This window comes from Streptomyces sp. NPDC079141 (genome assembly GCF_040686775.1).
Lineage (GTDB): Bacteria > Actinomycetota > Actinomycetes > Streptomycetales > Streptomycetaceae > Streptomyces.
Genome location: NZ_JBFBLP010000008.1, coordinates 56,103 through 386,341, shown reverse-complemented (window position 1 = coordinate 386,341; position 330,239 = coordinate 56,103). Strand labels below are relative to the sequence as shown.

Genomic DNA, 330,239 nt, shown 5'->3' with positions numbered 1-330,239 from the left:
CGATCTGGCCGGCGTAAAGACACACCACCCCCCAAACCCACAGCACCGCCGGTCCGAGGACGGACACCCCCCGGCGCGGCCCCGACCCACCCACCCACCGCACCCGAGGCGCAACGCGCACCCCACCAAACCCGCGCAGGCCGCCGCAGGCACTGGCACGCCCTCCCCCCGACACGCCCGCGCACGAGCCCCCCGACCAACACCGGCCACGCTCCTTAACATCGGCGCATGCCCGGCACCCCCACCCTCCGCTCCCTCCGCACCTGGTGGTCGCAACGCCCCCCAGCAGCCGGCGCCGCCGTCATGGCAACCGGCATCATCTCGGTCGGCCTGCACATGACGGGCCACGAGACCGTCTCCCGCGTAGCCCTGGCGCTGGCCTGCGCCGCCTGGGTGGCACTGGCCGCGGACTTCGCCGTACGACTGCTGCGCCAGCACGCGAGGTGGGTAACGGAGGCCGAAACCCCCGGAGCGCTCACAGCGATCGCCGCGACAACCGTGCTGGGCACCCGCTTCTCGGCCTTGGGCCGGCAGAGCCTCGCCTGGGCACTCCTCGCCCTGGCCGCACTGCTCTGGCCGGTACTGATCGTGCTGGTCATGCGCCACTGGAAGCACCGCATGCCGGGCGCGGTGTTCCTGAGCTGCGTCGCCACCCAGGGCCTGGCCGTACTCGGCGCCACACTCGCCGCAGCCGAGTCCACGGCATGGCCGGCCCACACGGCGCTCGTCCTGTTCTGGCTCGGCCTCGCCCTCTACGGCCTCGCCCTGGCCCGCTTCGACCTGCGCCAGGTCACCGCGGGCGCCGGGGACCACTGGGTCGCCGGCGGAGGGCTCGCCATCTCCGCGCTCGCCGGCTCGAAGCTGATCGCCGCCGACAGCGCGCGCCTGTACCTGTGGAACAACGATGCCCACGACGTCCTGCGCGCCGTGACCGTCGCCCTGCTCGTGCTCGACCTGGCCTGGTACGCCGTCCTGCTGGCCGCCGAGTTCAGCCGGCCGCGGCTGCGCTACGACGTACGCCGCTGGGCGACCGTGTTCCCGATGGGCATGACGGCCGCGGCAACGCTCTCCGTGGCCGCCGCCCTCGACGTGTCCTGGCTGGAGACACCCGGCGAGGTGCTGCTGTGGATCGCGGTGGCGGCGTGGCTGGCCGTCGCGGCGGGAGCCGTAACGACCGCGCGCGCAGATATCGAGTCGATCAGGTCCACATCACCGCGATGAAGACGTTCGCCGTGGTGAGCAGCCCCACCAGCCCGAACACCCCCTTGTCCACCTTCTCCTCGTCCCGCTTCACATAGACGAGCCCGAGGATCACGATCAGCAGGGCCAGCTTCACGCCGATCTTGACGTTGTTGACGGTCTGGTCGTCCGCCTGATTGAGGCCGACCAGGACCACACCGGTGACCAGCATGGTCAGCGCGCCGTGCAGCATCGCCGGCACAAAGCGGGCGGTGCCCTGCCCCATCGCCTTCATCTGGGTGAGAAAACCCCCGAGAAGAGACGCGATACCAACGATGTGCAGGCCAACGAACAGATGGATGAGTACGTCCATGAAGCCGGAGCCTAATCACAGGCTCCGCCCCCACCCGACACCACCCCACACCCAACCGGATCTTGCATATATGCGCCCCATAGCACCCCGCCCCCCACACCCGCCCCGAAATCCCCTCTTCGGTCATCGCACAGCGTGAAGTCGACCGCCCCGATCCGGGATCACGGTCACATCCGGTCCCCCAACGATCCGCTCCCGACAGTTCCACACAAGGCGTTACCAAGCCGACACACCCAGGTTTAGCGTCCTCCACCAGGTGACCGGCTCCCCACCGCCGCCCGGGCCAGGGGCGGCAGTCGGACACCACCGCCGAGAAGGTCCGGCGGCGGCCTGCTCCCCCTGTGCTAGCCGTCGCCGGACGCGCGGACAAGGCGGTCGTACGAGTTGTGCGAAAGGACGTGCAGTCCACGTGGCAGCGCACCGCAAGCCCAGACAGCGCTCGGTCGGCGGCAATACGGTCCGTACGGCCGCAACGGTCGCCCTAGCGGGCGCGGCCACCGCAACGGGCTTCGACGGAACCGGACACGCCGAGCCCGACCTGACACCGGCGCAGGTCAAGGCGAAGGTGGACAAGCTGTACCAGGAGGCGGAGGTCGCCACCGAGAAGTACAACGGCGCGAAGGAGAAGGCGGAAGCCGCCGAGCAACGGATCAAAACCCTGCGCGACGAAGCGGCACGCAAAACAGACAAACTCAACTCGGCCCGAGACGCGCTCGGTTCCATGGCCGCCGCCCAGTACCGCGACGGCGGCCTCGACCCCGCCCTCCAACTGGCCCTCTCCGAGGACCCCGACACATACCTCGACGGCGCCGAGTTCGTGGAACGCGCGGGCACCCGACAGGCGGCGTCCGTCGCCCGCGTACGCAAGCAGCTACGGGAGATCGAACAACTACGCGGAGCCGCACACATCGAGCTCGCCTCGCTCAAGTCACGCCAGGCGGAGCTGAAACGGCACAAGAAGACGATCACCGGCAAGCTGGACACGGCCCGCCAGTTGCTGTCCCGGCTCTCGGAGGAGGAACGCGCACAGTACGCCGAGGGCACAGCCGGCGAAGCGGCCCGCGCCTCACGCGATGGCACCACGGCCCGCGAAGGCCTCACAGCCCCCGGCTCCGCCACGGCCGCCGCGCCCAACTCCCGCGCGGAGGCCGCCATCGCGTACGCCTACCAGAAGATCGGCAGCCCCTACGTCTGGGGCGCGACCGGCCCGGACGCCTTCGACTGCTCGGGCCTGACCCAGGCCGCGTACCGCGCCGCGGGCATCTCCCTGCCCCGCACGACCTACGCCCAGATCGACGCCGGCCGCCGTGTCTCCCGCTCCGAACTCCTCCCCGGCGACCTGGTGTTCTTCTACTCCGGCATCAGCCACGTGGGCCTCTACGTCGGCAACGGCCAGATGATCCACGCCCCGAACCCCACGGCTCCGGTCCGACTGGCGCCGATCGACGAGATGCCGTTCGCGGGGGCGACGCGGGTGGTGTGAGACGACGGCGGCTCACACCAGCCGTCGCGCCGTCGCCCACCGCGTCAGCTCGTGCCGGTTCGACAGCTGCAACTTCCTCAGCACCGCAGAGACATGGGACTCGACCGTCTTCACGGAGATGAAGAGCTGCTTGGCGATCTCCTTGTAGGCGTACCCCCGGGCAATGAGCCGCAGCACCTCCCGCTCCCGCTGGGTGAGACGGTCAAGATCCTCATCGACCGGCGGCGCGTCCGTGGACGCAAACGCATCCAGCACAAACCCCGCGAGCCGCGGCGAGAACACGGCGTCCCCGTCCTGCACCCGGAAGATGGAGTCGACCAGATCCGAACCCGTGATCGTCTTCGTCACATAGCCTCGCGCACCGCCCCGGATCACACCGATCACGTCCTCCGCCGCGTCCGACACGGACAGCGCGAGAAAGCGCACCGGCTGCTCCGCATCAGCCATCAACGGGGCGCAACGGCGCAGCACTTCGACGCCGCCGCCGCCCGGCAGGTGCACATCGAGAAGGACGACCTCGGGCCGGGTCGCGGTGATGACCGTGACCGCCTGGTCGACGTCCGCGGCCTCGCCGACGACCTCGACGCCGGTCTGCTCGGTCTGGCCGATCTCGGCCTGCACCCCCGTGCGGAACATGCGGTGGTCGTCGACGAGGACCACGCGCACCCGGCGCTCGCCTGCGCTGCCGGTGGCCTCCGCCGTACCGCTCGCCTCGTCGCTCATGACGTCTTCTCCGCCCTCTCCATCTCCAGCTCGACCTCCGTGCCGCCGCCCGGTACCGCGCGCAGCCGCGCCGTACCGCCGTTGCGCTCCATGCGGCCGATGATCGATTCTCTAACGCCCATGCGGTCGGCGGGTATCGAGTCGAGGTCGAAGCCGGGGCCACGGTCCCGGACGGACACGAAGACCGTCTTCCCCTCGACTTCGGCGTAGACCTGAACGGCGCCGCCCTCGCCACCGTACTTCGCCGCGTTCACCATCGCTTCGCGTGCGGCCTGCATCTGTGCGCCGATCTTCTCGTCGAGCGGGCAGTCGCCGACCACGACGACCTCTATGGGAACACCGTGCTTGTCCTCGATCTCCGCGGCATTGCGCCGGACCGCGTCGGCGAGCGTGGCGGGCTCGTCCTCTTCGTCCTTGCCGGTGCCCTCGGGTTTGTAGAGCCACGTGCGCAGGTCGCGCTCCTGAGCGCGGGCCAGCCGGCGCACCTCGCTCGCGTTCTCCGCGTTGCGCTGGATCAGCGTCAGGGTGTGCAGCACCGAGTCGTGGACATGGGCGGCGACTTCCGCACGCTCCTGGGCGCGGATGCGCATCAGGCGCTCCTCGGAGAGGTCCTGGGTCATGCGCACCAGGTACGGGCCCGCCAGGAGCGTTATGCCGACGAGGACCGCGAGGGCCGCCTGGAGAACGGAGCCGAGGTGGGCTGCGGAGCCCTGGAGGACGAAGATGCCGGAGACACCGGCCGTGACCAGCAGCACGCCGCCCGCGGCGCGCAGCAGGGTCAGGGTGCGCCGGCGGCGGCCGACCTCCATCCAGCGGGCCCGGCGGGCGTTGTCCGCCTGCCGCCAGACCAGGGCGACGCCCGCGCCGACCAGCACGGCGGGCCACAGGTAGGCCTGGGCTCCGCTGCCGAGGTCGACACTGCCCACGAAGACCATGGCCACCACGACCATGAGGAGCAGGGCGACGATCTGCCCCTTGTCCGGCTTGCGGGCGACGACTCTGCGACGGCCGTCCGCCGAGGTCTCGGTGGTGACGAACGAGGGCGACTTCTGGCCGGCGACCCCGCCGACGCCGAGCGGCACGAAGAACCAGAACGCCGCGTACAGCAGCGCGCCGAGACCGTCGGCCATGAACAGGCCGACGAAGACGAGCCGCACCCAGATCACGGGCAGCCCGAGGTGCCCGGCGAGCCCCCGCGCCACGCCACCGAGCCAGCGACCGTCACTGCTGCGGTAAAGCTTGCGCGGCGGCCGCGGTTCGACGACTGGCGCTGCTGCGGCTTCCGACATGCCATCGATGGTCACACGGCCGGCAGGGCCGGGCATCAGGGTTGACCCCCGAGACTCCCCCGATCTTCGAACCGGTGCCCGGTCGAACATCTCCCGGTCGCCGGCTCAGGGGCGATTTCAGGGTCGGGCCAGGGTCGTTCCGACTGCCGCCGAGGCTCCGCGGCCGTCACCATGGAGTCATGACAGATCACCAGCACGCCGCGACGGGTCCGGGACCCGGCTCCGGCCCGCGCCCCGCTCCGGGCGCCGGGCCGCAGGATGCCGCGCCCGCCGCGGATGCCGCACCCGCCGCGGGCGACGCCGGCGCGGCCTCGCGTGTGCGCGGGCGGGCGGGCGCGCAGGAAGAGGGAGGGGTTGCCGAGCCGCCTCACCGGTTCCGGCGCGACCGGCGGCACAAGATGCTCGCCGGGGTGTGCGCCGGGCTCGGACGGCAGTGCGACATGGATCCGGTGATCTTCCGGATCACGCTCACGGTGCTCTCCGCGACCGGCGGCCTCGGCCTCATCTTCTACGGCTTCGCCTGGCTCTTCGTCCCGTACGAGGACGACGAGCAGAACGAGGTGCGCAGGCTGCTCACCGGCCGCGTCGACGGCCAGGCGCTGACGGCCGTGCTGTTCGCGCTGGTCGGCTGCGGTGTCTTCCTGACGATGCTGAGCAACGGCGGGGTGCTGAGCTTCGCCGTCATACTCTCCCTGCTCCTTGCCGGCGCCGGGTACTGGTCGCGGCAGCGCGGCGGCACCGATCCCGACCCGCTCGCCGCACAGGCCGTCGCCGACGCCCCGCCGGAGGCCCAGGCGCCCCCGGCCCCCGCCGCCTTCCCCTCCTGGTGGCGCGACCCCATCGTCAAGGACGGCACCCACGTCGGCGGCACCGGTTATCTCTGGGGCCCCCGGGACTCCCGCGACCTGGACATCGCGGCGGCCGTCAACATCAGCCTCGGCGCCTACGGCGACGACTACGAGGCCCTGCGCGCCCGGGGCCCCCAGCCGCCGAAGCCCCGCGGGCCCCGCTGGATCGGCGGCTGGCTCTTCCTGCTCGCCGTGTGCGCGGGAGGTCTCGGCACCAGCCTCACCTGGGAGGAACATCCGCTCGGCACCAGCCTCCAGACCGGACTGGCCTGTGCGCTGATGGTCTTCGGCATAGGCATCGCGGTCAGCGCGTTCCTGGGGCGCACCGGGGCCGGGTCGGTCTTCCTGGCCGTCGTCACCGCGGGCCTGCTGGCCGCCTCGGCCGCCCTCCCCAAGGACATCGGCACCGAGTGGATGCGCACGACGTGGGAGCCGGCCTCCGCGGCGGCCGTCCAGCCGCAGTACGACCTCGGCACCGGCGTCGGCACCCTTGACCTGAGCCGTCTCGACGTCGCCGAGGGGCAGACGGTGCGGACGAGCGCCGACGTGGGCCTTGGACAGCTGAAGGTGATCGTTCCCCAGGACGTCACGGTGAAGGTGAGCATCGACGTGGGCATCGGAGACATCCAGCTGCCGGGCGACGACAAGGAGGACGTGGATGTGGCACCCGACAAGCACAAGGAGGTGACCCTGTCGCCGGCGAAGGGCATCGAGCCCGGGGGCACGATCCATCTCAATCTCGACGTCGGTGTGGGACAGGCGGAGGTGAGCCGTGCTGCGGCATGAGTTCCAGCCCGGGCGGCTGGTCGTCGGCGCCTTCCTCTTCCTCGCCGGTGTCATCTACGCAGGTGACGCGGGCGGCCTCTGGGAGACGCCGTGGTTCGTGGTCATCCCGGTCGTCATGGCGGGCCTGGGCCTGGCAGGGACGGCGGCACTGCTGACGCGGGGCATACGCCGGCGTCGGCGGCTGGGCGGCACAGCGGCCGACGGGGAGACGACGGGGGCGGAGAGACCGGCGGCGCACTGACACCGGCGGGGCGTGGAGCCCGGATCGGTGCGTTCCGTCCGCCGTCGGCGGCGACCCGCCCGCGCAGTGCTCCCGCCGACCGGAGCTACCGGTAGCCCCCCGCTCCCTGTCGTCGGCGGGCGCGGAGCATGGCGTCCAGGGACAGATAGGGGGCTCCCGCGAGGACCAGGGGCAGCCAGGCCATCAGGTAGGCGAGGTCGTTGCCGTAGTAGTACGGCTCGGCGGCCCAGCTCACGGTCAGCCACAGGCTGAGCGAGATCAGGGCGCCGCCGAGGGCCGCCAGGCGGGCGAACAGGCCGAGGAGGGTGCCGATGCCGACGGCCAACTCACCGAAGGCGATGGCGTAGCCGAAGGCGACGGGGTTGTCGAGGGCCATGTCGACCATGCTCGGGAAGGCGGAGGAGTCACGGACGGCGCGCATCATGTCGCCGATCGAGCCGGAGCCGGAGTCCTTCATGAAGGCGCTGTCGGTGAGTTTGTCCAGGGCGGCGTAGATGAAGGTGACGCCGAGGAAGACGCGCAGAGGGAGGAGGGCGTAGTGGGTGGCGAGGTCGCGCCAGTCCCGGCCGCCGTCGAGATAGGGGGAGTGCGTGTCCGTACGAAAGCCGTGAGTCATCGTTGCTAGCCGCCTCTCGCGCGTGCCGGGACGTGACCCCTCAGAAAACGATACGTACACCGCCGAGGGTCAGCTCAATCCTGACCCGACCAGTTTCTCCGCCTTGACGGTTTTTCGCCCCCGCCGCACCGACCCGTCCACTCCCATCCCATCCCATCCCCGCCCATCCCATCCCGTCCCGGAGGGCTGCGCAGCCGCCGCTACTCCGTCACATCGATCGCGTACCGCCCCGTCTCCACCCCCGCCGCCGTGACCACCTGCACCTCCACCCGGCCCGGCTCCACGTCAGCCGGGACCGGGACCGTCAGGACCGTGTCCGTAGGGTTGCTGAAGCCTCCGGTGACGGGGACGAGGGGGACGTGGACGTTGACCGGGCCGATGCGGACGACCATGCGGGAGAGGCGGGCGGCGTTGTCCGCGCCCGGGGGCACGAATCCGGCGCCGCGGATCTCGATGTCGTCGCCGGTGCGGATCGGTCCGTCCAGGTCGCCGGCCTCGCGGGCGCGGACGACGGAGAGAATCACCGGGCGCCCGCCCTCGGCGTACTTCCCGGCGAGGTAGGTGGCCGAGGAGATCAGTACGACGACCGCCAGGCCCCAGGGCAGGTCGGGCAGTTGGTCGGGGCGCCGGGTCAGCCGTACCGCCGCGAACAGCAGGGCGACGCCGCTGATCACGACGTACTGGATGTCGGCGAAGGTGCCGCGACCGGCGTCGTCCGTGAGCAGGTCGGCGGCGCGGGGGCGGTCCGCCCGTACCTTCTGGAGCCGCTGCCCCAGGACGCGGAGTCCGACCACCCGTCGGACCAGGACCGCGATCGCGCACACCACGGCGAGGACCGTCACCGCACCGGCGCCGCGGGCGAGTTCGAAACCGGAGATCAGTCGATCCCGTTCCGCGTGGTTCGAGGCCGCGGCCAGGCGGCCCACCAGGACCAGCACCGCGTACGCGACGAACAGCACCCAGGCTGCCGCCACCGCGCGCGAGGTGGACAGCCGGTTGTCCTCGCCGATGACCGGGGCCAGTGATCCGCCGCGGGCACGGTGGAACCACGAGGCGGCGGTCAGGGCGCCGGCCGTGACCAGGGCCGCGAGCAGTCCGGCCGTGCGGGCGCTGGTCCAGCCCGCGCCGATCGCCGTGAGCGACTGCACCAGGAGGAGCAGCAGTACCAGGGCCCACACCGTGTACGCGGTTCGGCGCCACAGGCGGGCCAGCCAGGCCTCGCCCTCGGCGCGGCCGCGTTCGGCGACCAGTTCGGCGGACTGGGTGAGCTCCTCCGAGACCCACTGGCGGGATGCCGACGCCGAGTGGGCCACCGCCGCGGGCAGGCCCTGCCCGGCCGCGAACTCGTCCCGCTTCAGCAGGAATTCGGCGACCGCCCGCCGGTGTCCCGCACGTGCCCCGTGCGGACAGTCCCCGCAGGTGCAGCCGCCTTTGTGCGCACCCGCGTCCGTGCTCTGTCGCGCCTCCTGCACCGCCACGTCCGACGCCCGCCTTCCCCGCGCTCAGTACCGAGACAACCCCCGTGCAATGACAGCGAATTGTGCCCTACGCCACCCGGGGCGCGTCCGGCAGGTCCGGCCGTTGGAAGGCCCGGGAGGGTGATGCAGGGATCGCCGTGTTGACCCGGCTGCGAGAATTTTCCTATGGCCGAGATCATCCAGCGCGACGGGACCTGGGCCTTCGACGGCACCACGGTCAGGATCACGCCGGGCCTGCACCGCTCCGTGCCGCTGTTCCGGCAGACGTACGGGGAGATCGCGGTGCCGCTGGAGGCCGTGGCCGGCATCGCCTTCGAGCCCGAACGCAAGCGCGGACGGCTCCGGATGCGGCTGCGCGAGGGCGCCGACCCGCTCCTCCAGGCGACCGGCGGCCGGTTGCCGGACACGGCCGATCCGTACCGGCTGACGGTGGACATCGACCGTTCCGGAGTTGCGGAGTACGTCGCCGAGGAGATCCGCCACGCCCTGCTCCTGGACCAGATCCCCAAGGAGGCCACCAAGGCCTACCTCCTGCCGGGCCCGCCCGTCCCGGTCTCCGTCCGCTCCTCCGACGGCACGGTCTCCTTCGACGGGATCCAGGTGCGGATCGACTGGGCGGACACCTCCGACCGGGTCAAACGGGCCACCGGGCCGCGCATCGTCAACCTCGGCGACGTCGTCCAGGTCGAGTGGCTGCCCAACTCCGGTTACGAGGACGGCTTTCTGCGCTTCGTGACCCGTGAGACGACGTTCGCCAAACTGCCGCCGGAGAAGGACCCGTACGCCCTCGACCTGTGGGGCAGCGCCCGCCGTGATCTGCTCACCGCGCTCGTCGCCACCGCGGTCACCGCCCGTCTGCCGCACCCCTCCACCCGCACCGGCGACGAGTACGCGGACCGCCCGCCCCAGCTGATGACCACCGTGCCGCCACCGGCCGACCATCACGACGTACTCCTGCGCAGGCTGCGGGAGTTGGGCGAGCTGCACCGCGACGGGGTGCTCACGGACGAGGAGTTCGCGATGACGAAAGCCGCGGTCCTCAGAGGGTTCTAGGACAGCAGGTCCGGCTCGCTCCGGCTGATGTCCTGCCACAGGGGCTGGTAGTTGATCCACGCCACCAGGTCCCCGCCCAGCTGCTCCCGCGTCGACACCGCCGCCCGGTGGTCGATCAGGACGGGCCGCCCCGCCGCCTTCGCCGTCAGCTGCACCTGGCAGGAGCGCTCCAGCGACAGGAACCACCACGCCGCCGCGTCCACCGAGTCCCCCACGGTCAGCAGCCCGTGGTTGCGCAGGACGAGGGCCTTGCAGGAGCCGAGCGCGGCGGCGATACGGCGGCCCTCCTCGGCGTCGACGGCGACGCCGCTGTAGGCGTCGTAGAGGGCGATGTCCTCGTAGAAGGCGCAGCTCTCCTGGGTGATCGGGTCCAGCAGCTCACCCAGGGCGGAGAGGGCCCGGCCGTGCACCGAGTGGCAGTGGGCGACGGCGACGACGTCGGGGCGGGCGGCGTGGACCTGGGCGTGCACGGTGAAGGCCGCCTGGTTGACGTGGTAGCGGCCGTCGACGACCTGCCCGTCGGAGTTGGCAAGCACCAGGTCGCTCACGGTGACGTGCTTGAAGGGCATTCCGAACGGGTTGACCCAGAAGCAGTCGGAGAACTCCGGGTCGCGGGCGGTGATGTGCCCGGAGACCCCGTCCTCGAATCCGAGCCGCCCGAAGATCCGCAGCGCGCCCGCGAGCCGTTCCTTGCGGTGCCGGCGCTCGTCCTCGACCGATTCGTGCATCGGTGGCATGGCGAACCGGAGCCGGTCGGTGGGCAGCGGGTGGGGCGGCGTGGGCCCGTGCATGTGTCCTCCTGCACTGGGTTCCTTTACAGGGCGGAAGTTACCGTCGGTCAGGGCAAAAGGGCAGAGCCGAGTTGTAAAGATGACGAGTGCAACCCTCGCGGGGCCTCATGGGTCTACTGTACGGAATCGGACATTCAGCGTCCGGTTCCGGCCAGCACGACCCAGTACCGGAGCCCCCTTTGAGCATCGACCGCCACCTCAAGCCCCTCATGCGGCAGATCGCGACCCAGGACACGATCGAGATCGTCCACCCCGACGACCCGGAGACGGCCGGCGCACTCATCTACGTCGCCGAGTGCTACGGCTTCCGGTACGCCGGCGTGTGGCTGTCGGACCGGGCCAGCGTCATGCGTGTCCAGCTGACCCGTGATGCAAGCCCGGCGGCCCGGCAGCGGGCGGCGGCCAACCTGGCCGCGTTCCCGGACCCGGGCAAGGGCCGACCGGTGCCCGGCATGTATCTGGGCTCGCTGAAGCCCGTGCCGGAGACACAGCCGGAGGTCGACGTGCTCACCACGGTCGTCCGCTACGACCTGACCCTCGCCACCGAGAACCGCAGGAAGCTGCTCGCCATGGCCTGGGGCTCCGCGGCCCTGTTCCTGCTGCTGGCCCTGGTGACCGGGAAGTTCCTCGTCCTGCTCCCGCTCGCCGTGCTGACGCCGGCGTTCCTGCTGGGTTCGCTGCGGATCAACGCGGCCAAGCGCGCGAAGCTGGCCGAGAAGCTGACCGCGGCCGGCTGGACGCCGGTCCGGGACGGGGACGGTACGGAGAGGTTCGTACGCCCGGCCTGATATCCGGACAGAAGATGTCGGGTATCCGCGTCACACTCGTCGTATGACGCACAACTGGGGAACCTTCACCACCGCCGAACCCGATCTCGCGAAGACGGTCGAAGAGCGCTTCGGCGCGTTCACGCACCACATCCTCGCCACCCTCCGCAAGGACGGCTCCCCGCGCACCACCGGCCTGGAGGTGCGTTTCCTCAACGGTGAGCTGTGGCTCGGCATGATGCCGAACTCGCTGAAGGCACTCGACCTGCTCCGCGACCCGCGTTTCGCGCTGCAGGCGAACCCGGGCGGCGGCACCGCAATGGGCGGGGGTGACGTCCGGATCGCCGGGCGGGCGATCGAGGTCACCGATCCGCTGGTCAAGGCCGGATACAGCGAAGAGGTGGAACCGCCGGAGCCGTTCCACCTCTTCCGCACCGAGCTGACGGAGGTCGTCAGGACCTACGTCGAGGACGACAAGTACCTGGTCGTCCAGGTCTGGAAGCCCGGTGAGCCGGTGCGCACGATCAAGCGCACCTGAGTCTCAGCAAAGACTCACTCCCACTCGATGGTGCCCGGCGGCTTCGACGTCACGTCGAGGACGACCCGGTTGACGTCACGGACCTCGTTCGTGATCCGCGTCGAGATCTTGGCGAGGACGTCGTACGGCAGGCGGGACCAGTCGGCCGTCATGGCGTCCTCGGAGGAGACCGGGCGCAGGACGATCGGGTGGCCGTAGGTGCGGCCGTCGCCCTGGACGCCGACGCTGCGGACGTCCGCGAGCAGGACCACCGGGCACTGCCAGATGTCCCGGTCGAGACCGGCCGCGGTCAGCTCCTCGCGGGCGATGGCGTCGGCGTCACGGAGCAGGTCGAGCCGCTCCTTGGTGACCTCGCCGACGATCCGGATGCCCAGGCCCGGGCCGGGGAACGGCTGGCGCTGGACGATCTCCTCGGGCAGGCCGAGCTCCTGGCCGACCATGCGGACCTCGTCCTTGAACAGCTTGCGCAGCGGCTCGATGAGCTTGAACTCAAGGTCCTCGGGGAGGCCGCCCACGTTGTGGTGGGACTTGATGTTGGCGGTGCCGGTGCCGCCACCGGACTCGACCACGTCCGGGTACAGGGTGCCCTGCACCAGGAACTCCACCGCCGGACCCTCGTCCGCGATGATCTCGGCCTGCGCCTGCTCGAAGACCCGGATGAACTCCCGGCCGATGATCTTCCGCTTCTCCTCGGGGTCCGAGACACCCTTCAGGGCGGTCAGGAAGCGCTCCTCCGCGTCGACGACGACGAGCTTGACGCCGGTCGCGGCCACGAAGTCCTTCTCGACCTGCTCGGTCTCGCCCTTGCGCATCAGACCGTGGTCGACGTACACGCAGGTCAGCTGGTCACCGATGGCACGGGCGACCAGGGCCGCGGCCACGGCCGAGTCCACGCCGCCGGACAGACCGCAGATGGCGCGCTTGTCGCCGACCTGCTCGCGAATCAGCGCGACCTGCTCGTCGATCACGTTGCCGGTGGTCCAGGACGGGGTGAGCCCGGCGCCCCGGTACAGGAAGTGCTCCAGCACCTGCTGGCCGTGCGTGGAGTGCATGACCTCGGGGTGGTACTGGACGCCGTAGAGCTTCTTGTCGTCGTTCTCGAAGGCGGCGACCGGGACGACGTCCGTGGAGGCCGTCACCGAGAAGCCCTCGGGGGCGGCGGAGCAGGCGTCGCCGTGCGACATCCACACGTGCTGCTCGGCCGGGGTGCCCTCGAAGAGGGTGGAGGACGACCTGGAGACGTGCAGGTCGGTACGGCCGTACTCGCGGGCGCCGGTGTTGTCGACGGTGCCGCCGAGGGACTGCGCCATCAGCTGGAAGCCGTAGCACATGCCGAAGACGGGGACGCCGGCCTCGAAGAGCGCGCGGTCCAGGCGCGGGGCGCCCGGTTCGTACACGGACGAGGGGCCGCCGGAGAGGATGATCGCCGCCGGGTTCTTGGCGAGCATCTCCTCGACCGGCATGGTGCTCGGCACGATCTCGCTGTAGACCCGGGCCTCGCGGACGCGTCGGGCGATGAGCTGGGCGTACTGCGCGCCGAAGTCGACGACCAGGACGGTGTCGGGGGCGGCTGGGGTCGCTGGTGACACGGGTTGCCTTCCGGCGGCTTGAAAAGGGCTGTGCCACCGATTCTAACGGGGCCGCGGCAGGTGACCCCCGTCTCAGGATGCGAACCGGCTTGGAGGCCTCCGCGGGGCGCGGCATACTGACCCCATGCTCACGCACCCGACCTTCCTCTTTACCTATGGCATCCGGCCCGCCGGCTGCCATGGTCGTGCTGCTTGAGCTACTGACAAGCGACTTCCCAGGCGCCCCGGGCCGACAAGGCCCGGGGCGCCTGCCGTTTCCGGACCGTGTCGATCCGGGGCCTCTTCCCCAAAGGAGCCCCCTATGACCGCCCTCGACGTGACCGGCGCCCGTACCTCCGAGGCCGCCGACGTGATCACCGGCGCCCGTGAGCGCATCGACGCGCTGGACGACCGGATCATCGGCCTGATCCAGGAACGGATGGCCGTCTCCGCCGTCATCCAGGAGGCGCGGATCACCTCCGGCGGACGCCGGGTGAACCTCTCGCGGGAGATGGAGGTCCTCGGCCACTACAGGGAGGCGCTGGGCAAGCCGGGCACCGCGCTGGCGATGACGCTGCTGGAGCTGTGCCGCGGAAAGATCTGAAACGGCGTTCCGTGGACGTACGTACGCATGTCCTCTCACCCGTACGGCGCGTGACCGCCCGCGGAAGGCTTCGTTGGTCCCGATGTCCGTGCCAGCCAGGGGCGGGCCCGACAGAACCACGCGTGGCTCGCTGGAGCGATGAGGCGTACGGATCGTGCCGTGCGCCGTGGGACCTCGCTCCAGACAAGTGACCGGACGGCAGGGGACAGCAGCCCGGTCGCTGCAAGAGAACGGTCGGCTCCGGGGACGCCCGGGGCCGGCCGGCGGAAACACACAGGACAGGTACAAGACCGGGCCAAACGGTTGCGCAGGCCCCGGCAATCCAGCACGATGCCCCTAAAAGCCCCCAAGTCCCACCGCAGACAACTGCATTGCCTCGTTCTTCGCCGCCGAACCGCCAGAGGTCGATACCTTCCGCGCGCCCCGCGTACGCCGGGGCGCCGACCGGGCGCACCAGGCGGCGACCACCAGGCAAGCGGCGCAACCCCCCGGCGCCGCTCCCAGGCACCGGCGCTGCCCTGACGTCGGTGCTGACGAAAGAAGGGCCCCGCGGCCGAAGTCCCGCGGGGCCCTTCGACGTGCCCGGGGGCTTTCGGACGCACGGAACCCAAGGGGCGCATGGAACCCAAGGGACGCATGGAACCCGCGGTGAGCCAGGTCACATAAAAATTGTGTGAATGCCGGGACAACCTTTCGCGGGGCTCGCGGATCAAACCAGGCGTACCAAGGGCCACTCCCGCGCCCCCACGCGGAGGCCTCATCGACATCGCGCGCTGTGACGCAGCAGCGCGCCGGACTTTCCGAGGTCTTCATGAAGCTTCGCCGTGCTCTGGCCGCCGCGGCCGCGACGGCCGCCATAGCGCCGATCGCGCTGATGTCCGCGCCGGCCGCGTTCGCGACGGACGAGACATCGCCGTCGCCGAGCGTCTCGGAGAGCACCCCGGCCGCCGAGGAGAGCACGCCCGCGGCCGACCCGAGCACCCCGGCCGCCGAGCCCAGCACCCCGGCCGAGGACGACACGAACACGCCCGACCCGACCAACTCCGCCCCGGAGACCGGTGCGAGCAGCCCGGCCCCGTCGACGAGCGAGTCCTCCCCGGCGCCGTCCGCCAGCGAGTCCTCTCCGGCCCCGTCCGCGAGCCCGTCGGGCGACGACGAGATCGTCGAGGAGTGCCCGGTCGACGAGTACGGCGACCCGATCTACGACATCAGCGAGGTGCTGCACAGCTCGCTGACCGGCCTGCCCGACACCGTGGTCGCGGGCAGCGGCTGGACGAACTTCAAGTTCAACGTCAACAACTCCAGCGACGAGACGATCGAGGACATCATGCCCGTCGTCGGCGTCGCCGCGATGGACTGGGAGCTGGAGGACGACTACTCCGACCTGGTCACCGTGCAGGTCCGGAACGGCGGCAGCTGGGTCGACATCGCCACCCAGTTCGGCGAGGGCGGCGCGCTCAACACCTTCACCCTCGAAGGCGGCCAGTCGATCAGCTACGACCTGCGGGTGAACATCAGCCGCGACGTCCCGAGCGCGGTCGGCATCGCCATCGGTCTGGCCGAGTACTCGACCGACGAGGCCTGCTGGATGTCCGAGGACGAGAACTACGGCATCTACTTCTTCGAGGTGCTGCCGGCCGGTTCCAACCCCGGCAAGCCGGGCGACTCCAAGCCGCAGACCGGCGGCAAGGACGAGATCACCGACGTCAACGAGGTCGACGTCGACGGTGAGCTCGCGGAGACCGGTTCGGACTCCAACCTGCCGGTCATCGCCACCATCGGTGGTGTCGCCGTCCTCGCCGGTGCCGGCGTGATGTTCGCGATGAAGCGCCGCAAGGCCGGTGCCGAGGCCTAAGCCTCACCAAGCTTCACGCGAGAAGGAAGGACCTGCGCTCGGAGGGGGGCGCAGGTCCTTCTCATATCTCACTTCTTCGGCGGCACCGCCGGCATTCCCAGGAACGGCAGCCGCAGCGCGCCGAACGCCTCTGCCGGGACCGCCGGCGTCTTCGGCTCGACCGGCTGAAGCCGCTCATACGGCCGGTCCTGCGCCGGACGCGGGTCGTCCTCGCCCTTGTTGGGCCAGTACGACATCGCCCGCTCGGCCTGCGCGGTGATGGTCAGCGAGGGGTTCACACCCAGGTTGGCCGAGACCGCGGCGCCGTCGACCACCGAGATGCCCGGGTGGCCGTAGAGCCGGTGGTACGGGTCGATCACGCCGGTCTCGTGCGTGGCGCCGATCGGGCAGCCGCCGAGGAAGTGGGCGGTGAGCGGGGTGCCCATCAGTTCGCCCACGTTGGAACCCGCGAAGCCGTTGATGGACTCAGCGAGCGCGGACGCGCCCTCGGTGGCCGCCTTGATCTGCATCGGGTTGGGCGAGCCGTGCCCCTGGCGGGCGGTCAGCATGCCCTTGCCGACGCCGTCCGGTTTCAGGTACGTCGTCAGGGAGTTGTCCAGGGACTGCATCACCAGGCCGATGATGGTCTTCTCCGACCAGCGCCGGTTGGACAGCGAGCGCAGGATCAGCAGCGGATGCCGGGCGGCGTTGCCGAGCCAGGCCGCGACGCGGGAGGCGCCCTCGGCGTAGGGGACCTGAAGGATCGTCAGGCTGCCCATGGAGTTGGAGCCCTTGCCGTAACGGACCGGCTCGATATGGGTGTTGGCATCGGGGTGGATCGAGGACGTGATGGCGACCCCGCGGGTGAAGTCGACCTTCTTCTCGCCGGTGACCTTGCGGTAGCGGCGGTCGTCGGTCTGCGCGCCCACCAGCGCCTCGGAGTTGGTGCGGGTCAGCTCGCCCAGCTTCGGGGAGAGGTAGGGCAGTTGCCCGCTCGCCTTCATCCGGTGCAGCAGGGTCTGGGTGCCGTAGGTGCCGGCGGCGAGGACGACCCGGCGCGCCTTGAAGGTACGGCCCTTCCCCTTGCGGCGGTTGTCGGTGGGGAGGGTGGCCACGGCGTAGCCGCCCTGCGAGTCGTCGGTGACGGACACCACCGTCGTCATGGGGTGGACGACCGCTCCGGCCTTCTCGGCGAGGTAGAGGTAGTTCTCGTTGAGGGTGTTCTTCGCGCCGTGGCGGCAGCCCGTCATGCACTCGCCGCACTCGGTACAGGCCTTGCGGGCCGGGCCCGCGCCGCCGAAGTAGGGGTCGGCGACCTGCTCGCCCGCGCGCGCCCGCGCCGAACCGTCCGCGTCCTCGCCGTCGCCGAAGAAGACACCGACCGGGGCCATGTGGAAGGTGTCCCCGACTCCCATCCGCTGGGCCGCGGCCTTCAGATGAACGTCGGAGGGGGTCATGGTGGGGTTGAGCCGTACGCCGAGCATCCGCTGGGCCTGGTCGTAGTACGGCTTCAACTCCTCCTGCCAGTCGGTGATGTCACGCCACTGCGGGTCGTCGAAGAACGGCTTCGGCGGTACGTAGAGCGTGTTGGCGTAGTTCAGCGAACCGCCGCCCACTCCCGCGCCCGCGAGCACCATGACGTTGCCCAGCAGATGGATGCGCTGGATGCCGAACATCCCGAGCTTCGGGGCCCAGAGGAAGTTCCTCAGGTCCCAGGAGTTCTTGGGGAGGCTCTCGCGGGTGAAGCGGCGGCCCGCTTCCAGGACACCTACCGTGTAGCCCTTCTCCGTGAGGCGGAGGGCGGTCACCGAGCCGCCGAAACCTGATCCGACGACGATGACGTCGTAGTCGTAAGCGTCGTTGCTCACGCGCACTCCCTTTTCAGCGGAACCGGAATGCCTTCATCAGCCGCAGACTCCGGCTCATGAACTGGGCGTACTTCTCGTCGTCCATGCCCAGCGAGGGCGCCATCGGCAGCAGCCGCTGCTGGGCCACCGTCTGGGCCTCCGTGTACTTGAGGATGCCCTCGGAGCCGTGGCGGCGGCCGAGGCCGGAGTCCTTCATGCCGCCCATCGGGGACTGGACGCTGCCGTAGGCGGGCGCGTAGCCCTCGTTGACGTTCACCGTGCCGGTGCGCAGCCGGGCCGCGACCGCGCGGCCCCGGCCGCCGTCCTTCGTCCAGACCGACGAATTGAGGCCGTACGGCGTGGAGTTGGCGTGGTCGACCGCCTCGTCCTCGGTCTTGAACCGGTAGACGGAGACGACCGGGCCGAAGGTCTCCTCGGTGCACACGGCCATGGGCGCCTCGACGCCGTCGAGGATGGTCGGCTCGAAGAAGTAGGGGCCGATGTCCGGGCGGGCGACCCCGCCGGCGACGACCTTGGCGCCCTTGGCGACGGCCTCCTCCACATGCCGCTTGACGGTCTCCAGCTGGCGCTCGCCGACCAGGGAGCCCATGTCGGCGCCGTAGGCGAGGGACCGGCCGAGCCGCATGGCCTTGGTGCGGGCGGCGAAGCGCTCCAGGAAGGCGTCCGCGACCGACTCGTGGACGTACAACCGCTCGATGGAGATGCACAGTTGGCCGGCCGAGGAGAAGCAGGCGCGTACGGCGCCGGCGGCGGCCTTCTCTATGTCCGCGTCCTCCAGGACCAGCATGGCGTTCTTGCCGCCGAGTTCGAGGGAGACGCCGACCAGCCGTGCGGCGGCCCCCTGGGCGACCTCGCGGCCGGTGCGGGTGGAGCCGGTGAAGGAGACGTAGTCGGCGTGGCGGACGACCTCGGGGCCGACGACCGGGCCCTCGCCGAGCACGACCTGGAAGACGTCGGCGGGCAGACCGGCCTCGATGAGCAGGTCGCGGGCCCACAGCGCGGTCAGGCAGGTCTCCGTGTCCGGCTTCATCACCACCGCGTTGCCCGCGACGAACGCCGGCAGCGCGTCGCCGACCGACAGCTCCAGCGGGTAGTTCCAGGGGGCGATCTGGCCGACGACCCCGCGCGGGTGGCGCAGTTCGGTGACCTTGGTGAGTGTGGGCATGGCGCCCGCGTGCCGCTTCGGCTTCAGGTAGGCGGCGGCCCTACGGCCGTAATGACGGGCGGCGACGGCGACGGCCTGCACCTCCTCGTGGGCGTGCAGGCGGGCCTTGCCGGTCTCCAGCTGGATCAGGTCCAGCACCTCGGCCTGGCGCTCCAGCACCAGGTCGTGGAAGCGCAGCAGGACGGCGGCACGCTGCCGTACCGGGGTCTGCGCCCAGACCGGCTGGGCCGCGCGGGCCGCCGCGAACGCCTTCTCCACGTCCTCGGGCGTGGACTCCGGCAGATCGGCCAGCTTCTCGCCGGTGAACGGCGTGTGGTTGGCGGTGCGGCCCGAACCGACCACGCCCTTGGTCAGCTGGGCGACCAGCTCGGGGGTCACCACGTCGGCGGCGGTGCGGGCGCCCTCCGGGGCGGGGGCGAGGGGGTTCGTGCCGGTCTGTACCGGGGCCTGCGAGTCCGTCATGACGCGCAGGGTATGCCGCGGCGGGGGCTTTGTGTACCCGGCGGTAACGAGGATTCACGGAGCGCTCACATGACGCCAGTGACCGCTGGCAACAAACGCGCTGATCAGGGCGTTGTGGCAATCCTCAGCCGGTCGCGGGCGCCCTTGAAAACGTCCGTGCCCTTCTTCTCCTCCGCCGCGCCCTTGGGCATCTCGACGCGTATTTCGTACAGCCGGCCGTCGTCGGTGCGGACGAACAGCTCCATGACCCGGCGCCGTAGCTCGGGGTCGCCGTAGGTGCTGTCGGCCTGCACGGCGTCCCAGCCCTGGAAGCTGGTGTCGGTGTACTGCGTGCTGGGGTCCTCGAAGAACTCAAAGGTCCTCGCATGAGCTTTCGCCTGACTCATGGGGGTTCCCGGTGCTCTGTCCCATTGAGTGAGCCGGACCTGAACAGAGCCGGCCGCGTACTCCACCTGGCGGGGCTGGAAGGTGTCGCTGCCCGAGCGGGCGAACTCCTCGTAGGCGGCGGGGAGGGCGAGGGTGGCGCTCATGTCCTTCTCGGGGTGCGCGGTCCAGCCGTCGTCCGGAGTGGCGCTGGGCGTCGGCTTCGGTGCCGCCGAGCGGCCGGTCGCCGTGTTCTTCGTGCTGGCGCCGCTGTCGGGGCCAGTGAGGGCGGAGGTGCCGAGCCAGGCGGCGCCGACCACGAGAGCGCCGAGGAGGGCGAGGGGGGCGGGGCGGCGGTGGAGGGGGCGGCGGCGTACGTCGGGTATCGGGTCGGGCTCCGTGGCCGGGGTGCGCGCGGCCGTCAGGGTGTCCGCTTCGGGGTCGACCCCGGCCTGGCCCTGACTCAGCCGCACGGTCCGTATGTCGTCCCCGAACTCCTCCAGGGCGGATGGGTCCTGAGCCTCGGGGTTCTCCTCCCGGACCTCGCCCGCCGCAGCCTCCAGCGCCGCCTCGACGTCGTCGGCGTCCGGGCGCAGGGCGGGGTCCTTCTCCAACAGCCGGAGCAGGAGCGGGCCGAGAGCACCTGCCTGCTTCGGCGCGGGCAGGTCCGCGGTCAGGATCGCGGCGAGCGTCGACTCCAGCGTCGTACGGCGGAAGGGCGACCAGCCCTCGACGGCGGCGTAGAGGAGGACGCCGAGGGACCACAGGTCGGAGGCGGGTCCGGCCCCCCGGCCGGACATGCGCTCGGGGGCGATGAACTCCAGCGAGCCGACGAACTCGCCGGTGGCGGTGAGGGGTTCCTCGCCCTGGACATGGGCGATGCCGAAGTCGGTGAGGACGACGCGGTGGTGCGAGCCGAGCAGGACGTTGGCGGGCTTCACGTCACGGTGCACGATCCCGACCGCGTGCGCGGCACGCAGGGCGCCGCATACAGCCAGGCCGATACGGGCGGCCTCGGCGGGCTCCAGAGGCCCCCGCTTGAGCAGCTCGTGCAGGGACTCGCCGCGGACCAACTCCATGACGATCCACGGCAGTCCGTCCTCCTCCACGACGTCGTGGATGGCGACTGCGGAGGGGTGGTCGACGCGGGCGGCGGCGCGGGCCTCGCGGTAGAGGCGGTGGGCGGCCCGCTGGTGGACCTCGTCCTCCGGATCGCCGGGCAGGCGGGGCTGTTTGACGGCGACCTCGCGGCCCACGAGCTCGTCGTGGGCGCGCCAGACGGTGCCCATGCCGCCCGAGCCGATCCGCTCGACCAGCCGGTAGCGCCCACCGACCACACGTCCGCCGCGCTGGTGTTCGCCGCCGTCACTCATGCCCCATGCCTACCGTGCGGCAAGGCGGTTCACAAATTGGTGATGTCCAGGTTGTCGATGACCTTCTGGGCAACCTCGCGGCCGCGGTCGTCGAAGTCGCCCTTGCCCGGGTAGGCGACCGTCACCTTGTACATGTCGCCGTCGGACGACTTGTAGTAGAAGATCTTCAGCTCGCGCGGGCGCGGGTTCTGGGTGTCGGTGGTGATGTAGGTGACCGTGTTCTCGGCCGACTTCTTGCCCTTGTACTGGGTCTGCTCGGGCTTGGTCGTGGGGTTCTCCGGCATGGCGAGGTCGTAGTCGCCGCTGCCCCTGAACTCCTCGTTGTCGGCGTACATCTGGGCCTCGGCGGAGCCCTTGATGTCGCCCGAGGTGTCGTCCTTCTTCCGGGCCACGTTCACGCCGACCCAGATGGCGCCGCTCAGGTCGGAGTAGGTGACCCAGTTCTTGTCGGTGTCGTCCGCGTCCGGCTTGCCCACCTTGTAGTCCTTGGGCACGCTCAGGGTCACACCCAGGTTCGTGTGGGCGTGCGCCTCCCAGGGATCGGCCGGCTGCTCCTCCCCGAACGGGTCGGCGACCACCACGCCCGCCGCGGCCACGACCACGGCGACGAACGCCGCGCCGATCCCGACGAGCGTCTTGCGGCCGACCCGGACCCCGTCGCCGGCGGCCACCGTCTGGACGACCTGCGTGGGCGCCGGTGCCTGCACCGGCGGGTTGGCGGCCCGCTCCAGCAGCGCGCGCGTCTGGGCGGCGTCGGGGCGGCGGGCCGGGTCCTTCTGGAGCAGGCCGGTGATGACCTCGGCGAGCGGGCCCTGCGCGGAGGCGGGCGCGGCCGGGGTCGCGTTGAGGACGGACTGGAGGGTGGCCGGGGTGTTGCTGCGGCGGAACGGCGAGACGCCCTCCGTCGCCGCGTACAGCACCACGCCCAGGGACCACAGGTCGCTCGGCGGGCCGGGGCGCTGGCCCAGCACCCGCTCGGGGGCGATGTACTCGGGCGAGCCGACGAAGCCGCCGGTGTCGGTGAGGTTGGTCTCGCCCTCGATCTGGGCGATGCCGAAGTCGGTGAGAACCACGCGGTCGTGGCGGCCGAGGAGGACGTTGTCGGGCTTGACGTCGCGGTGCAGCACACCGGCCGCGTGCGCGGCCTCCAGGGCGCCGAGCACCTCCAGGCCGATTCTGGCCGCTTCCCGGACCCCGAGGGTGCCCTCCTGAAGCACATCGCCCATGGAACGGCCCTGCACCAGCTCCATCACGATCCACGGCTGGCCGTCCACGACCGCGACGTCGTGCACGTTCACGACAGCCGGGTGGTCGAGGCGGGCGGCGGCCCGGGCCTCGCGGCGCATCCGCTCGAAGGCGTTGGCACGTTCGCGCTCGGGAAGATGGTCGGGTACGCGGGGCTCCTTGACGGCGACCTCGCGGTCCACCGTCTCGTCCTTGGCCCGCCACACCGTGCCCATGCCGCCATGGCCGAGCTTGGCCAGCAGCCGGTAACGGCCCGCGATCAGGCGCCCGGTGCCGGGATCCTGGGCAGGCTGCGCCTGCTGCTGCGGAACGACCTGGGTGGGCGTCGCATACGGGTTGCCCGGGTGCGGCACCGGCGCCTGCGGCGGTTGCAGACCGAAACTCGTTGGCTCGTCGGACCCGTAAGGGGCTCCCCCGTTGCTGTTCATGGCTCCATCCATATCGCGCCAAGGGCCCCTCAATCCACTTCGAACGCTGTGCGGTCACAGACCCGTGACGCCCGGTGGGGCTTATCTCCCGTTTATGCGGATGCTCGGGGTGGGCGGCGATGTCGAGGGACTTACGGAGCTGCTCGCCGAGGGGCTTGCCGAAGTACTCGGCGACGGTGGCGGAACGTTTCCGTTGCCGTCCCCGTTCATGAGCAGCGCCACCGCCGACACCCCGGCCCCCGCCATCGCGGCCACCAGCAGCACGCTCACCAGCACGCTCCGCGGAGAACGCCAGGAGTGCGTGGTCGCCGGTGTGCGCCCGTACGCCAGGAAGTCCCGCAGCATCCGCTCCGCCCGCGCCGCGTCCAGGCGCCGCTGCGGATCGCGCTGCAACAGCCCCCGTACGACGGGCAGGAGCGGCGCGGCCTGTGCGGGCGGCCGTATCTCGTCGAAGACGACCGCGTGCAGGATGCCGCCCAACGAGTCCCGCCCGAACGGCGATTCACCGCTCACGGCCGCACACAGCAGCGCACCCACCGACCACAGGTCGGACGCCGGACCCGTACCGGCGCCGGACATCCGCTCCGGCGCGGTGTACTCGGGCGAGCCGACGAAGGTCCCGGTCTCGGTGAGGGTGGTGGCGCCCGCGATCCGGGCGATGCCGAAGTCGGTGAGGACGACACGGCCGGTGCCGGCGTCGATGAGGACGTTCGCGGGCTTGATGTCCCGGTGCAGAACACCGGCGTTGTGGGCCGCGCGCAGGGCGCTGAGCAGGTCGGCGCCGATCCGCGCGGCCTCCACGGCGTCGACGGGGCCGTGGGCGGCGATGCGGTCCGCCAGGGAGCCTCCGTCGATCAACTCCATGACGATATAGGGGCGTTCGTCGTGCTCGACGACGTCGTGGACGACGATGATGTGCGGGTGCCTGAGCTGCGCGACCGCACGGGCCTCGCGCAGCGTGCGCTCCCTGCGCTGCCGGGCGTCCTGCGCGGAGCGGGCCTCGGAGAGGGTGTCGGGGGCCGTGGCGTCGAGGTCGACGTCGAGTTCCTTGACCGCGACGCGTCGGCCGAGCAACTGGTCGGTGGCCCGCCATACGACGCCCATGCCGCCCCGCCCGAGCCTCGCCTCAAGGCGGTAACGCCCCGCGATCACACGGAAGTTGGCCCCCTCGGTGCCCATGCGCCCCATCATGCCCCAACGGACGGACGCCTTCCGGGGCGGCGACCGGCCAAGTAGCGGACCCTGCCGGACCGGGCGGCCAGGTCGATGCCTTTCAGCCACAGCCGGTGCTGAAGCGGCCGCAAAGGGCGGCAAATCACCAGGTGATACGCACCCTTGGGGACAAGCGTGTGGCTGGGATCATGCTGCCTCATGGATCATGGGAGCCTTACTCTTTCTTTATGGGAAACATATTGAAGCGCCTTTCCGTCACGGGCGTCGCGGCGCTGGCCATCTTCGCCACGACCACAGTGACCAATGCCGCCGCGGCGAGCGGCGGTGCCGCGTGCTCGGTGACCGGCGCCTCGGGGAGCATGACGTTCACCAACTGGTCGTCCAACTATGTGGACATCAGCGGCTGGGTCAAGGACACCGCTGCCGATGGTCACCATGTGGCCATTCGATTCAGGTCCATTGACCACGCCACGGGATGGGTGACGGACTGGCCCTGGCGGACCGAGTTCGACGGAAAGGACGCGACCACCACCTTCACCACGTACGCGGCACCCAGCGGCGACGACCTCGACTCCATCGGCGCACAGATAGCGGTCCGGGAAGGGTCCACGATCGTCCGTTCTTGCACGGACTGGGCCTGAGCCTCCGCGGTGCAACCACCGTCACCACGATGACGTATCGGCCCACGGCACCGTCCGGTTGGGCCGATACGCATTCTCGGTCAACCCTCCTGGAAGCCCCGCAGGATCCAGTCGAACTGCTTACTGGTGGTGGCCCAGTCGCCGGCCGGTGAAGCCGCGTAGATGGCGTACTCGGTGCCGTCACTGTCCATGTACCCGACGTCGATCGCACGGTAGGGCCCCGCGAAGTAGTGCGGCCCGTCCTTGGCCAGCGCGTTCCACGTGTACTCCCAGCGGGCGCCCGGCTCGTCGCGGAACAGCTCCTCCTTGAGGCTCAGCTGCTGGTAGTCCCGCAGCCGTGAGATCCGCTCTTCCAGGTTGCTCATGTGCTCGTACGAGGTGCTGAAGTCCGGCGCGGTGTCGACGGCGACCCGCACGATGTGCTTGCCCTTGTCGGGCGAGTAGTCGATCTGCCGGAGGCCGTCCTGATCGATGGAGACGGACCGCTTCCACCCCTTGGGCAGGGAGATGCTGAAGCCCACCGGGTCCTTGCGCCGCTCCCAGCCGGCGGGAACCACCCCCTGACCGCCTTCGTCGCTCGGCGTGGGCTTGGCGCTCGGAGGCGGCGACACAGAGGTGGATTCGCCGGGGTTGCCCGTGCCGAACTGCTGCAGCGCGACCGCGACTCCCGCACCGATGACCGCGGCAAGGGCGACGACGAGGACGGCCGTACGCAGACGGTGCCGCCGTTTCGGAGGCGCGGCGGACGGGCCGACCTGGGTGACGGCGGCCTGGTGCGGCCTGGTGAGACCGGTCCGCGGCTGCTCGTGGAGCTCCTGATGTCCGTACGACCCGTGCCGCGTCGGCACGTACGCCTGCGCCGTGTCCGGCCGCCGTCCCTCGGCCGCCTCCGCGAGCATCTGCTCGGCGGCGAGCGCGTCGGGGCGTCCGGCGGGATCCTTGTGCAGGAGTGCGGCGATGACGGGGCCGAGCGGACCGGCGTACGCGGGCTGGGCCGCCTCCTCCTCCACGACCGCCTGCATCGTCGACAGCGGGGAGGTGCGGCGGAACGGCGACCTGCCCTCCACCGCCGTGTACAGCGTGGCGCCGAGCGCCCACAGGTCGGAGGCCGGGCCCGGGTCGTGGCCGCGGATCCGCTCGGGGGCGAGGTAGTCGACGGAACCGACGACCTCGCCGGTGCGCGTGATGGTGGTGTCGCCCTCGATCTGCGCGATGCCGAAGTCGGTGAGCAGGACACGGCCGTCGTTGCCGAGGAGGACGTTGCCGGGCTTCACGTCGCGGTGCAGGACACCGGCGGTGTGCGCGGCCCGCAGCGCGCGCAGCACCCACAGGCCGATCCGGGCGGCCTCGCGCGGTTCGACGCGGCCCCGCTCCTTGACCTCGTCCGCCAGCGAATGGCCCTCGACCAGCTCCATCACGATCCACGGGCGGGCGTCGTGGTCGAGGACGTCGTGCACGGTGACGACGGCGGAGTGGTTGATCCGCGCGGCGGCGCGCGCCTCGGCCCGGGTGCGGGCGAGCAGCAGTTCCTGCTCGCTCTCGGACACATAGAGCGCGGCGGTCAACTCCTTGATCGCGACGGCCCGATGCAGCACTTCGTCGTGGGCACGCCAAACGCGGCCCATACCGCCGCTCCCGATGGCGTCGGCGAGCCGATAGCGCCCCGCGACGAGCCGGCCCTGCATCTGATTCACGTTGCCCCGCAATGTTCTTGACAGGGTCAGGTTAAGGACCGGATCACGTGCAGGGAACTGGCAGGGCGGCACAGAGACAGCACTGTGACGGTTGTCGCTTCCGCGCCGGTCAGGGAACCGTTGCCGCCCCGTCACGTGCAGTTGGGGAGCCGACTCAGCCGGTCACCTGATAGGTGGCCGACGCCTGCTCGAACAGCCGGGTCACCTCGTCCCGTTCCGCCTCCGGGCCGCGTACCTGCACCACGTGGTACCGCCCGTCGACGAGCATCGCGAGATTGCGCACGAAACGCTCCCGCCCCTCGTCGTCGGTCCAGGTGAACTGCCCCTCGGCCATGGTCCGCCCGCCGACCTGGATCGTCTTGAGGCCGGTGGAGGTGGCCCAGCTGGAGTCGCGGTACGGCTGGAGCTCGGGCTCGTCCTCGCGCTGGTACGCCATCGGGTCGCTGCCGTACTCGTCGGCGGTGTCCCGGCCCGGTACGACGATCAGCTCGAAGTCGCCGTGCGAGTAGACCACTTGACCGCGGCCGTTCTCGGGGGTGCGGTCCCAGCCGCTGGCGACGGCGACCCGGAAACCCTCGTCGTCCGTGCGCAGGGTGAAGCCGTCGGCGACGTCAGGGCCGGTGGTCCGAGTCTCGGTCGAGGCCGCTGACGCGGACTCGGTCGGCTTGTCCTGCCCGGCCGGTGACGTCTGGTCGGGCCGGGGCTCGCTGCTGGCCTGCGGGGGCCGGCCGACCTCACCCGTGGCGCCGGTGCGGTCGGTGTCGTCCCTCCCGCCGGACTCGGCCTTGGGCATGAAGAGCATGGCGTAGGCAATTGCCGTGGCCATCAGCAGCAGGACCAGCAGAAGCAGCGTGCGGCCCAGTCGGCGTGGCGAACGCGCCTCCTGCCGGGCCCGCTTGTGCCGGCCGTGGTGCGCGGGCAGCCCGGCGCGCCGCCTGCGCACCAGCTCGCCGCGGCGGCGTACGACGGGCAGCCGGCTGGTGTCGGCGGGCGGCGCGGCGACGACGTGCGCGCCCGCCTCCGGCTCGGGCGCGGAACGCACCAACGAGCGCAGCCAGCCCCGCAGTTCCTCGAAGTCGAGGCGCTCGGTGGGGTCCTGCCGCAACAGCGACTCGACGACCGGCCTGAGCGGCCCGCACTCCTCCGCGAACGCGGGCGGCTCCGCGCACACCAGCTGCACCAGCTCGGCGGTCGACTCCTCTGGGTACGGCGCATGCCCCTGAACGGCGCGGAACAGCAGGGCCCCGAGCGCCCACAGGTCGGTGGCGGGGCCGATGGGCGCGGCCAACTGCCAGTTCTCGTGCACGGGTCCGGCCTGCTCCGGCGCCCACCGCTCGGTCACCGGCCCGACTACGGCCATCCGCGCCTGCCGCGCCCGCTCGGCGGCCAGCGCGGTGGCGGGCCCCCGACGCGCCGGCACACCGGCGTCCTGACCGTCCCAGCCACTGGGACCCGGGGCGCCGTTCCCACCGGAGGGAAGGGGCGCACGACCATGCCCGTCCTGAGCGCCGACGTCTCCGGCCGGGGCGAGCAGGGGGGATGACGGCGCGGGACCGGCACCGATGGCAGGGGCGGGGGCTGCGCCGCCCTGGCCGGAGCCCGTGCCGCGAGGGGCCGCTCCGTGCCAGGAGGTGGTGCGAACCCCGTAGGGGTCGGCTATCTGGCCCGGCGGCACGGTGGTGGCGCCCGGCGGATGCTGCACGCCGTTGCCGGTGGTGTACGGCGGCTGAGGCGCCCCCGGTGCCTGGGGCTCGGAGGCGGGACGGGCTCCGGGCAGGGCCGGCCGGCCGCCCTGCTGCGCCTCCTGTACGCGGGCCGCTGCACGCGCGCCCGCCCGGTACGCGGCGATCGCACCCGCCCGCGCGGCCCGGATGTCCCCGCCGCTCTCCACGGCCCTGGGCGCGGGCGCGGCGGCTCCTCCGGTGACCGGGGGCAGTCCTCCGGCCTCCCGCGCCTCGATCGCGGCGCGCCGGGCGGCCTCGGGATCGGCGTCGATGGAGACGGACCCGCTCGGCCCGCCCCCGGACCCGCTCGCCCCTCCGCCGGGCCCGCCGAGGCCCGCGTCCCCGTCGTCCTCGGGCGCAGGCACCGGGTCGTACCCGCACAGCGCCTCTTCCGCCGCCCCGACCGCGAGGCCGGTCAGCATCACCCGTCCGTCGTCGCAGACGAGCACGGTGCGGGCGGTGATGTTCCGGTGCACCCACCCGTGGGCGTGCAGCACCCGCAGCGCCATCAGCACGTCGGAGGCGACCTCGGCCGCCCGGTACGGCGTCAGCGGCTTCTCCGCGAGGAGTGCCGCCAGCGGGCGCGCGGCCACCAACTCGCTGACGATCCACAGCGAACCGCCGTCGGCGAACACGTCGAAGACCTGGTCGAGCCGGGGATGGTCGGGTACCCGGGCCGCCGCCTGCGCGGCCTCGACCGCGCGCCGCACGGCCGGGTCGCTGGGCCGCCGGGTGCTGCCGCGCGGTGCGGGCCGCCGCGCCGCGCCGCGGTCACGCGCGGTGAAACCGTCGGGCAGCCCCTCCGCGTCGAGCACCTCCGCCTCGACGACCTCCGGCAACGGCACCTGCCGGACCAGGACTTCCTGTCCGCTGTAGGTGTCGAAGGCGCGGGTCTCGGTGAGTTCGTACTCGTCGGACGGCGGCAGCGGCAGGCGGTAGCGGTCGGCGAGCACCCGACCCGCATAGTCGTCCACGATGCCTCCCCCGGCCGCCCGGTTGGTCAAATCCGCTCGCTTTGCGTCCCGTTGTAGATGCTCATCCGGCTGCGTACGGTCCGCAAGCACTCACGATACGTGCCGGAGGCAACGTGCAAAGAGGGGATGCCAGATCTCGGGCCCCAAACCGTGACCCTCGCTCCCGGCCGCGGTTCACTACTTCGACTTGAAGGACTTCGTCAGTGTCCGCCATGTGTCCTTGCGCAGCTCGGTGCCCCAATTGGCGGCTTTCGCCGTGTACATGAGCCCGTACCCGAGATGCTCGTTCACCACGGCCCCTCGGTCGATGCTGCGGTACTTGGTGCCGCTCTCCACGTAGGTGAACTCCCAGTCGGCCGTGTTCCAGCCGCGGTAGTCCACCGCCTCTATTCGGATCCTCTGGTACTGGGAACGCTCCATGTAGCGCTCCTGGTTCTCCCAGTCCGCGACGGGGTCGTCCTGGGGCGTGGTCGTCCAGCCGATGAGCAGCTTCTGCCCGTTCGGCCCGGTGAACCGGTCGCCCGCGGCACTCGTGGACTGGTACTTCCAGCCCTTGGGCAGACCGATGGAGTAGCCCTGGTTGCCCTGGTGCGTCGACGCCACCGGGGCCTTGTTCCCGGCGGAGCCGTCCGAACCCGCGCCGCTGCCCTGGGACTCGCCGGAGCTTGCACTCGGCGTCGACCCGGCCGTGGCGTCGCCGGACGCGGAGGCCGAGGCGGACGCCTCACCGTCCGTGTGCGCGCCACCGCTCTCGTCCTGCTTGGTGTCGGCACTCGCGCCGGCCGAGGCCTTGGTGCCGGTACCGCTCGCGGATCCCTTGGACCCGTCTCCGTCCCCGCTGAGCGCGACCGCCAGCACCACGCCGATCACGGCGAGCGCCACGACCACCGCGATGATCAGCAGCGTCCGCCGCGGCACGACATCGGTGAGCGGCGCCCGCGGCACGGACCGCGGCGGCAGGTCCGGCGGCGGCACCACGGGCCACCCCGAACTGCGCCCACCGCCCTGCGCGTTGCCGCGCTGCCCGGCGTCACCGGCGGAACCGGTCGAAGCCGCCGGCTCGGCGGCCGAGGCAGTCCCGGCACCCGAGTCCGACCCCGAAACGGCCGTCTCACTCCCGGACTTGGCGCGAGCCGCGGCCGAGGCCCCGGCCGCCACGGCGGCCTTCCGCACCGAACGCAACGCTCCCCGCAGCCGCTCGCCGGCGGGCTCGTCGGGCTGCGCGGGCAACGGCACGACCCTCGTCGCGTCCAGCGCCGGCTCCCGCTCGGCCGCCTTGGGCTCGGGCGCGTGGATGACGCCGGTCAGCATCGAACGCGCACCGGCGTCGTCGAGCCGCTTGGCCGGGTCCTTGGTGAGCAGCCCGTAGATCACGTCCTTGAGCGGACCGGCGTTCTTCGGCTCCTCCAGCGGCTCGGTCATCACCGCGGTGAGCGTCGCGATGGCGGAGCCCTTGTCGTACGGCGGCACACCCTCGACCGACGCGTACAGCAGTCCGCCGAGCGACCACAGGTCGGCCGCCGGGCCCGGCTTGTGCCCGCGGGCCCGCTCCGGGGAGATGTAGGAGGGCGCGCCGACGAGCATGCCGGTCGAGGTGATGGACGGATCGCCCTCGACCTGGGCGATGCCGAAGTCGGTGAGCACGACCCGGCCGTCCTCGGAGATCAGCACGTTGGACGGCTTCACGTCACGGTGCAGAATGCCCTCGCGGTGGGCCGACCGCAGCACGTCGAGGACCGCGAGCCCGACCTCCGCCGCACGCTTCGGCTCCAGCAGGCCGTCCTCCCGGATGACCTCGGCGAGCGACTTGCCCTCGACGAGCTCCATCACGATCCACGGCCGGTCGTCCTCGTCGACCACGTCGAAGACGGTCACCGCGCTGTTGTTGCGGATCCGCGCGATGGCCTTGGCCTCGCGCAGCGTCCGCGTGATCAGCCGGCGCTTCTCCTCGTCGTCGATGTTCCCCGGGAACCGGAGTTCCTTGACGGCGACCGTCCGGCCCAGGGTCTCGTCCTCGGCGCGCCACACCGTGCCCATGCCGCCGCGGCCCAGTACGTCTCCCAGCCGGTACCGCCCGGCGAGGAGACGTGCGCTGTTGTCCTGACGGGATGCCCCCGCCCGCTCCGCCTCCGACATGCGTCCCCTCATGCAACCCGCCCTGACAGAGCCTCCATTGTCTCTCACCCGACAAGTGCCCGACGCCCAGGGTGCCCCTCGGGACATACCGGCCATCGGACCCTCGGAAGTCCGGATTCCGGACACACGCGGTGGGGCTGAGGTGCGGGTCCTCGGAGCCGCCCGCCTCCGTCCGACCCCAGGTGAACCACGCGTTCCACCACCCTGCATGATGAGCCGCGACAAGGGAGGGAGGACCCGCGATGCCGCCGCTTCGGAGCCTACTGGCCGTTCCTGTGGCCCTGGCCCTTCTCGGCCTCACCCCGGCCGCCTCCTCGGCCCCGACCGCCCCCGCAACGGACGCCGTCCTCCCGCTGCTGGTCACCCGGGGCGGCGCGCCCGCCGCGGCGCTGCTCGCCGACGAGGAGACCGGCACCCGCTACCAGCAGGCCGGCCAGGGCATCGCCCGCACCGACCACTTCCGCGCCGGCAGCATCACCAAGACCTTCATCGCGACGGTCGTCCTCCAACTGGCCGCCGAACACCGGCTGAAACTGTCCGACACCGTGGAGCAGCACCTGCCCGGCCTGGTGCGCGGAGCGGGAAACGACGGGCGCGCGCTGACCCTGCGTGCCCTGCTCACCCACACCAGCGGACTGCACGACTACACCGCGGACACCGGCGGCACGGTTCCCGTCACCCCTCGTCAGGCCCTGCGCATCGCACTCACCCACCCCCCGTACCGCCGTAGCGGCTTCGCCTACTCCAACACCAACTACGTCCTGCTCGGTCTGGTCGTCGAGCAGGTCACCGGCCGCTCGTACGCCACCGAGGCCGAGCGGCGCATCATCACTCCCCTGCGGCTGACCGGCACCTCCTTCCCCGGTTCGCGCACCTCTCTCCCCTCTCCGCACGGCCGCGCCCACGCCTCCGACGGAACCGACGTCACCGAGCTCGACCCGCGGGTGGCCGGCGCCGCGGGTGAGCTGGTGTCCACGCTCGCCGACCTGGACCGCTTCTACGCGGCCCTGCTCGGCGGTGAGCTGCTGCCCCCGCACTGGCTGCACGAGATGCTCGACACCCGGGCCGCACACGGCACGTACGGCATGGGGCTGTTTCCGGTGAAGCTGCCGTGCGGCACCACGGTGTGGGGGCACAACGGCCGTATCTCCGGCAGCTACGTGCGCACCGCGGCCACCGTCGACGGACGCCGTGTCCTCACCTTCCGGGTGAACACGGACGCGCTGGCCGACCCCGGCCTCGAACGGGACCTGCTCTCCGCCGAGTTCTGCCCTCGCACTTCTTAGAACGACCCGGCATCGAACGAAGATCCCGGCTCACTACACCCGTTCGAGTGACAAACCGCAGCGCGGGGCTAGAGCGGAACGATGTCCGGCGCCCCCAGCCGCGCCGCATCCGCCGTCAGATCGTCCGGCTGCCGCTGCGACTCCCGCTCGGCCTCCACCCGCTTGTCGTAGTGCTCGACCTCGCGCTCGATCTGGTCCTTGTCCCAGCCCAGCACGGGCGCCATCAGCTCGGCCGCCTCGCGGGCGCTGAGCGTGCCGCGGTCGAAGGTCTCGATGGAGATACGAGTGCGCCGGGTCAGCACGTCGTCCAGGTGCCGTGCGCCCTCGTGCGAGGCGGCGTACACCACCTCGGCGCGCAGATAGTCCTCGGCGGCCCGCAGCGGCTCGCCCAGCGACGGGTCGGCGGCGACCAGGTCGAGGACCTCCTCGGCCAGCGAGCCGTACCGGTTCAACAGGTGCTCCACCCGCACCACATGGAGGCCGGTGCGGGCCGCGATCCGCGCCCGCGCGTTCCACAGCGCCCGGTAGCCCTCGGCACCCAGCAGCGGAACGTCCTCGGTCACGCACTCGGCCACCCGCACGTCGAGCCCGTGCACCGCCTCGTCCACCGCGTCCTTGGCCATGACCCGGTACGTCGTGTACTTGCCGCCCGCCACCACGACGAGTCCGGGCACCGGATGGGCCACGGTGTGCTCGCGCGACAGCTTGCTGGTGGCGTCCGACTCGCCGGCCAGCAGCGGCCGCAGCCCGGCGTACACGCCCTGGACGTCGTCGCGGGTGAGCGGCACCGCGAGCACGGAGTTCACATGCTCCAGCAGGTAGTCGATGTCCGCGCTGGACGCGGCCGGGTGGGCCTTGTCGAGGTCCCAGTCGGTGTCGGTGGTGCCGATGATCCAGTGCCGCCCCCAGGGGATGACGAACAGCACGGACTTCTCGGTGCGCAGGATCAGCCCGGTCAGGGAGTGGATCCGGTCCTTGGGTACGACCAGATGGATGCCCTTGGACGCCCGTACGTGGAACTGCCCCCGCTCGCCCACCATGGCCTGGGTGTCGTCGGTCCACACCCCGGTCGCGTTGACGACCTGCTTGGCGCGGACCTCGTACTCCCCACCGCCCTCGACGTCCTGCACGCGCGCGCCGACCACCCGCTCGCCCTCGCGCAGGAATCCGGTCACCCGCGCGCGGTTGGCGACCTTGGCGCCGTAGGCGGCGGCGGTGCGGACGAGGGTGGCGACGTACCGGGCGTCGTCCATCTGGGCGTCGTAGTACTGGAGCGCGCCGACCAGCGCTTCCTTCTTCAAGGCGGGGGCGACACGCAGGGCGTGACGGCGGCTCAGGTGGCGGTGGACGGGCAGGCCTCGTCCGTGGCCGCGGGCCATCGACATGGCGTCGTAGAGCGCGACGCCCGAACCGGCGTACAGGCGCTCCCAGCCCTTGTGCTGGAGCGGGTACAGGAAGGGCACCGGCTTCACCAGATGGGGCGCGAGCCGCTCCAGCAGCAGTCCGCGTTCCTTGAGCGCCTCCCGGACGAGCGCGAAGTCGAGCATCTCCAGATAGCGCAGGCCGCCGTGGATCAGCTTGCTGGACCTGCTCGACGTGCCCGACGCCCAGTCACGTGCCTCGACCAGGCCGGTGGACAGGCCGCGGGTCGCCGCGTCGAGGGCGGTGCCCGCACCGACCACGCCGGCGCCCACGACCAGTACGTCCAGCTCGCGCTCGGCCATTGATGCCAGAGACTCGGCGCGCTGCGCCGGCCCGAGTGTCGCTGTCCTCACCGCTGCCTCCCGCTGTAGGTCGTCCCGGCCGCACCCGAGGGGCGAAGCCCGGTCGTATCCCCCATGCCCAAATTCTGACCGGCTTGCCCGACTTCAGCCACCACTCGCCCCCAGCCTGTGGACAACCACCACAGATCCACAGGACAGCGCCCGGCTAACTCCCAAGGAAGACACAAGGAATCAATCCCGTATTTCGGTCATATTTACTCCTAGTCTGACATTGCGCTCGCCCATCCTGTCCACAGGGCTTGCGCACCTGTCCCGCTTCGGTTACTGGGAAGGACGGCCCACGCCATGCCCGCAGATCTCGCCGTCATCGGACTCGGCCCGTACGGCCTGCCCCTGGCCCAGGCAGCCGTGGCCGCCGGCATCCCCACGCTCGGCTACCGCACCGGCCCCGAACCCGGCTCCCTCAGCCCCGCCGAACTGCGCCGCATGCTCGCCGCGGGCTTCCGGCACGCCACCAGCCCGACGGAACTCGGCCGCGTACGCACCGCGGTCATCTGCGCGCCCACCCCACGCAGCGCGGACGGCGGCCTCGACCTCACCCAGGTGGAGTCGGCGGCCCGCACCCTGGCCGGCCGCATGCGCCCGCACACCACGGTCATCCTGGAGTCACCGGTCCCCCCGGGCACCACCGAGGACTTCCTGCGCCCCCTGCTCGAAGAGGTCTCGGGCCTGCGCGCGGGCCGCGACTTCCACCTCGCCTACTCCCCCAGCCGGGTCGACCCCGGCAACCGCGACTTCACCCCCGCCAACACCCCCAAGGTGATCGGCGGCCTCACCCCCGCGTGCACCGAGTCGGCCGCCGCGTTCTACTCACGGCTCACCGACAAGGTCGTACGCGCGCGTGGACCGCGAGAAGCGGAAACAGTGCAGCTCCTGGAGACGAACTTCCGGCACGTCAACATCGCCCTCGTCAACGAAATGGCCGTCCTGTGCCATGAGTTGGGCGTCGACTTCTGGGACGTCGTCCGCTGCGCGGAGACAAAGCCCTTCGGCTTCCAGGCCTTCCGCCCCGGCCCCGGCGTCGGCGGCCACGCCGCCCCCCAGGACCTGACCGGCCGCACCGGCCGCTCCCTGCGCATGGTCGAACTGGCCCAGCAGGTCAACAGCCAGATGCCCCGCTACGTCGTCCAGCGCGCCGCGACCCTCCTCAACGAGCACGGCAAGTCCGCGCGCGGGGCCCGCGTCCTCCTCCTCGGCGTCACCTACAAGCCCGACCTCGCCGACCAGCAGTCCACCCCGGCCGAGGAGATCGCCGTCCGCCTGATGAGCCTCGGCGCCTCCGTCAGCTACCACGACCCGCACATCCCGTCCTGGAACATCCTGGACCGCCCGGTCCCGCGCGCGGACTCCCTGTACGAGGCGGCCGCCGACGCGGACCTGACGATCCTGCTCCAGCAGCACCGGGTGTACGACCTCCAGGGGCTGTCGGTGAAGGCGCAGCTGTTGCTGGACACGCGGGGGGCTACGCCTACGGGGGTGGCGCATCGGTTGTGAAGGGGGGCGCGTGAGATACGCGAGCCTCCGGGGTTGGTGGCGTGGGGCATTCCACGCCGGTACTTTGGAGACAGGTGGAGCCCACCGCAGCGGGTAATGCAGTACCGCAGAGGCTCCTGGCTGGTGAACGGGTGTCCGCCCCTAGTCCACTTGGGGGCGGCCGCTCACCATCCAAAAATCCGCAAGATCCACCTCCTCCGGCACTTCACCATCCACAGACGGATCCGGTCCCAGCGGGTGGGCTTGCGGTGACGTCCCATGGGCGCCCCCTTCCACGACGCCGCCCATTGACCCGGTAGGCGGTCCGTTGGAAATCGGGCCGGGCCCCGAGGAGCGGGGTCCGGAACCAAATCCTTGGAAGGGGGCGCTCCAGAAGACTGGGGCGCCAACACGGACGTTATCCCCTACGCCCCAGCCGACCAGCCCACATCCACCCCAAACGCAACCACGCCCCCCCACCCCGCTCCCCCGCGCCCAGGCACACAAAAGGGGCCGGTCACCCACCAGGCAACCGACCCCTCAACCGCCGTAAGACCTACCGCTTGTGCTGCGAGTCGGCCACCGTGACCTCGACCCGCTGGAACTCCTTCAGCTCGCTGTAGCCGGTCGTGGCCATCGCCCGCCGCAGCGCGCCGAAGAGGTTCATGGAGCCGTCGGGGGTGTGCGACGGGCCCGTCAGGACCTCCTCGATCGTGCCGACCGTGCCGAGGTCGACCTTCTTGCCGCGCGGCAGCTCCTCGTTGACGGCCTCCATGCCCCAGTGGTGGCCCTTGCCCGGCGCGTCGGTCGCGCGGGCGAGCGGGGAGCCCATCATCACGGCGTCGGCGCCGCAGGCGATCGCCTTCGGGAGGTCGCCGGACCAGCCGACGCCACCGTCGGCGATGACGTGCACGTACCGGCCGCCGGACTCGTCCATGTAGTCGCGGCGGGCCGCGGCCACGTCCGCCACCGCGGTGGCCATGGGGACCTGGATGCCGAGCACGTTGCGCGTGGTGTGCGCCGCGCCGCCGCCGAAGCCGACCAGCACACCCGCGGCGCCCGTGCGCATCAGGTGCAGCGCCGCCGTGTACGTGGCGCAGCCGCCGACGATGACCGGGACGTCGAGCTCGTAGATGAACTGCTTCAGGTTCAGCGGCTCGTGCGCGCCGGAGACGTGCTCCGCCGAGACCGTCGTACCGCGGATGACGAAGATGTCCACGCCCGCGTCCACGACGGCCTTGGAGAACTGGGCCGTGCGCTGCGGGGAGAGCGCGGCGGCGGTGACCACGCCGGAGTCGCGCACCTCCTTGATGCGCGCGCCGATCAGCTCCTCCTTGATGGGGGCGGAGTAGATCTCCTGGAGGCGCCGGGTCGCCGCGTCGGCGTCCAGCTCGGTGATCTCGTCGAGCAGCGGCTGCGGGTCCTCGTAGCGCGTCCACAGGCCTTCGAGGTTCAGCACGCCGAGGCCGCCGAGCTCGCCGATGCGGATCGCGGTGGCCGGCGAGACGACGGAGTCCATGGGGGCGGCCAGGAAGGGCAGCTCGAAGCGGTAGGCGTCGATCTGCCAGGCGATCGAGACCTCCTTCGGGTCCCGCGTACGACGGCTCGGGACGACGGCGATGTCGTCGAAGGCGTACGCCCGGCGGCCGCGCTTGCCGCGCCCGATCTCGATCTCAGTCACGTCTGTGGCCTTTCCCTGATGCGTTTCAGCGTCTTCCAGTATCGCCGACGGGCACGACAAGGGCGGCCCCGGAGCATCCCGAGGCCGCCCTGACCGAAGACCCGTGACTACTTACGGCTGTAGTTCGGCGCCTCGACCGTCATCTGGATGTCGTGCGGGTGGCTCTCCTTCAGGCCCGCCGAGGTGATCCGCACGAAGCGGCCCTTGGACTCCATCTCCTCGATGGTGGCCGCGCCCACATAGCCCATGGTCTGGCGCAGGCCGCCGACGAGCTGGTGCAGGACGTTGGCCAGCGGCCCGCGGTAGGGCACCTGGCCCTCGACGCCCTCGGGCACGAGCTTGTCGTCGGAGGCGACCTCCGCCTGGAAGTAGCGGTCCTTCGAGTACGACCTGCCCTGGCCGCGGGACTGCATGGCACCCAGCGAGCCCATGCCGCGGTAGGACTTGAACTGCTTGCCGTTGATGAAGAGCAGCTCGCCCGGCGACTCCTCGCAGCCCGCGAGCAGGCTGCCCAGCATGACGGTGTCGGCGCCGGCGGCGAGCGCCTTGCCGATGTCGCCGGAGTACTGCAGGCCACCGTCGCCGATCAGCGGGACGCCCGCCGGGCGGGCGGCGAGGGAGGCTTCGTAGATGGCGGTGACCTGCGGGACGCCGATGCCGGCGACCACGCGGGTCGTGCAGATGGAACCGGGGCCCACACCGACCTTGATTCCGTCGACACCGGCGTCGATGAGCGCCTGCGCGCCGTCGCGCGTGGCGACGTTGCCGCCGATCACGTCGACCGACACGCTCGACTTGATCTTCGACATCCAGCTCAGGGCGTTGCTGTTGTGACCGTGCGAGGTGTCCACGACCAGGAAGTCCACACCCGCCTCGGCGAGTGCCTGGGCGCGCTCCAGGGCCTCGGGGCTGGCGCCCACGGCGGCACCGACGAGCAGGCGGCCCTCGGAGTCCTTGGCGGCGTTCGGGTACTTCTCCGCCTTGACGAAGTCCTTGACGGTGATGAGGCCCTTGAGGAGGCCCGCCTCGTCGACCAGCGGAAGCTTCTCGATCTTGTGCTTGCGCAGCAGCTCCATGGCCTCGACGCCGGAGATGCCCACCTTGCCGGTGACCAGCGGCATCGGGGTCATGACCTCGCGCACCTGACGGCTGCGGTCGCTCTCGAAGGCCATGTCACGGTTGGTGACGATGCCGAGCAGCTTGCCGGCCGGGTCGGTGACCGGAACGCCGCTGATGCGGAACTTGGCGCACAGCGCGTCCGCCTCGGCGAGCGTGGCCTCGGGGTGCACCGTGATCGGGTCGGTGACCATCCCGGACTCGGACCGCTTCACCAGGTCGACCTGGTTGACCTGGTCCTCGACGGAGAGGTTGCGGTGCAGTACACCGACTCCGCCCAGGCGGGCCATCGCGATCGCCATGCGCGACTCGGTGACCTTGTCCATGGCGGCGGACAGGAGGGGGATGTTCACCCGGACGTTGCGGGAAATGCGGGACGAGGTGTCGACCGCATTGGGGAGCACCTCGGATGCACCCGGCAGCAGCAGCACGTCGTCGTAGGTCAGCCCGAGTGTCGCGAATTTACCGGGCACTCCGTCGACGTTGGCAGTCATGACACCTTCCCCAAATGGCCTTGATCGGTGCGGATGTCCATGCTAACGGGAAGCCGGGGTGGCAAATTCCACGGTTCCGCATGACTTCAGGCTTCGTATGTTCGTACGGAGTCTGCGCGCCACCTGTTCAACCAAGGCGGGGTTACTGCTCGGCCAGTGCCCGCAGCCTGCTCAGCGCCCGGTGCTGGGCCACCCTGACCGCTCCGGGTGACATTCCCAACATCTGGCCGGTCTCCTCCGCCGTCAGCCCGACCGCGATCCGCAGCAGAAGCAGCTCCCGCTGGTTCTCGGGCAGGTTGGCCAGCAGTTTCTTGGCCCATTCGGCGTCACTGCTGAGCAGGGCACGCTCTTCGGGGCCCAGGGAGTCGTCCGGCCGCTCGGGCATCTCGTCCGACGGGACGGCCGTGGAACCGGGGCCGCGCATCGCCGCGCGCTGCAGGTCGGCGACCTTGTGGGCGGCGATGGCGACGACGAACGCCTCGAAGGGGCGCCCGGTGTCCTTGTAGCGCGGCAGGGCCAGCAGGACGGCGACACAGACCTCCTGGGCGAGGTCCTCGACGAAGTGCCGGGCGTCGCCGGGCAGCCGGGACAGACGCGTGCGGCAGTAGCGCAGCGCCAGGGGGTGGACATGGGCGAGCAGGTCGTGCGTGGCCTGCTCGTCCCCGTCGACGGCGCGATGGACGAGTGCACCGATCGCCCCTGCGGCAGGTGCCGCCTCGTCGTCGCGCATCGGTCCATGGTGCCTTGCGGCCGTCTGGTCCGTGGCACCGCGTCCGATGTTGTGCACCGAAGCGTTATGAGCAGGTGCGCCGGAACTCATCCCCTGCGCCCTCCCCTTCCGCTCGACCGACTCGTCCCCGAGAGACTCCACATCTCAAGGATGCGGCATCCGCGGCGAAACGAGCATCGGGCACCCGGCGGACCCCGTTGTCACCCCCGCCCGCCGTGCGGCAGGCGGGGATCCTCGTGCCCCCGCTGAGGCCCACCTACCGGACCAGGCCCCACCGGAACCCGAGCGCCACCGCGTGCGCCCGGTCCGAGGCGCCGAGCTTCTTGAACAGCCGCCGGGCGTGCGTCTTGACGGTGTCCTCGGAGAGGAAGAGCTCGCGGCCGATCTCGGCGTTGGACCGACCGTGGCTCATGCCCTCCAGGACCTGGATCTCACGCGCTGTGAGCGTCGGCGCGGCGCCCATCTCGGCGGAGCGCAGCCGGCGCGGCGCGAGCCGCCACGTCGGGTCGGCCAGCGCCTGCGTCACCGTGGCGCGCAGCTCCGCGCGCGAGGCGTCCTTGTGCAGATAGCCGCGGGCGCCGGCGGCCACCGCGAGGGCCACGCCGTCCAGGTCCTCGGCGACGGTGAGCATGATGATGCGCGCACCGGGGTCGGCGGACAGCAGCCGCCGCACGGTCTCGACGCCGCCCAGGCCGGGCATGCGCACGTCCATCAGGATCAGGTCCGAGCGGTCGGCGCCCCAGCGGCGGAGGACTTCCTCGCCGTTGGCCGCCGTCGTTACGCGCTCGACGCCGGGCACGGTCGCGACCGCGCGGCGGAGCGCCTCTCGGGCAAGCGGGGAGTCGTCGCAGACGAGGACGGATGTCATGGCCGCCCTCCGCAGCTGATGCACGTCACCTTGAGCCTCCAGGCTGGTACGAAATCGTCACCTGTGCGGTCGACCGTCTCGGACGCGTGCCCGAGCGCTTGTTCCTTCAACCGCCTCCGCACTCTCAACGACGGTCACTCGAAAGAGTTACGGGGCCGTGCGCCGTCTTCGGCACTCTACGTGAGGGTGCGGACACGGTGCAGACATGCACGGCAGACCCTCAAGCTTTCATCACAACCGTGCCCCATTCGGTCCCTTTTCTTCCCATTTCCTGGTGTCTGAGGCTAGATTCGCAATGAGTCATATTTTCATCTCCTTAGATCGTAGATGTACGGTCGTGGACACCGTATCCGCCCAGAACGGCTACAAGGGGTCACGCAATGGCAGATTTCTCCCGCCTTCCCGGACCGAACGCGGACCTGTGGGACTGGCAGCTCCTGGCTGCCTGTCGCGGGGTGGACAGCTCGCTCTTCTTTCATCCGGAGGGCGAGCGCGGTGCGGCTAGGAGCGCTCGCGAGAACTCGGCCAAGGAGGTCTGCATGAGATGCCCGGTCCGCGCGGAGTGCGCGGCGCACGCGCTGGCGGTGCGCGAACCGTACGGCGTGTGGGGCGGCTTGACCGAGGACGAGCGTGAAGAGCTCATGGGGCGGGCGCGCACGCGGCTGGTGTCGATGTCGGGCACCGGCGGGCATGCGGCCCGGAACAGCTGAGTACAGCTGAAGTAACGTTTCTTCAAAGGGCACGCGTACGCGTGCCCTTGACTCTGCCGCGGCCCGCTAGCGCCGCGCTGCTCGTGCCAACTCGTCCAGCGTGGCCGCCACCGCGGGCACCTGGGCGAGGTCGGGCAGGGTGAGCGCGACGATCTCGCGCCGCACCGCCGGTTCCAGCGTCACCATGCGCGCCCCACGCGGTCGTACGGACTCGACGGCGAGTTGGGGCAGGACGGCGACGCCGAGGCCCGCGCCGACCAGGCCCACGACCGCCGGATAGTCGTCGGTCGCGAAGTCGATGCGGGGCGTGAAGCCCGCGCCCTCGCACACCTCGACCAACTGACCGCGGCAGCGCGGGCATCCGGCGATCCAGGGTTCCGCGGCGAGGTCGCCGATCGCGAGCGACTCCACGCGCGCGAGGCGGTGCCGTTCGGGAACGAGGGCGACGAGGCGGTCCCTCAACAGCGGGCGGACGACGAGGTCGTCCCACTCCCCTTCCTGCGCCGCGCCCTCGTACCGGAAGGCAAGCGCCAGGTCGCAGTCGCCCTCGCGCAGCAGCTCCACGGAGTTCGGCGGCTCGGCCTCCTCCAGGGAGACCCGGGTGCCGGGGTGCGCGGCGCGCAGCGCGGCGAGCGCGGTGGGCACGAGCGTGGAGCTGCCACTGGGGAAGGAGACGAGCCGGACGCGCCCCGCGCGCAGGCCCGCGATGGCGGCGACCTCCTCCTCGGCGGCCGTGAGCCCGGCGATGATCCCGGCGGCGTGCCGGACGAGCGCCTCCCCGGCCTGGGTCAGGCGCATCTCGCGGCCGCTGCGGATGAGCAGGGGCGTGCCGACGGACGCCTCCAGCGCCTTCATCTGCTGACTGACGGCGGGCTGGGTGCAGCCCAGTTCGCGCCCCGCCGCGGAGAAGGAGCCGGTGGCGGCGACAGCGCGCAGCACACGGAGATGACGAGCCTCGATCACCCCTTGAGGATAAGCGAAGCTTTGATACGGCGCCCAATAATGCGTCGACGCTTTGAGCTTCCTTCGCCTACCGTGGCGCCATGAAGCTTCTGTCTGTGAACCTGGGCCGCCGGACGGCGGTCGCCTACACGGATCACCCGCAGGGCGTGACCGGGATCGACAAGCGGCCGACCGACGCCCCCGTACGGGTGACCGCCCCCGGCCCCAAGGGAACCGGCGCGAGCGGGCTCGCCGGGGACGACGTGTGCGACACACGCCATCACGGCGGGGACGACCAGGCCGTGTACGCGATGGCGCGCGAGGACCTGGACGACTGGGAGCGCGAACTGGGCCGCCCGCTGGCGAACGGCGGATTCGGCGAGAACCTCACGACGCTCGGCGTGGACGTCTCCGGCGCGCTGATCGGCGAGCGCTGGCGGGTCGGTCCCGAACTGGTGCTGGAGGTGACCTGCGGGCGGATTCCGTGCCGGACCTTCCAGGCGCACGTCGGCGAGGAGCGGTGGGTGAAGCGCTTCACGGAAAAGGGGGCGCCGGGCGCGTATCTGCGGGTCATCGAGCCCGGCGAGGTGCGGGCGGGCGACGCGATCGAGGTGCTGCACCGGCCGGACCACGAGGTGACGGTGGCGGTGCAGTTCCGGGCGGTCACCACCCAGCGGGAGCTGCTGCCGCGGCTGCTCGCTGCGGGCGAGGCCCTGCACCCGGAGTCGCTGGCGGCGGCGCGGAAGTACGTGGCACAACACGGGATCTGACCGGCTGTTCGCCTCGCCTTCACCAACTGGGAGGCGGTGTGCAGCAATCGGACGTACGCGGTCCGGGTCACTAATCTTTTGCCATGACAACGGCATTGATTACGGGATCGACCGCGGGCATCGGTGCCGCGTTCGCGCGGCGGCTCGCCGCTGACGGCCACAACCTCGTCCTCGTGGCCCGTGACACCAAGCGGCTGCGCGAACAGGCGACCGAGCTGCACGACCGGCACGGCATCGAGGCGGAGGTGCTCACGGCCGACCTGGCGACGGACGACGGCATCGAGGCGGTGGCCGCCCGGCTCTCCGACCGCCGCAACCCCGTCGACCTGCTGGTCAACAACGCCGGCTTCGGCAACAAGGGCCGCTACCTCGACGTCTCCATGGCCGACGAGCTGAAGATGCTCAAGGTGCACTGCGAGGCGGTGCTGCGGCTGACGTCCGCGGCGACGGAAGGCATGCGGGAGCGGGGGCGCGGAGGCGTCGTCAACGTCGCCTCGGTCGCCGCCTTCGTACCGCGCGGCACGTACGGCGCCTCCAAGGCGTGGGTCGTGCAGTTCACGCAGGGCGCGGCCCGGGACCTGGCGGGCAGCGGGGTACGGCTGATGGCGCTGTGCCCCGGCTTCGTGCGGACCGAGTTCCACGAGCGGGCCGGGATGGGGACGGACAACATCCCCGGCTGGATGTGGCTCGACGCGGACAAGGTGGCGGCGACGGCACTGGGGGATCTGGCGCGGGGCAGGACGCTGTCCATCCCGGACCCGCGGTACAAGGTGCTGATGGGGGCGGCGAAGCTGGTGCCCCGCGGGATGCTCGGGGGGATCAGCTCGAAGACGGGGCGGAAGTACGGGCCGCAGTAGGGGTGCCCGGGTTGTTCCGGAAGGCCTCGACGACAACTTGTGCGGTGCGCGGGTCCATACGGAGGAGGGCGGGGAGGGCGTCGAGCCACCCGCCCTGCTCCAGCACCCGGACGACCAGGGCGTGTCCGGTGGCCGGATCGGCGTGCGGGGCAAGGGCGACGGCCGCGCGCGGGCTGAGCCGAGTGGAGTCCTCGTCGAGGCCGGCGAGGGCTGCCGCTCTGGCGTGTGCGCCGGTCGCGACCAGTTGCTCGACCAGATGGTCGTGGGGGTCGCCCCACTGACCGCTGCCGTGGCCCTCGTCGGCGTACCGCTCGGCCTGCTCGTACCAGCCTGCCGCGACCAGCGCCGTCAGCACGCTCCGGTGCTCCAATGGGTGGCTGTTCCCCAGCTGCACGGCGCGCTCGCCGGCCCTGCGTGCTGCGGCTTGTTCACCCAGCGCTTGCCACGCGCGGAAGAGGTGGATGGCCGTCGGCATCATGGCTGCGTCGATGACGGCCTCGGCCCCGTTCACTCCGTACCACTCGTCCAGTGCGGCGCGGGCCTGAGCGTCCCGGCCCGACAGCGCCAGTGCTTCAGCTACGGCCGCCGGAGCGGAATCCCTCTCCTGCGGCTCGTGGATGCGGTGCACCAGGGTCATGGCCCGACGCACCTCGCCGGCCGCGGCAAGGTCTGGAGCCATCTCGCCGTACAAGAACTCCCGCAGGGGCTGGTTCTGGCGGTGGGCCAGGGCCTCGGCCCTGTCGTATGCCCCTTTCGCGATCAGGGCCTGGACGACCGCGCTCCACGCTCTTTGCGCGCGAAACGGCTCGACCGCCGTGTCGACCAGTGCCTGCGCTCTGGCCACCTCCCCGCTGCGGGCGAGCTCCCCGGCCGCCAGGTCGACGGCGTGGTCGTGCACGATGGCCTCGGCGAGAGCGGCGTCCGATGCCGGTCGTGGGGGAATGAGGGATTCGACGCCCTCCAGCACCGACAGGGCGGCCTCCGCATGTCCTGCGGCCCGCAGTTGCTCCGTCACCCTCGCACGTGTCCAGGCCTTCTGGTGGTCCGGTTCCCGATCCCGTACCGCCGCCTCAAGTCGCGCGAGGACCACGGCGGCCTCACCCGGGTGGCCGGCCGCCGCCCAGGAGACGGCGCCACCAGCCAGGGAGTCGGCTCCCAGACCCGGGACTCCCAGCCTCACCGCGAGGGCCTCGGCCCGGTCGAAGCGGCCGGAGGCGGCCAGCGCCTCCACGATCTCGCACAGTGCGTAGTCGTATACGCCCTCATCGTGGATCTCCGCCAGGACGCGCTCGGCCTCTGCGAACCGCCCGGCCCAGGCCAGCGCCCCTGCCAGCTCCGCGGCCGCGGCAGGCCGGTCCACCTCGCCGGCGATGCCGTCGAGCCACTCCTCGGCACGCTCGAACTCACCCATCCGCGCGAGGAGTCCGACCACCGGCGCGCGTGGCACGGCGTCGGCCACCCTGTCCATCAAGGCACGCGCGCGTGCGGACTCACCGGCTCCGCGCAGCTCGTCCACGGTCCGTACGAGGCCGCGCGACCGGGCCAGGCGCTCGGCCTCGGCAAAGAGGGCGCCCGCACGGTCCGGCTCCCGCGCGAGCGCCGCGGCGAGGCGGACCAGGGCCGCCGGTCCGAGCGAGGGTCCCAGCGACCGGGCCAGGCTCTCGGCCCGGTCGTACCGCCCGGCTCCCGCCCACACGCCGACCAGGTCGAGGACGAGCCGTTCCCGGTCGATCTCGATGGGCATCCGGGTGATGCGGGCGTCGAGCTGCTCCGCCTCCTCGTACCGGCCCAGCGTCGCGAAGACCCCCGTGATCCGTACCGCGCACGGGCCCGTGAAGTCGTTCACGGGCCTGCCCGTCAGCTGCGCCGCGGCGTACCGGGCGAGGTCCAGGGCGCGCGCGTGCTCGCCCTGCGCGCAGAGCACCTCCGCGACCCGGGTCAGGGCGTCCATCCGGTCCTGGGCCCTCGGCATCGCCCGGGCCATCGCCTCCGCACGCCCGCCCTGGCCCAGCTTCGCCCAGGCCCAGCACATCAGCGGGCTGATACCGAGGTTGCGGTTCTCCAGTTCGCTCCGGCACATGGCCAGCCGCAGCAGACCGCACAGATCGGCATCCCCCGCCGCGACCAGGTGGCCCCAGGCCACGCGCCCCTCCGCCAGCGCCGCCGCGTCCGCCCCGGTCAGCTCCGCCAGCCGCTCGTGCCGCCGCGGGTCCAGGGCGAGGGCGAGCATCCGGTCCCGGTCGTCAACCGCGGCCAGCAGCCGGAAATACCCCCGCAGCAGATACTCGGGCGTACCCTCCGGCCACCCCCGCCCCCGCCAGTCGTCCGCCCAGGCGTGCAACTGCCCTTGGTATCGGGCGAGTTCCGCCACCCCCAGCATCTCCTGCGCCTGCACCTGAAGTTCCTCGTGGCCCAGCAGATACACGTCCAGCCGCACCCCGAACGTCCGCCCCGCCCGCGTCCGCAGCACATCCGCCACCCGGTACGGCACCGCCCCGGTCAGCTGCGCCAGGTCGTCCGCGGTCAGGCCGCCGCCCGCCGCAGTCACCAGGCCCAGCAGCTCGCGCTCCAGGCCTCCCGCGGCGAGGAGGTGCTTCAGCTCGCGTTCCGCCTCGGTGCGGATCGCCAGGGCATACGGCGACGGGGCCAGCGTCCGTACGGTCTTGGGGTACTTGAGCGGATGCCGCGCCGGTACGTCACCCGGCAGCGGCGGGTTCAGGCGTCCCGCGACCAGCACCCGCATCCCCGCCTCCGGGTGCTCCGGCAGCAGGCTCGCGATGCTGTGGGCGTCGGGGCCGGTCGTGACGCCCCGGTCCTCGTCGAGGCCGTCGACCAGCAGGACCAGGCGTTCGCCGCGCTCGGCGCAGGCCCGGGCGGCGGCGCCGTAGAGGTGCAGCAGGTGCGCCTCGCGGGTGGCCGCGGTGAGGTGGGCGGGGAGAGCCTCGCCGGTCAGCTCCGCGAGCTGTTCGAGGACTACGTCGACGTATGCCGTCACGTCGTTCTGCGCGCCCAGGCGGGCCGTGACGAAGAAGGGGACGATCCGTACGCCCCGCGGCGGGTGCAGTGCGAACCACGACATGAGGGCCGTCTTGCCGGTCCAGGCCGCCGCCCGCCACCAGGCGTAGGACGGGCCGGAGTCGGTCGTGCAGAAGGCGGTGAGGGCCGACAACTCCGGCTCGCGTCCGCACAGTTCGGGTGGGGCGATGCGGCGTACCTGCTCCCAGTACGCCGAGCGCACCTCAGGGGCAAGGGTGATCCGGTTGGCGTCACCGGTGACGGCCACGCCGATGTCGCCGCCAGCCGTCACCGAGCCCTCGCCCGACGCCCGGCCGGTCACCGGGCCCCTCCCCCACCAGCGCATGGCCACATGATGCCAAAGGGCCGAGAATGGGGGGTGAGCAACCGGACCCAGGGGGTCGGAGGCGGCACCATGACGTTCGTACAGATCATCGACTGCAGGACCAGCCGGTTCGACGAGATGAACCGGTTGATGGACAGGTGGGTCGAACAGACCAAAGGGAAGCGGACCGCGACGCACGACATCATCGGCAAGGACCGGTCGGACGCGTCGCACTTCGTCGAGATCGTGGAGTTCCCGTCCTACGAGGAGGCGATGCAGAATTCGAAGCTGCCCGAGACGGACCGGATCTTCCAGGAGATGGTGGCGCTCTGTGACGAGACGCCGACCTTCATGGACCTGGACGTCGTCCGGGACGAACCGCTGAACTCCGCCACCGCGCGGAAGTTCTTCGAGGTGCTCGGCGGCAATGGAGAGCTGTCGACGCTCGGCGAGCTGGTCGCCGAGCACTACCACGACCACGATCCCGCCAACGCGGAGGACACCGTCGGACTGGACGGCATCCGGGCCGAGGTGGAGATGTGGCGGGGCGCGTTCGACTTCGGGTTCACGATCGCGGACCAGATCGCGCAGGGCGACCGCGTGTGCACGCGGTGGCAGTGGAACGGCACCCACCACGGCGACTTCTTCGGCATGCCGGCCAGCGGGACACGCTGTTCCATGACCGGTACGACGATCTTCCGGTTCGGGGAGCAGGGGAAGATCGTCGAGGGCTGGTGGGAGTACGACCGGCTCGGGCTGATGGACGAGCTGGGGGCGCTGGAGGATCTGGAGCACTAGCTCCCGGCACGGGAGAAGTACGGGAGAAGCCCCCGTCCGCCGCAGCGGAACGGGGGCTTCTTCGTGGGGCGGTGTGCCTCAGTGGGCGTGGCCGTGGCCGTGACCCGCGGCGGCCGGCTCCTCCTCTTCCTTCTTCTCGACGACCAGGGTCTCGGTCGTGAGAAGGAGGGAGGCGATGGAGGCGGCGTTCTCCAGGGCGGAACGGGTGACCTTCACCGGGTCGATGACGCCGGCCTTGACCAGGTCGCCGTACTCGCCGGTGGCGGCGTTGTAGCCGTTGCCCTTCTCCAGCTCCGCCACCTTGGAGACGATGACGTAGCCCTCAAGGCCGGCGTTCTCGGCGATCCAGCGCAGCGGCTCGACGGCGGCCTTGCGGACCACGGAGACGCCGGTGGCCTCGTCGCCGGTCTTGTCGAGGTTGCCCTCCAGGACCTTGACGGCGTGGACGAGCGCGGAGCCACCACCGGAGACGATGCCCTCCTCGACCGCGGCGCGGGTCGCGGAGATGGCGTCCTCCAGACGGTGCTTCTTCTCCTTCAGCTCCACCTCGGTGGCGGCGCCGACCTTGATCACGCACACGCCGCCGGCCAGCTTCGCGAGGCGCTCCTGGAGCTTCTCGCGGTCCCAGTCGGAGTCCGTGTTCTCGATCTCGGCCTTGATCTGGGCGACGCGGCCGGTGACGTCGGCGGAGTCGCCGGCGCCGTCGACGATGGTCGTGTCGTCCTTGGTGACCGTGATGCGGCGGGCGGAGCCCAGCACGTCCAGACCGGCCTGGTCGAGCTTGAGGCCGACCTCCTCGGAGATGACCGTGGCGCCGGTGAGGACGGCCATGTCCTGCAGCATCGCCTTGCGGCGGTCACCGAAGCCGGGGGCCTTGACCGCGACCGCGTTGAAGGTGCCGCGGATCTTGTTCACGACCAGGGTCGACAGGGCCTCGCCCTCGACGTCCTCGGCGATGATCAGCAGCGGCTTGGAGGCGCCGGCCTGGATGACCTTCTCCAGCAGCGGCAGCAGGTCCTGGATGGAGGAGATCTTGCCCTGGTTGATGAGGATGTAGGGGTCCTCCAGGACGGCCTCCATGCGCTCCTGGTCCGTCACGAAGTACGGCGACAGGTAGCCCTTGTCGAAGGCCATGCCCTCGGTGAAGTCCAGCTCCAGACCGAAGGTGTTGGACTCCTCGACGGTGATGACACCGTCCTTGCCGACCTTGTCCATCGCCTCGGCGATGAGCTCGCCGACCTGCTGGTCCTGGGCGGACAGCGCGGCGACGGCGGCGATGTCGGACTTCTCCTCGATCGGGCGGGCCGAGGCGAGCAGGTCCTCCGACACGGCGGCTACGGCCGCGTCGATGCCCTTCTTCAGCAGCGCCGGGGAGGCACCCGCGGCGACGTTCTTCAGGCCCTCGCGGACGAGCGCCTGGGCCAGCACGGTGGCGGTGGTGGTGCCGTCACCCGCGATGTCGTTGGTCTTGGTCGCCACCTCCTTCACCAGCTGGGCGCCGAGGTTCTCGTACGGGTCCTCGACCTCGACCTCGCGGGCGATGGTGACACCGTCGTTGGTGATGGTCGGCGCGCCGAACTTCTTGTCGATGACGACGTTGCGACCCTTCGGGCCGATCGTCACCTTGACCGTGTCGGCCAGCTTGTTGACGCCGCGCTCAAGGGCGCGACGGGCGTCCTCGTCGAACTTCAGGATCTTCGCCATGACAGCGGGAGCCCTCTCGGAAATCTGTGGGTGAAAAAAGGCACTGCGCCCCGGGCGCCCGGCTTCTCAAGTGGTCGCGGGGGCCAGGGGCGCAGCGTCAAGCAATGTGCTTGAAGTGAATTACTTCTCGATGATCGCGAGCACGTCGCGAGCCGAGAGGACGAGGTACTCCTCGCCGTTGTACTTCACCTCGGTGCCGCCGTACTTGCTGTACAGCACGATGTCGCCGGTCTTGACGTCGAGCGGCAGGCGCTCGCCGTTCTCGAAGCGGCCCGGGCCCACGGCCAGGACGACGCCCTCCTGGGGCTTCTCCTTGGCGGTGTCCGGAATGACCAGGCCCGAGGCCGTGGTCTGCTCGGCGTCCAGCGGCTGGACCACAATGCGGTCCTCAAGCGGCTTGATGGCAACCTTGGAGCTGGCGGTCGTCACGATCCGACCTCCCCCTTCGGAGATCTCACGGGGTTAACTGTCTGAGGTGGCGACCAGGTCGATCCGTCGTCGCGGGTGCCGGACCTGCCCGTCGCTGTGTTGGCACTCTCCAGGGGGGAGTGCCAGAGCCGAGACTATGACCGGCATTAGCACTCGGTCAAGCGGACTGCTAATGCGCGCCGTGCCGCCCGGCAGTTCCGGACGGCTTCACAGGTAGTCCTCCAGCCGTCCCACCCGCAGCCCCCGCCCCTCGATCTCCCGCAGCACCCGCGTCGTCCGCTCCACCAGCGTCAGCCCCGTCGGGTCGTCCGACGGGAGGGAGACGATGTCGCCGGGGCGCAGACGGGACGCACCCCCGGTGTAGGCGAGGCGGCCGTCGGCCCCCATCGTCGCCCGCCACAGGACGACCGAGCCGATGCCGCAGTCGGCCGCCGCGCGGAGGGTGGTGGCGTCGTAGCGGCCGTGGGGCGGGCGGAAGAGGCGGGGGCGGACGCCGAAGCGGGCGCGGAGCTTGTTCTGCTGGCCGCAGATCTCGGCGCGCTGGCCGGCGTACGGCAGGCCGCGCAGGGCGGTGTGGTCGAGGGTGTGGTTCTGGATCGACGCGCCCACCGACTGCAGGCGCGCGAAGTGGCCGTAGCCCGGGCCGGCCACGCTGTCCGTGAGGAACATGCTGACGGGCAGGCGCAGTTCGCGGACCAGGTCGACGAAGCGGGGGTCCCGCTCGGCGCCGTCGTCGTAGGTGAGGAAGACGACGGCGTCCCGGGTGGGGACCTGTTGCACGACCGGCGGGCGGGACGGCTGCGCCGGCAGGGGCAGGGGCGGCCGGTCCGAGGGCGCGGCGGGGCCCGCGAACCGGCCGCAGCCGGTCAGCAGCGCGGCCGCCACCACCCCGGCGAGCAGGCCCCGCAGCCTCACAGGTAGTCCTCCAGCCGGGCCACGGCGTACCCCTCGGCCGTGACCCGGTCGAGGAACCGCCGGATCATGTCGGTCATCGTGCCCTTCCAGTGCTCCTTGCCGCGGAAGTGGCTGAGGACGATGTCGCCGGGGTGGATGTCCCGGTCCCACTCGCGGTACTCCCAGCGGTCGACGAAGACCTCCTCGTTCCACAGGGGGGCGTGGGTGATGCCGCAGGACTTGGCGGCGCGCAGGGTGGTGCCGTTGTAGCTGCCGAAGGGCGGGCGGAAGAGGCGGGGGCGCTTGCCGTAGCGCTTCTCGATCACGTCCTGCATGCCGCAGATCTCGTGCCTCTGGCGGGCGTAGGAGAGGGCGGGCAGGAAGGGGTGGTGGAGGGTGTGGTTGTTGAGGCCGACCCCGCTGTCCCCCATCCGCTCGAAGTAGCCGTAATCCTCCTTCACCAGGTAGTCGCTGAGGAAGGCGGTGTACGGGACCTTCAGTTCGCTCATCATCCGCAGGAAGGCCGGGTCCTTCTCGGCGCCGTCGTCGATGGTGAGGAAGACGATCTTCTGCTCGGTGGGGATCGTGGTGAAGACGGGCGGCAGGCCGCGTTCCTCGTGGCCGTCGACCTCGAAGCCCTTGCGGGTCGTGATCCTCGGCTTCTTCGCCGGGGGCGCCGGGGGCGTCAGCGGAACCCGCTTCAGGCCCCAGCGTTCGGCCACGGCCGCGGAGGCGCGCAGCTTGGTGGCGTAGGCGTCCAGGGCGCGGGCCCAGGGCGCCTGGAGGGGCTGCTGGCCGGGTGCCGGGCGCACCTTCGTGCCGGGGCCGGAGCCGCCGCCCTGCGCGCAGCCGGAGGCGATGGCGGCGACGGCGAGCACGGCGAGTCCGCCGCGGATCCGCATCCCCGGAGCAGACCGGTTTTTGTCATTTTGTCCTACTACTCGCATGGTGCCGGATCCTCGCAGGGCCCCGCCGGGAACCCGCGCCGACACCGCCGCCGGAGGCGCACGGTCCACCGAGTGGCCCACAAGAAGCCGGTCTGGCCCACAATGACCCGGTGAACGACCTCGCTCCCCTCCTCACCCCCGAGGGCCGCGCCCTCCTCGACGAAGTGCGCGGCACCGCCCCCGCCGACGAGCTCGCCGTCGCCACCCGGCTGCGCCGCGACCATCCCGCCGAGCTGGTGTCGGCGGCGCTCGGCCAGGCCCGGCTGCGGCAGCGGGCGGCGGCGAAGTTCGGGGCCGAGGACGCCGGGCGAATGTTCTTCACCCCGAACGGGGTCGAGCAGTCGACGCGGGCGAGCGTGGCCGCGTACCGGGCACGGCGTCTGCGGGAGCTGGAAGTGACCTCCGTGGCCGACCTGTGCTGCGGGATCGGCGGTGACGCGATCGCGCTGGCCCGGGCCGGGATCCGGGTGCTGGCGGTGGACCGGGACCCGCTGACGGCGGCGGTGGCCCGGGCGAACGCCGAGGCGCTGGATCTCGCCGGCCTGATCGAGGTCCGGGAGGCGGATGTGACGGAGGTGGACACGGCCGGGTACGACGCCGTGTTCGTCGACCCGGCCCGACGCGGCGGCCGGGGCCGCATCTTCGACCCCGAGGCCTACTCGCCACCGCTCTCCTGGGCCGTCCAGGCCGCCTCGAAGGCCCCGCACGCCGCCCTGAAGGTGGCCCCCGGCATCCCCCACGAAGCGGTGCCCGCCGAGGCCGAGGCCGAGTGGATCTCGGACGGCGGGGACGTGAAGGAGGCGGTGCTGTGGTTCGGGACCGCGCCCGGGGCGGTCCGGGCGACCCTGCTGCCCGGCCCCCGGACACTGCTCGGCCGCGGCCTCCCCGACCCCGAAGTCCGGCCCGTCGGACGGTACTTGTACGAGCCCGACGGCGCCGTCATCCGAGCCCATCTGGTCGCCGAGGTCGCCGAGGACCTGACCGGCGGACTGATCGACCCCACCATCGCGTACATCACCGCGGACGAGCTGCGCCCGACCCCGTACGCCACCGCCTACGAGATCACCGACCGACTCCCCTTCAACGTCAAGAAGTTGAAGGCCCTGCTCCGGGAGCGCGAGGTCGGCATCCTCACCGTCAAGAAGCGCGGCTCCGCCGTCGAGCCGGAGGAGCTGCGCAAGAAGGTCAAGCCGCAGGGGCCGAACTCGGCGACCGTGTTCCTGACCCGGGTCGCGGGGGCGCCGACGATGCTGGTCGGGGCCCCCGCGTGAGCGGCCGAGCGGGTCGGGCGAAGTCGGCTGCGGTTCGGTAGCGCCCCGAAGGGGCGCGGGGCTGCATCGATATGCGGCTCCGCCGCGCGCGACCAGCCACGACGGCGCCGCGGCCGACCGACGGCACAGCGCCGCGCTTCGAGCGGAACGCCTAGCGCGTGGCCGTCGTGCGCAGCGCGGTGAGGTCCGGGCTCGCCTTGGGCGTCGCCGCCAGGGCGCTCGGACTCGCGGCCGGTTCAAGGCCGTTGTAGTACGCCGTGTAGTCCCACAGGCTGCTGCTCGCGCTGATCGCCGAGCCCGCGGTGTTCACCGCCGCCGTCGACACCGAGCCGGTACCACCGAAGACGGCCACGAAGCGGACGTTCGCGGCACCCTTGACCAGGTACGACCGGGTCTCGGTGGAGAGCGCGTCGGACTGCGTCCACAACAGCGGACCGTAGACGTTCATCGCCGCGCCGGCCGTGGCGCCGCCGCGCCAGCTGTCGGTGTCGGCGAGGGCGGCGTTGCGCGGGCCGCCCCACCAGAAGCGGGCGAGCGCGGCCGCGGTGCCCTCGTGGGTGCTCGCGACGACCGGGTAGTAGGAGTACGTCGACGGCCAGTTGGAGAACGACGTGTGCGTCAGCGCGTACTTCGCCGAGCCGCCGACGGGGATGATGTGCGTGGTCCGCGGGTCGAGGCCGTTGAGGTACGACTTCACGGACGCCGTCAGGCTGTTGCCGTCGTTGAGGACGACGACGGACTTGCCGCTCCGGCCCGTCCCGCCGGCGGCGGAGGCCGCGGCCAGCGCCGCGTGGTAGTCGTTGCCGGTCGCGAGGAAGACGTCCGTCGGAGCGCCGGTCATCGCCTTGGCGACGGCGACCGAGGTCGAGTAACGGGACGTGCCCGCAAGGCGCTTGGGGGTGAAGCCGAGCGCGGAGACCTTCGAGGCGACGGTGCCGCTCAGGATCGACGTGCCGCCGACGAGGTAGACCGTCGCGCCGGGCTTGAGGATGCGCTTGAGCTCGGTCTGCACGGTCGAGGACAGCGCGCTGCCAGAGGTCAGCAGGACCGGGCCGCCCTTCTTGCCCGCGAGCGCGGGGGCCGTCAGCGCGTACGCCTGGCTGTCCTTGGAGACCAGCACGGCGGACGAGGCGTCCTTCAGGCCGGGCTCGCTCTGGCCGACGGTGTTCCAGGTCCAGCGGGACCCGGCGATGTTGGTGCCGTAAATGTCGGCGCCCCAGACCCGGCCGACGTCGTTCTTGCGCAGGGGCTGCCAGGCGAGGTCCCACTTCGCGGTGGAGGGGGTGTCGTAGATGACCTTGGTGGTGCCGGTGGCGAGGTCGAGGATCTCGTTGCGCAGCTCGTTCGAGGTGTTCACCACCTCGTACGCCAGCCGGGCGCCGTCGGGCGACCAGGTGGGGCGCCGGACGCTGCCGGTCTCCTCGGGCAGCAGGCGGGTCGCTCCGGTGCCGTCCGTGTTGATCACGTACAGCGCCTGGTCGAGGGTGTACGCGACCTTGGTGCCGTCCGGGGAGATGGACGGGGCGCTCGCCCTGCCGTCCATCAGCTTCTTGAAGGTGCCGGTCGGGCCGTCGTAGACCCACAGGGCGCCGTAGCGGCTGTCGCCGCCGCAGGTGCTGCCCGAGCGGATGAACGCCAGCTTGCCGCCGATCGCGCCGCTCGGCTGGGAGTCACAGCCTTCCTGCGCGGTGCCGAACAGGTGCTGCTGGTAGCGGCTGCCGTCGGACGGGGCGACACGCAGCCGGCCGTTGAGCTCGAAGACGACCTGGCTGCCGCTGCCCCAGAAGGTGGGGTCTCCGGCGAGGATCGTGTTGGTCGTCCTGACCGGGAGTTCCACGGGGCCGGTGAAGTTGTACCGGACGACGTTGACGCGTCCGGTGACCTGGTTGACGTAGGCCATGCGGCTGCCGTCGGGTGACCAGGAGGGCTTCATGGCGTCCGAGAGCCGCTTCACCGGCGCCGCCGATCCGTCCTCGGCCAGCTGCGAGATCTGACCGTCCATGTCGGCGGTGAGGATGCCGGTGGTGGCGGGCCAGTCGGCGGTCTCGGCCGAGGCCCCCGGCGCCGCCCCGACCGCCAGGCCCGCGGCCAGTGCCGTCGCCGCCGTGAGCGCGACGAGTCCGCGGCGCGTGCCGGCGCCGCTCGATCCGGAAGATCGCATGCGTAAGTACCCCCCACGGGTGTCGGAGCGCTGCCGGACCGCGGAAGGACGTCACGCCGGCTGCGGCAGCCGCGCAACTGTAAACCGCCGCTGACCAGGAAGGGAATGGGTCACCGGGCGCCGAGCGAACGGATTTTCGCCCGGAGCAGCTCCCGCTCCCGTTCGTTGCGGGTCAGCGCGGCCGCCCGCTCGAACTCCGCCGCCGCCTCCGCCGGACGCCCGAGGCGGGCCAGCAGATCTCCGCGCACGCTCGGCAGCAGGTGGTAGTCGCGCAGCGCCGGTTCGGCGGCGAGGGCGTCGACGATGTCCAGGGCGGGGGCCGGGCCGTCGGCCATCGACACGGCGACCGCGCGGTTCAGCTCCACCACCGGGGAGGGGGCGCGGGCGGCGAGCAGGCCGTAGAGCGTGGCGATGGACCTCCAGTCGGTCTCCTCGTAGGTGTACGCGTGCGCGTGGCAGGCGGCGATGGCGGCCTGGAGGGCGTACGGGCCCGGGGCGCCGGTGGCGTTGGCCCGGCCGAGGGCGGCGACTCCGCGGGCGATGAGCATGCGGTTCCAGCGGCGGCGGTTCTGGTCCTTCAGCAGGACCGGTTCGCCGTCCGGGCCAGTGCGGGCCGTCACGCGGGCGGCCTGGAACTCCAACAGGGCGGTGAGGCCGTGGACTTCCGGCTCCTTCGGCATCAGCCCGGACAGCACCCGGGCCAGCCGCAGCGCGTCCTCGCACAGGGCCGGGCGCAGCCAGTCGTCGCCCGCGGTGGCGGCGTAACCCTCGTTGAAGATCAGGTAGATGACGTCGAGGACGGAGCCGAGACGGGCCTCGCGGTCGGCGCCGTAGGGCACTTCGATGGCGATGTTCTTCGTCGCCAGGGTGCGCTTGGCGCGGACGATGCGCTGGGCGACCGTGGGCTCGGGCACCAGGAACGCGCGGGCGATCTCAGCCGTGGTCAGACCGCCGAGCAGACGCAGGGTGAGGGCGATCCGGGCCTCGGTGGACAGCACCGGGTGGCAGGCGGTGAAGACGAGCCTGAGCAGGTCGTCGTCGATGTCGTCGGGGTCGGCGGGCTCCTCCGGGGGCGCCACGTCCGACAGGTCCCGGCCGATCTCGGCGAGCTTGCGGGCGTAGTTCTCGCGCCGGCGGATCAGATCGACGGCGCGGTGTCTGGCGGCGGCCGTCAGCCAGGCGCCGGGGTTGTCGGGCACGCCGTCCCTCGGCCACTGCTCCAGGGCGGCGACGAGGGCGTCCTGCGCGAGCTCCTCGGCGATGCCGACGTCCCGCACGATCCGGGCGACGGCGGCGATCACGCGGGGGGCCTCCATACGGAAGACCGTTTCGATGGCGCCGCGCGGGTCGGCGGTGGGCTGTGCTGTCACAGCCCACCATCAGACACCCGTACGCACGCGCAGCCAAGGTCAGCCCTCGGCGATCTCCCGCACCTCGCAGGTCACGGTCCAGTGCGCCTCGTGGATCTTCAGGAACCGCTTGGTCCACTCGATCGCCTCGGCCTTGTCCTTGGCCTGCATCAGCGCATAGCCGCCGACGACCTCCTTGGACTCGGTGAACGGCCCGTCGGTGACGGACAGTTCGCCGCCCGCGTAGTGCACGCGGGTGCCCTGGGCGGTGGGGGTGAGGCCTGCGGTGTCGAGCAGGACGCCGGCCTTCGTCATCTCCTCGATCAGCTCGCCCATGCGCTGCATCAGCTCGGCGCTGGGGCCCTCGGCGGGGGCGTTGGTCTCGTCGATGCGAACGAGCGACAGGTAGCGGGGCATGGTGACTCCTCGGAACTCGTGGTCGGGCCGGTCCTTCCCGGCCTCTCACCCATGCGTCGATCGCGGGACACCCGGATCGACATCCCCGCCAAAATAATTCCAAGATCTTTTACGCGCAGGTGTTTCCGCAGTTCAGGCAGGTGTTTTCACGGTTCGGAGGGTCTGCCTCAGCGCAGCGACTCCCACAGTTCGCTCGCCTCCGGCTCGTCCGCCACCACCCGGTTGGGGTCCGAGGGGGCCCGCACCACCGGCATCGTCACCGTCCGGACGCTGTCCTCCGACAGACCGCTCAGGCTCCTGCCGAGGCCCGTCAGCTCGGTCAGGGAGTCCAGGCCGGTGTCGGTGGTGAGGCTGCCGGTGACCGCGTCGGCCACCTGGTAGAGCTCGGTGGGGTCGGTGAGCAGGCTCGTCGAGGAGATCTGCGCCAGCAGCGCCTTCACCAGCGTCTGCTGCAGGCCTATGCGGCCCAGGTCGCTGCCGTCGCCTATGCCGTGCCGGGTGCGGGCCAGGGCGAGGGCCTGCTCGCCGTCGAGATGATGGGTGCCGGCCTCCAGGGTGAGGTGGCTGTCCTCGTCGTCGATGTCCTCCTCCGTGGTGACGGTGACGCCGCCGAGCGCGTCCACCAGGTTCGCGAAGCCGGAGAAGTCGATCTCGATGTAGTGGTCCATGCGGACGTTCGTGAGCGACTCGACGGTCTTGACCGCGCAGACCGGACCGCCCACCGCGTAGGCGCTGTTGAACATCGCGTTGTAGGCAACCGCTGTGGACCCGCCGTCCTCCAGCGGGCAGGACGGCCGGGTGACGAGCGTGTCCCGCGGGATGCTCACCACCGTCGCCCCGGTCCGCCCCGCGTCGATGTGCACCACCATCGCCGTGTCGGAGCGGGCGCCTTCGCTGTCACCGCCGCCGAGCGCCTGGTTCTGCGCGCCGCTGCGCGAGTCGGAGCCCAGGACCAGGATGTTCAGGGCCTCGCTGGGCAGTTCCTCGGTGACGGCCGAAGGAGACGGCGTCACCTTGGGCGGCCGGTCGTCGCCGAGCGCGCTGTTGATGTCGACACTCTGGATGTTGTCGTTCAGCTGCCAGTACGCCCAGCCCGCCGCGGCGGCGGCCAGCACCAGTACGCCCGCCAGTGCGAGGCCGGCGGCCTTGAGCACTCTCGACCGCCGGCCCACTCTTCTGCCCTCGTCCCCGTTCGCGTCGTCTCCGGTCACGGACAGGAACGTAAGTCCGAATTATTACAAGGAGCGCGTCGCGGACGGTTTTCTTGAGAAATTCTCAGATTTCTCAGCCCAGTGTCACGGTCGGCACCGGATTGCTCCCGCTCCAGGTCGCGTTGAACCCGAAGGTCACCGAACCGCCGTCCGGCACCGTCCCGTTGTAGGAGGCGTTGGTGCAGCTGACCGCCGCGCCCGTCTGGGTGCAGTTCGCGTTCCAGGCCTGGCTGATCTGCTGGCCCGCGCCGTACGTCCAGTTCACCTTCCACGACGACAGCGAGGCCCCGTCGCACGCGATCCGTACCTGCCCCGTGAACCCGGTGTTCCACTGGTTGGCGACGCTGTACGTCGCCGTGCACGCATCCGTCGGCGGCGGTGTGGTCGTGCCCCCGAGGGCCTCCGCGATGGCGTAGTACGCCGGTTTCGGCACGTAGTTCTCGTCGTACGGGGTCGCCGCGCCCTCGCCCGGGAAGGTGGACGGGATCCAGGAGTCGGAGTCGGTGAAGCCCCACACGGTGACGCCGTGGCACCGGGTCACGGCGACGCAGGCGTTCACCACCTGCTTGTACTCGGTGGCCTGCTGGGCGAGCCTGGCGCTGTCCGAGGGCGTGGTCATCCGGATGTCCAGCTCGGTGATCACCACGTCGACGCCGAGGTCGGCGAAGCGCTGGATGTTCTGCTGGAGCGTGGACGGCACCTGACCGAGGATGAGGTGGGCCTGCAACCCCACCCCGTCAATCGGCACTCCGCGCTCCTTCAGCGACTTGACCAGGTTGTACAGGGCGGTGCTCTTCGCGTTGACGCCCTCGACGTTGTAGTCGTTGATGTACAGCTTGGCGCTCGGGTCGGCGGCCCGGGCGGCGGTCAGCGCCTGGGCGATGTAGTCGGCGCCGAGGCCGTTGTACCAGAGCGTCTGGCGGTAGGTGCCGTCCTCGTTGAACGGCTCGTTGACCACGTCCCAGGTGGCAAGCCGCCCCTTGTAGCGGCCGACCTCGGTGGCGATGTGGTCGGTCATCAGCTGGCCGAGCTGGGCCGGGGTCCAGCTGCCGTTCGTCAGCCAGCTGGGGTTCTGGCTGTGCCAGACCAGGGTGTGGCCGCGAACCTGCTGGCCGTGCGCCTCGGCGAAGTCCACGATCTGGTCGGCCTCGGCCCAGTTGAAGTTGGACCGGGTCGGCTCGACCGAGCCCCACTTCATGGCGTTGCCGGGGGTGAGCGCGTTGAACTGCGTCCCCGCGATGTCGCCGTAGGTGCCGGTGAGCTTGGACCCGGTGACCGCCGTGCCGATGACCTTGCCCTTGGCGTCGGCGAGGTCGCGCAGCGGAGTGTCGGCGGCGTGGGCGCCGGTCGTCCCGGCGACGAGCAGGCCACCGACGGCGGCCGCCCCGGCGATCAGCGCGGCCAACCGCGTCCGTAGAGACGATCTGGAGGTTCTCATTGCGGGTGCCTCCGAAAGTTTCGGTCGTACAACCGATTCACTTCGGAGGAGTGTGGAGGCGCCCACCCCACCCGTCAATACGTCACCTTCCGGCCACAGGCGCCGCAGTACTGCTCCGCACCACCAGGCTGGTCGCCAGCTCCACCCGCGTGGCCGCCGGATCGCCGTCCTCCCGCGCCAGGTCCAGGACCAGCTTGGCGGCGGCCTCGGCCATCTCGGTCAGCGGCTGCCGTACGGTCGTCAGCGGCGGCCCGACCCAGCGCGCGACCGGAAGGTCGTCGAAGCCGACGACGCTGAGGTCCTCCGGGATGCGCAGGCCCAGCTCGCGCGCCGCCTCGTACAGGCCGAGCGCCTGGAGGTCGTTGCCGGCGAAGACCGCGGTGGGCCGGTCCGGGCCGCGCAGCAGCTCAAGACCCTGGCGGTAGCCGGTCTCGTGGTGGAAGTCGCCGGGCCGGATCAGCGCCGGGTCGACCGGCAGCCCGGCCGTCTCCAGCGCGGCCCGGTAGCCGTCGATGCGGGCGCGGCTGCACATCATCCGCGAGGGCCCGCTGATCGCGCCGATCCGGCGGTGCCCGAGCTCCACCAGGTGCCGGGTCGCGGCCAGCCCGCCCTGCCAGTTGGTGGCGCCGATGGACGGCACGTCCGCGCCGGGGTCACCGGCCGGGTCCATCACCACGAACGGGATGGACCGGCTGGTCAGCAGCGCGCGCTGGGACTCGTCGAGCCCGGACAGCACAAGGATCACGCCGTGCGGACGCCGGGCGGCGACCTGGTCGGCCCAGGTGCGCCCGGGCGTGAGCCGGCCGGCGCTCTCACTGAGCACCACGCTCAGCCCGGCGTCCCGGGCGACGTTCTCCACGCCCCGGATGACCTCCATCGCCCACGCGCTCTCCAGCTCGTGGAAGACCAGGTCGATCAGGGGCGAACGGCTCGCCTCGGCCCGTCGTCGACGGTAGCCGTGGGCGCGCAGCAACTCCTCGACGCGGCTGCGCGTCGCGGGGGCGACGTCGGCGCGGCCGTTGAGGACCTTCGAAACAGTCGGCGCCGAGACGCCGGCCTCTCGGGCGATCTCGGCGAGTGTCGCGGTCTGTGTGGACCGACCGGTCGCATGGCTTGTCGTCCGGGTTTCAGCGGGCTCCGGGGGTGTCATGGCGGCGATCGTATCCCTGCGCCCCCTCTTGACGAACCCTTCTCACCGCCCCTAGGTTCCCGGAACATTCGAGGTGAACAACGAAACATTCGCGAGAGGTCATACGTTTCATTCGCGAGAGGCCACCCGCCCCGACAGGAGTTTCATGACCACCGCCCCCTGGCGCGACCCCGCGCTGCCCGCCTCCGCCCGCGTCGACGACCTGCTCTCCCGGATGACCCTGGAAGAGAAGACCGCCCAGCTCTACGGCGTGTGGGTGGGCGCCAGCACCGACGGGGACGGAGTCGCCCCGCTGCAACGCGAGATGACCGCGGACTACGACTGGAACGAGCTGATCACCCAGGGCCTCGGCCAGCTCACCCGCCCCTTCGGCACCGCCCCCGTGGACCCGGCGCTGGGCGCGCAGGCACTGGCCCGCGCCCAGCGCCGTATCGCGGCGGCGGGCCGCTTCGGCATTCCCGCGGTCGCCCACGAGGAGTGCCTGGCGGGCTTCACCGCCTGGCGGGCGACGGCGTATCCGGTGCCGCTGGCCTGGGGCGCGAGCTTCGACCCGCCGCTCGTCGAGGAGATGGCCCGGCGCATCGGCGGCGACCTGCGCGCCGTCGGCGTCCATCAGGGCCTCGCCCCCGTCCTGGACGTCGTCCGCGACCCGCGCTGGGGACGGGTCGAGGAGACGATCGGCGAGGACCCGTACCTGGTCGGCACGGTCGGCGCCGCCTACGTCCGGGGCCTGGAATCGGCCGGGATCGTCGCCACGCTCAAGCACTTCGCCGGGTACGCGTCCTCGGCGGGCGCCCGCAACCTGGCGCCCGTACGGGCAGGGGTCCGGGAGTTCGCCGACATCACCCTGCTGCCCTTCGAGTTCGCGCTGCGCGAGGGCGGGGCCCGCTCGGTGATGGCCGCGTACACCGACACCGACGGCGTCCCGGCCTCGGCCGACCCCTGGCTGCTGACCCAACTCCTGCGCGAGGAGTGGGGGTTCACCGGCACCGTGGTCGCCGACTACTTCGGCGTCGGCTTCCTGCAGAGCCAGCACCGGATCGCCGGCGACGAGGCGGGCGCGGCCCACGCGGCGCTCACCGCGGGCCTCGACGTCGAACTTCCCACCCTGAAGTGCTACGGCACCCCGCTGATCGAGGCCGTCCGCGCGGGCGAGATCCCCGAGTCCCTGATCGACCGCGCGGCGCGCCGGGTCCTGCTCCAGAAGTGCGAACTGGGCCTCCTCGACGAGGACTGGGACCCGACCCCGGCCGAGCGGATCGACCTGGACTCGACGGAGAACCGCGCCGTGGCCCGCCGCCTGGCCGAGGAGTCGGTCGTCCTGCTGGACAACCCCGACGGCCTCCTGCCCCTCCCCCCGGACACCCGGATCGCGGTGGTGGGCCCGCGAGCGGCCGACGCGCTGGCGATGCTCGGCTGCTACTCGTTCCCCTCCCACGTCCTGCCCCACCACCCCGACATCCCGGCGGGGATCGAGATCCCCACCGTCCTGGAGGCGCTGCGCGGCGAACTCCCGGACGCGAAGGTGACGTTCGCGCAGGGCTGCGACACCTCCGACCCCGACACCTCCGGCTTCGAGGAGGCCGTCGCCCGCACCTCCGAGGCGGATGTGTGCGTGGCCGTGCTCGGCGACCGGGCGGGCCTGTTCGGACGCGGCACGTCCGGCGAGGGCTGTGACGTAACCGACCTTCAACTACCCGGTGTACAAGGCGAGTTGCTCGACACACTGGTGGCCACCGGCGTCCCGGTCGTACTCGTACTGCTCACCGGCCGCCCCTACGCGCTCGGCCGCTGGCACGGCCGGCTCGCCGCCGTCGTCCAGGGCTTCTTCCCCGGGGAGGAGGGCGGCCCGGCGGTGGCGGGAGTGCTGTCGGGCCGGGTGAACCCGTCCGGGCGCCTCCCGGTGAGCGTGCCGCAGGTGCCCGGCGGCCAGCCGTGGACGTACCTCCAGCCGCCGCTGGGCCTGGCGGGCGAGGTCAGCAACCTGGACCCGACCCCGCTCTACGCCTTCGGCCACGGACGCTCGTACACGACCTTCGCCTGGGAGTCCGACGCGGCGGACGCGGAGATCGGCACGGACGGCTCGTACGACCTGACCGTGACCGTCCGCAACACCGGCGACCGCGAGGGCGCGGAGGTCGTCCAGCTGTACCTGCACGACCCGGTGGCCTCCGTGACCCGCCCCGACGTCCGCCTGATCGGCTACCAGCGCCTGGAGTTGGCCCCCGGCGAGGCCCGCCGAGTGACCTTCCACTTCCACGCGGACCTGTCGGCCTTCACCAATCGTTCAAATCTCAAGGTGGTCGAACCCGGGGCGCTGGAACTACGGTTGGGAGCATCCAGCGCGGAGGTGCGTCACACGGCACGCCTGACTCTCACCGGCCCGGTACGGGCGCTCGGCCCGGACCGACGCCTCAGGTGCGAGACGGAGGTGTCACAACCCTCCTGACGCGCCCGGGGGAGGGGTTACGAATGGACAGGCACGTCCACCATGAACTGCGGTCGGCCATCACGGCGTTGACCGTGGCCGCCATCTGCGCGCCGCTGACGGTCAACGTCCACGGCACGCTGTTCGGCCCCGGCGGACTCCACCTGTTCCTGGCCGGCCTGATCGGCTTCCCCGTACTGCTCACCCTCCTGCAGGCAACCCGCATCAAGTGGATAGGCGAGATAGGGGACTTCGAGACGGCGGTTGCCCTGCCGGAACCGCCCGCCGAGAAGTCCCTGCTCCGCCACCCGCTGAACCCCTGGCTGTTCGCCATGATGACGCCGGTGACACTGGGCCTGGCCTTCGCCTGGGAACCCGCGACGGCCCTGCTCCCGCTCTGGCCGGCACTGGCCTGGCTGGGGCGGGCCTGGCTGGCCGCCGAGTGGGAGCGCCGTCACCACAAGACGCTGTGGCGGGGCCACAACCCGGAGAAGCCCTGGCGCCTCTCCCTCACCCCGAGGCCACTGACTCGAACCGCCACCGATGCACTGCCCGAGTGACCAACGCACCATCGGGCTCGGGCAGTTCAGGCAGTACGGAGTCGTAGTCGCCGTCCCACCAGGTAATGACCAGCACCCGGTCCTGCGGTGCGGTGAACGTCTCCCGACGCAGCGGCTCCTCGGCGAGCCGCTGCCCGCGGACCCAGTCCAGCAGCTCCTCGCCCCGGCCCTCCGCGGCCCGCGCCTCCCACATCAACGCGACCGTCACGAGTACAGGTTGTCCTTGCTGACCTCGTGCACATGATCGTGACCGGGCACATGCGGGTCGGTCACCGGCAGCGAGGAGTCGGCGGACAGGTCCCAGCCGGAGGCGGCCCGGTTCCGGGCGACCATCTCCGCGCCCAGCGCCGCGACCATCGCACCGTTGTCCGTGCACAGCTTGGGCCGCGGCACCCGCAGCCGGATCCCGGCCGCCTCGCAGCGCTCCTGCGCCAGCACCCGCAGCCGGGAGTTGGCGGCAACACCGCCACCGATCATCAAGTGATCGACACCCTCGTCCTTGCAGGCCCGCACAGCCTTACGGGTCAGCACATCCACCACAGCCTCCTGGAAGGAAGCCGCCACATCCCGCACCGGCACCTCCTCCCCCGCAGCCCGCTTGGCCTCGATCCACCGGGCCACGGCCGTCTTCAGCCCCGAGAAGGAGAAGTCGTACGCGGGATCGCGAGGCCCGGTGAGCCCGCGAGGAAAGGCGATGGCCCGCGGATCCCCTTCCTTCGCATACCGGTCGATAACAGGACCACCGGGGAACCCCAGATTCAGCACCCGAGCAATCTTGTCGAAGGCCTCACCCGCAGCGTCATCGATCGTCGCGCCCATCGGCCGCACGTCGGAGGTGATGTCGCTCGACAGCAACAGCGAGGAGTGCCCACCGGACACCAACAGCGCCATGGTCGGCTCCGGCAGCGCCCCGTGCTCCAGCTGGTCCACACAAATATGGGAAGCCAGATGGTTGACGCCGTACAACGGCTTGCCGAGCGCATAGGCGTACGCCTTGGCAGCCGAGACCCCGACCAACAGCGCACCCGCGAGTCCCGGACCGGCAGTCACCGCGATGCCGTCCAGATCCCTCGCCGTGACCCCCGCCTCCTTCAGCGCACGGTCGATGGTCGGCACCATCGCCTCCAGATGCGCCCGGGAGGCAACCTCCGGCACGACCCCGCCGAAGCGGGCGTGCTCGTCGACGCTGGACGCGACGGCGTCCGCCAGCAGGGTGGTACCGCGGACGATGCCGACGCCGGTCTCGTCGCAGGAGGTCTCGATGCCGAGGACGAGCGGTTCGTCAGCCATGGATCTCGGTTCCTTGTACGGAGGTTGCAGGGTCGGTCAGTCGCATCACCAGGGCGTCCACATTGCCCGGCTGGTAGTAGCCGCGTCTGAAACCGATGGGTTCAAAGCCGAAGCGCTCGTAGAGCTTCTGGGCGCGGATGTTGTCGACCCGGCACTCCAGCATCACCTCGGCGCAGTCGAAGGCGGTAGCCGCCCGGAGCAGCTCCGTCAGCAGCACGCTGCCGAGGCCGGTGCCCCACTGATCGCGGGCGACGGCAATCGTCTGAACGTCACCCAGGTCGCCGGAGGCAGCGAGCCCGGCGTACCCGACAATCCGGTCCCCCTCCTCCGCGACGACGTACCGCCGGGTCGCCGCCGACCCGCGCGCATGGGCCAGCTCGGACCAGAACATGCCCCGGGACCAGGCGTCCTCGGGGAAGAGGGCCTTCTCCAGCTCCAGCACGGGGTCGATGTCCCACCAGCGCATCTCGCGCAGCGATGCCGTCACTTGGGGGTGACCACCTTGTAGTTCTTGGGAACCTGGGCATCGGGCCGGCGCAGATACAGCGGCCGGGGAGCCGGCAGCTCCTCCCCCGCGGCCAGCCGCTCGGCAGCCAGACTCGCCAGCGCCGCCGCGGACACATGCTCGGGCTCGTGCGCCTTGGGAAAGGTGTCGGGATACAACAGCGCACCGGCACCCACAGCAGGCAGCCCCGCAACCCGCTCGGCAATATCAGCAGGCCGGTCAACAGCAGGCCCGGTCAGCCGGGTACGTGAGTCGGCGTACGTCGCCCAGTACACCTCCTTGCGCCGGGCATCGGTAGCCACAACGAAGGGCCCCTTGTCGATGTCGGCCGCATACGCGAGCCCGTCCAGCGTGCACACGCCGTACACGGGAACACCGAGCGCGAGCCCAAAGGTATCGGCGGTCATCAGCCCCACACGAAGCCCGGTGTACGGGCCGGGACCGACCCCGACAACAACCCCGGTCACGGCGTCGAGCTTCAGCCCGGCCTCGGCAAGCACACGGTCAACGGCAGGCAGCAGCAACTCACCGTGCCGACGCGCGTCCACCTGACCGGACGAGGCAACGACGTGCGCCCCATCATGCAGCGCGACGGTGACAGCAGGGGTGGCGGTATCCAGAGCGAGCAAGAGCACGCAAACAGCCTACGGCTCCCCGCACCCGACGACGGACGTCCGCCCGGACTACAGGGGGCGCGCGGAGGCAGCAGGACCCGAGACAGACCGGCCCAGCACCCACGTACGGCGAGAAGGGACGCGCCCGGAGAGCAGCCCAGCACCCGCGTACGGCGAGAAGGGGCCGTGTCGGGGGGTGTCCGCCCGCAGAGGCCGGCGTAAAGCCACAGCACCCCACACCCCCACAGCACCGCCGGTCCGAGGACGGACACCCCCCGGCGCGGCCCCGACCCACCCACCGCACCCGAGGCGCAACGCGCACCCCACCGCCCCGCAACAGGCCGCCGCAGGCACCCCGACTGCTACGGTCGGCCACAACCACACCGCACAAAACACGACAGAGGTGGACGACGGTGGCAACCAGCAGCTCCGGATTCGTCACCGGACTCACCGCGGCAGCCCTCATGACCGTCGGATTCCTCGCCTACCAGGCCTCGGCAAGCGTCCCGCCCGGCCTCAACACCCCACACGCGAGCACCTCACCGGCGGCAGCCGCCTCGAAGGCCCCGCGGGACAAGAAGAACCCCGCCGCCCTGCCCACCGCCTCCGGCAAGGGTCAACGGGTCGTGTACTCGGTGGACGACGACCGCGTATGGCTGGTCAACACAAACAACGAGGTAAGGCGCACCTTCAAGGTCACCCCCGGCACAGTGGACCCCACCCCGGGCACCTACACGGTCACGTCCCGCTCGAACGCGGTCACCGGCACCGACGGCACCCCCATCGAGCACGTAGTCCGCTTCACCAGCATCGACGGCGTCACCATCGGCTTCAGCGCGGCAGTGGACGGCTCGGCCCCCGCACCCGCCCCGACCACCCGCACGGGCGGCATCCGCGAGTCCCGCAAGGACGGCAACGCGATGTGGGGCTTCGCAACGATCGGCCAGAAGATCATCGTGATCCGTTAGACCGACCCACGCCCCGCGGCTCAGGCCGCCTCGCGCTCCCCACCCCTACGCGGAGCCACAGGCTCCGGCGCCCGCGGCGGCCTCGACACCGCATCCGCGGCAGCGCTCGCCGCCAACAGATCACGCATGGACACTCCGTACAGCGGACGGCGCGGCTGCGTCTCGTCCCGTTCCGTCCGTTCCGTGGCCGGCATGGACGCCTCCTGGGAGCCGGGGGCGGACGTAGTTAGGTACACCTAACTACGGGCTGGATACCATGTGACCACGCCCGGGACACCAAACGCAATATCTTGCCGACGCGTTGTCGGAATATTCATGAGCGCTGATACGCCGCTCACCCAACGCCCACCCACCACTCAGGCGGACAGCACTCCCAGCGACACGGCCCCCCACCGCTCCCCAACCCCCGTCAGCGTCACATGCCGCACCTCGTCCGTGGTGTCCCCCACGGCCCGATGGATGACGACCTGCAGCCGATCGTCGGTCAGCTCCTCGACCTTGCCCTCGCCCCACTCCACAACAACCACGGACTCGGGCAGCGAGACATCAAGATCCAGGTCCTCCATCTCGTCGAGCCCCCCGCCCAGCCGGTACGCGTCGACATGAACCAGCGGCGGCCCGCCCCCCAGCGAAGGGTGCACCCGCGCGATCACAAAGGTCGGCGAGGTGACGGCACCCCGCACCCCGAGCCCCTCCCCCAGCCCACGGGTCAGCGTCGTCTTCCCCGCGCCGAGCTCCCCGCTGAGCATCACGAGGTCACCGGCGCGCAGCAGCTTGGCGAGACGGCGCCCCAACTCCCGCATCTGCTCGGGAGAGGTGACGGTCAGCTCGGTCTCAGCCTGGTTGTGCGGTGCTTCCATAGCCACCCACGGTAGCCCCTGCCGGCACGGCCCCCGCGCGGGTGAGGAGGTCGGCGAGGCGGTCGGTGACCACTTCCGGGTGTTCCAGCATCACCAGATGCCCGGCGTCCGGCACGAGCACCAGCTCCGCGTCGGGCAGCAGATCGGCGATGGCCTCGCTGTGCTCACTGGGCGTCACCAGATCACCCACCCCCGCCAGCACGAGCACCGGCAGATCGGCGAAGTGGGCGAGCGCCTCGGTCTTGTCGTGGTCGGCGAACGCCGGGTAGTACTCGGCGACCACGTCGATCGGCGTGCCCTCGATCATCCGCTCGGCGAACCGCGCCACGGCCGGATCGACATCCCGCGAAGCGAACGAATACCGCTTGATGATCCCGGCGAAGAGATCGGCGGTGGCCCGCCGCCCCTTCTCCACCAGCTCGGCCCGCTGCCCGAGCGCCTTCAGCACTCCGGGGAGGACCCGCCGCACGGCGTTGACACCGGCGACCGGCAGCCCGAAGTTGACCTCACCGAGCCGCCCCGACGACGTCCCCACCAAAGCGACCGCGACCACCCGCTCCCGGATCAGCTCGGGAAACTGGTCGGCCAGCGCCATGACCGTCATCCCGCCCATGGAGTGCCCGACGAGCACGATCGGCCCCTCCGGCACGGCGGCGTCGATGACGGCTTTCAGATCCCGCCCGAGCTGCTCGATGTCGACGGGCACCCCGCCCTCCACCTGGGCGACACCACGCCCGGACCGCCCGTGCGAACGCTGGTCCCAGTACACGGTCCGCACGACGCCCCGGAGCGCCGCCCGCTGGAAGTGCCAGGAGTCCTGGCTGAGGCAGTAACCGTGGCTGAAGACCACGGTGACGGGCGCGGGCGCCTTGCGGCCGAACAGACGCCGCCGGCGAGGCGCCGAGCCGCCCTCGGGCTCGATGTCGTCGACCTCGTAGTACAGCTCGGTGCCGTCGTCGGCCTGCGCCTTGCCCGGCATGCCGCGCAGCGAGCCGTACGGGCCCGCCGAGTCGAGCGCGAGCCGGGCCTTCTGGCGCATTCCGCGTCCGACGGTGAGCCGCTCTATGGCGACACCGGCCGCCGCGCCCGCGGCGACGACGCCTATCGCGGCGCCCGCGATGCCGGTCGCGCGGCGCCAGCTGCCGGACGCCCCCGTGGCGGAGGCGACGGCAGCGACGGCCTCCGCACTGCTCTCGCTCACGTCCTGCTCCTCTTCGCCGGCCCGCTCTTCCGCTCTTCCGCCGCTCTGCGCGGGTGACCCGCATCTTTCGCCGCTCCGCGCGGGCTACCCCACTGCTTTCGCCGCTCTCTGCGAGCTACCCCGCTCGTTCCTCATTCACATAGACGCGAGGAACGCGCGTTCCGATCCGTGTGACGATTTCGTACGCGATGGTTCCCGCGGCCTGCGCCCAGTCCTCCGCGGTGGGCTCGCCGCGGTCGCCGGGCCCGAAGAGGACGGCCTCGGCGCCCGCCTCCGGCTCGTCCCCGCCCAGGTCGACCACGAACTGGTCCATGGCGACCCGCCCGGCCACGGTCCGCCACTTGCCGTCGACCAGCACCGGTCCGGTCCCGGAGGCATGCCGCGGAATGCCGTCCGCGTACCCGACGGGCACGAGCCCGAGGGTCGTCTCGCCGGGGGTGCTGTAGTGATGCCCGTAACTGACGCCGTGACCCCCCGGAACGCGCTTCACCAGCGCCAGTGAGGCCGACAGCGTCATGACCGGCCGCAGCCCGAAGTCGGCCGCGGAGCCGAGCTCGGGGCTGGGCGAGATGCCGTAGACGGCGATCCCCGACCGTACGAGATCGAAGTGGCTCTCGGGAATCGTGAGCGTGGCGGGCGAGTTGGCGATGTGCCGTACCTCGGGCCGTACGCCCTGGTCCTCGGCGTGGGCCACCATCTCCCGGAACAGGTCGAGCTGGCGGGCGATGGAGGGGTGCCCGGGTTCGTCGGCGCAGGCGAAGTGGGACCAGAGGCCGGTGATCCGGATCAGCCCCGCGGCCTCGGCGGCGAGGGCTTCGCGGACGAGTTCCGCCCAGTCCTCCCCCGGCTGGCAGCCGTTGCGCCCGAGGCCGGTGTCGGCCTTGAGCTGCACGCGCGCGGGGGCGCCGGCCTGCCGGGCGGCCTCGGTGACCTCCCGCAGCGCCCACATACCGCTGACCGACACGTCGAGGCGGGCCTCGATGGCCTCCCGCCAGGGCCCGCCCGGCGTCCACAGCCAGCACATGATCCGCACGTCGTCCGGCAGGCTGCCGTCCGCGCGCAGCGCGAGGGCCTCCGCGGGCGTCGCCGTACCCAGCCAGGTCGCGCCCGCCTCGACGGCCGCGCGGGCGCACGGCAGGGCGCCATGGCCGTACGCGTCGGACTTCACGACGGCCATCAGTGCCGCGCCCGGCGCGAGGGCGCGCAGCACCCGCACGTTGGCCCGCAGGGCGGCCAAATCGATCTCGGCGCGGGCCCGCAGAGGCGCGGTCCGCAGGGCTGTTGTCTCAGTCATGGCGCCCCCAGTCTCTCAGAGGCCTCCGACAGCCCGGCCGCGCCGGGGCCTAGGTACCGGGCCTGCGTCCCCACACGTACACGCGGTCGCCCGTCTTCAGTACGCCCCACAGTTTCCGCGCGTCCCCGAGCCGCAGATTGACGCACCCCATCGACCCGACGGTCGTGAAGATGGTGCCGTAGACGGCGTGGAAGGCCTGGCCGCCGCTGAAGAACTGCGAGTAGGGCATCGGCTGGTGGTAGAGCGTCGAGACGTGGTTCTTGTGCTTCCAGAAGATCTTGTGCCACCCGGTGCGGGTCCGGTACCCGGCCCGCCCGCTGCGCATCGGCACCGGCCCGTAGACGACCTTCTTGCCCTTCTGCACCCAGGTCAGCTGCCGGCTGAGGTCGACGCAGGCGACCCGGTACGAGCGCACCGGGCACTTCTTCGCGGCGTTGGGGTTCTTGCGCGCGCCGACGAGCTGCATGGTGGCCCAGGTGACGGGCCCGGCGAAGCCGATCGCGGGCTTGATCCTGTGCTTGACCTGGAAGGCGCGGATGGCCCGGCAGTCGGCGGCGGACTGCTTCCCGTCCACCTTCAGCTTCAGCCACCGCTCGACCTGCCGCTGATACGGCCCGGTCTGCTTGCTGCACGTCACGCGCGCGACGGCATCGCCGAGCGGCACGTGCTCGACCAGGTCGTACGCCCCCGCCACGGCGTCCCGCGGCTCCACGGCGTCCTCGGCGGCACTGGGCGTGTACACGGTCGGCGGCAGCACCTGGTCGGGCGTGTCGACCACCCAGGGCGCCCCCGGCCTGGGCGCGACGCCCGGCACCAGCTCGGCCTCCGGCCCGGGAGCGGGCGGCGGCAGGGGCTCGGCGGCGGCGGTTCCCACCGGCAGCACGAACGCCGCGGCCATGACGACCGCGACACCCCGACATGCGATACGTGTGCAGATCATGCGATCAGCCAAACGCGCCGACCCGCGGCGCCGAACCTGCCGCGCGGCGGGGTCACCCGGACGGCCCGAACCTCCCCCGGCCATAGGGTGCTCCGCATGAGCATCATCGGGGTCGGTATCGACGTGGCGGAGATCGACCGTTTCGAGGCATCCCTGGAGCGCACGCCCGGACTCGCCCAACGCATCTTCCTGGACAGCGAGTTGCTGCTGCCGAGCGGCGAGCGCCGCGGCGTGGCCTCGCTCGCGGCACGCTTCGCGGCGAAGGAGGCGCTGGCCAAGGCGCTGGGCGCGCCGGCCGGTCTGCACTGGACGGACGCGGAGGTCTACGTCGAGGACAGCGGGCAGCCGCGGCTGCGGGTGAAGGGAACGGTCGCCGCGCGCGCGGCCGAACTCGGCGTCGTCTCCTGGCACGTGTCCCTCAGTCATGACGCCGGTGTCGCCTCGGCGGTGGTGATCGCGGAGGCGTGACGGCAGACTCGTCCTCATGCGTACTGCGTACAGCGTGGGGACGGTCAGGACGGCCGAGCGGGAGCTGATGGCGCGGCTGCCGGAGGGCGCGCTGATGCAGCGGGCCGCGGCGGGCCTCGCCGCGGCCTGCGCGGATCTGCTCGGCCGGGTGTACGGCAGCAGGGTCGTCCTGCTGGTCGGCAGCGGCGACAACGGCGGCGACGCCCTGTACGCCGGCGCCCGGCTGGCCCGTCGCGGCGCGGGCGTCACCGCGGTCCTGCTGAACCCCGAACGGGCGCACGCCACCGGGCTGGCCGCGCTGCGCAGGGCCGGCGGCACCGTCACGGGCACCACCGGCGCCGAGGCGCTGATCGACCGGGCGGACCTGGTGGTCGACGGCATCGTGGGGATCGGCGGCAAGGGCGGGCTGCGGGCCGAGGCGGTGCCGCTCGCGGAGGCCGCCGACCGGTCCCGGGCCGCCGTCGTCGCCGTGGACCTGCCGAGCGGGGTCGACGTCGACACCGGCCAGGTGCACGGCGCCGCGGTCCGCGCCGACCTCACGGTCACCTTCGGGACGCACAAGCCGGGGCTGCTGATCGATCCGGCGCGGGAGTACGCCGGTACGGTCCGGCTGGTCGACATCGGTCTGGAGCTGCCCGCGGCGCCCGCTCTGGAGGCCCTCCAGCACGCGGACGTGGCCCGGCTGCTGCCGGTCCCGGCAACCGAGTCCGACAAGTACCGGCGCGGCGTCGTCGGCATCGCCGCCGGTTCCGCGCGCTACCCGGGCGCCGCCGTCCTCGCCGTGGCGGGAGCGCTGCGCGGCGGGGCGGGCGCCGTGCGCTACGTCGGACCGGCCGGCGACGCGGTCATCGCCCGCTTCCCCGAAACGCTGGTGTCGGACCGCGGCCCGAAGAAGGCCGGCCGGGTGCAGGCCTGGGTCGTGGGACCGGGCGCCGGGGACGACGCGGCGACCGTGGCGGAGGTGCTGGCGGCGGACGTACCGGTGCTGGTGGACGCGGACGGACTGCGCCTGGCCGACCGGGACGCCGTACGCGGACGTACCGCGCCGACCCTGATGACCCCGCACGCCGGGGAGGCGGCGGCGCTGCTCGGGGTGGCGCGGGAGGAGGTCGAGGGCGCGCGGCTGACGGCGGTCCGCGAACTCGCGGCGCGGTACGGGGCGACGGTGCTGCTCAAGGGCTCGACCACGCTGGTGGCGGCCGCGACGGGCCCGGTACGGGTGAACGCCACGGGCACGTCATGGCTGGCCACGGCAGGCAGCGGCGACGTCCTCTCGGGCCTGGCGGGCTCCCTGCTGGCGGCGGGCCTGCCGACGCGGGACGCGGCGAGCGCGGCGGCGTACCTGCACGGCCTGGCCGGGCGGTACGCCGCCGACGGGGCGCCGGTGAGCGCACAGAACGTGGCGGAGGCAGTGGCGGAGGCGTGGCGGGACGTACGCAGCTGAAGCAGAACCGCGCGACCAGCCCCCACGCCCCCGCAGCCGAAAAACCCGCTACTCCACCGTCACCGACTTCGCCAGGTTCCGCGGCTGGTCCACCTCGTTCCCCCGAGCCGTCGCCAACTCGCACGCGAACACCTGCAACGGCACCGTCGCCACCAAGGGCTGAAGCAACGTCGGGGTCGCCGGAATCCGGATCAGATGGTCGGCGTACGGCACGACCGCCTCGTCCCCCTCCTCCGCGATCACGATCGTCCGGGCACCCCGCGCCCGGATCTCCTGGATGTTGGACACGATCTTGTCGTGCAGCACCGACCGCCCCCGGGGCGAGGGCACGACCACGACGACCGGCAGGTCCTCCTCGATCAGCGCGATCGGCCCGTGCTTCAGCTCGCCGGCCGCGAAGCCCTCGGCGTGCATGTAGGCGAGTTCCTTGAGCTTGAGCGCGCCCTCCAGCGCCACCGGATAGCCGACGTGCCGCCCCAGGAACAGCACCGTGTTCTTGTCGGCGAGGGAGCGCGCCAGCTCGCGCACCGGCTCCATGGTCTCCAGGACCCGGTCGACCTCGCCGGAGATCTCCGCCAGGTCGCGGACGACCGCCCGGATCTCGTCGCCCCACTTGGTGCCCCGGACCTGGCCCAGGTACAGCGCGACCAGGTAGCAGGCCACGAGCTGCGTCAGGAAGGCCTTGGTCGACGCCACGGCCACCTCGGGCCCGGCGTGCGTGTACAGCACGGCGTCCGACTCGCGCGGGATCGTCGAGCCGTTGGTGTTGCAGATCGCCAGCACCCGGGAGCCCTGCTCACGCGCATGCCGGAGCGCCATGAGCGTGTCCATGGTCTCGCCGGACTGGGAGATCGCGATGACCAGTGTCCGCGGGTCCAGGATCGGATCCCGGTAGCGGAACTCGCTCGCCAGTTCCACCTCGCACGGGATCCGCGTCCAGTGCTCGATGGCGTACTTGGCGATCAGCCCGGCGTGGAAGGCCGTACCGCACGCGACGACGACGACCTTGTCGACCTCCCGCAGCACCCCCGCAGGGATCCGCACCTCGTCGAGGGTCAGCGAACCGGACGCGTCGATGCGGCCCAGCAGCGTATCGGCGACCGCCTTGGGCTGCTCGGCGATCTCCTTGAGCATGAAGTAGTCATAGCCCCCCTTTTCGGCGGCCGACGCGTCCCAGTCGACGTGGTACGACCGCACGTCCGCCGGACGCCCGTCGAAACCGGTGACGGTCACCCCGTCCCGCCGCAGCTCCACCACCTGGTCCTGACCCAGCTCGATCGCCGACCGCGTGTGCGCGATGAACGCCGCGACGTCCGAGGCGAGAAAGGCCTCGCCCTCTCCAACGCCCACCACGAGCGGCGAGTTCCGCCGCGCCCCCACGACCACCTCGGGCTCGTCGGCATGCACCGCGACCAGCGTGAAGGCGCCCTCCAGCCGCCGGCACACCAGCCGCATCGCCTCCGCGAGGTCGGCGGTCACGGAGAACTCCTCCGCCAGCAGGTGCGCGACCACCTCGGTGTCGGTCTCGGAGGCCAGCGCGTGCCCCCGCTCCTCCAGTTCGGCCCGCAGCAGGGCGAAGTTCTCGATGATGCCGTTGTGCACGACGGCGACCCGCCCGGCGTTGTCGAGATGCGGATGGGCATTGGCGTCGGTCGGCCCGCCGTGCGTCGCCCACCGTGTGTGCCCGATGCCCGTCGAGCCGGTCGGCAGCGGCCGGTCGACCAGTTCCTTCTCCAGGTTGACGAGCTTGCCGGCCTTCTTCGCGGCGGCCAGACCGCCGTCCGCGAGGACGGCGACGCCCGCCGAGTCGTATCCCCGGTACTCCAGTCGCTTCAGCCCGGCCATCACGACATCGAGCGCCGACTGCGACCCCACGTATCCCACGATTCCGCACATGGGCGGCAGCCTACGGTCGTTGACGCCGCCGAACAGGCCGTTGCGTGCCCGAATTCGGAAATTCCCACGGGGGTACGCACCCTCCACGCGCCCTTGTGGCGAGCCGCTCAGGTCTTCGCCCGGTACGCCCTCATGGCCAGCGGATAGAACACGAGCGCTATCCCGGCCGCCCACAACAGCGACCACAGCACCGGCTCGGCCACCGGCCCGCCGAGCAGCAGCCCGCGGAAGGCGTCGGACAGATGCGTGACCGGGTTGACGTCGCTCCACGCCTGGAGCCAGCCCGGCATGGTCTCCACCTGGACGAACGCGCTGCTGGTGAAGGTGATCGGGAAGATGAGGGTGAAGGCGAACGCCTGCACCTTCTCCGCGTCGCCGGCCAGCATCCCGATCAGCACCGCGCTCCACGACACGGCCGCGGCGAACACGATCACCAGCAGGGTGCCGAGCAGGAAGCCGTCGAAGCCGCCGGTGACCCGGAAGCCGAGCAGCAGCCCGAGCCCGATCATCAGCAGCAGCGCCCACAGGTGCTTGGCGAGGTCCGCGGCGATCCGCCCGATCAGCGGCGCCGAGCGGGCTATCGGCAGGCTGCGCAGCCGGTCGAAGACGCCCTTGGTGAGGTCGGTGTTGAGCGCCATCGCCGTGTACATCGTCATGAACAGGGTGTTCTGCACGATGATCCCGGGCAGCGCGTACTTCAGATACGCCTCGGGCGATCCGGCCATCTGTCCGCCCAGCACATACGTGAAGAGGAACACGAACATGATCGGCGTGATGCTGTAGTCGACCAGCTCCAGCGGGTTGTGCTTGACCGCGACCAGGCTCCGCCAGGCCATGGTGAAGGTCTGCTGGAGTCCGGCGAGCGGCCGTACCCGGCCCGACCTGGTGATCGGGGCCGTGACAGTGGTGGCGGTCATGATCCCGTCACCGCCTTCTGGAGTGCGCCGTCGTCCTCCCGGACGGCCGCTCCGCCGTTGCCCTCGGGCGTGCCGGGCTCGGCGCGGTGGCCGGTCAGGGCGAGGAAGACCTCGTCGAGGGAGGAGCGGCGCAGGGCCAGCTCGCCCACGGCGATGCCCTCGCGGTCGAGCGCGCGCACGACGGCGGGCATCAGCTCGGGGTCCTTCACGGGCGCGGTGATCGTCTCGCCCTCGATCTGAGCCTGCGGGCCGGCCTCCCGGGCGACGAGGCCGTGCGCCCGGTCGAGGTCCTGCGCCAGCACCGGCCGCAGTTGCAGCACCTGGCCGCCGACCTGGGACTTCAGCTCGTCCGGGGTGCCCTCGGCGATCACCCGGCCCTTGTCGATCACCACGATGTCGTCGGCGAGCACATCGGCCTCGTTCAGATACTGCGTGGTCAGCAGGGCCGTCGCACCGTCCGCGACCAGCCCCCGCAGCAGGTCCCACAGCTCACCTCGGCTGTGCGGGTCCAGGCCGGTCGTGGGCTCGTCGAGGAAGAGGATGCTGGGCCGGCCCACCAGGCTCGCGGCGAGGTCGAGCCGCCGTCGCATGCCGCCCGAGTAGGTCTTCACGGCCCGCCCGGCCGCGTCCGTCAGCTGGAACCGCTCCAGCAGCTCGCCCGCCCTGGCCTTGGCCTCCCTCCGCGGCAGTCCGAGCAGCCGCCCTATGAGCAGCAGGTTCTCCGTACCGGTGAGGTTCTCGTCCACCGCGGCGTACTGCCCGGTCAGCCCGACGAGGGAGCGGACGATCCCGGCGTCCCGGACCACGTCGTGCCCCGCCACCTGAGCGCGTCCCCCGTCCGGCCGGAGCAGCGTGGCGAAGATCCGCACGGCGGTCGTCTTCCCCGCGCCGTTGGGACCCAGCAGTCCGAGCACCGTGCCCTTGCGGGCCCCCAGGTCGACACCGGCCAGCGCCTCGGTCTCCTTGAACCGCTTGACCAGGCCTTCCGCCTCAATCGCATACGTCATGAGTCACCCCTCGGGGGTTGGTGGACCCCGGCCTGGGCCCACCTCTCCCACAACTGTGACGCACGCCACTGACATTCCCCGTCTTGTCCCTGTTCGCCCGGAAACGGAAGGCGCGTGACGGATCCCACCCCACCGTCCGTTCGTCCGCCCGTAACAATGGACTGTGATCTCTCCGGTCTCCTCGATGCCCCGGAGCGCCCACCGGCACAAGCCGGAGGCGACTCCCTACGTCGACCTCACCCGCTCAGAGTGGAGCGCGCTGCGTGAGAAGACGCCGCTGCCGCTGACCGCCGAGGAGGTCGAGAAGCTGCGCGGTCTGGGCGATGTCATCGACCTGGACGAGGTGCGGGACATCTATCTCCCGCTCTCCCGCCTCCTCAACCTCTACGTCGGCGCCACCGACGGCCTGCGCGGCGCCCTGAACACCTTCCTCGGCGAGCAGGGCTCCCAGGCCGGCACCCCCTTCGTCATAGGGGTCGCCGGTTCGGTCGCCGTAGGCAAGTCCACGGTCGCCCGCCTCCTGCAGGCCCTGCTCTCCCGCTGGCCCGAGCACCCGCGCGTCGAACTGGTCACCACAGACGGCTTCCTGCTGCCCACCAAGGAGCTCCAGGCCCGCGGCCTGATGTCGCGGAAAGGTTTCCCCGAGTCCTACGACCGGCGCGCCCTGACCCGCTTCGTCGCCGACATCAAGGCCGGCAAGTCCGAGGTGACGGCCCCCGTCTACTCCCACCTCATCTACGACATCGTCCCCGGCGAGAAGCTCGTGGTCCGCCGCCCGGACATCCTGATCGTGGAGGGCCTCAACGTCCTCCAGCCCGCCCTGCCCGGCAAGGACGGCCGCACCCGCGTCGGCCTCGCCGACTACTTCGACTTCAGCGTGTACGTCGACGCCCGCACCGAGGACATCGAGCGCTGGTACCTCAACCGCTTCACCAAGCTGCGCGCGACGGCCTTCCAGAACCCGTCCTCGTACTTCCGCAGGTACACCCAGGTCTCCGAGGAGGAGGCCCTCGACTACGCCCGCACGACCTGGCGCACCATCAACAAGCCCAATCTCGTGGAGAACGTCGCTCCCACCCGGGGCCGTGCCACCCTCGTCCTGCGCAAGGGCCCCGACCACAAGGTCCAGCGCCTGAGCCTGCGCAAGCTGTGACGGCTACTCTGCACGCATGCTGCACCTGCGCCTGATCACACCGTCCGAGAAGACGGACGACGTGGTCCGACTGATCGAGAAGACGGTCGGCACCACGCATCTCGTCGTGCTGCCGGGCGCGGCCCGCAACCCCGCCGGGGACGTCGTGCTGTGCGACGTGGCACGCGAGGCGGGCGACGAACTCCTCAGCGGGCTCCAGGACTTGAACATCGAGGACTGCGGATCCATCGCCGTCGAGAACATCGACCTGTCCCTGTCCAAGCGCGCGGACCAGGCCGAGGCGGACGCCCCCGGCGAAGGCGTGGACGCGGTCCTGTGGGAGCACCTGGCGGACGCGACGCACGAGGAGTCGGCGCTCTCCTTCACCTACCTCGCGTTCATCACCCTCGCCACGATGATCGCGGCCTGCGGTGTGGTGCTCGACAACGCGATCCTGATCGTGGGCGCAATGGCCGTCGGCCCGGAGTTCGGCCCGCTGGCGGGGTTCTGCACGGCGCTGGTGCAGCGCAGGCCGCAGCTCGCCCTGCGTTCGCTGACCGCCCTGCTGGTCGGCTTCGCCGTGGCCATGGCCGTCACGGTCGGCTTCAGCCTCTTCATGGACTCGATCGACCTGTTCAGCCAGGAGCAACTGGACGCCGACCGTCCGCAGACGGGCTTCGTCTACGCCCCGGACTGGTTCTCGTTCATCGTCGCGGTGCTGGCGGGCGCCGCCGGCACTCTCTCCCTGACCTCTTCGAAGTCGGGCGCCCTGGTCGGCGTGGCCATCTCGGTCACGACGGTCCCCGCGGCCGCCAACGCGGCGGTCGCCCTCAGCTACGGCGACACCAAGCAGACGTGGGGCTCGACGGAGCAGCTCCTGCTGAACCTCCTGGGAATCGTCCTGGCAGGCACGCTGACGCTGCTCGCCCAGAAGTACTTCTGGGCCTGGCAGCGGCAGCGCGCCTGAACAGACCTAACCCAGCGCCGACTTCACCACATCGGCGAGCCGGCCGGCCACGGACCGGGCCTGGTCGATGTCAGCGGCCTCGACCATGACCCGCACCAGCGGCTCGGTCCCGGAGGACCGCAGCAGCACCCGCCCGGTCGTGCCCAGCTCCCGCTCCGCCTCGGCGACGGCCGACGCCAGCTCCGCGGACGTGGAGACCCGCGACTTGTCGACATCGGGCACGTTGATCAGCACCTGCGGCAGCCGCTCCATCACCGAGGCCAGCTCGCGCAGTGACCGCCCGGTCTCCGCGACCCGGGCGGCCAGCATCAGCCCGGTCAGCGTGCCGTCACCGGTCGTCGCGTGATCGAGGATGATCACATGCCCGGACTGCTCACCGCCCAGGGCGTACCCGTGCTCCTTCATCTCCTCCAGCACATACCGGTCCCCGACCGCCGTCTGGACGAGATTCAGCCCCTCCCGCTCCATCGCCAGCTTGAAGCCGAGGTTGGACATCACGGTCGCCACCACGGTCCCGGCCCGCAGCGCGGAGCGTTCCCGCATGGCGATCGCGAGGACGGCCATGATCTGGTCGCCGTCCACCTCCTCGCCGGTGTGGTCGACGGCCAGGCAGCGGTCGGCGTCACCGTCGTGGGCGATGCCGAAGTGCGCGCCGTGCTCGACGACGGCGGCCTTCAGGAGGTCCAGGTGCGTGGAGCCGCACCCGTCGTTGATGTTGAGCCCGTCCGGCGAGGCCCCGATCGTGACGACTTCGGCCCCGGCCCGCGAGAACGCCTCCGGCGAGACCCACGCGGCAGCGCCGTGCGCCTCGTCGAGGACGATCTTCAGCCCGTCGAGCCGGTTGGGCAGTACGGCCACGAGGTGGGCGATGTACTTGTCGAAGCCCTCGTCGTACTCACGGACCCGGCCGACGCCCGCGCCGGTGGGCCGCTCCCAGGGCTCACCGCGCCGGTGCTCCTCGTAGACGGCCTCGATGCGCTCCTCCAGCGCGTCGTCGAGCTTGTGCCCGCCGCGCGCGAGGAACTTGATGCCGTTGTCCGGCATGGCGTTGTGGCTGGCGGACAGCATGACGCCCAGGTCGGCGCCGAGCGCGCCGGTGAGGTAGGCCACGGCGGGCGTGGGCAGCACTCCGACCCGCAGCACGTCGACGCCGGCGCTCGCCAGACCGGCGACCACGGCGGCCTCCAGGAACTCCCCGGACGCACGCGGATCCCGTCCGACCACCGCGGTCGGCCGGTGCCCCTCGAAGGAGCCCGCCTCGGCCAGCACGTGGGCCGCCGCGACCGACAGTCCGAGCGCCATCTCGGCCGTCAGATCCGCGTTGGCGACACCGCGCACGCCGTCCGTGCCGAAGAGTCGTCCCACTTGTCCTCCTGATGAAGCGTCACTTTCGAGATGGTTCTCGGAGATCACCCAGGATCACCCGATCACACAAGCCTTTGAACGTCTTGTGCCGTTATACGCCCGTGGCTGTGATAAACGAACGCCCCGGCGGCACTGTGGCGTGCCGCCGGGGCGTTCGGACGTACTGCTGAAGTGCGAGTACGAGCAGGCAGCGAAGCTTAGCGCTTGCTGTACTGCGGGGCCTTGCGGGCCTTCTTCAGACCGGCCTTCTTGCGCTCGACCGCACGGTCGTCGCGCTTGAGGAAGCCGGCCTTCTTGAGCGGGCCGCGGTTGTTGTCGACGTCGGCCTCGTTCAGCGCACGGGCGACACCGAGACGGAGGGCACCGGCCTGGCCGGAGACACCGCCACCCGCGATGCGGGCGATGACGTCGTAGCGACCCTCAAGCTCAAGCACCTTGAAGGGCTCGTTGACTTCCTGCTGGTGCACCTTGTTGGGGAAGTAGTCCTCAAGGGTGCGACCGTTGATCTTCCACTTGCCGGTGCCCGGAACGATCCGGACGCGGGCAATGGCGTTCTTGCGACGGCCCAGGCCGGCGGCCGGCTGGGGCTCACCGAAGCGCGAGGCGAGGGACTCGGAGGTGTACTCACCCTCCACCGGAACCTCGGACTCGGTGGTGTAGCTGTCGATGTCAAGCTCTTCGAGCGGCTGCTCGGCAGTGGTCTCGGCCACGATTCTCCTCAGATTCTGTTCAGTCTTAGGGGGTGGCCGGACTTACTGCGCGACCTGGGTGATCTCGTACGGCTGCGGCTGCTGCGCGCCGTGCGGGTGCTGGTCACCCTTGTAGACCTTCAGCTTCGAGAGCATCTGACGGCCCAGGGAGTTCTTGGGGAGCATGCCCTTGACGGCCTTCTCGATGGCCTTCTCGGGGTTCTTGTCGAGGAGCTCGTCGTAACGGACGGAGCGCAGACCACCCGGGTAGCCGGAGTGGCGGTACGCCATCTTCTGGGTCCGCTTGTTGCCGGACAGGTGCACCTTGTCGGCGTTGATGATGATGACGAAGTCACCGGTGTCGACGTGGGGGGCGTAGATCGGCTTGTGCTTGCCCCGCAGGAGGGACGCGGCGGTGGTGGCGAGGCGACCCAGGACGACGTCCTGAGCGTCAATGACGTGCCACTGGCGAGTCACATCGCCGGGCTTAGGGCTGTACGTACGCACTTCGCAGCCTTCTTCTTCAGGGATGGGTGCTGACACATGGCATCACTGAAGCGATCGTGCAGCTGGGGACGACAGAAGCCGGGGACGCTGCCCGTATGCCGCCCACTGGTAACTGCTCCAGGGAACCTACGTAAGGGCTTCTCGCGTGAGAACGACCAAGCCAATACGCATAACAAACCGCAAGAGTACCCGCGCTGCCCCGGACGGGTCAAAACGAGGTCACTGCCGTCACAGGAGCCGATTTTACGGGCACACGACGCTCCCCCGCCCAGCCCTGCCGCATCACCGTGAACGCCAGCGCACACAGCGTGAGCGCGTCCTTGAAGGCCCGCCGCTGCACCGGCTCCAGACAGGGCCACGTCACTCCGGGGAGCTGCGGCACCAGCGCGAGCCAGAACCAGGGCGACCGGGCCACCGAGCCCGCGCACGGGAGCGAGGCGAGCAGCAGCGGCACGACGATCACCAGGTAGTGGTCGTACGACGGTCTGGACACCAGGAACGCCGAGAGCATCAGGGCCGCCGCCGTCTCCGTGAGCCGCGGCGGGCCGGGGTCGGCGCGCTGCCAGCGCCGGTACGCGCACACCACCCCGGCGCCCGCCACCAGCAGGGCGAGCGTCCCGGCCACCCCCTGCGGCACCCCGAGCCGGGGCAGCACCGCCGCCGGGGATGCCTCGTAGAGCCGTACGAAATCGTCGTCGCCCTTCAGCAGGAAGGGGAGGGTGCGGGTGACGAAGCCCATGGGGTCGGGGAGGAACAGGGCCGAGGCCGCCGACGCCGCGGCGGGGACGGTGATCATCAGGGCCAGGGCCCGCCACCGTCCGGCGAAGGCGAAGAGCAGCGCCATCGGGACCAGCACCGGCTTCAGCGCGATCGCCAGGCCGAGCACCGCACCCGCCGTCGCCCACCGGCCCCGGCTCACCAGCAGCAGGCCCAGCGGGAGCGCGAGCGCCGCCGTCGCCGTCCAGTTCGCCAGGAGGACGAGGTGGGCGAAGGGGGCGAAGCCTGCGGCGAGGCCGGTCAGGCCGAGGGCGGCGAAGCGGCTGCGCAGCGGGACGCCGTGCAGCCGCAGGGCGCAGGCCCAGCCGGCGGCCAGGCAGGCGGTCACGGTGAGCGGCACCAGGACGCGGAGCGCGGCCGGGGAGAGCAGGGCCTGGGGAGCGGCGGCGAGGACCGCGCCCGGAAGATAGAGGAAGTGCGGATCGTCGTAGGGGGAGCCGCCGGCCAGCCAGGTGCGCGCGGCCCGCACCACGATGGCGTTGTCCATGCCGCCGTCCGAGGTCGCCCGCGCCGTGCGTGCCGCCGTGGCTCCCAGTACGGCGACGAGGGCCGCCCACAGATGCCAGGACGCGGGTCGCACCAACCACCCGGAGATGTCGCTTTTGCGCTCACTCATCGTCCGAACGCTAGGGGCAGCAGAGCCCGTTGGGGCGGACCGGCACACCCCGCGCCCCGTCTAAGATGCGGCCCATGAGCTTCGGGCAGCAGGGGGGATCCCAGTCCCAGTGGGATCCCTGGAAACCGCATTCCCAGCAGCCGTGGAACAGCGGCGGCGACAGCCAGACCCCGGACTGGGCCGCGCTCGCCGAGGCGTCCGAGTCCCGTAACAAGCGGCGACGGCTGCTGTTCGTCGGCGGTGGCGCACTGGCCACCGTCGCGGTCGCGGCCGCCGTGGCCGTGGCCGTGGTGTCCGCGAACGGCGGTGACGAGGCCTCGAACAAGCCGACGGCCCAACTGCCCGCGACCGCCGACATCCCGAGCGAGTCCACCACCGCGGAGCCGTCCTTCGAGCCGACGAGCGCGCCGCCCCCGCTGGACCCGATGGACTTCATCTCCAGCAAGGAAAAGGACACCGCACCGCTCGGCGCGGACACTCTCTTCCCGGGCACGCAGCTCACCATGGGCGCGACGCTCTACAAGAAGGGCCCGACGGCCGAGACGAAGGACTGCGCCTCGGCCGCCCTGAAGACCCTGCCGAAGATCCTCGACGAGGGCGGCTGCACCCGTCTGATACGCGTCACCTACGTCAAGGACGGCGTCGCGGTCACGGTCGGCGTGGCCGTCTTCGACACCGCGGCGCAGGCGACGAAGGCGCAGGCCGAGACGGACGACAAGAGCATCGTGAAGTCGCTGTCCGGCAAGGGCGTGAAGGACTTCTGCAACGCCGCCGTCTGCCGCTCCACGCGCAACGCGTACGGCCGCTACGCCTACTTCACGGTCGCCGGTTTCACCAGCGGCAAGGACGTGACGGAGAAGGACACGAAGGTCTTCTCGGCCGGCGACGACATCCGTGAGTTCGCCCGCCGCCAGATCCACCGCCGGGGCGAGGCCCAGGCGTCGGCCGCCGCGAACGAGTAGCAGCGCACCGGAGTCCGCGCCACCGGGTGACAATCGCCCTACGACAGACCGTCGGAGGGGGTGGGCGTCGTGCGGATGCGACACCGGGTCAGGCTGCTGGGCGCCGCGGCGGGCGCCGTCGTACTGGCGCCGCTGGGCCTGTGGGCCTGGCCGGAGGACGAGTACGGACCGGACGAGCCCGTGCTCGTCCCCACCGATCTGCGCACCCGCGACCCGAAGGCCACCGCCGAGGCCCGCACGGTGTACGCGATGCTCGCGCGCTTGGAGAACAAAGCCCGGCGCGGCCGCCCGAGCCGGACGGTGATCGGGCAGCACGTGGAGCTGCAGAACGAGCGGTACAACGCGCGTTACGGCGACCGCGAGGGCACCAAGCAGCCGGGCTACTACTACCGCAAGGCCAAGGACATCACCGGCCGGCTGCCCGGCTTCGTCGAGCTGGACCTGGGCCCCGGATACGGCCAACAGGCCTGGGGCGTGGGCGAGTCCCGCTCCTACTCGCGGGCCTGGCCGAGTTGCAGCCGGCGCTGGGGCTACACGGACGATGCCGTGGACCTCGCGGTCGGCGTATGGGCAGGCCTGCCCCGGGCGGCGGACGGCTCGTACCGCCCCTCCGGCACGCACACCGAGTGCTCCTCCGGCACCGAGGTCCGGCTGCCGCACAACGGCGGCCGCCCGTCGGGCCTGGTCGGCTTCTCCTTCCACCAGCCCTACCCCGGCAGCCCCGTCAAGAGCTTCGAGCGGACCCTGCACCGCAACTCGCCGGCGGCCGGGGACGAGGGCTGGTTCGCCCGCGTGGTCACCCCCGGCAGCACCGAGCACCAGCATCTGCTGCACGACCTCGCGTTCCTCGCGGACCATCTGGGCTACCTCGCCGGCCGCGGGGTGCCGGTGCTGCTGCGCCCGTACCACGAGATGAACACCGCACCCGGCGGCGGCTTCTGGTGGTCGGGCAAGGACCCGGCGCTGTTCCGGAGGCTGTGGCGCCTGACGTACGACTACCTCGTGCACCGTCGCGGCCTGCACAACCTGATCTTCGTCTGGGCCCCCAACTCCTGGGACGGCCGCTACGGCCGCGAGCCCTGGGCGTACTACCCCGGCGGCCGCTACGTCGACGTCGTGGGCGTCGACGACTACAGCGACTCCCCCGCCCACCCCTTCCACGGCAAGCCCTGGACCGAGGTCTGGTACCGCGGCCTGGAGCGCTTCCACCGGCCCCGGATCGTCTCCGAGTCCTTCCATGTGCCGCTCAACACAGCCCAGCCGCGCACGCTGTCCCGGACGCCATGGGTGCTGTGGACGGTGTGGGGGCAGGCGCTGACGTACGAAAACCTCTCCGAACCCCGCCACAAGAACACCGCGAACGACGTGAAACGGACGTACTACTCGCCCCGCGTGATCACGGCGCAAGACTTCACTTGATTAACTTTTGAGCACATCTCCCTCACACCAGTTCCATGAATAGCCCACGCATGCGAGTATCGTGCTCCTGTTCGGCCAGTGGTTTGGGCGCCTGGGGGGGCTTCTGACTGGTGAGTGGCCGATAACGCCGATGAAGGCGTTGGGGGGCACAGGAATCCCAGAGTGAAAGTGCCATGGCGCGCGCCGTCGTGCCATGGCCGAGATCTGCGCTGCCTCAACGCACAACCGATCTCACGGGAGTACCGCAGTCGTCATGGCTACGACAATGGTCGACGGGGGTGCGCCGCACTCGCGGCACAACACCAAGCTGGCTAAACGAACCGCCGAGTGGAAGCCGGGCATCCTTGCCTTCCTCATTCCACTGGTGGTCCTGCTCTTCTTCAGTCTCTGGTCCTACACGCCCAGTGACTCACCGATCGCCTGGCTGATCACGATCGCCTGGGCGCTGCCCGTCCCGGGTGTGCTCGTGTCCATCCAGGGCTTCCTGCTGATCCGCCGCCGTCAGCGCAAGGCGCACCTGATGACGCCGCCGGCCCTGGTCGAGCAGGACTTCCTGATCACCCTCGTGCCCACCATCGGCCGCCACGACACCTACCCGGCGCTGGAGCGGTCCGTCCTGTCCTACGTGGAACACCTCCCCGAGTGGTTCCCGTACATGCGGGTCGACGTCCTCACCGAGGAGGGCTGCGAGGCCGCCGAGCGGATCGACGCCCTGGCCGCGACCCACCCGTGGATCCGCGTGGTCACCGTCCCCAAGGCCTACCAGACCAAGAACGGCACCCGTTTCAAGGCCCGCGCCAACAACTACGCCCATGAGCTGCGCATCGCGGAGGGCGAGGCCCTGGACAACGTCTGGGTGCTGCACATGGACGACGACACCGGCGTCGGCCCCGACACCGCCGCGTCCCTCGCCCAGTTCATCAACCGCCAGCGCCGTGCCACGCCCGACGAGGTCAAGCACATGGCGCAGGGCATCCTGACGTACCCCCGCGAGAACGCGGTCAGCATGTTCACGTGGTTCGCCGACGCCATCCGCCCGGCGGACGACATCGCCCGGTTCCGCGCGTTCACCGGCCTCGGCACCCCCGCCGCCGGCGTGCACGGCGAACTCCTCGTCATCCGCGCCAACATCGAGGCGGAGATCGGCTGGGACTTCGGCCCCAAGGAGATCGTCGAGGACGCCCGCCTGGCCCTGACCTTCTGCCGCCTCTACCCCGGCCGCAGCGACTGGTTCAACGGCCGCTGCTACGGCGCCTCGCCGGCCAACATGAAGGACTTCGTCAAGCAGCGCGAGCGCTGGGCCTGGGGCCTGGTCGCCCTCTGCTTCAACCGCAAGGTGCCCTTCCGCTACCGCTGGTTCATGACCGTGTGTGTCACCAGCTGGATCCTCGGCCCGCTCCAGCACGTCGGCGCGATCCTGCTCGCGGCCTGGATCATCAACGACATGAACACCTCGCCGGTGACCCAGTCCGTCGTGGTGCTGTGGTCGATCAGCTTCGCCTATGTCATCTGGGCGTACTGGGAAGGTCTGCGACTCAACGCGATCGCCTCGGCGAACGGCAGGCGCAAGTGGTGGGAGCCCTTCGCGGTGCTCCTCCTGTTGCCCCTGTTCTCCCTCCTCGAAGGGCTCGGCGGCTTCAAGGGACTCATGAAGTTCATCCGCCGCGAGGAGAACAAGTTCGTCGTCATCGCCAAGCCCGCCTGACCCCGGAAGAGACAGACCCCTCATGAAGCGCGCCCGCTTGCCTTTGCTTGCCGTGCTGCCCACCGTCGTCATCGCCGCGGTGGTCGCGGTCCCCTTCGTCCTCGGCGACCACCCCGTGCGCTGGGAGTCCGGCTCCCTGATGCCACACCTCGTCCTCAACGACGAGGACAACTCCACCTCCGACCAGGCCCCGGGCACCGGCGGCACGGGCGGCGGCGACTCGTCCGCCCCCGTGGAACTGGCCAAGGTGGACAAGGAGTGGAAGGAGGGCATGCCGCAGTGGGGCGTTCAGCTCTACTGGGAGGACAACCCCGAGCACTCCCTCGAATACGTCGAGAAGCAGGCTCGGCTGCACGCCAACTACCTGGTCGGCCTGCACGCCAACTCCGTCAGCGTGAGCTTCCCCTTCTTCACCGGCCACATCGAGTCCACGAAGATCAGCCGGGGCGACAAGACCCCCACTCCCGACCGGCTCGCCCGGATCCTGGAGATCTTCCACGAGGCCGGCCTGCGCACGACCGTACGGCCGCTCATGGACGAGAAGTCCCTCGACACGGACAACGGCGGCTGGCGCGGCAACATCGAACCCGCCGACCTCGACGCCTGGTTCTCCTCGTACGAGAAGTTCCTGACGCCCTATCTCAAGGCGGCGCAGAAAGAGCAGGCGACGACCTTCGTCATCGGCACCGAGCTGAACTCCATGGAGGGCGACGCCCACTGGGACACGCTCGTGGACAACGCCGAGAAGCTGTTCTCCGGTGAGGTCGCCTACGACGCGAACTGGGACGCCTATGTCCGCGGCCCGGTGACCATGCCCGTCAACCACCTCGGCATCGACGCCTACTTCCCCGTCAAGGTCGACGACGACGCGTCGATCGACACGCTCGTCGAGGGCTGGAACAAGTGGCTGGACCGGAAGGCCACCGGAACCCTGCCGAAGATCACCATCGCCGAGGCCGGCATCGGCGCGATGAACGGCGCCTACCACGCCCCCGGCGACTTCTACACCAAGCGCGCCGTCAACCAGCAGGTTCAGGCGAACTGGTACACGGCCGTCTGCCAGGTCGTCCAGGAACGGCAGATGAGCGGCGTCTATTGGTGGTCGATCTACTTCGACGACAACCCCAACGACAAGCCCGACGACAAGAAGCAGTCCCGGCTGGACTTCGCCGGACGCCCTCTCAGCGAGAAGGCCGTCAAGACCTGCTTCACCTCCGACTACGCAGGCCCCGGCGTCGACACCGCCGGCTGACCGAGCGAGGCAATCATGCAAGAAGCCATCATCCTGGTGGGCGGCAAGGGAACTCGCCTGCGCCCCCTGACGAACCACACCCCGAAGCCGCTGCTCGGCGTCGCGGGCTCCTCCTTCATCCGGCACCAGATAGCCAAGCTGATGGACGCCGGAGTCGAGCACGTCGTGTTCGCCACCTCGTATCTCGCCAGCCTCTTCGAGGAGGAGTTCAAGGACTTCTCCCAGGACCTGGAGATCTCCTACGCCGTCGAGGAGGTGCCGCTCGGCACGGGCGGGGCGATCCGCAACGCCGCGCGACTGCTGCGCGGCGGTTCGGCGGACGCGCCCGTCCTCATCCTCAACGGCGACATCCTCTCCGGCCTCGACCTGCGGGACGTACTGGAGCAGCACCGGACGCGGGACGCGGACGTGACGCTGCACCTGACGCGCGTAGCGGACCCCCGCGCCTTCGGTCTCGTGCCGACGGACGAGTCCGGTCGCGTCCTCTCCTTCCTGGAGAAGCCCAAGACCGCCGAGGAGTGCGTCACCGACCAGATCAACGCCGGCTGCTACGTGTTCCGCCGCTCGGTGCTCGACGCCATCCCGGCGGACCGCGAAGTCTCCGTCGAGCAGGAGACGTTCCCCCAGCTCGTCGCCGAGGGCAGCCGAGTGTTCGGCCACACCACGAGCGACTACTGGCGTGACCTCGGCACCCCGCTGGCCTTCGTCCACGGCTCCGCCGACCTGGTCACGGGCCGGGCGACCTCGCCCCTCGTGGCTGGACCGGCCGAGGCCCTGATCGACCCCACCGCCACCATCGACCCGACCGCCCGCGTCACGGGCGGCTCGACGATCGGACCGCGCGCCGTGATCGGCCCGCACGTGATCGTCGACCGCTCCATCGTCGGCGCGGGCGTCACGGTCGCGGAGGGCGCGCAGATCCACGACTCGGTGGTGGACCACGACTCCACCATCGGCAGCGGATCCGTCCTCCGCGAGACGGTCGTCGGCTGCCACGCGCACATCGGTGCCGAGAACGAACTGCCCGCCCAGCTACGGCTGTCGTGCGGAATCCGCATCCCCGCCCAAGGAGTACGCGTCAGCGGTACGGCTGCCGCCTGCGCGACGGTCCACTGACCTCGCCCACCCGCCACACGGTCCGACCGGTCAGTCAGTTACTGGAGAATCATGTCCCGCCATCGCACAGGGGCCGTGAAGACGGAACGTCTTCGCAAGTATCGGCCTGATATTCAGGGCCTGCGTGCCGTCGCCATCATGATGGTGGTCGCCATGCACTGCGGCATTCTCGACATCCACGGTGGCGTGGACGTGAGCTTCGTGCTGAGTGGCTTCCTCATCGGCAGCCAGCTCCTGGCCGAGATCGACAAGACCGGCAAGGTGTCCCTGAGCAAGTTCTGGGCGCGCCGCTTCCGGCGGCTCGCCCCGGGCACCGCCATCACCGTCATCGCCACGGCCGGCCTGTGCTGGATCTTCGTCAGCCCGTTCCGCTTCCGTGAGTACATGTCCGACGGACTGGCCGCCTCGCTGAGCATCATCAACTGGCGCCTCGCCGAGAACGGCACCGACTACTTCGCCAACGACGGCAGCCAGTCCCCGTACCAGCACTTCTGGTCCCTGGGCATCGAGGAGCAGTTCTACGTCGTCGCCCCGATCGTGCTGGTCGTCATGGTCTGGATCAGCCGCAAGATCTTCCGCAACCGCGTTCTGCTCGCGTTGTTCCTGATGGCCGTGATTGCCGGCTCGTTCTACATCGGCTACACGACGACCACCACGAACCAGCCGCTCGCCTACTTCAGCACCCACACCCGCATCTGGGAGCTCGCGTTCGGCGTACTGCTCGCCCTCAACGCGCCGCTGCTCTCCCGGATGAACACCGCGGTGGCGACCTTCCTCACCTGGGCGGGACTCGCGACCACCCTGGTCACCGCGATGCTCATCACCGAGCACACCCCGCTGCCCGGTTACGCGGTGGCCGGCCCCCTGCTGGGCGCGGCCGCGGTCATCGCCGGCGGCTGTGCCGCTCCCCGCCTCGGCGCGGAGAAGCTCCTCGACAACCCCGTCTTCAACTTCGTCGGCAACGTCAGCTACGGCTGGTACCTCTGGCACTGGCCGCTGCTGATCCTCTGGCCCAGCATCATCGAGCGGGAATTCACGTACCAGGACCGGCTGCGGGTCGCGGTGGTCTCCTTCCTCCTCGCCATCGCCATGCACTACATGGTCGAGAAGCGCTTCCGGGACAACGTGAAGCTCACCCTCAGCCCGTGGCGCGGCATCTTCACCGGCGGCGCACTGACCAGCTCCGCCGCCGCCTGCACGGCGCTGGCCCTGTACGTGGTGCCGCTCAACCTGCCGCTGTCGACATCGGGAAGCAACGCCGCCGCCCTCGGCTTCGAGGGCACCGAGTCGGTGAAGCAGGCGGTCAGCCAGCGGACCAGCCCCAAGATCAGCGAGTCCGCGCTGCTGAAGGCGCCCGACGACCGAGGCGACTTCGGCTGTATCGACCAGCTGCTCGAAAAGAGCTTCGTCATGCGGGACGAATGCGTGATCGGCGACAAGGAAGCCGACAAGACCATGGTCCTGCTGGGCGACTCGCACGCCTTCCAGTGGGGCAATGCCTTCAACGAGCTCGGCCGTGAGCTGAACGTCAAGGTCATCACGGTGATCAAGAGCGGTTGCAGCCCCGAGGTCTACAAGATCACCCGTGAGGACCTCGGGCGCGAATACACCGAGTGCACCAGCTGGCGGAAGACCGCTCTCGCGCAGATCGCCGAGCTGAAGCCGGACGTCGTCGTCGTCACCAACCGCGCCCAGAACACCACCACCCGCGAAGGTGCCCAGGACACCTTCGGCAAGCTCAAGGACACCGGCGCGGACCTGGTCTATCTGACGGACACGCCGTTCCCGAACCGCAACATCCCGGACTGCCTGGCGAAGGGCTCCGAAGAGATCGCGACCTGCAGCCCGAAGGCCGAGGAGGTCATCGACCGTGCGGAGTTCCGCACGATGGAGCGCGAGGTGGCCGAGGAGCACGGGGCCAAGGTCGTCGACACGATCCCCGCGTTCTGTGCTGACGGGTACTGCCCCGCCGTGATCGGCGGGAAGGTCGTCTACTGGGACTACAGCCACATGTCCGGCAGTTACTCGACGTCCCTGGCGCCCTATCTCCAGCCCTCCTTCGAAGAGGTGCTGGGCAAGAGCAAGGCATAGCGCCGCCCTCTTCTCCTCCGTACCTGTCACCAGGTACGGAGGAGAAGGCCCCCGAAGCCCGCTCAGCCCCGCTTCCGCCGAGCCTGCCGCTGCCGCTCCGCCAGCAACTCGTCCGCCGGATAAGCGACTTCCTCCAGCGTCAGCCCATGCGGCCGCACCACATGCACGGCACTGTCCCGCACCCGGGCGTCGAGCACCTTCCGCGGCCACTCCACCCCACGGTGCCCGTCGCCCACGAACAGCAACGCGCCCACCATGGACCGCACTTGGTTGTGGCAGAAGGCATCGGCGCGGACCTCGATCTCCACGACACCACCCTCGCTCCGCCGCACCCCGAAGTCGAAGATCTCGCGGATCGTCGTCGCCCCCTCACGCTTCTTCGCGTAAGCGGCGAAGTCGTGCTCCCCGACCAGGGACTTGGCGGCGGCGTCCATGACATCGACATCCAACTCCCAGTCGTGCCACAGCACATGGTTGCGGAGCAGCGGATCCACTCCCCCGGGCCGATCACACACCCGGTAGACATAGCGCCGCCACAGCGCCGCGAACCGTGCGTTGAACCCCGCCGGCGCCTCGGTGAGGGACCACACCCGCACATCCCTGGGCAACCGCCCGGCGAGCCGCTTCAGCAGCTTCTCCTGGTGCTCGGCCCAGAGCTCCTCGGGCAGATCCACATGCGCCACCTGCCCCCGCGCATGCACCCCGGCGTCCGTGCGCCCGGCCACGGTCAGCTCGTACGTCGTCTCCCCGGACCGCGTGACGGTCCGCAGCGCGTCCTCGATCTCCCCCTGTACGGTCCGCCGTCCCCCGGCCTGCTTGGCCCACCCGGAGAACTCGGTCCCGTCGTAGGACAGGTCAAGGCGCACCCGTACGTACCCGGGCTGTACTTCGTCACTCACTCCTGGATCCTCTCAACAAACGCGGAACGGGCCCGCCCCCCAAGGGGCGGACCCGTTCACTGCAAGGCGAGCCTCAGGCGTCCTTGGACTCCTCGGCCGGAGCCTCGGCGACCTCGGTCTCCTCGACCTTGGTCTCCTCGGCCTTGGCCAGCTCGGTCTCCTTGACCGCACGCTTGGTGGCAGCCTCGGCCTCACCCGTGGCCTGCTGCGCAACCGTCAGCGCCTCGACCAGCTCGATGACAGCCATGGGCGCGTTGTCGCCACGGCGGTTACCGATCTTGGTGATACGGGTGTAGCCACCCGGACGGTTCTCGTAGCGCGGGCCGATCTCGGTGAAGAGCGTGTGGACGACGCTCTTGTCCGTGATGACCTGGAGCACCTGACGGCGGTTGTGAAGGTCGCCCTTCTTCGCCTTGGTGACCAGACGCTCGGCGTACGGGCGCAGGCGGCGGGCCTTCGCCTCGGTGGTGGTGATACGGCCGTGCTCGAACAGCGACTTCGCGAGGTTCGCGAGGAGCAGCTTCTCGTGCGCGGCGCTGCCGCCCAGACGGGCACCCTTGGTGGGCTTCGGCATGGTGTTTCTCCTAGGTGTCTGCCCCGGCCGTATCAGGTACCGGGGTCAGGAACCCGATGAGCGGATGCTCACCGGCAACGACCGATCAAGTACTGATCAGTACTGCTCGGTCTCCACGAAACCCGCGTCCGCGTCGTCGTCGGCGCCGAAGGCGTCGGCGGCGGCGGTCGGGTCGAATCCGGGCGGGCTGTCCTTGAGGGCCAGGCCCATGCCGGCCAGCTTCGCCTTGACCTCGTCGATCGACTTCGCACCGAAGTTGCGGATGTCGAGGAGGTCGGCCTCGGAGCGAGCGACGAGCTCACCCACGGAGTGGATGCCCTCACGCTTGAGGCAGTTGTACGACCGAACGGTGAGCTCCAGCTCCTCGATCGGCAGCGCCAGATCGGCGGCCAGGGCGGCGTCCGTCGGGGACGGCCCCATGTCGATGCCCTCGGCGTCGATGTTCAGCTCGCGGGCGAGACCGAACAGCTCGACCAGCGTCTTACCGGCGGAGGCCATGGCGTCACGCGGACGCATCGCCTGCTTGGTCTCGACGTCGACGATCAGCTTGTCGAAGTCGGTGCGCTGCTCGACACGCGTGGCCTCGACCTTGTACGTGACCTTCAGAACCGGCGAGTAGATGGAGTCGACCGGGATACGACCGATCTCCTGGCCCACCTGCTTGTTCTGCACGGCGGAGACGTAACCACGGCCACGCTCGACCGTGAGCTCCATCTCCAGCTTGCCCTTGCCGTTGAGCGTGGCGAGGACGAGGTCGGGGTTGTGCACCTCGACACCGGCCGGGGGCGCGATGTCGGCGGCGGTGACCAGACCCGGGCCCTGCTTGCGCAGGTACATCACGACCGGCTCGTCGTGCTCCGAGGAGACGACCAGCTGCTTGATGTTGAGGATCAGGTCGGTGACGTCCTCCTTGACGCCCGGCACGGTGGTGAACTCGTGCAGCACGCCGTCGATCCGGATCGAGGTGACAGCGGCACCCGGGATCGAGGAAAGGAGGGTACGGCGGAGGGAGTTGCCGAGGGTGTAACCGAAGCCCGGCTCCAGCGGCTCGATCACGAACCGGGAGCGGAACTCGTCGACGACCTCTTCGGTCAACGAGGGACGCTGAGCGATCAGCATGTGTGGATCAGATCCTTCTTTCGTGGACGCCCGCTATTTGACGCCCGACGGAACCGCGCCAGTAAAGACGCGGGTACTACAAGGGTACGGGCGATACGACCCCGCTATGGAGCCGTACCGCCCGAAAAGCCTTGCGGAAGCGCGTCAGACGCGACGACGCTTCGGCGGACGGCAGCCGTTGTGCGGGGTCGGGGTGACGTCCTGGATGGAGCCGACCTCAAGACCCGTGGCCTGCAGGGAGCGGATCGCGGTCTCGCGACCGGAACCCGGGCCCTTCACGAACACGTCGACCTTGCGCATGCCGTGCTCCTGGGCGCGGCGGGCAGCCGACTCGGCGGCCATCTGCGCGGCGAACGGCGTGGACTTCCGGGAGCCCTTGAAGCCGACGTGGCCGGCGGAGGCCCAGGAGATCACGTTGCCGGACGGGTCCGTGATCGAGACGATCGTGTTGTTGAACGTGCTCTTGATGTGCGCGTGGCCGTGAGCGACGTTCTTCTTTTCCTTGCGGCGCACCTTCTTGGCAGCGCCCTGACGACCCTTGGGGGGCATCTACAAACTCCTACGGGGAGGTGGTCGGTCCTACAGCGAAGACCGCTGATGAAGCGTTGTCCGCTGAGGACTACTTCTTGCCCGGCTTCTTCTTGCCGGCGATGGCGCGACGCGGGCCCTTGCGGGTACGGGCGTTCGTGCTGGTGCGCTGACCGCGGACGGGCAGACCACGACGGTGACGGAGACCCTGGTAGCAGCCGATCTCGACCTTGCGGCGGATGTCGGCCTGGATCTCGCGACGGAGGTCACCCTCGGTCTTGATGTTGGCGTCCACGTACTCGCGGATCGCGACGAGCTGCTCCTCGGAGAGGTCGCGAACGCGGGTGTTGGGGTCGACGCCGGTCGCAGCCAGCGTCTCCTGGGAGAGGGTCCGGCCGATGCCGAACACGTAGGTGAGGGCGACCTCCACACGCTTTTCGCGCGGGATGTCAACACCGGAAACGCGTGCCATTCAATGGCTCCTGGTGATCTTCGGAGGTCTTCCGCAGAACCGACTCCCAGCCGCCGGCCTCTTCACGCTGTTCAAGAGATGCAGCCAAAGATTAGGTACGACCTGGGTCCCCGGCCTCCGAGCCGGGGGTGTCAGACGATCTCTCGCCTGGGCTCTGCGTATGAACATATTCAGCTCGCGTCGCGCGAATCTCTGCGATATCGATGCAGAGGGAATTGGCCTGCGATCAGCCCTGGCGCTGCTTGTGGCGCGGGTTCTCGCAGATGACCATGACCCGGCCGTGACGGCGGATCACCCTGCACTTGTCGCAGATCTTCTTGACGCTCGGCTTGACCTTCATTGGGTGAGGTTCTCCGGGTCAGTGCCATCGCCACGGGAGGTCCCGGGGCGCGGGCAAGATCTACTTGTACCGGTAGACGATCCGGCCACGCGTCAGGTCGTACGGAGACAGCTCCACCACGACCCGGTCGTCAGGGAGGATGCGGATGTAGTGCATACGCATCTTGCCGCTGATGTGTGCCAGGACCTGGTGGCCGTTCTGGAGCTCGACCTTGAACATGGCGTTCGGCAGAGACTCGACGACAGTGCCCTCGATCTCGATGGCACCTTGCTTCTTGGCCACGCTTCGCCCTTCGAATCGACTACCTTGATCGACTCAGTGTGAGCGCATGCAGACATGCGGGTACACAAGAGCCGACGAGTCAGTCTACGTCAGCGCACCCGGAAAGACGAATCGAGGAAGTCTGCCCCACGCCCGAGATCATTAAGCCAGCGGGTCCGGAGCGGCCGTAACGCCGTACTCCGCGAGCTTGGCCCGACCCCCGTCAGGAGCCGACCCATTCCCGGCGCCGCCCTCGCGGGCGCTCGGCGCCGGGGCGCCTCCCTGGCTTCGAGCGGCTGCGCCGGCCTCCGACCGGCGGTCACGGCCCGGCGCCGTCAGGCGAGCGGATCCGGTGCCGCGGTCACACCGTACTCCGCGAGCTTCGCCCGACCCCCGTCAGGAGCGGTCAGCACCAGCGGCCCCTGTTCCGTCAGGGCGATGGAGTGCTCCCAGTGGGAGGACCAGGTGCCGTCGGTCGTGATGACCGTCCAGTCGTCCGCCAGGACCTCGGTCTTCGGGGTGCCGAGGGAGACCATCGGCTCGATGGCGAGGCAGAAGCCGGGGACCAGCTTGGGGCCCTTGCCGCGGCGGCGCTCGACGTAGTTCAGCAGGTGCGGGTCCATGTGCATCTCGGTGCCGATGCCGTGGCCGCCGTAGTCCTCGATGATCCCGTACCGGCCGCCGCCGACCTTGGGCTGGCGGCGGATGTACGTCTCGATGGCGCGGGAGATGTCGACGAGCCGGTTGCCCAGCTTCATGGCCGCGATACCGGCCCACATCGACTCCTCGGTCACCCGGGAGAGCTCGACCAGCTCCGGAGCGTGACCGGAACCCACGAAGGCCGTGTAGGCGGCGTCGCCGTGCCAGCCGTCGACGATGGCGCCGGCGTCGATGGAGATGATGTCGCCGTCCTTCAGGACGACCTCGTCGGAGGGGATGCCGTGGACGACGACCTCGTTCACGGAGGTGCAGATCGTCGCCGGGAACCCGCCGTACCCGAGGAAGTTCGACTTCGCCCCGTGCTCCGCGATCACCTTCCGCGCGACCTCGTCCAGGTCCTTGGTGGTCGACCCCGGAACCGCCGCCTCGCGCGTGGCCGCATGAATGGCGGCAACGACCAGCCCCGCCTCGCGCATCTTGGCGATCTGCTCGGGGTTCTTGATCTGCACCATGGGGGCGAGGGCCTTTCTTGGACCGGCGAAGGGGACTGCATCAACCATACGGGCGTACCCGGGGGCGCGCGTCGCATCCAGGCCTACCTGCGCCCACCCACGCAGCAGCCGCGGCCCCCAGAAGGAACCGCGGCTACGGCAGCGTACGAAGAACTACTTCTCGGCGCCCTCGCGCTTCAGCGCGGCAAGCGCCCGGCCCGTGATCTCGTCCACCGGACCCATGGCCTCGATCGTGACGACCAGACCCTGCGTCTTGTAGTAGTCGATGATCGGCTCGGTCTGCGTGTGGTAGACCTCCAGCCGCGTGCGGACGGTCTCCTCGGAGTCGTCGTCGCGCTGGTACAGCTCGCCGCCGCACACGTCGCACACGCCGTCCTGCGCCGGCTTCTTGTACGTCACGTGGAAGACGTGCGCGGAGTCGTTACGGCAGATGCGCCGACCGGCGATCCGCTTCACGACCTCCTCCTCGGGGGCCTCCAGGTCCAGCACCGCGTCCAGCTTCATGGACTCGGTCGTGAGCAGCTCGTCCAGCGCCTCCGCCTGGGAGACATTGCGCGGGAAGCCGTCCAGCAGGAAGCCGCCCTCGGCGTCGGGCTGCTGCATGCGGTCCTTGGCCATCGCGATGGTGACCTCGTCGGGAACGAGGTTGCCGGCGTCCATGTAGGACTTCGCGAGCTTGCCGAGGTCCGTCTGCTGGCTGATGTTGGCGCGGAACAGGTCGCCCGTGGAGATGTGCGGGATGTTCAGCTTCTCGGCAAGGCGCGTGGCTTGCGTTCCCTTACCGGCGCCCGGCGGCCCGACGAGGACGATTCGCATCAGCGGAGGAACCCTTCGTAATTGCGCTGCTGGAGCTGACTCTCGATCTGCTTCACGGTCTCAAGACCCACACCCACGATGATGAGGATGCTGGTGCCACCGAACGGGAAGTTCTGGTTGGCGCCGAAACCGGCCAACGCAATCGTCGGGACGAGAGCGATCAGACCCAGATACAGCGAACCCGGCCAGGTGATCCGATTGAGCACGTAGCTCAGGTACTCAGCGGTCGGTCGGCCAGCCCGGATGCCCGGGATGAAGCCACCATACTTCTTCATGTTGTCGGCGACTTCCTCGGGGTTGAAGGAGATCGCCACGTAGAAGAACGCGAAGAACACGATGAGCAAGAAGTACACAGTGATGTAAATCGGGTGGTCACCTGTGACGAGATTCGCTTCGATCCAGGTTTTCCAGCTCGAAGTACCGCTTGAGAACTGCGCGATCAGAGCCGGGATGTAGAGCAGCGACGACGCGAAGATGACAGGAATCACACCTGCCTGGTTCACCTTCAGCGGGATGTACGTGGATGTACCGCCGTAGGAACGGCGGCCGATCATGCGCTTCGCGTACTGAACCGGGATGCGGCGCTGGGCCTGCTCGACGAAGACCACCAGGCCGACCATGACGAACCCGACGAGCATGACGGTGCCGAACTCGATCCAGCCGTCGGCCAGCGTGCCCTCCGTCTTGATGGCCCACAGCGCGGACGGGAAGGTGGCGGCGATCGAGATGAACATCAGGATCGACATGCCGTTGCCGATGCCGCGGTCGGTGATCAGCTCACCGAGCCACATGACCATGGCCGTACCGGCGGTCATGGTGATGACCATGGTGACGGTCACGAAGATCGAACGGTCCGGGACGATCTGGCCGGCGACCGTGCAGCCGGAGAAGAGAGCGCCGCTGCGGGCGGTGGCGACGAGGCCGGTGCCCTGCAGGATGGCGAGCGCCACCGTCAGATAACGGGTGTACTGCGTGATCTTCGCCGTACCGGCCGAGCCCTCCTTCTTGAGGGCCTCCAGACGCGGGATCACCACGGTCAGCAGCTGAAGGATGATGCTCGCCGTGATGTACGGCATGATGCCCAGCGCGAAGACCGTGATCTGCAGCAGTGCCCCACCGCTGAACATGTTGATCAAACCGAGGGGGCCCTGGTTCGCGGACGCCTCGTCCACGCACTGCTGGACGGACGTGTAGTCGACGCCGGGGATCGGGATGTGGGTACCCACCCGGTAGATCACGATGATGCCGAGCGTGAAGAGCAGCTTCTTGCGCAGGTCGGGCGTCTTGAACGCCCGGGCGAACGCGGTGAGCACGGTGCCTCCTGCGACCCCCGCGCTACTGCGTCAAGGGTGACGGTCTTGAGGTTCGACGATTAGGTAACGGCCAACTGCCGCTCAGAGTGCCGCATGTGAGGCACTCAGTAAAAGTTGGCAGTGCAGGCCACCTTACCCGCGAGACTGCCACCCTTGGAACGACCAACCGGGGATACCCCATTTGTGGGGTATCCCCGGTCGGGATCGCTCAAGTCATCGAGACGCCTGATGTGTTCAGACGAGCTCGGTGACGGTACCGCCGGCGGCGGTGATCTTCTCCTTGGCGGAGCCGGAGACGGCGTCGACCGTCACCTGCAGCGCCACGGAGATCTCGCCCTGGCCGAGGACCTTGACGAGGCTGTTCTTGCGAACGGCACCCTTGGCCACCAGACCCTCGACGGTGACCTCGCCACCCTCGGGGTAGAGCGCGGCCAGCTTGTCGAGGTTCACGACCTGGTACTCGGTCTTGAACGGGTTCTTGAAGCCCTTCAGCTTCGGAAGGCGCATGTGGAGGGGCATCTGGCCACCCTCGAAGCGCTCCGGAACCTGGTAACGAGCCTTCGTACCCTTGGTACCACGACCGGCCGTCTTACCCTTCGACGCCTCACCACGACCGACACGGGTCTTGGCGGTCTTGGCGCCGGGGGCGGGACGGAGGTTGTGGATCTTGAGCGGGTTCTGCTCCGCCATGATCAGTCGACCTCCTCGACCGTCACGAGGTGGCGGACGGTGTGCACCATGCCGCGGAACTCGGGGCGGTCCTCCTTGACGACCTGCGTGTTGATGCCCTTGAGACCAAGGGAACGCAGGGTGTCACGGTGGTTCTGCTTGCTGCCGATGTAGGACTTGACCTGCGTGATCTTGAGCTGCGCCATGATTACGCACCCGCCCCGGCACGCGCACGCAGCAGGGCCGCGGGAGCGACGTCCTCAAGCGGCAGACCACGGCGGGCCGCGATCTCCTCGGGACGCTGCAGACCCTTCAGGGCCTCCACGGTGGCGTGCACGATGTTGATCGCGTTGTCGGAGCCGAGCGACTTCGACAGCACGTCGTGGATACCGGCGCACTCAAGCACGGCACGCACCGGACCACCGGCGATAACACCGGTACCCGGGGACGCGGGCTTGAGCAGCACGACGCCGGCAGCCTTCTCACCCTGGATCGGGTGCGGGATGGTGCCCTGGATACGGGGGACCTTGAAGAAGTGCTTCTTGGCCTCCTCAACGCCCTTGGCGATGGCGGCCGGCACCTCCTTGGCCTTGCCGTAACCGACACCCACGGTGCCGTCACCGTCGCCCACCACGACCAGCGCGGTGAAGCTGAAGCGACGACCACCCTTCACAACCTTGGCGACACGGTTGATCGCGACAACGCGCTCAACGTAAGCGGTCTTCTCGGCGGCAGCTGCGCCGCCGTCACGGCCCTTCCGGTCCCGCCGCTCGCCGCCACCGGCACCGCCACCGCGGCGCTGGGGTCCAGCCATTGGAATTACCTCTCTCTTTTTCCGCTAGCTACGAACGGCTCAGAACTTCAAGCCGGCTTCGCGGGCGGCGTCCGCCAGGGCGGCGATGCGCCCGGCGTACTGGTTGCCACCACGGTCGAATACGACAGCCTCGACACCGGCGGCCTTGGCACGCTCGGCGACCAGGGCGCCGACCTGCTTGGCCTGCGCGGACTTGTCGCCCTCGCCACCGCGGACCGACGTGTCCAGGGTGGACGCCGACGCCAGGGTGTGACCCTGGATGTCGTCGATCACCTGGGCCACGATGTGGCGGTTCGAGCGGGTAACGACCAGACGGGGACGCTCCGCCGTACCGGAGATCCGCTTGCGGATCCGGATGTGACGGCGCTTGATCGCGGCGCGCTTGTAGGCGTCGCCCTTCAGGATCTTCTGTCCGTATGCCATGGCTTACTTACCCGCCTTTCCGACCTTGCGGCGGATGACTTCGCCCTCGTACTTGACGCCCTTGGCCTTGTACGGGTCGGGCTTGCGCAGCTTGCGGATGTTGGCCGCAACCTCGCCGACCTTCTGCTTGTCGATGCCCTCGACCTGGAAGCGGGTCGGGGACTCCACCTTGAAGGTGATGCCCTCGGGGGCCTCGACCGTGATCGGGTGGCTGTAGCCGAGTGCGAACTCAAGGTTCGAACCCTTGGCGGTCACTCGGTAACCGACACCGCTGATTTCGAGCTTCTTCACGTAACCCTGGGTCACGCCGGTGATCATGTTCGCCACCAGCGTGCGGGACAGGCCGTGCAGGGCCTTGTTCTGACGCTCGTCGTTGGGGCGGGTGACGTTCAGGACGCCGTCCTCACCCTTGGCGATGTCGATCGGCGAGGCGACGGTGTGGGTCAGCGAGCCCTTGGGGCCCTTGACCGAAACCGTGCGGCCGTCGATGGTGACGTCCACGCCGGCGGGAACCGTGATGGGGAGCTTGCCAATACGCGACATAGCTGTTTCCTCCGTTCCCTTCCGCTACCAGACGTAGGCGAGGACTTCCCCACCCACGCCCTTCTTGCCGGCCTGCTTGTCGGTCAGAAGACCGTGCGACGTGGAGATGATCGCCACGCCGAGGCCACCGAGGACCTTGGGCAGGTTGGTGGACTTCGCGTAAACCCGGAGACCGGGCTTGGAGATCCGCTTGATGCCCGCGATGGAGCGCTCACGGTTGGGGCCGAACTTCAGCTCCAGGACGAGGTTCTTGCCGACCTCGGCGTCCTCGACCTTCCAGCCCGTGATGAAGCCCTCCTGCTGGAGGATCTCCGCGATGTGAGACTTGATCTTCGAGTGCGGCATCGCCACGGTGTCGTGGTACGCCGAGTTCGCGTTCCGCAGACGCGTAAGCATGTCTGCGATCGGATCAGTCATGGTCATGAATTGGCCTTCGGCCTCTCTCGCCGGGGTTTCCTGGTGCGCCATCCCTCTCCCCGATCCGAGACGGGACGGGTGCGGCGCGGTGGACCTACGGCGTAGTAAGTCGTACGGGCGACCGTCAGGCGCCCAACCCTCCAAGCCTAAGCCATGAAGGGGAGGGCGCCTGACACGCCCATTGCTTACCGAGAGACTCCGGAATCCCTAAAAAGCGGGGATTACCAGGAGCTCTTGGTCACGCCCGGCAGCTCGCCACGGTGAGCCATCTCACGAAGGCACACGCGGCACAGGCCGAACTTGCGGTACACGGAGTGCGGACGGCCGCAGCGCTGGCAGCGCGTGTAGCCACGCACACCGAACTTGGGCTTGCGAGCAGCCTTGGCAATCAGAGCCTTCTTCGCCATCTCGCTCACGCCTCCTTGAACGGGAAGCCGAGGTGACGAAGGAGCGCGCGGCCCTCAGCGTCGTTGGTCGCCGTGGTGACCACGGTGATGTCCATACCCCGGGTACGGTCGATCTTGTCCTGGTCGATCTCGTGGAACATGACCTGCTCCGTGAGACCGAAGGTGTAGTTGCCACGGCCGTCGAACTGCTTGGGGGACAGGCCACGGAAGTCGCGGATGCGCGGCAGCGCGAGCGACAGGGTGCGGTCCAGGAACTCCCACATGCGGTCGCCACGGAGCGTGACGTGGGCACCGATCGGCTGACCCTCACGCAGCTTGAACTGCGCGATGGACTTGCGGGCCTTGGTGACGGCCGGCTTCTGACCGGTGATCGTGGTGAGGTCGCGAATGGCGCCCTCGATCAGCTTGGAGTCGCGGGCGGCGTCGCCCACACCCATGTTGACCACGATCTTCACGAGGCCGGGAACCTGCATGACGTTCTCGTACTTGAACTCTTCACGCAGCTTGCCCGCGATCTCCTCGCGGTACTTCGTCTTGAGACGCGGAGTGGTGGTGGTAGCCATCAGATGTCCTCACCCGTCCGCTTGGCAACGCGGATCTTGTTGCCCTCGTCGTCGAAGCGGTAACCGACACGCGTGACGACCTTGTTGCCGTCCTTCTCCACGACCAGCTGGACGTTGGAGACGTGGATCGGGGCCTCGGTCGTGACGATGCCGCCGGCCTGGGAACCGCGAGCGGTCGGGCCGGCCTTGGTGTGCTTCTTGACCCGGTTGACACCCTCGACCAGGACACGGTCCTCGCGGGGGAAGGCCGCGATGACCTTGCCCTGCTTGCCCTTGTCCTTACCGGTGATGACCTGGACCAGGTCGCCCTTCTTGATCTTCATGCTTACAGCACCTCCGGCGCGAGCGAGATGATCTTCATGAACTTCTTCTCGCGCAGCTCACGGCCGACCGGGCCGAAGATACGGGTGCCGCGAGGGTCGCCGTCGTTCTTCAGAATGACGGCGGCGTTCTCGTCGAAGCGGATGTACGAGCCGTCCGGACGGCGGCGCTCCTTGACGGTGCGAACGATGACCGCCTTGACGACGTCACCCTTCTTCACGTTGCCACCGGGGATCGCGTCCTTGACGGTGGCGACGATGACGTCACCGATGCCCGCGTAGCGGCGACCGGAGCCACCGAGCACACGGATGCAAAGGATTTCCTTCGCACCAGTGTTGTCGGCGACGCGCAGTCGCGACTCCTGCTGGATCACGTCTATCTCCTGTTTGTCTGCCGGTTCCCCGGGAGCCGCTCAGCGAGCGGCTCCCGGAGCCTGGCGGAACTGACCTGCGGGGGGTGCCCCGCAGGAAATTACTTGGCCTTTTCGAGGATCTCGACGACGCGCCAGCGCTTCGTCGCGGACAGCGGCCGGGTCTCCATGAGGAGGACGCGGTCGCCGACACCCGCAGCGTTCTGCTCGTCGTGCGCCTTGAGCTTGTTCGTACGGCGGATGACCTTGCCGTACAGCGCGTGCTTGACGCGGTCCTCGACAGCGACGACGACGGTCTTGTCCATCTTGTCGCTGACGACGAGACCCTCACGGGTCTTGCGGAAGCCGCGGGCCTCTGCGTTCTCAGTCACGTTCTTCTCGCTCATCAGGCGTTCTCCACCGTTTCGATGCCCAGCTCACGCTCGCGCATCAGGGTGTAGATCCGCGCGATGTCCTTGCGGACCGCCTTCAGACGGCCATGGTTCTCAAGCTGTCCCGTCGCCGCCTGGAAGCGGAGGTTGAACAGCTCTTCCTTGGCCTCGCGGAGCTTCGCCAGAAGCTCCTCGTTGCCCAGCTCGCGCAGCTCGGACGCCTTGGTACCGGCCGACATCACGCTTCACCTGCCTCGCGCTTGACGATCCGGCACTTCATCGGCAGCTTGTGGGCGGCGCGAGTCAGGGCCTCACGGGCGATCTTCTCGTTGGGGTAGGACAGCTCGAACATGACCCGGCCCGGGTGCACGTTCGCGATCCACCACTCGGGAGAACCCTTACCGGAACCCATGCGGGTCTCGGCAGGCTTCTTCGTGAGCGGGCGGTCCGGGTAGATGTTGATCCAGACCTTGCCGCCACGCTTGATGTGGCGGGTCATCGCGATACGGGCCGCCTCGATCTGGCGGTTGGTCACGTACGCCGGCGTGAGGGCCTGAATGCCGTACTCGCCGAACGCGACCGTCGTACCGCCCTTGGCCTGACCACGGCGCTTCGGGTGGTGCTGCTTGCGGTGCTTGACCCTACGGGGGATCAGCATGACGGTCAGGCCTCCGTTCCGGTGCTCTCAGCCGGAGCGGCGGCGGGAGCCTCGGCCTTGGGGGCCTCGGCGCCGGCAGCCTGCTGCGGCTTACGACCGCGCCGCTCGCCACCGCGGCCACCACGGGCCGGGCGGTCGGCACCGCCACGGGCCGGGCGGTTACCCGCACGGGCCGCAGCGTTCTCGGCGCGGACCTCGGCGATGTTCTTGACGTCGCCCTTGTAGATCCAGACCTTCACACCGATACGGCCGAAGGTCGTCTTGGCCTCGAAGAAGCCGTAGTCCACGTTCGCGCGGAGCGTGTGCAGGGGCACACGGCCCTCGCGGTAGAACTCCGAGCGGGACATCTCGGCGCCACCGAGGCGGCCGCCGCACTGGATCTTGATGCCCTTGGCGCCCGCCTTCATCGCCGACTGCATGCTCTTACGCATGGCGCGACGGAAGGAGACGCGGGAGGAGAGCTGCTCGGCAACGGCCTGAGCAACCAGCTGAGCGTCCGTCTCGGGGTTCTTGACCTCAAGAATGTTCAGCTGGACCTGCTTGCCCGTGAGCTTTTCGAGGTCGCCGCGGATGCGGTCGGCCTCGGCGCCACGGCGGCCGATGACGATGCCCGGACGCGCGGTGTGGATGTCCACGCGGACACGGTCACGGGTGCGCTCGATCTCAACCTTCGAGATGCCGGCGCGCTCCATGCCGGACGTCATCATCCGACGGATGGCGACGTCTTCCTTGACGTAGTCCTTGTACAGCTTGTCGGCGTACCAACGCGACTTGAAGTCGGTCGTGACACCGAGCCGGAACCCGTGCGGGTTTACCTTCTGGCCCATTACCGGGTTCCTTCCTTGCTGCTGACGACCACGGTGATGTGGCTGGTCCGCTTGCGGATCCGGTAGGCACGGCCCTGGGCGCGCGGACGGAACCGCTTCAGGGTCGGGCCCTCGTCGACGTACGCCTCGGAGATGAAGAGGCTGTCGGCGTCGGTGTGGTCGTAGTTGTGCGCGGCGTTGGCAATGGCGCTGTCGAGCACCTTGCCGACCGGCACGGAGGCTGCCTGCGGAGCGAATCGCAGAACAGCCTGAGCCTCCGTGGCATCCATGCCACGGATCAGGTCCACCACGCGGCGGGCCTTCATGGGCGTAACGCGGATGTACCGCGCCTGGGCCCTGGCTTCCATGGTTGTCCCTCTCAGTTACTTACGTGTCTGAATGCGATCCGCTACTAGCGGCGCTTCGACTTCCGGTCGTCCTTGACGTGACCCCGGAAGGTGCGCGTCGGCGAGAACTCGCCGAGCTTGTGGCCGACCATCGACTCGGTGACGAACACCGGGATGTGGGTCTTGCCGTTGTGCACCGCGAGCGTGTGGCCGAGCATGGCCGGCACGATCATGGAGCGACGGGACCAGGTCTTGATGACGTTCTTGGTGCCGGCTTCGTTCTGGGCGTCCACCTTCTTGATCAGGTGGTCGTCGACGAAGGGCCCCTTCTTGAGACTGCGCGGCATCTAAACCCGCTCCTAGCGCTTCTTGTTCGTCTTGCGGCGGCGGACGATGTACTTGTTCGAAGCCTTCTTCGGCGAACGAGTACGACCCTCCTTCTGACCCCACGGGGAGACCGGGTGGCGACCACCGGAGGTCTTGCCCTCACCACCACCGTGCGGGTGGTCAACCGGGTTCATCGCCACACCGCGAACGGTCGGGCGGACGCCCAGCCAGCGCTTGCGGCCGGCCTTACCCCAGTTGATGTTGCTCTGCTCGGCGTTGCCGACCTCGCCGACGGTGGCGCGGCAGCGCACGTCGACCAGGCGGATCTCACCGGAAGGCATGCGGAGGTGAGCCATCTGGCCCTCCTTCGCGAGCAGCTGCACGGAGGCACCGGCGGAGCGGGCGAACTTGGCGCCGCCACCGGGACGGAGCTCGATCGCGTGGATCGTGGTACCGACCGGGATGTTGCGGAGCGCCAGGTTGTTGCCCGGCTTGATGTCGGCCCCGGGACCGTTCTCGACGCGGTCACCCTGCTGCAGGTTGCGCGGGGCGAGGATGTAGCGCTTCTCGCCGTCGGCGTAGTGCAGCAGCGCGATGCGCGCGGTGCGGTTGGGGTCGTACTCGATGTGCGCGACCTTCGCCGGCACGCCGTCCTTGTCGTGACGACGGAAGTCGATCACTCGGTAGGCGCGCTTGTGTCCGCCACCCTGGTGGCGAACGGTCACACGACCGGCGTTGTTACGGCCGCCCTTGCTGTGCAGGGGGCGGACCAGCGACTTCTCCGGCGTGGACCGCGTGACCTCGACGAAGTCGGCAACGCTGGAGCCACGACGGCCCGGCGTAGTCGGCTTGTACTTGCGGATTCCCATTTCTCAGTCCTCGTCCGATATCGGACGATCCGACCCGCTTACGCGGTCGGACCGCCGAAGATGTCGATACGGTCGCCCTCGGCAAGGGTCACGATCGCGCGCTTGCTGTCGGCACGCTTGCCGAAGCCGGTGCGGGTCCGCTTGCGCTTGCCCTGGCGGTTGATCGTGTTGACCCCGGTGACCTTGACCTGGAAGACCGCCTGGACGGCCTGCTTGATCTGGGTCTTGTTGGCGCTCGGGTCCACGATGAACGTGTACTTGCCCTCGTCGAGAAGCGCGTAGCTCTTCTCCGAGACGACCGGCTTCAGCAGGATGTCACGGGGGTCCGTGAACGCCTTGCTGGCGGGCGTGACGACGGTGTTCTTGCCCTCGGCCTCGTGGCGACGCGCCTTGGCGACGCGCGCGGCCTTGGCGGCCTTGGCGGCCTTCGAGGCAATGCTCGGGTGACGCGTAGCCATCAGGCTTCGCTCCCTTCGGTGTCAGCGGCCTGGGGGCCAGACACGAAGGACTCGAAAGCGGCCTGGGTGAAGACCACGTCGTCCGAGACGAGAACGTCGTACGTGTTCAGCTGGCCCGGCTCCAGGATGTGGACCTGGGGCAGGTTGCGGGCGGACAGCCACGCGGCCTCGTCGGCACGCTCGATGACGAGCAGCAGGTTCTTGCGCTCGCTGATCTTGCCGAAGAGCGTCTTCGCGGCCTTCGTCGACGGGCTCTCACCCTCGATGACGCCGGAGACGACGTGGATGCGGTTGTTGCGGGCCCGGTCGGTGAGGGCGTGGCGCAGGGCCGCGGCCTTCATCTTCTTCGGGGTCCGCTGCGAGTAGTCACGCGGCACGGGACCGTGCACGACGCCACCACCGGCGAACTGCGGCGCGCGGGTCGAACCCTGACGGGCGCGACCGGTGCCCTTCTGGCGGTAAGGCTTCTTGCCACCACCACGGACCTCGCCACGACGCTTGGTCTTGTGCGTGCCCTGGCGGGCAGCGGCCAGCTGCGCGACGACGACCTGGTGAAGCAGCGGGACGCTGATCTTCTCTACGTCGAAGATCTCCGCGGGGAGCTCGACGGAACCGGCCTTGTCGCCCGCCGGCGAAAGGATGTCAACAGTGCTCATCGGTTACCTCAGGCCCCCTTGGCCGCGGTGCGGACCAGGACGAGGCCGCCGTTCGGACCGGGAACCGCGCCCTTGATGAGCAGCAGACCCTTCTCCGCGTCAACGGCGTGGACGGTCAGGTTCTGGGTGGTGACCCGCTCGTTGCCCATACGACCCGCCATGCGGAGGCCCTTGAACACACGGCCCGGGGTGGCGCAGCCACCGATGGAACCGGGAGAGCGGTGCTTGCGCTGGGTGCCGTGACCGGCGCCGAGGCCCTTGAAGTTGTGACGCTTCATGACACCGGCGAAGCCCTTGCCCTTGCTCTTGCCGGTGACGTCGACCTTCACGCCGGCCTCGAAGACCTCGGCCGTGACTTCCTGGCCGAGCGTGTACTCGGAGGCGTCAGCGGTGCGGATCTCGACGAGGTGGCGACGGGGGGTGACGTCGGCCTTGGCGAAGTGGCCCTTGAGGGGCTTGTTCACCTTGCGCGGGTCGATCTCGCCGAAGGCGATCTGGACCGACTCGTAGCCGTCGACGTCGTTCGTACGAACCTGGGTCACGACGTTGGGGCCGGCCTTGACGACGGTGACCGGAACAACACGGTTGTTCTCGTCCCACACCTGCGTCATGCCGAGCTTCTCGCCCAGGATGCCCTTGATCTGCTTAGCCATTCTCAGATCACCAGCCCTTAGAGCTTGATCTCGATGTCGACACCGGCCGGGAGGTCGAGTCGCATCAGAGAGTCAACGGTCTTGGGCGTCGGGTCGAGGATGTCGATCAGGCGCTTGTGCGTGCGCATCTCGAAGTGCTCGCGCGAGTCCTTGTACTTGTGCGGCGACTTGATGACGCAGTACACGTTCTTCTCAGTGGGCAGCGGCACCGGGCCCGCGACCGACGCACCAGTGCGGGTCACCGTCTCGACGATCTTCTTCGCCGAGGAGTCGATGACCTCGTGGTCGTAGGCCTTGAGCCGGATGCGGATCTTCTGTCCCGCCATGGCTACTCAGTAGTCCTTCGTCTCATAACGCTCTGGAACCCGGTGTTCCTCGCCCCGCCTCTCCGACCCACGCGGTCGGGCGTGTCGCGCTCCCGCTGACACAGATGCCCCTTGTCCGAGCATCCCTTGTCTGGGAACACGGCCCTTCCGGAACCGCAAGCCGAGGGCGGAAGGCCCACCGGGTGCCTGGTCGGCGCCGCACTGACACTTCCCGGAAGATTCCCGTACGTCCGCCCCAGCGCTGCCTTACGGCAGTTAGGGCGACGAGTACTGTGGGACTCGCTTCCGGTCCTCCCGGCGGGAGGCGCGCAGCATCAACACTCGACCGAGCAACTCCGACAGTCTGCCATATGGGGCAGGGGCCTGGCCAATCGAGCCGGAGAGAATACCCCGAGAGTGACGCAGGTCAAACACGAGGCCACCGCGCTCCGGGATTGCCCGCCCGATCAGGACCGGGTGAGCCGCCCGCACTCCTCGGGCTTCTGCTCCGCGAGGGACTCGCTGCGGTCGTAGGGGTCCCTGGCGGCGCCCGTCGTCGGTGACCTCGTCGGGTCGTTGCCGGGGAAGACGGGGTGGAGGTACCCGTCGTAGACCTCGCACTCGTTGTTGAAGGTGTCGACCGCGTACCTCTCGATCGCCAGCTTCCCTTCCGTGGAGATCCACTTGGCGGGGTCGGCCAGTGTCGTCGTCAGGTCGCGGCGGACGATGGTGCGTGCGACCCGGTCGTCCTCGCCCGAGGCCCTCACCAGCGGGTAGACGAAGGTGTAGTCGGCGTGCACCCGGACCTGCCCGCCCTTGCCGGCCTCGAAGGCCATGGAGCCCCGCACCTTCACCACGTCCCCGGCCGGCCGTACCTCGTCCGGGTCGAAGCGGCTGACGAGGCCGATGGGGTCGTTCTCCTCGGTCGGGGAGCGGAGTGAGCTTCTCAGGCCCGAGAGCAGGTCCGGCTGCTCCGGATCCAGCAGGGCCATCGCCTCCGTGGGCTGCCCGCCCCGCAGGACCTCCGGGTCCAGGTTCGTCCCGACCAGGAACTCCTTCGTGCGGCGCAGGGCCAGTGCCACCTCGTCCTTGCTCATTCCGCCCGCCGCCTTCGCGGGCGGCAGTTCGATGGCGTCCGCGCCCTCGGCCCAGGTCTGCGCCGGTGATCCGCGGAACGGCTCGTCGAGCGTGGGCAGTTCGGCGTCGGCGGAGGTGGACGGGGCGGCGGGCTCCGACGACGAGTCGTCGCCCAGCACCAGCGACGGCCGCACCGCGATCACCGCCACCGCCACGCACGCCAGCACGGCGAGCGCAGGCCAGAGCCTGCGCCGGCGCTTCATGTCCAGCGACGAGGGCCCCGTACGCCAGCCGGGCGGCTCCGCGGGCGCCGGCTTCCGTCCCCAGCCGCGCTTACGGTCCCGTTCCGCCGCCTCGTCCTGTTCCCGCAGCCGCTGGGTCACCATCCGCGCCCGGGCCGACGGCTCCTTCGGTGCGGAGACCGAACCGCCCTCCGTGACCTCGCGCAGGAAGGACTCCAGCTGCTCGTCGGAGAGGGAGGGCTGCTCCCCCGGCTGATCGGTAGTCACGGGCTCACTCTCGTCGGGCGGTTGACACGCGTGACCATTCAAAGCGGCGACCCGGCCGCTCACTCAGCTGTCACGGACATGTACCGAACCCGTGATCGAACCGGAACCACCTCACCGCCCCGCCCGCAGCCGCTCGAACGACGAGTCCAGCCCCCTCTTCACCACCCGCGCCACCGGCCGCTCCACCAGTCGGTGCACCAGCCAGCTCAGCACCAGGAACCCCGCGATCAGCACCCCCACCAGCAGACGCGCGTCCATCGTCCCGTGCAGCCGGCTGATGACCGCCGTACCGGCCATGTAGTGCGTCAGATACAGCGGATACGTCAGACAGCCCGCCGTCACCAGCCACTTCCCGCGGATCCGGTCGGCGTACCCCAGCGCCACCGCCACCATCACCAGCAGAAACACCGTGAAGATCAGCACCGCACCCCGCCAGCCGGACACACCCTCGTACGCGACCCGCTCCCCCAGCTCCAGCTGGCCCATCAGCCAGGCCATCGCGAGGATCCCCCACAGCAGCAGGTCCTGGCCGAACCGGTGCATGAGGTAGAGCGCCAGGCCCGCGATGAAGTACCAGGCGCCGTCCGGGTTGGCGACCAGCACCAGCAACGGAAAGTCCGAGACCGGCGCGAGCATCGCCGCCGCGCCCCACACACAGCAGAAGACGACGACCCTGCGGTACGTCAGCCCCATCGCGACGACGACCAGGAAGAGCAGGTAGAAACGCAGCTCCGACCACAGCGTCCAGTAGACGAAGTCGACGTTCGGCACATCCGAGCCCGCTTGCAGCATCGTCAGGTTGAGCAGCACCTCCCGCACCGGCAGGCGCTCCCACACCCCCGGCACGGCCACCAGCACACCCGTCGTGAACAGCACCGCGAACCAGTACGCCGGATACAGCCGGATCACCCGCGACACGAAGAACTGCCTCGGCGTACGCCCCCAGCACGACATACAGATCACAAAGCCGCTGATCACAAAGAAGATCTCGACGCCGATCCAGCCGTAGGAGGCGACCCGGAACACCGACGGCATGATCTCCGACACCGGCCGGCCCCAGATCGCGTTACCGGGCTCGTCGACACGCCGGGTGCCGGCGAAGTGGTGCAGTACGACCATCAGGGCGGCGACCAGCCGGATGCCGTCGACGGCGTACAGCCGCCGAGTGCGCAGCGGCCGCAGCGGGTGCCGTATGTCGCTCACCGCCCGCCTGGGGATCGTCGTCGTCCCACCGCCCGCTTCGCGCATCCGCACTGACCGACCCGTCCTTCCGAGAGCTCTCGGCGACCAGACAAGGGCGTTCCTCGCACGGACGGGGTGAAATTGCCACAAGCAGCACAAAGACGTCGCACAGTGTTGTCCGGCGCTTCATCCGTCGGCTGCCGTGCGCGCCCGGCAGCCGGCGGGGGTCAGCGCTTCCGCGCCGTCAGCAGCGGCTTCAGGGCGATCGCCGCCCCGACGACGAACACGGCCGTGGCCAGGTAGATCAGGCCGAGGTGGCCGAGGGTGTCGAGGTCGTAGGGGTAGTGGGCGGGCAGGGCGACCGCCAGCCCGAGGACGGGGACCGCCACCGCCGTCACATAGGCCCACATCAGGCCCTGCCGGACGCCGAACCAGGCGAGCGCCACGACCGCGAGCCCGGCCGCGGCGATGAATCCGGACACGGCGATGTGCAGGTGGGAGATGTACTCGTACAGATCGGGGCTGAATGCCTTGATGCCCTCCTTGCTGGTACCGGCCTCGGCCGAGCCGACGCCCAGCTCCAGGAACGATCCGGTGAAGTTGCGGACGAAGAAGATCACCGCGTAGCCGATGAACCCGATCCCGGCGAGCGCCATGAGCGCGGAGCCGAGCCGCAGGGCCGCGGGGCTGTCCAGGGCGGCGGCCCTGGCGTGGGGGCGGTGATGGGCGAAGGTCGTCATGATGTGCCTCCCGGGAGACGCGCGAGCAGGGAGATGCTCTTGACGCCGTAGCGGACGCTCGCGCTGCGGGCCCGCTCGGTGAGGAAGCCGTACTGGTTCGGGCGGGTGCGTACGACGCGCAGGCCCGCCGTCTCGATCAGATGCCGGTAGGTGTCCTCCAGGGCGGCGCCGGCGATGCACGAGGCCCACAGTTCGGCCTGCGCGGTGATGGCGTCGCCGAGCGGCCGGTCCGTGACGAGGTCGGCGAGGGCGAGCCGGCCGCCGGGGCGCAGGACTCGGGCCGCCTCGGTGAAGACCCGGTCCTTGCGGGGCGACAGGTTGATCACGCCGTTGGAGATCACGCAGTCGACGCTGTCGTCGGCGACGGGCAGCTCCTCGATGTGTCCCTCCCGGAACTCCACCTGTCCGAACGCGTGGGCCTCGGCGAGGCGCCGTGCCTTGTCCAGTTGTTCCGGGGTGAAGTCGACGCCGATGACGCGCCCCGACGGGCCGACGGCCAGTGCGGCGCAGAAGACGTCCGTGCCCGAGCCGCTGCCCAGGTCCAGCACCGTCTCGCCGGGCCGGAGGGCGGCCAGGTCGAGTGCGTGGCCGACGCCGGCGAAGGACTCGACGGCACCGGCCGGGACGCGGTCGAGCACGTCGGCGGGGTAGCCCAGCCGTTCGGCCAGGGCCCGGCCCAGTTCGAAGTGGAAGGGACCGTACGGGGCGAGGGCCACCTGCTGGTAGACGTCCTTGACCTTGGTTTCCAGTTCCCTGACGTCCAGGGTGTCCATTGATGCGCTCATACGTCTTGGACGCCCCGGATGGCTCAAATCACTGCATTCCGAAAAAATGCAATAAGGCAGTACGCCGAACCGTCCTGAGTATGTGGTGTCGATGCCGGTCGCCCAGTCATCCCGGCAGCTGGAGGAGTTCCGCACCCTGGTGCGTGAACAGCTCCCGCGCCTGTACGCGGCCGCCCGGGCGCTCGTGGGCGACGAGGCCGAGGACGCCGTCCAGGACTGCATGGTCAAGGCGTTCGAGCGGTACGGGCAGCTGCACGAACAGGCGGCCGCGGCGGCCTGGCTGCGCAGCATCCTCGTCAACTGCTGCCGCGACCGTCTCCGGGCCAGGGCCCGGCAGCCGGAGCCGGTGGACTTCGGGGAGGCCGAGGACTTCTCCCTCTTCAGGAAGATCGCCTACGAGGACCCGTTCCCGTACTCGGACTCGCTCCATCTCGACTTCCTCCAGGGTTTCGGCCCGGAGGACGTACGGGCCGTTCTGCTGGGCCTGCCGGACATCTACCGGGTCCCGCTCGTCCTGGTCCATATGCAGGGCTACCTGGCCAAGGAGACCGCGACGATCCTCCAGGTGCCCCTGGGCACGGTGCTGGCGCGGCTGCACCGGGGCCGCAAGCTCTTCGAGAAGCGCATGTGGGACTACGCGCAGACGAACGGACTGCTGAAGGAGGTCAGGCGGTGATCACCTGCTCCGAGGCGGTGGAACGGCTCTGGGACTACCTGGACGCCACCGTCGGACCGGCCGACCGCGCGGCGGTGGAGGAACACCTGGCCGTCTGTCTGCGCTGCTGCGGCGAGCTGGAGTTCGCCGTGGAGCTGCGGCGCTTCCTGGCCGCCTCGGGGCACACGGACGTCCCCTCCGACGTCCTGGCACGACTGCACGCCACTCTGGAGGACCTGGGGCGATGAACCGCGACCTGATGCACAGCGCCGAGATCAAGGAACTGGTCCGGGACGCCTACCGGCATGTGCCGCCGACGACCGAGGCGGTGGCCCGCGCGCTCTACTCCCCCGAGGAGCTGTCGACGGTGCCCGCCTGCGCGGCCGAACGCTCCCTCGGCGTCGCCAACCACCTGAGGTACGCCGACATCAGCCCCGGCGACACGGTCCTGGACCTCGGCTGCGGCGGCGGCATCGACTCCGTCCTCGCGGCCCGCCGCACCGGTCCCGTCGGCCGGGTCTTCGCCCTCGACTTCCTGCCCGAGATGCTGGCCCGCACGGCGCACGCCGCGTCCGAGGCGGGCCTGACGAACATCGAGCCCCTGGAGGGCGAGCTGGAGGCGATCCCCCTCCCGGACGCCTCGGTGGACGTGGTGATCTCCAACGGCGTGATCAACCTGTCCCCGCGCAAGGCGCGCGTCCTGGCCGAGTGCGCCCGCGTACTGCGTCCCGACGGAGTCTTCTGCGTCGCCGACCTCACCGTGAACCGGGACGACCTGCCCCCAGAGGTGCTGTCCAGCCCCGCCGCCTGGGCGGGCTGTGTCGCGGGCGCCCTGGCCGAGGCCGACCTCGTGCACAAGCTGGAACGCGTCGGCTTCCAGGACGTCGACATCCCCTACCGCCGGCCCCTGAGCATCGACGACTGTGCGCTCTACCCGCTGTTCGGCGACGACCTGATCGCGCTCATGCGCCGCCTCGTACCACCGGACCGCCAGGACGCGGTGGCCGTGGCGGCGGTCTTCCGGGCGCGCAACGGCTCCTGATCCAGGGATGCGGAAAGGGCCCGCACGACCGAAGTCGTACGGGCCCCTTCAGAGACCTAGAGGTCTACCGGGTCGGCCAAAATCACTTGGTGATCTTGGTGACCTGGCCGGCGCCCACGGTCCGGCCACCCTCACGGATGGCGAACTTCAGGCCCTCTTCCATGGCGACGGGCTGGATGAGCTCAACCTTCATCTCAGTGTTGTCGCCCGGCATGACCATCTCCGTGCCCTCGGGGAGGGTCACAACACCGGTCACGTCAGTCGTACGGAAGTAGAACTGCGGACGGTAGTTGTTGAAGAACGGCGTGTGGCGGCCACCCTCGTCCTTGGACAGGATGTAGGCCTGCGCCTCGAACTCGGTGTGCGGGGTGACCGAGCCCGGCTTGATGATGACCTGGCCGCGCTCGACGTCCTCGCGCTTGATGCCGCGGAGCAGCAGACCGACGTTCTCACCGGCCTGGCCCTCGTCGAGCAGCTTGCGGAACATCTCGATGCCGGTGACCGTGGTGGTGGTCTTCTCCTGCTTGATGCCCACGATGTCAACGGTCTCGTTGACCTTGAGGACACCACGCTCGATACGGCCGGTGACGACCGTACCGCGACCGGTGATCGTGAAGACGTCCTCGATCGGCATCAGGAACGGCTTGTCGACGTCACGCTCGGGCTGCGGGATGTTCTCGTCGACGGCCTTCATCAGGTCGAGGACGGACTGGCCCCACTCCTTGTCGCCCTCAAGGGCCTTGAGCGCCGAGACCTTGACGACCGGCAGGTCGTCGCCCGGGAACTCGTACTCGGAGAGCAGCTCGCGGACCTCAAGCTCGACGAGCTCCAGGATCTCCTCGTCGTCCACCATGTCGGCCTTGTTCAGGGCGACGACGATGTACGGAACGCCGACCTGGCGGGCCAGGAGCACGTGCTCCTTGGTCTGCGGCATCGGGCCGTCGGTGGCGGCGACCACGAGGATGGCGCCGTCCATCTGGGCAGCACCGGTGATCATGTTCTTGATGTAGTCCGCGTGACCGGGGCAGTCGACGTGGGCGTAGTGACGCGTCTCGGTCTGGTACTCGACGTGCGCGATGGAGATGGTGATACCGCGCTGGCGCTCCTCAGGAGCCTTGTCGATCTGGTCGAACGCCGAGGCCTCGTTCAGGTCCGGGTACGCGTCGTGCAGCACCTTGGTAATGGCGGCCGTGAGGGTCGTCTTACCGTGGTCGATGTGACCGATGGTGCCGATGTTGACGTGCGGCTTAGTCCGCTCGAACTTCGCCTTCGCCACTGGGGTCCTCCTGTGGAGTGGTTCTGTACGCCTTACTTCATCGGCGCCAGGTGATCTTTGCTGGAAAGCCCGGGCCCGGGGGGGCACTCCGCCACGATTGTGTCGGAATGCCCCGTGAGGCTCCGGAGTCAAGCCTAAAGCGTGTGAACGCGGAGCGTTACTCGCCCTTGGCCTTCGCGATGATCTCCTCGGCGACGTTCCGCGGAACCTCGGCGTAGGAGTCGAACTGCATCGAGTAGCTTGCGCGACCCGACGTCTTGCTGCGGAGGTCTCCGACGTAGCCGAACATCTCCGAGAGGGGCACGAGGCCCTTCACGACGCGGGCACCGGCCCGCTCCTCCATGGCCTGGATCTGACCACGGCGGGAGTTGATGTCGCCGATGACCTCACCCATGTAGTCCTCGGGCGTGGTGACCTCGACGGCCATCATCGGCTCAAGGAGCACGGGGGACGCCTTGCGCGCGGCCTCCTTGAAGGCCTGCGAACCGGCGATCTTGAACGCGAGCTCGGAGGAGTCGACCTCGTGGTAGGCACCGTCGAGAAGCGTGACGCGGACGCCCGTCATCTCGTAGCCGGCGAGGATGCCGAACTGCATGGCCTCCTGCGCACCGGCGTCGACCGAAGGGATGTACTCCTTCGGGATACGACCACCGGTCACCTTGTTCACGAACTCGTACGAGGCGTCGCCGCCCTCGATGGGCTCGATCGCGATCTGCACCTTGGCGAACTGACCGGTACCACCGGTCTGCTTCTTGTGGGTGTAGTCCACGCGCTCGACGGCCTTGCGGATCGTCTCACGGTACGCGACCTGCGGCTTGCCGACGTTGGCCTCGACCTTGAACTCACGGCGCATACGGTCGACCAGCACCTCAAGGTGCAGCTCGCCCATACCACCGATGATGGTCTGGCCCGTCTCCTCGTCCGAGTGGACCTGGAACGACGGGTCCTCCTCGGCCAGGCGCTGGATCGCGACGCCCAGCTTCTCCTGGTCGCCCTTCGACTTGGGCTCGATGGCGACCTGGATGACCGGCGCCGGGAAGTCCATGGACTCCAGGATCACCGGCTGCTTGTCGTCGGACAGCGTCTCACCGGTGGTGGTCTGCTTCAGGCCCATGACGGCGACGATGTCACCGGCGCCCACCGACTCGATCTCCTCACGCTTGTTCGCGTGCATGCGGTAGATCTTGCCGATGCGCTCCTTCTTGCCCTTGACGGAGTTCAGCACAGCGGTGCCGGACTCCAGGCGACCGGAGTAGATCCGGACGAAGGTGAGCTTGCCGAGGTGCGGGTCGCTCATGATCTTGAACGCCAGCGCGGACAGCGGCTCGTCGTCGGACGGCTTGCGCTTGACGACGACCTCGGGGTCCTTCACGTCGTGGCCCTCGATGGCCTCGACGTCAAGCGGGGTCGGCAGGTAGCGCACGACCGCGTCGAGCAGGGGCTGAACGCCCTTGTTCTTGAACGCGGTGCCACAGAACACCGGGGTGACCGTGGTGTCGCTGGACTTGCCGGACGCGATGGTGATGCGACGGATCGCGGCGTACAGCTGCTCCTCGGTGGGCTCCTGGCCCTCCAGGTACAGCTCCATGATCTCTTCGTCGTTCTCGGCGACGCCCTCGATCAGCTTGCCGCGGTACTCCTCGGCAGCCTCGGTGTGCGTGGCCGGGATGTCGACGACGTCGTACATCTCGCCCTTGGCGGCCTCGGCGGACCACACGAGCGCCTTCATGCGGACCAGGTCCACAACGCCCTTGAAGTCGGCCTCGGCACCGATCGGAAGCTGCATGACCAGCGGCTGCGCACCAAGGCGGTCCGAGATCATGTCGACGCAGCGGTGGAACTCGGCACCGGTGCGGTCCAGCTTGTTCACGAAGCAGATGCGCGGCACACCGTAACGGTCGGCCTGACGCCACACCGTCTCGGACTGCGGCTCGACACCGGCGACACCGTCGAACACCGTGACGGCACCGTCGAGGACGCGCAGCGAGCGCTCCACCTCGACCGTGAAGTCGACGTGACCCGGGGTGTCGATGATGTTGATCGTGTAGTCGTTGTCCTCAAGCGGCCAGTGACAGGTGGTGGCAGCAGAGGTGATCGTGATGCCACGCTCCTGCTCCTGCTCCATCCAGTCCATGGTGGCAGCGCCGTCGTGGACTTCACCGATCTTGTAGCTGACGCCGGTGTAGAAGAGGATCCGCTCAGTGGTGGTCGTCTTGCCCGCGTCGATGTGGGCCATGATCCCGATATTGCGGACCTTGGCCAGGTCAAGTGAAGTGGTAGCCATAAGGCTTCAGTCTTCTCTCGGTCTCGATGGGGTCTGCGACTACCAGCGGTAGTGCGCGAAGGCCTTGTTGGACTCGGCCATCTTGTGGGTGTCCTCGCGCTTCTTGACGGCCGCACCGAGGCCGTTCGAAGCGTCGAGAAGCTCGTTGAGGAGACGCTCGGTCATGGTCTTCTCGCGACGGGCGCGGGAGTAACCGACCAGCCAGCGCAGCGCGAGCGTGTTGGCACGACCGGGCTTGACCTCGATCGGAACCTGGTACGTCGCACCACCGACACGGCGGGACTTGACCTCAAGGGTCGGCTTGATGTTCTCAAGCGCGCGCTTCAGCGTGATGATCGGGTCGTTGCCCGTCTTCTCACGCAGACCCTCCATGGCGCCGTAGACGATGCGCTCGGCGGTGGAGCGCTTGCCGTTCAGCAGCACCTTGTTGATGAGCGACGTGACCAGAGGAGAACCGTAGACCGGGTCGATGATGACCGGGCGCTTCGGGGCGGGGCCCTTACGAGGCATTCTTACTTCTCCTTCTTGGCGCCGTAGCGGCTGCGGGCCTGCTTGCGGTTCTTGACACCCTGGGTGTCAAGGGAACCGCGGATGATCTTGTAGCGAACACCAGGCAGGTCCTTCACACGGCCACCACGCACGAGCACGATGGAGTGCTCCTGCAGGTTGTGTCCCTCACCCGGAATGTAAGCGGTGACCTCGATCCCGCTGGTCAGACGCACACGCGCGACCTTACGCAGGGCCGAGTTCGGCTTCTTCGGGGTGGTCGTGAACACACGCGTGCAGACGCCACGACGCTGAGGAGAACCCTCAAGTGCGGGCGTCTTGTTCTTCTCGACCTTGTCCTGCCGGCCCTTACGGACCAGCTGCTGGATCGTAGGCACTACTTCTCCGGTTTCTGTGTGCCGAATGGTGAAGCTAACCTGGAACGTCGCCGACCCACGCGGTCGGGTGTGTCGAATCCCGCAGACTCCCGCCGCAAGGCGAAAAGGGCGCAGATTACGGTGGCCAGTGACGGCTCGCTATGCGGTTGAAGGCACGCACGAGAGCCAGGGCACACCCCAGGCACAAGGTCTGAGCGTACCTACCTCATACGCTGCGGTCAAAACAAATGAGCCTCGCCCGCACCGCGACCCGGAGCATGTCAAGCCCCTACGCCGTGGATGATCTTCGATTTCACCTACCGCACACGTCACCGCGGCACTTCCCCCCGGTCATCCGGACGCGATGCCCGCCACGATCGCCAGCGTCAGCATCACCGCCCAGCCCGCGGTGGACAGCCAGCCGAGGACGAGACCGGTGAGCGCGAATCCGTCCCCGCCCTCCCCGGTGCGCCGTATCTCGGAGCGGGCCGCGTGGCCCAGGACGACCGCCGGAATACCGGTGAGCCCGAAGGAGACCAGGCACAGCACTCCGCACACCGCGGAACCGACCGCCTTGCCGTTGGTCTGCGGCCGACGCACCGTCAAAAACGTCTGCGCCACGGGGGTGAGGGGCGCCTGCTGCGGTACGGGCCCCTGGGGCAGGTCGGCGACCAGCAGGGCCAGCTCGCCCACCGTGCGCGCCGCGTAGGCCCGCGAGACCCGCTTCTCGAACTCCGGCTGCTCCAGCCGCCCCTCCGCGTATCCCGCCCTGAGCACGTCCACGGCGCGCTCCCGGTCGGCGTGCGAGGCGAGCATCGAGGGGCCGGCCGGGGCCTGCCACTGCTGCGGAACGCCCTGTCCTGACTGCCACGGCAACGGATTCGACACGGAGCACCTCCCCGGCCCGCCCAAGTCACTCCATGATGCGCCGAACCGGGACTTTCCGGCATCAGGGTGCACCCGCAGATAACCCTGATGCGCCCCGGGGCCGCCTGAGGGCCCGCTCCGGCCGCCTTGCCACCCCCCGGCAACTTCACCCCGCCCAAGACAGCCGAACCCGCCCCCTGTCCGTCCACCCCCGTCGTCCCGCACTCTCGACTTACAGGACGCAGAGCGGCCGCACGGCCGAACGGGGGGTGGCTCCATGAACCGCAACGCAGGCAACGACATCCCGCCCGCCCGCCGCTGGCCGAAGGCCCTCCTGCGCGGATGGGTCAGCGGCTCCCTGGGGCTCCTGCTGATGATCGTCGTCGCCGGCAGCCTTCCGCTCGGCAACGGCGCCCTGTTCCTGGTGCTCTACGTCGCGGCGGTCCTCCCGCCGGCAGTCGTCTCGTACCGGCTCCAGCCCCGCCCCGCCAAGGCCCTCGGCCCCCTGCCCGCCGAGGAGACCGAGCGGGCCATCACCGAGTACGGCGAGCTGCTGCGCGCCCACCCCTACTCCCCCGGCGACACGGCCGACGCGATGGAACTCGCGGACTACCGCACCGCGCTCGACGCGTACGAGCAGGCCAAGCAGTCCGACCCCGGGCAGGTCCCGGCGATTCTGGCGCGCGGCCGGGCGGCCCTGGACCGGCTGGGTGGTGCCGGCGACCCGGACGTCACCGAAGTGGCCTGGAGCCAGGGCCTCGGCACGATGAAGCTGCGCCTGCCCTGGCCCGCGCCGGGCGCGCCCGCGCTGCTGGTCCTGGAGACCGACGTCGAGCAGCACCTGACCGTGCACTCCCGCTCGGGTCGCGGCGGCCGTCGGCAGCTGCTGCTGGACGGGCTGCTGGGGCACCACGGCGCCCAGGTCGGCGTACCGGCGCAGGACGGCGACTCGCTCTACGTGGAGATCAAGGCCGACGGGCCCTGGCGGCTCGCGCTGCGGCCGCTGGACGCGGTCCGCAAGCTGGTCGACGGCGGGGTGCTACGCGGCCGCGGCGCGGAGACCGTGCTCAGGCGGGGCGCGTCCCGCGTGGTGGAGTTCGAGCACAGCGGCGACACGGCGTTCGCCGTCCGCCAGCTCACGGGGTCGTTCCGCCCGACCCGGGTGCTCGCCGAGGGGCAGGGCGGGGCACGGCTGTCCGTCCCCGTCCAGCGGCGCTGCGTCCTGTACGTGGAGACCACCGGGAGCTGGCGGCTGCGCGACCCCGGCGGCCGAACCGCGGTGGGTACGCCGAAGGGCGGCCACCCCGAGGGGTGACCGCCCTTCAACTCAAGCGACTCGCTTACTGGTTGTACGGACCGTAGTCGTAGTCCTCCAGCGGAACGGCCTGGCCGGAGCCGGTGCCGAACGGCGAGTAGTCGATGTCGTCGTAGCCGACGGCCGAGTACATCGCGGCCTTGGCCTCCTCGGTCGGCTCGACCCGGATGTTGCGGTAGCGGGACAGACCCGTACCGGCCGGGATGAGCTTACCGATGATGACGTTCTCCTTGAGGCCGATCAGGGAGTCGGACTTGGCGTTGATCGCCGCGTCCGTGAGGACCCTGGTCGTCTCCTGGAAGGACGCCGCCGACAGCCAGGACTCCGTGGCCAGCGAGGCCTTGGTGATACCCATGAGCTGCGGACGACCGGAGGCCGGGTGACCGCCCTCCTGCACCACACGACGGTTCTCGGTCTCGAACTTCGAGCGCTCGACCAGCTCGCCGGGCAGCAGCTCGGCGTCGCCGGACTCGATGATCGTCACGCGGCGCAGCATCTGCCGGATGATGATCTCGATGTGCTTGTCGTGGATCGACACACCCTGCGAGTTGTAGACCTTCTGGACCTCGCCGACCAGGTGGACCTGGACGGCACGCTGACCGAGAATGCGCAGCACGTCGTGCGGGTTGGTGGCACCCACGGTGAGCTGCTGGCCCACCTCGACGTGGTCGCCCTCGCGGACCAGGACCTTGGCACGCTTCGAGATCGGGAACGCCGTCTCGTCGCTGCCGTCGTCCGGGGTGACAACGAGCTTCTTGGTCTTCTCGGTCTCCTCGATCCGCACGCGGCCGGAGGCCTCGGAGATCGGGGCGACACCCTTCGGGGTACGGGCCTCGAAGAGCTCGACGACACGGGGCAGACCCTGGGTGATGTCGTCACCGGCCACACCACCGGTGTGGAAGGTACGCATCGTCAGCTGGGTACCGGGCTCACCGATGGACTGGGCGGCGATGATGCCGACCGCCTCACCGATGTCGACCAGCTTGCCGGTGGCCAGCGAGCGGCCGTAGCACATGGCGCAGGTGCCGACGGCGGACTCACAGGTCAGGACCGAGCGGGTCTTGACCGTCTCGACGCCCGCGGCGACCAGCTGGTCGATGAGGACGTCACCGAGGTCGACGCCCGCCGGGGCGAGCACCTTGCCCTCGACGACGATGTCCTCGGCGAGGCAGCGCGCGTACACGCTGGTCTCGGCGTTGTCCGCCTTGCGCAGGACGCCGTCGGCGCCACGCTCGGCGATGGCCAGCTTGAGGCCGCGCTCGGTGCCGCAGTCCTCCTCGCGGATGATGACGTCCTGCGAGACGTCCACCAGACGACGGGTCAGGTAACCCGAGTCGGCGGTACGCAGGGCGGTGTCCGCCAGACCCTTACGGGCACCGTGCGTGGAGATGAAGTACTCCAGCACGGAGAGGCCCTCACGGAAGGAGGCCTTGATCGGACGCGGGATGGTCTCGTTCTTCGCGTTCGACACCAGACCACGCATACCGGCGATCTGCCGCATCTGCATCATGTTTCCTCGGGCACCCGAGTCAACCATCATGAAGATGGGGTTGGTCTTGGGGAAGTTCGCGTTCATCGCCTCGGCAACCTCGTTGGTCGCCTTGGTCCAGATCGCGATGAGCTCCTGCGTGCGCTCTTCCTTGGTGATCAGACCGCGCTCGTACTGCTTCTGAACCTTCTCGTCCTGCTCCTCGTAGCCCGCAACGATGGCCTTCTTGGCCTCGGGCACGACGACGTCGGAGATGGCCACGGTGACACCGGAACGGGTGCCCCAGTAGAAGCCGGCCGCCTTCAGGTTGTCGAGCGTCGCCGCCACGATGACCTTGGGGTAGCGCTCGGCCAGGTCGTTGACGATCTCGCCGAGCTGCTTCTTGCCCACCGAGTAGTCGACGAACGGGTAGTCCTCGGGCAGCAGCTCGTTGAAGAGCGCGCGGCCCAGGGTGGTGCGCAGCCGGAAGGTGTCACCCTGCTGCCACTCGGGCTCGCCCTCCTCCTGCGCCGGCGGGGTCCAGCCGCGCGGCGGGATGGTGCCCACCGGGAAGCGGATGTCGATCGGCGACTGCAGCGCGAGCTCGCCGGCGTCGAACGCCATGATCGCCTCGGCCGTGGAGCCGAACGCGCGGCCCTCGCCCTTGGTGTCACGCAGTTCGCCGTCGGTGGTGAGGAAGAACAGACCGAGGACCATGTCCTGGGTCGGCATCGTCACCGGACGGCCGTCGGCGGGCTTGAGGATGTTGTTCGAGGACAGCATCAGGATGCGGGCCTCGGCCTGCGCCTCCGCGGACAGCGGCAGGTGCACGGCCATCTGGTCACCGTCGAAGTCCGCGTTGAACGCGGTGCAGACGAGCGGGTGGATCTGGATGGCCTTGCCCTCGACCAGCTGCGGCTCGAAGGCCTGGATGCCGAGGCGGTGCAGGGTGGGCGCACGGTTCAGCAGAACCGGGTGCTCCGCGATGACCTCTTCGAGGACGTCGTACACGACCGTGCGGCCGCGCTCGACCATCCGCTTGGCGCTCTTGATGTTCTGCGCGTGGTTCAGGTCGACCAGACGCTTCATCACGAACGGCTTGAAGAGCTCCAGCGCCATGGCCTTGGGCAGACCGCACTGGTGCAGCTTCAGCTGCGGGCCGACGACGATGACGGAACGCGCCGAGTAGTCGACTCGCTTACCGAGCAGGTTCTGACGGAAACGACCCTGCTTACCCTTCAGCATGTCGCTGAGGGACTTCAGCGGGCGGTTACCGGGACCGGTGACCGGGCGACCACGACGGCCGTTGTCGAACAGCGCGTCGACGGCCTCCTGGAGCATGCGCTTCTCGTTGTTCACGATGATCTCGGGCGCACCGAGGTCGAGAAGGCGCTTCAGGCGGTTGTTGCGGTTGATCACACGGCGGTACAGGTCGTTCAGGTCGGAGGTCGCGAAGCGGCCACCGTCCAGCTGCACCATCGGGCGAAGGTCCGGCGGGATGACCGGGACGCAGTCCAGGACCATGCCCTTGGGGCTGTTGGAGGTCTGCAGGAAGGCAGACACGACCTTCAGCCGCTTCAGCGCACGGGTCTTCTTCTGGCCCTTGCCGGTACGGATGATCTCGCGGAGCTTCTCGGCCTCCTCGTCGAGGTCGAAGGACTCCAGGCGCTTCTGCAGCGCCGCGGCACCCATCGAGCCGTCGAAGTACGTGCCGAAGCGGTCACGCAGCTCGCGGTAGAGGAGCTCGTCGCCCTCAAGGTCCTGGACCTTGAGGTTCTTGAAGCGGGTCCACACCTCGTCGAGACGGTCGATCTCGCGCTGCGCACGGTCGCGCAGCTGCTTCATCTCACGCTCGGCACCCTCGCGCACCTTGCGGCGCACGTCGGCCTTGGCGCCCTCGGCCTCCAGCTCGGCCAGGTCGGCCTCAAGCTTCTTGGCGCGGGCCTCAAGGTCGGCGTCGCGACGGTTCTCGACCTGCTGACGCTCCACGGAGACGTGCGCCTCCAGGGAGGGCAGGTCGCGGGTGCGGCGCTCCTCGTCGACGTACGTGATCATGTACGCCGCGAAGTAGATGACCTTCTCCAGGTCCTTCGGGGCCAGGTCGAGCAGGTAGCCCAGACGCGACGGGACGCCCTTGAAGTACCAAATGTGCGTGACGGGGGCGGCCAGCTCGATGTGGCCCATCCGCTCACGACGCACCTTGGCGCGAGTGACCTCGACGCCGCAGCGCTCACAGATGATGCCCTTGAACCGGACACGCTTGTACTTGCCGCAGTAGCACTCCCAGTCCCGGGTCGGACCGAAGATCTTCTCGCAGAAGAGTCCGTCCTTTTCGGGCTTGAGGGTGCGGTAGTTGATGGTCTCGGGCTTCTTGACCTCGCCGTGGCTCCACTGACGGATGTCGTCAGCGGTGGCCAGGCCGATCCGGAGCTCGTCGAAGAAGTTGACGTCGAGCACTATGCGTCAATCCCTCTCAGGGTCGTAAGTCTTTGGGTCTGATACGGGGGTCCAGGGGCCGGAGGCCTTCGTGGTGAAGGCCTCCGGACTCCCGTCAGACCTCTTCGACGCTGCTCGGCTCGCGCCGGGACAGGTCGATGCCGAGCTCCTCCGCAGCGCGGAAGACATCCTCGTCGGTGTCACGCATCTCGATGGACATACCGTCGCTGGACAGCACCTCCACGTTCAGGCACAGGGACTGCATCTCCTTGATGAGGACCTTGAAGGACTCGGGGATGCCGGGCTCGGGGATGTTCTCGCCCTTGACGATGGCCTCGTAGACCTTCACGCGGCCGGTGACGTCGTCGGACTTGATGGTCAGCAGCTCCTGGAGGGCGTACGCGGCGCCGTAGGCCTCAAGGGCCCACACCTCCATCTCACCGAACCGCTGGCCACCGAACTGAGCCTTACCACCCAGCGGCTGCTGGGTGATCATGGAGTACGGACCGGTCGAACGGGCGTGCAGCTTGTCGTCGACCAGGTGGTGCAGCTTCAGGATGTACATGTAGCCGACCGAGATCGGGTCCGGGAACGGCTCACCGCTACGGCCGTCGAACAGCCGCGCCTTACCGGTCGGGAGCACCATGCGCTCGCCGTCGCGGTTCGGGATGGTGTGGTTCAGCAGACCCGCGAGCTCGTCCTCACGCGCACCGTCGAAGACCGGGGTGGCGACGTTGGTGCCCGGGGCGACCTGGTCGGCGCCGATCACCTGGAGGCGCTGCGCCCACTCCTCCGCGAGGCCGGAGACGTCCCAGCCGCGGCTGGCGAGCCAGCCGAGGTGGATCTCCAGAACCTGTCCCGGGTTCATTCGGGACGGCACACCCAGCGGGTTGAGGATGATGTCGACCGGGGTGCCGTCCTCCAGGAACGGCATGTCCTCGATCGGCAGGATCTTCGAGATGACGCCCTTGTTGCCGTGACGGCCGGCGAGCTTGTCACCGTCGGTGATCTTGCGCTTCTGCGCCACGTAGACACGAACCAGCTGGTTCACGCCCGGCGGCAGCTCGTCGCCCTCTTCACGGTCGAAGACGCGGACGCCGATGACCTTGCCGATCTCGCCGTGCGGGACCTTCAGCGAGGTGTCACGGACCTCACGGGCCTTCTCACCGAAGATCGCGCGGAGCAGGCGCTCCTCCGGCGTCAGCTCGGTCTCGCCCTTGGGCGTGACCTTGCCGACGAGGATGTCACCGGCGACGACCTCGGCACCGATCCGGATGATGCCGCGCTCGTCGAGGTCGGCGAGGACCTCCTCGGAGACGTTCGGGATGTCCCGGGTGATCTCCTCGGGGCCGAGCTTGGTGTCACGGGCGTCGACCTCGTGCTCCTCGATGTGGATCGAGGAGAGGACGTCGTCCTGCACGAGGCGCTGCGACAAGATGATCGCGTCCTCGTAGTTGTGACCCTCCCACGGCATGAACGCCACGAGCAGGTTCTTGCCCAGCGCCATCTCGCCGTTCTCGGTGGCCGGACCGTCGGCCAGGACCTGGCCCTCGATGATCCGGTCGCCCTCGTTGACGATGACCTTCTGGTTGACCGAGGTGCCCTGGTTGGAGCGGGCGAACTTGGCCAGGCGGTACGTGATGTACGTGCCGTCGTCGTTGGCGGTGGTGATGTAGTCCGCGGAGACCTCCTGGACCACACCCGCCTTCTCGGCCTTGACCACGTCACCGGCGTCGACGGCGGAGCGGTACTCCATGCCGGTGCCGACGAGCGGGGCCTCGGACTTAATCAGCGGCACGGCCTGACGCATCATGTTCGCGCCCATGAGGGCACGGTTGGCGTCGTCGTGCTCCAGGAAGGGGATCATGGCGGTCGCGACCGACACCATCTGGCGCGGCGAGACGTCCATGTAGTCCACGTCGTCACCGGCGACGTAGTCGACCTCGCCGCCACGCCGGCGGACCAGGACGCGGTTCTCGGCGAAACGCAGCTCGTCCGTCAGGCCGGCGTTGGCCTGCGCGATGACGAACCGGTCCTCCTCGTCGGCGGTCAGGTAGTCGACCTCGTCGGTGACCTGGCCGTCGACGACCTTGCGGTACGGGGTCTCGACGAAACCGAACGCGTTGACCCGGCCGTAGGAGGCCAGCGAACCGATCAGACCGATGTTCGGGCCTTCGGGCGTCTCGATCGGGCACATACGGCCGTAGTGAGACGGGTGCACGTCACGGACCTCGAAGCCGGCCCGCTCACGGGAGAGACCACCCGGGCCAAGGGCCGACAGACGGCGCTTGTGGGTGAGACCCGACAGCGGGTTGTTCTGGTCCATGAACTGCGACAGCTGGCTGGTGCCGAAGAACTCCTTGATGGAGGCGACGACCGGCCGGATGTTGATCAGGGTCTGCGGCGTGATGGCCTCGACGTCCTGAGTCGTCATGCGCTCGCGGACGACACGCTCCATACGCGCCAGACCCGTACGGACCTGGTTCTGGATGAGCTCACCGACGCTGCGCAGACGACGGTTGCCGAAGTGGTCGATGTCGTCGGTCTCGACGACGATCGTCTGGCCGCTGTCGGCGACCGTCTCGGTCTCGCCCGCGTGCAGCTTCACCAGGTACTTGATCGTCGAGATGACGTCCTCGACGGTCAGGATGCCCGCGTCCAGCGGAGCCTCCGCACCCAGCTTCTTGTTGACCTTGTAGCGGCCGACCTTGGCGAGGTCGTAGCGCTTGGGGTTGAAGTACAGGTTCTCAAGAAGCGTCTGCGCGGCCTCACGCGTGGGGGGCTCGCCCGGACGCAGCTTGCGGTAGATGTCGAGCAGCGCGTCGTCCTGGCCCTGGGTGTGGTCCTTCTCCAGGGTGGCGCGCATGGACTCGTACTCGCCGAACTCCTCCAGGATCTGCTCGGTGGTCCAACCGAGGGCCTTGAGGAGGACGGTCACGGACTGCTTGCGCTTGCGGTCGATACGCACACCGACCATGTCGCGCTTGTCGATCTCCATCTCCAGCCAGGCACCCCGGGACGGGATGATCTTGGCCGAGAAGACGTCCTTGTCGGACGTCTTGTCGATGGAGGAGTCGAAGTAGACACCGGGCGAACGGACGAGCTGCGACACCACGACACGCTCGGTGCCGTTGATGACGAAGGTGCCCTTGTGGGTCATGAGCGGGAAGTCGCCCATGAAGACCGTCTGGGACTTGATCTCGCCGGTCTCGTTGTTCGTGAACTCAGCCGTGACGAACAGCGGAGCCGCGTACGTGAAGTCGCGGTCCTTGCACTCGTCGATGCTGTTCTTCGGGGGCTCGAAACGGTGGTCGCGGAACGTCAGCGACATCGACCCTGAGAAGTCCTCGATCGGAGAGATCTCCTCGAAGATCTCCTCCAGACCGGACTTGGTGGGGACGTCCTGACCGGACTCCAGAGCCGCCTCGACCCGACTCTGCCACGCCGTGTTGCCGAGCAGCCAGTCGAAGCTCTCGGTCTGCAGCGCGAGCAGGTTCGGAACCTCAAGGGGCTCCTTGATCTTTGCAAAGGAGATGCGCAGCGGGGCGGTGCTGGCGCCGTTGTTCATATTCGCGGTCGAGGCATTGCGCGAGGCGGCCAAGAGGGGGTCCTTCCGAGGGCTCGGACTCACTACGCGCGTACCGGCCCCTCACCGTGCACGGAGACAGAAATCCCTGGTCAGGGATAGTCCGGCCATCAGTGCTGAAGTGAGGGCATGCCCCTGGTGACGGGCAGGGGACAGCTAACAGGCAGCGCAAAGGGTCAGTGTAGCCACTTGGCACACTGATGTCCAGCCCCGATTTTCTGTGACCCTCGTTGTCCTCAACGCCTTCGGCACGCCTGCCCTCAACGCACGTTGATACTGCCCTCTTCGTCGCCGATCCATGCCTCGGATTCGGATCCTTGTGACGACGCGTCCTGAGAATTGCGCGCTGCGTGCGGTTCGTCAAGGCCCCCCTGCCCGAACCAGGGGCTTTCCGGGGACACGACGAAGATCACCATACCCCTCGCGAACGAGGCTGCAAGGCAACCGTGGCCACGCCCCCAGGAACGCCGAAGAGCGACCACCCGGATGGATGATCGCTCTTCAGCGCTTAGGCGTTACAGGCCGCGTGGACCTGTGTGCAGACCCAGGGGGTCCGAGAGGTCTTACTTGACCTCGACGGACGCGCCGGCGCCCTTGAGGGACTCGGCGGCCTTCTCAGCGGCCTCCTTGTTGACCTTCTCCAGGACCGGCTTCGGGGTGCCGTCGACCAGGTCCTTGGCCTCCTTCAGGCCGAGGGAGGTCAGCTCACGCACGACCTTGATGACCTGGATCTTCTTGTCACCGGCGCCGGTGAGGATGACGTCGAACTCGTCCTTCTCCTCAGCGACCTCGGCCGGGGCGCCCGGGGCACCGGCGGCGGCAACGGCGACCGGAGCGGCAGCGGTGACGTCGAACTTCTCCTCGAACGCCGACACGAACTCGGCGAGCTGGATGAGGGTCATGTTCTCGAACTCGGCGAGCAGTTCTTCCTGGGTGAGAGCCATGATGGCTTTCCTTCCACTAATTCGGCTGGTGCCGGATGTACATGACTGGCGGGCGTACGTTCGGCCCGCTACGACCGCTGCCTCAGGCGGCGGTCATGATGCGAGCCGAATTACTCGGCACCGCCCTGCTCGGCCTGCTTGGCGCGAAGCGCGTCCACGGTGCGGACGAGCTTCGACGGGAGCGCCTGGAAGAGCGCGGCAGCCTGGGACTGCTTGCCCTTCATGGCGCCCGCCAGCTTGGCGAGCAGAACCTCGCGGGACTCAAGGTCCGCAAGCTTCTTGATCTCATCGGCGGACAGCGCCTTACCGTCAAGGACACCGCCCTTGATGATGAGGTTCGGGTTGTCCTTGGCGAAGTCACGAAGACCCTTCGCCGACACCACCGGGTCACCGGTGACGAAGGCGACGGCAGTCGGACCAGCGAAGAGCTGGTCGTCCAGCGTGATCCCGGCCTCGTTGGCCGCAATCTTGGTCAGCGTGTTCTTCACCACGGCGTACTGGGCGTTCTCACCGAGCGAACGACGCAGCGTCTTGAGCTGCGCCACGGTGAGACCGCGGTACTCGGTCAGCACGGCGGCGTTGGAGCTACGGAACTTGTCCGTCAGCTCGGCAACCGCGGCAGCCTTGTCGGGCCTCGCCATAGAGCCTCGGCCTCCTTCCGGGTGATTCGGACCGCGCGGACCCGAAGGAGGACTGGGGAAAACGAAACGCCCCGGCGCAGGCGCTCGGGGCGTAGCTCGACCAGATGGATTCCGTGAGAACGGAATCGGTCCGGGAGCACTTCCACAGTCACCTGCGCGGGTCGTCCGCAGTTCAGCGGATCCTTCGGCCACCGCACCCTCATGACGAGCGCGCGGCAACGACCAGCGGTCTTTGGCTTCTGGAAGAGAGTACGTGACCGGATCGCCGTCAAGCAAATCCGGTCATGCGGCGCTCAGCTCTCGCCGAGTTCCTGCATCATCTCGGCGAGGTCGACGGTGTCCTTGGCGGGCGGGGCCTTGACCGTCACCGGCTGGTTGATGTCGAGGAAGGTGATGGTCATGTCGAGCGGACCCTTGTCTGCCTCGCCCTGCATCCGGAACTGCTTGGTGTGGTCGTCGCCGTCGATCCACATGTCCATCGTGAGCTCGTCGATGCCCATCTCCTCGTACTGCTCGACGCTCTTCTCCCGCTTCTCCCGGGTGGCCTTGTCCTCGTTCTTGAAGGAGTCGCGGAGTTCGTCGAGGGTGAGGGTGCCCTTGTAGTGGGTCGTCTCCACGCCGTCGACCGTCTCGGTGCCGACCTTCTTCACGTCCTCGGCTCCGGTGAGGAACGTGGACTCGGCCGCCGGGTTCTGCTCGGCCTGGCCGGCGCCGGCCGTGCTCCCGCCGAGGGCCTCGTCGCCCAGCACGGACATGTCGAACTTCATCCAGCTCTTGCCGTCCATCTCCTTGGCCATCTCGGCGTTCCCGCCGAGGTACATGGCCTTGTCGACGAGCCGGATCTCCACGGAGCCGTCGGCCCCCTGGTCGAGCGCCGTCATCTTCATGCCCATGGCGATCTCGGGCTTCAGCCGCATGGAGGCCTCGCCCTTGATCCGCCCCTGCTCCGGAATCTCACCCGTCATGCGGTACCGCAGGGACGTGATGTCGTCCGAGTTCTTCGCCGCCTTGGCCACGGCCGCGGCGGGCGTCATCTTCGGCGACTCCTCGGCCTCCCCCTTGGAGCAGCTCACCGCCCCGGCGGCGAGGGCCACGGCCGCGAGCCCGGCGCCGATCGTCCGGCAGCGCGCGAAACGTCGTACAGAATTCCCCATTGATTCCCCCCAAGGAACACATGGTCGATGCACATTCGAGCGGTGAGCCTAACCGATCGGGCGGAAGCGGTCGCGTGAATTCCGGGCGGCTCAGGAGGCGTTGCCGCTCTGCTTGCGCAGCAGTTCCTTGAAGTCCTGGGTGTCCTGCGCCGGGGGCTCCCGGACCGACACCGGCACCCCGTAGTCGCGGTAGTGGGCGGTCTGGGTCAGCTCCCCGGTCTCCATCTGGCCCCGCTCGACCTTCTTGACCAGCAGATCCCGGTCGTCGACCCATATGTCGACGCTCTGCTCGGTGACACCGGCCTGCTGGAGCTGGCGCCTGAGGGCCGCGTCGGTGACGTCCCCTACGGCGACCGTGCCGGAGTAGTGGGTGGTGCGCCGGCCGTCCACGGTCTCCCGGCCGACCTCCCGCACGTCCTCGGAGTGCAGCAGCAGCTTCACCGACTGGCTGGGCGTGCTGCCGCGCATCTGCTCGGCGAAGGTGGCGCCCCGGCCGTCGCCGAGGTCGGCGAGATCGTCGTAGGCGTATCTGATCCAGTGTCTGCCGCCCGTCCGCGCGGCGAACTTCTCGCCCATGCGCGCGTAGTAGGCGTCGGGCAGATAGCGGGCCTGCATCGTGGTGACGCCGAGGCGGTGCATGGCCTCGGCCGTCGTGCCGCCGGTGTAGGTGATCGTCAGGGCGCCGACGAGGTCGTCCTGCCAGCCGAGGCGGCCGTCGGCCTCGATGGACAGCTCGGCGCCCATGACCGTGGTGGACGCCACGCCGACCGAGTGGGCCGCGTCGGTGGCGCGCTCCGCCGCGCGCAGGGCCGCGAGGGGCCGGCGGGCGGTCGCCCGGTCATTCTCGGTGCAGGCGGTCAGTACGGCCATCAGCGCCATCAGGAGAGCAGCCGTACGACGTCCTGCCGTGCCGTTCACCGGCCCCACCCCCGTCCATGTCCCGTGCCCGCACGCTAACCCAGGGCACTGACATCCGTCCGGGAAAGGGAACGGGCCCCGCACCTGGGAAGGTGCGGGGCCCGTAGCCGACTTCAGTGAGCCTTGGGGGCTCAGACCGCGGCCGGGTCCTCCTCGACGAGGAGGTTGCGGGTGCGGTTCGGGTCGAGCTGAATGCCGGGGCCCATCGTGGTGCTGATGGCGGCCTTCTTGATGTAGCGACCCTTGGCGGCGGACGGCTTCAGACGGAGGATCTCCTCCAGGGCCGCGCCGTAGTTCTCCACCAGCTTGGTGTCGTCGAACGACGTCTTGCCGATGATGAAGTGCAGGTTCGAGTGCTTGTCGACGCGGAACTCGATCTTGCCGCCCTTGATCTCGTTGACCGCCTTGGCGACGTCGGGCGTCACGGTGCCGGTCTTCGGGTTGGGCATGAGACCACGCGGGCCGAGGACGCGGCCGAGGCGGCCGACCTTGCCCATGAGGTCCGGGGTGGCGACGACGGCGTCGAACTCGTTGAGGCGGTTGCCCGCCGCGATCTCGGCGATCAGTTCGTCGGAGCCGACGATGTCGGCGCCCGCGGCCTCCGCGGCCGCAGCACGGTCACCGGTCGCGAAGACCAGGACCCGGGCAGTCTTGCCGGTGCCGTGCGGCAGGTTCACGGTGCCACGGACCATCTGGTCGGCCTTGCGCGGGTCGACACCCAGACGGAAGGCGACCTCGACGGTGCCGTCGAACTTGGTCGTGGAGGTCTCCTTGGCGAGACGGACGGCTTCGAGCGGGGCGTAGAGCTTCTCCCGGTCGATCTTGGCGTCCGCAGCGCGGAGAGACTTGCTGCGCTTGCTCACTACTGCTCCTGGGGTTTCTTAGGAGTCGTGGTCCGGGCCGAGCCGGCCCTGCCACTTCTGCTGCTGGAGGTTGGGGTTCAGCCCTCGACCGTGATGCCCATGGAACGGGCGGTGCCGGCGATGATCTTCGCGGCGGCGTCCAGGTCGTTGGCGTTGAGGTCGGGCATCTTGGTGGTGGCGATCTCGCGGACCTGCGCCTGGGTGATCTTGGCGACCTTGGTCTTGTGCGGCTCGCCGGAGCCCTTCTCCACGCCCGCGGCCTTGAGGATCATCTTGGCGGCCGGCGGAGTCTTGGTCACGAAGGTGAAGGAACGGTCCTCGTAGACCGTGATCTCCACCGGGATGACCCAACCGCGCTGCGACTCGGTCGCGGCGTTGTAGGCCTTGCAGAACTCCATGATGTTGACGCCGTGCTGACCCAGCGCGGGGCCGACCGGCGGAGCCGGGTTGGCGGCACCGGCCTGGATCTGGAGCTTGATGAGCCCCGTGACCTTCTTCTTCTTGGGAGGCATAGCTCTCCGGGTCCTTTCGATTCGGGTCCTGCCTGCATACGGGGACCACCCGAACGCAGGCATACCGCACAACGATAACGGGTATGGATGCGCGGTCAAAAACCGAGCAGGTCAGGCGGACGCTCGCACGTTCGCCTGACCTGCGCGGAAGCGGTGGGTCCAGAGAGAACTAGTTCTTCTGGATCTGGTCGAAGGAGAGCTCGACCGGAGTCTCGCGGCCGAAGATCTCGACGAGACCCTTGACCTTCTTCGAGTCGGCGTTGATCTCGTTGATCGTGGCCTGGAGGGTGGCGAAGGGACCGTCGGTGACGGTGACCGAGTCGCCGACCTCGAAGTCCAGCACCTGGACCTCGACCTTGCGCTGCGGCGCCGGCTTGCCCTCGGCCTCGGCGGCCTCGCGGGCGGCCTTCTCCTCGGCCTCCGGGGCGAGCATCTTGACGATCTCGTCCAGGGTCAGCGGGTACGGGTCGTAGGCGTTGCCCACGAAGCCGGTGACGCCGGGCGTGTTGCGGACGACACCCCAGGACTCGTTCGTCAGGTCCATGCGCACCAGGACGTAGCCGGGGAGCTTGTTCTGGCGGATGGTCTTGCGGTCGCCGTTCTTGATCTGGACGACCTCTTCCTGCGGCACCTCGGCCTGGAAGATGTAGTCCTCGACGTTCAGCGAGACGGCGCGCTGCTCCAGGTTGGTCTTCACGCGGTTCTCGTAGCCGGCGTACGTGTGGATGACGTACCACTCACCGGGGAGGGTCCGAAGCTCCTCGCGCAGGGCGACGACGGGGTCGACCGGCTCGGCCGGCTCCTCCTCGGCCTCGGCCTCGGCTTCTTCAGCCTCTTCCTCGGCTTCTTCGGCCTCGTCCTCGACGTGCAGGGCGGCTTCCTCGGCGGGCTCGCCGGCCTCTTCGTCGGCAGCCTCGACCTCGTCCAGGTCCTCGTCCGCGCCCTCGACGATGTCGAGCTCGTCTTCGACAGTCTCGTCGGGCTCGATGGCGTCGTTCAGGTTCTGGTCAGACACGGTGGCTGCTTCTTCCTGGATACTAGGGGTGGAACATGCGAAAAGGGGCGCCGGTAACCGCGGCGCCCTTCGCTTCTGGCTCAGCCGAAGACGTACTTGGCGGCGTGGTCGAGCCCATAGTCAATCACGGTCACCAGACCGATCATGATGACGACGAAGACGATCACTACGGTCGTGTACGTCGTCAGCTGGCTGCGCGTGGGCCAGACGACCTTGCGCAGCTCGGCAACGATCTGACGGTAGAAGAGGGCAAGGCGCTTCAGCGGGCCCTTCTTGGCACGCTTCCCGCCCTTGCGGGTCTTCTTCTGGGAATCCGGCGCCTCGTCCTGGGCATCAGGCATGTCGATGGAGCCCACGGCGTCCGTCACTCGTCCTCACCTGATTCCGGGTCGTGGCCGTGCCGCGCCCGGTCTGAGCCGCACGGCGATGCATTGCTGTACGTACATGCGCACACATCCTGGCGAAGGTGTGTGTAGCAGGGCCGGAGGGACTTGAACCCCCAACCGCTGGTTTTGGAGACCAGTGCTCTACCAATTGAGCTACGACCCTTTGTGTGTCCCCCAACGTACCGCATCCGGACGGGTGCTCGGTGTGCACCGTACGAGTGCGGCCTGGTGGAGGCCAACGAGGTGAGAGTGTACGTGGTCCGCGGCGCCCCGTCGAACAGAAAGTGCCCGTAGGGGCGTTGATTACGGAAGATCGCCCAGCGTGGCGGGCGAATCCGGACGGTTGTTCAGCCCTTGTTCAGTCTGTGAAACCCGCGTGCCGGGCGGGTTTCCGGTCTGAAACGATGGGCCCATGAGCGCTGCAACCCCTCCCACCGAGCGCCGGGTCTCCGCCCGAGTCGGCGCGATCTCCGAGTCCGCCACCCTCGCCGTGGACGCCAAGGCCAAGGCCCTGAAGGCCGCCGGGCGTCCGGTGATCGGCTTCGGCGCCGGCGAGCCCGACTTCCCGACCCCTGACTACATCGTCCAGGCGGCCATCGAGGCCTGCTCGAACCCGAAGTACCACCGCTACACGCCGGCCGGCGGCCTGCCCGAGCTCAAGGCCGCGATTGCCGCGAAGACGCTGCGCGACTCCGGCTACGAGGTCGACGCGTCGCAGGTCCTGGTGACCAACGGCGGCAAGCAGGCCATCTACGAGGCGTTCGCCGCGATCCTCGACCCGGGCGACGAGGTCATCGTCCCGGCCCCGTACTGGACGACGTACCCGGAGTCGATCCGGCTGGCCGGCGGTGTCCCGGTGGAGGTCGTCGCGGACGAGACGACCGGCTACCGCGTCTCCGTGGAGCAGCTGGAGGCGGCCCGCACGGAGAAGACGAAGGTCGTCCTCTTCGTGTCGCCGTCGAACCCGACCGGCGCCGTCTACAGCGAGGCCGAGACCGAGGCGATCGGCCGCTGGGCGGTCGAGCACGGCCTGTGGGTGATGACGGACGAGATCTACGAGCACCTGGTCTACGGCGGCGCGACCTCTGTGTCGCTGCCCGCCGTCCTGCCGGAGCTGCGCGACAAGTGCATCGTGGTCAACGGCGTCGCCAAGACGTACGCGATGACGGGCTGGCGGGTCGGCTGGATCATCGGCCCGAAGGACGTGGTGAAGGCGGCGACGAACCTTCAGTCGCACGCGACGTCGAACGTGTCCAACGTCGCCCAGGTGGCGGCACTGGCCGCGGTGTCGGGCAACCTCGACGCGGTGGCGACGATGCGCGAGGCCTTCGATCGCCGCCGCAAGACCATCGTCCGGATGCTCAACGAGATCGACGGCGTGCTCTGCCCGGAGCCCGAGGGCGCGTTCTACGCGTACCCGTCGGTGAAGGCGCTGCTCGGCAAGGAGATCCGCGGCAAGCGCCCGCAGGACAGCGTCGAGCTGGCCGCGCTGATCCTGGAGGAGGCCGAGGTCGCGGTGGTCCCCGGCGAGGCCTTCGGCACGCCCGGCTACCTGCGGCTGTCGTACGCGCTGGGTGACGAGGACCTCGTCGAGGGCGTCTCGCGGGTCCAGAAGCTGCTGGCGGAGGCGCGGGACTGAGTTCCCTCTCCCGCCCAGGGGGTCACCTACCGATATCGGTAGGTGACCCCCTTTCTTTGTGCGAGCAAGACCACGAACGGGGAAAGCGCTACCGGGACGGCAGGGGCGTACGGCAGGATCCTGGAATGGAGCGTGTACGTGATGTCTCTGAGCTGCCGAAGGCCCATCTGCACCTGCACTTCACCGGTTCGATGCGGCCCGGCACCGTCCTGGAACTGGCCGACAAGTACGGCGTGCGCCTGCCCGAGGCGCTGACGGAAGCCCTGACGAGCGGGGAGCCGCCGCGGCTGCGGGCGACGGACGAGCGGGGCTGGTTCCGTTTCCAGCGGTTGTACGACGCGGCGCGGTCGTGTCTGCGGGAGCCGGAGGACATCCGGCGGCTGGTGCGGGAGGCCGCGCAGGAGGACCTGAAGGACGGCTCGGGCTGGCTGGAGATCCAGGTGGACCCGACGTCGTACGCGCCCCGCCTGGGCGGCCTCATTCCCGCCCTGGAGATCATCCTGGACGCGGTGGAGACGACCAGCCGGGACACCGGGCTCGGGATGCGTGTCCTGGTGGCGGCGAACCGTATGAAGCACCCGCTGGACGCGCGCACGCTGGCGCGGCTGGCGGTGCGGTACGCGGACCGGGGTGTGGTCGGCTTCGGGCTGTCCAACGACGAGCGCCGGGGTATGGCGAGGGACTTCGACCGAGCCTTTGCCATCGCCCGTGAGGGCGGTCTGCTGTCGGCCCCGCACGGCGGCGAGCTGACCGGCCCGGCCTCGGTACGCGACTGCCTGGACGACCTGCACGCCGGCCGGGTGGGGCACGGCGTCCGCGCGGCGGAGGATCCGCGTCTGCTCAAGCGCCTCGCCGACCGGGGCGTGACCTGTGAGGTGTGCCCCGCGTCGAACGTCGCCCTCGGCGTCTACGAGAAGCCGGAGGACGTTCCGTTGCGGACGTTGTTCGAGGCGGGCGTCCCCATGGCGCTGGGCGCCGACGACCCGCTCCTGTTCGGCTCTCGCCTGGCCGCCCAGTACGAGATCGCCCGCCGGCACCACGCCTTCACGGACGAGGAGCTGGCGGAGCTGGCCCGCCAGTCGGTACGGGCGTCGGCGGCGCCGGAGGAGGAGAAGGCGAAGCTGCTGGCGGGGGTGGACGACTGGCTGACTCGCCCGGCGGCCTGAAGTGGGCGTACGGCGGATAGGGCTTGAAGCAGATCAGGACTTCGAAGGGGTGTCCTCCGCCGGGCGGCTGGACCAGCGGCAGTCCCGCCATCATCGCCAACTGCCCTTCGCGGACTCGTTTCCGGCGTGGCCCGAAGCCTGCCGCACGGGCGAAGTCGGTGGCGGTCTCGGCGAACACGTCCCGGCTGCCGAACAGGAAGAACGTACGGGCGTGGGTGGTATGGCGCAGCTCGTCCCGGTCCCGCCGCGCCTCCCAGGTCTGCGCGTCCCGCGCGGTGCGCGCCTCGTCGGTGCGGGCGGTCAGCGGGGTGCCCCCGCGCAGCTTCCGGCGCAGTTCGGGCCACTGGCTGGGGCGCAGTCCGAGGGTGTGGTGGGCCAGGACGAGGTCGACGCGCTCGCCCCAGCCCTCGTCGGGCGGGACGCCGTCGCGCAGGGGGACGTGGACGATCGTGTGCCGGGAGTAGGCGGCGAAGGAGAACAGGCCCGCCAGCCGGCTGAGGCCGTCGTGGTCACCGAGCAGCAGGCCGATGGGGTCGGGGGCCGTCAGTGACGTGTGGCGCAGGGGGGTGCGGGGCTGGACCACTCGGTGTTCGTGCGGCCCGGTCCGGGGCTTGAACTCGGTCAGCCTCAGCCGCATCTGCGATGCCTCATGGCCTCAGGGTCGGGGGTGCCCGCTGTCCCGCGCAACGGAGATTCCGCCCAGCAGGGTGCGGGCGAGCCGGGCGGCGAAGTCGTCCGCGGGCGGGCGGGCGCCGCTCGCGGTGGCGTCGTAGGCGAAGGCGCGGTGGGCGCAGGCGCCGAGGAGGAGGGAGGCGGCGGCGAAGGTGTCGGCGTCGGGGCGGACCCGGCCGGCGCTCTGCTCGGCGCGCAGGTAGGCGTCCAGGGCCTCGATCGGCAGGTGCGGACCGGCGCCGATCTTGCGCAGCGCGTCGTCGTGCCGCCGCTTGAGCTGTGCCTCGGCGTACAGGGAGGCGGCGATCGGGAAGCTCTGCTCGAAGAAGAGGGCCGCCTCGTGGGCGATCCGGGTCAGGTTGTCCTCCAGGGTCCCCACCCCCGGCTCGGCGGTGAGGCTGCTGAGCAGCGGGGTGAGACGGGGCAGCCGCTCGGCGAGGACCCGGACGAACAGCTCTTCCTTGCTGTCGAAGTACTTGTAGAGCGCGGCTTCGGAGCAGCCCGCCGCCCTGGCGATCTCCTTGGTGGTGGTCCGGGCCAGGCCGACGGTGAGCATCAGCTCATGGGCGGCGTCGAGGATGCGGACGCGGGCGGGCTTCTGCGCGGATTCCACAGGGGCGGACCTTACCGGGCTTGACGGGTGAGTGAGTACTTACCCACTCTAGAGTCAGGCAGTGGGTGAGTGAATACTCACCCACCCCGACCAGACACGGGAGAAGCCATGAACCTCACGGTTTTCGGTGCCACCGGAGGCATCGGCCAGGAGATCGTCCGCCAGGCGCTGGACGCGGGCCACCGGGTCACCGCGGTCGTACGCGACCCCGCGCGGCTGAGCGTGACGGGCACCGGCCTGGAGGTGTTCCGGGCGGACCTGACCGACCCGGAGGCGATCCGCCCCGCCGTGGCCGGCCGAGACGCGGTGTTCTCGGGCCTCGGCGCCCGCGGCCGCAAGGACGCCGGAGTGGCCGCCCGCCTCACCCGCACGGTGGTGCGGGCCATGGAGGCGGAGGGGACCCGCCGGCTGCTCGTGGTGAGCGCGGCCCCGGTCGGCCCCGTCCCGGCGGAGGAGGGCCCCCTGGACCGTGCGATGCGCGGCCTGGTCTCCGCGGTCCTCAGGGACATCTATGACGACCTGGGGCGGATGGAGGCCGAGCTCGCCCGCAGCGCCACGGACTGGACGGCCGTACGACCGCCCCGGCTCCAGGACAAGCCGCTCACCGGCACCTACCGCACGGTCGTCGGCGGCAACCCGGCCAGGTCCCGGTTCATCGGGCGCGCCGACGTGGCCCACGCGATGCTGGCGATGACGGACGACCTGAGCACCGTCAAGCAGGGCGTGGGGGTCGCGTACTGAGCCCTACAGGCTGACGCCGACCGTCACCGGTTCGTTGACCAGCGTGATCCCGAAGGCCTCGCGGACGCCGGTGACGACCTCGCGGGCCAGGGCGAGCAGGTCCTCGGTGGTCGCCGCGCCGCGGTTGGTGAGGGCGAGGGTGTGCTTGGTGGAGATGCGGGCGGGTCCGGTGCCGTAGCCCTTGGTGAAGCCCGCCTTGTCGATCAGCCAGGCGGCGGAGGTCTTGGTGTGTCCCTCGCCCGCCGGGTAGGCGGGCGGCTCCACGCCGTCGCCGAGCCGCTCGCACGCGCGCGCGTGGAACGCGGCGAACTGCTCGTCGGTGAGGATCGGGTTGGTGAAGAACGATCCGGCCGACCAGGTGTCGTGGTCTTCGGGGTCGAGGACCATGCCCTTGCCCGCACGCAGCTTCAGGACGGTCTCGCGGGCGGCGGCCAGCGGCACGCGGTCGCCGGGCTCCACACCGAGGGCGCGGGCTGTCTCGGCGTACTTGATCGGCCCGGACAGCCCGTCCGCGTCCTCCAGTTCGAAGCGGACGCGCAGGACGACGTACCGCTCGGGGTGGGCCTTGAAGCGGCTGTGGCGGTAGGTGAACGCGCACTCGTCGTTCGTCAGCGTCACGGTCCGGCCGGACTGCCGGTCGTAGGCGATGACCTCGGTGATCGTCGAGGAGACCTCCTGGCCGTACGCCCCGACGTTCTGGATCGGGGTCGCGCCGGCCGAGCCGGGGATGCCGGCCAGGCATTCGACGCCGGCGAGTCCGGCCTCGACGGTGCGCGCGACGGCGTCGGTCCACACCTCGCCGGCGGCCAGCTCCAGCCGGGTGCCGGTGAGCTCGACGCCCTTGGTGGCGATGACGAGCGCGGTCCCGGCGAAGCCCTTGTCGCCGATGACCAGGTTGGATCCGCCGCCGATGAGCAGCAGGGGCGTGCCGGCGGCGTCGGCCTCGCGGACGGCGGCGATCACCTCGGCGTCGGTGGTGGCGGTGACCAGCCGGGTGGCGGGGCCGCCCAGCCGGAAGGTGGTCAGCGGGGCGAGGGGGGCGTCGTGGAGTTCCTGCACGCGCTCAAGGGTACGAGAACGGCCCCGCCGTTCCGGGCGGGGCCGTTCTCACGGATCAGGAGAGGCGGCGGACGGCCTCTGTCCAGTCGAGCGGGAGTTCGTCGCTCTTCGCCGTCCAGGTGACGAACTTCGCGTCCCGCATCTGCGGGGCGAGGCCGCGGGAGGTCGGTGCGTGGGTGCCGGAGCGGGCGAACGCTCTGAGTGCCTCCGGCGACTCCCAGGCGGACAGGGTCCAGAAGGTCCGCCGCAGCGGCTGCGCCTTGAGGGTGGCCCCGTAGGCGCCAGGTGCCCGGCTCACCTGCCGCCAGATGCCGGGGGTGCCGAGGAGGAACCTCAGTGCGCCGCCGAGGGTGCGGGTCTCGAAGCGGGAGGCGAAGACATGCACCTCGGTGCCGGACGGCGGGGTGTTCGGGACGGTCCAGGGAAGGGTGGGCATGGCGTCCTCCTCAGCGGCCTGCGGTCTCCAGCACGCGCGCGTGCGGTTCGGGGTGTTCCGTGCCGCTCTCGTTCTTGCGCCGGCCCGGGATGCACAGGGCCGCGACTCCGGCCAGGGCGACCAGCGCGGCGCCGGTCACCAGGGCGGGCCGCAGTCCGTCGACGAAGGTCTGGCCGGTCTCGTAGCCGCCCTGGGCGGAGAAGATCGACGACATGATCGCGATGCCGAGTGCGCCGCCGACCTCGCGCAGGGCGTTGTTGGCGCCGGAGGCGATGCCCTGTTCCTTGGGCCGGACGCTGGACATCACCAGGGCCGAGGCGGGGGCGAAGAACAGGGCCATGCCGATGCCGCTGAGGATGAGACCGGGCAGCTGGCTGGCGTAGGAGGCGTCCGCGGTGATCACGTAGGCCAGCTGGCCGAGGCCGGCCGCCTGGAGGAAGAGGCCCGCGGCGACGACCGGGCGGCCGCCGATGCGGTCGGAGAGGATGCCGGCGATCGGCGCGACGAGCATCGGCATGCCCGTCCACGGCAGCATGCGCAGGCCCGCCTCGGTGGGCGAGTAGCCGAGCACGCCCTGCATGTACTGGCTGAGCAGGAAGATCGAGCCGAACATGCCGAGGAACATCAGCATGCTGGCGGCGTTGATCCCGGAGAAGGCCCGGGAGCGGAACAGCCGCATCGGGAGCATGGGGTTCTTGGCGTGGACACCGTGGTGGACGAACCCGGCCAGCAGCGCGGCCCCGGCGAACAGGCCGGTCAGGACGAGGGGTGCGGTCCAGCCGTCGGCGGGCCCGCGGACGAGGCCGTAGACGATGCCGAAGAGGCCGCCGCTGGCGAGCAGGGTGCCGGGGATGTCGAGCGGGGTGCCGGTGCCGTGGGACTCGGCGAGGCGGAGGCGGGCGAGCGGGAGCAGGGCGAGGCCGAGCGGAACGTTCAGCCAGAAGATCCACTGCCAGGAGATGTGCTCGGTGAGGCTGCCGCCGATGAGCGGCCCGGAGGCCACGGCGAGCCCGTTGACAGCGCCCCAGATCCCGTACGCCATCCCGCGCTTGGCGGCGGGCACGGCGGCCGTCAGGAGGGTCAGCGTCAGCGGCATCATGATCGCCGCGCCGACGCCCTGGACCGCGCGGGCGGCGATCAGGGAGTCGATGCCGGGGGCGAGGGCCGCCGCGGCCGACGCGCCGGTGAAGATCGTGATCCCGACGAGGAAGAGCCGGCGGCGTCCGAAGCGGTCACCGAGCGCCGCGCCGAACATCAGCAGGACGGCGAAGGTGAGTGTGTACGCGCTCACCGTCCATTCCAGGTCGTGCAGCGCCCCGCCGAGGTCCTCGCGGATGGAGGGCAGTGCGGTGGTGACGACGAGGTTGTCGAGGGCCGCCATGAATCCGGCGACGCTGGTGATGACCAGGGCCCAGACGGCCCCTCCGCGTTGTGCGGTCTGCTGTGACATCTCTCCCCCAGAGGGTGTTCACTAGCTTCGGTTAGTTATTGATGACTAACTTTCACGATCATGAAAAGCGCCGGAAACGCCTTTCCTCGGTTCAGTGTTCGAGCCGCCCCTTGGTGCGGGCGGACGGGTAGAGCCCTTCCCACACCCGGTGCTCGGGCGGGAACCCCATGGCGACCAGGCAGTTGACGAGCATGCCGTACGCCAGGAAGGTCGTCGTCTCGTCGATGTCGGCACCCAGCGGCAGGTGAACGGTGTCCCACAGCCGCATCCAGCCGTCGCGCACCGCCGCACCGAACTCGCTGTCGCCCTCCGCCTCGGCGGCCCCCACGGCAACGTACGTCTGCATCTGCATGAGCATCAGCTCGGGACGCTCCGCGATGACCTTGGTGTACGCGTTCGCCATGGAGTGCAGGGCCTCCTCGCCCTCCAGCCCCCTGGAGGCCTCCTCGAAGGTACGGATGGTGTCCTCGACGCACCGCGCCGCCGCCGCCAGGAAGATCGCCTTCTTGCCCGGGAAGAGCCGGAAGAGATACGGCTGCGAGACGCCGACCCGCTTGGCGATCGCCTCGGTCGACGTGCCGTGATAGCCACCGCGGGCGAACTCGCTCATCGCCGCACGGACGACACTCTCGCGCCGCTCCTCTGCGCTCATCCTGACCATGAGAAGTAAGTTAGTACTCAATCACTAACTACGTCAAGGGGCTGGCGCCACTTCAGCCAAACGGCGCCGCCCCTCCCGGAACCCGTCCCCTCCCCCACCCGTTGGGGCCGGTAGGGGTCCTCAACGCCGTAAGGGGCGCCCCACCATGGAGAACGCCCCTTACAACCCCGACACCTCAGGCCAGTCGCACAACCGCCCGCGACATCCCCAGCACCTTCTGCCCGGCGCTGGTCGCGGTGAGGTCGACGCGGACGGTGTTGTCGTCGAGCTTGGCCGCGACCTTGCCGCTGACCTCGATCGTGGCGCCCTGGTCGTCGTTCGGGACGACGACGGGCTTGGTGAAGCGGACGCCGTACTCGACGACCGCGCCCGGGTCCCCGGTCCAGTCGGTGACCACACGGATCGCCTCGGCCATGGTGAACATGCCGTGCGCGATGACGTCCGGCAGGCCGACCTCCTTGGCGAACTTCTCGTTCCAGTGGATCGGGTTGAAGTCGCCCGAGGCGCCCGCGTACTGGACGAGCGTGGCACGGGTCACCGGGAAGGTCTGGGCGGGCAGCTCGGTGCCGACCTCGACGTCGGCGTACGAAATCTTCGCCGTCATGGTGTTGCTCACGCCTCCTCGGCCGCGCGGGCGACCAGCTTCGTCCAGGCGGTCACGACGTGCTCCCCCGCCTCGTCGTGGACCTCGCCGCGGATGTCCAGGATGTCGTTGCCGGCCATGGACTTGATCGCCTCGATGGTCGAGGTGACGGTCAGCCGGTCGCCGGCCCGGACGGGGCGGGTGTAGGCGAACTTCTGGTCGCCGTGCACGACCCGGCTGTAGTCGAGGCCGAGCTGCGGGTCGGCGACGACCTGACCGGCGGCCTTGAAGCTGATCGCGAAGACGAAGGTCGGCGGAGCGATCACATCGGGGTGGCCGAGGTTCTTGGCGGCCTCCGGGTCGGTGTACGCCGGGTTGGCGTCCCCTACTGCCTCGGCGAACTCACGGATCTTCTCCCGGCCGACCTCGTAGGGCTCGGTGGGCGGATAGCTCCGCCCGACGAAGGACTGGTCGAGCGCCATGGCTCGGCACCTCCTGATAACTCGGGTTCGGCGATGGCCGGCCCACGGGGTTACCACCCGGTTCCGGCCGACGGAACGACGCGAGGCCGCCCCCTGTTATGGGGACGGCCTCGTCGTACGAGCCTGATTTATCGCGTCTCGCGGTGCGCGGTGTGCGCGTTGCAACGCGGGCAGTGCTTCTTCATCTCAAGTCGGTCCGGGTTGTTACGCCGGTTCTTCTTGGTGATGTAGTTCCGCTCCTTGCACTCCACGCAGGCCAGCGTGATCTTCGGGCGGACGTCGGTGGCAGCCACAGGAGTGCTCCTTGACGAACGGATAGGACTGATTTAACGCAAAGAAGAGTAGCCGATCGAAGGACCGACCCCACAATCGGCTACTGTCAGTAGCGGTGACCGGACTTGAACCGGTGACACAGCGATTATGAGCCGCTTGCTCTACCGACTGAGCTACACCGCTTTGATGCGATCGATTCCCGCCTTGCGGCGGGAACCTGTCACACCAGAGCCCCAAAACGGAATCGAACCGTTGACCTTCTCCTTACCATGGAGACGCTCTGCCGACTGAGCTATTGGGGCGAGCGATGAAGACATTACACGGTCCGCCGCCGTTCACCCAAATCCGTTTCGCCGCCCCCGCCCGGCCCTGATCCGGCGGTCATCCCAGGCGCCTCAGCAGCCTCCACCGCGGGCCCTCCGGACGGTGGACCACACCGGTACGACTATTGCGTTCCTCCCGGCTGCGGGCGGATCGCCACCCTAGGCTCGACTCACTCTGCGTGATCTTGTGTCCTCCGCGCAGCCCGAGCACCGAGCACCTGGAGCGCGATGCCCGACAGCCAGCCCCAGCCGCCCCATTCCTCGTCCTCGTCGTCCTCCTCGGGGCCGTCCGATCCGGCCGCTCTGCTGCTGTGCGGGGCACGTCTCACCGACGGCCGGACCGTGGACGTCCGGCTGGGCGGCGGACGCATCGAGGCGGTGGGCACGGCCGGGAGCCTGGCGGCCGGCGGCACGCGCGCGTGCGGCGCGCGTGTGGACCTCAGCGGCTATCTGCTCCTGCCGGCCCCGGCCGAGCCGCACGCCCACGGCGACACCGCGCTGTCCGCCGATACCGACGGTCCCGTCTCCTACGACCCTCAGGACGTCCAGCGCCGGGCGACCGAGGCGGCTCTGCTCCAGCTCGGGCACGGGGCCACCGCGGTACGGGCACACGTGCGCGTGGGCGACGTCCAAGGGCTCGGCGCGCTGGCGGCCGTACTCCAGGCGCGGCGTTCGCTGCGCGGGCTCACGGAGTTGACCGCGGTGGCGATGCCGCGGCTGCTGACCGGTGTGGCCGGGGCGGACGGGCTGGCGATGCTGCGGGACGCGGTGAAGATGGGCGCGTCCGTGGTGGGCGGCTGTCCGGATCTGGACCCCGATCCGACGGGCTATGCGGAGGCGGTCCTGGAACTGGCCTCCGAGCACGGCTGCCCCGTCGACCTGCACACGGACGCCGCCGACCCGGCCCGCCTGTCCCGCCTCGCGGCGATGGCCGGCGGACTGCGGCCCGGGGTGACCCTGGGCCCGTGCGGCGGTCTGGGGCGGCTGCCCGCCGACGTGGCGTCCCGCAGCGCGGACCAGCTCGCGGCGGCCGGGGTGACGGTGGTGTGTCTGCCGCAGGGCAGTTGCGGCGGCGTGGAGAAGCGCGGCACGGCGCCCGTACGGCTGTTGCGCGCGGCCGGCGTGCGGGTGGCCGCGGGGAGCGGCGCACTGCGGGACGTGTCCAACCCGGTGGGGCGCGGCGACCCGTTGGAGGCGGCGTATCTGCTGGCGTCCCGTTACGGGCTGCGCCCCGAGGAGGCCTACGACACGGTGAGTTCGGCGGCGCGGACGGTGCTGGGCCTTCCCGAGGTTCGCGTGGAGGCGGGCTTCCCGGCCGATCTGCTGGCGGTGCGCGGGGATCGGCTGGCGGGGGCGTTGTCGCTGGCGTACAGCCGGATCGTGGTGCATCGGGGGCGGGTGGTGGCGCGGACGAGTGCGGTGCGGGAGTACTGCAACTCGGCTGCTGCGGTGGAGTTGGGGCTGCCTCGGCAGGGGCGGGGGGAGGTGTCTTGAGGTGGGCGTTGTCTTGAGGCGCCTGGTCGTGCGGCGGATGCGGCTGTGCGGGCGTACGGTCGAAAGCATGCGCATTGTCATCGCTGGTGGTCATGGTCAGATCGCGCTGCGGCTGGAGCGGCTGCTCGCCGCGCGCGGGGACGAGGTCGCGGGCATCATCCGCCACGCCGGGCAGGGCGACGACCTGCGGGAGGCGGGCGCCGAACCGGTCCTGCTGGACCTGGAGTCGGCGTCGGTCGAGGAGGTCGCGGCGCATCTGCAGGGCGCGGATGCGGCGGTCTTCGCGGCGGGCGCGGGCCCGGGCAGCGGGGCGGCCCGCAAGGAGACGGTGGACAAGGACGCGGCGATCCTGTTCGCGGACGCGGCGGTCCGGGCGGGCGTACGCCGGCACGTGGTCGTCTCGTCGATGGGCGCGAATCCGAAGCACGAGGGTCGCGAGGTCTTCGACGTGTATCTGCGCGCGAAGGGCGAGGCGGACGAGTACGTGCGCGGCCTGGACGCCCTCGACTGGACGATCCTGCGCCCCGGCATGCTCACGAACGACGCCGGCACCGGCCTGGTCCGCCTGGAGGCGCACACGGGCCGCGGCCCGGTCCCCCGCGACGACGTGGCGGCCGTACTGGCGGAGCTCGTCGACACCTCCGCGACGGCCGGGCTGACGCTGGAGTTGGTCAGCGGGTCGGCGCCGGTTGCGGTGGCGGTGAAGTCGGTGGCGGGGAACTGAGGGTGACCGCGGAGGGGGCGCGACCGTGCTGAACGGGGCGGGGCGGCCGTATGTACGACCGACCGTTCACCCGTTGGTTCGTCCGTCCGTCCGGGTCAGAACAGCGGCATCTGGCCGGGGAATTCGGGTACGACGTAGCCGTCCAACGACGGTTGGGGTGCGCCGATCCGGGCGGGCCGACGGGATCCGGGGCACGAGACGAGTTCCCCGTTGGCCCGCGCACCGGGCGGGTCGTGCCGCGCGTACCGCCCGGCGACCACGGCGATCTCGCGACGGCACTCGGGGCAGCTTCTGCGACGACTGGACATGAGGTCAGTGTGCCTCGGGTGGGCCGGAGTTGTGGGATGGGGCGGACGGGGAGTCCGGCAGGGAGTCAATGCCGCTCCGGTCGGGCCGGGTCCACGCGCCGCGCGCCGCGCCCCTAGTCCAGAATCCCCAACTCGCTGTCCGGGCGGCAGAATCCGCACGGTTCGATGTTCGGGTCGGTGAGGGCCACGCGGGCTTCGTGGGCCTTGATCGGGTGAGGGGTGCCCTCGATCATCGTGCAGTCGTCGACGTGGATCGTGGCCGGTTCTGATCCATGAGGCGTGCGCTTCTGCTCGACGACGTAGCCGGTCGACGAACGCTCCCTGCGGTTCAGTGCGAAGGACGGGGCAACCGCGGGTCTCCGCGGGGGCTGTTCCGGCTTGGGCGGGCGCGTCGGGTGGTCCTCGGCGCGTACGAGGGCCGCGCGCACGGCATCTCGTTGGAGGCGCAGGTAGATGCTGACGGTCTCGTTCTCGGCGATCCGTGCGTCGAGGAACGCGAGGATCGCCCGGAGACGCGAGGCGTCAGGCGGCAGCGCGGGCATGGCCGGCCCCGCCCTGGCGCGCGATGCGGCCGGTCACCGCCCGTCGCCCCCTGTTGCTGCTCCATGCCTGCCGCGCCTGGACGAGGTGGTCGGGGAACGGTCGCATGGCGCGATTCAATCATGTGTTCGATTTATTGGGCCATCGGGCGGACCGCTTGCGCATCGCGCTCACGCCCTCAAAGGTGGCCGCCGCCCGCCGGACGCAGGCCGTCGAGTGCGACCCGCAGGATCGGCTCTACGTAGTCGGCCTCGCCGTTGATCGCGGCGATGGCGATGACCATGTCGCAGATCTGCTCCAGGGTGAGATCGTCGCGCACCTCGTGCGCCTCCTGCGCGGCGACGAGGAGCGGTCGGCCCGCGGCCAGGACGCGCGAACGGTTCTCGCTGAACACCGGGTTGTCGCTGCCGGAGTCCGCGAGCAGTTCGCCGGCGATGTCGCGCTTGCTCGCGAAGTAGGCATAGAACCGGTGCAGCCAGGCCGTGAGCACCGCTCCCGGCGTCTCGCCGTCGACGGTCTCCGCGGCCTCGCAAATGGCGCTGACCTCATCGACGTAGAGGGCTTCCAGGAGCTCTCGGCGGCCGGGGAAGTTGCGGTAGAGGGTCGCCATGCCGACTCCGGCGCGGCGCGAGATCTCGGCCATCGACACCTGGGCACCGGGCTCGGCGAACGCGGCGCGAGCGGCGGCGAGGATCTTGTCCCTGTTGCGCTCGGCGTCGGCGCGTCTGGCCGGGGCGGGCTTCTGGTCCGAGGTCATCTCAATCCCCGATTCTTAAGTGGATAGGCTATCCAGTTATCCGTTAGGCTGAACGGACAGGCTATCCGTTTCCATGCGGAGCCCGATTCTATCCACCTGCCGCGACGCGGTCGCGGTGGCTTGAGGAGCCTCCATGGACTACCGACCTCTCGGACGCACAGGCGTCTCCGTCAGCCGGCTGTGCCTCGGCGCGATGATGTTCGGCGCCTTCGGAAACACCGACCACGACGACTCCATCAAGATCATCCAGCGCGCCCTCGACGCCGGAATCAACTTCATCGACACCGCCGACTTCTACTCCGGCGGAGAGTCGGAACAGATCGTGGGCAAGGCGCTCACCGGCGGGCGGCGCGAGAACGTCGTACTCGCCACGAAGGTCGGCCTGCCGTTCGGCGAGGACCCCAACGAGCGCGGCACGTCACGCCGTTGGATCACCAAGGCGGTCGACGGCTCACTGCGCCGACTGGGGACCGACTGGATCGACCTCTACCAGGTCCACCGCCTCGACCCGACCGTGGACCTCGACGAGACCCTGGGCGCGCTGTCCGACCTGGTCCACGCCGGCAAGATCCGCATGTTCGGCGCGTCGACGGTCGCCGGTTCCGAGATCGTCGAGGCCCAGTGGACCGCGGAGCGCCGCGGCCGCGAACGGTTCCGCACCGAACAGCCCCCGTACTCCCTGCTGAACCGCGCCATCGAGTACGACGTCCTGCCGACCTGCCTGCGCCACGGCATGGGCGTCCTGACCTACAGCCCCCTCGCCGGCGGCTGGTTGACCGGTCGTTATCGCAAGGGGCAGGAGATCGCCGGGCCGGGCTCGGTGGTCCGCAAGAGCCGTTTCCCCGCGACCTACGACGCCGGCTCCCCGGCGAACGCGGCAAAGCTGGACGCCGCCGACGCCCTCGGAGCACTCGCCGACGAAGCCGGAATCACACTCATCCAGATGGCGATCGCCTTCGCCACCCACCACCCCGCGGTCACCTCCGCGATCGTCGGCCCGCGCACCATGGAGCACCTGGAGTCCTACCTGACGGCCGACGGCATCGAACTGTCCACCGACGTGCTCGACCGCATCGACAAGATCGTGCCGCCCGGACACACCATCAACGTCGCCGACAACATGTGGAACACGAGCACCGCTGCGCTGGGCGCGGCGTTCCGTCGGCGGTAGCGGGACGAGAAACCCGACAAACGAAGAGACCCCCTCCGCTCTGCGTTTCCGCAGTTCGGAGGGGGTCTTCCCCAGTGTGGCGGCGCCAGGATTCGAACCTGGGAAGGCTGAGCCGGCAGATTTACAGCGGGCCGATGGTCTAGCCCGTGAGCAGGCCTTTCCTCAGCTCACGGCATCGCTGGGGAACGCCTGGGGGAAGTCACCCTTGAAACCACTTGCCGCACACGAGCAATTGGACATGCACCGGGCGGCGCACGCCGCTGCCTGACGTCTGCCCCTTGAGCGGCACGCGCACCGGTTCAGGACACCCCGATTGTCAGACCCTGCCGGTAGGGTGCCTGGCTCATATTCGGAACCGGTGATTCCGAACGTCCTTCACCTGACGAACCCTCGGCAAATCACCCCATACGACGCCGCTCGGGTGTGCAGTACCTCACTCCATCCGGTATGTGAAGTGCGTCACTCTATCCCTGGAAAACCACTTCCAAGCTGGACCGTTACCGGAATTTAAGACTCGAACTACGCAGATCAACATGGGCTACCTGTCGCACAACCCATGCAACACAAGGCAAGATGGGGGCGTCGTCCACCCCGAGTGTGACACGGGTCACAAGTATCCGTATTCACTTGCGTACGCGACGGTAACCAGCATGCGGACATACGGAAGACCTCACCCGAGCCGGCCAAAGCATCAAGGTGAGGCCTCCCTCAGCACGCCGTTTGCAGCGCGGCCCCGACCGCTAGGTCGGGGCTTTTCGCGTTACTGGGGCCAGTTCTGCACGATCTCGTAGATCGTGCGGATCATCAGCTCCAGCCACAGGGAGGCCTGGTTCGCCCCATCCCGCCTGCTGCAACACGGGCAGTGCCCCTCCGACTCGAACTGCTCAGCCATCGGGATCTATCACCTCATTCCGTGGGGCCTACGGGTTTCGCAGGTCCCGTGGAGGGCCCACAACCTTTCGTGAGCTCCCCGGGGAGGCACGACTGCGCGCGAACCCCTGAGGTGATGAGATGGCGGCACACTACCCGAGCACGGCGGGAAGCGACGTTTCGTCAAGCTCCGACCCATACAAGCTCGTCGGGCACTGCGTGCCATTGGAGGCAATGCCTCATGACACTCAGATGCAACTCAAGCGGGCTTCAAGCCCCTTAGCTGGCCAGTCTTCTGACGGTACGTCTGATACCGGGTGCCAGTTCCCGTAGGGGCCGTGCCGAACGTCACACAGGGAGCGCGCGTACGGGGTGAACGTGCGCCCCCCTTAACCCCGTGCAGCGCAGCCGCACCCGGCGTCGTACGACTCCCCCGCGTGTAGCCCGTCGCGTACGGTCGCTGTGTGCTGGCGCTCTTCGATCTGGACAACACCTTGATTGACCGCCGCGGGGGCATGGAGGACTGGGCTCGATGTTTCGTGCGACGCAGAGGACTGGAGCCGCAAGCCGTGGCAGTGGTCTCGAACCGACTCAATGAGCGGGCCTACCCCACGGACTTCGTCCACCTCCGGGAAGTACTCGGCCTCAGAGATGAGCCGGGTGACCTGTGGCGAGAGTACGTCGACGGCGTGGCCCGGTTGGTGCGCCCCTTCCCTGGGGTTCGGGAGGGGCTCGAAGCGCTGCGCCGCGAGGGGTGGACCCTCGGTATCGCGACGAACGGCGCGGGGGACATCCAGCGGGCCAAGCTCGACATGACTCGGCTCGCCTCGCTCTTCGACGGCATCTGTGTCTCGGAGGAGGTGGGGGCCCGGAAGCCGGAGCGCCGGCACTTCGAGGCTGCGGCGGCGGAGTGCGGCGCGCTGCTGAGCGACGGAGCGTGGATGGTGGGCGACAACCCCGACACGGACATGGTCGGGGCGAGAGCGGCGGGGCTGCGGACGATATGGGTGGCCAACGGCCGTGAATGGGCCGATGGCCTCCGCAAGCCTGACGCTCTGGTGCAGCGCGCTGCGGAGGCCATCGAGATGCTGCAAGAGGTGAAGGGCTAGGTCACGGGCGGGCCCGTGTGCAACGTCTCTACGACGAGTGCGAGATCAGGAGACGTGTCCTTGAGACCTGACCATCGCTCCATCACGGTGGCTGCGGCGTGAGCCAGATCAGATGGAAGTCCCGACTCTTCGAGGGCGTGAGCCGCTTCCCTCATCTCCGGGCCCCAGCGCCATGACCGAGCGGCGACCTTCGGGAAGTACGCCGTCTCTGCTAGGTAGCTGGTCGTACGACCTTGGGCGATATCGAGTAGTTCAGCCTCCACGCCGTGGTCGCTGGCGAGGGCGTAGGCGACGGCTGCTAGGGCGCGGCTTGCCTTCTGGTAGCTGCTGTACGACAGCTTGAGAGCGGATGCCTGCCCGATCCCGCCAGTGAGGGCGATTGCCTGAACAGCGGTTCCGGTGAAGAGCCGGGTGACCGGGGGCAGGGCGTCGGCCGGCCCGGAGAGGTAGAGGCGAGGGCTCTTCGAGTCCGACGGAGGGGACCCGATCACGGAGCCGTCCACCACGACCGCCCCGGAGCGCTGCACGATGGCGCTGATGTTGGCCATGGTCGCGGGGGAGACAGCGTTTCCGTCGACGTAGATGCGGGCGTACGAGCATGCCGCGACGGCCCGCGCCACGTCTTCGGCGACGGCCGGCGGACACAGGCTCAGGATGATGTCGGCCCGCTCGGTCATCTCACTCAGCGCTCGCACTGGCGTGAGTCCGTACCGCTCGGCACGCTCCTTGCTGCTCGCGCTGCGTCCGGCCGGACACCACAGAACCTCAGCACCCGAGCGCCGCGCCTGAGCGGCCACGGCGGCCCCCATGCTGCCCGGGTGCAGAATGCCGACCGTCGTCATCCGACAAGCTCCCGGATGTTCCGTCGCTCGGCTGACGCGGCGGCCGAAAGAGCTTCGATGATGGCGTTGGCCGACTCGGTCGGGCTGAGCTGGTCGGTGCGGAGGGTGAGAGTCCACGGTTCGGTTTCGTGGGCCAACAGATCCTCTCGGGTCTCGTGCCAGACCTTCACCCGGGTCTCTACGTCCCTGTCCCCGCGGCCGACTGAACGCGACTCCGTGACGTTCAGGGGGCACCACAGGAGCACCCGAATCCAGTGCAGGGGGAAGGTGGCCACCGCACCGGCACCCGCGACCTGCCCCATGTGAACAACGGGGATGCGGTCGGCGTCGGCCAAGGCCGCGACGCCCTGCCGGTCGATGGCGTAATCAGCGTCGTAACGGGTGTTGCGGTAGAGGAGTTCTCCCGCGCGCGCAAGTTCCTCGATCTGCTCGCTGGTCGCGAGCCGGTATCCCGTCGTGCGCCCCGGACCGGCCTTGAGCCGCTCAAAGAGCGCGAACTCTGGACGGAGCCGTGTCAGCTCCCTCGTGATGGTGTCCTTGCCGGAACCAGGGGGGCCGTAGAGGATCACACCGGATGCCGTCATAGGTCACCGCCACTCAGCACATCGCGCGCTTCGTCGACAAGCGCGACGGCCGCGCCAAGGCGGTTGTCAACGACGAAGTGCGGGCCCTGCGGACGCAACTCCAGGTTGAGCGACGACAGGTACTCGTCCCACGCCTCCATCTTCCACGCGTCGCGGGCGGCGCCGCGGAACTCGATGTACTCCCGCATGGATTCAGGGTCGCATTCAACCCAGATCGTTGCGACGGAAACACGCTTCGAACGGCATCGATTCTGGAACCGCTGCATCCAGTCGGCTTGCGAAAACTCCGAGATGAACGGCGCGTCAAGAATGGTGGAAATTCCACAGTCCACGTTGTCCCAAGCCGCTTCCATGAGGCAGCGGTATTCCAAGGGGCGGACCTTTTCGCGATAGAGAGCGGAACTCCGATCGTGCGGTTCCCCACCGAGCGCAACCAACAGTTGGTCGACGAGTGGACGCGTCAGGGAGTCCTTGTCGAGGATCGGCCACCCGGTCAACCCGCCGAGGAATTTTGCGAACTCGGACTTCCCGGAACCGGCGAAACCGCCGACCAGTACGACCGTGGGGCCATCGGTGACACCGCCACTCGTTCGGCGCCGCCATGCGTCGACTACTCGGTTTCGGAGTGCCTCGCTGTCGACGTCGTCCGTTCCCCCTCGAATGCTGCTGAGCGCCTGCCGCACGGCGTGCGGCTGTTCGTCGTGGGTTTGTGCTCGTGGCGTAGGGAGTTGTACGGCGGCGGATTCCACGGGGGCATCCTCTCCGGGCAGGGCTCGACGGAAGCCAAGTTGCGCCTCATTGCGTCGATAGAGTCGGCAATAGGCCCGCCGGTAATGCGGACCCGGGTATACCGACCCTTTCTCGTGACCCCAGATGGTTTGGAAGTTTGCGGCAATATTGAAGCCGTGACGCTCCGCAATATCGCGGAGCTTTTCCCCCGTGTCTTCCAGGGTGAGCCCGATCTGTTCGCGGTGCTTGCGAAGAAGTTCAGGATTCCAATCCGGGTGCTGCCGAGCCATCTGCCCCTCCTAGATAGCTACTCGGAGCCGCGAGTGTAGCGGTCCAAGTAGCTCCATGGAACGTCGTGATAGTGCATGTATAAGCGGATGTGTAAAAGCTCCGGAACTTTCTCAGGTAGTGGTACGTGATACCGGTTTTCACGCCGCGGCTGTGAAGTAGTGCACACACCGAACGAGGAGGTGCACATGCCCCACGCCACGACTGTTCAGGCCTCATCCCGGCTTGCTGGAAGCTCAGCTTCCTTCGAGCGTCGCGACGCGCCGGCGCAGCTCCCCGACCTCCGTGCGCAGCTTCTCGACTTCCTTGCGCAGCTCCGTAACGGTCCCGACCGGATCAGCGAGTTGCGCGGCGCGGTCGGCGTCGGGCGTCAGGAAAGCGCCCTTGCCCTGGTGGCTGACCGCAAGACCGTCCGTCGTCAGTTGACGGATGGCGGCGCGGGCAACAGTCACTGTGACCTCGTAGCGCTTCTGGATCTGCGCGAGCGAGGGAAGCTGTCCGGTCTTGGTGAACTCGCCATCCGCGATGCGTTGCCGCAGGTCATCGGCCACCTGCTGATAGGCGAACTTGCCGGTCCACTCGACCATCTGCACCCCAAGTCTTGTCGCGTTCTCTGCCTCATAGTGCCCGTGCCTCAGAGGTAGAACCAGCGCCCCACGCTGCTTGTTCCGCGAGGGGACTTGACGGACTCTGCCTCACAGTGCACTCTGAGGCAGAGTTGAGAAAGCGGCTCACCCCGGAAGGGGTGGAGAGCTTGAACAACCTGTTTGACCTGCAAGAACACGCCCGACGGGTCCCGTCCCGCAAGGACGGGAGCCCCTGTGACCAGGGGTTACCACGCTCGCCGGAAGCGACTGCGCCTTGAGAACTCAACAGCGTGCCGAGGGAGCCCGTCCCCCCTTCGCAAGCAAGAGGGCGGGCGTGCACGGGTTCTGTCCTGTGCGCGGTACAGCGCCACATCAACCCTCTCCGCCGCAGTTCGCGGCGGCCGGTTGCCTCCCCCGCCCGTCCGGCCGTTTCGGCCGTACGAGCGGGGCGTGGGGAGCCGGAACACCCCTTTCAACTCCCTGGAGTTCTCATGGCTGTTGTTGAGATCGTTTCGTTCGGCTACCTGCACGATGCGCCGCCCGCCGCGCACCTGACGATCGACCTGCGCCAGCACTTCCGCGACCCGCACGTAGCCCCCGAGCTGCGGTACATGACGGCCGATGACGAGCCGGTCCGTACCGCGGTGCTGAACACGCCGGGCATCACGGCCCTGGTGGAGGCCACCGCCACGGCCGTGGCCGCGTTCGCCTCCGGCCCCAGCGCCGGGACCGTGACGGTTGCCGACGGATGCGCCGGCGGACGCCACCGCGCCCCGACCTTCGCCCGCGCCCTTGCCGACCGGCTGACCGCCGCCGGGCACCGCGTGAGCGTGCGCCACCGGGACCTGGACAAGGACGTCGTCCAGCGCTGACCGCTGCCCGCGTCGCAGGTCCCGCACCTGCGGCAAGGGGAGCCGTCAGACGGCCGGCCCCATCCAGCGATCCAAGGAGCGTTCGTTCATGGGCAAGCACACCGACATCACGGTCACCACCACCGACTCCGGCGAGACCGTCATCCAGTCCAGCACCACGACCACCGACGCCGACGGCCACACCCACACGGCCACGCACACGGCCGTCCTCGGCCCCGGCACCACGGTGATCAACGGCGACAACCACACCGGCATCAGCCAGAACTTCTGAGCGCCACCAGCCCCGGCATCCAGCCGTGAGGGCGCCGTATCGAATGCGGCCCGGGGCACTGCACCACCACCATCGACCGCCTGTGAGAGGAACCCACAGTGGCTTTCAACCTCGACCCCAATGACGAGAACGTCCGCCACGCCGAATGCCGAGCCATGGACGACCGGGCACATGCCGCGGCGAACGCCTGCGGCTATGACAGCTTCGACGCCGAAATGTACCGCGGATTCGCGGCGGCCAAATGGCAGGAGTTCCAGGAGGACTTCGGTAAGTGATCCATGTATTACCGCCCCGGCTACCTGCCGCGAGGGCGCGGGATCGAATCCCGCCCGGGGCACTCCGGCCACGGCTCAGTGGCCGTGCCGCGCGCGGTGCGCGCGGCTCTTTCTCCTTCAACGGCGCGCGGCTCCCGGGGTGCCTCCCGGGAGCCGCTGTTGGGCCGTTCCACCTTCGAGAGGAACCACGACCCATGAATCCCATCGTCACTGTTCAGGACGCTGTTACCGCGTTCGCCGACTTCATCGAGCCAACGGATGCGGAACTGGACGCGATCCAGCAGGAGATGCCCGCGATCCTCGCGGACATCGACCTGCTGGATGCGTACATCACCACCTTGGACCGCACGCCGACCGAGCTGGACAACCGGCGCATCCGTCGGGCCCGGCACCGGATGCTGAGCGTGAGGCTGGCCCTCGCCAACGCCACGGCCGCAACGCTGCTGCCCGGCGGTGCGGCGTGAGTGCCCGCCGCGAGAGGTGGTGGCGGCTGGCCGCCGCCGTGCTGTCGGCCGCGGGTGTGGCCCCCGTCGTGGTGACCGCGTTCGTCCACACCCTCCCGTTGCCCGCTGTCGCGGTCGGTGCGGGCTGTCTGCTGCTCTCCTGCTTCCTGTGGGCCCTGTCCGCGCCGCCTTTGCCGGACACGGTCGGGCCGGACGCCGGCGATGCCGAGGAATGGATGGGTGAGCGGTTCCTGTGGGAGCCGGGCGACCTCGACGACAACGGCGAGGGGGCCCGGCGATGAACCGCACGCCGCTGACCAGGACGCAGAAGACCGTGCTGACGGCCGCGTTCGTGCCCATGCTGGCCACCGGCATCGCTGGCGGTATCGGTACGTTCAGCAACATCGGCCACGTCTACGGCACCGGTACCGCGCTGGGCGCGGTGGCGGCCGGTGAGGGCGCCACGGCCGTTCTCGGGCTGGTGCTGCTGGGGCTGACCATGCTGGGGCAGTCCTCGCCGTGGCCGGTCCGCGTCGGGCTGTGGGCGCTGCCCGCCGCCGCGTCGGTGATGGCCGCGATGGCGGGCCCGGACGCCGGGCGGACCGTGATCTACGCCGTGACCCCGATGGGCATGTGCGTGGCCGCGGAGGGCATGGCCTTCCTCGCCCGCCGGATCGTGGTCCACACCGACGGCCGTGACGCGGAAGCCGAACGCAGGGCCGCCGCCGTCGTGCAGGCGCTCGCCTACCACCGGGCCCGCGCGGCCAACCACCCCGACGCCAAGGTGCGCGAGCGGTCGGACCGTAAGTCGTGGCGGCTGGCGCGCAGGGTCGGCGTCGGGGATGTGGCGCTCGGATCGAGGCTGCTCACCGTGCAGCGCGATCGGGTCACCGACGGGGCGGACGCGGCCCTGTCCGCCATGTTCGCGGGCATCACGAATGCGGAGGAATCCACCGAGAGCGTGAGGATTCGGTCTACGGCTGACCTGCCGGAATCGACCCCCCAGCCGATCACGGCAACCGTCGTGCGGGTGCCCGACCCGGTCCCGGTCGACCTGGGCAAGTCGTCCCTGCCGCTCAAGCCGGTCAGGGCGATCGAGTCGGCCCCGACCCGTCCGGGCGTGCAGCGCACGGTGCCCGCGGAGTCGACCCGTCCCCGCCGGGCGACCGGTCGGGTACCGGAGGCCGCGAGGTCGCCCCGGCCCAAGCGCACGGCGGCGCAGTTGCTCGATGAGGCCCGCAGGGCGACGGCCGATTGGCCGGACGCCCGGCTGACCGCGGAGGGCATCCGCCGGGCCGTGCACACCTCGCCCGCGAACGCCCGCATGCTGCGCGAGACGCTGCGTGCGGAGCGCGGTTTGGCGGTGGCGTGATGCGCCGGCCGCGGGTGCTGGATCTGTTCTGCTGCGCGGGCGGGGCCTCGATGGGCTACTGGCGTGCCGGGTTCGACGTGGTCGGCGTGGACATCGTCCGACGCCCCGCCTACCCGTTCGAGTTCGTCCAGGCTGACGCGCTTCAGGCGGCGCGGGAGATGTGCCAGGACTTCCACCTGGTCCACTACTCCCCGCCCTGCCAGGCATCGTGTGCCCTGACCCGGGGCACCAACCGGGGCCGCCGCTCGCACACCGACCTCATCCCCGCCGTGCGCCAGGTGTGCGAGTGGTACGGCGTCCCGTACGTCATCGAGAACGTCCAGGGCGCGAACCTGCGCAAAGACCTGCTGCTGTGCGGGGAGATGTTCGGCCTTTCGGTGCTGCGTCACCGCTACTTCGAGCTCGGCCTGTACTGGCGCCCCGCTCCGGCCGTGCACAGGCCCCATCGGGGTCCGGTGCGCGGCTGGCGGCACGGGGTCTGGCGGGACGGCCCGTACATCGCCGCGTACGGCAAGGGCGGCGGCAAGGGCACCGTCGCGGAGATGCAGCAGGCCATGGGCATCACCTGGACGAACGTCCACGAGGAACTCACCGAAGCGATCCCGCCCGCCTACACCGAACACATCGGCCGCGACTTCATCGCCGACGGCTGGAACGCCCGGCGGGTGCCGTGTCCCGCCACGCGGCTGCGCCTGCTGGCCCGCCCCGTCCCGCATCCGTGTGAGCTGGGGGTGGCGGCCTGATGGCCGCCTACGGCAAGTGCTTTGACCCCTCCGGCGCCCGGTTCGGGGTCCCCACGTTCCCGTGGCACTTCGCCCCGGACGGCTACGCCACCCGCCGCCAGCTGCGCGAGCGCGGGTTACGGCCCGGCGGCCAAGCGGTCGCCGCTCAGGTGATGCGCCAGCACCGGGGCCGCAAGGCGGGGGTGCAGGTCGCCTACCTCTACCGCGAGGACCTGGCCAAGCCGGTCCGGCCGATGACGTCGCGGAAGTGGGGCGCGCTCGCGTTGGCGATGCTGGCCCGCCGCACCTGCCCCAAGTGCCAGATCACGTACGGCTACTGCCTGCCGACCTCGCTCGGCATGTGTCTGCTGTGCGCCTACCCCAATCCCCCGGCTACTGGTTCTGACCTGGGAGGTCAGCCGTGAAGTCTTCCGTCTGCGAGTCGCCGGGCGACGACCACGCCCGCACCGAGCGGCTGCTGGATGCCGCCGACATCGCCTTCGCGTACGACCCCGCCACCGGCCTTGCCGCGGACTTCGAGGCGGTCGTCATGGAAGGCCTGTTGGCCGACCAGGGCGTGTCCGTCTATCCGCCCGCCGGCCACACCTACCCCAGGAGGGACTGACCATGGCCAAGGCCAACACGCGCCGCCTGGACAAGGAGATCGACAAGACGCGGCGCAAGATCGAGGCGGTTCACAACGAGGAGATGTGGCCGCTGACCGGTGCCGAGCGCCGCCAGGTGACACGCGCCCTGGTGGGCGGCTCGTACAAGGTGATGCGGGGCAAGGACGCCGGACGGGCCGAACGCAAGCTGGAGTCGGTGTGGCAGATGGTCGTCACCCGGCTGACCGCCGAACTGGCCGCGTTGCAGGCCGAGCGCCAGCGCCTCATCAACGAGCACGCGAGGGCCAAGGCCGCGACGAAGTCCTCGGGCTGGTGGTGAGCATGGACGCCCGCTGTCCCGCCGCCCATCCCGAAGACCCCACGCCCTGCGTCGGCCCGGTGGTGGTGACCGTGCTGGATGCGGTCAATGCCGGCGCCGACGGGTGCGAACACCACGGCGTCCGCCTGCTGGCGTCCCTGGAGGGCGGACGCGTCCACGCGCTGCCCGACGCCCCCGCGGGGGCTGCACTCCGGGTCTTCAAGGCCGCCGACGGCACCCGCCCGTTCTGCTGGATCGACGGCCCGCGCACCCTGCCGTCTCAGCTCAGCCGCGCGGAGTTGCGTGCCCGTCAGGGCCGCTGACCCGCGCCGCCTGTTTCGCTCTTGCCGCTCCGGGGTGGCCCTCGTCTGCCAGGACCCGGCCACCCCGGCGCATCTCTTCAACTCCCGCCCCGATCGGGGCAGTCAGGAGACACCCCAGCATGACCGAGAACGTCGTCCACCTCCACAAGAACCCCGAACCCCCGGCCCCGGACGCGTCCGTGACCACCTTGACCGTGGTCGCGGATGCCCCGGCCGCGCCGGTTGTGCCGCTGTGGGTGCGCTCCGGCCGCGCCGCCCGCCGCATCGCCACCGATGAGCGCACCACGACCGCCGCCCGCGTCATCGCCCGGCACGGCCTGTACACCCTCAACGGGGGCCGGATCGTGGCCCGCCGCACCTGGGACGGACGGACCGGTGCCCGCTACGAACGCATGCTCCGCGCCGCCGAAGCGACCGGCAACTACGAGGTCGCGGAGGAGTGGGAGGAGCGCCTCCAGCGCTTTCGCGAGGCCCGCCACCGCCGCCGCATGGACCTGCTCCACTCGCCCGTGGACGTCGCCAAGGGCGCCGCCGTCGGCACCGGCATGGGCATCGGCGTGCTGGTCGCCCTCGGAATCGTGATGGCCTTCAACACCAAGGACGCGTCCGACGTCATCACCCCGCTGTCGGCCACCGTCGACTTCATCGGCGCGCTGATCCGGATCGTGCAGGTGGTGTGGGGCCCGGCCGTCACAATCGGCCCGCTGCTGGCCCTGCTCGCCCTGTGGGCGGTCGGCCGGCACCAGCAGGCCGCCCCGCAGTGGGCGCTGCCCGCCAACCTCCGGACCGGCGAGGGCGAGCCGATCACCCCGTCCATCGTCGTCAAGGCCCTGCGCGACCTCGGGGTGCCCGCCCTGCGCAACGCGATCAAGGAGATGGGCGACGCCGGAGCGTCCATGCTCGGCCCGATCACCATCGCGGGTTGCGGGGTGGAGGTCGACGTCACCCTTCCGTCCGGCGTCTCCACGATCGAAGTGCAGAACCGGCGGCGCAAGCTCGCGGAGAACCTGACCCGGCACGAGCACGAGGTGTTCATCACCATCCCGACCGCCGCCCGCACGGTCCGGCTGTGGGTCGCCGACTCTGGCGCCCTCGATGAGCCGATCGGCCCGTCCCCGCTGGTCACCGACGAGACGATGACCGCCGACTACGCCAAGGGCAAGGCTCCGTGGGGTCAGGACCTGCGCGGGGACGCCGCCGCGCTGAGCCTGTATCAACGCCACCTGCTCATCACCGGCCTGTCCAACCAGGGCAAGACTGTTGCCCTGCGTTCCCTCGCCCTGTGGCTGTCGCTGGATCGGTCAGTGCAGTTCCTCATGGGCGACCTCAAGGGCGTGGGCGACTGGGCCATGTTCGACGGCCTCGCCACCACCCTGATCCAGGGTCCGACGGACGAGCACGTCATCCAGGTGACCGAAATGGTCGAGGGCGCGGTGGAGCAGATGAACCGTCGCATCCAAGCGCCGCCCGGCACCACCTTCCCGCCGCTGATCGTGCTGGTGGACGAGGCGCAGGTGGCGTTCATGTGCCCGGCCAAGGACGACGCCAAGCGCCCCTACGGCGGCGCGAAGGCCAACTCCCGCTACTTCATGGCCGTCCGGAAGATCCACAACCAGGGCCGTGCGGTCAACGTCCTAATGTGGCAGGGCACCCAGGACCCCACCAACGAGAACCTGCCCAAGCTGGTCCGCGAGGGTGCCCACACCCGCGCCTCCCTCGCGCTGGGCACGGAGTCACAGGCCCGCATGGCGCTGGGGGACAAGGCGGTCGACGGCGGCGCCGCGCCGAACCTGCTGCGTCCGGGCCTGGATCGGGGAACCCTGGTCGTCGCCTCCGACGGCATCGCCATTCCGGCCGGCCAGTCGTCCATCACCGTGCGCACGCACTACATCGACGACGACGCGGCCACCGTCATCACCGACCGTGCCAAGGCGCTACGCGACGGGGTCACCACCCTGCACGCCATCGAGCGCGGCGAGGAGCGTGACTCGCTCGCCGATATCGCAGCCGTCATCGGCGACGTGCCCCGGCTGTTCACGGCCGACGTCCTCAAGCGGCTGGCGATGCTGAACGAGGACGCCTACGGCGGCTGGACGAACGGCGACCTCAAGCGGGTGCTGGAGGCGGAGGGCGAGGAGCCGAAGAAGTCGCACGGGCGCATGGTCGTCCACCGCGATCACGTCCTCCGGGCGCTCGCCAACCGCGACGAGAAGGGTTCCGCTTCCGGCGTCGAGTAGCGGGGAGGCAGACCCGTCCGCGCCGGGGAGGCGGGGAGAACTCCCCAACCACCTCCCCGCCCCGCCTCCCCCACGCCGATCAGCGGAAACATCGTTTCGGGGAGGCGGGGAGGCACGCAGGTCAGCACCCGGGAAACCCCCTCCAGGAGTCTCCCGCAAGGGGGTGCCTCCGCCTCCCCGACCCCCCTCCGGAACGGATTCCGCTTCCCGCCCGAACATCCCCGTTTTCACTCACCTGTCTAGGAGCGTCCCATGGCCGTGACCATCTCCCTTGCCGCGATATTCGGGCTGATCCTGTTCGGCCTGCTGCGCAGCCGCGACCTCGGTTACGGCGCCGCGTTCGTCGCCGTGATGTTCGGCTTCTTCCTCGCCTCCACCGGCGCCGCCAGTCCCATCAACGACGTCACCGGCTCCGTCGTCCGCACCGTCGAAGACATCGACTTCTAGGAGAGCGCAGGCCATGACCAGCCCCACCCCCTACCGCCCGTACGAGCCCACGGCGGTGGAAGTCCACCACCCCACGCCCCTCACGCCCGCCGCCGTGACGCCGGCGCACCTCGTGCCCGTGCAGCCGGGCACGGTTCCGTCGGTGGCGAGCATCGTGCTGCCGGACGGCCGTGTCGTGACCGGCTACGCCCTGGAGCCCGCCAAGCCCGAACCGGCGGTCGCCAAGCCCCCCGTCTCCCGCGCGGCGGTCAACGTCGCCCTCGGCGGCGTCGGGTTCCTCGCCGTGTGCGGCGGCCTGCTGCTGCTCACCACCTTCATCACCGCCCTGACCGCGCTCATCAGCCAGCTCATCACGTTGGCCGCGATCTGCTTCGGCGGATTCATCGCCGTGCAGATCTTCAAGCCGCACGGCCACCAGGGCGGCAACACCTTCCACATCCGCAAAGCGATCTTCAGGCGCAACCACTTCCACGGCTAGCTACGCCAAGGGCGGCCCCCGCATCTCGCCAAAGAACCGGGGCCGCCCTTGTCAGCCAGAACCCTTCAAGGAACTGGAGACATCCAGCATGACCCATGACCCCCGCCCAGCGCTGCTCCGCGCTGCGCTGGACGCAGCCGAACGCGGCTGGCACGTCTTCCCCCTCCGGCCCGGCACCAAGCGGCCCGCCCTGCACGGCGAGACCTCCTGCCCCCGCACCGGCCCGTGCACGAACGGCCACCTGAAGTGGGAGCAACGCGCCACCACCGACCCCGACCGCCTCCAAGCCGCCTGGACGCGCGGCCCGTTCAACGTCGGCATCGCCACCGGACCCTCCGGCCTGCTCGTCGTCGACCTGGACGTGCCCAAGGACAAAGGCAGTTCGGACGCGCCTTGCGGCGCGGCGACCTTCGCAGCGCTCTGCGAGCGCGCCGGGCATGCCGTCCCCGACACCTACCAGGTGCGGACCGCGAGCGGCGGTGAGCACCTGTACTTCACCGCCCCGGAGGGCGTGCGGCTGACCAACACCGCAGGAACCATCGGCGAGTTGGTCGACACCCGTGCCCGCGGTGGCTACGTCGTCGCGGCGGGCAGCACCACCCCCGTCGGAGCCTACGAGGCGCTGTGCGGCCCCGTGGCGGCCCCGCTGCCCCCGTGGCTGCTGAGCATGCTGCAACCCGCCCCCAGGCCCGTACAGGCCCCCTCAGGGGCCGTAGCGGGGCAATCACGCCGATATGCGGATGTAGCGCTCGCTAGCGAGACCCGAAACGTGGCCACCGCCGCCGACGGCACCCGCAACGCCACACTGCTGCGGGCCGCACGCGCCCTGGGACGGCTGATCTCGTCCGGCGACCTCACCCGCACCGTGGTTGAGCAGGCTCTTAGGGAGGCGGCGGGGGCCAACGCCACACAGCCCCAGCGCTACTACGACGACGTGATCAGGCGCGGACTGGACTGGTCCATCGCCCACAACCCCGGGCGCCGGAGGTCGGCATGACCACCCTCCCCCCTGCCTCTAAGAGCCTCACCACCGCCACGGACGGCCCGCGCGCCGCCGAACCGGCTGTAGAGCAACCGGCCGTGGGCGAGCCGACAGGCGTCGCCCGTGAGGGCGTCCTTTCTGCAGCCCTTCGTTCTGACCCGGACACGGTCATCATCACCGGCATCTGGCCCGGTCTCCAGGTGCAGTTCACGCAGCCTCCGGTCGCGGACTGGCTGTGTTCCTGCGGCCACCACGAACGCGCTCGCGGTCGCCCGGCCGTCATCGAACTGACCACCCGCGTCGGCCACTGCCCCCACTTCACCAGTGCCGAGGGGAGGGCCGCCGCATGAGCGAGGACCTGGAAGAACTGCCCGCGCCCTCCAACCCGTTGGCCGTCGCCCGCCGTCTCCTGCCGGACTGGCAGACCGAGGACGGACACCTGGTGTGCCGACGCTGGCGCGGCTCGTGGATGCGCTGGACCGGCACCTGCTGGCGGGAGCTGGACGAAGACCAGATGCGCGCGAGCATGTACACCCGGCTCGAACACTCCATCTACCAGGCTCCCGGCAAGGACGGACAGACCGAGGAACGCGCCTGGGCACCCACGAAACAGAAGATCAGCAACCTGCTCGACGCGCTGGGCGCCATCACCCTGCTGCCTACCGACACCGACGCCCCCACCTGGATCGACGGCAGGGGTGAGCCGGACGACGGGACGATCGTGGCCTGCCGGAACGGGCTGTTGCGCATCCGGGACCGTGAGCTGTTGCCGCACGGGCCCGGGTTCTTCAACCTCGTCTCCGTCCCCTTCGCCTACGACCCCGCCGCGACCGCGCCGACCTGGGAACGCTTCCTGGCGCAGATCTGGCCCGACGACCCGGACGCCATCGCCGGACTCCAGGAGTGGTTCGGCTACGTGCTGTCCGGCCGCACCGACCAGCAGAAGATCCTGCTCATCGTCGGCCCGTCCCGCTCCGGCAAGGGCACCATCGCCCGTGTCCTCAAAGAGCTGGTCGGCAAGGAGAATCTCGCCGGGCCGACACTGGCCGGACTGGGCACAAACTTCGGCCTGTCCACCCTGGTCGGCAAGCCCCTCGCGGTCATCTCCGACGCCCGGCTGTCCGGCAACGACAACAGCCAAGTCGTCGAACGCCTGCTGACCATCTCCGGCGAGGACACCATCGACATCGACCGCAAATACCGCGCCGTGTGGACCGGCAAGCTCCCCACCCGGCTGGTGATCCTCTCCAACGAACTGCCGCACTTCGGCGACTCCTCCGGCGTCATCGCCCGCCGCTTCGTCCTGCTCAACATGCGCGTGTCCTGGCTGGGCAAGGAAGACCCCACCCTCTTCGACCGGCTCACCGCGGAAATGCCCGGCATCCTCAACTGGGCACTGGAGGGCCTCGCCCGCCTCCAGCGCACCCGGCGGATCACAGAACCCGCCTCCAGCCGCGAAGCGGTCACCACCATGCAGGACACCGCCTCACCCACCAGCGCGTTCATCCGCGAACGCTGCACCACCGGACCCACATGCAGCGTCCCCGTGGACGCCCTGTGGACGGTCTGGCGGGAGTGGGCCGAGGACAACGGCGTCCGCCCCGGCACGAAACAGGTCTTCGGCCGCAACCTCCTCTCCGTCGTCCCCCAGCTCAGCCGCTCACGCCCCCGCGACGCGTACGGCCGGCAGGTGGTCACCTACACCGGGATCACGCTGAACGCGTCCGAACCACATTTGCCTGAGTCGCGACTCATCGCGTCTCAAGCCTCCTCTGAGTGCCGCTGAGTGCCGATGAGTCGCGACTCAGAGGAATGTGAATCCAACTTCTCCGTCCTTCCCGACACTTCCCCGAGGAGCCAAGGAATGGCCCGCCCCGAGATGCTCAAGCTCCCCGAAGTTCTCACTGAGATCAAGATGAGCCGCGCCGCGTTCTACCGCATGCGCGCTCGCGGCCACGCCCCCCGCATCCGCAAGCTCCCCAACGGACAGGTCCGAGTCAGCCGCACCGACCTCGACGCTTGGTGGGAGCGCTGCGAAGAGCGCGTTGCCTGACGACTCCCCCTCAAGCCCGCCCGTCCGGGGCGGGCTTCTTACTGCTCGGAGAACCATGCCCCTGACCTACGACGTCCGGATCTACAGCATCGAAACCCGCCGGGACCGCCCGAAGCCCTACCGCGTGCGGTGGCTTGTGGGCCCTCAGAAGCATTCCAAGAGCTACACCGTCAAAGCACAGGCCGACGGCCGTCGTTCGGAGCTGATGACCGCCTTACGCAAGGGCGAACAGTTCGACGTGGAGACGGGCCTCCCTGCCTCCGAACTCCGCGCGGTGAATGGCTCCGTGACCTGGTACGAGCACACACGCGCTTACATCGCCCGCAGGTGGGACAAGCTCCCCGCCAAGTCGCGCCGCAACGACGCCGACGCCCTCGCCACCATCACCCCTGCACTCGTGAAGACAACCGTGGGGCAACCCTCTCCCCGCGTACTCCGCACCGCCTTGTACGGCTGGGCGTACAACAAGAGCCGCTGGCCCCAGGAACACCCCAGCGACGTCACGAACGCGCTCAACTGGCTGGAGAAGAACTCGCTGCCCGTTGCTGCTCTCGAAGACCCTGCCACGCTCCGTCTGGCTCTGGACGCTCTGTCGACGCTACTGAACGGCTCCCCCGCCGGCGCGCGCACGGCGCGGCGCAAGAGGGCATGCCTCAGCGACGTCTTGGGGCTCGCGGTCGAACGGCGCTACTTCAGCGTTCCGGTCAACCCGCTGTCCACCGTGAAGTGGTCGGCGCCCAAGTCGACCGAAGAGGTTGACCCGGCGAGCGTCGCCAACCCTCGTCAGGTGCGGGCCCTGCTTGAGGGCGTACGGGGGCAGGGGGAGCGGGGTGCGCACCTTGAGGCGTTCTTCGGGTGCCTGTACTACGCCGCGATGCGCCCCGCCGAGGCGGTTGGACTGACCGCGTCCCAGTGCCACTTGCCAAAGCGGGGGTGGGGCAAGCTCACTCTTCGCGGCGGGATCGTCCATGCCGGCCGCGACTGGACGGACGACGGTCGGGCCCACCAGGACCGCCACCTCAAGGCACGAGCACAGCGAGACTCGCGCGTGGTGCCCATCCCTCCCGACTTCGTCGCGATGCTCCGCTGGCACATCGAGCGCTACGGCACGGCTCCGGACGGCCGTCTGTTCCGCACGAACCGTGGCGGTGTGATTCAGGACACGGGATACGGCGAGGTGTGGGCAAGCGCCCGAGGCGACTCACTGACGCCGGAGCAGGAGGCATCGCCGCTTGCCCGGCGACCGTACGACCTCCGGTGCGCCGGGGTCTCGTTCTGGCTCTACAGCGGAGTCGACCCCATGGAGGTCGCCCGCCGCGCTGGACACTCGGTAGCTGTGCTGCTGCGTGTCTACGCGAAGGTACTGGCGCAAGCCCAGGAGCGAGCGAATCACCAGATTGAGGCTGGCCTGCGGGAATGGGACGGGACTGGCCCGTCCCCCGGGGGACGCCTGGGGGACACGCGCTGATCAGAGCTGGGACTCACCCGAGACCAGGTGAGACAAGCCACGCATTTCGACCCTTATTCGAATAGTGCTGTTCGAATACGAAGAGACCCCCTCCGCTCTGCGTTTCCGCAGATCGGGGGGGGTCTTCCCCAGTGTGGCGGCGCCAGGATTCGAACCTGGGAAGGCTGAGCCGGCAGATTTACAGTCTGCTCCCTTTGGCCGCTCGGGCACACCGCCGGGGTTTGCTGCACTTCGAACCGCCTTGCGGCTGCGCTCTCTGGCAACGACGTAAACAATACCCGATGCGGAGGGGTGCTTCGCCACCCGATTGATCTCCGCTCGGAGGACCGGGGATGGCTAGGCTTATCCGGATGCGGCCCGGGATCTACGCCGGGCTCGGCGCTCACCCCCACGTACGCCGATACGCACCCGACACGCACCCGATACAAGGAGCCACAGGACATGGCCGACTCCAGTTTCGACATCGTCTCGAAGGTCGAGCGGCAGGAGGTCGACAACGCCCTCAACCAGGCCGCCAAGGAGATCTCGCAGCGCTACGACTTCAAGGGCGTGGGCGCCTCGATCTCGTGGTCCGGGGACAAGATCCTGATGGAGGCGAACTCCGAGGACCGGGTGAACGCTGTCCTCGACGTCTTCCAGTCCAAGCTGATCAAGCGCGGGATCTCGCTGAAGGCGCTCGACGCGGGCGAGCCCCAGCTCTCGGGCAAGGAGTACAAGATCTTCGCCTCCATCGAGGAGGGCATCTCCCAGGAGAACGCCAAGAAGGTGGCGAAGATCATCCGCGACGAGGGCCCCAAGGGCGTGAAGGCCCAGGTGCAGGGCGACGAGCTCCGGGTCAGCTCCAAGAGCCGCGACGACCTGCAGGCCGTCATCGCCCTGCTGAAGGGCCGGGACTTCGACTTCGCGCTGCAGTTCGTGAACTACCGCTGAACCACTACGCCACGAGGAAGGGTGGGCACCTGGCGGGTGCCCACCCTTCTCGCCTGCTGGCTGCGGTCCGGGGGATGTGCTCAGTTGCGCGAGTGGCCGAACAGGATGCGGTAGGCCACCAGAAGGACCAGGGAGCCGCCGATAGCGGCCGCCCAGGTGGCGCCGTCGTAGAAGTCCTTGCTGATGGGGTGGTCCAGCCAGCGGGCCGATATCCAGCCGCCGATGAACGCGCCCGTGATGCCGATGACGGTCGTGCCGATGAAGCCGCCCGGGTCGCGGCCCGGCAGCAGGAACTTGGCGATGGCTCCGGCCAACAGCCCCAGGATGATCCAGCTGATGATGCCCATGCCGTGAACCTGCCCCTCCGGCCGAACACGCTGTGCTCGTGCGCTCCGTGCGACGTATGCCATGCGACGTGCGGCGGCTGTTGCTCGTTCTGGTTCGTGCTTGTGTTCGCTGCCTGTTGGTGACGAAGACGTCGCCGCTGCACTCCGCGGTTGCAGCGATCAGTAGGGTGCGGCGCATGACGTCTTCCGGTTCCGAACTGCGCCGCACCCTGGGTGTCGGTGACGCCGTCGTCATCGGGCTCGGCTCGATGGTCGGGGCCGGGATCTTCGCCGCGCTGGCACCCGCGGCGCACGCGGCCGGCACCGGGCTGCTGCTCGGCCTGGCCGTCGCCGCCGTGGTGGCCTACTGCAACGCCACGTCGTCGGCGCGGCTGGCCGCGTTGTATCCGGCCTCCGGTGGCACGTACGTGTACGGACGCGAGCGGCTCGGGGAGTTCTGGGGCTATCTCGCGGGCTGGGCGTTCGTGGTCGGGAAGACGGCCTCCTGTGCGGCGATGGCGCTCACTGTGGGCGCGTACGTCTGGCCGGATCAGGCGCACGCGGTGGCGGTCGCGGCCGTGGTGGCGCTGACCGCGGTGAACTACGGCGGCGTCCAGAAGTCCGCCTGGCTGACGCGGATGATCGTGGCGGTGGTTCTGGCGGTCCTCGCTTGCGTGGTCGTCGTGTGTCTGGGGTCCGGGGAGGCCGACGCCGGGCGGCTGGACATCGGGACCTCCGGCGGTCTTGGCGGGGTGCTGCAGGCGGCAGGTCTGCTGTTCTTCGCGTTCGCGGGGTACGCGCGGATCGCGACCCTCGGCGAGGAGGTGCGGGATCCGGCGCGCACCATCCCCCGCGCCATCCCGCTGGCGTTGGGAATCGCGCTGGCGGTGTACGTGTGTGTGGCGGTGGCTGTCCTTTCCGTGCTGGGGGCCGACGCTCTCGGTGACGCGGACGCACCGCTGGCCGATGCGGTGCGGGCGGCCGGCATGTCGGGGCTGGCTCCGGTGGTGCGGGTCGGTGCCGCCGTGGCCGCGCTGGGCTCACTGCTCGCCCTGATCCTGGGCGTCTCGCGAACGACGCTGGCCATGGCCCGGGACCGGCATCTGCCCGGCGCGCTGGCAGCCGTGCACCCGCGTTTCCAGGTGCCGCACCGTGCGGAGCTCGCCGTGGGCGCGGTGGTCGCGGTCCTGGCCGCCACGGTGGACGTCCGGGGCGCGATCGGCTTCTCCTCCTTCGGTGTGCTGGCGTACTACGCCATCGCCAACGCGTCTGCGTGGACACTCGATTCGCCTCCGGCCGCGCGGGCGGTGCCCGTGGTGGGGCTCCTCGGATGCGTGGTGCTGGCGTTCGCGCTGCCGGGGGTTTCGGTGCTGGTGGGCGCGGGTGTGCTGGTGGTAGGGGTAGTGGCCTACGGCGTGCGGCGGTGGGGGCGCGCTGCTCGGTAGCGGTGCGGCGGGGGCGGGCTGCTGGATATCGGTGCGGCGGGGGCGGTTTGGGCCGACGTTGCCACCGGACGTGCTACGGGCAGTGCTTCCTTGTCCGTCGCCCGCGTCAGCAACTGCTCGTTCTCGGTCATGCGTTCATGATGCAAGCCGACACTGACAATCGGGCGGGCCTGTGGACAACCCCGGAGCTGTGGAAAAGCGGGCCTACCAGCGCGACGAGAAGGGCTGGTCCGTCCGTACGATCTCGCGTCCCAACGGCAGCAACGACACCGGGATCAGCTTGAAGTTGGCGATGCCGAGCGGGATGCCGATGATCGTGAGGCAGAGGACGACGCCGGTGACGATGTGGCCGATGGCCAGCCACCAGCCCGCGAGGATCAGCCACAGGACGTTGCCGATGCAGGACGGCGCCCCGGCGTCGCGGCGCTCGACCGTCGTGTACCCGAAGGGCCACAGGGCGTAGACGCCGATACGGAAGGCGGCAATGCCGAAGGGAATGCCGATGATCGTGATGCACAGCACCACGCCGGCGACCAGGTAGGCGAGGAACAGCCAGAAGCCGCTCAGGACGAGCCAGATGACGTTCAGAATTGTCTTCACTGGTGGCGACCTGCCATCTTTTCGAGCCGGGCGATGCGCTCGGCCATCGGCGGGTGTGTGGAGAACATCTTGGACAGTCCCTGTCCCGGGCGTAACGGGTTCGCGATCATCATGTGACTCGCGGTCTCGATCCGGGGTTCCGGGGGCAGCGGGAGCTGCTTGGTGCCGGTTTCGAGCTTGCGCAGGGCGCTGGCGAGGGCGAGTGGGTCGCCGGTGAGGTGGGCACCGGACGCGTCGGCCTCGTACTCCCTGGAGCGGCTGATGGCCAGTTGGATGACCGAGGCGGCGAGCGGGCCCAGGATCATGATCAGCAGCATGCCGAAGAGGCCGGGGCCGTCATCATCGTCGGAGCGGCCGATCGGGATCAGCCAGGCGAAGTTGACCAGGAACATGATCACGGAGGCGAGGGCGCCGGCGACCGACGAGATCAGGATGTCGCGGTTGTAGACGTGGCTGAGCTCGTGGCCGATGACGCCGCGCAGTTCGCGCTCGTCGAGGAGGCGCAGGATGCCTTCGGTGCAGCACACGGCGGCGTTGCGCGGGTTGCGGCCCGTCGCGAAGGCGTTCGGCGCCTCCGTCGGGGAGATGTACAGCCGCGGCATGGGTTGGCGGGCCTGCGTGGAGAGTTCGCGGACCATGCGGTACAGCCCCGGGGCCTCGAACTCGCTCACCGGGCGGGCACGCATCGCGCGTAGCGCGAGCTTGTCGCTGTTCCAGTACGCGTAGGCGTTGGTGCCCAGGGCGACGAAGACAGCGACGACGAGCCCCATGCGGCCGAAGAAGCTGCCGATGACGATGATGAGTGCGGACAGTCCCCCGAGGAGTACTGCGGTCCTGAGCCCGTTGTGCCGGCGGTGCACGGTACGCCCTCCAAGTGGTGCGGCAGGGGAACCCTTTGCTGGTCGATCTCCGATGCCACTGGTGCCGTGGTGTCACGTCCAGTGGACCCTCCCGTACTGGTCAACGCCAGGCGAGGGCCTCGGGTTCCCTTGGGCGCGCGGCCGTGCACGTGGGCCGTACGGGTGACGGCGGCGGCCCGACTCGCGGCGTGCGCCGTCGCCGTGCTTCTCTTCCTCGCCGTCCGCCTCTTCGCAGAGAGCGGGACCGGCGTGCGTCAGAAGAGCCCTGTGTCGGTGAAGCGCAGGATGAGCTGCGGGGCTCCGGACAGGCCGATGCCCAGGACGGCGGTCAGGGCGATGGTCGCCGTGACGGGGGCCGGGACGAGGTGCCTCTCGGGTGCGCCCTCGGGTGCGCGGAACAGCAGGCCCGTCCACTGGAGGTAGTAGAACAGCGCGATCACGACGTTGACGGCCATGACCACGGCCAGCCAGCCCAGGCCCGCGTCCACGGCCGCGGAGAAGACGGTGACCTTCGCGAAGAGGCCGATGATGCCCGGCGGCAGCCCGGCGAGGCACAGCAGGAAGAAGGCCAGGACAAGGGCGGAGAGGGGGTTCCTGGCGTACAGGCCGCGGTAGTCGGTGAGGCGGTTGAGGGACTTCGTACGGCCCACCAGGGCGGCGACCGCGAAGGCGCCGAGGTTCACGGCGGCGTACATGAGGGCGTAGGCGACCGTGGAGCCGATGGCGCCCTCGGGGTCGTCTGAGTACGCGGCGGCGGCGATCGGTACGAGGAGGTAGCCGGCCTGTCCGACGGACGACCAGGCGAGCAGCCGTACCGCGCTGTACGCGCGCGTGGCCTGCTGGCGCAGGGCGCCCACGTTGCCGACGGTCATGGTGAGGGCGGCCAGTGCGGCGAGCGCCGGGCCCCAGACGTCGGCGTACGACGGGAGGGCGATGACCGTGATGAGGATCAGGCCGGAGAAGCCGACCGCCTTGCCGACGACCGACAGATAGGCGGCGACCGGAAGGGGCGCTCCCACGTAGGTGTCCGGGACCCAGAAGTGGAACGGGACGGCGGCCGTCTTGAAGGCGAAGCCGATCAGGGTGAGGACGACGCCGGTCTGGGTGAGGGTCTGGAACTGTCCGTCGACGTTCTGGATCCGGTCGGCGATCTGGGTGAGGTAGAGCGTGCCGGTGGAGGCGTAGACGAAGCTGATGCCCATGAGACTGACCGCGGTCGCGGTGACCGAGGACAGGAAGAACTTCAGTGCCGCCTCGGACGATTTGCGGTCGCCGTGCCGGAGGCCGACGAGGGCGAACGCGGGCAGGGAGGCGACCTCCAGGGCGACGATCAGCGTCGCGAGGTCGCGGGAGGCGGGCAGGAGGGCGGCGCCCGCGACGGAGGAGAGCAGCAGGAACCAGAACTCCCCTTCGGGGAGTCGCTTGTCGGCGTCCTTCAGCGCGGTGACCGACAGCAGGGCGGCGAGGAGGGCGCCGCCGAGGACCAGGAGCTGGAGGACGAGGGTGAAGCGGTCGGCCGTGTAGCTGCACACGTCGGGGGCGCCGGTGAGGCAGAAGGTGGCGCGGTCGCCGTCCAGGAGGGGCAGCAGCATCAGCGTCGCGGCGGCGAGGCCCGCGACCGACGTCCAGCCGAGCAGCGCCTTCCGGTTCTCGCCGACGAACAGGTCGGCGACGAGGACGGCGAGGCCGACGACCGCCGCGATGGTGGGCGGCGCGATGGCGAGCCAGTCGACCGACTGGACGAGGTTCACGGCCAGCGGCTGGGCCAGGGAGCTCATCGGGTGCCTCCTGCGAGGAGCTGCTGCACGGCCGGGTCGGTCAGGCCGAGGAGAGTCTTGGGCCACAGGCCGGCGACGACGGTGAGGGCGACGAGCGGGGTCCAGGCCGCGAACTCGTAGCTCTGTACGTCGGTGAGCCGCGGTGCTTCCTGCGGTACGGCGCCCATGCAGACCCGGCGGACCACGATCAGCAGGTAGGCGGCCGTGAGGAGGGTGCCGAACGCGCCGATCGTCATGAAGGTGAGGAAGGCGGGGCGGCTGAGGCCGGCGGCCGGTTCGAACGCGCCGAACAGGGCCAGCATCTCGCCCCAGAATCCGGCGAGGCCCGGCAGGCCGAGCGAGGCGACCGCGGCGAAGGCAAGCAGGCCGCCGAGGCGCGGGGCCTTGCCGTAGAGGGCGGCCCCGGTCTCCTCGGCGAGGGTGTCGAGGTCGGTGCTGCCGGTACGGTCCTTCAACGCGCCGACCAGGAAGAAGAGCAGGCCGGTGATGAGGCCGTGGGCGATGTTGGCGAACAGGGCGCCGTTCACGCCGGTCGGGGTCATGGTCGCGATGCCGAGCAGTACGAAGCCCATGTGGCCGACGGAGGAGTAGGCGATGAGGCGCTTGAGGTCGCCCTTCGCGCCCTGCTTGGCGAGGGCCAGGCAGGCCAGGGATCCGTAGATGATCCCGACAACGGCGAAGGCCGCGAGGTAGGGCGCGAAGTCGGCGAAGCCGTCGGGCGCAATCGGCAGCAGAATGCGGACGAAACCGTACGTACCCATCTTCAGCAGGACGCCGGCCAGCAGGACCGAGCCGACCGTCGGAGCGGCGGTGTGGGCGTCGGGCAGCCAGCTGTGCAGGGGCCACATCGGGGTCTTGACCGCGAGCCCGAGACCGATCGCCAGAACGGCGATGACCTGCACGGATGCGGTCAGCGACCGGCCGTTGTCAGTGGCGAGTGCCACCATGTCGAATGTGCCCGCCTTGATCCCGATCAGGAGCAGGCCGAGCAGCATGACGACCGAACCGAGCAGCGTGTAGAGGATGAACTTCCAGGCGGCCTGGGTCCGCCCCTCACCGCCCCAGCGGGCGATGAGGAAGTACATCGGGATCAGGACCATCTCGAAGGCGAGGAAGAACAGCAGCAGGTCGAGGACGGCGAAGGTGGCGAGGGTGCCGGACTCCAGGACGAGCAGCAGTGCGACGAAGGCCTTCGGGGACGGGCCCGCGGGCATCTTGAAGTACGAGTACAGCGCGCACAGGAAGGTCAGCAGCGCGGTCAGGACCAGAAGGGGGAGGGAGATGCCGTCGATGCCGAGGTGGATGCGCACGTCGAGTGCGGGGATCCAGCTGATGTCCGTGCTGGCCTGCATCTTCGACGGCTGGTCGTGGTCGAAGCCGAGCGCGAGGACGATCGCGGCGACGAGGATCGCGCCGGTGACGGTCACACCGTGGCGGAGCACGGCCTGCTCGGGGGACTTCCCCTTCAGTCCGGGCGGGGCCGGCAGGAGAGCGGCGGCGGCGCCGAGAAGCGGGCCGACGACGACGAACGCCAGAAGGAACTGCATCACGGACTCGTTGATATCGATCACGCCTGCTCACGCTCCCGTGGCGACGAGGACGGCGGCGACCGCCAGGACGACGGTGCCGGCGAGCAGCGCGCTCACATAGGTCTGCACATTGCCGGTCTGGGCGCGCCGTACGGCGATGCCGAGCCAGCGAGGTAGGGCGCCCGCGCCGCGTACGTAGGTGTCGACGACCTCGCGGTCGAGGAACCTGACGAGACTCGCTCCGGCCTGGACCGGGCGGACGAAGAGGGCCGTGTACACGGCGTCCAGGTGGAAGCCGACGGCCGCGTGGCGGTGCAGCGGGCCGAGCAGGAGGCGGCCCGGGTCGGCCGGATCGTGCGCCGAGGCCACGTCTCCGTACGCGGGCGCGTGGCTGGCGATGGCCTCGGCCTCGACCAGTCCGGCGTCGCCCTCCGGGTGGGCCGCGACCGCACCCAGAGGGACGCGGGCCGCGAGCGTGGTGGTGTGCCGCCAGGCCGCGTAGGTGACGATGCCGCCGACCAGGGCGACGCCCGTGCCCAGGACCGAGGTGGTGAGCGTCGGGGCGAGGTCCTGTCCGTCGAACCAGTCGGGCAGCGTCCCGTAGGCGAAGGCGCCGAAGGCGAGGGACGGCACGGCCAGCACCCACAGCACGACGGTCATGGTGAGCGGCTGCCTGCCGTGGTCCGGGGCCTCGGCGCCGTGGCCGCGGAAGGCCAGCAGCCACAGGCGCATCGCGTAGGCGGCGGTGAGCAGGGCCGTGAGCAGGGCGGCGACGAGGACGATCCAGCCCGCGGCGCCGGGGGCGTGCTCGGTGTGGCCGGTGGAGACGTGCTCGGCGGCGCCGAGGACGGACTCCTTGGAGAAGAAGCCGCTGAACGGCGGGATCGCGGCGAGCGCGAGGAGCGCCACGGTCATCGTCCAGTAGGCGTCCGGGACGCGGCTGCGCAGGTTCCGCATGCGGGACATGGCGGCCAGTGAATTAGTGCCGGCGGCATGGATGATCACGCCGGCCGCGAGGAACAGCAGCGCCTTGAAGGCGCCGTGGGACAGGAGGTGGAAGACGGCGGCTCCGCGGTCGCCGACGGCGAGGGCGCCGGTCATGTAGCCGAGCTGGCCGATCGTCGAGTAGGCGAGCACGCGCTTGATGTCGTCCTGGGCGAGCGCGGCGAGCGCCGAGCCGGCCATCGTCACGGCGGCCATGACGGCGAGGACGACCATCGCGGCCTGGGAGGCCTCGAAGACCGGGAGGAGACGTGCGACGAAGTAGACACCGGCGGCGACCATCGTCGCGGCGTGGATCAGCGCGGAGACGGGTGTGGGGCCCGCCATCGCGTCGGGGAGCCAGGTGTGCAGCGGGAACTGCGCCGACTTGCCGGCCACGCCCGCGAGGAGCAGCAGCGCGACGAGCGTCGGGTGGTCGAGGCCGCCGCTCGCGACGGTGCCGAGGATCTGCGTGATGCGGAACGAGCCGGCGTCGGTGGCCAGCGCGAACAGACCGATCAGGAAGGGGACGTCACCGAGCTTGGTCACCAGGAAGGCCTTGAGGGAGGCGGCGCGGGCCTCCGGGGTCTCCCAGTAGTGGCCGACCAGGAAGTACGAGCAGATGCCCATGATCTCCCAGCCGACCAGCAGCACCATCAGGTCGCCGGAGTAGACGACGAGCAGCATCGCGGAGGTGAACAGGGAGACGAGCGCGGCGTACGACGGGTAGCGCGGGTCGTCGCGGAGGTAGCCGGTCGAGTAGATCTGCACGCAGGTGGCGACGAGGCCGACCAGGACGGCGACGAGGGCCGCGAAACCGTCGATGTGCAGGGCGAGCTCGATCGGGACCGAGCCGGTGGGGGTGAGCTCGGTGGCGGCGTTCACGGCGCGTTCGCCGCCCTGGTCCACGGCGACCAGCACCGCGAGCACGAGGGAGGTGAGCGTCGGCAGGACGGCGAGCGGGCGGACGAAGCCGGGGGCCGTGCGGCCCAGCAGCAGGCCGGCGGCGGCGCCCAGGAACGGAAGGAGGGGGACGAGGACGGCGAGGGTGGTCGTGGTCACGCGGTGGCCTCAGCCTTCTCGGCGCCCGTCTCGGTCGCGGGGGTGTCGGACCCGTGGCCCTCGGCGGGCTCGTGGCCTTCGGCGGTGTCGCGGAGCTTGTCGATGTCCGAGGTGCCGCGGTTGCGGTAGACGGCGAGGACGATCGCCAGGCCGATGCCGATCTCGGCGGCGGCGATGGCGATGGTGAACAGGGTCAGGGCCTGGCCGGAGTGCAGGGTCTCCTCGGCGGTCCGGCTGAGCCAGACGTCGAAGGCGACCAGGTTGAGGTTGACGGCGTTGAGCATCAGCTCGACCGACATCAGGACCAGGATCGCGTTGCGGCGGGCGAGGACGCCGTACAGGCCCGTGCAGAAGAGGAGGGCGGAGAGGACGGCGGGATAGGCGAGATGCATCAGCGGGCGCCTTCCTTGTCGGCCTTGGCGGCTCCCCCGCCGTTCGTTCCGCGGGCGGGCGTGGCGTCGGCCTTCGCCTTGCGGGACAGGACGATCGCGCCGACCAGGGCGGCGAGGAGGAGGACGGACAGGGCCTCGAAGGGGAGGACCCAGTTCTGGAAGAGGGCCTTGCCGGTGACCTCGGTGGAGCCGGCGGGGGCGCCGTCGAGGTCGATCCAGGTCGTGCGGAAGGCATCGACGACGACCCAGATCAGTGCCCCGGCCGCGACGACGGCCACGGCGAGGGCGACCCAGCGGTTGCCGGAGTCGGCGTCCGGGGAGCGGCCGATGGGGGCCCGCGTGAGCATCAGACCGAAGAGAAGGAGGACGACCACGGAGCCCACGTAGATCAGCACCTGTACCCAGGCGATGAACTCGGCGGTGAGCAGGAGGTACTCGACGGCGATGCCGCCGAGGGCCACCACCAGCCACAGGGCGGCGTGCACCAGCTGCCGGGTGGTGACGGTGATCAGGGCCGCGCCGAAGGTGACCAGACCGACGAGGAGAAAGGCGATCTCGACGCCGGTCGGGGAGAGGAAGCCGTGCGTTTCGGCTGCCGTCGTGGTCAGCGCGGTGGAGGCGGGGCTCACGACTCGCCCTCCCCCGGTTCGGCCTGCGTGGCGGCGAGCTTCTCGGCGGTCTTGCGGGCCGCGGCGAGTTCCTTGGGTTCCTCCGCGGCGGGGTCGAGGGCCGGCGGGGCCGGGACCGTCCACATCCACTCGCGCAGCTTGTCGCGCTCGTGGGTGAGTTCGCGGATGTCGGTCTCGGCGTACTCGAACTCCGGGGACCAGAACAGGGCGTCGAAAGGACAGGCCTCGATGCAGATACCGCAGTACATGCACAGGGAGAAGTCGATGGCGAAGCGGTCGAGGACGTTGCGGCTGCGCTCGCGTCCGCCGGGGGTCGTCGCCGGGACCGTCTCCTTGTGGGAGTCGATGTAGATGCACCAGTCCGGGCACTCACGGGCGCAGAGCATGCAGACCGTGCAGTTCTCCTCGAACAGGCCGATCACGCCACGGGTGCGGGGCGGGAGGTCGGGCTGGACGTCCGGGTACTGCTCGGTGACCGACTTGCGCGTCATCGTGCGGAGGGTGACGGCCAGGCCCTTGGCGAGGCCGCTGCCAGGTACGGGGGCCATGGTTAGTTGATCACCACCTTGACGACGCCGGTGAGGGCGATCTGAGCGAGGGAGAGGGGGACGAGGAGGGTCCAGGACAGCTTCTGGAGCTGGTCCTCGCGCAGGCGGGGGTAGGTCACGCGCAGCCAGATCACGACGAAGGCGAGCACGGCCGTCTTCAGCAGGGTCCAGACCCAGCCGAGGCCGTCGGCGCCCCAGGGACCGTGCCACCCGCCCAGGAAGAGGACGGTGGTCAGGCCGCACAGGACGACGATTCCGGCGTACTCGGCGAGGAGGAAAAGGGCGAAGCGCAGGCCGGTGTACTCGGTGTACGCGCCGAAGATGATCTCCGAGTCGGCGACCGGCATGTCGAAGGGGGGCCGCTGGAGCTCAGCCAGTCCGGCGACGAAGAAGACGATCGCGCCGACGATCTGCCACGGCAGCCACCACCACTCGAACGCGTCGAGGATGCCGGGCAGGGAGACCGTGCCGGCCGCCATGGCGACGGAGGCGGCGGCGAGCAGCATCGGGAGTTCGTAGGCGAGGAGCTGGGCGGCGGTGCGCAGGCCGCCGAGGAGGGAGAACTTGTTGGCGGAGGCCCAGCCGGCCATGAGGGAGCCGAGGACTCCGACGCCCATGACGGCCAGGACGAAGAAGATGCCCGCGTCGATGACCTCGCCGACGGCGCCCTCGCTGGGGCCGATCGGGATGGCGAGCAGGACGAGGAGGTACGGCAGGAGGGCGACGGCGGGGGCGAGCTGGAAGATACGGCGGTCCGCGCCCGCGGGGACGACGTCTTCCTTCTGCGCGAACTTCACGCCGTCGGCGACGAGCTGGGCCCAGCCGTGGAAGCCGCCGGCGTACATCGGGCCGAGGCGGCCCTGCATGTGGGCCATCACCTTGTGCTCGGTCTGGCCGATCAGGAGGGGGAAGGTGAGGAAGACGACGAAGACGACGAGGAGTCGCAGGGTGACGTCGAGCGCGTCGTTCACTGCGGGCCTCCTGCGGGGTCCTCGGGGGGCGTCTCGGGGTCTGGGGTGGGTTCGGGAGTGGGGTTGGGCTTGGCTTCGGGGGCCTTGCCGGACACGGGCGCCTCGGCCTCCGGCGCCGCTTCCTTCGGCTCCTCCGGCGTCGGCTCCTTCGGCTGCTCCGAGCCCTCCGAGCCCTCCGAAGCAGGCTCGTCGAAGGCCGGCCGGGCGTGGTGCCAAGGCGCGTCCGCGCTGCGCGGGGCCTTGGCCTGCTCCGGCGCCGTTTCCTCCGGTGCCGGGGGCTGCGTCTCCGTGCGCTGCGACGCGGAACCCTCACTCACGCTGCGGGAGCGACGCGTGGGGGACGCCGGGGGCGCACCCTCCGCCGCCGGTGCCGCGCCCGCCTGCTGGCTCGCCGACCCTTCCGACGCCGTACGGGTCCGCCGCACAGGACGATCCCCAGCAGCACCCGCACCCGCACGCGCACCGGCCCCAGCAGCAGCACCGGCACCCGCACCCGCACCACGAACCGGCCGCTCCCCCGCCGCGCGCCCCGCCCCCCGTGCCGGTCGGGCAGGTGCGGGCGGAAGCTGGCCCTTCATCGGGCCCCACTCGTTCGGATCCGGGACACCCGGCGGCAGCATCTGGCGGCGCTTGGGCCCGCCGTGTTCGGACTCGCCCGGTTCCTTCGCGCCGGGCCAGGCCTTGGCGACGCGGGCAGCCAGGACGAAGTCCTTGCGCAGAGGGTGGCCCTCGAAGGTCTCCGGGAGGAGGAGGTGGTCCAGGGCGGGGTGGCCCTCGAAGGTGACGCCGAACATTTCGTGGGTCTCGCGCTCGTGCCAGGCGGCGCCCGCGTAGACCGTGACGGCGGATGCCAGTACCGGCGCGTCGTGCGGCACCGTCGTGCGCACCAGGAGCCGCCGCACGGGTGCCAGCGCGACCACGTGCGCGGCGACGCGGAAACCGGTGCCGGGCTCGTCCACGGCGCTCAGCCAGTCGAAGTAGGTGCAGCCCAGCCGGTCGCGTGCCGTCTCCAGCGCCGCGATCCAGGACGCCGGCGGTACGTCGACGGTGAGGAGCTCGTAGGACTCCTCCGCCGTGGCCTCCGTACCGAACAGCTCCGCAGCGTCCGCGGGCAGCCAGCCGACCGCGGTCATCGGGCGCCCCCTTCGGACTCGGCGGCCGGCGGCTTGACCAGGCCGCTCTGCAGGGCGGCGGCCGACGGACGCACCGTCCCGTACCGCTCCCCGAGCGACTCCCGGGCGATCTTCTCCTGGAGCTTGAGGATGCCCTGGAGCAGCGCCTCGGGGCGGGGCGGGCAACCGGGCACGTACACGTCGACCGGGATGATCTGGTCGACGCCCTTGGTGACGGAGTAGGAGTCCCAGTACGGGCCGCCGCAGTTGGAGCAGGCGCCGAAGGAGATGACGTACTTCGGCTCGGGCATCTGCTCGTACAGGCGCTTCACGGCGGGCGCCATCTTGTCGGTGACCGTGCCGGAGACGACCATCAGGTCGGCCTGGCGGGGGCCCGGCGCGAACGGGATCACGCCGAGGCGGATGAAGTCGTGGCGGGCCATCGACGCGGCGATGAACTCGATCGCGCAGCAGGCGAGGCCGAAGTTGAAGACCCAGAGCGAGTAGCGGCGACCCCAGTTCAGGATCACCTTCATCGGTTCGGGCGCGAGGCGGGCGAGCGCGCCCAGCCGCTTCGGCTCGGGCAGCGGGACGGGCTCGGCGGGGGTCACGTCCATGCCAGGACGCCCTTCTTGTATGCGTACAGCAGACCGACTGCCAGGAAGCCCAGGAAGATGAACATCTCGACGAGCGTGGTGGCGCCGTAGCCGGGGGCGGCGAAGACCGTCGCCCAGGGGAACAGGAAGATCGAGTCGACGGCGAAGATGACGTAGAGGAAGGCGTAGACGTAGTAGCGGACCTGGGTGTGGGCCCAGCCCTCGCCGACGGGGTCGACTCCGCACTCGTACGTCAGGAGCTTCTCGGGTGTGGGGACCACGGGGCGCAGCAGGCGCCCGGCTCCGAAGGCGACGGCGACGAACAGCACGCCGACAGCGGCGAGCAGTCCGACGACCGAGTAGGACTCGAAGTAATCCGCCGCGACGACGGTCGGTTCCGGCACGGTCCGCCCCTCGCTCCCTGACCTCTGTGACCTCTGTGAACACTGCCGTTCGACGATCTGTACGCACGGGAGTCTAGGCCCTGCTAAAGCGAGCGTAAGCAGCCTGTCACTGCTTGGGATGCCGAGGTGGGGTTTTCCCCAGCAGATCCTGGCGGTCCGCCTCATGGCGCGAGCGCGCGTCGAACGGCACGCTAGCCCATATGACCGAACGTCTCCCGTCCTCGAACCGCGCCGAGCAGGCCCGCGCGGCAGCAGACGGCGACCGGCTCCCGCCGGCCCGTTTCGCCTACGACCGGCACACCTGGAAGGAGATCGCGCATCTTCTGGCGAACCTGCCGACGGCGTTGTTCGGCTTCGTCTACGTCGTGACGGTGCTGTTCGCCGGGGCCGGGCTGACGGTGACGGTGATCGGTTTCCCGTTGCTGGCGGTCGGGCTGGTGGGCGCCCGGCAGCTGGGAAAGCTGGAGCGGGCGCGGGCGCGCGGGCTGCTCGGGGTGCAGGTGGACGAGCCGAGCCCGCTGAGGCTGCGCGGCAGCCGCAACGGCTTCTTCGCGCAGCTGTGGCTGATGCTGAAGGACCCGGTGGGCTGGCGCACGGTCCTGTACGACTTCATCAGGCTGCCCTGGGGCATCCTCACCTTCACGATAACGCTGACCTCGCTGTTCGTGCTGTGGCCGGTGCTGCCGTTCATCGCACGGGGTCTGGCCAACGCGGACCGGGCGATGGTGCGCGGGCTGCTGTCGCCCTCGGACGAGCTGGAGCAACGTATCGCCGAGCTGGAGTCCGACCGGGGGGTCGTGGTCGACACGGCCGCGGCCGACCTGCGGCGCATCGAGCGCGATCTGCACGACGGCGCGCAGGCCCGGCTGGTGGCGCTGGCCATGGGCCTGGGCCTGGCCAAGGAGAAGCTCCTTGAGGACCCGGAGTACGCCGCCGCGATGGTCGAGGAGGCGCACGGCGAGGTCAAGCTCGCGCTCCAGGAGCTGCGGGATCTCGCCCGGGGCATCCACCCGGCCGTGCTGACCGACCGCGGCCTGGACGCCGCCCTCTCCTCGGTCGCCTCGCGCTGCACGGTGCCGGTGAAGGTGACGGTCGACCTGGTGGCGCGGCCGGCCGCGGCCATCGAGGGCATCGCCTACTTCACCGTCTCGGAGCTGCTGCAGAACATCAGCAAGCACAGTGCGGCGCGTTCGGCGTCGGTGGAGGTGTGGCGGTCGAAGGACCGGCTGCTCATCCAGGTGTGGGACGACGGCCGCGGCGGCGCGCGCCTGGACGGCGGTACGGGGATGCGCGGCCTCGCCGACCGGCTGGGCGCCGTCGACGGCCTGTTCGTCATCGACTCCCCGCAGGGCGGCCCGACGACGGTCACCGCGGAACTGCCCTGGCGCGACCGGGCCGCCTCGGAGGGGTAGGGAAAACCCCCCTTCCAAGACGCCGACGGACTCCATGGCTCGCGGACCTGCGACGCAGGAGTCTTGGGGTGACTCAGAAAACCGCGAGCAGAAACGGACGACGCCGATGGCCACGGAGTACGGGCAGGGGTACGGGCTCGGTTTCCCCGAGAGTGAGCGACGGCACCGGCTGCCCGCCGGACTGCGGGCACCGTTCGAGGCCCGGCACTGGCGGGAGTTGGGCTACGTCCTGCTGAGCCTGCCGATCAGCATCCTGCTCTTCACGTACGCGGTCACCATGGTGTCGCTGGGGGCGGGCCTGCTGGTGACGTTCCTCGGCATTCCGGTGCTGGCGGCGGGTTTGGCGGGCTGTCGCGGCTTCGGGGCGCTGGAGCGGGCCCGCGCGCGCGGGATGCTGGATCTGGATGTCGCCGACCCGGAGCCGCTGCGGATGCGCAGGCAGGGCTTCATGGCCTGGATGGGCGCCGTACTGAAGAGCGGCGTCTCTTGGCGGTCCCTGCTGTACGCGGTGCTGCACCTGCCGTGGGCGACGTTCTCGTTCGTCGTCGCCGTGAACTTCTGGGCCCTGGGCTGGACGCTGCTGACGTACCCCCTGTGGTTCTGGCTCTTCCCCCTCTACGGCGGCCAGGACGGCCTCCAGCTCTACGGCGACGAGACGCACCGCATCTATCTCGACAACCCGTTCGAGATCACCGTGACCGCGCTGGTGGGGCTGCTGTTCACGCTGGCCACGCCCTGGATCGTGCGGGCGCTGACGATGGTGGACCGGCTGATGGTGCACGGGCTGCTCGGGCCGTCGCGGCTGGCGACGCGGGTGGTGGAGCTGGAGTCGGACCGCGGGGTCGTGGTCGACACGGCCGCGGCCGACCTGCGGCGCATCGAGCGGGATCTGCACGACGGGGCGCAGGCCCGGCTGGTGGCGTTGGCCATGGATCTGGGGCTGGCGAAGGAGAAGCTGGCGGAGGATCCGCAGGCGGCGGCTCGCATGGTGGACGAGGCCCACGGCGAGGTGAAGACGGCGCTTCAGGAGCTGCGCGACCTGGCCCGCGGGATCCATCCGGCGGTGCTGACCGACCGCGGTCTCGACGCGGCGCTGTCGGCGGTGGCCTCGCGGTGCACGGTGCCGGTCGAGGTGCAGGTGGACCTGACCGAGCGGCCGGTGCCGGCGATCGAGGGGATCGCGTACTTCACGGTCTCGGAGCTGCTGCAGAACATCAGCAAGCACGCCCGGGCCACCTGGGCGGGCGTGGACGTCTGGCGGGTGGAGAACCGGCTGATGCTCCAGGTCGTGGACAACGGCGTCGGCGGCGCGGACGCCTCCGCCGGTTCGGGCCTGGCGGGTCTGGCCGAACGGCTGGACGCGGTGGACGGGATCCTGGTGGTGGACTCGCCGGTGGGCGGGCCGACGCGGATCACGGCCGAGCTCCCTTGGCGGGCCGTGTAGCCGCCCGCATCGCAGCGTCCGTCTTCGAGGCCCCGGGGCCCGAAGGCGGACGCACACGCGTGTGCACGCATCCGCGGCCGGAATCGGCCCCTCCCCCGCCGCATGACCGGAACACGGCAGGCCGGGTTGTCCACAGGCCCGGTGCGCGGGCGCGGATCGCGGAATACTGAGGAGCCGTGGGACGCGGCCGGGGAACGTCCGGCCGGACGCAACAGGCTCGGGGGGCCGAAGGTCGTGGAGGACAGGGTGCGGGTGGTCATCGCCGAGGATTCAGTGCTGCTCAGGGAGGGCCTGACCCGGCTGCTGACCGACCGCGGGCACGAGGTCGTCGCCGGCGTCGGCGACGGCGAGGCGCTGATAAAGACCATCACGGAGCTGGACGCACAGGGCACGCTGCCGGACGTCGTGGTCGCCGACGTACGCATGCCCCCGACGCACACCGACGAAGGGGTCCGCGCCGCCGTACAGCTGCGCAAGGCGCATCCGGGACTCGGCGTGCTCGTGTTGTCACAGTACGTGGAGGAGCGCTACGCCACCGAACTGCTGGCCGGTTCCAGCCACGGCGTCGGCTATCTGCTCAAGGACCGGGTAGCCGAGGTGCGTGAGTTCGTGGACGCGGTGGTGCGGGTGGCCCAGGGGGGTACGGCCCTGGATCCGGAGGTGGTCGCGCAGCTGCTCGGGCGCAGCCGCAAGCAGGACGTGCTCGCGGGACTCACCCCGCGGGAGCGCGAGGTCCTGGGGCTCATGGCCGAGGGGCGGACCAACTCCGCGATCGCCCGACAGCTGGTGGTGAGCGACGGAGCCGTGGAGAAGCACGTCAGCAATATCTTCCTGAAGCTGGGGCTGTCCCCGAGTGACGGGGATCACCGAAGGGTTCTCGCGGTCCTCACCTATCTGAACTCCTGATCACCTGACACCGTGTCAGCCAGGCGCGATGTCCGACACCGGGCCCGGAAACGCCCGAGAACCACACAACGAGCGGGGAGCGTCTTCAAAAGAAGCGCCGGGGGGCGTGTAAATCATGACAAGTCAGGGTGGCGAACCGTCTCAAAACCGTGTCCGTGATGTGAATGGCCCGGGGATGGCGACCTTTACGGACGTAGGGTTGATTTCGGGAGGGCCTGCGGGAAGGCCTGTACCCGACAGCCGCCTCGAAGGAGGTCCAGTTCAGTGACCAGCCAGGTCAGTAGCCCAGCGGAGCAGGCCGACGAAGCAGTACTGGGAGAGCAGCGCAAACCGGCGGCGGCGAAGGATGTGCGCCGACTGGACCGGGTGATCATTCGGTTCGCGGGGGACTCCGGTGACGGTATGCAGCTCACCGGTGACCGGTTCACCTCGGAAACGGCGTCCTTCGGCAACGACCTCTCGACGCTGCCGAACTTCCCCGCCGAGATCCGTGCGCCCGCCGGCACCCTGCCGGGCGTGTCCTCCTTCCAGCTGCACTTCGCCGACCACGACATCCTGACCCCGGGCGACGCGCCGAACGTGCTGGTCGCGATGAACCCGGCCGCCCTGAAGGCCAACGTCGGGGACCTGCCGCGCGGCGCGGAGATCATCGTCAACACCGACGAGTTCACCAAGCGGGCGATGCAGAAGGTCGGCTACGAGAGCTCTCCGCTGGAGGACGGCTCGCTGGACGGCTACCACCTCCACCCGGTGCCGCTGACGACGCTGACGGTGGAGGCGCTCAAGGAGTTCGACCTGTCCCGCAAGGAGGCCGAGCGCAGCAAGAACATGTTCGCGCTGGGCCTGCTGTCGTGGATGTACCACCGGCCCACCGAGGGCACGGAGAAGTTCCTGAGGTCGAAGTTCGCCAAGAAGCCGCAGATCGCGGAGGCGAACATCACGGCGTTCCGGGCGGGCTGGAACTTCGGCGAGACGACGGAGGACTTCGCGGTCTCCTACGAGATCGCCCCGGCGGCGACGGCCTTCCCGGTCGGCACCTACCGGAACATCTCCGGCAACCTCGCCCTGTCCTACGGACTGGTCGCCGCGTCCCGGCAGGCGGACCTGCCGCTGTATCTGGGCTCGTACCCGATCACTCCGGCGTCCGACATCCTGCACGAGCTCAGCAAGCACAAGAACTTCGGCGTGCGGACCTTCCAGGCCGAGGACGAGATCGCGGGCATCGGCGCGGCGCTGGGCGCGGCGTTCGGCGGGTCGCTGGCGGTGACCACGACGAGCGGTCCCGGTGTGGCGCTGAAGTCGGAGACGATCGGTCTGGCCGTCTCCCTGGAGCTGCCGCTGCTGATCGTCGACATCCAGCGCGGCGGCCCGTCCACGGGCCTGCCCACCAAGACCGAGCAGGCGGATCTGCTGCAGGCGATGTTCGGCCGCAACGGCGAGGCCCCGGTGCCGATCGTGGCCCCGTGCACGCCCGCCGACTGCTTCACCGCGGCGCTGGAAGCGGCCCGGATCGCCCTTACCTACCGCACCCCGGTGATGCTGCTCTCGGACGGCTACCTGGCCAACGGCAGCGAGCCGTGGCGCATCCCGGAGGTGGACGAACTCCCCGACCTGCGTGTGCAGTTCGCGCAGGGCCCGAACCACACCCTGGAGGACGGTACCGAGGTCTTCTGGCCGTACAAACGCGATCCGCAGACCCTGGCCCGCCCCTGGGCGATCCCCGGCACACCGGGCCTGGAGCACCGGATCGGCGGCATCGAGAAGGAGGACGGCTCGGGCAACATCTCCTACGCCCCCGCCAACCACGACTTCATGGTCCGCACCCGCCAGGCGAAGATCGACGGCATCGAGGTGCCCGACCTGGAGGTCGACGACCCGCACGGCGCACAGACGCTGGTGCTGGGCTGGGGCTCGACGTACGGCCCGATCACGGCGGCGGTGCGGCGGCTGCGCAGGGCCGGGCAGGAGATCGCGCAGGCGCATCTGCGGCACCTGAACCCCTTCCCGCGCAATCTGGGAGAGGTGCTGCGGCGTTACGACAAGGTGGTGATCCCCGAGATGAACCTCGGCCAGCTCGCCACGCTGATCCGGGCGAAGTACCTGGTAGACGCCCACTCGTACAACCAGGTCAATGGCATGCCGTTCAAGGCTGAGCAGCTCGCCACGGCTCTCAAGGAGGCCATCGATGGCTGAGACGTCCAGGGAAGGCACGGGCACGATCGAGGCGCTCTCGCTCGTCCCCAAGGCCGAGGCCCGCCAGTCCATGAAGGACTTCAAGTCCGATCAGGAAGTGCGCTGGTGCCCCGGTTGCGGCGACTACGCGATCCTCGCGGCGGTCCAGGGCTTCATGCCCGAACTCGGCCTGGCCAGGGAGAACATCGTCTTCGTCTCCGGCATCGGCTGCTCGTCCCGGTTCCCGTACTACATGAACACCTACGGGATGCACTCCATCCACGGCCGGGCACCGGCCATCGCGACCGGCCTCGCCACCAGCAGGCGGGACCTGAGCGTCTGGGTGGTGACGGGCGACGGCGACGCGCTCTCCATCGGCGGCAACCACCTGATCCACGCCCTGCGCCGCAACGTCAACCTCAAGATCCTGCTGTTCAACAACCGGATCTACGGCCTCACGAAGGGCCAGTACAGCCCTACCTCCGAGGTCGGCAAGATCACCAAGTCGACCCCGATGGGCTCGCTGGACGCGCCCTTCAACCCGGTGTCTCTGGCGATCGGCGCGGAGGCGTCCTTCGTGGCCCGCACCGTGGACTCCGACCGCAAGCACCTCACCGAGGTCCTGCGCCAGGCCTCCGCCCACCAGGGCACGGCACTGATCGAGATCTACCAGAACTGCAACATCTTCAACGACGGCGCCTTCGAGGTTCTCAAGGACAGGCAGCAGGCCGAGGAGGCGGTGATCCGCCTGGAGCACGGGCAGCCGATCCGCTTCGGCGCGGACGGCGCGCGCGGCGTCGTACGGGACGCCCGGACGGGCGACCTGAAGGTGGTCACCGTGACCCCGGACAACGAGGCGGACGTCCTGGTCCACGACGCCCACTCCGCGTCCCCGACCACGGCCTTCGCCCTGTCCCGCCTGGCTGACCCGGACACCCTGCACCACACCCCGATCGGCGTGTTCCGCAGCACCGAACGTCCGGTCTACGACACCCAGATGGCCGACCAGCTGGACACGGCGATCGAGCAGAACGGGAAGGGTGACCTGGGGGCGCTGCTGGCGGGTGGGGACACCTGGACAGTGGTCGGCTGAAACCCCGACCGGCACGCAGTGGGCCCGGGTGCGATTCCACGCACCCGGGCCCTCGTCCTTCTCGTCACCACACCTCGGGGATGGTCAGGAGTCTCTCTTCCGCGCGTCGTACGCCTCCCGCGCCCCCACGACGTCCTCCATCCGCTTCTCCGACCACAGCGCCAGCCCCCGCACCTGCTCCGCCGCCTCCTGGCCCAGCTCTGTCAGGGAGTAGTCGACCCGGGGCGGGATCACCGGCTTGGCGTCTCTGTGCACCAAGCCGTCCCGCTCCAGGGTCTGCAGGGTCTGGGTCAGCATCTTCTCGCTGACGCCCCGGCCGCCGAGCGCTCCGATCGCGCGGCGCAGTTCGCTGAAGCGGTGGGAGCGGTCCAGTAGCTGGATGAGGACCAGGACGCCCCAGCGGCTGGTGACGTGCTCCAGGACCATGCGGTGCGGGCACATCGCCTCGGCGTCGGAGCCTCCGTTACTTACTGCCATGCCAGTACCTTACTTCAAAGTGGGTACTTTCGAACAGTTAGCGCACCTCCTAGGGTTAGTGACATCCGCACCCCACAAGGAGATCGCAGATCATGAGCATCGTCGTCACCGGCGCCACCGGACACCTCGGCCGCCACGTCATCGAGCAGCTGCTGGCCAAGGTTCCCGCCGAGCAGATCACCGCCGTCGTCCGCACCCCGGAGAAGGCCGCCGACTTCGCGGCCAAGGGCGTCAAGCTCGCCGTCGCCGACTACAACAGCCCGGAGACCTTCGACACCCTCTTCTCCGAGGGCGACAAGGTGCTGCTGATCTCCGGCAACGAGTTCCACAAGGGCCGCGCCGGCCAGCACCAGGTCGTCATCGACGCCGCCAAGGCCGCCGGCGTTGCGCTCCTCGCCTACACCAGCGCCCCCGGCACCCTCACCGCCGCGCTCGCCGACGACCACCGCGCCACCGAGGAGGCGCTCACCGCCTCCGGTGTGCCCTACGTCCTGCTGCGCAACGGCTGGTACAACGAGAACTACACCGAGAACCTCGCCGTCGCCCTGGAGCACGGCGCCGTCGTCCAGGCCTCCGGCGACGGCCGGATCTCCTCCGCCTCGCGCGCCGACTTCGCGGCCGCCGCCGTAGCCGTACTGACCGGCGAGGGCCACGAGAACCGGACGTACGAGCTGGGCGGCGACGAGCCCTGGGGCTTCGCCGAGTACGCGGCCGAGATCAGCAGGCAGACCGGCAAGGAGATCGTCTACAACTCCGTGTCCGTCGAGGCCTTCACCGAGATCCTGGCCGGCGCGGGGCTGCCCGCCCCGGTCGCCGCGGTCATCGCCGGTGTCGAGGCCTCCGTGGAGAAGGGCGAGCTGCTCCTCACCTCCGGCGACCTGTCCCGGCTGATCGGCCGCCCGGCCACCCCGATCTCCGAGTCGATCGCGGCGGCGCTCAAGGGCTGAGCAGGCCGCACTCAAGGGCTGAGCAGGCCGCGCTCAAGGGCTGAGCATCCCGGTGCAGCCCGGCTGTCATGACCGTATTCCGATACGCACATGACAGCCGGGCCGATGGGCGCTACCTTCGTGCAGGCACGCACGACGAGAGGGAGGGCCCGTGAGCGGGAAGCCGAAGGGTGAGCGGCGCATAGGACTGCTGAACGGCTTCGCGGCTTACGGGATGTGGGGACTGTTCCCCCTCTATTTCCCGCTGCTGAAGCCCGCCGAGCCGTTCGAGGTCCTCGCCCACCGGATGGCGTGGACCCTCGTCGTCGTCGCCGTGGCGCTGCTCGCCCTGCGCCGCTGGAAGTGGGCCGGTGAACTGCTGCGCCAGCCCCGCCGTCTCGCGCTCGTCGCGGTCGCCGCGGCCTTCATCGCCGTCAACTGGGGCGTCTACATCTGGTCCGTGAACAACGACCGGGTCGTGGAGGCCTCGCTCGGCTACTTCATCAACCCGCTGGTCACCATCGCCATGGGCGTACTGCTCCTGAAGGAGCGGCTGCGGCCCGTGCAGTGGGCGGCGGTCGGGGTCGGTTTCGCGGCGGTCGTGGTCCTCACCGTCGGCTACGGCCGCCCCCCGTGGATCTCCCTCGTCCTCGCCTTCTCCTTCGCCACCTACGGCCTGGTGAAGAAGAAGCTCAACCTCGGCGGCATCGAGTCGCTGGCCGCCGAGACCGCCATCCAGTTCCTGCCCGCGGTCGGCTATCTGGTGTGGCTGACCGCCCAGGGCGACTCCACCTTCACGACCGAGGGCCCCGGGCACACCGTGCTTCTCGCGGCCACCGGCGTCGTCACCGCGCTCCCGCTGGTCTGCTTCGGCGCGGCGGCGATCCGCGTGCCGCTGTCCACGCTGGGGCTGCTGCAGTACCTGGCGCCCGTCTTCCAGTTCCTGATCGGTGTCGTCTACTTCCGTGAGGCCATGCCCGCCGAGCGCTGGGCCGGGTTCGCGCTGGTCTGGCTGGCGTTGTCGCTGCTGACCGCCGACGCCTGGCGCTCCGCGCGCAGGGCCGCCCGCGCGCTCAGGGACGAGACCAGCACGCCCAGCGCCACCATGACGACGGGCACCACCAGCGCCGTACGGAACGCGGACAGCGTGTCCTCGGGGTCCGACCCGGTGGACGCCAGGCCGTAGACGGCCGTCACCGCCGAGATCCCGATCGCCGAGCCGAACTGCGACGAGGTGTGCAGCAGCCCGCTCGCCAGCCCCTGCTCCTCCTCGGCGACCCCGTCCGTGGCCGCGATGGTCAGCGGCCCGTACGCCAGCGCGAACGCCGTGCCCGCGACGACCAGCGTCGGCAGCATGGCCAGGTACGGCCAGTCCATGCCCACCGGCAGGAACAGCCCGTAGGCGACGACCGCCAGCAGGAAGCCGCCGACGATCACGCGCGCGTTGCCGTAGCGGGTGACCAGTCTCGGGGTGAGCGTCGGGGCCAGGATCGCGTCGCAGCCCATGATGATCAGGGCGATCGAGGTCTGCAGGGACGACCAGCCGCGCAGTTCCTGGAGGTAGAGCGTCACCACGAACTGGAAGCCGAAGAAGGCGCCGACGAACAGCAGGGCGCCGAGGTCGGCACGGACGACCGAGCCCGTGCGCAGGATGCCGAGCCGGACCAGCGGGTCGGCGGTGCGGCGCTCCACAATCACGAAGGCGGCGCCGAGCAGCAGCGCCGCGAGGGCCGCCGCCACGGTGAGCGGCCAGTCGTCCAGGCCGTGTTCGAGGCGTACGACGGTGTAGGCGGCCAGCAGCATCGCGCCGGCGGCGGTGATCGCGCCGGGCAGGTCGAAGCCGCGCCCGCGTGCACGCGGACCGTCCTGTCGCGGGACCAGACGCACGGCGGCCACCAGCAGGGCGGCGGCCAGCAGTACCGGCGCGAAGAACACCCACCGCCAGCCGAGTTGGGTGAGCAGTCCGCCGGCCACCAGGCCGAAGGAGAAGCCTCCGGCCGCCGTACCGGCGAAGACCAGCAGGGCCTTGTTGCGCTGCGGACCCTCCTCGTACGACGTCGTGATCAGGGAGAGCGCGGCCGGGGTCATGAAGGCCGCCGCGACGCCGGTGACGAAGCGGGCGAGGATCAGCATCCAGCCGTTCGTGGCGAAGCCGCCGAGTCCGGAGAAGCCCAGGAAGACCGTCAGCCAGAGCAGGAACATCCGGCGCCGGCCCAGCAGGTCGGCCGCGCGGCCGCCGAGCAGGGTGAAGCCGGCGTAACCGAGGACGTAGGCGCTCATCACCCACGACGCGCTGCCGGTGGACAGGTCCAGGTCGGCCCGGACGGTCGGGATGGCGACGGCCATCATGGCGATGTCGATGCCCTCCAGGAAGATCGTTCCGCTGAGGACTAAGAGCAGCGCCCAGGCGCGGGTGCCCATGACCACACTCCAGAAATAGGTGGGTTGGTTACGCGACTGAGGGTCAGTTCCCTCTTGTAACCACCCCCACCCTGCGGCAGCATCGACAGACATGGAAGAAGGCACTTCAAAGTCACCGAGTACCTGCGCGAGCACCGTGGACTACGGCGACGCCGACCCCTTCCAGTGGGACACCCGGGAAGACTGCCAGGTTCGGCAGATCCTGGACAGGGTGGCCGACAAGTGGTCGCTGCTCGTCATCGCCCTGCTGGAGAACCGGCGCCTGCGCTTCACCGAGCTGCGCCGGGAGATCGACGGCGTCAGCCAGCGCATGCTGACCGTGACCCTGCGTCAGCTGGAGCGCGACGGGCTGGTGAAGCGGACCGTCCATCCGGTGGTGCCACCGCGCGTGGAGTACGAACTCACGGCGCTCGGCGGCACGTTGCACGCCACGATCCAGTCACTGGTGACCTGGACCGAGAAGCACCAGCAGGAGATCGCGGCGGCGCGGGAGGCGTACGACGCGCGGGAGACTAGCCCTGCTGCCGCTTCCGGTGCGCCCTGACCTTCTCCCGGTTTCCGCAGTGCTCCATCGCGCACCAGCGTCTGCGCCCCGGGCGTGAGGTGTCGACGAACAGCAGATAGCAGTCGTGGGCGCCGCACTCGCGGATGCGGTCGGCGTACGGGCCGCTGAACAGGGCGATCGCGTCGCGGGCGACGGTCGACAGCAGCTGGGTGCCGGTGGCGCCCGGCGCCCAGGCGCGCGCGCCCTCGGGGGTGAGGCGGGAGACGAGCGAGGGCTCGGCCGCGGGCGCGTTGACCGCGTCCACGAGCTCCGCCCGCGCCGGCCGCCCGTGCGCCCGGTCGGCGGCGAGCCGGAAGAAGGCGTCGCGGAAGGTGCGGACCCGCGCCAGCTCCGCTTCGGATACGGCAAGTTCGAGGCCGCCCGGCAGACGGCTGCGGTCGGCCCACACCACCAGGTCCGCGGGCGTGTGCAGCACCTCGTAGCGCGCGAAGGCGCCCGGGCCGCCCGTCGTCAGCAGCTCAAGACACAGGGCGCCCGGGTCGAAGCGGTACGGCTTGCCCTCGTACGAGATCAGCGTCAGACCGGGGAGGCGTCCCGGCGTTTCCGTTGCACGCTCGGTCATGTAACCACTATAAGTGGTTACATGACCGAGACACCCGCTCCACTGCACTGGAAACTCGTCATCGACGCCGCCGACCCGCACCGGCAGGCCGACTTCTGGGCCGCCGCCCTGCACTATCTGGCCGAGGACAACAGCGCGCTCGTCGAGCGGCTGCTGAAGCTCGGCGCACTGCCCGCCGAGGCCACCGTCGACTTCCACGGCCGCCCGGCCTTCCGGGACCTGATCGCCGTACGGCATCCGCAGGACCCGTACGAGGAGGAGACCGGAACCGGGCTCGGGAGGCGGCTGCTGTTCCAGCGTGTTCCCGAGCCGAAGACCGTCAAGAACCGGGTTCATGTGGATCTGCACGCGCCCGAAGGGCAGCGTGACGCCGAGGTCGAGCGGCTGGAGGGGCTCGGGGCGAGCGTGGTGCGGCGGGTGTCGGAGCCGAGCGGGGCATGGGTGGTGATGGCGGATCCGGAGGGGAACGAGTTCTGCGTGCAGTAACCCGCTCCGGCATGTGAACTCCGTGTCCCATTATCACTCTTGACGGAGAATCAGCCTCAGCTTCACCATCCAGGCACCCCATTCACGGTGGAATCCCTGTGATTCCCAAGGGAATTCGGAGCCCCCCACATGAAGCTCACGAAGCTCTCCGTCTCCGGGCGGGCGACGGCCGCCGCTGTCGTCGCGGCCGTCTCCCTCCTGGCCGGCGGTTCCATAGCCGGGGCGGCACCCGCGCCCGCGGTGGCCGCCGCCCCCGACATCCCCGTGGCAAGCGTCAAGGCCCATCTGACCCAGCTCCAGTCCATCGCCACCGCCAACGGCGGCAACCGGGCGCACGGCCGGGCCGGTTACCGGGCCTCGCTCGACTATGTGAAGGCCAAGCTCGACGCCGCCGGATTCACCACCACGATCCAGCAGTTCACCGCTTCCGGCCGCACCGGCTACAACCTGATCGCCGACTGGCCCGGCGGCGACACCAACCAAGTGCTCATGGCGGGCTCGCACCTCGACAGCGTGAGCTCCGGCGCCGGCATCAACGACAACGGCTCCGGCTCGGCGGCCGTACTGGAGACCGCGCTCGCCGTCTCCCGGTCCGGCCTCCAGCCCGCCAAGCACCTGCGGTTCGCCTGGTGGGGCGCCGAGGAGCTGGGGCTCGTCGGCTCCCGGTACTACGTCAACAGCCTCTCCTCCGCCAACCGCGCCCGGATCAGCGGCTACCTGAACTTCGACATGATCGGCTCACCGAACCCCGGCTACTTCGTCTACGACGACGACCCGGCGATCGAGAAGACCTTCCAGACCTACTTCACCGGCCTCGGCGTCCCGACGGAGATCGAGACCGAGGGCGACGGCCGCTCCGACCACGCGCCCTTCAAGAGCGCGGGCATCCCGGTCGGCGGCCTGTTCACCGGCGCGAGCCGCACGAAGAGCGCCGCGCAGGCGGCGAAGTGGGGCGGTACGGCGGGCGTGGCGTTCGACCGCTGCTACCACTCGTCGTGCGACACGACGGCCAACATCAACGACACGGCGCTGGACCGGAACAGTGACGCCGTCGCCTACGCGGTCTGGGAGTTGTCGGACTAGTTCCCCGACTCCCGTACGCGCCCCGCGAGTCGGCGCATGCGTGCGTGCGCCGACTCCAGCCGCTCCCTCTCCTCCGCCGCCGGGCCGCCGTCCGTCGTGAGGGCGGTCCACAGGTCGATCAGTTCGCGGCCCAGGCGCAGCCCCTGCTCGGGGTCGCGTACGGCGCGCCAGGCGGTCGCCGCGCTCAGGACGTTGCCGTAGGCGGCCTCGCCGTCCCGGGCGCGGCGGTGGATGCGGGCCAGGTCGAGGGAGAGCGCGAGGGCGTGCACCGGGTCGCCCGCCAAGTAGGCGATGTAGGCGGTGAGTTCGCGCAGCCGCAGGACCTCGGGGTGCTCCGGGCCCAGCGTCCGCGAGGCCTGCGCCACGGTCTGTTCGGCCAGCTGCGCCGCCTGCTGGGTCAGCCCCTCGCGCACGGCCTCGTTGATCCGGGCCATCGGTTCGGCGAGGAGGGCGGCGCCGCCGGCGGGCGGCTCGTCGCCGAGCACGGCCTCGGCCACGGCGTCGAAGCCGCGGGGCGGGGTCGGCTTGGGGTCCGGGTCGAGGGCCGGGTCGAGCACCGGGTCGAGGATCGGCTTGGGGGCCGGGGCGAGGATCGGCTTGGGGTCCACGCCGAACACCGGGTCGAGGACCGGCTCCGGGTGCGGTCGGGCGGCCATCGGGGGCGGCGGGCCGAACTCCCCGGCGGGCGGGCCGAACTCCCCGGTGGGCGGCGCGACCGTACCGGGGGCGGCCTTCCGTACCGGCCGCAGCAGATGGGTGGGCGTGTCCGGTATGGCGCCTTCCTGTGTCGGCTCCCCCGTCAGCTCGCTGGAACCGTCCGGGTTCACCTGGAGCGGGACGGCGTACCCGACGCGCTCGTCGTGGACGGTGGCCAGGACGGGCCGGCCGGTGGCGAGGGCGAGGCGGTGGAGGTGGTTGAGAACGGCCTGCTGGACCTCCTGGCCCGGCGCCGGCACGACCGGTTCGCCGTCGACCGAGGCGCTGCCCGCGCCGGGACCCGTCGCGGGGACGCGGACGTCGATCGGCGCCCCGGCCTGCTGCTGTTCCCGCTTCTTGGCTCGGCTGAGTCGGGTCATCGGTTCCTCACTCGCTGACAACACCTACCCCCGAGTCTCTCCGGGCGTGCCCGCTGCACACGTCACCGGGGCGTCACAGCCTCGTTCCAGGAACTCACGCCGGCGGCCCCATGAACAGGGCCCCTTGGCGAATTACTTGCGGACGCATATAATGCACATGCGAGTTATTGTCGTACGCCGACCATCTGGGGGATTTCCATGACCCGCCGCTTCCTGTTCGTGCTGGGCAGCAGCCGCGCCGACGGCAACACCGAGCTGTTGGCCCGCCGGGCCGCCGAGCAGCTGCCCGACGACGTCGAGCAGCAGTGGATCGACCTCGCGGCACACCCGCTGCCGGACTTCGAGGACCTGCGGCACGACAGCGACCTCGTCCGGCCGACGGACGGGAACCTCGGACTGCTGTTCGACGCCACGATCGCGGCGACGGACATCGTGATCGCGTCCCCGCTGTACTGGTACTCGGTGTCCGCCCACACCAAGCGCTACCTCGACTACTGGTCCGGCTGGCTGCGCACCCCGGGCATCGACTTCAAGGCGACGATGGCCGGGCGGACGATCTGGGGCGTCACCGCGCTCGCCGACCGCGAGCCCGTGGTCGCCGACCCGCTGATCGGCACGCTCAACAACTCGGCCGCGTACATGAAGATGCGGTTCGGCGGAGTGCTGCTCGGCAACGGCAGCAAGCCCGGTGACGTACTGAACGACACCGAGGCCCTGACCCGCGCGAAGACGTTCTTCGAGCAGGAGGCGCCGCTCGCGCGGTTCGCGTTCGAGGCCTCGTAGACCGTTTCGAGGCCTCGTAGACCGTTTCACAGCTCTACGCCGTGATGTCCTTCGTCGTGAAGCGCGCCCAGGCCGCGCTGCCGAACACGGCCGCGTAGAGGCCCTGCAGACCGAGGTTCTTGACCAGGTCGTCCCAGTACACCGGGTCGCGCATCAGGTCGGCGAAGGACAGCCAGTAGTGGGAGAAGAAGTACGGCTGGAGGGCGTCGAGCTGGGGGATCTGGTCGAGGATCTGGACGGTGATCAGCAGGCCCACGGTCGTCGCCATCGCCGCGATGCCGCTGTTGGTCAGCGTGGAGATGAACAGGCCCAGGGCCGCGACACCGGTCAGGGACGCGGCAACGACCAGTGCGATCAGCAGGGCGCGGCCGAGTCCCTCGGCGAAGCTGATCCGGGTGCCGGAGATCGTCGTCAGTTCGCCCAGCGGGAAGAGCAGCGCGCCGACCGCCAGCGCCGAGACCGCGACCACGAGGGTGGCCAGCAGGCAGAACGCCATCGTGGTCGCGTACTTGGTGAGCAGCAGCCGGGTGCGGCCGGCCGGGGCCACCAGCAGATAGCGCAGGGTGCCCGCGTTCGCCTCGCCCGCGATGGCGTCGCCCGCGACGACGCCGATCGCCATCGGCAGGAAGAACGGCAGGGTCGCGGCCAGCGCGGTGAACACCAGGAACAGGCCGTTGTTGGTGATCTGCGAGATGAACGCGGGGCCCTCACCGCCGCCGCCGTCGACCGAGCCGCCGTCGCCGGTCTCGATCTTCACGGCGATCCCGACCAGGACCGGCACGGCGGCCAGTACGGCCAGCAGCGCGAGGGTCCGCCAGCGCCGGAAGGTCGTGACCAGCTCGCTGCGCAGCAGCCCGAAGGTCCACAACGGGCTCACCGCGCGGGCGGGTTCGGGCTGCGCCGCCGTGCGGGTGAGTTCAGCCTGCGACATCGAAGCCCTCTCCGGTCAGTGCCACGAACGCGTCCTCCAGGGAAGCCCGTTCGACGCCGAAGCCGCGCACGCGGACGCCCGCCGTCACGAGCGCGGCGTTCACCTCGGCGAGATCGCGCTCGGGCGGCTCCGCGGTCACCCGGTCCTCCGTGACGACGATGTCGGCCGCCCCCTGCTCCTTCAGCACCCGGGCCGCGTCCGCCGTGTCCGGCGTCGTCACGACCAGCCGGCCCCGCGCGCCCGCCGCCAGGTCCGTCACCGCGCCCTGGGTGATGAGCCGGCCCTGGGCCATCACGGCCGCGTGCGTGCACACCTGCTCGATCTCGTCGAGGAGGTGCGAGGAGAGGAAGACGGTCGTGCCGTCGGAGGCCAGCTCCCGGATCAGCGTGCGTATCTCGCGCATGCCCTGCGGGTCGAGGCCGTTGGTCGGCTCGTCGAGGACGAGGAGCCGGCGCGGCTGGAGGAGCGCCGCGGCGAGCCCCAGCCGCTGCTTCATGCCCAGCGAGTACGCCCTGGCCTTCTTGGCCGCGGCCGCCGTCAGGCCCACCCGGTCCAGCGCCGCCGCGACGCGGGTGTGCCGGGTGCGGGGATCGGCGGTCGGGTCGGCGGCGTCGTAGCGCAGCAGGTTGTCGCGGCCGGAGAGGAAGCCGTAGAGCGCGGGGCCCTCGATGAGGGCCCCGACGTGCGGCAGGACGGCGCGGGTGGCGCGGGGCATGGGCTGCCCGAGCACCCGCGCCGTGCCGGAGGTGGGCTCGATGAGCCCCATCAGCATGCGGATGGTGGTGGTCTTGCCGGAGCCGTTGGGGCCGAGGAAGCCGAAGACACTGCCCGTCGGGACGGTCAGGTCCAGGCCGTCGACGGCGAGTTGCCCGCCGCGGTAGCGCTTGGTGAGCGCGCGGGTGACGATGACGCCGTCACCCGCGGGGTGCTGCTCCGGCTCCGGCTCCGTGGCGGACGTGTCGCTCATGTGTGCCTTATTACCCGGCGTTGGCGGCCTTGACGAGCGCGTCCTTGGTGACCGCGCCGACGTAGACCGTTCCGTCGTCGGTGATCAGGGCGTTGACCAGGCGGGTCTTGAAGACCGTGCCCTCGCCGAACTTGCCCGTCACCTTGTCGCCGAGCGAGTCCAGGAAGCCACCGATGTCGCCGCCGACCTCGGAGCCGGAGGGCATGCCCTCGCCGCCGGTGTCGAGGACGGCGATGGAGTTCCAGCCCTCGCCGATGACCTTCGGTTCACCCTCGGGGGCCTGGGGTGCCCCGGAGTGCTCCTCCTGGGCGACCTCGCCCTCTTCGGTGACCTTCGCGCCCTTCGGCGGGGTGAAGTCGAAGGTCGACGCGGCCGGCTCGGCGAAGCTGATCCTGGTGAAGCCCGCGTCGACCACGGCGGCGCCGCCGCTCGCCGGGGTCAGCGTGAACTTCAGCGGCAGCCCGGTCTTGGCGTCCACGGCCACGGTGATGGCGCCGACCGTGGTGTCGTCCTGCTTCGGCTTGATGAGCAGCCGGTAGGCGTCCCGGCCGGCGACCTGTGCGGTGCCGTCGACCGTGACGGAGGTGGTGTCGTCGACCGACTTCAGAGCCTCCTCGGTGAGGTCCTTCGGCGTGGCCGGGACCTCCTTCTCCTTGTGCTCACTCTCGGCGGCGGTGCCGTGGAAGACCTCGTTCGACTTGCTGTCGTAGCCCCAGACGTCCTTGCCGTTGTGGATGAGGCTGTACTCGGCGGCGTTCTCCATCAGAGAGAGCTTCTGCCGGTCCGGGCCGTCCACGGCGACGCGCAGGGTGTGCGTGCCGGTCGCCAGTTCGGTGAGCTTCGTGGACGGGTCGGCGGACGAGCCCTCACCGGACTCCATGGCCCCCGAGGCCAGCGAGCTCTCCAGCCCGCCGAGGTCGGGCAGGCCCAGATCGGTGCTGATCTTCACCGTGCCGGACAGCTGCTGTACGTCGGACTCGGCGATCTTCTCGATGAGTTGCTGCGCGCTGATCTCGGGCAGGTCGGGGTCGCCGGAGTCGGCGAGCGCGGGAACGAGCCCGATGGTCGCCGCCGCCACCCCCACCACCGCGACCGGAACGACGTACCGCGCGGCCTTGCGCCGCCCGGCGCGCAGGTCGTCGGCCTCGCCGGTCGTGCTGTCGTCGGATTCGTACGGTGCCATGTGTGCCCTACCTCCGTGTCGGCGGCGGCTTTCAACTCCCGTGCGTCCACCCGTAGCCGCCATTCTCACCCGAATCGGTGAGGAGTGGTGTTTTCCGTGGTTTCCATCTGACCAAATCGACCGGAGGGAAGCGTCAGACCGCGGGCTCAACTCCGTGTACACCTGGGGTATGACGTGAGAGGGCGGCGCCTCCCCCGACCCGTAGGGGTCGTACGGGAAACGCCGCCCTGACTGCGGACTCTCAGCCCTGCAGGAACACATAGTCCGCCCGGTACGGCACGCCGACGATCGCACCCGGTTCGCAGGATCCGGCCGGGGCGACACCGCCGACGGTGTTCAGCCGGAGGATCTCGGTCGTACCGGCGAGCAGACCGTGGTGCTTGCCGGACTGCGTGGCCTTCAGGTCCAGTTCGGGGATGTTCCCGTCCCCGTTGGGCGTCCTGCTGATCACCGATCCGGTGACCGCGCTGCCGTCGGGCGCGATCCACTGCGGCGTACCGGAGTTGGGCGCGACGAAGGAGTGCGCGATACGGCCGGCGAGCAGGGCACTGACGTCCCGCTGGGCGAAGGCGGTGCCGCCGTCCGCGGTCGGCTTGCACTCGTAGATCTGCTTGCCCTTGATGACGGACGCCTGGAAGTTGTCGAGTGCGTCGTGGAAGTCGAAGGCGGCGACGGTGACCTTGTGGAGCTGGCCCCGGAGGGCTCCGCCCGGGAACTCGGCGGTGTGCAGGTTGGCGTAGAACGAACCGGGGTCGGTCTTCAGCGAGTTGAGCAGCTCGGGGTCGCTCACCTCGACCGTGCCGGTGACGCTCCTGCTCTTGCCGTCCTTGCTGTCCGTGAGCAGTTTCGTGAAGTCGACCTTGACGCCGCCGTTGGTGCCCTTGGCGCCCTGGTGGAGGTGGAGCGCGGTGGGCCGGTCGGTGCCGCGCCACTTGACGGCGACGGACACCTGGTCGCCGTGGACCTTCACGAACTGGAGCGCGGCACCGTCCTGGTCTCCGACGACGCCCACCTCGTTGGCGCCGCGCAGGCTTGCCGCAAGAACGACGGCGCCGTCCTCGGTGGCCGAGGCCGAGGTGGGAACGACGGCGGCGGCCACGGCGACGGCGGCGACGATCAGACTCTTGCGCATGAAGTTTTCTCCCCGTTTGCCGGCCGACGCCCCCTGCGTCGGCTTCTGGGCATGAATACGGGGTTGATCTGAGATTGAACTCAGTCCAGCAATGTGATGCGGGTCACGGCGATGCGGTCAGGGGCAGGGGGAACTGCACACAAACCGCAGAGGGCTAACCCGCCCGATGCACCACCGCGTCGCACAGCTCCATCAGCGACGCCTTGGCATCGCACTCCGGCAGCGGCGCAAGCGCCGCCCGCGCGTCCTCCGCATACCGCACGGTGTCCCGCCGGGCCTGCTCCAGCGCGGGATGCACCCGCAGCGCGGCCAGCGCCTCCGCGTGCCGCACATCGTCGGTCAGATCGGAGTCCAGCAGCTCGCACAGGGCGATGTCCTCGGCAAGGCCCAGCCGCTCCGCCCGCTCCCGCAGCCGCAGCACCGGCAGCGTGGGAATCCCCTCGCGCAGATCCGTACCGGGCGTCTTCCCGGACTCGCGCGAGTCGGACGCGATGTCCAGCACGTCGTCCGCGAGCTGGAACGCGACCCCGAGCCGCTCGCCGTACTGCGTGAGCACGTCCACGACCGTCTCGTCGGCGCCCGACATCATCGCGCCGAACCGGCACGACACCGCCACCAGTGAGCCCGTCTTGCCGGCCAGCACATCGAGGTAGTGCTCGACCGGGTCCCGGCCGTCCTGCGGACCCGCCGTCTCCAGGATCTGCCCGGTGACCAGGCGCTCGAACGCCTCGGCCTGCACCCGGACCGCCTCGGGACCGAGGTCGGCGAGGATGTGCGAGGCGCGCGCGAACAGGAAGTCGCCGGTGAGGACCGCGACCGAGTTGCCCCAGCGGGTGTTGGCGCTGGCCACGCCGCGCCGCACCTCGGCCTCGTCCATGACGTCGTCGTGGTACAGCGTCGCCAGATGGGTCAGCTCCACCACCACCGCCGAGGGGACGACCCCCGGCGCGTACGGGTCACCAAACTGTGCGGTGAGCATCACGAGCAGCGGACGGAACCGCTTCCCGCCCGCGCGCACGAGATGCTGGGCAGCCTCGGTGATGAAGGGGACCTCGCTCTTGGTGGCTTCGAGCAAACCCTCCTCGACGGCCGCCAATCCGGCCTGGACATCGGCTTCCAGAGCCTGGTCCCGCACGCTCAGCCCGAACGGCCCGACGACGGTCACGAGGGGTCTCCTGTCTGCTGGTGTCTACCGGCGGTTACGCGGTTTGTCGATAGGTCGCTGCCATCACTCAAGTCAGCGTATCCGGTCACGTTTCGATCACCGCTGCCGCCCACCCGTCCACCGCGGGCGGTATCGGATCACGCCGGTTATGTTTTTGATCACCTGATAAGAACGGACATCTATCGACTTACGTGGAGATAGTGGAGCGTGTCTCAAACCGCAGTCGATGTGAAGACGGGATCACACCGATGCGCATCCGTACGTCCTTCCCCTTCGAGACCACTCACGACGACCTCTGGATCCCGCTCGCCGACGGCACCCTGCTGTACGCGCGCGTGTGGCGCCCGCTGACGGACGAGCCCGTACCGGCGCTCCTGGAATACCTCCCGCACCGCCTGACCGACTCGACCGCTCCGCGCGACTTCCAGCGCCACCCCTGGTACGCCGGCCACGGCTACGCCTCCGTCCGGGTGGACGTCCGGGGGCACGGCAACAGCGAGGGCATCCCGACGGACGAGCACTCGGCGACGGAGCTGTCCGACGGGGTCGAGGTGGTGAACTGGCTGGCCGCGCAGCCGTGGTGCGACGGCGGCGTCGGCATGTTCGGCATCTCCTGGGGCGGCTTCACCTCCCTCCGGATCGCGGCTCTGGCGCCCGAGCCCCTCAAGGCGATCGTCACGGTCTGCTCCGGCGACGATCGCTATGACAACGACGCGCACTACCTGGGAGGTTCCGTCCTAGGGGTGGACATGCACGCGTGGGCCGCCACCCTGCTGGCCTTCGCCTCCCGGCCGCCCGACCCGAGGTACGTCGGCGGGAGCTGGCGCGACATGTGGCTCAAGCGCCTGGAGACGCTCGAACCGTTCCTGCACACCTGGCTCGGCCACCAGACCCGGGACGACTACTGGCGGCACGGCAGCGTCCGCGAGGACTACGGCGCGATCGACGCGGCCGTCCTGGCGGTGGGCGGCTGGCACGACCCGTACCGCGACACGGTGCTCCGGCTCGTCGAACACCTGCCCGCCGACCGGGTGCGCGGCCTGATCGGGCCCTGGTCGCACCAGTACCCCGACCGCGGCCTGCCGCCCGGCCCGGCGATCGGCTTCCTCCAGGAGACCCTGCGCTGGTGGGACCACTGGCTGAAGGGCACCGACACCGGGGCGATGCGGGAACCCCTCCTGCGCTCCTACGTCAGCGACTCCCACCCGCCGGCCACGGTCTACGACACCCTGCCGGGCCGCTGGGTCGGCGAGCCCGCCTGGCCCTCCCCGAACGTGCGGACCGTGACGTACGCCCTCCAGGGCGCCCCCGCGCTCGTCCGCTCGCCGATGCAGACCGGCCTCGACGCCGGTCGCTTCCTGCCGTCCGGGAACGACGCCGATCTGCCGCCCGACCAGCGGGAGGAGGACGCGCGCTCGGCCTGCTTCGAGTTCGCGGTGGGCCAGGAGACCTGGGCGCTGGGCAGACCGCGGGTGCGGCTGCGGCTGACCTCGGAGGTGCCGCGCGGGCAGGTGATCGCCCGGGTGTGCGACGTGGCCCCCGACGGCTCCTCGACGCTGGTCACGCGCGGGGTGCTGAACCTCTCCGCCCGCCTCGGCCGCGACCGGGCGGTGCCGTGGGAGCCGGGCGCCACTCAGGACGTCTCCTTCGAGCTGAACGGCATCGGCCATGCCTTCCCGGCCGGCCACCGCATCCGGCTCGCGGTGTCCTCGGCGTACTGGCCGTGGATCTGGCCGCAGCCGGAGTCGGCGGCGGGCTTCACCCTGGACCCCGCGGGCAGCTTCCTGGAACTGCCGGTACGCGCGCGTGAGGCCTCTTCGAGCGTGGCATTCGAGGAGCCGGAACAGGCCGAGCCCATCGGCGTGAACTACCCGATCACCCTGGACGAACCGCGCCCCGAGCGGCTGGTCGTGCGTGACGTGGCCAAGGACGAGTGGCGGCTGGAGGTCGACCCGCGCAACGGCGGCACGCGCGTGTACCCGGACGGTCTTGAGTTCACCGAGGACGCGCTGGAGACGTACACGATCCGCGGCTCCGATCCCCTGTCCGCCCGGGCCCGCTCGGAGTGGTCGATCCGGCTGCACCGCCCGGAACTCGCGTGGGACACGACCGTCCGGACCCGTTCGGAGCTCACCTGCGAGGCGACGGACTTCGTCACCTCCAGCGAGGTGATCTGCACGGAGGGCGGAGAGGTGGTCTTCCACCGGACGTGGGAGAAGCGGATTCCACGGACGGCGGGCTGACTGCCACTTAGGGGACGAATAGCCTTTTTGCCCGATTCGGGATGCTTCCGCATGCGCGTGAGTTGACTCACGCCCGCACCCGCACAGGCGTCACACAGGCTTCGCCGTACGACCCTTTGCGGGCCGTCAGTTGAGGCTTGGCGACCGCAAAGGTTCAACCACCACGCATCCGTTGCGCAAAGATCAAACCGCTCGATATGTGAATCCGGTACTTGTTCCGGACATGTGCTCTCGCATACGTTCCCGGCCTGTCGGGCGGACGCCGAATCCTGCCGCCGCCCGGCTCCACCGAGATCTTCGTACGGCAGGAGCGGGGGACCCAGGTAAGTCGCCGGACCGGGCGTCTTCGGACACACCGGTACGGCTTGGGGTGAAGTCGCGCCCTTCATGTGCGCGGCCGGGCAGCTCCCGCCCGAACCCGACAGCTCACCTCGCAGGCGACGGAGAGGAACTTCGCCATGCCTGCTGCCGCTCAGCACCGTCGCACCAGCCGCGTCGCCCGTAAGCTCGCCGTCCTCGGCACCGGAGCCGCCGTGCTCGCGCTGCCCTTCATCGGCGCGACCAGCGCCTCCGCGGCCACCCCGACCGTCACCACCGCCGCCTCGCTGGGGTACGCCAACAACCTCGACGGCTGGATCCGGGCATCCCTCCAGGTCATGGCCCAGAACGGGATCCCCGGCACGTACGACGGCATCTACCGCAACGTCATGCGGGAGTCCTCCGGCAACCAGTACGCGATCAACAACTGGGACTCCAACGCCGCCGCGGGCACCCCGTCCAAGGGCCTGCTCCAGGTCATCGACCCGACCTTCCAGGCGTACCACGTGTCCGGCACGTCCTACGACCCCTACGACCCGGTCGCGAACATCACCGCCGCCTGCAACTACGCCGCCCAGCGGTACGGCTCGATCGACAACGTGTGGGGCGCCTACTAAGGCCTGTCCCAGGCCTGGGGAAAGAGTCTTTCGAGGACGACGGCGATGCCGTCGTCCTCGTTCGACAGCGTGACCTCGTCGGCGACCGCCTTGAGTTCGGGGTGGGCGTTGGCCATGGCGACGCCGTGGGCCGCCCAGTCGAACATCGGGATGTCGTTGGGCATGTCGCCGAAGGCGATCGTCCGGTCCGGGCCGAGCCCCAGATACTCGGCGGCCAGCGCGAGCCCCGTCGCCTTGGTGATGCCGCATGGCTGAAGTTCGACGGTCCCGGGGCCGGACATGGTGACGGTCGCGAGGGAACCGACCACCGAACGCGCCGTCGCCGCCAACTGGTCGTCGGACAGGTCGGGATGGCGCAGCAGCACCTTGCTGATCGGCTCGCACCACAGGTCGTCACGGCGCCCCACCCGTACCGCGGGCAGCGTGGGGTGCGGCATCAGATAGCCGGGCTCGATGAGCGTGAGCCCGTCGACTCCGTCCTGGTCGACCGCCGCGTACACCTGCCCGACCTCGGCCTCGATCTTGCCGAGCGCGGTTTCGGCCAGCTCCCGGTCCAGGGTGACGGACCACAGCAGCCGGTCCGCGCCGGCGTCGTACACCTGCGCGCCCTGCCCGCACACCGCGAGCCCCGTGCTGCCGAGGTCGTCCAGCAACGGCCGTACTCTCGGCGCCGGCCGACCCGTCACCACCAAATGCCGGGCACCGGCCGCCGCCACCCGCGCGAGCGCGCCGAGCGACCGGTCGGAGAGCGTGTCGTCGCCTCGGAGCAGCGTTCCGTCCAGATCGGTGGCGATGAGTGAATATGCGATGGGTGCGGCCATGATCAGAGAATACGGACAGGACGCCCCTGCGACTCAGCGCGAACCGGACGACCACGGCGTCCTCCGCCGCCCCTCCCGCCGCTCCCAACTCCCCTGTCACGATCAGCTTTTCCCTCCCATCGGTGGTGAGATGGGAGCACTGTGCTGACGGAAGAGGGGCAAGTGGCATGACGGAACAGGGCAGGACCTTCTCGACGCATCTCCGGGATGCCGCCGTCGGCATTCTGGAGCGCTTCCCGGAGGAGCTGAAGCCCGAGATATACGCGCTGTCCTTCCGCATCTGGCGCGTCGACGACGACGACCGCCGCCCGTACGTCGCCATCGGCTACAACACGGAGACCCAGTACGAGTTGGAACGGCACCCGGAGGACCCGGGCGAGGCCCGCTGGAACTACGCCTGCTGGCTCCTGGACGGCTTCGAGACGCTCGGCAACGTGCCCGAGGACCCGGTCGGCGCGTCTCTGTACGAGGACGAGGTCAGGCACCTCGGCCTGTGGTTCGAGGAGGACGAAGAGGAGGAGGCGGAGGAAGGGGAGGCGGAGGACGAGGACGCGACCGACGCCAAGCGCGAACTGCTCCAGGTCCACTTCGCCGACGCCTGCATCGACCTCGCCCGCCATCTGCATGCCGACGGCCCGATCCAGCGCGTCTTCGGCCGCCCGCTGCCCGTCGTGGTCTTCGACATGTACTGCCCCGGCTGGGAGGTCGAAGCCACGGAGGCCGCCAACCCGCCCGAACTGATCGAGGACTTCCTGACCTGGCAGCGGGAGGCGGGCCACTTCGACGACTGACGCGGGCGGCGGCGGGCGGCCGTATCGATGACTGGCCCCGGCCAGCAGCAGGCGGGGCGCTTCGGCGCCTGGCCCCGGCCCCCCTCCTTCGGCACTGCCCAAGACGGCCGCCCCACCCGTAACGTGTGCGGCGACGACACGGACCCGTGGCACGCACGAGAGTGAGGCAGCACCCATGCCCCCCTTTGATGTCCCCGAGGGCGACCCCTTCGGCCCGCACAACCTTCCGTACGGTGTCTTCTCCGTCCCCGGTTCCGACGCCGCGCCCCGGGTCGGCGTACGGCTCGGCGACCACGTCCTCGACGCGGGCGCGGCGGCGCTGGCGCTCGACTCCCCGTACGCCTCCCTGCTCGCCCGGCCGACCCTCAACCCGCTGCTGGCCGCGGGCCGCACGGCCTGGTCCGACGTGCGCCGCGCGCTGACCGCGTGGGTGACGGTGCCGTCCCACCAGGAGGCCGTCGCGCACCTCCTCCACCCTCTGTCCTCGGTGACCCTGCACCTCCCCTTCGAGGTCGCGGACTACGTCGACTTCTACGCCTCCGAGAACCACGCAAGGAACGTCGGCCAGATGTTCCGCCCCGACGCCGCGGACTCCCTCACCCCGAACTGGAAGCACCTGCCGATCGGCTACCACGGCCGCTCCGGCACGGTCGTCGTGTCGGGAACGGACGTCGTACGGCCCTCGGGCCAGCACAAGGCCCCTGCCGACGCGGCACCCGTCTTCGGCCCGTCCGCCCGCCTGGACATCGAGGCCGAGGTCGGTTTCGTCGTGGGGGTGCCTTCGCAGATGGGCCGGCCGGTGGAGCTCGCCTCCTTCCGGGAGCACGTCTTCGGCCTGTGCCTCCTCAACGACTGGTCCGCCCGCGACATCCAGGCCTGGGAGTACGTCCCCCTCGGCCCGTTCCTCGGCAAGTCCTTCGCCACGTCGGTCTCGGCATGGATCACCCCGCTGGACGCCCTCGACGAGGCCCGCGTGGCACCGCCGCAGCGCACGCACGAGCTGCTGCCCTATCTGAACGACGCGGCCGAGGAGCCCGGCGGCTACGACCTGCGTATCTCCGTGGCGGTCAACGGCCATGTGATCTCCGAGCCTCCCTTCTCCACCATGTACTGGACGGCCGCCCAGCAGCTGGCCCACATGACGGTCAACGGCGCCTCGCTGCGCACCGGCGACCTCTACGGATCCGGCACGGTCAGCGGCCCGACGGAACGCGAACGCGGCTCCCTGCTGGAGCTGACCTGGAACGGCCGTGACCCTCTGGAGCTCCCCGACGCCAAGCGGACCTTCCTGGAGGACGGCGACGTGGTGACGCTGTCCGCCTGGGCACCCGGCGCGGGCGGGGTCCGGGTCGGTCTCGGCGAGGTCAGCGGGCGGGTGGTGACCGGGTGACAGGGACCCTGACCGGGTGACAGGCACGTAACCGGGCGACAGGCACGTAACCGGGTGACACGCACCGTGCCCCGCTGAACGACCCACGCCCACAGGTGAGTTGACGCTCGTGGCCGACTCACGCGGGTGAACCGGTCTCCTCTCGCCGGAGAGCGGCGTGCGTACCGATGGCGACCATGTGCCGGACGCCCCTTGCCGGTCGCCGACGTCTGCCGCGCGCCGCCCGCCGCCGTCATACTTGGCGGCGGGCACCTGCGCGCGGCCCACACCCCGCACCGGCCGCGCACAGCCCGCCCCGAAGCCGACCCCTCTCCGACCAGGATCCGGAGCCCGTGGCATGACCGTCTGCCTGCTCCTGCTGAGCGTCGTCGCCCTGACGGCCGCCGTGCCGGCGCCGCGTTCCCTCACGCGGGCCGCATGGCCCGAGCGGGAGCCCGTGGTGGCACTGTGGGTGTGGCAGTGCCTGGTCGCCACCGTCATGCTGTGCTGCCTGACCGCGCTCGTCCTGGGCGCGGCCGCCGTCTTCCACACGGTCCGCAACCACGTCTTCGCGCCCGCACCGCCCGCCGTGACCGCGGCGTACGACCTCTCCACCGCACCGGCCTGGGCCGCCGCCTTCACCCTGCTGCTGGCCTGCGGTGCCGCCTGGACGACCGCGATGCTGGCCCGCGAGCTGGTCGAGGCGCGCCGCAGCCGCGGCCAGGCCAGGGCCCACCTGCGCGAACGCGCACCCGATCTACCGGCCGGCCTGCCCGCCGCGCGCGGCCCGCTGCTGGTGCTGGAGGACGAGTACCCCGACGCCTGGTGGATGCCCGGCAACCCGCCCCAGCTGATCGTCACCACGGGCGCCCTGCACCGCCTGACCGACCACCAGCTCGACGCCGTCCTCACCCACGAGCGCGGCCACGCGCGGGCCCGCCACGACTGGCTGCTGCACCTCTCCACTGCCCTGGCCACCGGCTTCCCCCGCATTCCGCTGTTCGCCCACTTCTGCGACCAGACCCACCGCCTGGTCGAACTGGCCGCCGATGACACGGCGTCCCGCCGGTGCGGCCATCTGACCACCGCGTTGGCGCTGATCGAGCTCAATCAGCACCGGGGGGTTCTGTCCTGCGCGTCCAGCCACCGACTGCTGGGCGAGCGGGTGGACCGCCTGCTGGAACCCCAGCCACGACTGGACCGCCGACACCGGGCACTGGCTACGGCGACGGCGGCATTGGTGCCGCTGCTGCCCCTACTGATCGTTTTCGGGCCGGGGTTGACGGCGTTGGCGTAGGCGGGGGGTAGGCCGGGGCGCCCCTGTCGGGGCGCTGGCGTAGGCCGCGCAGACTGCGCCCACGCCCACCCCGCGCCCGTCCCCGGCTCCGGGCCCCCTCAGATCCAGTCGTCCGGCTCCGGCTCCTCGTTCATCTCCGGCCAGTCCTCCCCCGCGGGCTCACGCTCCCCCGCCTCGGACACCGTCGCCCCCAGTGAGGCGAGCACCCCGATCACGCCCTCCCCGTACGTCACCAGCTTCTTCTCTCCGACCCCGCTCACCCCGGCAAGCTGCTCCACCGACGTCGGCCGCACCGTCGCAATTTCCCGAAGCGTCGCGTCGTGGAAGATCACATATGCCGGAACTCCCTGCTCCCGCGCCTGCTCCGCCCGCCAGGCCCGCAGCGCCTCGAAGACAGGCACCAGCTCCGCCGGCAGCTCGGCCGCCGCGGCCTTCGCCTTGCGCTCGCCCTTGGCAGAGGACCCCGACGCCGACCGCGAGGACGCCGGCTTCTTCGGCTCCTTGCGCAGCGGCACCTCCCGCTCCCGCCGCAGCACCGTCCCGCTCGCCTCGGTGAGCACCAGCGTGCCGTACTCCCCCTCCACCGCGAGGAGCCCCTGCGCCAGCAACTGCCGGACGACGCCCCGCCATTCGCCCTCGCTCAGTTCCTCGCCGATGCCGAAGACGGACAGCTGGTCGTGGTCGAACTGGATCACCTTGCCGGTGCGCTTGCCCAGCAGGATGTCCACGATCTGCACCGCGCCGAACTTCTGCCCCCGCTCCCGCTGCAGCCGTACCACCGTCGACAGCACCTTCTGCGCCGCGATGGTGCCGTCCCAGGTCTCGGGCGGGGTGAGGCAGGTGTCGCAGTTGCCGCAGCCCGTGGGTTCGGGCTCCTGGCCGAAGTAGGCGAGCAGCTGGCCGCGCCGGCACTGTGCCGTCTCGCACAGGGCGAGCATCGAGTCCAGGTGGGAGGCCGCCCGGCGCTGGAACGCCTCGTCGCCCTCCCCCGACTGGATCAGCTTGCGCTGCTGTATGACGTCATTGAGGCCGTACGCCATCCACGCCGTCGACGGCAGTCCGTCACGTCCCGCCCGGCCCGTCTCCTGGTAGTAGCCCTCCACCGACTTGGGCAGGTCCAGGTGGGCGACGAACCGTACGTCCGGCTTGTCGATGCCCATACCGAAGGCAATGGTCGCCACCACGACCAGCCCGTCCTCGCGCAGGAAGCGGGACTGGTGCGCCGCGCGTGTGCCCGAGTCCAGGCCGGCGTGGTACGGCACCGCCTCGACGCCGTTGCGGCTCAGGAACTCCGCTGTCTTCTCCACGGAGTTGCGCGAGAGGCAGTACACGATGCCCGCGTCCCCGGCGTGCTCCTCGCGCAGGAAGCTCAGCAGCTGCTTCTTGGGGTCGGCCTTCGGCACGATCCGATACTGAATGTTGGGCCGGTCGAAGCTGGCCACGAAGTGCCGGGCCGTCGGCATGTTCAGCCGCTGGGTGATCTCCTGGTGCGTCGCGTGGGTGGCCGTCGCCGTGAGCGCGATCCGCGGTACGTCCGGCCAGCGCTCGCCGAGCAGCGAGAGGGACAGATAGTCGGGCCGGAAGTCGTGGCCCCACTGGGACACACAGTGCGCCTCGTCGATCGCGAACACCGCGATCTTGCCCCGGGAGAGCAGATCCAGCGTGGCCTCGACGCGCAGCCGCTCCGGAGCGAGGTACAGCAGGTCCAGCTCCCCCGCCAGGAACTCGGCCTCCACCACCCGGCGCTCGTCGAAGTCCTGCGTGGAGTTGATGAACCCGGCACGCACGCCGAGCGCCCGCAGCGCGTCCACCTGGTCCTGCATCAGCGCGATGAGCGGCGAGACGACGATGCCCGTACCGGGTCTGACCAGGGACGGAATCTGGTAGCAGAGCGACTTGCCGCCGCCGGTCGGCATGAGGACGACGGCGTCGCCGCCGGCCACCACATGCTCGATGACCGCCGCCTGCTCACCGCGGAAGGCCTCGTATCCGAAGACCCTGTGGAGCGTGGCCAACGCCTCGCTGTCGGCTACCGCTGTCATTGCACCGATCCCGCCCGTCCCGCCCATCGCCGTGCCCCCGTCCGTCGCTCCTCGACCACTGCGTCCACGATAGGCGTCCGCACCGACAGCGCCGGAGTTATCCACAGGCTGCTCGATGACGTTCGGTAGTCATTCGAATGGCTGTAGTCATCTGGCAGGGGCCCCACCGGCCGGGACATGCTCTTTCGGACGGGACAGGGGGAGGCCCGACCCTCTTCGACCTCGAAGGACGGCGCGCCGTACAAGCCGCGCCTCCCCGCTGCAAGGAGTCACACCATGTCCCGTCGGTCCCTCAAGGCCGCCTTCGCCGCCGCGATAACCGCGTCGCTCGCGCTGACCGCCGTCCCCGCGCATGCCGCCCCGGACCCCGACCCCCTCGTCTGGGCCGACCTCACCGGCACCTATGCGGCGACCGGTGTCTACCAGTACGAACCCTTCGCCGTCGCGGACGGATTCAAGCCCACGCCCTGCGCCGAAATGCCCCCGGACGGCGGCATGGGCTACCACTACTTCAACTTGGAGAACATCGACAAACTGACCCCCTCGACGCCGGCGGCCCTCCTGTACGAGGACACCCCCGACCAGGGGCGCAGGCTCGTCGGCGTGGAGTGGATCGCGAGCGCCGACACGCACTCCAGCGCGCCGACGATGTTCGGTCAGACCTTCCGGGGCCCACGGGCCTACACGGAGCCGCTCAACGGCAGCTTCTACACACTGCACGCGTGGATCTACAAGGAGAACCCCAACGGGTTGTTCGGCCTGTGGAACCCCACGGTCAAGTGCTCCTGAGCTCGCACGAAAGGCCCCGGATCCCACCTCGGGATCCGGGGCCCTCCGCACGAACACCGCAGGTCAGCGCACGAACACCCCGGCATCGCTCGCCAGGTCCAGGAAGTACTGCGGCGCCACACCGAGCACCAGCGTGACCGCTACACCCACGCCGATCGCCGTCATCGTCAGCGGCGACGGAACGGCGACCGTCGGCCCCTCGGGCCGCGGCTCGCTGAAGAACATCAGCACGATGACGCGGATGTAGAAGAACGCCGCGATCGCCGACGAGATCACACCGACCACGACCAGCGGGGTCGCGCCGCCCTCCGCCGCGGCCTTGAACACGGCGAACTTTCCGGCGAAGCCGGAGGTCAGCGGAATGCCCGCGAAGGCCAGCAGGAACACCGCGAACACGGCTGCCACCAGCGGCGAACGGCGGCCGAGACCGGCCCACTTGGACAGATGCGTCGCCTCACCGCCGGCGTCGCGCACCAACGTCACCACCGCGAACGCCCCGATCGTCACGAACGAGTACGCGCCCAGATAGAAGAGGACGGAGGAGACGCCGTCCGGCGTGGTCGCGATGACACCCGCGAGGATGAAGCCCGCGTGCGCGATCGACGAGTACGCCAGCAGCCGCTTGATGTCGGTCTGGGTGATCGCGACGATCGCACCGCCGAGCATGGTGACGATCGCGACGCCCCACATGACCGGCCGCCAGTCCCAGCGCAGGCCGGGCAGCACGACGTAGAGAATGCGGAGCAGCGCCCCGAACGCGGCCACCTTCGTCGCCGCCGCCATGAAGCCGGTCACCGGGGTCGGCGCGCCCTGGTAGACGTCGGGCGTCCACATGTGGAACGGCACCGCGCCCACTTTGAACAGCAGGCCCATGACGATCATCGCGGCGCCGATGAGCAGCAGCGCGTCGTTGCCCATGGTGTCCGCGAGGGCCGGGTCGACGGTGGTGATCGTGCCGTCGACGACCTGCGCGATCGTCGCGTACGAAACGGAGCCCGCGTAGCCGTACAGCAGCGCGATGCCGAACAGGGTGAACGCGGAGGCGAACGCCCCGAGCAGGAAGTACTTCACGGCCGCTTCCTGCGACATCAGCCGCTTGCGGCGGGCGAGGGCGCACATCAGGTACAGCGGCAGGGAGAAGACCTCCAGCGCGATGAACAGCGTCAGCAGGTCGTTGGCCGCCGGGAAGATCAGCATGCCCGCGACGGCGAAGAGCAGCAGCGGGAAGACCTCTGTGGTGGTGAACCCGGCCTTGACGGCGGCCTTCTCACTGTCGCTGCCCGGCACGGACGCGGCCTGCGCGGCGAAGGAGTCGACGCGGTTGCCGTGCGCCTCCGGATCCAGCCGCCGCTCGGCGAACGTGAACAGGCCGACCAGTCCGGACAGCAGGATCGTGCCCTGAAGGAAGAGGGCCGGCCCGTCGACGGCGATGGCGCCCATCGCCGCGATGCCCGCCTTCGTGGTGCCGTACCCGTCCGCCGCGAGCGCCACGACCGCTGCGAAGGCGGCGATGAGCGCGACGGCGGAGACGAACACCTGGGCGTAGTAACGCGACTTGCGCGGGACGATCGCCTCGATCAGCACTCCGACGACCGCCGCGCCGACGACGATCAGAGTGGGCGACAATTGTCCGTATTCGATCTTCGGCGCGTCGATCTTCGAGATCGGGTCGGCCGCGGTTGTCCACAGGCTGTGGACGGCTGTTGCGCTCACTTGGCCGCCTCCACCTCGGGCTGGGGGTCCTTCTGGTCCACGACGGACATGGTCTTCTCGACCGCCGGGTTGACGATGTCGGTGACGGGCTTCGGATAGACGCCCAGGAAGATCAGCATCGCGATCAGCGGGGTGACGACCAGGAGTTCACGCGCGCGCAGGTCCGGCATCTTCGTGACCTCCGCCTTCACCGGGCCCGTCATCGTCCGCTGGTACAGGACGAGGGTGTAGAGCGCGGCGAGCACGATTCCGAAGGTGGCGATGATTCCGACCGCCGGGTAGCGCGCGTACGTGCCGACCAGAACCAGGAACTCACTGACGAACGGCGCCAGTCCCGGCAGCGACAGCGTCGCCAGTCCGCCGATCAGGAAGGTTCCGGCGAGAACCGGGGCGACCTTCTGGACACCGCCGTAGTCGGCGATGAGCCGCGAGCCGCGCCGCGAGATCAGGAAGCCGGCCACCAGCATCAGGGCGGCCGTCGAGATCCCGTGGTTGACCATGTAGAGGGTCGCGCCGGACTGGCCCTGGCTGGTCATCGCGAAGATGCCCATGATGATGAAGCCGAAGTGCGAGATCGACGCGTAGGCGATCAGGCGCTTGATGTCCCGCTGGCCGACGGCGAGCAGTGCCCCGTAGACGATGCTGATCAGGGCGAGGGTGAGGATCGCGGGCGTCGCCCATTCGCTCGCCTCCGGGAACAGCTGGAGGCAGAAGCGGAGCATCGCGAAGGTGCCCACCTTGTCGACGACCGCCGTGATGAGGACGGCGACCGGCGCGGTGGATTCCTGCATCGCGTTGGGCAGCCAGGTGTGCAGCGGCCACAGCGGCGCCTTCACCGCGAAGGCGAAGAAGAAGCCGAGGAACAGCCAGCGTTCGGTGCTGGTCGCCATCTCCGGCATGCCGTGCTGCGGATCGAACAGCGTCTGGAGCGAGAAGGTCCCGGCCTGTACGTAGAAGCCGATCACCGCGGCCAGCATGATCAGGCCACCGGCGAGGTTGTAGAGGAGGAACTTCACCGCGGCGTACGACCGTTGCGTCGAGGCCGCCTCCTCACCGTGCTCGTGGGCACGGTCCCCGAAGCCGCCGATGAGGAAGTACATCGGGATGAGCATGGCTTCGAAGAAGATGTAGAAGAGGAAGACGTCGGTGGCCTCGAAGGAGATGATCACCATCGCCTCGACGGCCAGGATCAGGGCGAAGAAGCCCTGCGTCGGCCGCCAGCGCCTGCTGCCGGTCTCCAGCGGGTCGGCGTCGTGCCAGCCGGCCAGGATGATGAACGGCATCAGTACGGCGGTCAGCGCGATGAGCGCCACCGCGATGCCGTCCACGCCCAGCTCGTACGTGACGCCGAAGTCCGGGATCCAGGAGTGGGATTCGGTGAGTTGGTAGGGGTTGTTGGGGTTGTCCGGGTCGACGTGGTTCGGATCGAAGCGCACCGACACGGCGATGGCCAGCCCGAGCGTGGCGAGCGAGAAGAGCAGCGCCAGCCATTTGGCGGCGGTGCGCTGCGCGGCCGGCACGGCGGCCGTGACGACCGCCCCGACCGCCGGGACCGCCGCCGTCGCTGTCAGCAGAAAGGACATCGGTATCAGACCGCCCTCATCAACAGGGTGGCGGCGACGAGGACCGCCGCACCGCCGAACATCGAGACCGCGTACGACCGCGCGAAGCCGTTCTGCAGTCGGCGCAGCCGTCCGGAGAGGCCGCCGACCGAGGCCGCCGTGCCGTTGACGACACCGTCGACCAGGGTGTGGTCGACGTACACCAGGGACCGCGTGAGGTGCTCGCCGCCGCGGACGAGGACGACGTGGTTGAAGTCGTCCTGGAGCAGGTCGCGCCGGGCGGCCCGGGTGAGCAGCGAGCCGCGCGGGGCGACGACCGGGACGGGACGACGGCCGTACTGGAGGTACGCGGCCGTCACACCGATGACCATCACGGCCACCGTGGACGCCGTGACCGTGGCCGCGCTGATCGGCGCGTCGCCGTGGTCGTGTCCGGTGATGGGCTCCAGCCAGTGCAGGAAGCGGTCGCCGACGCTGAACAGGCCGCCCGCGAAGACCGATCCGAAGGCCAGCACGATCATCGGGACCGTCATGGAGCTGGGCGACTCGTGCGGGTGCGGTTCGTTGCCGTTCTCATCGGGCTGCCAGCGCTTGTCCCCGAAGAACGTCAGCAGCATCACGCGCGTCATGTAGTACGCCGTGATGGCCGCGCCGAGCAGGGCACAGCCGCCGAGGATCCAGCCCTCGGTGCCGCCCTTGGCGAACGCCGCCTCGATGATCTTGTCCTTGGAGAAGAAGCCGGACAGACCCGGGAAGCCGATGATGGCGAGGTAGCCGAGGCCGAAGGTGATGAAGGTGACCGGCATGTACTTGCGCAGGCCGCCGTACTTCCGCATGTCGACCTCGTCGTTCATGCCGTGCATGACCGAACCGGCGCCGAGGAACAGCCCGGCCTTGAAGAAGCCGTGCGTCACCAGGTGCATGATCGCGAAGACGTAGCCGATCGGGCCGAGGCCGGCGGCGAGCACCATGTAGCCGATCTGCGACATGGTCGAGCCGGCCAGCGCCTTCTTGATGTCGTCCTTCGCGCAACCGACGATCGCACCGAACAGGAGCGTGACGGCACCGACGATGGTGACGACCAACTGTGCGTCGGGAGCGGCGTTGAAGATCGCTCCGGAGCGGACGATCAGGTACACACCCGCGGTCACCATCGTGGCGGCGTGGATGAGGGCCGAGACCGGGGTCGGGCCCTCCATCGCGTCCCCGAGCCAGGACTGCAGCGGCACCTGGGCCGACTTGCCGCAGGCGGCGAGCAGCAGCATCAGGGCGATGGCGGTCAGCCTGCCCTCGGACGTGTCACCGACGAGCCCGGGCTCCTCATGAGTGCCGAGCACCGGACCGAAGGCGAACGTCCCGAAGGTGGTGAACATGATCATGATCGCGATCGACAGACCCATGTCGCCGACGCGGTTGACCAGGAACGCCTTCTTCGCGGCCGTCGCGGCGCTGGGCTTGTGCTGCCAGAAGCCGATCAGCAGGTAGGAGGCGAGACCGACGCCCTCCCAGCCGACGTACAGCAGCAGGTAGTTGTCCGCGAGGACGAGCAGCAGCATCGCCGCGAGGAACAGGTTCAGATAGCCGAAGAAGCGGCGGCGCCGCTCGTCGTGCTCCATGTACCCGACCGAGTACAGGTGGATCAGCGAGCCGACGCCGGTGATCAGCAGGACGAACGTCATCGACAGCTGGTCGAGGTGGAAGGCGACGTCCGCCTGGAAGCCCTCCACCGGGATCCAGCTGAACAGGTGCTGCGTCATCGTCCGGTGTTCGGCGTCCTTGCCGAGGAGGTCGGTGAAGAGGATGACGCCGAACACGAAGGACAGGGCCGCAAGCAGCGTGCCGATCCAGTGGCCGACGGCGTCCAGGCGCCGGCCACCGCACAGCAGGACCGCCGCTCCGAGCAGGGGCGCCGCGATGAGCAGCGCAATCAGGTTCTCCACGATTCAGCGACCCCTTACAGCTTCATCAGGCTGGCGTCGTCGACCGAGGCCGAGTGGCGGGAACGGAACAGCGACACGATGATCGCGAGCCCGACCACGACCTCCGCGGCGGCGACGACCATCGTGAAGAAGGCGATGATCTGGCCGTCGAGATTGCCGTGCATGCGGGAGAAGGCGACGAGCGAGAGGTTGCAGGCGTTGAGCATCAGCTCGATGCACATGAACACCACGATCGCGTTGCGCCGGATCAGCACGCCGGTGGCGCCGATCGTGAACAACAGGGCCGCGAGATAGAGGTAGTTGACCGGGTTCACTTGGCCGCCTCCCCACTGTTCGTGCGCTCCAGGCGCTCCCCGGCGCGCTGTTCGAGGGCCTTGAGGTCGTTGAGCGCCTCGGTGGACACATCGCGGATCTGGCCGCGCTCACGCAGCGTCTTGCTGACGGTGAGCTCCGACGGGGTGCCGTCGGGCAGCAGTCCGGCGATGTCCACGGCGTTGTGCCGGGCGTACACACCGGGCGCCGGCAGCGGCGGGAGGTGCTTGCCCTCGCGCACCCGCTGTTCGGCCAGCTCGCGCTGGGTCTTGGCGCGCTCGGTGCGCTCCCGGTGCGTCAGCACCATGGCGCCGATTGCGGCCGTGATGAGCAGGGCGCCGGTGATCTCGAAGGCGAAGACGTACTTGGTGAAGAGAAGGGCCGCGAGGCCCTCCACGTTGCCGCCCGCGTTGGCCTGCGCGAGGCCGTTGAACTCCGTCAGGGAGGCGTTGCCGATGCCTGCGGTCAGCAGGATGCCGAAGCCGAGACCGCACAGAAGGGCCAGCCAGCGCTGGCCCTTGATGGTCTCCTTCAGCGAGTCCGCCGCGGTGACGCCGACGAGCATCACCACGAAGAGGAACAGCATCATGATCGCGCCCGTGTAGACGACGATCTGCACGACGCCCAGGAAGTAGGCGCCGTTGGCGAGGTAGAACACCGCCAGGATGATCATGGTGCCGGCCAGGCACAGGGCGCTGTGCACGGCCTTCTTCATGAAGACGGTGCACAGGGCGCCGATCACCGCGACCGTGCCGAGGACCCAGAACTGGAAGGCCTCGCCGGTGGAGGTGGAGTAGGCGGCGAGCTGCGCGCTCATGCGTCCACCCCCTGATCCTCGGGCCTCTCACCCTTGGACACGGCGACCTGGCGCTCCGTACCGGGAGCGGCCTCCGTCACCAGACCCCGGTAGTAGTCCTGCTCGTCCGTCCCGGGGTAGATCGCGTGCGGCGTGTCCACCATGCCGTCCTCAAGACCGGCGAGCAGCTGCTCCTTGGTGTAGATGAGGTTGGCGCGGCTGGAGTCGGCGAGCTCGAACTCGTTCGTCATGGTCAACGCGCGCGTGGGGCACGCCTCGATGCACAGGCCGCACAGGATGCAGCGGGCGTAGTTGATCTGGTACACGCGCCCGTACCGCTCGCCCGGCGAGTAGCGCTCCTCGTCGGTGTTGTCCGCACCCTCGACGTAGATCGCGTCGGCGGGGCAGGCCCAGGCGCACAGCTCGCAGCCGATGCACTTCTCCAGGCCGTCCGGATGGCGGTTGAGCTGGTGCCGTCCGTGGAAGCGCGGAGCGGTGGTCTTCTGCTGCTCCGGGTACTGCTCGGTCAGCCGCTTCTTGAACATGGCCTTGAAGGTCACGCCGAAGCCGGCCACGGGGTTCTGGAAACCGGGCTTGGTCTCCTTGGGCTCCTCAGCCATCGGACGCCTCCTTTCCATCCAGAGATCCGTCGTCACTCTGAGTATTCACCCCGCCACTGACAATCAGCTCCCGCTCGCGGCGCGAACGGCGCCGCGGCACCGGCGGCAACTCCTGTCCCGGCAGCGGCGGTACGGGGAATCCACCGCCCGTCGGATCGAATCCGGCGCTCGGGGCGGGCTCCCCCTCCTTCGGCTTTCCGCGGAACATGTCCGCGACGAAGGAGAGCAGCAGGAGCACAAGGACGCCGCCGCCGACATAGAGAGCGATGTCGGCGAAGTCGTAGTTCTCGTTCCGCAGCGTCCGCACGGTCGCGACGAGCATCAGCCAGACCACGGAGACCGGGATGAGGACCTTCCAGCCGAGCTTCATGAGCTGGTCGTAGCGGACCCGTGGGAGAGTGCCGCGCAGCCAGATGAAGAAGAACAGCAGCAGTTGGACCTTGACGGTGAACCAGAGCAGCGGCCACCAGCCGTGGTTCGCGCCCTCCCAGAAGGTGGAGACCGGCCAGGGGGCCCGCCAGCCGCCGAGGAAGAGCGTCACGGACACGGCCGAGACCGTCACCATGTTCACGTACTCGGCGAGCATGAACAGCGCGAACTTGATCGACGAGTACTCGGTGTTGAAGCCGCCGACCAGGTCGCCCTCGGACTCCGGCATGTCGAAGGGGGCGCGGTTGGTCTCACCGACCATCGTGATGATGTAGATGATGAAGGAGACCGGCAGCAGGATGATGTACCAGCGGTCCTGCTGCGCCTCGACGATCGCCGACGTCGACATCGACCCCGAGTAGAGGAAGACGGAGGCGAAGGCGGCGCCCATCGCGATCTCGTACGAGATCATCTGCGCGCAGGAACGCAGTCCACCGAGCAGCGGATAGGTCGATCCGGAACTCCAACCCGCCAGCACGATGCCGTAGATGCCGACCGAGGCGACCGCGAGGATGTACAGCATCGCGATCGGCAGGTCGGTGAGCTGCATCGTGGTGCGCTCACCGAAGATCGAGATCTCGTTGCCGGCCGGGCCGAAGGGGATCACCGCGATCGCCATGAAGGCCGGGATGGCCGCGACGATCGGCGCGAGGACGTAGACCACCTTGTCCGCGCGTTTGACGATGACGTCTTCCTTGAGCATCAGCTTCACGCCGTCGGCGAGCGACTGGAGCATGCCCCACGGGCCGTGCCGGTTGGGGCCGATGCGCAGCTGCATCCAGGCGACGACCTTGCGCTCCCAGACGATCGAGAACAGCACGGTCACCATCAGGAAGGCGAAGCAGAACACCGCCTTGATGACGACCAGCCACCAGGGGTCGGTGCCGAACATCGAGAGGTCTTCAGCGGCGAGGTACGGGCTCATGCCTCCACCTCCTTGGGGGCCTCGGTCACGGGGGTCGCCGGGCCGATGCGGACGAGGGAGCCGGGCCGCGCCCCGGTGTCGGAGGCGACGCCGCGGCCGGTGGAGTTCAGCGGGAGCCAGACCACCCGGTCGGGCATCTCGGTGACCTTGAGCGGGAGTTCGACCGTTCCGGCGGTGCCGGTCACCGCGAGGACGTCGCCGTCCTTCACACCCGCCTCGGCGGCCGTGGCGGCCGACACGCGCGCGTGTGCCGCGTGCCGCGTTCCGGCGAGCGCCTCGTCGCCCTCCTGGAGCCGACCCTGGTCGAGCAGCAGCCGATGCCCGGCCAGCACAGCCTCCCCGGCGGCCGGTCGCGGCAACTGGGCGGCCGTTTCGAGGGGCTCGGTGGCCCGCGGCCCGTCCCAGGGACCGAGCCGGTCCAGCTCCGCGCGCGTGGTCCGCAGATCCGGCAGGCCCAGGTGTACGTCCATGGCGTCGGCCAGCATCTGCAGGGCGCGCGCGTCGGTCGGGGCCAGGCGGCGCGTCATCTGGTCGGGCTTGAGCGCGGCCTCGAAGAAGCGCACCCTGCCCTCCCAGTTGAGGAAAGTGCCTGCCTTCTCGGCGACGGCGGCGACGGGAAGGACCACGTCGGCGCGCTCGGTGACCTCGCTGGGCCGCAGCTCCAGCGAGACCAGGAAGCCGACCTCGGCGAGCGCCTCACGTGCGCGTGCCGGGTCGGGCAGGTCGGCGACCTCGACGCCGGCGACCACCAGGGCCTGGAGTTCGCCGGTGGCGGCGGCCTCCACGATCTGGCTGGTGTCACGGCCGTAGCGGTGCGGCAGGTCGGCCAGGCCCCAGGCCGCGGCGACCTCCTCACGCGCGCGCGGGTCGGTGGCCGGACGGCCGCCCGGCAGCAGCGAAGGCAGCGCACCGGCCTCGACGGCTCCGCGCTCCCCCGCCCGGCGCGGAATCCACGCCAGGTGGGCGCCGGTCGCGGACGCGGCGCGGCCGGCGGCGGTCAGCCCGCCCCCCACACCGGCCAACCGCTCACCCACGACGATCACGGCGCCCTCGGCGCGCAGCGCCTCGGCAGCCTGCGCGCCGTCGCCCTCCAGGCCGACCCCGCTCGCGAGCGCGTCCAGCCACTCGGTCTCGGTGCCGGGAGCGGCGGGCAGCAGCGTTCCGCCCGCCTTCTCCAGGCCGCGAGTGGCGTGCGTGGCGAGGGAGAAGACCTTCTGGCCGTGCTTGCGCCAGGCCTTGCGCAGCCTCAGGAAGATCCCGGGCGCCTCCTCCTCGGCCTCGAACCCGACCAGCAGCACCGCGGGCGCCTTCTCCAGCGCGGTGTACGTGACGCCCGTACCGTCGAGGTCGCGGCCGCGTCCGGCGATCTGGGCGGCGAGGAAGTCGGCCTCCTCGCTGCTGTGCGCACGCGCGCGGAAGTCGATGTCGTTGGTGTCGAGCGCCACGCGCGCGAACTTGCTGTAGGCGTAGGCGTCCTCGATGGTGAGGCGGCCGCCGGCCAGGACGCCGGTGCGGCCTCGCGAGGCGAGCAGTCCCTGAGCGGCGATCTGCAGCGCCTCCGGCCAGGACGCCGGTTCCAGGTCGCCCTCCGCGTTGCGCACCAGAGGCGTCTCGATCCGGTCCCGCTGCTGCGCGTACCGGAACGCGAACCGCCCCTTGTCGCAGATCCAGTCCTCGTTGACCTCGGGGTCGGGTGCGGCCAGGCGCCGCATGACCTTGCCGCGCCGGTGGTCGGTGCGCGTGGCGCAGCCACCCGAGCAGTGCTCGCACACGGAGTGCGAGGAGACCAGGTCGAAGGGGCGGGAACGGAAGCGGTACGCCGCCGAGGTGAGCGCGCCGACCGGGCAGATCTGGATGGTGTTGCCGGAGAAGTACGACTCGAAGGGATCGCCCTCGCCGGTGCCGACCTGCTGGAGAGCGCCCCGCTCGATCAGCTCGATCATCGGGTCGCCCGCGACCTGGTTGGAGAAGCGGGTGCAGCGGGCGCACAGCACGCACCGCTCACGGTCGAGCAGCACCTGCGTGGAGATCGGCACCGGCTTCTCGTAGGTCCGCTTCTTGCCCTCGAAGCGGGACTCGGCGTTGCCGTGCGACACGGCCTGGTTCTGCAACGGGCACTCGCCGCCCTTGTCGCAGACCGGGCAGTCCAGCGGGTGGTTGATGAGCAGGAGCTCCATCACACCCTTCTGGGCCTTCTCCGCGACCGGCGAGGTGAGCTGGGTCTTCACCACCATGCCGTCGGTGCACGTGATGGTGCAGGAGGCCATCGGCTTGCGCTGGCCCTCCACCTCGACGATGCACTGACGGCAGGCGCCGGCCGGGTCGAGCGCCGGATGGTCGCAGAACCGGGGGATCTCGATGCCGAGCTGTTCGGCGGCCCGGATGACCAGAGTGCCCTTCGGCACGCTGATCTCGATGCCGTCGATCGTCAGCGCCACGAGATCTTCCGGCGGGACCGCCGCCTCCCCGCCTCCGGAGGGAGCGCTGGTGGTCACTGTCATGCGTTCACCTCCGTGTGCTTGTCCGCCCAGGCCGTCGACTTGGCCGGGTCGAAGGGGCAGCCGCGGCCCGTGATGTGCTGCTCGTACTCCTCACGGAAGTACTTGAGCGAGGAGAAGATCGGCGAGGCGGCGCCGTCGCCGAGGGCGCAGAACGACTTGCCGTTGATGTTGTCGGCGATGTCGTTCAGCTTGTCGAGGTCGCTCATCACGCCCTTGCCGGCCTCGATGTCACGCAGCAACTGCACGAGCCAGTACGTGCCTTCGCGGCAGGGCGTGCACTTGCCGCAGGACTCGTGGGCGTAGAACTCGGTCCAGCGGGTGACGGCACGGACCACACAGGTCGTCTCGTCGAAGCACTGCAGCGCCTTGGTGCCGAGCATGGAGCCGGCGGCGCCCACGCCCTCGTAGTCGAGCGGGACGTCCAGGTGCTCCTCGGTGAACATCGGCGTCGAGGAGCCGCCCGGCGTCCAGAACTTCAGCCGGTGGCCGGGCCGCATGCCGCCGCTCATCTCCAGCAGCTGGCGCAGGGTGATGCCGAGCGGGGCCTCGTACTGGCCGGGGCTGGCGACGTGGCCGCTGAGCGAGTAGAGCGTGAAGCCCGGGGACTTCTCGCTGCCCATCGACCTGAACCAGTCTTTGCCTTTGTGGAGGATCGCGGGAACCGACGCGATCGACTCGACGTTATTCACCACAGTCGGGCAGGCATAGAGGCCCGCGACGGCAGGGAAAGGGGGACGGAGCCGCGGTTGACCACGGCGGCCTTCGAGCGAGTCGAGCAGTGCGGTCTCCTCACCGCAGATGTACGCGCCGGCGCCCGCGTGCACGGTGATATCGAGATCGAGGCCGCTGCCCAGGATGTTCTGTCCGAGGTAGCCGGCCGCATAGGCCTCGCTCACGGCCGAGTGCAACCGCCGCAGCACAGGGACGACTTCACCGCGCAGATAGATGAAGGCATGCGACGACCTGATGGCATAACACGCAATGATCATGCCCTCGATGAGGCTATGCGGGTTCGCGAAGAGGAGCGGAATGTCCTTGCAGGTTCCGGGCTCCGATTCGTCGGCGTTGACAACTAGATAGTGCGGTTTTCCATCTCCCTGGGGAATGAACTGCCATTTCATTCCAGTGGGGAATCCCGCGCCGCCACGGCCGCGCAGACCGGAGTCCTTGACGTACGCGATCAGGTCGTCCGGCGACATCGCCAGCGCCTTGCGCAGGCCCTCGTATCCCTCGTGCCTTCGGTAGACGTCCAGCGTCCAGGACTTGTCCTCGTCCCAGAAGGCCGACAGCACGGGTGCGAGCAGCTTCTCGGGGCTGGTGTCTTTCAGCTCGGGTGCCAAGGTCATCACTCCCCCTCCTCGGCGATGGGCCCGGCCGGGTGGGCTGGGTCGGAGGCCGATGTCTCCTGCGGCGCGTCGTGCGAGCTCAAGTGCTCCGTCGGTGACGGCTCGTGCACTGCCCTGTCCTGCGGCTCCTCATGAGGTCCGCCGTCCCGCGGGTGAACCACCCGCGCGGGTGCGGCCTCCCCCTTGGCCAGCTTGAGGCCGACCAGCGAAGCGGGTCCCGCGCTTCCGCCGGCCTCGACCGACCCGTCCCGCTCGTCGGGAAAGCCCGCCAGGATCCGGGCCGTCTCCTTGAAGGTGCACAGCGGCGCCCCGCGCGTGGGCGACACCTGGCGCCCGGTGCGCAGGTCGTCCACCATGCGCTTCGCGCTCTCGACGGTCTGGTTGTCGAAGAACTCCCAGTTGACCATCACGACCGGCGCGAAGTCGCAGGCCGCGTTGCACTCGATGTGCTCCAGGGTGACCTTGCCGTCGTCGGTGGTCTCGCCGTTGCCGACGCCCAGGTGCTCCTGGAGCGCCTCGAAGATCGCGTCGCCGCCCATCACCGCGCACAGAGTGTTGGTGCACACGCCGACCTGGTAGTCACCGCTCGGCCGGCGCCGGTACATCGTGTAGAAGGTCGCGACCGCGGTCACCTCGGCCGTGGTCAGGTTCAGCACGTCCGCGCAGAACTGCATCCCGGTGCGCGTGACATGGCCCTCCTCCGACTGCACGAGGTGCAGCAACGGCAGGAGCGCGGACCGGGAGTCGGGGTAGCGGGCGATGACCTCGCGCGCGTCCCGTTCCAGTCGGGCTCGAACGTCGTCCGGGTAGCCGGGCGCGGGCAGTTGGGGCATGCCCAGGCTGACGCCCTGCTCCGAAGAACTGGTGGTCACCGGTCGACGCCTCCCATCACGGGGTCGATGGACGCGACGGCGACGATGACGTCGGCGACCTGGCCGCCCTCACACATCGCCGCCATGGCCTGCAGGTTGGTGAAGGACGGGTCGCGGAAGTGGACCCGGTAGGGGCGGGTGCCGCCGTCGGAGACGGCATGTACGCCGAGTTCGCCCTTGGGCGACTCGACGGCCGTGTACGCCTGTCCCGGCGGGACGCGGAAGCCCTCGGTGACCAGCTTGAAGTGGTGGATCAGGGCCTCCATGGAGGTGCCCATGATCTTCTTGATGTGGTCGAGGGAGTTGCCGAGGCCGTCCGGGCCCAGGGCGAGCTGGGCGGGCCAGGCGATCTTCTTGTCGGCGACCATGACCGGGCCGGGCTGGAGCCGGTCCAGGCACTGCTCGACGATCCTGAGCGACTGGCGCATCTCCTCCAGGCGGATCAGGAAGCGGCCGTAGGCGTCGCAGGTGTCGGCGGTCGGGATGTCGAAGTCGAAGGTCTCGTAGCCGCAGTAGGGCTGCGCCTTGCGCAGGTCGTGCGGCAGGCCGGTGGCCCGCAGGATCGGACCGGTGGCACCGAGGGCCATGCAGCCGGCCAGGTCGAGATAGCCGATGTCCTGCATACGCGCCTTGAAGATGGGGTTCCCGGTGGCGAGCTTGTCGTACTCCGGGAGGTTCTTCTTCATCTTCTTCACGAACTCGCGGATCTGGTCCACCGCGCCGGGCGGCAGGTCCTGGGCGAGTCCGCCGGGGCGGATGTACGCGTGGTTCATCCGCAGGCCCGTGATGAGCTCGTAGATGTCGAGAATCATTTCACGATCACGGAATCCGTAGATCATGATCGTGGTGGCGCCGAGCTCCATGCCGCCGGTGGCGATGCACACCAGGTGCGAGGAGAGGCGGTTGAGCTCCATCAGGAGCACGCGGATGAGGGTGGCGCGGTCGGGGATCTGCTCCTCGATGCCGAGGAGCTTCTCGACGGCGAGGCAGTAGCCGGTCTCGTTGAAGAAGGACGTCAGGTAGTCCATGCGCGTCACGAACGTGGTGCCCTGCGTCCACGTGCGGAACTCAAGATTCTTCTCGATGCCGGTGTGCAGGTAGCCGATGCCGCAGCGGGCCTCGGTGACCGTTTCGCCCTCGATCTCCAGGATCAGGCGGAGCACCCCGTGGGTGGAGGGGTGCTGGGGGCCCATGTTGACGACGATGCGCTCGTCGTCGGCGCGGGCCGCGGACTGGACGACCTCGTCCCAGTCGCCACCGGTGACCGTATATACGGTGCCTTCCGTGGTCTCCCGAGGGGAGGCGTGCGAAGTGCTCACGAGTACGACCTCCGCTGGTCCGGAGCCGGAATCTGGGCGCCCTTGTACTCGACGGGGATGCCGCCGAGGGGGTAGTCCTTGCGCTGGGGGTGGCCCTGCCAGTCGTCCGGCATCATGATCCGCGTCAGGGCCGGGTGGCCGTCGAAGACGATCCCGAAGAAGTCGTAGGTCTCGCGCTCGTGCCAGTCGTTCGTGGGATAGACGGAGACCAGTGACGGGATGCGGCGGTCACTGTCGGGGGCGCTGACCTCCAGCCGGATCAACCGGTTGTGGGTGATCGAGCGCAGGTGGTAGACGGCGTGCAGCTCGCGGCCCTTGTCGTTCGGGTAGTGGACGCCGCTGACGCCCGTGCAGAGCTCGAAGCGCAGGGCCGGGTCGTCGCGCAGGGTGCGGGCGACGCGGAGCAGGTGCTCGCGTTCGATGTGGAACGTGAGCTCGCCGCGGTCGACGACCGTCTTCTCGATGGCGTTGTCGGGCAGCAGGCCCTGCTCCTCCAGTGCGCCCTCCAGCTCGTCGGCGACCTCGTCGAACCAGCCGCCGTAGGGGCGACTCGCCGGTCCCGGGAGGCGGACCGAGCGGACGAGGCCGCCGTAACCGGAGGTGTCGCCGCCGTTGTTGGCGCCGAACATGCCGCGCTGGACGCGGATCTCCTCGCCGCCCTGGCCGCGCTGGCCGGGGAGGTTGGAGGCGCTGAGGTCCTTCTCGGGATTGACCCCGTTGCCGTTGGTGTCGCTCACCGCAGCAGCCCCTTCATCTCGATCGTGGGCAGGGCCTTGAGCGCCGCTTCCTCCGCCTCGCGGGCCGCCTCCTCGGCGTTCACGCCGAGCTTGGAGGTCTGGATCTTCTGGTGGAGCTTGAGGATGGCGTCCATGAGCATCTCCGGCCGTGGCGGGCAGCCGGGGAGGTAGATGTCGACCGGGACGATGTGGTCGACGCCCTGCACGATCGCGTAGTTGTTGAACATGCCGCCCGAGGAGGCGCAGACCCCCATGGAGATCACCCATTTCGGGTTCGGCATCTGGTCGTAGACCTGCCGGAGCACCGGCGCCATCTTCTGGCTCACCCGTCCGGCGACGATCATCAGGTCCGCCTGCCGCGGGGAGCCGCGGAAGACCTCCATGCCGAAGCGCGCCAGGTCGTAGCGGCCGGCGCCGGTGGTCATCATCTCGATGGCGCAGCACGCGAGGCCGAAGGTGGCGGGGAAGACAGACGCCTTGCGCACCCAGCCCGCGGCCTGCTCGACGGTGGTCAGCAGGAAGCCGCTCGGCAGCTTTTCTTCGAGTCCCATGTCGTTAAAGGCCCCTCAGTCCCATTCCAGGCCGCCGCGCCGCCATACGTACGCGTACGCGACGAAGACGGTGAGCACGAAGAGCAGCATCTCCACGAGCCCGAAGATCCCCAGGGCGTCGAAGGTGACGGCCCAGGGGTAGAGGAAGACGATCTCGATATCGAAGATGATGAAGAGCATCGCCGTCAGGTAGTACTTGATCGGGAAGCGCCCGCCGCCGGCCGGCGTGGGTGTCGGTTCGATACCGCACTCGTAGGCTTCGAGCTTGGCGCGGTTGTACCGCTTCGGACCGATCAGCGTGGCCATGACCACGGAGAAGATCGCAAAGCCTGCCCCGAGGGCTCCCAGTACGAGGATGGGCGCATACGCGTTCACCGCTCCTCGCTCCTCTCAGTCGGCACTGACTGCTGGCGGTTGCGTCGGGCTCATCACATGCGTCCCACCCGTTCCTCGAACCTCGCTCGTCCCGGCGAAGATCGAGAACATGTGAAGCAGGTCACAAGCCCAACTGCCTCGCATCTTATGCCCGCCGCTCTGTGATCTGCGACACGGGGTATTACACAAGCTTTGTGATCTCCACCACCTGACGAAGGATCATGAAGTCGGATGAGTGGTGATCTTCGTACGCGAGGCTTCCAAGTGATCACCTGAGGTGACATTTCCGCTCGTCGGCGCAGCTCGGGCGGGGCGTCTCAATATCAAGAGGCTTCCCTTGCATGCAAATTGGTGCTGGACGGTGCGCCTTGGTAGAGGGCCGCGTTCACACATCAGGGGGAGGTCCGCAGTGCGATGTGGACGCGTGCACGCGTTCACGAGCGACGGAGGGCGGGCCGTGCGCGCGGGACGCGCCCGTCGCCGTAACCGTTGCGTGACCTCGGCCACACTCATGAGAGGGGCATGAGAACCGGGCTTGGCCACCTGCCTCAACCAGTGGTAGGCGGAGGGCAATTCGGACGAACCGACGAAAGGCCGTGATCACAGGCGGGTTGGGCATGGTCCGCTATGTCCGTTACGGCGTCAATAAAGGGCGACACACCCGGGATTCACGCGGTCGATTGAACAACTGTGGCGCAGCACACGTTTCTTGAAGGTATGGAGGAGCCCCTGATACCGGTTGTTCTCATGTCCCACACCGCTCACATACGCAGCCACCGGAAACCCCGCCGCAGCGCGTCGACCATCGCGATGCGGGCCGGAGTTGCCGGTGGCGTCCTCAGCACCCTGGCAGTGGCCGGTGCGTCGGGTTCGGCGAACGCTGCCGAGCCGGTGACGCAGACCCTCGAACTGCCCACCCTGACGGCGGACCTGGCTGCCCAGGTCGCCGAGTCCGCGGACGCCACTCAGCAGGCCGCGGCCACCTACGAGCTGCAGGCCGAGCGTGACGCGGCCGCCGCAAAGGCCGCGAAGCAGGCCAAGGCGGACCTCGCTGAGGCCAAGGAGAAGGCGGAGGCCAAGAAGAAGGCCGCCGAAGCCGCCCGCAAGGCCGCCGCGGAGCGCGCCGCGCGCGACGCCGAGCGCGCCACTCTCTCCACCGCCACCACGGCCACCGCCTCCGCTCCCGCCAGCGGCAGCGTCGCGACGGTCATCTCCTTCCTCAAGGCCCAGCTGGGCGACGCCTACGTCATGGGCGCGACCGGCCCCAACGCGTGGGACTGCTCCTCCCTGGTCCAGGCCGCGTTCAAGCAGGTCGGCGTCGACCTGCCGCGCGTCTCGCAGGACCAGTCGATGGCCGGCACGGACGTCTCCCTGTCCAACCTCCAGGTCGGCGACATCCTGTACTGGGGCGGCAAGGGCTCGGCGTACCACGTGGGCGTGTACATCGGCGACGGCCAGTACCTGGACGCCGCCAACCCGTCCAAGGGTGTGGTCATTCAGGACCTTTCCGGCTACCCCGCCTCGGGTGCGGTGCGCGTACTCTGACGCACAGCGCCCATGGGCACAGTCGCACGGACGGGGCCGCAGCCGCTCGGGGGCAGCGGCCCCGTCCGGCGCTTCCCGTCCGAGAACACCTGCGGATGCGGCCGATCCGCCCCTGAGACTCCTGCTTGTTCTGTTGTCATGAGAACCGACAGCAACCGGCAACAGACCCAGGAGTTCAGAGATGCCGAGTGTCTTCGTGCAAGGCAGGCCCGTCGACTCGTATCCGCCGCTCGCGCCCGAGGCCCGGCGCGGGTCCGTGCGCAGGATCACCGAGGCGGGGGAAGAGGTCCTGCACAAGCCGTGCCGGGACGTGACCGAGTTCGGGCCCGATCTCGCGGCGCTCATCGACGACATGTTCCTGACGATGTACATCGCCGACGGCTGCGGGCTCGCGGCGAACCAAGTCGGCGTCGATCTGCGGCTGTTCGTGTACGACTGCCCGGACGACGACGGAGTCCGGCATGTCGGGCATGTCGTGAACCCGGTGCTGGAGCAGCTCGACGCGACCGACCGTCGGCTGCTCGACGAGGGCGAGGGGTGCCTGTCGGTACCGGGCGCCGTGATGGACGTACCGCGTCCGGACCGGGCCGTGGTGCGGGGGTTCGACAGGGACGGCGAGCCGATCGTCATCGAGGGCGCCGGGTACTTCGCCCGTTGCCTCGCGCACGAGACCGACCACTGCAACGGGCAGGTCTATCTGGACCGGCTCTCCAAGCGGGAGCGGAAGGACGCGCTGCGGCAGGCGGCGGACCGCCGGGATGAGGTCTTCGCGCGGCAGGCGGCCAGAACGGCGGCCCTGAGCGGCTAGCTCTTCATCATCGTCATCACCACGCCGAGGGCGGTGAGAGCCGTTCCGGCGATGGTGGCGATCTGAGCGGCCTTGCCGAGGGTCAGTCTCCGCGGCTTCACCGGCTGTGCCTGAGCCGACCGGTTTGCCTTCCGGCAGCGGATGACGGCCAGCCCCGCCGCTCCCAGCAGAGCGGCGGGCACAAAGAGCATCAGGAGCGGCACGGCGATCAACCCCCTGGGTGTCCCGGATGCGACGACTATGGCACCCGGGGGGAGATCGCTTCTCCTGGCGGTCGATGCGCGCGGGGGGCGCTCGTCACGCCTTCGGCGCCACCTTGCTCAGGCCGTTGATGATGCGGTCCATGGCGTCGCCGCCCGTCGGGTCCGTCAGGTTCGCCAGGAGCTTCAGGGTGAACTTCATCAGGAGCGGGTGGGTCAGGCCGCGCTGGGTCGCGATCTTCATGACCTTCGGGTTGCCGATGAGCTTCACGAAGGCGCGGCCCATCGTGTAGTAGCCGCCGTAGGTGTCCTTGAGGACGCGCGGGTAGCGCTGGAGGGCCATCTCGCGGCCCGCGGGGGTCGGGCGGGCGTGGGCCTGGACGATGACGTCGGCGGCGATCTGGCCGGACTCCATGGCGTAGGCGATGCCCTCGCCGTTGAAGGGGTTCACCAGGCCGCCGGCGTCGCCGACGAGCAGCAGCCCGCGCGTGTAGTGCGGCTGGCGGTTGAAGGCCATGGGGAGGGCGGCGCCGCGGATGGGGCCGGTCATGTTCTCCGGCGTGTAGCCCCAGTCCTCCGGCATGGAGGCGCACCAGGCCTTCAGGACCTCGCGCCAGTCGAGCTCCTTGAAGGAGTCGGAGGTGTTCAGGACGCCCAGGCCGACGTTCGAGGTGCCGTCGCCCATGCCGAAGATCCAGCCGTAGCCCGGCAGCAGACGGTCCTCGCCGGGGCCGCGGCGGTCCCACAGCTCCAGCCAGGACTCCAGGTAGTCGTCCTCGTGGCGCGGGGACTCGAAGTAGGTCCGTACGGCCACGCCCATCGGCCGGTCCTCGCGGCGGTGCAGGCCCATCGCCAGGGACAGGCGCGTGGAGTTGCCGTCGGCGGCCACCACCAGGGGCGCGTGGAAGGTGACTTCGCGCTTCTCCTCGCCGAGCTTGGCGTGCACGCCGGTGATACGGCCGGTGCGGTCGTCGATGATCGGGGCGCCGACGTTGCAGCGTTCGTACAGTCGCGCGCCCGCCTTCTGGGCCTGGTGGGCGAGCTGCTCGTCGAAGTCGTCGCGCTTGCGGACGAGTCCGTAGTCGGGGAAGGAGGCGAGGTCCGGCCAGTCGAGCTGGAGCCGGACACCGCCGCCGATGATCCGCAGGCCCTTGTTGCGCAGCCAGCCGGCCTCTTCGGAGATGTCGATGCCCATCGCCACCAGCTGCTTGACCGCGCGCGGGGTGAGGCCGTCGCCGCAGACCTTCTCCCGCGGGAACTCGGTCTTCTCCAGCAGCAGTACGTCGAGTCCGGCCTTGGCCAGGTGGTACGCCGTCGTGGAGCCGGCTGGCCCCGCGCCCACGACGATCACATCGGCGGTGTTGTCGGAGAGGAGGGGCTCGGTCACGGCGGGATCTCCCCAAGTTCGAAATCTGCGTGCCGACCGGCACTGGACATGGGCAGTCTATGCAGCAGCAGTGATCACCCGGCTGAAGGGTTGCCCCCGTGAACCGAGCTCTCCCTGTAGTACGGCTGCGTGTCCCCACCGACGAGGACGCGGTCGTCTGGCACCGGCTCTTCGACGACCCGGAGGTCATGGAGTTCCACGGCGGCTCGTCCGCCGGCCTGTCGGTCTACGAGGAGCTCACCGCCCGGCAGCGGCGCCACGACGCCGAACGCGGGTTCTGTCTGTGGAGCGTGCTCGACGAGTCCGGCGAGGTCATCGGCTTCACCGGCGCCCAGCCGTGGGAGCGGGACTGGGGTCCCACGGGCGAGATCGAGATCGGCTGGCGGCTCGCGCGGGCGCACTGGGGCAAGGGGTACGTCACCGCGGCCGCGCGGGAGACGCTGGAGCGGGTGCGGGCGGCGGGAGTGTCGAATGTGGTGGCGATGGTCGACGCCCGCAACGAGCGGTCGATCGCGGTGACCCGGCGGCTGGGCATGCGGCTGGCCGAGGTGTTCACCACCCCGGCGAGCAAGCGGCAGGGGCACTGCTACCGACTGAACCTGGAAAGCGGAACGGCTTAGCCCTGTTTCGATCACGAGCGGTAACGAACTGTCACAGATAGACACTTAGCGCTTCCGAGCGGTACCCGGCGGGGGTTACTCTGCCGGTATCGCTGGGGGTGACATCTGTGCATATACCGCCCAAGACACCCGAAGTGCGCGTACCGCGCCTCGTCGGTCTGATGGCTGTGGACGCATGCAAGTCGGCAGAGGCACGCGGCGTGCTGCTGGCCTCGCCCGACCGGCCCGACGTCCGTCTCGCCGTCGTCGACTACGTCGTACGGCAGTACCCGCCACCCGGTGTCGAGGTGCCGCGCGGGGCCGTGGTCACCGTGTGGTTCGACTTCGGGGAGGGTGAGGGCGGCGGAGGCGCGGGGGTGCGGGAGCCGCGTTCGCCGCGACCGCCGCGCGGCGGGATGCAACGGGAACTCGACGAGCCGGGCGGCCACTCCTACGCGGCGTGCGCGGGCTTCGTCCCGCCCTGAAACCGGGTCACGCGAAAACGGCCGTACGCGGAAACCGCCGCCCGTCGGCCTCAGCTCTCCTTGAACCCCCGGTGCAGCGCCACGACGCCGCCCGTCAGATTCCGCCAGGCGACCTTCGACCAGCCGGCCTTGCGCAGGCGTTCGGCGAGGGCGGGCTGGTCGGGCCAGGCGCGGATGGACTCGGCGAGGTAGACGTAGGCGTCGGGGTTGGAGGAGACCGCGCGGGCGACCGGCGGCAGGGCGCGCATCAGGTACTCGGTGTAGACGGTCCGGAAGGGCGCCCACGTCGGGTGCGAGAACTCGCAGATGACGACCCGGCCGCCGGGCCTGGTCACCCGGTACATCTCGCGCAGCGCGGCGTCGGTGTCCTGCACGTTGCGCAGGCCGAAGGAGATCGTGACGGCGTCGAAGGTGTCGTCCTTGAACGGCAGCCTCGTCGCGTCGCCCGCCGTGAGCGGCAGCCAGGGGTGCTTCCGCTTGCCGACCTGGAGCATCCCGAGGGAGAAGTCGCAGGGCACGACGTACGCGCCGGTGCGGGCGAAGGGCAGGGAGGAGGTCGCCGTACCGGCGGCGAGGTCCAGGACCTTCTGCGCGGGCCGGGCGTCGACCGCCTTGGCGACCTCCTTGCGCCACACCCGGTCCTGGCCGAGCGACAGCACGTCGTTCGTCAGGTCGTACCGTTCCGCGACGTCGTCGAACATCGAGGCGACTTCGTGCGGCTGCTTGTTCAGGGAAGCGCGGGTCACGGGCCCATTCTTGCAGCCGCCCTCGCACGACCGGCCGACGCCCTCACGGAAGGAGCCGTGGCTTCTTCCTCGCGGCCACGTCCTCCACCCATCCGCACAGCAGGACGAACCCGGCGATCAGCACCCAGCCGATGCCGAACATGAACCACTGGCTCTCCAGCGGCAGGTACCGCTCGAAGGCGGGCACCTTCCAGAACTGGTCGATCAGCGGCACGGCCAGGATCAGGGCGATCTCGTGCCAGAGGTAGATCGTCACCGCGCGCGCGTTGAAGACGGCGACGAGCCGGTCCAGCCGCCGGAACCGGGTCAGCCCGGCGAGGTCGATCCGCAGACGCGCCTTGGCCCACATCAGGAGCAGCACGAAACCGGCCGACCAGAAGGCCTGCGCGAGCGGGATCTCGTCCAGGTCGTAGGTGCCGTACTCGGCCCGGTGGGTCAGCGCGTACCAGCCGCCGTAGCCGAGTGCGGCGAGCGACAGCAGGAGCACGGCCGCCGGTTTCATCCTCTCCAGCACGCCGTCGCGGTGTGCGAAGCCGAGGATCCAGCAGAAGAGGTACGTCGACAGGTCCCACAGGGCGCTGCCGAAGCGGTTGTCCGGTCCCGCCCAGACGAACTGGAGGACGACGATCGGCGCGAGGGACGCCAGCAGGACGGGTACCGGCGCGAGGCGGAACACCTTCAGCAGGAGCGGGGAGAGGAGCACGAACCACAGGTACGTGCGCAGATACCAGAGGATCTCGTACGCCTGTGCGCCCCAGGCGTTGCCCGGCGGGTCGCCGAGCGGCACGATCCAGTAGACGATCTGCCGGCCCGGCATCCAGCCGTGGATCAGCATCGCGACGACCACGAAGAAGCCCCAGAACCAGAAGGGGGGCAGGAGCCGGCGCAACCGGCTCCGCACCACCGTGAGCGCGGGCCGCTCCAGGGACTTCGCCATCAGGGTGCCCGCCAGGCCGAACATGATCCCCATGGAGGGGAAGACCAGACCGGCCCAAGCCCAGCCGAAGGTGTGGTACGTGACGACACGGATGAGGGCGACGGCTCTCAGGGTGTCGAAGTAGCGGTCGCGGGCGGGGCCGTGGGGAGCCCGTACGAGCACCGCGGCAGGCCGGCTGTGGGCGCCCACCTCAGCTCACCCCCGCCGGTGTCCCCACCTCGCCCGTCCGCTTCAGCTTCTGCCAGCGCAGACGGCCGCCGGTGAGGGCGGTGATGCAGGAGTGGATGAGGACGAGGTACATCATCTGGCGGTAGGCCAGTTGCTGCAGCGGCATCATCAGCAGATACCGGTACTTCTCCCGGTCCAGCCGGAAGGCGTACGCCGCGCAGACCAGTTGCACGGCCAGCACCGCGAGCCAGGCCAGCAGCGCCGCCCTGAAGTCGATGAAGATCAGCGAGTACGCGGTGAACACGTCGATGAGCGGGGCGAAGACCGGCGTGACGATCTGGAAGATCACCACCAGCGGCATGCCGACCCGGCCGAAGCGCCCTGAAGGACCCTTGTCCGTCAGGGACTTGCGATGCTTCCACAGCGCCTGCATGGTGCCGTACGACCAGCGGTAGCGCTGGGACCAGAGCTGCTTCAGCGACCCGGGCGCCTCCGTCCAGGCCCTGGCGTGCTCCTGGTAGACAACGCGCCGGCCCGCGCGGTGCATGGCGATCGTGATGTCGGTGTCCTCGGCGAGGGTGTCCTCGCTCATGCCGCCGACCTCCAGCACCGCCTCGCGGCGGAACGCGCCGATCGCGCCGGGGATGGTCGGCATGCAGCGCAGCAGGTCGTACATGCGGCGGTCGAGGTTGAAGCCCATCACGTACTCGATGTGCTGCCAGGCGCCGATGACCGTGTTCCGGTTGCCGACCTTGGCGTTGCCGGCGACCGCGCCGACCTCGGGGTCGGCGAAGGGCTGCACCAGCTGCCGTACGGTGTCCGGTTCGAAGACGGTGTCGCCGTCCATCATCACGACGATGTCGTGACTGGCGTGCCGGACACCGTTGTTGAGGGCGGCCGGTTTGCCCGCGTTCTGCTGCCGGACCACGCGGACGTTCGGCATGCCGAGGGACTCGGCGATGCCGGCCGTGCCGTCGGTGGAACCGTCGTCCACGACGATGATCTCGATCGGATGGGTGCTCTGCGCCAGCGAGTTGAGGGTGCTGGCGATGCACTCCTTCTCGTTGTACGCCGGGACGATCACGCTCACCGGCCGGGTGACCGGCGGACCCCAGCTGAAGCGGCGCCTGTTGCGCTGTCTGTAGTGGCGGCGGGCCAGGACGAGCATCATCCCGAACCGCCCCATGACCGCCACGCCCACGACCATCAGTCCGACCGAGAGCGCGGGCACCGTCCACTCGGCGACGGCGACGGCCGCGATGAGGGCCTTGCCCTCGTACAGGGTCGCGCCGGTGGCCTCGCGGTGGGCGGCCTGGAGGAGGGAACCACCGTCGTCGGTGGCGCCCTGGACGGCCGAAGGCGCGCCACCCGCCTGCTGGTCCTGCTGTATGACACCGCTGATGGTGGTGAAGGTGTAGCCCTTCGCCCGCATCTTCTCGATGTACTGGGGCAGCGCCTTGATGGTCTGCGAGCGTTCGCCGCCGGCGTCGTGGAAGAGCACGGACGCGCCCTTGTTCCTGGCGGGCGTCGCCCACTTCACGATCTTCGAGACGCCCGGCTTCTTCCAGTCGTCGCTGTCGGTGTCGATGAAGACGCTGGTGTAGCCCTCCTCGCCGAGCTTGCGGTAGACGGGCCAGCTGTAGTTGTCGATGGCGTCCGTCTCCGAGGAGTACGGCGCCCGGAACAGCGTGGTGGTGATGCCGGCCGCGCCCGCCAGCGCGAGCTGCGTCTGCTGCACCTCACGGTTGACGCGGGCGTCGCTCTGATAGGAGAGGTCGACATGGGTGAAGGTGTGGATGCCCACCTCGTTGCCCTGTTCGACCATGTCCGCGACGAGGTCCGGGTAGCGGGAGACCATCGAGCCGACCACGAAGAACGTCGCCGGAACGTCGTACTCCGCAAGGATCTCCAGGACCTGGGGCGTCCAGGTGGGGTTGGGGCCGTCGTCGAAGGTGAGGGCGATGGTCCTGTCCGGGACGGAGACCGTGGTGGCCTGTCCGCCGCGGAAGGTGAGGATCGGGCCGCCGTCGAGGATCTCGTCCGGCACATCGCTGGAACTGGCCCCGCTGCGCACCCGCTGGTCGCCGCCGACCTCGGCGCGCAGATAGCCGTCGAGCAGCATGATGCTGGTCAGTGCGAGCAGGAGCAGCAGGGCGAGGATGACACGCGGTTTCTGCAGTGCCGCGGCCTTGCCCGCCACCCGCCCGATACGGGTGGGGGCGCGTCGGCGGCCGCGTGAGGGCGTCGTCGAAGTCATGAAAGGTGGCTGCGTTCCGGTCAGTTGGCGGTGTCCGCGGCGGCGGACACGGAAGCGGTGGGGGCGGGGCTGCCCGAGGGCGTCGGGGCGGACGAGGTGCCGCCGATCCGGTCGCCGAAGCCGCCCTGCGGCTGCCGGCCGGGGCCGGTGCCCGGGCCGCCGCCCTGCGCGGTGTTGCCGAACGGCAGCAGCTGGGAGGGGGTGAGCGAGGTGCCGATGCCCATGAAGGCCATCCCCAGGACGACGGCGTAGCCGACGCAGACGACGCCGACAAGGACGCCGATCCGGCGCAGCACCTTCGACCGGCGACCGGAGTTGTCAACGAAGACAGGCCCCTCGGCGGACCCGTTGCCACGTTTGCGGCGGCGACCGCGCACGTCGGCGCGGGTTTCGATGGCAGGCTCGGAATGCATTCCCCGGATATTAGGGAGCCTCTATGTGACGACGACTCGGGGATTCATATGAGGCGCCCATGAGAAGCGCCTTAACCTGTCGCTTCACTGAGAGATTCCTGCGCATACGGCGCCTGCCCGACGAGAGCCAGGGTTGATGTGAGACATTTCCAGCCCCCGGACGGGAGTTTCGTTTCCGTTCTGCGACAGAAATCATGAGAGCTGGTGCGTACGAGATGCGGAGTTTCCTGAAACCGACAGCCGGGCTCGTGTGCCTGTTCGCGCTGGCAACGGCGGGCTGCTCGGCGGAATCCGCCGCCACAACCGATGACACCTCGGCCAGCACCCCGGCCAGCACCCCGGCCAGCACCTCCTACGCCCCCTACGTCAGCGCCACCGCGGCCTCCGACAACGACTCGGCCGGCTCTCCGTCGACGTACAACCTGGCCTTCGTGATCGCGGACGGCAGTGACTGCACGCCGAGTTGGAACGGCGCCTACGACATCGACGACTCGACGGTGGAGTCCCGGATCGCGCGGCTGAAGGAGGCGGACGGGGCGAGTGTGCGCGTCTCCTTCGGCGGGGCGTCGGGCAAGGAGCTGGCGGAGAGCTGTGACAGCGCGCGGGAGTTGGCCGAGGCGTACGGCGAGGCGCTGGACGCGGCCGGTTCCACACAGGCCGACTTCGACATCGAGGGGGACGCGCTGGCCGACTCCGAGTCGGTGGAGCTGCGTTCGGAGGCGATAGCCCTGCTCCAGCAGGAGCGCGACGACCTCTCGGTCTCCTTCACACTCCCGGTGATGCCGTCCGGGCTCGACGACGACGGCATCGCGCTGCTGGAGTCCGCCAACAACAGCGCCGTACAGGTCTCCACGGTGAATCTCATGACGATGAACTACGGGGAGTCGTACGACGGCGACATGGGCGAGTACGCGATCACCGCGGCGAAGGCCTCACACGAGCAGCTCCAGGACGTCTTCGGAACGTCCACCGCGACCGCCTGGCGGGGCATGGCGCTCACCTCGATGATCGGCGTGAACGACGTCGACGGCGAGACCTTCACGCTCGAAGACGCCGCGGAGGTACGGGCGTTCGCCGAGGAGAAGGAGATCGCCTGGGTGTCGATGTGGTCGACGTTCCGGGACCAGCAGTGCGCGGACGAGGGCGACGCGCTCACCGAGTGCAGTGGGGTGGAGCAGAGTTCGGGGGCGTTCGGGGAGGCGTTCGCTGGCTGAGGCGGAACTACCGACGCCGGAACACCAACCGCCCGCCCAGCACGGTGGCCACGCAGGTCCCGGCCCCCTTGGCGGTGAGTGCCGCCTCGTCCGGCACGTCGAAGACGGCGAGGTCGGCCCGGCCTCCGACGGTGAGCGGGCCGTGGGCGGTGCCGGGCAGGTCGTAACCCTCGACGAAGGGGTCCAGGTGCGGCCCGTCCCACACCGGCGGGGCCGAGCGCCACGGCTGGGGCACCTCACGCAGCCCCGACCGCACCACGGACTGCTGTACGGCGTCCGGGAAAGGGCCGCCCACGTGGGTCGTGCCGTGCGCGAGCATCCGTTGCAGCCCGCGCCGGACGCTGCCCGCCATCCGGTTGCTGTCCGGGGCGAGCGCGTCGAAGGCGGCGCCCGCGATGGGCTCGGTGCCGAGCTCGTCCGCCTCGCGGGGATCGGGGTGGTAGCAGCGGGTCAGCAGCCACCGTCCGTGCCACTGCCGCAGCCCCGGTGTCAGCACCCCCGGCCACCGGCGCGTGCGCGCACCCTCGTAGGCGGCCGCCACCTCGTCGTACGGCCCGATCGCCGCGATGCGGTCGCCGTCGACGACGACCGCCCCGTCCGGTACCGGATCCGTGCCGAGCGGCAGCACCAGCGGTGCCGCGTGGATCGTGAGCATCTAGTTGGAGGCGAGGATCTTCAGTTCGGGGTGGGCCGTCCCGCCCTCGATCGCCGTGGACGAGATGTGGGACATCACGCGCGCGTCGACGGGGTCGTTCGCCGGGTCGTCGTGGACGACAAGGTGCTCGTACGTCGTGGCGCGCTGGGCCGGGACCCGCCCCGCCGTACGGATCATGTCGATCATTTCCTGGAGGTTGGAGCGGTGCTTGGCACCGGCCGCCGAGACGACGTTCTCCTCCAGCATGACCGAGCCGAGGTCGTCCGCGCCGTAGTGCAGGGTCAGCTGGCCCGCGTCCTGGCCGGTGGTCAGCCAGGAGCCCTGGATGTGGGCGATGTTGTCCATGAAGAGCCGGGAGATCGCGATCATCCGCAGGTACTCAAAGATCGTGGCCTGGGTGCGGCCCTTCAGATGGTTGTTCATCGGCTGGTAGAGGTACGGGATGAAGGCCCGGAAGCCGCCCGTCCGGTCCTGTACGTCACGGATCATCCGCAGGTGCTCGATGCGCTCGGCGTTGGTCTCGCCGGTGCCCATCAGCATGGTGGAGGTGGACTCCACGCCCAGCCGGTGGGCCGTCTCCATGATCTCCAGCCAGCGCTCGCCGGACTCCTTGAGCGGGGCGATCGCCTTGCGGGGGCGCTCGGGGAGCAGTTCCGCGCCGGCGCCGGCGAAGGAGTCGAGCCCGGCGGCGTTGATGCGCTGGATCGCCTCCTCCACGCTCACCTTCGAGATCCGCGCCATGTGCTCGACCTCGCTCGCCCCGAGGCTGTGGATGACGAGCTGCGGGAACTCCTTCTTGATGGCGGCGAAGTGCTTCTCGTAGTACTCGACGCCGTAGTCCGGGTGGTGGCCGCCCTGGAACATGATCTGGGTGCCGCCGAGTTCGACGGTCTCGGCGCACCGGCGCAGGATGTCGTCCAGGTCGCGGGTCCAGCCCTTGTCCTTGGCCGTGGGCGGCGCGTAGAAGGCGCAGAACTTGCACGCCGTGACGCACACGTTCGTGTAGTTGATGTTGCGCTCGATGATGTACGTCGCGATGTGCTCGGTGCCCGCGTACCTGCGGCGCCGTACGGCGTCGGCGGCGGCGCCGAGCGCGTGCAGCGGGGCGTCGCGGTAGAGGTCGAGCGCCTCCTCCGGGGTGATCCGCCCACCGGCGGCGGCGCGGTCGAGGACGGACTTGAGGTCGGCCTTCTCGGTCACCGGAGCGTCCCTTTCGTCAAGGGTTGTGGACGGACTGATCCAGCGTACGCCAGGCGGTTCACGGCCCGGACGTCAGGCCGCGTACGCACCGATCAGCAGGCCGAGGAGCGCGCCCGCCAGCAGGAACGGCCCGAAGGCGATCGCCGTCTTGCGGTCGGCCTTGCGTACGACGACCAGGGCGCCGGCGTAGAACGCCCCCAGGAGGAACCCGGCGAAGGTGCCGAGCATGACCGCGGACCAGCCGTACCACCCGAGCATCGCGCCCGTCCCGAGCGCCAGCTTCACGTCGCCGAAGGCCATGCCGGAGGGGTTGATGAGGAAGAGCACGAAGTAACCGCCGCCGAGGGCGAGGCTGCCGTAGAGGGCGGTGAGCCACTCCCCCGCGTGCTCGGGCACCAGCGCGACGACCCCGAGCAGCGCGAGCGCGGCGCCCGCGAGCGGGAGGGTCAGGACGTCCGGCAGTCGCTGCACCCGGAAGTCCACGACCGCCAGCAGCACGCCGACGGGCGCGAGCAGCAGCCAGACGCCCAGTTCGGGCCGGGTGCCGGTGGCGGCGGCGAGGGCGGCGCAGACGAGGGCGGTGGAGAGGGGGAGCAGGGCGCCGCCATGGCCGTAGACCTCACGGCAGGTCGTGCAGCGCGCCCGGCCGAGCCAGCCGGGCACCGGATGTCCGGCCGGGCAGGTGTCCCGCCAGGTCTCCTCGGGCTGGACGGAGAAGCGGTAGGCGGCCCTGGGCAGGAGCGCGCCCGCCGCCGCACCCCACAGCGCGGCGGCGAGTACGAGCATCAGGTCGGTCATCCCGCGGCGACGGCGCCGTTGCGCCAGGTCGGCAGCAGCTCGTCGAGCAGCGCCTCCGTGCGCGGCGGCAGGCCGCGCGCCCCGCTGCGGGAGATCAGGTCGGCGGTCAGGGCCTGGAGCCGGGCGGTGTCGCCGGTGGCGTGGGTGGCGCGCAGCAGCTCGTGCCACAGACGCTCGTCCGCGGGCGCGGAGCCCAGGGCCGCGGTGAGCGCCTCGATGGCCTTCTCCGCGCGGTCCTTCTCCAGGTGGAACGCGGACAGCGCGAGCCCGATGTCGGCGACCAGCAGCGGCAGTTGGGCGTCGATGATCTCGTGGGTGAGCCAGCGGTAGCGGCCCTCGGGCCGATCGGCGAGCAGCGGTCCGCGCACCAGGACGAGTGCGTCGGTCAGAAGCCGCCCACGAACCGCCCGGCTGCCGACGCCCCGGCCCTGCGTGGCCTCGTGGTAGAGGGAACGCAGCACGTCCAGGTCCGATACGACGGACTTGGCGAGCGTGAGCCGGCCGGTGGAGTCGGTGCGCAGCCGCGGGCTGCCGTCCGGGTCGGCGCCGAGCCAGGCGCGCAGCCGTTCCAGGAGCGCGTCGCGCACGTCCTCGGTGACCCCGCGCGGCCACAGCGCGGAGGACAGCACACGCGGATGCACGCCCTCGCGGTGCAGGAGCAGCAGCGCGAGCGCCTCGTGGAGCAGGGCGCTGCGGTCGCCGTCCGGGGTGTCGAGGCCGATGATCTCGTACGGGCCGACGAGCCGGGCGTAGACCGCGGGCCGCCCCTGCTCGCTGATGTCGACGAGGAACGGCGGGGTGGTGGCCGGGCCGCCGTCGGGGCCGTTTTCGGGGTCGGCCTGGACGAACAGCTCGACGACGGCCTGCTGTTGGGCGGCCGGCAGGAGCTGGGCGTCGAGTTCGAGGCCGAGGAGCGGGGCGAGCAGCTTGCCCTCGCCGGTGATCTCCATCTCCCAGGCGGCGCCGGGCAGATCGCCGGTCTCGGTGCCGACGAGGTAGCCGATGCCGAGCCGGCTTGCGTCGGCGGCGAGTTCGGCGAGCTTGACGGCGTCCTCGGCGGAGGGCTGGGCGGCGAGGAGGACCAGGTGCGGGGCCCAACGGGTGTGCTGGGCAGGTCCGGTGCGGCCGGTCAGCACGGAGTCGTGACCGGCGGCGCCCAGGGCTCCCCGCCGCTGGCGCGTCTCGGCCTCCATCGTCTCGATCAGATCCTCGACGCCGTCGAGGTGCCGCAGCCGGTTGGGGGCGAGCGGAGTCAGGTCCTGACCGAACCCGACGAGGGTGATCGTCATCCGGTCCGACCAGCCGTTCGTGGCGAGTTCGGCGGCGACCGACGCGAACACGGCGGCCCGGTCGGCCTCACGGCCGGAGAGGGAGACGATGCCGGGCACCGACTCCAGGTTCAGCAGCAGCCGCGAGTCGTCCATCGTGCCGAGGCTGACGAGGCCCGGGTACGGAGCGGCGGTGTCGACGTCCTCGTACCGCTCGGCGTCGGTCCGGGACAGCATCCAGAACGTCTGGTCCTGGCCGAGCTGCCAGGGCGCGGGCGGCTTCCCGGCGGGCTGGGCGAGCTGGAGGTGGAGGTCGCCGTTACTGAGCCAGGCGGCGTAGACGGTCGGCAGGGGGCGCGACTCCTCGGCGAGGGAGGCGGCGAGCCCGCGCAGCGACCGGTCGAGAAGGCGTACGCCCTCGGGGTCGGCGCCGACGAGGAGGGCGTCCTGGGCGTCCGCGGCGGAACCGGTCGGCGTGGGCGGCTCCATGCCGCGCCGTCCGCCGACGGTGCCGAGCGCCGACTGCCACAGGGCCTGGCGGCGCCGGCGGCCGAGGGCGCCGAGGAGGCCGGCGGCGAGGAGGGGGGCGGTGAGGAGGGCCTCGGGGAGACCGAAGGAGCTGCCGGACTCCGTGGCCGGGGTGGCCTGCGGGGTCTGCTGCTGGTGACCGGCGTGCTGATCGGAGTGCTGCCGGTCGGGGGCGGGGCGCTGCTCGGGGAGGTCGACGCTTGCGGCGCCGCCTCCGCCCTGGGCGTGATCGCCGCCCGTCCTGGCGTAGTCGTGGATCTGCTGCTGGACCTCGGGCGAGACGTTCGGCGTCTCGTCGGGCATCTCCACGAGGTCGCCGCCGCGGGCGTCGCCCGGCATCTCCATGATCCAGCCGGGCCGGATGAGGCTGGCCTCGGACAGCCGGGAGCCGTCGGGCTGCACCCGGTCCTTGTTGAGCTGGTAGATCTCCTTGTACCGGCGGCCGTCGCCGAGGTGCCGCTCGGCGATCTCCCACAGGGAGTCGTGGTGGCGGCCCTCGGGCGGCTGGATCCGGTAGTACTTCGTGTCGCCGTCCTTGGCGGTGGCGGCACCGGCACTCGCCTCGGCATGGGACGCCTGCTCGGCGAGGGCGGCGGCGGTGTTCGCGGCCTGCTCCTGCTGCTGGGCGAACAGTCCGCCGGGGGTCTGCTGAGCGGCGGCGACCGTTCCCCGCTGGTTCCCCTCCAGGCTCTGCCCGAGCTGCGAAAGACCCGGCGTGAGGCTGGCGGCCGTGGCGCCGACGAGCAGCAGCGCGGCGACGAGCTGCCGGGCGAGCAGCTGACTGGGACCGGCGCCGGGCACCCGGCCCGGAACGCCCACGCCCGACACCGCGGCCTTCATCTCGACGATCACACACGCGGTGAACTGGGCCCAGGCCAGCCAGACGAAGAAGGTGAGGATGTGCAGGAAGGTGCCGACGTTGAGCTCGTTGGTGAGCCACTCCTGCGGCTCCCACGTACTGGGGACCGGCCACCCGAGCTGCATGGCCAGCGCACCCGGCACCCCGACGACCAGCACGATCAGCGCGACGAACGCGAGGAACGCCTTGACGAAGTCCCCGAAGGAACGCCGGTGCACGCGCACGGGCTGCGGGGTCCGGTTCCGCGGGGTGGTCGGGCTTCCCGTCGAGCTTGAGCGTCGCGGCATGGGCGAAGTCCTGGGGTTGGGGTGGGAGGGATGTACTGAGACTACAGAGATCTTATGGACTGTCCTCGGGCCCGTCGAAGGCCGGAGAGCAAGAGGAACCGTCCACAGCCCTCGAAGCCCCACCAGCAGCCCGAAAAGCCCGAGTTGCCCGATGCGAGGCCGAGATCCTCACATTCCCCACACAATCCCCTGCTGCTGACGTGCAGGAGATTCAGGCGATCAATCGCTGAGTTCCGTCAGGATCTCCTCGAACTCGGCCAGCGACTTCTCATGGTCTTCCCGTCCGGCGTCGTCGAGTGGCAGGTGGCGAAGGGTTGTCCGTGCGAACTCCTCGGCGGCAGTGTGGACGGCCGTGGCGAGGTCCTTCGCCGGTGAGCGGTCCACGAGCACTCCCTCGTGGGCCGTCTCGATCCAACCGCCGTCGCCCTTCCCACGCGTGAACTTCAGGGAGAAGGACGAGTCGACCGCAGCGGATTCGTAGCTCGTGCGGCCCTCGTCCGTGAGAAAGCCCCTCATTGTGGTCTCTCCTCAGTGCGCGAGGACAGGAAGGCATCCGCCAGCCGTTGCAGCTCAGGTGAGAGTCCGACCAGCATCGACACCGTCTCCTCGAACGTCCGTGCCGCATCCGGGGCGTCCGCCCAAGCCTCGGGCCTCCTGGTCAGGACAGCATGCAGCAGATCGTCGTCGTACCAGCCGCCGGCCGCCTGGCGGGGCGCCGTGTCCCTGAGATGCGCCACGGCCGCCGGCAGCAGGTGGGGCAGGCCGACGTCCTGGGCGATCAGGCGGGCGAGTTCGTGCGGCTCCAGCGTGCCAATCGGGCGGCGGCGCAGTGCGTGCACGTTCTTGACCATGTGGGTCGTGTCGTCCGGCGGGTCCGGCCACCGCTGCCCCTCAAGCTGTTCGAGGGACCGACTGTCAACGTCCGGGCGTTCACGTCTCACTGCCACACCTCCGGGGGCAGGTCAAAGTAGCCAGTGCCAAGTGTTCGGCGAAGCAGCCGGGGAATTGCAGAGCCTCGGCGAACGCGGCGTAGAGCTCGACAGCTGGCGCCGGACCTCGGCAGCTCCCTGGGGCACGAAGACGACCCAGGGATCCGAAGTCCCCGTGATGCCGAAACCGGTCATTCCCATTGTCCCCTTGTCCCCCATGCGGCCGCTCAAGCCACAGGCCTCACGCGCGACGCAAGGCGGCAGTTCAGGAGCGGCGTCCGCGCAAGGCCTTCCAGGCGTCCTCGGCCGCGTACATGGCGCTCAGCCGCCAGGCGTCCAGCTTGTCCACCACGGTTGACTGCACCTTCTGCCACTTGAACCACGGCGGCAGGTCCCGGAACGGTACGAACGTCAGGGTGTCCCCGATGGCGTGGTCGGCGAAGCCGCCCGTGCCCTCCGCGCGCAGGGCGGCGTACAGCTCCGGGGTCAGTCGGCCGTTGAGGCGGGCCACATGGGCCGCCGCGGTGAACGGGAAGTCCCGTCGGGAGCGGTCCAGTACCTCGATGGCCCGGATGATCCGCGGCGACGCCACCTCCGGCGAGCAGTTGAGGGCCAGCCCGATCACCGCCGCACCGAGACACTCGTCACCGCGGTCGAGCGCGGCGTCCACCTCGGCGGGGTCGTCCATGCCCAGCAGGCCCTTGCCCGTATTCCAGTCCCACTTCGAAGCCATCGTGCATCGGCCCTTATCGGATGCCCTCGACCAGCTTCTCCAGGGCCTCGTCGGCCGATTCCGCCAGCAGCGTGACGCTGTCCATGCCGACGTAGATCGCACCGTTCGGAGCGATGCCCAAGTACAGGTTGCGGCGGTCTGCTTCCCCGACCGGGTAGAGGTCGGTACCGGCCTCTTCGCTCAGCACGTCAAAGATCTCGTCGTCCCACTCGGCCACGGTCGGGTCGAGCGTGAATCCCATGCGGGCCATCGTCTTCCCAGGGCCTCGCTCGGTACTCGTCAAACCACCGAACTCGGCCAGGAAGCGTCGGGCCGCCTCATGGATCTCGAAGCCTCCGTGGTCACGGAGCGTGTTCTCCCAGTCCTCCGTGGACACTGAGCGCCCCGGGTGCCAGCCGGCCACGCGCAGGACGCGGTCGGTCTCCGCGGACCAACGCTGCTCGCGCTCTTCACTCATCATCGAGTCACACCGCCCTGATTCCGAATTGATCGAGCACATGTTGGCACGAGGAGCATGGTGGCTTGGGCGTGCCATGTCTCGGATTGCCGGGCGCACGAACCTCCACCGCGGCACTGACGGCGCCCCGTGGATCGACTCCCGCGTTCATGGCCCTCGACAACGCTTCGGGCTCCGCACAACGCCCGTGCTGGTTGCCCGCGGGGCGCACTGCCATCGGCACCCGATCGTAGGCGGCCTGCACATCGGGGTGCAGGTTGTGGCTGCCGCCACCCTTGATACTCGCCCCGGTGAACGTCCCGTGTCCGGGCACGGTAAGCCCGCAGGCGACCGTCGGCCTGGTCTGTTTGCTCGCCCCGGGCCGTGACTGCTCCAGGTCCGCCCGCCACTGCGCGGCATCACTGGCCTCCTGGTCGCAGGCCGGCGCGAGGCCGAACGGATCGACCGCGGTGAACGGATTCCCGACGTACATGCGAGGGTTCGGCCCCGGGGTGAGACCGAGGGGGTCCAGCGACGCGTACTGGCCGGTTTCCGGGTCGTAGTGGCGCTGATAGTTGTAATTGAGCGAGGTCTCGGGATCGTGGTACTGGCCCGGGAAACGCAGCGGGCAGTGCACGTCGGCCGGTCCTGACGCGGCGAGTGGTGCACCCCACACGGTGGTCAGCGCTCTCCAGGCGAGTTCTCCATGCTCGGTGACCATCTCGGTCGGTGTGCCGACCAAGTCGGTGACGATGGAGTAGAACTCTTCGTCGACCCATTCCTGGGGGCGATCCCGGGCGGGCATCCGCTCGATCTGGGTGACCGGGCTGAAGCGGTCCCGCTCCCAGTCCCAGACCGTGCACGTGGGCGCCGCGTCCCCCTTCTGCGTGATCTGCTCGGCCGGGACGAAGCCGTCCCAGACGAACGTCACTTCCTCGGCCACGGTCACGCCGTCCGGCGCCAACCGCCGCTTGGCAATACGGCGGCCGAACGGGTCGTACTGATAGGTCCATCGAGTGCCATCGGGCGTCGTGACGCCGACCAGTCGGTCCTGGCTGTCCCAGCTGTAGCGCCACACATCGGGCTTGCGGGACAGACGCTTCTTCCGCCTGACCACCACACGGCCTCGGGCATCGTGTTCGTAGCTGATGTGGCCGACGGCGCCGACGGGCCCGGCTGCGGAGGCCGCCTCGGCGTGAGCGGGGATGCCGGTCCGCCACTCGCCTCCCGTGAGGTTGCCCGCCGCGTCGTAGGCATAGCCCTCGGTCCAGGTCTCGGCCCGTACCCCGGTGACCCGCCCGGTGCTGTCGTTGTCCACGGCACGGTCGCCATGGAGCATGTCGCTGATCGCGGCGACGGTGCCGTCCTGCCGGTAGCGGTAAGCGCGGTGCTGGATCTGCCGTGCCGCGAGTCCCGCTCCCGAATCGCCGTCCGCCGACCCTACGGTCACGGACTGCGAGTTGAGCCTGCCGTCCGCGTCCCACGTCTGGTTCAGCAGGACGGTGCCGGCCCGGCGCTCGATCTCCCGCCCGGAACCGTCGTACGCGAAGCTGACCGTACGTCCGGCCGTCCGCAGCAGCACAGGCCTGTCGCGGCCGTCGTACTCCCATATGCTCTCGGCGTTCGACGGGGTGATGCGACGAATGCGTCTGCCGAGCAGGTCGTAGACGGAGCGCACGGTACGTCCGTTGCAGGTCTCCGCGACGATCCGTCCGAGGGCGTCCCGCTCGTAGGCCAGCTCGACCCCGTCGGCAACCGCGTGGCGGAGGTGCCCGACAGCGTCGTAGACGTACGTCGTCGCCCCTTCCGGCGTGTGCTGCTCGGTGACATTCCCGAGGTCGTCGCGGACGTAGTCGATGAACTCGCCCGCGTTGTCGCTCTGCCCGACGAGACGACCCGCGGGGTCGAACCGATAGCGCTGTACGCGGCCGCCGAAGTCCTGCTCGTGAACGAGGCGTCCCGCGGCGTCGTAGGTGTAACTCCACGTGACCCCGCGCTGGTTGGTGACCGAAGTGAGGCGGAGCTGGTCGTCGTACGTGAACTCCAGTCGCGAGCCGTCAGGATCAGTACGGGCTACGAGCAGGTCGAAGCCGCCGTACTCGAAGCGCACCGCCTGCCCGTGCCCGTCGATGTGCTCGACAAGGTTCCCCTCCCCGTCGTAGACACGTCGCCACGTGGTTCCGTCCGGCAGGGTGCGTCGGCTCGGGCGGCCTTCCGTCGTCCAGCCGAATCGGGTGACCGACCCGTCCGGGCCCGCCTGCGCCGTGATCCTGCCGAACGCGTCACGCTCGTAGCGGATCGTCCCGCCCTCCGCGTCGGTGACCGCCATGGGCAGGCCCGCATCGTCGGGTTCCAGCCGCGCCGTACGCCCGGCGGCGTCCGTGATCGCCGTGAGCGCGCCGATCTCGTCGTAGGAGTAGGTGACCCGGCCACCCGCGGGGTCCGTCTCCGCGATCAGGTTTCCCCGGGGGTCGTACTCCATGTGCCAGACGTGGCCGTCGGCCTGCGTCACCGACAGAGGCTGACCACAGGCGTTGTTCCGCGCCTCCTCCCGGCGGCCGTCGGGCCGTATGACCGCGGTCGGCGCGCCCTGATCGTCGTACTCGTAGCGAGTTGTCCGCCCGAGCGCGTCCGTGCGGGCGATAAGACGCTCGTAACGGTCCCACTCGGAGAAGACGGTGTGGCCGAGCGGATCGGTCTCGGCGACGAGCTGGAGGAGCTCGTTGTAGCGGTACGACGTCGTGTTCCCGAGTGCGTCGGTGTAGCGCGTCTCGCGGTTCTCGCTGTCGTACTCGACCGTGCAGGAGAGGCTGCCGTCGTCGCCCTCGCCGGCGGTGCAGCGGTCCAGGGCGTCGTAGGTGAAGCGGTAGGAGTAGCCGTTGCGGTCGGTCCAGGAGGTGATGCGGGCGCGGGCGTCGTACGTCAGTTTCCGGGGCAGGCCGCTGGAGTTGTGGATCTCGGTGAGGTTGCCGTCGGGGGCATAGGCGAAGCGCTTGAGGAGCGTGCCGTCGGGGCCGTCGTCCGGGTTGTGGAGCCGGAGTGCGGTGACGCGTCCCTGGTCGGTGTCGACGTGGACTCGGCGGCCCGCCGAGTCACGTACGGCGACCGGCGTGCCGTCGTCGTCGCGGTCGAAGTCGATACGGAGGCCGTTGCGGTCGGTGATCGCGGCAAGAGGGAGCGTGAACGCCTCGTCGGCCGCCGCCGGCCGCCTGCGCGGGGCGAAGTGACGCGTGATGCCGGAGTCCGGGTCGGTGATCCTGACGGGCGCGCCGGGGGCGCCGTCCCAGTCCAGCGGCCGGCGCGGGCCTTCCAGAGGCAGCACCGAGGTGCCCGGCGTCGGCACCGGGTAGAAGAGCAGCATGCCGTCCTCGGTGGCGAAGACGGCGCCCTCGTCGTCCAGTTCCAGGCGTTCGTCCAGGGTGGAGGCCCAGGACGGGCCGAAGAAGCGGCCGTACGGGTAGGAGGAGAGGTGCGTACGGCGCAGGATCAGGGGAAGCAGGCCCGGCAGGTCTACGTCCGTCTCCTCCATCAGCATGTCGCCGGAGATCATGTCGATGGGATCGCCGTTCTTGCAGCGGCCCTTGGTGGGCTTGCTGTTCGCGACGGCGTCGTCGGCCTCCTTGCGCAGGCCCTTCTTCCCCAGTCCCTTGGCCATGGCCTTGAGGCCACCCTTGCCCAGCGCCTTCATGCCCATGGCCAGCTTGCCGAGGCTGGTGAGGCCCTTCATGCCGGGTATGCAGTCCAGGGCGGCGAAGGCGACGTCCAGGAGGCCGGCTTGGCCTTTTGAGTATTTATAGAGCGTGTCCGCCAGGACTATGAGACCGGCGACGATGACAATCGCGGCCAGGATCGGACCACCGATGATCATCGCGATGATGCCTACGACCGCCACGACCACCTTGCACACGGCGACGATGGTGTCCCAGTTGTCGACGAACCAGTCCCCGATGTCCTCCCACCACGACCGGTTCTGAATACCGGCGTCGGAGGCTTCGTCGATCTTCGACTTCGCCGTCCGCGCCGCCTCCTCGCGCATCTTGCGCGCGTCCTCGGCCATTTTCTTCGCGGCGTCCAGCGCACCCTGCGCGTCGGAGACGTCCGACTTGGCCCGCCCCTGGGCCGCCTCGGCGTGCTGCACATCCCGCGTCGCCGCCCGGACCTTCGCCTCGTCCGGCTTCTCGGCCGACTTGCTGCCGGTGGGGTCGTCCTTGTACTTGTCGGCCTCCTTCGAGGCCCGCGTCACCCACGAATCAGCCGTCGACAGACGGGATTTCGCGGACGACAGGTCCGACTGCGCCTCCCGGCCCTTCGCCAGCGCCCGGTCCGCCAGCGCCTGCGCCCGCTCCAGCTTCGGCCAGTAGTCGGTGAGCGCGTCGCCGCACATCTCGTACGACGTCTTGAGCTTCTTCAGGTTCTTCGGGACGTCGGCGAAGTCCTCCTTGAAGACATCCGCCGACTTGCCCGCCCACTCGGCGAGGGTCGACTCCCCCGACATGCCCTTGACCAGACGCAACGCGTCCGACACGTCGTCGGCGAAGTCGTGGAGTTTCTTGGCCAGTTGGCGGACCTGTTGCGGATCGCCCGGCACCGGGTCCTTGTCCAGGTCCAGGACATGCCAGTCCGTGGGCCGATGCCCTGCCATACCGCAACCCCCGTCATGTACGCATCACCAACGACAACCGTATACAGGGGTCGGACGCGCGACGCGAAGGATCAGTTCCGCAACGTCCAGGCAGGTGAGTCCGGCGGGGGCGGGGGGCCGTAGCGGAGGTCGCGGGCCCAGTACTCCGGGGTCTCGTGGCACATGAGGTCGGGGTAGGGCCCGATGTTCACGCCGGCGTAATTGTCGTTGATGCGGGCGACCGCCTCCGCCCGGGAGATGCCGAACCGTTCGACCATCACCGTGGCGATCTCCCGGAAGTAGTCGAGCATCCCCGCGTCGAGGTCGAGGAGGAACTCCTCGGTCCTCGCGGTGGTGCCCTCGCCGTGCACCCACCTCCCCAAGCGGTCCAGAGCCTGGATCAGTTGGTTCTCGTCGTTGATCTGAAACCGCTCATCCGTGGTGTCCCCGCTCAGCGTCTCCCCCAGCAGGAAATGCGCCTCGCCGGTCTCCCAGACGATCAACTCCCCGATGGAGAAGGGCCCCTCGGTACGTATGCTCACGCTCCGCGTCGCCCGTTCGGGAACCGGGCCGTGCCACGTGAGGGTGCATCCCGGTTTCGGCCGCAGCCGCCCGAACCGGAGGTGCAGTTCCACCAGCACGTCCATGCCAAGTCACTCCACGAAGCTGAAAGTCGATGTGATCGCGTCGAAGATGTCGAAGAAGGAGTCGGCGAGGTCCAGGACCTGGCTGCTGCCCGCGACCAGCGCGACCTTCCCCTCCTGCCCCGGCACCGGGATGAACGTCTGCATCAGCACCGCCCGGATCGTGCGCTTGAGGGCGTCGTCCGGTACGGCGATGTCCTCGATGCCGTACGTCCGGGCCGCCGGGCCCACGCCGGGGATGTCGACGGTGGTGACCTTGCGCCAGGAGTCGCCGTCCTTCTTGGCTTCCTTGACGGCGAGTTGGCCCGCCATGACCGCGGGGTCCGTCGACAGCGGCTCGCCCGAGGCCGAGCGGCCGCCGACCAGCGACACCGTCACCGAGCCGGTGATCGGGGTGTCGCCGCCGAAGCTCTCCGCCATGCAGCCGCAGTACAGGGCGCCCGATTTCCAGGCGTCGGCAGCGGCCTTGCGGAGGAACTCCGTGTAGACGTCGCGGTATTTGGCCAGCTCGGGGTTGCCCGCGACCCGCTCGTTCACCATCCGGCGGATCGAGTCGTCCCGGGACTCCGGCCGTACGTCGAACTCCCACCACGATTCCGGCACCTTGATCCGGAATCCCCCGCGCTCGATCGTGAGCGCCTCCATGTAGCGGGCCATGCCGTCGACCTTCACCCTTCGTGCGATGTACCGTGCCGATCAGCCTACGAGGAACAGTCGGGGGACGGATACATGGCCAAGGGCAAGAGTGACCTGTCACTTCCGCTGACCGAGCTGGAGGACTACGGCCGTCGGCTGCGTTCCATCAAGGACCGCATGAACCACACCAAAAAGATGTTCGAGTCCTACGAGGACGACATCGGCGACGGCACCGTCAATGACGCCCTCGGCGACTTCGAGTCCAACTGGGAGGACGGCCGTGAGGACATCTCCCAGCAGCTCGACGCCCTCGCGAGCATGTCCGACGCCGTGGTCCGCGAGTTCAAGAAGCTGGACGACGAGCTCGCCAAGCAGGTCAACGACGCAATGAAGACCGAGGACAAGCGGCCCAAGAAGGACTAGGGCAGGCCTGAGACTCGCCCCCCGTCAGCCCACCTCGTTCTCCGCCACCGCCTGCCCGCGGACGGTCACGTCACCGCCGTAGAACATGCCCGTGAACACCGGTGAGTACGTGAGCTGGACCTCGACCTGGACCTGGTCGGCGTCCGCCGCCACGCAGTGGGTCGCCGCGATGTCCGCGCCGGACATGTCCATTTCCTGGGCGAAGGCCTTGACCCGGGCGTCGCAGTTCTCGAAGTTGATGGGGGCGGGGCCGCCCTCGTTGTCGTAGAGGGCCTCGCGGTCGATGTCCTGGGCGGCGTAACGGGCCGCCTGTTCCGCGATGTCGGCCGCCCGCTCCCGCTTGGAGATGGACAGGCCGCCGTCGATCACGAAGGCCGAGAGGGACAGGAACACCAGCGCGAAGATGATGACCGCGCCGGCGCCCGAGCCGCGGTCGTCCATACGGGCGCGCAGCCCCGTGAGCCAGGTCCTCACGCCGACCTCCGGAACGGGTCCAGCGGAGAGCTGAAGGAGGCGTCCATCGTCGGGTCGATGTCCAGGCCCAGCATCGCAAGGCCACGGACTCGGCAGCTGACCTGCACCGAGAACAGCGGGTCGACCTCCGGGTCGAAGCCGGTGCTGGTCTGCGTCACCGTCACCTCGCCCGTGCAGACGTCCGCCAGGTTCGCGGCAGCCGCCTTCCGCGCCTCGGCCATCGCCGTGGCGTGGTCCTTCTGAATGGAGCCCGCGCGGGCCGCGTCACGCGCGGCGCCGTCCAACGCGCCCCGGCCGTCGACGAGTTGCCCGAAGGCCACCAGCACCAGGATGAACAGCATCATCACCGGGGCCAGGATCACGACCTCGATGGTGGACAGTCCGCGGTCCTCCCGAAGGCGAAGGGAACGCATCAGTTCTCCCCCTCCGGCACAAACCGCTCCACCGGCCCCGCCGACCGCGCGTGCACCGTGAAGTCCAGGCCCGGGAACACCGACGGCACCTTCGCCGTGATCTCCACGCCCACCGTGTTCTGCTCCGGCTGGAGCATCGTCACGTTCGGCGAGAGCACCAGCGCCGGGCCCAGCTGGTCGATGTAGCTGTTGACGACCGTACGGGCCTCGCCGCGCCAGCCGCCCGGCTGTGCGTCGGCCGTGGCACGGGCCTTGCGGGCGCCGGCCTGGGCGGCCGCCTGGGCCACGTGGTCGGCGAAGAAGTACAGCGCGAACTGCACGGTGGCGAAGATCATGAAGAAGAGGACGGGGGTGAGCAGCACGAACTCGATCGCGGTCATGCCGGAGTCGCCGCGCGCGGAGACTTCCTCCCGTCTACGGCGTACCCAGGTCCGCATACGTCGCTGCACCCCCGTGACCGTGCTCAGCAGGTGCCGCTCTGGTTGGCCCCGTTGATGCAGTTCTCGACCTTCTCGGCGCCACCCTCCAGCGCGCGGTTGATGATCGCGGCGACGACGCCGACGATCGCCACGACGACCGCGGAGATGATGACCCACTCGACGGCGGAGGCACCGCGGTCGAGCTCGCCGGAGCGGGCGCGCTGCACACGGCCCTGAAGGAAGGTGACGAGGAAGTCCACCGCCGGGATCCCGGTGTTGAAGTTCCGTCCGTTCATGGTCAGTTGTCCTCTCAAGACGTAAGGGTGATCAGACCTGGAACACGCGCATGGCGGCCGGATAGATCAGGAACACCAGGAAGCCGGCGCACAGCAGCAGCTGCGCCACGAGCATCGACTGGGACTTCTCGCCCGCGCTGCCCTCGATCTCGGCGAGTTCGCGGTGCCGCATGGTCTCGGCGCGGGAGGCGAGGGACTCACGGACCTTCGCACCGTCGTCGGCGACCAGCGCCAACGAGGCGGACAGGTCCTTCAGTTCCTCCACGCCCAGCTCCTCGCCGAGCGAACCCAGCGCCTGCCACTGGCTGATACCGGTGATCCGGGCATCGGCGAGGGCGCTGCGAATGCGCTGGTTGGCCCAGCCGTCCGAGATCTCCGCCGCCGCCATCAGCGCCTCCGGCAGACCGCGGCCGCCGGCCAGGCTCATCGACACCAGGTCCAGATAGGCACCGATCACCCGCCGCAGGTCGCGGCGCTTCTCGGCCGCGTCCCGCCGTACCTCCACATCGGGGAGGAAGAAGAAGAGGGCCGCGAACAGCAGCGCCAGCCAGACCGGGATGATCGGGCTGCTGCCGAAGCCGAGGGTCCAGACGACCGCGAAGAGGAACGGCCCGAAGAACAGACCCGCGACACCCAGCAGCACCTTCGTCGCCAGGAACTTCTCCCAGCTGCGCTCCAGCACGGCGAGGTCGGCCCGCAGCGAGCGCTGCTCCCACCCCTGCTGGAGATAGAACTCGGCGACACGACGGCCGACTTCGGCCCGCGTCGAGGAGAAACGGCCGCCCGTGTCCTGCGTGGTGCGCGCCGACTCGTACGCCGCCCCGCGCGCCCGCATCGCGTCGATCCGCGCGACCTGCGCGACGGCGCTGCGCTTGGTCGGCATCAGGGCGCGTACGAGGGCGTAGACGCCGAGGCCGAAGACCGCGCCGATGATGATCGGCATCGTGACCTGGTTCACCGTCGGGCCCCCTCGTCCGTGTAGAGCTGGCCTTGTGGCGCCGACGGCGTACGCGGCCGCACGAACTGCACCGACGACTCGTCCCGCACCAGGAACCGCTCCGGCGTCTCGATGGTGGACAGCTTGCGCAGCCACAGGAAGCCGAGCGCGAACAGGCCGCAGACGCAGGCGAGGACGAGCTGGCCGACCGGGTCGCCGTAGGGCTCGACGAACTCGCGGTTGAAGATGGACAGGCCGAGCACGAAGGCCACGGACACCGCCACGACGATCTGCACCGAGCGTCGCGTGGACGCCCGCTGGGCCATCACGCGCTGCCGCATGTCGACCTCTTCGCGGGCCGACTTGGCGAGCGCGCCGAGCACCTGCCTGAGACCGGGGCCGCGCAGCCGGGCGTTGAGGATGAGCGCCGCGACGATGATGTCGGCGGAGGCGTCGTCGATCTCGTCGGCGAGCTGCTGGAGTGCCTCGGGCAGCGGGGTGCGGGCGCGCAGCCGGTCGACGAGTGCGTCGAGGTGCGGCCGCAGGACCGGGGCGGCGGCGCGCGCGGACGCGGGGATGGCCTGCTCCAGGCCGACCGCTCCGGCAATCGTGTCGCGCAGTGACTCCGTCCAGGAGGCGAGGGCCTCGACGCGCTTCATGGCGGCGCGCTCCTCGGCGGCTCCGCCGAAGAGCCGGTCCCAGAAGAACACCAGGATCCCGGCCGCGATGCCGAGCACCGCCCACCGGGTGAGCAGCAGCACGACCAGTCCTACGCCCGCGGCGAGCGACCCGCGCTGACCGGCGAACCGGATCAGCTCGTTCGCCCGCTCGCTGGCCTTCTGCTTCTCGTGCTCGGGCTTGGCGGGCAGTCCGCGTACGGCCATCAGGAGCAGCGCGAGGCCGCCGCCGACGGCGACACCGCAGGCGAGCGCGTACAGGACGGTCGTAGAGAACAGGCCGCCCATGGAGCCGAGTTCACTCATGTGCTCACCCCCACGTTCCGGCGGGCCGGTATCCGTGCGCCATCAGGTCCTCCAGACAGGCGAGCGGCGCGTGCGGCACGACGCGGCCGTCGGGCGCCTCGGCGAAGACCTCGCTGGACAGCACGCGGCCGTCGACGCCGTTGACCTCGCGGATGGAGGTGACCATGCGCTGGAGGCGGCCGCCGCTCTGGTAGTTGTTGCGCCGCTGGATGAAGACGACGAAGTTCACCGCGCCCGCGATCAGCATCTGGCTGGCCTCGATGGGCAGTCGCTCGTTCGCCTGCAGCGCGTAGGTGGAAATACGGTTGAAGACCTCGCTGGAGCTGTTGGCGTGGATCGTGGACAGCGAGCCGTCGTTGCCCTGCGACATCGCGTTGAGCATGGTCACGATCTCGTCGCCGAGTACCTCACCGACGATGACGCGGGAGGGGTTCATACGCAGCGACCGGCGCACCAGCTCCGCCATGGAGATCATGCCCTGCCCCTCGGAGTTGGGCAGCCGCTCCTCGAACGCCACCACGTTGGGGTGGAGTTCGGGGAACTGGTCGAGCCCGAGCTCCAGGGCGCGCTCGACGGTGATGAGCCGCTCGTGCCCCGGGATCTCGTTGGCGAGGGCCCGGAGCAGCGTGGTCTTACCGGCGTTGGTGGCGCCCGCGATCATGATGTTCTTGCGGGCGCGTACCGCGCAGGCGAGGAAGTGGCCGACCTCGGGGGTCAGCGTGCCGTTGCCGACGAGGTCGGAGATGAAGACCTTGCCCATGCGCGCACGGCGGATGGACAGGGCGGGCCGCCGGGCGACGTCCATGACGGCCGACAGACGCGAACCGTCCGGCAGCCGCAGGTCGAGCTGCGGGTTGGCCGAGTCGAAGGGCCGGGACGAAAGCCCGGAGTAGGCGCCGAGGACCTGGATGAGCTCGATGAGCTCTTCGTCGGTCTCGGCGACGGGATCACCTTTTACTTCCCGTCCATCGCTGTACCCGACGAAGACCTGATCGCACCCGTTGATGTCGATGTTCTCGACCTCGGGATTGTCGAGCAGCGGCTGAAGGCGGCCGACTCCGAACAGCGCGGCGTGCACGGCGGCCGCGTACTGCTCCTCGGTCTCCGCGTCCAGCGGCGTACGCCCGGCGTTGATCTCGGTCCGGGCGTACTCCTCCAATATCTGCGCGATGACGGCACGGGCGTACTGCCGCTCGTCCTCGCTGGACATCGGGGTGACACCGCTGACCTGGTCCAGGCGGCGCTGCTCGGCAATGCGGTCACCGGCCTCCTGCCGGAACCGCTTGACCAGCTGATGGTCGACAGCGCTCATCGAGCCGCGCCGCCGTTCATCTGCGCCTGGTGGGCCCATGCGGCGCCGTACTGCTGGTAGATGTCGGCGGACACCTTGCGGGCCGAGCGGATCAGCAGCGACTTGTCGAGGCGTCCGCGCTTGCGGCCGGCCAGCTGGTCGGCGCCGGCCGGGTCCTCGGCGATGGTGCCCACGACGCGGGCGCCGGTCTGGGCGTGCACGAGCATGTCGTTGACCTGCCCCGCGATCTTGCCGGCGCTGTTCGGGTCGGCGATCAGCACGACCCCGATCAGCGGGGTGGCAAGGCTCGCGGCGCCGCGCGGGCCGCCGTGCAGCTTGGTGGACAGGGCGGCGGCACGGTCCCGGACGCGGGCGATGGCCTCCGGCTCGGTACGGCTGACCAGCAACACGAGCGCGGCATGCGGGAACAGTTCCACCGCCGGGGTGTCCCCGCTGATGCGGCCGCAGTCGGCGATGACGTCGGCGGGCGCGTTCGGGGAGTCGGCGAGCGTGGAGAAGGCGTGCCCGAGCGTGGGCCACAGCCCGGCGAGCCCGGCGGCCTGCTCGGCCATCCCGAGCCCGACGAGGACTTCGAGCCCGCCGCTCAACGGCTGGACGTGGTCCCACAGTTGATCGGGTACGAGTCCACGGCGCGCGGTGGCGGCTATGGACAGCATGCCGGTGTTCGGGTTGAGCGGCCCGCCGTGCGCGGCGGCACTGCGGTAGACGAGGTCGCCGCCCGCCGGGTCCGTCTCGGCGAGCAGGACCCGGCGCGGCCAGACCGCCGAGAGGGCGACGGCCGCGGTGGTGACGCCGGGGGAACCCTTGTCGGCGGCGAGAGCGATGAGCGCCATGGGGTGGGTGCCGCCTTCTAGTTGCTGCCGGGGACGAGCACGAGCGCCACTTCGCCGTTGGAGGCTGCCTGGGCGAGGGGCGCGGCTTCGTCGGCGTCCACGGTCAGGGTGACGGCGAGGTTGGTGCTGCCGACGAGGTCGTCGCCGTTGCCGCTCGGCACGGAGGTGACGGTGGCCTGGTCGACGATGAGGCTGTTGCTGCCGCCGGCGGAGGAGGAGCCGCTGTTGTCGGAGTCGTCGGAGCCGGAGCCGGCGGTGGTGCCCACGCGGTAGGCGGCGACGGTCTGGCCGACTTCAAGGCCGGTGGGGTACTGACCGGCCTTGAGGGAGAGGCCTACGGTTGCCTTGCCTTCGGTGACGCCCATCTTCTCGGTGAACATGTCGCCGATGACGACGGTGCCCTTGTAGATGGTGGACTTGGCCTTGAGCGTCTTGAGCGTCTCCAGCTGGTCCCACGTGACGTAGTTGATGCTGTCGTCCTTGGCGACCAGTACGGACGCGACGTTGTCGCCCACCGACTCGCCGGCCCGGATGTCGCTCGTCACCTTGACGACCTCCTCCCGGTCACCGGCCTGGAGCACGAGCATCGTCGCGCCCAGCGCACCGAGCAGGATGAGCAGCACCGCCAGCGCGGCCAGCGCCGGTTTGCGCTCGCGAGGAGGGGTAGGAAGCCGGTCGCCGACCGACGGCTGAGCCGGAGCCGCGGAACGTCCTGCGCCCGCCCCCGTACGCTCTTGGATCTTCACGCAACCGCTCCCCGTACACCCAAGAAATTGTCTGCCGAATTCTCTGCAATTCCGGACACTTCACCCGTTCTTCGCGTCTTGCGCGGATAACCAGAGGCTGGGCGAGTGTCAAGCCAAAGCACCGTATCAGCCGCTCATAAGCCCCTCAAGGCGCGTCCGGTCCCGTGGGGATCGGTAGCTGGACTGTTACTCACCTGCAACTGGAGTCGCTGGACACCCAGTTGTGAACAGACCCGGAAGTCGCACCGTTCTGTGCGAGCGCGAATCATTCATCACGCGCCGGCCATGAGGTCTGCACGATTCGCTCACGAGGGCGCCGGACGGCCATGACATGATCCTTGGTCGCCGAAAGACGCAGGACTACCAGAGGGACGGCTGCTGCCATGGGGGATACGACAACTGGCCTGCTCCCCATCAGCGGAGCGACGCTCGCGACGGATGCCCGTGCACTGGCCGCGGTCCAGGCGATCGGCGCGCGGCACGGGGTGGACTACACGGACGACGCGACGGTGACCGCCCTGTTCGCGGAGCGCCGGCGGGCGATCGAGGCGACGCAGCACAACTGGCGCGGCTGGGTCGGTGTCCTGGTGCTGACGGCGGGCCTGATCCTGCCGATGGTGTCGGTGGAGCTGCCCGAGCGCAGCGCGAACCTGGGCTTCCTCGTCACCGGTCCGATCCTGGTCGTGGCCGCGGCCCTGATCACGGCGGCGTGGAAGCACTGGAAGCGCGAACTCACCCACCCGACCCTCACCGGCTACCGCGAGGTCCTCGGCGTGGCCCGGGCGCACGGCCTGCCGCTGACGCATGTACCGGCGTGGCTGGAGGGCCGTTCGTCGACCGGGGGCGGGAAGGGGTGGGCGCCGATACCGACGTATCCGGGCGTGGCACCGCAGCCCGAGGCGATGCAGCCCGAGGCGGCGCAGCCCGTGACACCGCAGTCCGAGGCGGGGCCGACCGCCGTACCCCCGAAACCCGCCGCGGTCACCCGGTACGAGGAGATGGCCGAAGCGGGCGGCTGGCACGACGAGACGGGCTGTCTGCTCCTGTTCGCCGGACTGATCGGCGCGGGCTGGGCCTGGTCGAACGACGCCCCGCTCGGCTACTTCCTCCTCGCCCTCGTCCCCCTCGCGATCGTGGTCTGGGTGGCGGGCAGCCGCCAGGGCGACGAGAAGCGGGAGCTGCGGGCGGAGGCGCTGGCGTACGTCCGGGCGGTCACGGAGGCACAGGCGGCCGGGGCGCGGGTGCCGGAGCTGTCACGCGTGCTGAAGAAGCTGCTGGACGAGTAGAGAACAACCCACAATCCCCCCACCGCAAGGAGCCCCCATGAAGCGCGCCGCGCTCGCCGCCGCCTCCGCACTCTCCCTGACCGCCGTACTGACCGCCTGCGCGGGTGACAGCGACACGGACGCGAAGCCGTCACCCTCGTCGTCGTCCTCCGCGCAGGCCAGGCAGATGAGCCCGGCGGAGCGGCTGGCGAAGGTGATGGTCACCGACGCCGACCTCGACGGCGATGCGGTGCAGGAGCTCGAATCCGAGTTCGTCTTCGCCAAGTCCCAGGACGAGGTGACCCTCGACAAGCCGGTCTGCGCGCCCTTGGCCTACGCGATGAACCAGCTCCCGCTCGGCGACCCGGAGGCCGACCTCGCCCGCTACACCTCGGGGGCCGAGGGGGCGGCGACGTACATCGCTCTCGCGGCGTACGGCACGGAAGGCGGCGCGTCGTCCGCCATGGCCGGCCTGTCGAAGGCGATCGACTCCTGCGGCGGCGGTTTCACGGCGAAGGCCAACGGCAACGCCAGCGCGTACGACTCGGTCGCCGCCGAGAAGGCCACGGCGGCGGGCGGCGACGAGACGCTCGCCTTCGAGTCCACGATGACGTTCCAGGGCACCACCCACGTCCTCCACATCCAGGCCGTCCGCACCGCCGACCTGATCGCCGTCTACTTCGCGGTGAACGGCAGGGCCATCGCGGAGGCGCGACCCAGCGACGCCGAGTTGGCGGAGAAGGCGGTACGGGCGCAGAACGAGAAGCTGGGCTGAGCGTGGTTCACGCCAATGGGTGAAGCGGCGGCATAGGCCAGACCACCCCCACACGCGGTTTCGCACCAGCGAACCCCTCAGTAGAGTGCCGCAAGTGATTGCAGTCGACGGGGTACGGGGGATGGCGGCAGTGCGCGCGCTCAAGACACCGCAAGGAACGCGACGTCGGCCGAACGGCCCCGCCGCATGGGCGCTCTTGCTGCTCTGCGCCCTGTTCGCGGCCTTTGCCGCAGCGACCCCGGCCGGCGCGGCCGCCGACACCCAGGCCGCCTACCTGGCCGAGCGCCTCCGCGAGAACCCGGTCTACGTCACCGACCAACTCCCGCGCGAGGTACCGAAGTCCATGACGCGGGATTTCGCGAGGGTGGCGAAGGGGGCGGACGTACCGACGTACGTCCTCGTCCTGCCCTCCGCGGCCGCCGGCGGCGAGGCCCTGCTCGGCGCGGTCCACGACCGCCTCGGCAGGGACGGCCTGTACGTGCTGCTCGACGAGTCGTCGGTCTCGGCGGCCACGGCGTACGGGGTGACCGCCCCGGCCGAGGACGCCGTCACCGCCACCTTCTACGAACTCCCCTACGACGCAGGCCCGTTGCGCAGCTTCGAGCGCTTCGTGGAGGTCGTCTCGCAGGGCGGCGCGAAGGCCGCGGCGCGTGCGGAGGCGGCGCGCGAGAAGTACGGCGAGGGCGACGAGCCCGCCGAGATGTACATCGGCCCGAGCGACCGCGAGAACCAGTCCCTGCTGACGGGGATGCTGCTGACCGGCGTACCGCTGTCGATCCTGCTGCTGGTTCCGTACGTACGGCGGTGGCGGCGCCGGCTGCCGGGCGCGCGCCGGAAGCAGAAGCAGCCCAAGGCGGGTTGGCCGGTCTGGGCAATCGCCCTGGCCTCCGCGGTAGCGGTGGGCGTGACCGCAGGCGCCGTCTTCGACCAGACGACGTCGAGCGCCTCCCCGCCACCCCGGGCGATCGACATGGAGGCCCGTATCGACCGGGTCGCGCAGGGCCTCGCCAAGAACCCGGTCTACGCGGATCCGGAGAGCCCCCGGGTCCTGTCCGCGGCGCAGATGACGGAACTATCCGACCGCGCCCGCAAGTTCGAGGAGTCGAAGGGCGGCGGCCCGGTGTTCATGGCCGTCGTCCCGCAGATGTGGGAGGACGAGTCCCAGGCGGACGAGGAGGTGTTCGCGTACGCGCTCCACGACAAGGTGGGCGAAGACGGCGTGTACATCGTGGCCGACCCGCTGGACGGCTACATCAACGTCTTCAACCACGGCCTCGCCCTGGACACTTACAGCCTCCTCTTCGACCTCCCCGAGTCCATCACGTACGGCGACGACAAGGCGGACGAGGCCGACGACCACCTTCTGGGCGAACGCCTCGACGCCCTGATGACCCTCCTCGACAAGACCGACCGCACGGACGAGCCGACCACGCCCGGCGACCCGTACCCGACGACGAACCCGGCCACCGAGGACGATCTGCCGCCGCTCTTCACGGGGGACTTCTGGCCGGGCCTGTTCATGGGCACGCTGGCAGCAGGGCTGGTGCTCGGCCTGGCGGCGGCCGCCCTCGGCATCGTCCTCAGGCTGCTGAGGCGCCGCCGTCCGGAACCCCCGGCGACGGAAACACTGCCCGACGTGTCGCCGACGGAACCTTCACAGTCGTACCTCCGCAACACCGCGCGCACCGAACTCCGGGCGCTGATGGCCGACTTCGACCCTGAGACCCGTAGCGGCGACAGGCGCCCCGGCGACTGCCTGGACGCCGCACTGCTCCTGCTGGACGGCGACCCGGGCCGCGTCGACGACGCCACCGCGAGCGACCTGGTCGCGGTCACCGTACTGGCCCGTGCGGGTCGCGCCGCCGCGGCGGGCAAGTCGTACAACCGCTGCTGCGCGGTCAACCCGCTGCACGGCCCGGCCGTCAACCGCCACCACCTGCGGACGACCGCCGAAGGCCGCCAAAGGCGCCTGCTCCACGTCTGCGCCCGCTGCCTCGACACGGCGATCGCCGCCCCGCGCACCGTCCACACGCTGGTACTGACCCTGCCGACCACCGACGGGCGGGTGCCGTACGAGGAGGCGGACGAGCTGCTGACCGCAGTCCCCGAGGGGATCCGCCGGCTGATCGAGAAGGTGAAGGAGAGGACGCATGTCGCGTAGCCGCCGCGTACTCGTAGCCGCGCTGACGGCGGCACTGCTCCTGCCCGTGCCCGCGGCGGCAGCGGACTCCCCCAGCCCCGGCGAACGTATCGCCGGCGCCCTGCGGGCATCCCCGGTGTACGTCGACGACTCGTACGCCGAGGCCGTACCGCCGCCGAAACAGCGGCAGTTGGCGCGGCAGATCTCCGCAACCGGCCTGCCCATCAAGGTGGTCCTGACCCCCCTCACCAAGGGCGACTCCTTCGACGGCGAGGCGGACACCCTGGCCGCGGTCGTCCGCGACCGCCTCCCCCAACGGGAGCTGATCCTGATCACGACGGACGGCACCTTCACCGACTCCCTCAACGGCTACGAATGGCCCGCCGACACCCACCAGACCAGCGACGCGGTGGCCGCGGCGGGCTTCCTCGACGAGACGAGGAACGCAGGCCTGGCGGACCTGACGGCGAAGGCCGTGGAGCTGGTGGCGGAGGGTGACGGGACGGCGGTCTACGAGGAGGCGATGGACGACCTGAGCTCGCCGCGCAGCACACCGGCGCCGGCACCGACGGACACGGCAAGCTCATGGCCGACGTGGGCGACGGCGGCGGCAGCGGCGCTCGCCGTATCCGCTTTGGCCGCCTTCCTCCTCGTACGCCACCGCCGTAGAACCCCCCGCCTCCCCCGGGTCTTCGCAACGGCCCGCGCCGCGGACGAGACAGCACTGCGCCAACGGGCGTCGGCGGAGGCAGTGGCACTGGGCGAGGCCGCCCAGGCGGCGGACGCGACGACGACGCCGGGTCTGCAGCGGGCCCTGGACGCGTACGCGGCGGCGGGTACGGTCCTGGACGCGGCCCGCGGTGTCCCGGACCTGGCGGGGGTGCTGGCCTTGGTGACGGAGGGCGAAGACGCCCTGCGGGACACCCCGTCCCCCCTCCCCCTCTGCTTCTTCAACCCCCTCCACGGCCGCGCGATCCGCCGCACGACCTGGCGCCCACTGGGCCGCCGCGACCGCGCCCAGGTAGCCGTCTGCACCCTGTGCGCTGCCGCCCTCCACACCCGCCGCGCCCCAGAGGTCCTGACGGACGCCACCCCGACCGGAACCCTGGTCCCGTACTTCGAGGTGCCGGTGGAGCGAAGCGTGTGGGCGGCGACGGGGTACGGGTCGCTGCTGCGGGGCGGGGAGACGCTGGCGGGGCGGGTGGCTCGGGGGGACTTTACGCGGAGCGCACTCAGCGATTGAGGTCCATCACTCCGACACCAAGCCCCCGATACGCCTCCGGCGCGACCGTGGCCACCAACGCCCCCTCGGGCAGCATCAGATTCGGCCGCGCGGCGTGCACGGCGGCCGCGACACCGAAAGCGGTACCGCCCCGGCACAACTCGGCGATGGTGACGGCCATCGCGTAGTCGTCGTCGACGACGCGGAGGACGTCGACCAGAACGCCGACGTGCTCCACAATCCCCGCACGTTCACGCTCGGCTTCCAACAGACACAGGACAGGCACCCACACCCGGACGTCGTCACTGTCCGCCGCGGCGTGGATGAGTCCGGAGACCTGCTTGTTGCCCCCCATCGCCAGAAGCGTCGGCGCGTCGAGGACGAAGTGTTCGATCTGGCTCAACCGGACGACTCCGTCTCAGCGAGGGCGGCCCGGTGGGCAGCCGTGGCCTCACGCATCCTGCGCCGCATCTCGGCGGACTCCTCGTCCGTCACGTAATGCCCGAACCGCTCGGCCAGCAGGTCACGGGTCCGCTCGGCCCGCGCCCTGATCTGTTCGGGCGTGAGCGTCTGTGCCGCTATCTCCTGCATCAGGGCCCGGAGACTGGTCCCGCGCGCCTCGGCAACGGCGGCGAGCTGGTCGCGGACCTCGGCGGGGACGCGGATCATTACGTCGGCCATGGCGCGAGTATACGTTGCGTATACGCCCTACAGCCTTCTACGCCTGACCCTCGCCGCCTGCGGGCGAGTCGACCTGAGGGGCGGCGACGAACGAGCCCATCCCGCGAGTGGTGATGATGAGCCCCTCTTCACGCAGGGCGGCAGTGGCCTTGCGGACGGTCACACGAGAAACGCTGAACTCCTGCTCCAGCTTCACTTCAGAGATGAGTCCACGCACGGGGTACTCGCCACTGGCAATCCTCGCCCGAACCACCTCGGCGATCTGCTGCCACTTGGGCCTTGTGGGGTCGAATTCGAACACACCCGAACTGTACGTAGGGGCATAGCTGCATGCATAGCAGCCCCTTTAATAGCCTAGGTATAGACAGGTATGCACAGTTAGCCCTACGGTGTAACACCAAAAGACCCCCGCGACCGCTGGAACGGCCCGGGGGCGTGGCCAACGCTTCGAAGGAGCGTCGACATGCTGGACCTTATCGTCCGCACCCTCGCGTGGATGCTGAGCATCTGCGCCCCAAACCCCCGGGGCCGCCACCGCCTGGGAACACCCCCGCCCCTGCGCTTCACCCCCACCCCGCCTCCGCCCCGCTTCACGGAACTCCTCGACGGCAACGCATCCCGCCTCGTACGCCCCTACGTCCTCGACCCCACCGAACACCGCCGCCAACGCGAACGCCGCCGAGCCGCGTACTTGGCGACGCTCGGCATCGACGTAGGCCCGACCCACATCCACGGCGTACGAGTCCCGGCGGCCACCCGATGACCCGCCCCGCTGTACGGATGTGCGCCCGCTGCGAGCGCACCACGGAGGAACCGGTCCTGGTCCACGAGGTCCACGCCCCGTCGGGCCCCGGCTTCAACGTCTACGCGTGCCCCGAGTGTGCGGTGCACTACCCGCCGATGACGGACGCGTTGGAACTCCTGGACTCCCTGCAGCGCCGCTCGCGGCTAGCGGTGTCCGAGGACCGCACGCCACCGACGCCGCACTCCTCGGCAAAACCGCCGTGCGACAGCCCGAGGCGCACGACACCTCGATAGCGAAACGAAATCCCCACACCACGGCAGCCCCGGATGCGGCATGCGACGCACCCGGGGCTGCCGCCCCATTGGGCCACAATCCAGCCACTGAGACTCTCGCCTCAGACCCCATACGCCCGGAATTGCCCACGTTCTTGGGGAAGTTCGCTGTGGCGAAACAGGGAATCCCACCGATACCGTTTGGACTCTTGACTGCACTCATGTCTCACGGGGAGTCCACTGTGAAGCGCCGCACATTGCCCACCGCTGCCGCGCTCGCCGCCGCCGCAGCCCTTCTGCTGACGGCCTGCGGCGGCGAGGACGAGAAGTCCGGCGACAACGACAAGATCGCGGGAGCCGATACGGGCGGTGAGGCGACGTCGGCGTCGCCGAGCGCGAGTGCCTCCGGGCCCACCGACAGGCCCAAGATCACCTTCCCTGAGGGTGTGGAGAACGAGTTCGAGAACTGGAAGACGGGTGACGCGGTCAAGGACGCTGTGCTGTCCGACGTGACCCAGACGGTGAACGCGGTCGACGACGCCATCCTCCAAGGGGACGCCGACTCGGCGACCGTTGCGTACTACCGCCAGGGCAAGGCTCTCGTGAGCGCTCAGCAGTGGATCCAGGCGTGGCTGGACGAGGACCTCACGTGGACGGGCGTGACCCGTTACTTCGACCCGAACGTCAAGGTCGCCGACGAGGACACGGCCGCGGTCACCTACTGCGCCGACGAGAGCAAGGCGTACAACAAGGACCGCAAGACCGGCAAGGTGGACAAGTCCCCTTCCGATGAGAGCCCGTACGTCACCTACAGCACCCAGCTGAAGAAGAACAGCAAGGGCGTCTGGCAGACCACTGAGGTGCTGTCGAAGCGGGGGGACCAGACATGCGCGTCCTGACTCGCGGGGGAGTCACCGGAATCGCACTCGTCATAGCTCTCGGGACGTTCACCGGGGTCGCGGAGGCCAAGGGCCCCGGTGCATCCGAGTCCGAGATCAGCACGGGCGGCGACAGGTCCGGCACCACTCTCACCTCCAAGATCACCTACACGGGCAGCACCAGGGGCAGCGGCGACAGCGGCTCGGGCCAGGTAACCCCCGTGGGCGACTGGACCCCACCCGCCTGCTGGTACGAACCGCGCAGCGCGCAGGAGTTCGCGAAGTACGTCGAGGACATGTACGACTCGACGGTCAACATGCCCGGCCAGCACAGCTACGCGAAGGCCTCCGTCGGCATGTTCCGGGACGAGTACAAGGACGGGACGTACAAGAACTACAACCTGGACCAGAAGGACGAGGGCAACTGGTGGGTCGCCGTCCGTGACGAGGACCGCTGGATGGAGCCCGAGGCTCAACTTTGCGACCAGGACCCGTTCTGGGTCGAGAACGGAGATGCTCCGCCGGTCGAGAACGCCGTCACTCCAGAGGTTCTCGCCGAACTCGCCTACAACCGCATCCAGTTGCCGACCACCGAAGTGACGCTGGCCCCCGAGGCCACCACCAAGGTCAATCTCCCCACCTGGGCCTGGCTGGACAAGGCCCGGTTCAAGGAGGTCTCGGTGACCGCCTCACTCGACGTGGGCGGCCTCAACATCCAGGCCACCACCACCGCCAAGCCCGTCTCCCTCAAGCTCGAACCCGGCACGGCGGACGCCGAGACCTACCCCGCCTCCGGCGAGTGCGCCATCAATGACGACGGCTCCATCGGCGAGCCGTACGCCAAGGGCAAGGCAGACCAGACCCCGCCCTGCGGTCTCAAGTACCTCCGCTCCTCCGGCGACGGCACCTTCAACCTCCAGGCCACCGTCACCTGGGAAATCACCTGGACCGGCACCGGCGGCGCCGGCGGCGACCTCCCCAACGGCACCTTCGGCAACGACCAGGCCGTCACCGTCCAGGAAATCCAGGCCATCAACCGCTGAGCAACAGCGAAGGGACCGGGCTGGATCAGCCCGGTCCCCACGGAGAGACGTGACATGAGTGACCTGCGCCTCGAAGACACGATCTTCGAGCACCTCAAGAAGACCTTCTCCTCCATAAGCGACCGCATGGAGGACGCCCGCCGCGACCTGAAGGGCGCCGATGCCACGGCCGTGGGCGAGAGCAAGCTCGTCGAGGACGTACAGGACTTCGCCGACGAGTGGGGCTACGGCATCAAGCAGCTCGGCAAGCACACGCAGGGTGCCGTCAAGATGATCAACAAGATCGGCGAGACGTTCGACGGGCTCGACCTGGAGCTGGCCCAGTCGCTCAAGGCGAAGAAGAAGGGCAAGTGACGTGGCTGGTCAGCGGCCGTCCTTTCCTCACATAGGTTGGGACCCCACCCCGGGAAGCGTCGAGGACACCCGGGAACTGGCGAAGCGGCTCGGCAAACTCGCCAGCGAACTCGGCACAGCCGTCGGCGAGTTGGAACGGATCGAGTGCGGCGCCTGGAAGGGCAAGACAGCGCTCGCCTTCACCGAGTACATCGGCCAGGACGTCACTCCGCTCATCCGCAAGAGCCACGAGTCCTTCGACAAGGCGTCCCGCGCACTGCACCGCTGGGCACGCGAACTCCAGGACTTCCAGGACGAGGCGGACCGGCTGGAGAAGAGCGCCGGGGACAAGCTCGACGACAGGGAAAAGGCCGAGGCAAAGGCCGGCGACAAGGGCAGCAAGGAACTCGGCGAAGCCTCCAGCGCGGTCAACGGCGTCATCCAGAAGGTCCACGACCTTGAGGAACGCTACAAGCAGGCCGCCGGCCACATCAGCAAGGAGCTGGACAAGGCCGCCGACATCGCCCCCGACGAGCCCGGCTTCTGGGACAAGCTCGGCAAGGGCATAGCGGACGCCTGGGACGCCACCGGCGACTGGCTGAAGGAGCACGCCGATCTGATCAAGATGATCGGCGACGTGCTCAGCAACATCACCGCGGTGCTGGGAATGCTGGCCATCGCCACCCTCCCGTTCCCGCCCCTCGCCGCCATCTTCGGCACAGCCGCACTCATCGGCAGCGGCCTCTCCCTGGCCGCCCACGGCATCGCCATGGCGGCCGGAGCGGACGTGAGCTGGATGACGCTCGGGCTTGATGCGCTCGGCCTGATGCCGGGCATCGGAATGTTCGGCAAGGGGGCCAAGGTCTTCTCCCAGAACGCGGCGAAGGCCGGAGAAATGGCAGAGAACACCGCCAAGCTCCTCGGAAAGGGATTTCAGACCACAAACCTGGGAAGGTCGCGTGTTCTACTCGCCTTCGGTGAGGCGTCACAGGGCCTCAGAAATGGATTCGGCAAAGCTGGCCTGGTAAGGATCGGCGGCTTCTCCGACAATGTGTACGAGATCTCACACGCGACCAGCGGATTGGCCTCCCGCATGGGCGGCCTGGTCAATGCTGGATACAAAGAGGGCCAATGGCTCGGAACCAGGGGAATCAACACATTCTTCAAGGGGAACATCGATCCCATCAGTGGCATGGGCAGGGCCATCGACGGCGGCCTGAAGATTGCACCCAAGATCCTGACGCCTATTGGTTCCGCTGTCTTCGGTGACTAGTGGGCGCATCGGAGCGCCGTATGAGGAAGGGCGTACCGCAATGAACATCTGGCAGCCGGATCCTGGAGAGGCGCTGCTTGCCCGCATTCCCGTCTCCTTCGCCACCGGCGCCGCCATGCGGGTCAGAGGAATGCGATGGTTCCGCGACACTGAGCGCAACGACATCCAGCACGAGCTTCAGGGCTGGCCCGACGGTCCTTCCTTCACGGCCCGTTCGACGGGCGCCGCGGCCGGCCGGAGTGCCGTCAAGGGCGCAGCCTTGACGGCAGGCGTAGCCTTCATGGCCTTCCTCAGCGCGTTCGGGGGCAACGTCACTGGAGGCGGTGGGGGCGGCGAGTCCGGTTCCGACACTCCGGACGCCCCGGCAGACGAGGTGGAGGACTTTCCCGTCATGTGGGCCGCGCCGGGCTCCCTCGCCCGCACCCTGCCCTGGCAGCTGGATCCCGCCCGCCGTGACGAGAAGCGCTACACCACTCACCTGATCGTCACCGACCGGAGGCTGGTCATCGTCGGCCTTCCGTACGACAAGAAGGATCTGGATCTCATCGAGGACACAGTGCTCTGGCAGTGTGCCCGCGCTGATGTGGCCCGCCTCGAACCCAGGAACTTCAAGGACGGCAACGACTTCACACTCGTCTTCGCGGACGGTTCGTGGTGTCGACTCGCCAGTTTCAAGCGGAGCCGGCTGACCCGATACCTGGCGCCGCCACGGGACCTGATCCCACTGAGGTCCTTGACTTCGCAACAGCGGAAGACGGTTTCGGACTATGCCGCGGAATTGCAGATGCCGGGCTCCGTCTCCCCGATCATCACCCGTAATCCGACTGGTCGATTTCGAGTTGAGATCCTCCTCCCAAGGAGGTACAGCTCTGCTTTTGGGGCCTCTGAGGAGGTCATCACCATGGACTCCGACGGGAAGAAGGTCAGCTTCAGCGACTACCTTCCCGAGGACTTCTGACGCGCTCCAGTACCTACTCCGCCGGAATGGCCTTCACTTCAATGACATCCCCCTCCGGTTCCAACACCCCTCTCCCCCAACCCCCCACCGACCCTCCCCCCATCTGGTTCCTCGCCCCCGAGGGCTTCTTCGCTCTCCCCCTCGCGGCCACCGCCGAGGAACGGACCGAGCTGGCGGATTCGTTCGTCCGTGAGCTCTACTCCCGTGGCGACGAGTCCATCTGGGGCCCGGCCGCGCCGTACTACTCGGCGATTGCCGAACTCATGGCGGACACGGGTGTGTCCTATGCCGCCATGGGCCTGTTCTCCACGTCCGAGGAGGAGCACACGCCGGACGGCGACGTCGCCAGGCACGACCTGTCCGACGGTGCCGCCCAGTGCGTCTTCACCCTGGCCGCCGTACCCACGGACCACGCGGCAGAGGACACGGACGTGGTGGCTCAAGGCATCCTCGCCACCCTCAGCAACGACCCGTTGAACGACGTCCGTTGGCTGGATCTGTCGTGCGGCCCGGCGGTCGCATGCGCGACCTGGCGGGAGTTCAAGGTCAATCCGGAGGTGGCGGCGGACGGCGAGGAGAAGGAGCTCGTCACGGCCCAGCTTCAGGTTCACGTCCCGTTCCCGACGGGTCCTTACACCGCCGTCTTCACACTCTTCACGGCGGCCGTGGATTACTGGGTCAAGTTCTGCGAACTGATGGAAGCCATCCTCCAGACGGTCTCCTTCGTGGACCCGGTCGAGGCCTTGGCCGGGGAGACGGACGACGAGGAGTGACGGAGCCACCCATGATCTTCTTCGAAACCGAAGCCGACCCCACCCGCTGGTTCCCCCTCCCCCTCCACTGGACGGAGGAGGACCAGGACGAGATGGTCAAGTGGTCCGTGATGTGCGCGGAGATCGTCTACCAGCGCCACAAGACCTGGTGGCGCCGCCCCAAACGCCTCACCCTCGCCGACCGCTTCCTTCAGCTGGCCGAGGCCCACCCCGTCCCGAACGTGCCGGCGGACCAGGCCTTCCTCTTCTGCGACGACCCGCGCCGTATCCCACAGCCCTTCTACGCCCTTGCCGCCCAGTCGGAGGGCGAGAACCGCGAGGCCGGGCTCCGTACGATCGTTCAGGCCACGGATGAGAATCCCGTCCGCCCGCCCGACGTCACGGAGTTCCACTCCGATCGCCTGGGACGCGGGCTGCGCTGCATCCGGTATTTCGGGAGCGAGTCCGACCTCAACGCCTCCCTCAACTACGGCTGGTGGTCCGAGGAGCATGAGGTCTACGCGTCCGTACGCACCGTCTCGACGGAAGTCGAATGGCTCACCGCCAACCTCGACGTCTTCGACGACTTCGCCCGCAGCATTTGGCTCAATCCGAACCCATAGGCCCGCGGACCGCTACCGCATTCGCTCCCGCGCCGCCCGGCTCTTCCCCTTGCCCTTCTTGCGAAGGTTACGCATCCGTGTCCGCTCCCGCGCCGCACGCTTCTCGGCCACCGCATCGTCGATACGGAGCAGGAGCCATCCCGTCAGGACTGCGGTGATCACGTAGGCAAGGAGGGCGCTGCCCGTGCCGGGGATGTAGGCGCATCTCGGCCCGGACGAATGGCAGTTCTTGCCGGGAAGGGAACTGAACAGATTGAAGAGCGGGCCGAAGGCGCCCACCCAGCAGACACCGCTCCCCACGGCGCGCAGTGCACGCTGCACGCCCGTCCGGTCCGGCGCCGTGAACAGGAACCACAGGCCGCCGAGCCCTCCGAGGACGGAGACCAGTCCGAGAACACCCCCGGCCGCCCAGGATCCCCCGGGAAGGTCTACAAGCGTCGGCGCCGTGGCACGCGCGAACCTCTTCCACAGCCCGAGGACCAGCAAGATGACGGCTACGAAGGCGGCTCCGACCAGGACAGCACCGGCCAGCCCAAAGCCGTCCCGCGCCCGGAACTTGTTCCCTGAGCGCTCTTCCATCAAGCCGTTCCCCCAGTGGGCGGCCTCACCCTGCCGCTCATCCGGCCTCCTCGGCCGCAGACGCCATGGGGCGACGCGAAAACGCCGCCCCACCGCACCAGGAACTCACTTACCCCGAGCCTGCTTGGCCAGCTCGTCATCAATCTGCTCGAACTTGTCCGCCGCCATGGTCAGGTAGTCCCCCATGCCGTCCAGACCGTCCAGCGTGTCCTTCGAACCCTGGACGAACTCCGTGAAGTTCTCGTCGAAGGCCTTGGAGGAGCTCTTGGTGACGTAGCCCGACTCGACCAGGTTGTTGATGTACTTCTTCAGGCCGTCGAGCTTCTCCTGGAGGCGCTCCTTCTCCTTCACGACATGCTTGGCAGCGTCCCGCATGTCCTGATATGTGATGTCAAGGTCCTTGGCCATGAAGCCGCTCCCTATCCAAAACGCCGCAGGGCCAACCCCCGTGGCTCCCTGTTTGCGGTCCGACAGTGACCGGCCGGCGTCGACCCGCGTACAACTCGCGTGTGACAGCCGGTGTGATGGTCCGCTCTTGAGGCAGCAGCTTACGGGTGTGGCCTGAGTCGTCACATCCCGGCTTTGTGAACAAGCCGTCATGACCCCGTCACAAGACCGTGTGCGCGTCGTTGCCATCGGGAAGACGGGAGGGCGACCCGCTGTCGCCGTCCCTCCCCCAGCGGATATCGTCGCTTCCTACTGTGGCCAGCGTTGCGGAAGCGGTCACAGGGGCAGCGGGGAGGACAAGAGACGTGCGCCTGACTCTGACCGTCGTCGACCCGTTCGGCGGGGGCACAGCCGACGTCGTGCTCGATGCCGATCCTGAGTCCACCATGGGGGACATCGCCGCCGAGCTCGCCAAACAGGTCGGGCACAGCGGCGCTCAGGTCATTCCCCTCGGGCAGCAGGCTCCGGCCAACAACGCGCCCCTCCTCTATGTCGACGGATACGCCGTCGATCCCGCCGCCACCGTCCTGAACTCGCCGATCCGCGAGGGCGCCGTCGTCAGTCTCCAGGACCCCTCCGGCTGTCTGCCCGGCGAGCCGACCGGGCTCGTCGAGCTGCGGATCGTCGGCGGGCCCACGGCCGGGTATGTGCACCGGCTCGGCGTCGGCCGCTACGACATCGGCAGCGGGCCCGCCAGTTACGTCCGTATCGACGACCCCGAGCTCGACGCCCGCGCCCTCACCCTCTCCGTCGCCACCGACGGCACCTGCCGGTTCCTCGTCCACGGGGACAAGGAGGCGGCCACCCTCGACGGCACCTCCATCGAGGACATCCTCAACCCCAAGGACGACAAGGACACCGGCAAAAAGGGCAAGCGCAAGAAGAAGGACGACAGCGACAGTCCTGCCGAGGAGCCCAAGGACAAAGACATCTGGCCCCTCGGCGGTCAGATCGCCCTCGGCAACTCCCTCATCGAGCTCGCCCGTTACTCCCCTCCCAACGCCGCCCTGAAGTGGTCCGAGGACGGCATCGGCCTCGACTACAACCGGCCCCCGCGACTGCGGCCCCCGGAGCGGCAGACCCGGTTCCGGCTGCCCTCCCCGCCCCGTGAGTACGAGGCCCGGCCGCTGCCGTGGCTCATGGCGCTCACCCCGCTCGTGGGTGCGGTCGTGTCCGTGCTGATCTTCCAGCGCTGGTACTACCTGATCATGGCGGCGCTCAGCCCGTTCCTGCTCTTCGCGAACTACTACAACGACAAGAAGCACGGCCGGAAGTCGCACGCGAAGCAGGTCAAGGAGTACGAGGAGCAGAAGGCGCGGATCGAGCAGGACGCGCAGGACGCCCTCGTCGCCGAGCGGAACGACCGGCGGCAGGCCATTCCCGATCCGGCGACCGTGCTCAGCCTCGGTACCGGGCCTCGCACCCGGCTCTGGGAGCGGCGGCGCAACGACCGGGACCATCTCCTCCTCCGCGTCGGCACCGGGCAGTTGCCGTCCGAGGTCGTGCTCGACGACCCCGAGCAGGACGACCACAAGCGTGAGGTCACCTGGACCATCGAGGACGCGCCCGTCGCGCTGAACCTGCGCGGGCTCGGTGTCATCGGTATGGCCGGGCCCGGGGATTCGGCTCGTGCCATGGGGCGTTGGGCCGTGGCCCAGTTCGCCGCCCTGCACAGTCCCATGGACGTGCAGTTCTACGTCCTGTCGGAGAACTCGGCGCAGGACAGCTGGGACTGGATGCGCTGGCTGCCGCACGCCAAGCCGTCCGGCGGGCAGGACGTCAACGTCCTGATAGGCACCGACGCCGAGACCGTCGGCGCCCGGATCGGCGAGCTGACGCAGATCCTCGACGCGCGCAAGAAGGCCGCCGAGCAGAACCGCAGCCAGGGCGGCACCGGCTTCAGCGACCCGGACATCGTCGTCGTATGGGACGGGTCGCGGCGGCTGCGGTCGCTGCCGGGTGTCGTGCGGCTGCTGCGCGAGGGGCCGGCCGTGGCCATGTACGCGCTGTGCCTCGACGCCGAGGAGCGGTTCCTGCCGGGCGAGTGCCAGGCGTTCGTCGTGGCGGAGGCCAAGTACGAGGAGCGGCAGCAGGAGAGCTACCAACAGGCCCAGCCGGCCGGTGGTTTCCCGTCCTTCCAGGCCTGGCACCAGAGCGCTCCCGAGCCCGGTGGGCCCGGCGCCCAGCAGCCCGACAAGTTGCGGCTGCGTGTGGAGGAGGCGGGCGCCGAGCGGCGCAAGGACGTGCGGCCCGACTTCGTGTCCGCGGCCTGGTGTCTGCGGCTCGCCCGGTCCATGTCCTCCCTGCGGGACATCAGCGGGGAGACGGAGGACTCGGCCCTGCCGGGTGCGAGTCGGCTGCTCGATGTGCTTCAGCTGGAGCCGCCGACCGACGACGCCATCGTCGCGCGGTGGCGGATGGGCGGGCAGTCCACGCTGGCCGTCATCGGTGAGTCGTACGACGGGCCCTTCGGCATCGACATCCGCAAGGACGGGCCGCACGGACTTATCGCCGGTACCACCGGTTCCGGTAAGTCCGAGCTGCTGCAGACCATCGTGGCGGCGCTGGCCGTGGCCAACACGCCCGAGAACATGACCTTCGTGCTCGTCGACTACAAGGGCGGCGCGGCGTTCAAGGACTGTGTCCATCTGCCGCACACCGTCGGCATGGTGACCGACCTCGACGCCCATCTCGTGGAGCGGGCACTCGAATCGCTGGGCGCCGAGCTGCATCGGCGTGAGCACATCCTCGCCGCCGCCGATGCCAAGGACATCGAGGACTACCAGGACCTCGTGCGGCGGGATCCCTCGCACAAGCCCGTGCCCCGACTCCTCATCGTCATCGACGAGTTCGCCTCGATGGTGCGCGATCTGCCCGACTTCGTCACGGGGCTTGTCAATATCGCCCAGCGTGGCCGTTCCCTCGGTATCCACCTCCTCCTCGCCACGCAGCGGCCCTCCGGTGTCGTGTCGCCCGAGATCCGCGCCAACACCAACCTCCGTATCGCGCTGCGGGTGACCGACGGCGGCGAGTCGTCCGACGTCATCGACTCCCCCGAGGCCGGGCACATCTCCAAGAGCACGCCGGGGCGGGCGTACGTCCGGCTCGGGCACGCTTCCCTGGTTCCGTTCCAGTCGGGCCGGGTCGGTGGCCGGCGGCCCGGCGCCGCGGACCCCGCGGTTCTGATGCCATGGGTGTCGCCGCTGAGCTGGGAGGATCTGGGGCGGGCCGCGCTGGCCAAGCCGAAGGCGGAGTCGCGCGAGGACGAGGAGATCACCGACCTCAAGGTGCTCGTCGACGAGATCCGCAGCGCCAATCAGTCGCTGGGGATCCCGCCGCAGCACAGTCCCTGGCTGCCCGCCCTCGACGAGACGCTGCTGCTCGACGAGGTTCCGGCACCGGCCTTCACACCGGCCCCCGGCAAGCTGGCGCCCGCGGTGTACGGCGTCGAGGACCTGCCCGCGCTGCAGGCCCGCCGCCCGGTCGCCGTGGACTTCGCGAGCTTCGGGCATCTGATGATCGGCGGTGCGCCGCGCAGCGGCCGTTCGCAGGTGCTGCGGACCATCGCGGGTTCCCTCGCCCGTACGCACTCCGTGGCCGATGTGCATCTGTACGGCATCGACTGCGGCAACGGCGCGCTCAACGCGCTGACCCGGCTGCCGCACTGCGGTGCGGTCGTCAGCCGTAACCAGACCGAGCGGGTGGTCCGGCTGGTCAACCGGCTCAAGGGCGAAATGGACCGCCGCCAGGGCGTGTTGGCGGACAAGGGCTTCGCCGACATCGGCGAGCAGCGGGCCGCGGTCGCCGAGGACGAGCGGCTGCCGCACATCGTGGTGCTGCTGGACCGCTGGGAGGGCTGGGTGCCCACCCTCGGCGAGGTCGACCACGGCGCGCTGACCGACGAGTTGCAGACGATGATGCGGGAGGGTGCCTCCGTCGGCATCCACCTCGTCCTCACCGGTGACCGGACGCTCCTGGTGGGCCGTATCGCCACCCTCACCGAGGACAAGTACGGGCTGCGCCTGGCCGACCGCAGCGACTTCTCCACGCTCGGCATCCCGGCGCGCAAGGTGCCCGAGGAGATCCCGCCGGGCCGTGCCTTCAAGAACGAGGCCGGTACGGAGACGCAGTTCGCGCTGCTCGCCGAGGACACCACCGGTCAGGGCCAGGCGGCGGCGCTGGCGGCGATCGGCGAGGCGGCGACCGCGCGCGACGCCGAAGTGCCGCGCGCCAAGCGGCCGTTCCGGGTGGACAGCCTGCCCAGCCGGATCTCCTTCCCCGAGGCGTGGGAGCTGCGCGACCCGGACGTGTCCGGCTCCAAGCTGTACGCGCTGGCCGGCATCGGCGGCGACGAGATCGTCGGCTTCGGCCCGGACCTCGCGCAGGGCGTGCCGTCGTTCGTCATCGCGGGCCCGGCCAAGTCGGGCCGCTCGACGGTGCTGATGAACTTCGCGCAGTCGTTCCTGAAGCAGGGCGCGCGGCTCGTGGTCGCCGCCCCGCGCCAGTCGCCGGTCCGCCAACTGGACGGCGTGGAAGGCGTTCTGAAGGTCTTCACCGGTGACGACATCGACGAGGACGAGTTCGAGGAACTGATCGACGGCGCCGAGCCGTCCGTCGAGAATCCCGTCGTGGTCCTGATCGACGACGGCGAGATCCTTGAGGACTGCGACGCCGAGAGCCAGATGAAGAAGATCATCTCGCGTGGCGCCGAGCGTGGGCTCGCGCTCGTCATCGCCGGTGACGAGGAGGACGTGTGCAGCGGCTTCTCCGGCTGGCAGGTCGACGCCAAGAAGGCCCGCCGCGGCATCCTGCTCTCCCCGCAGGAGTCCTCCAGCGGCGACCTGATCGGCTTCCGGATCAACCGCGGCATGGTCGGCGGCCCGGCGGTGCCGGGCAAGGGCATGCTGCACCTGGGCGACGGCGAGCTGCGGACGGTGGTCGTCCCCGGGTGACGGCTACTTGATACGGGACAGGCGGGAGGTCGGCTTCCCCGACTCCTCGCTGTCCGAGGCGTAGGTGAGGTCGTCGCCGACCGGGGTGAGCGTGACGGTCGTGGCCGCCGGGTTGCAGCCCTTGTGGTTGGACTTGGCGCCCACGGACCTCGCCACGAGCCGTTCCATGGAGACGCTCTTGAGGGTCAGTACGTCGTTGCAGACACCGCCGAGCACGTCCGTCTGGCGCAGGATGCCCAGCTTCTCGCCCTTCTCCGCCCGGTGGACCGTGAGCCGGAAGGTGCCGAGGGGAAGGTTGCCTTCGAGGGCGACGCCCTGGCCCTCCCAGGTGCCGACGTAGGCCGTGAGGGCGTCGGGCGCCGAGGAGGCGGCGTCGGAGGTCGAGTCGCTGGGCGCCTGGGAGTAGGACGAGTCGGCGTTGGAACCGGCGGAGTCCTTCGAGGAGTTGTCCGGCAGCAGGTCGAACACGAACACCGACCCGACCGTCACGCCGGCCAGCGCGCCCGCCACGGCCAGCGCGACCGTACAGCTCATACGGCGCCCCCGGCCGCCCTCCCCCGGCACCGAGGTCGCCGCCACGGAGACCGACACCTTGCCGGGCCGCTGGGTCGAGGGCTCGGCGTCCCGCGGCTCGGGAACCGCGACGGGAGGCGCCGAAGCAGGAGGCACCGAACCGGGCGGCGCCGAGGCAGGAGGCACCGAACCGGGCGGCGCCGAGGCAGGAGGCACCGAACCGGGTGGCGCCGAACCAGGAGCCATCGTGACGGGCGGCATCGCAGGCGGCGGGCCGAACTCCCCCACGGCGGGACTGATGAAGCCCACCGGCCCGGACAGCGCGTCCCCACGCCCCCCGCCGTCCGTCGCCTCCAGGTTCAGCACCTGCACCGCGTTACGGCCCACCCGCTCGACCAGCGCCCCCGGCAGCCACCCGTCCGCCACCAGCCGTGCCGCGCCCTGCGGGCCCAGCCGCCGGGCCAGTTCGACGGGCGTGGGACGGGCCGCGGGGTCCTTGTTCAGGCACGCCTCCACCACCTCCCGCAACTCACCGTCCAGCGGGCCGAGTTCGGGCTCCTCGTGCACGACCTTGTACAGCAGGGCCGCCGAGGAGTCGCCGGGGAAGGGCTGCTCCCCCGTCGCCGCGTACGCCAGCACCGCCCCCAGGGAGAAGACGTCCGCCGCGCCGGTGACCCCCTTGCCGAGGATCTGCTCGGGCGCCATGTAGCCGGGCGAGCCGATGGAGACGCCGGTGGAGGTGAGGGAGGCGGTGCCGTCGGTGGCACGGGCGATGCCGAAGTCGATCAGGATCGGGCCGTCGACGGTGAGCAGCACGTTGGACGGCTTGACGTCCCGGTGCACCAGGCCCAGTTCGTGCACCGCCGTCAGCGCCTCCGCGAGCCCCGCCCCCAGCACTCGTACCGTGTGGGCGGGCAGTGCGCCGGTGTCCGCGACGGCCGCCGTCAGGGAGGGGCCCGCCGCGTACGCCGTAGCGACCCACGGCACGGCCGCCTCCGGGTCCGCGTCCAGGACGGGGGCCGTCCAGGCGCCGCCGACCCGGCGGGCGGCGTCGACCTCGCGGCGGAAGCGGGCGCGGAACTCCTGGTCGAGCGCGAAGTGCGGGTGCACGATCTTGACCGCGACGGTCCGGCCGCCGGCGCTGCGCCCCAGATAGACCCGGCCCATACCGCCGGAGCCGAGCCGGCCGAGCAGCCGGTAGGGCCCCACGACGGTGGGTTCGTCGACTCCGAGCGGCTGCATGGCGTCCCCCTCCCCCGTACAAGTCCCCAGCAGATTACGGCCTCAGGGCCGCAGCAGATCCACCTTCACGTCGGCCGGGAATCCCGTCGTCGGGCCGACGCGGCGGGCGAACTCGGCGACCGCCTTCAACTGGGGCTCTCCGAAGCGGAAGTCGAGGGTGGTGAAGTACTGCTCCAGGACCCGCTCGTCGAAGGCCTCCCAGCGGGCGGCCTGTTCGGCGACCTTGCCGACCTCGTCCAGGGAGAGGTTCCGGGAGGCGAGGAAGGCCTCGTGGACCTGGCGGGTGATGACCGGCTCGCGCTCCAGGTAGTCGCGGCGGGCCGCCCACACCGCGAAGACGAACGGCAGCCCGGTCCATTCCTTCCAGAGCGCGCCGAGGTCGTGCACTTCGAGGCCGTAGCGAGGCCCGTCGAGCAGGTTCGCGCGCAGCGCCGCATCGCCGATCAGTACGGCCGCGTCCGCCTCCTGCATCATCAGGCTGAGGTCGGGCGGGCAGGTGTAGTAGTCGGGCGTCACGCCGTAGCGGTCGGCGAGGAGCAGCTGGGCGAGGCGGACGGAGGTGCGCGAGGTCGAGCCGAGGGCGACCCGGGCTCCGTCGAGCTTCTCCAGCGGGACCTGCGAGACGATCACGCAGGACATCACCGGGCCGTCGCAGCCGACGGCGATGTCGGGGAAGGCGACCAGGTCGTCCGCGTTCCTGAGGAACTCGACCAGGGTGATGGGCCCGATGTCGAGGTCTCCCTGCACCAGCTTCTCGCTGAGCTTCTCCGGGGTGTCCTTCGTGAGCTCGAAGTCGAGGAGCGTGCCCGTCCTCGCGAGCCCCCAGTACAGGGGCAGGCAGTTCAGGAACTGGATGTGGCCGACGCGCGGCCGGGTGCGAGAATTGTCCACATCGCGAGGCTAGACCCCGTGAGGTACGCTTCGGACTTCGACCCCGGGGTCAACCCCTCACCGATCTTCAAACGTCCGAGTGACGTGATCTTGACCTCTATTGCTTTCGGCTGCCTGCGTGCTAGGCTCGCCGCAAGTTGCAGTTTGGTTTCCCTTGCAGTACAGAGCCTGCGGAGCATGTGACCGCGGGCTCTAGTCGTTTTCAGACGTATGCAGTGCGGTGCGGTAGTTCTCACACTTGCAGGTTCTGGAGCAGGGCAACCCTTTGGGCCCAAGGAGGGCTTATGGCTACCGGAACCGTCAAGTGGTTCAACGCCGAAAAGGGCTTTGGCTTCATCGCCCAGGAGGGCGGCGGCCCCGACGTCTTCGTCCACTACTCCGCGATCAATGCGAACGGCTTCCGTTCGCTGGAGGAGAACCAGGCGGTCTCCTTCGACGTGACTCAGGGTCCGAAGGGCCCGCAGGCGGAGAACGTCACCCCCATGTGATGTGATCCCGTCTCCGAGGCGATCCCGCCTCTGATCCGGACCTGAGAGAAGTACCCAAGGAGCCCCGCGCCGCAAGGTGTCGGGGCTCCTGCCTTTGCCCGCCGGTTCCTCAGACGTGCTGCATGACCAGCACGAACGTCGTCCCGGGCGCCAACGCTTCGTACGAGTGCCGCACATCCCCGCGATAGGACATGTAGTCCCCGGGACCCAGCTCGACCTCCTCCCCCGCCGGGCCGGCCTTCACCCGCCCCGTGCTCACGATCAGGTGCTCCACCGAGCCCGGGATGTGCGGCTCCGACTCGCGGGCCGCGCCGGGCTCGGCGCGCAGGTGGTAGATGTCCCGGCGGGCGCCGGGCGGGCTCGCGGACAGCAGGGTGGCCGCGTACTCGGCCTTCTCGGAGGCGACGGTCGGCCCCTGCCCCGCCCGGATCACCTGCACCGACGGCACGGGCGGCTCGACCAGCGCGCTGAACGGCACACCGAGCGCCACGCCCAGCGCCCACAGCGTCTCCACGCTCGGATTCCCGCTCGCCGCCTCCAGCTGGGACAGCGTGGACTTGGCGATTCCGGCGCGTTTGGCCAGCTCGGAGAGGGAGAGCCCGGCCCGGGTGCGTTCCCGGCGCAGGGAGGCGGCGATCCAGTCGAGGGGGAGGCGGGAGGAGGGCTCGGACATACTGTTCGCTCCATCGGTACGATCGTTCGCCTTGACGAACCAGGCGCCTTCTGTCCATCGTAGAGAACATGCGTACGGCAGAGCGAACACCTCAGCTGCTCCGGGATGCCTCACTCGTCTGGCTCGCCAGCGGCGTCGTCGGCGTCTCCTTCGGTGCGATATCCGTGGCGGGCGGGCTGCCGGTGTGGGTTCCGGTGGTGATGTCGCTGGTCGTGTACGCGGGATCGGCCCAGTTCAGCGCGGTCGGCGTGCTGCTGGCCGGGGGCGGGCCGCTGGCCGCGGCAGCCACCGGTCTGATGCTCAACACCCGCACCGCCGCCTTCAGCCTCGCGGTCGCGGACGTCCTCGGCGGCGGCAGCCGTCTCTCCCGGCTGGTCGGGGCCCACCTGGTGACCGACGAGACCGTGGCCTTCGCCCTCGCCCAGACCGACCCGGCCCGCCGACGGGCCGCGTTCTGGATCTCCGGGGTCGGCCTGTTCGCCGTCTGGAACGTGGGCGTCCTGGCCGGTGCCCTCGCCGGCACCGCGCTCGGCGACACGGCGACCTACGGCCTGGACGCGGCCTTCCCCGCGGTCCTGGTCGCCCTGGTACTGCCCACCCTGCGCAAGGACGCGGGCGTACGGCGCTCCGCACTGGCCGGTGCCGCGCTGGCCCTGGCGGTGACACCGGCGGTCCCGGTGGGCATCCCGGTGCTGGTGGCGCTGGCGGGACTGGCCCTGTACGGACGGAGGAAGACGGCATGAGTGCGACGCTCGTGGTGATCCTGGCGCTGGCAGTGGGGACGTACGCCTTCCGGCTGGCCGGTCCGGCACTGCACGGGCGGGTGGAACTGCCGGACCGTGTCCAGGAGTTGCTGTCCGCCGGTGCGGTGGTCCTGCTGGTGGCGCTGCTGGCGACGGGGGCGCTGACGGAGGGCGGAGGTTTCGCGGGCTGGGCGCGCCCGGCCGGGGTGGCGGCCGGGGTCGTACTGGCATGGTGGCGGGCGCCGTTCGTGGTGGTGGTGCTGGGGGCGGCGGGGGTTGCGGGGGTGCTGCGCTGGGCCGGGGTGGCGTGAAGCGGCCCCTCAAGGGGCCGCGTTGACGACTACGCCCCCGCCAGGTCCATCGCCGCGATGTACCCGAAGGTCATGGCGGGCCCGATCGTCGACCCGGCGCCCGCATAACTGTGGCCCATCACGGCCGCGCTGGCGTTCCCCGCCGCATACAGGCCCGGGATCACCGAGCCGTCGTCGCGCAGCACGCGGGCGCGGGCGTCCGTCACCAGGCCGCCCTTCGTCCCCAGGTCGCCGGGCACGATCCGGAAGGCGTAGTACGGGGGCAGCCAGAGGGGGGCGAGGCAGGAGTTCGGGAGGACGGACGGGTCCGTGTAGTAGTGGTCGTACACGCTGTCGCCGCGCCGGAAGTCGGAGTCCTTGCCTTTGAGGGCAAGGGAGTTGAAGCGGTCGACCGTGGTGCGCAGGGCCGCGGACGGGACGCCGATCGAAGTGGCCAGCGCGTCGAGCGTCCACGCCTTGCGGGCGGCGCCCGAGTCGTACCAGGCGTCGGGGAAGGGCAGGGTCGGCAGGACGTCCTTGAAGAGGTACCGGTTGCGGTAGTTCTGGTCGACGATCAGCCAGGCCGGGATCGCGGGGTCGGTGTCGTTGACGTCGTACATGGTGTGGACGACGTCGCTGTAGGGGGCGGCCTCGTTGACGAAGCGGGCGCCGGAGGCGTTCACCAACAGGCCGCCGGGGAGGGTGCGTTCGGCGAGGCAGAAGTACGACTGGCCGGGGAGCGGGATCGCCGGGCCCCACCAGGCGTCGTCCATCAGGCCGAGCGCGGCGCCCGCGCGCTCGCCCGCCCGGATGCCGTCGCCGGTGTTCTCCTTCGCGCCGACCGTCCAGTCGGTGCCGATGGGCTGTCGCTGGTAGCGCTCGCGCATGGCGGCGTTGTGCTCGAAGCCGCCCGAGCCGACGACGACGCCACGGCGGGCGCGGACCAGGGCGGGGGTGCCGTTGCGGGTGACGACCGCGCCGGTGACCGTGCCGCTCTCGATGTGCAGGTCGGTGAGGGGGGTGTCGAGCCACACCGGGACATGGGCCGACAGGAGTCCCGCGCGCAGGCCTGCCGCCAGGGACTGGCCCATGGTCAGGGGCTTCTCGCCCCTGAGCGCCGCCGCCGTGCCGCGCGCCAGGCACTGCGTCGCCACGGCGGCGCCTTTGGCGTTCACCGCGGCCAGGGCCAGCCACTTGTAGTCGGCGCTGAAGACCACCATGCCGGCGGGGGTCTGCATGTACGGCGGGTTCAGGCGGGCGAGTTCGGCGCCGAGGAGGTTGCCCTCGAGCTGGTCGGGTTCGACGGAGCGGCCGTTCGGGAGGCCGCCGGGCAGTTCGGGGTAGTAGTCGCTGTAGCCCTCCATCCAGCGGAAGCGCAGCGGGCTGTGGGCCATGACGTGGGAGAGCATCGCCGGACCGTGCTGGAGGAAGGCGCGCTGCCGGTCGGCGGGGACGTCCGGGCCGACCACGGCGGCGAGGTAGGCGGCGCCCTTGGCGGGGGTGTCCGGGACGCCGGCCGCGAGGATCACGGAGTTGTTGGGGATCCAGATCCCGGCGCCGGACCGGGCGGCCGATCCGCCGAAGGTGCCCGCCTTCTCCAGCACCACGCAGGACAGCCCCTGCCCGGCGGCGGTCAGGGCGGCCGTCATCCCGGCCGCGCCGGAGCCGATGACGACGACGTCGTACGTACCGAGGAGGGGTAAGTCCGCTGCTTGGGCGCCCTGTTGGACACCCGCCGCGACGGACAGCCCGGCACCGGCGGCCAGCAGACGTCTTCGGGACACACTCATGGTCGGCCCCCTGGGAATGAGTGGATGAGGGGACGGGAATGTGGCGCGGGGGTCTTGGGAAGTCAAGAGCCACGCCGGGTCAGCGCTCGTACAACCCCTCGATCTCCTGCGCGAAGTCCCGCATGACGACCTCCCGGCGCAGCTTCATCGACGGGGTGAGATGACCGGCCGTCTCCGTGAACTCCACCGGGAGGATCGTGAAGCGGCGGATGGACTCCGGGCGGGAGACCAGCTTGTTGGCCTCGTCCACCGCACGCTGGATGATCGCCCGCAACTCGCCGTCCTCGGCGAGGAGTTCGGCGGGGACCGGGTGGCGGCCGTTCATCCGGCGCCAGTGGGTGATGCCGTCCATGTCCAGGGTGACCAGGGCGGCGACGTAGGGGCGGCGGTCGCCGACCACCATGACCTGGGAGATCAGCGGGTGCGAGCGCAGCCAGTTCTCCAGGGGCGCCGGGGCCACGCTCTTGCCGCCCGCGGTGATCAGCATCTCCTTCTTGCGGCCGGTGATCGTCAGATAGCCCTCGTCGTCCAGCTCGCCCAGGTCGCCGGTGGCGAGCCAGCCGTCCGCGACGGCCGGGACGACCCCGCCGGCCGCCGGGTCCCAGTAGCCGCGCAGCACCTGGTCCCCGGCGATCAGGATCTCGCCGTCCGCCGCGATCCGGACCCGGGTGCCGGGCAACGGCCAGCCCACGGTGCCCAGTCGGGGCTTGAGCGGCGGCGTCACGGTGGCCGCCGCGGTCGTCTCCGTCAGGCCGTACCCCTCGTAGATCTCGATGCCGGCACCGGCGTAGAACGCGGCCAGGCGGCGGCCCAGCGGGGAGCCGCCGCAGATGGCGTGGCGGACCCTGCCGCCCATGGCGTTGCGGATGCGGCGGTAGACGAGCGGGTCGTAGAAGGTGCGGGCCATGCTCAGGGCGCGGCCGGGCCCCGGGCCGGTGCCGTGCTGTCTGGCCTCGACGGCCTCGCCGTACCGGCCGGCCACGGATGCCGCGCGGTCGAAGGACGACAGCCGGCCGCCCGCCTCGGCCTTGGCGCGGGCGGCGTTGAAGACCTTCTCCAGCATGTACGGGATGGCCAGCAGACAGGTCGGGCGGAAGCCCGAGAGGTCGGCCAGCAGATCGTCGGCCTGGAGGCTGGGCGCGTGGCCGAGCCGCACCCGGGCGCGGACGCAGGCGACGGCCACCATGCGGCCGAAGACGTGGGACATGGGCAGGAAGAGGAGGACCGAGACCTCTTCGTTCGACCGTGACTTGAAGATGGGGTAGAGGAGCTCGATGGCGTTGTCGACCTCGGCGAAGAAGTTGCCGTGCGAGAGCACACAGCCCTTGGGCCGGCCGGTCGTGCCGGAGGTGTAGATGAGGGTGGCGAGCGTGCTCGGGCCGAGCATGCCGCGGCGCACCTCGACCTCCTGGTCGGCCAGTTGCGCACCGATCTCCGCGAGCCGCCCCACATGCCCCTTCTCCATGACCCACATGTGCTTCAGGTCGGGGATGTGTTCGAGTTCCGGGCCGAGCGCGGCGGCCTGCGCGGTCTCCTCGGTGACGAGGGCGACCGCGCCGGAGTCCTGGAGGATCCAGCGGGTCTGGTAGACGGAGGAGGTCGGGTAGACGGGCACGGTCACCAGACCGGCGGCCCAGGCGGCGAAGTCGAGCAGGGTCCACTCGTACGTCGTGCGCGCCATGACCGCGATCCGGTCGCCCGGCATCAGGCCCTCGGCGATGAGCCCCTTGGCCACGGCGAGCACCTGCCCGGCGAACTCGGCCGCCGTCACATCGGCCCAACTGCCGTCCTGCGCCCTGCGGCTGAGCACCACGGTGTCCGGCACCGCGGCGGCGTTGTCGAAGGGCAGGTCGCCCAGTGATCCGCGCGAGACGGGCGGCGCGAAGGGCGGGATGTACGCCTCCCGGACGACTCCGTCCAGCCGCCGCGTCTCGGGCTCCACGAGGGTGGGCGCGGGGGCGTCGTCGAACGCGGCGGAGGCGGCGAAGGAGGGAAGGGGGGTGGACACGGGCGGCTCCTGGAGCGACGTTCACCGGCGGTTCCTGAGGATGGGTTACCGCCGGTTCGGCAGGCGATCGTACGGGGCGGACGTGTGAGACCTGTGCCCGTTCAGGGATGGTCCGGAGGGGATTCACTGCGGGTCGACGGGGGCTGTCGCGCAGTCCTTCGCACCTCTATTACCTCCGGTAACCTTACTTCAGAGTAAGTAACTGGACCTCATGGGGGAAGACCATGGCCGACCGCTTTCTGCTGCCCCTTCTCATACGCGGCGCCCTCCTCTCCCCGTTCAAACGGCCGCGCCCGGACGCCGACTTCCCGCGCGACCCGCTCGTCCTGCCCGGCCTGCGCGTGGACCTCGCACGGCTCGCGGAGTACGAGCGGGTGTGCGGGTTCGCGACCGGGGAGGACGCGCTGCCGGTCACCTACCCGCACGTCCTCGGCTTCCCGTCGGCCATGCGGCTGATGTGCGGGCGGGCCTTCCCGCTGCCGGTGCTCGGCCTCGTCCACACGTCGATCGAGATCACCCGGCACCGGCTGCTCCCCGCCACCGGCGCGTACGAACTCGGCGTGCACGTCGCCGGGTTGGCACCGCACCGGCGGGGCACGGAGGCCACGGTCGTCACGGAACTGCGGACCGGCGGCGAGGTCGTTTGGGAGTCACGCAGTACATACCTGGCGCGGCACCGCACCGACGCGGGACCGGCACCGAGTCAGGCGCACGAGCCGCTCCCGGCCGTCGCCGACTGGCGGCTCGGCGGGGACGTCGGCCGGCGGTACGCCGCGGCCTCCGGCGACCGCAACCCCATCCACCTGTACCCGCTCACCGCCCGCCTGTTCGGCTTCCCGCGCGCCATCGCCCACGGCATGTGGACGGTGGCCCGTTGCCTGGCGGCCTACGGCGTTCCGCCGGCCGCGCGGATCCGGGCGGAGTTCCGGGCGCCGGTGCTGCTGCCGGGGACGGTGGTGTACGGGGCGGAGAACGGGCGGTTCGAGCTGCGGGGCGACGCGGGCCGCGTGCATGTGACGGGGAGGGTCTACCCCGTCACCGGGTGATCCGCCTCCTGCGGTGCCGCCCAGGGGCGGCCCTCCATGAGGTCGCCGAGGCCTGCCCAGGCGAAGTTCATCAGGGTCGCGGCCGCCTGGCGGGCGGTGACACCGGGGGTGGCGTTGGCCCAGGCGGCGAGCGACTCGGCGGCGCCGACCAGGGCCTCGGCGAGCCCGGCGACCTCGCGTTCCGGGAGGTCGGGGTCGCGGTGTGCGGCACGGGCGGCGGCGAGGATCAGCTGCGTGACGAACGCGACGATCTCCTCGCGCATCGCGGCGACCTCACCGGCGAACGCCTCGCCGTGGGTACGCGCCTGGAGGTGCAGGATCGCGAAGCCGTCCGGGTTCTGCGCGGTGTGCGTGAAGAACGCCCGCAGTCCTGCCCAGAGTTGGCGGTCGGCGGGCACGTCGGTCCGCACCCCGGCCCGCACGGCCTCGGTCAGCGCCCGTGCCTCGCGGCGGATGCAGGCGGTGAAGAGATCGTCCTTGGAATTCAGGTACAGGTAGACCAACGGCTTGGAGACACCGGCGAGTTCGGCGATCTCGTCCATCGAGGCGGCCCGGTACCCGCGCCGCCCGAAGGTCCGCACGGCGGCGTCCAGCATCTGCTGCTCACGGACCGCGCGCGGCATCCGCTTGGTCTTCACGGCACCCATGGGGGCAAGACTAGGACGTCTGCCCCTGAGCCCGCGCCGCGTCGTCGGCAACGTCTTCCTGGCTGCGGTTCGCGTCCAGGTTGGCCTTGACGCGGTCGACCTTCTGGACGATCTGCACCGAGGCGCGGTCGCGCTCCTTGCGCAGGACGACGAAGCTGATCGGGGCGGAGACCAGCAGGGCGAGCAGAACGACCCACATGCCGTTGGAGTCGCCGAGGCCGCGCGGGACGAGACCGGAGTAGACGAGGCCCCAGACGACCACGAGGCAGCCCGCGAAGATACCGAGGCGCATCAGCGTGTAGCGGAGCATCTCAATTCACTCTTCCGTCAACGGTACGAACAGTCCCAAAGGGATTCCCCAAGGGCATCGTCCAGTGAAGCACGCCCACGACCCGATCTTGCAGGGGGGTACGACGGTCAGGTCAGCGGCAGCAGCATGTGGACGTCGTCCCGGTCGTCGCCGGGCGCGACCCGGATCGCGCCGGGGATCCGGCCGACCTCCTTGTAGCCGCAGGAGCCGTAGAACCGCTCCAGGCCCAGGCCGCCGCGGCAGGTGAGGCGGATCGCCTCTGTGCCGGGGAGGGTCCGGGCCGCGTCCTCGGCGGCGGCGAGCAGATCACGGCCGTAGCCCTTGCCCTGGTGACCGGGGTGGACCATCACCGTGTACAGCCACACCCAGTGCTTCATCAGCCGGTGCGTGTTGTGGGCGATGAACGCGGTCGCGGCGACCGTGCCTGCCCGGTCCCGGCCCACCAGCAGCCGGGTACGGCCCTCCGCCATGGCGACGAAGTGCTTCACCAGCTCGGGCCGTATGTCGTCCACCGTCACCGGCGGCACGAACCCCACCGAGCCGCCCGCGTTCGACACGTCCGCCCACAGCGCCAGCACCTCGTCCCGGAGGGCGGGCGAGACCGCCGGGTCCAGCTCGAACGTCAACGTCACCGGATCACACCCGCATCGGCTGCGGCGACTCCCTGCGCTCCGGGTCCGCACCCTCGTACTCGCGGATGATCTCGTAGCGCGTGTTCCGTTCCACCGGGCGGAAGCCGGCGTCGCGGATCAGGTCGAGGAGGTCGTCGCGGGTCAGCTTGTTCGGCGTGCCGTAGTTGTCCGCGTCGTGGGTGATCTTGTACTCGACGACCGAGCCGTCCATGTCGTCGGCGCCGTGCTGCAGGGCCAGTTGTGCGGTCTGGACGCCGTGCATGACCCAGAAGACCTTGACGTGCGGGACGTTGTCGAAGAGCAGGCGGGAGACCGCGAAGGTCTTCAGGGCCTCCGCGCCCGTCGCCATCTGGGTCCGCGCCTGGAGGCGGTTGCGGACCTTGCCGTCCTTCATGTCGACGAAGTCGTGCTGGTAGCGCAGCGGGATGAAGACCTGGAAGCCGTTCGTCTCGTCCTGGAGCTCGCGCAGCCGCAGCACGTGGTCCACCCGGTGCCGCGGCTCCTCGATGTGGCCGTACAGCATGGTGCACGGGGTCTTCAGACCCTTCTCGTGCGCCAGGCGGTGGATCCGGGACCAGTCCTCCCAGTGGGTGCGGTGGTCCACGATGTGCTGACGGACCTCCCAGTCGAAGATCTCGGCGCCGCCGCCGGTCAGCGACTCAAGGCCCGCGTCGATCAGCTCGTCCAGGATCTCGGAGGCCGACAGACCGGAGATCGTCTCGAAGTGGTGGATCTCCGTCGCCGTGAAGGCCTTCAGCGAAACGTTCGGCAGGGCCGCCTTCAGCTCCCGCAGCGAGCGCGGGTAGTAGCGCCACGGCAGGTTCGGGTGCAGGCCGTTGACGATGTGCAGCTCGGTGAGGTTCTCCGACTCCATCGCCTTGGCGAGCTTGACGGCCTCCTCGATGCGCATCGTGTACGCGTCCTTCTCCCCCGGCTTGCGCTGGAAGGAGCAGTACGCGCAGGAGGCCGTGCAGACGTTCGTCATGTTGAGGTGACGGTTGACGTTGAAGTGGACGACGTCGCCGTTCTTCCGCGTCCGCACCTCGTGGGCGAGCCCGCCGAGCCACGCCAGGTCGTCCGACTCGTACAGCGCGATGCCGTCCTCGCGGCTCAGCCGCTCACCGGCCATGACCTTCTGCTCCAGCTCGCGCTTGAGCCCGACGTCCATGCGTACACCTCTCCTAGACCGACCTGACAACCGTAGCCCTACACCTCTTCCGGAAGCTCACCCACCCGGTTCTCCCACTTCGTGGAGAGCACGATGGTCGTACGGGTCCGGGACACGCCCTTCGTCCCGCTGAGCCGCCGGATGATCTTCTCCAGCCCGTCCACGTCGTTCGCCCGCACCTTGAGCATGTACGAGTCGTCACCGGCGATGAACCAGCAGTCCTCGATCTCGCCGAGGTCCTTCATCCGGCGCGCCACGTCCTCGTGATCGGTCGCGTCGGAGAGCGAGATGCCGATCAGGGCGGTGACACCGAGGCCGAGGGAGGCCGCGTCGACGGTCGCGCGATAGCCGGTGATGACACCGGCCGCCTCCAGCCGGTTGATGCGGTCGGTGACGCTGGGTCCCGACAGGCCGACGAGGCGCCCCAGCTCCGCGTAGGAGGCCCGGCCGTTCTCCCTCAGGGCCTGGATGAGCTGCCTGTCCACCGCGTCCATGCGATTCGAAGCCTTCCGCTGAAAAGGTCGATGAGTTCTGAAGTACCGAGTACTGCTGATCCCGCGTGCTGCTCAGGTCGTGCGTGCGCCGCCGAGGTCGCCCTTCCAGCGGCGGTAGAGCCGGTGCTCCACGCCCGCCGCGTCGAGTACGCGTCCGGCGACGAAGTCCACCAGGTCCTGGATGTGCGTGGCGCCCGCGTAGAAGGCGGGCGAGGCGGGTACGACGGCCGCGCCCGCGTCGTCGAGGGCGACCAGATGCCGCAGCGTCTGCCCGTTCAAAGGGGTCTCCCGAACGGCGACCACCAGCTTGCGGCCCTCTTTCAGGGTCACGCTCGCCGCCCGCTGCAACAGGTCCTTGGACAGCCCGAGCGCCACCCCCGCGACACAGGCGGTGGACGCCGGCACGATGAGCATGCCCTTCGCGGGATACGACCCCGAGGACGGCCCGGCGGCAAGGTCCCCCGCCGCCCAGTGCCGTACCCCGGAGAGGTCCACGGCGAAGGTGTCCGGCTTCCCGTCCGCCCCGCGGGACAGCCATTCCCGCAGGTCGTCCTGCCAGTGCGCGTCCCGGAAGCCGATCCCGGTCTCGTCGAGCAGGGTCAGCCGGGAGGCCCGGCTGACGACCAGGTCGACGCTCTCCCCCGCCTCCAGAAGCGCACGCAGCACAGCGGCCGCGTACGGGGTACCGGATGCTCCGGACACCCCCACGATCCAAGGCGCGCGCTGCGTTTCTCCTGCGTTCACACCCCGAGCCTACCGGCGGGTCGCACGGTCTTCGGTCCCGGTCACACCGTGAGCCCGCGCGTCAGCAGGTCGAACAGGGCGCAGACGAACAGGCTGATGCCGATGAAACCGTTCGTCGAGAAGAACGCCCGGTTGAGGCGGGACAGGTCGTGCGGGGTGACGATCCGGTGCTCGTAGACGAACGCGCCCGCCACGATCATCAGGCCCAGCCAGAAGAACCCGCCCGCGTCGGTCGCCACGGCGTACCAGACGAGGAGCAGCGTGGTGACGAGGTGACAGACCCGCGCACCCCAGATCGCCGCCGGGATGCCGAAGCGGGCCGGGACCGACATGACTCCGGTCTCGCGGTCGGTCTCGACGTCCTGGCAGGCGTAGATGAGGTCGAAGCCGCCGATCCAGATGCCCACGGCGAGGCCGAGCAGGACCGCGTCCCAGGACCAGGAACCGGTGATCGCCAGCCAGCCGCCGATCGGGCCCATCGCCTGGGCGAGACCGAGGATGGCCTGCGGGAAGTTCGTGAACCGCTTGCCGTAGGGGTAGACCACCATCGGGATCACCGCGACGGGGGCCAGGGCCAGGCAGAGCGGGTTCAGCAGGGCCGCCGAGCCCAGGAAGATCGTGACCGCGATCAGCGCGCCGGTCCACGCGTGCTTCACCGACATCGCGCCGGTCACCAGCTCGCGCTGCGCCGTGCGCGGGTTACGGGCGTCGATCTCGCGGTCGATGATCCGGTTGACCGCCATCGCGAACGTCCGCAGGCCCACCATGCAGATGGTGACCAGCAGCAGCCGGCCCCAGTGGATGTTCTTGTCCCACTGGAACATCGCGGTCAGGGCGGCGATATAGGCGAAGGGCAGCGCGAAGATCGAGTGCTCGATCATGACCAGGCGCAGGAAGGCCTTCGTACGGCCCGGCTGGGGAAGTGCGGCAGACGCGGAACTCACAGTCCGTATTCCTTCCACCGGCGGTCGACCTTCGCCGCCGTCTCCGGGTCGGACACCACCATGTCGGGCCAGCCGCCGTCACGCGTATAGCCCTCCTCGGGCCACTTCTTCGTGGCGTCGATGCCCGCCTTGCCGCCCCAGAACTGCTGGTAGGAGGCGTGGTCGAGATGGTCGACGGGGCCTTCCACGACGCTGAGGTCACGGGCGTAGTCCGTGTTGCCCAGCGCCCGCCAGGCGACCTCGTGCAGATCGTGCACGTCGCAGTCGGAGTCGACGACCACGATCAGCTTGGTCAGGGACATCATGTGGGCGCCCCAGATCGCGTGCATCACCTTCTGCGCGTGCTTGGGGTACTTCTTGTCGATCGAGACGATCGCGCAGTTGTGGAAGCCGCCGGCCTCGGGCAGGTGGTAGTCCACGATGTCCGGGACGATGATCTTCAGCAGGGGGAGGAAGAAGCGCTCCGTCGCACGGCCCAGCGGTCCGTCCTCCGTCGGGGGCCGGCCCACGACGATCGACTGGAGCAGCGGCCGCTTGCGCATCGTCACGCAGTCGATCGTCAGCGCGGGGAAGGGCTCCTGCGGGGTGTAGAACCCGGTGTGGTCGCCGAACGGGCCCTCCGGGAGCATCTCGCCCGGCTCCAGCCAGCCCTCCAGCACGACCTCCGCCTGCGCCGGAACCTGGAGCGGGACCGTCTTGCAGTCGACCATCTCGATCCGCTTGCCCGCGAGGAACCCGGCGAACAGGTACTCGTCGATGTCACCGGGGAGCGGGGCGGTGGAGGCGTAGGAGACGGCGGGCGGGCAGCCGAAGGCGATCGCGACCGGGAGGCGTTCGCCGCGCCGGGCGGCGACCTGGTAGTGGTTCCGGCTGTCCTTGTGGATCTGCCAGTGCATGCCGATCGTGCGCTTGTCGTGGCGCTGGAGGCGGTAGAGACCGAGGTTGCGGACGCCCGACTCCGGGTCCTTGGTGTGGGTCAGCCCCAGGTTGAAGAAGGAGCCGCCGTCCTTCGGCCAGGTGAACAGGGCGGGGAGCCGGTCCAGGTCGACGTCGTCGCCCTGGAGCACCACTTCCTGGACGGGGGCCTCTTTCACCTTCTTCGGCGGTACGTGCGTCATCGCGCCGAGCTTGCCGAAGGCCTCCCGCACGCCCACGAAGCCGTGCGGCAGCTCGGGCTTGAGCAGCCCGCCGATCTTCTCGCTGATGTCGCCGTACGACTTCAGGCCGAGCGCCTTCAGCAGCCGGCGGTCGGTGCCGAAGACGTTCATCGCGAGGGGCATGTCGGAGCCCTTCACGTTCTCGAAGAGCAGTGCCGGGCCGCCCGCCTTCTGCACCCGGTCGACGATCTCCCCGACCTCCAGATACGGATCGACCTCAGCCTTGACACGCTTGAGGTCGCCTTCGCGTTCCAGTGCCCTCAGCAGGGAACGAAGATCGTCGTAAGCCATGGGGTCAAGTATCCCCGAGCGGCTACCCTGGCCCTGTACCTGGGGGCTGTGATCGCGGCCCCGACGACCGTCTCGCGGGAGGCCCCATGCTCCGGGTGCTGTTGTTCCTCGTGCCGCTGGCGCTGAGCATCTACGCGTTCATCGACTGCATCAGCACGAAGGACGAGGACATCCGTCACATCCCCAAGCCGCTGTGGGCGATCCTCGTGCTGCTGTTCCCGCTCGTCGGCTCGATCTCGTGGCTGATCGCCGGCAAGAAGCGCAGCCCGGCCGCCGAGGGCTGGTCCGGGGTGCGGACCAACCGCGGGCAGCGGTGGGTGGCGCCCGACGACAACCCCGAGTTCCTGAAGTCACTGGACGACGACGACAAGAAGAAGCGGGACGAACCCTGACATGGAACTGCGGCTGCTCGTCACCTTCGAGAAGGTCGCGACCGTCCTGAGCTTCACCCGGGCCGCGACCGAGCTGGCCTACGCGCAATCCAGCGTGACCAGTCAGATCCGGGCGCTTGAGTCCTCGCTCGGCACGGAACTCTTCGACCGGCTCGGCAGCCGCATCCGGCTGACGGAGGCCGGTGAGCGGCTGCTGCCCTACGCCCGCCAGATCATCGAGCTCACCGAGGAGGCGCGGGCCGCGGTGGCGGGGGCGGAGGAACCGGAGGGCTCGCTCGTGGTCGGCACCATGGAGTCGCTGACCTCCTACCGGCTGCCCCCGCTCCTGGAGCTCTTCCACCACCGCTACCCCAAGGTGCGCCTGGCGCTGCGCACGACGATCGGGGACGAGACCCGGCAGGCGCTGCGGCAGGGGACGTACGACCTCGGCTTCCTCATGGAGGAGGAGACCGAGCACGCGGGCCTGGAGAGCGAGGTGCTGGCGGTGGAGCCGCTGGTGCTGGTGGCGGGGCAGCAGCTGGAGGTGGCCTCCACGGCCGACCTCGTACGGCAGTCCCTGCTCGCCACCGAACCCGGCTGCGCCTACCGCGACTTGTTCGAGCGGGAGCTCAAGTCGGTGTCCCAGGCGGTGGAGTTCATGGAGTTCGGCACCATAGAGGCCACCAAACGCGCGGCGGCGGCCGGCCTCGGCATCGCGCTGCTGCCCGAGGTGACGGTCGCCGCCGAACTCGCGGAGGGGTCTTTGGTACGGCTGCCGTGGGAGCCGCCGTTCACGCTTCGGACGCAACTGGCGTGGCGGTCCGGGAAGCGGCTTCCGGCGCACGCCCGGCTGTTCCTGGAGCAGGCGCGGAAGCTGATTGCCGAGCAAGGGTGACCTTGAGGCTCGCCGTCACGATCAGCGGGACGCCGAGCGCCTGCACGAGGCCGATGTGGTGGCCGTACACCGCCCAGTCGACGAACATCGCGACCGCCGGGTAGACGAAGGCGAGGACGGCGATCTTCGCGGTGGGAAGCTGGGCGTAGGCGGCGTACATGAGGACGTACATCAGTCCCGTGTGGATGATCCCGAGGCCGACCAGCCATCCCCAGTCCGCGCCCGTGCCGCTCATCGCGCCGAAGTCGGCGAAGGGGAGGAGGAGCGGGATGCCCACGAGGACCTGGACGAGGGCGATGAGGTGCGGCCGTACGCCGGTGATCCGCTTGGTGACGACGGTGGACAGGCCGTAGAGAAGAGCGGCGAGGAGGGCCTGGCCGATACCGGTCAGATAGGCGCCGCCGCCGGTGAGGTCGGCCGGGGTGATGCCCGAGACGAGGATCAGTCCGGCGAAGGCGAGGCCGATCCAGCCGACCTTCGCCGCGGTGAGCCGCTCGCGGAAGAGGAGGGCGCCGAGCAGGACGACGTAGAACGGCTGGGTGTGGTAGACCACCGTCGCCACGGAGATGGACGTGTTCTCGTAGGACTGGAAGAGGAAGACCCAGTTGAAGACGATGAACACGCCGCCGAGGACGGCGAGTCCGAGGGTGCGGGGCGTGAAGCCGTGGTTCCTGAGCCAGCCGCGGGCGAGGATGTAGCCGCCGAGGGCGAGGGCGCCGAACAGGACGCGGAAGAAGACGACGTTGAAGGGCGAGGCGCCCGACTCGACGACGAAGACACCGAGGGTGCCGGAGAGGACCATCGCGGTCGTCAGCTGGGCCGTGCCCTTGTTCTCTGAGGTCATGTCCAGGACGCTACGAGCAGACGTCGTCCCTGGTCCACGCGCTGCTGGGGCGTCCTGCCGATGGGCCCATCGGCGGCGCCGATGCGTGCAGGTTGTACGCCGGTGAGGCTTCCGATGCGGACAATGCGCCCCTGGGCGGGGCTCGGAACCGGCCGGACACTTACGTCGTATGACGACGACTTCCGCCACGGCGGCCGCCGCCCCTGCATACGGTGACAAGGTCATCGCCGTCGAAGCGGCGGGCTCGGAACCCATCCCCGATGCCGAACGCCACGGCACTCCGCTGCAGTTGCTGTGGACGTGGGCGTCGCCGAACATCGAGTTCGCGACGGTGTACATCGGCGTGATCTCGGTGCTGTTCTTCGGCCTGAACTTCTGGCAGGCGTGCGCGGCGCTGCTGCTGGGGACGGCGCTGGGGGCCGTGACGCACGGGATCCTGTCGCTGGACGGCCCGCGGTTCGGCGTGCCCCAGATGGCGATCGGCCGGTTCTCCTTCGGCTTTCGCGGGAACCTGCTGCCGTCGGGCGTGAACGCGCTGGTGGCGGGCGTCGGCTGGTTCGCGGTGAACAGTGTGAGCGCGGCCTTCGCGCTGAACACACTGACGGGGCTGCGCCCGTTGCCCTCGTTGCTGCTGGTGGTGGCGGCGGAGATCGTGATCGGCTTCATCGGGCACAACTTCGTGCACGTCTTCGAGAAGTACGCGTTTCCGGTGCTGGCGGTGATCTTCCTGCTGGCCGGGGTGTGGACCTTCGGCGAGGCGGACCTGGGGGCACCGGGCGGGGGCGGCGGCGTGGGCGGCTTCCTGCTGGCGTTCAGCGCGGCGTGGGGGTACGCGGCCGGCTGGAACCCGGGGGCCTCGGACTACTCGCGCTATCTGCCGCGCACGGCGAACCGCTTGCGTACGGCGCTGTATCCGGCCGTCGGCCTGTTCGTGTCGGTCGCGGTGGTGTCGGTGATCGGGGCGGCGTCGGCGACGATCGTGGCGCCGGAGGGGGCCACGCCGACGGCGGCGTTCACGGGGCATCTGCCGGGCTGGCTGGGCGACTTGGTGCTGCTGGCGATCATCCTGGGCGCGGTGTCGGCGAACGCGCTGAACGTGTACTCGTCGGCGATGTCGATCACGTCGCTGGGGCTGCGGCTGCCGAAGTGGCTCGGGCGGAGCGCGATCGTCGTGCTGTGCGGGCTGGCCGGTACCGGGGCGGCGTGGGCGTCGCTGGAGGACGCGGGGCATGCGTACGAGGCGTTCCTGCTGGTGATCGCGTACTGGGTGGGGCCGTGGCTGGGGGTCGTGCTGGTGGAGCGGTGGATTCGGTCGGGGCGGCCCGTGGAGGAGGTCGCGGGCCGGCTGACGGACCGGGGCTTCACGAACTGGCCCGGTCTGACAGCCCTGTTGGCGGGCATCGCGGTCTCCGTCCCCCTCTTCTCCAACCAGGAGAAGTACATGGGGTGGGTGCCGGAGCAGTGGCCCTCGTTCGGTGACGTGACCTGTCTGGTGGGCTTCGCGGTGAGCGCGGGCCTGTACGCGGTGCTGGGGCGCCGTCAGTCCGCGTAGGCCTGCTCGACGTGCTCGACCCGGATGCGCTCCTCGTGGCTCCCGCCGAACTCCTTGTGGATGATCGGCTCGGCGGTGTCCGGGTCGTCGACACCGACGAACACCCACCCCTGCTCGTCGACACCGACCTCACGGAGCTGGAAGGTGCCGTCCCAGCGGTGCATGTCCTCGCTGATCCGGTCGGCGAGCGCCTCCAGCTTCTTCCGGCTGACGTCGGTGTCGTGGAGCCGCACGACGACACCCTTCTCGGCGGCCTCGCACACGGCGGCGTCGAACGCCGCGGACGGGATGCGGTAGAGGTCGGCGGCGTTGTCGGGCTCGTCGACGGAGAGGCCGGTGTAGACGTCGGCGTACCGCTCGGCGGCGAGACGGTCGATGCGGTCGAGGAGCCGGTAGAGGGGGGTGTCGTCGGGGTCGGTGGTACCCCCGCCGGGCCGGGTACCGACGCACTGGGACGTCTTGGGCCGCCCGGCGGCGTTGGCACCGTCGGCGTAATCGACATCCGCGTGCCCGGTCTCCAGCGCGTCGATGTACAGCACGGCCGCGGTGACGACACCCGCGGTGGCAACAGCGGCGGCACTGATCCGGATGCCCTTGCGCTTCATCATGTCCCCCTCCATTTCTGCGCGACGGCACTGTGACGCGGGAGGGGGCTCGGACGTTCAGTTCTGCCGCGGGACCACTACGCCCGAATCCAGCGCCGCAGCGCCTCCACCGTGGTCTCCGGCGACCTGTTGAAGCACAGCCGGATGCCGGGGGCCGCTTCGGTGAGGGTGTTGATCAGGCGCTCGAACAGCAGGGTGTGCTCCGGGAGCAGCCGTACGCCGCCACCGATCATCGCCAGACCGAACGGCTCCTTGCGGAGGTGGTCCCGTACGGCCTCCTCGGCGCGGTCCGGATCGGTGTCGATCAGGCATGTGGTGACGTCGAGGCCCGACTCGCGCAGCATCTCGTTCCCCGCGGCGATCCGGGCGGTGAGTACCGACTCGGTCATGCCCTCGGGCATCCGGCTGTAGTCGAGGGAGCTCGGGTGCAGCCCGATGGACAGCACCTTCGTGTCGCTGGGCAGGGGGCCGGAGATCGCCAACTCGTCCACGGTACTTGCCCTTTCAGGTCGACTTACGACGACTCTACTGACTCAGGAGGCGTCGACGTAGGCGAGGTGGGTGCCGCAGGACGTGCAGCGGAAGAGCATGGCCGTTGCCGCTTCGCCGAGGTGGGTCAGGAAGCGGTCGAGCTGGTCGGCGTCGTGCCAGCCGCCCAGGCGCAGATCGAGGCGGAGCTGGTCGAGTGCCTCGGGGTGGGCCGCCAGTTCTTCGTGGCCGACCTCGCCCAGGAAGGCCGCGGCGTCCTGGCAGTGGACGAGCCAGTGCGGGTCCTGCCAGGCGTGGAAGCCGGGGGTACGGCGGGTGACCTCGTGGAGGGTCTCCTCGCTGACGTCCTTGAGGCCGTAGGCGTCGGCGAACTCGCCTTCGTAGCGTTCCGCGGCGCTGCCGTCGGCGATGCACCACGGGCAGAAGCGGCCGCCGATGTCGTGCGCGGTGTAGAAGGTCGCGGTGTAGATCCAGCCCCGACTGCGGTGGCAGCACTCGCACTTCTCGGTGCTTGCGCGGATGGATCCGCTGGTGACGGGGTCGGGGTGGTAGCGGAAAGCGGGCAGGTCGGCACTCATCGGGCGATCAGTTCCTCGATCTCCGGCGGCAGTTCCTTGCCGGAGCGTACGGCGACGAAGACCGCGTCGTCGGGTGCCGTTCCCACCGCGATGGCCACGGCCGGGTCCAGGCCCTCGACCTCGTAGGCCGTCGTGGGCCGCGCCTTGGAGCCCTCGTCGTCGTCGCCGCCCGTGTCGTCGCACGGTGGGTGTGTGGCGGTGCCGAGCTTCGCCCCGACCGTGAAGTCGACGTTCGCCACGTCGATGTAGCGGCGGTTGTCGTAGTCGATGACGAACGCGCAGGACGCCGCCCCTTCCGCGCCGCCGCTCGACTCCGTGCAGGCGACCGCGCCCAGCGCTACGGCCGTGATGACGGCCATTGTTGTCGCCGCTCTTGTCCTCATCTCGCATCCCCTCCAGTACCCCGACGCCGCAGAGGGCGAGTTCGTTCAGCGCGGGTCGACTCGTCGTCCACAACTCCCAGTCCGCGCCGAGCCGGTCGACGTAGATGCCCGTCGCGCTGTTCCGGCCCTTCCGGCGGGCGGCTTCGCCGTCCACGCAGCGCCGTTCCGGCTCGCCGGCTTGGCCTGCGGCAGGCTGCCCTCGGGGTCCGGCCGACCGCGGCGGCCGCGAGGAGGGCGGCCGCCGCGGCGAGGCAGGTGGGTGCCCAGCCGACCGTTTCGAGCAGCGGCGCCGCCGATGCCGTACCCACTGCTCCGACGACGAAGTACAGCACCAGGTACACGCTGCTGAGGCTGCCGGCCCGGTCGGGGTCGAGGGCGATGATCCTGGACTGGTTGGCCGCCTGGGCGGCGAAGCAGCCCGCGTCGAAGAGGGCGAGGCCGAGCACGGTGACGGGCGGGGTGCCCGGGCCCGTGGCGAGCAGCGCCACCCCTGCCGCCGCGGTCAGCATGCAGCCTGCGATCACCGCGGCCGGGGTGCGGCGGTCGGTGAGCCGGCCGGTGAAGGGGAGCGCGGCGAAGCCCAGCAGGCCCGCCAGGCCGTAGAGGCCGATGGTGGTGGGGTCGAGGGAGTGGGGCGGGCGGCCCAGCGAGAGCGTCAGCGCCACCCAGACCAGGTTGAAGGCGAAGTACCACAGGCCGCCCGCGGCCACCGCCCTGCGCAGTCCGGGGTGCTGTCGCAGGAGGAGCGGGAGGGAGGCGAGCGCCGCTCGGTAGCGCATACGGGACTGCGGTCGTTCGGCGGGCAGGAGCGTCGCCGCGGCCAGGGCGCCGAGCAGGCAGACGGCGGCGAAGGCCAACAGCATCCACCGCCAGCCCAGCGCGTCGGTGAGGGCGCCGCCCACCAGCCGGCTCAGCAGGATGCCCGCCGACATGCCCGCGGCCACGGTCGCCACGGCGGTGGCACGGCGTTCGGGCGGGGCGTGGCGTCCGGCGATGTTGCCCGCCTGTGCCGCGACACCGGCCGCCGCGCCGACGAGGACGTACGCGAAAAGGAGGACGCCCGGGCCGGGGGCCGCCGCGGCCAGGGCGAGGGCGGCTGCCAGTGCCGTGAGCTGGGCCGCCACCAGGCGGTTGGGGGCCAGCTGGTCGACGAGCGGGAGCAGGAGTGCGAATCCGGCGGTGCAGCCGATGAGCGCGGCGGTGGGCACCAGGCCGATCACGGAGAGCGGGACGTCGAGGTGGGCGGCGATGTCGGTGAGCGCGGGCTGGACGGCGTAGTTGTTCGCTATCGCCGTACCGGCTATCGCGGCCAGGAGGAAGGTGCGGCCGCTTCTCACGGCTGCTGGTCCCGGGTGAGCACCACGACGTACCGGCAGGTGCCGTCGCCGTTGTTGGCGAAGACACAGGGCGCCGGCGGTCCGAGTTCCAGCGTGTCGCCCGCGTCCAATTCGTGCACCGTGTCGCCCTCGTGGAAGGTGAGGTGCCCGTCGAGCACCCAGACGGTCTGCCGGAGGAAGGCGAAGGCCGCGGCCGGGTACGGGACCCGGGCGCCGGCGGGCAGCTGGATCTCGGCGAGCTCGGCGGGGAAGGACGGGCCGGTGATCTGGCGGCGCCGGTAGCCGGTGGCGGGGTCGCGCCACTCGGTCGCGTCCGCCAGGCGGCGCACGCCCGCGGTGTCGTCGCGGGTCTGTGTGCCTTCGGCCAGGGCGAGCAGGGAGGCGACGCTGAGCTGGAAGGCGGCGGACAGCTTGCCGAGGACGACCGCGGTGGGGCTGCTCTCGCCGCGCTCGATCCGGCTGATCATCGCCTGGGAGACACCGGAGGCGTCCGCGAGTTGGGCCAGGGTCCAACGGCGGCGTTCCCGTTCGATGCGGACGCGGGCAGCGATCTGCCCCACCAGGGGATCTACTATGTTGGACATGAATCCAATATACGAGAGGAGAGGGCTGTGAAGGTCCGCCCCGCGCACTCCGGTGACACCGACGCCGTCCTCGCCATCCGCAACCACGCCGTCGAGCACTCCACAGCCCTGTGGACCGAGACCCCGCAGTCGCCCGAGGAAGGCGCGGCCCGGCTCGCCGCCCACCTGGAGCGCGGCTCGGCGTTCGTGGCCGAGGCCGAGGGGGAGATCGCCGGGTTCGCCGCCTACGGGCCCTGGCGCAAGCTCGACGGGTTCCGGCACACCGTGGACGACTCGGTGTACGTCCGTGACGGCTACCACGGCCGCGGCGTCGGCTCGGCGCTGATGACCACGCTCATCGCCTCGGCGCGCGAGGCCGGTCATCACGTGATGATCGCGGACATCGAGTCCGGCAACACCGCGTCCATCCGGCTGCACGAGCGGTTCGGGTTCGAGCAGTGCGGCACGATCCGGGAGGTCGGCACCAAGTTCGACCGGTGGCTCGACCTGACGATCATGAGCCTGCGGCTGAGCTGACCACTCAGGCCACGGTCCGCAGCCCCCGCACGGGCGCTCCCCGCACCACCCGGTGCGCGCAGGCCGCCGCCAGCAGCTCCCCCAGCAGATCCGGATCGCCGATCTCCAGCCCGAGCAGCGACTCGATCCGCTCCAGCCGCTGGTACAGCGACTGGCGTCCGATGTGCAGCAGCGCCGCTGTACGCGTCGGCGAGCAGCCGTGCCGCAGATGCACCTCCAGTGTCCGCACCAGGTCGCTGGCGTGCGCCGCCTCCCACTCCAGCAGCGGGCCGAGCGCGTGCTGGACCATACGGGCGAGCCGGTCGCGGTTGGCGTCGACGCCGCCGCGGGTCAGCTCCCGTTCCAGGGCGAGGGCGCGCGAGGACGTCACCAACGGGCCGTCGGCGGCGGCCGGTTCCGCCGCCGGGACGGTCAGCGCCAGCTCCAGCGTCGTACGGGCCGCGCGCAGCGTGTCGCTCCAGCGCAGCCAGCCGCTGCCGGCGGCAACCGCGTGCCCGACGGCCACGGTCAGCCCCGGTTCCGCCGCCGTACGGAAGGAGTCCTGCACGGCCCGTACGGGGTCGCCGGTACGGCTGCCCGGCAGCGCGAGCAGGGCCAGGACGTCGCCGGGGAACGCCGACCGCAGCACCGCCGCCCCACCCAGCAGCCGCACCGCCCGGTCGACCGCGCCCGGGTCCCGGGTGCCGTGCAGGGACACGCCGATCAGACGGGCGCCGGGTCCGGGATGGAAGCCCGCGAGGGCCGCCCTCGCCTCCACCTCCGGCTGGTTGAGGGCCGCCCGGTCGGCGAGGTCGGCCAGCAGTGCCGCCGTATGGTCGTCGCCCCGGTCGCTCCACGGGCGGGACACCGACCGCCCGGACAGGCCGCGGGCCACGATCGCCCGGTTGGCGGCCTCGGTGATGCGGACGAAGGGCACGACCCGGTGGAGGGCGAGCAGCGGCAGGCCCCGGCGGCGGGCCTCGTCCGTCACCTCGGCCGGCATGGTGGGCAGCGAGCGGCCGACCTCCACGGCGAGCGCGGCCGCGTCGCGGGCGGCCAGTTCGCGGACGTAGCGGCGGCGGACCTCCTCGGCGGCGTCCGTCAGTCCGAAGCCGTTGGTGAGGAGCAGTTCGCCGCCGTCGAGGAAGTTCGCCCCTTCGTAGACCTCGCTGGAGTGGACCCAGCGGACCGGGCGGTCCAGGGCGCTCTCCCCGGCGAGGAGTTCGGGCTCGGCGGCGCGGACGGGGTCGAGGGCCAGGACTTCGCGGAGGGTGAGTGCGGGCACGGGAACCTCCAGGGCGGCGACAGTTCGTCCGGCTGCGGGCTGCCCGGAGAGTACTTTCCGCACGTTGCCCCGGTGTTTCCGCGCCAGCAGAGTGGAGGCATGGATCAGGCACAGGCACGCACCTGGCTCGCCACGGCCGTGGCGGAGGCCCGCGCCGGGCTCGCCGAGGGCGGCATCCCGATCGGCGCCGCGCTCTACGGCGCCGACGGCACGCTGCTCGGGCGCGGCCACAACCGGCGCGTCCAGGACGACGACCCCTCGATGCACGCGGAGACGGCCGCGTTCCGTAATGCGGGACGGCAGCGGTCGTACCGCGGGACGACCATGGTGACCACCCTCTCGCCCTGCTGGTACTGCTCCGGCCTGGTCCGGCAGTTCGGCATCTCGCGGGTGGTGGTCGGCGAGGCGGCCACCTTCCACGGCGGGCACGACTGGCTGGCGGAGCACGGCGTGGAGGTCGTGCTCCTGGACGATCCCGAGTGCGTCGAGATGATGCGCGACTTCATCAAGCACCAACCCGACCTGTGGAACGAGGACATCGGTGAGTGAGACCCGTATCCCCACGATCGATCTGCGGCCCTGGCTAGACGGCGCCCCCGAGGCCCGCGCCGCCATCGCCCGTACCGTCGACGAGGCCCTCCGGACCGCCGGGTTCCTGCTGGTGACCGGGCACGGGGTCGATCCGGCGCTGCGGGCCGGGATCCGTGCGGCCGCGCGGACGTTCTTCACGCTGCCCGTCGACGTCAAGCAGCCCTACACCGCGAAGGTCGGCGGGCGCGGCTGGCTCGGTCCCGGCGCGGAGGCCAACGGCTACTCCGAGGGCACCGAGACCCCGCCGGACCTGAAGGAGTCGCTGACCTTCGCCACGCACGAGCCGTTCGACGACCCGGTCGTCAACGCGGAGTGGTACGCGCCCAACGTCTGGCCCGACGAGGTGCCCGAGCTGCGCACGCTGTGCGAGGAGTACCTGGCGAGGATGGCCGAGCTGGAGAAGGCGCTGCTCTCGCTGCTCGGCGAGGCCCTCGGGCTCGAACCCGACTTCTTCTCCCGGCACATGGACCATCCGACGTACGGCTTCAACATCAACTGGTACCCGGGGACCGAGGTGATCGGCGAGCCGCAGCCGGGGCAGTTCCGCATCGGACCGCACACCGACTTCGGCACGGTGACGATCCTCGACCGGCAGGCGGGGAAGGGCGGGTTGCAGGTCTGGACCGACGCGGGCGGCTGGGAGGACGCGCCCTTCGACCCGGCGGCCTTCACCATCAACATCGGTGACCTGATGGCCCGTTGGACGGGCGACCGGTGGCGTTCGGGACGGCACCGGGTGCTGCCGCCGCCCACGGACGCCCCGGCCGAGGAGCTGATGTCCCTCGTCTACTTCGGCGAGTGCACCCCGGGCACCCGGGTGGAGTCCGTGCCCGCGCCGGTGGGGCGGGTGGCGTACGAGCCGGTCGACTCGCATGTGTATCTGCGCCAGAAGCTGGACTCGATCACCGTCGAGTGACGGCCACCTGGGGCCAGGGCTTTCGGTCCCGCCCGTTTACCGGGCAGGTGCCGACAGTTTCGTAACCCAACGGACATCACGCGATCTAGTCCGAACCAACTCCCCCTCCTTACCCTGGCGTTGATAGATCTCACGCGTGCACACCACGAGGACCGACGGATCGACGGCGGCGACCGCGCCGGGGGGAGATGCGGTGGGCAGACGGCTGCACGGGCGCGGAGCGCTGTTCGACACCGATCCGGCCGGGCTCGCCCCGCGGCTCGTGGGCCTGCGTCCGCACCAGCACCGGTCCACTCCGTACGAGCATCCCGGCGACCTGCCGCTGGTGCTGCTGTCCGGGGCGCGCGGGCTCGGCAAGAGCGCGGTGCTGGGCGAGCTGCGGGACGCCTACAAGGGGCACACCCCGGTCGCACTGATCGACTGCGAGCACCCCGAGTTCGACGCGCCGCCCGCCGGGCGGCCCGCGGACGCCTGGTCGCCGGTGTCGCAGGCGCTGCTGGTGATCGCCGAGCAGCTGGCCGAGCCGGTGACCGGCACCGGGCGGATCCAGTTCCCGCGGCTGATGTCGGGGCTGGTCGCGGTCGCGGCGGGCGGCTGGGGCGACGCCGACTCCGAGCGCATCCGGCGCGAGGTCGAGCGGATCCTGCTGCTGAACGAGAGCGGGTCGTGGGTCTCCGGCTTCGCCGGGCGCTGGGCGGGCCGGGTGGCGGCCAAGGTCGTCGCGGCGGCGTCCGGCGGCGGACCGCTGCTGGCGGCGGCCGTCGAGGCGACCCTGGAGTCCATCTCGGAGGGGTTCGCGGGCCGCCGCCACCGGCGCGCCTCCGTCTGGTACCGGGACTATCCCAACGCGGGCGGCAACCCCCGGCGCGGCCTGATGCTGCTCTCCGGGCACTTCCGGGCCGGCGGCACCTCCCGCGAGCACGCCGAACGGCATCTGGTGCGGGCCCTGCTCGCCGATCTGACCGACGCCTACGCGGGCATGCTGCCGCGGATGCAGCGGCTGGGGCGGCCGCTGGTGCTGCTCGACAACGCGCACTCCGCGCCGGGTCCTGGGCTGATCGAGGCGGTGCTGCGGGACCGGTCCGACGGGTTCGCCGACCAGGTGGTCTTCATCGCCGCCGTGCGCGGTGAGGGGCGGCCCGCGCTGCGCAACGCCGTGCGGCGGGCCCTGCCCGAGGTGGCCCGGGCCAGCGACTGGGTGCCGGATCCGGGGTCGGCGTCCTCGCGGGCGCTGCTGGTGTCGCTGCCACCGCTGAGCTCCGACGACACCCTGCACATCGTCGGCGCGGACCCGGCCGTGCCGCCGCAACTCCCGCACGCCACCCACCGGTTGACGGGCGGTAATCCGCTGGGCATCACCGTGATCGCCGAGTCCGCGGCGCAGAACCTGCCCGATGCGGCCTCGCTGGGCGAACTGCTCGTCGGGGACGTGCAGTTGCACGAGGAGCACGACGGCAGGCCCGCCTATCTGGAGCTGCTGGACCGGCTCGTGCCGACCGACCGGCTGGACGAGCTGACCGTGCTGGCCGCCGCCCACGACCACGACTCGGCGTGCGCGCTCGCCGACGCGCTGCTGCCGGAGGACTTCGGTCCCGCGGACGTACGGGCGTTGCAGACGCGGCTGGTGCAGGAGGGGCTGCCCGAGGTGCCCGGCCGGTTCGTCGGCGACCCCTTCGTACGGACCCTGCTGCTGCTCCGGCTGCACCACCGCGACGCCGACCACGGCCAGTGGCGCAAGGCCCACGAGACGCTGGTCGACCACTACGCGGGCGGCGCCGACGACGGCGTACGGTACCGGCTGCACCACGAACTCGCCCTCGGCAGCACGGAGTCGGCGGTGGCGTATCTGCGCGACGCCTTCCACACCGTGCCGACCCGCGACTGGCTCAGGTCGCTGCGGTTCGTCGCCTCCGCGCCCTACTTCCACGCGCACGACGCCGACGGCCGCGACTTCGCGGGGCGCGACGACCGGCGGGCCGCGGTCGCGCTCGGCCTGACCGACGCCGACCACGAGCCGCCGGAAGGCGTCGACACCGCACTGCACTTACGCGTCCGGCGACTGCTGCACGCCGTGTGGCAGCTGACCGACCCGCTGACGCTGCCCGACCCGACGGTGGGCCAGCGGCTGCGGTTCGAGCTGGAGCAGCTGTCCAATCTGCGGCCCGCCGGGAACGCCCTGCTGTGGCGGGCCTCGCGGGACTGGCCCGAGGACGCGCTCGCGGGGCGGACGCCGCACATCCCGGACGGCGACAGCGAGGGGGAGTCCTGATGGCGCGCAGAAGTGCGTGGGTGTGGCTGCGCGAGGACGTCTGGGAGATCCCCCTGCGCCGGTATCTCGCGCTGCTGGTCACGGGCGCGCTGGTGGCCGGCATGTTCTTCGGCGTGCGGGCGCTCGCGCAGGACGACCGCTCCTGCGCACCCGGTGTCGTACGGCCCGAGGGCAGCGACGAGTGCGTGGGCGTGTCGACCACCGACTACGCCTTCGACCGGCCCCAACTGCGGGAGGTGGTCCGGGCGATCGACCGGGAGAACCGCTCGCTGAAGCCGGGCGGCTATGTCACCGTCGCCCTGCTGGAGCCGTTCACCGCGACCGACCCGGACAACCTGGGTGACGTGCTGCACGAGATGCAGGGCGCCTATCTCGCCCAGTACCGGGCCAACCACGAGTCCAACGGCCAGCTCCCGGCGATCCGGCTGGTGCTGGCCAACCCCGGGGCGACCGGCGCCCATTGGGAGCACACCGTCGACCAGCTGGAACGGATGACGAAGGGCCCCGACCGGCTGCGGGCGGTCACCGGCGTCGGACTGAGCACCGAGAACAACAAGAGGGCCGTCAAGGAGCTCACCCGGCGCGGCATCCCGGTCGTCGGCACGTCCATCACGGCCGACGACCTCGCCAACGGCCAGGACGGCAAGGACCCCTTCCCCGGCCTGGCGCGGGTCTCCCCCACCAACACCGACGAGGCCCGCGCGCTGGCCTCCTTCGCCAAGGTGACGGCCGGCAAGGCGCTGCTGGTGTACGACAAGCCCGGCGACCCGTACACGCGCACGCTCCAGGAGTCGTTCGCGAAGCTGATCGAGGGCTCGCCCTACGAACCGCAGCCCTTCACCCCGCCCGCCGACCGCAGCAAGGAGGGCACGACCGCCAACACCTTCCGGCAGATCACCCACCTGGTGTGCGACACGGCACCGGAGACGGACACGATCCTGTTCGCCGGACGGCACACACAGCTGCGGCAGTTCATCAACGCGCTGGGCGGACGCGGCTGCCAGGACCGGAAGTTCACGCTGCTGACCGGCGACGAGGCCTCCTACCTCACCGGCGACAAGGACCTCGACCGCAGCGCCCTCACCCACAACCTCTCCGTGCGCTACACCGCCCTGGCCCACCCGGACGCCTGGCCGCAGGACGCCGCGAAGACGGGCGGTTCGGCGGCCGACGCGCACGACCTGGCCGCCCTGCTGGCCACCGGTGACCGCAAGCCGGTCGGCCCCATCGGCCAGGTCTCCCTCCAGGACGGCCAGCTGATCATCGCCTACGACGCCATGCGTCTGGCCGTCAACGGCATCCGCGAGGCCACCCCCGACGGCCGGACGGCGCCGCCTCTGGCCGACGTCGGACTCCAGTGGCCCCAGGTCAAGGGCTCCCTGCGGGTGAACGGCGCGAGCGGCTGGATCTGCCTGGACGTGCACGGCAACCCGTACGACAAGGCGGTCCCGGTCGTGGAGCTCACCCCGGAGGGCCGCGCCCGCTTCGTGAAGATCGCCTGGCCGGAGGGGAAGCCGCCGGGCAAGGAGTGTCTGCCGCCGTCCTAGGCTTCCAGGATTTCGATCAACCGTTCGAACCGATCCCGCCAGCGCTCCTCCGACTCCGCCTCGCCCTGGAACTCATGGGTGAAGCGGAGCGCGCTGCCCTCGTCCCCGTCGCGTTCGAGATGGAAGCGGATCCGGCCGCCCGGCTCCACCGTGTACTCGGCGACCCGGTCCACGTCCCAGGCGGTGACCTGCCCGGACCCCAGTCCCCGCAGGGAGACCTCCCCGCCCAGCCGGGGTTCGAGGACATCGGCGGCGGTGAACCAGCCCGCGAGCCCCTCCGGGGTGGAGAGCACCGGCCAGACCGTCTCCATGGGCTTCGGGAGCCGCACCAGGAAGTGCAGGATGTGCGTGCTCCCGTGGGTCTGACTGGTGCCCTGTTCTATGGATCCGGTCATGACACCAGCCTGACCCTTGGGGAGGGGTTCCGCACGTGGTTAGGGGCGGTCCCCCTTCTCGTCCACGATGCCCCGCTCCAGGACAGCGGCCATGCCCTGGACGGACCTGGCCTTGATCATGCCGTCGCAGACCTGGCCGGGGTTGGTCGGCGAGTCCTTGAGGACCACATCCCGGAGGCCGAGCAGAAGCCAGGTCTTCCTGTTGAAGATCAGCTCCTGTCGGCTGGACCCGTCCTCGTCGACGAAGCCGACGGCGGTGCCGTGCCGCCCGACGGCGTCCACGGAGTCCTTCACCAGGACCACCCCGGGAATCTTGGCGACCGCCCGGTAGAGCGCGGCGCTGACCTCCGGGGGCAGGACGCTCTCCAGGGCCAGATCGGTCGCGAGCTTGAAGGCGAAGTACTCGTCGCTGTGCCCCTCCCCCTTCTGGTTCTTGTACAGCCAGGCGAGCATGTCGTCGGGGTCGGTGGGCAGCTTCTCCAGGCTGCGGTAGGTCGTCAGGGAGTTCGGGTCGGGCTGGATCGGCAGGGTGCCGACCCCGCTGTCGCGCAGCAGGCCCTCGCGCCGGCCGTCGACGGACTTCCAGAGCTCCCGGGTCTGCAACGGTCCGGCCGTGGCGGCCTTGCAGGTGTGCCCGGAGATGCCCCACGCCACCCTGGACCGGACGTAGGTGAACTGATCGTCGCGCACCTTCGGCACATTCACGTGCTCAGCGGCGAGGGCCGCGTCCTCCAGGACCTGGGTGACCCCCGAGGACGGATGCGCGGCGGGCGGGACGGAGGGGTCCTCGCCGGACGGCGCGACGGTGACAGCGACCGCGACGGCGGCCGCCACGGCGCCGGCGGCCAGGGCGATGCGCAGGGCGCGCCTGCGTACGGGCAGCTCGGACGGTTCCTGCCGGATCTCGGTCATCAGATGCTCCTTGAGGAGTCGGTGACGGCCCGGCGGAAGGTCCTGCTCGGGAAGCTGGTTCATCGGTTTCCCTCCCCTATGGGCCTGACCGCGGTGGTGCGGTCACCTCTCATCTGTCCGCGTCCGTGCGGGAGTTCCATATATTTCGCGAGTTTTATCCGGGCCCGGGAAAGCCGTGAGCGTACGGTCCCCACCGGCACCCCGAGCGCCTCGGCCGCCGCCTCGTAGCCCAGCCCCGACCACACGCACAGCGCCAGCACCTCCCGCTCGGCCCGCCGCAGCCGCCGCAGCGCCTCCTGCACGACGGCCAGTTGCGCTGCGTCGTCCAGCCGCCCGGCCAGCTCGTCGGCGAAGTCCCGGACCGGCTCCTCGCGGGGCAGTCGGGCCATGGCGGCCGCGTGTCTGCGCGCCGCCCGCCGGGTGTTGCGCGTGACGTTCGTGGCGATGCCGAGCAGCCACGGGCGCGGCGAGCCCCCCTCCTCGTCGAGCCGCTCGCGCAGCCGCCAGGCGTCGAGGAAGGTCAGCGAGACGACGTCCTCGGCCGTCGCCCACTCCCCCGTGAGCCGGTAGGCATGGTTGTAGACGGAGCGCGCGTACGCGTCGAAGAGCTCGCCGAAGGCGTCGTGGTCCCCCGCGCGAATCCGTTTCCGCAGATTCGTATCCACGCCCTTGTACCTGTCCGTACACCGAAGGCCGGTTCCCGTGACGTGGGTCACGGGAACCGGCCTTCTCGGTGTACGGCGGTCAGAACCCGACGGACTGGAGCGCGCCAAGGCCGACGTCGGCGTAGGAGTGCTTGCCGGAGACGAAGATGTTGACGCCGTAGTAGTTGAACAGCCAGCAGCCGAAGGCGGCCAGGGCCAGGTAGGCGGCCTTGCGGCCCTTCCAGCCGGCCGTGGCGCGGGCGTGCAGGTAGCAGGCGTAGGCGACCCAGGTGATGAACGACCAGGTCTCCTTGGGGTCCCAGCCCCAGTAGCGGCCCCAGGCGTCGCCCGCCCAGATCGCACCCGCGATGATCGTGAAGGTCCACAGCGGGAAGACGGCCGCGTTGACGCGGTAGGAGAACTTGTCCAGGGACGCCGCGGCGGGCAGCCGGTCGAGGACGGAGTTCGCGAAGCGGCCCGGGGTGCCGCCGTTCGCCAGCTTGTTCTCGTACGAGTCCTTGAACAGGTACAGCAGCGTGGAGACCGCGCCGACGTAGAAGACCGCGCCGCAGAAGATCGCCGTGGAGACGTGGATGTACAGCCAGTACGAGTGAAGGGCGGGAACCAACTGGTCGCTGGCGGTGTACAAGACAGTGACGGCGAGGCCGAGATCGAGGAGGACCGTGGTGATGAGGAACAGCCCGAGCCAGCGCACGTTCTTCTTCAGCGCCAGCAGCGCCAGGTACACACCGACCGCGACCGTGGAGAAGGTGATGTTGAACTCGTACATGTTGCCCCACGGCGCCCGCTGCACCGACAGGGCCCGGGTGAGCACACCGCCGAACTCGATGAGGAAGGCGAGCACGGTGAGCGAGATGGCGATACGCCCGTAGAGGTCGCCCTGTTCGTCCCCGCCGTGCGCACCGGGCCCGTCCGGCACGTCACGTGTGCCGGACGCAGCCCGCACCACGACCTTCGGCCGTTCCAGTACGGCGGTGCTGCCGCCCTTCTTCACCGTGACCGCGGGAGCGGCGGCGGCCTTCTTCGTCGCGGTGAGCGCGGCGGCGGTGCGGCCGACCTTGCTGCGGCTGCCGAAGAGCCATTCGGCGATGTACGCGAAGAAGGCCAGGGTGTAGACGGCCATCGCGGAGTAGATCAGCGTGTTGCTGAGGTTCGCGAGGTTCTCGTTGGTCGCGGCGGCGAGATCGGTTGCGGCGGCGAGAGTCACTTCTCAGCCCCTTCGGCAGGTACAGCGGGGGTGGTTGTCGGTTCGGGGTCGTCGTCAGGGGTGTCCGGGTCGGGTGCCCCCGGGGCCTGTTCGTACAGGATCCCGGCGATGTCGCCGAGTTCCTCGGGCACCTTGGCGGACTCGCTGCGGCCGAGTCCGGCCATCTCGACGACGGTGACACCGTCGTCGCCCTTGACGGCTCGCACCCACACCCGTCGGCGCTGGATGAACAGGGAGCCGGCGAGACCGAAGATCGCGGCGACGGCACCGGCCAGCGCCCAGCCGCTGGCGGGCTGCTGGGTGACCTGGAAGTTCGCCCACTCCTTGGTGCCCTCGTAGGTGATCGAGCCCGCGCCGTTCGGGAGCTTGATGGTCTCCCCGGGGCGCAGGTTCTCCCGCATCTGCTCGCCCTTGGAGTTCTTGAACCCCTTCATGTGCGACTTGTCGAGCTGGTACACGCTCTGCGGGATGCCCGAGTTGACGCCCAGGTCGCCGTGGTAGGGCTCCAGGTTCAGCACCGGGTTGAGCAGTGCGGGGAAGGAGGAGGAGACCTCGTTGCCGGCCGCGTAGGTCGGCAGGAAGGCGGCCTGGAAGCCGAGCTGCTCGCTGACGCCCTTGGCGTTCTTGTAGCCGTCGTAGACCTTGACCACGCCGGAGGAGGTGACGTTGGAGTCCAGCGGCAGCAGCGGCACGGCGTCGGAGTAGACGACCTTGCCCTTGCCGTCCCGGACGGTGATGACGGGGGCGTAGCCGTGGGCGGTGAGGTAGACCTTCGAGTCGCCGATCTCCAGCGGCTTGTTGACCTTGACCACCGTCTGCTTGTCCTTGCCGTAGGCGCCCTCGGAGTAGGTGAGGGTCGCCTGGTAGGTGCGCGGAGTGCCCTTGTTGGGGCCGGAGGTCTCGTAGGTGCCGGTGAACTCCTTCAGGCTGAAGCTGAACGGAGCCAGGTCGTCGGTGCCGAAGAGCGTGCCGGACTTGAAGTCGTCGTACTGGGTGAGGGTGTTGGAGAAGCCGTCGCCCTCGACGACCAGCTTGTTGCCCTCCATCTTGAACAGCTGGCCCCAGGCGAAGGCGACCAGCATCACGATCAGCGCGATGTGGAAGGCGAGGTTGCCGACCTCGCGCAGATAGCCCTTCTCGGCGGCGACCGCGTCACCGGCGAGCTCGGCGCGGAAGCGGCGCTTCTTCAGCAGGGCGAGCGCGGCCTCGCGGACCTGCTCGGGCTCGGCCTCGGTGCGCCAGGTGGTGTAGGCGGGCAGCCGGGTCAGCCGCTTGGGCGCGCCCGGCGGACGGCCGCGCAGCTGGCCGACGAACTGCCAGGTGCGGGGCACGATGCAGCCGACGAGGGAGACGAACAGCAGGATGTAGATCGCGGAGAACCACACCGAGCTGTACACGTGGAAGAGGCCGAGCTTGTCGTAGATCGGCGCGAGGATGTCGTGCCGGTCGCGGAAGTCGGCGACCTTGGTCTCGTCGGTGCCGGTCTGCGGGATCAGCGAGCCGGGGATCGCACCGAGCGCGAGGAGCAGCAGGAGCAGCAGGGCGACCCGCATGGAGGTCAGCTGCCGCCAGAACCAGCGGGCCCAGCCGACGACGCCCATGGCGGGCACGTTCGGCAGCTCCTCCTTGGGCGCGGTGGAGAGCTGGGAGCCGGCGGCGCCGAGGTCCGTCTCTTCGGCGCGATCGGTTGTCGTCTTGCTCATCGATCAGATCCCCACAGTGAAGCCGTCGGACCAGTTCTGCATCTCCGACACCAGGCTGTCCCAGGCGCCGGTCAGCAGCAGCAGACCGGTCGCGATCATCATGGTGCCGCCGACCCGCATCACCCAGACATAGTGGCGCTTGACCCAGCCGAAGGCACCGAGCGCCTTGCGGAAGGCGACCGCGGCGAGCACGAAGGGCACGCCGAGGCCGAGGCAGTAGGCGACGGTCAGTATGGCGCCGCGGCCGGCGCTCGCCTCGTTGTAGGAGAGCGCGATCACGGAGGTCAGGGTCGGGCCGATGCACGGCGCCCAGCCGATGCCGAAGAGCGCGCCGAGGAAGGGGGCGCCGACCAGTCCGGCCGTGGGCCGCTTGTGGAAGCGGAACTCCCGCTGGGTCATCCACGGCATCAGGCCCATGAAGAAGACACCCATGGCGATCATGAGCACGCCGAGCACCTTGGACAGGACGTCCTTGTGCTCCTGGAGGGTCTCGCCGAAGTAGCCGAACAGGGCCCCGGTGGAGACGAACACGGCGGTGAAGCCGAGTACGAACAGGGAGGCGCCGATGACCATCCGCCCGCGCCGCGCCTCGGCCAGATCGGTGCCGGCGACTCCGGTGACGTACGACAGATAGCCGGGGACGAGCGGCAGGACGCACGGGGAGAAGAAGGAGACGAGGCCGCCGAGCATCGCGATGGGCAGGGCGATCAGGAGGGCGCCGCTCATCACCGTCTGGTTCGGGTCGGTGGCCGCGGCGAGCGTCAGGCTTGCGCTCACGTCACTTCTCCGCGAGGACCGGGTCGATCATCTTGCGCAGCTTCTCCTCGCTGAGTGCGGCCAGCGAGCGGGCGGCGATCTTCCCGTCCCGGTCGAGGACGAGCGTGGAGGGGATCGCCTGCGGGTTGAGCGTGCCCTTCTCGAAGCGGAGCATCAGCTTGCCCGTCGGGTCGTACAGGCTCGGGTAGGTGACGCCCTGCTCCTCCTCGAAGGCGAGGGCGTTGGCGGTGCTGGTGTCGCGGGTGTTGATGCCGACGAACTGTACGCCGTCCGTCTTGAGGTCGTTGTAGACCTTCTCGAAGTTGGGCGCCTCGGCGCGGCAGGGGGCGCACCAGGAGCCCCACACGTTCAGCACGACGACCTTGCCCTTGTAGGAGGCGACGTCGAGCTGCTTGCCGTCGATGGTCTTCCCGGACAGGTCGGGGGCCGCGTCCCGCTCGCCCTGCTGCACGGTCGCGATGCCGTCCTCGCCCATCACGAAGCCCGTTCCCGAGCCCGAGGACTTACCGCCCGAGCCGCATGCGGACAGCAGCAACGCGGCGACGACGGCACCTGCGAGGGTCAGGGGGGCGCGACTGGCGGCACTCATGTGAAAAGTTTCGCATGCCCGTTCTGAGGATCTTGCGCACCCCCCTTGCAGGTGAAAACCCGCATTTCAGGCCCGGTTTCAGAGGCGCTTCCAGCCTTCCGCGGGCGCCTGCCCGACATCCAGCGTGCGCAGCTTGTCCAGCACCTCGGGGCGCTGTACGTCCATCCAGTCCACGAACTGCCGGAAGGAGACCAGCCGTACGTCCTCGCCCTTCTCCTTCTCCCGCGCGATGTGCTTCAGCGCCTCCTCGACGGCGTCCATGTAGATGCCGCCGTTCCACTGCTCGAAGTGGTTGCCGACGAAGAAGGGTGCACGATTTGTCTCGTATGCCCGCTTGAAGCCGGATATGTAGGCCTGTGCCGACTGCTCGCGCCAGCCCGGGTAGTTGTGGGCGGGCGCGTTCGTGGAGTTGATCGACTGGTTGGCGAGCATGTTGTAGTCCATCGACAGGACCTCGAAGCTGTGGCCGGGGAAAGGTATCTGCTGCAACGGCAGGTCCCAGAGCCCCTGCTTCTTCACGGGCCAGACCTGACGGCCGCCGGGCGAGGAGGCGTCGTAGCGCCAGCCGAGTTCACGGGCGACGGGCAGCAGGTTGTCCTGGCCGAGCAGACAGGGCGTACGGCCGCCGACGAGTTCCTTGTCGTAGTCGAAGGGCAGCGACGGCAGATCGGTCCAGCCGGTGTTCGTGCGCCACTCCTTCACAAAGGACTTGGCCTGGTCGATCTCGCTGCGCCACTGCTGCGGGGTCCAGTTGCCGACCGAGCCGGAGCCGGCGCAGAAGTGGCCGTTGAAGTGGGTGCCGATCTCATGGCCGTCGAGCCAGGCGCGGCGGACGTTCTTCAGCGTCTCCTTGATGTGCCCGTCGGTGAGGTAGCCGATGTCGGAGGCGCCGCGCAGGTTGTTCGGGGGGTCGTAGAGGCGCTTCTTGGACTCGGGCAGGAGGTAGAGCCCGGAGAGGAAGAAGGTCATGTGCGCGCCGTGTTCCTCGGCGAGGTCGAGGAAGCGCGGGAAGAGGCCGTTGCCGACCTCGCCGGCGCCGTCCCAGGAGAACACGACGAACTGCGGCGGGGTCTGGCCGGGCTCCAGCGGCACGGGCTTGGCGGGCTGCTTCGGCTGCTTGCCGGTGTAGGCGGTGGAGCCGTCGCCGATGGGGCGGGCGGCGGGCTTGGCGCCGGAACCGGCCGGCCGGTGCTGCGTGGAACCCCCGCCCCGGTTCGACCCGTCTGACGGCTTGAGGCTGCCGCACCCCGCAAGTCCGACCGCGGCGGCCCCGGCGGCGCCGAGTCCGAGTGCTCCCCTTCGGGTGAGAGTGCGCATGGCATCCCCGTTCGTCACGTTCTCTGGTGGTCACCCACTCAGAGGACGGGACGAACAGGGAGGTTCCTGTGGATCACATGTGTTTCCGCAACAAGTGTCACAAACGTGTCACTTGGTGGATCTACGCTCCGAAGGCCTTGTCCTTGCCCTTCACCGGCTTGGCGCCCGCCCGCAGATGCGCGGGAACCAGATCGATCGCCGGCTCGGTGTAGCCCACGGAGACGATCTTGTCGCCCTGGTACGTGAAGGTCGTCAGGGACGCGAGCGTGCACTGGCGGCGGCGCGGGTCGTGCCACAGCCGGCGCCGCTCGACATAACTGCGCACGATCCAGATCGGCAGCTGATGGCTGACCAGCACGGCCTCGTGCCCGCGCGCGCGGTCCTTGGCGGCGTCCAGCGCCGCCATCATCCGGACGACCTGGTCGAAGTACGGCTCGCCCCACGACGGCCTGAACGGGTTGACCAGGTGCTTCCAGTTGCCGGGCATGCGCAGGGCGCCGTCGCCGACGCCGAAGGTCTTGCCCTGGAAGACGTTGTCGGCCTCGATGAGGCGTGCGTCGGTGGCGAGGTCCAGGCCGTGCGCCTTGGCGATCGGCGTCGCGGTCTCCTGCGCCCGCTCCAGCGGCGAGGAGCAGACGTGGGTGACGTCCCGGGAGGCGAGGTGCTCGGCGACCCGGTCGGCCATCTGCCGGCCCAGCTCGGACAGGTGGTAGCCGGGCAGCCGGCCGTAGAGGATGCCGTCCGGGTTGGCGACCTCGCCGTGCCGCATGAGGTGGACGACGGTGATGTCCTGGTTGCTGCTCATGCCTGGGTGGCCTCCGCCGCGGCTCGGGCCGCCGCCGGAAGGGCGTCGGCGATCTTCTGGACGGCCCGCTCGTCGTGGGCCGTGGAGACGAACCAGGACTCGAAGGACGACGGCGGCAGGTAGACGCCGTTGGAGAGCATCGAGTGGAAGAACGCGTTGAAGCGGAAGGACTCCTGCCGCTTGGCGTCCTCGTAGTCGCGCACGGCGCGGTCCGTGAAGAACACGGAGAACATGTTGGAGGCGGTCTGCAGCCGGTGCGCGACGCCTTCCTTGGTGAGCGCCTCGGTGACGAGGGCCTGGATCTGCTCGGAGACGGCGTTGACCTTGTCGTAGGCCGCGTCGTCGAGGAGCCGGAGCTGGGCGAGACCGGCGGCCGTCGCGACCGGGTTCCCGGAGAGGGTGCCGGCCTGGTAGACGGGCCCGGCGGGCGCGAGGTGCGCCATGACGTCGGCCCGGCCGCCGAAGGCCGCGGCCGGGAAGCCGCCACCCATGACCTTGCCGAAGGTCATCAGGTCCGGTACGACACCGTCGACGCCGAACCAGCCGGCGCGGCTGGTGCGGAACCCGGTCATGACCTCGTCGGAGATGAAGAGGGCGCCGTTCTTCGAGCAGGCGTCCTTCAGCCCCTGGTTGAAGCCGGGCAGCGGCGGTACGACGCCCATGTTGCCCGGGGAGGCCTCGGTGATGACGCAGGCGATCTCGCCGGGGTGCCGGTGGAAGGCCTCCTGCACGGCTTCGAGGTCGTTGTACGGCAGCACGATGGTGTCGCCGGCCTGGGCGCCGGTGACACCCGGGGTGTCGGGCAGCGCGAAGGTGGCGACGCCGGAGCCGGCGGCGGCGAGCAGCGAGTCGACGTGGCCGTGGTAGCAGCCGGCGAACTTGATCACCTTGGCGCGCTGGGTGAATCCGCGGGCGAGCCGGATCGCCGACATGGTCGCCTCGGTGCCACTGGAGACGAGCCGGACCTGCTCGACGGGGCCGACCCGGTCGACGATCTCCTCGGCGAGCGCGACCTCGCCCTCACCGGGCGTGCCGAAGGAGGTGCCGCGCGCGACGGCCTCCTGCACGGCGGCGATCACTGCGGGGTGGGAGTGCCCGAGGATCATGGGGCCCCAGGAGCACACGAGGTCGACGTACTCGCGCCCGTCGGCGTCGGTCAGATACGGACCGGTGCCGGACACCATGAACCGGGGCGTTCCGCCCACGGCACGGAAGGCGCGCACCGGGGAGTTCACGCCGCCGGGCGTGACGGCGGCCGCACGGTCGAATAGAGCCTGCGACACAGGCGCTTCGTATGAATAAGGCAGTTCGCTCATGACCTGCGACTTCCCCGACTTCTCGGACTCCGGTTGCCAGTGACCTCCTCAGGGTAGGCCAGCGGGCGCCGAGGGCCACGGGGCCGCCGCTCCGGCTCCGTACCGACCGTCCGCCCGCCCCCTACTGACCCGACAACCAGTCCCTGCTCCCCCGCGATCTGCGAAACTGGGGGCTGATACAAGATCCTGCGGACAGGTGTTTCAAACGCACGTTTCGGCGAGCGGCCGTGGGGGAGGTCACTGACACGATGATCGGGTTGCGCGGCGGGGGCCACGCGTCCTAGAAAAGCAGTCGGGTGGAGATATGCATCGCGGTGGCGGACTGGGCGAGGGGACTGATGACCTGGGTCCTCGACGTGCCCGGCGGGGGAGGCACCGACGCGAGGCGGAGGAATCGAACGAAGCACGTCAGGGACACGTAGTACCGGGTGAGGAGCCCGAGCGGATCGAACGACGGGTCGACCGGCTCCGGGCGGCGAGCAGGAATGGTGGTCGGGTGGGGGTGACGTACAAGTACTTCGGCGCGCCGGACGGCGCGACCGCGGCCCGCGTCCCGATTTCGATGCGCCCCGAGGAACTCGGCGGCGACGAGCTCGGCATGAACGGCATGTTCACCAAGATCAAGCCGGAGACGATGGCCGCGATGGTCCTCACCGGCATCGAGGGCGTCCCCCTCCACAAGGTCCCGCCCCTGGAACTGGTCGTCCTCCACCCCGACTACGCGGTCGTGAAACTCCCGATGACGGTCGTCGACCCCCTGCGCGGCATAGGCGAGGAAGCGGTCGGCGCGGCAGCGTTCATCTGGTCGACGGTCCCGGACCGCGGCGGACCGCGGGACGCGTTCAACGTGTACCAACTGCTGCACGAGTGGCAGGACTTCAGCCACCGGCTGCATGAGGCGGGGCATCAGCCCTATTGCCTGGTTTGGCCCTGACCTGAGTGATGACGCGTCTGATACCGGACACCCGACCGCAGCGCGTCCTCGCGGCCACCAACTTCGTCTACACCGTCGGCTACGGCCTCTATCTGACGGCCGGGGTGCTCTACTTCACCCAGGCGGTCCACCTTCCGGCCTCGGAGGTGGGGCTCGGGCTCGGCATCGCCGGCCTGGTCGCGCTGGGCCTGGGTGTCACGGTCGGGCATCTGGCGGACAGACAGGGGGCGCGCGGGGTCTACACGGCCACGCTCGCCGTGCAGGCGCTGGCCACGGCCGGGTTCGTACTGGCGGACACCTTCTGGCTGTTCGTGCTCGCGGTGTGCGCGGCGGCCGGGGCGAGGACCGCCGGAACAGCTGCCCGTTCACCGCTCATCAGGCATTACGGCGGGGACCGGCCGCAGGAGTTCCGGGCCTATCTGCGTGCGGTGACCAACCTCGGGATCTCGCTCGGTGCCGTGCTGGCGGGCTGGGCGGTGCAGGTCGGCACGCTCACCGCGTATCAGCTGATGGTCGTCGGCAACGCGGTCGCCTTCCTGGTCGCCGCGACAATGGTCCGCACCCTCCTGCCGCCCGTCGCGCCTGTTCCCGCCGTCGGCGGCCCCCGCTGGAGCGCCCTGCGCGACCGCCCCTATCTGCTGCTCACCGCGCTCGACGGCATCATGGCCGTCCAGTTCAAGGTGCTCACCGTGGGCATCCCGCTCTGGCTCGTCAGCGCCACCAGCGCGCCGCACTGGCTCATCTCCGGCACGATTCTCACCAGCACGTTCATCGTCATCGTCTTCCAGGTGCGGGCGAGCCGCAGCATCGTCTCCCCCGAGGCCGGCGGAACGGCCTACCGCCGGGCGGGCGTGGCGTTTCTCGTCTCCTGCTCGATGATCTCCCTGGCCGCCGGCATCCCGGCGTGGGCCGCCGCGGCCCTGCTCATCGCCGCGGCGGTGATCCACACGATCGGTGAACTCTGGTACTCCGCCGCCGGGTTCGAGGTGTCCTTCGCTCTCGCCCCACAGCACGCCACCGGCCAGTACCTGGGCGTGTTCGGCCTGGGCGCGGGGCTGGCCGACGCCCTCGGACCGGGTCTGCTCATCTCGCTCTGCATCACCTGGGGCCGCCCCGGGTGGTACGTCGTGGGGGCCATGTTCGCCCTGACGGGTCTGGCGGCGCCGTTCGCCGTCCGCTGGGCGCGGCGCCGGCAGGACATCGGAAAAGCTCAGCCCGCGCCGGCGCCGGACACGTCAGCCGCCTGACACGCCCACCAGCCGGACAGCGGCATGCGCCGGCCCGTTCACCGCGATCGAGCGCAACGGCTCCGCGTCCCCGGCCGGTTCGATCACGGCGACCAGCTCCGCCAGCGTCTCCAGGAGCATCCGCATCTGGTGGCGGGCCATGGTGCTGCCGATGCAGACGTGTTCGCCGGTGCCCAGGGCGAGATGGCGGTTGGGCTGCCGGCCGAGGTCGAAGCGGTCGGGTTCCTCGAACACCGACTCGTCCCGGTTGGCCGAGGGGATCCACAGCACGACCCGGTCCCCGGCGGCGATGTGCCGGCCCTGGATCACCGTGTCGGCGGTGGCCGTGCGCATGCTGTGCGTGGCGCTGCTCGTCCACCGCAGCACCTCCTCCGCCGCGGTCCTGACGAGTTCGCCGTCCCGCTCCCGCACCAGCCGCTGCCACTGCCGGGGATGCGCGAGGAGGGCGAGGATGCCCGCGGCCATCGACAGGCCCGCGTTCTCCGACGCCCCGACGAGGTTCTCGCAGCCCAGCAGGATCTCGGTCTCGGTGAGCAGCTCGCCGTCCACCTCGTTGTTGACGAACATGCCCATCGCGTCGTCCGCGGGCTCCTCCATCCGCGCGTACATCAGGTCGATGAAGTAGCGCATCAGCGTGGGGTGGCTGGTGAGGGGCTTGCCGGACTCGAAGGCCTCCGTGGTCCAGCTCAGCAGCCGTTCGCGGTCCTCGGGCGGGACGCCGAGCAGCCTGCTGATGTTGTAGCTGGAGAGCCGGGCTCCGATGTCGTGGACGACGTCGCAGGTGCCCGACTCGATCGCGCGGGTGATCACCGTACGGATCTCGGCGCGCATCTCGCCCGCGAGGGAGCGGGCGCACCGCTCGGTGAACCGGTCGGCCACCTGCCCGCGCAGGGCGCGGTGCCGGGGTGGATCGGTCAGGGCCATGGTCAGGCCGCTGCCGGGGTCCTCGCCCAGTTCCGTCGGCCGCAGCAGGACGCCCTGCGCCGAGCTGAAGAGGGCCGGGTTCTGGTAGACGGCGCGGATGTCGTCGTAGCGGGTAAGGGACCAGAAGCCCGGCAGGTCGCCCGGTTCGTGCCAGTGGACCGGGGCGTGCCGTCTCATCCAGCGCCACAGTTCGTGCACCTCGCCGGAGGCGTGCAGCTCGGGGTCGACGACGTCGGCGGGGGTGTAGGTGGTCGTGGTCATGACGCGGCTCCCGCGGCGGTCTGGGAAAGTCGGTCCCGGAAGCCGTCGAGCAGCTTCCGTGCGGTGGCGGCGGTGACGGTGTCCCGCCGGTACGAGAGCACCGCGTCGAGCGTGCCGTCCTCGTCCGGCCACACCTCCAGGTGCAGCTCCAGGGGGAGGGCGGCGTACGGCGGGCGCAGATGCGTGGCGGTGACGCCGGGCAGGTCGAGTCGGGGCGGGGGGTTGTCCTGGAGGGCGAAGAGGGACTGGAACACCGGTGGTCTCCCGGGCGTCGCCGGTGTTCCGACCGCCTGCGCCACCGCGGTGAAGGGGACGTCGCCGCGGCCGAAGGCCCGGTGGACCAGCCTGCCGGTCTCCTGGATACCGGCCTCGCCGCGCAGCCGCACCGGCACCATGTTGATCAGGCAGCCGACGGCCTGCTCCAGCTCCGGCACGGTGCGCTCGGCGACGGGCACCCCCACCGCGAAGTCCCGCTGCCCGCAGACCTCGGCCAGGGTGTCCGCCCACGCCGACAGCAGCACCACGAACCGGCTCACGCCGAGTTCCGCACCCCGTTCGTCGAGGCGGGAAGTGAGGGCCGCGGGAACGGGCACGTCGAGGTGTCCCGTGCCCCTCTCACCGGGGCCGGGCCGCTCGGGCCAGCGGGTCTCGGGCACGTCCCGGAGTTCCTGCCGCACCCGCTCGACCCGTTCCGCCGAGTCCTTTACGGCCGTCAGCCGGGCCCGTTCGGCCAGGGTGGGCGGGGCGGGGCGCGCCTCGCGTCCGGCGTAGGCGTCGGACAGGTCGCGGGCCAGGACGGACTCGGAATGTCCGTCGAAGGCGATGTGGTGGACCAGCAGCCCGAGGATCCAGCCGTCCGTCCCGGTCACCGGCACCAGCGCGGTGCGCCACAGGTCGGCGTCCAGGGGTTCGAGGGGCTCGTCGAAGAGCTGCCGCAGCGCGGCGACCGCCTCGTCGACGGTCGGCCGGGCGTCCAGCAGTTCCAGGGGCGGCGCGGAGATGTCGGTGACCTCGGCATGGGGCCGGGGGTCCATCTGGAACGCCGTGCGCAGCACCTCGTGCCGCTCGTGGACGGCGGCGACGGCGGTCTCCAGACGGTCCTGGTCGAGCCCGTCCTGAAGGTGCCAGATCATCAGGCAGTAGCCGGACCGGTCCTGAGGTGCCGTCACATGCTTGGTGAGGAAGGACAGTTCCATGGCGGTCAGCGGGATGTCCCCGGCCGGTGGCGGTACGGCGTCGTCCCCGACCTGCGCCAATCGCAGCCAGGTGCCGAGGAGTTCGGCCGACGCGTGCTCGTACAGGCGCGACAGCGGAAGCGGGTGTCCCGCCTGCTTGCCGATGCGTGTGCAGGCGCGGGCGGCCTGCAGCGAGGAGCCGCCCAGCTCGAAGAAGGACGTGCCCGGGGGCACGGCAGGTCTGCCCAGTACGGCGGCGAAGGCCTCGGCGACCAGGCGGACGAGCGGGTCGTCGATGGGGCCGTGGTGGTCCTCGGCGGGCGCCTCGGGCAGGCTCGCCAGCAGGGCCCGGTCGTCCAGCTTGCCCGTTCCGGTCACCGGGAAGGAGTCGACGAAGACGACGTCGGCGGGGCGCTGGTAGGCGGGCAGGTGGCGGGCGAGGACCGCGGGTACGTCCGGCCGGGCGCCGTCGCCCTCGCGGCTCGGGACGCAGAAGGCCACCAGGTCGAAGACGCCGCCGAGTTCGTTCCAGCGCGGGACCACCCGGCAGCCGGCGACCTCCGGGACCAGGCGCTCGATCTGCCGTTCCACCTCGGCCGGTTCGACGCGGTTGCCCCGGATCTTGACCTGCCGGTCGATGCGTCCGCGGAACTCCACGAGCCCGTTCTCGTCCCGGGTGCCCAGGTCCCCGGTGCGGTACAGCCGGACCGGCGCGCCGTCGAGGGTGACGTCCGTGAACTTCTCGGCGGTGAGGGCGGGTTCGCCGAGGTAGCCGTGGGCCAGGCCGTCGCCCGCGATGCAGATCTCGCCCGGTTCTCCGGGCGCGCAGGGGCGGTTGCCGTCGAGGACGTGGACGGAGGTGCCGGGGACCGGCCGGCCCAGGGGGATGCCGCCGGGGCGGGTGGCATCGGCGGGCGTGATGCGGTGCGTGGTGGCGAACACCGTGCTCTCGACGGGGCCGTAGCCGTTGATCAGGGCCGTCTCGGGGAAGCGGTCGAGGAAGCGGGCGACGTGCCGCGCGGAGAGGCGTTCACCGCCGATGATCAGCTGGGACAGGCCGCTCAGCGCCGTCAGGTCCTCGTCGACGATCAGGTTGAACAGGCTGCTGGTCAGCCACACCGTGTTCACGCCGTGGTCGGCGACCATCGCGCGCAGGGCCTCCGCCGTCAGGAAGGGTTCGCCGACGAGGACGCCGGTGCCGCCGTTGTACAGCGCGGCCCACAGTTCCAGGGAGAACGCGTCCCACGGCAGCGCCGCAGCGAGGGGGACGACCGTGTCGCGGTCGAAGCGCGCGAAGGTGCCTGCCCGGAAGAGCCGTGCCGTCGCCCGGTGCGGGGTGATCACTCCCTTGGGCCGTCCCGTGGTGCCCGAGGTGAAGAACACCGAGCACGCGTCGAAGCCCTGTACCGGCACCGCGGGACGTTCCCGCGCATCGTCCCCGGCCGGTGCCCACAGCTCCGCCGCCGCTTCCGTCCGGGCGATGACGAGGGGCGGCCGGAGCTGTTCGACGACCGCGTCGAGACGGGTGGCCGGCCAGTCCGGATCGAGCAGCGCGTAGGCGGCGCCGAGCTTGAGTACGGCCAGCAGGGCGACGACCAGGTCTACGGAGCGCGGCAGCAGGACCGGCACGAGATGCCCCTGCTCGACACCGGCGGCGGCGAGCCGGCGGGCCAATTGCTCGGCACGGGCGTCCAATTCACCGTACGACACGCGGGAGTCCCCGGAAATGAGGGCTGTGCGTTCCGGTTCGGCGCGCGCATGTGCGGCGAAGACGTCGTGCAGTCCTTCTCCCGGCGATTCCTTCGACTGCAACTCGTCGACCCCCTTCGCAATCACGGGAGTACGACGTTGCCACGTCTGATCGTTTCCTGCCAACCTCCTTTTCACAAGAAGGGGTTGTGAATGACTGCATCATGAATATGATCACGGGGCGACACGGCGGCGGCGCACCACACGACGGAATATCCGGTTTTCCAGCGGCTTGATGGGGGACGTTGTGACGAGTCGGGATCGCTCCTTGGACATCGCGGTCACTGGTATGGCCGCGCGGTTCCCGGGCCCCCGCAGAATCGACGACTGGTGGGATTCCCAGCTCAAAGGGAACGTGCACAGCCGGAGATACACGCGGGACGAGCTGCTCGCGGCCGGAGTGCCCGCCGAGCTGGCCACCGACCCGGACTACGTGCCCGTACGCGGTCATCTCGACGACTGGGACCGCTTCGACCACGACTTCTTCCAGATCCGCAGGCGCGAGGCGGAACTGATGGACCCTCAGCATCGCTGGATGCTGGAGGTGGCCTGGAACGCCCTGGAGGACGCGGGGTACCCGGCCCGCGAGGGCACGGTGGTGACCAGTGTCTACGCGTCCATGTCGGGCAGCGCCTACATGCGCGCGATGGTCCGGGGCGCCGGTGCCGATCCGGGCCTGCTGGACGACATCATCCACGGCACCGAGCCGGACTTCATGGCGAGCCGCGTGGCCTACAAACTCGGCCTGAACGGACCGGCGTTCGCCGTGCAGACGGCCTGTTCGTCCTCGCTGGTGGCCGTGCACCTAGCGGTGCAGGCGCTGCTCAGCGGCGACTGCGACCAGGCCCTGGTGGTGGGCGCCGGGTTCGGCTACCCCCAGGCCGGCTATCTGCACCAGCCGGGCGGCGTGCTGTCCGCCGCGGGTGCCTGCCGGCCCTTCGACCGGCAGGCGGACGGGGTGATCGCCGGGTCCGGCGCGGGCGCGGTGGTGCTGCGCCGCCTGGCGGACGTCACCGCGGACGACCCCGAGCCGTACGGCGTCATCCTGGGCACCGCGATCAACAACGACGGGAACACGAAGGCCGGTTACTACGCCCCGTCCTCCGCGGGCCAGGAGCGCGTCATCGGCGCGGCCCTGGGCGCGGCCGACGTCGACGGCGACTCCATCGGCTATCTGGAGACCCACGGCACCGGCACCCGGGTCGGGGACCCGATCGAGTGGACGGCCGCCAGCACCGCGCTGCGCAGGGCGGGAGCCCGGCCGCACAGTGTGGCGCTGGGCGCCCTGAAGGCCGTCATCGGCCACCTGGACGCCGCCGCGGGGGTCGCCTCGCTGATCAGGGCCCTGCTCGTGGTGCGCAACGGTGTGATCCCACCCGTCGCGGGCTTCACCGCACCCAACCCCCTGCTGGAAACCGAGGACAGCCCCCTCTACATCCCCACCGAGTCCACCCCCTGGACCGGGGAACACCCACGGCGCGCCGGCGTGAGCGCGTTCGGCATCGGCGGCACGAATGCACACGTGGTGCTGGAACAGGCGCCGCCACGTGAGCCGACCGGCGCCGGGGTAGCGCCCCGAAGGGGCGCGGGGAACTGCGCGACCAGTCACGACGGCGCCGCGGCCGACCGACGGCACAGCGCTGCACTTCGAGCGGAGCGCCTGGTGCTCCTCTCAGCCGCGGAGCCCGAAGCGCTCGACCGAGTCTCCGATGGCCTGGCCGCGCACCTCAGGGAGCACGAGCCGGAGCTCGGTGGTGTGTGCGGGACGCTGGTCGGCGGGCGTACGGCCCTGGGTGAGCGGCTCGCGGTCACCGGCAGGACGAGTGCCGAGGTGGCCGAGCGGCTGGCCGACCGGACCGGGGTGGTCCGGGGCAGCGCGCCGGTGACGGGGGCTGCCCCCGTGGTCTTCCTCTTCCCCGGTGGGGGCGCACAGCGCCCGGGGATGGCCGAGCCGTTCACCGTGCTCCCCGGGTTCCGCCGGGCGCTGGACCGTTGCCTCGCGGCCTTCACCTCCCCGCCGGCGGAGCGGATCCGGCAGGCGCTGTTCGACCCGGACTTCCCCGCCGAGGAACTGAACCGGCCCGCGCTGGCGCAGCCGGCCCTCTTCGCCGTGGCCCACGCGGCGGCGACCGCGCTCATGGAGCTGGGGGTCCGGCCGGCCGCGGTGTGCGGGCACAGTTCCGGCGAGATCACCGCGGCCGCCATCGCCGGAGTCTTCGGCGTGGAGGAGGCGGCCGAGTTCATGGCGGCGCGCGGCCGGGCCATGCAGGAGTGCCCGGAGGGCGCGATGGTGGCCGTCGGGGCGGAGGTGAAGCAGGCCCTCGCCCTGGCCGAGGAGTGGGGTCTTACCCTCGACGTCTCTGCGGTCAACGGCCCGGAGTCCTGTGTGCTGGGCGGCCGGGCCGACGACGTGGACGAGTACGTGCGGCGCGTCGGCGACACCTGCTTCGTACGGCGGCTGCGCTACTCCCACGCGGGCCACTCCCGCCTGATCGAGCCCGCGCTGCCCGCGCTGACCCGGGCGATGGAGCGGATCGAACTCCGGCCCACGACCCTGCCGATCGCGCTCAACGTCTCCGGCCAGGTCGTCCCGGCCGGTACCGTCCTCCCCCGCGACATGTTCGTCACGCAGGTCCGGCAGTCCGTGCTGTTCGGCCAGGCCCTGGACTCGCTGGCCGAACACGTGCCGGGCGCCCTGGCCGTGGAGATCGGCCCGGGCCGCGCCCTCGCACCGCTGACGGAGGCGGCCGGCTTCCCCGTGGTCACCCTGGACCCGGGGTCGTCCAGCGCGCTGGGAGCCGTCGGCGCCCTGTGGACCCTGGGGCAGCCGGTCGCACTGGACGAACTGACCGGCGGCAGCGGGCGCAGGACGAGGCTGCCGGGTTATCCCTTCGCGGGGCCGCGCTCG

326 protein-coding genes, 4 tRNA genes, 4 pseudogenes and 1 riboswitch (1 of these 335 only partly in view) are annotated in these 330,239 nt (G+C 69.9%); of the genes and pseudogenes, 114 read left to right on the top strand and 220 right to left on the bottom strand.

Features of this window, described 5'->3' with window-relative positions; translation table 11 throughout:
• Window positions 1-228 precede the first annotated feature (228 nt).
• Entirely contained in the window at window positions 229-1,221 is a 993-nt protein-coding gene (locus AB0Q90_RS23970) for a tellurite resistance/C4-dicarboxylate transporter family protein (RefSeq protein WP_363159095.1), read from the top strand.
• On the opposite strand, the gene AB0Q90_RS23965 is transcribed toward AB0Q90_RS23970, so the two are convergent.
• Window positions 1,199-1,552 carry a hypothetical protein gene (locus tag AB0Q90_RS23965; protein ID WP_363159096.1) on the bottom strand — a complete coding sequence of 118 codons (354 nt, stop codon included), beginning with the start codon at window positions 1,550-1,552 and terminating at the stop codon, window positions 1,199-1,201. The genes AB0Q90_RS23970 and AB0Q90_RS23965 overlap by 23 nt on opposite strands.
• Window positions 1,553-1,961: 409 nt before the next feature.
• Here AB0Q90_RS23965 and AB0Q90_RS23960 point away from each other — a divergent pair, with 409 nt between their 5' ends.
• Entirely contained in the window at window positions 1,962-3,035 is a 1,074-nt protein-coding gene (locus AB0Q90_RS23960; RefSeq protein ID WP_363159097.1) for an NlpC/P60 family protein, read from the top strand.
• A gap of 12 nt (window positions 3,036-3,047) precedes the next feature.
• On the opposite strand, the gene AB0Q90_RS23955 is transcribed toward AB0Q90_RS23960, so the two are convergent.
• Both AB0Q90_RS23955 and AB0Q90_RS23950 read right to left on the bottom strand, forming a co-directional pair.
• On the bottom strand, window positions 3,048-3,758 hold the full coding sequence (locus tag AB0Q90_RS23955; RefSeq protein ID WP_363159098.1) for a response regulator transcription factor: 711 nt from the start codon (window positions 3,756-3,758) through the stop codon (window positions 3,048-3,050).
• Window positions 3,755-5,047, bottom strand: a complete 1,293-nt coding sequence (locus AB0Q90_RS23950) for a PspC domain-containing protein (protein WP_363159099.1) — start codon at window positions 5,045-5,047, stop codon at window positions 3,755-3,757. The genes AB0Q90_RS23955 and AB0Q90_RS23950 overlap by 4 nt, the downstream gene beginning before the upstream one ends.
• Before the next feature lie 179 nt (window positions 5,048-5,226).
• Here AB0Q90_RS23950 and AB0Q90_RS23945 point away from each other — a divergent pair, with 179 nt between their 5' ends.
• Complete coding sequence (locus AB0Q90_RS23945; protein ID WP_363159100.1) at window positions 5,227-6,681, top strand: PspC domain-containing protein; 1,455 nt, start codon at window positions 5,227-5,229, stop codon at window positions 6,679-6,681.
• Window positions 6,668-6,922 (top strand): hypothetical protein, encoded by a 255-nt coding sequence (locus AB0Q90_RS23940; RefSeq protein ID WP_363159101.1) that lies wholly within the window; start codon window positions 6,668-6,670, stop codon window positions 6,920-6,922. The genes AB0Q90_RS23945 and AB0Q90_RS23940 overlap by 14 nt, the downstream gene beginning before the upstream one ends.
• Before the next feature lie 85 nt (window positions 6,923-7,007).
• On the opposite strand, the gene AB0Q90_RS23935 is transcribed toward AB0Q90_RS23940, so the two are convergent.
• Both AB0Q90_RS23935 and AB0Q90_RS23930 read right to left on the bottom strand, forming a co-directional pair.
• Complete coding sequence (locus AB0Q90_RS23935; protein ID WP_363159102.1) at window positions 7,008-7,538, bottom strand: DoxX family protein; 531 nt, start codon at window positions 7,536-7,538, stop codon at window positions 7,008-7,010.
• A 200-nt stretch (window positions 7,539-7,738) separates the two neighbouring features.
• Window positions 7,739-9,016 (bottom strand): hypothetical protein, encoded by a 1,278-nt coding sequence (locus tag AB0Q90_RS23930; RefSeq protein WP_363159103.1) that lies wholly within the window; start codon window positions 9,014-9,016, stop codon window positions 7,739-7,741.
• 165 nt (window positions 9,017-9,181) lie between these two features.
• Between AB0Q90_RS23930 and AB0Q90_RS23925 the strand changes: the two genes are divergently transcribed.
• Window positions 9,182-10,069 carry a DUF4429 domain-containing protein gene (locus AB0Q90_RS23925; RefSeq protein WP_363159104.1) on the top strand — a complete coding sequence of 296 codons (888 nt, stop codon included), beginning with the start codon at window positions 9,182-9,184 and terminating at the stop codon, window positions 10,067-10,069.
• Here AB0Q90_RS23925 and AB0Q90_RS23920 read toward each other — a convergent pair.
• Window positions 10,066-10,860, bottom strand: coding sequence for a class II aldolase/adducin family protein (locus AB0Q90_RS23920; RefSeq protein ID WP_363159105.1), 795 nt, complete (start codon window positions 10,858-10,860; stop codon window positions 10,066-10,068). The genes AB0Q90_RS23925 and AB0Q90_RS23920 overlap by 4 nt on opposite strands.
• Window positions 10,861-11,039: 179 nt before the next feature.
• Here AB0Q90_RS23920 and AB0Q90_RS23915 point away from each other — a divergent pair, with 179 nt between their 5' ends.
• Both AB0Q90_RS23915 and AB0Q90_RS23910 read left to right on the top strand, forming a co-directional pair.
• Window positions 11,040-11,648, top strand: a complete 609-nt coding sequence (locus tag AB0Q90_RS23915; RefSeq protein ID WP_363159106.1) for a hypothetical protein — start codon at window positions 11,040-11,042, stop codon at window positions 11,646-11,648.
• Between the two features lie 43 nt (window positions 11,649-11,691).
• Complete coding sequence (locus AB0Q90_RS23910) at window positions 11,692-12,165, top strand: pyridoxamine 5'-phosphate oxidase family protein (RefSeq protein ID WP_363159107.1); 474 nt, start codon at window positions 11,692-11,694, stop codon at window positions 12,163-12,165.
• A 14-nt stretch (window positions 12,166-12,179) separates the two neighbouring features.
• Here AB0Q90_RS23910 and guaA read toward each other — a convergent pair whose 3' ends face one another.
• Window positions 12,180-13,754 (bottom strand): glutamine-hydrolyzing GMP synthase, encoded by a 1,575-nt coding sequence (gene guaA, locus AB0Q90_RS23905; protein ID WP_363159108.1) that lies wholly within the window; start codon window positions 13,752-13,754, stop codon window positions 12,180-12,182.
• A gap of 301 nt (window positions 13,755-14,055) precedes the next feature.
• Between guaA and AB0Q90_RS23900 the strand changes: the two genes are divergently transcribed.
• Window positions 14,056-14,337: a chorismate mutase gene (locus AB0Q90_RS23900; protein WP_363159109.1), complete on the top strand. Its 282-nt coding sequence runs from the start codon at window positions 14,056-14,058 to the stop codon at window positions 14,335-14,337.
• A gap of 811 nt (window positions 14,338-15,148) precedes the next feature.
• Window positions 15,149-16,192, top strand: coding sequence for an LAETG motif-containing sortase-dependent surface protein (locus AB0Q90_RS23895; RefSeq protein WP_363159110.1), 1,044 nt, complete (start codon window positions 15,149-15,151; stop codon window positions 16,190-16,192).
• 68 nt (window positions 16,193-16,260) lie between these two features.
• Here AB0Q90_RS23895 and AB0Q90_RS23890 read toward each other — a convergent pair whose 3' ends face one another.
• The 5 genes and pseudogenes from AB0Q90_RS23890 to AB0Q90_RS23870 form a co-directional block, all read right to left on the bottom strand.
• The gene (locus AB0Q90_RS23890) at window positions 16,261-18,039 is read right to left on the bottom strand and encodes a GMC family oxidoreductase (protein ID WP_363159111.1); all 1,779 of its coding nucleotides are present in this window, start codon (window positions 18,037-18,039) and stop codon (window positions 16,261-16,263) included.
• 13 nt (window positions 18,040-18,052) lie between these two features.
• Complete coding sequence (locus AB0Q90_RS23885) at window positions 18,053-19,666, bottom strand: succinic semialdehyde dehydrogenase (protein ID WP_363159112.1); 1,614 nt, start codon at window positions 19,664-19,666, stop codon at window positions 18,053-18,055.
• Window positions 19,667-19,770: 104 nt separating this feature from the next.
• Window positions 19,771-21,402: a serine/threonine-protein kinase gene (locus tag AB0Q90_RS23880; protein ID WP_363159113.1), complete on the bottom strand. Its 1,632-nt coding sequence runs from the start codon at window positions 21,400-21,402 to the stop codon at window positions 19,771-19,773.
• Window positions 21,403-21,431: 29 nt separating this feature from the next.
• The gene (locus AB0Q90_RS23875) at window positions 21,432-23,075 is read right to left on the bottom strand and encodes a serine/threonine-protein kinase (RefSeq protein ID WP_363159114.1); all 1,644 of its coding nucleotides are present in this window, start codon (window positions 23,073-23,075) and stop codon (window positions 21,432-21,434) included.
• A gap of 120 nt (window positions 23,076-23,195) precedes the next feature.
• A pseudogene (locus AB0Q90_RS23870) lies at window positions 23,196-24,254 on the bottom strand (serine/threonine-protein kinase); the annotation flags it as partial.
• A 221-nt stretch (window positions 24,255-24,475) separates the two neighbouring features.
• Between AB0Q90_RS23870 and AB0Q90_RS23865 the strand changes: the two are divergent.
• Window positions 24,476-24,889, top strand: a complete 414-nt coding sequence (locus AB0Q90_RS23865) for a hypothetical protein (RefSeq protein ID WP_363159115.1) — start codon at window positions 24,476-24,478, stop codon at window positions 24,887-24,889.
• Between the two features lie 80 nt (window positions 24,890-24,969).
• On the opposite strand, the gene AB0Q90_RS23860 is transcribed toward AB0Q90_RS23865, so the two are convergent.
• The 3 genes from AB0Q90_RS23860 to AB0Q90_RS23850 form a co-directional block, all read right to left on the bottom strand.
• The gene (locus tag AB0Q90_RS23860; RefSeq protein ID WP_363159426.1) at window positions 24,970-26,574 is read right to left on the bottom strand and encodes a serine/threonine-protein kinase; all 1,605 of its coding nucleotides are present in this window, start codon (window positions 26,572-26,574) and stop codon (window positions 24,970-24,972) included.
• A gap of 163 nt (window positions 26,575-26,737) precedes the next feature.
• The gene (locus AB0Q90_RS23855) at window positions 26,738-29,281 is read right to left on the bottom strand and encodes a protein kinase (RefSeq protein WP_363159116.1); all 2,544 of its coding nucleotides are present in this window, start codon (window positions 29,279-29,281) and stop codon (window positions 26,738-26,740) included.
• Window positions 29,282-29,458: 177 nt separating this feature from the next.
• Window positions 29,459-31,417 (bottom strand): serine/threonine-protein kinase, encoded by a 1,959-nt coding sequence (locus AB0Q90_RS23850; RefSeq protein WP_363159427.1) that lies wholly within the window; start codon window positions 31,415-31,417, stop codon window positions 29,459-29,461.
• Between the two features lie 242 nt (window positions 31,418-31,659).
• On the opposite strand from AB0Q90_RS23850, the gene AB0Q90_RS23845 reads away from it, so the two are divergent.
• Entirely contained in the window at window positions 31,660-32,703 is a 1,044-nt protein-coding gene (locus AB0Q90_RS23845) for a serine hydrolase domain-containing protein (protein ID WP_363159117.1), read from the top strand.
• Between the two features lie 68 nt (window positions 32,704-32,771).
• Here the strand turns inward: AB0Q90_RS23845 and AB0Q90_RS23840 are convergent, their stop codons facing one another.
• Complete coding sequence (locus AB0Q90_RS23840) at window positions 32,772-34,478, bottom strand: glycerol-3-phosphate dehydrogenase/oxidase (RefSeq protein ID WP_363159118.1); 1,707 nt, start codon at window positions 34,476-34,478, stop codon at window positions 32,772-32,774.
• A 294-nt stretch (window positions 34,479-34,772) separates the two neighbouring features.
• Between AB0Q90_RS23840 and AB0Q90_RS23835 the strand changes: the two genes are divergently transcribed.
• Window positions 34,773-35,981: a nucleotide sugar dehydrogenase gene (locus AB0Q90_RS23835; RefSeq protein ID WP_363159119.1), complete on the top strand. Its 1,209-nt coding sequence runs from the start codon at window positions 34,773-34,775 to the stop codon at window positions 35,979-35,981.
• A gap of 535 nt (window positions 35,982-36,516) precedes the next feature.
• Here AB0Q90_RS23835 and AB0Q90_RS23830 read toward each other — a convergent pair.
• The 4 genes from AB0Q90_RS23830 to AB0Q90_RS23815 all read right to left on the bottom strand — a co-directional run bounded on the left by AB0Q90_RS23830 (window position 36,517) and on the right by AB0Q90_RS23815 (window position 40,849).
• Entirely contained in the window at window positions 36,517-37,641 is a 1,125-nt protein-coding gene (locus AB0Q90_RS23830; protein WP_363159120.1) for a GuaB3 family IMP dehydrogenase-related protein, read from the bottom strand.
• 107 nt (window positions 37,642-37,748) lie between these two features.
• Window positions 37,749-39,251, bottom strand: coding sequence for an IMP dehydrogenase (gene guaB / locus AB0Q90_RS23825; protein ID WP_363159121.1), 1,503 nt, complete (start codon window positions 39,249-39,251; stop codon window positions 37,749-37,751).
• Between the two features lie 142 nt (window positions 39,252-39,393).
• Entirely contained in the window at window positions 39,394-39,981 is a 588-nt protein-coding gene (locus AB0Q90_RS23820) for a sigma-70 family RNA polymerase sigma factor (RefSeq protein WP_363159122.1), read from the bottom strand.
• Between the two features lie 256 nt (window positions 39,982-40,237).
• The gene (locus AB0Q90_RS23815) at window positions 40,238-40,849 is read right to left on the bottom strand and encodes a response regulator transcription factor (protein ID WP_003948568.1); all 612 of its coding nucleotides are present in this window, start codon (window positions 40,847-40,849) and stop codon (window positions 40,238-40,240) included.
• A 380-nt stretch (window positions 40,850-41,229) separates the two neighbouring features.
• Here AB0Q90_RS23815 and AB0Q90_RS23810 point away from each other — a divergent pair, with 380 nt between their 5' ends.
• A complete protein-coding gene (locus tag AB0Q90_RS23810) occupies window positions 41,230-41,559 on the top strand; it encodes a WhiB family transcriptional regulator (protein ID WP_363159123.1) in 330 nt (109 codons plus the stop codon).
• A gap of 66 nt (window positions 41,560-41,625) precedes the next feature.
• Here AB0Q90_RS23810 and AB0Q90_RS23805 read toward each other — a convergent pair whose 3' ends face one another.
• The gene (locus AB0Q90_RS23805; RefSeq protein WP_363159124.1) at window positions 41,626-42,522 is read right to left on the bottom strand and encodes a LysR family transcriptional regulator; all 897 of its coding nucleotides are present in this window, start codon (window positions 42,520-42,522) and stop codon (window positions 41,626-41,628) included.
• A gap of 80 nt (window positions 42,523-42,602) precedes the next feature.
• On the opposite strand from AB0Q90_RS23805, the gene AB0Q90_RS23800 reads away from it, so the two are divergent.
• Window positions 42,603-43,271, top strand: a complete 669-nt coding sequence (locus AB0Q90_RS23800) for an MOSC domain-containing protein (protein ID WP_363159125.1) — start codon at window positions 42,603-42,605, stop codon at window positions 43,269-43,271.
• An 83-nt stretch (window positions 43,272-43,354) separates the two neighbouring features.
• Window positions 43,355-44,128: an SDR family oxidoreductase gene (locus tag AB0Q90_RS23795; protein WP_363159126.1), complete on the top strand. Its 774-nt coding sequence runs from the start codon at window positions 43,355-43,357 to the stop codon at window positions 44,126-44,128.
• On the opposite strand, the gene AB0Q90_RS23790 is transcribed toward AB0Q90_RS23795, so the two are convergent.
• Window positions 44,091-47,489, bottom strand: a complete 3,399-nt coding sequence (locus AB0Q90_RS23790) for a hypothetical protein (protein WP_363159127.1) — start codon at window positions 47,487-47,489, stop codon at window positions 44,091-44,093. The two genes, AB0Q90_RS23795 and AB0Q90_RS23790, sit on opposite strands and share 38 nt — an antisense overlap.
• A gap of 69 nt (window positions 47,490-47,558) precedes the next feature.
• Here AB0Q90_RS23790 and AB0Q90_RS23785 point away from each other — a divergent pair, with 69 nt between their 5' ends.
• Window positions 47,559-48,266: an ester cyclase gene (locus tag AB0Q90_RS23785; protein ID WP_363159128.1), complete on the top strand. Its 708-nt coding sequence runs from the start codon at window positions 47,559-47,561 to the stop codon at window positions 48,264-48,266.
• Between the two features lie 78 nt (window positions 48,267-48,344).
• Here the strand turns inward: AB0Q90_RS23785 and groL are convergent, their stop codons facing one another.
• From groL to AB0Q90_RS23765, 4 genes are all read right to left on the bottom strand, one after another.
• On the bottom strand, window positions 48,345-49,970 hold the full coding sequence (groL, locus tag AB0Q90_RS23780; RefSeq protein WP_363159129.1) for a chaperonin GroEL: 1,626 nt from the start codon (window positions 49,968-49,970) through the stop codon (window positions 48,345-48,347).
• 120 nt (window positions 49,971-50,090) lie between these two features.
• Complete coding sequence (gene groES / locus AB0Q90_RS23775) at window positions 50,091-50,399, bottom strand: co-chaperone GroES (RefSeq protein WP_055493212.1); 309 nt, start codon at window positions 50,397-50,399, stop codon at window positions 50,091-50,093.
• 207 nt (window positions 50,400-50,606) lie between these two features.
• The gene (locus AB0Q90_RS23770) at window positions 50,607-51,314 is read right to left on the bottom strand and encodes a polysaccharide deacetylase family protein (RefSeq protein ID WP_363159130.1); all 708 of its coding nucleotides are present in this window, start codon (window positions 51,312-51,314) and stop codon (window positions 50,607-50,609) included.
• On the bottom strand, window positions 51,311-52,195 hold the full coding sequence (locus AB0Q90_RS23765; protein WP_363159131.1) for a polysaccharide deacetylase family protein: 885 nt from the start codon (window positions 52,193-52,195) through the stop codon (window positions 51,311-51,313). The genes AB0Q90_RS23770 and AB0Q90_RS23765 overlap by 4 nt, the downstream gene beginning before the upstream one ends.
• 155 nt (window positions 52,196-52,350) lie before the next feature.
• Between AB0Q90_RS23765 and AB0Q90_RS23760 the strand changes: the two genes are divergently transcribed.
• Window positions 52,351-53,511, top strand: coding sequence for a methyltransferase domain-containing protein (locus tag AB0Q90_RS23760; protein ID WP_363159132.1), 1,161 nt, complete (start codon window positions 52,351-52,353; stop codon window positions 53,509-53,511).
• A 151-nt stretch (window positions 53,512-53,662) separates the two neighbouring features.
• Here the strand turns inward: AB0Q90_RS23760 and AB0Q90_RS23755 are convergent, their stop codons facing one another.
• The 6 genes from AB0Q90_RS23755 to AB0Q90_RS23730 all read right to left on the bottom strand — a co-directional run bounded on the left by AB0Q90_RS23755 (window position 53,663) and on the right by AB0Q90_RS23730 (window position 61,237).
• A complete protein-coding gene (locus AB0Q90_RS23755) occupies window positions 53,663-55,672 on the bottom strand; it encodes a cell wall-binding repeat-containing protein (RefSeq protein ID WP_363159133.1) in 2,010 nt (669 codons plus the stop codon).
• A 110-nt stretch (window positions 55,673-55,782) separates the two neighbouring features.
• A complete protein-coding gene (locus tag AB0Q90_RS23750; protein ID WP_363159134.1) occupies window positions 55,783-57,042 on the bottom strand; it encodes a sigma-70 family RNA polymerase sigma factor in 1,260 nt (419 codons plus the stop codon).
• 39 nt (window positions 57,043-57,081) lie between these two features.
• Entirely contained in the window at window positions 57,082-57,438 is a 357-nt protein-coding gene (locus AB0Q90_RS23745; protein ID WP_363159135.1) for a YciI family protein, read from the bottom strand.
• A gap of 167 nt (window positions 57,439-57,605) precedes the next feature.
• Complete coding sequence (locus tag AB0Q90_RS23740) at window positions 57,606-58,649, bottom strand: LCP family protein (RefSeq protein ID WP_363159136.1); 1,044 nt, start codon at window positions 58,647-58,649, stop codon at window positions 57,606-57,608.
• 73 nt (window positions 58,650-58,722) lie between these two features.
• Window positions 58,723-60,087 carry an endo-1,4-beta-xylanase gene (locus AB0Q90_RS23735; protein WP_363159137.1) on the bottom strand — a complete coding sequence of 455 codons (1,365 nt, stop codon included), beginning with the start codon at window positions 60,085-60,087 and terminating at the stop codon, window positions 58,723-58,725.
• 82 nt (window positions 60,088-60,169) lie between these two features.
• Entirely contained in the window at window positions 60,170-61,237 is a 1,068-nt protein-coding gene (locus AB0Q90_RS23730) for a LacI family DNA-binding transcriptional regulator (protein WP_363159138.1), read from the bottom strand.
• A 145-nt stretch (window positions 61,238-61,382) separates the two neighbouring features.
• On the opposite strand from AB0Q90_RS23730, the gene AB0Q90_RS23725 reads away from it, so the two are divergent.
• Entirely contained in the window at window positions 61,383-63,686 is a 2,304-nt protein-coding gene (locus AB0Q90_RS23725; protein ID WP_363159139.1) for a glycoside hydrolase family 3 N-terminal domain-containing protein, read from the top strand.
• A gap of 23 nt (window positions 63,687-63,709) precedes the next feature.
• Complete coding sequence (locus tag AB0Q90_RS23720) at window positions 63,710-64,225, top strand: hypothetical protein (protein WP_363159140.1); 516 nt, start codon at window positions 63,710-63,712, stop codon at window positions 64,223-64,225.
• On the opposite strand, the gene AB0Q90_RS23715 is transcribed toward AB0Q90_RS23720, so the two are convergent.
• The 4 genes from AB0Q90_RS23715 to tsaB are packed head-to-tail and all read right to left on the bottom strand — an operon-like array spanning window position 64,176 to window position 66,655.
• Complete coding sequence (locus tag AB0Q90_RS23715) at window positions 64,176-64,433, bottom strand: hypothetical protein (RefSeq protein WP_363159141.1); 258 nt, start codon at window positions 64,431-64,433, stop codon at window positions 64,176-64,178. The two genes, AB0Q90_RS23720 and AB0Q90_RS23715, sit on opposite strands and share 50 nt — an antisense overlap.
• Window positions 64,430-65,515: a tRNA (adenosine(37)-N6)-threonylcarbamoyltransferase complex transferase subunit TsaD gene (gene tsaD / locus AB0Q90_RS23710; RefSeq protein ID WP_363159142.1), complete on the bottom strand. Its 1,086-nt coding sequence runs from the start codon at window positions 65,513-65,515 to the stop codon at window positions 64,430-64,432. Before tsaD ends, AB0Q90_RS23715 begins: the two co-directional genes overlap by 4 nt.
• The gene (rimI, locus tag AB0Q90_RS23705) at window positions 65,508-65,981 is read right to left on the bottom strand and encodes a ribosomal protein S18-alanine N-acetyltransferase (protein ID WP_363159428.1); all 474 of its coding nucleotides are present in this window, start codon (window positions 65,979-65,981) and stop codon (window positions 65,508-65,510) included. The genes tsaD and rimI overlap by 8 nt, the downstream gene beginning before the upstream one ends.
• 17 nt (window positions 65,982-65,998) lie before the next feature.
• A complete protein-coding gene (gene tsaB, locus AB0Q90_RS23700) occupies window positions 65,999-66,655 on the bottom strand; it encodes a tRNA (adenosine(37)-N6)-threonylcarbamoyltransferase complex dimerization subunit type 1 TsaB (protein ID WP_363159143.1) in 657 nt (218 codons plus the stop codon).
• A gap of 392 nt (window positions 66,656-67,047) precedes the next feature.
• On the opposite strand from tsaB, the gene AB0Q90_RS23695 reads away from it, so the two are divergent.
• The gene (locus AB0Q90_RS23695; protein ID WP_363159144.1) at window positions 67,048-67,602 is read left to right on the top strand and encodes a hypothetical protein; all 555 of its coding nucleotides are present in this window, start codon (window positions 67,048-67,050) and stop codon (window positions 67,600-67,602) included.
• 356 nt (window positions 67,603-67,958) lie between these two features.
• Here AB0Q90_RS23695 and tsaE read toward each other — a convergent pair whose 3' ends face one another.
• From tsaE to AB0Q90_RS23675, 4 genes are all read right to left on the bottom strand, one after another.
• On the bottom strand, window positions 67,959-68,462 hold the full coding sequence (gene tsaE / locus AB0Q90_RS23690; protein WP_363159145.1) for a tRNA (adenosine(37)-N6)-threonylcarbamoyltransferase complex ATPase subunit type 1 TsaE: 504 nt from the start codon (window positions 68,460-68,462) through the stop codon (window positions 67,959-67,961).
• Entirely contained in the window at window positions 68,437-69,663 is a 1,227-nt protein-coding gene (locus AB0Q90_RS23685; protein WP_363159146.1) for an alpha/beta hydrolase, read from the bottom strand. Before AB0Q90_RS23685 ends, tsaE begins: the two co-directional genes overlap by 26 nt.
• Before the next feature lie 115 nt (window positions 69,664-69,778).
• The gene (gene alr, locus AB0Q90_RS23680) at window positions 69,779-70,957 is read right to left on the bottom strand and encodes an alanine racemase (protein WP_363159147.1); all 1,179 of its coding nucleotides are present in this window, start codon (window positions 70,955-70,957) and stop codon (window positions 69,779-69,781) included.
• 49 nt (window positions 70,958-71,006) lie between these two features.
• Window positions 71,007-71,897, bottom strand: a complete 891-nt coding sequence (locus tag AB0Q90_RS23675; protein ID WP_365733563.1) for a L,D-transpeptidase family protein — start codon at window positions 71,895-71,897, stop codon at window positions 71,007-71,009.
• Window positions 71,898-71,993: 96 nt separating this feature from the next.
• Here AB0Q90_RS23675 and AB0Q90_RS23670 point away from each other — a divergent pair, with 96 nt between their 5' ends.
• Together AB0Q90_RS23670 and AB0Q90_RS23665 are read left to right on the top strand one after the other, a co-directional pair.
• The gene (locus AB0Q90_RS23670) at window positions 71,994-72,365 is read left to right on the top strand and encodes a holo-ACP synthase (RefSeq protein WP_363159149.1); all 372 of its coding nucleotides are present in this window, start codon (window positions 71,994-71,996) and stop codon (window positions 72,363-72,365) included.
• Between the two features lie 16 nt (window positions 72,366-72,381).
• Window positions 72,382-73,809: an NAD(P)H-hydrate dehydratase gene (locus AB0Q90_RS23665; RefSeq protein WP_363159150.1), complete on the top strand. Its 1,428-nt coding sequence runs from the start codon at window positions 72,382-72,384 to the stop codon at window positions 73,807-73,809.
• A gap of 48 nt (window positions 73,810-73,857) precedes the next feature.
• Here AB0Q90_RS23665 and glmS read toward each other — a convergent pair whose 3' ends face one another.
• From glmS to AB0Q90_RS23650, 3 genes are all read right to left on the bottom strand, one after another.
• Complete coding sequence (gene glmS, locus AB0Q90_RS23660; protein ID WP_363159151.1) at window positions 73,858-75,705, bottom strand: glutamine--fructose-6-phosphate transaminase (isomerizing); 1,848 nt, start codon at window positions 75,703-75,705, stop codon at window positions 73,858-73,860.
• A 107-nt stretch (window positions 75,706-75,812) separates the two neighbouring features.
• Entirely contained in the window at window positions 75,813-76,622 is an 810-nt protein-coding gene (locus AB0Q90_RS23655; RefSeq protein WP_363159152.1) for an ABC transporter permease, read from the bottom strand.
• Window positions 76,619-77,629: an ATP-binding cassette domain-containing protein gene (locus AB0Q90_RS23650; protein WP_363159153.1), complete on the bottom strand. Its 1,011-nt coding sequence runs from the start codon at window positions 77,627-77,629 to the stop codon at window positions 76,619-76,621. Before AB0Q90_RS23650 ends, AB0Q90_RS23655 begins: the two co-directional genes overlap by 4 nt.
• A gap of 163 nt (window positions 77,630-77,792) precedes the next feature.
• Here AB0Q90_RS23650 and coaA point away from each other — a divergent pair, with 163 nt between their 5' ends.
• Both coaA and AB0Q90_RS23640 read left to right on the top strand, forming a co-directional pair.
• On the top strand, window positions 77,793-78,782 hold the full coding sequence (gene coaA / locus AB0Q90_RS23645) for a type I pantothenate kinase (RefSeq protein ID WP_363159154.1): 990 nt from the start codon (window positions 77,793-77,795) through the stop codon (window positions 78,780-78,782).
• Between the two features lie 16 nt (window positions 78,783-78,798).
• On the top strand, window positions 78,799-79,728 hold the full coding sequence (locus AB0Q90_RS23640; protein ID WP_363159155.1) for a DUF389 domain-containing protein: 930 nt from the start codon (window positions 78,799-78,801) through the stop codon (window positions 79,726-79,728).
• Window positions 79,729-79,734: 6 nt separating this feature from the next.
• On the opposite strand, the gene glmM is transcribed toward AB0Q90_RS23640, so the two are convergent.
• The 4 genes from glmM to AB0Q90_RS23620 form a co-directional block, all read right to left on the bottom strand.
• Window positions 79,735-81,093: a phosphoglucosamine mutase gene (glmM, locus tag AB0Q90_RS23635; RefSeq protein ID WP_363159156.1), complete on the bottom strand. Its 1,359-nt coding sequence runs from the start codon at window positions 81,091-81,093 to the stop codon at window positions 79,735-79,737.
• A gap of 197 nt (window positions 81,094-81,290) precedes the next feature.
• Complete coding sequence (gene rpsI / locus AB0Q90_RS23630; protein WP_103812805.1) at window positions 81,291-81,803, bottom strand: 30S ribosomal protein S9; 513 nt, start codon at window positions 81,801-81,803, stop codon at window positions 81,291-81,293.
• A 42-nt stretch (window positions 81,804-81,845) separates the two neighbouring features.
• On the bottom strand, window positions 81,846-82,289 hold the full coding sequence (gene rplM / locus AB0Q90_RS23625) for a 50S ribosomal protein L13 (protein WP_190072581.1): 444 nt from the start codon (window positions 82,287-82,289) through the stop codon (window positions 81,846-81,848).
• A 208-nt stretch (window positions 82,290-82,497) separates the two neighbouring features.
• On the bottom strand, window positions 82,498-83,682 hold the full coding sequence (locus tag AB0Q90_RS23620; protein WP_363159157.1) for a glycosyltransferase family 87 protein: 1,185 nt from the start codon (window positions 83,680-83,682) through the stop codon (window positions 82,498-82,500).
• A 74-nt stretch (window positions 83,683-83,756) separates the two neighbouring features.
• Between AB0Q90_RS23620 and AB0Q90_RS23615 the strand changes: the two genes are divergently transcribed.
• The 6 genes from AB0Q90_RS23615 to AB0Q90_RS23590 all read left to right on the top strand — a co-directional run bounded on the left by AB0Q90_RS23615 (window position 83,757) and on the right by AB0Q90_RS23590 (window position 92,227).
• Window positions 83,757-84,644, top strand: coding sequence for a hypothetical protein (locus AB0Q90_RS23615; protein WP_363159158.1), 888 nt, complete (start codon window positions 83,757-83,759; stop codon window positions 84,642-84,644).
• Window positions 84,645-84,719: 75 nt separating this feature from the next.
• Window positions 84,720-86,063 carry a glycosyl hydrolase gene (locus AB0Q90_RS23610; RefSeq protein WP_363159429.1) on the top strand — a complete coding sequence of 448 codons (1,344 nt, stop codon included), beginning with the start codon at window positions 84,720-84,722 and terminating at the stop codon, window positions 86,061-86,063.
• 253 nt (window positions 86,064-86,316) lie between these two features.
• Window positions 86,317-87,768, top strand: coding sequence for a glycosyltransferase family 2 protein (locus AB0Q90_RS23605; protein WP_363159159.1), 1,452 nt, complete (start codon window positions 86,317-86,319; stop codon window positions 87,766-87,768).
• Between the two features lie 22 nt (window positions 87,769-87,790).
• Window positions 87,791-89,020: a hypothetical protein gene (locus tag AB0Q90_RS23600; protein ID WP_363159160.1), complete on the top strand. Its 1,230-nt coding sequence runs from the start codon at window positions 87,791-87,793 to the stop codon at window positions 89,018-89,020.
• Window positions 89,021-89,035: 15 nt separating this feature from the next.
• Window positions 89,036-90,136 (top strand): NDP-sugar synthase, encoded by a 1,101-nt coding sequence (locus AB0Q90_RS23595; protein ID WP_363159161.1) that lies wholly within the window; start codon window positions 89,036-89,038, stop codon window positions 90,134-90,136.
• 138 nt (window positions 90,137-90,274) lie between these two features.
• Window positions 90,275-92,227: an acyltransferase family protein gene (locus AB0Q90_RS23590; RefSeq protein WP_363159162.1), complete on the top strand. Its 1,953-nt coding sequence runs from the start codon at window positions 90,275-90,277 to the stop codon at window positions 92,225-92,227.
• Window positions 92,228-92,289: 62 nt separating this feature from the next.
• Here AB0Q90_RS23590 and truA read toward each other — a convergent pair whose 3' ends face one another.
• The 35 genes from truA to AB0Q90_RS23415 all read right to left on the bottom strand — a co-directional run bounded on the left by truA (window position 92,290) and on the right by AB0Q90_RS23415 (window position 113,991).
• A complete protein-coding gene (truA, locus tag AB0Q90_RS23585) occupies window positions 92,290-93,126 on the bottom strand; it encodes a tRNA pseudouridine(38-40) synthase TruA (RefSeq protein WP_363159163.1) in 837 nt (278 codons plus the stop codon).
• Between the two features lie 73 nt (window positions 93,127-93,199).
• A complete protein-coding gene (gene rplQ / locus AB0Q90_RS23580; RefSeq protein WP_363159164.1) occupies window positions 93,200-93,700 on the bottom strand; it encodes a 50S ribosomal protein L17 in 501 nt (166 codons plus the stop codon).
• Window positions 93,701-93,796: 96 nt separating this feature from the next.
• Entirely contained in the window at window positions 93,797-94,819 is a 1,023-nt protein-coding gene (locus AB0Q90_RS23575; RefSeq protein WP_003966937.1) for a DNA-directed RNA polymerase subunit alpha, read from the bottom strand.
• A gap of 144 nt (window positions 94,820-94,963) precedes the next feature.
• Window positions 94,964-95,368, bottom strand: a complete 405-nt coding sequence (gene rpsK / locus AB0Q90_RS23570; protein WP_003956432.1) for a 30S ribosomal protein S11 — start codon at window positions 95,366-95,368, stop codon at window positions 94,964-94,966.
• A gap of 70 nt (window positions 95,369-95,438) precedes the next feature.
• Complete coding sequence (gene rpsM, locus AB0Q90_RS23565) at window positions 95,439-95,819, bottom strand: 30S ribosomal protein S13 (protein WP_020132619.1); 381 nt, start codon at window positions 95,817-95,819, stop codon at window positions 95,439-95,441.
• A gap of 226 nt (window positions 95,820-96,045) precedes the next feature.
• Window positions 96,046-96,159 (bottom strand): 50S ribosomal protein L36, encoded by a 114-nt coding sequence (rpmJ, locus tag AB0Q90_RS23560; RefSeq protein WP_003998809.1) that lies wholly within the window; start codon window positions 96,157-96,159, stop codon window positions 96,046-96,048.
• A gap of 60 nt (window positions 96,160-96,219) precedes the next feature.
• A complete protein-coding gene (infA, locus tag AB0Q90_RS23555) occupies window positions 96,220-96,441 on the bottom strand; it encodes a translation initiation factor IF-1 (protein ID WP_003948620.1) in 222 nt (73 codons plus the stop codon).
• A gap of 314 nt (window positions 96,442-96,755) precedes the next feature.
• Window positions 96,756-97,592: a type I methionyl aminopeptidase gene (gene map / locus AB0Q90_RS23550; protein ID WP_363159165.1), complete on the bottom strand. Its 837-nt coding sequence runs from the start codon at window positions 97,590-97,592 to the stop codon at window positions 96,756-96,758.
• Window positions 97,593-97,745: 153 nt separating this feature from the next.
• Window positions 97,746-98,408 carry an adenylate kinase gene (locus AB0Q90_RS23545; RefSeq protein WP_363159166.1) on the bottom strand — a complete coding sequence of 221 codons (663 nt, stop codon included), beginning with the start codon at window positions 98,406-98,408 and terminating at the stop codon, window positions 97,746-97,748.
• A complete protein-coding gene (gene secY / locus AB0Q90_RS23540) occupies window positions 98,408-99,721 on the bottom strand; it encodes a preprotein translocase subunit SecY (RefSeq protein ID WP_363159167.1) in 1,314 nt (437 codons plus the stop codon). Before secY ends, AB0Q90_RS23545 begins: the two co-directional genes overlap by 1 nt.
• Before the next feature lie 234 nt (window positions 99,722-99,955).
• Window positions 99,956-100,411 (bottom strand): 50S ribosomal protein L15, encoded by a 456-nt coding sequence (gene rplO, locus AB0Q90_RS23535; protein WP_014674382.1) that lies wholly within the window; start codon window positions 100,409-100,411, stop codon window positions 99,956-99,958.
• A 2-nt stretch (window positions 100,412-100,413) separates the two neighbouring features.
• On the bottom strand, window positions 100,414-100,596 hold the full coding sequence (gene rpmD / locus AB0Q90_RS23530) for a 50S ribosomal protein L30 (RefSeq protein WP_003974250.1): 183 nt from the start codon (window positions 100,594-100,596) through the stop codon (window positions 100,414-100,416).
• A gap of 2 nt (window positions 100,597-100,598) precedes the next feature.
• Window positions 100,599-101,204 (bottom strand): 30S ribosomal protein S5, encoded by a 606-nt coding sequence (rpsE, locus tag AB0Q90_RS23525; protein ID WP_009190144.1) that lies wholly within the window; start codon window positions 101,202-101,204, stop codon window positions 100,599-100,601.
• 39 nt (window positions 101,205-101,243) lie between these two features.
• Entirely contained in the window at window positions 101,244-101,627 is a 384-nt protein-coding gene (rplR, locus tag AB0Q90_RS23520; RefSeq protein ID WP_015658457.1) for a 50S ribosomal protein L18, read from the bottom strand.
• A 3-nt stretch (window positions 101,628-101,630) separates the two neighbouring features.
• Window positions 101,631-102,170, bottom strand: a complete 540-nt coding sequence (rplF, locus tag AB0Q90_RS23515; protein WP_363159168.1) for a 50S ribosomal protein L6 — start codon at window positions 102,168-102,170, stop codon at window positions 101,631-101,633.
• Window positions 102,171-102,194: 24 nt separating this feature from the next.
• Complete coding sequence (gene rpsH, locus AB0Q90_RS23510; RefSeq protein ID WP_015658459.1) at window positions 102,195-102,593, bottom strand: 30S ribosomal protein S8; 399 nt, start codon at window positions 102,591-102,593, stop codon at window positions 102,195-102,197.
• Window positions 102,594-102,808: 215 nt separating this feature from the next.
• Entirely contained in the window at window positions 102,809-102,994 is a 186-nt protein-coding gene (locus AB0Q90_RS23505; protein ID WP_003948630.1) for a type Z 30S ribosomal protein S14, read from the bottom strand.
• Window positions 102,995-102,999: 5 nt separating this feature from the next.
• Window positions 103,000-103,557, bottom strand: coding sequence for a 50S ribosomal protein L5 (rplE, locus tag AB0Q90_RS23500; RefSeq protein WP_363159169.1), 558 nt, complete (start codon window positions 103,555-103,557; stop codon window positions 103,000-103,002).
• On the bottom strand, window positions 103,557-103,880 hold the full coding sequence (gene rplX, locus AB0Q90_RS23495) for a 50S ribosomal protein L24 (protein ID WP_003992365.1): 324 nt from the start codon (window positions 103,878-103,880) through the stop codon (window positions 103,557-103,559). Before rplX ends, rplE begins: the two co-directional genes overlap by 1 nt.
• Before the next feature lie 2 nt (window positions 103,881-103,882).
• Window positions 103,883-104,251, bottom strand: coding sequence for a 50S ribosomal protein L14 (gene rplN, locus AB0Q90_RS23490; protein ID WP_003998823.1), 369 nt, complete (start codon window positions 104,249-104,251; stop codon window positions 103,883-103,885).
• Window positions 104,252-104,349: 98 nt separating this feature from the next.
• Entirely contained in the window at window positions 104,350-104,634 is a 285-nt protein-coding gene (gene rpsQ, locus AB0Q90_RS23485) for a 30S ribosomal protein S17 (protein ID WP_018543912.1), read from the bottom strand.
• Window positions 104,634-104,858 (bottom strand): 50S ribosomal protein L29, encoded by a 225-nt coding sequence (gene rpmC / locus AB0Q90_RS23480; RefSeq protein WP_007494763.1) that lies wholly within the window; start codon window positions 104,856-104,858, stop codon window positions 104,634-104,636. The genes rpsQ and rpmC overlap by 1 nt, the downstream gene beginning before the upstream one ends.
• Entirely contained in the window at window positions 104,858-105,277 is a 420-nt protein-coding gene (rplP, locus tag AB0Q90_RS23475; protein ID WP_004927269.1) for a 50S ribosomal protein L16, read from the bottom strand. Before rplP ends, rpmC begins: the two co-directional genes overlap by 1 nt.
• A 5-nt stretch (window positions 105,278-105,282) precedes the next feature.
• Window positions 105,283-106,104 (bottom strand): 30S ribosomal protein S3, encoded by an 822-nt coding sequence (gene rpsC / locus AB0Q90_RS23470; protein ID WP_014674374.1) that lies wholly within the window; start codon window positions 106,102-106,104, stop codon window positions 105,283-105,285.
• A complete protein-coding gene (gene rplV, locus AB0Q90_RS23465) occupies window positions 106,104-106,451 on the bottom strand; it encodes a 50S ribosomal protein L22 (protein ID WP_003974262.1) in 348 nt (115 codons plus the stop codon). Before rplV ends, rpsC begins: the two co-directional genes overlap by 1 nt.
• A 44-nt stretch (window positions 106,452-106,495) precedes the next feature.
• A complete protein-coding gene (rpsS, locus tag AB0Q90_RS23460; protein ID WP_003992359.1) occupies window positions 106,496-106,777 on the bottom strand; it encodes a 30S ribosomal protein S19 in 282 nt (93 codons plus the stop codon).
• Window positions 106,778-106,789: 12 nt separating this feature from the next.
• Window positions 106,790-107,626 carry a 50S ribosomal protein L2 gene (gene rplB, locus AB0Q90_RS23455; RefSeq protein WP_059192905.1) on the bottom strand — a complete coding sequence of 279 codons (837 nt, stop codon included), beginning with the start codon at window positions 107,624-107,626 and terminating at the stop codon, window positions 106,790-106,792.
• A 38-nt stretch (window positions 107,627-107,664) separates the two neighbouring features.
• Complete coding sequence (gene rplW, locus AB0Q90_RS23450) at window positions 107,665-108,084, bottom strand: 50S ribosomal protein L23 (RefSeq protein WP_363159170.1); 420 nt, start codon at window positions 108,082-108,084, stop codon at window positions 107,665-107,667.
• Entirely contained in the window at window positions 108,084-108,740 is a 657-nt protein-coding gene (gene rplD / locus AB0Q90_RS23445; protein ID WP_363159171.1) for a 50S ribosomal protein L4, read from the bottom strand. The genes rplW and rplD overlap by 1 nt, the downstream gene beginning before the upstream one ends.
• Before the next feature lie 8 nt (window positions 108,741-108,748).
• Entirely contained in the window at window positions 108,749-109,393 is a 645-nt protein-coding gene (gene rplC, locus AB0Q90_RS23440) for a 50S ribosomal protein L3 (RefSeq protein WP_062706771.1), read from the bottom strand.
• Window positions 109,394-109,410: 17 nt separating this feature from the next.
• Complete coding sequence (rpsJ, locus tag AB0Q90_RS23435) at window positions 109,411-109,719, bottom strand: 30S ribosomal protein S10 (RefSeq protein ID WP_003948644.1); 309 nt, start codon at window positions 109,717-109,719, stop codon at window positions 109,411-109,413.
• A gap of 446 nt (window positions 109,720-110,165) precedes the next feature.
• Window positions 110,166-111,284, bottom strand: coding sequence for a hypothetical protein (locus AB0Q90_RS23430; protein ID WP_363159172.1), 1,119 nt, complete (start codon window positions 111,282-111,284; stop codon window positions 110,166-110,168).
• Window positions 111,285-111,395: 111 nt separating this feature from the next.
• Window positions 111,396-112,532, bottom strand: a complete 1,137-nt coding sequence (locus AB0Q90_RS23425; RefSeq protein WP_363159430.1) for an acyltransferase — start codon at window positions 112,530-112,532, stop codon at window positions 111,396-111,398.
• Window positions 112,533-112,693: 161 nt separating this feature from the next.
• Complete coding sequence (locus AB0Q90_RS23420) at window positions 112,694-113,206, bottom strand: hypothetical protein (protein ID WP_363159173.1); 513 nt, start codon at window positions 113,204-113,206, stop codon at window positions 112,694-112,696.
• Complete coding sequence (locus tag AB0Q90_RS23415) at window positions 113,203-113,991, bottom strand: methyltransferase domain-containing protein (protein ID WP_363159174.1); 789 nt, start codon at window positions 113,989-113,991, stop codon at window positions 113,203-113,205. The genes AB0Q90_RS23420 and AB0Q90_RS23415 overlap by 4 nt, the downstream gene beginning before the upstream one ends.
• A gap of 91 nt (window positions 113,992-114,082) precedes the next feature.
• Between AB0Q90_RS23415 and AB0Q90_RS23410 the strand changes: the two genes are divergently transcribed.
• Genes AB0Q90_RS23410 through AB0Q90_RS23400 form a run of 3 tightly spaced genes read left to right on the top strand, consistent with a single transcriptional unit; the run spans window position 114,083 to window position 115,688 of the window.
• Window positions 114,083-114,667, top strand: a complete 585-nt coding sequence (locus AB0Q90_RS23410) for an RNA polymerase sigma factor (RefSeq protein WP_363159175.1) — start codon at window positions 114,083-114,085, stop codon at window positions 114,665-114,667.
• Window positions 114,664-114,894: a zf-HC2 domain-containing protein gene (locus AB0Q90_RS23405; protein WP_363159176.1), complete on the top strand. Its 231-nt coding sequence runs from the start codon at window positions 114,664-114,666 to the stop codon at window positions 114,892-114,894. Before AB0Q90_RS23410 ends, AB0Q90_RS23405 begins: the two co-directional genes overlap by 4 nt.
• Window positions 114,891-115,688, top strand: a complete 798-nt coding sequence (locus tag AB0Q90_RS23400) for a methyltransferase domain-containing protein (protein WP_363159177.1) — start codon at window positions 114,891-114,893, stop codon at window positions 115,686-115,688. Before AB0Q90_RS23405 ends, AB0Q90_RS23400 begins: the two co-directional genes overlap by 4 nt.
• An 82-nt stretch (window positions 115,689-115,770) precedes the next feature.
• On the opposite strand, the gene tuf is transcribed toward AB0Q90_RS23400, so the two are convergent.
• The 5 genes from tuf to AB0Q90_RS23375 all read right to left on the bottom strand — a co-directional run bounded on the left by tuf (window position 115,771) and on the right by AB0Q90_RS23375 (window position 120,927).
• Window positions 115,771-116,964: an elongation factor Tu gene (gene tuf / locus AB0Q90_RS23395; protein ID WP_363159178.1), complete on the bottom strand. Its 1,194-nt coding sequence runs from the start codon at window positions 116,962-116,964 to the stop codon at window positions 115,771-115,773.
• A 157-nt stretch (window positions 116,965-117,121) separates the two neighbouring features.
• Window positions 117,122-119,248, bottom strand: a complete 2,127-nt coding sequence (gene fusA, locus AB0Q90_RS23390) for an elongation factor G (protein ID WP_363159179.1) — start codon at window positions 119,246-119,248, stop codon at window positions 117,122-117,124.
• Window positions 119,249-119,287: 39 nt separating this feature from the next.
• Window positions 119,288-119,758, bottom strand: a complete 471-nt coding sequence (gene rpsG / locus AB0Q90_RS23385) for a 30S ribosomal protein S7 (protein WP_003992340.1) — start codon at window positions 119,756-119,758, stop codon at window positions 119,288-119,290.
• A 2-nt stretch (window positions 119,759-119,760) separates the two neighbouring features.
• Window positions 119,761-120,132, bottom strand: a complete 372-nt coding sequence (rpsL, locus tag AB0Q90_RS23380; RefSeq protein ID WP_003948652.1) for a 30S ribosomal protein S12 — start codon at window positions 120,130-120,132, stop codon at window positions 119,761-119,763.
• 330 nt (window positions 120,133-120,462) lie between these two features.
• The gene (locus AB0Q90_RS23375; RefSeq protein WP_363159431.1) at window positions 120,463-120,927 is read right to left on the bottom strand and encodes a DUF1707 and DUF4190 domain-containing protein; all 465 of its coding nucleotides are present in this window, start codon (window positions 120,925-120,927) and stop codon (window positions 120,463-120,465) included.
• Between the two features lie 328 nt (window positions 120,928-121,255).
• Here AB0Q90_RS23375 and AB0Q90_RS23370 point away from each other — a divergent pair, with 328 nt between their 5' ends.
• Window positions 121,256-122,293, top strand: a complete 1,038-nt coding sequence (locus tag AB0Q90_RS23370; protein WP_363159180.1) for a hypothetical protein — start codon at window positions 121,256-121,258, stop codon at window positions 122,291-122,293.
• 25 nt (window positions 122,294-122,318) lie between these two features.
• Here AB0Q90_RS23370 and AB0Q90_RS23365 read toward each other — a convergent pair whose 3' ends face one another.
• The 11 genes from AB0Q90_RS23365 to AB0Q90_RS23315 all read right to left on the bottom strand — a co-directional run bounded on the left by AB0Q90_RS23365 (window position 122,319) and on the right by AB0Q90_RS23315 (window position 136,379).
• The gene (locus AB0Q90_RS23365) at window positions 122,319-126,218 is read right to left on the bottom strand and encodes a DNA-directed RNA polymerase subunit beta' (RefSeq protein WP_363159181.1); all 3,900 of its coding nucleotides are present in this window, start codon (window positions 126,216-126,218) and stop codon (window positions 122,319-122,321) included.
• 94 nt (window positions 126,219-126,312) lie between these two features.
• On the bottom strand, window positions 126,313-129,798 hold the full coding sequence (gene rpoB / locus AB0Q90_RS23360; RefSeq protein WP_363159182.1) for a DNA-directed RNA polymerase subunit beta: 3,486 nt from the start codon (window positions 129,796-129,798) through the stop codon (window positions 126,313-126,315).
• 548 nt (window positions 129,799-130,346) lie between these two features.
• Window positions 130,347-130,730, bottom strand: a complete 384-nt coding sequence (rplL, locus tag AB0Q90_RS23355) for a 50S ribosomal protein L7/L12 (RefSeq protein ID WP_363159433.1) — start codon at window positions 130,728-130,730, stop codon at window positions 130,347-130,349.
• 107 nt (window positions 130,731-130,837) lie between these two features.
• Window positions 130,838-131,368, bottom strand: coding sequence for a 50S ribosomal protein L10 (gene rplJ, locus AB0Q90_RS23350; protein ID WP_363159183.1), 531 nt, complete (start codon window positions 131,366-131,368; stop codon window positions 130,838-130,840).
• Between the two features lie 293 nt (window positions 131,369-131,661).
• The gene (locus AB0Q90_RS23345) at window positions 131,662-132,522 is read right to left on the bottom strand and encodes a DUF1396 domain-containing protein (RefSeq protein ID WP_363159184.1); all 861 of its coding nucleotides are present in this window, start codon (window positions 132,520-132,522) and stop codon (window positions 131,662-131,664) included.
• 90 nt (window positions 132,523-132,612) lie between these two features.
• A complete protein-coding gene (locus tag AB0Q90_RS23340) occupies window positions 132,613-133,392 on the bottom strand; it encodes a hypothetical protein (protein ID WP_363159434.1) in 780 nt (259 codons plus the stop codon).
• A 179-nt stretch (window positions 133,393-133,571) separates the two neighbouring features.
• Window positions 133,572-134,303 carry a 50S ribosomal protein L1 gene (gene rplA, locus AB0Q90_RS23335; protein ID WP_363159185.1) on the bottom strand — a complete coding sequence of 244 codons (732 nt, stop codon included), beginning with the start codon at window positions 134,301-134,303 and terminating at the stop codon, window positions 133,572-133,574.
• 77 nt (window positions 134,304-134,380) lie between these two features.
• Window positions 134,381-134,815 (bottom strand): 50S ribosomal protein L11, encoded by a 435-nt coding sequence (rplK, locus tag AB0Q90_RS23330; RefSeq protein WP_363159186.1) that lies wholly within the window; start codon window positions 134,813-134,815, stop codon window positions 134,381-134,383.
• Window positions 134,816-134,984: 169 nt separating this feature from the next.
• On the bottom strand, window positions 134,985-135,830 hold the full coding sequence (gene nusG / locus AB0Q90_RS23325) for a transcription termination/antitermination protein NusG (RefSeq protein WP_363159187.1): 846 nt from the start codon (window positions 135,828-135,830) through the stop codon (window positions 134,985-134,987).
• Between the two features lie 80 nt (window positions 135,831-135,910).
• On the bottom strand, window positions 135,911-136,198 hold the full coding sequence (secE, locus tag AB0Q90_RS23320) for a preprotein translocase subunit SecE (protein WP_363159188.1): 288 nt from the start codon (window positions 136,196-136,198) through the stop codon (window positions 135,911-135,913).
• A 108-nt stretch (window positions 136,199-136,306) separates the two neighbouring features.
• Window positions 136,307-136,379, bottom strand: a tRNA-Trp gene (locus AB0Q90_RS23315).
• A gap of 249 nt (window positions 136,380-136,628) precedes the next feature.
• On the opposite strand from AB0Q90_RS23315, the gene AB0Q90_RS23310 reads away from it, so the two are divergent.
• Window positions 136,629-137,855 (top strand): pyridoxal phosphate-dependent aminotransferase, encoded by a 1,227-nt coding sequence (locus AB0Q90_RS23310; protein ID WP_363159189.1) that lies wholly within the window; start codon window positions 136,629-136,631, stop codon window positions 137,853-137,855.
• A gap of 125 nt (window positions 137,856-137,980) precedes the next feature.
• Entirely contained in the window at window positions 137,981-139,021 is a 1,041-nt protein-coding gene (locus AB0Q90_RS23305; RefSeq protein WP_363159190.1) for an adenosine deaminase, read from the top strand.
• Here the strand turns inward: AB0Q90_RS23305 and AB0Q90_RS23300 are convergent.
• Both AB0Q90_RS23300 and AB0Q90_RS23295 read right to left on the bottom strand, forming a co-directional pair.
• Window positions 139,008-139,658: pseudogene (locus AB0Q90_RS23300) on the bottom strand (hypothetical protein); the annotation flags it as partial. The gene AB0Q90_RS23305 and the pseudogene AB0Q90_RS23300 overlap by 14 nt on opposite strands.
• An 18-nt stretch (window positions 139,659-139,676) precedes the next feature.
• A complete protein-coding gene (locus tag AB0Q90_RS23295) occupies window positions 139,677-140,306 on the bottom strand; it encodes a helix-turn-helix domain-containing protein (RefSeq protein WP_363159191.1) in 630 nt (209 codons plus the stop codon).
• Between the two features lie 108 nt (window positions 140,307-140,414).
• On the opposite strand from AB0Q90_RS23295, the gene AB0Q90_RS23290 reads away from it, so the two are divergent.
• The gene (locus tag AB0Q90_RS23290) at window positions 140,415-141,047 is read left to right on the top strand and encodes an NAD(P)H-binding protein (protein WP_363159192.1); all 633 of its coding nucleotides are present in this window, start codon (window positions 140,415-140,417) and stop codon (window positions 141,045-141,047) included.
• A gap of 3 nt (window positions 141,048-141,050) precedes the next feature.
• Here the strand turns inward: AB0Q90_RS23290 and AB0Q90_RS23285 are convergent.
• The 9 genes and pseudogenes from AB0Q90_RS23285 to AB0Q90_RS23245 form a co-directional block, all read right to left on the bottom strand.
• Window positions 141,051-142,124 (bottom strand): annotated as a pseudogene (locus AB0Q90_RS23285) (UDP-N-acetylmuramate dehydrogenase); the annotation flags it as partial.
• Between the two features lie 37 nt (window positions 142,125-142,161).
• Window positions 142,162-142,542: a DUF3291 domain-containing protein gene (locus tag AB0Q90_RS23280; RefSeq protein WP_363159193.1), complete on the bottom strand. Its 381-nt coding sequence runs from the start codon at window positions 142,540-142,542 to the stop codon at window positions 142,162-142,164.
• Between the two features lie 10 nt (window positions 142,543-142,552).
• Window positions 142,553-143,992: an MFS transporter gene (locus tag AB0Q90_RS23275; protein WP_363159194.1), complete on the bottom strand. Its 1,440-nt coding sequence runs from the start codon at window positions 143,990-143,992 to the stop codon at window positions 142,553-142,555.
• A gap of 91 nt (window positions 143,993-144,083) precedes the next feature.
• Complete coding sequence (locus AB0Q90_RS23270; protein ID WP_363159195.1) at window positions 144,084-144,653, bottom strand: TetR/AcrR family transcriptional regulator; 570 nt, start codon at window positions 144,651-144,653, stop codon at window positions 144,084-144,086.
• A gap of 175 nt (window positions 144,654-144,828) precedes the next feature.
• Entirely contained in the window at window positions 144,829-145,257 is a 429-nt protein-coding gene (locus AB0Q90_RS23265; RefSeq protein ID WP_186281113.1) for a MaoC family dehydratase, read from the bottom strand.
• A gap of 8 nt (window positions 145,258-145,265) precedes the next feature.
• Entirely contained in the window at window positions 145,266-145,718 is a 453-nt protein-coding gene (locus AB0Q90_RS23260) for a MaoC family dehydratase N-terminal domain-containing protein (RefSeq protein WP_363159196.1), read from the bottom strand.
• 128 nt (window positions 145,719-145,846) lie between these two features.
• Window positions 145,847-146,011 (bottom strand): 50S ribosomal protein L33, encoded by a 165-nt coding sequence (gene rpmG / locus AB0Q90_RS23255; protein WP_003948671.1) that lies wholly within the window; start codon window positions 146,009-146,011, stop codon window positions 145,847-145,849.
• 90 nt (window positions 146,012-146,101) lie between these two features.
• Window positions 146,102-146,174, bottom strand: a tRNA-Met gene (locus AB0Q90_RS23250).
• Window positions 146,175-146,220: 46 nt separating this feature from the next.
• Window positions 146,221-146,293: transfer RNA gene (locus tag AB0Q90_RS23245), tRNA-Thr, on the bottom strand.
• A gap of 249 nt (window positions 146,294-146,542) precedes the next feature.
• Between AB0Q90_RS23245 and AB0Q90_RS23240 the strand changes: the two genes are divergently transcribed.
• Both AB0Q90_RS23240 and AB0Q90_RS23235 read left to right on the top strand, forming a co-directional pair.
• Window positions 146,543-147,808, top strand: coding sequence for an amidohydrolase family protein (locus AB0Q90_RS23240; RefSeq protein WP_363159197.1), 1,266 nt, complete (start codon window positions 146,543-146,545; stop codon window positions 147,806-147,808).
• Window positions 147,809-147,875: 67 nt separating this feature from the next.
• Complete coding sequence (locus tag AB0Q90_RS23235) at window positions 147,876-148,532, top strand: SDR family oxidoreductase (protein ID WP_363159198.1); 657 nt, start codon at window positions 147,876-147,878, stop codon at window positions 148,530-148,532.
• 95 nt (window positions 148,533-148,627) lie between these two features.
• Here the strand turns inward: AB0Q90_RS23235 and AB0Q90_RS23230 are convergent, their stop codons facing one another.
• The 3 genes from AB0Q90_RS23230 to AB0Q90_RS23220 form a co-directional block, all read right to left on the bottom strand.
• Complete coding sequence (locus AB0Q90_RS23230) at window positions 148,628-148,840, bottom strand: hypothetical protein (RefSeq protein ID WP_363159199.1); 213 nt, start codon at window positions 148,838-148,840, stop codon at window positions 148,628-148,630.
• Window positions 148,841-148,953: 113 nt separating this feature from the next.
• Window positions 148,954-149,382, bottom strand: coding sequence for a DUF6233 domain-containing protein (locus tag AB0Q90_RS23225; RefSeq protein ID WP_363159200.1), 429 nt, complete (start codon window positions 149,380-149,382; stop codon window positions 148,954-148,956).
• A 176-nt stretch (window positions 149,383-149,558) separates the two neighbouring features.
• Window positions 149,559-150,137 (bottom strand): TetR/AcrR family transcriptional regulator, encoded by a 579-nt coding sequence (locus tag AB0Q90_RS23220; RefSeq protein ID WP_363159201.1) that lies wholly within the window; start codon window positions 150,135-150,137, stop codon window positions 149,559-149,561.
• Window positions 150,138-150,270: 133 nt separating this feature from the next.
• On the opposite strand from AB0Q90_RS23220, the gene AB0Q90_RS23215 reads away from it, so the two are divergent.
• A complete protein-coding gene (locus tag AB0Q90_RS23215; protein WP_363159202.1) occupies window positions 150,271-151,308 on the top strand; it encodes an aldo/keto reductase in 1,038 nt (345 codons plus the stop codon).
• A gap of 760 nt (window positions 151,309-152,068) precedes the next feature.
• Here AB0Q90_RS23215 and AB0Q90_RS23210 read toward each other — a convergent pair.
• On the bottom strand, window positions 152,069-152,200 hold the full coding sequence (locus tag AB0Q90_RS23210) for a hypothetical protein (protein WP_363159203.1): 132 nt from the start codon (window positions 152,198-152,200) through the stop codon (window positions 152,069-152,071).
• Between the two features lie 442 nt (window positions 152,201-152,642).
• Here AB0Q90_RS23210 and AB0Q90_RS23205 point away from each other — a divergent pair, with 442 nt between their 5' ends.
• Window positions 152,643-153,287, top strand: coding sequence for an HAD family hydrolase (locus AB0Q90_RS23205; RefSeq protein WP_363159204.1), 645 nt, complete (start codon window positions 152,643-152,645; stop codon window positions 153,285-153,287).
• On the opposite strand, the gene AB0Q90_RS23200 is transcribed toward AB0Q90_RS23205, so the two are convergent.
• From AB0Q90_RS23200 to AB0Q90_RS23185, 4 genes are all read right to left on the bottom strand, one after another.
• Window positions 153,284-154,129 carry a DUF1932 domain-containing protein gene (locus AB0Q90_RS23200; protein WP_363159205.1) on the bottom strand — a complete coding sequence of 282 codons (846 nt, stop codon included), beginning with the start codon at window positions 154,127-154,129 and terminating at the stop codon, window positions 153,284-153,286. The genes AB0Q90_RS23205 and AB0Q90_RS23200 overlap by 4 nt on opposite strands.
• Window positions 154,126-154,698: a guanylate kinase gene (locus tag AB0Q90_RS23195; RefSeq protein ID WP_363159206.1), complete on the bottom strand. Its 573-nt coding sequence runs from the start codon at window positions 154,696-154,698 to the stop codon at window positions 154,126-154,128. The genes AB0Q90_RS23200 and AB0Q90_RS23195 overlap by 4 nt, the downstream gene beginning before the upstream one ends.
• A gap of 11 nt (window positions 154,699-154,709) precedes the next feature.
• Window positions 154,710-155,732 carry an AAA family ATPase gene (locus AB0Q90_RS23190; RefSeq protein ID WP_363159207.1) on the bottom strand — a complete coding sequence of 341 codons (1,023 nt, stop codon included), beginning with the start codon at window positions 155,730-155,732 and terminating at the stop codon, window positions 154,710-154,712.
• 234 nt (window positions 155,733-155,966) lie between these two features.
• Window positions 155,967-156,317, bottom strand: coding sequence for a GntR family transcriptional regulator (locus AB0Q90_RS23185; RefSeq protein ID WP_363159435.1), 351 nt, complete (start codon window positions 156,315-156,317; stop codon window positions 155,967-155,969).
• 491 nt (window positions 156,318-156,808) lie between these two features.
• Here AB0Q90_RS23185 and AB0Q90_RS23180 point away from each other — a divergent pair, with 491 nt between their 5' ends.
• The 19 genes from AB0Q90_RS23180 (at window position 156,809) to AB0Q90_RS23090 (ending at window position 169,184) form a co-directional block, all read left to right on the top strand.
• Window positions 156,809-157,189 (top strand): RNase adapter RapZ, encoded by a 381-nt coding sequence (locus AB0Q90_RS23180; RefSeq protein ID WP_363159208.1) that lies wholly within the window; start codon window positions 156,809-156,811, stop codon window positions 157,187-157,189.
• An 88-nt stretch (window positions 157,190-157,277) separates the two neighbouring features.
• The gene (locus AB0Q90_RS23175) at window positions 157,278-157,460 is read left to right on the top strand and encodes a hypothetical protein (protein WP_363159209.1); all 183 of its coding nucleotides are present in this window, start codon (window positions 157,278-157,280) and stop codon (window positions 157,458-157,460) included.
• Between the two features lie 98 nt (window positions 157,461-157,558).
• Window positions 157,559-157,735 carry a hypothetical protein gene (locus AB0Q90_RS23170; protein ID WP_363159210.1) on the top strand — a complete coding sequence of 59 codons (177 nt, stop codon included), beginning with the start codon at window positions 157,559-157,561 and terminating at the stop codon, window positions 157,733-157,735.
• A gap of 194 nt (window positions 157,736-157,929) precedes the next feature.
• A complete protein-coding gene (locus AB0Q90_RS23165; RefSeq protein ID WP_363159211.1) occupies window positions 157,930-158,199 on the top strand; it encodes a DUF6284 family protein in 270 nt (89 codons plus the stop codon).
• Window positions 158,196-158,480, top strand: coding sequence for a hypothetical protein (locus tag AB0Q90_RS23160; protein WP_363159212.1), 285 nt, complete (start codon window positions 158,196-158,198; stop codon window positions 158,478-158,480). The genes AB0Q90_RS23165 and AB0Q90_RS23160 overlap by 4 nt, the downstream gene beginning before the upstream one ends.
• Window positions 158,477-159,550, top strand: a complete 1,074-nt coding sequence (locus tag AB0Q90_RS23155) for a conjugal transfer protein (protein ID WP_363159213.1) — start codon at window positions 158,477-158,479, stop codon at window positions 159,548-159,550. The genes AB0Q90_RS23160 and AB0Q90_RS23155 overlap by 4 nt, the downstream gene beginning before the upstream one ends.
• Window positions 159,550-160,293: a DNA methylase gene (locus AB0Q90_RS23150; protein ID WP_363159214.1), complete on the top strand. Its 744-nt coding sequence runs from the start codon at window positions 159,550-159,552 to the stop codon at window positions 160,291-160,293. Before AB0Q90_RS23155 ends, AB0Q90_RS23150 begins: the two co-directional genes overlap by 1 nt.
• Window positions 160,290-160,697, top strand: a complete 408-nt coding sequence (locus AB0Q90_RS23145) for an RRQRL motif-containing zinc-binding protein (RefSeq protein WP_363159437.1) — start codon at window positions 160,290-160,292, stop codon at window positions 160,695-160,697. The genes AB0Q90_RS23150 and AB0Q90_RS23145 overlap by 4 nt, the downstream gene beginning before the upstream one ends.
• The gene (locus tag AB0Q90_RS23140) at window positions 160,694-160,897 is read left to right on the top strand and encodes a hypothetical protein (RefSeq protein ID WP_363159215.1); all 204 of its coding nucleotides are present in this window, start codon (window positions 160,694-160,696) and stop codon (window positions 160,895-160,897) included. The genes AB0Q90_RS23145 and AB0Q90_RS23140 overlap by 4 nt, the downstream gene beginning before the upstream one ends.
• 2 nt (window positions 160,898-160,899) lie before the next feature.
• Window positions 160,900-161,217, top strand: a complete 318-nt coding sequence (locus AB0Q90_RS23135) for a hypothetical protein (protein WP_363159216.1) — start codon at window positions 160,900-160,902, stop codon at window positions 161,215-161,217.
• A gap of 2 nt (window positions 161,218-161,219) precedes the next feature.
• A complete protein-coding gene (locus tag AB0Q90_RS23130) occupies window positions 161,220-161,519 on the top strand; it encodes a hypothetical protein (protein ID WP_363159217.1) in 300 nt (99 codons plus the stop codon).
• Between the two features lie 119 nt (window positions 161,520-161,638).
• The gene (locus tag AB0Q90_RS23125) at window positions 161,639-163,756 is read left to right on the top strand and encodes an ATP-binding protein (RefSeq protein ID WP_363159218.1); all 2,118 of its coding nucleotides are present in this window, start codon (window positions 161,639-161,641) and stop codon (window positions 163,754-163,756) included.
• Window positions 163,757-164,008: 252 nt separating this feature from the next.
• Window positions 164,009-164,203 carry a hypothetical protein gene (locus tag AB0Q90_RS23120; RefSeq protein WP_363159219.1) on the top strand — a complete coding sequence of 65 codons (195 nt, stop codon included), beginning with the start codon at window positions 164,009-164,011 and terminating at the stop codon, window positions 164,201-164,203.
• Between the two features lie 13 nt (window positions 164,204-164,216).
• The gene (locus tag AB0Q90_RS23115; protein ID WP_363159220.1) at window positions 164,217-164,681 is read left to right on the top strand and encodes a hypothetical protein; all 465 of its coding nucleotides are present in this window, start codon (window positions 164,217-164,219) and stop codon (window positions 164,679-164,681) included.
• 88 nt (window positions 164,682-164,769) lie between these two features.
• Complete coding sequence (locus AB0Q90_RS23110) at window positions 164,770-165,678, top strand: bifunctional DNA primase/polymerase (RefSeq protein WP_363159221.1); 909 nt, start codon at window positions 164,770-164,772, stop codon at window positions 165,676-165,678.
• Entirely contained in the window at window positions 165,675-166,013 is a 339-nt protein-coding gene (locus tag AB0Q90_RS23105) for a hypothetical protein (protein ID WP_363159222.1), read from the top strand. The genes AB0Q90_RS23110 and AB0Q90_RS23105 overlap by 4 nt, the downstream gene beginning before the upstream one ends.
• Window positions 166,010-167,449, top strand: coding sequence for a phage/plasmid primase, P4 family (locus AB0Q90_RS23100; RefSeq protein ID WP_363159223.1), 1,440 nt, complete (start codon window positions 166,010-166,012; stop codon window positions 167,447-167,449). The genes AB0Q90_RS23105 and AB0Q90_RS23100 overlap by 4 nt, the downstream gene beginning before the upstream one ends.
• A 78-nt stretch (window positions 167,450-167,527) precedes the next feature.
• Window positions 167,528-167,716, top strand: coding sequence for a helix-turn-helix domain-containing protein (locus AB0Q90_RS23095; protein WP_363159224.1), 189 nt, complete (start codon window positions 167,528-167,530; stop codon window positions 167,714-167,716).
• 55 nt (window positions 167,717-167,771) lie between these two features.
• The gene (locus AB0Q90_RS23090; RefSeq protein WP_363159225.1) at window positions 167,772-169,184 is read left to right on the top strand and encodes a site-specific integrase; all 1,413 of its coding nucleotides are present in this window, start codon (window positions 167,772-167,774) and stop codon (window positions 169,182-169,184) included.
• A gap of 134 nt (window positions 169,185-169,318) precedes the next feature.
• On the opposite strand, the gene AB0Q90_RS23085 is transcribed toward AB0Q90_RS23090, so the two are convergent.
• Window positions 169,319-169,400, bottom strand: a tRNA-Tyr gene (locus AB0Q90_RS23085).
• A 225-nt stretch (window positions 169,401-169,625) separates the two neighbouring features.
• Between AB0Q90_RS23085 and AB0Q90_RS23080 the strand changes: the two genes are divergently transcribed.
• Window positions 169,626-170,114 carry a YajQ family cyclic di-GMP-binding protein gene (locus AB0Q90_RS23080; RefSeq protein ID WP_363159226.1) on the top strand — a complete coding sequence of 163 codons (489 nt, stop codon included), beginning with the start codon at window positions 169,626-169,628 and terminating at the stop codon, window positions 170,112-170,114.
• An 80-nt stretch (window positions 170,115-170,194) separates the two neighbouring features.
• On the opposite strand, the gene AB0Q90_RS23075 is transcribed toward AB0Q90_RS23080, so the two are convergent.
• Window positions 170,195-170,461: a GlsB/YeaQ/YmgE family stress response membrane protein gene (locus tag AB0Q90_RS23075; protein WP_363159227.1), complete on the bottom strand. Its 267-nt coding sequence runs from the start codon at window positions 170,459-170,461 to the stop codon at window positions 170,195-170,197.
• Between the two features lie 176 nt (window positions 170,462-170,637).
• Here AB0Q90_RS23075 and AB0Q90_RS23070 point away from each other — a divergent pair, with 176 nt between their 5' ends.
• Complete coding sequence (locus AB0Q90_RS23070) at window positions 170,638-171,885, top strand: APC family permease (protein WP_363159228.1); 1,248 nt, start codon at window positions 170,638-170,640, stop codon at window positions 171,883-171,885.
• Window positions 171,886-172,089: 204 nt separating this feature from the next.
• Here the strand turns inward: AB0Q90_RS23070 and AB0Q90_RS23065 are convergent, their stop codons facing one another.
• The 12 genes from AB0Q90_RS23065 to AB0Q90_RS23010 all read right to left on the bottom strand — a co-directional run bounded on the left by AB0Q90_RS23065 (window position 172,090) and on the right by AB0Q90_RS23010 (window position 183,347).
• The gene (locus tag AB0Q90_RS23065; RefSeq protein WP_363159229.1) at window positions 172,090-172,485 is read right to left on the bottom strand and encodes a YccF domain-containing protein; all 396 of its coding nucleotides are present in this window, start codon (window positions 172,483-172,485) and stop codon (window positions 172,090-172,092) included.
• Window positions 172,482-173,345 carry a zinc metalloprotease HtpX gene (gene htpX, locus AB0Q90_RS23060; protein ID WP_363159230.1) on the bottom strand — a complete coding sequence of 288 codons (864 nt, stop codon included), beginning with the start codon at window positions 173,343-173,345 and terminating at the stop codon, window positions 172,482-172,484. Before htpX ends, AB0Q90_RS23065 begins: the two co-directional genes overlap by 4 nt.
• Window positions 173,346-173,599: 254 nt before the next feature.
• Window positions 173,600-175,123: an NADH-quinone oxidoreductase subunit N gene (locus AB0Q90_RS23055; protein ID WP_363159231.1), complete on the bottom strand. Its 1,524-nt coding sequence runs from the start codon at window positions 175,121-175,123 to the stop codon at window positions 173,600-173,602.
• The gene (locus tag AB0Q90_RS23050) at window positions 175,120-176,694 is read right to left on the bottom strand and encodes an NADH-quinone oxidoreductase subunit M (protein ID WP_363159232.1); all 1,575 of its coding nucleotides are present in this window, start codon (window positions 176,692-176,694) and stop codon (window positions 175,120-175,122) included. The genes AB0Q90_RS23055 and AB0Q90_RS23050 overlap by 4 nt, the downstream gene beginning before the upstream one ends.
• 6 nt (window positions 176,695-176,700) lie before the next feature.
• Entirely contained in the window at window positions 176,701-178,695 is a 1,995-nt protein-coding gene (locus AB0Q90_RS23045) for an NADH-quinone oxidoreductase subunit L (protein ID WP_363159233.1), read from the bottom strand.
• Complete coding sequence (nuoK, locus tag AB0Q90_RS23040) at window positions 178,692-179,087, bottom strand: NADH-quinone oxidoreductase subunit NuoK (protein ID WP_363159234.1); 396 nt, start codon at window positions 179,085-179,087, stop codon at window positions 178,692-178,694. The genes AB0Q90_RS23045 and nuoK (AB0Q90_RS23040) overlap by 4 nt, the downstream gene beginning before the upstream one ends.
• Window positions 179,087-179,716 (bottom strand): NADH-quinone oxidoreductase subunit J, encoded by a 630-nt coding sequence (locus tag AB0Q90_RS23035; protein WP_363159235.1) that lies wholly within the window; start codon window positions 179,714-179,716, stop codon window positions 179,087-179,089. The genes nuoK (AB0Q90_RS23040) and AB0Q90_RS23035 overlap by 1 nt, the downstream gene beginning before the upstream one ends.
• The gene (locus AB0Q90_RS23030; protein WP_363159236.1) at window positions 179,713-180,264 is read right to left on the bottom strand and encodes an NADH-quinone oxidoreductase subunit I; all 552 of its coding nucleotides are present in this window, start codon (window positions 180,262-180,264) and stop codon (window positions 179,713-179,715) included. The genes AB0Q90_RS23035 and AB0Q90_RS23030 overlap by 4 nt, the downstream gene beginning before the upstream one ends.
• A gap of 2 nt (window positions 180,265-180,266) precedes the next feature.
• Window positions 180,267-181,235 carry a complex I subunit 1 family protein gene (locus AB0Q90_RS23025; protein ID WP_363159237.1) on the bottom strand — a complete coding sequence of 323 codons (969 nt, stop codon included), beginning with the start codon at window positions 181,233-181,235 and terminating at the stop codon, window positions 180,267-180,269.
• A complete protein-coding gene (locus AB0Q90_RS23020; protein WP_363159238.1) occupies window positions 181,232-182,368 on the bottom strand; it encodes an NADH-quinone oxidoreductase subunit C in 1,137 nt (378 codons plus the stop codon). The genes AB0Q90_RS23025 and AB0Q90_RS23020 overlap by 4 nt, the downstream gene beginning before the upstream one ends.
• On the bottom strand, window positions 182,365-182,964 hold the full coding sequence (locus AB0Q90_RS23015; protein ID WP_363159239.1) for an NADH-quinone oxidoreductase subunit B family protein: 600 nt from the start codon (window positions 182,962-182,964) through the stop codon (window positions 182,365-182,367). The genes AB0Q90_RS23020 and AB0Q90_RS23015 overlap by 4 nt, the downstream gene beginning before the upstream one ends.
• Window positions 182,955-183,347 (bottom strand): NADH-quinone oxidoreductase subunit A, encoded by a 393-nt coding sequence (locus tag AB0Q90_RS23010; protein ID WP_363159240.1) that lies wholly within the window; start codon window positions 183,345-183,347, stop codon window positions 182,955-182,957. The genes AB0Q90_RS23015 and AB0Q90_RS23010 overlap by 10 nt, the downstream gene beginning before the upstream one ends.
• Window positions 183,348-183,547: 200 nt before the next feature.
• Here AB0Q90_RS23010 and AB0Q90_RS23005 point away from each other — a divergent pair, with 200 nt between their 5' ends.
• From AB0Q90_RS23005 to AB0Q90_RS22985, 5 genes are all read left to right on the top strand, one after another.
• Window positions 183,548-184,759 carry a sensor domain-containing protein gene (locus tag AB0Q90_RS23005; RefSeq protein ID WP_363159241.1) on the top strand — a complete coding sequence of 404 codons (1,212 nt, stop codon included), beginning with the start codon at window positions 183,548-183,550 and terminating at the stop codon, window positions 184,757-184,759.
• A 106-nt stretch (window positions 184,760-184,865) separates the two neighbouring features.
• Window positions 184,866-186,203 (top strand): sensor domain-containing protein, encoded by a 1,338-nt coding sequence (locus AB0Q90_RS23000; RefSeq protein ID WP_363159242.1) that lies wholly within the window; start codon window positions 184,866-184,868, stop codon window positions 186,201-186,203.
• 246 nt (window positions 186,204-186,449) lie between these two features.
• Entirely contained in the window at window positions 186,450-187,109 is a 660-nt protein-coding gene (locus AB0Q90_RS22995) for a response regulator transcription factor (protein WP_363159438.1), read from the top strand.
• Between the two features lie 264 nt (window positions 187,110-187,373).
• Window positions 187,374-189,302, top strand: coding sequence for a 2-oxoacid:acceptor oxidoreductase subunit alpha (locus AB0Q90_RS22990; protein WP_363159243.1), 1,929 nt, complete (start codon window positions 187,374-187,376; stop codon window positions 189,300-189,302).
• Window positions 189,295-190,374: a 2-oxoacid:ferredoxin oxidoreductase subunit beta gene (locus AB0Q90_RS22985; RefSeq protein WP_363159244.1), complete on the top strand. Its 1,080-nt coding sequence runs from the start codon at window positions 189,295-189,297 to the stop codon at window positions 190,372-190,374. The genes AB0Q90_RS22990 and AB0Q90_RS22985 overlap by 8 nt, the downstream gene beginning before the upstream one ends.
• An 84-nt stretch (window positions 190,375-190,458) precedes the next feature.
• Here the strand turns inward: AB0Q90_RS22985 and AB0Q90_RS22980 are convergent, their stop codons facing one another.
• On the bottom strand, window positions 190,459-190,851 hold the full coding sequence (locus tag AB0Q90_RS22980; RefSeq protein WP_363159245.1) for a helix-turn-helix domain-containing protein: 393 nt from the start codon (window positions 190,849-190,851) through the stop codon (window positions 190,459-190,461).
• Window positions 190,852-190,943: 92 nt separating this feature from the next.
• Between AB0Q90_RS22980 and AB0Q90_RS22975 the strand changes: the two genes are divergently transcribed.
• Together AB0Q90_RS22975 and rarD are read left to right on the top strand one after the other, a co-directional pair.
• The gene (locus tag AB0Q90_RS22975; protein WP_363159246.1) at window positions 190,944-191,798 is read left to right on the top strand and encodes an SDR family oxidoreductase; all 855 of its coding nucleotides are present in this window, start codon (window positions 190,944-190,946) and stop codon (window positions 191,796-191,798) included.
• Window positions 191,799-191,949: 151 nt separating this feature from the next.
• Entirely contained in the window at window positions 191,950-192,963 is a 1,014-nt protein-coding gene (gene rarD / locus AB0Q90_RS22970; protein ID WP_363159247.1) for an EamA family transporter RarD, read from the top strand.
• Here rarD and AB0Q90_RS22965 read toward each other — a convergent pair.
• Window positions 192,858-194,198 (bottom strand): annotated as a pseudogene (locus AB0Q90_RS22965) (MFS transporter); the annotation flags it as partial. The gene rarD and the pseudogene AB0Q90_RS22965 overlap by 106 nt on opposite strands.
• Window positions 194,199-194,289: 91 nt before the next feature.
• On the opposite strand from AB0Q90_RS22965, the gene AB0Q90_RS22960 reads away from it, so the two are divergent.
• On the top strand, window positions 194,290-194,742 hold the full coding sequence (locus AB0Q90_RS22960; RefSeq protein WP_363159248.1) for a helix-turn-helix domain-containing protein: 453 nt from the start codon (window positions 194,290-194,292) through the stop codon (window positions 194,740-194,742).
• Here AB0Q90_RS22960 and AB0Q90_RS22955 read toward each other — a convergent pair.
• Entirely contained in the window at window positions 194,711-195,325 is a 615-nt protein-coding gene (locus AB0Q90_RS22955) for a CGNR zinc finger domain-containing protein (RefSeq protein ID WP_363159249.1), read from the bottom strand. The two genes, AB0Q90_RS22960 and AB0Q90_RS22955, sit on opposite strands and share 32 nt — an antisense overlap.
• Before the next feature lie 21 nt (window positions 195,326-195,346).
• Here AB0Q90_RS22955 and AB0Q90_RS22950 point away from each other — a divergent pair, with 21 nt between their 5' ends.
• Together AB0Q90_RS22950 and AB0Q90_RS22945 are read left to right on the top strand one after the other, a co-directional pair.
• Entirely contained in the window at window positions 195,347-195,811 is a 465-nt protein-coding gene (locus AB0Q90_RS22950) for a VOC family protein (RefSeq protein ID WP_363159250.1), read from the top strand.
• 129 nt (window positions 195,812-195,940) lie between these two features.
• Window positions 195,941-196,894: a M28 family metallopeptidase gene (locus tag AB0Q90_RS22945; protein WP_363159251.1), complete on the top strand. Its 954-nt coding sequence runs from the start codon at window positions 195,941-195,943 to the stop codon at window positions 196,892-196,894.
• Here AB0Q90_RS22945 and AB0Q90_RS22940 read toward each other — a convergent pair.
• Window positions 196,891-197,970, bottom strand: a complete 1,080-nt coding sequence (locus AB0Q90_RS22940) for a tetratricopeptide repeat protein (RefSeq protein WP_363159252.1) — start codon at window positions 197,968-197,970, stop codon at window positions 196,891-196,893. The genes AB0Q90_RS22945 and AB0Q90_RS22940 overlap by 4 nt on opposite strands.
• A 198-nt stretch (window positions 197,971-198,168) precedes the next feature.
• On the opposite strand from AB0Q90_RS22940, the gene AB0Q90_RS22935 reads away from it, so the two are divergent.
• A complete protein-coding gene (locus tag AB0Q90_RS22935; RefSeq protein WP_363159253.1) occupies window positions 198,169-198,753 on the top strand; it encodes an NAD(P)H-dependent oxidoreductase in 585 nt (194 codons plus the stop codon).
• Between the two features lie 34 nt (window positions 198,754-198,787).
• On the opposite strand, the gene AB0Q90_RS22930 is transcribed toward AB0Q90_RS22935, so the two are convergent.
• The 5 genes from AB0Q90_RS22930 to AB0Q90_RS22910 all read right to left on the bottom strand — a co-directional run bounded on the left by AB0Q90_RS22930 (window position 198,788) and on the right by AB0Q90_RS22910 (window position 204,131).
• Window positions 198,788-199,684, bottom strand: a complete 897-nt coding sequence (locus AB0Q90_RS22930; protein ID WP_363159254.1) for an ABC transporter permease — start codon at window positions 199,682-199,684, stop codon at window positions 198,788-198,790.
• A complete protein-coding gene (locus AB0Q90_RS22925; RefSeq protein ID WP_363159255.1) occupies window positions 199,671-200,651 on the bottom strand; it encodes an ABC transporter ATP-binding protein in 981 nt (326 codons plus the stop codon). Before AB0Q90_RS22925 ends, AB0Q90_RS22930 begins: the two co-directional genes overlap by 14 nt.
• Window positions 200,652-200,661: 10 nt before the next feature.
• Complete coding sequence (locus AB0Q90_RS22920) at window positions 200,662-201,834, bottom strand: sigma-E factor regulatory protein RseB domain-containing protein (RefSeq protein ID WP_363159256.1); 1,173 nt, start codon at window positions 201,832-201,834, stop codon at window positions 200,662-200,664.
• Window positions 201,835-202,075: 241 nt separating this feature from the next.
• Window positions 202,076-202,966, bottom strand: coding sequence for a CHRD domain-containing protein (locus tag AB0Q90_RS22915; RefSeq protein ID WP_363159257.1), 891 nt, complete (start codon window positions 202,964-202,966; stop codon window positions 202,076-202,078).
• Between the two features lie 154 nt (window positions 202,967-203,120).
• Window positions 203,121-204,131, bottom strand: a complete 1,011-nt coding sequence (locus AB0Q90_RS22910; protein ID WP_363159258.1) for a polyprenyl synthetase family protein — start codon at window positions 204,129-204,131, stop codon at window positions 203,121-203,123.
• A 248-nt stretch (window positions 204,132-204,379) separates the two neighbouring features.
• Between AB0Q90_RS22910 and AB0Q90_RS22905 the strand changes: the two genes are divergently transcribed.
• Window positions 204,380-206,374, top strand: coding sequence for a CocE/NonD family hydrolase (locus AB0Q90_RS22905; RefSeq protein ID WP_363159259.1), 1,995 nt, complete (start codon window positions 204,380-204,382; stop codon window positions 206,372-206,374).
• A 250-nt stretch (window positions 206,375-206,624) separates the two neighbouring features.
• A riboswitch (cyclic di-AMP (ydaO/yuaA leader) is annotated at window positions 206,625-206,827 on the top strand.
• Window positions 206,828-206,832: 5 nt separating this feature from the next.
• Window positions 206,833-207,309, top strand: coding sequence for a transglycosylase SLT domain-containing protein (locus tag AB0Q90_RS22900; protein ID WP_363159260.1), 477 nt, complete (start codon window positions 206,833-206,835; stop codon window positions 207,307-207,309).
• Here the strand turns inward: AB0Q90_RS22900 and AB0Q90_RS22895 are convergent.
• The gene (locus tag AB0Q90_RS22895) at window positions 207,306-208,130 is read right to left on the bottom strand and encodes an HAD family hydrolase (protein WP_363159261.1); all 825 of its coding nucleotides are present in this window, start codon (window positions 208,128-208,130) and stop codon (window positions 207,306-207,308) included. The genes AB0Q90_RS22900 and AB0Q90_RS22895 overlap by 4 nt on opposite strands.
• A 167-nt stretch (window positions 208,131-208,297) precedes the next feature.
• Here AB0Q90_RS22895 and AB0Q90_RS22890 point away from each other — a divergent pair, with 167 nt between their 5' ends.
• The 3 genes from AB0Q90_RS22890 to AB0Q90_RS22880 all read left to right on the top strand — a co-directional run bounded on the left by AB0Q90_RS22890 (window position 208,298) and on the right by AB0Q90_RS22880 (window position 211,587).
• On the top strand, window positions 208,298-208,921 hold the full coding sequence (locus AB0Q90_RS22890; RefSeq protein ID WP_363159262.1) for a hypothetical protein: 624 nt from the start codon (window positions 208,298-208,300) through the stop codon (window positions 208,919-208,921).
• Between the two features lie 175 nt (window positions 208,922-209,096).
• Entirely contained in the window at window positions 209,097-210,311 is a 1,215-nt protein-coding gene (gene fahA / locus AB0Q90_RS22885) for a fumarylacetoacetase (protein ID WP_363159263.1), read from the top strand.
• Between the two features lie 337 nt (window positions 210,312-210,648).
• On the top strand, window positions 210,649-211,587 hold the full coding sequence (locus AB0Q90_RS22880; protein ID WP_363159264.1) for a M56 family metallopeptidase: 939 nt from the start codon (window positions 210,649-210,651) through the stop codon (window positions 211,585-211,587).
• A gap of 98 nt (window positions 211,588-211,685) precedes the next feature.
• On the opposite strand, the gene recQ is transcribed toward AB0Q90_RS22880, so the two are convergent.
• Entirely contained in the window at window positions 211,686-213,656 is a 1,971-nt protein-coding gene (recQ, locus tag AB0Q90_RS22875; protein ID WP_363159265.1) for a DNA helicase RecQ, read from the bottom strand.
• A 249-nt stretch (window positions 213,657-213,905) separates the two neighbouring features.
• Between recQ and AB0Q90_RS22870 the strand changes: the two genes are divergently transcribed.
• Entirely contained in the window at window positions 213,906-214,418 is a 513-nt protein-coding gene (locus AB0Q90_RS22870; protein ID WP_363159266.1) for a hypothetical protein, read from the top strand.
• A 63-nt stretch (window positions 214,419-214,481) separates the two neighbouring features.
• Here AB0Q90_RS22870 and nuoN read toward each other — a convergent pair whose 3' ends face one another.
• From nuoN to AB0Q90_RS22800, 14 genes are read right to left on the bottom strand one after another with little or no spacing between them, the layout of a single operon-like run.
• Complete coding sequence (gene nuoN / locus AB0Q90_RS22865; protein WP_363159267.1) at window positions 214,482-216,131, bottom strand: NADH-quinone oxidoreductase subunit NuoN; 1,650 nt, start codon at window positions 216,129-216,131, stop codon at window positions 214,482-214,484.
• The gene (locus AB0Q90_RS22860) at window positions 216,128-217,714 is read right to left on the bottom strand and encodes an NADH-quinone oxidoreductase subunit M (RefSeq protein ID WP_363159268.1); all 1,587 of its coding nucleotides are present in this window, start codon (window positions 217,712-217,714) and stop codon (window positions 216,128-216,130) included. The genes nuoN and AB0Q90_RS22860 overlap by 4 nt, the downstream gene beginning before the upstream one ends.
• A gap of 5 nt (window positions 217,715-217,719) precedes the next feature.
• Window positions 217,720-219,633 carry an NADH-quinone oxidoreductase subunit L gene (nuoL, locus tag AB0Q90_RS22855; protein WP_363159269.1) on the bottom strand — a complete coding sequence of 638 codons (1,914 nt, stop codon included), beginning with the start codon at window positions 219,631-219,633 and terminating at the stop codon, window positions 217,720-217,722.
• Between the two features lie 14 nt (window positions 219,634-219,647).
• Entirely contained in the window at window positions 219,648-219,947 is a 300-nt protein-coding gene (gene nuoK, locus AB0Q90_RS22850) for an NADH-quinone oxidoreductase subunit NuoK (protein WP_015658544.1), read from the bottom strand.
• On the bottom strand, window positions 219,944-220,762 hold the full coding sequence (locus AB0Q90_RS22845) for an NADH-quinone oxidoreductase subunit J (protein WP_363159270.1): 819 nt from the start codon (window positions 220,760-220,762) through the stop codon (window positions 219,944-219,946). Before AB0Q90_RS22845 ends, nuoK (AB0Q90_RS22850) begins: the two co-directional genes overlap by 4 nt.
• Window positions 220,759-221,361, bottom strand: coding sequence for an NADH-quinone oxidoreductase subunit NuoI (gene nuoI, locus AB0Q90_RS22840; RefSeq protein ID WP_363159271.1), 603 nt, complete (start codon window positions 221,359-221,361; stop codon window positions 220,759-220,761). The genes AB0Q90_RS22845 and nuoI overlap by 4 nt, the downstream gene beginning before the upstream one ends.
• Window positions 221,354-222,715, bottom strand: coding sequence for an NADH-quinone oxidoreductase subunit NuoH (nuoH, locus tag AB0Q90_RS22835; RefSeq protein ID WP_363159272.1), 1,362 nt, complete (start codon window positions 222,713-222,715; stop codon window positions 221,354-221,356). Before nuoH ends, nuoI begins: the two co-directional genes overlap by 8 nt.
• On the bottom strand, window positions 222,712-225,216 hold the full coding sequence (locus AB0Q90_RS22830) for an NADH-quinone oxidoreductase subunit G (protein WP_363159273.1): 2,505 nt from the start codon (window positions 225,214-225,216) through the stop codon (window positions 222,712-222,714). The genes nuoH and AB0Q90_RS22830 overlap by 4 nt, the downstream gene beginning before the upstream one ends.
• Entirely contained in the window at window positions 225,213-226,562 is a 1,350-nt protein-coding gene (nuoF, locus tag AB0Q90_RS22825; RefSeq protein ID WP_363159274.1) for an NADH-quinone oxidoreductase subunit NuoF, read from the bottom strand. The genes AB0Q90_RS22830 and nuoF overlap by 4 nt, the downstream gene beginning before the upstream one ends.
• The gene (nuoE, locus tag AB0Q90_RS22820; RefSeq protein ID WP_363159275.1) at window positions 226,562-227,434 is read right to left on the bottom strand and encodes an NADH-quinone oxidoreductase subunit NuoE; all 873 of its coding nucleotides are present in this window, start codon (window positions 227,432-227,434) and stop codon (window positions 226,562-226,564) included. The genes nuoF and nuoE overlap by 1 nt, the downstream gene beginning before the upstream one ends.
• Entirely contained in the window at window positions 227,431-228,753 is a 1,323-nt protein-coding gene (locus AB0Q90_RS22815) for an NADH-quinone oxidoreductase subunit D (RefSeq protein ID WP_363159276.1), read from the bottom strand. The genes nuoE and AB0Q90_RS22815 overlap by 4 nt, the downstream gene beginning before the upstream one ends.
• Window positions 228,750-229,490 (bottom strand): NADH-quinone oxidoreductase subunit C, encoded by a 741-nt coding sequence (locus tag AB0Q90_RS22810; RefSeq protein WP_363159277.1) that lies wholly within the window; start codon window positions 229,488-229,490, stop codon window positions 228,750-228,752. Before AB0Q90_RS22810 ends, AB0Q90_RS22815 begins: the two co-directional genes overlap by 4 nt.
• A complete protein-coding gene (locus AB0Q90_RS22805; protein WP_003998928.1) occupies window positions 229,487-230,041 on the bottom strand; it encodes an NADH-quinone oxidoreductase subunit B family protein in 555 nt (184 codons plus the stop codon). The genes AB0Q90_RS22810 and AB0Q90_RS22805 overlap by 4 nt, the downstream gene beginning before the upstream one ends.
• A 15-nt stretch (window positions 230,042-230,056) precedes the next feature.
• Window positions 230,057-230,416 carry an NADH-quinone oxidoreductase subunit A gene (locus AB0Q90_RS22800; protein WP_003974383.1) on the bottom strand — a complete coding sequence of 120 codons (360 nt, stop codon included), beginning with the start codon at window positions 230,414-230,416 and terminating at the stop codon, window positions 230,057-230,059.
• A 717-nt stretch (window positions 230,417-231,133) separates the two neighbouring features.
• Between AB0Q90_RS22800 and AB0Q90_RS22795 the strand changes: the two genes are divergently transcribed.
• On the top strand, window positions 231,134-231,961 hold the full coding sequence (locus AB0Q90_RS22795) for a C40 family peptidase (protein ID WP_363159278.1): 828 nt from the start codon (window positions 231,134-231,136) through the stop codon (window positions 231,959-231,961).
• A 181-nt stretch (window positions 231,962-232,142) separates the two neighbouring features.
• Window positions 232,143-232,769 carry a peptide deformylase gene (def, locus tag AB0Q90_RS22790; RefSeq protein WP_363159279.1) on the top strand — a complete coding sequence of 209 codons (627 nt, stop codon included), beginning with the start codon at window positions 232,143-232,145 and terminating at the stop codon, window positions 232,767-232,769.
• On the opposite strand, the gene AB0Q90_RS22785 is transcribed toward def, so the two are convergent.
• Both AB0Q90_RS22785 and AB0Q90_RS22780 read right to left on the bottom strand, forming a co-directional pair.
• Window positions 232,766-232,972: a hypothetical protein gene (locus tag AB0Q90_RS22785; RefSeq protein WP_363159280.1), complete on the bottom strand. Its 207-nt coding sequence runs from the start codon at window positions 232,970-232,972 to the stop codon at window positions 232,766-232,768. The genes def and AB0Q90_RS22785 overlap by 4 nt on opposite strands.
• A gap of 94 nt (window positions 232,973-233,066) precedes the next feature.
• Window positions 233,067-234,356, bottom strand: coding sequence for a geranylgeranyl reductase family protein (locus AB0Q90_RS22780; RefSeq protein WP_363159281.1), 1,290 nt, complete (start codon window positions 234,354-234,356; stop codon window positions 233,067-233,069).
• Window positions 234,357-234,454: 98 nt separating this feature from the next.
• On the opposite strand from AB0Q90_RS22780, the gene AB0Q90_RS22775 reads away from it, so the two are divergent.
• Both AB0Q90_RS22775 and AB0Q90_RS22770 read left to right on the top strand, forming a co-directional pair.
• A complete protein-coding gene (locus AB0Q90_RS22775) occupies window positions 234,455-234,976 on the top strand; it encodes a GNAT family N-acetyltransferase (protein ID WP_363159283.1) in 522 nt (173 codons plus the stop codon).
• Window positions 234,977-235,110: 134 nt separating this feature from the next.
• On the top strand, window positions 235,111-235,440 hold the full coding sequence (locus AB0Q90_RS22770; protein ID WP_363159284.1) for a PASTA domain-containing protein: 330 nt from the start codon (window positions 235,111-235,113) through the stop codon (window positions 235,438-235,440).
• A gap of 50 nt (window positions 235,441-235,490) precedes the next feature.
• Here the strand turns inward: AB0Q90_RS22770 and AB0Q90_RS22765 are convergent, their stop codons facing one another.
• From AB0Q90_RS22765 to AB0Q90_RS22750, 4 genes are read right to left on the bottom strand one after another with little or no spacing between them, the layout of a single operon-like run.
• The gene (locus AB0Q90_RS22765; RefSeq protein ID WP_363159285.1) at window positions 235,491-236,186 is read right to left on the bottom strand and encodes a demethylmenaquinone methyltransferase; all 696 of its coding nucleotides are present in this window, start codon (window positions 236,184-236,186) and stop codon (window positions 235,491-235,493) included.
• 43 nt (window positions 236,187-236,229) lie between these two features.
• Window positions 236,230-237,312, bottom strand: a complete 1,083-nt coding sequence (locus AB0Q90_RS22760; protein WP_363159286.1) for an acyltransferase — start codon at window positions 237,310-237,312, stop codon at window positions 236,230-236,232.
• 1 nt (window position 237,313) lies between these two features.
• Entirely contained in the window at window positions 237,314-239,548 is a 2,235-nt protein-coding gene (locus AB0Q90_RS22755; protein WP_363159287.1) for a glycosyltransferase, read from the bottom strand.
• Between the two features lie 20 nt (window positions 239,549-239,568).
• Complete coding sequence (locus AB0Q90_RS22750) at window positions 239,569-239,961, bottom strand: hypothetical protein (protein WP_363159288.1); 393 nt, start codon at window positions 239,959-239,961, stop codon at window positions 239,569-239,571.
• A 215-nt stretch (window positions 239,962-240,176) separates the two neighbouring features.
• Between AB0Q90_RS22750 and AB0Q90_RS22745 the strand changes: the two genes are divergently transcribed.
• On the top strand, window positions 240,177-241,175 hold the full coding sequence (locus AB0Q90_RS22745; protein WP_363159439.1) for a chitinase: 999 nt from the start codon (window positions 240,177-240,179) through the stop codon (window positions 241,173-241,175).
• Window positions 241,176-241,182: 7 nt separating this feature from the next.
• On the opposite strand, the gene AB0Q90_RS22740 is transcribed toward AB0Q90_RS22745, so the two are convergent.
• From AB0Q90_RS22740 to AB0Q90_RS22690, 11 genes are all read right to left on the bottom strand, one after another.
• Window positions 241,183-241,830: a hypothetical protein gene (locus AB0Q90_RS22740; protein ID WP_363159289.1), complete on the bottom strand. Its 648-nt coding sequence runs from the start codon at window positions 241,828-241,830 to the stop codon at window positions 241,183-241,185.
• Window positions 241,831-243,030: a cyclic dehypoxanthinyl futalosine synthase gene (gene mqnC / locus AB0Q90_RS22735; RefSeq protein ID WP_363159290.1), complete on the bottom strand. Its 1,200-nt coding sequence runs from the start codon at window positions 243,028-243,030 to the stop codon at window positions 241,831-241,833.
• Window positions 243,031-243,102: 72 nt separating this feature from the next.
• Complete coding sequence (locus tag AB0Q90_RS22730) at window positions 243,103-243,828, bottom strand: A24 family peptidase (RefSeq protein WP_363159291.1); 726 nt, start codon at window positions 243,826-243,828, stop codon at window positions 243,103-243,105.
• The gene (locus AB0Q90_RS22725; protein ID WP_363159292.1) at window positions 243,825-246,770 is read right to left on the bottom strand and encodes a BTAD domain-containing putative transcriptional regulator; all 2,946 of its coding nucleotides are present in this window, start codon (window positions 246,768-246,770) and stop codon (window positions 243,825-243,827) included. Before AB0Q90_RS22725 ends, AB0Q90_RS22730 begins: the two co-directional genes overlap by 4 nt.
• A gap of 219 nt (window positions 246,771-246,989) precedes the next feature.
• Window positions 246,990-247,286 (bottom strand): hypothetical protein, encoded by a 297-nt coding sequence (locus tag AB0Q90_RS22720; protein ID WP_363159293.1) that lies wholly within the window; start codon window positions 247,284-247,286, stop codon window positions 246,990-246,992.
• The gene (locus AB0Q90_RS22715; RefSeq protein ID WP_363159294.1) at window positions 247,283-247,711 is read right to left on the bottom strand and encodes a contact-dependent growth inhibition system immunity protein; all 429 of its coding nucleotides are present in this window, start codon (window positions 247,709-247,711) and stop codon (window positions 247,283-247,285) included. The genes AB0Q90_RS22720 and AB0Q90_RS22715 overlap by 4 nt, the downstream gene beginning before the upstream one ends.
• Window positions 247,712-247,964: 253 nt before the next feature.
• Window positions 247,965-248,432, bottom strand: a complete 468-nt coding sequence (locus AB0Q90_RS22710) for a hypothetical protein (protein ID WP_363159295.1) — start codon at window positions 248,430-248,432, stop codon at window positions 247,965-247,967.
• 13 nt (window positions 248,433-248,445) lie between these two features.
• A complete protein-coding gene (locus tag AB0Q90_RS22705) occupies window positions 248,446-248,889 on the bottom strand; it encodes an SUKH-3 domain-containing protein (protein ID WP_365733581.1) in 444 nt (147 codons plus the stop codon).
• 7 nt (window positions 248,890-248,896) lie between these two features.
• Window positions 248,897-253,510 (bottom strand): DUF6531 domain-containing protein, encoded by a 4,614-nt coding sequence (locus tag AB0Q90_RS22700; RefSeq protein ID WP_363159297.1) that lies wholly within the window; start codon window positions 253,508-253,510, stop codon window positions 248,897-248,899.
• A gap of 71 nt (window positions 253,511-253,581) precedes the next feature.
• On the bottom strand, window positions 253,582-254,031 hold the full coding sequence (locus AB0Q90_RS22695; RefSeq protein WP_363159298.1) for a hypothetical protein: 450 nt from the start codon (window positions 254,029-254,031) through the stop codon (window positions 253,582-253,584).
• A gap of 111 nt (window positions 254,032-254,142) precedes the next feature.
• Entirely contained in the window at window positions 254,143-254,790 is a 648-nt protein-coding gene (locus AB0Q90_RS22690; protein ID WP_363159299.1) for a hypothetical protein, read from the bottom strand.
• Between the two features lie 72 nt (window positions 254,791-254,862).
• On the opposite strand from AB0Q90_RS22690, the gene AB0Q90_RS22685 reads away from it, so the two are divergent.
• Complete coding sequence (locus tag AB0Q90_RS22685) at window positions 254,863-255,192, top strand: hypothetical protein (protein ID WP_363159300.1); 330 nt, start codon at window positions 254,863-254,865, stop codon at window positions 255,190-255,192.
• A 24-nt stretch (window positions 255,193-255,216) separates the two neighbouring features.
• On the opposite strand, the gene AB0Q90_RS22680 is transcribed toward AB0Q90_RS22685, so the two are convergent.
• The 9 genes from AB0Q90_RS22680 to AB0Q90_RS22640 are packed head-to-tail and all read right to left on the bottom strand — an operon-like array spanning window position 255,217 to window position 261,605.
• Complete coding sequence (locus AB0Q90_RS22680) at window positions 255,217-255,633, bottom strand: pilus assembly protein TadG-related protein (protein ID WP_363159440.1); 417 nt, start codon at window positions 255,631-255,633, stop codon at window positions 255,217-255,219.
• A gap of 29 nt (window positions 255,634-255,662) precedes the next feature.
• Window positions 255,663-256,079 (bottom strand): TadE/TadG family type IV pilus assembly protein, encoded by a 417-nt coding sequence (locus AB0Q90_RS22675; RefSeq protein ID WP_363159301.1) that lies wholly within the window; start codon window positions 256,077-256,079, stop codon window positions 255,663-255,665.
• Window positions 256,079-256,516, bottom strand: a complete 438-nt coding sequence (locus AB0Q90_RS22670; RefSeq protein ID WP_363159302.1) for a TadE family protein — start codon at window positions 256,514-256,516, stop codon at window positions 256,079-256,081. Before AB0Q90_RS22670 ends, AB0Q90_RS22675 begins: the two co-directional genes overlap by 1 nt.
• A 26-nt stretch (window positions 256,517-256,542) precedes the next feature.
• Window positions 256,543-256,794, bottom strand: a complete 252-nt coding sequence (locus AB0Q90_RS22665; RefSeq protein WP_363159303.1) for a hypothetical protein — start codon at window positions 256,792-256,794, stop codon at window positions 256,543-256,545.
• A gap of 31 nt (window positions 256,795-256,825) precedes the next feature.
• Window positions 256,826-257,737: a type II secretion system F family protein gene (locus tag AB0Q90_RS22660; protein ID WP_363159441.1), complete on the bottom strand. Its 912-nt coding sequence runs from the start codon at window positions 257,735-257,737 to the stop codon at window positions 256,826-256,828.
• Between the two features lie 11 nt (window positions 257,738-257,748).
• The gene (locus AB0Q90_RS22655) at window positions 257,749-258,714 is read right to left on the bottom strand and encodes a type II secretion system F family protein (protein WP_363159304.1); all 966 of its coding nucleotides are present in this window, start codon (window positions 258,712-258,714) and stop codon (window positions 257,749-257,751) included.
• A gap of 4 nt (window positions 258,715-258,718) precedes the next feature.
• Window positions 258,719-260,026, bottom strand: coding sequence for an ATPase, T2SS/T4P/T4SS family (locus tag AB0Q90_RS22650; RefSeq protein WP_363159305.1), 1,308 nt, complete (start codon window positions 260,024-260,026; stop codon window positions 258,719-258,721).
• The gene (locus tag AB0Q90_RS22645) at window positions 260,023-260,859 is read right to left on the bottom strand and encodes a hypothetical protein (RefSeq protein WP_363159306.1); all 837 of its coding nucleotides are present in this window, start codon (window positions 260,857-260,859) and stop codon (window positions 260,023-260,025) included. Before AB0Q90_RS22645 ends, AB0Q90_RS22650 begins: the two co-directional genes overlap by 4 nt.
• Window positions 260,860-260,876: 17 nt before the next feature.
• Window positions 260,877-261,605, bottom strand: a complete 729-nt coding sequence (locus AB0Q90_RS22640) for a hypothetical protein (RefSeq protein ID WP_363159307.1) — start codon at window positions 261,603-261,605, stop codon at window positions 260,877-260,879.
• A 383-nt stretch (window positions 261,606-261,988) separates the two neighbouring features.
• On the opposite strand from AB0Q90_RS22640, the gene AB0Q90_RS22635 reads away from it, so the two are divergent.
• The 4 genes from AB0Q90_RS22635 to AB0Q90_RS22620 all read left to right on the top strand — a co-directional run bounded on the left by AB0Q90_RS22635 (window position 261,989) and on the right by AB0Q90_RS22620 (window position 267,028).
• Window positions 261,989-262,891, top strand: coding sequence for a hypothetical protein (locus tag AB0Q90_RS22635; protein WP_363159308.1), 903 nt, complete (start codon window positions 261,989-261,991; stop codon window positions 262,889-262,891).
• Window positions 262,892-262,928: 37 nt separating this feature from the next.
• Complete coding sequence (locus AB0Q90_RS22630; protein WP_363159309.1) at window positions 262,929-263,645, top strand: hypothetical protein; 717 nt, start codon at window positions 262,929-262,931, stop codon at window positions 263,643-263,645.
• Between the two features lie 94 nt (window positions 263,646-263,739).
• The gene (locus AB0Q90_RS22625) at window positions 263,740-265,806 is read left to right on the top strand and encodes a hypothetical protein (protein ID WP_363159310.1); all 2,067 of its coding nucleotides are present in this window, start codon (window positions 263,740-263,742) and stop codon (window positions 265,804-265,806) included.
• Window positions 265,796-267,028 (top strand): hypothetical protein, encoded by a 1,233-nt coding sequence (locus AB0Q90_RS22620; RefSeq protein WP_363159311.1) that lies wholly within the window; start codon window positions 265,796-265,798, stop codon window positions 267,026-267,028. The genes AB0Q90_RS22625 and AB0Q90_RS22620 overlap by 11 nt, the downstream gene beginning before the upstream one ends.
• Here AB0Q90_RS22620 and AB0Q90_RS22615 read toward each other — a convergent pair.
• Genes AB0Q90_RS22615 through AB0Q90_RS22605 form a run of 3 tightly spaced genes read right to left on the bottom strand, consistent with a single transcriptional unit; the run spans window position 267,018 to window position 267,989 of the window.
• Entirely contained in the window at window positions 267,018-267,410 is a 393-nt protein-coding gene (locus tag AB0Q90_RS22615) for a hypothetical protein (protein WP_363159312.1), read from the bottom strand. The genes AB0Q90_RS22620 and AB0Q90_RS22615 overlap by 11 nt on opposite strands.
• A complete protein-coding gene (locus AB0Q90_RS22610) occupies window positions 267,407-267,688 on the bottom strand; it encodes an Arc family DNA-binding protein (protein ID WP_363159313.1) in 282 nt (93 codons plus the stop codon). Before AB0Q90_RS22610 ends, AB0Q90_RS22615 begins: the two co-directional genes overlap by 4 nt.
• 37 nt (window positions 267,689-267,725) lie before the next feature.
• The gene (locus AB0Q90_RS22605) at window positions 267,726-267,989 is read right to left on the bottom strand and encodes a GntR family transcriptional regulator (protein ID WP_363159314.1); all 264 of its coding nucleotides are present in this window, start codon (window positions 267,987-267,989) and stop codon (window positions 267,726-267,728) included.
• 162 nt (window positions 267,990-268,151) lie between these two features.
• On the opposite strand from AB0Q90_RS22605, the gene AB0Q90_RS22600 reads away from it, so the two are divergent.
• The 9 genes from AB0Q90_RS22600 (at window position 268,152) to AB0Q90_RS22560 (ending at window position 274,565) form a co-directional block, all read left to right on the top strand.
• On the top strand, window positions 268,152-268,451 hold the full coding sequence (locus AB0Q90_RS22600; RefSeq protein ID WP_363159315.1) for a hypothetical protein: 300 nt from the start codon (window positions 268,152-268,154) through the stop codon (window positions 268,449-268,451).
• On the top strand, window positions 268,448-268,726 hold the full coding sequence (locus AB0Q90_RS22595) for a hypothetical protein (RefSeq protein ID WP_363159316.1): 279 nt from the start codon (window positions 268,448-268,450) through the stop codon (window positions 268,724-268,726). The genes AB0Q90_RS22600 and AB0Q90_RS22595 overlap by 4 nt, the downstream gene beginning before the upstream one ends.
• A gap of 221 nt (window positions 268,727-268,947) precedes the next feature.
• Window positions 268,948-269,604, top strand: coding sequence for a hypothetical protein (locus AB0Q90_RS22590; protein WP_363159317.1), 657 nt, complete (start codon window positions 268,948-268,950; stop codon window positions 269,602-269,604).
• On the top strand, window positions 269,592-270,626 hold the full coding sequence (locus AB0Q90_RS22585; RefSeq protein WP_363159318.1) for a hypothetical protein: 1,035 nt from the start codon (window positions 269,592-269,594) through the stop codon (window positions 270,624-270,626). Before AB0Q90_RS22590 ends, AB0Q90_RS22585 begins: the two co-directional genes overlap by 13 nt.
• A 54-nt stretch (window positions 270,627-270,680) precedes the next feature.
• Entirely contained in the window at window positions 270,681-270,980 is a 300-nt protein-coding gene (locus tag AB0Q90_RS22580; RefSeq protein WP_363159319.1) for a hypothetical protein, read from the top strand.
• 1 nt (window position 270,981) lies between these two features.
• Complete coding sequence (locus tag AB0Q90_RS22575) at window positions 270,982-272,232, top strand: enoyl-CoA hydratase/isomerase family protein (RefSeq protein WP_363159320.1); 1,251 nt, start codon at window positions 270,982-270,984, stop codon at window positions 272,230-272,232.
• A gap of 40 nt (window positions 272,233-272,272) precedes the next feature.
• Window positions 272,273-273,190, top strand: a complete 918-nt coding sequence (locus AB0Q90_RS22570; protein ID WP_363159321.1) for a hypothetical protein — start codon at window positions 272,273-272,275, stop codon at window positions 273,188-273,190.
• A 41-nt stretch (window positions 273,191-273,231) separates the two neighbouring features.
• Entirely contained in the window at window positions 273,232-273,963 is a 732-nt protein-coding gene (locus AB0Q90_RS22565; RefSeq protein WP_363159322.1) for a hypothetical protein, read from the top strand.
• Window positions 273,964-273,974: 11 nt separating this feature from the next.
• Complete coding sequence (locus tag AB0Q90_RS22560; RefSeq protein ID WP_363159323.1) at window positions 273,975-274,565, top strand: hypothetical protein; 591 nt, start codon at window positions 273,975-273,977, stop codon at window positions 274,563-274,565.
• A gap of 12 nt (window positions 274,566-274,577) precedes the next feature.
• Here the strand turns inward: AB0Q90_RS22560 and AB0Q90_RS22555 are convergent, their stop codons facing one another.
• Together AB0Q90_RS22555 and AB0Q90_RS22550 are read right to left on the bottom strand one after the other, a co-directional pair.
• The gene (locus AB0Q90_RS22555; RefSeq protein WP_363159442.1) at window positions 274,578-275,144 is read right to left on the bottom strand and encodes a hypothetical protein; all 567 of its coding nucleotides are present in this window, start codon (window positions 275,142-275,144) and stop codon (window positions 274,578-274,580) included.
• Between the two features lie 105 nt (window positions 275,145-275,249).
• Window positions 275,250-275,552 carry a WXG100 family type VII secretion target gene (locus tag AB0Q90_RS22550; protein WP_363159324.1) on the bottom strand — a complete coding sequence of 101 codons (303 nt, stop codon included), beginning with the start codon at window positions 275,550-275,552 and terminating at the stop codon, window positions 275,250-275,252.
• A 344-nt stretch (window positions 275,553-275,896) separates the two neighbouring features.
• Here AB0Q90_RS22550 and AB0Q90_RS22545 point away from each other — a divergent pair, with 344 nt between their 5' ends.
• On the top strand, window positions 275,897-280,543 hold the full coding sequence (locus AB0Q90_RS22545; RefSeq protein WP_363159325.1) for an FtsK/SpoIIIE domain-containing protein: 4,647 nt from the start codon (window positions 275,897-275,899) through the stop codon (window positions 280,541-280,543).
• Between the two features lie 3 nt (window positions 280,544-280,546).
• Here AB0Q90_RS22545 and AB0Q90_RS22540 read toward each other — a convergent pair whose 3' ends face one another.
• Together AB0Q90_RS22540 and AB0Q90_RS22535 are read right to left on the bottom strand one after the other, a co-directional pair.
• The gene (locus AB0Q90_RS22540; protein ID WP_363159326.1) at window positions 280,547-282,298 is read right to left on the bottom strand and encodes a protein kinase; all 1,752 of its coding nucleotides are present in this window, start codon (window positions 282,296-282,298) and stop codon (window positions 280,547-280,549) included.
• A 42-nt stretch (window positions 282,299-282,340) separates the two neighbouring features.
• Complete coding sequence (locus AB0Q90_RS22535; RefSeq protein ID WP_363159327.1) at window positions 282,341-283,189, bottom strand: menaquinone biosynthesis protein; 849 nt, start codon at window positions 283,187-283,189, stop codon at window positions 282,341-282,343.
• Window positions 283,190-283,473: 284 nt separating this feature from the next.
• On the opposite strand from AB0Q90_RS22535, the gene AB0Q90_RS22530 reads away from it, so the two are divergent.
• Entirely contained in the window at window positions 283,474-283,677 is a 204-nt protein-coding gene (locus AB0Q90_RS22530) for a cold-shock protein (RefSeq protein ID WP_006138897.1), read from the top strand.
• Between the two features lie 109 nt (window positions 283,678-283,786).
• Here AB0Q90_RS22530 and AB0Q90_RS22525 read toward each other — a convergent pair whose 3' ends face one another.
• Window positions 283,787-284,350, bottom strand: coding sequence for an XRE family transcriptional regulator (locus AB0Q90_RS22525; RefSeq protein ID WP_363159328.1), 564 nt, complete (start codon window positions 284,348-284,350; stop codon window positions 283,787-283,789).
• 68 nt (window positions 284,351-284,418) lie between these two features.
• Here AB0Q90_RS22525 and AB0Q90_RS22520 point away from each other — a divergent pair, with 68 nt between their 5' ends.
• Both AB0Q90_RS22520 and AB0Q90_RS22515 read left to right on the top strand, forming a co-directional pair.
• Window positions 284,419-285,093, top strand: a complete 675-nt coding sequence (locus AB0Q90_RS22520; protein ID WP_363159329.1) for an AzlC family ABC transporter permease — start codon at window positions 284,419-284,421, stop codon at window positions 285,091-285,093.
• Window positions 285,090-285,404: an AzlD domain-containing protein gene (locus tag AB0Q90_RS22515; protein ID WP_363159330.1), complete on the top strand. Its 315-nt coding sequence runs from the start codon at window positions 285,090-285,092 to the stop codon at window positions 285,402-285,404. Before AB0Q90_RS22520 ends, AB0Q90_RS22515 begins: the two co-directional genes overlap by 4 nt.
• A gap of 29 nt (window positions 285,405-285,433) precedes the next feature.
• Here the strand turns inward: AB0Q90_RS22515 and kstD are convergent, their stop codons facing one another.
• Both kstD and AB0Q90_RS22505 read right to left on the bottom strand, forming a co-directional pair.
• Window positions 285,434-287,173, bottom strand: a complete 1,740-nt coding sequence (kstD, locus tag AB0Q90_RS22510; RefSeq protein WP_363159331.1) for a 3-oxosteroid 1-dehydrogenase — start codon at window positions 287,171-287,173, stop codon at window positions 285,434-285,436.
• A gap of 79 nt (window positions 287,174-287,252) precedes the next feature.
• Window positions 287,253-289,181, bottom strand: a complete 1,929-nt coding sequence (locus AB0Q90_RS22505) for a long-chain fatty acid--CoA ligase (protein WP_363159332.1) — start codon at window positions 289,179-289,181, stop codon at window positions 287,253-287,255.
• A gap of 224 nt (window positions 289,182-289,405) precedes the next feature.
• Here AB0Q90_RS22505 and AB0Q90_RS22500 point away from each other — a divergent pair, with 224 nt between their 5' ends.
• On the top strand, window positions 289,406-290,227 hold the full coding sequence (locus AB0Q90_RS22500; protein ID WP_363159333.1) for a MaoC/PaaZ C-terminal domain-containing protein: 822 nt from the start codon (window positions 289,406-289,408) through the stop codon (window positions 290,225-290,227).
• On the opposite strand, the gene AB0Q90_RS22495 is transcribed toward AB0Q90_RS22500, so the two are convergent.
• The 8 genes from AB0Q90_RS22495 to AB0Q90_RS22460 all read right to left on the bottom strand — a co-directional run bounded on the left by AB0Q90_RS22495 (window position 290,209) and on the right by AB0Q90_RS22460 (window position 296,614).
• Window positions 290,209-290,874: a TetR/AcrR family transcriptional regulator gene (locus AB0Q90_RS22495; protein WP_363159334.1), complete on the bottom strand. Its 666-nt coding sequence runs from the start codon at window positions 290,872-290,874 to the stop codon at window positions 290,209-290,211. The genes AB0Q90_RS22500 and AB0Q90_RS22495 overlap by 19 nt on opposite strands.
• Window positions 290,875-290,884: 10 nt before the next feature.
• Window positions 290,885-291,184: a DUF4229 domain-containing protein gene (locus tag AB0Q90_RS22490; protein WP_363159335.1), complete on the bottom strand. Its 300-nt coding sequence runs from the start codon at window positions 291,182-291,184 to the stop codon at window positions 290,885-290,887.
• 107 nt (window positions 291,185-291,291) lie between these two features.
• Window positions 291,292-291,816, bottom strand: coding sequence for a GNAT family N-acetyltransferase (locus AB0Q90_RS22485; RefSeq protein WP_363159336.1), 525 nt, complete (start codon window positions 291,814-291,816; stop codon window positions 291,292-291,294).
• 4 nt (window positions 291,817-291,820) lie between these two features.
• Entirely contained in the window at window positions 291,821-292,984 is a 1,164-nt protein-coding gene (gene mqnE / locus AB0Q90_RS22480; protein ID WP_363159337.1) for an aminofutalosine synthase MqnE, read from the bottom strand.
• 38 nt (window positions 292,985-293,022) lie between these two features.
• Window positions 293,023-293,478, bottom strand: coding sequence for an Lrp/AsnC family transcriptional regulator (locus tag AB0Q90_RS22475; RefSeq protein WP_363159338.1), 456 nt, complete (start codon window positions 293,476-293,478; stop codon window positions 293,023-293,025).
• 72 nt (window positions 293,479-293,550) lie between these two features.
• Complete coding sequence (locus AB0Q90_RS22470) at window positions 293,551-294,222, bottom strand: UbiX family flavin prenyltransferase (protein WP_363159339.1); 672 nt, start codon at window positions 294,220-294,222, stop codon at window positions 293,551-293,553.
• A gap of 41 nt (window positions 294,223-294,263) precedes the next feature.
• Window positions 294,264-295,166, bottom strand: a complete 903-nt coding sequence (mqnP, locus tag AB0Q90_RS22465) for a menaquinone biosynthesis prenyltransferase MqnP (RefSeq protein WP_363159340.1) — start codon at window positions 295,164-295,166, stop codon at window positions 294,264-294,266.
• Window positions 295,163-296,614 (bottom strand): menaquinone biosynthesis decarboxylase, encoded by a 1,452-nt coding sequence (locus AB0Q90_RS22460; protein WP_363159341.1) that lies wholly within the window; start codon window positions 296,612-296,614, stop codon window positions 295,163-295,165. Before AB0Q90_RS22460 ends, mqnP begins: the two co-directional genes overlap by 4 nt.
• A gap of 86 nt (window positions 296,615-296,700) precedes the next feature.
• On the opposite strand from AB0Q90_RS22460, the gene AB0Q90_RS22455 reads away from it, so the two are divergent.
• Together AB0Q90_RS22455 and AB0Q90_RS22450 are read left to right on the top strand one after the other, a co-directional pair.
• The gene (locus tag AB0Q90_RS22455; RefSeq protein ID WP_363159342.1) at window positions 296,701-297,006 is read left to right on the top strand and encodes a PLD nuclease N-terminal domain-containing protein; all 306 of its coding nucleotides are present in this window, start codon (window positions 296,701-296,703) and stop codon (window positions 297,004-297,006) included.
• Window position 297,007: 1 nt separating this feature from the next.
• Window positions 297,008-297,880 carry a LysR family transcriptional regulator gene (locus AB0Q90_RS22450; protein ID WP_363159343.1) on the top strand — a complete coding sequence of 291 codons (873 nt, stop codon included), beginning with the start codon at window positions 297,008-297,010 and terminating at the stop codon, window positions 297,878-297,880.
• Here the strand turns inward: AB0Q90_RS22450 and AB0Q90_RS22445 are convergent.
• A complete protein-coding gene (locus tag AB0Q90_RS22445) occupies window positions 297,777-298,724 on the bottom strand; it encodes a DMT family transporter (protein ID WP_363159344.1) in 948 nt (315 codons plus the stop codon). The two genes, AB0Q90_RS22450 and AB0Q90_RS22445, sit on opposite strands and share 104 nt — an antisense overlap.
• A gap of 169 nt (window positions 298,725-298,893) precedes the next feature.
• On the opposite strand from AB0Q90_RS22445, the gene AB0Q90_RS22440 reads away from it, so the two are divergent.
• Complete coding sequence (locus AB0Q90_RS22440; protein ID WP_363159345.1) at window positions 298,894-300,276, top strand: cytosine permease; 1,383 nt, start codon at window positions 298,894-298,896, stop codon at window positions 300,274-300,276.
• Here AB0Q90_RS22440 and AB0Q90_RS22435 read toward each other — a convergent pair.
• From AB0Q90_RS22435 to AB0Q90_RS22410, 6 genes are all read right to left on the bottom strand, one after another.
• Window positions 300,264-300,884, bottom strand: coding sequence for a hypothetical protein (locus AB0Q90_RS22435; RefSeq protein WP_363159346.1), 621 nt, complete (start codon window positions 300,882-300,884; stop codon window positions 300,264-300,266). The genes AB0Q90_RS22440 and AB0Q90_RS22435 overlap by 13 nt on opposite strands.
• A 74-nt stretch (window positions 300,885-300,958) precedes the next feature.
• On the bottom strand, window positions 300,959-301,372 hold the full coding sequence (locus AB0Q90_RS22430) for a hypothetical protein (RefSeq protein WP_363159347.1): 414 nt from the start codon (window positions 301,370-301,372) through the stop codon (window positions 300,959-300,961).
• A 42-nt stretch (window positions 301,373-301,414) separates the two neighbouring features.
• Window positions 301,415-301,948 carry a CbrC family protein gene (locus tag AB0Q90_RS22425; RefSeq protein WP_363159348.1) on the bottom strand — a complete coding sequence of 178 codons (534 nt, stop codon included), beginning with the start codon at window positions 301,946-301,948 and terminating at the stop codon, window positions 301,415-301,417.
• Complete coding sequence (locus AB0Q90_RS22420; RefSeq protein WP_363159349.1) at window positions 301,945-302,307, bottom strand: DUF6281 family protein; 363 nt, start codon at window positions 302,305-302,307, stop codon at window positions 301,945-301,947. Before AB0Q90_RS22420 ends, AB0Q90_RS22425 begins: the two co-directional genes overlap by 4 nt.
• 20 nt (window positions 302,308-302,327) lie before the next feature.
• On the bottom strand, window positions 302,328-303,668 hold the full coding sequence (locus tag AB0Q90_RS22415; protein ID WP_363159350.1) for an MFS transporter: 1,341 nt from the start codon (window positions 303,666-303,668) through the stop codon (window positions 302,328-302,330).
• Complete coding sequence (locus AB0Q90_RS22410) at window positions 303,665-304,252, bottom strand: XRE family transcriptional regulator (RefSeq protein WP_363159351.1); 588 nt, start codon at window positions 304,250-304,252, stop codon at window positions 303,665-303,667. Before AB0Q90_RS22410 ends, AB0Q90_RS22415 begins: the two co-directional genes overlap by 4 nt.
• Before the next feature lie 27 nt (window positions 304,253-304,279).
• Between AB0Q90_RS22410 and AB0Q90_RS22405 the strand changes: the two genes are divergently transcribed.
• Window positions 304,280-304,768 carry an N-acetyltransferase family protein gene (locus tag AB0Q90_RS22405; protein ID WP_363159352.1) on the top strand — a complete coding sequence of 163 codons (489 nt, stop codon included), beginning with the start codon at window positions 304,280-304,282 and terminating at the stop codon, window positions 304,766-304,768.
• Between the two features lie 4 nt (window positions 304,769-304,772).
• Here AB0Q90_RS22405 and AB0Q90_RS22400 read toward each other — a convergent pair whose 3' ends face one another.
• Entirely contained in the window at window positions 304,773-306,032 is a 1,260-nt protein-coding gene (locus AB0Q90_RS22400; protein WP_363159353.1) for a PucR family transcriptional regulator, read from the bottom strand.
• 99 nt (window positions 306,033-306,131) lie between these two features.
• Between AB0Q90_RS22400 and AB0Q90_RS22395 the strand changes: the two genes are divergently transcribed.
• The 4 genes from AB0Q90_RS22395 to AB0Q90_RS22380 all read left to right on the top strand — a co-directional run bounded on the left by AB0Q90_RS22395 (window position 306,132) and on the right by AB0Q90_RS22380 (window position 311,355).
• On the top strand, window positions 306,132-306,581 hold the full coding sequence (locus AB0Q90_RS22395) for a nucleoside deaminase (RefSeq protein ID WP_363159354.1): 450 nt from the start codon (window positions 306,132-306,134) through the stop codon (window positions 306,579-306,581).
• Window positions 306,574-307,539 carry a 2-oxoglutarate and iron-dependent oxygenase domain-containing protein gene (locus AB0Q90_RS22390; protein WP_363159355.1) on the top strand — a complete coding sequence of 322 codons (966 nt, stop codon included), beginning with the start codon at window positions 306,574-306,576 and terminating at the stop codon, window positions 307,537-307,539. The genes AB0Q90_RS22395 and AB0Q90_RS22390 overlap by 8 nt, the downstream gene beginning before the upstream one ends.
• 193 nt (window positions 307,540-307,732) lie before the next feature.
• A complete protein-coding gene (locus AB0Q90_RS22385; protein WP_363159356.1) occupies window positions 307,733-309,808 on the top strand; it encodes a hypothetical protein in 2,076 nt (691 codons plus the stop codon).
• Window positions 309,808-311,355 (top strand): hypothetical protein, encoded by a 1,548-nt coding sequence (locus AB0Q90_RS22380; protein ID WP_363159357.1) that lies wholly within the window; start codon window positions 309,808-309,810, stop codon window positions 311,353-311,355. Before AB0Q90_RS22385 ends, AB0Q90_RS22380 begins: the two co-directional genes overlap by 1 nt.
• Here the strand turns inward: AB0Q90_RS22380 and AB0Q90_RS22375 are convergent.
• The 10 genes from AB0Q90_RS22375 to hemL form a co-directional block, all read right to left on the bottom strand.
• Window positions 311,352-311,750, bottom strand: a complete 399-nt coding sequence (locus tag AB0Q90_RS22375; protein ID WP_363159358.1) for an SRPBCC domain-containing protein — start codon at window positions 311,748-311,750, stop codon at window positions 311,352-311,354. The genes AB0Q90_RS22380 and AB0Q90_RS22375 overlap by 4 nt on opposite strands.
• A gap of 39 nt (window positions 311,751-311,789) precedes the next feature.
• A complete protein-coding gene (locus AB0Q90_RS22370) occupies window positions 311,790-312,725 on the bottom strand; it encodes a CU044_5270 family protein (RefSeq protein ID WP_363159359.1) in 936 nt (311 codons plus the stop codon).
• Complete coding sequence (locus AB0Q90_RS22365; protein WP_363159360.1) at window positions 312,722-313,327, bottom strand: RNA polymerase sigma factor; 606 nt, start codon at window positions 313,325-313,327, stop codon at window positions 312,722-312,724. Before AB0Q90_RS22365 ends, AB0Q90_RS22370 begins: the two co-directional genes overlap by 4 nt.
• Window positions 313,328-313,406: 79 nt before the next feature.
• Complete coding sequence (gene ccsB, locus AB0Q90_RS22360) at window positions 313,407-314,534, bottom strand: c-type cytochrome biogenesis protein CcsB (RefSeq protein ID WP_363159361.1); 1,128 nt, start codon at window positions 314,532-314,534, stop codon at window positions 313,407-313,409.
• The gene (locus AB0Q90_RS22355; RefSeq protein ID WP_363159362.1) at window positions 314,531-316,237 is read right to left on the bottom strand and encodes a cytochrome c biogenesis protein ResB; all 1,707 of its coding nucleotides are present in this window, start codon (window positions 316,235-316,237) and stop codon (window positions 314,531-314,533) included. Before AB0Q90_RS22355 ends, ccsB begins: the two co-directional genes overlap by 4 nt.
• A 3-nt stretch (window positions 316,238-316,240) precedes the next feature.
• Window positions 316,241-316,963, bottom strand: a complete 723-nt coding sequence (locus AB0Q90_RS22350) for a cytochrome c biogenesis protein CcdA (protein WP_363159444.1) — start codon at window positions 316,961-316,963, stop codon at window positions 316,241-316,243.
• 52 nt (window positions 316,964-317,015) lie between these two features.
• Window positions 317,016-317,603, bottom strand: a complete 588-nt coding sequence (locus AB0Q90_RS22345) for a TlpA disulfide reductase family protein (RefSeq protein ID WP_363159363.1) — start codon at window positions 317,601-317,603, stop codon at window positions 317,016-317,018.
• Window positions 317,604-317,681: 78 nt separating this feature from the next.
• Window positions 317,682-318,920, bottom strand: a complete 1,239-nt coding sequence (locus AB0Q90_RS22340) for a hypothetical protein (protein WP_363159364.1) — start codon at window positions 318,918-318,920, stop codon at window positions 317,682-317,684.
• Between the two features lie 121 nt (window positions 318,921-319,041).
• Window positions 319,042-319,725: a histidine phosphatase family protein gene (locus tag AB0Q90_RS22335; protein WP_363159365.1), complete on the bottom strand. Its 684-nt coding sequence runs from the start codon at window positions 319,723-319,725 to the stop codon at window positions 319,042-319,044.
• Window positions 319,722-321,041 (bottom strand): glutamate-1-semialdehyde 2,1-aminomutase, encoded by a 1,320-nt coding sequence (gene hemL / locus AB0Q90_RS22330; RefSeq protein ID WP_363159366.1) that lies wholly within the window; start codon window positions 321,039-321,041, stop codon window positions 319,722-319,724. Before hemL ends, AB0Q90_RS22335 begins: the two co-directional genes overlap by 4 nt.
• Before the next feature lie 304 nt (window positions 321,042-321,345).
• On the opposite strand from hemL, the gene AB0Q90_RS22325 reads away from it, so the two are divergent.
• Both AB0Q90_RS22325 and AB0Q90_RS22320 read left to right on the top strand, forming a co-directional pair.
• Window positions 321,346-321,975 (top strand): hypothetical protein, encoded by a 630-nt coding sequence (locus tag AB0Q90_RS22325; protein ID WP_363159367.1) that lies wholly within the window; start codon window positions 321,346-321,348, stop codon window positions 321,973-321,975.
• Window positions 321,976-321,983: 8 nt separating this feature from the next.
• Window positions 321,984-323,222 carry an MFS transporter gene (locus AB0Q90_RS22320; protein ID WP_363159368.1) on the top strand — a complete coding sequence of 413 codons (1,239 nt, stop codon included), beginning with the start codon at window positions 321,984-321,986 and terminating at the stop codon, window positions 323,220-323,222.
• Here the strand turns inward: AB0Q90_RS22320 and AB0Q90_RS22315 are convergent.
• Together AB0Q90_RS22315 and AB0Q90_RS22310 are read right to left on the bottom strand one after the other, a co-directional pair.
• A complete protein-coding gene (locus tag AB0Q90_RS22315; RefSeq protein ID WP_363159369.1) occupies window positions 323,211-324,407 on the bottom strand; it encodes a cytochrome P450 in 1,197 nt (398 codons plus the stop codon). The genes AB0Q90_RS22320 and AB0Q90_RS22315 overlap by 12 nt on opposite strands.
• On the bottom strand, window positions 324,404-327,418 hold the full coding sequence (locus tag AB0Q90_RS22310) for an amino acid adenylation domain-containing protein (RefSeq protein ID WP_363159370.1): 3,015 nt from the start codon (window positions 327,416-327,418) through the stop codon (window positions 324,404-324,406). The genes AB0Q90_RS22315 and AB0Q90_RS22310 overlap by 4 nt, the downstream gene beginning before the upstream one ends.
• A 148-nt stretch (window positions 327,419-327,566) precedes the next feature.
• Between AB0Q90_RS22310 and AB0Q90_RS22305 the strand changes: the two genes are divergently transcribed.
• Window positions 327,567-330,239, top strand: partial view of a beta-ketoacyl synthase N-terminal-like domain-containing protein gene (locus AB0Q90_RS22305; protein ID WP_363159371.1) — the 5' portion only. 330 nt of this gene lie beyond the right edge of the window; 2,673 of the gene's 3,003 nt are visible here — the first part of the coding sequence; it begins with the start codon at window positions 327,567-327,569; the stop codon falls past the right edge of the window.

Excerpts from the sequence above, each read along its gene's own strand:
- AB0Q90_RS23130 (WP_363159217.1), top strand. The coding sequence starts at position 161,220 with ATGGACGCCCGCTGTCCCGCCGCCCATCCCGAAGACCCCACGCCCTGC.
- AB0Q90_RS22395 (WP_363159354.1), top strand. The coding sequence starts at position 306,132 with ATGGATCAGGCACAGGCACGCACCTGGCTCGCCACGGCCGTGGCGGAG.
- AB0Q90_RS23425 (WP_363159430.1), bottom strand. The coding sequence starts at position 112,532 with ATGCGCGAAGCGGGCGGTGGGACGACGACGATCCCCAGGCGGGCGGTG.
- AB0Q90_RS22495 (WP_363159334.1), bottom strand. The coding sequence starts at position 290,874 with ATGGGTGCCGTGAAGACCAAGCGGATGCCGCGCGCGGTCCGTGAGCAG.
- rpsM (WP_020132619.1), bottom strand. The coding sequence starts at position 95,819 with ATGGCACGCGTTTCCGGTGTTGACATCCCGCGCGAAAAGCGTGTGGAG.
- AB0Q90_RS23605 (WP_363159159.1), top strand. The coding sequence starts at position 86,317 with ATGGCTACGACAATGGTCGACGGGGGTGCGCCGCACTCGCGGCACAAC.
- AB0Q90_RS22370 (WP_363159359.1), bottom strand. The coding sequence starts at position 312,725 with ATGAACCAGCTTCCCGAGCAGGACCTTCCGCCGGGCCGTCACCGACTC.
- AB0Q90_RS22540 (WP_363159326.1), bottom strand. The coding sequence starts at position 282,298 with ATGCAGCCGCTCGGAGTCGACGAACCCACCGTCGTGGGGCCCTACCGG.
- AB0Q90_RS22955 (WP_363159249.1), bottom strand. The coding sequence starts at position 195,325 with ATGACCGAGCGTGCAACGGAAACGCCGGGACGCCTCCCCGGTCTGACG.
- AB0Q90_RS23810 (WP_363159123.1), top strand. The coding sequence starts at position 41,230 with ATGGCAGATTTCTCCCGCCTTCCCGGACCGAACGCGGACCTGTGGGAC.
- AB0Q90_RS23835 (WP_363159119.1), top strand. The coding sequence starts at position 34,773 with ATGCCCGCAGATCTCGCCGTCATCGGACTCGGCCCGTACGGCCTGCCC.
- rpsC (WP_014674374.1), bottom strand. The coding sequence starts at position 106,104 with ATGGGCCAGAAGGTAAACCCGCACGGGTTCCGGCTCGGTGTCACGACC.
- AB0Q90_RS22560 (WP_363159323.1), top strand. The coding sequence starts at position 273,975 with ATGATCTTCTTCGAAACCGAAGCCGACCCCACCCGCTGGTTCCCCCTC.
- AB0Q90_RS23935 (WP_363159102.1), bottom strand. The coding sequence starts at position 7,538 with ATGACTCACGGCTTTCGTACGGACACGCACTCCCCCTATCTCGACGGC.
- AB0Q90_RS22445 (WP_363159344.1), bottom strand. The coding sequence starts at position 298,724 with ATGACCTCAGAGAACAAGGGCACGGCCCAGCTGACGACCGCGATGGTC.
- AB0Q90_RS23800 (WP_363159125.1), top strand. The coding sequence starts at position 42,603 with ATGAAGCTTCTGTCTGTGAACCTGGGCCGCCGGACGGCGGTCGCCTAC.
- AB0Q90_RS23955 (WP_363159098.1), bottom strand. The coding sequence starts at position 3,758 with ATGAGCGACGAGGCGAGCGGTACGGCGGAGGCCACCGGCAGCGCAGGC.
- AB0Q90_RS23945 (WP_363159100.1), top strand. The coding sequence starts at position 5,227 with ATGACAGATCACCAGCACGCCGCGACGGGTCCGGGACCCGGCTCCGGC.
- AB0Q90_RS22985 (WP_363159244.1), top strand. The coding sequence starts at position 189,295 with ATGGCTGAGACGTCCAGGGAAGGCACGGGCACGATCGAGGCGCTCTCG.
- AB0Q90_RS22945 (WP_363159251.1), top strand. The coding sequence starts at position 195,941 with ATGAAGCTCACGAAGCTCTCCGTCTCCGGGCGGGCGACGGCCGCCGCT.
- AB0Q90_RS23020 (WP_363159238.1), bottom strand. The coding sequence starts at position 182,368 with ATGACCGCGGTCGGCTGGCTGCCCGCGGACGCTGCGGAGCTGTTCGGT.
- AB0Q90_RS23305 (WP_363159190.1), top strand. The coding sequence starts at position 137,981 with ATGGAGCGTGTACGTGATGTCTCTGAGCTGCCGAAGGCCCATCTGCAC.
- AB0Q90_RS23595 (WP_363159161.1), top strand. The coding sequence starts at position 89,036 with ATGCAAGAAGCCATCATCCTGGTGGGCGGCAAGGGAACTCGCCTGCGC.
- AB0Q90_RS22380 (WP_363159357.1), top strand. The coding sequence starts at position 309,808 with ATGGCGCGCAGAAGTGCGTGGGTGTGGCTGCGCGAGGACGTCTGGGAG.
- AB0Q90_RS23895 (WP_363159110.1), top strand. The coding sequence starts at position 15,149 with ATGAAGCTTCGCCGTGCTCTGGCCGCCGCGGCCGCGACGGCCGCCATA.
- AB0Q90_RS23965 (WP_363159096.1), bottom strand. The coding sequence starts at position 1,552 with ATGGACGTACTCATCCATCTGTTCGTTGGCCTGCACATCGTTGGTATC.
- AB0Q90_RS22585 (WP_363159318.1), top strand. The coding sequence starts at position 269,592 with ATGCGCGTCCTGACTCGCGGGGGAGTCACCGGAATCGCACTCGTCATA.
- AB0Q90_RS23670 (WP_363159149.1), top strand. The coding sequence starts at position 71,994 with ATGAGCATCATCGGGGTCGGTATCGACGTGGCGGAGATCGACCGTTTC.
- AB0Q90_RS22690 (WP_363159299.1), bottom strand. The coding sequence starts at position 254,790 with ATGGCCCGCTACATGGAGGCGCTCACGATCGAGCGCGGGGGATTCCGG.
- AB0Q90_RS22550 (WP_363159324.1), bottom strand. The coding sequence starts at position 275,552 with ATGGCCAAGGACCTTGACATCACATATCAGGACATGCGGGACGCTGCC.
- AB0Q90_RS22580 (WP_363159319.1), top strand. The coding sequence starts at position 270,681 with ATGAGTGACCTGCGCCTCGAAGACACGATCTTCGAGCACCTCAAGAAG.
- AB0Q90_RS22440 (WP_363159345.1), top strand. The coding sequence starts at position 298,894 with ATGACGACGACTTCCGCCACGGCGGCCGCCGCCCCTGCATACGGTGAC.
- AB0Q90_RS22720 (WP_363159293.1), bottom strand. The coding sequence starts at position 247,286 with ATGAGGGGCTTTCTCACGGACGAGGGCCGCACGAGCTACGAATCCGCT.
- AB0Q90_RS23260 (WP_363159196.1), bottom strand. The coding sequence starts at position 145,718 with ATGGCGCTCGACCAGTCCTTCGTCGGGCGGAGCTATCCGCCCACCGAG.
- AB0Q90_RS23910 (WP_363159107.1), top strand. The coding sequence starts at position 11,692 with ATGACGCACAACTGGGGAACCTTCACCACCGCCGAACCCGATCTCGCG.
- AB0Q90_RS22870 (WP_363159266.1), top strand. The coding sequence starts at position 213,906 with ATGTCCCGTCGGTCCCTCAAGGCCGCCTTCGCCGCCGCGATAACCGCG.
- AB0Q90_RS23135 (WP_363159216.1), top strand. The coding sequence starts at position 160,900 with ATGGCCAAGGCCAACACGCGCCGCCTGGACAAGGAGATCGACAAGACG.
- rplO (WP_014674382.1), bottom strand. The coding sequence starts at position 100,411 with ATGGCGGAGCAGAACCCGCTCAAGATCCACAACCTCCGTCCCGCCCCC.
- AB0Q90_RS23620 (WP_363159157.1), bottom strand. The coding sequence starts at position 83,682 with ATGAGTGAGCGCAAAAGCGACATCTCCGGGTGGTTGGTGCGACCCGCG.
- AB0Q90_RS22670 (WP_363159302.1), bottom strand. The coding sequence starts at position 256,516 with ATGCGGACCTGGGTACGCCGTAGACGGGAGGAAGTCTCCGCGCGCGGC.
- AB0Q90_RS22320 (WP_363159368.1), top strand. The coding sequence starts at position 321,984 with ATGACGCGTCTGATACCGGACACCCGACCGCAGCGCGTCCTCGCGGCC.
- AB0Q90_RS22830 (WP_363159273.1), bottom strand. The coding sequence starts at position 225,216 with ATGACAGTGACCACCAGCGCTCCCTCCGGAGGCGGGGAGGCGGCGGTC.
- AB0Q90_RS22730 (WP_363159291.1), bottom strand. The coding sequence starts at position 243,828 with ATGACCGACCTGATGCTCGTACTCGCCGCCGCGCTGTGGGGTGCGGCG.
- AB0Q90_RS22600 (WP_363159315.1), top strand. The coding sequence starts at position 268,152 with ATGCTGGACCTTATCGTCCGCACCCTCGCGTGGATGCTGAGCATCTGC.
- AB0Q90_RS23115 (WP_363159220.1), top strand. The coding sequence starts at position 164,217 with ATGACCAGCCCCACCCCCTACCGCCCGTACGAGCCCACGGCGGTGGAA.
- rplE (WP_363159169.1), bottom strand. The coding sequence starts at position 103,557 with ATGGCTACCACCACCACTCCGCGTCTCAAGACGAAGTACCGCGAGGAG.
- AB0Q90_RS22920 (WP_363159256.1), bottom strand. The coding sequence starts at position 201,834 with ATGGCACCGTACGAATCCGACGACAGCACGACCGGCGAGGCCGACGAC.
- AB0Q90_RS23650 (WP_363159153.1), bottom strand. The coding sequence starts at position 77,629 with ATGACGTATGCGATTGAGGCGGAAGGCCTGGTCAAGCGGTTCAAGGAG.
- AB0Q90_RS22345 (WP_363159363.1), bottom strand. The coding sequence starts at position 317,603 with ATGAGTGCCGCCAGTCGCGCCCCCCTGACCCTCGCAGGTGCCGTCGTC.
- tsaD (WP_363159142.1), bottom strand. The coding sequence starts at position 65,515 with ATGGCTGACGAACCGCTCGTCCTCGGCATCGAGACCTCCTGCGACGAG.
- rpsH (WP_015658459.1), bottom strand. The coding sequence starts at position 102,593 with ATGACCATGACTGATCCGATCGCAGACATGCTTACGCGTCTGCGGAAC.
- AB0Q90_RS22705 (WP_365733581.1), bottom strand. The coding sequence starts at position 248,889 with ATGAGTGAAGAGCGCGAGCAGCGTTGGTCCGCGGAGACCGACCGCGTC.
- rplB (WP_059192905.1), bottom strand. The coding sequence starts at position 107,626 with ATGGGAATCCGCAAGTACAAGCCGACTACGCCGGGCCGTCGTGGCTCC.
- AB0Q90_RS23755 (WP_363159133.1), bottom strand. The coding sequence starts at position 55,672 with ATGCGATCTTCCGGATCGAGCGGCGCCGGCACGCGCCGCGGACTCGTC.
- AB0Q90_RS23270 (WP_363159195.1), bottom strand. The coding sequence starts at position 144,653 with ATGGTCAGGATGAGCGCAGAGGAGCGGCGCGAGAGTGTCGTCCGTGCG.
- AB0Q90_RS22490 (WP_363159335.1), bottom strand. The coding sequence starts at position 291,184 with ATGCTCCGCTACACGCTGATGCGCCTCGGTATCTTCGCGGGCTGCCTC.
- alr (WP_363159147.1), bottom strand. The coding sequence starts at position 70,957 with ATGACTGAGACAACAGCCCTGCGGACCGCGCCTCTGCGGGCCCGCGCC.
- rplP (WP_004927269.1), bottom strand. The coding sequence starts at position 105,277 with ATGCTGATCCCCCGTAGGGTCAAGCACCGCAAGCAGCACCACCCGAAG.
- AB0Q90_RS22655 (WP_363159304.1), bottom strand. The coding sequence starts at position 258,714 with ATGAGTGAACTCGGCTCCATGGGCGGCCTGTTCTCTACGACCGTCCTG.
- AB0Q90_RS23180 (WP_363159208.1), top strand. The coding sequence starts at position 156,809 with ATGGCTGTTGTTGAGATCGTTTCGTTCGGCTACCTGCACGATGCGCCG.
- AB0Q90_RS22565 (WP_363159322.1), top strand. The coding sequence starts at position 273,232 with ATGACATCCCCCTCCGGTTCCAACACCCCTCTCCCCCAACCCCCCACC.
- AB0Q90_RS22805 (WP_003998928.1), bottom strand. The coding sequence starts at position 230,041 with ATGGGACTCGAAGAAAAGCTGCCGAGCGGCTTCCTGCTGACCACCGTC.
- AB0Q90_RS23815 (WP_003948568.1), bottom strand. The coding sequence starts at position 40,849 with ATGACATCCGTCCTCGTCTGCGACGACTCCCCGCTTGCCCGAGAGGCG.
- rpmJ (WP_003998809.1), bottom strand. The coding sequence starts at position 96,159 with ATGAAGGTCAAGCCGAGCGTCAAGAAGATCTGCGACAAGTGCAGGGTG.
- AB0Q90_RS22660 (WP_363159441.1), bottom strand. The coding sequence starts at position 257,737 with ATGCCGATCATCATCGGCGCGGTCTTCGGCCTCGGCGTCTACGCCCTC.
- AB0Q90_RS22645 (WP_363159306.1), bottom strand. The coding sequence starts at position 260,859 with ATGGCGCTCATCGCTCTCGCCGCCGACAAGGGTTCCCCCGGCGTCACC.
- AB0Q90_RS23235 (WP_363159198.1), top strand. The coding sequence starts at position 147,876 with ATGCGCATTGTCATCGCTGGTGGTCATGGTCAGATCGCGCTGCGGCTG.
- AB0Q90_RS23410 (WP_363159175.1), top strand. The coding sequence starts at position 114,083 with ATGCCGGTCGCCCAGTCATCCCGGCAGCTGGAGGAGTTCCGCACCCTG.
- AB0Q90_RS22610 (WP_363159313.1), bottom strand. The coding sequence starts at position 267,688 with ATGGCCGACGTAATGATCCGCGTCCCCGCCGAGGTCCGCGACCAGCTC.
- AB0Q90_RS23640 (WP_363159155.1), top strand. The coding sequence starts at position 78,799 with ATGCTGCACCTGCGCCTGATCACACCGTCCGAGAAGACGGACGACGTG.
- AB0Q90_RS23375 (WP_363159431.1), bottom strand. The coding sequence starts at position 120,927 with ATGCTCGCCTCGCACGCCGACCGGGAGCGCGCCGTGGACGTGCTCAGG.
- AB0Q90_RS23090 (WP_363159225.1), top strand. The coding sequence starts at position 167,772 with ATGCCCCTGACCTACGACGTCCGGATCTACAGCATCGAAACCCGCCGG.
- AB0Q90_RS22350 (WP_363159444.1), bottom strand. The coding sequence starts at position 316,963 with ATGAGCGGCGCCCTCCTGATCGCCCTGCCCATCGCGATGCTCGGCGGC.
- rplR (WP_015658457.1), bottom strand. The coding sequence starts at position 101,627 with ATGGCATACGGACAGAAGATCCTGAAGGGCGACGCCTACAAGCGCGCC.
- AB0Q90_RS23055 (WP_363159231.1), bottom strand. The coding sequence starts at position 175,123 with ATGAGCTCCCTGGCCCAGCCGCTGGCCGTGAACCTCGTCCAGTCGGTC.
- AB0Q90_RS23400 (WP_363159177.1), top strand. The coding sequence starts at position 114,891 with ATGAACCGCGACCTGATGCACAGCGCCGAGATCAAGGAACTGGTCCGG.
- AB0Q90_RS22740 (WP_363159289.1), bottom strand. The coding sequence starts at position 241,830 with ATGCTCACGATCCACGCGGCACCGCTGGTGCTGCCGCTCGGCACGGAT.
- AB0Q90_RS22475 (WP_363159338.1), bottom strand. The coding sequence starts at position 293,478 with ATGGACGCGGTGGACAGGCAGCTCATCCAGGCCCTGAGGGAGAACGGC.
- AB0Q90_RS22325 (WP_363159367.1), top strand. The coding sequence starts at position 321,346 with ATGCATCGCGGTGGCGGACTGGGCGAGGGGACTGATGACCTGGGTCCT.
- AB0Q90_RS22675 (WP_363159301.1), bottom strand. The coding sequence starts at position 256,079 with ATGCGTTCCCTTCGCCTTCGGGAGGACCGCGGACTGTCCACCATCGAG.
- AB0Q90_RS22665 (WP_363159303.1), bottom strand. The coding sequence starts at position 256,794 with ATGAACGGACGGAACTTCAACACCGGGATCCCGGCGGTGGACTTCCTC.
- AB0Q90_RS22940 (WP_363159252.1), bottom strand. The coding sequence starts at position 197,970 with ATGACCCGACTCAGCCGAGCCAAGAAGCGGGAACAGCAGCAGGCCGGG.
- rplD (WP_363159171.1), bottom strand. The coding sequence starts at position 108,740 with ATGAGCACTGTTGACATCCTTTCGCCGGCGGGCGACAAGGCCGGTTCC.
- AB0Q90_RS23720 (WP_363159140.1), top strand. The coding sequence starts at position 63,710 with ATGGACAGGCACGTCCACCATGAACTGCGGTCGGCCATCACGGCGTTG.
- AB0Q90_RS22450 (WP_363159343.1), top strand. The coding sequence starts at position 297,008 with ATGGAACTGCGGCTGCTCGTCACCTTCGAGAAGGTCGCGACCGTCCTG.
- AB0Q90_RS22620 (WP_363159311.1), top strand. The coding sequence starts at position 265,796 with ATGTCGCGTAGCCGCCGCGTACTCGTAGCCGCGCTGACGGCGGCACTG.
- AB0Q90_RS23310 (WP_363159189.1), top strand. The coding sequence starts at position 136,629 with ATGAGCGCTGCAACCCCTCCCACCGAGCGCCGGGTCTCCGCCCGAGTC.
- AB0Q90_RS22455 (WP_363159342.1), top strand. The coding sequence starts at position 296,701 with ATGCTCCGGGTGCTGTTGTTCCTCGTGCCGCTGGCGCTGAGCATCTAC.
- AB0Q90_RS23845 (WP_363159117.1), top strand. The coding sequence starts at position 31,660 with ATGCCGCCGCTTCGGAGCCTACTGGCCGTTCCTGTGGCCCTGGCCCTT.
- rpsK (WP_003956432.1), bottom strand. The coding sequence starts at position 95,368 with ATGCCCCCCAAGGGTCGTCAGGGCGCTGCCAAGAAGGTGCGCCGCAAG.
- AB0Q90_RS22355 (WP_363159362.1), bottom strand. The coding sequence starts at position 316,237 with ATGAGCAAGACGACAACCGATCGCGCCGAAGAGACGGACCTCGGCGCC.
- AB0Q90_RS23080 (WP_363159226.1), top strand. The coding sequence starts at position 169,626 with ATGGCCGACTCCAGTTTCGACATCGTCTCGAAGGTCGAGCGGCAGGAG.
- AB0Q90_RS22515 (WP_363159330.1), top strand. The coding sequence starts at position 285,090 with ATGAGTGCGACGCTCGTGGTGATCCTGGCGCTGGCAGTGGGGACGTAC.
- mqnE (WP_363159337.1), bottom strand. The coding sequence starts at position 292,984 with ATGGACGTCGGGCTCAAGCGCGAGCTGGAGCAGAAGGTCATGGCCGGT.
- AB0Q90_RS22980 (WP_363159245.1), bottom strand. The coding sequence starts at position 190,851 with ATGGCAGTAAGTAACGGAGGCTCCGACGCCGAGGCGATGTGCCCGCAC.
- AB0Q90_RS22935 (WP_363159253.1), top strand. The coding sequence starts at position 198,169 with ATGACCCGCCGCTTCCTGTTCGTGCTGGGCAGCAGCCGCGCCGACGGC.
- AB0Q90_RS23105 (WP_363159222.1), top strand. The coding sequence starts at position 165,675 with ATGACCACCCTCCCCCCTGCCTCTAAGAGCCTCACCACCGCCACGGAC.
- AB0Q90_RS23575 (WP_003966937.1), bottom strand. The coding sequence starts at position 94,819 with ATGCTGATCGCTCAGCGTCCCTCGTTGACCGAAGAGGTCGTCGACGAG.
- AB0Q90_RS23275 (WP_363159194.1), bottom strand. The coding sequence starts at position 143,992 with ATGTCACAGCAGACCGCACAACGCGGAGGGGCCGTCTGGGCCCTGGTC.
- AB0Q90_RS23600 (WP_363159160.1), top strand. The coding sequence starts at position 87,791 with ATGAAGCGCGCCCGCTTGCCTTTGCTTGCCGTGCTGCCCACCGTCGTC.
- hemL (WP_363159366.1), bottom strand. The coding sequence starts at position 321,041 with ATGAGCGAACTGCCTTATTCATACGAAGCGCCTGTGTCGCAGGCTCTA.
- AB0Q90_RS22895 (WP_363159261.1), bottom strand. The coding sequence starts at position 208,130 with ATGGCCGCACCCATCGCATATTCACTCATCGCCACCGATCTGGACGGA.
- AB0Q90_RS23725 (WP_363159139.1), top strand. The coding sequence starts at position 61,383 with ATGACCACCGCCCCCTGGCGCGACCCCGCGCTGCCCGCCTCCGCCCGC.
- AB0Q90_RS23340 (WP_363159434.1), bottom strand. The coding sequence starts at position 133,392 with ATGGCCGTACTGACCGCCTGCACCGAGAATGACCGGGCGACCGCCCGC.
- AB0Q90_RS22960 (WP_363159248.1), top strand. The coding sequence starts at position 194,290 with ATGGAAGAAGGCACTTCAAAGTCACCGAGTACCTGCGCGAGCACCGTG.
- AB0Q90_RS22630 (WP_363159309.1), top strand. The coding sequence starts at position 262,929 with ATGAAGCGCGCCGCGCTCGCCGCCGCCTCCGCACTCTCCCTGACCGCC.
- AB0Q90_RS23290 (WP_363159192.1), top strand. The coding sequence starts at position 140,415 with ATGAACCTCACGGTTTTCGGTGCCACCGGAGGCATCGGCCAGGAGATC.
- AB0Q90_RS22635 (WP_363159308.1), top strand. The coding sequence starts at position 261,989 with ATGGGGGATACGACAACTGGCCTGCTCCCCATCAGCGGAGCGACGCTC.
- AB0Q90_RS22680 (WP_363159440.1), bottom strand. The coding sequence starts at position 255,633 with ATGGACGACCGCGGCTCGGGCGCCGGCGCGGTCATCATCTTCGCGCTG.
- AB0Q90_RS23880 (WP_363159113.1), bottom strand. The coding sequence starts at position 21,402 with ATGAGTGACGGCGGCGAACACCAGCGCGGCGGACGTGTGGTCGGTGGG.
- AB0Q90_RS22315 (WP_363159369.1), bottom strand. The coding sequence starts at position 324,407 with ATGACCACGACCACCTACACCCCCGCCGACGTCGTCGACCCCGAGCTG.
- AB0Q90_RS22975 (WP_363159246.1), top strand. The coding sequence starts at position 190,944 with ATGAGCATCGTCGTCACCGGCGCCACCGGACACCTCGGCCGCCACGTC.
- groL (WP_363159129.1), bottom strand. The coding sequence starts at position 49,970 with ATGGCGAAGATCCTGAAGTTCGACGAGGACGCCCGTCGCGCCCTTGAG.
- AB0Q90_RS23420 (WP_363159173.1), bottom strand. The coding sequence starts at position 113,206 with ATGACGACCTTCGCCCATCACCGCCCCCACGCCAGGGCCGCCGCCCTG.
- AB0Q90_RS23730 (WP_363159138.1), bottom strand. The coding sequence starts at position 61,237 with ATGACACCCCCGGAGCCCGCTGAAACCCGGACGACAAGCCATGCGACC.
- AB0Q90_RS23820 (WP_363159122.1), bottom strand. The coding sequence starts at position 39,981 with ATGCGCGACGACGAGGCGGCACCTGCCGCAGGGGCGATCGGTGCACTC.
- rpsQ (WP_018543912.1), bottom strand. The coding sequence starts at position 104,634 with ATGAGCGAGAAGAACGTGACTGAGAACGCAGAGGCCCGCGGCTTCCGC.
- AB0Q90_RS23860 (WP_363159426.1), bottom strand. The coding sequence starts at position 26,574 with ATGCAGGGCCGGCTCGTCGCGGGGCGCTATCGGCTCGCCGACGCCATC.
- AB0Q90_RS22700 (WP_363159297.1), bottom strand. The coding sequence starts at position 253,510 with ATGGCAGGGCATCGGCCCACGGACTGGCATGTCCTGGACCTGGACAAG.
- AB0Q90_RS23155 (WP_363159213.1), top strand. The coding sequence starts at position 158,477 with ATGAACCGCACGCCGCTGACCAGGACGCAGAAGACCGTGCTGACGGCC.
- AB0Q90_RS23220 (WP_363159201.1), bottom strand. The coding sequence starts at position 150,137 with ATGACCTCGGACCAGAAGCCCGCCCCGGCCAGACGCGCCGACGCCGAG.
- AB0Q90_RS23920 (WP_363159105.1), bottom strand. The coding sequence starts at position 10,860 with ATGCACGGGCCCACGCCGCCCCACCCGCTGCCCACCGACCGGCTCCGG.
- AB0Q90_RS23030 (WP_363159236.1), bottom strand. The coding sequence starts at position 180,264 with ATGGCCCCCGTACCTGGCAGCGGCCTCGCCAAGGGCCTGGCCGTCACC.
- AB0Q90_RS22555 (WP_363159442.1), bottom strand. The coding sequence starts at position 275,144 with ATGGAAGAGCGCTCAGGGAACAAGTTCCGGGCGCGGGACGGCTTTGGG.
- rplC (WP_062706771.1), bottom strand. The coding sequence starts at position 109,393 with ATGGCTAAGCAGATCAAGGGCATCCTGGGCGAGAAGCTCGGCATGACG.
- recQ (WP_363159265.1), bottom strand. The coding sequence starts at position 213,656 with ATGGGCGGGACGGGCGGGATCGGTGCAATGACAGCGGTAGCCGACAGC.
- AB0Q90_RS23415 (WP_363159174.1), bottom strand. The coding sequence starts at position 113,991 with ATGAGCGCATCAATGGACACCCTGGACGTCAGGGAACTGGAAACCAAG.
- AB0Q90_RS23175 (WP_363159209.1), top strand. The coding sequence starts at position 157,278 with ATGGGCAAGCACACCGACATCACGGTCACCACCACCGACTCCGGCGAG.
- nuoF (WP_363159274.1), bottom strand. The coding sequence starts at position 226,562 with ATGACCTTGGCACCCGAGCTGAAAGACACCAGCCCCGAGAAGCTGCTC.
- AB0Q90_RS22905 (WP_363159259.1), top strand. The coding sequence starts at position 204,380 with ATGCGCATCCGTACGTCCTTCCCCTTCGAGACCACTCACGACGACCTC.
- AB0Q90_RS23280 (WP_363159193.1), bottom strand. The coding sequence starts at position 142,542 with ATGCCCACCCTTCCCTGGACCGTCCCGAACACCCCGCCGTCCGGCACC.
- AB0Q90_RS23265 (WP_186281113.1), bottom strand. The coding sequence starts at position 145,257 with ATGACGGCGAAGATTTCGTACGCCGACGTCGAGGTCGGCACCGAGCTG.
- AB0Q90_RS23015 (WP_363159239.1), bottom strand. The coding sequence starts at position 182,964 with ATGGACGTGACCCCCGCCGAGCCCGTCCCGCTGCCCGAGCCGAAGCGG.
- AB0Q90_RS22900 (WP_363159260.1), top strand. The coding sequence starts at position 206,833 with ATGCCTGCTGCCGCTCAGCACCGTCGCACCAGCCGCGTCGCCCGTAAG.
- AB0Q90_RS23005 (WP_363159241.1), top strand. The coding sequence starts at position 183,548 with ATGACCGAACGTCTCCCGTCCTCGAACCGCGCCGAGCAGGCCCGCGCG.
- AB0Q90_RS22410 (WP_363159351.1), bottom strand. The coding sequence starts at position 304,252 with ATGTCCAACATAGTAGATCCCCTGGTGGGGCAGATCGCTGCCCGCGTC.
- AB0Q90_RS22335 (WP_363159365.1), bottom strand. The coding sequence starts at position 319,725 with ATGAGCAGCAACCAGGACATCACCGTCGTCCACCTCATGCGGCACGGC.
- AB0Q90_RS23190 (WP_363159207.1), bottom strand. The coding sequence starts at position 155,732 with ATGGCTCGGCAGCACCCGGATTGGAATCCTGAACTTCTTCGCAAGCAC.
- AB0Q90_RS23110 (WP_363159221.1), top strand. The coding sequence starts at position 164,770 with ATGACCCATGACCCCCGCCCAGCGCTGCTCCGCGCTGCGCTGGACGCA.
- AB0Q90_RS23185 (WP_363159435.1), bottom strand. The coding sequence starts at position 156,317 with ATGGTCGAGTGGACCGGCAAGTTCGCCTATCAGCAGGTGGCCGATGAC.
- rplW (WP_363159170.1), bottom strand. The coding sequence starts at position 108,084 with ATGGCTACGCGTCACCCGAGCATTGCCTCGAAGGCCGCCAAGGCCGCC.
- AB0Q90_RS23200 (WP_363159205.1), bottom strand. The coding sequence starts at position 154,129 with ATGACGACGGTCGGCATTCTGCACCCGGGCAGCATGGGGGCCGCCGTG.
- AB0Q90_RS23785 (WP_363159128.1), top strand. The coding sequence starts at position 47,559 with ATGACGTTCGTACAGATCATCGACTGCAGGACCAGCCGGTTCGACGAG.
- rpsE (WP_009190144.1), bottom strand. The coding sequence starts at position 101,204 with ATGGCTGGACCCCAGCGCCGCGGTGGCGGTGCCGGTGGCGGCGAGCGG.
- AB0Q90_RS23095 (WP_363159224.1), top strand. The coding sequence starts at position 167,528 with ATGGCCCGCCCCGAGATGCTCAAGCTCCCCGAAGTTCTCACTGAGATC.
- AB0Q90_RS23075 (WP_363159227.1), bottom strand. The coding sequence starts at position 170,461 with ATGGGCATCATCAGCTGGATCATCCTGGGGCTGTTGGCCGGAGCCATC.
- AB0Q90_RS22570 (WP_363159321.1), top strand. The coding sequence starts at position 272,273 with ATGAACATCTGGCAGCCGGATCCTGGAGAGGCGCTGCTTGCCCGCATT.
- AB0Q90_RS22890 (WP_363159262.1), top strand. The coding sequence starts at position 208,298 with ATGACGGAACAGGGCAGGACCTTCTCGACGCATCTCCGGGATGCCGCC.
- AB0Q90_RS22685 (WP_363159300.1), top strand. The coding sequence starts at position 254,863 with ATGGCCAAGGGCAAGAGTGACCTGTCACTTCCGCTGACCGAGCTGGAG.
- rplK (WP_363159186.1), bottom strand. The coding sequence starts at position 134,815 with ATGCCTCCCAAGAAGAAGAAGGTCACGGGGCTCATCAAGCTCCAGATC.
- AB0Q90_RS23590 (WP_363159162.1), top strand. The coding sequence starts at position 90,275 with ATGATGGTGGTCGCCATGCACTGCGGCATTCTCGACATCCACGGTGGC.
- AB0Q90_RS22375 (WP_363159358.1), bottom strand. The coding sequence starts at position 311,750 with ATGACCGGATCCATAGAACAGGGCACCAGTCAGACCCACGGGAGCACG.
- rplX (WP_003992365.1), bottom strand. The coding sequence starts at position 103,880 with ATGAAGATCAAGAAGGGCGACCTGGTCCAGGTCATCACCGGTAAGGAC.
- AB0Q90_RS22520 (WP_363159329.1), top strand. The coding sequence starts at position 284,419 with ATGCGTACGGCAGAGCGAACACCTCAGCTGCTCCGGGATGCCTCACTC.
- AB0Q90_RS23790 (WP_363159127.1), bottom strand. The coding sequence starts at position 47,489 with ATGCGCTGGTGGGGGAGGGGCCCGGTGACCGGCCGGGCGTCGGGCGAG.
- AB0Q90_RS22435 (WP_363159346.1), bottom strand. The coding sequence starts at position 300,884 with ATGATGAAGCGCAAGGGCATCCGGATCAGTGCCGCCGCTGTTGCCACC.
- AB0Q90_RS22460 (WP_363159341.1), bottom strand. The coding sequence starts at position 296,614 with ATGGCTTACGACGATCTTCGTTCCCTGCTGAGGGCACTGGAACGCGAA.
- glmS (WP_363159151.1), bottom strand. The coding sequence starts at position 75,705 with ATGTGCGGAATCGTGGGATACGTGGGGTCGCAGTCGGCGCTCGATGTC.
- AB0Q90_RS22420 (WP_363159349.1), bottom strand. The coding sequence starts at position 302,307 with ATGGCCGTCATCACGGCCGTAGCGCTGGGCGCGGTCGCCTGCACGGAG.
- rplV (WP_003974262.1), bottom strand. The coding sequence starts at position 106,451 with ATGGAAGCCAGGGCCCAGGCGCGGTACATCCGCGTTACGCCCATGAAG.
- AB0Q90_RS23230 (WP_363159199.1), bottom strand. The coding sequence starts at position 148,840 with ATGTCCAGTCGTCGCAGAAGCTGCCCCGAGTGCCGTCGCGAGATCGCC.
- AB0Q90_RS23505 (WP_003948630.1), bottom strand. The coding sequence starts at position 102,994 with ATGGCGAAGAAGGCTCTGATTGCCAAGGCTGCTCGCAAGCCCAAGTTC.
- fusA (WP_363159179.1), bottom strand. The coding sequence starts at position 119,248 with ATGGCTACCACTTCACTTGACCTGGCCAAGGTCCGCAATATCGGGATC.
- AB0Q90_RS23215 (WP_363159202.1), top strand. The coding sequence starts at position 150,271 with ATGGACTACCGACCTCTCGGACGCACAGGCGTCTCCGTCAGCCGGCTG.
- nuoK (WP_363159234.1), bottom strand. The coding sequence starts at position 179,087 with ATGCATCTCGCCTATCCCGCCGTCCTCTCCGCCCTCCTCTTCTGCACG.
- rplJ (WP_363159183.1), bottom strand. The coding sequence starts at position 131,368 with ATGGCGAGGCCCGACAAGGCTGCCGCGGTTGCCGAGCTGACGGACAAG.
- def (WP_363159279.1), top strand. The coding sequence starts at position 232,143 with ATGCCGAGTGTCTTCGTGCAAGGCAGGCCCGTCGACTCGTATCCGCCG.
- AB0Q90_RS22950 (WP_363159250.1), top strand. The coding sequence starts at position 195,347 with ATGACCGAGACACCCGCTCCACTGCACTGGAAACTCGTCATCGACGCC.
- AB0Q90_RS23850 (WP_363159427.1), bottom strand. The coding sequence starts at position 31,417 with ATGTCGGAGGCGGAGCGGGCGGGGGCATCCCGTCAGGACAACAGCGCA.
- AB0Q90_RS23345 (WP_363159184.1), bottom strand. The coding sequence starts at position 132,522 with ATGGGGAATTCTGTACGACGTTTCGCGCGCTGCCGGACGATCGGCGCC.
- AB0Q90_RS22525 (WP_363159328.1), bottom strand. The coding sequence starts at position 284,350 with ATGTCCGAGCCCTCCTCCCGCCTCCCCCTCGACTGGATCGCCGCCTCC.
- AB0Q90_RS23675 (WP_365733563.1), bottom strand. The coding sequence starts at position 71,897 with ATGATCTGCACACGTATCGCATGTCGGGGTGTCGCGGTCGTCATGGCC.
- AB0Q90_RS23210 (WP_363159203.1), bottom strand. The coding sequence starts at position 152,200 with ATGGCTGAGCAGTTCGAGTCGGAGGGGCACTGCCCGTGTTGCAGCAGG.
- AB0Q90_RS23885 (WP_363159112.1), bottom strand. The coding sequence starts at position 19,666 with ATGACGGACTCGCAGGCCCCGGTACAGACCGGCACGAACCCCCTCGCC.
- AB0Q90_RS23610 (WP_363159429.1), top strand. The coding sequence starts at position 84,720 with ATGCGACACCGGGTCAGGCTGCTGGGCGCCGCGGCGGGCGCCGTCGTA.
- AB0Q90_RS22340 (WP_363159364.1), bottom strand. The coding sequence starts at position 318,920 with ATGCGCACTCTCACCCGAAGGGGAGCACTCGGACTCGGCGCCGCCGGG.
- fahA (WP_363159263.1), top strand. The coding sequence starts at position 209,097 with ATGCCCCCCTTTGATGTCCCCGAGGGCGACCCCTTCGGCCCGCACAAC.
- AB0Q90_RS23000 (WP_363159242.1), top strand. The coding sequence starts at position 184,866 with ATGGCCACGGAGTACGGGCAGGGGTACGGGCTCGGTTTCCCCGAGAGT.
- AB0Q90_RS23875 (WP_363159114.1), bottom strand. The coding sequence starts at position 23,075 with ATGAACAGCAACGGGGGAGCCCCTTACGGGTCCGACGAGCCAACGAGT.
- AB0Q90_RS22710 (WP_363159295.1), bottom strand. The coding sequence starts at position 248,432 with ATGGCTTCGAAGTGGGACTGGAATACGGGCAAGGGCCTGCTGGGCATG.
- AB0Q90_RS23765 (WP_363159131.1), bottom strand. The coding sequence starts at position 52,195 with ATGCGGATCCGCGGCGGACTCGCCGTGCTCGCCGTCGCCGCCATCGCC.
- AB0Q90_RS23970 (WP_363159095.1), top strand. The coding sequence starts at position 229 with ATGCCCGGCACCCCCACCCTCCGCTCCCTCCGCACCTGGTGGTCGCAA.
- AB0Q90_RS23615 (WP_363159158.1), top strand. The coding sequence starts at position 83,757 with ATGAGCTTCGGGCAGCAGGGGGGATCCCAGTCCCAGTGGGATCCCTGG.
- AB0Q90_RS23240 (WP_363159197.1), top strand. The coding sequence starts at position 146,543 with ATGCCCGACAGCCAGCCCCAGCCGCCCCATTCCTCGTCCTCGTCGTCC.
- AB0Q90_RS23865 (WP_363159115.1), top strand. The coding sequence starts at position 24,476 with ATGGGAAACATATTGAAGCGCCTTTCCGTCACGGGCGTCGCGGCGCTG.
- AB0Q90_RS23150 (WP_363159214.1), top strand. The coding sequence starts at position 159,550 with ATGCGCCGGCCGCGGGTGCTGGATCTGTTCTGCTGCGCGGGCGGGGCC.
- AB0Q90_RS23795 (WP_363159126.1), top strand. The coding sequence starts at position 43,355 with ATGACAACGGCATTGATTACGGGATCGACCGCGGGCATCGGTGCCGCG.
- AB0Q90_RS23950 (WP_363159099.1), bottom strand. The coding sequence starts at position 5,047 with ATGTCGGAAGCCGCAGCAGCGCCAGTCGTCGAACCGCGGCCGCCGCGC.
- AB0Q90_RS22930 (WP_363159254.1), bottom strand. The coding sequence starts at position 199,684 with ATGTCGCAGGCTGAACTCACCCGCACGGCGGCGCAGCCCGAACCCGCC.
- map (WP_363159165.1), bottom strand. The coding sequence starts at position 97,592 with ATGGTGCAGATCAAGAACCCCGAGCAGATCGCCAAGATGCGCGAGGCG.
- AB0Q90_RS22530 (WP_006138897.1), top strand. The coding sequence starts at position 283,474 with ATGGCTACCGGAACCGTCAAGTGGTTCAACGCCGAAAAGGGCTTTGGC.
- nuoH (WP_363159272.1), bottom strand. The coding sequence starts at position 222,715 with ATGAGCCCGTACCTCGCCGCTGAAGACCTCTCGATGTTCGGCACCGAC.
- AB0Q90_RS23120 (WP_363159219.1), top strand. The coding sequence starts at position 164,009 with ATGGCCGTGACCATCTCCCTTGCCGCGATATTCGGGCTGATCCTGTTC.
- AB0Q90_RS22595 (WP_363159316.1), top strand. The coding sequence starts at position 268,448 with ATGACCCGCCCCGCTGTACGGATGTGCGCCCGCTGCGAGCGCACCACG.
- kstD (WP_363159331.1), bottom strand. The coding sequence starts at position 287,173 with ATGAGTGTGTCCCGAAGACGTCTGCTGGCCGCCGGTGCCGGGCTGTCC.
- rplF (WP_363159168.1), bottom strand. The coding sequence starts at position 102,170 with ATGTCGCGTATTGGCAAGCTCCCCATCACGGTTCCCGCCGGCGTGGAC.
- AB0Q90_RS22915 (WP_363159257.1), bottom strand. The coding sequence starts at position 202,966 with ATGCGCAAGAGTCTGATCGTCGCCGCCGTCGCCGTGGCCGCCGCCGTC.
- AB0Q90_RS22880 (WP_363159264.1), top strand. The coding sequence starts at position 210,649 with ATGACCGTCTGCCTGCTCCTGCTGAGCGTCGTCGCCCTGACGGCCGCC.
- AB0Q90_RS23745 (WP_363159135.1), bottom strand. The coding sequence starts at position 57,438 with ATGCCCCGCTACCTGTCGCTCGTTCGCATCGACGAGACCAACGCCCCC.
- AB0Q90_RS22845 (WP_363159270.1), bottom strand. The coding sequence starts at position 220,762 with ATGAGCGCGCAGCTCGCCGCCTACTCCACCTCCACCGGCGAGGCCTTC.
- rpsS (WP_003992359.1), bottom strand. The coding sequence starts at position 106,777 with ATGCCGCGCAGTCTCAAGAAGGGGCCCTTCGTCGACGACCACCTGATC.
- rpsJ (WP_003948644.1), bottom strand. The coding sequence starts at position 109,719 with ATGGCGGGACAGAAGATCCGCATCCGGCTCAAGGCCTACGACCACGAG.
- AB0Q90_RS22650 (WP_363159305.1), bottom strand. The coding sequence starts at position 260,026 with ATGAGCGCTGTCGACCATCAGCTGGTCAAGCGGTTCCGGCAGGAGGCC.
- AB0Q90_RS23735 (WP_363159137.1), bottom strand. The coding sequence starts at position 60,087 with ATGAGAACCTCCAGATCGTCTCTACGGACGCGGTTGGCCGCGCTGATC.
- AB0Q90_RS22795 (WP_363159278.1), top strand. The coding sequence starts at position 231,134 with ATGGAGGAGCCCCTGATACCGGTTGTTCTCATGTCCCACACCGCTCAC.
- AB0Q90_RS23370 (WP_363159180.1), top strand. The coding sequence starts at position 121,256 with ATGAACCGCAACGCAGGCAACGACATCCCGCCCGCCCGCCGCTGGCCG.
- AB0Q90_RS23665 (WP_363159150.1), top strand. The coding sequence starts at position 72,382 with ATGCGTACTGCGTACAGCGTGGGGACGGTCAGGACGGCCGAGCGGGAG.
- AB0Q90_RS23655 (WP_363159152.1), bottom strand. The coding sequence starts at position 76,622 with ATGACCGCCACCACTGTCACGGCCCCGATCACCAGGTCGGGCCGGGTA.
- tsaE (WP_363159145.1), bottom strand. The coding sequence starts at position 68,462 with ATGGAAGCACCGCACAACCAGGCTGAGACCGAGCTGACCGTCACCTCT.
- AB0Q90_RS22425 (WP_363159348.1), bottom strand. The coding sequence starts at position 301,948 with ATGAGTGCCGACCTGCCCGCTTTCCGCTACCACCCCGACCCCGTCACC.
- AB0Q90_RS22925 (WP_363159255.1), bottom strand. The coding sequence starts at position 200,651 with ATGAGCGACACGTCCGCCACGGAGCCGGAGCCGGAGCAGCACCCCGCG.
- AB0Q90_RS22860 (WP_363159268.1), bottom strand. The coding sequence starts at position 217,714 with ATGTCCTTTCTGCTGACAGCGACGGCGGCGGTCCCGGCGGTCGGGGCG.
- AB0Q90_RS23070 (WP_363159228.1), top strand. The coding sequence starts at position 170,638 with ATGACGTCTTCCGGTTCCGAACTGCGCCGCACCCTGGGTGTCGGTGAC.
- AB0Q90_RS22500 (WP_363159333.1), top strand. The coding sequence starts at position 289,406 with ATGGCCGACCGCTTTCTGCTGCCCCTTCTCATACGCGGCGCCCTCCTC.
- rpmD (WP_003974250.1), bottom strand. The coding sequence starts at position 100,596 with ATGGCGCAGCTCAAGATCACGCAGGTCAAGTCCTACATCGGCAGCAAG.
- AB0Q90_RS23545 (WP_363159166.1), bottom strand. The coding sequence starts at position 98,408 with ATGCGAATCGTCCTCGTCGGGCCGCCGGGCGCCGGTAAGGGAACGCAA.
- AB0Q90_RS22755 (WP_363159287.1), bottom strand. The coding sequence starts at position 239,548 with ATGACTTCGACGACGCCCTCACGCGGCCGCCGACGCGCCCCCACCCGT.
- AB0Q90_RS23900 (WP_363159109.1), top strand. The coding sequence starts at position 14,056 with ATGACCGCCCTCGACGTGACCGGCGCCCGTACCTCCGAGGCCGCCGAC.
- nuoI (WP_363159271.1), bottom strand. The coding sequence starts at position 221,361 with ATGGCTGAGGAGCCCAAGGAGACCAAGCCCGGTTTCCAGAACCCCGTG.
- AB0Q90_RS23100 (WP_363159223.1), top strand. The coding sequence starts at position 166,010 with ATGAGCGAGGACCTGGAAGAACTGCCCGCGCCCTCCAACCCGTTGGCC.
- rpmC (WP_007494763.1), bottom strand. The coding sequence starts at position 104,858 with ATGTCGGCCGGTACCAAGGCGTCCGAGCTGCGCGAGCTGGGCAACGAG.
- AB0Q90_RS23925 (WP_363159104.1), top strand. The coding sequence starts at position 9,182 with ATGGCCGAGATCATCCAGCGCGACGGGACCTGGGCCTTCGACGGCACC.
- AB0Q90_RS22750 (WP_363159288.1), bottom strand. The coding sequence starts at position 239,961 with ATGCATTCCGAGCCTGCCATCGAAACCCGCGCCGACGTGCGCGGTCGC.
- rpsG (WP_003992340.1), bottom strand. The coding sequence starts at position 119,758 with ATGCCTCGTAAGGGCCCCGCCCCGAAGCGCCCGGTCATCATCGACCCG.
- rimI (WP_363159428.1), bottom strand. The coding sequence starts at position 65,981 with ATGCGCTGGTGGGACATCGACCCCGTGCTGGAGCTGGAGAAGGCCCTC.
- AB0Q90_RS22745 (WP_363159439.1), top strand. The coding sequence starts at position 240,177 with ATGCGGAGTTTCCTGAAACCGACAGCCGGGCTCGTGTGCCTGTTCGCG.
- AB0Q90_RS22725 (WP_363159292.1), bottom strand. The coding sequence starts at position 246,770 with ATGCCGCGACGCTCAAGCTCGACGGGAAGCCCGACCACCCCGCGGAAC.
- guaB (WP_363159121.1), bottom strand. The coding sequence starts at position 39,251 with ATGACTGCCAACGTCGACGGAGTGCCCGGTAAATTCGCGACACTCGGG.
- AB0Q90_RS23165 (WP_363159211.1), top strand. The coding sequence starts at position 157,930 with ATGAATCCCATCGTCACTGTTCAGGACGCTGTTACCGCGTTCGCCGAC.
- rplQ (WP_363159164.1), bottom strand. The coding sequence starts at position 93,700 with ATGCCGAAGCCCACCAAGGGTGCCCGTCTGGGCGGCAGCGCCGCGCAC.
- AB0Q90_RS23225 (WP_363159200.1), bottom strand. The coding sequence starts at position 149,382 with ATGCCCGCGCTGCCGCCTGACGCCTCGCGTCTCCGGGCGATCCTCGCG.
- AB0Q90_RS23125 (WP_363159218.1), top strand. The coding sequence starts at position 161,639 with ATGACCGAGAACGTCGTCCACCTCCACAAGAACCCCGAACCCCCGGCC.